This is a genomic window from Microbacterium amylolyticum (assembly GCF_011046975.1).
Taxonomy (GTDB): domain Bacteria; phylum Actinomycetota; class Actinomycetes; order Actinomycetales; family Microbacteriaceae; genus Microbacterium; species Microbacterium amylolyticum.
The window spans coordinates 1938931-2400303 of sequence record NZ_CP049253.1 but is presented as its reverse complement, the minus strand read 5'-3'; the positions used below and the strand labels follow the sequence as shown (position 1 = coordinate 2400303).

Annotated in this window: 406 protein-coding genes, 7 tRNA genes, 11 pseudogenes and 1 riboswitch (2 of these 425 cut by a window edge); of the genes and pseudogenes, 133 read left to right on the top strand and 291 right to left on the bottom strand. The window is 65.3% G+C overall.

Annotated elements, in window-relative coordinates:
- Positions 1–116, bottom strand: the 5' portion of a protein-coding gene (locus G6N81_RS11560) for a LysE/ArgO family amino acid transporter (protein ID WP_165137142.1). The gene continues 580 nt to the left of window position 1, outside the view; only the first 116 of its 696 coding nucleotides appear in the window; its start codon is at positions 114–116; the stop codon falls past the left edge of the window.
- Between the two features lie 92 nt (positions 117–208).
- On the opposite strand from G6N81_RS11560, the gene G6N81_RS11555 reads away from it, so the two are divergent.
- Positions 209–1084: a LysR family transcriptional regulator ArgP gene (locus G6N81_RS11555; RefSeq protein ID WP_241244974.1), complete on the top strand. Its 876-nt coding sequence runs from the start codon at positions 209–211 to the stop codon at positions 1082–1084.
- On the opposite strand, the gene dapF is transcribed toward G6N81_RS11555, so the two are convergent.
- The gene (gene dapF / locus G6N81_RS11550; protein ID WP_165137136.1) at positions 1081–1959 is read right to left on the bottom strand and encodes a diaminopimelate epimerase; all 879 of its coding nucleotides are present in this window, start codon (positions 1957–1959) and stop codon (positions 1081–1083) included. The two genes, G6N81_RS11555 and dapF, sit on opposite strands and share 4 nt — an antisense overlap.
- 112 nt (positions 1960–2071) lie before the next feature.
- On the opposite strand from dapF, the gene G6N81_RS11545 reads away from it, so the two are divergent.
- Positions 2072–2986 (top strand): ATP-binding cassette domain-containing protein, encoded by a 915-nt coding sequence (locus G6N81_RS11545; RefSeq protein ID WP_165137133.1) that lies wholly within the window; start codon positions 2072–2074, stop codon positions 2984–2986.
- Positions 2987–3074: 88 nt separating this feature from the next.
- The gene (locus tag G6N81_RS11540) at positions 3075–4067 is read left to right on the top strand and encodes an ABC transporter substrate-binding protein (RefSeq protein WP_165137130.1); all 993 of its coding nucleotides are present in this window, start codon (positions 3075–3077) and stop codon (positions 4065–4067) included.
- A gap of 27 nt (positions 4068–4094) precedes the next feature.
- Here G6N81_RS11540 and miaA read toward each other — a convergent pair whose 3' ends face one another.
- From miaA to G6N81_RS11475, 13 genes are all read right to left on the bottom strand, one after another.
- The gene (miaA, locus tag G6N81_RS11535; protein ID WP_165137127.1) at positions 4095–5006 is read right to left on the bottom strand and encodes a tRNA (adenosine(37)-N6)-dimethylallyltransferase MiaA; all 912 of its coding nucleotides are present in this window, start codon (positions 5004–5006) and stop codon (positions 4095–4097) included.
- Between the two features lie 3 nt (positions 5007–5009).
- On the bottom strand, positions 5010–6560 hold the full coding sequence (gene miaB / locus G6N81_RS11530; RefSeq protein ID WP_165137124.1) for a tRNA (N6-isopentenyl adenosine(37)-C2)-methylthiotransferase MiaB: 1551 nt from the start codon (positions 6558–6560) through the stop codon (positions 5010–5012).
- Positions 6561–6657: 97 nt separating this feature from the next.
- Entirely contained in the window at positions 6658–7350 is a 693-nt protein-coding gene (locus tag G6N81_RS11525) for a regulatory protein RecX (RefSeq protein WP_165137121.1), read from the bottom strand.
- A gap of 8 nt (positions 7351–7358) precedes the next feature.
- Positions 7359–8414 carry a recombinase RecA gene (recA, locus tag G6N81_RS11520; RefSeq protein ID WP_165137118.1) on the bottom strand — a complete coding sequence of 352 codons (1056 nt, stop codon included), beginning with the start codon at positions 8412–8414 and terminating at the stop codon, positions 7359–7361.
- Between the two features lie 249 nt (positions 8415–8663).
- On the bottom strand, positions 8664–8882 hold the full coding sequence (locus G6N81_RS11515; protein ID WP_165137115.1) for a DUF3046 domain-containing protein: 219 nt from the start codon (positions 8880–8882) through the stop codon (positions 8664–8666).
- Between the two features lie 30 nt (positions 8883–8912).
- Entirely contained in the window at positions 8913–9224 is a 312-nt protein-coding gene (locus G6N81_RS11510) for a helix-turn-helix domain-containing protein (RefSeq protein ID WP_165137112.1), read from the bottom strand.
- Positions 9225–9387: 163 nt separating this feature from the next.
- Entirely contained in the window at positions 9388–9921 is a 534-nt protein-coding gene (locus G6N81_RS11505) for a CinA family protein (protein WP_241244973.1), read from the bottom strand.
- Positions 9918–10493, bottom strand: a complete 576-nt coding sequence (gene pgsA / locus G6N81_RS11500) for a CDP-diacylglycerol--glycerol-3-phosphate 3-phosphatidyltransferase (RefSeq protein WP_165137109.1) — start codon at positions 10491–10493, stop codon at positions 9918–9920. The genes G6N81_RS11505 and pgsA overlap by 4 nt, the downstream gene beginning before the upstream one ends.
- A 12-nt stretch (positions 10494–10505) precedes the next feature.
- A complete protein-coding gene (locus tag G6N81_RS11495; RefSeq protein ID WP_165137106.1) occupies positions 10506–13325 on the bottom strand; it encodes an FtsK/SpoIIIE family DNA translocase in 2820 nt (939 codons plus the stop codon).
- 139 nt (positions 13326–13464) lie between these two features.
- Positions 13465–15141, bottom strand: coding sequence for a ribonuclease J (locus G6N81_RS11490; RefSeq protein ID WP_165137103.1), 1677 nt, complete (start codon positions 15139–15141; stop codon positions 13465–13467).
- A 34-nt stretch (positions 15142–15175) separates the two neighbouring features.
- Positions 15176–16153, bottom strand: coding sequence for a 4-hydroxy-tetrahydrodipicolinate synthase (dapA, locus tag G6N81_RS11485; protein ID WP_165137100.1), 978 nt, complete (start codon positions 16151–16153; stop codon positions 15176–15178).
- 10 nt (positions 16154–16163) lie between these two features.
- Positions 16164–16673: a dihydrofolate reductase gene (locus G6N81_RS11480; RefSeq protein ID WP_165137097.1), complete on the bottom strand. Its 510-nt coding sequence runs from the start codon at positions 16671–16673 to the stop codon at positions 16164–16166.
- Between the two features lie 12 nt (positions 16674–16685).
- The gene (locus G6N81_RS11475; RefSeq protein WP_165137094.1) at positions 16686–17492 is read right to left on the bottom strand and encodes a thymidylate synthase; all 807 of its coding nucleotides are present in this window, start codon (positions 17490–17492) and stop codon (positions 16686–16688) included.
- A gap of 139 nt (positions 17493–17631) precedes the next feature.
- Here G6N81_RS11475 and G6N81_RS11470 point away from each other — a divergent pair, with 139 nt between their 5' ends.
- Positions 17632–18054 (top strand): OsmC family peroxiredoxin, encoded by a 423-nt coding sequence (locus G6N81_RS11470; RefSeq protein ID WP_165137092.1) that lies wholly within the window; start codon positions 17632–17634, stop codon positions 18052–18054.
- 45 nt (positions 18055–18099) lie between these two features.
- Here G6N81_RS11470 and G6N81_RS11465 read toward each other — a convergent pair whose 3' ends face one another.
- From G6N81_RS11465 to G6N81_RS11435, 7 genes are all read right to left on the bottom strand, one after another.
- Positions 18100–18552: a hypothetical protein gene (locus tag G6N81_RS11465; RefSeq protein WP_165137090.1), complete on the bottom strand. Its 453-nt coding sequence runs from the start codon at positions 18550–18552 to the stop codon at positions 18100–18102.
- Entirely contained in the window at positions 18552–19355 is an 804-nt protein-coding gene (locus tag G6N81_RS11460) for a 4-hydroxy-tetrahydrodipicolinate reductase (protein ID WP_165137088.1), read from the bottom strand. Before G6N81_RS11460 ends, G6N81_RS11465 begins: the two co-directional genes overlap by 1 nt.
- A 28-nt stretch (positions 19356–19383) precedes the next feature.
- Complete coding sequence (locus tag G6N81_RS11455; protein ID WP_165137086.1) at positions 19384–19986, bottom strand: histidine phosphatase family protein; 603 nt, start codon at positions 19984–19986, stop codon at positions 19384–19386.
- A 160-nt stretch (positions 19987–20146) separates the two neighbouring features.
- A complete protein-coding gene (locus tag G6N81_RS11450; protein ID WP_165137084.1) occupies positions 20147–22816 on the bottom strand; it encodes a phosphoenolpyruvate carboxylase in 2670 nt (889 codons plus the stop codon).
- 283 nt (positions 22817–23099) lie between these two features.
- Positions 23100–24101, bottom strand: a complete 1002-nt coding sequence (locus G6N81_RS11445) for an aldo/keto reductase (RefSeq protein WP_165137082.1) — start codon at positions 24099–24101, stop codon at positions 23100–23102.
- 122 nt (positions 24102–24223) lie between these two features.
- Complete coding sequence (locus G6N81_RS11440; protein WP_165137080.1) at positions 24224–26479, bottom strand: polyribonucleotide nucleotidyltransferase; 2256 nt, start codon at positions 26477–26479, stop codon at positions 24224–24226.
- Positions 26480–26700: 221 nt separating this feature from the next.
- Positions 26701–28698: a GDSL-type esterase/lipase family protein gene (locus tag G6N81_RS11435; RefSeq protein WP_165137077.1), complete on the bottom strand. Its 1998-nt coding sequence runs from the start codon at positions 28696–28698 to the stop codon at positions 26701–26703.
- Positions 28699–29051: 353 nt separating this feature from the next.
- Between G6N81_RS11435 and G6N81_RS11430 the strand changes: the two genes are divergently transcribed.
- Complete coding sequence (locus G6N81_RS11430) at positions 29052–29231, top strand: DUF5302 domain-containing protein (protein WP_165137074.1); 180 nt, start codon at positions 29052–29054, stop codon at positions 29229–29231.
- Between the two features lie 2 nt (positions 29232–29233).
- On the opposite strand, the gene G6N81_RS11425 is transcribed toward G6N81_RS11430, so the two are convergent.
- From G6N81_RS11425 to G6N81_RS11400, 6 genes are all read right to left on the bottom strand, one after another.
- Positions 29234–29869 carry an FMN reductase gene (locus G6N81_RS11425; RefSeq protein WP_165137071.1) on the bottom strand — a complete coding sequence of 212 codons (636 nt, stop codon included), beginning with the start codon at positions 29867–29869 and terminating at the stop codon, positions 29234–29236.
- A complete protein-coding gene (locus G6N81_RS11420; RefSeq protein WP_165137920.1) occupies positions 29866–31068 on the bottom strand; it encodes a CE1758 family FMN-dependent luciferase-like monooxygenase in 1203 nt (400 codons plus the stop codon). Before G6N81_RS11420 ends, G6N81_RS11425 begins: the two co-directional genes overlap by 4 nt.
- 174 nt (positions 31069–31242) lie before the next feature.
- Complete coding sequence (rpsO, locus tag G6N81_RS11415; RefSeq protein WP_165137068.1) at positions 31243–31512, bottom strand: 30S ribosomal protein S15; 270 nt, start codon at positions 31510–31512, stop codon at positions 31243–31245.
- Positions 31513–31638: 126 nt separating this feature from the next.
- On the bottom strand, positions 31639–32187 hold the full coding sequence (locus G6N81_RS11410) for a YceI family protein (protein ID WP_165137065.1): 549 nt from the start codon (positions 32185–32187) through the stop codon (positions 31639–31641).
- Between the two features lie 170 nt (positions 32188–32357).
- Positions 32358–32729, bottom strand: a complete 372-nt coding sequence (locus G6N81_RS11405; protein ID WP_165137062.1) for an FKBP-type peptidyl-prolyl cis-trans isomerase — start codon at positions 32727–32729, stop codon at positions 32358–32360.
- Between the two features lie 198 nt (positions 32730–32927).
- Positions 32928–34136, bottom strand: a complete 1209-nt coding sequence (locus tag G6N81_RS11400) for a PrsW family intramembrane metalloprotease (protein ID WP_165137059.1) — start codon at positions 34134–34136, stop codon at positions 32928–32930.
- 36 nt (positions 34137–34172) lie between these two features.
- On the opposite strand from G6N81_RS11400, the gene G6N81_RS11395 reads away from it, so the two are divergent.
- Complete coding sequence (locus tag G6N81_RS11395; protein ID WP_165137056.1) at positions 34173–35042, top strand: fumarylacetoacetate hydrolase family protein; 870 nt, start codon at positions 34173–34175, stop codon at positions 35040–35042.
- Between the two features lie 7 nt (positions 35043–35049).
- Here the strand turns inward: G6N81_RS11395 and G6N81_RS11390 are convergent, their stop codons facing one another.
- Positions 35050–36009: a sugar-binding transcriptional regulator gene (locus tag G6N81_RS11390; RefSeq protein WP_165137053.1), complete on the bottom strand. Its 960-nt coding sequence runs from the start codon at positions 36007–36009 to the stop codon at positions 35050–35052.
- Positions 36010–36172: 163 nt separating this feature from the next.
- On the opposite strand from G6N81_RS11390, the gene G6N81_RS11385 reads away from it, so the two are divergent.
- A complete protein-coding gene (locus tag G6N81_RS11385; RefSeq protein WP_165137050.1) occupies positions 36173–36928 on the top strand; it encodes an MIP/aquaporin family protein in 756 nt (251 codons plus the stop codon).
- Between the two features lie 44 nt (positions 36929–36972).
- Positions 36973–38487, top strand: coding sequence for a glycerol kinase GlpK (gene glpK / locus G6N81_RS11380; protein ID WP_165137047.1), 1515 nt, complete (start codon positions 36973–36975; stop codon positions 38485–38487).
- Between the two features lie 67 nt (positions 38488–38554).
- Here glpK and G6N81_RS11375 read toward each other — a convergent pair whose 3' ends face one another.
- Together G6N81_RS11375 and G6N81_RS11370 are read right to left on the bottom strand one after the other, a co-directional pair.
- Positions 38555–40000, bottom strand: a complete 1446-nt coding sequence (locus G6N81_RS11375) for an aspartate ammonia-lyase (protein ID WP_165137044.1) — start codon at positions 39998–40000, stop codon at positions 38555–38557.
- A 522-nt stretch (positions 40001–40522) separates the two neighbouring features.
- On the bottom strand, positions 40523–41410 hold the full coding sequence (locus G6N81_RS11370) for a phosphodiesterase (protein WP_165137919.1): 888 nt from the start codon (positions 41408–41410) through the stop codon (positions 40523–40525).
- Positions 41411–41446: 36 nt separating this feature from the next.
- Here G6N81_RS11370 and G6N81_RS11365 point away from each other — a divergent pair, with 36 nt between their 5' ends.
- Positions 41447–43567, top strand: coding sequence for a S9 family peptidase (locus tag G6N81_RS11365; RefSeq protein ID WP_165137041.1), 2121 nt, complete (start codon positions 41447–41449; stop codon positions 43565–43567).
- 63 nt (positions 43568–43630) lie between these two features.
- On the opposite strand, the gene G6N81_RS11360 is transcribed toward G6N81_RS11365, so the two are convergent.
- Both G6N81_RS11360 and G6N81_RS11355 read right to left on the bottom strand, forming a co-directional pair.
- Positions 43631–44659: a 6-phosphofructokinase gene (locus G6N81_RS11360; protein WP_165137038.1), complete on the bottom strand. Its 1029-nt coding sequence runs from the start codon at positions 44657–44659 to the stop codon at positions 43631–43633.
- Between the two features lie 77 nt (positions 44660–44736).
- On the bottom strand, positions 44737–46881 hold the full coding sequence (locus tag G6N81_RS11355; RefSeq protein WP_165137035.1) for a DEAD/DEAH box helicase: 2145 nt from the start codon (positions 46879–46881) through the stop codon (positions 44737–44739).
- A 186-nt stretch (positions 46882–47067) separates the two neighbouring features.
- Between G6N81_RS11355 and deoC the strand changes: the two genes are divergently transcribed.
- Positions 47068–47769 carry a deoxyribose-phosphate aldolase gene (deoC, locus tag G6N81_RS11350; RefSeq protein WP_165137032.1) on the top strand — a complete coding sequence of 234 codons (702 nt, stop codon included), beginning with the start codon at positions 47068–47070 and terminating at the stop codon, positions 47767–47769.
- A gap of 6 nt (positions 47770–47775) precedes the next feature.
- Here the strand turns inward: deoC and G6N81_RS11345 are convergent, their stop codons facing one another.
- Genes G6N81_RS11345 through truB form a run of 4 tightly spaced genes read right to left on the bottom strand, consistent with a single transcriptional unit; the run spans position 47776 to position 50455 of the window.
- Positions 47776–48750: a bifunctional riboflavin kinase/FAD synthetase gene (locus tag G6N81_RS11345; RefSeq protein WP_165137918.1), complete on the bottom strand. Its 975-nt coding sequence runs from the start codon at positions 48748–48750 to the stop codon at positions 47776–47778.
- Positions 48751–48755: 5 nt separating this feature from the next.
- On the bottom strand, positions 48756–49190 hold the full coding sequence (locus G6N81_RS11340; RefSeq protein WP_165137029.1) for a hypothetical protein: 435 nt from the start codon (positions 49188–49190) through the stop codon (positions 48756–48758).
- A 12-nt stretch (positions 49191–49202) separates the two neighbouring features.
- A complete protein-coding gene (locus G6N81_RS11335; RefSeq protein WP_165137026.1) occupies positions 49203–49571 on the bottom strand; it encodes a hypothetical protein in 369 nt (122 codons plus the stop codon).
- Positions 49568–50455 carry a tRNA pseudouridine(55) synthase TruB gene (gene truB / locus G6N81_RS11330; protein WP_165137023.1) on the bottom strand — a complete coding sequence of 296 codons (888 nt, stop codon included), beginning with the start codon at positions 50453–50455 and terminating at the stop codon, positions 49568–49570. Before truB ends, G6N81_RS11335 begins: the two co-directional genes overlap by 4 nt.
- A 23-nt stretch (positions 50456–50478) precedes the next feature.
- On the opposite strand from truB, the gene G6N81_RS11325 reads away from it, so the two are divergent.
- The gene (locus tag G6N81_RS11325) at positions 50479–50931 is read left to right on the top strand and encodes a GNAT family N-acetyltransferase (RefSeq protein WP_165137020.1); all 453 of its coding nucleotides are present in this window, start codon (positions 50479–50481) and stop codon (positions 50929–50931) included.
- Here the strand turns inward: G6N81_RS11325 and G6N81_RS11320 are convergent.
- Positions 50913–51569, bottom strand: coding sequence for a hypothetical protein (locus G6N81_RS11320; protein ID WP_165137016.1), 657 nt, complete (start codon positions 51567–51569; stop codon positions 50913–50915). The genes G6N81_RS11325 and G6N81_RS11320 overlap by 19 nt on opposite strands.
- A gap of 142 nt (positions 51570–51711) precedes the next feature.
- Between G6N81_RS11320 and G6N81_RS11315 the strand changes: the two genes are divergently transcribed.
- Positions 51712–52584 (top strand): HhH-GPD family protein, encoded by an 873-nt coding sequence (locus tag G6N81_RS11315; RefSeq protein ID WP_165137013.1) that lies wholly within the window; start codon positions 51712–51714, stop codon positions 52582–52584.
- Here the strand turns inward: G6N81_RS11315 and G6N81_RS11310 are convergent.
- Positions 52552–53157: a CGNR zinc finger domain-containing protein gene (locus G6N81_RS11310; RefSeq protein ID WP_165137010.1), complete on the bottom strand. Its 606-nt coding sequence runs from the start codon at positions 53155–53157 to the stop codon at positions 52552–52554. The genes G6N81_RS11315 and G6N81_RS11310 overlap by 33 nt on opposite strands.
- Positions 53158–53369: 212 nt before the next feature.
- Here G6N81_RS11310 and G6N81_RS11305 point away from each other — a divergent pair.
- The 3 genes and pseudogenes from G6N81_RS11305 to G6N81_RS11295 all read left to right on the top strand — a co-directional run.
- Positions 53370–53843, top strand: a pseudogene (locus G6N81_RS11305) (transposase); the annotation flags it as partial.
- A 171-nt stretch (positions 53844–54014) separates the two neighbouring features.
- Positions 54015–54686: pseudogene (locus G6N81_RS11300) on the top strand (ABC transporter ATP-binding protein); the annotation flags it as partial.
- A gap of 80 nt (positions 54687–54766) precedes the next feature.
- The gene (locus G6N81_RS11295) at positions 54767–56461 is read left to right on the top strand and encodes an ABC transporter permease (protein WP_165137004.1); all 1695 of its coding nucleotides are present in this window, start codon (positions 54767–54769) and stop codon (positions 56459–56461) included.
- 8 nt (positions 56462–56469) lie between these two features.
- On the opposite strand, the gene rbfA is transcribed toward G6N81_RS11295, so the two are convergent.
- From rbfA to G6N81_RS11265, 6 genes are all read right to left on the bottom strand, one after another.
- A complete protein-coding gene (rbfA, locus tag G6N81_RS11290) occupies positions 56470–56949 on the bottom strand; it encodes a 30S ribosome-binding factor RbfA (protein WP_165137001.1) in 480 nt (159 codons plus the stop codon).
- Positions 56950–57038: 89 nt separating this feature from the next.
- On the bottom strand, positions 57039–59867 hold the full coding sequence (infB, locus tag G6N81_RS11285) for a translation initiation factor IF-2 (RefSeq protein WP_165136998.1): 2829 nt from the start codon (positions 59865–59867) through the stop codon (positions 57039–57041).
- 59 nt (positions 59868–59926) lie between these two features.
- The gene (locus G6N81_RS11280) at positions 59927–60199 is read right to left on the bottom strand and encodes a YlxR family protein (protein WP_165136995.1); all 273 of its coding nucleotides are present in this window, start codon (positions 60197–60199) and stop codon (positions 59927–59929) included.
- Positions 60200–60235: 36 nt separating this feature from the next.
- Positions 60236–61225, bottom strand: coding sequence for a transcription termination factor NusA (nusA, locus tag G6N81_RS11275; RefSeq protein WP_165136992.1), 990 nt, complete (start codon positions 61223–61225; stop codon positions 60236–60238).
- A 151-nt stretch (positions 61226–61376) separates the two neighbouring features.
- Positions 61377–64211, bottom strand: coding sequence for an ExeM/NucH family extracellular endonuclease (locus G6N81_RS11270; protein WP_165136989.1), 2835 nt, complete (start codon positions 64209–64211; stop codon positions 61377–61379).
- Positions 64212–64375: 164 nt separating this feature from the next.
- Entirely contained in the window at positions 64376–66142 is a 1767-nt protein-coding gene (locus G6N81_RS11265) for a proline--tRNA ligase (RefSeq protein ID WP_165136986.1), read from the bottom strand.
- Between the two features lie 132 nt (positions 66143–66274).
- Here G6N81_RS11265 and G6N81_RS11260 point away from each other — a divergent pair, with 132 nt between their 5' ends.
- Positions 66275–66514 (top strand): hypothetical protein, encoded by a 240-nt coding sequence (locus G6N81_RS11260; RefSeq protein ID WP_165136983.1) that lies wholly within the window; start codon positions 66275–66277, stop codon positions 66512–66514.
- 26 nt (positions 66515–66540) lie between these two features.
- Positions 66541–67167, top strand: a complete 627-nt coding sequence (locus G6N81_RS11255; RefSeq protein WP_165136980.1) for a winged helix-turn-helix domain-containing protein — start codon at positions 66541–66543, stop codon at positions 67165–67167.
- A gap of 10 nt (positions 67168–67177) precedes the next feature.
- Here the strand turns inward: G6N81_RS11255 and G6N81_RS11250 are convergent, their stop codons facing one another.
- Entirely contained in the window at positions 67178–67789 is a 612-nt protein-coding gene (locus G6N81_RS11250) for an MmyB family transcriptional regulator (protein WP_165136977.1), read from the bottom strand.
- A gap of 120 nt (positions 67790–67909) precedes the next feature.
- Here G6N81_RS11250 and G6N81_RS11245 point away from each other — a divergent pair, with 120 nt between their 5' ends.
- Complete coding sequence (locus G6N81_RS11245; protein ID WP_165136974.1) at positions 67910–68515, top strand: class I SAM-dependent methyltransferase; 606 nt, start codon at positions 67910–67912, stop codon at positions 68513–68515.
- Here G6N81_RS11245 and G6N81_RS11240 read toward each other — a convergent pair.
- Positions 68453–69028 carry a TetR/AcrR family transcriptional regulator gene (locus G6N81_RS11240; protein ID WP_165136971.1) on the bottom strand — a complete coding sequence of 192 codons (576 nt, stop codon included), beginning with the start codon at positions 69026–69028 and terminating at the stop codon, positions 68453–68455. The genes G6N81_RS11245 and G6N81_RS11240 overlap by 63 nt on opposite strands.
- A 63-nt stretch (positions 69029–69091) precedes the next feature.
- Here G6N81_RS11240 and G6N81_RS11235 point away from each other — a divergent pair, with 63 nt between their 5' ends.
- The gene (locus G6N81_RS11235; RefSeq protein WP_165136968.1) at positions 69092–69733 is read left to right on the top strand and encodes an NAD(P)H-dependent oxidoreductase; all 642 of its coding nucleotides are present in this window, start codon (positions 69092–69094) and stop codon (positions 69731–69733) included.
- Here the strand turns inward: G6N81_RS11235 and G6N81_RS11230 are convergent.
- From G6N81_RS11230 to G6N81_RS11220, 3 genes are read right to left on the bottom strand one after another with little or no spacing between them, the layout of a single operon-like run.
- Positions 69730–73083, bottom strand: coding sequence for an ATP-binding protein (locus G6N81_RS11230; RefSeq protein WP_165136965.1), 3354 nt, complete (start codon positions 73081–73083; stop codon positions 69730–69732). The genes G6N81_RS11235 and G6N81_RS11230 overlap by 4 nt on opposite strands.
- Positions 73080–73760, bottom strand: a complete 681-nt coding sequence (locus G6N81_RS11225) for a DUF4194 domain-containing protein (RefSeq protein ID WP_206527873.1) — start codon at positions 73758–73760, stop codon at positions 73080–73082. Before G6N81_RS11225 ends, G6N81_RS11230 begins: the two co-directional genes overlap by 4 nt.
- A complete protein-coding gene (locus G6N81_RS11220) occupies positions 73753–75219 on the bottom strand; it encodes a DUF3375 domain-containing protein (RefSeq protein WP_165136962.1) in 1467 nt (488 codons plus the stop codon). Before G6N81_RS11220 ends, G6N81_RS11225 begins: the two co-directional genes overlap by 8 nt.
- 53 nt (positions 75220–75272) lie before the next feature.
- Here G6N81_RS11220 and G6N81_RS11215 point away from each other — a divergent pair, with 53 nt between their 5' ends.
- Positions 75273–76175, top strand: coding sequence for an LLM class flavin-dependent oxidoreductase (locus G6N81_RS11215; RefSeq protein WP_165136959.1), 903 nt, complete (start codon positions 75273–75275; stop codon positions 76173–76175).
- Between the two features lie 148 nt (positions 76176–76323).
- Here G6N81_RS11215 and G6N81_RS11210 read toward each other — a convergent pair.
- From G6N81_RS11210 to G6N81_RS11200, 3 genes and pseudogenes are all read right to left on the bottom strand, one after another.
- Positions 76324–76853: pseudogene (locus G6N81_RS11210) on the bottom strand (IS1634 family transposase); the annotation flags it as partial.
- 240 nt (positions 76854–77093) lie between these two features.
- Positions 77094–77825: a hypothetical protein gene (locus G6N81_RS11205; RefSeq protein ID WP_165136956.1), complete on the bottom strand. Its 732-nt coding sequence runs from the start codon at positions 77823–77825 to the stop codon at positions 77094–77096.
- 188 nt (positions 77826–78013) lie between these two features.
- Positions 78014–78244: pseudogene (locus G6N81_RS11200) on the bottom strand (integrase core domain-containing protein); the annotation flags it as partial.
- 382 nt (positions 78245–78626) lie between these two features.
- On the opposite strand from G6N81_RS11200, the gene G6N81_RS11195 reads away from it, so the two are divergent.
- Complete coding sequence (locus G6N81_RS11195) at positions 78627–79034, top strand: hypothetical protein (protein WP_165136953.1); 408 nt, start codon at positions 78627–78629, stop codon at positions 79032–79034.
- 532 nt (positions 79035–79566) lie between these two features.
- Here G6N81_RS11195 and G6N81_RS11190 read toward each other — a convergent pair.
- On the bottom strand, positions 79567–79722 hold the full coding sequence (locus G6N81_RS11190) for an SCO4848 family membrane protein (protein WP_165136950.1): 156 nt from the start codon (positions 79720–79722) through the stop codon (positions 79567–79569).
- A 24-nt stretch (positions 79723–79746) separates the two neighbouring features.
- On the bottom strand, positions 79747–80319 hold the full coding sequence (locus G6N81_RS11185; RefSeq protein ID WP_206527872.1) for a TetR/AcrR family transcriptional regulator: 573 nt from the start codon (positions 80317–80319) through the stop codon (positions 79747–79749).
- Positions 80320–80396: 77 nt separating this feature from the next.
- On the opposite strand from G6N81_RS11185, the gene G6N81_RS11180 reads away from it, so the two are divergent.
- From G6N81_RS11180 to G6N81_RS11170, 3 genes are read left to right on the top strand one after another with little or no spacing between them, the layout of a single operon-like run.
- Entirely contained in the window at positions 80397–80711 is a 315-nt protein-coding gene (locus tag G6N81_RS11180; RefSeq protein ID WP_165136947.1) for a DMT family transporter, read from the top strand.
- Positions 80711–81064: a DMT family transporter gene (locus tag G6N81_RS11175; RefSeq protein ID WP_165136944.1), complete on the top strand. Its 354-nt coding sequence runs from the start codon at positions 80711–80713 to the stop codon at positions 81062–81064. The genes G6N81_RS11180 and G6N81_RS11175 overlap by 1 nt, the downstream gene beginning before the upstream one ends.
- Positions 81065–81068: 4 nt before the next feature.
- The gene (locus G6N81_RS11170) at positions 81069–81353 is read left to right on the top strand and encodes a putative quinol monooxygenase (RefSeq protein WP_165136941.1); all 285 of its coding nucleotides are present in this window, start codon (positions 81069–81071) and stop codon (positions 81351–81353) included.
- On the opposite strand, the gene G6N81_RS11165 is transcribed toward G6N81_RS11170, so the two are convergent.
- The gene (locus G6N81_RS11165) at positions 81350–82183 is read right to left on the bottom strand and encodes a DUF559 domain-containing protein (protein ID WP_165136938.1); all 834 of its coding nucleotides are present in this window, start codon (positions 82181–82183) and stop codon (positions 81350–81352) included. The two genes, G6N81_RS11170 and G6N81_RS11165, sit on opposite strands and share 4 nt — an antisense overlap.
- 277 nt (positions 82184–82460) lie before the next feature.
- A complete protein-coding gene (gene ispG, locus G6N81_RS11160; protein ID WP_165137915.1) occupies positions 82461–83591 on the bottom strand; it encodes a flavodoxin-dependent (E)-4-hydroxy-3-methylbut-2-enyl-diphosphate synthase in 1131 nt (376 codons plus the stop codon).
- A 253-nt stretch (positions 83592–83844) separates the two neighbouring features.
- On the opposite strand from ispG, the gene G6N81_RS11155 reads away from it, so the two are divergent.
- Positions 83845–85794 (top strand): anthranilate synthase family protein, encoded by a 1950-nt coding sequence (locus G6N81_RS11155; RefSeq protein WP_165136935.1) that lies wholly within the window; start codon positions 83845–83847, stop codon positions 85792–85794.
- A complete protein-coding gene (locus G6N81_RS11150) occupies positions 85791–87200 on the top strand; it encodes a phytoene desaturase family protein (RefSeq protein ID WP_165136932.1) in 1410 nt (469 codons plus the stop codon). Before G6N81_RS11155 ends, G6N81_RS11150 begins: the two co-directional genes overlap by 4 nt.
- Positions 87201–87229: 29 nt before the next feature.
- Here the strand turns inward: G6N81_RS11150 and G6N81_RS11145 are convergent, their stop codons facing one another.
- The 4 genes from G6N81_RS11145 to G6N81_RS11130 all read right to left on the bottom strand — a co-directional run bounded on the left by G6N81_RS11145 (position 87230) and on the right by G6N81_RS11130 (position 92265).
- Complete coding sequence (locus G6N81_RS11145) at positions 87230–88525, bottom strand: M50 family metallopeptidase (protein WP_165136929.1); 1296 nt, start codon at positions 88523–88525, stop codon at positions 87230–87232.
- Between the two features lie 29 nt (positions 88526–88554).
- Entirely contained in the window at positions 88555–90138 is a 1584-nt protein-coding gene (locus G6N81_RS11140; RefSeq protein WP_165137914.1) for a Mur ligase family protein, read from the bottom strand.
- Positions 90139–90208: 70 nt separating this feature from the next.
- The gene (dxr, locus tag G6N81_RS11135) at positions 90209–91294 is read right to left on the bottom strand and encodes a 1-deoxy-D-xylulose-5-phosphate reductoisomerase (RefSeq protein ID WP_165137913.1); all 1086 of its coding nucleotides are present in this window, start codon (positions 91292–91294) and stop codon (positions 90209–90211) included.
- Positions 91295–91302: 8 nt separating this feature from the next.
- Positions 91303–92265 (bottom strand): FKBP-type peptidyl-prolyl cis-trans isomerase, encoded by a 963-nt coding sequence (locus tag G6N81_RS11130; protein ID WP_165136926.1) that lies wholly within the window; start codon positions 92263–92265, stop codon positions 91303–91305.
- Positions 92266–92427: 162 nt separating this feature from the next.
- On the opposite strand from G6N81_RS11130, the gene G6N81_RS11125 reads away from it, so the two are divergent.
- Positions 92428–93180 (top strand): lysophospholipid acyltransferase family protein, encoded by a 753-nt coding sequence (locus G6N81_RS11125; protein WP_241244971.1) that lies wholly within the window; start codon positions 92428–92430, stop codon positions 93178–93180.
- Positions 93181–93188: 8 nt separating this feature from the next.
- Here the strand turns inward: G6N81_RS11125 and G6N81_RS11120 are convergent, their stop codons facing one another.
- Positions 93189–94187, bottom strand: a complete 999-nt coding sequence (locus G6N81_RS11120) for an asparaginase (protein WP_165136920.1) — start codon at positions 94185–94187, stop codon at positions 93189–93191.
- Between the two features lie 33 nt (positions 94188–94220).
- On the opposite strand from G6N81_RS11120, the gene G6N81_RS11115 reads away from it, so the two are divergent.
- Positions 94221–94682, top strand: a complete 462-nt coding sequence (locus tag G6N81_RS11115) for an OsmC family protein (protein ID WP_165136917.1) — start codon at positions 94221–94223, stop codon at positions 94680–94682.
- Between the two features lie 7 nt (positions 94683–94689).
- Here the strand turns inward: G6N81_RS11115 and G6N81_RS11110 are convergent, their stop codons facing one another.
- The 16 genes from G6N81_RS11110 to prmC all read right to left on the bottom strand — a co-directional run bounded on the left by G6N81_RS11110 (position 94690) and on the right by prmC (position 110477).
- Positions 94690–97497 carry an FtsK/SpoIIIE domain-containing protein gene (locus tag G6N81_RS11110; RefSeq protein WP_165136912.1) on the bottom strand — a complete coding sequence of 936 codons (2808 nt, stop codon included), beginning with the start codon at positions 97495–97497 and terminating at the stop codon, positions 94690–94692.
- 87 nt (positions 97498–97584) lie between these two features.
- On the bottom strand, positions 97585–98394 hold the full coding sequence (locus G6N81_RS11105; protein ID WP_241244970.1) for a PP2C family protein-serine/threonine phosphatase: 810 nt from the start codon (positions 98392–98394) through the stop codon (positions 97585–97587).
- 118 nt (positions 98395–98512) lie between these two features.
- Positions 98513–99316: a large exoprotein gene (locus tag G6N81_RS12600; RefSeq protein ID WP_206527871.1), complete on the bottom strand. Its 804-nt coding sequence runs from the start codon at positions 99314–99316 to the stop codon at positions 98513–98515.
- A 26-nt stretch (positions 99317–99342) separates the two neighbouring features.
- Positions 99343–100101 (bottom strand): YaaA family protein, encoded by a 759-nt coding sequence (locus G6N81_RS11095; protein WP_165136909.1) that lies wholly within the window; start codon positions 100099–100101, stop codon positions 99343–99345.
- Positions 100102–100178: 77 nt separating this feature from the next.
- Entirely contained in the window at positions 100179–100442 is a 264-nt protein-coding gene (locus tag G6N81_RS11090) for a F0F1 ATP synthase subunit epsilon (protein ID WP_165136906.1), read from the bottom strand.
- Between the two features lie 2 nt (positions 100443–100444).
- Positions 100445–101887, bottom strand: a complete 1443-nt coding sequence (gene atpD, locus G6N81_RS11085; RefSeq protein WP_165136903.1) for a F0F1 ATP synthase subunit beta — start codon at positions 101885–101887, stop codon at positions 100445–100447.
- 26 nt (positions 101888–101913) lie between these two features.
- Positions 101914–102816 carry a F0F1 ATP synthase subunit gamma gene (locus G6N81_RS11080; RefSeq protein WP_165136900.1) on the bottom strand — a complete coding sequence of 301 codons (903 nt, stop codon included), beginning with the start codon at positions 102814–102816 and terminating at the stop codon, positions 101914–101916.
- Positions 102817–102837: 21 nt separating this feature from the next.
- The gene (atpA, locus tag G6N81_RS11075; protein WP_165136897.1) at positions 102838–104481 is read right to left on the bottom strand and encodes a F0F1 ATP synthase subunit alpha; all 1644 of its coding nucleotides are present in this window, start codon (positions 104479–104481) and stop codon (positions 102838–102840) included.
- A gap of 55 nt (positions 104482–104536) precedes the next feature.
- Complete coding sequence (locus G6N81_RS11070) at positions 104537–105319, bottom strand: F0F1 ATP synthase subunit delta (protein WP_165136894.1); 783 nt, start codon at positions 105317–105319, stop codon at positions 104537–104539.
- Positions 105319–105867: a F0F1 ATP synthase subunit B gene (locus tag G6N81_RS11065; RefSeq protein WP_165136891.1), complete on the bottom strand. Its 549-nt coding sequence runs from the start codon at positions 105865–105867 to the stop codon at positions 105319–105321. The genes G6N81_RS11070 and G6N81_RS11065 overlap by 1 nt, the downstream gene beginning before the upstream one ends.
- A 34-nt stretch (positions 105868–105901) precedes the next feature.
- Entirely contained in the window at positions 105902–106135 is a 234-nt protein-coding gene (gene atpE, locus G6N81_RS11060) for an ATP synthase F0 subunit C (protein ID WP_165136888.1), read from the bottom strand.
- Between the two features lie 44 nt (positions 106136–106179).
- Positions 106180–106968, bottom strand: coding sequence for a F0F1 ATP synthase subunit A (gene atpB / locus G6N81_RS11055; protein WP_165136885.1), 789 nt, complete (start codon positions 106966–106968; stop codon positions 106180–106182).
- A gap of 180 nt (positions 106969–107148) precedes the next feature.
- A complete protein-coding gene (locus tag G6N81_RS11050; RefSeq protein WP_165136882.1) occupies positions 107149–107640 on the bottom strand; it encodes a Cg1360 family ATP-synthase-associated protein in 492 nt (163 codons plus the stop codon).
- The gene (locus G6N81_RS11045) at positions 107641–108828 is read right to left on the bottom strand and encodes an MraY family glycosyltransferase (protein ID WP_165136879.1); all 1188 of its coding nucleotides are present in this window, start codon (positions 108826–108828) and stop codon (positions 107641–107643) included.
- On the bottom strand, positions 108825–109511 hold the full coding sequence (locus tag G6N81_RS11040) for an L-threonylcarbamoyladenylate synthase (protein WP_165137911.1): 687 nt from the start codon (positions 109509–109511) through the stop codon (positions 108825–108827). The genes G6N81_RS11045 and G6N81_RS11040 overlap by 4 nt, the downstream gene beginning before the upstream one ends.
- An 87-nt stretch (positions 109512–109598) precedes the next feature.
- On the bottom strand, positions 109599–110477 hold the full coding sequence (gene prmC / locus G6N81_RS11035) for a peptide chain release factor N(5)-glutamine methyltransferase (protein WP_165136876.1): 879 nt from the start codon (positions 110475–110477) through the stop codon (positions 109599–109601).
- A 133-nt stretch (positions 110478–110610) separates the two neighbouring features.
- Between prmC and cysK the strand changes: the two genes are divergently transcribed.
- A complete protein-coding gene (gene cysK / locus G6N81_RS11030) occupies positions 110611–111549 on the top strand; it encodes a cysteine synthase A (protein ID WP_165136873.1) in 939 nt (312 codons plus the stop codon).
- Between the two features lie 13 nt (positions 111550–111562).
- Positions 111563–112126, top strand: a complete 564-nt coding sequence (gene epsC, locus G6N81_RS11025; RefSeq protein WP_165136870.1) for a serine O-acetyltransferase EpsC — start codon at positions 111563–111565, stop codon at positions 112124–112126.
- Between the two features lie 27 nt (positions 112127–112153).
- Here epsC and G6N81_RS11020 read toward each other — a convergent pair whose 3' ends face one another.
- The 8 genes from G6N81_RS11020 to argS all read right to left on the bottom strand — a co-directional run bounded on the left by G6N81_RS11020 (position 112154) and on the right by argS (position 124155).
- Positions 112154–113542: an amidase gene (locus tag G6N81_RS11020; RefSeq protein ID WP_165136867.1), complete on the bottom strand. Its 1389-nt coding sequence runs from the start codon at positions 113540–113542 to the stop codon at positions 112154–112156.
- A 70-nt stretch (positions 113543–113612) separates the two neighbouring features.
- The gene (gene prfA / locus G6N81_RS11015; protein WP_165136864.1) at positions 113613–114686 is read right to left on the bottom strand and encodes a peptide chain release factor 1; all 1074 of its coding nucleotides are present in this window, start codon (positions 114684–114686) and stop codon (positions 113613–113615) included.
- Between the two features lie 11 nt (positions 114687–114697).
- Positions 114698–116989, bottom strand: a complete 2292-nt coding sequence (rho, locus tag G6N81_RS11010; protein WP_241244969.1) for a transcription termination factor Rho — start codon at positions 116987–116989, stop codon at positions 114698–114700.
- A gap of 210 nt (positions 116990–117199) precedes the next feature.
- Positions 117200–118609: a threonine synthase gene (gene thrC / locus G6N81_RS11005; protein ID WP_165136861.1), complete on the bottom strand. Its 1410-nt coding sequence runs from the start codon at positions 118607–118609 to the stop codon at positions 117200–117202.
- Positions 118610–118622: 13 nt separating this feature from the next.
- Positions 118623–119585 carry a homoserine kinase gene (gene thrB / locus G6N81_RS11000; RefSeq protein WP_165136858.1) on the bottom strand — a complete coding sequence of 321 codons (963 nt, stop codon included), beginning with the start codon at positions 119583–119585 and terminating at the stop codon, positions 118623–118625.
- A complete protein-coding gene (locus G6N81_RS10995; RefSeq protein WP_165136855.1) occupies positions 119582–120901 on the bottom strand; it encodes a homoserine dehydrogenase in 1320 nt (439 codons plus the stop codon). The genes thrB and G6N81_RS10995 overlap by 4 nt, the downstream gene beginning before the upstream one ends.
- Positions 120898–122334 (bottom strand): diaminopimelate decarboxylase, encoded by a 1437-nt coding sequence (gene lysA / locus G6N81_RS10990; protein WP_165136852.1) that lies wholly within the window; start codon positions 122332–122334, stop codon positions 120898–120900. Before lysA ends, G6N81_RS10995 begins: the two co-directional genes overlap by 4 nt.
- Positions 122335–122499: 165 nt before the next feature.
- Positions 122500–124155 carry an arginine--tRNA ligase gene (gene argS / locus G6N81_RS10985; RefSeq protein ID WP_165136849.1) on the bottom strand — a complete coding sequence of 552 codons (1656 nt, stop codon included), beginning with the start codon at positions 124153–124155 and terminating at the stop codon, positions 122500–122502.
- 107 nt (positions 124156–124262) lie between these two features.
- Here argS and G6N81_RS10980 point away from each other — a divergent pair, with 107 nt between their 5' ends.
- A complete protein-coding gene (locus tag G6N81_RS10980) occupies positions 124263–125066 on the top strand; it encodes an SGNH/GDSL hydrolase family protein (RefSeq protein ID WP_165136846.1) in 804 nt (267 codons plus the stop codon).
- 18 nt (positions 125067–125084) lie between these two features.
- On the opposite strand, the gene G6N81_RS10975 is transcribed toward G6N81_RS10980, so the two are convergent.
- Positions 125085–125243 carry an SDR family oxidoreductase gene (locus G6N81_RS10975; RefSeq protein ID WP_241244968.1) on the bottom strand — a complete coding sequence of 53 codons (159 nt, stop codon included), beginning with the start codon at positions 125241–125243 and terminating at the stop codon, positions 125085–125087.
- Positions 125244–125405: 162 nt separating this feature from the next.
- Here G6N81_RS10975 and G6N81_RS10970 point away from each other — a divergent pair, with 162 nt between their 5' ends.
- A complete protein-coding gene (locus tag G6N81_RS10970; protein ID WP_165136843.1) occupies positions 125406–126029 on the top strand; it encodes a hypothetical protein in 624 nt (207 codons plus the stop codon).
- Between the two features lie 118 nt (positions 126030–126147).
- Here G6N81_RS10970 and G6N81_RS10965 read toward each other — a convergent pair.
- The 4 genes from G6N81_RS10965 to G6N81_RS10950 form a co-directional block, all read right to left on the bottom strand.
- Positions 126148–126220, bottom strand: a tRNA-Arg gene (locus G6N81_RS10965).
- Positions 126221–127007: 787 nt separating this feature from the next.
- Complete coding sequence (locus tag G6N81_RS10960; protein WP_165136840.1) at positions 127008–127877, bottom strand: CPBP family glutamic-type intramembrane protease; 870 nt, start codon at positions 127875–127877, stop codon at positions 127008–127010.
- A 24-nt stretch (positions 127878–127901) separates the two neighbouring features.
- On the bottom strand, positions 127902–128615 hold the full coding sequence (gene trmB, locus G6N81_RS10955) for a tRNA (guanosine(46)-N7)-methyltransferase TrmB (RefSeq protein ID WP_165136837.1): 714 nt from the start codon (positions 128613–128615) through the stop codon (positions 127902–127904).
- The gene (locus tag G6N81_RS10950; protein ID WP_165136833.1) at positions 128608–129468 is read right to left on the bottom strand and encodes a DUF3097 family protein; all 861 of its coding nucleotides are present in this window, start codon (positions 129466–129468) and stop codon (positions 128608–128610) included. Before G6N81_RS10950 ends, trmB begins: the two co-directional genes overlap by 8 nt.
- Before the next feature lie 77 nt (positions 129469–129545).
- Between G6N81_RS10950 and G6N81_RS10945 the strand changes: the two genes are divergently transcribed.
- From G6N81_RS10945 to G6N81_RS10935, 3 genes are all read left to right on the top strand, one after another.
- Positions 129546–131537, top strand: coding sequence for a TPM domain-containing protein (locus tag G6N81_RS10945; RefSeq protein WP_165136830.1), 1992 nt, complete (start codon positions 129546–129548; stop codon positions 131535–131537).
- Between the two features lie 71 nt (positions 131538–131608).
- Positions 131609–132346: a PspA/IM30 family protein gene (locus tag G6N81_RS10940; protein ID WP_165136827.1), complete on the top strand. Its 738-nt coding sequence runs from the start codon at positions 131609–131611 to the stop codon at positions 132344–132346.
- A 129-nt stretch (positions 132347–132475) separates the two neighbouring features.
- On the top strand, positions 132476–133291 hold the full coding sequence (locus tag G6N81_RS10935; RefSeq protein WP_165136824.1) for an arginase family protein: 816 nt from the start codon (positions 132476–132478) through the stop codon (positions 133289–133291).
- A gap of 8 nt (positions 133292–133299) precedes the next feature.
- On the opposite strand, the gene G6N81_RS10930 is transcribed toward G6N81_RS10935, so the two are convergent.
- Both G6N81_RS10930 and G6N81_RS10925 read right to left on the bottom strand, forming a co-directional pair.
- Complete coding sequence (locus tag G6N81_RS10930) at positions 133300–133764, bottom strand: SIP domain-containing protein (RefSeq protein WP_165136821.1); 465 nt, start codon at positions 133762–133764, stop codon at positions 133300–133302.
- Positions 133765–133810: 46 nt separating this feature from the next.
- On the bottom strand, positions 133811–134272 hold the full coding sequence (locus G6N81_RS10925; protein WP_165136818.1) for a carboxymuconolactone decarboxylase family protein: 462 nt from the start codon (positions 134270–134272) through the stop codon (positions 133811–133813).
- Positions 134273–134460: 188 nt separating this feature from the next.
- Between G6N81_RS10925 and G6N81_RS10920 the strand changes: the two genes are divergently transcribed.
- From G6N81_RS10920 to G6N81_RS10895, 6 genes are read left to right on the top strand one after another with little or no spacing between them, the layout of a single operon-like run.
- Positions 134461–135369, top strand: coding sequence for an alpha/beta fold hydrolase (locus G6N81_RS10920; RefSeq protein ID WP_241244967.1), 909 nt, complete (start codon positions 134461–134463; stop codon positions 135367–135369).
- A complete protein-coding gene (locus tag G6N81_RS10915) occupies positions 135366–136886 on the top strand; it encodes an ABC transporter substrate-binding protein (RefSeq protein WP_165136815.1) in 1521 nt (506 codons plus the stop codon). The genes G6N81_RS10920 and G6N81_RS10915 overlap by 4 nt, the downstream gene beginning before the upstream one ends.
- 16 nt (positions 136887–136902) lie before the next feature.
- Positions 136903–137865: an ABC transporter permease gene (locus tag G6N81_RS10910; RefSeq protein WP_165136811.1), complete on the top strand. Its 963-nt coding sequence runs from the start codon at positions 136903–136905 to the stop codon at positions 137863–137865.
- Positions 137865–138731, top strand: a complete 867-nt coding sequence (locus G6N81_RS10905) for an ABC transporter permease (protein WP_165137907.1) — start codon at positions 137865–137867, stop codon at positions 138729–138731. Before G6N81_RS10910 ends, G6N81_RS10905 begins: the two co-directional genes overlap by 1 nt.
- Entirely contained in the window at positions 138728–139513 is a 786-nt protein-coding gene (locus G6N81_RS10900) for an ABC transporter ATP-binding protein (protein WP_165136808.1), read from the top strand. Before G6N81_RS10905 ends, G6N81_RS10900 begins: the two co-directional genes overlap by 4 nt.
- Positions 139506–140294 (top strand): ABC transporter ATP-binding protein, encoded by a 789-nt coding sequence (locus G6N81_RS10895; RefSeq protein WP_165136805.1) that lies wholly within the window; start codon positions 139506–139508, stop codon positions 140292–140294. The genes G6N81_RS10900 and G6N81_RS10895 overlap by 8 nt, the downstream gene beginning before the upstream one ends.
- A 3-nt stretch (positions 140295–140297) precedes the next feature.
- Here G6N81_RS10895 and G6N81_RS10890 read toward each other — a convergent pair whose 3' ends face one another.
- The 3 genes from G6N81_RS10890 to G6N81_RS10880 form a co-directional block, all read right to left on the bottom strand.
- Positions 140298–140870, bottom strand: a complete 573-nt coding sequence (locus G6N81_RS10890) for a hypothetical protein (RefSeq protein ID WP_165136802.1) — start codon at positions 140868–140870, stop codon at positions 140298–140300.
- An 82-nt stretch (positions 140871–140952) separates the two neighbouring features.
- On the bottom strand, positions 140953–141735 hold the full coding sequence (locus G6N81_RS10885; RefSeq protein WP_165136799.1) for an ABC transporter permease: 783 nt from the start codon (positions 141733–141735) through the stop codon (positions 140953–140955).
- Entirely contained in the window at positions 141732–142454 is a 723-nt protein-coding gene (locus G6N81_RS10880) for an ABC transporter ATP-binding protein (protein ID WP_165136796.1), read from the bottom strand. Before G6N81_RS10880 ends, G6N81_RS10885 begins: the two co-directional genes overlap by 4 nt.
- A gap of 160 nt (positions 142455–142614) precedes the next feature.
- On the opposite strand from G6N81_RS10880, the gene G6N81_RS10875 reads away from it, so the two are divergent.
- Both G6N81_RS10875 and G6N81_RS10870 read left to right on the top strand, forming a co-directional pair.
- Entirely contained in the window at positions 142615–143835 is a 1221-nt protein-coding gene (locus G6N81_RS10875) for a sensor histidine kinase (protein ID WP_206527870.1), read from the top strand.
- The gene (locus G6N81_RS10870) at positions 143832–144479 is read left to right on the top strand and encodes a response regulator (protein ID WP_165136790.1); all 648 of its coding nucleotides are present in this window, start codon (positions 143832–143834) and stop codon (positions 144477–144479) included. The genes G6N81_RS10875 and G6N81_RS10870 overlap by 4 nt, the downstream gene beginning before the upstream one ends.
- A gap of 72 nt (positions 144480–144551) precedes the next feature.
- Here the strand turns inward: G6N81_RS10870 and phnN are convergent, their stop codons facing one another.
- Positions 144552–145139 carry a phosphonate metabolism protein/1,5-bisphosphokinase (PRPP-forming) PhnN gene (gene phnN / locus G6N81_RS10865; protein WP_165136787.1) on the bottom strand — a complete coding sequence of 196 codons (588 nt, stop codon included), beginning with the start codon at positions 145137–145139 and terminating at the stop codon, positions 144552–144554.
- Positions 145140–145280: 141 nt separating this feature from the next.
- Complete coding sequence (locus G6N81_RS10860; protein WP_165136784.1) at positions 145281–146732, bottom strand: XRE family transcriptional regulator; 1452 nt, start codon at positions 146730–146732, stop codon at positions 145281–145283.
- Between the two features lie 131 nt (positions 146733–146863).
- Here G6N81_RS10860 and aceA point away from each other — a divergent pair, with 131 nt between their 5' ends.
- Together aceA and aceB are read left to right on the top strand one after the other, a co-directional pair.
- A complete protein-coding gene (gene aceA, locus G6N81_RS10855; protein WP_165136781.1) occupies positions 146864–148162 on the top strand; it encodes an isocitrate lyase in 1299 nt (432 codons plus the stop codon).
- Positions 148163–148187: 25 nt separating this feature from the next.
- On the top strand, positions 148188–149840 hold the full coding sequence (aceB, locus tag G6N81_RS10850) for a malate synthase A (protein WP_165136778.1): 1653 nt from the start codon (positions 148188–148190) through the stop codon (positions 149838–149840).
- Between the two features lie 98 nt (positions 149841–149938).
- On the opposite strand, the gene pulA is transcribed toward aceB, so the two are convergent.
- Entirely contained in the window at positions 149939–156304 is a 6366-nt protein-coding gene (gene pulA / locus G6N81_RS10845; RefSeq protein WP_165136775.1) for a pullulanase-type alpha-1,6-glucosidase, read from the bottom strand.
- A gap of 328 nt (positions 156305–156632) precedes the next feature.
- Between pulA and G6N81_RS10840 the strand changes: the two genes are divergently transcribed.
- Positions 156633–157700, top strand: a complete 1068-nt coding sequence (locus G6N81_RS10840) for an NAD(P)/FAD-dependent oxidoreductase (RefSeq protein ID WP_165136772.1) — start codon at positions 156633–156635, stop codon at positions 157698–157700.
- A 2-nt stretch (positions 157701–157702) separates the two neighbouring features.
- Here the strand turns inward: G6N81_RS10840 and G6N81_RS10835 are convergent, their stop codons facing one another.
- From G6N81_RS10835 to G6N81_RS10820, 4 genes are read right to left on the bottom strand one after another with little or no spacing between them, the layout of a single operon-like run.
- A complete protein-coding gene (locus G6N81_RS10835; protein WP_165136769.1) occupies positions 157703–158326 on the bottom strand; it encodes a GNAT family N-acetyltransferase in 624 nt (207 codons plus the stop codon).
- A gap of 4 nt (positions 158327–158330) precedes the next feature.
- Entirely contained in the window at positions 158331–158999 is a 669-nt protein-coding gene (locus G6N81_RS10830) for a uracil-DNA glycosylase (protein WP_241244966.1), read from the bottom strand.
- Between the two features lie 25 nt (positions 159000–159024).
- Positions 159025–159534: a phosphoribosyltransferase gene (locus G6N81_RS10825; RefSeq protein ID WP_165136763.1), complete on the bottom strand. Its 510-nt coding sequence runs from the start codon at positions 159532–159534 to the stop codon at positions 159025–159027.
- Positions 159535–159556: 22 nt separating this feature from the next.
- Positions 159557–160336 (bottom strand): SDR family oxidoreductase, encoded by a 780-nt coding sequence (locus G6N81_RS10820; RefSeq protein ID WP_165136760.1) that lies wholly within the window; start codon positions 160334–160336, stop codon positions 159557–159559.
- A gap of 141 nt (positions 160337–160477) precedes the next feature.
- Between G6N81_RS10820 and G6N81_RS10815 the strand changes: the two genes are divergently transcribed.
- Together G6N81_RS10815 and metX are read left to right on the top strand one after the other, a co-directional pair.
- Positions 160478–161791 (top strand): bifunctional o-acetylhomoserine/o-acetylserine sulfhydrylase, encoded by a 1314-nt coding sequence (locus G6N81_RS10815; protein ID WP_165136757.1) that lies wholly within the window; start codon positions 160478–160480, stop codon positions 161789–161791.
- 100 nt (positions 161792–161891) lie between these two features.
- Entirely contained in the window at positions 161892–163097 is a 1206-nt protein-coding gene (gene metX, locus G6N81_RS10810; RefSeq protein ID WP_165136754.1) for a homoserine O-acetyltransferase MetX, read from the top strand.
- A gap of 15 nt (positions 163098–163112) precedes the next feature.
- On the opposite strand, the gene G6N81_RS10805 is transcribed toward metX, so the two are convergent.
- Both G6N81_RS10805 and G6N81_RS10800 read right to left on the bottom strand, forming a co-directional pair.
- A complete protein-coding gene (locus G6N81_RS10805; RefSeq protein ID WP_165136751.1) occupies positions 163113–164330 on the bottom strand; it encodes an MFS transporter in 1218 nt (405 codons plus the stop codon).
- 50 nt (positions 164331–164380) lie between these two features.
- A complete protein-coding gene (locus tag G6N81_RS10800) occupies positions 164381–164716 on the bottom strand; it encodes a thiamine-binding protein (protein ID WP_165136748.1) in 336 nt (111 codons plus the stop codon).
- Positions 164717–164825: 109 nt separating this feature from the next.
- Here G6N81_RS10800 and G6N81_RS10795 point away from each other — a divergent pair, with 109 nt between their 5' ends.
- The gene (locus G6N81_RS10795; protein WP_165136745.1) at positions 164826–165686 is read left to right on the top strand and encodes a carbohydrate kinase family protein; all 861 of its coding nucleotides are present in this window, start codon (positions 164826–164828) and stop codon (positions 165684–165686) included.
- A 30-nt stretch (positions 165687–165716) separates the two neighbouring features.
- On the opposite strand, the gene G6N81_RS10790 is transcribed toward G6N81_RS10795, so the two are convergent.
- The gene (locus tag G6N81_RS10790; RefSeq protein ID WP_165136742.1) at positions 165717–166913 is read right to left on the bottom strand and encodes a glycosyltransferase 87 family protein; all 1197 of its coding nucleotides are present in this window, start codon (positions 166911–166913) and stop codon (positions 165717–165719) included.
- Positions 166910–167794, bottom strand: coding sequence for an ADP-dependent NAD(P)H-hydrate dehydratase (locus G6N81_RS10785; RefSeq protein ID WP_165136739.1), 885 nt, complete (start codon positions 167792–167794; stop codon positions 166910–166912). The genes G6N81_RS10790 and G6N81_RS10785 overlap by 4 nt, the downstream gene beginning before the upstream one ends.
- 46 nt (positions 167795–167840) lie before the next feature.
- Here G6N81_RS10785 and G6N81_RS10780 point away from each other — a divergent pair, with 46 nt between their 5' ends.
- Positions 167841–168917, top strand: a complete 1077-nt coding sequence (locus G6N81_RS10780) for an NADH:flavin oxidoreductase/NADH oxidase (protein WP_165137906.1) — start codon at positions 167841–167843, stop codon at positions 168915–168917.
- Between the two features lie 79 nt (positions 168918–168996).
- Here G6N81_RS10780 and G6N81_RS10775 read toward each other — a convergent pair whose 3' ends face one another.
- Both G6N81_RS10775 and G6N81_RS10770 read right to left on the bottom strand, forming a co-directional pair.
- Positions 168997–170055, bottom strand: a complete 1059-nt coding sequence (locus tag G6N81_RS10775; RefSeq protein ID WP_165136736.1) for a hemolysin family protein — start codon at positions 170053–170055, stop codon at positions 168997–168999.
- Complete coding sequence (locus tag G6N81_RS10770; protein ID WP_165137905.1) at positions 170052–171383, bottom strand: hemolysin family protein; 1332 nt, start codon at positions 171381–171383, stop codon at positions 170052–170054. Before G6N81_RS10770 ends, G6N81_RS10775 begins: the two co-directional genes overlap by 4 nt.
- Positions 171384–171688: 305 nt before the next feature.
- On the opposite strand from G6N81_RS10770, the gene G6N81_RS10765 reads away from it, so the two are divergent.
- Positions 171689–175366, top strand: a complete 3678-nt coding sequence (locus G6N81_RS10765) for a multifunctional oxoglutarate decarboxylase/oxoglutarate dehydrogenase thiamine pyrophosphate-binding subunit/dihydrolipoyllysine-residue succinyltransferase subunit (protein WP_165136733.1) — start codon at positions 171689–171691, stop codon at positions 175364–175366.
- A 115-nt stretch (positions 175367–175481) separates the two neighbouring features.
- Positions 175482–176300: an SseB family protein gene (locus G6N81_RS10760; RefSeq protein WP_165136730.1), complete on the top strand. Its 819-nt coding sequence runs from the start codon at positions 175482–175484 to the stop codon at positions 176298–176300.
- A gap of 21 nt (positions 176301–176321) precedes the next feature.
- Here G6N81_RS10760 and G6N81_RS10755 read toward each other — a convergent pair whose 3' ends face one another.
- From G6N81_RS10755 to G6N81_RS10705, 12 genes are all read right to left on the bottom strand, one after another.
- On the bottom strand, positions 176322–176486 hold the full coding sequence (locus G6N81_RS10755) for a zinc-binding dehydrogenase (RefSeq protein ID WP_165136727.1): 165 nt from the start codon (positions 176484–176486) through the stop codon (positions 176322–176324).
- Positions 176453–176698: an alcohol dehydrogenase catalytic domain-containing protein gene (locus tag G6N81_RS12990; RefSeq protein WP_378730649.1), complete on the bottom strand. Its 246-nt coding sequence runs from the start codon at positions 176696–176698 to the stop codon at positions 176453–176455. Before G6N81_RS12990 ends, G6N81_RS10755 begins: the two co-directional genes overlap by 34 nt.
- A 71-nt stretch (positions 176699–176769) precedes the next feature.
- Positions 176770–177054, bottom strand: a complete 285-nt coding sequence (locus G6N81_RS10750; protein WP_241244965.1) for a GNAT family N-acetyltransferase — start codon at positions 177052–177054, stop codon at positions 176770–176772.
- A gap of 78 nt (positions 177055–177132) precedes the next feature.
- Positions 177133–182844 (bottom strand): immunoglobulin-like domain-containing protein, encoded by a 5712-nt coding sequence (locus G6N81_RS10745; protein WP_165136724.1) that lies wholly within the window; start codon positions 182842–182844, stop codon positions 177133–177135.
- A gap of 91 nt (positions 182845–182935) precedes the next feature.
- Positions 182936–184057 (bottom strand): family 43 glycosylhydrolase, encoded by a 1122-nt coding sequence (locus tag G6N81_RS10740; RefSeq protein WP_165136721.1) that lies wholly within the window; start codon positions 184055–184057, stop codon positions 182936–182938.
- A gap of 3 nt (positions 184058–184060) precedes the next feature.
- Complete coding sequence (locus G6N81_RS10735; protein WP_165136718.1) at positions 184061–184423, bottom strand: hypothetical protein; 363 nt, start codon at positions 184421–184423, stop codon at positions 184061–184063.
- A gap of 89 nt (positions 184424–184512) precedes the next feature.
- Positions 184513–185580, bottom strand: a complete 1068-nt coding sequence (locus G6N81_RS10730) for an ABC transporter permease subunit (RefSeq protein ID WP_241244964.1) — start codon at positions 185578–185580, stop codon at positions 184513–184515.
- On the bottom strand, positions 185577–186644 hold the full coding sequence (locus tag G6N81_RS10725) for an ABC transporter permease (RefSeq protein WP_165137902.1): 1068 nt from the start codon (positions 186642–186644) through the stop codon (positions 185577–185579). The genes G6N81_RS10730 and G6N81_RS10725 overlap by 4 nt, the downstream gene beginning before the upstream one ends.
- Complete coding sequence (locus G6N81_RS10720) at positions 186644–188191, bottom strand: sugar ABC transporter ATP-binding protein (RefSeq protein WP_165136715.1); 1548 nt, start codon at positions 188189–188191, stop codon at positions 186644–186646. Before G6N81_RS10720 ends, G6N81_RS10725 begins: the two co-directional genes overlap by 1 nt.
- Before the next feature lie 101 nt (positions 188192–188292).
- Positions 188293–189300 (bottom strand): substrate-binding domain-containing protein, encoded by a 1008-nt coding sequence (locus G6N81_RS10715; RefSeq protein WP_165136712.1) that lies wholly within the window; start codon positions 189298–189300, stop codon positions 188293–188295.
- A gap of 141 nt (positions 189301–189441) precedes the next feature.
- Positions 189442–190980 carry a sugar ABC transporter ATP-binding protein gene (locus G6N81_RS10710; RefSeq protein WP_241244962.1) on the bottom strand — a complete coding sequence of 513 codons (1539 nt, stop codon included), beginning with the start codon at positions 190978–190980 and terminating at the stop codon, positions 189442–189444.
- A gap of 68 nt (positions 190981–191048) precedes the next feature.
- On the bottom strand, positions 191049–192062 hold the full coding sequence (locus G6N81_RS10705; RefSeq protein ID WP_165136706.1) for a LacI family DNA-binding transcriptional regulator: 1014 nt from the start codon (positions 192060–192062) through the stop codon (positions 191049–191051).
- Positions 192063–192549: 487 nt separating this feature from the next.
- Here G6N81_RS10705 and G6N81_RS10700 point away from each other — a divergent pair, with 487 nt between their 5' ends.
- Genes G6N81_RS10700 through G6N81_RS10690 form a run of 3 tightly spaced genes read left to right on the top strand, consistent with a single transcriptional unit; the run spans position 192550 to position 194442 of the window.
- Positions 192550–193254, top strand: a complete 705-nt coding sequence (locus tag G6N81_RS10700) for a winged helix-turn-helix domain-containing protein (RefSeq protein ID WP_165136703.1) — start codon at positions 192550–192552, stop codon at positions 193252–193254.
- Positions 193255–193292: 38 nt separating this feature from the next.
- The gene (locus G6N81_RS10695; RefSeq protein ID WP_241244961.1) at positions 193293–194213 is read left to right on the top strand and encodes a DNA-3-methyladenine glycosylase family protein; all 921 of its coding nucleotides are present in this window, start codon (positions 193293–193295) and stop codon (positions 194211–194213) included.
- 31 nt (positions 194214–194244) lie between these two features.
- On the top strand, positions 194245–194442 hold the full coding sequence (locus G6N81_RS10690) for a hypothetical protein (RefSeq protein ID WP_165136700.1): 198 nt from the start codon (positions 194245–194247) through the stop codon (positions 194440–194442).
- On the opposite strand, the gene G6N81_RS10685 is transcribed toward G6N81_RS10690, so the two are convergent.
- From G6N81_RS10685 to thiC, 5 genes are read right to left on the bottom strand one after another with little or no spacing between them, the layout of a single operon-like run.
- Positions 194437–195528 (bottom strand): ThiF family adenylyltransferase, encoded by a 1092-nt coding sequence (locus G6N81_RS10685; protein ID WP_165136697.1) that lies wholly within the window; start codon positions 195526–195528, stop codon positions 194437–194439. The genes G6N81_RS10690 and G6N81_RS10685 overlap by 6 nt on opposite strands.
- Positions 195525–196307 (bottom strand): thiazole synthase, encoded by a 783-nt coding sequence (locus G6N81_RS10680; RefSeq protein WP_165136694.1) that lies wholly within the window; start codon positions 196305–196307, stop codon positions 195525–195527. The genes G6N81_RS10685 and G6N81_RS10680 overlap by 4 nt, the downstream gene beginning before the upstream one ends.
- 1 nt (position 196308) lies before the next feature.
- A complete protein-coding gene (thiS, locus tag G6N81_RS10675) occupies positions 196309–196551 on the bottom strand; it encodes a sulfur carrier protein ThiS (protein WP_165136691.1) in 243 nt (80 codons plus the stop codon).
- Positions 196548–197669, bottom strand: a complete 1122-nt coding sequence (locus G6N81_RS10670; RefSeq protein WP_165136688.1) for an FAD-dependent oxidoreductase — start codon at positions 197667–197669, stop codon at positions 196548–196550. The genes thiS and G6N81_RS10670 overlap by 4 nt, the downstream gene beginning before the upstream one ends.
- Positions 197656–199371, bottom strand: coding sequence for a phosphomethylpyrimidine synthase ThiC (thiC, locus tag G6N81_RS10665; protein WP_165137900.1), 1716 nt, complete (start codon positions 199369–199371; stop codon positions 197656–197658). The genes G6N81_RS10670 and thiC overlap by 14 nt, the downstream gene beginning before the upstream one ends.
- Before the next feature lie 12 nt (positions 199372–199383).
- A riboswitch (TPP riboswitch) is annotated at positions 199384–199491 on the bottom strand.
- 345 nt (positions 199492–199836) lie between these two features.
- Between thiC and G6N81_RS10660 the strand changes: the two genes are divergently transcribed.
- Both G6N81_RS10660 and G6N81_RS10655 read left to right on the top strand, forming a co-directional pair.
- The gene (locus G6N81_RS10660) at positions 199837–200691 is read left to right on the top strand and encodes an aggregation-promoting factor C-terminal-like domain-containing protein (RefSeq protein ID WP_241244960.1); all 855 of its coding nucleotides are present in this window, start codon (positions 199837–199839) and stop codon (positions 200689–200691) included.
- Between the two features lie 245 nt (positions 200692–200936).
- Positions 200937–201218 carry a hypothetical protein gene (locus G6N81_RS10655; protein ID WP_165136685.1) on the top strand — a complete coding sequence of 94 codons (282 nt, stop codon included), beginning with the start codon at positions 200937–200939 and terminating at the stop codon, positions 201216–201218.
- Between the two features lie 22 nt (positions 201219–201240).
- Here G6N81_RS10655 and G6N81_RS10650 read toward each other — a convergent pair whose 3' ends face one another.
- The 6 genes from G6N81_RS10650 to coaBC all read right to left on the bottom strand — a co-directional run bounded on the left by G6N81_RS10650 (position 201241) and on the right by coaBC (position 206922).
- Positions 201241–201468: an RNA-binding S4 domain-containing protein gene (locus G6N81_RS10650; protein WP_165136682.1), complete on the bottom strand. Its 228-nt coding sequence runs from the start codon at positions 201466–201468 to the stop codon at positions 201241–201243.
- 119 nt (positions 201469–201587) lie between these two features.
- Entirely contained in the window at positions 201588–202346 is a 759-nt protein-coding gene (locus G6N81_RS10645) for an iron ABC transporter ATP-binding protein (protein ID WP_165136679.1), read from the bottom strand.
- Complete coding sequence (locus G6N81_RS10640; RefSeq protein ID WP_165136676.1) at positions 202343–203380, bottom strand: iron chelate uptake ABC transporter family permease subunit; 1038 nt, start codon at positions 203378–203380, stop codon at positions 202343–202345. The genes G6N81_RS10645 and G6N81_RS10640 overlap by 4 nt, the downstream gene beginning before the upstream one ends.
- Entirely contained in the window at positions 203370–204389 is a 1020-nt protein-coding gene (locus G6N81_RS10635) for an ABC transporter permease (protein WP_165136673.1), read from the bottom strand. The genes G6N81_RS10640 and G6N81_RS10635 overlap by 11 nt, the downstream gene beginning before the upstream one ends.
- A 34-nt stretch (positions 204390–204423) precedes the next feature.
- Positions 204424–205461 carry a siderophore ABC transporter substrate-binding protein gene (locus tag G6N81_RS10630; RefSeq protein WP_165136670.1) on the bottom strand — a complete coding sequence of 346 codons (1038 nt, stop codon included), beginning with the start codon at positions 205459–205461 and terminating at the stop codon, positions 204424–204426.
- A 237-nt stretch (positions 205462–205698) separates the two neighbouring features.
- Positions 205699–206922, bottom strand: a complete 1224-nt coding sequence (gene coaBC, locus G6N81_RS10625; protein ID WP_165136667.1) for a bifunctional phosphopantothenoylcysteine decarboxylase/phosphopantothenate--cysteine ligase CoaBC — start codon at positions 206920–206922, stop codon at positions 205699–205701.
- Positions 206923–206959: 37 nt separating this feature from the next.
- Here coaBC and G6N81_RS10620 point away from each other — a divergent pair, with 37 nt between their 5' ends.
- The 3 genes from G6N81_RS10620 (at position 206960) to G6N81_RS10610 (ending at position 209011) form a co-directional block, all read left to right on the top strand.
- Positions 206960–207673 (top strand): NRDE family protein, encoded by a 714-nt coding sequence (locus G6N81_RS10620; RefSeq protein ID WP_165136664.1) that lies wholly within the window; start codon positions 206960–206962, stop codon positions 207671–207673.
- Positions 207674–207688: 15 nt separating this feature from the next.
- The gene (locus G6N81_RS10615) at positions 207689–208444 is read left to right on the top strand and encodes a metal-dependent hydrolase (protein WP_165136661.1); all 756 of its coding nucleotides are present in this window, start codon (positions 207689–207691) and stop codon (positions 208442–208444) included.
- A gap of 75 nt (positions 208445–208519) precedes the next feature.
- A complete protein-coding gene (locus G6N81_RS10610) occupies positions 208520–209011 on the top strand; it encodes a hypothetical protein (RefSeq protein ID WP_165136658.1) in 492 nt (163 codons plus the stop codon).
- Here the strand turns inward: G6N81_RS10610 and G6N81_RS10605 are convergent.
- From G6N81_RS10605 to G6N81_RS10580, 6 genes and pseudogenes are all read right to left on the bottom strand, one after another.
- On the bottom strand, positions 208990–209787 hold the full coding sequence (locus G6N81_RS10605) for a lysozyme family protein (protein ID WP_165136655.1): 798 nt from the start codon (positions 209785–209787) through the stop codon (positions 208990–208992). The genes G6N81_RS10610 and G6N81_RS10605 overlap by 22 nt on opposite strands.
- A 64-nt stretch (positions 209788–209851) precedes the next feature.
- Positions 209852–210046 (bottom strand): annotated as a pseudogene (locus G6N81_RS10600) (MerR family transcriptional regulator); the annotation flags it as partial.
- Positions 210047–210162: 116 nt separating this feature from the next.
- On the bottom strand, positions 210163–210999 hold the full coding sequence (locus G6N81_RS10595; RefSeq protein ID WP_165136652.1) for an aldo/keto reductase: 837 nt from the start codon (positions 210997–210999) through the stop codon (positions 210163–210165).
- A gap of 61 nt (positions 211000–211060) precedes the next feature.
- On the bottom strand, positions 211061–212488 hold the full coding sequence (locus G6N81_RS10590; RefSeq protein ID WP_420901782.1) for an inorganic phosphate transporter: 1428 nt from the start codon (positions 212486–212488) through the stop codon (positions 211061–211063).
- A 162-nt stretch (positions 212489–212650) separates the two neighbouring features.
- The gene (locus tag G6N81_RS10585) at positions 212651–213421 is read right to left on the bottom strand and encodes an alpha/beta hydrolase (RefSeq protein WP_165136649.1); all 771 of its coding nucleotides are present in this window, start codon (positions 213419–213421) and stop codon (positions 212651–212653) included.
- A 59-nt stretch (positions 213422–213480) separates the two neighbouring features.
- Complete coding sequence (locus tag G6N81_RS10580) at positions 213481–215283, bottom strand: DEAD/DEAH box helicase (RefSeq protein WP_165136646.1); 1803 nt, start codon at positions 215281–215283, stop codon at positions 213481–213483.
- 157 nt (positions 215284–215440) lie between these two features.
- On the opposite strand from G6N81_RS10580, the pseudogene G6N81_RS10575 reads away from it, so the two are divergent.
- Positions 215441–216197, top strand: a pseudogene (locus G6N81_RS10575) (alanine:cation symporter family protein); the annotation flags it as partial.
- Positions 216198–216208: 11 nt separating this feature from the next.
- On the opposite strand, the gene G6N81_RS10570 reads toward G6N81_RS10575, so the two are convergent.
- Positions 216209–218530, bottom strand: a complete 2322-nt coding sequence (locus tag G6N81_RS10570; protein WP_165136643.1) for a beta-galactosidase — start codon at positions 218528–218530, stop codon at positions 216209–216211.
- A gap of 439 nt (positions 218531–218969) precedes the next feature.
- Between G6N81_RS10570 and G6N81_RS10565 the strand changes: the two genes are divergently transcribed.
- Entirely contained in the window at positions 218970–219398 is a 429-nt protein-coding gene (locus G6N81_RS10565) for a MarR family winged helix-turn-helix transcriptional regulator (RefSeq protein WP_165136640.1), read from the top strand.
- 1 nt (position 219399) lies between these two features.
- On the opposite strand, the gene G6N81_RS10560 is transcribed toward G6N81_RS10565, so the two are convergent.
- The 6 genes from G6N81_RS10560 to G6N81_RS10535 form a co-directional block, all read right to left on the bottom strand.
- On the bottom strand, positions 219400–220476 hold the full coding sequence (locus G6N81_RS10560) for an ABC transporter ATP-binding protein (protein WP_165136636.1): 1077 nt from the start codon (positions 220474–220476) through the stop codon (positions 219400–219402).
- On the bottom strand, positions 220473–222023 hold the full coding sequence (locus tag G6N81_RS10555) for an ABC transporter permease (RefSeq protein ID WP_165136633.1): 1551 nt from the start codon (positions 222021–222023) through the stop codon (positions 220473–220475). Before G6N81_RS10555 ends, G6N81_RS10560 begins: the two co-directional genes overlap by 4 nt.
- Before the next feature lies 1 nt (position 222024).
- Positions 222025–223083 (bottom strand): iron ABC transporter substrate-binding protein, encoded by a 1059-nt coding sequence (locus G6N81_RS10550; protein WP_165136630.1) that lies wholly within the window; start codon positions 223081–223083, stop codon positions 222025–222027.
- Between the two features lie 141 nt (positions 223084–223224).
- A complete protein-coding gene (locus G6N81_RS10545) occupies positions 223225–224376 on the bottom strand; it encodes a hypothetical protein (RefSeq protein ID WP_241244959.1) in 1152 nt (383 codons plus the stop codon).
- An 11-nt stretch (positions 224377–224387) separates the two neighbouring features.
- A complete protein-coding gene (locus tag G6N81_RS10540) occupies positions 224388–225335 on the bottom strand; it encodes a nucleoside hydrolase (protein ID WP_165136627.1) in 948 nt (315 codons plus the stop codon).
- A 25-nt stretch (positions 225336–225360) separates the two neighbouring features.
- On the bottom strand, positions 225361–225618 hold the full coding sequence (locus G6N81_RS10535) for an A24 family peptidase (protein ID WP_165136624.1): 258 nt from the start codon (positions 225616–225618) through the stop codon (positions 225361–225363).
- A gap of 249 nt (positions 225619–225867) precedes the next feature.
- On the opposite strand from G6N81_RS10535, the pseudogene G6N81_RS10530 reads away from it, so the two are divergent.
- A pseudogene (locus G6N81_RS10530) lies at positions 225868–226935 on the top strand (IS110 family RNA-guided transposase); the annotation flags it as partial.
- 47 nt (positions 226936–226982) lie between these two features.
- Here G6N81_RS10530 and G6N81_RS10525 read toward each other — a convergent pair.
- Complete coding sequence (locus G6N81_RS10525; RefSeq protein ID WP_241244958.1) at positions 226983–227690, bottom strand: 2'-5' RNA ligase family protein; 708 nt, start codon at positions 227688–227690, stop codon at positions 226983–226985.
- On the bottom strand, positions 227665–227925 hold the full coding sequence (locus G6N81_RS10520) for a hypothetical protein (protein ID WP_165136618.1): 261 nt from the start codon (positions 227923–227925) through the stop codon (positions 227665–227667). The genes G6N81_RS10525 and G6N81_RS10520 overlap by 26 nt, the downstream gene beginning before the upstream one ends.
- A 78-nt stretch (positions 227926–228003) precedes the next feature.
- On the opposite strand from G6N81_RS10520, the gene G6N81_RS10515 reads away from it, so the two are divergent.
- The gene (locus G6N81_RS10515; protein ID WP_165136615.1) at positions 228004–229104 is read left to right on the top strand and encodes an IS1249 family transposase; all 1101 of its coding nucleotides are present in this window, start codon (positions 228004–228006) and stop codon (positions 229102–229104) included.
- Between the two features lie 87 nt (positions 229105–229191).
- Here the strand turns inward: G6N81_RS10515 and G6N81_RS10510 are convergent.
- From G6N81_RS10510 to G6N81_RS10490, 5 genes and pseudogenes are all read right to left on the bottom strand, one after another.
- Positions 229192–229264: transfer RNA gene (locus tag G6N81_RS10510), tRNA-Arg, on the bottom strand.
- 121 nt (positions 229265–229385) lie between these two features.
- Complete coding sequence (locus tag G6N81_RS10505) at positions 229386–229958, bottom strand: asparagine synthase (protein ID WP_165136612.1); 573 nt, start codon at positions 229956–229958, stop codon at positions 229386–229388.
- Positions 229959–230053: 95 nt separating this feature from the next.
- Positions 230054–230533, bottom strand: a pseudogene (locus G6N81_RS10500) (thiamine pyrophosphate-dependent enzyme); the annotation flags it as partial.
- Positions 230534–230598: 65 nt separating this feature from the next.
- Positions 230599–231357 (bottom strand): annotated as a pseudogene (gene iolB / locus G6N81_RS10495) (5-deoxy-glucuronate isomerase); the annotation flags it as partial.
- 57 nt (positions 231358–231414) lie between these two features.
- Positions 231415–232866, bottom strand: coding sequence for a glyceraldehyde-3-phosphate dehydrogenase (locus tag G6N81_RS10490; RefSeq protein ID WP_241245146.1), 1452 nt, complete (start codon positions 232864–232866; stop codon positions 231415–231417).
- Positions 232867–233204: 338 nt separating this feature from the next.
- On the opposite strand from G6N81_RS10490, the gene G6N81_RS10485 reads away from it, so the two are divergent.
- Positions 233205–234641 (top strand): AAA family ATPase, encoded by a 1437-nt coding sequence (locus tag G6N81_RS10485; protein WP_165136603.1) that lies wholly within the window; start codon positions 233205–233207, stop codon positions 234639–234641.
- A gap of 57 nt (positions 234642–234698) precedes the next feature.
- On the opposite strand, the gene G6N81_RS10480 is transcribed toward G6N81_RS10485, so the two are convergent.
- The 3 genes from G6N81_RS10480 to G6N81_RS10470 form a co-directional block, all read right to left on the bottom strand.
- Complete coding sequence (locus G6N81_RS10480; protein ID WP_165136600.1) at positions 234699–237200, bottom strand: DEAD/DEAH box helicase; 2502 nt, start codon at positions 237198–237200, stop codon at positions 234699–234701.
- Between the two features lie 83 nt (positions 237201–237283).
- On the bottom strand, positions 237284–237925 hold the full coding sequence (locus G6N81_RS10475; protein ID WP_165136597.1) for an IMPACT family protein: 642 nt from the start codon (positions 237923–237925) through the stop codon (positions 237284–237286).
- A gap of 48 nt (positions 237926–237973) precedes the next feature.
- A complete protein-coding gene (locus G6N81_RS10470; RefSeq protein ID WP_165136595.1) occupies positions 237974–238753 on the bottom strand; it encodes an aminotransferase class IV family protein in 780 nt (259 codons plus the stop codon).
- Positions 238754–238787: 34 nt separating this feature from the next.
- Between G6N81_RS10470 and G6N81_RS10465 the strand changes: the two genes are divergently transcribed.
- From G6N81_RS10465 to G6N81_RS10450, 4 genes are all read left to right on the top strand, one after another.
- A complete protein-coding gene (locus tag G6N81_RS10465; RefSeq protein WP_165136592.1) occupies positions 238788–239351 on the top strand; it encodes an anthranilate synthase component II in 564 nt (187 codons plus the stop codon).
- Positions 239348–240754, top strand: a complete 1407-nt coding sequence (gene pabB, locus G6N81_RS10460) for an aminodeoxychorismate synthase component I (RefSeq protein WP_165136589.1) — start codon at positions 239348–239350, stop codon at positions 240752–240754. Before G6N81_RS10465 ends, pabB begins: the two co-directional genes overlap by 4 nt.
- A 181-nt stretch (positions 240755–240935) precedes the next feature.
- Positions 240936–241103 carry a hypothetical protein gene (locus G6N81_RS10455; protein WP_165136586.1) on the top strand — a complete coding sequence of 56 codons (168 nt, stop codon included), beginning with the start codon at positions 240936–240938 and terminating at the stop codon, positions 241101–241103.
- Between the two features lie 124 nt (positions 241104–241227).
- On the top strand, positions 241228–241872 hold the full coding sequence (locus tag G6N81_RS10450) for a TetR/AcrR family transcriptional regulator (RefSeq protein WP_165136583.1): 645 nt from the start codon (positions 241228–241230) through the stop codon (positions 241870–241872).
- On the opposite strand, the gene G6N81_RS10445 is transcribed toward G6N81_RS10450, so the two are convergent.
- The 6 genes from G6N81_RS10445 to G6N81_RS10420 are packed head-to-tail and all read right to left on the bottom strand — an operon-like array spanning position 241842 to position 248681.
- On the bottom strand, positions 241842–242867 hold the full coding sequence (locus G6N81_RS10445) for a hydroxyacid dehydrogenase (RefSeq protein WP_165136580.1): 1026 nt from the start codon (positions 242865–242867) through the stop codon (positions 241842–241844). The two genes, G6N81_RS10450 and G6N81_RS10445, sit on opposite strands and share 31 nt — an antisense overlap.
- A gap of 17 nt (positions 242868–242884) precedes the next feature.
- A complete protein-coding gene (locus G6N81_RS10440; RefSeq protein ID WP_165136577.1) occupies positions 242885–243544 on the bottom strand; it encodes a DUF624 domain-containing protein in 660 nt (219 codons plus the stop codon).
- Between the two features lie 4 nt (positions 243545–243548).
- On the bottom strand, positions 243549–244439 hold the full coding sequence (locus tag G6N81_RS10435; protein WP_165136574.1) for a carbohydrate ABC transporter permease: 891 nt from the start codon (positions 244437–244439) through the stop codon (positions 243549–243551).
- Positions 244439–245380, bottom strand: a complete 942-nt coding sequence (locus tag G6N81_RS10430) for a carbohydrate ABC transporter permease (RefSeq protein ID WP_165136571.1) — start codon at positions 245378–245380, stop codon at positions 244439–244441. Before G6N81_RS10430 ends, G6N81_RS10435 begins: the two co-directional genes overlap by 1 nt.
- A gap of 29 nt (positions 245381–245409) precedes the next feature.
- Positions 245410–246696 (bottom strand): extracellular solute-binding protein, encoded by a 1287-nt coding sequence (locus G6N81_RS10425; RefSeq protein ID WP_165136568.1) that lies wholly within the window; start codon positions 246694–246696, stop codon positions 245410–245412.
- A gap of 29 nt (positions 246697–246725) precedes the next feature.
- Positions 246726–248681, bottom strand: coding sequence for a DUF2264 domain-containing protein (locus G6N81_RS10420; protein ID WP_241244957.1), 1956 nt, complete (start codon positions 248679–248681; stop codon positions 246726–246728).
- Positions 248682–248822: 141 nt separating this feature from the next.
- Between G6N81_RS10420 and G6N81_RS10415 the strand changes: the two genes are divergently transcribed.
- The 3 genes from G6N81_RS10415 to G6N81_RS10405 are packed head-to-tail and all read left to right on the top strand — an operon-like array spanning position 248823 to position 252564.
- Positions 248823–250769: a heparinase II/III domain-containing protein gene (locus G6N81_RS10415; RefSeq protein WP_165136562.1), complete on the top strand. Its 1947-nt coding sequence runs from the start codon at positions 248823–248825 to the stop codon at positions 250767–250769.
- The gene (locus G6N81_RS10410) at positions 250766–251863 is read left to right on the top strand and encodes a substrate-binding domain-containing protein (RefSeq protein ID WP_165136559.1); all 1098 of its coding nucleotides are present in this window, start codon (positions 250766–250768) and stop codon (positions 251861–251863) included. The genes G6N81_RS10415 and G6N81_RS10410 overlap by 4 nt, the downstream gene beginning before the upstream one ends.
- A 53-nt stretch (positions 251864–251916) precedes the next feature.
- Positions 251917–252564, top strand: a complete 648-nt coding sequence (locus G6N81_RS10405; RefSeq protein ID WP_165136556.1) for a ThuA domain-containing protein — start codon at positions 251917–251919, stop codon at positions 252562–252564.
- Positions 252565–252833: 269 nt separating this feature from the next.
- On the opposite strand, the gene G6N81_RS10400 is transcribed toward G6N81_RS10405, so the two are convergent.
- From G6N81_RS10400 to serS, 5 genes are all read right to left on the bottom strand, one after another.
- Positions 252834–252925, bottom strand: a tRNA-Ser gene (locus tag G6N81_RS10400).
- Between the two features lie 68 nt (positions 252926–252993).
- Positions 252994–254268, bottom strand: coding sequence for an LCP family protein (locus tag G6N81_RS10395; protein WP_165136553.1), 1275 nt, complete (start codon positions 254266–254268; stop codon positions 252994–252996).
- 32 nt (positions 254269–254300) lie between these two features.
- Positions 254301–254385 (bottom strand) — tRNA-Ser (locus tag G6N81_RS10390).
- A gap of 67 nt (positions 254386–254452) precedes the next feature.
- The gene (locus tag G6N81_RS10385; RefSeq protein ID WP_165136550.1) at positions 254453–255343 is read right to left on the bottom strand and encodes an HAD-IIB family hydrolase; all 891 of its coding nucleotides are present in this window, start codon (positions 255341–255343) and stop codon (positions 254453–254455) included.
- Positions 255340–256608, bottom strand: coding sequence for a serine--tRNA ligase (serS, locus tag G6N81_RS10380; protein WP_165136547.1), 1269 nt, complete (start codon positions 256606–256608; stop codon positions 255340–255342). Before serS ends, G6N81_RS10385 begins: the two co-directional genes overlap by 4 nt.
- Positions 256609–256658: 50 nt before the next feature.
- On the opposite strand from serS, the gene G6N81_RS10375 reads away from it, so the two are divergent.
- Positions 256659–257690, top strand: coding sequence for a diacylglycerol/lipid kinase family protein (locus tag G6N81_RS10375; RefSeq protein WP_165136544.1), 1032 nt, complete (start codon positions 256659–256661; stop codon positions 257688–257690).
- Here the strand turns inward: G6N81_RS10375 and cls are convergent.
- Positions 257671–259140 (bottom strand): cardiolipin synthase, encoded by a 1470-nt coding sequence (gene cls / locus G6N81_RS10370; RefSeq protein WP_165136541.1) that lies wholly within the window; start codon positions 259138–259140, stop codon positions 257671–257673. The two genes, G6N81_RS10375 and cls, sit on opposite strands and share 20 nt — an antisense overlap.
- 57 nt (positions 259141–259197) lie before the next feature.
- A complete protein-coding gene (locus tag G6N81_RS10365) occupies positions 259198–259374 on the bottom strand; it encodes a hypothetical protein (protein WP_165131327.1) in 177 nt (58 codons plus the stop codon).
- A 118-nt stretch (positions 259375–259492) separates the two neighbouring features.
- On the opposite strand from G6N81_RS10365, the gene G6N81_RS10360 reads away from it, so the two are divergent.
- Positions 259493–260632 carry a DUF4192 family protein gene (locus G6N81_RS10360; RefSeq protein WP_165136538.1) on the top strand — a complete coding sequence of 380 codons (1140 nt, stop codon included), beginning with the start codon at positions 259493–259495 and terminating at the stop codon, positions 260630–260632.
- On the opposite strand, the gene lysS is transcribed toward G6N81_RS10360, so the two are convergent.
- The 12 genes from lysS to tilS all read right to left on the bottom strand — a co-directional run bounded on the left by lysS (position 260625) and on the right by tilS (position 271791).
- Positions 260625–262133: a lysine--tRNA ligase gene (lysS, locus tag G6N81_RS10355; protein WP_165136535.1), complete on the bottom strand. Its 1509-nt coding sequence runs from the start codon at positions 262131–262133 to the stop codon at positions 260625–260627. The two genes, G6N81_RS10360 and lysS, sit on opposite strands and share 8 nt — an antisense overlap.
- A 78-nt stretch (positions 262134–262211) precedes the next feature.
- The gene (locus G6N81_RS10350) at positions 262212–262931 is read right to left on the bottom strand and encodes a Rossmann-like and DUF2520 domain-containing protein (RefSeq protein ID WP_165136532.1); all 720 of its coding nucleotides are present in this window, start codon (positions 262929–262931) and stop codon (positions 262212–262214) included.
- A gap of 4 nt (positions 262932–262935) precedes the next feature.
- The gene (locus G6N81_RS10345; protein WP_241244956.1) at positions 262936–264648 is read right to left on the bottom strand and encodes a PH domain-containing protein; all 1713 of its coding nucleotides are present in this window, start codon (positions 264646–264648) and stop codon (positions 262936–262938) included.
- On the bottom strand, positions 264645–265358 hold the full coding sequence (locus G6N81_RS10340) for a PH domain-containing protein (RefSeq protein ID WP_165136529.1): 714 nt from the start codon (positions 265356–265358) through the stop codon (positions 264645–264647). The genes G6N81_RS10345 and G6N81_RS10340 overlap by 4 nt, the downstream gene beginning before the upstream one ends.
- Positions 265312–265797 (bottom strand): DUF3180 domain-containing protein, encoded by a 486-nt coding sequence (locus G6N81_RS10335; protein WP_165136508.1) that lies wholly within the window; start codon positions 265795–265797, stop codon positions 265312–265314. Before G6N81_RS10335 ends, G6N81_RS10340 begins: the two co-directional genes overlap by 47 nt.
- Positions 265794–266273, bottom strand: a complete 480-nt coding sequence (gene folK / locus G6N81_RS10330) for a 2-amino-4-hydroxy-6-hydroxymethyldihydropteridine diphosphokinase (RefSeq protein ID WP_165136505.1) — start codon at positions 266271–266273, stop codon at positions 265794–265796. The genes G6N81_RS10335 and folK overlap by 4 nt, the downstream gene beginning before the upstream one ends.
- Positions 266270–266647 carry a dihydroneopterin aldolase gene (folB, locus tag G6N81_RS10325; RefSeq protein ID WP_165136502.1) on the bottom strand — a complete coding sequence of 126 codons (378 nt, stop codon included), beginning with the start codon at positions 266645–266647 and terminating at the stop codon, positions 266270–266272. The genes folK and folB overlap by 4 nt, the downstream gene beginning before the upstream one ends.
- Positions 266644–267426: a dihydropteroate synthase gene (gene folP / locus G6N81_RS10320; RefSeq protein ID WP_165137893.1), complete on the bottom strand. Its 783-nt coding sequence runs from the start codon at positions 267424–267426 to the stop codon at positions 266644–266646. Before folP ends, folB begins: the two co-directional genes overlap by 4 nt.
- Before the next feature lie 22 nt (positions 267427–267448).
- Positions 267449–268075, bottom strand: a complete 627-nt coding sequence (gene folE / locus G6N81_RS10315) for a GTP cyclohydrolase I (RefSeq protein WP_165136499.1) — start codon at positions 268073–268075, stop codon at positions 267449–267451.
- Positions 268076–268150: 75 nt separating this feature from the next.
- Entirely contained in the window at positions 268151–270067 is a 1917-nt protein-coding gene (gene ftsH / locus G6N81_RS10310) for an ATP-dependent zinc metalloprotease FtsH (RefSeq protein ID WP_165136496.1), read from the bottom strand.
- 136 nt (positions 270068–270203) lie between these two features.
- Positions 270204–270755 (bottom strand): hypoxanthine phosphoribosyltransferase, encoded by a 552-nt coding sequence (gene hpt / locus G6N81_RS10305; RefSeq protein ID WP_165136493.1) that lies wholly within the window; start codon positions 270753–270755, stop codon positions 270204–270206.
- Positions 270756–270804: 49 nt separating this feature from the next.
- Complete coding sequence (gene tilS / locus G6N81_RS10300; RefSeq protein ID WP_165136490.1) at positions 270805–271791, bottom strand: tRNA lysidine(34) synthetase TilS; 987 nt, start codon at positions 271789–271791, stop codon at positions 270805–270807.
- 72 nt (positions 271792–271863) lie between these two features.
- Here tilS and ppa point away from each other — a divergent pair, with 72 nt between their 5' ends.
- The gene (gene ppa, locus G6N81_RS10295) at positions 271864–272355 is read left to right on the top strand and encodes an inorganic diphosphatase (protein WP_165136487.1); all 492 of its coding nucleotides are present in this window, start codon (positions 271864–271866) and stop codon (positions 272353–272355) included.
- Between the two features lie 58 nt (positions 272356–272413).
- Here ppa and G6N81_RS10290 read toward each other — a convergent pair whose 3' ends face one another.
- Positions 272414–273205: an ABC transporter permease gene (locus G6N81_RS10290; RefSeq protein ID WP_165136484.1), complete on the bottom strand. Its 792-nt coding sequence runs from the start codon at positions 273203–273205 to the stop codon at positions 272414–272416.
- Positions 273202–274050, bottom strand: a complete 849-nt coding sequence (locus tag G6N81_RS10285) for an ATP-binding cassette domain-containing protein (protein WP_241244955.1) — start codon at positions 274048–274050, stop codon at positions 273202–273204. The genes G6N81_RS10290 and G6N81_RS10285 overlap by 4 nt, the downstream gene beginning before the upstream one ends.
- A gap of 20 nt (positions 274051–274070) precedes the next feature.
- On the opposite strand from G6N81_RS10285, the gene G6N81_RS10280 reads away from it, so the two are divergent.
- Positions 274071–274961, top strand: coding sequence for a helix-turn-helix transcriptional regulator (locus tag G6N81_RS10280; protein ID WP_241244954.1), 891 nt, complete (start codon positions 274071–274073; stop codon positions 274959–274961).
- On the opposite strand, the gene G6N81_RS10275 is transcribed toward G6N81_RS10280, so the two are convergent.
- Positions 274958–276472, bottom strand: a complete 1515-nt coding sequence (locus tag G6N81_RS10275) for a peptidoglycan DD-metalloendopeptidase family protein (protein ID WP_165136478.1) — start codon at positions 276470–276472, stop codon at positions 274958–274960. The two genes, G6N81_RS10280 and G6N81_RS10275, sit on opposite strands and share 4 nt — an antisense overlap.
- 221 nt (positions 276473–276693) lie before the next feature.
- Between G6N81_RS10275 and G6N81_RS10270 the strand changes: the two genes are divergently transcribed.
- The 4 genes from G6N81_RS10270 (at position 276694) to G6N81_RS10255 (ending at position 277993) form a co-directional block, all read left to right on the top strand.
- Positions 276694–276766: transfer RNA gene (locus G6N81_RS10270), tRNA-Glu, on the top strand.
- Positions 276767–276807: 41 nt separating this feature from the next.
- A tRNA-Asp gene (locus tag G6N81_RS10265) sits at positions 276808–276881 on the top strand.
- A 62-nt stretch (positions 276882–276943) separates the two neighbouring features.
- Positions 276944–277016 (top strand) — tRNA-Phe (locus G6N81_RS10260).
- Positions 277017–277504: 488 nt separating this feature from the next.
- Complete coding sequence (locus G6N81_RS10255; protein WP_165136475.1) at positions 277505–277993, top strand: Pr6Pr family membrane protein; 489 nt, start codon at positions 277505–277507, stop codon at positions 277991–277993.
- Here G6N81_RS10255 and G6N81_RS10250 read toward each other — a convergent pair.
- From G6N81_RS10250 to G6N81_RS10230, 5 genes are all read right to left on the bottom strand, one after another.
- Complete coding sequence (locus G6N81_RS10250; RefSeq protein ID WP_165136472.1) at positions 277982–278512, bottom strand: acyl-CoA thioesterase; 531 nt, start codon at positions 278510–278512, stop codon at positions 277982–277984. The two genes, G6N81_RS10255 and G6N81_RS10250, sit on opposite strands and share 12 nt — an antisense overlap.
- Positions 278513–278570: 58 nt before the next feature.
- Complete coding sequence (locus G6N81_RS10245; protein WP_165136469.1) at positions 278571–278984, bottom strand: DUF2255 family protein; 414 nt, start codon at positions 278982–278984, stop codon at positions 278571–278573.
- 17 nt (positions 278985–279001) lie between these two features.
- The gene (gene trhO, locus G6N81_RS10240) at positions 279002–279898 is read right to left on the bottom strand and encodes an oxygen-dependent tRNA uridine(34) hydroxylase TrhO (protein WP_165136466.1); all 897 of its coding nucleotides are present in this window, start codon (positions 279896–279898) and stop codon (positions 279002–279004) included.
- 47 nt (positions 279899–279945) lie between these two features.
- Positions 279946–280320, bottom strand: a complete 375-nt coding sequence (locus G6N81_RS10235; protein ID WP_165136463.1) for a recombinase family protein — start codon at positions 280318–280320, stop codon at positions 279946–279948.
- A 61-nt stretch (positions 280321–280381) separates the two neighbouring features.
- Entirely contained in the window at positions 280382–280645 is a 264-nt protein-coding gene (locus G6N81_RS10230; RefSeq protein WP_165136460.1) for a glutaredoxin domain-containing protein, read from the bottom strand.
- Between the two features lie 70 nt (positions 280646–280715).
- Between G6N81_RS10230 and G6N81_RS10225 the strand changes: the two genes are divergently transcribed.
- On the top strand, positions 280716–281852 hold the full coding sequence (locus G6N81_RS10225) for a glycosyltransferase (RefSeq protein ID WP_165136457.1): 1137 nt from the start codon (positions 280716–280718) through the stop codon (positions 281850–281852).
- Between the two features lie 52 nt (positions 281853–281904).
- On the opposite strand, the gene G6N81_RS10220 is transcribed toward G6N81_RS10225, so the two are convergent.
- The 5 genes from G6N81_RS10220 to recQ form a co-directional block, all read right to left on the bottom strand.
- The gene (locus G6N81_RS10220; protein WP_241244953.1) at positions 281905–283956 is read right to left on the bottom strand and encodes an acyl-CoA dehydrogenase family protein; all 2052 of its coding nucleotides are present in this window, start codon (positions 283954–283956) and stop codon (positions 281905–281907) included.
- A 72-nt stretch (positions 283957–284028) separates the two neighbouring features.
- Complete coding sequence (locus G6N81_RS10215; protein ID WP_165136454.1) at positions 284029–285156, bottom strand: HTTM domain-containing protein; 1128 nt, start codon at positions 285154–285156, stop codon at positions 284029–284031.
- Positions 285153–285980 carry a DUF5819 family protein gene (locus tag G6N81_RS10210; protein ID WP_241244952.1) on the bottom strand — a complete coding sequence of 276 codons (828 nt, stop codon included), beginning with the start codon at positions 285978–285980 and terminating at the stop codon, positions 285153–285155. Before G6N81_RS10210 ends, G6N81_RS10215 begins: the two co-directional genes overlap by 4 nt.
- Positions 285977–289501 (bottom strand): choice-of-anchor G family protein, encoded by a 3525-nt coding sequence (locus G6N81_RS10205; protein WP_165136451.1) that lies wholly within the window; start codon positions 289499–289501, stop codon positions 285977–285979. Before G6N81_RS10205 ends, G6N81_RS10210 begins: the two co-directional genes overlap by 4 nt.
- A 185-nt stretch (positions 289502–289686) precedes the next feature.
- Positions 289687–291693 (bottom strand): DNA helicase RecQ, encoded by a 2007-nt coding sequence (gene recQ, locus G6N81_RS10200; RefSeq protein WP_165136448.1) that lies wholly within the window; start codon positions 291691–291693, stop codon positions 289687–289689.
- Positions 291694–291959: 266 nt separating this feature from the next.
- On the opposite strand from recQ, the gene G6N81_RS10195 reads away from it, so the two are divergent.
- From G6N81_RS10195 to G6N81_RS10185, 3 genes are read left to right on the top strand one after another with little or no spacing between them, the layout of a single operon-like run.
- Complete coding sequence (locus G6N81_RS10195; protein WP_165136445.1) at positions 291960–292997, top strand: pirin family protein; 1038 nt, start codon at positions 291960–291962, stop codon at positions 292995–292997.
- A 10-nt stretch (positions 292998–293007) separates the two neighbouring features.
- Positions 293008–293565: an ECF transporter S component gene (locus tag G6N81_RS10190; protein ID WP_165136442.1), complete on the top strand. Its 558-nt coding sequence runs from the start codon at positions 293008–293010 to the stop codon at positions 293563–293565.
- Positions 293562–295781: an ATP-binding cassette domain-containing protein gene (locus G6N81_RS10185; protein WP_165136439.1), complete on the top strand. Its 2220-nt coding sequence runs from the start codon at positions 293562–293564 to the stop codon at positions 295779–295781. The genes G6N81_RS10190 and G6N81_RS10185 overlap by 4 nt, the downstream gene beginning before the upstream one ends.
- Here the strand turns inward: G6N81_RS10185 and G6N81_RS10180 are convergent.
- The 7 genes from G6N81_RS10180 to G6N81_RS10150 all read right to left on the bottom strand — a co-directional run bounded on the left by G6N81_RS10180 (position 295778) and on the right by G6N81_RS10150 (position 304616).
- Positions 295778–296812, bottom strand: coding sequence for a M15 family metallopeptidase (locus G6N81_RS10180; protein ID WP_165136436.1), 1035 nt, complete (start codon positions 296810–296812; stop codon positions 295778–295780). The genes G6N81_RS10185 and G6N81_RS10180 overlap by 4 nt on opposite strands.
- 7 nt (positions 296813–296819) lie before the next feature.
- Positions 296820–297761, bottom strand: a complete 942-nt coding sequence (locus G6N81_RS10175) for an aldose 1-epimerase family protein (protein ID WP_165136433.1) — start codon at positions 297759–297761, stop codon at positions 296820–296822.
- 105 nt (positions 297762–297866) lie between these two features.
- Positions 297867–299843 carry a DEAD/DEAH box helicase gene (locus tag G6N81_RS10170; protein WP_165136430.1) on the bottom strand — a complete coding sequence of 659 codons (1977 nt, stop codon included), beginning with the start codon at positions 299841–299843 and terminating at the stop codon, positions 297867–297869.
- A 139-nt stretch (positions 299844–299982) separates the two neighbouring features.
- Entirely contained in the window at positions 299983–303156 is a 3174-nt protein-coding gene (locus G6N81_RS10165; protein ID WP_165136427.1) for an efflux RND transporter permease subunit, read from the bottom strand.
- A gap of 127 nt (positions 303157–303283) precedes the next feature.
- Positions 303284–303673, bottom strand: a complete 390-nt coding sequence (locus G6N81_RS10160; RefSeq protein ID WP_165136424.1) for a fluoride efflux transporter FluC — start codon at positions 303671–303673, stop codon at positions 303284–303286.
- On the bottom strand, positions 303670–304086 hold the full coding sequence (locus tag G6N81_RS10155) for a fluoride efflux transporter FluC (protein ID WP_241244951.1): 417 nt from the start codon (positions 304084–304086) through the stop codon (positions 303670–303672). Before G6N81_RS10155 ends, G6N81_RS10160 begins: the two co-directional genes overlap by 4 nt.
- Positions 304083–304616, bottom strand: coding sequence for a universal stress protein (locus tag G6N81_RS10150; RefSeq protein ID WP_165136421.1), 534 nt, complete (start codon positions 304614–304616; stop codon positions 304083–304085). Before G6N81_RS10150 ends, G6N81_RS10155 begins: the two co-directional genes overlap by 4 nt.
- Positions 304617–304772: 156 nt before the next feature.
- Here G6N81_RS10150 and G6N81_RS10145 point away from each other — a divergent pair, with 156 nt between their 5' ends.
- Positions 304773–304961 carry a DUF3073 family protein gene (locus G6N81_RS10145; protein ID WP_165136418.1) on the top strand — a complete coding sequence of 63 codons (189 nt, stop codon included), beginning with the start codon at positions 304773–304775 and terminating at the stop codon, positions 304959–304961.
- Between the two features lie 62 nt (positions 304962–305023).
- On the opposite strand, the gene G6N81_RS10140 is transcribed toward G6N81_RS10145, so the two are convergent.
- From G6N81_RS10140 to G6N81_RS10130, 3 genes are read right to left on the bottom strand one after another with little or no spacing between them, the layout of a single operon-like run.
- A complete protein-coding gene (locus tag G6N81_RS10140) occupies positions 305024–306277 on the bottom strand; it encodes an MFS transporter (protein ID WP_165136415.1) in 1254 nt (417 codons plus the stop codon).
- Between the two features lie 41 nt (positions 306278–306318).
- Complete coding sequence (locus tag G6N81_RS10135) at positions 306319–306921, bottom strand: PadR family transcriptional regulator (RefSeq protein ID WP_165136412.1); 603 nt, start codon at positions 306919–306921, stop codon at positions 306319–306321.
- Complete coding sequence (locus G6N81_RS10130; RefSeq protein ID WP_165136409.1) at positions 306921–307772, bottom strand: DUF4097 family beta strand repeat-containing protein; 852 nt, start codon at positions 307770–307772, stop codon at positions 306921–306923. Before G6N81_RS10130 ends, G6N81_RS10135 begins: the two co-directional genes overlap by 1 nt.
- A gap of 192 nt (positions 307773–307964) precedes the next feature.
- Here G6N81_RS10130 and G6N81_RS10125 point away from each other — a divergent pair, with 192 nt between their 5' ends.
- Positions 307965–308543: an HdeD family acid-resistance protein gene (locus G6N81_RS10125; RefSeq protein WP_165136406.1), complete on the top strand. Its 579-nt coding sequence runs from the start codon at positions 307965–307967 to the stop codon at positions 308541–308543.
- 1 nt (position 308544) lies between these two features.
- On the opposite strand, the gene G6N81_RS10120 is transcribed toward G6N81_RS10125, so the two are convergent.
- The 5 genes from G6N81_RS10120 to G6N81_RS10100 all read right to left on the bottom strand — a co-directional run bounded on the left by G6N81_RS10120 (position 308545) and on the right by G6N81_RS10100 (position 312420).
- Positions 308545–308925 carry a TIGR02611 family protein gene (locus tag G6N81_RS10120; protein ID WP_165136403.1) on the bottom strand — a complete coding sequence of 127 codons (381 nt, stop codon included), beginning with the start codon at positions 308923–308925 and terminating at the stop codon, positions 308545–308547.
- Positions 308926–309009: 84 nt separating this feature from the next.
- Positions 309010–310479 carry an amidophosphoribosyltransferase gene (gene purF, locus G6N81_RS10115; protein ID WP_165136400.1) on the bottom strand — a complete coding sequence of 490 codons (1470 nt, stop codon included), beginning with the start codon at positions 310477–310479 and terminating at the stop codon, positions 309010–309012.
- Between the two features lie 7 nt (positions 310480–310486).
- The gene (gene purM / locus G6N81_RS10110) at positions 310487–311527 is read right to left on the bottom strand and encodes a phosphoribosylformylglycinamidine cyclo-ligase (RefSeq protein WP_241245145.1); all 1041 of its coding nucleotides are present in this window, start codon (positions 311525–311527) and stop codon (positions 310487–310489) included.
- Between the two features lie 125 nt (positions 311528–311652).
- Positions 311653–312009, bottom strand: a complete 357-nt coding sequence (locus G6N81_RS10105) for a potassium transporter Trk (RefSeq protein ID WP_241244950.1) — start codon at positions 312007–312009, stop codon at positions 311653–311655.
- Positions 312010–312063: 54 nt separating this feature from the next.
- Positions 312064–312420 carry a sterol carrier family protein gene (locus G6N81_RS10100; RefSeq protein WP_165136394.1) on the bottom strand — a complete coding sequence of 119 codons (357 nt, stop codon included), beginning with the start codon at positions 312418–312420 and terminating at the stop codon, positions 312064–312066.
- Between the two features lie 89 nt (positions 312421–312509).
- Between G6N81_RS10100 and purD the strand changes: the two genes are divergently transcribed.
- Both purD and G6N81_RS10090 read left to right on the top strand, forming a co-directional pair.
- Positions 312510–313778 (top strand): phosphoribosylamine--glycine ligase, encoded by a 1269-nt coding sequence (purD, locus tag G6N81_RS10095; protein WP_165136391.1) that lies wholly within the window; start codon positions 312510–312512, stop codon positions 313776–313778.
- A 47-nt stretch (positions 313779–313825) separates the two neighbouring features.
- The gene (locus G6N81_RS10090; protein ID WP_165136388.1) at positions 313826–314704 is read left to right on the top strand and encodes a phosphoribosylaminoimidazolesuccinocarboxamide synthase; all 879 of its coding nucleotides are present in this window, start codon (positions 313826–313828) and stop codon (positions 314702–314704) included.
- 51 nt (positions 314705–314755) lie between these two features.
- On the opposite strand, the gene G6N81_RS10085 is transcribed toward G6N81_RS10090, so the two are convergent.
- Complete coding sequence (locus G6N81_RS10085) at positions 314756–316711, bottom strand: BCCT family transporter (RefSeq protein WP_165136385.1); 1956 nt, start codon at positions 316709–316711, stop codon at positions 314756–314758.
- A 264-nt stretch (positions 316712–316975) separates the two neighbouring features.
- On the opposite strand from G6N81_RS10085, the gene G6N81_RS10080 reads away from it, so the two are divergent.
- Positions 316976–318241, top strand: coding sequence for a uracil-xanthine permease family protein (locus G6N81_RS10080; RefSeq protein ID WP_165136382.1), 1266 nt, complete (start codon positions 316976–316978; stop codon positions 318239–318241).
- Here G6N81_RS10080 and G6N81_RS10075 read toward each other — a convergent pair whose 3' ends face one another.
- Genes G6N81_RS10075 through G6N81_RS10055 form a run of 5 tightly spaced genes read right to left on the bottom strand, consistent with a single transcriptional unit; the run spans position 318242 to position 323972 of the window.
- Entirely contained in the window at positions 318242–319255 is a 1014-nt protein-coding gene (locus G6N81_RS10075; protein ID WP_165136379.1) for a LacI family DNA-binding transcriptional regulator, read from the bottom strand.
- Between the two features lie 23 nt (positions 319256–319278).
- Complete coding sequence (locus G6N81_RS10070) at positions 319279–320700, bottom strand: GH1 family beta-glucosidase (protein ID WP_165136376.1); 1422 nt, start codon at positions 320698–320700, stop codon at positions 319279–319281.
- A gap of 2 nt (positions 320701–320702) precedes the next feature.
- Complete coding sequence (locus tag G6N81_RS10065; RefSeq protein WP_165136372.1) at positions 320703–321620, bottom strand: carbohydrate ABC transporter permease; 918 nt, start codon at positions 321618–321620, stop codon at positions 320703–320705.
- On the bottom strand, positions 321617–322696 hold the full coding sequence (locus G6N81_RS10060; RefSeq protein WP_165136369.1) for a carbohydrate ABC transporter permease: 1080 nt from the start codon (positions 322694–322696) through the stop codon (positions 321617–321619). Before G6N81_RS10060 ends, G6N81_RS10065 begins: the two co-directional genes overlap by 4 nt.
- A 1-nt stretch (position 322697) precedes the next feature.
- Positions 322698–323972, bottom strand: coding sequence for an ABC transporter substrate-binding protein (locus G6N81_RS10055; protein ID WP_165136366.1), 1275 nt, complete (start codon positions 323970–323972; stop codon positions 322698–322700).
- A 133-nt stretch (positions 323973–324105) separates the two neighbouring features.
- Between G6N81_RS10055 and zapE the strand changes: the two genes are divergently transcribed.
- The 4 genes from zapE to G6N81_RS10035 all read left to right on the top strand — a co-directional run bounded on the left by zapE (position 324106) and on the right by G6N81_RS10035 (position 327132).
- Positions 324106–325071 (top strand): AFG1/ZapE family ATPase, encoded by a 966-nt coding sequence (zapE, locus tag G6N81_RS10050; protein ID WP_165136363.1) that lies wholly within the window; start codon positions 324106–324108, stop codon positions 325069–325071.
- Positions 325072–325149: 78 nt separating this feature from the next.
- Positions 325150–325398, top strand: a complete 249-nt coding sequence (gene purS, locus G6N81_RS10045) for a phosphoribosylformylglycinamidine synthase subunit PurS (RefSeq protein ID WP_165136360.1) — start codon at positions 325150–325152, stop codon at positions 325396–325398.
- Positions 325395–326102: a phosphoribosylformylglycinamidine synthase subunit PurQ gene (gene purQ / locus G6N81_RS10040; RefSeq protein WP_165136357.1), complete on the top strand. Its 708-nt coding sequence runs from the start codon at positions 325395–325397 to the stop codon at positions 326100–326102. The genes purS and purQ overlap by 4 nt, the downstream gene beginning before the upstream one ends.
- 100 nt (positions 326103–326202) lie before the next feature.
- The gene (locus G6N81_RS10035) at positions 326203–327132 is read left to right on the top strand and encodes an NAD(P)-dependent oxidoreductase (RefSeq protein ID WP_165136354.1); all 930 of its coding nucleotides are present in this window, start codon (positions 326203–326205) and stop codon (positions 327130–327132) included.
- A 16-nt stretch (positions 327133–327148) separates the two neighbouring features.
- On the opposite strand, the gene G6N81_RS10030 is transcribed toward G6N81_RS10035, so the two are convergent.
- Complete coding sequence (locus G6N81_RS10030; RefSeq protein ID WP_165136351.1) at positions 327149–327733, bottom strand: nucleotidyltransferase family protein; 585 nt, start codon at positions 327731–327733, stop codon at positions 327149–327151.
- A 72-nt stretch (positions 327734–327805) separates the two neighbouring features.
- On the opposite strand from G6N81_RS10030, the gene G6N81_RS10025 reads away from it, so the two are divergent.
- From G6N81_RS10025 to G6N81_RS09995, 7 genes are all read left to right on the top strand, one after another.
- Positions 327806–328885 (top strand): XdhC family protein, encoded by a 1080-nt coding sequence (locus G6N81_RS10025; RefSeq protein WP_165136348.1) that lies wholly within the window; start codon positions 327806–327808, stop codon positions 328883–328885.
- 14 nt (positions 328886–328899) lie between these two features.
- Positions 328900–329700 carry an FAD binding domain-containing protein gene (locus tag G6N81_RS10020; RefSeq protein ID WP_165136345.1) on the top strand — a complete coding sequence of 267 codons (801 nt, stop codon included), beginning with the start codon at positions 328900–328902 and terminating at the stop codon, positions 329698–329700.
- Positions 329697–332327, top strand: a complete 2631-nt coding sequence (locus G6N81_RS10015) for a molybdopterin-dependent oxidoreductase (protein ID WP_165136342.1) — start codon at positions 329697–329699, stop codon at positions 332325–332327. Before G6N81_RS10020 ends, G6N81_RS10015 begins: the two co-directional genes overlap by 4 nt.
- Positions 332328–332375: 48 nt before the next feature.
- Complete coding sequence (locus G6N81_RS10010; protein WP_165136339.1) at positions 332376–333791, top strand: NCS2 family permease; 1416 nt, start codon at positions 332376–332378, stop codon at positions 333789–333791.
- Between the two features lie 27 nt (positions 333792–333818).
- Positions 333819–335111 (top strand): CoA transferase, encoded by a 1293-nt coding sequence (locus G6N81_RS10005; RefSeq protein WP_165136336.1) that lies wholly within the window; start codon positions 333819–333821, stop codon positions 335109–335111.
- A gap of 180 nt (positions 335112–335291) precedes the next feature.
- Positions 335292–336254, top strand: a complete 963-nt coding sequence (locus tag G6N81_RS10000; RefSeq protein ID WP_165136333.1) for a cohesin domain-containing protein — start codon at positions 335292–335294, stop codon at positions 336252–336254.
- Entirely contained in the window at positions 336251–338104 is a 1854-nt protein-coding gene (locus G6N81_RS09995; protein ID WP_241244949.1) for an amidase family protein, read from the top strand. The genes G6N81_RS10000 and G6N81_RS09995 overlap by 4 nt, the downstream gene beginning before the upstream one ends.
- Positions 338105–338335: 231 nt before the next feature.
- Here the strand turns inward: G6N81_RS09995 and G6N81_RS09990 are convergent, their stop codons facing one another.
- Positions 338336–338716, bottom strand: a complete 381-nt coding sequence (locus G6N81_RS09990) for a hypothetical protein (RefSeq protein ID WP_165136330.1) — start codon at positions 338714–338716, stop codon at positions 338336–338338.
- Between the two features lie 583 nt (positions 338717–339299).
- On the opposite strand from G6N81_RS09990, the gene G6N81_RS09985 reads away from it, so the two are divergent.
- Positions 339300–340040 (top strand): metallophosphoesterase family protein, encoded by a 741-nt coding sequence (locus G6N81_RS09985; RefSeq protein WP_165136327.1) that lies wholly within the window; start codon positions 339300–339302, stop codon positions 340038–340040.
- Positions 340037–340669, top strand: a complete 633-nt coding sequence (locus tag G6N81_RS09980) for a LysE family translocator (RefSeq protein WP_165136324.1) — start codon at positions 340037–340039, stop codon at positions 340667–340669. Before G6N81_RS09985 ends, G6N81_RS09980 begins: the two co-directional genes overlap by 4 nt.
- 368 nt (positions 340670–341037) lie before the next feature.
- Here G6N81_RS09980 and G6N81_RS09975 read toward each other — a convergent pair whose 3' ends face one another.
- The 10 genes from G6N81_RS09975 to G6N81_RS09930 all read right to left on the bottom strand — a co-directional run bounded on the left by G6N81_RS09975 (position 341038) and on the right by G6N81_RS09930 (position 351707).
- Positions 341038–341514: a helix-turn-helix domain-containing protein gene (locus tag G6N81_RS09975; protein ID WP_241244948.1), complete on the bottom strand. Its 477-nt coding sequence runs from the start codon at positions 341512–341514 to the stop codon at positions 341038–341040.
- A gap of 110 nt (positions 341515–341624) precedes the next feature.
- Positions 341625–342659, bottom strand: coding sequence for an adenosine deaminase (gene add, locus G6N81_RS09970; RefSeq protein WP_165136318.1), 1035 nt, complete (start codon positions 342657–342659; stop codon positions 341625–341627).
- A gap of 23 nt (positions 342660–342682) precedes the next feature.
- Positions 342683–343546, bottom strand: coding sequence for an ABC transporter permease (locus G6N81_RS09965; protein ID WP_165136315.1), 864 nt, complete (start codon positions 343544–343546; stop codon positions 342683–342685).
- The gene (locus G6N81_RS09960) at positions 343543–344373 is read right to left on the bottom strand and encodes an ABC transporter permease (RefSeq protein WP_165136312.1); all 831 of its coding nucleotides are present in this window, start codon (positions 344371–344373) and stop codon (positions 343543–343545) included. Before G6N81_RS09960 ends, G6N81_RS09965 begins: the two co-directional genes overlap by 4 nt.
- Complete coding sequence (locus tag G6N81_RS09955; protein WP_165136309.1) at positions 344363–345172, bottom strand: ABC transporter ATP-binding protein; 810 nt, start codon at positions 345170–345172, stop codon at positions 344363–344365. Before G6N81_RS09955 ends, G6N81_RS09960 begins: the two co-directional genes overlap by 11 nt.
- Before the next feature lie 78 nt (positions 345173–345250).
- Positions 345251–346315 carry an ABC transporter substrate-binding protein gene (locus G6N81_RS09950; protein ID WP_165136306.1) on the bottom strand — a complete coding sequence of 355 codons (1065 nt, stop codon included), beginning with the start codon at positions 346313–346315 and terminating at the stop codon, positions 345251–345253.
- A gap of 105 nt (positions 346316–346420) precedes the next feature.
- Positions 346421–347737, bottom strand: a complete 1317-nt coding sequence (locus tag G6N81_RS09945; RefSeq protein WP_165136303.1) for an allantoate amidohydrolase — start codon at positions 347735–347737, stop codon at positions 346421–346423.
- Positions 347734–348963 (bottom strand): pyridoxal-phosphate-dependent aminotransferase family protein, encoded by a 1230-nt coding sequence (locus G6N81_RS09940; protein WP_165136300.1) that lies wholly within the window; start codon positions 348961–348963, stop codon positions 347734–347736. The genes G6N81_RS09945 and G6N81_RS09940 overlap by 4 nt, the downstream gene beginning before the upstream one ends.
- Positions 348964–348978: 15 nt before the next feature.
- Positions 348979–350559, bottom strand: a complete 1581-nt coding sequence (locus G6N81_RS09935; protein WP_165136297.1) for an AtzH-like domain-containing protein — start codon at positions 350557–350559, stop codon at positions 348979–348981.
- Positions 350556–351707: an acetamidase/formamidase family protein gene (locus tag G6N81_RS09930; RefSeq protein WP_165136294.1), complete on the bottom strand. Its 1152-nt coding sequence runs from the start codon at positions 351705–351707 to the stop codon at positions 350556–350558. The genes G6N81_RS09935 and G6N81_RS09930 overlap by 4 nt, the downstream gene beginning before the upstream one ends.
- A gap of 108 nt (positions 351708–351815) precedes the next feature.
- Here G6N81_RS09930 and G6N81_RS09925 point away from each other — a divergent pair, with 108 nt between their 5' ends.
- Entirely contained in the window at positions 351816–353174 is a 1359-nt protein-coding gene (locus G6N81_RS09925; protein WP_165136291.1) for an 8-oxoguanine deaminase, read from the top strand.
- Here the strand turns inward: G6N81_RS09925 and allB are convergent.
- Together allB and G6N81_RS12795 are read right to left on the bottom strand one after the other, a co-directional pair.
- On the bottom strand, positions 353171–354490 hold the full coding sequence (allB, locus tag G6N81_RS09920; protein WP_241245144.1) for an allantoinase AllB: 1320 nt from the start codon (positions 354488–354490) through the stop codon (positions 353171–353173). The genes G6N81_RS09925 and allB overlap by 4 nt on opposite strands.
- Positions 354405–354830, bottom strand: a complete 426-nt coding sequence (locus tag G6N81_RS12795) for a cytosine permease (protein WP_338143996.1) — start codon at positions 354828–354830, stop codon at positions 354405–354407. The genes allB and G6N81_RS12795 overlap by 86 nt, the downstream gene beginning before the upstream one ends.
- 220 nt (positions 354831–355050) lie before the next feature.
- On the opposite strand from G6N81_RS12795, the gene uraD reads away from it, so the two are divergent.
- Genes uraD through hpxO form a run of 3 tightly spaced genes read left to right on the top strand, consistent with a single transcriptional unit; the run spans position 355051 to position 357078 of the window.
- The gene (uraD, locus tag G6N81_RS09910) at positions 355051–355569 is read left to right on the top strand and encodes a 2-oxo-4-hydroxy-4-carboxy-5-ureidoimidazoline decarboxylase (protein ID WP_241244947.1); all 519 of its coding nucleotides are present in this window, start codon (positions 355051–355053) and stop codon (positions 355567–355569) included.
- A gap of 8 nt (positions 355570–355577) precedes the next feature.
- The gene (uraH, locus tag G6N81_RS09905) at positions 355578–355898 is read left to right on the top strand and encodes a hydroxyisourate hydrolase (protein ID WP_165136285.1); all 321 of its coding nucleotides are present in this window, start codon (positions 355578–355580) and stop codon (positions 355896–355898) included.
- 1 nt (position 355899) lies between these two features.
- A complete protein-coding gene (hpxO, locus tag G6N81_RS09900) occupies positions 355900–357078 on the top strand; it encodes an FAD-dependent urate hydroxylase HpxO (RefSeq protein WP_165136282.1) in 1179 nt (392 codons plus the stop codon).
- Positions 357079–357123: 45 nt separating this feature from the next.
- Here the strand turns inward: hpxO and G6N81_RS09895 are convergent, their stop codons facing one another.
- The 4 genes from G6N81_RS09895 to chvE form a co-directional block, all read right to left on the bottom strand.
- Positions 357124–357636, bottom strand: coding sequence for a TspO/MBR family protein (locus G6N81_RS09895; protein ID WP_165136279.1), 513 nt, complete (start codon positions 357634–357636; stop codon positions 357124–357126).
- A gap of 180 nt (positions 357637–357816) precedes the next feature.
- Positions 357817–359037, bottom strand: a complete 1221-nt coding sequence (gene mmsB / locus G6N81_RS09890; protein WP_165136276.1) for a multiple monosaccharide ABC transporter permease — start codon at positions 359035–359037, stop codon at positions 357817–357819.
- Positions 359034–360587: a multiple monosaccharide ABC transporter ATP-binding protein gene (gene mmsA, locus G6N81_RS09885; RefSeq protein ID WP_165136273.1), complete on the bottom strand. Its 1554-nt coding sequence runs from the start codon at positions 360585–360587 to the stop codon at positions 359034–359036. Before mmsA ends, mmsB begins: the two co-directional genes overlap by 4 nt.
- A gap of 115 nt (positions 360588–360702) precedes the next feature.
- A complete protein-coding gene (gene chvE, locus G6N81_RS09880) occupies positions 360703–361860 on the bottom strand; it encodes a multiple monosaccharide ABC transporter substrate-binding protein (RefSeq protein WP_165136270.1) in 1158 nt (385 codons plus the stop codon).
- Between the two features lie 320 nt (positions 361861–362180).
- On the opposite strand from chvE, the gene G6N81_RS09875 reads away from it, so the two are divergent.
- Together G6N81_RS09875 and G6N81_RS09870 are read left to right on the top strand one after the other, a co-directional pair.
- Complete coding sequence (locus G6N81_RS09875) at positions 362181–363707, top strand: ATP-binding cassette domain-containing protein (RefSeq protein WP_165136267.1); 1527 nt, start codon at positions 362181–362183, stop codon at positions 363705–363707.
- A gap of 18 nt (positions 363708–363725) precedes the next feature.
- Positions 363726–364964, top strand: coding sequence for an ROK family protein (locus G6N81_RS09870; RefSeq protein ID WP_165136264.1), 1239 nt, complete (start codon positions 363726–363728; stop codon positions 364962–364964).
- An 8-nt stretch (positions 364965–364972) separates the two neighbouring features.
- On the opposite strand, the gene G6N81_RS09865 is transcribed toward G6N81_RS09870, so the two are convergent.
- The 6 genes from G6N81_RS09865 to G6N81_RS09840 are packed head-to-tail and all read right to left on the bottom strand — an operon-like array spanning position 364973 to position 373497.
- Positions 364973–365497 carry an adenine phosphoribosyltransferase gene (locus G6N81_RS09865; RefSeq protein WP_165136261.1) on the bottom strand — a complete coding sequence of 175 codons (525 nt, stop codon included), beginning with the start codon at positions 365495–365497 and terminating at the stop codon, positions 364973–364975.
- A 52-nt stretch (positions 365498–365549) separates the two neighbouring features.
- On the bottom strand, positions 365550–366143 hold the full coding sequence (locus tag G6N81_RS09860; protein ID WP_165136258.1) for a hypothetical protein: 594 nt from the start codon (positions 366141–366143) through the stop codon (positions 365550–365552).
- A 22-nt stretch (positions 366144–366165) separates the two neighbouring features.
- The gene (glgB, locus tag G6N81_RS09855; protein ID WP_206527869.1) at positions 366166–368397 is read right to left on the bottom strand and encodes a 1,4-alpha-glucan branching protein GlgB; all 2232 of its coding nucleotides are present in this window, start codon (positions 368395–368397) and stop codon (positions 366166–366168) included.
- The gene (locus tag G6N81_RS09850; RefSeq protein ID WP_165137884.1) at positions 368337–369770 is read right to left on the bottom strand and encodes a maltokinase N-terminal cap-like domain-containing protein; all 1434 of its coding nucleotides are present in this window, start codon (positions 369768–369770) and stop codon (positions 368337–368339) included. Before G6N81_RS09850 ends, glgB begins: the two co-directional genes overlap by 61 nt.
- Positions 369770–371533: a maltose alpha-D-glucosyltransferase gene (treS, locus tag G6N81_RS09845; protein WP_165136255.1), complete on the bottom strand. Its 1764-nt coding sequence runs from the start codon at positions 371531–371533 to the stop codon at positions 369770–369772. Before treS ends, G6N81_RS09850 begins: the two co-directional genes overlap by 1 nt.
- Positions 371530–373497: a maltotransferase domain-containing protein gene (locus G6N81_RS09840; protein WP_165136252.1), complete on the bottom strand. Its 1968-nt coding sequence runs from the start codon at positions 373495–373497 to the stop codon at positions 371530–371532. The genes treS and G6N81_RS09840 overlap by 4 nt, the downstream gene beginning before the upstream one ends.
- Before the next feature lie 146 nt (positions 373498–373643).
- On the opposite strand from G6N81_RS09840, the gene G6N81_RS09835 reads away from it, so the two are divergent.
- Positions 373644–373976, top strand: coding sequence for a hypothetical protein (locus G6N81_RS09835; RefSeq protein ID WP_165136249.1), 333 nt, complete (start codon positions 373644–373646; stop codon positions 373974–373976).
- A 10-nt stretch (positions 373977–373986) separates the two neighbouring features.
- Here G6N81_RS09835 and glgX read toward each other — a convergent pair whose 3' ends face one another.
- The 7 genes from glgX to G6N81_RS09800 all read right to left on the bottom strand — a co-directional run bounded on the left by glgX (position 373987) and on the right by G6N81_RS09800 (position 382960).
- Positions 373987–376131, bottom strand: a complete 2145-nt coding sequence (gene glgX / locus G6N81_RS09830) for a glycogen debranching protein GlgX (protein WP_165136246.1) — start codon at positions 376129–376131, stop codon at positions 373987–373989.
- Between the two features lie 123 nt (positions 376132–376254).
- Positions 376255–376686, bottom strand: coding sequence for a heat shock protein transcriptional repressor HspR (locus G6N81_RS09825; protein ID WP_165136243.1), 432 nt, complete (start codon positions 376684–376686; stop codon positions 376255–376257).
- A 53-nt stretch (positions 376687–376739) separates the two neighbouring features.
- The gene (locus G6N81_RS09820; RefSeq protein WP_165136240.1) at positions 376740–377687 is read right to left on the bottom strand and encodes a DnaJ C-terminal domain-containing protein; all 948 of its coding nucleotides are present in this window, start codon (positions 377685–377687) and stop codon (positions 376740–376742) included.
- 61 nt (positions 377688–377748) lie between these two features.
- Complete coding sequence (locus tag G6N81_RS09815; protein ID WP_165136237.1) at positions 377749–378348, bottom strand: nucleotide exchange factor GrpE; 600 nt, start codon at positions 378346–378348, stop codon at positions 377749–377751.
- A complete protein-coding gene (gene dnaK, locus G6N81_RS09810) occupies positions 378348–380195 on the bottom strand; it encodes a molecular chaperone DnaK (protein ID WP_165136234.1) in 1848 nt (615 codons plus the stop codon). The genes G6N81_RS09815 and dnaK overlap by 1 nt, the downstream gene beginning before the upstream one ends.
- A 126-nt stretch (positions 380196–380321) precedes the next feature.
- Entirely contained in the window at positions 380322–381566 is a 1245-nt protein-coding gene (locus G6N81_RS09805) for an MFS transporter (RefSeq protein ID WP_165137883.1), read from the bottom strand.
- A 32-nt stretch (positions 381567–381598) separates the two neighbouring features.
- Positions 381599–382960, bottom strand: a complete 1362-nt coding sequence (locus G6N81_RS09800) for an MFS transporter (protein WP_241244946.1) — start codon at positions 382958–382960, stop codon at positions 381599–381601.
- Between the two features lie 240 nt (positions 382961–383200).
- On the opposite strand from G6N81_RS09800, the gene G6N81_RS09795 reads away from it, so the two are divergent.
- The 3 genes from G6N81_RS09795 to G6N81_RS09785 are packed head-to-tail and all read left to right on the top strand — an operon-like array spanning position 383201 to position 386530.
- Positions 383201–385663, top strand: a complete 2463-nt coding sequence (locus G6N81_RS09795) for a LuxR C-terminal-related transcriptional regulator (protein WP_165136230.1) — start codon at positions 383201–383203, stop codon at positions 385661–385663.
- Positions 385663–386268, top strand: a complete 606-nt coding sequence (locus tag G6N81_RS09790) for a rhomboid family intramembrane serine protease (RefSeq protein ID WP_165136227.1) — start codon at positions 385663–385665, stop codon at positions 386266–386268. The genes G6N81_RS09795 and G6N81_RS09790 overlap by 1 nt, the downstream gene beginning before the upstream one ends.
- The gene (locus G6N81_RS09785) at positions 386225–386530 is read left to right on the top strand and encodes a nitroreductase/quinone reductase family protein (protein WP_165137881.1); all 306 of its coding nucleotides are present in this window, start codon (positions 386225–386227) and stop codon (positions 386528–386530) included. Before G6N81_RS09790 ends, G6N81_RS09785 begins: the two co-directional genes overlap by 44 nt.
- Before the next feature lie 65 nt (positions 386531–386595).
- Here G6N81_RS09785 and G6N81_RS09780 read toward each other — a convergent pair whose 3' ends face one another.
- Positions 386596–387441, bottom strand: a complete 846-nt coding sequence (locus G6N81_RS09780; RefSeq protein WP_165136224.1) for a sulfurtransferase — start codon at positions 387439–387441, stop codon at positions 386596–386598.
- Between the two features lie 143 nt (positions 387442–387584).
- On the opposite strand from G6N81_RS09780, the gene G6N81_RS09775 reads away from it, so the two are divergent.
- On the top strand, positions 387585–387845 hold the full coding sequence (locus tag G6N81_RS09775; protein ID WP_277602642.1) for a YchJ family protein: 261 nt from the start codon (positions 387585–387587) through the stop codon (positions 387843–387845).
- Between the two features lie 6 nt (positions 387846–387851).
- Here the strand turns inward: G6N81_RS09775 and G6N81_RS09770 are convergent, their stop codons facing one another.
- From G6N81_RS09770 to dcd, 5 genes are all read right to left on the bottom strand, one after another.
- Entirely contained in the window at positions 387852–388163 is a 312-nt protein-coding gene (locus tag G6N81_RS09770) for an HAD family hydrolase (RefSeq protein ID WP_165136218.1), read from the bottom strand.
- A 67-nt stretch (positions 388164–388230) separates the two neighbouring features.
- A complete protein-coding gene (locus tag G6N81_RS09765; protein ID WP_165136215.1) occupies positions 388231–391062 on the bottom strand; it encodes an ABC transporter permease in 2832 nt (943 codons plus the stop codon).
- A complete protein-coding gene (locus G6N81_RS09760) occupies positions 391059–391772 on the bottom strand; it encodes an ABC transporter ATP-binding protein (RefSeq protein ID WP_165136212.1) in 714 nt (237 codons plus the stop codon). The genes G6N81_RS09765 and G6N81_RS09760 overlap by 4 nt, the downstream gene beginning before the upstream one ends.
- Positions 391769–392368, bottom strand: a complete 600-nt coding sequence (locus G6N81_RS09755) for a PadR family transcriptional regulator (RefSeq protein ID WP_165136209.1) — start codon at positions 392366–392368, stop codon at positions 391769–391771. The genes G6N81_RS09760 and G6N81_RS09755 overlap by 4 nt, the downstream gene beginning before the upstream one ends.
- 90 nt (positions 392369–392458) lie before the next feature.
- The gene (gene dcd / locus G6N81_RS09750; RefSeq protein WP_165136206.1) at positions 392459–393058 is read right to left on the bottom strand and encodes a dCTP deaminase; all 600 of its coding nucleotides are present in this window, start codon (positions 393056–393058) and stop codon (positions 392459–392461) included.
- A gap of 53 nt (positions 393059–393111) precedes the next feature.
- Between dcd and G6N81_RS09745 the strand changes: the two genes are divergently transcribed.
- Together G6N81_RS09745 and G6N81_RS09740 are read left to right on the top strand one after the other, a co-directional pair.
- Positions 393112–394530, top strand: coding sequence for an O-antigen ligase family protein (locus G6N81_RS09745; RefSeq protein WP_165136203.1), 1419 nt, complete (start codon positions 393112–393114; stop codon positions 394528–394530).
- Entirely contained in the window at positions 394527–395582 is a 1056-nt protein-coding gene (locus tag G6N81_RS09740) for a hypothetical protein (RefSeq protein ID WP_165136200.1), read from the top strand. The genes G6N81_RS09745 and G6N81_RS09740 overlap by 4 nt, the downstream gene beginning before the upstream one ends.
- Before the next feature lie 52 nt (positions 395583–395634).
- On the opposite strand, the gene G6N81_RS09735 is transcribed toward G6N81_RS09740, so the two are convergent.
- From G6N81_RS09735 to G6N81_RS09725, 3 genes are read right to left on the bottom strand one after another with little or no spacing between them, the layout of a single operon-like run.
- Positions 395635–396657: a glycosyltransferase family 2 protein gene (locus G6N81_RS09735; RefSeq protein WP_165136197.1), complete on the bottom strand. Its 1023-nt coding sequence runs from the start codon at positions 396655–396657 to the stop codon at positions 395635–395637.
- A complete protein-coding gene (locus G6N81_RS09730) occupies positions 396654–397859 on the bottom strand; it encodes a lipopolysaccharide biosynthesis protein (RefSeq protein ID WP_165136194.1) in 1206 nt (401 codons plus the stop codon). The genes G6N81_RS09735 and G6N81_RS09730 overlap by 4 nt, the downstream gene beginning before the upstream one ends.
- Positions 397859–398818 carry a glycosyltransferase family 2 protein gene (locus tag G6N81_RS09725; protein ID WP_165136191.1) on the bottom strand — a complete coding sequence of 320 codons (960 nt, stop codon included), beginning with the start codon at positions 398816–398818 and terminating at the stop codon, positions 397859–397861. Before G6N81_RS09725 ends, G6N81_RS09730 begins: the two co-directional genes overlap by 1 nt.
- A gap of 129 nt (positions 398819–398947) precedes the next feature.
- On the opposite strand from G6N81_RS09725, the gene G6N81_RS09720 reads away from it, so the two are divergent.
- Both G6N81_RS09720 and G6N81_RS09715 read left to right on the top strand, forming a co-directional pair.
- The gene (locus G6N81_RS09720; RefSeq protein ID WP_165136188.1) at positions 398948–401065 is read left to right on the top strand and encodes a glycoside hydrolase family 5 protein; all 2118 of its coding nucleotides are present in this window, start codon (positions 398948–398950) and stop codon (positions 401063–401065) included.
- Entirely contained in the window at positions 401065–403005 is a 1941-nt protein-coding gene (locus tag G6N81_RS09715) for a DUF4012 domain-containing protein (RefSeq protein ID WP_165136185.1), read from the top strand. The genes G6N81_RS09720 and G6N81_RS09715 overlap by 1 nt, the downstream gene beginning before the upstream one ends.
- Before the next feature lie 61 nt (positions 403006–403066).
- Here G6N81_RS09715 and G6N81_RS09710 read toward each other — a convergent pair whose 3' ends face one another.
- From G6N81_RS09710 to rpsL, 5 genes are all read right to left on the bottom strand, one after another.
- Positions 403067–403726 (bottom strand): VanZ family protein, encoded by a 660-nt coding sequence (locus tag G6N81_RS09710; protein ID WP_165136182.1) that lies wholly within the window; start codon positions 403724–403726, stop codon positions 403067–403069.
- A gap of 102 nt (positions 403727–403828) precedes the next feature.
- Positions 403829–405022: an elongation factor Tu gene (tuf, locus tag G6N81_RS09705; protein WP_165136180.1), complete on the bottom strand. Its 1194-nt coding sequence runs from the start codon at positions 405020–405022 to the stop codon at positions 403829–403831.
- A 170-nt stretch (positions 405023–405192) separates the two neighbouring features.
- A complete protein-coding gene (gene fusA / locus G6N81_RS09700) occupies positions 405193–407307 on the bottom strand; it encodes an elongation factor G (protein WP_165136178.1) in 2115 nt (704 codons plus the stop codon).
- Positions 407308–407400: 93 nt separating this feature from the next.
- The gene (rpsG, locus tag G6N81_RS09695; RefSeq protein WP_165136176.1) at positions 407401–407871 is read right to left on the bottom strand and encodes a 30S ribosomal protein S7; all 471 of its coding nucleotides are present in this window, start codon (positions 407869–407871) and stop codon (positions 407401–407403) included.
- 5 nt (positions 407872–407876) lie between these two features.
- A complete protein-coding gene (rpsL, locus tag G6N81_RS09690; RefSeq protein ID WP_165136174.1) occupies positions 407877–408245 on the bottom strand; it encodes a 30S ribosomal protein S12 in 369 nt (122 codons plus the stop codon).
- A gap of 238 nt (positions 408246–408483) precedes the next feature.
- On the opposite strand from rpsL, the gene G6N81_RS09685 reads away from it, so the two are divergent.
- The gene (locus G6N81_RS09685; protein WP_165136172.1) at positions 408484–409128 is read left to right on the top strand and encodes a spermidine/putrescine ABC transporter substrate-binding protein; all 645 of its coding nucleotides are present in this window, start codon (positions 408484–408486) and stop codon (positions 409126–409128) included.
- Between the two features lie 62 nt (positions 409129–409190).
- On the opposite strand, the gene G6N81_RS09680 is transcribed toward G6N81_RS09685, so the two are convergent.
- The 4 genes and pseudogenes from G6N81_RS09680 to G6N81_RS09665 all read right to left on the bottom strand — a co-directional run.
- Positions 409191–409664: a hypothetical protein gene (locus tag G6N81_RS09680; protein WP_165136170.1), complete on the bottom strand. Its 474-nt coding sequence runs from the start codon at positions 409662–409664 to the stop codon at positions 409191–409193.
- Positions 409665–409677: 13 nt separating this feature from the next.
- Entirely contained in the window at positions 409678–410706 is a 1029-nt protein-coding gene (locus tag G6N81_RS09675) for an ABC transporter (RefSeq protein WP_165136168.1), read from the bottom strand.
- 100 nt (positions 410707–410806) lie between these two features.
- A complete protein-coding gene (locus G6N81_RS09670; RefSeq protein WP_165136166.1) occupies positions 410807–410974 on the bottom strand; it encodes a hypothetical protein in 168 nt (55 codons plus the stop codon).
- A 19-nt stretch (positions 410975–410993) separates the two neighbouring features.
- Positions 410994–411125 (bottom strand): annotated as a pseudogene (locus G6N81_RS09665) (alkylhydroperoxidase domain protein); the annotation flags it as partial.
- A 37-nt stretch (positions 411126–411162) separates the two neighbouring features.
- Between G6N81_RS09665 and G6N81_RS09660 the strand changes: the two are divergent.
- Positions 411163–413178, top strand: a complete 2016-nt coding sequence (locus G6N81_RS09660; RefSeq protein WP_165136163.1) for an FAD/NAD(P)-binding protein — start codon at positions 411163–411165, stop codon at positions 413176–413178.
- Entirely contained in the window at positions 413175–413873 is a 699-nt protein-coding gene (locus G6N81_RS09655; RefSeq protein WP_165136160.1) for an SDR family oxidoreductase, read from the top strand. The genes G6N81_RS09660 and G6N81_RS09655 overlap by 4 nt, the downstream gene beginning before the upstream one ends.
- 13 nt (positions 413874–413886) lie before the next feature.
- On the opposite strand, the gene G6N81_RS09650 is transcribed toward G6N81_RS09655, so the two are convergent.
- From G6N81_RS09650 to rpoB, 6 genes are all read right to left on the bottom strand, one after another.
- Positions 413887–415065, bottom strand: a complete 1179-nt coding sequence (locus G6N81_RS09650) for a glycoside hydrolase family 27 protein (RefSeq protein WP_338143994.1) — start codon at positions 415063–415065, stop codon at positions 413887–413889.
- Between the two features lie 92 nt (positions 415066–415157).
- Complete coding sequence (locus tag G6N81_RS09645; RefSeq protein ID WP_165136157.1) at positions 415158–415742, bottom strand: TetR/AcrR family transcriptional regulator; 585 nt, start codon at positions 415740–415742, stop codon at positions 415158–415160.
- Positions 415735–416541, bottom strand: a complete 807-nt coding sequence (locus G6N81_RS09640; RefSeq protein WP_165136154.1) for an alpha/beta fold hydrolase — start codon at positions 416539–416541, stop codon at positions 415735–415737. Before G6N81_RS09640 ends, G6N81_RS09645 begins: the two co-directional genes overlap by 8 nt.
- 54 nt (positions 416542–416595) lie before the next feature.
- Positions 416596–418086 (bottom strand): HNH endonuclease signature motif containing protein, encoded by a 1491-nt coding sequence (locus G6N81_RS09635; RefSeq protein WP_165136151.1) that lies wholly within the window; start codon positions 418084–418086, stop codon positions 416596–416598.
- 174 nt (positions 418087–418260) lie between these two features.
- Positions 418261–422148 (bottom strand): DNA-directed RNA polymerase subunit beta', encoded by a 3888-nt coding sequence (rpoC, locus tag G6N81_RS09630; protein ID WP_165136148.1) that lies wholly within the window; start codon positions 422146–422148, stop codon positions 418261–418263.
- Positions 422149–422189: 41 nt separating this feature from the next.
- Entirely contained in the window at positions 422190–425684 is a 3495-nt protein-coding gene (gene rpoB, locus G6N81_RS09625; protein ID WP_165136145.1) for a DNA-directed RNA polymerase subunit beta, read from the bottom strand.
- A 314-nt stretch (positions 425685–425998) separates the two neighbouring features.
- On the opposite strand from rpoB, the gene G6N81_RS09620 reads away from it, so the two are divergent.
- Complete coding sequence (locus tag G6N81_RS09620; protein WP_165136142.1) at positions 425999–426901, top strand: hypothetical protein; 903 nt, start codon at positions 425999–426001, stop codon at positions 426899–426901.
- 11 nt (positions 426902–426912) lie between these two features.
- Here G6N81_RS09620 and G6N81_RS12595 read toward each other — a convergent pair whose 3' ends face one another.
- From G6N81_RS12595 to G6N81_RS09595, 6 genes are all read right to left on the bottom strand, one after another.
- Positions 426913–427146: a benzoate/H(+) symporter BenE family transporter gene (locus G6N81_RS12595; protein ID WP_206527950.1), complete on the bottom strand. Its 234-nt coding sequence runs from the start codon at positions 427144–427146 to the stop codon at positions 426913–426915.
- Positions 427143–427637, bottom strand: a complete 495-nt coding sequence (locus G6N81_RS09615) for a benzoate/H(+) symporter BenE family transporter (RefSeq protein ID WP_206527868.1) — start codon at positions 427635–427637, stop codon at positions 427143–427145. Before G6N81_RS09615 ends, G6N81_RS12595 begins: the two co-directional genes overlap by 4 nt.
- A 67-nt stretch (positions 427638–427704) precedes the next feature.
- Entirely contained in the window at positions 427705–428196 is a 492-nt protein-coding gene (locus tag G6N81_RS09610) for a SprT-like domain-containing protein (RefSeq protein WP_165136139.1), read from the bottom strand.
- A 44-nt stretch (positions 428197–428240) separates the two neighbouring features.
- On the bottom strand, positions 428241–428876 hold the full coding sequence (locus G6N81_RS09605; protein WP_245324914.1) for a hypothetical protein: 636 nt from the start codon (positions 428874–428876) through the stop codon (positions 428241–428243).
- A 139-nt stretch (positions 428877–429015) separates the two neighbouring features.
- The gene (locus G6N81_RS09600; RefSeq protein ID WP_165136136.1) at positions 429016–429873 is read right to left on the bottom strand and encodes a spermidine synthase; all 858 of its coding nucleotides are present in this window, start codon (positions 429871–429873) and stop codon (positions 429016–429018) included.
- Between the two features lies 1 nt (position 429874).
- Positions 429875–430402, bottom strand: a complete 528-nt coding sequence (locus G6N81_RS09595; RefSeq protein WP_165136133.1) for a 2-phosphosulfolactate phosphatase — start codon at positions 430400–430402, stop codon at positions 429875–429877.
- Between the two features lie 50 nt (positions 430403–430452).
- Between G6N81_RS09595 and G6N81_RS09590 the strand changes: the two genes are divergently transcribed.
- Together G6N81_RS09590 and G6N81_RS09585 are read left to right on the top strand one after the other, a co-directional pair.
- The gene (locus G6N81_RS09590) at positions 430453–431520 is read left to right on the top strand and encodes a threonine aldolase family protein (protein ID WP_165136130.1); all 1068 of its coding nucleotides are present in this window, start codon (positions 430453–430455) and stop codon (positions 431518–431520) included.
- On the top strand, positions 431517–431666 hold the full coding sequence (locus G6N81_RS09585; RefSeq protein ID WP_165136127.1) for a hypothetical protein: 150 nt from the start codon (positions 431517–431519) through the stop codon (positions 431664–431666). Before G6N81_RS09590 ends, G6N81_RS09585 begins: the two co-directional genes overlap by 4 nt.
- 73 nt (positions 431667–431739) lie before the next feature.
- Here G6N81_RS09585 and G6N81_RS09580 read toward each other — a convergent pair whose 3' ends face one another.
- Positions 431740–435237, bottom strand: coding sequence for a bifunctional proline dehydrogenase/L-glutamate gamma-semialdehyde dehydrogenase (locus tag G6N81_RS09580; RefSeq protein WP_165136124.1), 3498 nt, complete (start codon positions 435235–435237; stop codon positions 431740–431742).
- A gap of 102 nt (positions 435238–435339) precedes the next feature.
- On the opposite strand from G6N81_RS09580, the gene G6N81_RS09575 reads away from it, so the two are divergent.
- Positions 435340–436272, top strand: coding sequence for a LysR family transcriptional regulator (locus G6N81_RS09575; protein ID WP_165136121.1), 933 nt, complete (start codon positions 435340–435342; stop codon positions 436270–436272).
- Between the two features lie 10 nt (positions 436273–436282).
- Here the strand turns inward: G6N81_RS09575 and G6N81_RS09570 are convergent, their stop codons facing one another.
- The 6 genes from G6N81_RS09570 to G6N81_RS09545 all read right to left on the bottom strand — a co-directional run bounded on the left by G6N81_RS09570 (position 436283) and on the right by G6N81_RS09545 (position 441592).
- Positions 436283–436927, bottom strand: a complete 645-nt coding sequence (locus tag G6N81_RS09570) for a response regulator (protein ID WP_165136118.1) — start codon at positions 436925–436927, stop codon at positions 436283–436285.
- Positions 436924–438093: a sensor histidine kinase gene (locus G6N81_RS09565; RefSeq protein ID WP_241244945.1), complete on the bottom strand. Its 1170-nt coding sequence runs from the start codon at positions 438091–438093 to the stop codon at positions 436924–436926. The genes G6N81_RS09570 and G6N81_RS09565 overlap by 4 nt, the downstream gene beginning before the upstream one ends.
- Positions 438094–438162: 69 nt before the next feature.
- On the bottom strand, positions 438163–438786 hold the full coding sequence (locus G6N81_RS09560; protein ID WP_165136115.1) for an NUDIX hydrolase family protein: 624 nt from the start codon (positions 438784–438786) through the stop codon (positions 438163–438165).
- Between the two features lie 55 nt (positions 438787–438841).
- A complete protein-coding gene (locus G6N81_RS09555) occupies positions 438842–441025 on the bottom strand; it encodes a heavy metal translocating P-type ATPase (RefSeq protein WP_165136112.1) in 2184 nt (727 codons plus the stop codon).
- A gap of 23 nt (positions 441026–441048) precedes the next feature.
- Entirely contained in the window at positions 441049–441279 is a 231-nt protein-coding gene (locus G6N81_RS09550; protein WP_165136109.1) for a heavy-metal-associated domain-containing protein, read from the bottom strand.
- A 16-nt stretch (positions 441280–441295) separates the two neighbouring features.
- Entirely contained in the window at positions 441296–441592 is a 297-nt protein-coding gene (locus G6N81_RS09545; protein WP_165136106.1) for a metal-sensitive transcriptional regulator, read from the bottom strand.
- 100 nt (positions 441593–441692) lie between these two features.
- Here G6N81_RS09545 and G6N81_RS09540 point away from each other — a divergent pair, with 100 nt between their 5' ends.
- Entirely contained in the window at positions 441693–442331 is a 639-nt protein-coding gene (locus G6N81_RS09540; RefSeq protein ID WP_165136103.1) for an alpha/beta hydrolase, read from the top strand.
- Between the two features lie 48 nt (positions 442332–442379).
- On the opposite strand, the gene G6N81_RS12855 is transcribed toward G6N81_RS09540, so the two are convergent.
- From G6N81_RS12855 to G6N81_RS12780, 3 genes and pseudogenes are all read right to left on the bottom strand, one after another.
- Entirely contained in the window at positions 442380–443555 is a 1176-nt protein-coding gene (locus G6N81_RS12855; protein WP_165136100.1) for a rhamnogalacturonan lyase family protein, read from the bottom strand.
- The gene (locus tag G6N81_RS12590) at positions 443468–443887 is read right to left on the bottom strand and encodes a family 43 glycosylhydrolase (RefSeq protein ID WP_206527949.1); all 420 of its coding nucleotides are present in this window, start codon (positions 443885–443887) and stop codon (positions 443468–443470) included. Before G6N81_RS12590 ends, G6N81_RS12855 begins: the two co-directional genes overlap by 88 nt.
- Before the next feature lie 24 nt (positions 443888–443911).
- Positions 443912–444320: pseudogene (locus tag G6N81_RS12780) on the bottom strand (family 43 glycosylhydrolase); the annotation flags it as partial.
- A 310-nt stretch (positions 444321–444630) separates the two neighbouring features.
- Here G6N81_RS12780 and G6N81_RS09525 point away from each other — a divergent pair.
- A complete protein-coding gene (locus tag G6N81_RS09525; RefSeq protein ID WP_165136097.1) occupies positions 444631–446196 on the top strand; it encodes an ATP-binding cassette domain-containing protein in 1566 nt (521 codons plus the stop codon).
- A 50-nt stretch (positions 446197–446246) separates the two neighbouring features.
- Here the strand turns inward: G6N81_RS09525 and G6N81_RS09520 are convergent, their stop codons facing one another.
- Positions 446247–446945, bottom strand: a complete 699-nt coding sequence (locus tag G6N81_RS09520) for a fasciclin domain-containing protein (RefSeq protein WP_165136094.1) — start codon at positions 446943–446945, stop codon at positions 446247–446249.
- 170 nt (positions 446946–447115) lie between these two features.
- Between G6N81_RS09520 and sigK the strand changes: the two genes are divergently transcribed.
- Positions 447116–447706 carry an ECF RNA polymerase sigma factor SigK gene (gene sigK / locus G6N81_RS09515; RefSeq protein WP_165136091.1) on the top strand — a complete coding sequence of 197 codons (591 nt, stop codon included), beginning with the start codon at positions 447116–447118 and terminating at the stop codon, positions 447704–447706.
- Positions 447703–448452, top strand: coding sequence for an anti-sigma factor (locus tag G6N81_RS09510; RefSeq protein ID WP_165136088.1), 750 nt, complete (start codon positions 447703–447705; stop codon positions 448450–448452). Before sigK ends, G6N81_RS09510 begins: the two co-directional genes overlap by 4 nt.
- Before the next feature lie 23 nt (positions 448453–448475).
- On the opposite strand, the gene G6N81_RS09505 is transcribed toward G6N81_RS09510, so the two are convergent.
- The gene (locus G6N81_RS09505) at positions 448476–450212 is read right to left on the bottom strand and encodes a cytochrome c biogenesis protein DipZ (RefSeq protein ID WP_165136085.1); all 1737 of its coding nucleotides are present in this window, start codon (positions 450210–450212) and stop codon (positions 448476–448478) included.
- Positions 450213–450340: 128 nt separating this feature from the next.
- Here G6N81_RS09505 and G6N81_RS09500 point away from each other — a divergent pair, with 128 nt between their 5' ends.
- The 3 genes from G6N81_RS09500 to G6N81_RS09490 all read left to right on the top strand — a co-directional run bounded on the left by G6N81_RS09500 (position 450341) and on the right by G6N81_RS09490 (position 456802).
- Positions 450341–455053, top strand: coding sequence for an ATP-dependent helicase (locus G6N81_RS09500; protein ID WP_165136083.1), 4713 nt, complete (start codon positions 450341–450343; stop codon positions 455051–455053).
- Positions 455046–455819, top strand: a complete 774-nt coding sequence (locus G6N81_RS09495) for an Fpg/Nei family DNA glycosylase (RefSeq protein WP_165136081.1) — start codon at positions 455046–455048, stop codon at positions 455817–455819. The genes G6N81_RS09500 and G6N81_RS09495 overlap by 8 nt, the downstream gene beginning before the upstream one ends.
- 569 nt (positions 455820–456388) lie before the next feature.
- Positions 456389–456802 (top strand): rhodanese-like domain-containing protein, encoded by a 414-nt coding sequence (locus G6N81_RS09490; RefSeq protein ID WP_165136079.1) that lies wholly within the window; start codon positions 456389–456391, stop codon positions 456800–456802.
- Between the two features lie 2 nt (positions 456803–456804).
- Here the strand turns inward: G6N81_RS09490 and G6N81_RS09485 are convergent, their stop codons facing one another.
- On the bottom strand, positions 456805–458049 hold the full coding sequence (locus tag G6N81_RS09485) for a winged helix-turn-helix domain-containing protein (RefSeq protein ID WP_165136077.1): 1245 nt from the start codon (positions 458047–458049) through the stop codon (positions 456805–456807).
- 182 nt (positions 458050–458231) lie between these two features.
- Between G6N81_RS09485 and G6N81_RS09480 the strand changes: the two genes are divergently transcribed.
- Positions 458232–458639: a transferase gene (locus G6N81_RS09480; RefSeq protein WP_165136075.1), complete on the top strand. Its 408-nt coding sequence runs from the start codon at positions 458232–458234 to the stop codon at positions 458637–458639.
- Positions 458640–458789: 150 nt separating this feature from the next.
- Positions 458790–459449: a LysR family substrate-binding domain-containing protein gene (locus tag G6N81_RS09475; protein WP_241244944.1), complete on the top strand. Its 660-nt coding sequence runs from the start codon at positions 458790–458792 to the stop codon at positions 459447–459449.
- Between the two features lie 62 nt (positions 459450–459511).
- Here G6N81_RS09475 and G6N81_RS09470 read toward each other — a convergent pair whose 3' ends face one another.
- The 3 genes from G6N81_RS09470 to G6N81_RS09460 form a co-directional block, all read right to left on the bottom strand.
- Entirely contained in the window at positions 459512–459643 is a 132-nt protein-coding gene (locus G6N81_RS09470; RefSeq protein WP_165136071.1) for a MetS family NSS transporter small subunit, read from the bottom strand.
- Entirely contained in the window at positions 459640–461211 is a 1572-nt protein-coding gene (locus G6N81_RS09465) for a sodium-dependent transporter (protein ID WP_165136069.1), read from the bottom strand. Before G6N81_RS09465 ends, G6N81_RS09470 begins: the two co-directional genes overlap by 4 nt.
- 133 nt (positions 461212–461344) lie before the next feature.
- On the bottom strand, positions 461345–461373 hold the 3' portion of the coding sequence (locus tag G6N81_RS09460; RefSeq protein ID WP_165136067.1) for a glutaminase. Its footprint extends 448 nt past the window's final position; only the last 29 of its 477 coding nucleotides appear in the window; its start codon lies beyond the right edge, outside the window — the gene reads right to left on this strand; the stop codon is at positions 461345–461347.

The window sequence follows — 461373 nt, the reverse complement described above, 5'->3', positions numbered from 1 at the left end:
CGGCGCCCCTCGTGCGCGTGCCGAATGCCCTCGCGAAGAAGGAACACGTTCTGAGCGCCCGGCGCGACGATGATCGTGAGGCACAGCACGAGGCCGGAGAACAGAGCGGTGAGCATGTCCCCATCCTGTTCCGGCGCGTGCGACAATCAAAAGCAAATGTGCACACGCGAACGTTAGTGAAGCAACGCTTATGTGGATCGCTCCCGACTTGGCGGAAACCGTCGCCGCAATCGTTGACGAAGGGTCCTTCGATGGCGCCGCCCGGCGTCTGCGCATCTCCCCCTCGGCGGTGAGCCAGCGACTGCGTGCCCTCGAAACCCAAATCGGTAGTGTGCTCGTCGTCCGATCACGCCCCACGCGCGCCACCGAAGCCGGAGCCGTCGTCGTGCGCCTCGCCCGACAATACGCCGTGATCGGACACGAGGCATCCGTCGCCCTCGGCCACGAACAGCGCGATGCCATGCACGTGCCGATCGCCGTCAACGCCGATTCCCTTGCCACCTGGCTTCTGCCAGCGCTCGAGCGCGTTACCCGCGACCACGAGGTGACCTTCGAACTGCTGCGCGAAGACGAGGACCGCACCGCCGCCCTTCTTGACTCGGGCTCCGCGCTTGCCGCCATCACCTCCGAGAGCCGTCCGATCGCCGGCTGCTCCGTGACCCCTCTTGGTTCGACGGAGTACATGGCGGTGGCCACGCCCGCGTACATCACCAAGTGGTTGCCGGAGGGTGTGGGCGCCGACGTTCTCCGCCGCGCACCGCTGATCGATTTCGACCGCTCGGACGACATCCAATCCGACTGGTTGCGCGCACACGGCGTTGACCCGATCGTGCCGCCACGCCACTACGTTCCGGCTTCGGAAGACTACGCCGCGGCCGTACGTCTCGGCATGGGATGGGGCATGCTCCCGCCTGCCCAGGCCGCTGCATCAATCGAGGCCGGCACGCTCCGCACGCTGGGGCACCCCGATCTCACCGAGCCCCTGTTCTGGCAGCAATGGAACATCGCCTCGCCGGTTCTGACCGCCATTCGCGCGAGCGTTGTCGGCGCAGCCCGCGCCGCCCTCGACCAAAGCCGAGACTAAGCGAGCGTGACAGTACCGGAGTAGACGAGCGTGGCCGGTCCGGACAGCGCAACGTGCTCGCCGTCCTGGGTCGGGAACATGCGCACGCCGAGGGTGCCGCCCGGCACCTCTACCCGCCAGTTCTGCGGCGCGCCCTCGCCCGCCCAGCTGCGAACCGCGAGCGCCGCCGCAACGGTTCCCGTTCCGCACGAGAGCGTCTCGCCGACGCCGCGCTCAAACACGCGCATGCGAATGCGGCCGATGCCGTCCTTCACGAGAGGCTCGGCCGGCACGACGAACTCAACGTTGGCGCCGTTCTCCGGCAGAGGGTCGATCTTGGGCAAGACTGTGAGGTCGAGCCCGTCCAGTTCTTCGTCACCCGCGAGCGCGACAACGACGTGGGGGTTGCCGAGGTCGATGTCCATGCCGGGGCGAGCGACATCGAGACCCTTCGCCCGGACGAGCGGGTCGATACCCGCGGTGCGCCACTGGCCAAGATCCACCTGGAAGCCCGTTTCGCTGCGCGTGACATCCTTCACGCCGCCGCGCGTTCCGATCGGCAGCGTCGATCCCGGCTCGAGCTCGGCCAGGCCAGTGTCCAGCAGATACCGCGCGAACACACGCACACCGTTGCCGCACATCTCGGCAATTGACCCATCAGCGTTGCGGTAGTCCATAAACCACTCCGCTGCAGGCTCCTCCGCCAGAACGGCCGCACCCTCGGCAATCGCCGCAGACCGCACAACCCGGAGAAGGCCATCGCCGCCGATACCGAACCGCCGATCGCACAGCGCCGCCACCTGCTCGGGCCCGAGGTCGATCTCACCGGCGGGATCCGCGATGATCACGAAGTCGTTACCGGTTCCGTGGCCTTTTGTGAAGGGGATCTCGGGCATGCCCACCAGTCTACGGTTCCACGCTGGCGTGGTACTCCTGTCTGACGTAGCGGCCCCCAGGTTCATCCCCCGCTCCGATGTGCTCACGCGGCGATCCGAGTGAGATGGAGACATGATCACAGCAGAGAACCTCACGAAGCGCTTCGGCGGGCACACCGCCTTCGACGATATCTCCTTCACCGCCGAACCCGGCAGGGTGACGGGATTTCTCGGGCCGAATGGCGCGGGCAAGTCGACAACCATGCGAATGATCATGGGGCTCGATCGTCCGACCTCGGGGCGCACAACCGTGAATGGACGCCCGTTCACGGAGCACACCGATCCGCTCCGACAAGCCGGCGCACTGCTCGATGCACAAGCTGCTCACCCCGGGCGAACCGCGACGGACCACCTGCGTCTACTCGCCGCGAGCAACGCTCTGCCCCAGCGCCGCGTTCCGGAGGTCATGGCGCTGACGGGGATCACGGACGTTGCTCAGCGCCGCATCGGGAGTTTTTCGCTCGGAATGACACAGCGCCTCGGAATCGCCGCAACCATGCTGGGCGATCCGCAGGTCCTCATCTTTGACGAGCCTGTCAACGGGCTCGACCCTGAGGGCGTGCACTGGGTGCGCGGCTTTGCTCGCGCCCGCGCCGCCGAGGGACGCACCGTGTTCCTGTCATCGCACCTCATGAGCGAGATGGCTCAGACGGCTGACCACATCATCGTTCTCGGCAAGGGGCGCGTGCTTGCCGATGCCCCCATCCGGTACTTCTTGCGCGCCGCGGACGAACACGTGACACGTGTGCGCGTGTCCGATCCATCGGTTCTCACGTCCCTGATCGCCGCGGACGGCGTGACCATCACACGAACAGCGAAGGACACCCTCGAGGTCGTTGGCGTTCCCGCGCACCTAGTCGCTCGCGCTGCCGCTCTGGAGAATCTCGAGCTGCACGAACTGACTCCGATCTCCGCCTCACTTGAAGAGGCCTACCTCGCTCTCACCGGCGACGCCACCGAGTACCGTTCCGACCAGGCCGCGGCCTGACCTCCGAGAGAAGACAATCGTCATGACAACGCTCACCATGTCCGAAACCTCGACTCCCGCGCCGTATTAGTCGTCACTCCCCGCACGGGTGCGGTTCTCCTCTCTTCTCCGCGCCGAGCGGATCACGCTGTCGAGTCTGCGCGGTCACCGCGCCGCGCTGATCGTCGGCATCCTGGCAACGCTGCTCCCGTCCGCCGGAGTTGCGCTCCTCTACGGACGAGAATTCGCGAACGACCCCGCCTCAGCAGTCGAGTGGATTCCGGCCGTTCCCTCGCTGGCTCTCAACGGCTCGATCTTTGTCGTAGCGATCGCCGTGATCGTCGGCGGCGCTGACAACACATCGGCCGACACGATCGATGCCGCCTTCCCCGTCACGGTCGAACACGAGTTCGGCGAAACCGTTGTCGCAGAGGAACCGCAGCGCGTCGTCACCCTCGGATGGGGAGACCTCGACAACGTTCTCGCGCTGGGCATCACTCCCGTGGGATTCGCCGGCACGAGCGCCGATGACAACGGCTCTCTCTTCCCCTGGTCAGCTGAGCTCGTCACGGGCGAAGAGCCCGTGTACCTGGGTTCGAATACCGAGTTCGACCTTGAGCGCCTCGCCGCAGCCCTCGGCAGAGAGGAAGCAGGCGAGAAGCTACTGAGCGACCTCGATGATCGGTTCGCGGCCGTTTATGCCGATCACCCCGAGTTCGCGGACACAACGGCAGCAACAGTGATCACCTACGACGCGACGGCTTACTACGTTTTCACAGCCCTCGATGGGCGCGGTGCCTTCGTTGAAGCGCTCGGATTCACCCCGCCGGAAGCAACCATGGCGCGGCACGACGGCGAATCATTCAGCGTGACCGTCTCGCCGGAAGAGGTCGCACTTTTCGACGGCGACCTCGTCATGTTCATGACAGAAGAACCCGACTTCGACCCCGCTGAGGACAACGCTCTCTTCGACCGCTTCGACGCCGAGTTCCTCGCCGTCACGGGCGCCGATCGCTGGGCGATCTCCATCAACAACCCCGTGTCGATCACCTACGCGCTCGACAGCCTCGTCCCCGATATCGCCGCGGCACTGGGGCGTTAGCGGCAACCGGCGTGGGTCACACGTAGCTCAGAGTGCGTCGGCAGCCGTGGCACGGCCGGCGTCGAGCCAGCGAACGTCTGCGTATCGCTTGAACCAGCTGACTTGCTTTCGCGCATAGCGCCTGGTGAGCGCCTGGGTTTCGGCAATCGCTTCGGCGGGGCTCTTCTCCCCCGCCAACTGAGCAAGGGCCTGTGCGTATCCGATCGCCCGGCTCGCGGTCTTCCCGCGCTCCAGACCAGCCGCGCGCAGCGCCTCGGTCTCGGCGACCATTCCGTCGGCCCACATCCGCTCCACACGGCGATCGAGACGCTCGACCAGCTCGGCACGTTCCATGCGCAGGCCGATGATTTTCGTGCGGGCGTGCCACAATATCGGCGCGTCCGGCAGAGCGGCTCCGTGGCCGGAGCTGCCCTGTGCGAGCACTTCTAGCGCCCGAACAACCCGCCTGCCATTTCGTGCGTCGACCCGCTCCGCCGTCGCCGGATCCTGCTGGCGGAGCTCTTCGTAGAGCGCATCGGCACCCTCCTCCTCCAGCCGGCGTTCCAGAGCGGCACGTAACGCATGATCGCGCGGAGGAAACTGAAAGTCGAAGATGGCGCTGGAGACGTAGAGGCCTGATCCGCCGACGAGAATCGCGTGTTTTCCGCTGGCCTGAATCGCGTCGATAGCCGCACGAGCATCCCGCTGATACGCGGCGACTGCCGCCTCCTGTGTGACGTCGAGCACGTCGAAGAGATGGTGAGGGATGCCGCGGCGTTCCGCGGGAGCGAGCTTCGCCGTGCCGATGTCCATGCCGCGATACAGCTGCATAGCGTCGGCGTTCACAATCTCCGCTGCCTGGCCGCGATGCTCAAGCATCTGCGCGAGGTCGAGGGACAGATCGCTCTTCCCTGTTCCTGTTGCGCCGACGACGGCCCAGAGACGCGGGCCGCCTTCCACGGCTCAGACCTCCTGGCGAAGGATCGGCAGGCCGAGGCTCACGGCACCGCCAATGTTCGTTGCGCCGCCCGAGGACGGAACGCCACACGACTCCGCCTGCGAACGATCCCATGCATCGCCGGCGCGCGTTCGTCGAATGGTGAGCGGAGCACCGTCAGGGCTGTCCGCGAGAAGGTGCGACGGAGCCGCGTGTGTGACGGTGACGGTGACGACATCGCCGGGACGCGGAACAGCGGACCCTTCTGGCACCTCGAAGTGCACGAGTCGGCTGTCTTCCGCACGTCCCGTAAACCTGTGCGTGGCGGCGTCTTTTTTGCCCTCGCCCGTTGACACGAGCACCTCAAGCGTTCGGCCGAGCTGCTTCTGGTTCTCTTCGAGAGTGATGCGCTGCTGGAGCGCCAGGAGACGCTCATAGCGTTCCTGAACAACGGCCTTGGGAATCTGGTTCTCCATCGTCGCCGCGGGTGTTCCTTCGCGGATCGAGTACTGGAAAGTGAAGGCACTCGAAAAGCGAGAAGCTTCGACGACTCGCATCGTTTCGTTGAAGTCCTCATCGGTTTCGCCGGGGAAGCCGACGATGATGTCGGTGGTAATCGACGCGTGAGGAATGCGCTCGCGAACGCTCTCGATGATCTCGAGGAACCGCTTTGAGCGGTACGAACGGCGCATGTCTTTCAGCACCTTGTCGCTGCCGGACTGCAACGGCATGTGCAGCTGCGGCATCACATTGGGAGTTTCCGCCATGGCATCGATCACGTCGTTCGTGAAGGCGGCCGGGTGGGGGCTCGTGAACCGCACGCGCTCCAGCCCTTCGATGTCGCCGCAGGCGCGCAACAGCTTGCTGAACGCCTGGCGGTCGCCGAACTCGACGCCGTAAGTGTTGACGTTCTGCCCCAGGAGGGTGACTTCGATCGCGCCATCGTCGACGAGCGCGCGGATCTCCTGGAGGATGTCGCCGGGACGGCGGTCCTTTTCTTTGCCACGCAGGCTCGGAACGATACAGAACGTGCACGTGTTGTTGCAGCCAACCGAGATCGACACCCATCCGGCATACGACGAATCGCGCTTGGTGGGCAGCGTGGATGGGAACACCTCGAGCGACTCGAGAATCTCGAGCTCGGCCTCGTCGTTATGCCGCGATCGCTCCAGCAATTGCGGAAGCGACCCCATGTTGTGGGTTCCGAACACGACGTCCACCCATGGCGCCTTGGTGATGACGGTGTCTTTGTCCATCTGCGCCATACACCCGCCGACGGCGATCTGCATGCCGTCCCTGACGTCCTTCTTTGACTTCAGGTGACCGAGCGTGCCGTACAGCTTGCCCGCTGCGTTCTCGCGAACAGCGCAGGTATTGATGATGACCACATCAGCATCCGCGCCCTCGTCGGCGCGCACATAACCGGCGCTCTCGAGAGAGCCGGAGAGGCGTTCGGAATCGTGGACGTTCATCTGACACCCGAACGTGCGCACCTCATACGTGCGGGCCCGCCCCGAGGCGTCAACGGCGGCAGGAGACGGGGCGATGATCGTTGGGGTGCTGGATGGCGTGGTCATAACGCTTGCAATTCTACGTAATGTGCGCCCGCCCAGCCCCGTCCGCTCTCAGGAAGCAGGTCGGGGCTGGACGAATCACGGCGACGGGCACCGCCCGCTATCGAAAACGCACTCCCGAGGACCCGCCCTGGGCCTCGTCGAGCGCCTGATTCGCGACGGTCATAGCCATTGACCCGCCGTAACCGCGGCGCGCGAGTTGGCCGACGAGGCGACGCAGCCCGGTGTCGCGGTCATAGCGAGAAAGGCTGCGCGCCTTTGTGCGTGCGTACTCAAGCGCCCGCTCGAAGTCATCGTCGGGTAGTTCCGCAAGAGCGGCATCGATGACATCGCGTGCGATGCCCCGCTTGTTCAGGGCTTGGCCGATCGCACGGCGCCCCTCGTGTTTGCGTGTAACGCCCGCGTACACGAGTTGTTCGGCCAGAACGGCATCATCGATAGCCCCGACGCGCACCAAGCGATCGATAACGTCTTCCACGGCATCGTTACTCAGCCCGTCGCGGCGCAAACGCTCGCGTGCTTCGCGCTCTGACAGCCCCCGCGAGGCCAGCGCCCGCATCAGGCGCTTCTCGGCGTGTGCGGTCTCCTCGTCGCGTTCGGCAACGACATCGTCCTCGAGAGCGGGAGCAACGGGGTCGATGGGATCGTCTGCCAGAAGGTTTTTCCACGTGGCGTGCCAATCGGCATCGCTCGGTGACGGAGCAGGAGGAACGGGCGGAACGGTGCCGCCGAAGAGAGACACGACGGGGGCGAGACGCTCATCGCGCTCGCCCCCACCCTGTTGCTGTGTCACGGGGTTCCCTAGGCCGTACGACGCGCAGCGATGTCGTCAACCGGCGCCTCAACGACGGCGGTGGAATCCTCGAGCAGCCCCAGCTTGACCTTGATCTTGTTCTCGATGTCGAGAGCCACGTCGGTGTTCTCGATGAGGAAACGGCGAGCGTTCTCCTTACCCTGTCCGAGCTGGTCGCCGTCGTATGTGTACCACGAACCGGACTTCTTGACGATGCTGTGCTCAACGCCGAAGTCGATCAAAGAGCCCTCGCGGGAGATACCCGTTCCGTAAAGGATGTCGAACTCGGCCTGCTTGAACGGCGGCGCCATCTTGTTCTTAACGACCTTGACGCGGGTGCGGTTACCCACGGCCTCCGCGCCGTCTTTCATCGTCTCGATGCGACGAATGTCAAGGCGAACCGATGCGTAGAACTTGAGCGCCTTACCACCGGCGGTCGTTTCCGGCGAGCCGAAGAACACACCCACCTTCTCGCGTAGCTGGTTGATGAAGATCGCCGTTGTTTTGGTCTGGTTCAGACCGCCGGTGAGCTTACGAAGCGCCTGCGACATCAGGCGGGCCTGCAGGCCGACGTGAGCGTCACCCATCTCGCCCTCGATCTCGGCGCGGGGAACGAGCGCCGCAACCGAGTCGATGACCACGAGGTCAATGGCGCCCGAGCGAATCAGCATGTCGGCAATCTCGAGCGCCTGCTCTCCGGTGTCGGGCTGGGAGACGAGGAGCGAATCGATATCGACGCCCAGCTTCTTCGCGTACTCCGGGTCGAGCGCGTGCTCGGCATCGATGAATGCCGCGATGCCGCCGAGCGCCTGTGTGTTGGCGATCGCGTGAAGCGTGAGGGTGGTCTTACCCGATGACTCCGGACCGTAGATCTCGACGATACGACCACGGGGAAGCCCGCCAATACCCAACGCAACATCGAGCGCGATGGAGCCCGTTGGAATGACCTCGACGGGTGCGCGCTCATCGCTGCCAAGGCGCATGACCGTTCCCTTACCGAACTGCTTGTCGATCTGCGCGAGGGCGGTCTCCAGGACCTTGTCGCGATCTGCCGGTGCTGCCATGCTGGCTCCTTCTGTGCTCGTGTTCCGCCGCCCATAGGCTGTCGTGTTGCGCTCCGGCTGGAGCGCAATCTTCGACAGGGCGCGTGGCGTATGCCGTCTCTGACCACGTTACGAAGGACCCCTGACATTCGATGCCGAGGGCTCTGGATCAGTGGAGAAACAACTCATCAACCACGTGGGGAGAGCCTACTCCGAACCGAACGGATATTCGACAGCAATGCGCCGTGTCGCAAACAGCTCTTCGAACGCCTAGGCGCGCGGTTCTCGCAGTCCGGCTCCGTACCGGGCCGATTCAGGCAGATCGTTTTCTTCGCACAGCGCCTGCCAGATGCTGCGTGGCGGCACACCAGCGTTCAGCGCATCCGTCGCGGTCTGTCCGATTCCCGGAAGCACGAGGTCGTCGAGAATCCAATTGGCACGGGCACCAAAATGATCGTCGACTGCGCGCAAAAACTCGCTACGCCTCACCGTGCGCTCCGCGCAAACCGCCGAAGCACGTCAGCGAACGGACAACTGCGGCTCGACCTCGGCCACGAGCTCGTCGGGCACGACATCCGGGAAGGCGTTCTCGATACCCTCAAGAACCGCGAGGCGATCGCCAACGCGCCGCATCACGTGTGACATCGGCACCTCAAGTGCCTCGGCGACGGCGGCGAGAATCTCGCTCGACACTTCCTTCTGTCCGCGCTCAACCTCACTCAGGTACCCGAGCGCAACGCTCGCCTTACCGGCGACCTGTCGCAGCGTCTGGCCCTTCTGCTGGCGGAAATCGCGAAGCACTTCGCCGATCTCTTGACGCATCAGGATCATGGCGGCCCTCCCTCGCTTCGTGAACATCGTCAACCGAATATGTGTAACGACTCTAACAGCCGTTGGATACCCAGGTGAAGGGAATACCCCCGGATTCTGGGCAGTTTCGGCCAACGGATACACAGGTGAAACGCGACTCTCAGGGTTCTTATTCCCCGCGCCCTCAGGAAAGTTGGTCGAGCGCCAAACGAAGAGCCGCGGCAACCGACTGACGGCGGATCGCTGCCCGTCCGCCTGCGAACTCGTGCTGACGCGAAACCTCTCCGACGGGGCTCGACACCGCAACAAAAACTGTTCCGACCGGCTGGCCGTCCTGCGGCTCAGGGCCGGCGACTCCGGTGGTCGACATACCGACATCGGCGGGCCGCCCATCAACGCTGAGCAGCCGCCGCACACTGTATGCCATCTGCTGGGCAACCTCGGCATCTACCGCCCCTCGGCTTTCGAGAAGATCGGCGTCAACACCGAGGACGTCCCGTTTTATGGCGGTGTCGTATGCGATGACCCCACCACGCACGCTCGCCGATGCCCCGGCGATCTCGATCATTGCGGATGCAAGGAGACCGCCCGTGAGCGACTCTGCCGCCGCTATCCACCACCCGCGGTCACGCAACGCCTGCAGGAGAGCGGTAGCCAGGTACGTCAGTTCGTGCGTTTCGGCGCTTCCCGTGACCTCGTCTCCGGCGCGCGGACTCACGATGTCTTCTTCGCGCCCCGCACCTGGGCGATGATGTAGTCGATTCCGCTCGCGATCGTCAGAACAACGACGATCCACATCAGCACGAGAGTGATGAGCGCCCAGGCGTCGAAGCCGATCACGGGGTGAAGAGGAAGAAGCGCCCAAGAAAGCGCCACCCCCTGGACGGCCGTTTTGACCTTGCCCATCCACGCCGCCGCAACAACGTGGGTCTTTCGAACAAGAACCCTGTGTAGCGTGATGCCCCACTCCCGCACGAGGATGACGATGACCATCCACCACGGCATCTCCGCGAGGATGGCGAGCCCGACAAAGGCCAGACCCGTCAGAAGCTTGTCGGCAATCGGGTCCCACAGCTTGCCGAAGTCGCTGACGATCGAGTACTTGCGGGCGAGATAGCCATCGACCCAGTCGGTGGAGATTGCAATGATGAACAACACCGCGGCGACAACGCGCAACCCCAGGTGCGGACCACCAAAGGGGCCGGCGATCAGCAGGATCACAAAGAAGATCACGGCGAGCGGGATGCGCACGATCGTGATTACGTTCGGAAGTTGCGGGTGAATCGCCATGGCTGTCTCGTCTCAGTCGCGGTCGGTCAACTGCCAGGCGTCTTCATTGCCCTCGTCGTCCTCAACGGGGTATCCGTCGAACTGCGACTCGATCGGATCCGTATCGTAGCGATCGTCAGAGATGACCTCCGTCGGCTGGGCCGACGTTGGCATCACGGCTGTCGGTGCTGCCGCGGGCGCCGCGGAAGCCGCAGAAGGCGGCTCCTGACCCTTGAGCTGCGCCAGCACATCCGGGAGTTGTTCGGGAGTGACGAGCACATCGCGTGCTTTGGAGCCCTCGGAGGGGCCGACGATCTCGCGCGATTCGAGCAGGTCCATCAGTCGCCCCGCCTTCGCGAATCCCACGCGGAGCTTGCGCTGCAGCATGGATGTCGAGCCGAACTGGCTGGAGACGATGAGTTCGGCCGCTGCGAGAAGAACCTCGAGATCGTCGCCGATGTCCTCGTCGATCTCTTTTTTCGGAGCGTCGATCGCTTCGGCCACATCGGCGCGGTACTCGGGGCGCGCCTGGTGGGTGACGTGTTTGACCACGGAATCGATTTCGTCTTCCGTGACCCACGCGCCCTGCAGTCGGAACGGCTTCGTCGATCCCATCGGGGAGAACAGGGCGTCGCCCTGTCCGATCAGTTTGTCGGCACCGGGCGAATCGAGGATGACGCGCGAGTCGGTAACGCTGGTCACGGCGAAACCGAGACGGGAGGGAACATTGGCCTTGATGAGGCCCGTGACGACATCCACCGATGGGCGCTGCGTTGCGAGAACCAGGTGAATCCCCGAAGCACGCGCCAGCTGGGTGATGCGCACAATCGAGTCTTCGACGTCTCGCGGTGCCACCATCATCAGGTCGGCGAGCTCATCAACAACAACGAGCAGATACGGATACGGCTTCAGAACCCGTTCAGAGCCCGCTGGCAGCTGCACTTCGCCAGCGACGACGGCACGGTTGAAGTCGTCGATGTGGCGGTACCCGAACGATGCGAGGTCGTCGTATCGCATGTCCATCTCTTTCACCACCCACTGCAGCGCCTCGGCGGCCTTCTTGGGGTTGGTGATGATGGGCGTGATCAGATGAGGGACACCAGCGTAGGCCGTGAGCTCAACGCGCTTAGGGTCGACAAGCACCATGCGCACTTCGCTGGGCTTGGCCCGCATCAGCAGGCTGGTGATCATCGAGTTCACGAAGCTGGACTTACCGGATCCGGTTGAGCCGGCAACGAGAAGGTGGGGCATCTTCGCCAGGTTGGCGACGACGAATCCGCCCGAGACGTCCTTACCGACGCCAATCGTGAGGGGGTGGGTGGACTTCTGAGCGGCCGCGCTGCGGAGCACATCACCGAGTGCGACGGTCTCGCGGTCGATGTTCGGAATCTCGATTCCGATCGCGCTCTTTCCCGGAATCGGCGCAAGAATGCGCACGTCGTTCGAGGCGACGGCGTAGGAGATGTTGTTGGCCAGCTGGGTGATCTTCTCGACCTTGGTACCGTGACCAAGCTCGACCTCGTACTGCGTCACGGTGGGTCCGCGGGAGAACCCTGTGACGCTGGCGTTGACCTTGAACTGCTCGAAAACGCTTTCGATCTGGGTGACCATGCGGTCGTTCGCCTCGGACTTGACCACGGCGGGAGGACCCGCCGAGAGCTGCGAGGTGGAGGGAAGGATGTACGGCGCTTCTGGCGGCTGCGGTCCGCGCGCTCCGGGGCCGTCTGTTCCGAATCCGGAGATGCCACCGAATTCGTCGTCATCCGCCTCTGCCGCGGTGTCGTCCGACAGGCCGAAAACGGAGGGCCCCTCGTTTGCCGCTTCTCGGAGGCTTTGCAGCGCGGGGTCGTCAAGAACCTGCGTTGCCGCGTCGGTGAGTTCGTCCGCTGATTCGTCGGGCCCCGAGAGAACGACGGCCTGATCGTAGCCGCCGTCTTTCTGCTGGCTGAGAAGTTCGGTGAGCTGTTCCGGCGAAGTGACGGCATCGACGTCTTCTTCTCGGCCGGTTGAGTTTCGTCGCCACCACGGCAACTCATCCGCTCCGTCGAACAGTTCCTGATCCCTCTTTCGTCCGCGACCACGCTTCTTCGCAGGCTTCTCGGCAATCACTTCTGTCTGCGCATTCGAACTGTCGTTCGTGCGCGCCTCCTCGCCAAACATCCATGCGTAGAGGTCCCCGAATCGCTGTCCGATGCGATTGGGCGGAGTCTTCGTGATGATGAGAACGCTGAGCCCGACAAAGATGCCCAGCACGATGTATGCGCCGATGTCCGTGATGACGATCGCCAGGGGCTGCCCTGACATCCAGCCCAACAGCCCGCCAGCGGCCGACAGCGCCTCCATGCCGGCAGACGGCGATGGTGCCGCGAGTGCGACATGGCAGATCCCGGCGACGGCCACCGTGAACAGACCGAAACCGATTCCAACACGACCGTTGTCGTGAACGGAGGACGGATGACGGAACATCCAGCCGGCGAGCAGAACCAACATCACGGGAAAAACGAACGCCACGCGGCCGATGAACGCGCCGAAGGTATAGGCGCTGATCAACTCCGCCGGTTCGCTCGCGATGAAGAACCACTCGGTCACGGCTCCGGCTACGGCGAGCAAGACGAGCAGCGTCGGGAAGCCGTCGCGGCGATCGTCTTTGCTGAGCTCTTCCGAGCCGAAAGCGCGAAAGAGACCACCGACCGCGCGAGCCAGACCGTTCCACATCCGAACCGGCACGGCCGGCCCATCGATGTCGTCTGCGGGCTTCTTGGGCGCAGGCGCCTTTCGCGACGTCCCCTTCGAGGAGGAGCCGCTTCCGCTGTGCGCGTTCTTCTTGGGCGCGGGAGACGTACTGCGAGCCATACGTCCCACGGTACGCGCCAGCCCCGACAATCCGTGTGATGACGCGCGTAGTCCCAGGGGGCCGGAGACGAGCTCGTCCCCGTGCAGACCGAGGAAACGGTCTGCACGGGGACGATCGCAGCGAGCTTTTCCGGCCCGATCAGGTCTCGATGATCACCGGGACAATCATCGGGCGACGGCGCAGCGAACGGCTGACCCAGCTACCGATCGCGCGGCGCACTGCCTGCTTCAGAGCGTGGTTGTCGCGAACGCCCTTCTCAGCGGCCTCCTCGAGCGCCTTGACAATCTTCGGTTTGACCTTGTCGAAGACCCTGTCGTCCTCGGCAATGCCTCGCGCATGGATCTCGGGGCCGGAAACGATGGCACCCGTCTTCTTGTCGACGACGACGATGACCGAGACGAAGCCCTCTTCGCCGAGCACGCGGCGGTCTTTGAGGTCGGCGTCGGTGATCGTGCCAACAGACGAGCCGTCGACGTAGATGAAACCGATGTCGATCTGACCGGAGACCTTGACGTCGCCGTCCTTGAGGTCGACAACGGTGCCGTTCTCCGCGATCAGCGTGCGCGACGCCGGGATGCCCGACTTCTGCGCCAGCAGAGCGTTGGCCGTCAGGTGGCGGTACTCACCGTGCACCGGCAGGACGTTCTTCGGCTGGAGGATGTTGTAGCAGTACAGCAACTCACCCGCGGCCGCGTGACCAGACACGTGCACGCGTGCGTTCGCCTTGTGAACAACATTGGCGCCGAGCTTGGTCAGACCGTCGATAACGCGATAGACCGCATTCTCGTTTCCGGGGATGAGGCTCGAGGCAAGAATCACCGTGTCGCCGTCGCCCGGCTCGATCGCATGTTCCGCGTTGACCATGCGGCTCAGAACGGCCATCGGCTCACCCTGGGATCCGGTGGACATGTAGACGATCTCGTCGTTAGGGATATCGTGTGACTTCTTGTAGTCGACAAGCGCACCGGCGGGGATGTTGAGGTATCCGAGCTCCTGCGCAATCGTCATGTTGCGGACCATCGACCGCCCCAGGAGCGCGACGCGGCGGCCGTTGGCGTGGGCGGCATCGACAACCTGCTGGACGCGGTGGACGTGGCTGGAGAAGCTCGCGACGATGACGCGGCCCGGCGTTTTCGCCATGACCTGCTCGATCACGGGACCAATATCAGCTTCGGTCGGCGTGAATCCCGGAACATCGGCGTTCGTGGAGTCCGGGAGGAAGAGGTCAATGCCCTCTTCACCGAGACGTGCGAAGGCGCGCAGATCCGTGAGGCGACCGTCCAGAGGCAGCTGGTCCATCTTGAAGTCGCCCGTGTGCAGCACAAGGCCGGCCTCGGTGCGGATACCGATGGCGAGAGCATCGGGAATCGAGTGGTTCACCGCAATGAACTCGAGATCGAACGGGCCGACCTGGGCGCGCTCGTTCTCGCGAACGACGATCGTCTTGGGCGTAATGCGGTGCTCTTTGAGCTTGGCCGTGACAAGTGCCAGCGTCAGCTTCGATCCATAGATCGGGATGTCCTGGCGCATCCGGAGCAGATACGGAACGGCGCCAATGTGGTCTTCGTGGCCGTGGGTGAGAACGACCGCGACGATGTCGTCCAGGCGCCCCTTCAGAGACGACATATCGGGAAGGATCAGGTCGACGCCGGGCTGGTGCTCCTCGGGGAAGAGCACACCGCAGTCGACGATGAGCAGCTTGCCGCCGAACTCGTAGACGGCCATGTTGCGGCCGACCTCACCGAGGCCGCCGAGCGGGGTGACGCGCAGGGCGCCGGCCTCGAGGGCAGGGGGATCGAAAAGTGGTGTGGACATTGTGCCTTTCTGCGCTGTTCGCGCAGGACGGCCGTCACCGAGTTGTGCCGGAGACCCTGGGAAGGGCTCCACCCGCGGCCGCGTTGCGGTCGGGGCGGAAGTTCGAGAAGTCCACGCCGTCGACTCCGCTCACGAGGGCGAGTTCGTCCTCAATAATGGCGGCTTCCCATTCCTCGGGGCCAACGAGCGGCAAGCGCACGCGGGGGCTCGAGATACGGCCGAGGCCGTGCAGGATGTACTTGGCGGAGACCGTGCCCGGGACGTGCGTCATCACGGCGCGCACGAGAGGCTCGAGCTTCTTATGCTGTTCGGTGGCGGATGCGAGGTCGCCGCGGTTCACCGCGTCGACGATGGTGCGATAAGGGCCGGCGGCGATATTCGCCGTGACGCCGATGAGGCCCGAGGCGCCGATGGACAGATGGGGCAACGCATTTGCATCGTCGCCAGAGAAATACAGCAGGTCGGTCTGATTGAGCACCCGACTGACCTCGCTGAAGTCGCCCTTGGCGTCCTTCACCGCGAGAATGTTCGGGTGCTTCGCCAGGCGCAACATCGTTGCGTACTGGATCGGAACGCCCGTGCGTCCGGGGATGTCATACAGAATCACCGGAAGATCGGTGGAATCCGCGATGAGCCGGAAGTGGGTGAGGATGCCCGCCTGCGTTGGCTTGTTGTAGTACGGCGTGACGATCATGATGCCGTCGGCGCCCGCCCGCTCGCTCTTTTGATAGAGGTCGATGGCGTGGGCGGTTTCGTTGGAGCCACCGCCGGTGATGATCTTCGCGCGTCCGCCGGAAACGCTCCGGCCAACCTCGACCAGCTTGAGCTTCTCGGCATCAGTCAGGGTCGAGGTCTCCCCTGTTGTCCCCGTGACGACGATGCCGTCAGCGCCCGACGTGATCACGTCGTCGATGTGCTTCTCCGTGGCTTTCCAGTCCACTTCGCCATCTGCCGTCATCGGAGTGACGAGCGCGACGAGAACCTGGCCGAACGGATTGGCGGGCGCATTCATGCCCACCAGGTTATCCCCTGCGCGTGTACACGCGGAACCGATAGCGGGTTCCGGTGCGACTTTCCAGCCAACCGTCGTCTTCTTCGGGCCACGAGGCGTGCTGTTCCCAGGCCTCGCCGATCGCGGGAGCATGGGTGTCGCCATCAACGTCGAGGTCGATGTCCGTCACCCAGAGTTCGTCCGCCAGATCCATCGCCTGGCGGTAGATCTCACCGCCACCGATCACCCACACCTCATCGTCATAGACACGGGCACGAACGATCGCCTGCTCGAGCGTCGCCGCCGTTTCGGCCCCCGGCGCCTCGTAGTCGGCGTCTCGCGTAATCACGACGTTGGGGCGTTCGGGGAGCGGGCGAAGATGATCCGGGAACGCCTCCCAGGTGCGCCGCCCCATGATGACCGGAAGCGACACGGTGGCCCGTTTGAAGAACGCCATGTCCTCCGGAACGTGCCAGAGCATCCCGCCGTCGTCGCCGATCGCGCCCGACGGCGCCTGAGCCCAAATGCTACGGATGGTCATGGCGTCAGTCTGTCAGACCGCGACCGGCGCCTTAATGCCCGGGTGGTGTTCGTAGCCGATGAGCTCGAAGTCGTCGAGCTCATAAGAAAAGATGTCGGCGGCCTGGCGGATGCGGAGCGTCGGATACGGATAGGCCTCACGCGCCAGCTGCGTCCGCACCTGTTCCGTGTGGTTGTCGTAGACGTGGCAGTCGCCGCCCGTCCAGACGAAGTCCCCCGGTTCCAGACCAGCCTGCTGGGCCATCATCATGGTCAGCATCGCGTAACTGGCGATATTGAACGGGACCCCGAGGAACATGTCGGCGGATCGCTGGTACAGCTGACAGCTCAGGCGGCCGTCGGCGACATAGAACTGGAACATCGCGTGGCAGGGCGGCAATGCCATCTGCGAAACCTCGGACGGATTCCATGCCGTGACGAGCATACGTCGTGAATCGGGTGTGTCCCGCAGCTGCTCGACCACCTGAGCAATCTGGTCAATGTGCTGCCCGTCGGGCGTCGGCCACGATCGCCACTGCACGCCGTACACGGGCCCCAGATCGCCGTTTTCATCGGCCCACTCGTCCCAGATCGTGACACCGCGTTCTTGCAGCCACCGCACATTGGAGTCACCGCGAAGAAACCACAGCAATTCGAGCGCCACGGACCGAAAATGCACCCGCTTCGTCGTGAGAAGGGGGAAGCCTTTTTGCAGGTCATAACGAATCTGACGACCGAACACGCTCCGCGTACCGGTTCCCGTCCGATCAGACTTGTGAGTTCCAGTTTCGAGAACCTCGCGCACGAGGTCCTCGTAAGGCGTCGGGATCGCGTCCGTCATGTACACAGGCTAAGCACTGTGGAGCTGTGATGGCGAAGTGACACGAATTCGGCGTGGCAGAGTCGAACTGTTCCCCCAGAGCCCGCCCGTCGATAAGCTGGCCAGGACCCACCCCCTCACGATCTGGAGGATCCACACGATGTCTGTGACAAGCGAAGCAAGCACCATCTGGACGGGAACCCTCACCGAGGGTTCGGGAACCGTCACACCGGCGTCCGGAATCGGAACCTTCGGAGTGGATTGGAAGGCCCGGAGCAACGGCTCCGACTCCACCACGACTCCCGAAGAGCTCATCGCCGCCGCGCACTCATCGTGCTTCGGCATGGCGTTCTCGAACGCGCTGACGGAGAACGGAACCCCTCCCGAGAAGATCAACACGACGGCATCGGTGACGTTCGTGCCCGGTACCGGCGTCACGGGAAGCCACCTCAACGTTTCCGCCGTCGTGCCGGGGCTCGATGATGAGAAGTTCCAGGAGCTCGCGAACGCTGCCAAGGCTGGCTGCCCCATCTCGCAGGCACTCGCCGGAATCGACATCACGATCGAAGCGACCCTCGACTAAGAACGGCGATGGCCTCGGCTCCCTGCGGGGGGCCGAGGCCATTTTTTACGCCGAGCGCTCGAGGCGCATCGCCTTGCGTGCCGTCTCGCGAGCCCGTCTCCTGTCACCAGCTGCGTCATACAAAATGCTGAGGCGGAACCAGTTCCGCCAGTCATCCGGGCTGGCCTGCGCCGCCTCGCGGTAGGCGGGGAACAGCGCGTCAGCCTCGCCGCGCACAACGCGCCCCGACGGAGTGAGCGCAACCTGCTCGTTCGGGAGAAGCCCCTCTTCGCCCAGGCGCTTGGACAGTTGCTCCGCGCGATATCCGAACCACAACTCTCGCAGCAACGCCCACCCGCCGAGCAGCGGAAAGACGATCATCGCGCCACCCATCACGGCGGCAACCGGCTCTCCTCTCTCGAACCCCGTCGCGAGCAGGGCGATTGACCGCCCGCCGAGCAACCAGACGTACAGCGCGAAAACCGCGGCCATCACGGCGACGGCGATCTTCATGCGCATCAGACGCCCGTCGAGCGAGCGACCTGGCCGCCGACGCCATCCTCGGCAACGGGGCGCGACGGCTGATGCTGCGCCGAACCGATGCCAATCTCGATGAAGGTTTCCAGCCCCACCTGAACACCGGAGGCGGCGGTGGCCGCGTCGAGGGCGATCCGAATACCAGGGCCGTAGGCATCGGCCGGTTCGATCGTATCGTGGACAATAGCGAGCGACTCACCGGGCCCGGACAGAATCGTCTCCTGTTTGGCGATCACGCCGGGGCGACGCAGCGAGTGGACAGGAACGCTGGAGACCTGCTGGCCGCGAGCGCGCTGATCCGCGCGCGGCGCTTCCACGGGCGTCGACCGGGACGCCCCGATCAACTCTGCTGTTCGCACGGCGGTTCCGGATGGCGAATCCACCTTTGTGTCCCGATGCGCCTCGATGATCTCCGCAAAGGGGAAAAACGGTGCAGCGGCCGCCGCGAGTGCCGAGCCCAGCACCGAGCCGAGCGAGAAGTTCGGAATGAAAACGGCTCCGGTTCCGGCCGCGTCGACAAGCGGACGCACGAGCGCGATGCGCTCGGAAGACCAGCCGCTGGTTCCGACCAGCACGTTGATTCCACGCTCTGTTGCGGCGCGGACGATCTCGATGCTGACGGACGGTGTTGACGCATCGACGACGAGGTCGGCGCCGTCCATCTCTGACAGCGCGCTCGATGACCCCAGCACCGCATGCACCTCGTAGTCGGGGTGGGCTTCCACGACGTCGCGGATGATGCCGCCCAGCTTTCCGGTTCCGCCTACGAGAGCCACTTTCGTCATAGACCCATCCTATGACGTGGGCAGAGCATCAGACCGGCGGGGCTTCCGGGAGGCCGGTTCGAATCTCGAACGGGAGATGAGCGACGTCGTTGTGCGAGACGAGGCTCCACGGACGCCCCTTCTTTTGCGCAAGAACCGTCAGCCCGCAGTGCGCCTGGTTCAACGTCATCCAGCGCCATTCCTCAGCCCCGAGCACTTCGCGCACGAACCATGAAATGACGAAGTTGTGCGTGATGAGAAGCTCGTGCACATCGCCTTGTTTGCGCGTCAAGAACTCGCCAACGGCATCGGCCATCTGCGCTTGACCCGCTTCGATTTCATCGTCACTAATCGAGCCGAAGAACGGCTCGAAAACCGCCGGAGTCTCTTCTGTCATGCCCGTTGGCACACAGTCGAAGAGCAACGCGTTCGGCTGAGGATCAATCGCGGGCATGCGCTCGGCGAGAATCTTCGCCGTCTCATGCGCCCGCACAAGCGGCGAGTGCCACACGCTATCGAACGGCACCCCCGAAATGCGATCGGCGAGCAGACCGGCTTGTCGCACACCACGCGGTGAGAGAGGGCCGTCTTCCAGGCCATGCTCCGCGTGCTGGTGCTCACCGTGTCGGACGAGGTAGATGTAGTGCGTCACAGCCGTTCACTTCGTCGAGGTGCATGGGCACACGGAACCGATCGGGCACCGTAGCTCTTCCACCATATCGGAGACGGCGACAATCGGCTCCCGCCATTCGGCGGACATCGCCCCGCGACGTGCGGCCGAACGCGATGATCGTCGGCCGCACGTCACGGCATCAGCCCGTGTTCTGCAGACCAGCGGCAACACCGGAAACGGCGAGAAGCAACAGCCGCTGCTGTCCTGGATCCGCCGGCTCATCGCTGGGAGCGTCGCGCAGAGCGCGCAGAGCGCGCAACTGCAGAAGGGAGAGCGCGTCCACGTAGGGGCTGCGCAGCTTCACAGCCCGCTGAAGAACGGGCTTGTTGGCGATCAAGCCATCACCGCCGACGATGCGAACAACCCACTCACGTGTCAGAGCCATCTCATCGAGAACGAGGGCCGCGAGGTCGTCACGATCCCCGAGCGCCAGATACTGGCGCGCAATTCGATCGTCCGTCTTCGCCAGGCTCATGCCGACGTTGTCGATCATGGTGCGGAAGAGCGGCCAGTTTTCGTAAGCGCCGCGCAAGCGTTCGAGATCGCCGACGGCATCGAGAGCCGTGCCGAGGCCGAACCAGCCGGCCAGGTTGATGCGCGCCTGCGTCCACGCGAACACCCAGGGAATCGCCCGGAGATCTTCCAAGGACTCGACGGACAACCCGCGGCGGGCAGGACGCGAGCCCAGAGCAAGCAGGCCCACCTCTTCCATCGGGGTGACCGTTGCGAACCACGGCGCGAACCCTGGTGCGCGAACGAGGTCGAAGAAGCGCGCGCGGGACGTTGTTTCCATCTGCTGCGCGATATCGGCGTACTGCTCGGCCGCCGTGCGGTTGCGCTGTTCGTTCGACGGCGCCGAGGCCGTGAGAATCGCCGCCGCCACCTGGTCGATGTGGCGCTGGGCGATATCGGCGTCGCCGTACCGGGCGAAGATGACCTCGCCCTGCTCCGTGAGCTTGAAGCGGCCGTCGACGGAGTGCGGCGGCTGGGCGAGAATCGCGCTGTTTGCCGGGCCACCACCGCGGCCAAGCGCACCGCCGCGACCGTGGAAGAGGGTCAGCTCGATGCCGGATTCCTTGGCCCACTCGGCGATATCCGCCTGCGCCTCGTACAGCGCAAGGGTCGCTGCCACGGGTCCGACGTCCTTCGACGAGTCGGAGTAGCCGAGCATCACCTCGAGCCGGTTCCCCGTCGCCTGGAGTCGCGACGCGAAGTCGCCGTGGCCGACAACCTCCGCCAAAATCGCGGGAGCAGCCTGCAGATCGGCGAACGTTTCGAACAGCGGAATCACGTCGAGAACCGGCGGTGTGCCGTCCTCACCAACGGCGTAGCGCGCGAGGCGGTGCACGGTGAGGAGGTCGTCAACAGACCGCGTAAACGAGACGATGTATCGCCCAGCCGCGCGCGGGCCGAAGCGCTCCTGCACATAGGAGATCGTCCGGAAGACCTCCAGAACCTCTTCTGTGAGCTCGCTGCGCGGCCCACCCGCATCCAGCTCAGCCAGCGCCTTTGCGTGGACGGCGGAGTGCTGTCGCACCTCGAGCTCGGCGAGGTGGAATCCGAAGGTCTCCACCTGCCAGATGAGTTCCTGCAGCTGACCGTATGCCTGGCGCGATGCGCCTGCCGCGATCAACGAGTCCTGAACGATACGCAGATCGCCGAGGAGGTCCTCAGGGTCGCGGTAGGCGAGATCAGCATCACGCGTGCGGGTCGCGGCAATCTTGCGCGCCAGCAAAAGGATGGTGCGACGGTGCGGCTCTTCTGGTGAGCGCTTGGCCACGTCAGCCGCGGCATCCTCGTCAGCGCTGCGCAAACGCGCCCACAGCGCGGTCAACCCGTCGCTGGGGGGTGTCACGGACGCATCGAGCGTCAGGCCCCGGCCAACGCGTTGGGCGGCGCGCTCCAGGCCGAGCAAAACGTGTTCGCTGGCGATGGCAGCAGCCTTGCGGCTGACCTTTGCGGTGACAAAGGGGTTGCCGTCGCGGTCACCGCCGACCCAGCTTCCCACCCGCACGAAGGGAGAAACGATCGGCTCACGCGATCCAGCAGCGTCGCCCTGAAGCGCATCATCGACGCGGCGATATACCTCGGGAACGGAGGTGAAGAGTGTGTCGTCGAAGACCGCCATCACGGCGCGGACCTCGTCGGTCGGCGACGGCTTCTCGGTACGAATGGGCGCCGTGCGCCACAGCGTGTCGATCTCTTCCAGGACGAGGCGGCGGACGCGACGCTCGGCGGAACCGCCGACGGGCGCCGCAGAGATCTCGTCGACGAGCGACGACAGGCGCCGAATGCTCGTCGAAACGGCACGGCGGCGAGCCTCGGTCGGATGGGCCGTGAACACGGGGTGGAAGCGAACAGCGCGCAGGCGTTCGAGGGCCGCTTCGTCACCGATCTCATCGGCCAGCCCGGCGTACGCTCCGACGATCGTTCCCCGCGGGTCGCGTGTGGACTCGCCGTCGCGCTCGCGGAGAACGCGCACACGGTGGCGCTCCTCGGCCAAGTTCACGAGGTGGAAGTAGCACGTGAAGGCGCGGGTCACCTCGTCTGCCCGGGCAACGGAAAACTCATCGGCAATCGCCGCGGCGCGGTCGAATGCCTCGGGCGATGGGTCGGTATATGCGTGGATCGTTGCGACGCGGAGACGCTCAACGTCCTCGTACAGGCCGTCGGAGCCGCTCTCACGCAGCGCTTGACCAAGAAGAGAGCCCAGCAGGCGCACATCTGCACGCATCTGCTCGGGGATCTCCTGCTCGGCTTCTAGCCGCCCGACAACGTCGAGAACCTCAGTGGGAGTGGGATCGTGCATACCCCTAACGCTATCGAGTTTTCGAGGGGTCTTCGTCACACGTCGACCTCTGACGCCCTCGCACGGCTCTCACACGCACCCGCCGAGCACACCACCCGTGTGACGCATGCCATTTCCGGAACGTCCGCTCGCCTGTCCACAAAGACGCCGATTCTGCCCTGCGACCGGGCGTTCCGACGTGCGTCAGTGTTCGCTGTGCGGACACGTTCACCACGCCGAGTGTCCGATCACGGAGTCTTCGTGATCCGAAGTCACGATTCGTCACACCGCTCGTGGCCGGAGGCTACGTTGCTGACATCGTCGCGATGTGCGCCCGGTTCAGACGCCCACCGATACCGTGAACGATCTCCTCAACGTGGCGCGGAGCGAAAGCGTCGACGACCGGTGCCGTGACGCCCTCCTGTGCCGCGACCCAGGCAAACGCCGTGGCAGCAAGGCTCAGTCCCGTTGCGGACGACACCCGCTCGAGCACGCGTGTGACTTTGTCACGCCGCAAAAACGATCCGCGCCAGCGCCGCGGCGCCTGGCCGACGAGGAAGCGACGTGGAACGGCATTCGTCGGCGTCGTCGCAACACCCTGCGGAATCGTGACGTACCGCGTGAAACTTTCGTAGTCTTCGCGGTCAGTCAGGCTGTACGGATCGTCAATCAGGTCGATCCGCGGATAGCCAGAGGACGAGAGCATGCGCGCTTGCATCAGCTGTGTCGCATCGAGGCCATGCGCGCCGATGGCGCGAACCAACCCGCGGTCCTGAAGCGCCTCGGCTGCTCCCAACGCCCCCTCCAGACGGCCATACACATCGGATTCCGCGGAGGCGTCGAGGACGAGCACGTCGATCCGGTCCGTGTTGAGCCGCCGAAGGCTGGCCTCAACCGCCGTTGTCAGGCCGACGCCGATCCCCCTGTCATCGGGGTGACCTCCGACGCGCGAGATCACCATCATGTCGTCACGGACGCCGCGGACGCGCATCCAGGTACCCACGTGTTCCTCGGCGATGCCCGCGCCGAACGCGGCGCTGGTGTGAACGGCATTTCCGCCCAGTTCCACGTACCGGTCAAGAACCGAGCTCGTCGCGCGCGGACCGATCGTCGTGCCGAACTCGCGCGAACCCAGGACGAACGGAAAAACCTCGATGTTCGATCCGCCCAGCCGCGTACGGGCTCCGGGCCCGACGACCGGCCCGATTTCCGGCAACGGTGCAGACGGGTGTGGCGGCAGCCGATCGCTATTCGCGTGATCTCCGCTGTCGCTCGTCCGCGGTATAGAAGCGTCGATATCCATCATTCCCCCACCTCCATTCAACCCGAGAACCAAAATTCCGCAGGCGAGAGGCGATTACGGTTCGGTCACGAAGACAAGAAGAGCCCGGTTGCGCGAACGCAACCGGGCTCTTCAGACGACGAGGATTAGGCCTCTGCGGGCGCTTCCTCAGCGGCTTCGCCACCGTTGTCGTCGACGAGCTCGAGCGAGAGCTTGCCGCGGTCATCGACCTTCGAGATCTTCACGAGGATCTTCTGGCCAACGCTGACAACGTCTTCGATGTTCTCGACGCGCTTTCCGTCATTGAGCTTGCGCAGCTCCGTGACATGCAGCAGGCCGTCCTTGCCAGGAAGGAGCGAAACGAAAACGCCGAACTTCGCGATGTTGACGGCCGTACCGAGGTACTGCTCGCCCACCTCGGGGTTGGTCGGGTTCGCGATCGCGTTGACCTGTGCACGTGCAGCCTCGGCCGAGGGACCGTCAACAGCACCGATGTACACGGTGCCGTCGTCCTCGATCGAAATCGTGGCGCCGGTCTCGTCCTGGATGCCGTTGATCGTCTTGCCCTTGGGGCCGATCAGCTCACCGATCTTGTCGACGGGGATCTGGACGCTGATGACACGCGGCGCGGTGGGCGCCATCTCGTCGGGAGCGTCGATCGCCGCGTTCAGGACGTCGAGGATGCGCAAGCGCGCGTCCTTCGCCTGCGTCAGCGCGCCAGAAAGGACCTCGGTGGGGATGCCGTCGAGCTTCGTGTCCAGCTGAAGAGCCGTAACGAACTCGCTGGTTCCCGCGACCTTGAAGTCCATGTCGCCGAGAGCGTCCTCTGCTCCGAGGATGTCGGTGAGAGCCGCGTAACGCGTCTCTCCATCGACCTCCTCCGAAACCAGGCCCATGGCAATACCCGCGACCGGGGCGCGCAGCGGCACACCAGCGTTGAGCAGAGACAGGGTGGACGCGCACACAGAGCCCATCGACGTCGAGCCGTTCGAGCTCAGCGCCTCGGAGACCTGGCGAATGGCGTAGGGGAACTCCTCGCGTGCCGGCAGAACCGGAACCAGCGCGCGCTCCGCAAGGAAGCCGTGGCCGATCTCGCGACGCTTCGGGCTTCCGACGCGACCCGTCTCACCCGTCGAGTAGGGCGGGAAGTTGTAGTGGTGCATGTAGCGCTTGCTCGTCGTGGGCGACAGCGAGTCGATCTGCTGCTCCAGCTTGAGCATGTTTAGCGTGGTGACGCCCATGATCTGGGTCTCTCCGCGCTGGAAGATGGCCGAACCGTGGACGCGAGGAATAACCTGCACCTCGGCGTCGAGCGCGCGGATGTCTGCGACACCACGGCCGTCGATACGAGCGCCATCGGTGAGGATACGGCCACGAACGATGTCCTTCGTGACCGACTTCCATGCTGCCGAGAACTCGCCAAGAGCGGACTCGGGCAGCTCGCCGGCCGCGACCTTAGCCGTCACCGTCTCCTTGACGCTGGCCTTGAGCGCGTCATCAGCGTTCTGACGCTCGACCTTGTCAGCGATCGTGTAGATACGGCTGAGCTCGTCGAAGGCAGCGCCGCGCACGACGTCCAGCGTCTCGGGAGCGTACGCCGGGAACGTCGGGAACTCGAGAGGCTCCTTCGTGGACTGCGCCGCCATTTCGGCCTGCGCAGCAGCGAGCTGCTTGATGAAGGGCTTAGCCGCCTCAAGACCGCCGGCGACAACCTCTTCGTTCGGCTTGACAGCGCCGCTCTTGATGAGGTTCCAGCTACCCTCTGTTGCTTCAGCCTCGACCATCATGATGGCGACCTCGCCATTGTCCAGAACGCGTCCGGCAACCATGAGATCGAAGACAGCCTGGTCGACCTGCTCGGCGTTGGGGAACGCCACCCACTGGTCGTCGGTCTGGCCCATACCGGGGATCAGCGCGAGGCGAACGGCGGCGATCGGACCGGAGAACGGCAGACCCGAGATCTGCGTCGACGCCGATGCGGCGTTGATGGCGAGGGCGTCGTAGTACTCGCCGGGCGCAATCGACAGAACCGTGACGACAACCTGGACCTCGTTGCGCAGGCCAGAAACGAACGACGGGCGCAGCGGGCGGTCGATGAGACGGCACACGAGAATCGCCTCGGTGGAGGGACGACCCTCGCGGCGGAAGAACGAGCCGGGGATCTTGCCGGCAGCGTATGAGCGCTCCTCGACGTCGACCGTCAGCGGGAAGAAGTCGAAGCCCTCGCGGGGGTGCTTACCAGCCGATGTTGCCGACAGCAACATCGTCTCTTCGTCGAGGTACGCGGCAACCGCGCCCTGTGCCTGCTGCGCGAGGCGACCGGTCTCGAAGCGAATCGTGCGAGTTCCGAAGCGACCGTTGTCGAGAACGGTCTCAGCGGCAGTGATTTCAGGACCTTCCAAAAGGTCTCTCCTTACGTGTCATCCGCGCATGGGCGCGGGACGAAGGAGCAAGAGCCGGGAGTTAACTGCTGGCCACCAGGAGAAATCCACCGGACGCCCGGGAGACCACTTCTAGGGACCAGCTCCTTGGACCTGCTCCGCGATCTTATTGAATTGTGACTTTCAGCCTATCAGCGGCGGCTCGAAAAGCCCGGAGAGCCCCGATATGCGCGGGCGAGCGGCTATGCGAGAGGCGGAGGGACATCTTGTCCCTCGCGCGCGCTGTCTCGGCGCCTCCCGGGCACAACCACATAATCCGCATGTTTGGCGGAGAGTCCGTCTCCCGCTGTTCGCCCGTGCAGGCGACGCCAGACCCAGGGCAGTGCGTGGGCCGTGAGCCACGGCGCGGGCGGCGCCTGATCGTCATCATCGCGGTGCAAGGCATCGTCGAGGTCGCTGAGGACAACGGCGTCGGGAATGCCGAGGATCTCGGCGGCGCGATACGACAACAGGCGGTGACCACGCGATCGCAGGTGCACTCGGTCGTCCGCAAACATCTCCACACTGCTCAGCTCGGGGAGCGCTTCGGCGTCCACGAGGAAGGCGCCGTGCTCGCGGGCGATTCGCCGCAGCTCGTGCGCGAACGTGCCGAATCGCTTGGCGAAAACCCGCGCGGCGGGCCGGCGCGGCAAGAACGGCGTTACGAGCAGCACATCGGCACCCGTGCGCCGAACCGCCGCGACGTTCGCTTCCAGCTCGGCCGCGGCTTCGCGGGCATCGGCGAGGTGGCCAATGAGATCATTCGACCCCATGAAAATCGCGACAAGATCAGGCTGAAGTGCAATCGCCGCCGGAACCTGCTCGTCCGTGAGGTCACGAATTCGGCGGCTGCGCACGGCGAGATTGGCGTACCGGAAGTCTTCTCCCGACGCCTCGGCAAGCATTGTCGCGAGGCGATCCGCCCAGCCGCGGAGCTGACCGTTCGCCATTCGAGAGGTATCGTTCAGCCCCTCCGTCAGCGAGTCACCGAGCGCAACGAATCGCCGCCACGTCGGTCGCTTCGTTGCACGCACCGGTGAGGCAGGTCTCGTGATCGAGCGTGCCATGAGGCTCGCATCGAACGCGCGAAGACGCGTCGCCTCTGCATAGTGATCGAGCAGCTGTTGAGTGAGGGCGAGCCACGTCCGACTGCTCACACTCGCACGAGCCGCTGCCCCGAAGGAACGGCGTTTTGCCTCGTCGCCAAGCAGGTCCTGGACGCGCACGCGCATATCGTCCAGATCCCCCGGCGCATAAAGCCACCCGTCGATCGAACTCCTCACGAGATCTACCGGACCGCCGGCGCCGGTTGCCACCACGGGAACACCGCTGGAGAGGGCTTCTTGCACGGTTTGGCAGAAGGTCTCGGACTCACCGGGGTGCACGAAAACGTCGAAGCTGGCGAGTGCCGTGCCGAGCGCGTCTCCCGAAAGGAACCCCGCGAAGTGTGCGCCGGGCAGTTCCCTCTCAAGGCGTGCGCGCTCGGGGCCGTCTCCGACGATGACGAGCCGAGCGCCGTCGATATCGTTCAGCGCTCGTAGGTCCTCCACCTGCTTTTCGGGAGCGAGACGCCCCACGTAGCCGATGATTTTCTGGCTCGGTGCGATGCTCTGTCGCCACGCGGCGTCGCGGCGCTCCGGCGCGAAACGTTCGGCATCGACGCCCCGCCCCCACCGCCACATTCGGTCAACCTCAAGCGCGGCGAGTTGTTTCTCAGCGGTAGTTGAGGGAACCAGCGACATCGTGGCACGACGATGCAGGCGCGCCACGTGTGCCTCCGCCAGCGCGGCAACAGCAGGAACGCCGTATTTCGCGGTGTAGGCAATGATGTCGGTCTGGTAGATCGCAACGGTGGGAAGCCCCAAGCCATCCGCTGCGATGAGGCCCTGCCACCCGAGAATCGCGGGCGAGGCCAAGTGGACGACGTCGGGTCGGAAGGTCGAGAGAATCTTCTTCAGCTGCGCAACGGGGGCAAGAGCCACGCGCACGTCCGGATAGCTCGGCAATGCGACCGACGCCAGGAGTGCCGTGTCCCGGGGCATATCGACACCGGCGACCGTGTCGGGCTGCCCGGGGGCTTTGGGAGCAACAACGAGAACGTCGTGCCCCATCTGCTCGAGGTGGTGCACAACCTGGAGGACAGAGTTCGTGACCCCGTTCATGTGGGGCAGGAACGATTCGGCGACAATCGCGACGCGCATGACCTCAGAATGCCCGGGAACCGCACGCGACCTGGGAAAAGTCGACATCTATTCGCTCGTTGTTCACGAAAAGTGGTGTCTCAACACCGTGCAGCCGCACGGTGTTCACTCACGAGGGGAGGGGCCCGTCGGCTGCGAACGACGGGCCCCTCGAAGACTCTCACGCGGTCGACCAGGTGACGACACGATCCACGCTGTTGAGTAAGGTCAGCCTAACCTAATTACACGCGAAAGCCAAAGGCATTCCGAGGCTCGGTCATGTGCCACACTGCTCAACGGCATCACGGCCCGTTCCCTTCGCACAACCGCGCGAACACCACCATTCGCTCCTCGACGGAGACTAGGCTGGCGCCATGAGTGCAGATAACGAAGGCTCGTCACCCAGCGACGAGATGAAAAAGAAGTTCCGAGAAGCGCTCGCGAAAAAGAACGCGAAAAGCCGTGGCGGCGAGGCCCACCTCGACGGCGACTCGGCCATCCAGGAAACCCACGCTGCCCACACGCAGCGCCAGTTCCGCCGCAAGAGCGGATAACGCTACGGCGCAAGCAGGTCCGCGAAGGATCCGTTGCCACCGAGATACGTCTCTGGGGAATACGGGTCCGAGCGGGTCGTGGGCTGCGCGCCGACGATCCGATCAGCCAGCTCCGCCGCTCCCCTGTCGACGCGCTTCTGGAGCGGCGCGACGCGATCTGCTCCGCTGCCCCAGTCATCACTCGCCGCAAAGACCCCCGTCGAAACAGGCTCGGCATGCAGGTACGTGAAGAGCGGACGCATCGCATAATCGATCGCGAGCGAGTGACGCGGCGTGCCGGCCGTCGCGCCGAGAAGAACCGGCGTGCCAACGAGAGCCTCCCGGTCTAGCACGTCAATCCAGCTCTTGAACAAGCCCGAGTAGCTGGTCGAGAAAATCGGGCTCACCGCGATCAGGGCGTCCGCGTTCTCCACCCGATCGTTCAGCGTCGCGAGAGGCGTCGGAGCAAAGCCCGTCAGCATCGCGTTCATCACGTCGCTAGCGACGTCGCGGAGTTCGAACACGCGAACCGTGGCGCCAACGCCGCGCTCATGAAGCTGGCGAATAGCAGACGAAGCGAGCCTGTCGGCGAGCATGCGCGTCGACGAGGGCTCGGAGAGTCCGGCAGAAACGACGACGATACTCTTCGTCTCGGTCATTTTTCGGCCGCCGCTCCGAATGTCGACCCGCCGGCTGGCGGCACTACGGCATCCTGATAGGGAGAACCTCCCGTGACGTTATCGCCGCGGTTGGCGCGAGGTCGCGCCTCTCGGACCGGCCCATCACCGAACGCCGCCGCCACCCGCGCCGCGTGTGTCGGAGCATCCGGCACATTCGTGGGACGCCCCTTCGCCAATTCCCTGCGCAAGACGGGGACGACATCCTGTCCGAGAAAGTCGATCTGCTCCAGCACCGTCTTCAACGGAAGCCCTGCGTGGTCAATCAGGAAGAGCTGTCGCTGATAGTCGCCGTAGTGATCGCGCATCGCCGCGTACCGGTCGATGACCTGCTGGGGCGAGCCGACCGTCAGCGGCGTCATTTCCGTGAAGTCCTCCATGGACGGGCCATTGCCGTAAACGGGCGCCGCGTTGAAGTACGGACGGAACTGAGACACCGCGTCCTGAGAGTTCTTCGCCATGAACGCCTGCCCGCCCAGGCCGACGATGGCCTGAGCCTGCGTGCCATGTCCGTAGTGCGCATAGCGCTGGCGGTACAGGGAGATGAGCCGCTGATAGTGCTCCTTGGGCCAGAAGATGTTATTCGCGAAGAAGCCATCGCCGTAGTACGCCGCCTGTTCGGCGATCTCGGGCGTGCGTATCGACCCATGCCAGACGAAGGGAGCAATCCCGTCGAGCGGGCGCGGAGTCGAGGTGAAGCCGGTCAGCGGCGTGCGGAACTTCCCCTCCCAGTCCACGACGTCTTCATCCCAGAGCTTGCGGAGCAGGGCGTAGTTCTCGATCGCGAGGGGAAGTCCCTGGCGGATGTCTTGGCCGAACCACGGATACACGGGTCCGGTGTTCCCCCGCCCCATCACGAGGTCGACGCGCCCGCCCGCGAGAACCTGCAGCATCGCGTAGTCTTCAGCGATCTTGACGGGGTCGTTCGTTGTGATGAGCGTCGTCGACGTGGAGAGGATGATTCGCTCCGTTTGGGCAGCGATGTACGCCAGCGTCGTCGTCGGGGAGGACGAGAAGAACGGCGGGTTGTGATGCTCGCCGATCGCGAACACGTCCAGCCCCGCTTCTTCAGCATGGGTGGCGATCGTCACGATGTCTCGAATGCGCTCTGCCTCGCTCGGCGTATACCCCGTGACGGGGTTGCGCGTGATGTCACTGACAGAGAAGAGTCCGAACTGCATTCCCATCGATGTTTCCATGCACATGAATATACCTTGCTCGAGCCTCAATGGCCACCCTTCGAGCCGACTCACAGAAAACGCGAAAGCCCGCCCCACACCGTGGGACGGGCTTTCGAGAAGTCGATTGAACGCGGAGCGCTCAGCCTGCTTCGGCGCTTTTCGCCTGGTTTCGCCTTATCGACGAAGACCGAGGCGCTTAATCAGCGCACGGTAGCGCTCGATCTCGACGCGCTGCAGGTAGCCGAGCAGACGACGACGCTGACCGACGAGCAGGAACAGACCACGGCGCGAGTGGTGGTCGTGCTTGTGGCTCTTCAGGTGCTCGGTCAGGTCAGTGATGCGCTGCGTCAGCATCGCGACCTGCACCTCGGGGGATCCGGTGTCACCGGGGTGCGTTGCGAACTCTTCGATGATCGACTTCTTGACGGCTGCTTCCAGTGCCATGTAAGTGATCCCCTTTCTCGTCGTTGCGCGGCGCTCGTCACCTGATGTGCGAGCTCTCTTTCTCCGCGGCCGTTATTACGGCAACTGAAGGAGTCTACCGTACGTTGATCGCGTACGCGACATCACTTACGACTGGAGAGCACCCTGAAGGTCGAGCGTCAGCTTGACCTCGCGGCCGACGAGCACGCCGCCCGTTTCCAGCGCTGCGTTCCAGGTCAGCCCAAAGTCCTCGCGGTTGATCGTTGCCGTCGCCGTCGCGCCAGCCTTCGAACCGCCCCACGGATCCGTCCCGAAACCACCGATGTCGAGCGCGAACGTGACGGACTTCGTGACATCCTTGATCGTCAGATCACCATCAACGACGAGCCCCCCATCCTCTTCCCGTACCTGCGTGCTGACGAACGTGATCTTCGGGTACGTTTCGGCGTCGAAGAAATCCGCCGAACGCAGGTGCTGGTCGCGACCCTCATCGCGGGAGTTGAGTGAGGCAACGTCGACCGTTGCCTCGACGGAGGCGTCGAGCGGGTTCTCCGGCAGGACGAACGTGGCTTCCTTCACCTCGAAGTGACCGCGCACCTTCGACATCATCATATGGCGAACCTCGAATCCCACATCGCTGTGCGCAGCGTCGAGGACGTAGGTGCCGGGGGTGTAGCCGGGAATGTCGATTGCCATCAGTACTCCTTGTCGTCAGGGTCGGGACCGCGTCGTGCAGTACCACCCCGAGGATACCCATGCGCACGCATATAAATCAAGTCAGTTGAATATATCTCTGACCGTCGAGAACGCCGAAGGGGACCGCTAGCATGAAGCTCGCGGTCCCCTTCGGCGTTCTCGACGGTGCGTTACACCGTGTCGATGAGGTCGATGATGAAGATCAGCGTCTTGCCACCGAGGAAGTGACCACTGCCCGCCGGCCCGTATGCCAGCTCCGGCGGAATGGTCAGGCGACGACGGCCGCCCACCTTCATTCCGGGAATACCCTCTTGCCATCCCTTGATCAGCATGCTGAGCGGGAACTGCGCGGCCTCGCCGCGGTTCCAGGAGGAGTCGAATTCTTCACCAGAGTCGTAGTCGACACCGGCGTAGTGGATGGTGACAGTGGCGCCGGGCTTGGCCTCGGTGCCCTCACCCAGAATGATGTCGTGGATCTCGAGTTCTTCCGGAGCCGGTCCGGCCGGTGCGTCGAACTCGGGCTTCGTGCGCTCTGCAGTCATGCTTCCATCCAACCGTGCCGATGCTCACGCGTCAAAGCATGCACAGCGAACCCGGAGGCACATCATCGAGGTTCCGCGTGCTCAAAGAAAACCAGCGCTCGGGTCTCGGCGATGCCTGAGATACCTACGAGCGCTGGTCTTATGACTACAGGATCCCTCGGACAAAACCGGCTGTCAAGAGGGATAAGGCAACTTTTCTTAGGGCGCGAGGAGCTGTGCGCGCGAGCGCATCATGCGGTCCAGAAGAACGCCCTCATCGTGCGCGGCCTGCGGATCGCCCCCCGTGAGAGCACGGTGGCGCGCCCATGCCAAACGCGCACCGTCATGAATGAAGTGCTTCATGAGAGGCCGACGATCGCCCGGCAGCGTTGCCGCCCAGCGCAGAGCCACGGCACGACCATCCCGTGTCGACAGCATGTCTGCTTCCTCCGGGGCGAACCATCCCGCACGCACATAGTCTTCGAGCGCCGCGCGGCGAATACGCAACTCCTCCCACCGCAGGCGCACCGCCCCCACCATGAAGATGACAAACAGCGGAACGTGGAGGACCACGTACAGCGAGTAGAAGTTCGTGTAGACCGCAGCGCCGTTCCAGATGGCATGCAAGACGATCGCGACGCCGAGACCAGCCAACCAGGGAAGGAAGACGCCGCGGTTCTTCCGGACAGCAAGACCCACCGCAAACCCACACGCGGCCGTGAACATGATGTGCGCGAATGGCGAAAGAACACCGCGCAGGAAGAACGTGGCGCTCAGATGTTCAACGCCGCCGAGCAGAAGCGCCTCGACGAAGTACTTCACATTCTCGATAAATGCGAACCCTGCCCCGATGAGACCGCCGTAGACGATGCCGTCTGTCGCACCGTCAAACGTTCGTCGCCCCATTGCCAGCAGGAGAAGAACACCCGCACATTTGACCACCTCTTCCACAATCGGCGCGCGCACAACGGGCCCAAATGCCGCGGAAGCGTTCGTCGCCGGCCACGCGAGCGAGATCGCGTTCCCGAAGAACAGCGTCAGCGCCACCGCGACGAACCCTCCCCACAGCACGGCGAAGAGCAGCATCCCCCGCGGCTCCGGCTCCCACCGGTCGAGCCAGACGAGAAAAACAACGACGAGCACAAACGGAATGAGGGCCAGTAGCGACGCGAAGATCGACAGCGCAGCGCCATACAGGGCGAAGAAGTAGGACACCGTCGCCAGCCCGAACAGAGCGATGACCGCCCAGAACCACGGCCAAACAGCACGCCCTTGTTTCACGAGCGTTGGCTCGCGGCGCCGGGCGACGCGGATATGGGGCTCTGCTGCCGGCGCGGGGAGAATCGTCGCGGCGCTGCCCGGCGCCGCCTGAGCGAACTGCGCCGGATGCGCGTTCGCGTCATCCGCGCGTTCGTGAGGGGTAGCCATGATCAGTAAGGATATTCGCCCCGATAGGCTGATCACATGCGTTTTGCCCACGTGGTCCTTCCCAATGAGTCGGCACCGACGCTCGTTCACGTGACGACGGACGGGGTCCTGCCCGTTCGAGATCTCGTCGAGCACGGCGCAACGAGCCTCGAGCAGCTCCTCGCACAGGGCGACAGTGCCGTCTCGGCGATCGCCCGCGCCGCGGAGGTCACGGACCTTCCCCGGGTTCAGACCGCTGATGTGACGTTCGCACCCGGCCTCCTGACGCCGCCATCGATTATGGCCGTCGGCCTCAACTACGCAGCGCACGCGGGTGAACTCAGCCTCAAGAGCGACGACACGCCGACGGTCTTCACACTGTGGCCGAATTCTCTCGCGGGGCACAACGGCACGACCACGTGGTCGCGCGCACAGACCGAGTCCGTTGACTACGAGGCAGAGCTCGGAGTTGTGATCGGAAAGTCCGCACTGAACGTCAGCGAAGAAAACGCCCTCGACTATGTCTTCGGGTACACCGTCGTCAACGACATCTCAGCGCGCAACATTCAGTACTCGGAGGCGCAGTGGTGCCGGTGTAAGTCGCTCGACGGCTTCACCCCCGTCGGACCGTATGTCGTCACGGCCGATGAGATCCCCGACCCTCAGGCGCTGAAGATCTGGACCACCGTCAACGGCGACACAATGCAGGACGCGACCACGGGTCAGATGATTCGTAGCGTTGCCAAGCTTGTCTCCCACCTCTCCCAGGGCATCACACTCCTGCCGGGAACCCTCATCTCAACCGGCTCGCCCGGCGGCTCTGGCTACTCGCGCACGCCGCAGGTGCTCCTTGCCGATGGCTCGGTTGTGACGGTGGGCGTGGAGGGCATCGGGGAGCTGACAACCCACTGCCGCACAACGCCGTAGCAGGCCGTTAGACCTGCTCAACAAGATTCACAGCGAGCGTCTCGTCGAGGACGAGGTCGGTGATGAGGCCCGCGGCGAGCGCTCCGCGCAGCGCGAGGAGCTTGTGCGTTCCCGCGACAATGCACAGCCTCCGGGGAACGCGCCTGAGCCTGTCGAGTGACGGGCCCGTTGCCCTGGCGTTGAGGCGAACATCGCGCCAGGAACCATCTGCCCGGAAGAACACCGTCGCAACGTCGCCAACAGCCCTGTCCTCGGCGAGACTCTGGTAGTCCGCTTCATCGAGGTACCCCCCAACGTAGACGTGGCTGGGCGCCTCGACGGACGGGGACCCGATGCCGAACAGCGCGAGATCCATGCGAGCCTGCATTCCGAGGACGCGTTTGGTCATGCGCTCGCGCCACATCGCTTCGCGAGTGGCGGGATCGTCGAAGAAGGCAGGAACGGGGAAGCGCTGCACAACGGAGCCAAACGCCCGTCCGAAACGCTGCAGAATCTCGCTCGAGTACTCGACGCCTGTTGTCTGCGTGTTTCCCGCGCCATTGAGCTGGACGACGGTGGTGTTGTGCATCTCGTTGCGCGGGAGCCGCCGGCTCACGGCGCTGAGGGTGGACCCCCACGCGATACCGATGACCATGTTCGAATCAACGAACTGCGAGGTGATCCTCGCCCCCATGAGCGCAACCCTGTCGAGTCTGTCCGCTTCGCTCACCGTCGCCACCATCGGCACGACGTGCGCCGTCACGCCGAACTTGTCACGGATGCGGCGCTCCAGAAGCCCTCCGTGCTCGTTCGGCGGAATCACCCGGATATCCACGATTCCGTTTTCGCGCGCGTGGCTCAGCAGACGCGAAACGGATGACCGCGATGTCCGTAGTTCGCTCGCGATCGACTCCATGGTTCTGTCCTGCATGTAGTACAGCTGCGCAGCGATGAGTGCCTGCGCGTCCTTGTCTTCCTGCCGTGACATACGGCACGCCCCTCCCGTGTCCGACGGACGGCGAACATCGTGCACATATGTGCATGCAAGTTGCCCGTCGTCCCTTTGCGTCTCAGGCTAGACCCAGCCCGCCTGAAAAGCGGCCTTCACGTCCCCGCGCAACGGTTGCGCGCAGAGAAAGGTCAAAGAAGACATGTCTGACGTAAATCTCGGTCTTTACTTCCTGTCCGAATTCGTTGGCACGGCGATGCTCGTGCTTCTCGGTTGCGGTGTTGTCGCCAACGTCGTCCTGGCCAAGAACAAGGGCTTCGGCGGCGGATTCCTCATGGTCAACTGGGGATGGGGGCTCGCGGTGTTCAGCGGTGTTCTGGTCTCCGCCTACTCCGGTGCGATCATTAACCCCGCCGTCGGCATCGGCCTCCTCGTGGCCGGAACGATCTCCCTGCAGATGTTCTTCATTGCGGCCGCAGCGCAGCTCGTCGGCGGTATCGTCGGCGCCATCGTCTGCTACCTCGCCTATCGCAAGCACTTCGATGAGGAAGAGGACGCCGGCAAGAAGCTCGGCGTTTTCTCGACCGCCCCTGAGATCCGCTCCTACGGCGCGAACCTCACCACCGAGATCATCGGCACGTTCGTGCTCGTCTTCGTGATCTTCGCCTTCGCAGACTACGGCGACATCCACATCGGCGTTCCTGGTGGACTCGGCCCCCTGGCTGCTCTCCCCGTTGCCCTGCTCGTTGTCGGTCTCGGCGCCTCGCTCGGTGGCCCCACGGGCTACGCGATCAACCCAGCTCGTGACCTCGGTCCCCGTATCGCGCACGCAATCCTGCCGATCCGTGGCAAGGGCCCGAGCGACTGGGCATACTCGTGGGTGCCGGTTGTTGGCCCGCTGATCGGTGGAACGATCGCCGCACTCGCCGCTCCCCTGCTCCTTGGCCTCGCCGCCTGACACCCGTCCGACCGAAAACAATGCATTCAAAGGAGAATCACCCCATGGGCGAATACATTCTCGCAATCGACCAGGGCACGACCTCGTCGCGCGCCATCATTTTCGACAAGACCGGCACCATCGTCTCCGTTGGGCAGAAGGAACACGAGCAGATCCTTCCGCGCGCAGGATGGGTGGAGCACGACCCCGCTGAGATCTGGCACAACGTGCAGGAGGTCATCGGCCTCGCGCTGAGCCGCGCCGACCTGACGCGCCACCAGATCAAGGCGATCGGCATCACGAACCAGCGTGAGACCGCTGTTGTGTGGGACAAGACCACCGGTAAGGCCGTCTACAACGCCATCGTGTGGCAGGACACCCGCACGCAGGACATCGTCAACCGCATCGCGGGCGACGAAGGCGTCGACCGCTACAAGGAGATCGTCGGCCTTCCGCTGGCCACCTACTTCTCCGGCACGAAAATCGCCTGGATTCTCGAGAACGTCGATGGCGCTCGCGAGCGGGCCGAAGCCGGCGACCTCATCTTCGGCACAACGGACACCTGGGTGCTGTGGAACCTCACGGGCGGTGTTGACGGCGGCGTTCACGTGACCGACGTCACCAACGCATCGCGGACCCTGTTCATGGACCTCGAGACGCTCGAATGGCGCGAGGACATTCTCGCGGAGTTCGGCGTTCCGCTGTCGATGCTTCCGGAGATCCGTTCCTCGTCCGAGGTCTACGGATACGCAGAGGACTCGTCGCTGCTGCGCGAAACGCCGATCGCCGGCATTCTCGGCGACCAGCAGGCCGCAACATTCGGCCAGGCCGCGTTCTACGCGGGTGAAAGCAAGAACACGTACGGCACCGGAAACTTCCTCATCTTCCAGACGGGCGAAGAGAAGGTCGTTTCGAAGAACGGTCTGCTGACAACCGTCGGCTACAAGCTGGGCGACGCCCCCGTGCAGTATGCGCTCGAAGGTTCGATCGCCGTGACGGGATCGCTCATCCAGTGGCTGCGCGACCAGCTCGGGCTCATCAACGAAGCACCGGAGGTCGAGGTGCTCGCCAAGGGCGTCGACGACAACGGTGGCGTTTACATTGTTCCGGCTTTCTCGGGACTGTACGCCCCGTACTGGCGCCCCGACGCGCGCGGTGCCATCGTCGGCCTGACGCGCTACGCCAACAAGGGACACATCGCTCGCGCCGCGCTCGAGGCTGTTGCCTTCCAGACGCGTGACGTTCTCGATGCGGTGAACGCCGACGCCGGCGTCACCCTGACGGAGCTTCGCGTGGACGGCGGCATGGTCGCCAACGACACGCTCATGCAGTTCCAGGCGGACATTCTCGGGGTTCCGGTTGTTCGCCCGGTTGTGGCCGAGACAACGGCGCTGGGGGCTGCCTACGCTGCTGGCCTGGCAACCGGCTACTGGGCGGACCTCGACGAGGTGTCGGAGAACTGGCAGGAGGACAGCCGCTGGGAGCCGTCCATGCCCGCCGAAGAGTCGGAGCGCACGCTGCGCCTCTGGCGCAAGGCCATCGAGAAGTCGATGGACTGGGTGGACGACGACGTGAAGTAACGCACGGCAGAAACGCGGATGGGCGGGGAAGATCTTTCTTCCCCGCCCATCCGCGTTTCCCGCTGTTCTACGGCAGATCCTCCGGCGCGATAACCGAAACGGCCGTCGTGATTGGCTCGAGGCCCGAGAGCCGCTCGGGCCTCAGCTGCTTTTCGACCTCATGGCGCTCCATCAGACCCGCGTCGACCACGAGATCTGCAACGCTCTTGTTCGTCAGCAGTGCCGTCTTAGCTAGAGCCGCCGCCGAGGAGTATCCGATGAACGGCGTCAGCGCCGTGATCACGCCAACGCTCGCTCCGACCATGGCTCCGAGCCTCTCGGTGTTGGCCGTGATGCCGAGAACGCAGTGCTCTCGAAGCATGATCATGGCTTGTCTGAGCCAGACGATGGACTGCAGCAGCGAGTGCGCGATAACGGGCTCAAAGGCGTTCAGCTGCAGCTGCCCCGCTTCGACCGCCATGGTGACGGTTGTGTCGGCGCCGGCGATCGAAAATGCCACCTGGTTGACGACCTCGGGGATGACGGGGTTCACCTTCCCCGGCATGATGCTGGACCCGGCCTGGCGCGCGGGAAGGTTGATCTCCCCGAACCCTGCCTGCGGACCGGAGGACAGCAGACGCAGGTCATTGCAGATCTTTGAGAGCTTGATCGCGGTGCGCTTGATCGACCCGGAGAACGACATGAAGGAGCCGGTGTCACTCGTTGCCTCGATGAGGTCGGGGGCGGTGCGCAGGGGCAACCCGGATATCGCAGCCAGATGCGCGCGCACAGCTTCGGCGTACCCGCGATGAACGGTGATGCCCGTTCCGATGGCCGTCGCACCCATGTTGATTTCGAGAAGCAGGTTCGAGTTCTCGGTCTGGCGATACCAATCAGCTCCGAGCGACGATGCAAAGCCGCGGAACTCCTGACCGAGCGTCATCGGAACGGCGTCCTGCAGCTGTGTTCGCCCGACCTTCAGAATGTCGTGGAACTCATTGCCCTTCTGTGCAAAAGCCTTGCGCAGGGCGTCGAGCTCCTCGAGGGCAGCGACATGGGCAAGAAGAATCGCGATCTTGACGGCCGTCGGGTACACATCGTTCGTTGACTGCGAGCGATTCGTGTGATCGTTCGGCGAAAGGAAGTCGTAATCACCCTTTTCTCGGCCCGCCATCTCGAGCGCGATGTTCGTGATGACCTCGTTGGCGTTCATGTTCGTCGAGGTTCCGGCGCCGCCCTGAATAACGCCGACGCAGAACTCCTCGTGGAACTCGCCATCAATCACCCGCTGCGCCGCCTGATCGATCAGGTCGGCCTTTTTTTCGCTGAGCACACCCAAGTCGCGATTGGCCCTCGCGGCGGCCTGTTTGACCATCGCAAGCGCCGTGACGAGCTCGGGGTATACCGAGATCGGGCGCTTCGTGATGTCGAAGTTTTCTCTGGCCCTGAGAGTGTGGATCCCCCAATAGGCGTGTGCGGGAATATCCCGTGCGCCAAGAGAGTCGGATTCGATACGCGTCTTCGCGGATTCCATAGAAGAACGCTACGCCTGCTCACACCGCGACACACACAGCGGTGAGGTGAATCACAGAAAGGCGCTCTCCCACACGCGACGTCAGGCGGTTTGCGCTTTCTGGGACGCGCTGAGCTCCTCGAAAACCTCCGTGTTGAAAGCGGAGGATGCCGTCTCGCTCGACGGCCCGGCAGGTCTCGCGCGCGTTTCGACAACCGCGCGCGAAACGGGGGAAGTTCTGCCGGGTGATGCCGTGCAGCTGACACGAGAGATCCGTGGCATTGCTCCCCTCGGCTGGATTTCCGGTGCGCTGACGGTTGCCCCCGCCGCGGTCGGAATCGGCGCTCAACCGCTCGATGCCGTCACGGTGGACGTCTCGTCCCCCGCTGTGTCTTGGAGCATGATCGCGCTCCTCGCGATCGTCATCCTGATCGCCGTCTCCGTCACCACGTTCACGGCTCGGCTCGGCTCGGCTCGGCTCGGACAAAAGGGGCATCTCCGGGAGCTTCGGGCGACCAGCCCGTCACGGCATAAGGTGCAGCATCACCGCTTCCGGGAGAAGGCATCCAGCCGTTCGTCTGGTGTCATCGCCGCCATCGCCGCGTACCACGCGGGCGAAAAATACTCCCCCACCTCGGAGGACGCAACGGGCACCGTCGTCGACGTGATCTGATCGTCATAGACGTGAATCAGGTGGAACGACTGCCCCGCGTCCATTCCGTTGACACGCTGCCCCGGAAGCGAAACATCCATCGTGTAACACGACGCCGACGCCACGAATGTCGGAATTCCCGCGAATGTTCCTGCCAGCGAGTAGTGCAGGTGCCCGGCCAGAATGGCGCGAACGTCGGTACCGCGGACAGCCTCAGCAAGCGCCCCCTGGTCCCGCAACTCAAGAATGTCGAACAACGGCACATGGCTGGGCAGCGGTGGATGATGCATCGCCAGAATCGTGCCCAGCGGAGCGGGCTCCGCGAGAACCTCCTCCAGCCACGCGCACTGCTCGGCCCCGATTTCGCCGTGGTGCCAGCCCGGAACGGTCGAGTCAATCGCGACGATGCGCAAGCCTCCAACGTCGGTAACCGAGGTGATGGGCGACTCGTCGGCTGGACCGCCGAGCAGGCCCGCGCGCATGGGGGCACGCTCATCGTGATTGCCCGCGACCCACACAACCTCGGCGCCCATCCGCTGCGCCACCGGGGATACAGCGCTCCGGAGACTGGCATAGGCGTCGGCTTCGCCCAAGTCGGTCAGATCGCCCGTGAACACGATCGCGTCAGCGGTACCCGTTCGCTCGACGCGCGCCAGAAGACGCTCAAGATTGCCCAGAGTGTCATATTGACCGCCGAGCGGTGTGTTCGCCGCGAGCAGGTGCGTATCGCTGATGTGGACGACCGTGCGCGACGCGGGCGCGTGCTGACCGAGTTGCATGGCACCGAGCGTACCGGCGTCGATTACCGTGGTGAGGTGACTGCTCCCATCGCGAACAAGGTCCCGCATATTCGTACTCATCACGAGGATTCGTTCGAGGACCCGTATGAGTGGCTGCGAAAGAAGGAATCCCCGGAGGTTATCGCCCACCTCGAGGCCGAAAACGCACACGCCGATGCCGCTCTCGCGCACCTTGCGCCATTGCGCGAGATGATCTTCGAGGAAATCAAGCGCCGGGTGAAGGAGACCGACCTGTCGGTCCCCGTTCGTCAGGGCGAGTGGTGGTACTACGGCCGTTCGATGAAGGGCAAACAGTACGGTTTGCAGTGCCGCGCTCCGATTGCGGGGACGGACGATTGGACACCGCCGAAGTTGTCCGCGGAAACGGACGTTCCGGGCGAACAGGTGCTCCTCGACGCCAACGTCGAGGCAGAGGGCGAAGAGTTCTTCTCACTCGGGGCCTTCAGCGTGACAAAGGACGGATCCCGCATGCTGTGGGGCGCCGATGTCCTCGGCGATGAGCGGTACACGGTGCGCGTGCGTGACATCGCCACGGGCGAGGCGCTGCCCGACGTTCTGGAAGGCATCGGCGCGGGAGCCCGTTTCACGCCCGATGGCGCCTTCATTCTGTACACCACGGTCGACGACGCTTGGCGCCCCGATCGGGTGTGGCTTCACCGCGTCGGTGATCCGAGCCGCGACGACGATGTGGAGATCTTCCACGAACCGGACGAGTCGTTCTGGGTGGGATCAGGGTTCACGCGTTCCGACGCGTTCTTGGAAATCGCGTCGGCATCAAATACAACGACCGAGATCGCGCTGATCCGCACGGAAGATGTTGCCCGGCTCTACGCCGGCGACGAAGACGTCGCTTCGATCGATGTTTTTGATCGCGAAGATCGGGTCGAGTTTTCCGTTGACCACGCCGTGATCGACGGGCGCGACTGGCTGTACGTGCTGCACAACCAGGACGCACAAGACTTCCAACTCATCCGCCTCCCCCTTGACGATGAGAGCGCGGAGCCCGAGGTGATCATCCCGCACCGGCCCGGTGTGCGTCTCGAAGACGTCGACTGTCTGCGGGACTATGCGATCGTTGAGTACCGCGAGGGAGGTATTCCCCGCATCGGCATCATGGACTACTCGTCTCACGACATTCACGAGATTGCCTTCGACGAGCCTCTCTACACGGCGGGAGCAGCGGGCAACCCCGAATGGGCGCAGCCCACCGTTCGCGTTCACTTCGGCTCGTTCACAACGCCCGGAACGCTGTACGACTACCACGTCGCGTCACAGGAACTGCGCCTTCTGAAGCGTTCGACGGTGCTCGGTGGCTACTCCCCCGATGAGTACGGCCAAAAGCGGCTCTGGGCGAACGCTGACGATGGCACGCAGATTCCCGTCTCCCTCGTCTGGAAGCGGTCATTCGGCGAGCCCGGAGAGGCGCCCCGGCCCGTACACATGTACGGCTACGGCGCATACGAGCACTCCATCGATCCGGCCTTCTCCACGGCCCGCCTGTCGATGCTCGACCGTGGCGTGGTCTTCGCCGTCGCCCACGTTCGTGGCGGCGGCGAAATGGGACGGGCATGGTACGAAAACGGGAAGCTCAAGAACAAGCGCAATAGCTTCACCGACTTCGTCGACGTGGCCAGGTACCTCGTCAATCGTGGTTACACGACCCCCGCTCAGATCATTGCGGAAGGCGGCTCCGCCGGAGGGCTCTTGATGGGCGCAGTGGCGAACCTTGCGCCTGAGCTGTTCGGCGGTATTCTCGCGGACGTCCCCTTCGTCGATGCCCTGACGACGATCCTCGATCCTTCCCTTCCCCTCACTGTCATCGAATGGGAGGAATGGGGCGATCCTCTGCACGATGCATCGTTCTATGAGTACATGAAGGGGTATTCCCCGTACGAGAACGTGCGAGACGACGCGCACTATCCGAAGATCCTGGCGATGACATCGCTCAACGACACTCGCGTGTATTACGTCGAACCCGCGAAGTGGGTGCAGCGTCTGCGCGAGGCCGGGGCCGATGCGCTGATGAAATGCGAGATGGTGGCCGGGCACGGCGGCGTCTCCGGCCGATACAACGCGTGGAAGGAACGCGCCTACCAGTTGGCATGGATGCTCGACACCCTCGGCATCGAGGAGTAGGGACACAGAAGGAGGGCCGGAAGCGATTCGCTTCCGGCCCTCCTTCTGTGGGTGTGGCGCCGATCAGCCGAAGAGCGCTGCGGCCTCTTCGTAGCGGTGCATCGGAACGCCGTTGAGCTCCCCGAGGGCTTCTGCGAAGTCGACGCGCTCGATTTCTGTGCCCTTCATGGCGACCATCTGGCCCCAGGCACCGTCAACAACGGCGTCGGCCGCGTGCAGACCGAGGCGCGTTGCGAGAACGCGGTCAAAGCCGGAGGGCGAGCCGCCCCGCTGAATGTGTCCGAGAACGGTCGAGCGCGTCTCGATGCCCGTCATCTCTTCGATGAGCGGGGCGAGAACCTCGCCGATGCCGCCCAGGCGCGGACGGTTGAAGGCGTCGAGGCCCTTATCGCTGTAGGCCTCGTCCTGGCCCTTGAGCTTGAAGCCCTCGGCCACGACAACGAGGGGCGCGCGGCCACGCTCTGCCGCATCGGTGACGCGCTCGGCGATTTCGTCGATTGTCAGAGGCACCTCGGGGATGCAGATGATGTGCGCACCGGCAGCCATACCGGAGTGCAGCGCGATCCAGCCGACGTGTCGGCCCATCACTTCTGCCACCATGCAGCGCTGGTGCGAATCACCAGTTGTGCGTAGGCGGTCCATGGCCTCCTGGGCAATGTTGACCGCCGTGTCGAAACCAAACGAGTAGTCGGTGGCGCGCAGGTCGTTGTCGATGGTCTTCGGAACGCCGATCATCGGGATGCCGTCGTTGTGCAGACGGTTGGCCGCTGCGAGAGTGCCCTCGCCGCCGATCGCGATCACACCGTCGATCTTGTGTCCCCACAGGGTCTTCTTGATGTTCTCGGCGCCGCCGCGGTCGCCCTCGTAGGGGTTCGTGCGGCTGGTTCCGAGAATCGTGCCGCCCACCTTCGACAGCCCCTTGACGTCGCGACGCTCCAGGGGGAAGAAATCTGCGTCGACAAGGCCGCGCCAGCCGTCGCGAATACCGATGAACTCAATGTCGTACTTGCGCGTGCCCTTGAGCACAGCGCCGCGGATCACCGCGTTCAATCCGGGGCAGTCGCCGCCCGAGGTGAGGATCCCGATCTTCATAGTGTCGAGCCTATTCCTTCCGATGGTGCATGAACGTCGTCACGAAGAAATCCCGGTGTCCCGGAGATGTCCGCGAGCTATGTCTGGAGCGCGTCGCGCAGAAGAGCCTTGAGGGCAGCCAGCTGAACGGACTCAACCGGAGCATCGCTGGTCTGCTCACCGTCGAGGGCTCGGGCTGCGAGGCCTTCCTTCTGGTCGATAAGCTCGGCGATCTTGGTGTCGATCGTGTTTGCCGCGATGATGCGCCATGCCGTGACAGGCTCGTCCTGGCCGATGCGATGAACGCGGTCGATCGCCTGCGTCTGCTCCGCAGCTGTCCAGCTGAGCTCGGCAAGAACAACGTTCGACGCCGCCTGCAGGTTGACGCCGACGCCGGCAGCCGTGAGCGAACACACGATGACGCCAACAGCGGGATCTTCGTTGAACGCGTCAATCGCCGCCTGCCGAGCAACAGCAGTCTGCTCGCCCCGGATCGAGACGGTCTTCACACCGGCCTCGGCGAGCGTGCGTTCCGCGGTGTCCATGACGTCGATGTGCTTCGCGAAGAAGACAACCTTGCCGACGGAACGCTGCAGCTGGGCGGCGTAGTCGGCGGCGAGGGATGCCTTTCCCTGACCGATTCGGCGGACCATGGAGAACACGTTATCGCCCGTGGCGTCCTTTGCCTTGGCTTCTTCGAGCTCACCGTGAGCGACGAGCTGCACGATGTCTTCGTCGATCTCGCCTGGCGCGAGGCCGCGGTCACCGCGGGCCTCGAGAATGCGGCGGTACCTGTCTGCCAGACGGCGCGCGAGCTCGCGCTCCGCCTTTGCAATCGAACGGCCGAACTCATCGTCCAGCTGAACGGGCATATCGGCAACGAGCTTGTCGGGAAGGTCCTTCGCGACGTCCTTCTTGCGGCGACGCACAATGCCGAGATCGATCACGGCCTGGCGTGCAGCGGGATAAAACGCCTTGTCCGCCGGGGTGTAGCCGGTGGAATCCAGCCGTTCCATGAGCTGGTCACCCGGCTTTGTGCCGTCTGCCCAGTTGAGGAAACGCCAGATGGCGTCGAAGTCCTCGGCGTCGTTGATCAGGGGCGTTCCCGTGAGCGCCATCATCAGCGGGTTCGGCACCGTATCCCGCAGGCGCTGCGCCAGCGCAAGCACATTCTGCGAACGCTGCGAGGAGAGGTTCTTAATGAAGTGCGCCTCATCAACGACCATGCCCTTGAGGCCGATCTCGGCCAGCCAGCCGATGTGCCTGTCGAGAATCTCGTAGTTGATGATGAACACGTCAGCAAAGGCGTCAACGTCTTTGCCATCGCCCATGATCACGGTTGCGCGACGCTGCGGCGTCCAGCGCTGCACCTCGCGGGCCCAGTTCATCTTGACGACGTTCGGGACGACCACAACGAGCGGATACGCGTTTGCCACCGATGCCGCGAGAACCGACTGCGCCGTTTTACCGAGGCCCGGCTCGTCGGCGAGCAGGAAGCTCCGGTGGCCCTCGCGCACCGATTCCAGCATGCGCGACTGGTGCGGCATGATCGCAAGACCGCGCGGCGAAAGACGATCGAACTCAGGAACGGGAGGCAACGGCATCACGGCCGAGCCGCCACCGGAGCCTAGGGCGAATGCCTTGTACAGCGGGCCCATCAGCTCCCAGCCATCCAAACGACGACGGGGATGATCGCAGGCCGAGGCCTTCGACAAATCCGGGGCGAGGAAGGGGTTCGACTCGACCCTGGCGTCCACCTGCTCGGGGCGCACCGCGCGCTCCGACACGATCGCCGGGCCCGCTGTCTCGGCAGTCTTCGGCTTCGCATCGTCGATGACGAGCTCTTCCGGTGCGAGATCAACGCCGGCCTCCAGTAGCCAGTCACGACGCATACGCTTCGCAACAGGAGTGGTCGCCTGATCCACCTCGAGAAGCTGGATGAGGGACGTGTCGCGCGCTGCCGTCTTCGCGAGGATCGTGGCAACGCCATCGAGTCGCTTCAGCAGTTCGGCGCGCGTGCCGTCAGAGACGCTCTCATCGCCCTTGACCCTGGCGCGCTCCTCGCGAACGAGGAAGGCGATCACCTGGAACTTCACCCGATTAGTCGGGCCCAGCTTGTTCTTCTGAGCCTTCTGCTCAACCTCTCGCACTTTGCGCGCGAGAATGGGGATGATGGGCGCCTCGTCGTCGCGGCGTGCGGACGAGGACTTCTTGCGCTGTCGCGCGGGTGCCGTAGTCGGCATGCTCCTCCTGAGCCTGATCACCGCGGGCCGGCGCCTGCGGGCTGTGAGATCGTGCGTCGCGGGCGCTGCGAGACCAGCCGTGGACCTGCGCGAACCGGAGAATCCGGTGAAGTGCGCCGCGGTAACACGCACAGTCTACGCCATGCGCGGGGTTCTTCCTGATACTCGCGCGGGTAGCCTGTGATCATGGCACCCCAGTTCACCGAGAAAATGGTCGCGGCAACGATCGATCACGCGATCCTCAAGCCCAATCTCACCCGTGCGGAGGTCGACCACGAACTCGACATTGCCGCGGAGTGGGGCGTGTTCAGCGTCTGCGTCCGCCCGTCCGATGTGGCGTACGCCACAAGCCGCCTCGCAGGGACCGGCGTCGCGGTGGGAACCGTAATCGGATTCCCCCATGGCACGACCTCGACGGCCGCGAAGGTCGCCGAAGTGCATCAGGCTCAGGCAGATGGCGCAACCGAGTTCGACATGGTCGTCCACATCGGAGCGCTGCTCGACGGTGACGATGAGCGCGTGCTCGCCGACATCCGCGCCGTTGTCGCGGCTGCAGAGGGTCTCGTCACCAAGGTGATCCTCGAGACCAGCTTCCTCGATGACGAACAGATCGCGCGCGGCTCGCGGCTGACCGAACAGGGCGGTGCGACGTTCGTCAAGACGTCAACCGGCTTCGCTGGCGGCGGCGCAACCGTTCCGCACGTGATGATCATGCGCGACAACGTCACAACGACCCAGGTCAAGGCATCGGGCGGTGTTCGCGGCCTCGACTCGGCTGTCGCGATGCTCGAAGCAGGCGCAACACGACTTGGCACAAGCGCCAGCGCCACGATTCTGCAGGCTCTGCGCGACGGTGAGGCCGGAGCAGAGGACACCAGCTCGTACTAAAGCCCGTTATGCGAGAAGGCGGCGGGTGTCTTCCACATCCGCCGCTATCCGCGCGATCAGCGCGTCAAGGCCGTCGAATGCCTCCATCCCGCGGATGCGCGCGACGAACTCAACGTCGACGGTGACGCCATAGAGGTCGAGATCCGTGCGATCGATGACATGCGCTTCGACGACGCGGGCGGGAACATCGTCGAACGTCGGATTCGTTCCGACCGAGATCGCGGCGGGATAGCGCGACCCACTGCCCAGCTGCCCGATGGGACGCCGCACAACGAGCCATCCCGCGTACACGCCGTCTGCCGGGACAAACCCCGCTGATTCCCGCTCGAGGTTCGCGGTCGGGAAACCAAGCTCCCTGCCCCGCTGCAACCCACGAACAACCTCGCCGCGCACAGCGTGGGAGCGGCCGAGCAGTTTGGCCGCTCGTTCAACTTCGCCCTGTTCCAGGAGTTCGCGCACCCAGGTCGATGACACGCGCCGGCCGGTGTTCTCTCCGGGAAGCGCCGCGCTTGCGACATCGTCAATCACCGACGTCACAAAACCGTGTTCCTCCCCCATGCGCCGGAGCAGGTCAACATCTCCCGCTCCCCCGCGACCAAAGCGGAAGTCCTTCCCCACCAGCACGCGGCTCGTCTCCAAGGCACCGAGGAGAACACGTTGGACGAATTGTTCGGCGGGAAGAGCCGCGAGGGCATCATCGAAGGTCAGCATGAGCGTGGCATCAAGCCCCGTCTGGGTCAGCAGGTCGAGCTTCTGCTCAGGGCTGACGAGGGACTCCGGGCATTTCTCCGGAGCGATTGTCGCAAGCGGGTTGCGGTCAAACGTCACGGCAACGGCCCGCGCATCGCGTGACGCGGCGTCCACCATCAGCTTGTCGATGATCGCCCTGTGTCCGGCGTGAAGGCCGTCGAACTTGCCGATCGCGACAACTGAGGGCCCGTAGCCGGCGGGAATCTCTTCGGGCGAGCGGAAAACATTCATGCGAGTCACACCGCCCGGGGTGGCCGGTGCGTGACAAGCCACCAGATGCCCAGGAACGGCAACACCAGCGGAACCCAGAAATAGCCGCTTCCATACAGTGTCCAGACCGTGGCCTCGGCGTGGAAGATGTCGGGAACGGCCCAGCTTAGCGTTCCGACGATCAGAACACCTGCCAGCTCGAAGCACACGGCAATCCATGCGATGCGGTACCACGTAGGGCTCTTCGATACGAGAAGCGCGACCGTCGCGAGAACGTACACAATGGCGGCAGCCGCGCTGAGCGTATACGGAACCGGGGCTTCGGCAAAGCGTTCAATGATCTGCACAACCGAGCGGCCTGTTGCCGCAAGCGCCATCACGGCATAGAGAAAGACGAGAACGGTTCCGAGCCCTGTCATCCGGCGCGAACGCGCGGGGGCGGTCTGAGCGGCGTCAGTCATAGCGGCTCGATCTTACGCTCCCTGAATTGTCCAAATAACGTGCATGCGGTAGACCATCACCGCTACCGCAAGGGACAGCACGCCCATCACGACAACGCTCCAGCGCGTTCTATCGATGAATGCCCAGACGATGCCCCCGATCGGTAGCATCGCCGCGGTGATCAGATACGCCCAGAACTCGAGAACGCTTCCGGTGGCGTTATTGCCGACAAACGGCGCAACGATCGAAACGACGATCTGGGCAACAAGCATCAGTTGCACGAGCGCTATGGCTCCAACCGAAACGTCTCCGGGGCGACGTCCAGCAAGGCCGATGGCGATGCAGAGCAGACCGGCGAGGCCGGCAACGACGACCTGTGCGATCGTGAATCCGAGAATCATCGGTCGTTCTCCTGGTGCTCTGGCATGTTCATCGTGCTCTTCATAGTGGCCCCCCGACGCTCGACGATGCCGACAAGACGGCCCGCCGGATCGATCGCCGCACGCGCCCCCTCGAAGCGGTGCGGTGCGTCAACGCGCTTGCCGTGGCGAAGGTCGCGGGCGAGCTCCTCGGTAACCTGAACCCCGCCAAGAACCGTGGATGCGACCTCGGCCGGAGTGAGCAGCGGTGCGTCCTCGAGGCCGTCGATCGTGACGGCATCGGCGACGTCGAACAGACCGATGTGCGTGCGCCGCAGCCGCGTGAGGTGTCCGCCGACGCCCAGATCGGCCCCGAGGTCGCGGGCAAGGGCGCGGATGTAGGTGCCGGAAGAGCAGTCCACTTCCACATCAACGTCAATCGTGTTCTCATCACATCGCACGTCGATGACGTCGAACCGGGAGATCGTGACGTCACGCGCTTTCAACACGACTTCTTCGCCCGCGCGCACGCGGTCGTAGGCTCGCTTGCCGTCGACCTTGATGGCCGAAACGGTACTCGGCACCTGAGATATCTCGCCCGTCAGTTTCGCGATGCCCGCGAGGATCGCTGCGTGGTCGATTGCGCTGACATCCGTCGATTCGCGAACGTCGCCATCGGCATCATCCGTTGTTGTTGTCTGCCCCAGCCGAATCGTGGCGGAGTAGGTCTTTCCGAGGCCAACGATGTAGGTCAGCAAACGCGTGGCGTCCTGAACCCCCACAAGCAGCAAACCTGTCGCCATGGGGTCGAGGGTGCCGGCGTGTCCGACCTTGCGCGTTCCCCGCGCACGGCGCGATTTCGCAACGACGTCGTGACTCGTGATGCCCTGCGGCTTGTCGACGAGGAGAATCCCGGATTCGGCCATACCCACCAGCCTATTCTGGCGGAATGTCCTCTCCCTCCGAGATCTCCGTCCGCGCTTCCCATGTGCGCGATATGGACCCGGCCGTGCTCTACCGCCTGCTCCGTCTCCGCGTCGATGTCTTTGTCGTCGAGCAGACCTGCGCGTACCCGGAGCTCGACGGCCGGGAGCTCGAAGAAGACGCCGTGCTGCTGTGGATCGAGCAGGACGGAGAACTCGCGGCGACGATTCGGCTTCTGCAGGATGGCCTGGACGCACGCATCGGCCGTGTCGCGACGTCTGCGGCACAGCGCGGCCAAGGCCTTGCGGCCACGCTGATGCGCGAAGCGATCAGCCGATCGTCCGGCCAGGTGATCCGGCTCGACGCCCAGTCACACCTGGCGCACTGGTACGGCGGGTTCGGCTTTCAGCAGGACGGGCCGGAGTTCCTCGAGGACGGCATCCCACACGTCCCGATGGTCTATGCGCAGGGCTCGTAGGCGGGTTCTTCTTCGCCCGTGACCGAAACGGAAACGGCACCTTCATTTCCGTCGACGTACGAAAAGACGATGTTGCCGGAGCCGTTCGAGATGCGAACGAACGAACGTCCGACGATCGCGGATTCCTGTTCCTCCGCGGTGTCATAGGCGGCGAGCACCTCACGCTTGGTGGAGCCCAGACCAAGGCCCTCGAGCGTTCGGGGGCCGACCCCCATCGTGTCGCCGTTCCATCCGATACTGATCTCGACGACCTCGCCGGTGTCTTCTTCCCGGTCCTCGATGATCATGATGTCGTAGGCGTTGTCATCCGCGTAACCGTAGGCGACGCCCTCGCACACCGGGCCGATACTGGTGCGACGAATCTCGCGCAGCGCCCCCTCCGAATCGCTGTGGAGCTCAACGGGGCCAATCGCGTTTGTCGTCACGACCCACGTGTCGGAATCGCTCGGATCATTCGGAACGTGCGATTCTTCCGAGGCCTGCGGGGTGGGCAACGTGGTTTGCCCCCGCAGATTGCTTGTGGCCGGTGTCGGATCTTCCGGCAGGGACGGCACCTGGGACGTGCAGCCCGCGATCGCGGCGCCAACGACCAGCGCGACGAGTGCCGCGCTCGCTCGATGCAGAATCGTGCGTTTCATATCTCCTCCGTGCCGCACGCTCCCCATACGCGCTTGTCGTTCTGACTCACAGGACGTTACGCCCCTAATGAAACAGAACGGTCACGAAAGCGACCGATATAACATCCGTTCGACAACGATGTCCCGGACATACCATGTGAGGATGCCCGCGCACTCCCTCGCAGACGCCCTTGTGCCCTGGTATCGGCGGTCAGCCAGAGATCTCCCATGGCGGCACGAAAATTTCAGCGCGTGGGGCACGCTCGTCAGCGAATTCATGCTGCAGCAGACGCCCGTCGCGCGTGTCATCCCGCTCCTCGAGACGTGGTTGAAGCGCTGGCCGACCCCGACCGATCTCGCGGATGCGCCTGCCGCCGAGGCCGTCACGCACTGGGCAAATCTCGGATATCCGCGGAGGGCGCTCTGGCTACACCGGGCCGCGGTCCAAATCCGGGATCACCACGGCGGGGTCGTTCCGCGCGACGTCGATGATCTTCTGGCACTGACGGGGATCGGCGACTATACGGCGCGAGCGGTTGCCGTGTTTGCGTACGGAGATCGACATCCCGTTGTCGACACGAATACGCGCCGGGTTTTGGCTCGCGCGCTTAACGGTACCGCCCATCCCGGCCCCGCTCATCGGCGCGATCTGGAGCAGATGGAGGCGGAATTGCCTGAATCGGCCGCAGAGGCCGCTCTGATGAATGCCGCTGCGATGGAACTCGGCCAGGTCGTGTGCACGGCGCGATCACCACGCTGCGGCGAGTGCCCCGTGCGAGACATGTGCGCATGGGTGGCGGCAGGTTCTCCCGCCACCCCCGACACACGGAAGAAGCAGGCGGCTTATGAGGGAAGCGACCGACAGGCTCGTGGGCGGGTTCTGCGCGCGCTCCGCGATGCGGCTCCCGAGCCCGTTCCGCACGACGCGATCCTCATCGATTGGCCCGACGCTGGCCAACGCGACCGAGCGTTCCTGAGCCTCTTAGCGGACGGACTCATCGAATCAGACGGTGACGTCTTCTTCCTTCCGCGGTAGCGTCTGCCGTTTGCCACGGATACGGGCTTTTTTCGCGCGATTGCCGCAGGTGTTCATTGAGCACCACCGGCGGTTAGCTCCGCGGCTGGTGTCGGCGAAGAGCCCGAGACAGAGAGCGTTGGAACACACCTTGATGCGCCCTTCTTGCGCGCCCCCGATGACATCGATGGCGTCTCGCGCGATCACCGCGAGGGAATCAGCGATGGAGTCGGTGCCGGTGAGCAGCCACGTGCGTCGCCCGTGCTGGAGGTTGGGAACCGGGTGCCCCCAGGCCGCGGATCGGTTGAGCTGGCGCTCGGCCGTGGAGTCACGTTCGCCCCGCGTTGCCAAGAATCCCGCACGGTAAATCGCCTCGCGCAGTTGGATCGCACGCGAGAGATCGGCGTCTGTCGCGTCGCGTTCCGGTGCGAGTTCGCATGCTCCCAGCCACAGCTCGAGGCGCGCAGGATCGGTTAGCCGCTCCTGTGGGGCGTCGCTTCCGCGGTCGCTCAGGGTCGCCGTGAGCCGAAAAGCGAGCCGATCGTTGTCCAGACGGAACGCCTCATGTGCGCGCGCGGCAATCGAGGATGCCATGGGAACCACTTTAGCTGGTTCCAGTTGCAGAGTCAGGACCGTTGGTGTCGCCCCAACCGTCGATGCAACGTGAGCATCAGGAGACCGACGGAGACCAGCGCGAGGGCGACCATCGGCGTGGCTGAGCGCCCTTCTGCTCCCGTCGGGGCAAGCGCTCCCGGATTATCCGTCACCCCGGGTGCAGGGGTCGTCGGCGCGGCTCGTGCGATGGGCGCTGCGGGCACTGCGGGAAGACGTGGCGGCAGGACACGTCGAAGGCCGCGGCGCCTCGCGCGAAGATCTCTCGTGGCGGGCTCGGCTGGACACTGACGGCGGTCGTCGTGGATCACCTCACCGTGAGCCGCGCCGCCGCGGGTCTCGGGGTGTCGTGGCATACCGCGAACACTGCGATCCTCGCCGAGGGCCGCTCGAAGGCGGTGTTCACGCAATGGCTCGCCGCGCGCCCGAAGGAGTGGTCCCAGCGGATCGAGGTGGTCGCGATGGACGGGTTCAGCGGGTTCCAGACCGCCGCCGCCGACGTGCTCGCGTTTTTCGACCGCCCTGGCACATCGAACGGGCCCACTGAGGCCATCAACGGCCGACTCGAACACCTCCGCGGCTCCGCACTCGGCTTCAGAAACCTCACCAACTACATCGCCAGGAGCCTGCTCGAAACCGGCGGATTCAGACCCCAACTACACCCTTGATTCCGAAGGGCCCCTAAACGAAAGTTACAGTATCGAATAGTTGGCACACGCACCACCCATACGTGCCCGCCAGCTCGACGCCGGTCCTATGCTCATCGTGTGAGGCGTCGCCCGACACCGAGCACGCGTCGCCCCGGACGTCCACCAAGCCCGCGAAGGAGTACGCCACGCATGACAACAATCGCCGTGTCGGGGCTCGAGAAGTCCTTTGGCCGATTTAAGGCCCTCGACGGCCTCACCCTGAGCGTCGAGCCAGGAGAGGTCGCCGGATTCCTCGGACCCAACGGATCGGGAAAATCCACGACGATCCGCGTTCTCCTGGGCCTCCTTCGCGCCTCAGGCGGAACAGCAACACTGTTCGGCCGCGATCCGTGGCGGGACGCCGTGTCACTGCACCGTCGACTCGCATACGTTCCCGGCGACGTGTCGCTCTGGCCAAACCTCTCGGGTGGCGAAGCCATCGACCTGCTCGCGAGAATGCGCGTCGGGCGCTCTGGAACACGGGGAACGGCATACCGCGCGCGCCGCGACGAACTCATCGAACGCTTCGAGCTGGACCCGCGGAAGAAAGCACGCACCTACTCGAAGGGGAACCGGCAAAAAGTGGCGCTGATCTCGGCGTTCAGCTCCGACGCCGAACTCCTCATTCTCGACGAACCGACAAGCGGTCTGGACCCTCTAATGGAGGCCGTTTTCCAACGCGAGATCCACCAGGCGAAAGAGCGCGGCGCGTCGGTTCTCCTCAGCTCCCACATCCTCTCCGAGGTGGAACGACTCTGCGATACGGTGACGATCATCCGCGCCGGGCGCACCGTCGAGCACGGGGCCCTCTCGGACCTCCGCCTCGCCGCCGCGCGCGCAGGCGGTAGCGCGCAGTCGCTGGAGGATCTCTTCCTCCGCTTTTATGGCGAGGAGGACGTCCGGTGACTGTTCCTGTCGCCATCCCCGTACGCGCGCGGGCCGGAACCTACCAGCGGGCAAGCCGCTTCACCGGAACGCTCCGCCTGTTGAGCTTCGCGATCCGTCGCGATCGCGTACGCATCGCCGTCTGGATCGGCAGCCTCGCTCTGACGTGGCTCGCCTTCGCGGCAGCGTTCACGGAGCTCGGAGGAGGGGACGAACTCGACGCTCGCGCTCTCGTGATGCACTCCCCCGCCATGGTCATGATGACCGGTCCTGGCTACGGTCTGGACAACTACACCGTTGGCGCCGCCATCGCCATGGAGTCTCCCCTGTGGATCGTCGGCGCGCTCTCCGTCATGTCAATTCTGCAAATTGTGCGGCACACGCGCGCCGAGGAAGAGTCCGGGCGCGCGGAACTTCTCCGCGCCGCGCCCCTGGGCCGTTACGCGCAACCCGCCGCCGCGCTGCTTCTCGTGCTGCTGATGCACCTCGCCATCACCATCGTCTCGGTCACGATCCTGGTGGGGGCCGCCGAGGTCGACCTCGCCAGCACCGTCGCCCTGATCACAGGGCTCGCGCTCATCGGGTGCGTGTTCGCCGGCGTTGCGCTGATCGCCGCACAACTGGCAGAACACGCACGAACAGCGACCGGCGTCTCGCTTGCCGTCTTCGGCGCTGCGGCGGCCCTCCGCGCGATCGGAGACGCCCGCGAAAGTCCCGCTCTCGGCAGCGATGCGACCTCCTGGATCTCCTGGTTGTCACCGATCGCGTGGGCGCAGCAAACACGCGCCTACGTGGACCTGCGCTGGTGGCCCCTCGGTCTCATCGCCGCCGCCGCCATCCTCACGATCGCGGTGGCTGCCGTTCTCATTGCCCGGCGAGACTTCGGCGCCGGGCTGATCCCCTCACGCCCGGGACGCGTGCGCGCCACTCCTGCGCTTGTCGGTCCGACGTCACTCGCCTGGCGTACACAGCGCATGGGGTTGATGTGGACGACGCTCGCTCTCGGGCTCCTGTGGCTCGGATCCGGCACCATCATGGGCGCACTCGAAGAGATGATGGGCATGCTCGAGGAGTTCCCCCTGTACGCCGCGATGCTCAACACAGACGACCTCGCCGCGAGCTTCTTCACGATGCTGTTCCTCCTCGTCGCCCTCGGAGCCGCGTCGTGGGCTGTCGCATCGCTCCACCGGCTCGGAGCCGAAGAACACTCGGGGCGCACTGAAATGGCGCTGGCCGGAGGCGTCTCACGAGCAGCCTGGCTGGGCGGCCAGATCATCGTGACGACGATCGGTGCCGCTGTCATCATGATCACCGGCCAGGCGTTGCTCTGGGCAGGGGCTGTGCTCGCTGACGCACCGGGAATCCCCTCGGTGGCACTCTTCGCCGAGTTTGCCGCCTGGCACCTGCCGGCACTCGCCATCATCATCGCCTTCGCCGCGGCGCTTCACGCCTGGCGCCCATCGCTTCTTCCCGTCGCGTGGATCATCATCGGCTGGGCGGCAATTGTGATGATGTTCGCCGACCTACTCGGCTTGCCCGACGCGGCGCGAGCAGCATCACCGTTCTGGTGGGTCCCCGCAACGCTGATGGGCGAGGGAGCAGCCGGCGGCAGCGTTGACGCCACAACGGCCGGCGCCGCCCTCTCAGGCGGCGCCGGGGTGTTGATCGTTATCGCACTTGTGACCTACCGCCGGCGGGACATCCCGGCGTAAGCGCCGCTCTATGCGCGCTCGTCGTCCGCGCGAACGTCCGCGGCCGCTTCGGGCTCGGCGTCCTCGGGGTCGTCGTCGTGGTGGTACGGGTCTTCGTCGCCGGCGAACTGTGCGTTCTCGGCAAGGCCGCGAACCTGTTCGTCGCGCTGACGTGCTTCGTTGAGAAGCGCCGCGAGGTTCGAGGCCTCGTCAGGCAGCGCGTCGGCGATGAACTCGAGAGTGGGCGTGAGGCGCGTGTTGAGCCCCTTACCGACCTCGCTCCGCAGCAGTCCCGTCGCCGCCTTCAGAGCAGCAGCGGTGCCCGCCCGCTCCTCATCGGTGCCATACACCGTGTAAAAAACAGAGGCCATCTGCAGGTCGCCCGTGACACGCACATCGGTGATCGTGACGAAGCCCAACCGTGGATCCCGAAGACCCTTCTGCAGGCGCTCCGACAAAATCACGCGGATGCGGTCTGCGACGCGTGCCTGACGTTCGAATCCGGCCATGATGTTTCCCTTCCGTGGGAGACGAGTGCCGGGAGACCCGTTTCGGACCTCCCGGCACTGTTGTCATATCTCGTGACGAATCTAGCGCGTTAGTCGCGCGGCTTCTCCACCATTTCGATCGTCTCGATCTCGTCGCCGATCTGGATGTCGTTGAACTTCCCGAGCCCGATACCGGCCTCAAAGTCAGTCCTGACCTCGGTCACGTCATCCTTGAAGCGGCGCAGCGAGTCGATGGCCAGGCCATCGGCGACAACGACGCCATCGCGGATGATGCGTGCCTTGGCGTTGCGCGTGATCGTTCCACTGCGCACGATAACACCGGCGATGTTGCCGACCTTCGACGAACGGAACACCTCGCGGATCTCGGCGAGACCCGCCTGGGCCTCCTCGAACTCCGGCTTGAGCATGCCCTTGAGCGAAGACTCCACATCGTCAATCGCGTTGTAGATGACGTTGTAGAACCGCGTGTCGACGCCTTCGCGCTGAGCAGCCTCGCGGGCCTTCGTGTCCGGACGGACGTTGAAGCCGATGACGATCGCGTTATCGATCGTCGCGAGGTTGATGTCGCTCTCGGTGATCGCACCAACACCGCGGTGGATGATGCGCAGCTGGACGCTGTCATCGACCTCGATCTTCAGCAGCGACTCCTCGAGGGCCTCAACGGCACCCGAAACGTCACCCTTGATGATGAGGTTGAGCGACTCGACCTTGCCCTCTTCGAGAGCCTTGGTGAAGTCCTCGAGCGACATGCGCTTACGAGCCTTGGCCAGCTGGGCGTTGCGCTCAACAGCCTCACGCTTCTCAGCGATCTGGCGTGCCATGCGGTCATCCTCTGTGACGAGGAAGAGATCGCCGGCGCGGGGAACCGAATTGAGACCCTGCACCTGAACCGGACGCGAGGGCGCCGCTTCTTCAACACGATCGCCGTTCTCGTCGATCATGGCGCGGACGCGGCCATAGGCCGTTCCGGCAACGATCGGGTCACCGACGCGCAGGGTTCCGCCCTGGACGAGCACCGTGGCAACCGAACCACGGCCCTTGTCGAGCTTGGCCTCGATCGCGACACCGCGGGCTTCCTTGTTGGGGTTAGCCACCAGGTCGAGACCGGCGTCTGCCGTGAGCAGAACTGCCTCGAGAAGGTTGTCGATACCATCGCCCCGGAGCGCGGAGACATCGACGAACATGACGTCTCCGCCGTACTCCTCAGCGACCACACCGTACTCGGTGAGCTGCGAGCGCACCTTGGCCGGGTTGGCGTCGGGCTTGTCCACCTTGTTGACCGCAACAACAACCGGAACGCCGGCTGCCTGAGCGTGGTTCAGCGCCTCGACCGTCTGCGGCATGATGCCATCGTCGGCCGCGACAACAAGGATTGCGATGTCGGTGACATCGGCACCACGGGCACGCATGGCCGTGAAGGCCTCGTGACCGGGGGTGTCGATGAACGTGATCGCACGCTCGTTGCCCTCGTGCTCGGTCCAGATCTGGTACGCACCGATGTGCTGGGTGATGCCACCCGCCTCGCCGTCGATGACGTTGGTCTTGCGGATGGCGTCGAGAACACGGGTCTTACCGTGGTCGACGTGACCCATGACGGTGACAACGGGAGGACGAATCTCGAGGTTCTCGTCGTCCTCGTCGAGCTCCTCCTGCTCGAGGTTGAGGCCGAAGCTCTCGAGGAGCTCCTTGTCTTCGTCCTCGGGCGAAACGATCTCGACCTTGTAACCGATCTCAGAACCGAGCACCTCGAACGTCGAGTCGTCCAGCGACTCGGTCGCTGTCGCCATCTCACCGAGGTGGAACAGCACCGTCACGAGGTTGCCGGGAGGTACCGGAACGCCGTGCAGCAGCTCGATCTTCTCGGCGAAGTCGGCAATCGATGCGCCGCGACGCATGCGGATGATGGTGCCATTGCCGCGGGGAACCTTGACTCCGCCGACAATGGGCGCCTGCCGCATTTCAAATTCCTGGCGCTTCGCGCGACGCGACTTCCGCTGCTTCGACTTGCCGCCACCCTTACCGAACGCGCCAGCGGTGCCACCACGACGACCTCCGGGGCCGGGACGACCAGCGAAACCGCCACCGGGACGACCAGCGAAACCGCCGCCGCCACCGCCGGGACCGCCTGCGCCGCCTGGACGCTGCTGGAACGGTGCGCCACCGGGACGACCAGCGCCTCCGGGACGTCCACGTCCGCCACCGCCTGCGCCGCCACCGGGACGACCGGTCTTCGGAGCTCCGGGACGCGGAGCCTGCGGCTTCGGGGGACGGGGGATGTTGCCGGGCGACGGGCGCTGTCCCATGCCCTGCGCCGAAGCGAAGGGGTTGTTGCCGGGACGAGGGCCGCCGGCCGGGCGCTGCCCCATGCCCTGCGACGACGAGAAGGGGTTGTTGCCGGGGCGGGCAGCTCCGGGCTTCGGCGCGCCGCTACCGGGGGCAGTGCCACCGGGCTTGGGCGCGCTGGAGCGCGGGGCGGGGCCGCCGGGCTTCGGAGCCGACGAACCGGGCTGAGGAGCCTTCGACGGTGCCTTCGGCGGAGTCGCGCCTGGCTGAGGAGCCTTGGAGGGCGCCTTGGAGGGCGCCTTGGACGGTGCCTTCGGTGACGCCTCGCGGGTCGCCGGGGCCGGTGCTTCTGCCGCGGGAGCCGCGGGAGCCGCCGGCTTGGCGGGGCCGGGCTTCGGGGCATTGCGTGCACCGGGACGAGCCGGTGTCGGGCGAGCGCCCTGAGCGGGCTTGGGAGCAGATGTGCTCTCACCCGCCTGATCGGCGAACGCTGCCCGCAGCTTGCGTGCGACGGGCGGTTCAACCGTTGACGACGGGCTCTTCACGAACTCGCCGAGTTCCTTGAGCTTCGCGAGCGCCGTCTTGCTGTCGACGCCAAGTTCTGCCGCGATCTCATGTACGCGTGGTTTTGCCACAATTCTCCTGTCTGGGTGGTCTACCCAGGACAGGGCAGACCGCTAAAGGCGGACGGGTCTCATTTCGAGCCGTTCACTTGATTTCCATAGCTATTCAGCCGTTCCTCGAGTGTCTGCGTATCGAGCTGACCTGGCACACGGAGTGCCCGTACGAACCCGCGTCGTTGAAGCGCCTGCGTGAGACACACACGCGCCGGATGCACCCACGCGCCTCTCCCCGGCATCGAAGCGAGCTCGTCGATAACAAGCTGGGATTCAATGGCAACGACCCGCAAAAGAGTGGATCGAGGAGCGCGCACACGGCAACCGACGCACGTTCGTACGGCATCCATCCTACACCCCTCGATCCGAGCGACCGTTCAGGCGGATCAGTCGTCCTCGAGGATGCTGTCCGGCTGGATGTCGATTTTTGCGCCCGTGAGCTTGGCGGCGAGGCGGGCGTTCTGGCCCTCCTTACCGATGGCGAGAGAGAGCTGATAATCCGGCACGAGTGCGCGCACTGCGCGCGTCTTCTCGTCGAGAACGAAGCTCGACGTGACCTTTGCGGGACTCAGTGCGTGGGCGACAAAGGTGGCAAGATCATCGTCGTGGTCGACGATATCGATCTTCTCGCCCGCGAGTTCTTCCTGGACGGCGCGAACACGCCGGCCCATCTCGCCGATGCACGATCCCTTGGCATTGATCGACGCGTCACGGGCGATCACCGCCATCTTCGTGCGGTGACCGGCCTCGCGTGCGAGAGCGGTGATTTCCACCAGGCCCGACGCGATCTCGGGAACCTCGAGCGCGAACAGTCGGCGAACGAGGCCGGGGTGCGTGCGCGAGACCGTGATCGACGGCCCCTTCGCTCCCTTACCAACGCTCGTGACGTACACGCGGATGCGCGTGCCGTGTGCGTAGTCCTCTCCGGGAACCTGCTCCTCCGGAGGCAGGATGGCCTCGACTGTTCCGAGGTCCACCTGGATCATGCGCGGGTTCGACCCCTGCTGCACGATTCCGGCGACGATGTCGCCCTCCTTGCCGCGGAACTCACCAAGAACGGCGTCATCGGCGATATCGCGGAGGCGCTGGTTGATGACCTGCTTCGCGGCGTATGCGGCGATACGGCCGAATCCCTCGGGATTCTGCTCTTCTTCGCCGATGATGGCGCCTTCTTCGTCCCGCACCGGAACGAGAACGGCAACGTGACCGGTCTTTCGGTCGAGCTCGGAACGCGCACCCTCGGGAAGATCGCCCTCCTGCGTGGCGTGCTTCTCAAACGCGGCGATAACCGCCTGTTCGATGATCCTCACCAGTTCGTCGAACGGAATCTCTCTCTCGCGTTCGATCGAACGCAGCAGTGCCAGATCGATATCCACAGCAGCCTCCCTATTCAGCTCTCCCACCGGCCGACAATCGCGCCGATAGCTCCTCAACGGTACCTGACGGTCTCGCCCGTTTCCCCGGGAAAATGGCTAGAGCTCCGCTCTCCGGATCCGGAGAGCGGAGCTCTAGCCCTGTGTCACACGCTCAGCAGGAACCGCTGGGGTCCCACGGACCCCACTGCTGTCCTGGCTGCTGATTGCGGGTCCACCACTTCGCCGTAAAGGTCTGGCCGTCGAACGCAACTCGCTCGCCGCCCGTGTACACCTGGGACGCCGTCCAGGCCGCCACATCCCCGACCGCGCAGGTCAGAGTTTCGCCCACCTGCATCCAGGAGCCCCAGGGAGAAACGCCGGGACGCTCTGTCGTCCACCACTGTGCCTGGTAGATCTCTCCCTCAAAGGACACACGATCTCCGGCGTGATAGATCGCCGCCGCGTCCCATGCGGGAATGCTGGGTGCGGTGTCCGACGAGGTCGAAAGCCCGACCCGAATGGGGTTGTGATCGCTTGTGCGGAAGACATCGTCGTTGTACAACAGCGTCGCGTTGCCGTTGTACCGGCTGTACTCGAAGCCGATCTGCTCCTGGCCGTTGATCTCCCACACGTCAACGTCTTCCACCATGTCGAGAGCCTGAGCGTTCGCAAAGATGTGGTCGAGTGATCCCGAGAATCCGCCGAAGAGGTATGTCGGCTCGCCGCCGTTGAGGGCGTAGTTGAGGTTGGTGTACCCGGCGCCCTCCAGCACCATCAGCGGGTCTTCCATCGCGTAGGCGTTGAAATCACCGGTGAGGAAGACGGCATCGATCCCCGTGAGGTCCTGGATCTCAGCAGTGAAGTCGATCAGCCCCTCGGCCTGCGCAACGCGGTCGGGATTGGCGTTGCCCTGCCCCGTTCCGTCGTCGAAACCTGATCCCTTTGATTTGAAGTGGTTATTCAGGACGAGAAACGCTTGCTCCTCATCGCCACCAACCGGCTGGAATGCCTGTGCGAGGGGTTCGCGGGCGTTGTGGAAGGCGTCGTCTCCCGTGAGCACATACGACTCCCCGACCGTCTCGACGATCGCCGGCTGGTAGATGTACGCGTTGCGAATAACGTCTTCGTTAACGGGCAGCTCGGACGCGCTTTCAACGACGTCCCACTTGTCGAAGCCGGCAGCTTCGTTCAGGGCCTCGACGAGGTGCTCCGTCGCGAAGTCGCGATCCTTGCCGTAGGCGGCAGAGTTCTCCATCTCCTGGAGCGAAACGATCGATGCGTCAAGCGCGTTGATCGCCGCAACCGTTTTCACCTGCTGACGCGCGAGGTTCTCTTCGTTCGCAGCGCCGCGCGGCCCGTCAGGGTTGCACCGGTTGTTCGTGATCCGATTGCCGTCGCGATCGGCGTACCACGTGCACGTGCCGAGGCCCGCGGCGACAAACTCCTCACCCGTTGTCGGGAAGTAGTTGAGGACGTTGAAGTTGGCAATCGAGATGTCGCCAGCGATCGTTCCGGGTTCAGCGACACTCGAACGATCGTTGACCACATCGACGAAGCCCGAACCGTCATCGCCGAACGCGATGGGCGTCGTTGGCTGAATCGCCCACTGGTTAAAGCGGTAGTCGAGCACTCCGGGAGCGGTGAACGATACGGACGATCCCACACGCACCGGGTTCTCGGGCGTCAGATAGGTGAAGGCATTTCCACGGTTCGCCTGCGCATTGAAGTTCATGCTGCGCGCATCATCGACGACGATGGTGCGTGAGAGTTGCTCCCGTGTGATCTCGTCGATTGCCTCAACATCGTGCGGGTCCACCTTGGCGGTGGGCTGATAGATAACGTCATCACCGAGCGTCACCGCGAAGGAACCGTAGACGTTGAGCTGATAGTTGTCGGACACGGTGAACTCGTCGTCGAAGTGGACGAGTTCCGCGCTGTGCGCCTCTCGGCCTTCCTCCGACAGAAGAATGCTCGCGTCGGTGATCGGGGTAACGTCGCCGAGCGAGGTGTCGAGAACATCGATCCACCCCACCTGCGCAAGCTGCGGGCTTCCGGCGAACTCCGCGCGATCGGCGTCGAAACGCACGCTGTCGCCGACCGACGGGACGAAGCCGTTGGGCTGGTAGACAAAGATTGCGTCCGAGACGCCATCCGTTGGGTCGCCCGCCGGGTCTTGAACGACGAAGCCGTTGAAGCCGCCGTCGCTCCAGTCGGCCGTGACAACGCCCTGCACGCGGACCCGCGTGCCGACCGCTGCCTGGCCTGCCTCAGCGATTGTCATGTCCTGCGGCTCGACAGGCTCGACGGGGTCTGTCGGCTCTTCTTCGTCATCATCACCCGGATCCGTGCCGTCGGACTCTCCGCGGGAGTTCGTCGGTGTGGGGGCGTCGCGCACGAAGTCTGCCGCGTTGTCATCGGTGTCGGTGCCCTGCGCGTCGCGCGAGGCACTGGTCGCGTTCGACAGGGCCGGCGCCGCCGCTCCCTCGAAGCTCGCAGCCGAGCCGTATCCGATCATGTCGACGAGGCCATCAGCCCCCGCGCGGTCCCCCGCGATGGCGCTATCAAACGAGCTCGTCTTGTCGAAGAGGAAAACGCGCCCGTTCGCGCCGGCGAGATTCACGTTGCCGCCGTCCTGGTCGGGCGTCGGCAGGCCCGGCAGGTCGGAGTTGTTTCCCGCTGCGAGCTGAATGAGGAAATGAACCCCCGCGTCGACCTGACCGACCAGGTCGACGGTGCCGCCGGATCCACCGGACGCGGAGCGATACTCAATCGCCAGCGGACCGAGGTCGATCACCTCGTCCGTCGGGTTGAAAAGCTCGACAAAGTCGTGTGTGAGCGGGGCGCCGCTATTGCCGCCTCCGCCGTACACCTCGCTGATGACGAGGGTGCTGCCGTCCGGTGCGGCACTGGCTGCCGCGGGAAAAGCGATGAAGCTCCCGGCGGCGAGCGCGCCGCCCGCGATGAGTGCTGCGCCCCTACGGAGCGCGTGGCGTGTCTTCGATGACATGCGAGAAGGTTCTCCCAGCAGTTCGATTCGTGAGGACCGGCGGTAGCCGGCCCTTGAGTGAATCCTGCCAGGCATGGTGTTTCGGTGGTTGTCCCGTACGTGAACGGCGTGGAAACCACCCCAGATCACGGGAGGGTTTCCACGCCGAAGACGTTGCGCGTGTCTTATTCCGCCAGAGCCGCGGCGGCCTCGTCGACGGACACCGTCTGACGCTCGCCGGTTGTGCGATCCCATAGCTCAACCAGGCCGTCCTTCGCGCTACGTCCGACAACGACGAGTCGGGGAACGCCAAGCAGCTCGGCATCGCCGAACTTCACACCGGGGGATGCCTTGGGGCGATCGTCGAACAGAACGTCCTTCCCCGCGGCCTCGAGCTTGTCGATGAGCTCTGCCGCGAGCTCATAGGCTTCCTGCCCCTTGCCCGTTGCAACAACGTGAATGTCAAACGGTGCGATCTGTGCCGGCCAGATCAGGCCCTTGTCGTCGCTGAGGAGCTCCGCGATGATCGCCAGCACACGGGTAACGCCGATCCCGTACGACCCCATCGTGACCGTGACGAGCTTGCCGTTCTCGTCGAGCACCTTGAGCCCGAGCGACTCCGCGTACTTCCGGCCGAGCTGGAAGACGTGGCCGATTTCCATTCCCTTTTCGAGGGTGACGGGACCAGAACCATCCGGTGCCAGGTCGCCGTCGCGGACATTCGCGACCTCCACCGTGCCGTCTGCCGTGAAGTCTCGTCCAGCGATGAGGCCGCTGACGTGCTTATCAGTTTCGTTGGCTCCGGTAATCCACGTCGTGCCGTGGACCACACGCGGGTCGACAAGGTACCGGATGCCGGTTGCCGATGTCTCACCGAGGACGGCGCCGGATGCCGACCACGGCCCGATGAATCCGCGAACAAGACCGGGGTGGGCAGCGAGGTCCTCGGGCGTGGCTGCCGAAACCTCGGCCGGCGCGAAGGCAACCTCAGCGCGCTTGTCGTCGACATCGCGATCGCCGGGGATACCCACGACAACGACCTCGCGCTCTCCCGTGGGGTGTGTCAGGGCGAGCACGACGTTCTTGAGGGTATGTGCGGCGATCCACCCGCCCGCGGGTGCGCCCGAGACGACGTCGTTCGCATGGGCCACCAGGGTCTTGATGGTCGTTGTTCCCGGGGAGTCGAAAACGGAAGGTTCTGGCTGTCCGTCGAAGGCGATCGGCTCCGGCGCCGGCGTCGTGTACGCCTCGACGTTGGCTGCGTACCCGCCAGCGGAGCGAACGAAGGTGTCTTCGCCGACAGCGGTCGGGTGCAGGAACTCCTCGCTTCGCGAACCGCCCATGGCGCCGGCGTCAGCCTGAACGATTTCGTACTCGACACCAAGGCGCGTGAAGATGCGCTCATAGGCGTCCCGCTGGGCTTGATAGCTCGCGTCAAGGCCCGCGTCGGTGTAGTCGAACGAGTAGGCATCCTTCATCGTGAACTCGCGACCGCGCAGCAGTCCCGCGCGCGGACGCGCCTCGTCCCGGTACTTGTCCTGGATCTGGTAGATCGACAGCGGAAGGTCCTTGTACGAGGTGTACAGGTCCTTGACGAGCAGCGTGAAGGCTTCTTCGTGTGTTGGCGCCAGGAGGTAATCGGCGCCGTGGCGGTCGTTCAGGCGGAACAGCGCATCGCCGTACTCTTCCCATCGCCCGGTCTGCTCATAGGGTTCGCGCGGCATGAGCGCCGGGAAGTGAACCTCCTGTGCGCCAGCAGCGTGCATCTCATCGCGGATGATCTGCTCGAGCTTTCGCTTGACGCGCAACCCCAAGGGAAGCCACGCGAAGATTCCTGGCGCCTGGCGCCGAATGTATCCGGCACGAACGAGAAGCCGGTGAGAACGGACTTCGGCGTCGGCAGGGTCCTCGCGGAGCGTGCGGACGAAGAGCTGTGAGAGACGGGTAGCCACGGGGGAAGTCTACGCGGACGACCGACGAACTTTGGTTCCAAAGAAATAGTTGCAAAGAAATGGTTGCATAGATTTCTTTGCATGCGTAATGTGGGGTCCGCAACAACGACACGCACACATAAGGAGCTCGTCATGATTGCCACCATCAGCACCACACTCCCCCGCATCACACCCTCCGCCACCGCACTGGATCGCCTCCTGATCCGTGCCGGCCGGTCACTCGCCAACTTCGGACACCGACTCATCACCGCTCGCCTGGAGCGCATCGAAGCCGTGGCACCATCCGAAGCGCAGAAGCTGGCACGCCAAGGCGCGATCGCGACGCGCGAACGCGACAATGCCGCGCAGTTCGCCCCGCTCTCCCTCCGCTGAGTGCCACGGAGACGTACGGTGAGAGCATGAGTGACACAGCAGACGGCACCCCGACGCATGAGGCAGGGAGCCTGCCGCCCTCACTCGGCGCGGCACGCCTTCGAGGACTCTCCCACCCGCTGCGCGTGCGCATCTTCACACTCCTGCAGTCACAGGGATCCATGACGGCCAGCCTTCTTGCCGAAAAACTCGGCGAATCGAGCGGCTCAACCAGCTACCACCTGCGCCAGCTCGCCCGCCACGGCTTCGTGACCGAGGTCGACGGCAAGGGAACGGCCCGCGAGCGCTGGTGGCAATCCATCCCCGGCGGCTTCAGCGTTGCCCCCGAGGCCACCGACGATGCGGGAACGCGTTCCGCCAAGAGCATGGTCAACGCGGAGTTCGAGCGCGCACGACAAGAGAACATCTGGCGCATTCTGCGCGCGATGGACACGGACATCGAGGCGAATCCGCTCTACGCCGACTGGCGCAACGCCGTGACCCTCAGCACGCTGTCTCTGACGGCCCGCCCCGAGCAGGTGGAGCAGCTCATTAGCCGCATTCATGCCTTCATCGATGAACAGCTTGCGCCGCTACGCGAGCAACAGGACGTTCCGGGAGCGCGCCCCGTACAGATTCACTTCAACGCCTTTCCCGTTCCCGACGACGCGTAGCATTCTCGCCTCATACCGGCAGCCACAGCGTCATTCGCATGCCGCTATCGGGGAGATGCAGCACCTCGTAGTGGTGCGCAGCGAATGAACCATCACGTCGCCGGATTTCCTGGACGGCGCCGCGCCGACGCACAACGATGTGATCGGCCCACCACTGCGCGAACTCCTCGCTTGTCTCGCTCAGCTCCGAGACGAGCTCCGCGAGTTCTGGTGCCTCCGGATCATCGGCGCTGGCCGCTACAACTCCGCTCACGCGATCGAGCACGTACGCCGGGTGCGGCCGCACCGCGTCGACAAGACGCGCCATGCGTTCGATGATCGCTTCACTCCTCTGCGCAGCAGCTCGTGCCGGGAGAGGACCGAGGCGAAGCACACGCAGGTGCGATGCCGCATCGTCGCTCAGTTCGAGGGCGCGGGCAAGAGCCGCGAGGACCTCGTCACTCGGGTGCGTTTCACGCCCCTGTTCGAGGCGGATGTAATAGTCGACGCTAATACCGGCTCTGATCGCGACATCCTCGCGGCGCAAACCCGGTGTTCGCCTCCGCGCCCCTCCGGCCGACGCCCCGGAGAGCGCAGCGTCCGTTCGGCGCGCTCGCAGAAAGTCGCCGAGCGGATTCGCCATGACTTCACCGCCTCTCGTCCGCCATGCACGGTGGTGGGTGCCCCACTCCCAGGAGCATTACGGCCTTCCTCGACGCCGTCAGGATTCGGCACGATCAAAAGAACACCAGAGGAGATCAGCATGTCGACCTACACACACGGCCACAGCGAGTCGGTTCTGCGCTCACATCGGTGGCGCACAGCGGAAAATTCCGCGGGGTACCTGCTCCCCCATGTGCGCCCGGAACACCGGGTGCTCGATGTGGGAACCGGTCCGGGAACGATCGCCGTCGACCTCGCCCGTCGCGTCGCCCAGGTGACCGCAACGGAAATCGGCGAGACGGAACTCGATCTGTCACGCGCAACCGCCGCTACCACTGGTGTCAACAACCTGGACTTCCACATGGCCGACGCGCACGCCCTCCCCTTCGCGGATGATTCTTTCGATATCGCCCATGCTCACCAGGTGCTCCAGCACGTTTCGGATCCGGTGCGCGCGTTGCGGGAGCTGGCCCGTGTCACGGTTCCAGGCGGCGTTATCGCCGCACGCGACTGCGATTACGCCGCGTCCACGTGGTGGCCACGCGTACCGGAAATTGACGAGTGGCTCCGCCTGTATCGCTCCGCCGTTCGCGCGCGCATAGCGCCGAGCTGGCGGCGTGACGCTCGTGCTGCCGTCAAACACTCAGGAGGTGATGTCGACGGCGTCCAGCGCGGCGAATGCCGTCTCAGTCGACATGTGGCCTGATGCGGAGAGAACGGCGACCCCGTGGCACGCGGCCCAGAAGCCCGCAGCGCGGGCCACGAGCGTTTCGCTGTTCTGCTCGGGAAAGATCGTCCGAATCGCTTCATCCAAGAGAAGCTCGTTCTCGCGGATCAGGGGCGCCATGCCGGGGCTCGGCGAGGTGGGCGAACACACCTCGGGGTCGAAGACGATATCGAATCCGTTCGGGTACTCGTGCGCGTAGCGCACATACGCCTCCCCCATTGCGCGAAGGCGCTCTCGGGGGGTTCCGTTGCTGTGCCATGCGGCACGTTGCGCCTCGAGCAGCCGTGCCATGTGGCGGCGGGCAACCGCATTGACGAGCGCCGTGCGGTCGGCGAAGTGATGATAGGGCGCGTTGTGGCTGACACCGGCGCGCCGCGCGACCTCGCGCAGGCTCAGTGCTGCGGCGCCGCGCTCCGCGAGGAGTTCATCCGCAGCGTCGAGAAGCGCATCGGCAAGGTGCCCGTGATGATAGCTCGACTCGGATGTTGACATAGTCAAGATTATAGGAGAACCTGACACTGTCCAGATTCTTGACACTGTCAACCGGAGGTTCGCATGCCCGCCCTTGTTATCGACGGCCACCCGAATGCCGACTCACTCACGGCCGCTCTCGCGCAGCGCTACGCCGATGAGTACGGCAACGCGACCCGGGTTGCGCTCCGAGACCTCGACTTCGACCCGGTACTCCGCCAGGGCTACCGAGGCCAACAGACGCTGGAGCCCGATCTCGCGGCAACGCTCGATGCCATGCTTTCTGCCACGCACATCACCATTGCCACGCCCATCTGGTGGGCTTCAACCCCGGCGCTCCTCAAGGGCTTCTTCGACCGCATCCTGCTGCCGAAGGTCACCTACCAATACCGCGCCAACGGTTTACCGGAGGGGCTTCTCCGCGGCCGCTCAGGGCGCGTCATCATCACAAGCGACTCACCGCGATGGCTCCTGGCCCTTATCGGCGACCCCGCCTCCGTACAGGTCAGAAAGCAGACACTCGGCTTCTGCGGAATACGCCCCACATCCGTCTCGCGCTTCACAGACGTTCGCCACGCGAGCCCCGCTCGCCGGGAAAGCTGGCTCGACCGGATCGCCCGCGACGCACGAAGGGATGCGCAGCGCGCGGAACACACGCCATCCCCCTCCGGACGACGGCCCGTTGCTCTCGTCACGCACGAACAGCAGGGCCCTCACCCGGCCTAATCGGCCAGCGCCACCTTGGGCTTCGCCCACGAACGCCCGCGGGTGTCCTTGAGGATGTCGTACTCCACGTCAACGTGTGGTTCGATCGCGCTGTACTTATCGTTCGGGGCGCCGATCACCAGCTGGAATCCCAGGCCTCGCCAGGCCCCGATCGCACGCTTCGTGAAGTGTGCATCAGCCTTGATGAGGGCCTCATCCATAAACACGGGCGCATAACGAGGGCGCTCTGCCCCGGCATCTCCAAGCTGGTAGCGCAGCGCGGCACCGACGATGAACGCGATCAGCTCCTGCGATTCACCGCCCGACTTCTCGCCGATGTGATCGTAGAGCGCGACGTGGCGTTTCGTCTCAGCCTCTACGCGCTCCGCGCTCACGCGCACGTGATTTCGCACGTCGATCAGGTCCCCGAAATCAGGCGCGCCTCGGCGCATCCGGCCGATAACACGGGACATGCGGCGATACGCCTGTTCGCGATCATCGTCGCTCGCCGCCGACTCGATCAGGGCACGCACATCCCGCAGCTCGCGTCGGAAGCGCTTGCGCGCCTCCGACGGGTTCTCTCGCGTGGCGATCTGCAGGCGGTGATCGTCGTCGTAAAACGGCAGCCCCTGCATGATCTGGTTGATGGGTTCGATGCGGTCCCGGATTTCGCGGAGCGCGCGACTCAGCGTCGACTCCAGGTTCGTCAGGTCATTGCCCGAGAGCTTGAGGAGACTGTCGCGCCACTCCGCTTCGAGTTCGTGCAGACCGCTGGTCTCGAGGGCCGTGAGAATCCGTTCGAACTCACCGAGCGACGTATCGGGGTCTGGGAGAACGTTCGGATTCGGCCACCGTGCGAGGAAGTTCTGCATGACGCGCCGCAGACTTTCTCGCTGCTCCTGATGAGCGTCGATCGCCGCACGGCGATCCTCAGCCAGCCGCTGCGAGGCGCTCTGCAGCGCCACATCGAACCGCTCAAGCTCACTGGTCGCGCTCGACGCAACGGCGTCGGTCTCGTACACAAAACGATCGTCGAGGTAGCTCGCCTGGGTCTCGCTCAGCGTGCGGTGAGCGTGTTCTGCCTCATCGAGGGTCGTCTGACTGTCGTCCACATCATCCGTCACATCCGCCCAGCGTTCGGCGATACGGTCGCGCTCGGCATTCGCACGGGCGATCTCGGCGCGCAGGCGATCGGCGTTCTTCTTCGCGCGTGCCATCTGTTCCACGATGCGCGCAAACTCGGGATTCGCGCCCGTTACTTCCTCTTCAACGGCCGCCCAGCGGTGGCGTTCGGAGACGATGCTCTCGACGTCGATCTGCTCCCACGTGAGATCAGCCACTGCTCCGAATGCTGTTCGCCGCTGGTCCATGGCATCAAGCTCGTGCTCCGCGCGATCGACGGCAGCTTCCGCACGCACGAATCGTTCCTGCGCAGCCTGTCGCTGCTCCGTGAGTTCGCGCAGGCGGCGGTCGTTTGAGAAACCGAGAACGTTCGCACGCCCGTGGCCGCCGTGCGAACCGCGAGAGCCCTGCGACACCTGCCCCTGGATCGTCACCGCCATGCTGTGCTCGGCCAGCTCTCCCGCACTGCCGACGCAGACGAAGCCGAAGCGTTCTTCGAGACGTCGCTGCAACCACCCGGTGAACGGCGATTCGCGGTAGTCGAGGCGGCCGGGAAGCGTGCGTGAATCGCCAGGAACCGCGCTGGGCTGCCCGGTCTGCACGCTTTCATACCGCAGGCGATCAGCCGTGTGAATGGAATCGATCGCCGCTCGGAAGCGGTCACGGTGGGTGGCATCGATCAACAGAGTTGTGGCGAAGCCCCCGAGAGCAAGCCCAAAAGCCTCTCGCCACGGCTCGAACTCGGTGCGCACCTCGATGAGTTCCCCGACGAAGGGAAGATCGGCGACATCAAGATCCGCTGCTTCTGCGAGCGCAGCGCGAGCCTCATGCAAACGCCGCGGAATGGCGCTGCCCTGCGCGTCGCCGGCGGTACGCAACTCGTCTTCCAACGCGGAGACCTCCGCGCGGGCAGCCTTGCGTTCAGCCGCTGCCTCGACGAATGCCTCGCGCGCGCTTCCGCGCGCATCGCGGTCCGCCAGCGTCGCTCGCGCCCGATCCATGAGCTCGTCGAACTGCTCCCGCGTCGCAGCGCCAACGCCGATCTCGGCCATGTCTGCGTCAAAGCGTTCGCGGCGTCGCCTCACCTCGGAAAGCCGCCTGTCGACCTCGCGCAACTCACGCCTCGCCGCTTCAAGCCGGTCTCCTCCCGATTGGCGCAGCACATCAGACAGGCCGTCGCGCTCGGACTCTGCTGCTTCCGCCAGCGCACGCTTTTCGCGCAGCACGGCGTCGAGCGCGTGTGTCTTCTCGGCCAGCTCGGCTTCTACTTTTCGCAACAGCGCAAGCCGGCGCGTTGCACGCCATAGCGCCGCGGGTGACGCCGGATCCGAAAAGTGCCCGATGTCCTCGATCAGCTGAGCGCGTTCCTCGGCGGAAGCGATCTTCTTCCGCAGGCCGCGAATCGGCTCGAGCGCTTCCACCTGCTGCCGGGCAGTGAGCATGCGAACACGCGTACTTTCCAACTCGTCGAAGTGCGCCGTGACAGCATCCGCCATGGACATCGTGTCCGGCTCTTCCAGGACAAGCCGCTTGTACAGGTCGTCGACGGTCGTAATCTGCTGCCCCGCCTGGATACGCGACAGCAGGCTCATGGCCTTCGCCCCGGCTCCCGCCGCCCCGATGCCGAGAACCGAATGCAGGCGCGCCGAGAACTCACGATCGGTTCCCAGCGGTTCCAAGCCGGCGGCCCGGAGCGATGTGTCGGAGAAACGACGCACCGCGGCCTCTTCAAGCGCCGACAGATCGAAGGGCCCCTCGGCCGTCGCACGAATCCGGACGGTGTCTTCAACGGATCGTGCGGCCGCTGGCACGTACCACGCGCGAACTGCCGTGAAACGAGACCCGTCGTGGTCGCGCCACGTCATCGCCACGGCCGTCCAGGTGTCTTGCCCATCGCCACGGAGCACGCGGACGCGCGTTCCATCGTCCGTGCGGGTTTCGTCGATCTTGCCGCGGCTGTAGGAGAGGATGTTGCGCTGGTCCTCACCGCGGGCACGTCCGGTGACGCCGCCGTTAGACGCCCCGTTGAACGGCGTCGTGTGCGGCATCATCAGCGCGATGTAGGCGTCCATCAGCGTGGACTTGCCCGTTCCGGAACCTCCGACCAGCAACGTCGCCGACGGCGCGAATCGCACGCGGTGCGCGCCGTCGTAGCCGCCCCAGTTCACCAGCTGCAATTCTTCGGCCACCCACTGCTGTCCGCGCGATGCGGCGGGGATGAGCCCGAAAAGTGTGTCGAGCATCGTCACAGTTCTGCGTCCTCCGAGGGATCGACGTCGGAGAGTTCGTCTCCCCGTTGCTGTGAGCGCAGCCAATCCCGCAACTCACTGAGCTTTTCGGCACTGAGAACAACCTCAACGAGGGGCGTGATCACGAAGCGCCCCTCCGTCTCTTCTTCCAGGATGCCCTCGCGATCGAGCCGTTCCACCGCTCGTCGCACCGCCTTCTGTCGGCGAGCGGTGTCGCCATCGGCATCGGCGAAATAGCTGAGCACCGTCTGCTCAATCTCTTCAATGTCGACACGCGCCGACGGCTCACCTGACACCTGCTCTCGCTGGAAAACGGTCCGCAGGTGCACAAGAACCAGCGTCTCGGTCCGGGTGTATGCGGCGTCTCGCAGCAAAATGGGAACGTCAACATCATCCGAGCGAACCTGCTGTTTGTACGCGAAACCTCGATCGTGATCCACGACGAGGCGCACGAACAGATCGTTGAGACGCGATTCGATGATCTGCTGGTGATCGAGGAGCACCGTCCACTCTTGGCGGCTGCGCTCTGCCGAAAGAAAACGACGCTGCAGAAGGTGCACCAGAACGCGCCGCACTTCGGGGTCGAGAACGCCGCGATCACCGGCGAAAAGCTCCTCCGGGTCGTGCTCCATCGCCACCGGCTGGACGAACCCCGAGCTGTTCTGATCGTCACTCATCGTCGTTCTCCTTCGCCATACGCGCGGTCACCGCTCCGAAGGCGAACCGTCGCGTTGTTCCGTCAGGCCGAATCGCCTCGACGATCGACACCTCGTCTTTTTCGCTGATGGCTCCTCTGTGGGCAATCTCGAGAAGTCCCACGAGGTCAACAGGGCGGCGCGTTGCGACGGCGGTGCCCAAGAATGCCTCGCCCAGATCGAATTCCTCGCCGAGGGCGTCGACGTATCGCTCGAGGTCGGCATAGTGCGGCCCGCCCCAGGCGCGCGTATCCTCCCCGGCGAACTCCACGTCTGCGGCCTCCGAGAGCCGCGCGGGCGCGCCGGGTGGACGGATGTCACCGAGCGACTGCCGCAGGTGCCCGACCGTTGCCGCCGGCAGACTGCGCAGCGGCTCAACGACAGCGTCGGGAGAGCCGTCTCCTGACCAGGCATGAAGACCCGCCATGACATCACGCAACAGATCGTCGACTTGCCGATCTCGCACCGGATCGTGTGTGCGCACCTGTGCGGTGATCACATGCGACGCGCGGCGCTGCGCTGTCAGAACCTCTTGTACGCCCAGCTCGACGCGGCGGCTGATGGCGTCGAGCTCTGCGCGCTGAGCCGGGTCCATGAGACGCGAGAACGGCTGCGCGAGGAGCGTGTGAAGATCTTCTGTGAGCGCGTCGATACGGTCGGGGTCGCCGATCAAACGCAGAGCTCCCGCAAAAGCGCGACCTTCGGGCGTGGACTGGATCACGTGCTGGCCGCGCTCCAGGTACTCGCGTAGAACGTCGCCCGTTGGCCGAACATCGCGCCGGAGATCGGTGACGACATCGCGCTGCATCGCCTTAATCGACTCGGCAACGCGGGTGAAGTCCGCGGGGAGCTCGCGGGCGAGGTGGAGAACGTTCTCTGCCTCCTCGAGGAGTTCCTCGTCATCGATGGGATCGGTGACACCCGCTTCGAGCCGTTCAATCTCGCGGTCCAGCCCATCGCGCTCCTGCTTGAGTCGCGCAAGCCGCCGGGAGGGATCGCTCTCGGCATCGCCGGACAAGCGCTCGATCGCATCAAGAAGAGTGCGAACTCGGGACGTGGACACGCGCGTTCGCCCGCCGGTTCTCCCCGTGATTTCGAGTGCGCCGACGGCATGCGCCGACAGGCGATACACCTCGGCGCCCTCCTCGATCTGCGGCACGAGCCAGCCCACCCTGACCCAGTAGCGGCATATCTCGCGAGCGGCGCCCGACGGGAGACCGCGGTCGTCTGCGTCGTATCCCGCCGCGCGCAGCTCGTCGAGAATCTCGTCGACCTCAACATGCGCATCCGACACCGCCACGGACGGCCGATCTGCCGTGAAGATCGTCGAAAGCACGGCGATCACGAAGGGCGCATAGCGCCCATGCAACAGGTCGAGCGTCGGGGTTTTGAAGGCGGCGAGTGCGCGCTGATAGGCCGCCTCGGCTCGCGTTCTGGTCATTGCATCAAGCGTAGTCGGCGCCGCTGATATCGCCCCGCGCCTACCCTGTCGACATGAAGTTCTCGCTGTGGCTGCCCGCCCACCTGCCGTGGTCCTCCCTCTTCTCCGCCGCCCATCACGCGTCCACCGCTCGCAGCGGCGATGCGTCGTGGCGCGGGCTCTGGCTCGAAGACCACTTCATGGACAACACACCTGAGCCCAACGATGGCGCGCGCGGTGAATGCCTCACGCAGTTGACCGCGCTCGCGGCCACGATCCCCGACATCCGCATCGGGTCGATGGTGCTCGGAAACACCTATCGGCACCCGGGCGTCGTCGCAAAACAGGCCGCTGCACTCAGCGATATCGCAGACGGCCGATTCGTGCTCGGCATCGGCGCCGGGTGGCAGGAGAACGAACACCGCGCCTTCGGCATCGACTACGGCAATGTGCCCAGCCGCATCCGCTGGTTCCGCGAGGCGCTGGAGATCATCACCCGGCTCCGGGACGAGGAGTCGGTCACATTCGCGGGCGAGCGTTATCAGCTTGATCGTGCGTCGCTGAATCCGCGTCCGCACGCTCAACTTCCCGTTCTTATCGGCGGCAAGGGCGAGAAGGTCATGCCGAAGCTCGTCGCCGCCTACGCCGACGAGTGGAACTTCTGGTCGCGGCCTGGTGAGTATTCCGCCAAGAACGCCATCTTCACGGCGGCGCTTGAGAAGGCAGGACGCGCGCCCGAATCACTGTGGCGTTCGACGCAGGCTCTCGTGTTTTTCGGCGAGGGCGGCGCAAAGAAGGCGGCGGAGCTGACCCGGCCCGCGATCGGTGGAACCGCTGAGCAACTGGTCGATCAGATGTCTGCGTACCAGGATGCCGGAGTGGACGAGTTCATCCTTCCGGTGACGAACCTGACAAGCGCCGCCGCCATCCAGGACACCTCTGACCGCTTCATCGCGGAGGTTGCGGCGCACGTGTGAGACGCGCTCTTTCGTGACGTTACCGCCAGCCGATCAACACGGCACCGCCGGCCAGGGCCGATGCCAGTGCGAGGAGCGGGGCAACCCCGATCAGACCTGAGTTCGGTCATTCGCTTAGTGCCTGAGATTTTCCGGTCGTCAGGGCGTCGATGACCTCCCCGGCCGCCATCAGCTGGGCGGGGATGTTGGTGACGTAGCCCTTGAGGCCGACCAGGCGCCGTGCGCGGGCCAGGGCGGCTTCGTCCAGGCTGCGTGTGTCGCCCGCTTGGCCGAGTAGGCCCAGACCGCCCGCCACGACCCGGGATGCTGCTCGGGGTCCCAGACCGGCTCGGCACGCACCGCTTCGTCGTTCTCACTGCGCCGGCCGGTGCGGGGAGTGATGGTGTCGATGACCTGCCCGTCGCTGAACGCGTCCCCGTGCCAGCGAAAGTGCGAGGCCAGGTCCAGCGGCGCCTTGGTCACCCTGGAGCCGACGATGAAGCGCAGGTTCGCCTCCTCCAATGCGGCCAGGTTGCCCGCCGAGAGCATGCCGGCGTCGGCCACAACGACCATGTCCTCTATGTCGTGGCGGTCCTGGAACGGCTTGATGATTGGGATGATCGTGGATGTCTCGGCCTGGTTGCCTTCATAGCAGCCGATCTCGAGTGGGAACCCGTGGCGGTCGACGAGCAGGCCGAGCTCGGCCTCGGTATGCGCCGACCCGACATGGGCGACGATCCGCCGCCGGCCTTTGACGGACTCCGCGATCTGCACGGCCGTCGCCCCCGACGCCGTCCTTACCCGCCGAATCCATGCCACAGGCCCCACGGTAGAGCACCAATTAGTGCCTCAGATCGGTCTCTCACGCACGCATCGGTGCAGGTCAGCGACTTACGCGATCCCGGAGCGCGACGAGGTGACCAAGCTCAGGCGACGCCATCACCGCGCGCTCTCCCGTCCCCGCAGATCGGGAATGTCGGGGAACCCGGGAAGGTGCCGGGCGGCATCAGCAGGATTGCCACTGAGCTCACGCACGGGCGCGGAAGCGGTCGCCTGGGCCAGCTCGACCGCTCCGGCCGCGCCCGCCGCCCGGGCGATCGCGACCGTGACATGCTCGGGGGCCGTCGATCCGGTGCCGGCAAACCAGGCCCAGCGACCGTCGAACGTGAGCGGCCGCGGATCCAGCACCTTGGCGAACCTGCCACGGTGGCGACGGGCGTCTTTCGGCGAGGGCCCGACGAGGTGGACGCCCTGCCGGGTCCAGACACTCCTCCGCACCGTCGACTGCGGGAGGCCACCGGGATCGGTTTCCTTGGTGTAACGACCAGCACCGGTCACGGGGACCACGCTGCCCGGGACGATTTGGTCGTAGCGGATCACGTAGGGGCGCAGGCCTGGAGCGAAGGACCCGATGATCAGGCCGCGCTCACACACGAGCAACCGCTCGTTGCCGACGTAGAGCAGCGCCAGCCCGAGCAAGACCCCGAAGACCACCGTCGGCGCCAGGGCCAGCAGGATGGTCTCCCCGGGACTGACGAGGGTGAGTCCGGAGAGCAGCAGCCAGGTCCCCACGAAGACCCCGATCGTCTTCGGGGTGGGCTTGTCCCAGTACTCGGCGACGACACCACCGAGCTCCTCACGGTGGCGGCGGGCCGCGGACCGGACGCTCACCGCTGCACCGCCCGGCCGTGCCGGCGGTCCGGCGCGGTCCGCGCCGGACGGGCGTCGTGATCGTGCGGCCCGGTCACTTGGGCGCGAGCGTTCGTCGTCATGTCCCGCCTTTGCGTCGTTGAAGCACCCTGGGTCTGATGGAGACTCGCGCTAGTTGATTCCCACCAGTTGATCGGTGGTGGTTTGCCAGCATAGAACGTCTGCTCGAACTCGGCGGGTGGGACGTCGCTGAGGTAACCGTGCAGGCGCTGCGTGTTGTGCCAGTTCACCCATCCGAGGGTCGCGAGCTCGAGGTCCTCGACGGTCTTCCAGGGGCCTGGGCGTGCGGGTCCGCGGACGAGTTCGGTCTTGTAGTACCCGTTCACGGTCTCGGCCAGGGCGTTGTCATAGCTGTCGCCGACGGTCCCGATCGACGGCGTCGGCCTGCTTGACCCACGTCCTGACGGACTCGATCCCGTATCCGAGCTGCGTCGCGACCCGCTGGACCGTCCCGTGCTCGGTCCCCAGCTCCGCTCGCAGAGTTCGCACCATCCGGACCGCTGCGGCCTTCTCCTCCGGCGAATACCGACGCGTGGTCGGCTTCCCAGATCCCTCATTCGACACCATGACTCCATCCTCGTTTCCAAAGTCAGGAGTCTCCAACAAAGCCAGGGCGCTTCACGTCGAGTCGATTCGTGCCGTAGGCACCCTGTCGTACATCGGGGTAGCCCACAACGTCGACGTGGGGTGGCACCGGCGCTAGACGGGACAGTGCCCAGTTCGTCGGTTGCTCCGCACCATCGGCTCAGGAAGACTCCCGACATGACCTCCACTCGTGCCGCTGTCACTTACGCACAGGCCCTCAACCGCAACACGCTGTTCGCGAGCCCAGGACTTCGCCGCGACATCCCGCGGCTGCTCCACCCGGAGGAAGAGGTGCTGCTGGTGCTCCCCGGCGTTGCCGGCGACTTCCCCAACGTCCTGATCGTCACCGCCACCCGACTCCTCCTCGCCTCCGTCGCCGGCCCCCTCAAGAAGGCGAAAATCAAGCGCGACGTTAGGAGCTCGGACGTGGTGGGCGTGCGCTACCGTCCGGGAGTCTTCACCAGGGTGCGGGTGGCGCGGGCTTCGGGGCGCGACATCGCCATGATGCCGAACCGGAAGGCCGATGCCGAGCGATTCGCCCACGAGCTCGAGCATCTGATCCGGACCGGCTCACTCCCCTCCTGATTCTTCCCGCGCGGGTTTCCGATTCACACGTTGAAGCGGAACGAAAACGGCCCATTTTGGCTGGTGACGGGCGCCGTCGGTAGGCGTCGGAAACCCGCTCTGACCTGCACGAACGCTCCTATCAGACCGTTGGGCCCGGTTGGCCGTCATCGGCCTCCGCCGGACTTCTTGCGGACTGTTTGCGGACCGCTGGGCTCACGGCGCAACCTGAGCGACGGCCGCTTCGCAGAGCGTCCGGGCGACCTGCTCGGCCTTCTCGGTCGCCGCGGCGCCCACCGGCTGGCCTCGTAGCGGTCCTGGTTCCGAGCGCGTCGTAAGCGGTCGAACTCTCTGTCAAGGGACAGCGGGACCTCCCCGTGGACGGACTCAGCGATCTGCACGGCCGTCGCTCCCGAGGCCGTCCGTACCCGCCGAATCCACGCCACGCACCCCACCGTAGAGCACCAATTAGTGCCTCAAAACAGCCACCCGCGCACCCATCACCCCAGGTCAGCGAGCCGCACCCTCCCGGAACGCGACGCGGTGACCAAACTCAGGTCAGAACGGCATGCACCGTGAGGAATCGTGTCGGTCGCCCATCGGAATCCCTCGCCCGCCGATCGGCCGAAACACGCTTCCAGAACCGGGACCACACGATCACGTTGAACGCCGCGTTCGCGAGCAGGAGTAGGGCGAGGAGAGTTTCCATGCCGCCATTACCGCGGGGCGCGTATTAGCCCTGGCCGGCGGCGCTCTCCAGCCAGCGATCGATGACGGCAATGGCCCAGTCAGCACTCGTTCCGGGCTCTTGTGCGACGAGATGGAGAGCGAGTCCGTCGACAATGCCATGCAACATGTCAATGTCGCGTGGGTCATCGTGCCCCAGCATCCGCGCGGCGCTGTCACATGTGCGACGAATTTCGTCGTCCAGTCGGCGCCGTAGCGGGTGCAGTCCGCTGTCGGCCTTGGCCGCGATGCCGAGTGCGATTCCTACCTCCATCTCGATGCACCGCTGCTGATCGAGCGGGAGGAGCTCGAGCAGGACAGCGCGCGCCCAGACACGAGGAGCGAGCGACGTATCGAGTGCCGCGATGCGGGAGCTCAGCCGCTCAATGAGTGTTTCGACGGCCCGCTCACGCAGCGCCGCCTGCGAGGGGAAGGAATAGCGCAACGACCCCGCTGATAGCCCGGCTTCGGCCGCGACGCGGCGCACCGACAGCGCGGCAACGCCCTCGCGTGCAATCACCTCCCACGCGGCCTCCACGATCTGGCGGTCTCGCTGTTGTTGGTCGATTTCTCGGGGCACACACCCATATTGGCACAGATGTGTTAAATCCTGCTATCGTCCGATTAACACAGTCGTACTAATTAGAGAGAGCACGCATGGCTTGGACCGTTCTCATCGCCTCGGGAATGCTGGAGGCCGTCTGGGCAACAGCGCTGAGCGCGTCACGAGGATTCACGAAAAAGGGACCGACGGCGCTCTTTCTCGTCACCATGCTCACAAGCATGGCCGGCCTCGCCTACGCCATGAGCGCCCTGCCCACCGGAACCGCGTACGCCGTGTGGGTCGGAATTGGTGCGGCCCTCACCGTCACGCTCGCCGTGCTCCGGAAACAGGAGCGTCTGACGCTCGCCCGTGGTGCGCTTCTCGCCCTCCTCATCGGCAGCGTCATCGGACTCAAGGCGGTCAGCTAATGGCATGGTTCCTTCTCCTCGCGAGCGCGGTTCTCGAGGCAGTTTGGGCAACAGCGCTGGGAATGTCTGATGGCTTCCGCCACCCGGCTCCCACCATCGTCTTCGCCGTCACGCTCGCGCTGAGCATGGCGGGGCTCGGCATCGCTGCCAGGACTATTCCGATCAGCACCGCCTACGCCGTCTGGACAGGAACAGGAGCCGCCCTGACCGTTACCTACGCCATGCTGACCGGCGGTGAGCCGATCACGGTGCTGCGTGTGCTCTTCCTCGCCGGCATCATCGGCGCCGTCATTGGCCTGAAGCTCGTGGGATCTGCGCCGGCCGAGCGGCGGACACACCAGCCCGTAGGGTGAAGCCATGGCACCCGTACGACTCACCGGAGAACTCATCTGCCAGGACGAGGCGCAAGCCAAGATCGTTCGTTCGGCGCTCCCGGAGCATGTGCTCCTCACGCGATCGGAACCCGGGTGCACCGCGTTCGACGTCGTTCCCTCACACACCCCTCTGGTCTGGAACGTGACGGAGGAATTTGTGAGCGACGCCGCCTTTGATACGCACCAGGCCCGGGTGCGCACGAGCGCGTGGGGCCTTGCGACGCGCGGAATCGAGCGTCGATACGTGATCGAACGCGACGAAGGCTAGGAAGCCGCGCGGACACGATGGAGGCCACCCGCGACGGCCCGCATGATCGTGTCCTGCACGCGCTCCCATTCGCCCACCACCTGTCGGTGGCTCACGCGAATCACGTGGTACCCCATCAAGCGCAGCCGCGCATCGTGGGAATTGTCCCTTTCACGCTGCGTCCCAACATGCGTGCCGCCGTCGATCTGAACGACCAGGCGATCACCAATCAGAACATCCACGCGATGACCGGCGATCCAGATCTGCTGGCGAACCGGAACGTGCAACCATCGCAATCTGTCCACGACGAAAGACTCACCACCCGCATCCGAGAACGGCGTTGCGAGCTGCGCAAGCGTCCGAGCGCGAGCCTTGAGCGGCAACTCCAGCAGTGACGCGCGGTCGACGAGTTTCTTGGAGAGGGCAGACTCCCACACGGCGAGCGCGTGCTCATGCGGAAGACAATCGGCGACGAGGGCAAGCGCGTTCTCGATCGGATCTTGGAGATGCCCCGGAACGCGAGGAACAAGCGGCCGCGCCCAGTGAACGTGGCTTCCGCGCGCGTCAATTCCGCTCGATCGCGGGTCTGCCGCCACGTGCGGGGTGCGCGCATCCGGCACCCAGAGTCCGGACCTCGCCGCTGCTGTGACGCAACTGAGAACAACGCCACCCGCCGCTGCTGTGACCAGCATGGGGTCAGCACCGGGCAACGCCACCCATCCGCGTCGCGGTCTGATCAGTGCCCCTGACTGCACGCCGCCTTCCACTGCCCGGCGACCGTGCCCACGACGCCTCAGATCGGCAACGCGGACGACACCGCCGAGGCTGCGCACATCGGTCATCACATCCATGACCTCATCGTGCCCTGCCGACAAAATATGCTCGGCCGAACAACCGCGTGATAGCGCGCGCGCTGTGGACAGCTCCCGCACATTCACTGCCGTGAACGGCCTACTGCCGCTCCCCCGCCGCGCCCGCCACATGCGGCCGATCGCCACGTACGCTCACGCGGAATACACCGCGCGTTCGAGCGGAAAAGTGCGCTCAAGCGGACGCAACCTGTCCGTTCGCTCCGCCAGTGCGCACATCTCCGAAGAAACGCACAGATTCTCCGCGGGAGCGCAACGCTCAGACGGTGATGACCTGCGCGGTTCCCGGCGCCGCGTCGGGGCCCATCTCATCGGCCAAACGGTTGGCCTCCGCGATCAGAGTCGCCACGATCTCGTCCTCGGGGACGGTCTTGATGACCTCGCCCTTGACGAAAATCTGGCCCTTGCCATTTCCGGAGGCGACACCCAGATCAGCATCCCGCGCCTCGCCCGGCCCGTTGACGACACAGCCCATCACGGCAACGCGCAGCGGCACGGTCATTCCTTCGAGACCGGCGGTGACGTCTTCAGCCAGCGTGTACACGTCGACCTGCGCCCGACCACACGACGGACACGAGACGATTTCTAGCGTGCGCTCACGCAGGTTCAGCGACTGCAGAATCTGATGACCGACCTTGACCTCTTCGGCAGGAGGAGCAGACAGCGACACACGAATCGTGTCACCGATCCCCTCCGACAGCAGGATGCCGAACGCCGTCGCGGACTTGATCGTGCCCTGAAACGCCGGACCGGCCTCGGTCACACCAAGGTGCAGCGGCCATTCACCGCGCTCCGCCAGCATGCGGTAGGCCTTCACCATCACAACGGGGTCGTTGTGCTTTACCGAGATCTTGAAGTCGTGGAAGTCATGTTCTTCGAACAGCGAGGCTTCCCACACGGCCGACTCGACCAGGGCCTCGGCCGTTGCCTTGCCATACTTCTGCAGCAAACGAGGATCGAGCGAACCGGCGTTGACACCGATGCGCAGCGACACGCCGGCGTCCTTTGCGGCCCTCGCGATTTCGCCGACCTTGTCGTCGAATTTGCGAATGTTCCCAGGGTTCACGCGCACGGCACCACAGCCGGCGTCGATCGCCTCAAACACGTACTTGGGCTGGAAGTGGATGTCGGCGATGACGGGAATCTGGCTCTTCATCGCGATTATCTTCAGCGCCTCGGCATCTTTGTCCGTTGGGCACGCAACACGCACAATCTCGCAGCCAGACGCCGTCAACTCGGCGATCTGTTGGAGGGTCCCATTGATGTCATGGGTTTTCGTCGTGGTCATCGACTGCACGCTGACGGGGGCGTCGCCGCCCACCTTCACCTTGCCGACGTTGATCTGCCGAGAACGGCGTCGAGGGGCGAGGATCTCAGGGACACGAGGCATACCAATGTTCACTGCGGGCACGAACAACAGCCTACGCCGCCCGTCTCGCGTCGATCTCAGGTTGCACGAATCCCCAGGGAGTGTGTACTTTCATCCCATGTTCGCGAAGCACACCCCGGCATGGTGGTGGCTCGCCTCGTAGGCGGCCATCTCTTCTCGCGAGCCCAGAAGATCGACCGTCCCCAGGGCGGTCGTTTCGCGTATGCGGGACCTTCCGCCCGAGAATTTTCGCAACACGAAGGTAGATCACGTCATGACTGACCCCGCATTTCTCCGCGAACTCGCCGCCGACCCCTCACACTCCTTCGCCCTCATCGCGCGCGATGGAGCCGACAGCGTCGAGCTGCTCACGGGAGACATCGTCGATGTGGAGCTGCTCGCCGATATCCCCCTCACGGGAAACGACGGGCGCCCCCAGGAAGTGCTCGCCCTCGTCCCTTTTCGCCAGGTGCGCGAGCGCGGATTCGCGGCGCACGATGACGGAGCACCGCTGCGCTGTTTGATCGTGGACGACCGAACAACGTTCGCGGCGGCTGACCTGATCGCGTCCCTCCCCTCGGAGCAGGTTCCCCTCGGCGACGCGGGTTTCGACATCACCGACGATGAATACGCCGACGTTGTCCGCACCGTCATTCGCGACGAAATCGGGCGCGGTGAGGGCGCGAACTTCGTGATTCGCCGCGACTACACGGCGTCGGTTTCCGCGGATCCGCGCGTGGCCGCGCTCACGTGGTTCCGCGCCCTGCTCGAGCACGAGCGCGGCGCGTACTGGACCTTCGCCATCGTCACACCGGACCACATCGCTGTCGGCGCCAGCCCGGAAGCGCATGTCACGGCGCACCGCGACGGAGACTCGGATGCGCGCGTTGTGACGATGAATCCCATCTCGGGAACGTTCCGTCATCCCTCTGGCGGTCCGACCGTCGAAACGCTCTCGGAGTTTCTCGAGAACACGAAGGAAACCGAAGAGCTCTTCATGGTCGTGGATGAAGAACTCAAGATGATGAGCGCCGTGTGCAGCGACGGCGGCAGAATTACGGGCCCGCACCTAAAGGAAATGTCCCGGCTGACGCACACGGAGTACGTGCTGCGCGGAACCAGTCGCCTTGACCCCCGCGACATTCTGCGCGAGACGATGTTCGCCCCGACCGTGACCGGGTCACCGATGCAGAACGCGTGCGCCGTGATCAACCGCCACGAGACGAAACCGCGCGGATACTATTCCGGCGTCGCCGCGCTGTTCACGCCACGAGGCGACGGCGGACACGATCTGGACGCGCCGATCCTCATCCGCACGGCATATATCGAGAACGGCATGTTGCGGGTTCCCGCCGGTGCCACCCTCGTACGCCACAGCGACCCGTATGGCGAGGTGGGCGAAACCCACGGCAAGGCGGCAGGAGTCCTCGGCGCGATCGGCGCCATTCCGCGCGCCTTCACGAACGTGGCAGGAGTCGACGAGGACGCCCCGGTTGCCGGTCCCACGAAGCTCGCCGATGTTCCGGAGATCGCCGAGCTGCTCGCCTCGCGCAACGCTCGGCTGGCCACCTTCTGGCTCGACGAACAGTCGTCGGAAACGACGCCGCCGTTCGCGGGGCAGAGTGCTCTCGTCATCGACGTTGAGGATCGATTCACGACGATGCTTGCGCACCAGCTGCGCCATCTCGGCCTGGACGTGAGCATCGTGCACTGGAGCGAAGCGACCAACGAGCAGGTCGACGCGGCCGAAATCGTCGTCTCCGGCCCCGGCCCCGGCGATCCGCTCGACGACGAGAACCCCCGCATCGGACGCCTGCGTGAGATCGTTGCGCGGCGCCTCGACGCCTGCTCGCCCCTGATCGCCGTGTGCCTGAGCCACCAGGTGCTCGCCCGGCGCCTCGGCATCGGCATTCAGCCGCTTGCCAGCCCCCACCAGGGCCTGCAACTGACGGTCGATATCTTTGGCGAACCCGCGGCCATCGGGTTCTACAACACCTTCACAGCGCACGTGATGCCCGGCGTTTCCCACCTCACCCCGAGTGAGAGCCGGTGCGGTGAAATCGGCGATGTCGACATCGCCGCGTCCGCCTCCGGTGACGTCTATGCCCTCCGCGGCCGCGGCTTCGCAAGCGTTCAGGGCCACCTGGAATCGATCCTTTCCCGCGACGGAATCCGTACGCTTGAGCGCCTTGTCGCTCACGCCACCGGTAGCGTAGGGGCGTGACCACAGACGTAGATGCCGTCGTCGTCGGCTCGGGCCCCAACGGGCTCGTTGCTGCCGTCACTCTCGCCGAGGCCGGATGGAAGGTTCTCGTCCTCGAGGCACAGAATCAGGCGGGCGGCGGGATGCGCACGGAGGAACTCACGCTGCCCGGTTTCCGGCACGATGTGTGCTCCGCCGTTCACCCAATGGCGCTCGCGAGCCCCGCGTTCCGCGAGCTCGAACTGGCCCGCGAGGGCCTTGCGTTCGCACAACCGCGGATTCCGCTTGGTCATCCCATCGCGCCGGGTGACACGGCCTATCTGCGCCGTGACGTCGTCGAAACCGCCGCGGGCCTCGGTGCCGATGGGCCCCTGTGGAAGGCCGTCATGGGCACATTCGGATCGCGCTGGCCGCAACTCGCCCGCGCAATCGGCAACCCCCTGCGCCCCACCCCGGACCTCATCGCACTCGGCGCAACGAGCGTCTGGCCGACCACTTGGCTCATGCGCGGGCTCCGCGATGAACACACGCGTGCCCTCCTTGCCGGAATCGCAGCGCACTCGATCAACGATCTGCATCAGCCGGCGACAGCGCTCATCGGCGTCGCACTCGGCGCATTCGCACACGGCGTCGGCTGGCCCGTGGCGATCGGCGGATCACAGTCGATCGCCGATGCCCTCATCGCGCGTCTGCGCTCGCTGGGCGGAGACGTTGTCACGGGCCATCGCGTGAGGAACGTCGACAACCTGCCATCCGCGCGCGCGGTTTTGCTCAGCACCACCCCACGCCAGGCGCTACAGCTTGCTGGCCACCGCTTCGCCCCGCGGTATGCAAAAACGCTATCGAGATTCCGCTATGGACCGGGCGTTTTCAAGGTGGACTGGGCGCTCGACGCACCTGTTCCGTGGTCGGACCCCGAACTTGCCGGCGCCGGCACCGTGCATATCGGTGGCCGTGGCGCCGACGTTGTGCGTGCGGAACGCGAGGTCGCCCAGGGACGGGTGCCTGATGAGCCCTTCGTGCTGTTGTCGCAGCCGACGGATGCCGACCCCTCGCGTGCCCCAGAAGGGAAGCACACGCTCTGGGCGTATTGCCATGTGCCCCACGGATCCGAGGTCGACATGACCGATGCGATTGAACAGCAAATCGAGCGTTTCGCTCCGGGGTTCCGCGATCGCATCATCGGCCGTCACACCATGGACCCCGCCGCCATGGAGGCACACAACGCCAACGACATCGGCGGATCGATCGACGGCGGGCTGGCCGACCTGCGCCAGCTCCTCGCGCGCCCCACCGCAAGCCTCACGCCATGGGCAACGAGCGACGAGCGCATTTTCCTCGCGTCGGCTTCGACGATGCCCGGCCCCGGGGTCAACGGCATGGCCGGCCGCCTGGCGGCGCAAACGGTTCTGAAGCGGCTCGGCTAGACGCCATGGGGTATTGAGCTGAGGCCTCCCTACGGCCCGCCGAAGATGTCGACCGGGTTGACGATGTCTGCGGCGAACAGAATCGCCGCCATGCCGATCATGATCACCACAACCACGAGCGTCAAAGGGACGAGTCGCGTCGCATCAGCTGGCTTTGGAGCGGGTCGGCCCGTGAGCTTGGCGAACAGACGCTTGATCCCGTCCCACAGGGCAACGACGACGTGCCCGCCGTCGAGCGGAAGCAAGGGAATCAGATTAAAGACCATCAGGGCGATGTTCAGTGATGCGAGAAGGTTGATGATCACCGCGATGCGATCGATGATCGGCGCCTCGTAGGAGGCGACCTCCCCGGCGATGCGGCCAACACCGATCACGCTAATCGGACCATTGGGGTCGCGGTCTTGTCCCGTGAACATGTCGACAGCGGTGTCGTAGAGGAGCACAGGCAGCTGGACGATGATCTGAGACACCGCGGCGATGTTGTCCCCTGCGGCCTCTGCTCCTGTCCAAAGTGGTTCCCGAACGCGTTCGGTCGTCGGGCTGAAGCCAACGAAGCCGACCTCGTCGGTGATCTGCTCTCCGGCATCATTCACATAGGTATTCGTCGCGAGAACCGGCGTGACCCGCAACGAGACAGACTGACCGTCGCGGAGGACGTCGACGGCCGTGCCCTGGCCCGGCCGGTCGCGGATGATCGCGGAGGCCTCGGCGAATGTTGTGACGGGCGTTCCGTCCACGGAGACAATGTCATCGCCGGGTTGGAGTCCCGCGGCGGCCGCGGGTGAGGCCGGGTCGCCGTCCTCACACGAGGTCTGGGCGGAATCCGCGGGGAGAACACACTCGGACACCGATTCGACCGTCGTCGTCGACTGCGGCACGCCGATGCCGCTAAACAGCACGCTGAACAGCACAACAGCGAGCACGAGGTTCATGAACGGTCCGCCGAGCATGACAACAACGCGCTTCCACGTCGCCTGTTTGTACAGCGTCCGATCGCCCGCTTCTTCGATCGTCTCGTCGTTCGCCGCGCGCGCCTCCTGAACGAGCGTCGACCAGATCCGCGACTTCTGCGCCGCGCTCTCCGAGCTGGGCGGATACATCCCGGCGATCGAGATGAACCCGCCCAGCGGCAGAGCCTTGAAACCGTACTCTGTTTCGCCCATCTGCTTGGACCAGAGGGTCGGGCCGAAACCGATCATGTACTGGCCGACGCGCACTCCGAACGCCTTGGCGGGCAGAATGTGGCCCATCTCGTGTATGGCGATCGACACGGCGAGGCCGACGATCATCACGAGGACGCCGATAGCGAAGGCGAGAGCGGTCATAAGTCAGCCTGATTTCCGTGAGGGTGTGTCTAGTCGTCCAGGTACGGGTTGGGCCACACGCGGTCCGGCGCGGGCCATCCCGCGGCGATGAGGGCGCGGCGCGACAACTCGCGCGCCGAATATGCCCACTGAGTGCCCTCGATGTCACGGTAGTTCTGGTGACCAGGGCCAGCCCACAAGATCGCATCGCCGGGGCCCACCATCGAAACAGCCGCGACGATGGCCTTCTCCGGAGGGAAGACCTCGTGGATCTCATGATCCGGAGCCGTAGCCCGGGCGGCATCGACGAGGGTACGCCGAATCGAGGCCGCGTCCTCGTGACGCGGATGATGATCCGTGATGATGAGAATGTCACTGCCTAAGACGGCGGCACGACTCATATCGGGGCGCTTGATCGTGTCACGGTCGCCATCGGCACCGAACAGCATCAGAACGCGCCCTGGAGTGACGCGGCGCACGGCCGCAAGCGTCTTCTCAAAAGCATCGGGCGTATGCCCGAAGTCGACGTATACGGCGGGACCCTCGGGCCCCGACACCAACTGCGTCCGACCGGGAACCCAGGCGATCAGCCCGCCATCGCGCTGCAGTGCCGACACAATCCGGTCCCACGCATATCCCGCTTCCAGGAGCATCACAATTGCCAGCCCCGCGTTCGACGCCATGTGCGCGCCGATCACGGGAACCGTCGTCTCGAGAGAACCCGCGGGGCCGGTGAGGCGGAAGGAGGTTCCGCGCTGCTGCTCCCCCGTGATCTCCACGATCCAGTCCGCGCCGTTCGCTGCCTCGCGATCAGCAGCGATCGACGGTGTTGCGATCGTTGTCACGGGCACCCCCGCTTCGCGCGCGATCCGCGACCCCGGAACCGAATCGAGTGAAACTACCGCCCGCTTGGCCCGCTCCGGCGTAAAAAGCGGCGCCTTCGCCTGGTAATACGTCTCCATGTCGCCGTAGTCATCGAGGTGATCGTGCGACAGATTCGTAAACGACATCACGTCGAAAACCACGCCGTCGACGCGGTTACGTGTCACGGCCTGCGCGCTGATCTCGAGAGCAACGGCTTCGACGCCCGCCTCCCGCATGCGCGCGAGCTGGGCGTGGAACTCGGTGGCCTCGGGGCTGGTGAGCCCCGCCACAACGCGTTCGCCGGCGACAACGCGCTCAGCAGACGTGGAAGCACCCGCCACAACACCGATCTGCGTCATCAGCCCCTCGAGGAGGTGCGACAGGCTGGTCTTGCCATTGGTGCCCGTTGTGCCCAGAAGAAGTGGCTTCGCATCATGAGGGCCCGTTGCATGCACCCAGGCTGCGAGCTCGCCGAGCCGGCGCCGCGGATCCTCGACGACAACGATCGGGACTCCCGCACCTGCGGCAACGTCCGCACCCTCAGTGTCGGTCAGAACAGCCGCCGCACCGGCCTCGACCGCTGCGCGCGCGAACTCAGCGCCGTGTCGGTTAACGCCGCGCAGCCCGACGAAAAGCTCACCGGCGACGAGGTCGCTCGATGACAGCGTGACACCGGAGATCAGGGTGTCCGCATCTCCGCGCAGCTCAGCCCCCAGATGGGCGGCAAGGTCGCCCAACGGGCGCCCGCTCGGCTGAACGGGGCGAATCATGGTCGGCGCCGAGCGACGAATACGCGGAAGCGCTGTGAGATCGATCGTGTCTGTCACGAAAGCGATTCTGTCAGCGGGTGCCGTGGATACGCTGATCCGCCGTCCGGCGCGCCCATGCCTCTGCGTCCGCCAGTGACGCGATCGTCAGCTGAGCGGGAGCGTCGTGTGCGTCGACAACGGCCGAAATCGTGTCGACGATGTCAACGAACGAGATCCGCCCCTCATGGAACGCTTCGACAGCCTGTTCATTGGCTGCGTTGTAGACGGCCGGGAACGTGCGCCCCGCTTCGCCGACCTGGCGCGCCAAGCGCACGGACGGGAACGCGGTGTCGTCGAGAGGAAGAAAATCCCACGACTGCGCGGACGTCCAATCGATCGGGACGTCCACATCGTCAAGCCGATCGGGCCATGACAGGCCCAGTGCGATCGGAACGAGCATGCGCGGAGGACCGGCCTGGGCGATCGTCGATCCGTCACGGAACTCGACCATCGAATGGATCATCTGCTGCGGGTGAACAACGACGTCGATCGCCGAGTACGGAACATCGAACAACAGGTGCGCTTCGATGACCTCGAGGCCCTTGTTGACGAGACTGGCCGAGTTGGTGGTGATCACCCGCCCCATCGCGAAATTGGGGTGCGCAAGCGCCTGTTCCGGCGTGACGTCCGCGAGTTGTGTGCGCGTCATTCCGCGGAAGGGGCCACCAGAGGCCGTGACAACCAGCCGGCGAACCTCGCTCGCCGTTCCCGCCCGGAGCGCCTGCGCGATCGCCGAGTGTTCGGAATCCACCGGAACGATCTGCCCCGGCGCCGCCAGGCGCTTCACGAGATCGCCGCCGACGATGAGCGACTCCTTGTTGGCGAGCGCGAGCGTTCGTCCGGCCTTCAGCGCCGCGAGCGTCGGGCCGAGACCCACAGAACCGGTGATGCCGTTGAGAACGACATCGGCGTCGACGTCCGCGACGAGCTGCGCCGCTTCCTCCGCACCGATCGCCGTGTGTTCAACGCCGAATTCTTCAGCCTGTTGTGCCAGCACATCGCGCTGCGTTCCCGTTGCGAGGCCAACCAGCTCAAAGCGGTCACGGTTGCGACGAATAACGTCGAGCGCCTGTGTGCCGATCGATCCGCCCGAGCCCAGAACGATGACCCTGCGCATCATGCTGATCAGGCTCCCGGTGCGCTCATTGAATCGAGGATGTCGATGACGAAGACGAGGTCTTCACCCGCGAGGTCATGCGTTCCTAGCTCCGTGCCGTATGCCTCTTCCGCGGGGATCACCGCGATGACCTGCGAGCCGACCGTCTGCCCAACGAGCGCCTTGGTGAAGCCTTCGATAACAGCGTCCGTCGAGAACGACGTCGGCTCGCCTCGCGACCAGCTGGAGTCGAACTCTTCGCCGTCGGACGCCTTCACGCCGCGGTACTGAACGAAAACAACATCGCCCAGGCCGACAGTCGCCCCGTCGCCGAGCTCACGTGTGGCGATTTCCGTTGTTTCCGGGATGTCGAAATCGTCCGGGATCGTCACGATGGGCTCGCCGCCCTCCTCGAGCTCCACCTCGGGGAAGCCATCCGGAACGTCCTGCGTCTCGCCCCATGCGGCGGTCTGCGCAACGGCGTAGTAGTCGACGACGTAGATCAGACCAGGAGTCGATCCGCCCTCGGCCGTCTGACCGGGAACCGTGAACGCAACGCGGGTCCCTGGCGTTGCACACCCCATCCCAATGCCGAGCACATTGGCGATATCCGCAACAGCGGGAAGGGCCGTGCCCTCTTCGTATCCCTGCGTCGCTTCGACGTTGCCCGTTTCGGCGTTGACGATGGTGGCCCCGAAGGTGAAGTACTGGCCGGCCTCAAGCTCGTCTCCGGACCCCTCGGTCACGACAACGCGCTCGAAGTCGTCGAACTCCAGCGGAGCGTCGAACGAGACCTCTGGGGCCTCGCCGAACTCGCCCGTGATCTCGAGAGCGTCGGTTGCGTCACCTTCGGACGCCGCGGCCTCGCACAGGTTCGTGGGCGCCTCGGTTGTACCGGGATCCGCTTCGGGCTCATCAGCACTTCCACACCCCGCAAGGGCGAGAGTCGCGATGGCGGTGGTGGACAAGATCGCGAGAGAGCGACGGCGCACGGCAATACCTCGGGTTTCACACGGAACGGTTCGACACCCATCTTGGCGCATTCCGCTATGCATGCGCTGATCAGGGTGAAGATCGTTGAAGGAAACCGGGGGAAATCCGTCTCGCCACCCCTGGATTCCCGTCACGGCATGCAATCCACGTATCCTGGAACGATGACCGATTCCGCCCCGGATCGCCCGCACAAGCCGAGCCCGGTGTATAACCTCGGCCGCATGCTACTCGCGCCGATCGCACGCGCCGTTTACCGCCCGCGCGTCGAAGGTAAAGAGCTCATTCCGCCCGAGGGGCCCGTGATCTTCGCGAGCAACCACCTGTCGGTCATCGACTCGTTTGCCATTCCGATCGCCGCTGCTCCCCGCCCCGTGCACTTCCTCGCCAAGTCCGAGTACTTCGAGGGATCCGGCTTCAGCGGCTGGCTGTCCAAGCAGTTCTTCACCGCCATCGGCGCCGTTCCGGTGCGTCGCGGAGCCGGGCAGGCTGCCATGGAAGCACTCGATCGCCAGCGCGAGATCCTGGACTCAGGAGCGGCAGTGGCGCTGCACCCAGAAGGAACCCGCTCTCGCGACGGACGCCTGTACAAGGGACGAACGGGTATCGCCTATCTCGCTCTCGAAACCGGCGCACCCGTCGTTCCGATCGGACTGATCGGAACGGACAAGGTCATGCCGGTCGGAAAGAAGATGCCGTCGTTCCGTCAGCGCGTCGACGTGAAGTTCGGCGCCCCCCTCGATCTGTCTGCCCACGGCCCCGCAACCAGCGGCAAGGCCCGCCGTGCTGCCACCGACGAGATCATGGCCGCGATTCACGCTCTGTCTGGCCAGGAACTCGCGGGAACGTATAACGAGCCCGCCGCACAGGGTGCCATGGAGAAGATCAAGCGCGCTCTCCCCCATGAGCGGAAATAGTCGCGGGACTACACCGAGGCGCGGATGATCCCCACCGGCTCGCCGCCACCGAGGACGCGCAGGCCGGGTCGCTGAGCTGCCGCACGCGCGACATCCTGCACTTCGAGTGATCCGGCGCGTGCCAGCAGGGCCAAAGCCACCAGGGATCCGGCACGGTTCGAACCGTCCAACATCTTCAACGCGACGGTTGTGCCGGAGGGCGCGACCATGACCTGAACGCCCTCCGCGCCCTTCTTCGAGAACACACCGAAGCGTTCGATCGACGCCGTGTCATCGCCCCCGGGTCCCTCGACGGCCCATCCGTGATCCCGAACGGCCCGCACGAGGGCGGCTCCGACGCGGTGCATGGCAAAAGGCGACGATTCGGAGCCCTGGGCGATGCGGTGAATGCCTCGTGCGAGCGCGGCAAGGCTCATCGCGTGAACCGGGGCGCCGCAGCCGTCAACGACGGTGCCGCGGATCTTCTCTCCCGTCAGCCGCTCGATGACCTCGACCATGTGGGTCTGCAAGGGGTGGGCGGAATCAAGGTAGCTTTCCGTGTCCCAGCCGTTGACCCGGCATGCCGTCAGCATGGCTGCGTGCTTCCCGGAGCAGTTATGGCGAATTCGCGCCTGCTCAGCACGGTCGCGCACCATCTCGTGGCGCGTCGCGCTGTCACTCGGCCATGAGGGCGGACACCGCAGGTCGTCCTCGCTGAGCCCGATGTCAGCCAGCATTCCGCGTACAGCATTCGCGTGGCGGTCTGTTCCGTTGTGGCTCGCGGTCGAGAGCGCGAGATACTCGCCCGTCAGGGCAGCTCCGGCGGTGACCGAGGCGACGGCCTGAAGCGGTTTCAGCGAGGAACGCGGCAGGATCAGCGCGGACGGGTCGCCGTGGGAGGCGATCACCTCTCCGTCCGGGCTGAGCACGACTGCTGAGCCGATGTGGCGTGATTCGACGAAGCCGCCGCGTTCGACGACGGCGAGCTCAGCTCCGGCGGGAGCGGGGAAAGTCTCGGCAAATGTCACTGGCCCATCGTAGAGCCGCGTACCGTGACGTTCATGAGCATCCACCGCTACGCCGTCACAACCGAGTGGACGGGCAACCACGGTTCAGGCACCTCCGGCTATCGCGAGTACGCACGCGATGTGACCGTTCAGGTGGAGGGAAAGCCCGACATTCTGGCCTCGGCCGACCGACCGTTCCGGGGCGACCCCGCGCGCTGGAACCCCGAGGACTTCCTGATGTCCGCGCTCAGCGAATGCCACCTCCTCAGCTATCTCCATGCCTGTGTGACCCGCTCGGTCGTTGTGACCGAGTACACCGATCATGCCGAGGGCGAAATGGAAATCAGCGGCAACGGCGGGCGGTTCCGGAGCGTCATTCTGCGCCCCCAGGTGCGCGTTGCCGACGAGGGCATGATCGAAGAAGCGATGGCCGCCCACCACGATGCGCACGAGTGGTGCTTTATCGCGAACAGCGTCAATTTCGAGATCCGCGTGGAACCCACCATTACGGCGTAGCCCGGCATCACGGCAGGACAATACGGCGAGGCGGAGCCCCGCCGGAAACGAACCATGCTCGTGAGGCGCGCGGCCGCGCGTATGGTGGCAGGTCACGCTCGCCGACAAGCGTTCTGAGCTCGTTTGCGCAATCTGCGGCGACAACCATGTCGCCCACCGATCTCACCTGCTGGAGAAGCGCGTACGCGCGCTGCCACGCGTCGCCGTCCCCCGCAAGAACGATGGGGCCCTCGTGTTCTTGTTCAACCTGAGCGAGCGTTGTTCCCGGTGGCAGATCGTCGACGACGACAACGCTCACTCCTGTGCCCCACCCCGTGCGCAGCGCCTGTGATCTCCGCGCGGCCGCGCGAACGACCAACCCGGAGATCGGCGCGGTGGGACGCCACACCTCCCCCAGCGATTCGGAATCCTGAGGAGACGGCTCTTCCCCCATCGCCAGTTGCACATTGAGGCCATCGATCACCGCGCGCCCTGGCGGACGTTTCGGATCGAACAGGTCGCGCGGAGCCCCGGACGCCGTGTGGTCGGAGGCTGTTGGCAGAGCAAGAACCGCGCGCCGCGGCAACAGATCTGCCACCTTCGACGCGCCGCCCGTGAGACGCGCAACCGTGAGGATTACGGTCGTTCCCGTGATCCCCCCGTCTCGTACAATCGCCTCGAGCCTGTCGCCCGCCGCCTGAGCGTGTTCGGTGGGAAACCGGGCCAGAAGCGCATCCGCATCGTCCGCGATGAACAGGGCCGGAGGGCGTGACTCCGCCCGTTCGAGTGCGTCCCATGCCCCTTCTGTGTCGCGCGGAACCTCGACCACATCGTGGCCCCCACGCCGGGCCTGGTCAGCAATCCACCGCGCCGTTGTCGTTTTCCCCGTTCCCGCGCCACCGATGACGAGCAGCCCCCTGTCGACGCCCGGTCGCAGGGTCACATGCGGCTGGCTTTGTGTTGCGGGATCGTCGGCGATACCGAGAGCCATCACGTCGTGTTGTGCATCGGTGCTCGGTTGCCACCTCGCAGGCAGTGGCGCGAGAAGCGGCCCGTCCGCCGTCTCGGCGTCTCCGTGCGCTTCGGCAGCTCGCCGCACGTCGTCGGCGCGGGTCAGCGCGAAACGAGCGATATGAGCAGCGGTATCTCCCGCGCGCTTGACATAGCCGACTCCGCGGTGCGCGGCATCTCCCGGGATCTTCGCGGCCACGTCAGCCCCGATGAGCTGGGAGCTCTCAGACGTCTCGGCAACGCGCAGCGCGATACGAAGCGGGCTGTTCGCGACAAGAGCATCCCGCAGGATCCCGGATGCCCGCTGCGTCCCGAGCACAAGGTGCATACCGAGTCCGCGCCCTCGCGCAGCGACGTCGGTGAACACGGCGTGCAAATCGGGGTGCTCCTGCAGAAGCGCCGCGAACTCGTCGATCACAATGACAAGTCGCGCCATTCGTACGCGCGGGTCGCCGATATCGCGGGCACCGGCAGCCGCAATAACGAGCTCGCGGCGACGGATTTCTGCGCGCAGCCCCTCAACGGCTCGCAGTGCGCCTCCTCCGTCAAGGTCCGTCATGATTCCCGTGACATGGGGCAGCATACGCAGGTGTTCGAACGCGGTTCCTCCCTTGAAATCGCCCAACAGGAACACCACCTCGCCCGGTCCAGCTGACGCCGCAAGTGCCGTGATCCATGTTGTGAGCAACTCGCTTTTTCCTGCGCCCGTCGTTCCGACGACAACGGCGTGAGGCCCGTCCGCGACGAGGTCAACGTCGACAACAGGCGGGTCGTTCTCGCCCGTGTGAGGCCCCAGGCCGATAACGGCGCGGAGGCCCGCGGGCGCACGGTCGGCATCGTGCTGATCGCGCTCGAGAACGTTCGCCAGAGGGACGGGGCCCGGTGGGAGGGTTTCGTCACGCACGCCCGCACGACCAGCCATCGTCGCGGCGATCGCGTGCGCTTGGCCGACAGAGATGGCCTCGAGGTCGAGAGATACGTCACCGGTGTCCGCAATGAGCCGTCCGCGCAGGCCCTCGTCGATCTCAATCAGCGCCGCGCACTCATGGGGAATCGGGTCGCCCTGGCCCGCAACGGCGATGACGGCACTCGCGCCAACTGGAACGGGCTCATCCGCGCGGATCAGCGCCAGGCTCACGGTTTCGTTCTCGGCAGCAACATGCGGCAGGTTCTTTGCCCATCCTTCCGCGAGTGGATCGCCGATCACGCGCACCTCCCGCGGTGGCGTCCGCAACAGCACCTGTAAGGCGAGAGCACGAGCAACTGCTCGCGCGGTGATCTCGGGTCCGCGCACGCACACACCGCTCTGCCAGGGCACCGTCACCGGTGCATTTTCCAGTGCCTCCGCTCTCGTCCGCAGGGCCTCGACCCTGTCTCCCTCGCCGCCGCTCACGCGGACGGCGCTGAGGGCGGTCCCTGTTCCCACGACGGCCTGACCGGGCCGGCGCCACACCCACCCATCGCTGCGAATCGTACGAACGACGTCGGGCGATGCGGCCCGTCGCAGAGCCCGTTCGTCATCATGGCGACGCGCGATTTCTTCCTCGGCGGCGTCACAGGCTTCGCCCAATGCGCGCTGCGCTCTTTTACGCTCCCGCGCAGCGCTGCGCGCGCCGTCGGCGAGAGACGCGATCGCCATGAACGGTCCGAGTGCCGCGAACCACAGCATGAAGATCGACCCTGTCAACCGCCACATCACAACCGCACCGACCACCGGAACGAGGGACGCGAGAATCGGGAAGGGCCGCCGCCCTGGCGGCTCCGGAAGATCGGGCAGGTCGATCGGCTGCGATATGCGGCGCGGCGCATCGGGCAGGGTCGTCATGCGCCCATACAACCGCGCGCGCTCTGTCACATCACGCGAAGAGCCCGGATCGGTGGAAAACGCGAAAAGATCGCGCCTGAGGAGTACCTACTCCGCGGTCTCGGGCTGACCGAGGATATCGAGCACGATGATCGTGACGTTGTCTCGACCGCCGTTATCGAGCGCGGCCTTCATCATGCCGACAACCGCATCGGCGGGATCCGAGTTCTCATGCAGGAAGTGCAGGATGCCGTAGTCGGTGAGCTCTTTTGTGAGCCCATCCGAGCAGATGACGTAGCGGTCGCCCGGCAAGATGTCGATGCGAACGTAGTCAGGAGACACCGCTTCGCTCGGACCAACCGCCCGGGTGATCACGTTGCTGTAGGGGTGCGTTTCCGCTTCCTCTTCGCTGAGGCGGCCTGACTGCACCAGTTCCTGAACGAGGGAGTGATCGGTTGTTACCTGCATGAGCTGATCGCCGCGCTGCAAATAGACTCGCGAGTCACCGATGTTCAGAGCGACGACCGTTGCGGTGTCTACCGTCTGGTCGAGGTAGACGCCCGTGAGGGTCGTGCCCGTTCCCTCATCCGTTGTGTCGGGGTGGTCGGAAATGTCCTGTACGGCCAGTGCGAGCGCACGATCGATCTCTTCCGGAGAGATCCGACCCGTTTCCGCCGTTTCATGCAGGCGGGCAACAACGCTCTGACTCGCGATCTCGCCACCGACATGGCCGCCCATGCCATCGGCAACGACGAAAAGCGGCGGGGTGGTCAGGAAGCTGTCCTGGTTGTTTTCCCGCTTACGGCCCGCGTCCGTCGCGCCCGCCCACCGGAGGGTGAGGCGACCAGCGTCCGGCAGGGTGATCTCCTGGCTGAGCGTCTCGGGTCGCTGAGGTGCGGCAGAAGTGGTGTCGGACACGGAACGCCTTTCGGGCCGGTGCGCGCCGGGTCGTCGGCGCGTGTCGGTAACAGTCTATCCGGGCTCGCGCACCCGGCCCCGCCCGAGCACATTGCTCGGGCGGGGCCGGGTCGCAGAATCAGACCTGCGGAGGTGTGGGCGGCGCCGGGGGCACCGCTGGTCCACCAGCGGGAGGAGGCGTCGGACCACCTGCGGGAGGAGGCGTCGGACCACCTGCGGGAGGAGCCGGAGGCGCGGGCGGCGGCGTGTAGCCGCCAGGCTGCTGCGGGTAGCCACCGGCCTGCGTCGCACCGGCGGCGTAGGAGGGAACGCCCTCCCACTGCGTCTTGTCGGCAAGGAAGGTCTGCGACCACGCGGCAGGCTCAAGGTCGGCCTTCCACGGCGTCTTCGTGAACGCCATGATGCCCAGCCACACGATCGTTCCGAGCCCCGGAAGACCACCCGGGAGCGCCACCCAGGCTGCTTCGCCCTTTGCGCGCTGGCTGATCCGGACAATCGCCATGATCGTCAGGATGCTCAGGGCGATGAAGCCGAGCGATCCGATCCAGATCACGAGCAGAACGGCGCTTGGGATACCGATGATGAGAATGAGCCAGGGGTTGATGTCACCCAGCTTGTAGAACACCATCTGGCTGTAAACGGGAACCCACGCACGCCACTTGCCCTGGACGCCGGCCTTTTCGAACAGCTTCATCGCGAAAAGCGACCACAGCACGTACATGATGATGACGGGCAGGAGCGACGTAAGAATCAACGCGCCGATCCATGCGCCGAAGGCGGCGCCGTATCCGTACCCGTATCCGCCGATCGGCTCGAAATACATCGCGAGTGGTTCCAAAAGCATGATGTCCTCCCCAGGAAATGTTGCGGCGACAGATGCCGCCCAATGGCCCCAGAGTAGCGACTCCAGGCGGCCGTTCATAGTTCCCCGCCTCGCGAGTGGCGAATTCACTCGCTGGCGACAAGCAACGTCTCACCCGGGACGTCGCCGTGCCGCATCTCGAAACCAACCTCGCTCGCGGCGGCGCGGAGCGCGTCGACCGACTCCGCCACGACGGATGCCTGCGCCAGTGCGCGCACCAGCAGGCCCTTCGTCTTCTTGTTGAAGTGGTTCAGCGCCCGCACCGAGCCATCCCCCGTTTCCGCAACGACTCGAACATATGTCTGCGCGGAATTCTCCGGAACGGGCCCCAGCGCTCGATACACCTCGGAGCGAAGATCAACGACCAACCCCACCTCAGCGCTCGCCCACGCGGACGTCGTCGCTTCCGCCCAGTGGCGCTTCAGCGCGGGCAGGCCGGGGAGGCGTCCGCCGCCCGACAACCGAAACGCAGGAATAAGGTCGTCCGCGGCGACAGGGCCCAGAAGCGCGGTCTGCACGAAGGCGTGCTTTCCCAGCCATTCGCGAGCGCCCGTGTCCAGCGACGAGGCGTCGAGCGCGTCGAAGAGAACGCCCGTGAATCGGTCGATCGCCGCCATGGTCCCGGAGTCGTAGACGCCGGCGTTCACGGCGATCTCACCGCGCTGACGATCAGACAGCTTCAAAACGCGCGCCGCCTCATCGGGGTGTGCCGACAGCGCGACGAGGGCATCGACCGCCGCCTGTCGCGCATCGCGCAGCTCCGGGAGGGCGAGGGACGACAGCTCCAGAGGAGCCCCCGATCCGCCAGGACGTTTCGTTTCCGATGGCGGAAGCAGCACGATCATCGCATTCCTTCTTTTCGTAGACACGACGACGGGGCGCAGATCCGAAGATCCACGCCCCGTCGCGAGCGGCGGAACAGTTACGCAGTGAGCTGCGCGTTACCTGCCACGATGTTCAACTCGTCACCCAGCTCCATCGAGATGAAGCCGTCGCGAGCGTCGGCGATCACCTTCGAGCCATCGGCCTGCGTGATGCGGACCTGGCCCTCGGCGAGGATCGCGAGCATCGGCTCGTGACCCTTCATGAAGCCGATCTCGCCCTCGGGCGTCTTGGCGACGACCAGAGTGGCCTCGCCCGACCAGACCTCGGCCGCAGCCGACACCAGGTTGACCTTGAGCGCCATGATCAGGCGTTCTCCTTCTGGATCTTGTCCCAGTTGGCCAGAACATCGTTGAGGCCACCGACGTTGAAGAACGCCTGCTCCGCAACGTGGTCCATCTCGCCCTTGACGATCGCGTCGAACGACTCAACCGTCTCCTTCAGCGGAACCGTCGACCCCTCAACACCCGTGAACTTCACGGCCGTGTAGGTGTTCTGCGACAGGAACTGCTGAATGCGGCGCGCACGGGAGACGACAATCTTGTCCTCTTCCGAGAGCTCGTCGACACCGAGGATCGCGATGATCTCCTGCAGTTCCTTGTTCTTCTGCAGGATCTGCTTCACGCTCGTTGCGACGCGGTAGTGGTCCTCGCCGAGGTAGCGGGGGTCCATGATGCGGCTGGTGGAGGTGAGCGGGTCGATCGCGGGGTAGAGACCCTTCGATGCGATCTCACGCGACAGCTCCGTCGTTGCGTCGAGGTGCGCGAACGTGGTGGCAGGAGCCGGGTCGGTGTAGTCGTCGGCGGGGACGTAGATCGCCTGCATCGACGTAATCGAGTTGCCTCGTGTCGACGTGATGCGCTCCTGGAGGATACCCATCTCGTCGGCCAGGTTGGGCTGGTAACCCACGGCAGAAGGCATGCGGCCCAGAAGGGTCGACACCTCGGAACCGGCCTGCGTGAAGCGGAAGATGTTGTCGATGAAGAGGAGAACGTCCTGCTTCTGAACGTCACGGAAGTACTCGGCCATCGTCAGAGCCGAGAGGGCGACGCGCAGACGCGTTCCCGGCGGCTCGTCCATCTGACCGAACACAAGGGCCGTCTTGTCCAGAACGCCGGCCTCGTCCATCTCCCAGATGAGGTCGTTACCTTCACGCGTACGCTCGCCGACGCCGGCGAAGACGGACACACCACCGTGGTCCTGCGCAACACGGGTGATCATCTCCTGGATGAGGACCGTCTTGCCGACGCCCGCACCACCGAAGAGGCCGATCTTTCCACCCTGAACGTACGGGGTGAGGAGGTCGATCGACTTGATGCCCGTTTCGAACATCTGGGTCTTGGACTCGAGCTGGTCGAAGGCCGGAGCCTTGCGGTGGATCGGCCAGCGCTCGGTGACCTCAAACGAGTCGGCGTCGACGTTCAGAACGTCGCCCGTCACGTTGAAGACCTTGCCCTTTGTGACATCTCCGACGGGAACCGAAATCGGCTTGCCGGTGTCACGAACTTCCTGACCGCGGACCATGCCGTCGGTCGGCTTCAGAGAGATCGCGCGAATCAGGTCGTCGCCCAGGTGCTGAGCGACTTCGAGCGTGATCTCGGTCGAGTTCTCGCCGATGGTGATCGTCGTCTTCAGCGCGCTGTATACGTCGGGCAGCGAGTCGTGGGGGAACTCGATGTCGACGACGGGGCCCGTGACTCGGGCGACGCGCCCGACGACCGCGGTGCTGGTGTCAACCGTGGTTGTCATTGTCTTTCGTCTCTTTCCTGGGGGTCCTAGGACGCCAGCGCGTCCGCGCCGCCGACGATCTCGGCGATCTGCTGCGTGATCTCCGCCTGACGCGCGTTGTTGCGCAAGCGGGTGTAGTCGATGATGAGTTTCTCGGCGTTGTCCGAGGCCGACTTCATTGCCTTCTGCGTTGCGGCCTGCTTTGCGGCGGCGGACTGCAGAAGCGCATTGAAGATGCGGCTCTGGATGTACACCGGCAGAAGCGCGTCAAGAACATCCGTCGCCTCGGGCTCGAAGTTGTACAGCGGGAAGAGCTCGGCCGGAGCCTCGCCCTCGCCCGCGGCTGGTGCATCAACAACTTCGAGCGGCAACAGGCGAACCGTTTCCGGCACCTGCGTCATCATGCTGACGAAGCGGTTGTAGACGACGTGGAGCTCATCCACGCCTCCTTCTTCCGCATCCGTTTCGTACGCCTCGATCAGCGCGTCCGCGATCTCCTTCGCGTTATCGAAGGAGGGAGTATCGGCGTCGCCCGTCCACTCCTGCACGGCCACCATGCGGCGGAACTGGAAGTAGCCCACCGCCTTGCGGCCGAACAGGTAGAAGACGACCTCTTTGCCTTCGCTGCGGAGCAGCTCAGCAAGCGCGAGGGCCTCCTTGATGACCTGCGAGTTGAAGGCACCGGCGAGACCGCGGTCGCTCGTGAGGAGCAGAACTGCGGCACGCGTAGCGTTTTCGGACTCGCGCGTCAGCGGGTGGTCGATGTCGGTGTAGGTCGCGACGGCGGAAACTGCTCGCGTCACCGCGCGGGAGAAGGGCGACGACGCGCGAACACGCGCCATCGCCTTCTGAATGCGCGAAGCCGCGATGAGCTCCATCGCCTTCGTGATCTTCTTGGTCGTCTGAGCAGAGGAAATCCTCTGCTTGTACTCCCGGAGTTGTGCGCCCATGATGCGTGATCCTCGCGGGCGTTACGCCGTGCGGCCCTTGACGATCTTCTCCTGGCCAATGTCCGCCTTGTCGGCTGCCTCGTGCTCCTCCGAGCCGGGGCCCGTCAGCGATGCACCGTCGCCGGGCTGGAACTCGAGGGCGAACGCGTCGGTCCCCTTTTCCATCTCGGCGAGAACGTCGTCTTCCAGCTTGCCCGTCTCGCGCAGCTTGTCGAGAACCGTCGTGTTGCGACGAAGGTAATCGATCAGCTCGCGCTCGAAGCGGAGAACATCCTCAACGGGAACCGTGTCGAGCTTGCCCTTGGTGCCGGCCCAGATCGAAACGACCTGCTCTTCAACGGGGTACGGCGAGAACTGGGGCTGCTTGAGCAGCTCCATCAGGCGCGCACCGCGAGCGAGCTGACGACGCGATGCGGCGTCGAGGTCGGAGGCGAACATGGCGAAGGCCTCGAGCGAGCGGTACTGCGCGAGCTCGAGCTTGAGCGTTCCGGAGACCTTCTTGATGTTCTTCAGCTGCGCGTCGCCACCGACACGCGAAACCGAGATACCCACGTCGACCGCGGGACGCTGGTTGGCGTTGAAGAGGTCGGACTGCAGGAAGATCTGGCCGTCGGTGATCGAGATCACGTTGGTGGGGATGTACGCCGAGACGTCGTTGGCCTTGGTCTCGATGATGGGAAGACCCGTCATCGAACCGGCGCCGAGCTCGTCGGACAGCTTCGCGCAACGCTCGAGCAGACGCGAGTGCAGGTAGAAGACGTCACCGGGGTATGCCTCGCGGCCCGGCGGACGACGCAGCAGAAGCGAAACGGCACGGTAGGCCTCAGCCTGCTTCGACAGGTCATCGAAGACGATGAGGACGTGCTTGCCCTGGTACATCCAGTGCTGGCCGATGGCCGAACCGGTGAACGGAGCGAGGTACTTGAAACCAGCGGGGTCCGAGGCCGGAGCGGCGACGATCGTCGTGTACTCCATGGCTCCGGCGTCTTCGAGCGCGCCCTTGACGGAGGCGATCGTCGAGCCCTTCTGGCCGATGGCGACGTAGATGCAGCGAACCTGCTTCGACGTGTCGCCCGACTCCCAGTTGGCCTTCTGGTTGATGATCGTGTCGATCGCGATCGCCGTCTTACCCGTCTGGCGGTCACCGATGATCAGCTGACGCTGACCGCGGCCGATCGGGATCATCGCGTCGATGGCCTTGATGCCGGTCTGCATGGGCTCGTGGACGCTCTTGCGGTCCATGACACCAGCGGCCTGGAGCTCGAGCTCACGGTCGCCTTCGATGCCGGCGATCTCGCCGAGACCGTCAATGGGCGTGCCGAGCGGGTCGATGACGCGGCCGAGGTAGCCCTCGCCGACTGGGACCGAGAGAACCTTGCCGGTGCGGGTGACCTGCTGGCCCTCTTCGATGCCTGTGAACTCGCCCAGGACGAGGGCACCGATCGAGTGCTCGTCGAGGTTCTGCGCGAGGCCGAGCGTGCCGTCCGCAAAGCGGATGAGCTCGTTCGCCATCACGCCGGGGAGACCCTCGACGTGGGCGATGCCGTCGGCGGCGTCCGAGACGGTGCCGACCTCGTTCGCGCCAGAACCGGTGGGCTCGTAGGCGGAGACGAAGTCCTTCAGCGCGTCACGGATGACGTCGGGGCTGATGGTGATGTCTGCCATTGTCTTCCTTCGTTGTACGGGCCGAGGGCCCGGATGTCTCCCCTGCGGGAGACGTTCAGCCTGCGAGCCTCGAGCGGAGTTCTCCGAGGCGGGTCGAGATACTGCCGTCGATCACGTCGTCCGCGATCTGAACGCGGATTCCGCCGACGACAGCGGGGTCAACGACCTCGTTGATCGATACTGCGGAGCCATACGTTCGCGCGAGCGACGCCGCGAGGCGGTCGCGCTGCGCCGGCGTCAGCCGTGTCGCGGTGTAGACGGTTGCGACCTGCTGAGCGCGCTGAGCAGCGACGAGAGCGATCGCGCGCTGGAAGGCGCGCCGCACGCGACGCTTGCCTGCCTGCTCAACGATCGAGGTGGCGATAAGCAAGGCGCCGGCACCGACGTGCGTACCGAGAATCTGGCGAAGCAGCTCCGCCTTCTTCGACTGATCACCCAGGTGCGATCCCAGCGTGAGTTCGAGGTCGGGGTTCTGCGAGATCACTCGCGTGACCTGGAAGAGCTCGCCCTCGACGTCGGCAACCTCAGCTTTCGCCGTTGCGCGAATTGCCAGTTCTTCGATGCCGTCCGTGAGGTCGGCAGCCGAAGACCAGCGCTGCGCAGCGATCGTTGTCAGCAGCTCACGCGTTACCGGCGAAAGCGATGCAAACACGGTGGCGACGAGCGCTGCTCGCGCAGCGGGGTCGGCAGCCTTGTCGGCGAGCGCGCCGCTCAGCGCCTGCGAGTCGCCTGTGGCACGCGCAGCCGCGAACAGTTCGCGAGCCGTGTCGAGGTCGACCGTGGCAGAGGCGAGTGCCGCGGCGCCCACCTCACGTGCCTGAGTGGTCGCGCTTCCCATTACTTCGCCGCCTTCTCGGATGCTTCGAGATCAGCGAGGAAGCGGTCGACCACGCTCTGTGCGTGAGCGTCGTCCGTCATCTTCTCGCCAATGACGTTGCCAGCCAGGTCGAGAGCGAGGGATCCGACGTCGCTGCGCAGCGAGACCATCGCCTGCTGGCGCTCGGCCTCGATCTGCAGGTGCGCGGAGGCAGCGATACGCTCCGCCTCAGCCGCGGCGGTTGCCTTGGCCTCGACGACGATCTGCTTGCCTTCGGCACGAGCATGCTCGCGGATCTCTCCGGCTTCCTTGCGGGCATCAGCAAGCTGCTGCGTGTACTCGGCGAGCATCGCTTCGGCTTCGCGCTGAGCCTCGTCGGCCTTCTCGATGTTGCCCTCGATGGCGGCCGAACGCTTGTCGAGCACCTTGTTCAGGCGCGGCAGCGCCACGAAGACCACGACGACGATGATGATCGCGAGAGAAATCGCAGACCAGATGATGTCGTAGTCCGCGGGCAGGAGGGGGTTGTAATCCTCTTCGGCCGCGACAGTGACAAGAGCGTTCAGCATCCTGTCTCCTTACTCGGTAGGAACGGGCAGTCGATCAGCCGAAGATGAACGGCGTTGCGATGCCGATGAAGGCAAGAATCTCGATGAAGGCGACACCGATGAACATCAGTGTCTGAAGGCGACCGGCGAGCTCAGGCTGGCGTGCCGTCGACTCGATCGTCTTGCCGACGACGATGGCCAGACCAATTGCCGGGCCGAGCGCGGCAATACCGTAGCCGATGGTCGCGATGTTGCCGGTGATCTCCGCGAGAACCGTCGTAGCGTCCACTGGATTGTTTCCTTTCGTAGGGCGAACAGCCGGTCAGCTGTTCGTCAGTGCTCTTCCGCGACCGCGAGCTGGATATAGACCGCGGTGAGGATCGTGAAAACGTACGCCTGAAGGGCGGCGACGAAAATCTTGTACAGAATGAAGACGATGGAGAGGCCGAGCGTGACAGGCGACAGTGCCGTCAGCGCGTTGAAGCTCAGCAGGAAGAAGTGTGTTGCGGCGAACAGCAGCACCAACAGCAGGTGGCCGACCAGCATGTTCATCACGAGACGCAGTGTCAGCGAGACGGGTCGGAACACGAACGTCGAGATGAACTCGATGACCGCGATCAGCGGCGACAGCACCACAGGCGTTCCGCTGGGGACCAGCGAGTTCTTCATGAAGCGGCCGACGCCGTGGCGCTTGATGCCCGCGTAGATGAAGGTCACGTAGGCGATGACAGCGAGGACGATCGTGATACCGATGACGCTCGTCGGCGCGATGTTAATGCCGGGGACGAAGCCCATCATGTTGAACGCCAGAATTCCGAGGAACAACGACGTAAGAATCGGGACGAAGCGCTTGCCGTCCTTCTCGCCGATGACCTGGATCGCGATCTGTTCCCGAACGAATCCGAACAGGAACTCGATGATCTGCTGGCCTCGTCCCGGAACAACCTTGAGGTTGCGCGTTGCGAGGACGAGGATCAGGACCAGAACGGTCGTTGCGATGAGCTGCGCGAGGTGAATTCGCGTGAACTCGAACGGCGTCCCTTCGAAAAGCAGTGCCCCAGGGAAGAAGTCCCCGATCGACGGCGGATGGAACTCGACCTCATCGGCCATCGGTGCGATCATGCTCGCCTGAGTCAACTCGTGGCTCCAGCTTCTCGCGCAGACTTTCGCCTACGTGGGTGGGTTGTCGTGAGAGCAGTCACTGTGGGGTATCGGCGCACCTGTGTGCCGCGCACCTTCCGCAGGACCTCGATAACCCTACCAAAGATGGGAGGGTGGTTTTGACACGTTGTAGAAGTCGCGTCAGCGATTGGAGACCTTGCCGTCGCCCCGCGGCTCGTCGGTCTCGTCGTCACCGGGAAGCGTGACATCGCTTACGGCGGGAATGCGCATCTTGGCGATCACGAGCACGTCAACGACAAGCGATGCCACTGCGGTGATCACGAGCGCGGCGTACAGCACGCCCCGAACGACCCAGTCGAGACCGAAGACGAGGTTGAGCGCGACGATGAAAACGATGATCTTCACGAGGAAGACGCCCATGAACGAGCCGAAGAAGATCACGGGGTAGCTCGGCGTTCCGAACCACCGGTTCGCGACGAGAATCGATGCGGCCGTCAGCGCGGGAAAGAGAAAGCCGATCACGCTGCCGACGATGCCGCTCCACATGCCGTTTTCGCCCGCGATCATCATGCCGATAATGGCTGCTCCGACAAGGACGATGCCGCAGGCAACAGCGCTCCAAACGAGGACGTTGCGCATAATCGGGTTGCTGGACACGGGCGAGGGGGCCATTTAGGTCTCCTGAGGCTGTGTGGACTCGGCGCCGGTTTCGGCGCGACGTGCCGGGTGGTGTGACGGGACGAGAGTGAGGACGAGGCAGGCGGCGACGCCGACAATGCCGAATCCCACGGCGAGCCAATACTCGCCGAACCAGTGTTCGCCGAACCAGTTCGCCCCCGTGAAGAGGTACATGAGCAAGACAGTGAGCGATGCGATCGCCGTCCACGCGTAGAAGATCAGTGTCGCATCTCTGTCCGAGTGCCCCATGTCGAGCATGCGGTGATGCAGATGCTCGCGGTCGGGCGAGAAGGGCGATTGTCCGCGGCTCATGCGCCGGATCACAGCCAGCCCGAAATCCAGCAACGGCAGCATGACGACGATCAGCGGAAGCAAAATCGGAAGCAGTGTTCCGAGCATCTGGGATCGCCCCGTGACATCGGGATCGAGCGCCGCGGGCGGAAGCTGCCCCGTGATGGCGATGCCGCTAGTTGCCATGAGCAATCCGATGACAAGCGCGCCGGTATCACCCATGAACATCTTCGCGGGGTTCCAGTTAATCGGGAGGAACCCGAGACACGCGCCGATAATCGTCGCCGCGATGAAGGTGGCGAGGTTCGAGTAACTCGCGGCTCCGGCGTCCCGGACAAGGATGTAGGTGTAGACGAAGAAGACACCGTTGGTGATCAGGCACACGCCGGCAACGAGACCATCGAGACCATCGATGAAGTTGACCGCGTTCATCACGATCACGATCGAAAACATCGTGAGGATGATGCTCACCCAGCCCGACCAGATGGCGATGCCACCGATGGGAAGGGCATAAATCTGCAGGCCGCCCGCGATGGCGACAATTCCCGCGGCTAAGAACTGGGCGCCGAGCTTCAGCATCCAGTCCAGGTCCCACAGATCGTCGGCTATGCCGACAAGCGCGATCAGAAGCGTTGCGGCGAGAACAGACCAGACGACGCGTTCATCGACCCAGAAGATGCTGAAGAAGTCGAACGATCTCGAGGCGAGAAAGGCGGTGAGAATGCCGAGGAACATCGCGATTCCGCCGAGCCGCGGGGTCGGACGCGTATGGACATCGCGATCACGAACGGGCGGGTGCAGTTTGAAGCGGAGCGCGAGGCGCCAGATGAGCCACGACAGGACGAAGGTTGTCACCGCCGTCACGAGGATCATCAGCACATAGAGCTTCACGGCGTCGCCTCTTCTGGATCGTCCTCGAGAAGATCGCCGAGCACCTCCCGCAACTCGCCACGGCTGATCGCACCGAGCCGCAAAACACGTACCGCCGGTTCACCCCGCCCCGGGACGAGCGACGTTGCATCGATGATGGTCGACGCAACGCCGGTCTTTACAGGGCCGTCCTCCAAATAGAGGGAAACGGAATCTCCGAGCATCCGGCGCGCCGACGATGCGTCGGTCGCGGCGGGCTTCCCCGTGAGATTCGCGCTCGAAACGGCGAGTGGACCCGTCTCGGCAAGGAGTTCCAACGTGATCGGGTGGTCCGGCTGACGAACGGCCACCGTTCCCCGTGTTTCGCCGAGATCCCAGGTCAGGGCCGGCTGTGCGGGCAACACAATCGTCAGAGCGCCGGGCCAGAACCGTTCGACGAGGCGTTCAACGGCCTCGGGCACCTGTTCGACGAGAGCCGGCAATGCCTGGGCTGACCCGACGAGAACGGGAGGCGGCTGCTGGCGCGAGCGGCCCTTGACGGTGAGGAGGCCGCGAACGGCATCGTGGCTGAAGGCGTCTGCGGCGACGCCGTACACGGTGTCTGTTGGCAGGACAATGACCTCGCCGCGTGCGATCGCCTGACGGGCCTGGCGCATACCGGCGAGCATCTGCTCGCGGTCACGGCAGTCGAAGACGGGGGACATCACGCCTCGATTCTAGTGGGGGGTCACGAACGTTCTCACGGAGCGCGGTGGGAGCGGGCATTTCCGCCCCGAGATGCGCCGCGCTGGCTACGGGCGAAGTGCTGTTGTGGCGCGATCCCGAGACGTCAGATCGCGGTGCGTTGCCGCCGCCTGCCAGCCGTCCGAGGTGAGGATCTCCCGGATCTGCTGGCCCTGCCGCTCACCGTGCTCCAGGACGATCGCACCGCCCTGGCGCGCAAGTCGCAGGCCGACGCGGCTGATGATACGCACAACGTCCAGCCCGTCCACTCCCCCATACAGCGCCGCGGCCGGATCGTAGAGACGAACTTCGTCATCGCGCGGGATGGCTTCGTCGGGAACATACGGCGGATTCGACGCAACAACGGAAACCGTGCCAACAAGATCATCGAACGCATCGGCGAGGTCGCCGTGACGAAGATCAATGTGAGGCGCAATGCGGGCCACGTTGCGACGGGTCCATGCGATGGCCTCGTCGGACCGTTCCACGGCGTGTACGCGGGCATGCGGAACCTCCGTCGCCATCGCCAGCGCGATCGCTCCGCTTCCCGTTCCCAGATCAACTGCCACCGGCTCCGGGTCCGCGGTGGCAGCCAAAGCATCGATCGCGAGTTGGGCCACCATCTCCGTTTCGGGACGCGGCACGAATACTCCGGGGCCGACGTCCAGCGTCATGCGCCGAAAGGGCGCCGTTCCCGTGATGTGTTGGAGCGGTTCGCGTGAGGAGCGCCGGACGATCGCTTCCCGAAGCAGGGCATGTTGCTCGGCGCTGAGGTTGTCGCCGCGAATCGCGGCAGCCTGCACTTCGCCGCGCGAGACATCGGAGCCAATCGCCCACGCAAGCAAAAGTTCGGCGTCGACGTGAGCCGCGGGAACGCCCGCCTGGTCGAGCGCGGAAACCGCGCCGCGGAGCGCATCGCGAACGGGAACCTCGGAATCAGATGACACGAGAAACGAGCCTATGTGGGTGATCCGATGAAATGCTCCGTCACATCTCTGCCCTCACCAACGCAATCGCCCCTAGGCTGACGGCGACGGTCCGAGATTTCCTCGGGCGAATCCATTCCCCGAAAGGCATCCCATGGCTGTGATCCATTCCGACATCACGAGCGCATTCGGCAAGACGCCGCTCGTCAAGCTCAACCGCGTGGCCGAGGGTGCCGGCGCGAACGTTCTCGCCAAGCTCGAGGCCTTCAACCCCGGTTCAAGCGTCAAGGACCGCATCGGTATCGCGATCGTCGACGCCGCCGAGGCATCCGGTCAGCTTCCGGCTGGCGGCACCATCGTCGAGGGCACGTCGGGCAACACCGGTATCGCGCTTGCCCTCGTCGGCGCGGCCCGCGGCTACAAGGTGATCCTGACGATGCCGTCCTCGATGTCGAAGGAGCGTCGCGTTCTGCTGCGCGCATTCGGCGCAGAGCTCGTGCTCACCGATCCCTCCAAGGGAATGAACGGCGCCGTCGAAGAGGCAAAGCGCATCGTCTCGGAGACTCCGGGCGCTGTTCTCGCTCGCCAGTTCGAGAACGAGGCGAACGTCAAGATCCACCGCGAGACCACGGCGCGTGAAATCATCGCCGACACCGACGGCCAGGTCGACGTTTTCGTCGCGGGTATCGGAACGGGCGGCACCATCTCCGGTGTCGGCCAGATCCTCAAGGAGCAGGTCCCCGGCGCGAAGATCGTCGCCGTTGAGCCCTCCGACTCCCCCCTCCTCAGCGAGGGCAAGGCCGGCCCCCACAAGATCCAGGGCATTGGTGCGAACTTCGTCCCGGGCATCCTTGACCGCAGTGTGATTGACGAGATCATCACCGCACCTCTCGACAAGTCGCTCGAGACGGCCCGCGATCTCGCGTCGAAGGACGGCATCCTCGCCGGTATCTCCTCCGGTGCGGCTGTGTGGGCGGCCATCGAGGTTGCCAAGCGCCCCGAGTACGCCGGCAAGAACGTCGTCGTCATCGTCCCCGACACGGGCGAGCGCTACATCTCCACCGCTCTCTGGGAGCACCTCCTCGACGACTAAGGTCATCACCGCCATGCGTCTCCACATTCGTGAGGACATCGCCGCCGCGCGCCGCAGGGACCCTGCGGCGCGCGGCGCTGTCTCCATCGCCCTCCTGTACCCCGGTCTGCACGCCATTTGGCTGCATCGCCTCAACCATGCGCTCTGGGGAAAGCGGTTATTCTTCCTCGCTCGACTTGGCTCGCAGATCGCCCGTGCACTCACGGGAATCGAGATTCACCCCGGTGCGACGATCGGCCGACGGTTCTTCATCGACCACGGCATGGGGGTCGTCATCGGCGAAACGGCGGAGGTCGGCGACGACGTCATGCTGTATCACCAGGTGACGCTCGGCGGCACGTCGCTCAACAAGGGCAAGCGGCACCCGACGCTCGAGGACGGCGTCGTGGTCGGATCGGGCGCGAAAATCCTCGGCCCGGTCACGGTCGGCGCGCGCAGTGCCGTCGGAGCGAACGCCGTCGTCACAAAGTCTGCCCCGGCCGACAGCATCCTCATTGGCGTGCCCGCGAAGGCCCGAGCACGTCAGTCTGGCGAGGACATCAAGCCGATTCTCTCGGCCCCCGAATACCAGATCTGACGGTTCGCGCGGTGGGGGCCCGGAACGTCACGGCGCCGGCGGAAAAGGAAGTGCGCCCCGCTCGGCTTCGAGTTGCGCCGCGACGGCAAGAATCGTGCTCTCCCCACCGGGCCGGCCTATCACCTGAACGCTCAACGGGCGTTCGCCAGACACGGACGTAACGGGAACCGTGATGGCGGGGAGCCCCGCAACGTTGACGAAGCTGGTGTGCGGGGCATAGCGACACTGCCGCGCGAAGTTCTCCTCCGGATCGCCCGTTTCGGTAAACCATCCCAGCGGTTGCGGCGCCATCGCGAGCGCCGGCGTCACGACAGCGTCGTAGCTCGCAAACGCGGCGATCGTCTCGCGTTCGAACGTCACGGCCGCCTGCAGCGCGGCAAGCACGCGTTCGGCCGAAAGCGCACGCCCCTCCCGCACGAGCCACGCCGTCAGCGGTTCGGCGAGGCGATCGAGGTCTTCCGTCGGAATCGGAATCCGCGCGGCCGACGCCCGCCAGATCGTTGTGAACATGTCCGGATAGCCGCGGGGATCCCAGACGAGCTCTTCGACCTCGTGCCCGGCTACGGAAAGAAACGCGCCCGCCGATTCGTAGGCCCTGCGCGCGCTCGGATCGAGCGTCGTGTCAGTCCATCCGTCCCACGGGCTCGTTGTCGTCACACCGATCCGTAGCGAAGCCGGTTCCCGCCGCACTGCGTCGAGAAATGGTCCGTGCCTCGGAGCACGCGTTGCGTGAACGTGCTGCGCTGAGCCCACCAGCGCATCGAGGAAATACGCCGCGTCGTCGATGCTGCGCGTGATCGCCCCCGCCACGGACAGACCACCGGGCGAATCGAGGCCGTTGCTGAACGGCAACCGACCCCGAGATGGCTTCAGACCAACGACCCCCACAGTCGCGGCAGGGATCCGAATCGATCCGCCCCCATCAGAAGCCGGAGCAGCGGCGAGAACGCCCGTCGAAACGGCAACGGCCGCGCCTCCGCTGGAACCGCCGGCACCGGTTGCGAGCTGCCACGGATTGCGCGCGGGCGGACCGACGAGGTTCTCGGTGTATCCGGTCAGGCCGAATTCGGGAGTGCTGGTCTTCCCGATGCCGACGCTTCCGAGCCGATCCAGCGCAAGCGCGAAGGGATCGGAGTGCTCCGGTACGAAGCTGACGAAAGCGCGCGAACCATACGACGTGGGCATTCCTGCCCGCGCTGTCAAGTCTTTATCTGCCAGCGGGATGCCCCACAGCGGTGGTGCGTCCGAGGGCGGCGTGCCCAGCGCTGACGCGCGGTCCAGTGCTCCGCGCCGGTCGACGTGCGCAAACGCACCACACGGATCATCGCCAATTCTCTCGATCGCTTGCTGAACCAACTGAGTCGGTTCCACGTCGCCGCGACGCAGTCGCCGCGCCATATCGATCAGATCACCCATGTCATCCGCTCCGGTGAACGACAAAATCCGACCACCCCAGAAACTGGTGTGATCGGATTCGTCTCATCGTTTAGTCTCCGATGGCCTCGAGGCGCTCGGCCTCGTCGGCCTCAATGCACGACTGAATAACCGGCTCGAGGGCCCCGTCCATCACGGTGTCAAGGTTGTAGGCCTTGAACCCCGTGCGGTGATCGGCGATGCGATTTTCGGGGAAGTTGTACGTGCGGATGCGCTCCGAACGATCCATTCCCCGAATCTGGCTCTTACGGGCATCCGCCGCAACAGCCGCGAGCTCTTCCTGCTGCCGCGCGAGGAGCCGGGCACGCAGAACGCGCATACCCGCCTCACGGTTTTGCAGCTGCGACTTCTCGTTCTGCATCGACACGACGATCCCGGTGGGAACGTGAGTAATGCGCACGGCGGAGTCTGTCGTGTTGACAGACTGTCCGCCAGGTCCCGAGGAGCGATACACGTCGATCTTGAGGTCGTTGGGATCGATGGCGAGTTCCGCCGGCTCATCAACCTCGGGGAACACGAGAACGCCCGTTGTCGAGGTGTGGATGCGGCCCTGCGACTCCGTGGCGGGAACGCGCTGAACGCGGTGCACACCGCCCTCATACTTCAGATGCGCCCACACCCCCTGCGCAGGATCGTTCGAGGATCCCTTGAACGCGACCTGCACGTTCTTGTACCCGCCCAGATCCGACGCATCCGCCTCGATGATCTCTGACTTCCATCCACGATGCGCCGCGTACTGCGAGTACATCCGCAACAGGTCAGCGGCGAACAGCGCGCTCTCCGCACCGCCCTCACCCGCTTTGATCTCCATGATCACGTCACGCGCGTCATCGGGATCACGCGGTATCAGCAGCCGGCGGAGGTGCTCCTGCGTCTGCGCACTGGCCTCCTCCATCGCAGGAAGCTCTTCGGCAAAAGCCGCGTCTTCCTTTGCCAGCTCTCGCGCAGCGGCAAGATCGTCAACCGCCTGTGCCCACTCGTCATAGGCACGAACGATTCGGGACAGCTCGGCGTAGCGACGATTCACGCGCTTGGCGCGCACAGCGTCGGCATGCACCGCCGGATCGGAGAGTTCCTCCTGGACCCGGCGGTGCTCGTCGATCAGCGTCTGAACAGACTCAAACATGTGAGGCGGGTTCAGCGAATCTCGTTGTCGTGGCCCGAGCCGCGAGCCCCGCCCGTCGGCATCGACTTCTGCATCTGGACGAGGAACTCAACGTTCGAGTTCGTCTCCTTCAGCTTCTCGAGGATGACGCCGTTTGCGTGCTGCTGGTCCATGCCCGCGAGTGCGCGACGCAGCTTCCAGGTGATCTTGACCTCGTCGTTCGACAGCAGCATCTCCTCGCGACGTGTCGACGAAGCGTTGACGTCAACGGCCGGGAAAATGCGCTTGTCGGCGAGCTGACGCGAGAGGCGCAGCTCCATGTTGCCGGTGCCCTTGAACTCCTCGAAGATGACATCGTCCATCTTGGAGCCGGTCTCGACGAGCGCCGTCGCAAGAATCGTCAACGATCCACCGTTTTCGATGTTGCGCGCCGCACCGAAGAACTTCTTCGGCGGGTACAGCGCGGCGGCGTCGACACCACCGGACAGCACACGGCCCGATGCGGGAGCCGACACGTTATAGGCGCGGCCCAGACGCGTGATCGAGTCGAGAAGGACGACGACGTCCCGACCCAGCTCGACAAGGCGCTTCGCGCGCTCGATCGCGAGCTCGGCAACCGTCGTGTGGTCCTCAGCGGGGCGATCGAACGTGGAGGCCACGACCTCGCCCTTGACCGAACGCTGCATGTCGGTGACCTCTTCTGGCCGCTCGTCGACCAGGACGACCATGAGGTGAGCCTCGGGGTTGTTCTGCGCGATCGCGTTGGCGATTTGCTGCAGCACGATCGTCTTGCCCGCCTTGGGAGGCGCGACGATCAGGCCACGCTGGCCCTTGCCGATCGGTGCGACCAGGTCGATGATGCGCTGTGTGAGCTTCTCGGGCGCGGTCTCGAGGCGCAGACGGTCCTGCGGGTAGAGCGGGGTGAGATCACTCCACTCGACACGGCCGGCGGCATCCTCAACGGACAGGCCATTGATCGAGTCGACCTTGACGAGCGCGTTGTACTTCTGGCGTCCGCTGGACTCGCCCTGGTGCGGCTGCTTAATCGCGCCGACAACTGCGTCGCCCTTGCGCAGGTTGTACTTCTTCACCTGGCCCAGCGACACGTACACGTCCTGCTGACCGGGAAGGTAGCCCGTTGTGCGCACGAACGCGTAGTTGTCGAGAACATCCAGGATTCCGGCGATCGGGATCAGGACGTCGTCCTCGGTGATCTCCGGCTCGAACTCATCCTGGCCAGGACGACCACGGCCGCGTCCACGCTTGTTGCGGCCCCGGCCGTCTGCCTGCTGAGCATCCTGTGCGCCACCGCGCTGCTCGGCGGGAGCACCGCCACGCTGACTGGAGCCCTGCTGCTGGTTCTGGTTCTGCTTCTGCGCACCGTTCTGCTGTGCGCCACCCTGCTGCTGGTTGTTCTGCTGCTGAGCAGGCTTCTGCCCGCCCTGCTGCTCGTCGCGATCGCCGTCGCCGCTCTTCTTGCGCCGGTTGCGCGAACGCCCGCGGCGGCCGCGAGACGAGCCTTCCTGCCCATCGTCGTCACCATCGGACGATGCGTTGTCATCAGCGGAAGAATCGTCGTTCTTCGCCTCGTCGCGACGTGTTGCGGCGTCGGTGTTCTGTCGCTCAGGAGCCTTCTCAGCAGGCTTGTCCTCCGGCGCCTTTTCCGCGGCCGGACCCTCCTCAGCGGGCTGAGCTTCCGGCGCCTCAGCAGCAGCCTTCTCGGCTTCCTCCGCCTCGGCAGCGCGCTGCGCCGCGGTCTTCCGCGTGCGCGTCGGACGCTTCTTCACCGCCGGCTTCTCCTCGGACTCCTCTGCCGCAGCAGCCGGAACCCCTTCAGCGGGCTGAGCTTCCGGTGCCTCAGCAGCAGCCTTCTCGGCTTCCTCCGCCTCGGCAGCGCGCTGCGCCGCGGTCTTCCGCGTGCGCGTCGGACGCTTCTTCGCCGCCGGCTTCTCCTCAGCCGCTGCTTCTGCGGCAGGTGCGGAGGCTTCCTCGGCGGGCTTCTCGGCACCAGACTCCGCAGCCTTCGCCGCTTCTTCCGCCGCCTTATCGGCCTCGATCTGCTTCTTCGTTCGGCGCGGGGCCCGCTTCTTGGGAGCGGCCTCCTCGGCCGGCTCGGCGGCAGCGGGCTTCTCGTCGGACGGCTTGTCAGCGGCGGCGGCAGCGGTGCCGGCCGATGACGCGCGACGTGATGTGCGCTTGCGCGGCGCTCCGGATGATGTCGCCTTCGCGGCGGCATCCAGCGCCTTCTCGATTGCGGCCTGATCGGCTGCCGCTGTACGTGCGGCGGTGTTCTCGCCGTCGGGCGTCTCGGTGGTCGCTTCCACGAGTACTCCTTGCGTTGTGATGTGTCAGAGCCAATCCGCACGCAAAGAATTGCGCTCACGCGGGACGCGTGACCATTCCGACCGCTCGCATCGAGCCAGTGGCGCGATCACAGCTGTCGGAATCCGTGCGGGGCTTCGCAGAAATGCGACGGAGATTCAGAATTCGTGCGAGGTGGCACTCTCTCCGCTGGTGCCCTCACTGTACCACCCTCAGTTTTCGCGGAGGGCAGCAGCCTCGATGAAAACGCGGAGGGATTCCGCGTCGTTTGCCATCTCGACAACGTGCTGCGGTGCGTCCATCATCGTCCGCAACTCATCCGAATACTCCAGCTCGATTCCGATCGCCTCGCTGATCGTTTCGGCGAATTTCTGAGGCTTGGCTGTTTCCAGGACGAGCATCGGAACACCGGACTCGACGTACTCCCGCGCAACCTTCACACCGTCGGCCGTGTGCGGGTCGATGACCTCACCCGTTTCCTCGTACACCGAGCGGATCGTGGCAAGTCGATCGGCATGTGTCGAGGTTCCGCTGACGATGCCGAACTCCTCGATGAAGCGCGGGAGGTCGGCTGTGAAGTCGAACGATCCGTTGGTCGCAAGCTCGTTCCACGCCGCCACAACGCGGGCACCATCGCGGCCGGCAAGCTCGAAGATGAAGCGCTCGAGGTTGGAGGCCTTGGAGATGTCCATCGACGGGCTCGACGTTGCCAGCGTTTCGGCGGAGCTGCGCGGACGATAGATGCCCGTGCGGAAGAACTCGTCGAGAACGTTGTTCTCGTTCGTCGCGAGCACCAGGCGGTGAACCGGCAGCCCCATCTGCTTTGCGAAGAAACCGGACAGAATGTTGCCGAAGTTGCCCGAGGGCACCGTGAACGACAACTCTGTCCACCCACCATCGTCGGTGGCCCGCAGCCACGCCCAGAAGTAGTAGACAACCTGCGCCGTGATGCGCGCGAGGTTGATGGAGTTCACGGCGCCCAGGCGCTGGGCGCCCTTGAAGTCGAGATCGCCCGCCAGCTCTTTGACGAGGTTCTGGCAGTCATCGAAAACGCCGTCGATCGCGATGTTGTGGACGTTCTTGTCATCGAGAGAGAACATCTGCGCGCGTTGGAACGAGCTCATCCGGCCGAGCGGCGACAGCATGAACACCGAAATGCGGTCTTTGCCGCGCAGCGCATGCTCGGCGGCAGAACCCGTGTCGCCTGATGTGGCACCCAGGACGTTGAGAACGGACCCGGTGCGCTCGAGCGCGTATTCGAGGACCTGGCCGAGGAACTGCATCGCCATGTCCTTAAAGGCCAGCGTCGGTCCCTCGGACAGGCCGACAAGCGTGATGCCATCGCCGATCGATCGCAGCGGAACGACATCGCCCGGGAACGCCGCGTAGGCGGCAGACGTCATCCGTGCAAGATCCTCACGCGGGATGTCGGTGGCAAACAGCCCGAGCACCTCTGTCGCGAGCTGCGGGTAGGTGAGCGAACGCCAGCTCTCCAGCGTTTCGCCATCGACCTGCGGCATCACGGCGGGAACGGTGAGTCCGCCATCGCGGGCGAGACCCTCGAGCAACGCCTCACAGTACGACATCGGCTCGGAGCCGCCTCGGGTTGAGATGTACTGCACGGGGCTCCTCAGGTCACGATCCGGCATGGGGAAATTCCATTGTCACATCTTCGGCGGTACGCACCGTTCCGCCGAGGAAGTCGACGGCGAGCATGTGCGACTGCCAGGTTCCGCCCGTTGCTTCTTCCGCAACATCAGCGGCCTCGAGGCGGCGGCCCGGACCATCGGCGAGCACAAGCACGCTCGGCCCCGCTCCCGAGACAACAGCCGCGAAGCCTCGCGCGCGCAGGGCGCTCACGAGGGCAAACGTCTCGGGCATCGCCTGGGCGCGTCGCTCCTGGTGGAGCTTGTCGTCGGTTGCCGACAGCAGCAGATCGGGGCTCTGGGTGAGCGCCGCGATCAGCAGAGCCGACCGCGAGACATTGAACACCGCGTCCTCGCGCGATACCTCGGCGCCCAGCACACTGCGCGCAGTGGAGGTGGACATCGTGTGGTCCGGCACAAAAACCACCGGCGCGACACCGCGATGCACGAGCAGCTTCTTGTGCTGCGGAGCGCCGTTCTCCGTCCACGCGATCGTCAGCCCGCCGAACAGCGCGGGAGCAACGTTGTCGGGGTGACCCTCAAGCTCGGTCGCCAGACGCAGAAGATCGGTTTCGGTGAGTTCGGCCTGGCCAGCGAGCAACCCCTTTGCGGCAAGAACGCCCGCCGCGACGGCCGCGCCCGACGAGCCGAGGCCCTTTCCGTGAGGAATGCCGTTGTGCGCGACAATCCGGAGCCCTGGCGCTGAACGTCCCACTGCTTCGTAGCAGTAGCGAATCGTCCGTGCGATCAGGTGCGACTCGTCACGCGGAATGTCGTCGGCGCCCGTTCCTGTGACATCGATCTCGAGTTCACCCGGCGCGAGAGCCGTGACCTCCAGTTCGTCGTACACGCTGAGCGCGAGGCCGAGCGTGTCGAAACCGGGACCAAGATTGGCGCTGGTTGCGGGAACGCGCACGTAGACCGTGTGCGTTCCCGCAGAGGAGGTGGTCATTCGCCTTCGACGCGCAGCACGGATGCCACGCGGATAACGACGTCGCTCGCGGCCAGGCGTTCGACGGTGGCGGCGAGAGCCTCTTCCCTGGCACGGTGCGTTCCGATGACGAGCTGGGCACGGGCCGCTTGGCCGTCGGAGGGGATGGCCGTCTGCTCAACGGCGGCGGCAGAGACACCGCCTTCCGTCAGAATCGAGGCGATCGCCTCGAGCACGCCCGGTTCATCCGACACCTCAAGGCGAATCTGGTAGCTCGTGATGATGCGGCCGATCGGCGCAACGGGCAGTTGTCCGCGCGGAGATTCACCCACGCCGACGCCACCGGCGATGTGACGGCGTGCCGCCGAAACAACATCACCCATCACGGCCGAGGCGGTTTCGATGCCACCGGCACCGGCGCCATAGAACATCAGGCTTCCCGCGGCCTCTGCCTCGACGAAAACGGCGTTGTTGCCGCCGTGAACGCTGGCGAGGGGGTGCTCGCGGCTGATGAGCGCCGGGTACACGCGCACGGAGATCGATTCCTCGTGGCCGTCGCCCGTGGCGTCGAGCCGTTCGCACACGGCCAAGAGCTTGATGACATATCCGGCGCGGCTCGCGCTTTCGATCATCTCGGCGGTGACGCCCGTGATGCCCTCACGGTGCACATCGTCGATCGACACACGCGTGTGAAACGCGAGGCTCGCGATGATGGCAGCCTTCTGCGCGGCGTCGTAGCCCTCGACATCGAGGGTCGGGTCGGCCTCAAGAAACCCGAGATCGGAAGCGATCTGTGCGGCCTCATCTGCCGGCAGGCCATCGCGGTCCATGCGGTCGAGAATGTAGTTCGTCGAACCGTTGACGATGCCGAAAATGCGCTTAACGCGGTCTCCCGCGAGGGAGTCTTTCAGAGGACGGACGATCGGGATCGCACCGGCGACAGCCGCCTCGTACGAGACGGATGCGCCCACCTGGTCGGCGGCGTCAAAGATCTCGGCGCCGTGCGTTGCGAGAAGCGCCTTGTTTCCCGTGACAACGTCGGCTCCCGAGTTCAGCGCCTCGAGAATGTAAGACTTGGCAGGCTCGATGCCGCCCATGAGCTCGATCACGATGTCGCTGCCGACGATGAGCTCACTCGCGTCGGTTGTTAGCAGCTCACGCGGCAGGTCAACATCGCGCTGCGCATCGATGTTGCGGACGGCGATTCCCGCAAGCTCCAGGCGAGCGCCCGCGCGCTCCTCGAGTTCGTCGGCATGCTCGAGCAGCAGGCGTGCAACCTGTGACCCGACCGAGCCGGCGCCGAGCAGCGCGACGCGCAGGGTGCGGTGATCGATCATTTCTCTCCCTCGTGGTGTGCAGGAACGCCGCGTGTGATGCCGGCATCCCTGGCGAGCAGGTCTTCGATCTGCTCGCCGCGAATGATCACCCGCGCCGCGCCGTCGCGCACAGCGACAACGGGCGGGCGGGGAACATGGTTGTAGTTACTGGACAGCGCCACCGTATAGGCACCGGTGGACGGCACAGCAAGGAGATCACCAGGGGTGACGTCGCCCGGCAAATACTCGTTGTCGACGACGATGTCGCCGGACTCACAGTGCATGCCGACCACGCGCACGAGCGCGGGGTCGGCCGAGGAGGTGCGCGAGGCAATTCGCGCAGAGAACTGGGCGCCGTACAGGGCCGGCCGGGCGTTGTCGCTCATACCGCCGTCGACCGAGACGTACAGGCGCTGCGCTGATCCGGAAGGCGTTTCGACGGTGATCGGCTTCGTTGTTCCGACCTCGTAAAGCGTGACGCCGGCGGGACCGAAAATGCTCCGCCCGGGTTCGAACGCCAGAATCGGAAGGGGGATCCCTCGGCGGTCGCACTCCTCGGCGACGGCGTCAACGATGCCGTCAGCGAGGTCACGAATATCGGCGGGGTCGTCGACGCTGGTGTACGCAATCCCGAAGCCGCCGCCGAGGTTCAGAACAGGAACATCACCGGATTCGAGAAGGCGAGCGTGCACCTCGAGAAGGCGCGTCGCTGATTCCCGGAAGCCCGCGACGCCGAAGATCTGCGATCCGATGTGGCAGTGGAGACCGATGAACTCGACATGTTCCGTTTCGCGGATGCGTGCGGCAGCCTGTTCCCCTTCGGCCAGGGAGAACCCGAACTTCTGGTCCTCGTGGGCCGTTGCGAGAAAACTGTGAGTATCGGCATGAACGCCGCTGCGCACGCGAACGAGGACCCGCTGGGTGCGTCCGTGACGGCGCGTGATGGCGTCGAGCCGTTCGATCTCGATCGCTGAGTCGACGATGATCGTTCCGACGCCAACGGTGACGGCGCGCTCCAGCTCGCTGAGACTCTTGTTGTTCCCGTGGAACCCAATACGGGCCGGGTCGGTTCCCGCTGCGAGCGCCGTTTCGAGTTCGCCGCGCGAGCAGACATCGATGTTCAGCCCCTCGGCCGTCATCCACCGCGCGACATCGGCCGACATGAACACCTTGCCCGCGTAGTAGACACGGGCGGATCCCCCGTGGCGCGACGCGGCGGCGTCGAAGGCTGCCAGCGTTTCGGCGGCGCGGGAACGGGCGTCGTGTTCGTCGATCACGACAACGGGCGTTCCGAACTCTCGCACGAGATCGTCGGCACGAGCGCCAGCGATCACGAGCATGCCGTCGTTATCGCGGGACGCCGATCGCGGCCACACCAGCGAGGCGAGGCCATTGGCATCGGCAGGAGCAACAAGCCACTCGGGCGCGAGGGGTGATACGGACTCGGAGACCATCGGTCGTCGGGGATTCCTTGCGGATCGGGAGGCGTTGAGCATGCGGCCGCGCACGTTCGCGCGCCGCTTCACCCAAGTCTACGGGAGATTCCCAGCCTCCCCGGCTTCGTGACACAGGGAGACGACGATGGCCCCTTTCGACCGAAAGGGGCCATCGTGAGGGACTTACATCCGTTCTGGCGCGCTCACACCCAGCAGGTGCAGTCCGTTGCGCAGAACCTGGCCGGTCGCGTCGTTGAGCCACAGGCGGGTTCCGTGAACGGGCTCAACGACCTCGTCGCCCTTCGGCGTGACACGGCAGTTGTCGTACCAGCGGTGGTACAGGCCAGCGAGCTCCTCGAGGTAGCGCGCAACACGGTGCGGTTCGCGCACCTCAGCGGCGAACGCAACAACGCGGGGGAATTCCTGAAGAGCGCCAAGCAGCGCAGCCTCGGTCTCGTGGTTCAGAAGCTCAGGGGCGAACGTCTCGCGTGTCACACCGGAATCGACCGCGTTGCGGCCGACGTTGACGGTGCGCGCATGCGCGTACTGCACGTAGAAGACGGGGTTGTCGTTCGTGCGCTTCTTCAGCAGCTCGGGATCGAGCGAAAGCGGTGAGTCTGCGGGATAGCGGGCCAGCGAATAACGCAGGGCGTCCGTGCCGATCCAGTCGCGCAGATCATCAAGCTCAATGATGTTTCCCGCGCGCTTGGAGAGCTTTGCGCCGTTAATCGAGACGAGCTGACCGATCAGGACCTCGATATCGGTGTCCGGGTTGTCGCCCGCCGCGCCCGCCAGCGCCTTGAGGCGGTGAACATAACCGTGGTGATCAGCGCCCAGCAGATAGATCTTGTGCTGGTATCCGCGATCGCCCTTGTTCAGGTAGTACGCCGCATCGGCCGCGAAGTAGGTGTAAATGCCATTGCCGCGGCGAATCACGCGATCCTTGTCATCGCCGAACGCCGTTGTGCGCACCCACACAGCGTCGTCCTCGTCGTAGACGTATCCCTGCTCGCGCAGACGGTCGACGGCCTGATCGATCAAGCTGGGCGACCCCGCGTGCAGATCGCGCTCGGAGTACCACACATCGAAGTTCACGTTGAATTTCTCGAGCGACTCGCGAATCTCAGCCAGCTGGAGGCGGTACGCCACCTCGCTCACCGCAGCCACGCGAGAGTTTTCCGGCCCGTCCAGAATGTCGGGGTCTTCGGCGAGAACCCGCTTGCCGAGAGCGTCAATGTAGGCGCCCTTATAGCCGTCTTCGGGGGCGGGCTGCCCCGTCATCGCGGCGAGAACCGATGCGCCGAAGCGGTCGATCTGCGCGCCGGCATCGTTGATGTAGTACTCGCGGGCAACGTTCGCGCCCGATGCCTCCAGCAACCGGCCGATCGCATCACCGAGCGCGGCCCACCGCGTGTGACCGATGTGAAGCGGTCCGGTCGGATTACCGCTGACGAACTCAAGGTTGATGCTGTTGCCGGCCTGCGAGCTGTTGTGACCAAACTCGGCGCCCGCATCGACGATCGTCTGTGCCAGCTGGCCAGCGGCCGCGGCGTCAAGGCGCACGTTGATGAAGCCAGGACCCGCGATCTCGACCGAGGCAATCCCGTCCACACTCGCCAGCTCATCGGCCAGCTCCTGAGCAAGCTCGCGCGGGTTCGCGCCGATCTTCTTCGCGAACTTCATCGCCGCGTTCGTCGCCCAGTCGCCGTGATCACGGTTCTTGGGCCGCTCGACGGTGATATCGGCGACGGAAGCGTCGAGGGCGACGCCGGGGCGTCGGCGCTCGGCAATCGCTTCGAGCGCGACGAACAGGGCAGAGGCGAGGGCGTCAGGATTCATAGCGCTCTGAGTCTAGTGGCGTGTGTTGAAGGTTCCTTCTGAGCGCGGACGCGCCCGGTGAGAACGGCGGCAAGGGGCGGCAGCAGCAACGTGAATAGGCTGTTCGTATGCCGCGTCTCGCACGGATCGTTACCGCCACTGTCCTGGCCGCGGCGGTGACAACAGCACTCGCGTCGTGCGCTGCCGAATCACAGGGCTCTCGCATCGACAATGGCCTGTCGTCGGCTCTCGAATCCCGCTCCCCCGCCCCAACGGAAACACGCTCCCCCGCCCCAACGGAAACACGCTCCCCCGCCCCAACGGAAACACGCTCCCCCGAGCAAGATGACTCCCACCGGATGCTGATCTTCGGCGATTCGTGGACGGTCGGACTTGCCGCTTCGGACTCCGCGCACGCGTACCCCGCGGTAACCGGCGACCTGCTGGGCTGGGACACGATTGTCGCAGGCGAAAGCGGAAGCGGGTATCTGCGCAGCGGCGAACTCGGCGGCAGCTACCCGCTGCGGGTGCTCGAGTTGGACGCAGGTGTCTCGCCCGATGTCATCGTGCTCCAGGGATCGATCAACGATCGTTTCGAGAACCTCAGCTATCTCCCCCGCGCCGCGACCACCGTCTGGGACCATCTCATGGACCTCTATCCCGATGCGCACCTCGTGGTGCTTGGCCCCGCACCGCATGTTCTGCCGGTTCCCGCAGAAATCACGGACATCGACTCCACGCTGTCAGCGCTCGCGGACGCGCAGGGCCTCGATTACATCTCCCCCCTCGACGAGGAGTGGATCACGGCCGAGAATTTCGACGTCGTTATCGACACCTCCCCGGCCGGGGCACACCACCCGAGCGATCAGGGCCACGCTCTTCTCGCAACGCGGCTCGCGGGTGACCTGGCGCAGCTGGTGACGGAAAAGTAACCGGACCACGTGAAGCGGTTAGCGCGTCGTGTGCGCGCCGCCGTTGATGTGAATCGTCTGCCCAGTGATCTGGCGTGCGCTCGGCGAAGCGAGGAAGGCAACAACCGCGGCAACGTCCTCTGTCCGACCGACGCGCTTAACCTGCGTCTGAGCGACGAGCGCGATCTCGCGAAGCACGATCTGCGGCTCCTCTCGTAGGGCTGCTCCTTATCTGCTCCTTATTCGCTCAGGAAACGAAAAATCCCTGGTCTGACTTTTCCAGTCTGACCAGGGATTTTCTGTGGAGCCTAGGAGATTCGAACTCCTGACATCCTGCTTGAACCGTTCTTGCTCCGCCTCGTGGCGAGCGCGCTCCTCGTCGGTGAGGTGCATCGTCCCCCGGACGCCCCAGGGCCCCTCATCCCGGTACGGCCACCCACAACCGGGCACAGTGCTCCCGCGGCGTACTCCTCCCAGGCCAGCAATGGAACGTCGCACTCCGCCGTCCGTGACCCGGATTCCGCCATCGAGTGGCAACTGCTCCTGGAGCAATGGTGGCAGTCATTCGGTCACCTCACCACCGAACAGACCTTGTTCCGCAACGACCAGTTCGGATCTACCCATGACCGGCTCCGGAAGGCCTGGCTGCTGGTCCGCCTGGTCGTGAAGAAGGACCTCATCTTCACTCACATCACCTACGGCAACCCGCGCACCACCAGCCCACTCGAGGGACTAAACGCACACATCCGCGACCTGTTGCGTCGACACCGGGGAATGAGCGAGAAACACCGCCGCCGCGCGCTCGAGTGGTTTCTCACCCTGCACGAGCTCCCACTCGAACACGCTCTCGACCTCGCGAAACCCGTCGAACCCGTCACCGGGCCGGCACCGGACGAGGAGCCGATCGGCCCCGCCCTTTATGACACAGGTCTCGACGCGGGTGAAGGGCTCTGGTCCCGAGCAGGATGGGCAGGACGCGAGTGACACGCCAGACCCATCCACTCTTTTTGGCCGGTAACCCCGATGTGCCCTGAAGCGGGTGCGGCAAGAAAATAAGGCCGAGAAATCCGCGTAATTCCGCGAATCTCTCGGCCCATTCTTGTGCCCCCGGAGGGAATCGAACCCCCGACCTTCGGTACCGGAAACCGGCGCTCTATCCCCTGAGCTACGGAGGCGGACAGATCGACGATACCAGCCATCAGCCGCTCCGACCCAACGGGGCATGCCCGGGTGTGGCGACACCGTGTGCCCGGCCCGCAGCGGGGCCGGGCACACGGGTTCAGGAGGAGCGGCGCCAGCCGAGGATCGACATGCCGAGCGCGGCGATCACGGCAATGAGGCCACCGACGCCAAGCGTGATCGGCAGCGTCTGCGACAGGGCCGCAGATGTGTTCTCTGAGGCCGCCTCGGTCTGTTCCTCGGCGTCATGTGCGCCGTGGTCGGAGAACCCTCGCAGCCGTGACCGAAGCCAAACGTGAGTTCTGTGTATTGCCCGGGAACGGCGTCGCCAGCCGCGACCGTGACATGGGCCTGAGCGTCGGCCGGGGCCAAGACCAGACCGGCGACAAGAGCCGAAGCTGCGAGAGCGAGGGCACCGGTGCGGGGTGAGGTGTGCGTGTTCATTTCTGTCCTTTTCTGCATGCGTGAAGCACCGGCGAACGGTCGTCGCCGGTGAGAGGGGTGGTGATCACACAGAAAGAAGGGGTGGGCCGCGCGGGGAAGCGGCCGCGGAAACACGAACAGCGTCGAAGGAGAGTGCGTGCCGAAGAGCAACCAGGCGCGAACACGGCAGCGTGGTCGTGCGCGCCGATCATGATCGTGCTGGCCGTTGGGGCGCCGAGCGCGACAAAGACACTATGGAACGCGGCCTGAGCGGCGACCGTTGTGATCGTGATCCGCGACGACGGCCGCCGCGCCACCGCGCAGCGCAATCCTCTGTCTCGTCGTCATCATGGTGGCGCGTCAGACCAGGAAGATTGCGTCGAGTGATCCAGGGTTGTGCGCGTGGACGAGCACGAGGAACACAACGGCGTCGAACAACAGATGGACCGTGACCACGTAGGCGAGCGACTTCGTTTTGATGAAGATGATGGCTTGGAGGAGCGCGAAGGGAATGGTGAAGACCGGAGCCCACTCGCGATACCCCAGTTCCCACAGGAACGACACGAAAACGGTGGCCTGAAGGACGTTTGCCGTGATGAAGGCCATGTGCCGGCGGAGCAGGACGAACACGGTGCAGATGAAGAACAGTTCGTCCCAGATTCCGACGGCTCCGACCCCGACGAAGAGCCGCGCGATGAGATTGGCATCGTCGACAACGGGCCAGTTCATGTACGCGCCGCTGGTAATGAAGTAGAACGGCAGAATCAGCCATCCCAGAACGATGACGGCAGCGAGCCATGCCCACTGCCATGCGGACCACCGTCCGCCGCCGCTCCACGGGAACGCAATCGCGCGGTCCCGGTAGAGAAAACGTGAAACCACGTACGGCACCGCAACGGCACCGCCCAGCGCGAGCGTGAACAGCAACATCGAGAGATCATCGAGCTTCGCCGCGAGCGGAATGGAACTGGCACAGACAAGTCCCGCCGCGATCAGGGACAGATCGCGCAACAGACTGGGCTTGTCGGATCCGATCGGCCCGCCATTGACCTTGTTCGAGGCTTCCAGCGCCCATGCGAAGATAAGCCCCGCCGCAAGTAGCGCATACCCGAGCGGGCGCGACTCCACCACGAAAAGCGCTACCGCCGACAGGCACACGACGAGCGACGGCCACACAGCAACCGGCAGAACGGGAAGCCCGGTATCTGCTGTGTGCGGCGACGTTGTCATGGTTGTGCTCCTGTGCGCGGGCGGTTACACGCGGCGATAGGTCAGATCGCGGATGTCGCGGCCCTTGTCGATGCCCTTGCGTTCGAACGCCGTCATGATGCGGCCATCGAAACGCTCAGCCCATTCTCCGTCGAACGCCCGCTCGACCTCGGGCTCGGCGTCGAGGACCTCGCGCATCTGCAGCGCGTAGTCCTCCCAGTCGGTCGCGAGGCGCAACAGGCCGCCCGGCTTCAGAGCGCGGCCGGCGATGGCGCCGAAACCGGGGCTGATCAGGCGGCGCTTGTTGTGCCGCTTCTTGTGCCAGGGATCGGGGAAGAAGATCCAGATCTCGTCGGCGGAGCCTTCCGGGAGGAGCGTTTGCAGCACCTCGGGAGCGTTCGCCTCGATGAGGCGCAGATTCTTCACACCCTCACGGTCGGCGTCGAGCATCGTGCGCGCCAGGCCGGAGTCATACACCTCGATCGCGAGGAAGTCGATGTCGGGGCGTGACGAGGACGCGTTCACGATCGCATGCCCCTGCCCGGAGCCGATCTCGACGATCAGCGGCGCCTCGCGTCCATACGCTTCGTGCGGAGTAAACCGTGCCGACGGATCGACGGACGTCACGCCCGCCGCGCGGGGAACCTCAAAGAGGTAGAAGGGAGAGAGTTCCTTCCAGGCGCGCTCCTGCGCCTCCGACATGCGTCCGCCGCGGCGAACGAAGGAGAGGATGTCACGATGCGTACCGGGTTCAGGCATGTGACCCAGGGTAGTTCTCGCCAACTGTGACGAAGTCGATGAGCTCCTCGACGCGCCCGAGAAGCTCTGGTTCGAGGTCGCGGTAACTGCCCACACGGCCGAGAATGCGCTTCCAGGCATGCGCAATGTCGGCCTTGGTATCCGCCGGCCAGCCGAGCCCGCGACAGATCCCGGTTTTCCAGTCTTGGCCGCGGGGGACGACCGGCCAGGCTGTGATGCCCATTGTCTGTGGTTTCACGCACTGCCAGACGTCGACGAACGGGTGTCCGACCAGCTTCACGTGCGCTCCGTGCGGGCCCCGAGCGATGCCATCCGCAAGCCGCTGCTCCTTAGAGCCGGCCACAAGGTGGTCGAGGAGCACTCCGTAGCGGCGCTTTGCGCTCGGCGGTTCGGCGAGCAAGAGATCGGGAAGAAGATCGGCGCCCTGCAGAAACTCGACCGCGACGCCCTCGGCGCGCAGATCGTCGCCCCACACCTTCTCTACCAGCTCGGCGTCGTGCTTACCCTCGACGAGAATGCGGCTCGGCAGGGCGATGCGTGCACGCCCGTCACCCGCAGCGAACGATCCCGATGCCGTCCGCGTGCGTCCCTGTGACGTCTGCCGTGGTTTTTCGAGAATGACCGGCTCGCCCTCGACGAGAAAGCCCGCGCCCAAGGGAAACTGGCGCCGGCGTCCCTTCCAGTCTTCGAGTTCGACGTTTCCGGCCTCGATGCGCGTTACCGCGCCCGTCCAGCCGTCCCCGGCGACCTCGACGACCAGGTCGATGTCTGCGGGAATCGGACGCGACTTCTTCGTGCCCTTGTCCCGCCACCCCTGCGCCAAGACGTCTGATCCATACCTGTCTTCGAACATCCCCCTCAGCCTACGCCTTGGCATGGCAGGGCAATATGATCGGGGTAACCGGGTTCCGGCCCGCGAAGGGGGTTTTTATGCGCAGACGCGCACGCACGTTGTCCTCTGTCGCACTTGCTGCGGCTCTCGTTCTTGCGCCAGCCGTCGGCGCTGTCGCGCAGCCGGTTTCCTCAAGCGATCCGGTTCTTCTCGACAGCGGGTACGTCACGGATGACGCCGGTGTTCTCACATCAGCCGAGATCGAGGCCGCCAACCATCGCCTCGATCAGCTCCGCGCAGACGACGATGTCGAACTGTGGGTCGTCTACGTCGACCACTTCACAAACCCCTCAGACAGCGCCGAGTGGACGCACACAACGGCTGAGATGGCCGGCCTGGGAAGCGACCAGTATTTGCTGGCGATCGCAACAGAGGGCCGTCAGATCTTCCTCTCCGGGCCCGGCGCCGACGGGCTTTCCACCGGTGCCCTGAGCGCCGTTGAACAGGCGGCAACCGATCCCCTTCGCGGCAATGATTGGGCTGGCGCCGCGACGGCGGCCGCCGACGAGATATCTGCGCAGCTCGCTCCCAACCGCACGGGGCTCTGGGCCTTCCTGATCGTCGTTATCGTTGTCGCGGGGACGATCGCGGTCGTCATTGTCGTGCGCCGCGCCAAGAAGAAGGGCGCAGCCCAGCGCCAGCTCGCAGAAGAAACGGCCGAGGTCGAAGAGCTCGAAAAGAGCGCCGCGGTTCTGCTCGTCGCATCTGACGACGCTCTGCGATCCAGCCAGCAGGAGCTGGGTTTCGCGATCGCGCAGTTCGGCTCGGAAGCGACAGCAGAGTATGAGCAGGCGATCGGCGAGGCCCGCCTCGCCGTCGGCCGGGCCTTTGAGACGAAGAGCCGTTTCGACGCGATCGCGGAGCCTTCTCTGGCCCAGCGCCGCGAGGCTGGCGAACAGATCATCGCACTGCTCGAAGAGGCCAACGAGACGCTGAGCGAAAAAGAAGAGGCCTTCGAGAAACTGCGCGCCCTGGAACAGAACGCGCCGGCGATGCTCGCTCAGCTGCGCACCCAGCGCCAACGCGCGGCGTCAGGCCCCGACGAGGCGGACGCCGAAATCGGGCGCCTCCGAACGAGCTACGCCTCCCCCGTCCTCGGCGATGTCTCGGACAATGCGGATGAGGCGCGCGACCGATTGGATTTCGCCGACGACCAACTCGCTCAGGCCGAGCAGATGCTCGCTCAGAACGAATCGGGCCAGGCAGCCGTCGCCCTGGACCACGCTCAGCAGGCTCTCGCACAGGCCGACGAGTTGGTGAGCGCCGTCACCTCCCTGCGAACGGCGTTCGCCGAGGCCGAGCAGCGCGCTCGCGACATCATCGCCGACCTGGAGAAGGATCTGGTCCAGGCGCAGACCATCGCTGATCCCGACGGCGCCATCGGGCGGGCAACGGCTGAAGCGTCGAAGAACATCGGTGTCGCCCGCGAGAACCTCACCGGCTCCGAACGCAAGCCGTTCCTCATGGTGCAGGCGCTCGATGCGGCGAACGACCAGCTCGACGCGGTTCTCGCCCGAGCGCGAGAAGCGGAAGAAAACGCCCGTCGCCAGCGCCAGCAGTTCGATCAGTCCGTTCACCAGGCGCGGTCGCAGATTTCGCAGGCCGAGCGCTACATCGGCACGCGTCGTGGCGCGGTCGGCAGCAGCGCTCGTACTCTTCTCGCGAGCGCGCAAGCGTCGCTTGACCGAGCATTCACGCTGTCGACGTCGAATATGCCGCACGCTCTTGCGGCCGCGCAGAACGCCGCACAGTTGGCTCAGCAGGCATCGACCGCGGCACGAAACGACGTCAACCGCTACCAGTCACACGGCGGATACAGCTCCGGCGGCCACCGTCCCCGAAGCAGCGCGGGGAGCAACATCGCCGGCGCGATCATCGGGGGTCTCATCGGCGGCGCCATTTCTGGTGGCGGCAACAGCCGCGGCTCGACAGGGTTCGGCGGTTTCAGCGGCGGCGGCTCGCGCGGCGGAGGCGGCGGCAGAAGCTTCGGCGGAGGCGGACGCTCCGGAGGCGGCGGACGACGCTTCTAATGACCTTCTCCGCCCTAAACTGACATCGCCCCCGATCTCCTTCCAACCATCATCGATCGAAAGGCACACCCATGAGCAAGCAGTCCATCTTTGGTCGCGTATCGACGCTGATCCGCGCCAACGTTAACGCGCTGATCGACCAGGCTGAAGACCCGCAGAAGATGCTGGATCAGCTGGTGCGCGACTACACCAACAACATTGCCGACGCCGAGGCCGCGATTGCCGAGACCATCGGCCAGCTGCGCCTGCTCGAGCGCGACAACGAAGAAGACAAGCGTGCCGCCGCCGAGTGGGGCAACAAGGCCATCGCGGCCAGCCGCAAGGCGGATGAACTGCGTTCCTCCGGCAGCATCGCCGAGGCCGACAAGTTCGACAACCTTGCCAAGGTGGCCCTGCAGCGCCAGGTGCAGACGGAGAACGACGTCAAGGCTGTCGAACCGCAGATCGCGCAGCAGACCGAGGTCGTCGAGAAGCTCAAGGCGGGCCTGAACGGCATGAAGGGCAAGCTGGACGAGCTGCGCGCCAAGCGCAACGAGCTCGCCGCGCGCTCGAAGGTTGCTGACGCACAGAACAAGGTGCACGACGCCGTCAAGAGCATCAACGTCATGGACCCCACGAGCGAGCTCGGCCGTTTCGAGGAGAAGGTGCGCCGTCAGGAGGCGCTGGCGACCGGCAAGGCAGAACTGGCCGCTTCGAGCATCGATGCACAGTTCGAATCTCTCGAGGACGTCGGGGAGCTCACCGAGGTCGAGGCGCGCCTTGCCGCCCTCAAGGCCGGCGGCAACGCCGGATCGATCACCGCCGGCTGATCTCAACGAACAGAGGGGGTGCGGGGGCCGCTGTGCTGCCCCCGCACCCCCTCTTCCGTGTGAGAACGGAACCGGATGTGAGCCGCTCTCGCTCTTTTCTTCCGACGCGGGAAGGAGGATAATCAGGACATGACTCGGTTTGTCGTCGTCCCCCAGTGGCAGGGGTCGCCGTCGACGCGCGCGATGGCGCTCATCGACGGTGCTGACGCCATCGCCGGTGATCTGCCCAGTTCGTCCTGCCTGCGCGTCGAGGTCCCGTTCGAAGCGGGAGAAAGCCTCGGCACCGGCGTTGCCCGCGCCAGCGCGCTACAGCGAACGCGCATTCGCGTCGACGAAGCGCTGCAGGCGCTTCCCTCGGACCGCGTGATCGTGATCGGAGGCGACGACGGCGTGGCCGTTCCCGCGATCTCGCACGTCGCGGATACGGACCTTGCCGTCGTCTGGTTTGATGCTCATGGCGCGCTCCATGCCCCGAACGAACAGCGCTCCCGCGCGTACTCCAGCATGGCGCTGCGCAGCACTCTGAGCGACATAGCGCCCGGCCTCGGCATCGCCAGCGGACGGCTCGCTGCGGAGCGCATTGTGCTCGCGGGCGCCCGAGCGCTCGACGACGAAGAACAGGCCTTCATGGCGGAGCGAGGAATCCGTCACGTGACGGCGGATCAGGTGGCTCATCGCATCGCCGATACCGTGGCCTCGCTGGGCGCTTCGCGCGTCTATATCCACATCGACCTCGATGTGCTTGATCCGGCGCACATCGCAGGTGTGGCCGATGCGCAGCCGTTCGGTCTCGAAGCGGCCGCGCTCATCGACGCAATTGCCTCGGTACGAGCCGCTCTTCCGCTCGCCGGCGCATCGATCGGTGGCTTTGCTCCCCACACACCGGCGGCGGCCGTCGATGACATGGGGACGATTCTGCGCGTTGTCGGTGCGCTGGCGTCCTAACGAACGACCTATACGTAGGCGTTCAGGGCTTCGCGCACCGTGATGTCTGAGCGGTGGACGCCCCGGTTGTCGATCAGGTGCTCCGCGATGTCCGCCGTCGAGACGAATCCTCCGAGCAGCGTGACGTTCGTGCCACACACCGAGGTGTGCTCACAGATGACCTCATCGGCGTAGGCGATGGCCGCGCGGGTGAGCGCTGCTCCCGTGCGGCACGGGCCGCCGATACCGCGCCTCGTCGATCGGTCAAGCCATGTCACGGTCATACGAGCCGGCGCCGAAACCGGCGTGATCCAGCTACTGTCAGGCACTTCGATAAACACGCGCCCGGTTGCGCACAGGGGCAGTGTTGCCAGAAGCATCTCGAGTTCCGGCAACGCGCTCTCGTCTGCCGTGACGAGGTACTGCGCACGGGAATGGCCCCGTGCGCGGCAGGCGACGGCGTCGTGATCTGAGCGAACTGAGGTGACCGGCATGATGCATCCAGGATACACCACAGGGAAGGCTAACCTAAATCGAGCGTCATTCGGCTGGTGGAACGGGATAGCGCCCCGCCATCGTGAGGCGATTAAAGGCATTGATCGCGATCGACAGCCAGCTCACGCCGATGTACTCCTGCTCCGTCAGAACGGAGCCGACACGGTTGTACACGTCGTCGGAGACTCCGCCCTGATGAATAAAGGTATGCGCCTGCGCCAGCTCCAGCGCGGCACGCTCCCGCTCTGAGAACACACCGGATTCGCGCCAGGTGGGAAGCTGCGAGATCTCATCGATCGTGATCCCCGCTTTTTCCGCACGCTCCAGGTGTGCACGCACGCAGTAGGCGCAACCGTTGAGCTGAGAGCAGTGCAACATCACGAGTTCTTTGAGGCGATCGTCCACGCCGTATTCGTTGGCCATGCGGCTGACCTCGGTCGAAAACGCCTCCAGCGAGCGGTAGGAATCCCTCGCTCCGCGGGACAGATGCACACGCTTCTGGCTCATGCTCTGCACACTACTCGCGATACATGAACACAGCACGGAGAACCGATGTGCACGATCTGAGTGCCAGCTGCTGGAGCTTATGATTTCTCTTTGGTGCAATCGTGAGGCATAAATCGCGAAGATTTCCCGCGTGCCCCCGATCCATCCGACAATGGTGCCACTGTCATCCGCCAACCCCGCGAGGAACCGTGACCCAGACGCACACCGACCTGGACGAGTTCGGATTCCTGCCCAATCAGGCGCTCGAGCAGAAGGTCGCCCTTCCCGTCGTGCGGCGCGAGAACATCACCCTCGCGGATGGGCGAACGCTCTCGGCGCTCGTGTATGGGACCGGCGCGCCGCGAGCGTTCTTCGTGCACGGAGCGGGCCTCAATGCCCACACGTGGGACAGAACGATCCTCTCGCTGGCCGAACCCGCCATCGCGATCGATCTGCCCGGCCATGGAGAATCATCGTGGCGGAACGACGGAGCCTACACACCGGAGCTCCTCGCCCCCGATCTGGCTGCCGCTCTCGCGGCCTGGGCGACCGGCCCCGTCGCCCTGATCGGCCACTCCCTTGGCGGCCTCGCGGCCCTCTTGACGGCAGCCCACCACCCGGGAACTGTGTCTTCCCTGACCCTCGTCGACATCGTCCCCGGAGCGGGGCGCGAGGGAGCATCGGGGCTGGCGGAGTTCTTCCGACGCCTCGATTTCGCTTCGGTGGAGGACGCTGTCGACCATGCAATGAGCTTTAGCCTCGGCGGTTCCCGCGAGGCCGCACGACGCGGGGTGCTCCTCAACACACGCACCCGCGCGGACGGCCGGATCGAGTGGAAGCACCACATGGCCCGCATCTTCTCCCCGAGCGATGACACCCCTCGCGTCGCCTCTGATCCGGAGGCTGGCTGGCGCGCGCTCGAGGACGTGACCGTTCCGGTCACCCTCGTTGCCGCATCTCGCGGATTTCTCTCACCCGACGACATCACCCGTTTCCGCGCACACCAGCCACATGCCCGCGTTGTCACGCTCGACGCGTCCCACAACGTGCAGGAGGGCGCCTTCGTGGCCCTCGCCCGCGAGATCTCCACAGACATCCCCCGAGAGGTGCGCCCATGAACGCCCCCGTCCGCTTCCGGCTGATGACCGTGGCGATCGCCGCGGCCGGATCACTCGCTCTGACAGCCTGTTCGGGCGGAGGCTCGGTTCCGGGCAGCCCCGCCGAAAGCGCTTCGCTCACCGTCGGGCTGATCGCTGAGCCCACCAACCTCGATATCCGGCACACGTCAGGAGCAGCCCTGGAGCAGGCCCTCATCGGCAATGTCTACGAGGGCCTCGTTGCGCGCGCAATCGACGGCGACCAGGTGGTTCCCGCGCTTGCCGAGAGCTGGGAAGTGTCGGACGACGCCCTCACGTATACCTTCCACCTCGCGGACGGCGTCTCCTTCCACGACGGATCACCGATGACATCCGCCGATGCGCTGGCGTCGCTGACCACCGTCAAGTCGGATCCGTCGGTGAACAACCACGCCGTTCTCGCGGATGCGGCCGACATCTCGGCGCCCGACGAGTCGACGATCACGATCACCCTCGACGCCCCCAACCAGAACTTCCTCTTCGCCCTGACCGGACCGGCGGGCCTCGTGCTTCCCGCGGAAGACGACACCGACCGCCGCACGGCGGCAAACGGCACGGGCCCCTTCACCCTCGATTCGTGGAGCCGCGGCGATGCCCTGTCGCTTGTGCGCAACGAGGACTACTGGGGCGAACCCGCGGGCGTGGCCGAGGTGAGCTTCGTCTACTTCGGCGACCAGGCGGCCCTCGTCAGCGGAGGACGCGACGGTTCGGTCGATGCGATGCCCGCAATCGACCCTGAGCTGAGCTCTCAACTGAGTGGTGAGTTCACGATCGTCGAAGCCACAACAACCGACAAGTTCATTCTGGCGTTCAACAGCGCCGCGGCGCCGCTGGACGATGTGCGCGTGCGCGAAGCCCTGCGCCGGGCCATCGATCACGACGCAATTCTGGCCGCCGTCGGCGCCGCCGAGCCGTTGTTCGGCCCGATTCCGCCCCTCGATCCCGGGTATGAAGACCTGGCAGGAATCGTTCCACACGACCCGGAGGGAGCACGCAAGCTGTTGGCGGAGGCCGGCGTCGAAGATCTCTCTCTTGAGCTGACCATCTCGAACCACTACGGCCCGAGGCTCCCGACGCTGCTCGTTTCCGCCTTCGCAGATATTGGCGTCGCCCTCGAGGTGAACACGGTGGAGTTCGCCACCTGGCTCAGCGATGTGCACGATCCCTCCACCCGACGCGACTGGCAGCTGAGCATCGTCAATCACGTCGAGCCCCGAGATTTCAGTACGTGGACCGATCCCGACTACTACTACGCGATCCACGATGAGGCCGTGTTGACTGCCGTACAAGAGCGCTACGCCGAGGCCATGGCCGAGATCGACCAGGACGCATCGGCCGAGTTGCTCGCCGAGGCCGCCCAGCTCGTCGCCGAATGGCACCCGGCCGACTGGCTCTACGTCCGTCAGGACGTGATCGCCGTTGCGCCCGGCGTCACCGGCTTCCCGACGGCTGCGACCTCAACACGCCTCCCCCTCGCCGGCGTCACCGTCGAGCGCTGACGCCGCTCCCGCCCGCATGCCTCGCTACGTGCTCACTCGACTGACCCTTCTCGCGCTGGGTCTGCTCGCGGCGAGCGCCATCATCTTCTGCACGCTGCGGATTCTTCCGGGTGACGTTGCACAGACGATCGTGGGAACGGAGGGAACCCCCGAGCAGGTTGCTGCTCTTCGCGCCGAGCTCGGGCTCGATCGCCCTGTGCTCCTGCAGTACCTCGCGTGGATTGGTGGAGTGCTGACGGGCGATCTGGGTGAATCGCTGCTCACAGGTGCTCCCGTCGCGGCCGAGCTCGCGGAAAAGGCCCGCGTGACGGTTCCCCTCGGCCTGCTCTCCCTGGTCGTGGCGATCGTGATTGCCGTTCCCTTCGGCGTTATCGCGGCGCTACGCCGGAATCGCGTCTCCGGTGCCGCCCTGAACGCCCTCGCTCAGCTCCTGGCCGCGGTGCCTGTGCTCTGGGCCGGCATGATGCTGATCGTGGTCTTCGCGATTGTGCTCGGCTGGCTTCCGGCGCAGGGATTTCCGCGCGCCGGCTGGGGTGATCCTGGTGCGGCGCTGCGCGCGCTCATCCTTCCGGCGCTCACCATCGGCGTTGTCGAGGGAGCGCTTCTCTTGCGCTTTGTTCGCAGCGCAACGCTCACGGCGATCGATGCCGATTTTGTGCGAACAGCTGCCGCGAAGGGACACACTCGCACGGGCGCCCTCCTCCGCCATGGCCTCCCCGCCGTTGGCCTCTCCATCATCACGATGCTCGGAGTGCAGATCGCCGGCATCGTCGTTGGCGCCGTGGTGATCGAACAGGTCTTTAACCTCCCCGGTATCGGCCGGATGCTCGTCGCCGACGTCGGCGCACGCGATCTCACCAAGGTGCAGGGCGAGCTGCTCGCGCTCACGGGCTTCGTCCTGATCGTCGGGTTCCTCATCGACCTGGTGCACCGGGCGATCGACCCGCGGCAGCGCGATACGGCGGAGGTGCAATCGTGATGTGGTTCCGGCGCCTCGTGCGCAATCCCGTGGGCGCCGTCGCCCTCGGGATCATCGTGATCGTCGTTGCCGCGGCGGCTGTCTCTGCGGTCTGGACCCCGTTCGATCCTCGTGACGCCGATGCGTACGCCCGCTGGGAGCCGCCCGGGTGGCCACACGTTCTCGGAACGGACGACACGGGCCGCGACATTCTGTCGCAGATCATGGCCGGGGCGCGGACAACAGTGTTCGTGGCGGCCGGCGCGGGACTCATCGCCACGATGATCGGCGTGCTCCTCGCCTCGCTCGGCGCCCTCACGGCGCGGCCCGTGCGAGAGGTCGTCGCGGTGCTCGTTGACGTGTTGATCGCCTTCCCGGTTCTCCTGATCGCGATGATGCTGTCAGCGGCTTTCGGCGGTTCCCTGTGGGTGGTGGTCTGGGCCGTGGGAATCGGCTACGGCGTGAACATCGCCCGGGTTGCGCGCGCGGAGCTGCGGCGTGTGAATCGCGCCGATTTTGTGCTCGCAGCGCGAGCCTCCGGTCTCACACGCGGGCAGATCCTCGTGCGTCATCTGCTTCCGAACGCGGCGCCGGTTTTTATCGTTCAGCTGTCGTGGTCGATGGCGGCGGCTGTTCTCGCCGAGTCGGGTCTGTCCTACCTCGGCTTCGGATCGTCGGTCACCCAGCCTAGCTGGGGGCTGCTGCTGGCGGAGTTGCAGCGGTACATCACGGTGCATCCCCTCAGCGTCGTGTGGCCCGGTCTCGCCATCACCGCGGCTGTTCTCGCCCTGAACCTGCTCGGTGATGCGATCCGGGAGGCCACCGACCCCACGCTCAGCCGCCGCGACCGTCCCCGCGCCGTGCAGACACCGGAGGTCATCGCATGAGCCTCGAGGTCACCGATCTCACCGTGACGATCAGCGGAACCACCGTGCTGGATCGCGTGTCGTTTCATGTGCCGGACGGGGCGCGTGCAGGCCTGATCGGCGAGTCCGGATCGGGAAAGTCGATGACGGCGCTGGCGATTTTGGGGCTTCTCCCCCACGAGGCAACAGCGTCGGGGTCGATCCGCTGGAATGGCCGCGAACTCCTCGGGATCCCGGATCGTGAGTTGGCCACGCTCCGCGGTAACGAGATCGCCATCGTGTTCCAAGAACCGCAGAGCGCCCTCAACCCCATCCGCTCCGTTGGCGCACAGATCAGCGAATCAGCGCGCATCCATCGCGGTCTCTCACGGCGAGCGGCCGAACGCCTCGCGATCGCTCTGGCAGAACGCGTGCGGTTGCCCGCCCCCTCCGACGTTGTTTTCCGTTTCCCCCACGAACTCTCGGGAGGGCAGCGACAGCGCGTCGCGATCGCGATGGCCCTCGCCGCGGATCCCACCCTGCTCATCGCCGACGAGCCCACAACGGCACTCGATGTGACGGTTCAGGCCGAGATCCTCGAGCTGATGCTGGGGCTCGTCGCCTCACAAGGCATGTCCCTGTTGTTCATCACCCATGACCTGGCCGTTTTGAACCGCGTCGCCACCCACGGCGTGGTTCTCGACCAGGGCCGCGTTGTCGAGTCGGGCCCTGTTTCCACGCTGCTGAGCACGCCGGCACACCCGGTCACGCGAGGGCTTCTGCGCGACGCCGCAGCGACGATGTGGAGGCCGGGCGATGAGTGACGTGCTCATCAGTGCCAGGGGCCTGACGAAGTCCTATCTGCTTCCGCGCCGCGAACTGTTTGCAGCGCGGAGAACGTCCGATGCGCTGATGTCGACCAACCTCGACATCACCCGCGGCAGCAGCCTCGGGATCATCGGCGAATCCGGTTCGGGAAAGTCCACGCTCGTGCGGCTTCTTCTGGGCCTTGGCCACCCCAGCTCGGGAACCGTGACGTTCGACGGGCGCACCGTCGACGCCGGGGCGCGCGCCGGGGAACAGCGCTGGCTGCGGCGCCGCACCGGTGTGGTGTTCCAGGATCCCTATGGATCGCTCAATCCGCGAATGAGCGTCGGACGAATCGTGGCGGAACCCCTGTGGGCGCTGCGGATCGCCGGCGACCACCGTGCTCGCACGCAGGAGGTGCTGACACAGGTCGGGCTTCCAGCGGACGCCACGTCCCGATATCCGCACGAGTTCTCGGGAGGGCAGCGCCAACGCATTGCGCTCGCCCGCGCCATCGTGCACGGCCCCGAGGTTCTTTTCGGCGACGAACCCCTGTCGGCGCTCGACGTGTCCGTGCGCGCGCGGATCATCGATCTCCTGCGCAGTCTCCGCCGTGACACCGGTATGACGCTCGTGATGGTCAGTCACGACATCGGCGTTGTCCAAGCGCTCTGCGAGGAGACGGTCGTGATGACACAGGGCACGATCGTGGAGCGCGGCACATCCGCGGAGGTTCTCCGTGCACCACAGCACCCGTACACGCGCCGCCTCCTGGACGCCGTTCCGCGCCTTCCGTAACGGTCAGGAATCGAGCCACCGGGTGTGGCGCATCATGAGGGCACGGTCCAGCGCGGCAACGAGCCCGAGCCCGCCCAGCGGAGCGGACACCGACGTCGGTAAACGAGGTAACGCCCCGTCAGCGATACCCACGATCGGCAGAACGAGCGCGGTCACTTCTGTGACCGCCACGACGAGGGCGAGAACGAGGATGACCCACGACGCGGCGGACACGATCCGGCTGGCAACCGGGTAGCGACGGTCGATGTCTTCACGCCATTTTTCCGCCGTTCCCGCATTCGGCTCGAGACGCACTTCGCCGGCCTGCGTGACGAGGTGGGCGCGCTTCATGCCGTACAGGCTCATCGCCGCCTCGACGCGCCCTCCATCAACATCAAACTGCGCGGGGCTCTTCTGGACGTCGGCGAGCCGGCCGTTCACATAAAACCGGAGCTTCTCATCAAAGTCGAAGAAGTCGGCGTCGACGTCATACCGGTCGCCCCCGCGATCCGTCCCGAATGACGATCGCCACAGCATCTGCAAGCCACGCACCGGCTCAAGTTGCTCCCCATCGTCAGACGCTGTGCCGTTCACCATGGTCCCACCCTGCCCCAGTGCACCGCCGCACCGCATCGTTCGAACGGATGATTCAGGTTCTTCGAGCAGCAACGCCCGCGCGCTACGCGACCTCGCGCCTGCTCACGCGCCATAGACCGGCGACGAACGGGAGAACCACCCACAGGGACACCGCGGTCGCCAGGTGCGCCCAGTCCAGGCCCACCATCGTGCCCTCGAGCATCGGCATCAGAGCGGAGGCGACATCGATCCACTGCACGGCCTCACGCAGGCCGTCGAACAGCATCAGGAAGGTGAAAACGTTCGGAAGCACGAGGTAGGAAACGATCGCCAACGGCGTGTTCAGAAAGAGCATGCCGAAAGCAACACCCATCGACACGTAAATGATGAGGGTGGCCGCCATGACGGCGAGAAGGTTTGCATCGAGGCGCCAGGATCCGTCCCCGTCGAAGGCGAAGATTCCGACGACGTTCACGATCGCCGCGATCGCATACGTGGCGAGGAACATCGCGGCGCCCAGCAGCAAGGAGGACACGAGCTTTGCCATGCTCACGCGCGCGCGGCGCGGTTCGAGGGAGAACGTGGTCAGGGCGGAGCGCTGAGACCACTCTCCCGTCACGGCGAGGATACCGATGAGCGGGAGCAACAACCCCCATCCGATTGAGGCGCCCGCGGCGAAGTTCTCCCAGGTAAGCGCCGGCGGCTCCAGGATCCAGAGCTGCGTCACAACGCCAATGCCCGTGAGAATGGTGATCGCCGCCAACAGCCCGAATCCCGCTCGCGTATCCGTCTGCTTTCGCAGTTCAACCAGGATCACGCGCGCGAAGGGAATCGGCGCTGTGCGGGCCGTTCGAGGCAGCGTCTGTTGCAGGGCCTGAGAACTCATCGTGCGTCTCCTTCGCGGCTTGTGCCTGATGTTGCATGGAAAAACAGATCTTCGAGGGCGCTCTCACCGGTCAGCAGTTCGTCCCGCGTTCCGCTGGCGACGACGCGGCCGGCACCCATGATCACGAAATCGTCGGCGAGGTGTTCGATCTCGCTGAGCAGATGGGATGACAACAGCACCGTTCCCCCGTCGTCGGCGAAGGAGCGCAAGAGATCGCGCATCCATCGGATGCCCGACGGGTCAAGCCCGTTGGCGGGCTCATCGAGGATCAGAACGGCAGGTTCCCCCAGGAGCGCCTGCGCGATCCCCAACCGCTGGCGCATCCCCAGCGAGTAGCCGCCCACGCGGCGTTTCGCTTCTTTCGGTGTCAGGCCCGTGCGTTCAAGCGCGCGGTCGACGGAGACGGCATCGAGCCCCATCAGCTGCGCTGCAATCGCCAGGGTCTCCCGTCCCGTTCGCCCACGGTGCTGCGCCGACGCGTCGAGCAGAACTCCCACGTGCCGGCCGGGATTGGGGATGTCCGTGAAGGGCACGCCGAGGATTCGCGCCCGGCCCGATGTGGGGGTCGACAGCCCCAGGAGCATGCGCATCGTCGTCGACTTCCCGGAGCCGTTCGGGCCAAGGAACCCCGTGATGCGGTGGGGCCGCGCCTGAAACGACACGTTGTCGACGGCGGTGGTCGTTCCGTATCTCTTCGTGAGTGATTCTGCGATGATCATGCGTCAACCGTGTCGCGCGCAGTGACCGCGCACATCACACGGACGGCTTCCCGTGTTCCACCTTTCGGCTGACCCCCGAATAGCCCGGGGGCGGATGGTCACCCGGATGACACGCTCTAGAGTCGGATCCATGCCGTCTCTACGTTTGCCTGGTCGGGCCGTGAGCGCCGACGGCGGTGCTTCGTCCACACGCCCCGTTGAGGAGTTGACGGGCGAGAAGCTGCGATGGTGGTCGAGCCTGTGGCGCTATGCGGTCGTCATCTTCGGGGCCGTCATGACGTTCTCCGTCTCGACCTACCTCCTTCTCGAGGTTCCCGCCATCGAAAGCGGCGAGTCGTGGCGGACAGTACTCCCTTTCATCGACCTGGTTTTCGGCGCCGCCGCGATCACGCTGTTGCCCCTTCGTCGCCGATACCCCGCCGGAATCGCCGTGGTCACGGGTGCCATGATCGCCGTGTCACCCGCGGCGGGTGCCGGGGCAACCATGGCGCTGATCTCGCTCGCCACGCACGGGAGGCTCATCCCGTTGATCGTGGTCGGTCTCGTGTGGACGGCCGCGGGGTCGGTGCACAACATCACCCTCGCCCCGGAGGGATGGGTGATCCCGGGAGCCCTGTGGACAACGCCCCTCAGCTGGCTGATCTCCGCCGTAGCCACGGCCGCCATCGGGCTGTACATCGGGGCACACCGCGCTCTGATTCGATCACTGCACGAACGCGCTCTCGTCGCAGATCATGAAAGAGAGCTCGTCGCGCGGGCCGCTGAGGCCGATGAGCGCACGCGGATCGCGCGCGAAATGCACGACGTTCTCGCGCACCGCATTTCGCTCGTCGCCATGCACGCGGGTGCCCTCGCCTACCGCGATGATCTGACCCGAGGCGAAACGCGCGAAACCGCCGGCGTGATTCAGCGCAATGCCAGCCACGCACTCACGGAACTTCGCGGGATTCTGGGTGTGCTGCGGGCGACCGACGGATCAGGGGTGGAGCCTCCGCAGCCCACCCTGTCTCAGCTGCATGCGCTCATCGATGACGCCGGCCCCGACGTGACTCTTCACGCTCCGGCCCTCAACGATCTCCCCGAGACAATCTCCCGCACCGCGTATCGTGTGGTCCAGGAAGCGCTGACAAATGCCAGAAAGCACGCGGCAGGGTCCCCTGTGGTCGTCAGAATCGATGGAAAGTCGGGCGGGATTCTGACGATCGATGTGACGAATGCCCCGGCGCCCGATGCCCCGCGTGGTGAGGGGACGGGAATGGGTCTTGCCGGGCTGGCCGAACGCGTGGTCCTTGCCGGTGGCACGATCGAACACGGAGAGACATCCTCCGGAGGCTTCCGAGTCAGAGCGCTTCTGCCGTGGGAAACGGAGGGTGACGAATGAGCGACAACATCCGCGTGGCGATCGTCGACGATGATCCTCTCGTGCGCGCTGGCCTCCGGATGATCCTGGGCGGCGACGCCGGCATCGCCCTCGTTGGCGAAGCAGAAGACGGCGGACAGGCGATCACCATGGTTGCCGAAACACTTCCCGATGTGGTGCTGATGGACATCCGTATGCCGCGGCTCGACGGCATCCAGGCCGCTCGCCACATCGCCGCGAGCGGTTCACACGCGCGGATAATCATGCTCACAACGTTCGACACGGACGACATGGTGATGACGTCGCTCCGCGATGGTGCGGCAGGCTTCCTGCTGAAGGACACACCGCCGCCGGATCTCGTCGCCGCCGTTCACCGCGTTGCGGCCGGAGAGTCGATTCTCTCGCCCAGCGTGACCCGTCAGGTTATTCGAGCGGCGACCGCTCCCGCACGCAATGACGATGCGCGCGCGATGATGGAAACGCTGACCGAGCGCGAGCGTGACGTGGCCATCGCGGTCGCGCGAGGGCTGTCGAACGCGGATATCGCCGCCGAGCTCTTCCTCGGTGTTGCGACGGTCAAAACGCACATCGGTCGTTTGTTCACCAAGCTGGAGGTGTCGAATCGTGTTCAGCTGGCCCGGCGCGTTCACGATGCCAGGCTTTAGGGCGTGTCTCCTCGTTGGAGCTGCAACGAGCACGGCCTCGAGCACACGCCTCGCGGCCGGCGCCGTCGGCGATCACGTGTGAGACACGCCCTCGCCGCGAAGTGACAGCAGGAAGGCGCTGAGCCGCTCGGCTGCGTCATCCAGCGTTCCCGTGTTCTCGATGACCAGATCGAACGGATGGTGCGGGGCAGGGTCTTCTCGCGCCAAGCGCCGCTCCGCCGCATCGGCGTTCTCTCGACCACGAGCGAAAATCCGATCGCGGCACACAGACGTGGGAGCCGTCACGCGAACGGCGCGCGCCACCGGAAAGGCGCTGCGCACATCGTCGAGCACAGCGCGCGAGGTGTTCACCACGGCGATTCGTCCCTGATCCACCTGGTCCGCGACGCAGACCGGAATGCCATAGGCGAGTCCGTGGGCGCGCCAGGTGAGGGCAAAAGCGCCCGACTGTTCGCGTCGCCGGAACTCCTCCTCGGCAACCGCTTCGTGGTCTTCGCCCGGCTCGGGAGCCCGGGTGATCACGCGGCGAGGAAAGACGATTCCGCTCTCGCCGTTATCGCCGATCGTGTCAGAGACTGCGCGCATCACGGCGTCCTTGCCGCATCCGCTGGGCCCCGTGATCGCGACGAAAACGCCGCCGCCCGAGTGATGATGTGTCATGCCGCTTCCCGGTGCGATTCCGATGCTCTGCTCAGCCGATATGTCCCCTGCGACGTTCTCATGAACGCGGCATTCGGGGAAGCCCCGCGGCCGGGTAGTAGTGGTACATGTCAAGAGGGGGAAGGAAGGACCACGGACCCGTTAGCGCGGCGCGTGAGCGTCGAGGAACTCGTAAACGTCAGTCGTATCAACGCCGGGGAACGACCCCGTCGGCAGCGTCGCCAAAAGCGTGCGCGGGGTGGCAACATTCGGCCACGCCCCGTCTCGCCACCGCGACGACAGCTCTTCCGGCGGGCGACGACAGCACACTTCATCCGCGTGACGCGAGACGCCGCGGTTGCTCGTATCGCGTCCGACGAACCACCGGGTGTCGTCAAAGCGCACACCAACGCTCACGGAGTGCGCGCCCTGACTGGAGTACTCCACGCGCGCCGTGCACCAGAACGTTCCGCCGCCGGTATCGGTGTACTGGAAGTACGGGTTAAAGCGATCCTCAATGTCGAAGACAACGCGACTTGTCCACTTACGACAGCACAGCTGACCCTCGATCGACCCAATTCTGTCGGTGGGAAAGTTCACATCGTCGTTCTCATACGCCTTGGTGATCGTGCCCGACTCATGCACCTTGAGAAAGTGAACCGGAATGTCCAGGTGCCGCGTTGCGAGGTTCGTGAAGCGATGCGCTGCCGTCTCGTAGGAGACCGCGTAGGCGTCACGGAGGTCTTCGATCGAAATCGCCCGGCGCTTCTTGGCATCGATGAGCGATTCAACCGCCCCCGCTTCCGGGATGAGGAGTGCCCCGGCAAGATAATTCTGCTCAACGCGCTGGCGGAGGAATTCCGCATAGTCTCGCGGCTCCGAGTGCCCGAGCACTCGGCTGGCGAGAGCCTGCAGCATGGGAGCACGGGGGTCACTCGACGACCGCGTAGACAGGTACACGCGGCCATTTTTGAGGTCGACGACGCTCCGCGTCGACTGCGGCAGATCACGCGCGTAATGCAGGGTAAAACCGAGGTGAGCAGCGAGATCACTGGCAGCGCGCTGCGTCAGCGGACCTCCCGTGTGATCGATGCGAGCCAGCAGCTCGTGCGCCGTCTTCTCCAGCTGCGGGAAGAAGTTCCCCTGTCGCCGCATCAGCCGTCGCAACTCGAGGTTCGCTCGCCGAGCCTCCTCCGGCGTCGCCTGACGCTCATCGCGGAGACGATCGATTTCGCCAGCCAGAGCGAGCATCGCTCTGAGCGCCTCATCCGGCATCCCCTTCGGAATCCGGAACGGCTCGATGCCCACCTCCCGCATCCGCGGCGAGCGCATCTCACGCTCAAGAGCGAGCTCAAGTTCACCGCGCTCGTCAAGTTCTGCGGGGGTGAGGAGCTCATCGGTGGGAACGCCAAGCGCTCTGGCAATCGCCCCGAGCATCGACAGCCGTGGCTCCCTCTTGCCGTTCTCGATCATCGAGAGTTGGCTCTGCGCGCGGCCAACGCGCTCCGCGAGGTCGGAGAGCTTCATGCCCTGCGCGCGGCGCAGAGTGCGGATTCGGCGGCCAACGGCAAGGGCATCAGCCGAGTCGTCGGTCTCATCGTCGAGCAACGTCATGGGGAGATCCTGCCACACAGATCCGAATAACGGAACTTCTGCAAAAGTTCTCCTCGGATTTGTTCTCTGAAGGGCTTGTGTTTCACGCATCGTGGACTCAACACCCACCGCACACCCTAAGGAGACCAAAGATGACCTCCACCACTCACCGCCCCGGAGACCAGGTGCAGACCGCAGAAGAGCTGCAGCTTGAGTGGGACGCGAACCCCCGCTGGAACGGCATCCGACGCGACTACACGACAGAGGATGTTGTCCGTCTCCGCGGCACGGTTCGTGAAGAGCCGACGCTGGCCCGCCGCGGCGCCGAGCTGCTCTGGGAACGCCTCGGCAGCGACGAGTACATCCGCGCTCTCGGTGCCCTCACCGGCAATCAGGCCGTTCAGCAGGTGCGGGCCGGTCTCAAGGCCATCTACCTCTCCGGGTGGCAGGTCGCCGCCGACGCGAACCTGTCGGGCCAGACCTACCCCGACCAGTCACTGTATCCCGCGAACTCCGTTCCCGCCGTTGTGCGCCGCATCAACAACGCACTCCTGCGCCAGGACCAGCTCGAGGCCGCAGAGGGACAGGTGACCCGCGACTGGCTGGCACCGATCGTTGCCGATGCAGAAGCCGGCTTCGGCGGGCCGCTCAACGCGTATGAACTCGCTCACGGCATGATCTCGGCGGGCGCGGCCGGTATCCACTGGGAGGACCAGTTGGCGAGTGAGAAGAAGTGCGGCCACCTCGGCGGCAAGGTCCTCGTTCCCACCTCCCAGCACATCCGCACCCTCAACGCGGCTCGACTCGCAGCGGACGTTGCCGGCGTCCCCACCGTGCAGATCGCCCGAACCGACGCCCTCGCCGCTGATCTCATGACGAGCGACATCGACGATCGCGACCGCGAATTCACGACCGGACAGCGCACAAGCGAAGGCTTCTACCGGGTGAAGAACGGCATCGACCCCGTTATCGCCCGCGGGCTCGCCTACGCCCCGTACGCAGACCTGATCTGGGTCGAAACAGGAACTCCCGATATCGAGCTGGCTCGTGAGTTTGCGACGGCCCTCCACGCAGAGTTCCCCGGCAAGATGCTCGCGTACAACTGCTCGCCCAGCTTCAACTGGTCCGCTGCGCTCAACGAAAAGCAGATCGCAACGTTCCAGCAGGAGCTCGCGGACCTCGGCTACCGGTTCCAGTTCATCACCCTGGCCGGGTTCCACGCCCTCAACCACTCGATGTACCAGCTGGCGACCGGGTACGCAGAGCGTGCCATGACCGCCTATGTCGAGCTCCAGGACGCCGAGTTCGCCGCAGAGGCACACGGCTACACCGCCACAAAGCACCAGCGTGAGGTGGGAACCGGCTACTTCGACCACGTGTCGACGGCTCTCAACCCCGAGGCGTCGACCCTCGCGCTCGTCGGCTCCACCGAAGCCGAGCAGTTCCACTAAACCTCCCGTGCGATTGGAAACGACCATGACACTCATCGCCCCCACTCCCGAACGCTCCGCCGAGCGCGAGCGCACGTTCCCCGCTATCGACGTCGTCGGGCCCATGCGTCCTCGCTACGCGGAAATCCTCACCCCGGAAGCTCTCGCCTTCGTCGCACAGCTGCACGAACTCTTCGCCGGGCCCCGCTACGACCGCCTCGCGGCGCGTCTCCGCCACGGCTACGAAATCGGCAACGGCCGTGACCCGAAGTTCCGTGAGGACACCCGCCGAATCCGCGACAACGCCGAGTGGCGCGTGGCCGGCCCCGGACCGGGGCTCGTCAACCGCCGCGTGGAGATCACTGGTCCCACCGACCCGCGCATGACGATCAACGCACTGAACTCGGGCGCCAACGTCTGGCTCGCCGATCAGGAAGATGCAACAAGCCCCACCTGGGCCAACGTGATCGGCGGACAGCTCTCCCTCCATGACGCGATCCGCGGAACGCTTCACCACACGGCGGAGAATGGAAAGCAGTACTCCGTCACGGCGGAAAAGACCCCCACCATCGTGATGCGTCCGCGTGGATGGCATCTGGAAGAGCACCACCTGCACTTCACCGATGCGCACGGCCGCACGATGGCCACGTCGGGATCGCTCGTCGACTTCGGTCTGTACGCCTTCCACAACGCGCATGAGCTGATCCGCAACGGCCGCGGCCCGTACTTCTACTTGCCGAAGATCGAGCAGGCAGAAGAAGCGCGTCTGTGGGACCAGGTGTTTAGCTTCACGGAGCAGTACCTCGCCATTCCGCACGGAACTATCCGTGCCACGGTTCTCATCGAGACGCTGCCCGCCGCGTTCCAGATGGAGGAGATCCTCTACGAACTGCGCGATCACTGCGCCGGCCTCAACGCCGGCCGCTGGGACTACATCTTCTCGATCATCAAGACCTACCGTGGTCGCGGATCACGATTCGTCCTGCCCGACCGCAACGAGGTCACCATGACCGTGGGCTTTATGCGCTCCTACACCGAGCTTCTCGTCCAGACGTGCCACAAGCGCGGGGCATATGCCATCGGCGGGATGAGCGCGTTCATTCCCAACCGGCGCGACCCCGAAGTCAACGGCCGGGCGATGGAAACGGTTGCCGCCGACAAGAACCGCGAGGCGAACGATGGCTTCGACGGCACGTGGGTGGCGCACCCCGATCTGATCCCGGTCGCGCGCGCCGAGTTCGACGCCGTGCTCGGCGGGCGCGAAAACCAGCTCGAGCGCCTGCGCGAAGACGTCGATGTGCGTGAGCGCCACCTGCTGGATCTGTTCATCGGTCGCAACATCACCGACCAGGGCGTCTATGGCAATGTCGAGGTGACCATCCGGTACATCGAGGCATGGCTGCGCGGCCAGGGCGCCGTTGCCATCAACAACCTCATGGAGGACGCTGCAACGGCCGAGATCTCACGCTCGCAGATCTGGCAGTGGATCCGGCAGGATCAGGTCACGGAAGAGGGAACGGCCATCACCCGCGACTATGTGTCGGGGCTCGTCGACCAGGTTCTCGGTGAGGTGGAACGTGCACCGGGTGACCGCTTCGATGAGGCGGCTGCCGTGTTCCGAGACGTCGCCCTGTCGAGCACCTTCGCGCCGTTCCTCACGACCAAGGCCTACGCCGACCACCTGGTCGAACGGGCTTAGGACGATTCCGCCGGCCCGATCGGCCGCCGGATTCACCACACAAACCAGCACCGCCGCTTCTCGGAGAATCCCGAGAAGCGGCGGTGCTGGTCTCTGCGTCAGGCCCTCTGGCGCGCGCGGTGTCGCACGACCAGAGCCGTGGCGCCCGCGAGGAGCATCAGAATGGCGATTGCCGCCGGCCACACGGGTGTTCCGCCCGTCGGGCTCAGCTCATCCGGCTGATCCGATCCCTGCGCATCGGCGCCGGACCCGTCCGCCGCACCGGAGTCGGAGCCGCCGGTTGATCCGTCGGCGTCCGAACCAGCGTGCGTCGTTGCGCCCGACGATTCTGCGTGCGAATCCGATCCATCAGTCCCCGCGCCGGCACCCTCAGCGCTCGCGTCCGTTCCGCGGGCGTCGGTGTCTGCGCCGTCCGATGCGGCATCGGCGCCATCCTCGGCCGCAGCTCCGGCGTCTCCGCCGTCCGCCGCGCCCTCAGCCGCGGAACCATCCGCTGCACCCTCGGCATCGCTCCCATCGGCCGCGCCGTCAGCGTCACTGCCGTCAGCGGCGCCGTCAGCGTCACTGCCGTCAGCGGCGCCGTCAGCGGTGCCCTCGGCATCACTCCCATCGCCCGCGCCGTCAGCGGTACCCTCGGCATTCGCGTCCGCGTCCGCGTCTTCTCCGCCCGGAACCTCCGGCGCGTCTTCGACGAGAACAGCAACCGAGCGTGCGGGCACGGTGACGGTTCCCGTTTCGGCATCGAAGCTCGTCTCGCGAACGACGTCGTCCCACCCGTCCTGCTGGGTCTGCGCAAGACGGTACTCACGGCCTTCGAGCTCGACGATCGTCTCCGTCACCGTGTCAGGACTCGCGTTGAACACGAGCAGCGCACCATCGAACTCGGGCGAAACCGGCTCGCCCTGCAGGTCGTCAATATGCATGACGACGACGCCGGCGATCTGCTCCGGCCCGCTGTTCGGGAACGACACCTTCTGCGAAATCAGCTCGGCGCTGCCCAGGCGCAGCAGGTCCACCTCGCCTCGGAGACGGAGCAGATCCAGCGCAGCCGCCTTCGCATCAGCCATGGCGTCGGGGCCAGGCTTCAGCGACTCGTCGGCCAGAAGCGGCGCCATCGCCGGCCACTTCGACTGGTTGTCCCAGGCCGGGGGCAGACCGGAGCCGAAGGTATTCTCCTGCCCGGTCCAATCGATCCGGTTGAACCAGTCGCCCGAGTCGTAGCTGTTGCGGTCAAGAGACTTCGACCGAAGCAGTTCCGTTCCCGCGTGCCAGAACGGAACGCCCTGCGAGAGTGTGACGGTCGCTTGTGAGAGCGCATTCATGCGCACGCGATCGCTCATCGACGTGTCAACCGGCAGCTTCAATACCGCCAGGTCATACAGCGTCTCGTTGTCGTGTGCGTCGACGTAGTTGATGATCTCGCCGGGTTCGGCAGCATAACCTGCCGCAGCACCGCGGTAGTCGAACTCTTCTCCTCGCTTCATCTCGCCGTCCGAGGCCAGCAGTTCGTAGTCGCGGAGGTTGCCCGCGAGCCCCAAGCGCACCAGATCCGCCTCATGCGCGAGATCCGCCAGCGCCTGCTCCGTCGTTCCGTTGACGGCGTCACCGTTCGGATCCGTTCCGAGACCGGTGCCGAAACCCTGACGGAAGGTCGACGAGGAGTCGACGGGACTACCGCCATGAACCGCGTCACGCAGACGGTCATTGAACGTTCCGATACCCGTTCCGCCGAGCTGGCCCTGTGTGGCCTGTTCGAAGAGCGCGTTGTCGGCCACTTCACCGAAGTTCCACCCCTCTCCGTAGAGATAGATCGACGATCCGTCGACGCCGTCCGTCTCCAGCTCCAGTTCGTCGAGCGCCGCGCGAACGGCCAGCATGTTGTCGCGCGAATGGTGTCCCATCAGGTCGAAGCGGAACCCGTCAACGCGATACTCGCGTGCCCACAGCACGACCGCGTCGACCATGAGCTTCTCCGCCAGCGCGTTCTCGGTTGCCACATTCTCGCAACACGTCGATGTTTCGACAGCTCCCACCTGGTTGAGGCGGTGGTAGTAGCCGGGAACGACCTTGTCGAGAACGCTCCGCTCCCCCTGCCCGGACTGAGCCGTGTGGTTGTAGACCTTGTCGAGAACAACCTCGAGACCGGTCTCGTGCAGGGCGCCCACCATCGTGCGGAACTCAACGATGCGGTCCGCTCCATCCGGCTGGGTCGCGTACGAACCTTCCGGTGCGAAGAAGTGGTACGGATCGTATCCCCAGTTGAAGCCATCGTCGCCGCGAATCTCGGCGATGCAGGCCTGCTGTTCGTGAGAATCCGGTGCCATCGCTGCCAAATCGCACGCAGGAACAGCCTGCGCCGAACGGTCTTCCTCAATCGTCGCAATATCGAACGTCGGCAGGAGGTGCACGGTGGTGATACCCGCATCGGCGAGCTCCGCAAGGTGGCGGGTGCCGTTGCTGTCCTCGGCGAACGCGAGATACGTCCCGCGCACGTCCTCGGGAACAGACTCATCCGAGATCGAGAAGTCGCGAACGTGCAGTTCGTAAATGGCCCGATCGACGTCGCGTTCAATGTGGGGCGCCGGCGTCTGCTCCCATGTCTCGGGACGCAGCTGTTCGTCGCTGAGGTCCACGACGACAGCGCGCTCGGAGTTGGTCGTCAGAGCAACGGCGTACGGGTCGGAAACGATGTTCGTCTCGATCCGCCGCGTGCTGTGCGCATACACGCTCACCTCCCAGAGGTATTCGGTTCCGGTTGTCACGCCGAAGGGAACGGCCCCCCAGACCCCGGACTCCTCGTCGAACGTGGCCGCGTGACGCGTGGGGTCGCCGGCTGCGCCCGGCTCCCAGGTGAGCAGCGTGACATCCTGTGCGGTCGGAGCCCAGACGCGGAAGGACGGTGCTCCTCCGGTAAAGCTCGCGACGAGGGAATCGTCGCTCGCGAAGCTCACTCCGAGATCCGCGTTCGCGGCGGCGTCGGCGTAAAGGTCGTCAAGAACTCCCGGCAGCTGAACGCCGGTGAAGGCGCGCAGCTCTCCGCCGGCGTCGTACTGAGCGACAGCAACCTGGCCGCTCAGGGTGTCCGCGATCGTCGCACGATCGAGTCCGTCCACCCGCAAGGCCGTGGCTCCGGCCAGCGCGGGGAATCGCTCGCTCTGAGCATCCGTGAGGCCGCCGTCGATCACCGACAGTGCCACGGGGTCGCCCCCCGTGACCGCGCCGTCAACAACAGCCAGTTCCGCGGTTTCGCTGGCGAACAGTTCCCAGGTCGCACCGTCTGCTGGCGCACCGAAACCGGCGGGCCACACGATCGTCGTCTCGTCGATCCAGTGCGCACGCAACTCACCGCCACCAACAATCGCCGCACCCTCGGCCGCGATCTCGAGCAGATTGGTCTCCAACGTGTACCGGAAGGTCACCGGCTCACCGTCGGCAACGGAGAACGCGTAGTTGTCGCCGCCGGGGGCACCGCCGGCGCCGTAGTTCTCGTCCCAGCTCATGCCGTGCGTCACCTTCACCTCATAGCTGCCCTCGGCGATCCGGTCGGTGGTGAATTCATAGACGCCGTCTCGATCACCGTCATGCATGATCGATCCGAGGCAGGCGGGGTCCCAGTCGCCATCACAGCCGACCTGGCTCTGGAAGCTGCCGGCCAGCGTCACGATGGGACCATCCGCTGTGGTCTGAACAACGCCAGAACGAGGATCGAAGTAGAACGTGATCGGTCCCCCCGCGTGGGAGTACGTGGCGTTTGGGCCGTCGAGAACGCCGTTCGCGCCGTAGTTCCAGTCCCACGCGCCGTTGATCGCGGCCTTGTACTCGTAGTCCCCCTCCGGGATGTTGTCGAAGGTGCCTTCGTAAATGCCGTCCCCGCGGAGCGTGAGCTCAGCGGCGGCGCAGCCCGGCGCCCAGTCGCTCGCACACCCCATATGCACATTGTGGTCGCCGGGAACGGAAACCGATTCAATGTCCGAGTGCTCCGCCGGCTCCTCATCCAGGCTGACGGAGTGACCAACGTTGGCGTAGGTCGACGCTGCCGAACGCTGGCCGTCCGCCGATGTGGCGACCGCGCGGTATTCGATCAGCGTTCCGGCAGGCAGGCCGCGCACATCGTGGAAGACACGAGGCGATGTCGTCTCCGCTACGCCAAGCGGCGTCCATTCGTCGGAGCCGACAGCGCGCCACGAAAAGCTCGTCTCGGCCCACGCCGTCGCGCCGAGATCCGCCGAAACCGGGGCAAGGCCGGTCAAGCCCGCTCCCGGAGCAGGCGACGCAATCGACAGATCGATGTCAGCGGACGACACCTCGCGATCAGCGCGAAGGACGACGGTGCTGAGCGCGGGAACTGCCAGGCTCACGGTTCCGTCGGCGTCGCTGGTGACCGAGTCACCAGTGCCATAAACGCCCTCATAGGTCGCCCCGTGTGTCAGCGACGTGACGTCAGCAGATGCCGTGTCGACGCTGTTGTTGACGGCGATCAGCATCTCGGTCTTGTCGTCGCGATCAACACGCGAAAAGACGTACAGCCCCGCGCCTTGCTCGGCATAGAGCTCGATCTGCGCGCCGTCGGACAGCTCGGGATACGTCTCGCGCAGCTGCGCGAGGTTCGCGATGTGCTCGTAGAGCGGAACATCCGTGTCATAGCGATCGACGGACCCCGCTTGCTCGCCCGTGATGAGCAGCTGGTCGATGTACTCATCGACCTGGCTGGCGAACAGCGTCTGCCTGGCGTCCTTGTCGCCGCCCGTTCCCGCGAAGCCCTGTTCGTCGCCGTAGTAGACGACGGGCTGGCCGCGGGTGAGGAACATCAGCTCGTGTGCCAGCTCGGAGCGCTCCTGCGGGCTGCCGACGTTTTGCACGAAGTGTCCGATGCGCCCCATGTCGTGGTTTCCGAGGAACGTCGGAAGGGCTGAGGCCGATGTTTCTGGTGTTGTGTAATAGTCGTCGCCGCGAAACAGCGAGGAGAGCCCGCGCGCGGAGTTTCCGCCGGCGAAGCTCACGGCCGAGCTCTGGAAGGTGAAGTCGAGAACGGAGTTCATCGCGGTGTCACGCACGTACGGCGAGAGCTTCGCCGGGTCGGCGTCGTAGACCTCGCCGAACATGAAGAAGTCGTCCTTGCCCTGGGCATGTGCGTAGGCAAGAACCTCCTCCGACCAGGTCTCCCAGAACTCAAAGTTCACGTGTTTCACGGTGTCGATGCGGAAACCGTCGATCCCGAGATCGATCCAGTCCTGATACACCTCCACAAAGCCGTTCACAACGGTCGGGTGCTCGGTCATCAGATCGTCCAGGCCCATAAAGTCGCCGTATGTGACCGATTCCCCCTCCCATGTGCTGTCACCGCGGTTGTGGTACAGCGTCGGATCGTTGAGCCAATCTGGCGTTTTCGCCTCGGGGTCCGTCACGATCGGCGTGTAGGGGAAGGACTCTTCTGCGTCGAGCTCAGGGAACGTGTCCGTTCCCGCATACTCCGCCGGGTCGAACGCGTTGCCTTCAGCATCGAGATACGGGCTCGTCACCATGTCGATGTAGTCGTACTCGCCCTCGGCGTAGTCGATGACGTCGGCCGTGTGGTTCGTGATGATGTCGAAGTAGACCTTGATGTCGCGCTTGTGCGCCTCGGCGATGAGCTCGCTCAGCTCCTCGTTGCTGCCGAGGTGTGGGTCGATCCGCGTGAAGTCGGTGACCCAGTAGCCGTGGTAGCCCGCGCTCGCGTCGGCGCCCTCGCCCTGAACCGGCTTGTTCTCGAAGCTCGGCGTCAACCAGATGGCCGTTGTCCCCAGCCCCTCGATGTAGTCGAGGTGTTCGAGGAGACCGGCGATATCGCCGCCGTGGAAGAAGCCCTTGTCGGTGGGATCGAAACCGTGGTCGAGGCGATCGCCGTCGATGGACGCGGTGTCGTTGCTTTCGTCGCCGTTGGCAAAGCGGTCCGTCATCACGAAGTAGAACACCTCGTCGGATCCCGCCTGTCGCACGGGCTCAGAAACAAGCGCGCTGTCGGCGTCGGTGTACTCACCGCGGATGTCCTGAACCTCGATTCCGGGACGCTTGTTTTCGTCGTCAAAGACGAACCGAAGTGTGGCAGGGCCAGCGAGCGACAGCGGAATGTTCGCGTCGCCGCCATCGATGCCATACGACTCATCCCAGGTTCCGTTCGCGACAACCTTGAATTCGTAGCTACCCTCCGGCACATCGAACTCGGCCGCATAGATGCCGTCTGCGCCCGTCGGAGAGAGCGCGGTCTCCTGACAGTCAAGCTGCCAATCTTCCTCGCACCCCAGCTCGTCCTGAAGGCTGCCAACCAGCGAGAGAACTCTCTCCTCCTCAGCGGCAGCGGCGGGAGCAGCGATCGCAGGGCCGAAAACAACGGCAGCCGCTGTCAGCCAGGCCAGCCCCGCTCGGAATCGTTGCGGACGGGTGTTGGAACCGGCGCGAGGCGCACGGAATCCACGTTTCGATGACATCGTCGTCATTGCTCCTCCGGGAAGCGAACAGGGCGCAGTGGCCACAGATGGGTGACGCCACGCTAGCAACGTTGCCCAGGAAATTGCAAGCGCTTCCATGTCTGCCCATCAGCAAGAAAAGCGAAATTTGGACAGTTCTCTCTTTCCTGCCCGCCAAGAATTGCCCCATCCCCGCGGTTTCTGAAAGCGTTTCCGTTCGAGGCTCTGACACCAGGAAACCGAGTACCTCGTACCGCGCGCTCGCACAGCATGAACACCTCGAGGACGGCACGTGTCAGCATGGTGAAGCGAAGTGCGCGCCGCGCCCGTGCACTCCTACGGTGTAGAGGTGAACGAAACCTTCGACGTCGCGATCGTAGGAGCAGGGTCAACCGGACTCACCCACGCCGCCGCCGCACACACCCAGGGACTGCGCGTTGTCGTCATCGAACAGAACAATCGAATCCTCGGCGCCACGGTGCGCGGCTCCGGTCACATCACGATCGATGTGCACATCGACGACAAACGAGTGCTCGCGAACCGCTCACGTGAACTCCTTCTGACATACGCACAGCGCGCGTGCTTCTGGATCGCACGGCGGGGGACGCTCGCCGTCGCCACCGCAGAAGATGAACATCAGGTCCTCCGCGAGTCCGGCATCGGCCGCCTCCTTTCCGAACGCGACGTCAGTGACCTCTCGCCCATGAAGGGCGCCATCGGCGGTGCGCTTCTCAAAGACGACGTTCACCTCAACCCGCGCGAGGCGGCACCCGCGCTCGCCTCCTGGCTTGCCACAGAAGGAGTGACGTTTCTGTGGTCGACGGGCGCGCTCGGAGCAGAACCGGGAACCCTCGCCACGACCCGCGGGGCCATCAGCGCCGAGCGCATCATCTTCTGCACGGGCCATTACCTCGCCCACACATTCCCCGCTGCCGCCATCGCGCTCGGGCTCACCGTGACCGCTCACGACATGCTGCTCATGCAGGGCGTGGGCCTCGAGTTCCCGATCATCACGGGGTCAGCCCTTTTGCGTCACGACGTCTTCGCGGCAACGCCTGCCGCCGACCAGCTCCGTGCGCGGATCACCGCGGAACGCCCCGACATCATCAAACTCGACGCCGATCAGACGTACACGGAAGTTCCCGGGCTCGGCCTGATCGTCGGCTCAACGCGGACCACGGCGCCCAGCCCCTCTCCCTTCCAAGAGGAGCGCTGCTACGAGCTTCTCGCCCGCCTGACTCGCAGCCTGTTCGGCCTCGGCCATCTCCAAATCGAACAGCGCTGGCAGCGCCTGACCGCCGCGTCAACCGCGCATCGCACGACCATCGGCGACGGCATCGAAGCCATCGCGCCCCTGCCCCTCGCCGTTGCCCCGGCGATCGCCGAACGAACGTTCGCAACGGCCAACGTCGTCTGACGCTAGCGTCGCCGTCCGAACAGGCCGCGCTTTTCCTGCTTCGCCTTCGGCGTCAGCTGCTTCTGCAAATGAACCACGCCGAGCCATCGATCGAACTTAAAGCCCACCCGCCCCATACGGCCCACCTCTTCGAAGCCCAGCTTCTCGTGCAGGGCAATCGATGCCTCCGCCCCGCTATCGCTAATGACGGCCACCAGCTGACGCAGCCCGAACTCCTCGCACGCATCGAGCAACGCCACGAGGAGCGCGCGGCCGAGCCCCTTCCCCATGGCGCCGGGACCCAAATAGATCGAGTTCTCCGCCGTGTAGCGGAACGAACTTTTCCCCGACCAGGGCGACGCCAGCGCGTACCCAAGAACCTGCCCGTTGCCCGCCTCCGCGACGAGGAACGGCAGGCCCAGCTTTCTCAGGTGCTGAAATTTGTCGACCCACTGCCGCCGCGTCCACCGCTTTTCGTCAAACGTGACCACCGAATTGGTCACGTAGTAGTTATAGATCTCGCGAATGTCCTCGATGTCGCGCATCTCGGCCGGGCGAATCACATACGTAAACGGGCGCTCGGAATCGGACTGCTTCCGCAGATGCCGCGGCAGCTTCCGACGCTTGAGGTATTCATCCGTGCGCATCGGCTCAGATTACCGTCCAGTCGATGGGATCCGCCCCCTGCGAAACGAGATGTTCATTCGCGCGTGAAAAGGGCCGCGAACCGAAAAAACCGCGCCGTGCCGAGAGCGGAGAGGGGTGGGCGGATTCCAGGCACGCCACCCCTGTCAGCAGCGGCGACAGACTTCGCGCCTGCGCACCCCACAGGATCGCCACCAACGGGCCGCCTCGGCCGGCCAGCGCACGAATTGCCTGATCCGTCACGGTCTCCCAGCCCCATCCGCGATGAGACGCCGCCAGGCCCGGCGACACCGTGAGCACGCGGTTCAGCAGCATCACCCCCTGGTCCGCCCAGCAGGAAAGATCACCGTGCGCGGGCGGAACAACACCAACATCGTCCTGCAACTCGCGATAAATGTTGCCCAGGCTGCGGGGAATTGGGCGCACATCCCTGTCCACCGCGAACGACAAGCCCACCGCGTGCCCGGGGGTGGGATAGGGATCTTGCCCCACCACCAACGCCCTGACATCGGCGAACGGTCGGCGAAAGGCGCGAAACACCAGATCGGCAGGAGGCAGCACCTCGCGGCCGGCGGATCGCTCAGCGCGGATCCGATCCTCCACCTGCGCGATGGCGCCCTCCACCGGCGCCAAGGCTTCTGCCCACCCGGCGTCAATCAGGCCGCGATCCGCCATTTCGGCTAGCGTGCGCCCGCTCATCTCAGGCGGAGGCGGGAAGACCGGCGTCTTCTTCGATCACCGAGCCGTCTTTCGACCACGGGAAATCAATCCACAGGTCGGTGTCCTTCCACGCGAAATCGGGCTGGATGATCGTGGACGGCTTGGTGTAAATCGTGACCGACCGTACATCGGCGCCCTTGTCGATCAGCATGTCGACGGCCATCTTCAGGGTGCGGCCCGAATCGGCCACATCGTCCACCAGCAGAACGCGACGCCCGTCGAGATAGTTCATATCGAGCTCGGGCGGAAGCACCTCCGGCGCATCGAGAACTGTGCCAATTCCCGTGTAAAACTCCATGTTGATGGCGCCGCAGTTTTTCGCCCCCAGGGCGTACGCGATCGCTCCCGCCGGCAGCAACCCACCGCGGGCGATCGCCACCACGACCTCCGGCACGAATCCTGACGCCACGATCGCACGGGCGAGATCGCGCGTCGCCCCTCCGAAACCGTCCCAGGTGAGGCTTTCGCGTTCCGAGTAGTGATCTGCCACGAGGATTCCTTTGTTGGGGGTCTCAGTCCGTGCCGTGCACGGCGAGCGGACCACGATGAACAAGGTGCTGCGCCGCCTGAGCGACAGGGCGGAGCGTCACAAGATCGAGATTGACATGCCCCGGTGCGTTCAGGCTGTACGCGATGACATCGGCAACATCATCTGCCGTGAGTGGGCTCTCCACGCCGGCATACACCGCGTCGGCGGCGCTCTTATCCCCGCCGAGGCGCGTCAGCGCGAACTCTTCCGTTCGCACCATTCCCGGCGCGATCTCCACAACCCGAATCGGCTCACCGAGAAGCTCCTGCCGCAGAGCGGCAACCAGCATCGCTTCGCCGGCCTTCGCCGCGTTGTATCCACCACCGCCGGGGTACGCGACCTGGGCCGCCGTCGACGTGACGAACAGGGCGTCCGCGTGCGTCGACCCCGCTGCGGCCGTCGACCGCAGCTGCGGGAGAAGTGCCTTCACGAGCCGCTGCGCAGAGAGGGTGTTCATCTCGTACATCCGCAGCCATCCGTCGCTATCGCCGTCTTCAACACGGTCCGTGCCGAGAGCACCCCCGGCGACGTGAACAAGAGCGTGGAGGGGGCGCTGAGCCGTGAACTCCGCGAGGGCATCGATATCTGCCTGTCGCGTCAGGTCGGCAGCGAACGCCTCAGCACCGGTTTCCGCCGCCAGCTTCTCAAGCCGATCCGCGCGGCGAGCAACACCGACAACCTCCCAGCCACTCCCTCGCAAGGTGCGCGCCACCGCCTCACCAATGCCGGAACTCGCCCCTGTCACAACCGCTCGCCTCGTCATGCAGATCACGATAGTCCCGGCGCGGGACACCCGGCGTATGACGCCACGTTTCCCATCCCTTGGCCCGCACAGGCGTCACCCGTAGCGTTGAGACATTCCCAGCCGAAACACTCCGCATCCGCTTCGACGAGAGAGAAAACGATGAGCGATAACTGGCGTTTCGAAACCCAGCAGATTCACGCTGGCGCACAGCCCGATCCGACGACCGGGGCACGCGCCACACCGCTGTATCAGACAACGGCATATGTGTTCCGCGACGCAGAGCACGCCGCAAACCTTTTCTCGCTCGCCGAGCCGGGCAACATCTACACCCGCATCATGAACCCGACGCAGGCCGTCGCGGAAGAGCGCATCGCCGCGCTCGAAGGCGGATCCGGCGCTCTTCTCGTCTCCAGCGGCCAAGCTGCCGAGACGTTCGCCGTTTTGAACATCGCCGAATCGGGCGATCACATCGTCTCGTCCAGCTCCATCTATGGCGGAACGTACAACCTCTTCAAGTACACCCTCGCCAAGCTCGGAATCGAAACCACGTTCGTCGAGAACCAGGACGACCCCGACGAGTGGGCACGCGCCGTGCGCCCGAACACCAAGCTGTTCTTCGCTGAGACCGTCGGAAACCCGCAGGCAAACGTTCTCGACATCGCCTCCGTTTCAGATGTCGCCCACGCCAACAACGTGCCGCTCGTGGTGGACAACACCATCGCCACGCCCTACCTGATCCGCCCCTTCGAGCACGGGGCCGACATCGTCGTGCACTCGGCAACGAAGTTCCTCGCCGGACACGGAACGGTCGTTGCCGGCGTCATCGTCGACGGCGGCACCTTCCCGTGGTCGAAGCACGCCGATCGATTCCCCGGCCTCACCGAGCCCGACCCGTCCTACCACGGTGTCAGCTACACGGGTGCGCTCGGCGACGCCATTGCGTACCTCACCAAGGCCCGCGTGCAGTTGCTGCGCGACCTCGGATCCGCCGTAGCGCCGAACAACGCTTGGCAGCTCATCCAGGGCATCGAGACGCTGTCGCTGCGTATGGAACGCCACGTTCAGAACGCGCAGGCGGTTGCCGAATGGCTCGACCAGCACGAAGACGTCGCCACCGTCAACTACTCGGGCCTGCCTTCGTCGCCGTGGTTCGCCGCTGCCGGGAAGTACGCACCGTCCGGTGTCGGAGCAGTTCTTTCCTTCGAGCTCAAGGGCGGCGTCGACGCCGGCCGCGCGTTCGTGAACTCGCTCGAGCTCTTCAGCCACCTGGCCAACATCGGCGACGTGCGCTCGCTCGTCATCCACCCCGCATCAACGACGCACTCGCAGCTGACACCGGAGCAGCAGCTCACGGCTGGTGTGACGCCCGGCCTCGTGCGCCTCAGCGTGGGGCTCGAGAACGTCGAAGACCTGGTGAACGACCTCCAGCAGGCGTTCGACAAGGCTCGCACCCGCGAGTCCGCCACGGCCTAGCGCCCCGGCTTTTCATGATTTCTGGCAGAATTCGGCCCCGGCCCGGGGCTGAATTCTGCCAGAAATCATGATTCGCGCTGAGCGGGCAGAATAAGGACCCATGGACTGGCAGATTTCCGAGGACACGGTTCCTTCCGCACCCGTGACCGAGGCGGATACTCGGTCTATGGCGGGGCGCCCTCCGGCGTCCGGCGCGTGGCAAGACGGCGATCACCCCGGCGGCCGCCAGTTCGCCTGGCTCGGCCCGTTCACCACTGAGCGCGGCGACACCATCCCCCACATGCGCCTCGCATACGAGACGTGGGGCGAGCTCAATGCCGATCGCAGCAACGCCGTTCTCATCACGCATGCGCTCACGGGTGATAGCCATGTGGCGGGCGACGCCGGTCCCGGTCATCCGACGGCGGGCTGGTGGACTCCTGTGGTCGGTCCCGGCCTCGCGATCGATACCGACCGATGGTTCGTGATCGCACCCAACGTTCTCGGTGGTTGTCAGGGCTCAACGGGCCCCGCGAGTATCCACCCCGACGGTGACCACTGGGCATCGCGTTTTCCCTATCTGACGGTGCGCGACCAAGTCGCTGCGCACGCTGCCCTGGCCGAGAAGCTGGGTATCGAGCGCTGGGGCGCCGTCATCGGCGGTTCGATGGGCGGAATGCACGCCCTGGAGTGGGCCGTCACCCATCCCGACCGCGTTGCACGCCTCGCCGTTATCGCCTCGCCGCCGGTCAATACCGCCGACCAGATCGCGCTGAACTCCACGCAGCTCGAGGCAATCGAAATCGATCCCGGTTTCCAGGGCGGTGAGTATTACGAGTCGGCCGCGGGAGATGGCCCCCATCGCGGCCTCGCTCTAGCCCGGCGCATGGCCATGCTGAACTACCGCGGCGTGATCGAACTCAACAAACGCTTCGATCGCTCGTGGCAGTCGGAGGTGAGCCCACTCGGGCACGGCGGACGCTTCGCCGTTGAGTCGTACCTGGATTTCCACGGCAACAAGTTCACGCGACGGTTCGACGCGAACTCGTACATCCGTCTCGTCGAGGCGATGGACTCGCACGATGTGGGGCGCGACCGCGGCGGTGTTGAGGACGCCCTGAAACGCGTCACAGCACGAACGCTCGTGATGGGGATCAACACGGATCGGCTCTTCCCGATCGATGGTCAGCACCGGATCGCCCGCGGTATCGGTTCGACGATCCATGGCTCAGACGCGATCACAATCCGTAGCGACTTCGGCCACGACGGTTTTCTCATCGAAACCGAAACGGTCGGCCACCACCTCCGGGAGCTCCTGGCGGAGTAACCCTGGACGCTGTCGTTATGCGGCGAGCGCGAGCTGTCGACGTTCGGCAGCAAGCGCCGCGATCGCGATGACGATGCCGACGAGGGCGAGCCCCGCCCCCAGCCATGCGGGCGAGACGTACCCCCAGTGCGCGGCGATGGCGGCTCCTCCGACCGCGGCTCCGATGCCGTTTCCGATGTTGAGCGCGGAATGGTTGAGGGCCGCACCGATCGCCTGGTATTCACCCGCAACATCGAGCAGGCGGAGCTGAACGGTGGGCGCCACCACCTGGCCGGCGACGCCGAAGATGAACAGCGCTGCGATGAGCGCGGGTGTCCACGGGGAGGCAACGGCAACGAGGAGCGATGCGGCCGCGAGTGTTCCGAGGCTGGCCACCAGGGTGCGAGGAACACTGATGTCGGCGAGCGCACCGCCGACGAAGTTTCCGACGAACATGCCGAGGCCGAGGGCGACGAGGGCGATCGGAACAACCCACTCGGGGGCCGCGGATGCTTCCGTGACGAAGGTGGAGACGTAGCTGTAGACGGCGAAGAACCCGCCGAATCCGATGGCGCCGAAGGCGATCGTGAGCCACACCTGCGGAAGCCGGAAGACGCCGAGTTCTTTTCGGAAGGAACGGCCGGGGTCACCGGGGGTGGCGGGAATGAAGCGCCAGCACATGATGAGGGCGATCGCGAAAACGACGACGACAACGACGTACGTTGCGCGCCACCCGAGCATCTGCCCGAGGAACGTTCCGGCCGGCACCCCGACCATATTGGCAACCGTCAGGCCCGACATGACAACGGCGACGCCGCGGCCGCGACGTTCGGGCCCCATCAGGTCGCTGGCGATAATCGCCGCCATACCGAAGAAGGCGCCGTGCGGCAGGCCCGAGAGGAGACGTGTGACAGCCAGCAACTCGTACGTGGGCGCGATGACCGTGAGCAGGTTACCGATGAGGAGTGCGGTGACGAGAGAAATCATGACCACGTGACGCGGAAAGCGCGACACGATGGCGGCGATCGTTGGCGCTCCGATGACCACTCCGAGCGCATAGAGGCTGATCAGATGCCCCGCCTGCGCGATGGCGCTCTCTTGTGAGGCCTCGAAGGTGTCGCTGAGGAGGTCGCCCGCGATCTGCGGGAGGATTCCCATGGTCGCGAATTCGGTCATTCCGATGCCGAACGCACCGATGGCCAGGGAGAGGAGCGCCGTCCTCGCCGCACCCCTCGACGTTGTCGAGGAAGTCATGACCGAAATTCTACGGGCTTCTCCTGACCTGCCCGTTAACGGCCCCTCCCTTACTCCGCGTCGTCTGTGTTTCCGATCGCCTGTTCCAGCCGCTCGATTTTTCCGTCGATTTCGCCGTCACGGCCGGGACGAATATCTGCCTTCAAAACGAGTGAGACGCGCGAGCCGTAGGGCTGCACCGCCTCGACTGCGCGTTTGACGACGTCCATGACGGCGTCCCAGTCGGGCCCTTCGACCTCGGTGAACATCGAGGTGGTGCGATGTGTGAGGCCCGATTCCCTCACGACCTTCACGGCGGCGGCAACGGCCGCGTGAACGGAGGCATCGCCATCACCGGAAGACTTCTCGCCGGTTCCGGACGGGGCAACGGAAAATGCGACCAGCATGCGGAGCTCCTTGAGTCGTCGGGCAGCGCGCATCGCGCCGCCTGTTCATCCTCGCATTCCGTCGACGCGCCTTGGAGGCGTGCGGCGCCACATGCGCTGTGATGGGTTCATGCCTTCTCGCGTCATCGTCGCCGGTCCCTCAGCGTGGAACCATCTCATCCTCCTGGACCGACTGCCGGAGCCCGTTCCGCACATGCAGTTCGCTGAGCGTGAATGGCATGCGCTCGGCGGAACATCGGCCGGGAAGGCGCTACACCTGGCCTCTCTCGACGTGGATGTGCGGCTACGCACGCCGCTCGGCGCTGACACGGACGGAGACCGCGTGGCCGATGCGCTGGTGTTGGGGCGGGTTGTCGTCGACCGCGTTCCGTCGGAACGCACGGAACGTCACGTAAATCTGATGACGGTTGCTGGCGAGCGCGTCTCAATCTATGTGTCGACGCCCTCACCTCCGGCAGAAGAAGACGTCGCCGCGGCTGCCGCGGCCGTCGCGGATGCTGAGATCGCCGTTATCGATCTCAGCGATCTCGGTGCCGCACTTCTTGGGCGGTGCGGCGAGGTGCCGCTGTGGGTGGACCTGCATGACTACGACGGCTCAGCAGCCTTCCATGAGCCCTTTGTGCGCGCCGCCGACGTTGTTTTTATGAACGACGACAAAACCGATGATCCATGGGCTCTGATGGAGAGCTGCCTCAGAAGAGGACCGCGGTTGGCGGTCTGTACCCGCGGAGCGGAGGGCGCGGTGGCGCTCACGTCGTCCGGAACGCGACACGGCGTGGAGGCCACTGCCGCACACGTTGTCGATACCAACGGCGCGGGGGACGCGTTCATGGCCGGGTTTCTCGCCGCCACACTGAGCGGTGCCTGCGTCGATAGCGCCCTGTCGGCCGGCGCGAACCAGGCGCGCATCGCAATCGAATCCCCGCACATGCATCCCGTGCTGAGTGTCGAGGCCGCGTCCCACAGTTAATCGCCGGCTGCGCAGGCCGCAAGTCACGCCCTAACCCCGAGCGGGCACCCGCACCACTCGGACAACGGCCCAGATCCCGAGGGCGACGAGGGCGACGTTGCGGAGCACCAGAACGGCGATCGCGGGCGCTTCCGTCAGGAGAATCTGCGTGTACGCAAGGGGGTAGATGACGTGGGTGAGCGCGGCGATCACGAGGGCCAAAATGGCCAGCGGCATCGCGCGGCGCCGGTCCCAGACGATCCACCACACGATGGGCGCAATGAACCAGCTCTCAAACTGCGGTGACCCCACCTTGTTGGTGACGATCAGCGCCGTGACCAGGGCGAGTGCGAGGGGCGGGAGGAGCTCGACGACGGAGGCGCCTCTGCGAGACTTCCACGTCCCCAGCGCGGCGATGCCGGCGACGGCGATCACCATCACCAGCGTCATGGCGCTCGCTACCTCGGCGATGCCGGGGCCCGCAACCTGATAGGTAAGGATGTCCGTGTCGTAATACACGGCGTGCGATCCGGTCTGCGCCATGACCATAAAAGGCGTTGCGGCGACGGCTTCGATCTGCAGGCCGCGTCCGGTCTGCTCGGTCACGAACCCGAAGAGGTTCCCTGCGCCGCCGGCCAGCACGACGACACCCGCAATCACCACCGATGCCAGCGCGGCACCGATGACGACCTCCTTGCGACGGCGAACGGCGCACACGGCCGCCAGCAGCAGCGCAGCAGGCCACACCTTGATCCACGTTGCGATCGACAGAACCGCTCCCGCAAGACCCGGCCGCGAACGCAACCAGAGCATGCCGATCACCGCGAGCGGCACCGTGATCGCGTCGATACGGTAGATCGCGATCGGACCGAGCAGCAGGGTGAACAGCGCCCAGTATCCACCGGCGATCACGCGGCTGCGCGATTCACCGTCGCGCACGAGGGCCCAGAACCCAACGGCATTGGCGATGCACACGAGCGCCGCCCACGCCATCGAATACGACTCGAACCAGACAAGCCCCTGAGCGATCACCATCGGCGCAAGAGCAAGCGGCGGATACACCCACGGCATGTCGACGCCGACAATGCCGTAACCACCGAGCGCCATCTCGCTCCACGGCTCGTAGACGAGGTAGGTGTCCCCCATGGGGCCGTTGGGCCACACGAAACCGAGCGCGACGGAAACGGCGTGAGCGACGCCAAAAGCGGCCCAGATCAGTGCGACGGGCAGCCATGGCTGTGCCCTCATCGCGTCGCCTCCGCGAATGCGGCCGGAAGCGCCTCTGCCACGTCGAGCGCCGTGATCGGGTGACCAGCGCCCGCGGCGATTCTGCCCGCTGTTCCGTGGAGCCACGCCGCCGTTGCGGCAACAGTAGCGAGCGATTCGAGGTTGACATCCTCGGACGACGTCTGCGCGACGCATCCGGCGAGGAGCGCGCCGATCGTCCCGGCAAGGACGTCTCCCGTTCCTGCCGTTGCCAGCCACGGAACGCCCGTATCAATGTGTGTCCACCACCCTCCTGGCGCCGCCACGAGAGTGCGTGCGCCCTTCAGGAGCACGACCCCGCCGAGGGCATCGGCCGTTTCGCGCACAACGTCGAGGCGCTCGTGTGCGCTTGCGTGCAGTCGGGTGGCGACGTCGTCGCGCGCACCGCCGAGGCCGCATGCCGCCCGCACGGTCGGCAGTTCCCCGTCGTGCGGTGTCACGATGACGGCGCCTTTCGCCCTCGGTACAAGATCGAGTGCGCCGGCGTCGATCACGGCAGGAACGCCCGAGGCCAGAAGCGCGAGCCCTCGGCGCGTTGTGCTCTCATCGCGATCCGGTGCGGCCGCCATTCCGCTGCCGAGAACAGCGGCGTCAGCACGTCCGCTGCCGAGAACGGTCTCGGGACGCCGGTGAACGACAAAGGGGGCAACGGCGTCCTCCCCCAGCCACCGCACCATGCCGATGCCAGCCCGCCACGCGCCCTCGACAGAGAGCACAGCAGCGCCCGGGTATGTCACGCTTCCTGTGAGAAGCGACACGACGCCACGGGAATACTTGTGATCACCTCGCGTTGGAACTCGCAGAACGGAAGCTGCGTCCTCCGCCATCCAGCGGTGTTCGCTCGATCCGTTTCCTTCAGGCATGCGGCAACACTATCGCCGTGCGCAGACACTCTCCGGAAAGGCCACGATGAGCAGGCTCTTCACGCCACTGACGATCCGAGAAACCACATTCCGTAACCGGCTGTGGGTCGCTCCCATGTGCCAGTACAGCGCGACGGACGGCGTCGTCGGCGACTGGCACCACGTGCATCTGGCCCAGTTCGCTTCGGGCGGCGCCGGACTCGTGATCGCCGAGGCCGCGGCTGTTGTGCCGGTCGGCCGGATCTCCCCCGAGGACGCCGGCATCTGGAACGACGAACATGTTGCTGCGTGGAGGCCCATCACCACGGCGATCAAGGACCGCGGATCGATCGCCGGAATCCAGCTTGCGCACGCGGGACGAAAAGCCTCGACGTGGGCGCCGTTTGCCGACAGCAATGGCACGGTTCCCGCCGCGGACGGCGGATGGCAGACAGAGGGCCCGTCGGCGATCGCGTACGAGGGCTTTGCTCCTCCCGTCGCGATGACCCCGGAACGGATTTCCGAAGTCACGGCGGCGTTCGCCCACGCGGCGCGGCGTTCGCTCGACGCTGGTTTCGACGTGATCGAGGTGCATGCCGCGCACGGCTATCTGCTGCACGAGTTCCTCTCGCCGCTGTCCAACGAACGGGAGGATGAGTTCGGCGGGTCTCTCGAGAACCGTGCCCGTTTCACACTCGACGTTGTCCGGGCCGTGCGCGCCGAAGTCGGCCCCGATGTTCCCGTTTTCGTGCGTTTTTCGGCAACCGACGGCGCAGACGGCGGACTCGCAACGGACGATGTGGCACAGGTGGCCCGCTGGGCCGTCGATGCGGGCGCCGACCTGTTCGATATCTCGACGAGCGGCCTTGTCGCCCACCAGAAGATTGATGTCTTCCCCGGCTACCAGGTGCCGCATGCGGCGCGCGTTCGTGAGGTCACCGGCGCGCTCGTCGGAGCAGTAGGCATTATCACCAGCGGTCAGCAGGCAGAACAGATCCTGGAAGATGGCGACGCCGATGTCATTCTGGCGGCGCGCGAATGGTTGCGGGATCCTCACTTCGGGTTGCGTGCCGCGGCGGAACTCGGCGAGGACGCATCGATCTGGCCGAAACAGTACGTGCGGGCGCGGCGCGCAGCGGCGTAGCAACGGAAACGGCCCTGTGGGCCAGCGACTCTCGAAAGAGATTCACTGGCCCACAGGGCCGTTTTGTGCGTCTCAGGCGCTACCGCCGCCGAGACCTCTCGGTGGCATCATGCACTTCGCCGATCAGCTCTTCGAGAATGTCCTCGAGGAACAAGGCGGAGACCGTCTCGCCCGTTGCGTTTCGCACGCGGGCAACGTGGCGGCCTTGCTGACGCATGAGCGCCAGCGCGTCCTCCAGGTCGGTCGCGGCAGAAACGGGCACGAGACGGTGGATGCGCTTAGCCGGAATCGGCTGCGTCATCTTGCGATCCGTTTCGGCGTCTTCCGCACGCAGGACGTCCTTGATGTGGACGTAGCCGATCGGGTCATGTTCATCATCGACGATCACATAGCGGGAGTAGCCATGCGTGGCAACGGCGCGCTCAATATCGGCGGGCGTTGCGTTCTCGGGCAGGGTGACAAGCTTTTCGAGCGGGACGCCGATATCGCCGGCGACCTTGTCGGTGAACTCAACGACGGCGGCGACCGTGCCGGAGGAGTCAACGAGGACACCCTCGCGACGCGATTGGCTGACGATCGTTGCCACCTCGTCCAGTGTGAACGTGGATGCGGCCTCGTTCTTCGGCTCGACGCCCACCATCCGCAGCGCGGCGTTCGCGATGCCGTTGAGCACCCAGATCACGGGGTGAAACAGCTTCGAGACCGCGACAAGCGGCGGTGCGAGCAGCAGAACGGCCCGGTCGGGAAGCGAGAACGCGAGGTTCTTCGCGACCATCTCACCGAAGACAACGTGCAGATACGACACGAACAGAATCGCGATAATCACCGCAACGGTCGACGCAACGGCTTCCGACATTCCGGTCAGTCCCAGCGGTCCCATCAGCAGGTGATGGATCGCCGGCTCGGAAACGTTGAGGATCAGCAGCGAGCAGATCGTGATGCCGAGCTGGCTCGTCGCCAGCATCGCCGTTGCGTGCTCCATCGCGTAGAGGGCGGTTTTCGCCGTGCGAGATCCCTTTTCCGCCCGCGGTTCGATCTGCGATCGACGCGCGGAGATCACCGCGAACTCCGCGCCAACGAAGAAGGCGTTTCCGAGCAGGAGGACAACAAGCCACGCCAGACCAGCCCAGTCGTTCATCGGGTACCCCCTTCGATGGCGTCAGCATCGGCATGTGCAGGAACGGGGTCCGGAACGAAACGCACGCGCGCCACACGACGGCCGTCCATGCGCGCGACGACGATGGCGCCGTCGTCAACGCGAACGGTGTCTCCTGTGGATGGCACCTTTTCGAGGGTGGCCATGATGAACCCGCCGACCGTGTCGTACGACTCGTCCTCCGGAACGTCGATTCCCACGCGCTCACGCACCTCGTCGGGGCGAAGATCGCCCGGGAACGTCACGGAATCAAGGTGACGAACAACGCCAGCAGTGCGCCGATCGTGTTCGTCAGCCACCTCGCCGACGATTTCTTCCACGAGATCTTCCAGTGTGACAACGCCGCTCGTTCCGCCGTACTCATCGATCACAACGGCCATCTGGTAGCCGCGAGTTCGCAGCTCCGCGAGGAGCTGGTCGAGGTGCACCGTTTCCGGAACGCGGAGGGGCTCGGTCATCAGAGCACCAACGGGAACATCGTGTCGCCGTTCGCGGGGAACGGCGATGGCCGCTTTGAGGTGAACGACTCCGACGATGTCGTCAAGATCATCATTGAATACGGGGAACCGACTATGGCCCGTTGTTCGCGCGAGCATCATCACCTGATCGGCGGGATCACCGACGGCAACGGCATGCATGCTCGGCCGCGGCGTCATCACGTCGTCGGCCGTGAGGCGTGCAAAGGTGAGCGAGCGGTCGAGCAGCGATGCCGTGTCCTTTTCCAGAACACCCGCCATCGCGGAACGACGCACAAGGCTGGACAGTTCCTCGGCCGTACGCGCCCCCGAAAGTTCTTCCTTCGGCTCAACGCCCATCGCCCTCAAAATCGCGTTCGCGCTGCCGTTGAGCAGAACGATCGCGGGGCGGAAGACGGTGGTAAAACCGATCTGCAACGGCGCGACAACTTTCGCCGTTGCGAGGGGAAGGGCCAGGGCGAAGTTCTTCGGGATGAGTTCACCGATGATCATCGACAAGAACGTGGCAATGGCCATCGCGATGACCGTGGAAATCGCCTGCGCGCCGGCCTCTGGCACCCACTGTCCGAGCACGGGGTCCAGTAGCGAGGACATCGCCGGTTCCATCGTGTAGCCCGTGAGGAGCGTTGTCAGTGTGATGCCCAGCTGAGCGCTCGAGAGGTGCGTCGAGGTATGACGCAGCGCGGAGATCGTCATCGTCAGGCGGGTTTCGCCCCGCTCGCGACGCGCTTCCAGATCGGCCCTATCGAGATTGACGAGCGCGAACTCGCTCGCGACGAAGATGCCGGTGCCAATGATGAGGAGGACACCCACACCCAACATGATCCAATCCATCACAGCCGGGCTCCTCCCTCCTCGGGGAGTTGCGCCTGGGGCGGGTGGGATCGGGTGGGCGTGGGTCTGCGACTAGGAGGGTCATCCATGATCAGGTGATCATAGACGATGGGGATGACCGAACGTCACGGGTCACAGCGGGCACCCGGTGCCATCACGGCGTCGTCACAGCCCGGAATTTGCTCTACGCGGCACTTCAGTTCCCAGCGCGCGCAGGGGCAGGCATAACGTAGGCTGGAAGCCGTGTGTGCGACCCGCTGGTCGCGCGTCGAACAGCATTTCATCGATGAAAGTGGGATCTGACCGTGTCGAGTCAGGTGACGGGTGTCGGGACGTCGTACGACGGAGGATTCGGGGCCAACCAGTGGCTCGTCGACGAACTCTTCCAGCAGTACAAGGTCGATAAGAACGCCGTCGACAAGGAATGGTGGCCGATTATGGAGCAGTACGCCGCTCAGAATGGCCAGTCCACCGAGCAGCAGGCGCCCCCGCAGAAGACGGCGGCGAGTGACGTTCCCGCGGCAAAACCCGCGACAAACGGTTCACCCCCCGTAGCGCGGACAACAGCCAAGCCTGCGGCCCCCGCGCCGATCCCCGCCGAGCCTGAGTCGAAGAAGACATCGAGCGCCGCGTCGGACGATTCGGCCGCCTCGGACAAGGTCACCGTCCTCAAGGGGATGACGAAGACCCTCGCCAAGAACATGGACCAGTCGCTGACGGTCCCGACGGCGACGAGCGTTCGCACGGTCCCCGCCAAGCTGATGATCGACAACCGCATCGTCATCAACAACCACATGGCGCGTTCGCGCGGTGGCAAGGTGTCGTTCACACACCTCATCGGCTGGGCGCTCATTCAGGCCCTCAAGGTCTTCCCCAGCCAGAATGTCTACTACGCCGAAGTCGATGGCAAGCCGAGCGTCGTCGCTCCCGCCCACATCAACCTCGGTATCGCAATCGACCTGCCGCGCCCCGACGGCTCGCGGGCGCTGATGGTTCCCAGCATCAAGAACACCGAGTCGCTCTCGTTCCGCGAGTACCTCGATGCCTACGAAGACCTCGTCAGCCGTGCTCGCGCGAACAAGCTCGGGGCGAGCGACTTCGCGGGAACGACGATTTCGCTCACCAACCCCGGCGGAATCGGAACCGTTCACTCGGTTCCGCGCCTCATGCAGGGCCAGGGCGCGATCATCGGCGCGGGCGCGCTCAACTACCCGGCAGAGTTCCAGGGCGCCAGCCAGAAAACGCTGAACGAACTGGCGATCGGTAAGACGATCACGCTCACGAGCACATACGACCACCGGGTCATCCAGGGCGCGGGCTCGGGCGAGTTCCTCAAGATCGTCCACGAGCTGCTCACGGGTCAGAGCCACTTCTACGACGACATCTTTGCCGCGCTGCGGATTCCCTACGCTCCGATCCGCTGGAGCGCCGACGTCTCTGTTGACGTCGCCGAGCGTGTCGACAAGACAGCGCGTGTTCAGGAGCTCATCAACGCCTACCGCGTTCGCGGTCATTTGATGGCGGACATCGATCCCCTCGCCTTCGAGCAGCGCTCGCACCACGACCTTGAGATCGAATCGCACGGCCTCACATTCTGGGATCTCGAGCGCGAGTTCGTCACGGGTGGTTTTGGCGGTAAGCGTCAGGCGAAGCTGCGCGACATCCTCGGTGTTCTTCGCGACACGTACTGCCGCACCACCGGCATCGAGTACATGCACATCCCCGACCACGAGCAGCGCGAGTGGTTCCAGCAGAAGCTCGAGCGTCCCTACGAGAAGCTCGACCACGACGAGCAGATTCGTGTGCTCGGCAAGCTCAACCAGGCGGAAGCTTTCGAAACCTTCCTGCAGACGAAGTATGTCGGGCAGAAGCGATTCTCGCTCGAGGGCGGCGAGTCGCTCATCCCGCTTCTTGACCGCGTGATCGACGGCGCCGCCGCGGCCGGCCTTGAAGGCGCCGCGATCGGTATGGCTCACCGCGGGCGTCTCAACGTGCTCACCAACATCGCCGGGAAGACCTACGGCGATGTGTTCAGCGAGTTCGAGGGCGCTCTCCCCGGCAACAAGCGCGGTTCGGGTGATGTGAAGTATCACATCGGCACCGAGGGCACGTTCCACGCCACGGACGGCCGGGACATTGACGTGTACCTGGCGGCGAACCCCTCGCACTTGGAAACGGTCGACGGCGTTTTGGAGGGCATCGTCCGCGCCAAGCAGGACCGCCACGACCGCGGATCTTTCCCCTGGCTGCCGATCCTCGTCCATGGCGACGCCGCCTTCGCCGGGCAGGGCGTTGTTCTCGAGACTCTGCAGATGTCCGAGTTGCGCGCATACCGCACGGGCGGAACGATCCACGTGATCGCCAACAACCAGGTGGGCTTCACAACGCTGCCGCAGGATGCTCGCTCGTCGTACTACGCCACGGGCCCCGCCAAGGCGATCGCTGCGCCGATTCTGCATGTCAACGGTGACGACCCCGAGGCGGTTGTTCGCGCCGCCGAACTGGCATTCGAATACCGCCAGAAGTTCCACCGCGACATCGTCATCGACCTCGTCTGCTACCGCCGCCGTGGGCACAACGAGGGCGACGACCCCTCGATGACCCAGCCGCTGATGTACGGCCTGATCGAGGCGAAGCGTTCCGTCCGGCGCCTGTACACCGAGTCGCTCGTTGGCCGTGGCGACATCACGGAAGAAGAGTACGAGGCCGCGAAGGCGGACTTCCAGAACCGCCTCGAGATCGCGTTCGCCGAGACGCACGCGGCCGAGACCGGCTCGATTCCCGTAGTCCCGGATGGCGATTTCGACGAGCCCGTCACAACGGTGCCGGAGACAACCGGCGTTGACGTCGACGTCATCACGCAGGTGGGCGACGCCCACGCCAACAAGCCGGCCGGCTTCACGGTGCACACCAAGCTGCAGCAGCTGCTCGACAAGCGCGTGCAGATGTCCCGCGAGGGCAAGATCGACTGGGCGTACGGAGAGCTGCTCGCTTTCGGTTCTCTGCTGCTCGAGGGAACGCCCGTTCGTTTGGTCGGCCAGGACTCCCGCCGCGGCACCTTCGTCCAGCGCCACGCGGTTCTGCACGACCGCGTCAACGGTCAGGAATGGCTCCCCCTCCAGAACCTCGCCGAGGATCAGGCTCGTTTCCAGGTGTACGACTCGCTACTCAGCGAATACGCTGCGCTCGCGTTCGAATACGGATACTCCGTTGAGGACGAGAACGCGCTCGTGCTCTGGGAGGCACAGTTCGGTGACTTCGTCAACGGCGCCCAGTCGGTCATCGATGAGTTCATCTCTTCTGCCGACCAGAAGTGGGGACAGGAATCCGGCGTTGTTCTGCTTCTCCCCCACGGCTACGAGGGCCAGGGCCCCGATCACTCGTCGGCTCGTATCGAGCGTTTCTTGCAGCTGTGCGCGCAGGACAACATGACGGTGGCGCGCCCGTCCACGCCCGCGTCGTACTTCCACCTGCTGCGCCGCCACGCCTACCAGCGCCCGCGTCGCCCGCTCGTGGTCTTCACGCCGAAGGCGATGCTTCGCCTTCGCGGTGCCACCAGCGAAGTTGCCGACCTCACGCAGGGCACGTTCGAGCCCGTGATCGGCGACGACCGCGGCCTCGATGCCAACGCTGTCACCCGCGTGCTCGTTCACTCGGGCAAGATCCACTGGGATCTGCGCGGCGAGCTGCAGAAGAACCCGAACGACGCGATCGCTCTCGTGCGCGTGGAGCAGTTCTACCCAGCCCCGGTTGAGGAGCTGCGCGCGGCGCTTGCGTCGTACCCGAACGCTGAAGTCGTGTGGGTTCAGGATGAGCCCGAGAACCAGGGGGCATGGCCGTTCATCCAGCAGTGGCTGTCTCCGAGCGTCGGACGTGAGTTCACGGTGGTGTCGCGTCCCGCTGCGGCCGCGCCGTCGACCGGCTCGTCAAAGGTGCACGCGATCGAGCATGCTGATCTGATGAAGCGCGCCCTCGGTAGCTGATCTGAGAGCATAAAACGGGCGGTGCCACGGCTTTTCAGCCGTGGCACCGCCCGTTTTATGAGGAAATGATGACGCCCATTCGCGCACGCGCGACCTGGCGCGTAGCGTGGTGGGGATGACTTCTTCGCAGCCGAGCGGCACTCAGCCGTCAAACATCGTGCAGAACACCCGCGTGCAGGAGGCCCTGGAGGCCTGGTCGACGCAAAAGGACCCTCAGACGCACAGCGATGTTCTTCGTCGCGCCGCGTCCGGCAAGCTCCTCCTGGACATCTCCAGCTCGGAGTTCGCCGACCCCGCAAACCCGATGCAGGAGGGCGACAAGCTCGCCGTCACCTCTGTTTCCGATGGCGAAGGCAAGGACCTGCTGCTGGCGTTTACGGAAAACCCGCGCCTTGAGGCGTTCTCACCGGCCGAGAAGACGACCTCGCTGGCACAGCCCGGCGCGGCAGCCCTGAAGCAGGCAATGGAAAACCACGATGGCATCGTGATCGACGCGGGAACTCCCGGGGCGTTTGTGGCGTACAGCGATGAGCTCGGCCGCGCGTTCGGCGATAGCCCCGCAGATGCCGCACAGCTCGCCTCGGCTCTCGTTGATGGCGGCGTGCAGCTGGACGCCTTCGTTCGGATGCTCAAGGACGCCGTCGTGTACGTCGGAGGACTTCCCGTCACCGACGAAGCCGGAGAGGTCACGGGATACACCGTCGCCACCGCAACGCACCCGGACGGCCGCCAGCTGCACGCGTTGTTCACCAGCCCCGCCGAACTCTGGGCATGGAAGTCAGACGCAATCGCCCAGCCGACAACTCTTGATCGTATTGTCGCCTCCGCAGCGGAGGACGGCATGCAGGGTCTCGTTGTGAACCCCGTTGGCCCTGCCGCCGAGCTTTCTCTCGACTGGTTCGAGGTCACGGGCGACGACCAGACCGCAAAGTAGCCGCTAGAAGCGCGGGGCGTGTCAGTCGATTGTGACGACGACCTTGCCCGCCCCGCGCCCTCTGCCCAGCGAGGCAATGGCACGCTGAGCGTCGTCAAGGCCATACGTGCCGGTGATGACCGGGGAGACGTGCCCGCGGGCGATCAGTTGCGTCAGGTCGATGACCGCCGGTGTCGATGATCGCATCGTACGGCCGCCGCCTCCGGGAGCGAAAGCCGTTCCGGCTTCGGCGTAAGGCGATCAACTCGTGCTCGCGCGAACTCCGCCAGGGATCCGTCGCCCACGATCGCGGTTCCGAAAACAACGTCGCCGGCGACGACATCCGTGACGCCCGCGCCAACGGAGTGAACGGTTCCGGCAACGTCCAGCCCGAGAACCCGCCCGCCACGCAGTGGCATCAAGCGAACCGGGAACGGACGCCCCTCAAGAAAATTGCTCCGGAGATACGGAACGCCACGTCATGTGACGGTCACTCCAGAACGTTCGCGCGCTCGGGGTTCTTCTCGAACCACCCCGCGACATAGGAACACATGGGGACGATCGTGAGCCCGCCCGCCGCCTCGATCGCGTCAACGGCACGCTCGGTGATGATCCCCGCGTAGCCCTTGCCACGATGTTCGGGGCTCGTGTACGTGCGCGTGAGCGAAACTGCCTCGCCCGAGACCTGGTATTCGAGAGCGGCGACAAGCTCACCCTCCGCGCGCAGCTCGTAGCGAGACGAATCGGGGGCGTCCGTGAAGATCAGATCAGTCATGATCCGATTCAACACGAACGCCCCGGTTCGCGTGCGGTGTGGGCTCGTCCTCAGGGGGAAAAGACGAGCCCACACGTTCTATGCGCGCTGTCGGCGCAGGCTACGGACTCCGAGGAGTCCGGCGCCGCCGAGCAGCATCGCCGCGAGGGCGATCAGGCCGACCTGAGTGGCAGGGAAGCCACCCGTCGGAGCGAGATCGTCATCGTCGTTGCCAGGAGCGACCGGGTTCGCGCCGCCATCGCTGTCAGCAGCGGGCGCTGCCTCGATGGTCACGGGAAGCTCCAGTGTGCCGTAGGGAGTGATCGCGACGAGCGTGTGCTCACCAGCAGGAGTGTTGGCGGGAATCTTCAGCGCAGCGCTGATCGTTCCGTTCTCATCCGCGGTCAGACGCGCAAGCTCGATCGGGTCCGAGTGCAGTTCGAACACGACCTCGTCGCCCTCGAGCAGACCCGTGAGCGTGATGGACAGCTCGCCACCGGCAACAACCGTGCCGGCTTCTGCTGTGAGCTCTAGCTCACGCTGATCGCCATCGCTACCCGAGGCATCTGCCTGAGCGTCCTGGTCCGATCCAGCGGCCGACGCATCAGCATCCGCACCCTCATCCGAACCAGCAGCCGACGCATCAGCATCCGCACCCTCATCCGAACCAGCAGCCGACGCATCAGCATCCGCACCCTCATCCGAACCAGCAGCCGACGCATCAGCATCCGCACCCTCATCCGAACCAGCAGCCGACGCATCAGCATCCGCACCCTCATCCGAACCAGCAGCCGACGCATCAGCATCCGCACCCTCATCCGAACCAGCAGCCGACGCATCAGCATCCGCACCCTCATCCGAACCAGCAGCCGACGCATCAGCATCCGCACCCTCATCCGAACCAGCAGCCGACGCATCAGCATCCGCACCCTCATCCGAACCAGCAGCCGACGCATCAGCATCCGACGCATCAGCATCCGCACCCTCATCCGAACCAGCAGCAGCCGTCGCGTCTGCATCAACATCCTGGCCGTCGTCGCCGACGTGGACGATCGTCGCGATCGCGGGCGTTGCCGCCGCGTTCTCGAGCCACCCGCGCACCTCGAGCGATTCGCCCGACGCGAGACCGGAGTGATCGAACTCCTCCCAGACAACCCCAACGGCCACCTGTTCGTTGTTGATCGTCGCAAGGGCCGTCTCCGGCAGATCAACCGACTCATCGGCGTCCGAAATCTCAATCTCGAACGATTCGACAGCCGTCACCAGACGATCAGCCTGGTAGGCCTCGAGAACGCGGTCGTTCTCTTCGCGGGTGATCGGCATGACCGTTCCGTGACGCGGCGACTGCGGGAGCCTCGACGAATCGAGAACTTCCCAGGTCTTTCCGCGGTCGGTGCTGGTCATCGCCGCGTAGCCGGCGCCGCCGTGGTAGCCCGGCTGGTCAACGAACAGGTACCAGCGGTCGGGGTCTCCGATGGCGGGGAAGATCGTCGGGCCTTCACCCTGTGTAAAGGTCGACGTGTTCCCCGTGGGGTTGACGTACTGCTGGCCAACACCGATCTTGTCGGAGACGAGGCTCCACTCGTTCGGGTCATCCGTTGTTTCGAAGGGATCGGCGATTCCTTCGTGCTCGACCGTGGCGCGCAGGTGGTTCGACTGCTCGAGGTAGATCGTCATGTCTGCCTCGTCCTTCGTGAACCGGAAGTACGTGTCGTCTTCCTTGATCACGCTGGAGTCGATCGTGCCGCGACCGGTTCCGCGCTTGGAGTCGATCCAGATCTCCGGCTCCGTGAAGTTCACGAAGTCACGCGTGACGGAATACATCATGCGGTTGTAGTTCTGAAAGTTGTCACGCCCCTCGATCTCCGGGGTGTCATAGAGGTTCGAGGCCCAGAACACCAGGTAGGCACCGATCGATTCGTCCCAGAACGCCTCGGGAGCCCAGGTGTTTCCCGCGAGCTCATCCGACACCTTCACGTGACGCTGCTCAGACCAGTTGACGAGGTCGTTAGACTCCCAGATCTCCAGGTACAAGCTTCCCTCGCGCTGATCGCGGCCAAAGTCCGTTCCGGCAGCGGTGTTGAGGTCGGTAGCGATCAGGTAGAACCGGTCGCCGTCCGGGGAGCGCATGATGAACGGGTCACGCAGACCCTCGGTGCCCATCGTGGACTCCAGCACCACGTTTCCGTCGTTGAGGTTGCCCCAGGTGAGTGCGTCGGCGCCCTCGCTCAACGAGAACCGAATGGCCTCGCCGCCCGGAGGCGTCGGCCCGCCCTCGCCCGTGAAGTAGGAGAAGAAGTAGGACGCGAATTCGTCCAGCTCCGTCGCCGCCTTGACGATCACGGTGTATTCGCGCTCGGCATCGCCCGATGTCGCGGTCAGGGTGACCTCGACATCCTCGTCGCCTCGCGTGACGACACCGGCAAGTGTTTCTCCGTCGTCATCAGTCGTGATGATGCCCGCAGGCGTCGCGTTCCATTCGATGGGCTCGCCATTCAGCGGGCCCGCAGCCGGAAGCGTGATGTTGCCACGGATGTCGTCTGCTCCGAAGATCTCGACAAGCGAGAGGTCTTCTTCGGCGGGCGACATGGTCACGATTGCGCTGACCGTTCCCGCATCGTACGCAGGGCCGTCACCAACGAGGTTGTACGCCGTGATCGTTACGGTGTAGTCGCCCTCGGCAACAGCACCGAAGTCGACGGTGGTCACACCCGACTCAACGGACTCTTCGTAACGCTCAGGCCCGTCGAGAACGACGCGGTATCCCTCAATCGGCGCATAGCCCGCGCTGGCCGGCGCGGTCCATGACACGGCGACACGGCCGTTCGTTTCCGATACCTCGGCGTCCGATGCGGATGCCGGGGGCGCCTGGACATCATCCAGGAAGAGCTGCTCTGCCGCGTCCTCGTCCATCGCGCCGGTGAAGACACGCAGGTCGCGGAATGCGGCAGCGTAACGGGTGTCGGCCGGGTACGGCGAGCGACCGAGGTAGGCGACCATGTCGCCCGAGAACTCGCTGACCAGCATCGACTTCGCCACGGGGGCACCCACCGGCTGACCGTTCACGTAGGTCGTGATCGATGTTTCGTCGATGACCGTCGTGTACTGCGCCCATGCACCGCGAAGACCATTTGCCGTGCGTGACGTGGCGGCGTTCGTTGCGCCGACCTCCGTCGACCAAGGCGAATCAGCGCTCGTCCCGTTTGTCATGACGCTCTTCACGAACCCGTCGGGATTCGCCGGGTTGAGAATCCAGTAGTGCGGCGGATATCCGCTGGTCACGCGGCTGCCGAATGTCAGGGCTGCCGAGTTTCCGTTGCCGGCATCGCGACGAATCCACGACGAAATCGTCATCTTCTCGTCGGCCGTGAACAGCTCAGCCGGAAGCTCAACGTACGGCCCGGACGTGCCACCCGTGAGGGTGAGGCCGTCATCGAACGTCGCGTTGCCAGAGATCGTTCCGTCGAAGTCTCCGACGGTGTCGGTGACATCCTCGCCCAGCGGGAGGTGCGCGCGAAGCTCAACATCCGTCGGATCGACCGGGTCAACCGGTTCTTCCTCTTCCGGACCCCATGCCTCGAGCAGACGCTCGTGCTCTTCCTTCGTTACCGGCATCACGGTGCCGTGACGCGGTGCTCCGGGAAGGTTGAACTCGGCAGGAACCTGCCAGTCGGGGTCGTCCAGGCTGTCGCTGACGAGAGGAATGTAGAAACGTCCGCCATACTCGTCAACGAACAGGTAGTACTTTCCACCACCGTTGACGTCGGCCGGGTTCGCCTGGAAGATCGTCGGTCCCTCGATTGCGCGAGTACCGGCGTTCGCACCGATGCCGTTGGTGACGAACTCCCATTCGTCCGTTGCCGCGAGCAGGCTCGTCGACTGCTCCTGGAGGATGTCGTTCGAGCCACCCTCCTCCTTCGTGAAGCGGTGGTAGGTGTCTCCGTCCTTGATCACCGTGGTGTCAATGCGGCTGTGGGGCGGGGTGTCCTGCCAAACCTGCGCCTCGGAGAAGTTCACGAAGTCACGAGTCGTGGCGTACATCATGCGGTTGTAGGTGTTCGTGGCGTGTCCGGGATCGTTCTCCGGGTACAGCTTGGACGCCCAGAACACGACGTACTCGCCGATTTCGTCGTCGTAGAACGCCTCGGGCGCCCAGGTGTTGCCGGCGTTGTCCGGCGAGACCTTCACGTGACGCTGGTCCGACCAGTTCACCAGGTCGGTGGACTCCCAGATCTCCAGGTACTGGCTCCCGTGACGCTGCATGTAGTTCCAGTCGTGGTTCACCCCCGGAGTCGACAGGTCGGTCGCGATCAGATAGAAGCGGTCACCCTCGGGTGAGCGGATGATGAACGGATCGCGCAGACCCGTCGTTCCCTCACTCGATTCGAGAATCGGCTGCTGGTCATTGAGGTACTGCCAGTTCAGCGCGTCATTTCCCTCACTTGCGGCGAAATAGATCTTCTCGCCGTCCCACGAGTTGCCGGTGAAGTAGCTGAAGACGTATCCCTCGAACTCATCAAGTTCAACCGCAGCGAGTACGCGTGCCGTGAACGACTTCGTTCGGGTCTCCCCTGCGTAGGAGATCGTCGCGGTAAGGCCTACCTCGGCGTCCTCGGACTGGCGCGTGACGATGCCATCCTCCGCGACGACAGAAGCGTCATCTGACTGCCACGTGATGTCCAGGTCTGCTGGCGCTCCGGGAACCGTGGAGGGAAGCGTGAGGTTTCCCCGCACGTCGTCGATGTTGACGACGTCGAGCGCGTTGTAGGCGTCGTCGAGCGTGCGTGCCGTTGTCGGCAACGCGACGACGGTGGCGTCGAATGTCTTCTGATCGCTCGCCTCGCCACGGGTCAGCGTCGCCGTGAGCGTCACCGACGCGTCATCCGAGCCGGCCGCGGGGCGCGTCACCGTGCCGTCCGGTGCGATCACGCTGTCATCGGACGAGGCCCAAACGATCTGCGTTCCGCTCGCTCCCTGAGTAGGGAGGGGTAGGTTGCTTGTGAGTGCGGAGAGATCGCCGAGATCAAGAACAGCCACGGCATCGGCGAGGCGGTCAGCGTCGCTGGGGGCGAGTTCCTGTACCTGCTCAGCGGTGAGCGCCTGATCGTACAGGCGGAAGTCGCGGAGCTGGCCCGTAAACAGGCGGTCAGCAGCGTAGTTGGATCGCGCGAGGTAGTTGTGCGTGCTCACACCTCCGCCGATCTCACCCGGTGTTGCAGCGGTGTCCGTGTTCTCCGCGATCAGCTCACCATCAAGGTAGAGATGTGACGCTCCGTCACCGACCGTGTATGTGAGTGTTTGCCACACACCGCGTACGAGAGGAGCGTCGCTCCGCGCGTTGTGTTCGGCGTTCCAATGGTCGAGGGAGATCACTCCGCGGGTTGCGGGGTTCCCGGTGAGGAACAGGTATCCGTCTCCACCGCCCGGAGTTCCTGTGGCCTGGTTACCGAGGCCGACGATGAAGTAGTTCCCCTGCTGGGAGTCATCGACGAGCACATCGAGGCTGACGGTGATCTCGTCAAGCCCCGCCATGATGTCGTTCGGCAGACGAACATCCGCGTCAGTTCCGTTAAAACGGATTCCCTGATCGCCTAGGAGCTCGGCGCCGCCGCGGATCTCGCCGTCCAAACCATCACCGGCCGCGTTCTGCGCGACGGTGCCTTCGGTTTCTGTCAGCGGATAGTGCACAAATGGCTGTGGGCCATCATCTGCCAGCGCGGGTGGCGCAGAAATCAGTGTCGCTGCGAGGCCTCCCGCTGCGGCGAACGCTATGGCTGAACGCCGCGCTCGTCTTCCTTGTATGTGCGTCATCGCTACTTTGTCTCCTTCGACATTGGGGAGAGGAAGGTTGCAGGCCGCATGGCCCGTAACCGGGGAGGGAGGGATCGGGCCCCTCCCAGGATCAACACGTCGACCGCTTTCTGACGCGAGTCGCGAACAGACTCACGCCGCCCAGCAGCATCGCCGCGAAGGCGAGGAGCGCGGCGAAGGAGGCATCGAAGCCACCCGTCGCCGCGAGATCATCGGGTGTCGCGGTCTGACTCGGGGCGGGCGCCTCCGGGTCCGCATCTCCGGCAGGAGAAACCACCGTCACGGGAACCTTCAGCTCGCCGTAGGGCGTAACCGCGATCAGCGAGTGCACGCCTGCTGTCGTGTCGGCGGGAATGTTGAGGCGCGTCGTGATGCGCCCCTCGCTGTCCGCGGACACCGTCGCCGGGTGAACCGGTGTCGAATGCAGTTCGAACCGCGCGAAGCGGTGGTAGACCATGTACCAGTCGTCTGTTCCTGGCACGTTGAGAACGGAATTGTGACCCGTTCCCAGGATGCCGAGCGAAGCGTCCTTTTGGACGATGACGCCCCGGTATGTCCACGGACCGTGCGGAGAGTCGCTCGTTGCGTAGCCGACCCGGTAATTCTCGCTTCCGGTGTCGTCAATCGAATACGTCAGGTGGTACATACCTTCGCGGTAGTTGACGAAGGTGCTCTCGCGGTAGCCGGTGAGCCCGTCCTGAACACGGATTGTTCCGGGAACAACACTCGTCATATCGTCACTGAGCTCCGCGTACACGGGGCGTCCGTTGCCCCAGTAGAGGAAGCACTTCCCCGTCTCGGGGTCGAGGAAGTCTGTCAGGTCTAGCGTTGTTCCGGAAGCAGGCGACGAGGCCGTTCCGGGACGCAGGTTGAATATCGGCGTCAGGTTTGTGCGGTCAGTTCCGGGCTCAACGGCGAAAAGCACATCGCGTTCGCCGCCGTCAATAATGGGGTCGATACGAAGAACGTCTTCCGACAGTCCGATATCACCGATGTGCGCAACCATCAGCGCTTCGTCGTACATGCGGACATCGCGAATCTGGCCCTGAAAAAGGTTGTCGGCAGCGTAGTTCGAACGCCCCAGATAGTTATGCGTCGTCGATCCGCCACCGATGTCTTTCGGAGCGATCGTCGAATCAAGGTTCTCCGCGACGAGGAGACCGTTCAAGAAGAGCCGGGATTCGCCGGCCGCACCGTCGAGCGTGTAGGTCACCGTCTACCATTCACCGCGCGGCAACGCTCGATCGGAACGCGCGTTTTCTTCGCCCTGCCAGTTGGTGAGCGTCGCAGCACCGCGGAACTGCGTGTTCCCGGTGAGGAAGAGGTATCCGTCGCCATCGTTACTGCTGGCCTCATTCCCGAGGCCGACGATGAAGTAGTTCCCGCTCTGGTCCTCGTCCAGGAGCACAACGTTGTGCGCAATCGTTCCTTCAGTTTCTGTCAGCGGATAGTGAAGAAACGGCTGAGGAGCATCATCTGCCGTCGCCGGGGATATCGCGAGCAACGATGACGCCATCACAGCGGCCGCCATCGTGAATGCGACGGCTACCGGCCGCGCTTTTCCTCGTCTGAGCGTCATTGCTCCTCCTGTCATCGTTGACAACATCAGCTACCCCGGCTCGGTCCCCAGGGGGAGCGTCGGCCCGTCACAGGGACGGGCCGACGCGGCTACGACTGCTTCCTACGCCGCGCCGTGACAGCGCGCTGGAGGAGAACGAACACGAGCAGGATTCCGCCCGTGATGATCGTGGTGAACTCGGGACGAATACCACCATCACGAGTGATCAGAACCGACATCATGCCCAGGACAAGGGCGCCGATCACGGATCCCAAGACAAACCCCGCGCCGCCCGTCAGCAGGGTTCCGCCGATCACCACGGCGGCAATCGCGTCGAGCTCCCACCCGACGCCCGTGATGTTCTGGCCGATACCAAGACGCGCCGTGTAGATCACCGCAGCCAGACCGGATAGCGCACCACTGATCACGTAGACGAGAAGGCGTGTGCGTGCAACGGGCAGGCCCATCAGCGCAGCGGAGTTCTCGTTGCCACCGATCGCGTACACGGTGCGGCCCATGCGGGTGCGGTGCAGAATCACGAACGACACGGCAACGGCAAGCAAGGCGATGATGACGCCGGGAGTGATGACGAGGTCGTTGACACCGGGACCGTCGATCAACCGAATCGGCTTCGCCAGAATGCGGATGGGCGAATCATCGTCCAGTCGTTCGGGTGTTGTCGACAGCATCGATGCCAGACCGCGAGCGAGGAACATCGTGGCGAGCGTTGCAATGAACGGCTGCACCTTGAAGATCTCCACGAGCGAGCCCGAGAGGAGACCGAATCCCGCACCGATCGCGATCATCAGCACAACGACGACCCAGGCATTCCAGCCCGTGTTCGCCAGCATCACACCGGCAACGGAGGAGAACGCAATTACCGCGCCGACGGACAGGTCGATACCGCCGGTGATGATCACGTATGTCAGGCCGACGGCGATCAGAATGAGGTGGGCGTTGTTGATGAACAGGTTGGAGATCGTGTTCATCTGCACGATGCCGCCGTACTGAATCTCGCCGAAGACGATCATTCCGACGAAAATCACGAGCGCCGCTGCGGTGGGAAGCGCCGAGGGGTTCAGCTGAAGCAGGCGTCCTGCCGACCACGCCTTCTTCTCGGTCTCTTCTGCGTGTTCCGCGAGAGCAGCCTTGTTGTCTTTCCGCGTGAGGGACATCATGCGGCACGCTCCTTCGCACGCGTCGGGACGGGTCGTCGTCGGGCCGCGAAGTACTCACGGACGCGCGTCGACTGCGCCAGACAAATGATGATGATGATCGCGGCCTTGAAAGCGGGCGTCGCCGACGACGGAATGCCGAGGAAGACGACGGTCTTGTCCAGCGTCGCGATGAGGAGGGCGCCAACGACGGCGCCGCCCAGGGAGAACTTGCCGCCGGCGAGAGCTGTTCCACCGATCACCACCGCGAGGATGGCATCGAGTTCCAGCAGATAGCCCGTCCGCGACACGTCAACGGTCATCACCGTCGCGGTGGCGAACACTCCGCCCATTCCGGCAAGAGCTCCGCTGATCGCGTACACCGTGATCAGCAGACCGCGGGGCTTGATGCCGGCCATGCGGCTGGCTGTTTCGTTGATACCGATGGCCTCGATCATGAGGCCGAGTGCAGTTTTCCGCACGATCAGGGCCACGAGGATGACGATCGCGAACGCGATGATCACGATAACGGGCAGACCGAAAACGTATCCGTTGGCAATCCAGCGGAACTGGTCGTTGGAGGCGGCCGTGTTCTGTCCGCCCGTAATGACGCGCGCGATTCCGCGACCGGCCATCATCATGATGAGCGTGGTGATGAACGGTTGCAGCCGCACGACCGCGACGAGGAATCCGTTGGCCATGCCGAGTAGGGCGCTGAGTCCGATCGCCAGCCCGAGTGCGGCGAGGGCCGCGCCCATCGAGTCGGTCTGACCGATTCCGCGCAGGACCTCCATCGACACGGCGCCGCCGACCGCCATCACGGAGCCGACCGAAAGGTCGATTCCGCTGGTGGCGATGACAAGGCACATGCCAACGGCGATCATGAGGATCGGCGCCGCGGCCCGAAGAATGTCCAAGACGTTGCCGACGAGGTTGCCGTTGACCTGGTTAACGGAGATCGCGAGATATCCCGGATCTTGAAGAACGTTGATGCACAGAAGCGCGATAATCGCGACGATTCCCCATGAATACGGCTTCTTGATAATCTCCTGCAGCGTGCTGAGCACGCCGCGTTGGCTGTCCGCCATCATGCGACGGGCTCCTTTACGGCGCCGTGATCGGCGATTGTGTCAACGATGGTCTGTGCGGTCGTCACGGATGAGGTGACGATTTCGCCAATCTTCTCGTGGTCCTTCATGACGAGAATGCGCTCGCTGAGGCGAACGACTTCTTCGAGCTCACTCGAGATGAACACGACGGAGAGCCCGTCCTTCTCGGCGCGCTCGGCGACGTACTCCTGGATCTCGGCCTTCGCGCCGATGTCGATTCCGCGCGTCGGCTCGTCAAGGATCAGGAGGTCGGGCTGCGTGGCCAGCCAGCGTCCGAGGAGGACCTTCTGCTGGTTTCCGCCCGAGAGGTTCTTGATGGGGCGTTCGGGGTCGGCCGGGCGTACGCCGAGCGCCGTGATGTACTGCTCAGCGATCTGGTCCTGCAGCTTGCGGGGAATCGGCCGCATCCAGCCCTTTTCGGCCTGCAGCGCGAGGATGATGTTCTCACGAACGGTGAGATCCCCGATGATTCCCTCATCACGACGGTTTTCCGTCGAGTAGGCGATCTTTTTCGCCAGACCAACGCCGGGAGACGAGAGGTTCACCTTGGTGCCGGCGCGCTTAATCGTGCCGGTCTCCGTCTTATCGGCGCCGTACAGAAGACGCGCGAGCTCCGTGCGGCCTGAGCCGAGGAGGCCGGCAACGCCGACAATCTCTCCGCGAGCGATGGAGACGTCCGTGGGGTTGATCGCGCCCTTGCGGGAGATTCCTGTCGCTTCGATCACGGGCACCTCCTTCGGGTCACGCGTGCTGCCGTGACCGCGACCAGCGCCGAGCGCCTGGAGCGCTTCGAGGTCCTTACCGATCATCATCGAGATCAACTCGCCGCGAGGAAGGTCGACGGTCATCCGTTCACCGATATAGGCGCCATTGCGGAGAACGGTCAGTCGGTCGCTGATCTCGTAAACCTGGTCGAGGAAGTGGGAGACGAACAAGATCGCCACTCCCTCGTCGCGCAGCTTGCGAATGACCTCGAACAGCCCCTCCACCTCGTGGGAGTCGAGGCTGGAGGTCGGCTCATCAAGAATGAGCACCTTCGGCGAGACCACCATCGAGCGTGCGATGGCGACGAGCTGCTGGAGGGCGATAGAAATGCTGGCGAGGGGACGCGTGGGGTCGAGGTGTTCCAAGCCGAGCTTTGACAGGGCCTTGCGGGCCTCGCGGTTGGTGGCCCGCCAGTTGATTCCGAGGGGACCGCGCACCTCGCGGCCCAGCATGACGTTCTCACCGATCGTGAGGTTGGTGCAGAGGTTGACCTCCTGGTACACGGTGGAAATACCCGCGTCCTGCGCGTCTCCCGTTCCGCTGAACCGGCGCTTCTCCCCAGCCACCGTGATCGTTCCCGCATCAATGCGGTAAACCCCAGTGAGGGCCTTGATGAGCGTCGATTTTCCGGCACCGTTCTCACCCATGAGCGTGTGGACCTCGCCGGGGAAGAGTCGAAAATCGACCCCGTCAAGCGCCTTCACACCCGGGAAGGTAATCTCGATGCCCGTCATCTCGACGATGGGCTGTTGTGTCGTCATGCTGTTCTCTCTCGCCGCCCCTGTGGAGTGCGTCCGATGGCCCCGGCGCCGCATCTGTCAGACGGCGCCGGGGTCAGGAGTGTTGCGTGTTCGTCCGCGGTTTAGAAGTCGCGGTCGGGAAGTGCGGCTTCTGTTGCCTCGGGGTCGTCGAACGTGGTGCTCGGGACGATGAGGTACGAGTCGACCGTTCCGCCGTCGAGGATGGTGTTGACCGCGTCGAGCGCCGTCTGTCCGACGAGCGGGTTGTACTCGGCGACGAAGCTCAGGCGGCCATCGACGAGTGCCTCAAGAGCGGCGCGCGATCCGTCGATCGTGGCGATCTTGACGTCTTCGCCGGGGACGAGACCTGCCTCTGAGACAGCCTGCGCTGCTCCGAGACCCATCTCGTCGTTCTGAGCGAAGACGAAGTCGATGCCGTTGCCCGACGAGCGCAGGACCGTCTCGAAGACGCTGCGCGCCTCGTCGGTGGACCAGTTCGCTGTCTGAGCGCCGCCGTCGATGAACTCGTCGTGACCCGAGATCGTCGCCTTCCAGCCCTCGTTGCGCTCGTTGACGACGGAAACGCCGGCAGGACCCTCGAGGACGAAGTACGTTCCGCCATCAGGGAATTCGCTGATCGCCCATTCGGCAACCGACGTCGACACGTCGACGTTGTCGGGTGCGATGCGGGTCTCGTAGAGCGACGTGTCGTCGGGCTCGATACCGCGGTCGATGAGGACGACGGGAATCTCGGCCTCCTGCGCACGGCGCAGCGAGTCTTCCCAGCCGGAGCCCTCGGTTGCCGACAGCAGGATGATGTCGACACCCTGGTCGACGAAGTCCGTGAAGGCCTGGATCTGCGAGTTCTGGTCGCCGCCCTGCGAGGGCGAGTAACGCAGGTCGAAGCCGGCGTCGGACGAGAACGTCGACTGAACGTTCTCCTCGTTTGCCTGACGCCATGCGCCTTCCGGGCCAACGGCGACGAAGCCGACCGTTACGAGATCGCCGTCACCCGAGCCGCCAGCTGCGCCGTTGTCACCATCGCCGTTGCCGCATGCTGCGACACTGAACGCGAGAGCGGCGACACCGGTGAGGGCGATTCCGCGACCGAGCCATGTGCTGTTCTTCATTGGTGCTCTCCTTCGAGACCGCCGGGTCTGCTTCGACCCGGTGCTGTGACGGACATCCCTCGTGGATGCCTCGACTACACGGATGTTACCGGGAACATTTCGCGGAACACAAGTAGCGATTTCACACGCTGTACCGATTCGCTACCGAGAGTCGGCAGCGATCATCTCGACCACGGTGTCAACAGAGATCGCGGGGCCGTTGCTGATCTCGCCGATCTTCTCGCGGTCCTTCATCACAACGATGCGGTCGCTGAGCCTGATCGTCTCTTCGATCTCACTCGAAATGAACACAACCGAAACACCATCACCGACGAGACGTGCGATATGCCTCTGCAGTTCCACCTTCGCGGCGATGTCGACACCCTTGGTCGGTTCGTCCAGCACGAGGACGCGGGGCCGGATCGCCAGCAGACGCGCCAGCATCACCTTTTGTTGGTTTCCGCCCGAGAGCGTCCGCACCGGAGCGTCGAGATCGCTTGCGCCGATCCGCAACAGGTCGACGTAGCGGCGAACAATGTCGTCCTGTTCGGCGCGCCCCACCCGCTTGCGCCACCCCCGCATGGCCTGCAGAGACAGCACGATGTTCTCGCGCACCGACATATCGAGAACGAGCCCCTCCTCCGTGCGATCCTCGGCAGACAGGGCGATGCGGTTACGGAGCGCCACGCGGGGAGAGCGCAACGAAACCACCGCGCCCGAGAAACATACCTGGCCCGTGTCGGTCAGATCTGCTCCGCCGATCAGGCGCGCGAGTTCGGTCCTCCCCGATCCGCGGAGCCCGGCGACGCCGACGATCTCCCCCTCGTACAGTTCAAGATCCACGCTGCGCAACGAGCCTCGCCGTCCGATTCCCGTTGCGAGAAGAACCGGATCACCCTCCGGCTCGACACGGTGCTCACGCCGCTCGGAGCCGATTGCCCGCAACTCCTCGATTTCGCGGCCCATCATCCGGGAGATCAAATAGGCGCGATCGGTGTCGGCCGTGACCAGCTCGTCCACCAGCCGACCGTCGCGCAGAACTGTCATACGGTCGCTGATCTCGAAAACCTGCTCGAGAAAGTGCGACACGTAGACGATCGCAACGCCCTGATCCCGCAGCCGCCTGATCACGCCGAACAGGCGAGCCACACCGGACTCTTCCAGGCTCGACGTCGGCTCGTCCAGAAGCAAAACGCGGGGCTTGTTCACCATGGCACGCGCAATCGACACTACTTGCCGGTCGGGCGGGCTCAGGGTCGACAGGGGAAGGCGGACATCGATATGCCCCAGGCCAAGCTCCGCCAGAATCTCGCGGGCACGCACCCGCGTTCGGCGCCAGCTGATGCGCCATTTTCCGCGCACCTCGTGGCCGAGCATGACGTTCTCCGCAATCGAAAGCTCGGAAACGAGCGAGACCTCTTGGAAGGCAGCGGAAATGCCGACAACGGCCGCATCGGCAGGGCCGTGAAAACGATGAGGCAGGCCGTCGACCAGAATCGCGCCCTTGGCCAGCGGCACCACGCCGGTGAGCGCCCGGATGATCGTCGACTTGCCCGCGCCGTTTTCTCCCATGAGGGCGTGGACCTCACCAGGACGGATCGTCAGATGAACGTCATCGAGCGCGTGTGTTCCGGGAAAGGACACGCTCGCGCCAATGAGTTCGACAACAGGGTCGAGGTCATTCAGGGCTCGTGCGCGCACGGCGGTGCTCCCTCGCATCGCGGGTCCGGCGTCAGGGTCGCCGGCGACACCCTCATGGTACGCACTCCTCACCGAGATCGTGGCGCCGCCGTGGATCCGCGGGCGATCAGCTCGACCGGGACAAGCGTTCGCTGCGGGATATCTTCGCCTTCCGCCGCGGCGCGCAGCGACTCGACGACGACGCGACCGAGTTCCGCAAAGTTTTGGCGAACTGTTGTCAGCGGCGGAAGCGTGTGCCTGGCGAGCTCAAGATCATCAAAACCCACGACGCTGATGTCCTCGGGTACGCGAATGCCCGCTTCGTGCAGTCCGTGCAGAATGCCCATCGCCATCTGATCATTGGCCGCAAAGATGGCCGTGTAATCCGGGATCCGGGTAAGACGGCGTGCCCAGTCATAGCCGAAGTCAGACGACCAGTCGCCAACGACGATTGGGCGTTCGCGATGTCCCCATTCCTTCATGCGCGCGTGAAAGGCGCGCTCTCGCGCACGCGCGTCGAGCCAGTCGAGCGGCCCCGCCACGTGCACAATGTCGCGGTGACCCAGGCCGACAAGATGATCGACGACGAGATCGGCGCCCGACCGCTGATCCGCTGATGCGGTCAAGAACGTCGGATCCGAATCAGCCTTCACAACGAGAACGGGAACGTCAATGCGGATGCGGCGTAGCGCGGCGACAGAGGATGATCGCGGCGCAACAACGCACAAACCGTCGATTCCCTGCGCCGTGAGCTGGCCGACAGCTTCCGCAGTTCCGAGGCCCTCTTCGCTCTGCAACGCGACCGAGGTGACGGAGTAACCGATCGCGCGCGCCGCAATTTCGACGTACCGCAGCGCGGACTCCGGCCCGGACATGGCGGCGCTTTCGATCATGACGCCGATGCGGCGCGTGCGCCGAGTGGCCAGTTCCCTCGCCGCGCTGTTCGGCCGGAAGTTGAGTTCTTCGACGACTTCCATCACGCGCTGCTTGGTGCTCTCGCGGACGGAGGGGTGTCCGCTGAGAACGCGGGAGACCGTCATGTGCGAGACGCCGACGAGGCTGGCGATGTGACGGATGTTGATCCGCTCGGGGGCATCAGCCATGCCGTCATCCCTTTTCTGCGTTGCGCCGCGACCTGGTGTAAGCGCGGATGTCGCCGTCGCGGCACCGCGACCATCACGATGTTACCGGGATCAGGAACGCGGCGCTGGCCCGGCCATCTCGCACAAGACAGCCCTATTCAATAACGCAGATCCATCATATTCTGCGCGTTGTCGCTGACACCTCGCGACATGGTTTGACACGCCGCGATACGGCAGGTAACAATTGCCAACATGACGAACATTACGCGCACTCTGTCCGCCCTGGAGGCGAACGGACTTACCGGGATCATGATGCCCGGTCGCGTTGTCATGTGCTGTCGAATGTGTCGCTGACCTCTCCGGCAGACCGCATCATGAACGGACCGTCGCCCCTTCCCGCGGCGCACCGGTCCGAGCGAGGAGCATCGCTCCCGCACGACGCGCATTGTGCGCACCTCACGACAGCAGGATCTTTTCTGATCCGCCCTCCGCAAGGACTCTTCACATCATGAACTCCCTCGCAGCACGACCTGCTCACCCCTCATCCCAGCCCGCTCAGCCCGCTCCGGCACCCCGTCCGGCGCCGCGCACAGGTCAGGGAACGGCCCTTCCTGCCGGCACCGAACCTCGTGGCTTCGCCCTCTACGTCGGACTTGATGAGGCCGCCGCGGCAACAGACGGCGTCAGCCTCAATGTCATTGTCGACGCCCTGCGCCGAACGGTGGCCGAGCTCTCGCCCCGCGCCGAGACCTATGCAACCGTCGCACTCGCGCCGCAGCAATCCGGTGGACGCGATATCGACGTGGTCCGCCTGGCGCTGAAGGAGCCCGGTGCCGTTGCCCGCGCCGCCGCTGACAAGCCCGACCACAATCGCGATCTGGGCGTGCTCGTCGACATCTCGCGCAAGCGCGTCGTCATCGACGGCGAGTCGGCTGCTCTGACGTACAAGGAGTTCGAACTGCTCCAGTACCTCGTTCTTCGCGAGGGACGGACGATCGACCGTTCCGAGCTTGTCGATTCGCTGTGGCAGGCTGACGACGGCGACGCCCCCGGTGTGCGCACAATCGATGTTCACGTGCGCCGGCTCCGCTCCAAACTGGGCCGCTTCGAAGACATCGTCCGCACCGTGCGCGGCGTCGGCTACCGTTTCGATCGCCACGCAGATGTCACGATCCGCTACGGCGCAGGCGCCCCCTCCCCCGACCGGTTCTAGCAACACCGCTGTCAGGGGCGACGACGTACCCTGACGCCGTGGACGTCTCGCCCCTTCGCACCGACTATCGGCCGCGCCGCGCGCTCGATCTCGCGGCAACGGCCGGGGTGTTTCAGCGCGGCCCCGGCGACCCGGCGCAGCGCTCGCACGCGGGAGTGATCTGGCGCGCAACGCGCACACCGCTCGGCGCGGCAACAACAGCCCTCGCGCAGCGCGCCGATGGCAGAGTCAGCATCGCCTGCTGGGGGCCAGGAGCCGAGTGGGCAATTGCACAGGCACCGGCTCTGTGCGGCGCAGAGGATCAGCCGGACCCGTTCGATGCTGCCCGGCATCCCCTGATCGACGCCACGTATCGGCGCAATCGCGGACTCCTGATCGCCCGCACCGACCTGGTCCTCGATGCCGTGGCACAGGCCATCATCGAGCAGAAGGTCACGCTGCGCCAGGCGTTCGGGGCGTGGCGCCGGCTGGTGACGAGGTTCGGCTCGCCCGCTCCGGGGCCCGTTCCCTTTCCGCTTGTCGTTCCGCCGTCCGCGTCCGGGTGGCGCCGCATTCCGTCTTGGGCGTGGCACGCCGCTGGGCTTGAACCCCCGCAGGCTCGCACCCTCGTGCAGACGGCCACGCGCGCTGACTCCCTGATCCGCGCCATCAATGCCGCGCCGCCTGACGGTCAGGACGCCATTCTCCAGTCACTCCGCGGCATTGGCGCGTGGACTTCAGCCGAGGTACGAACACGCGCGTTCGGAGACCCCGACGCCGTGGCCGTCGGTGATTTCCATCTCTCCCATCACGTGGGGTACGCGCTCACGGGTTCCCGCACCGACGATGACGGCATGCTCGCGCTCCTCGAACCGTGGCGCGGTCAACGACAACGAGTTATTCGGCTGATTCTGCGTTCGGGAGCCACCGGCCCCCGTCGCGGGCCTCGTCTCCACATCGAAGATCACCGTTCACGGTAGCCGCAGCACCAACATCGGACACAATAGACATATGTCCCGTCGCACGCGCTCGGTGCTCATCGCGGCCGGCCTTTTCGCCCTGTCGATCCTCGTCGGCGTCATTCTCGAAAGCGTCTGGCTGGGGGTCTTTCTCGGGTTGATCGTCGGCGTTGTCGCCCTGATCGGCATGCAGTCGAAAAAGGGCGGCCACCAGGGGCTAAGCGACGACGACAACGGTGCCGCGCTATGACACGCGGCAGCTCGCGCTGTGCTCCCCCCAGGCGGCAATGCCGCCCATGAGTGAACGGATCGGCGTCGCGGTAAACCGCTCGCTGAGCACCATCGCCGCACGCTCCGACCGCACCCCTGCCGCGCAGAACACCACGATGCTGCGGCCGGTCTCCACGGCATGAGCGACCTCCCGCGGAGGCGCGAAGCCCGCCTCGATGTCGCCGCTCTCCCACCGCACGGAGGGGGTAATCCGGCCCGGCTCATCCGGAGCGCGAACATCGATCACGAGTGGCGAGTGTTCCCCGGCGATCTCTTCGCGCAGCGCGGAGGCCGTGATGATTCCGGGGGCCGAAGCCACAACAGAAGGCGGACGCAGAACAATCTCGCGCCATGTGGCCGTCAGCGCATCGACGATCGCGAGACGGCCGAGCAGGGGACGGCCGGTTCCCGTGATCAGTTTGATCGCCTCTGCCGCCATCTGATTGCCGATGATGGCGCACAGCGGGCCGAAAACCCCGGCCGTTGCGCAATCGAGCGCACCGCTGGGAACGTCCGGGAACAGATCGCGGTACCGAGCGCCCCTCGCCGCCCAAAACACGCTGACCTGTCCCTCGTATCGCAAAACGGACCCCCAAACAACGGGCACACCAGCGGCAGCCGCGGCCTCGTCAACGAGATAGCGGGTCGCGAAGTTGTCGGAGCCGTCGATGACGAGGTCGTATCCGGAGAAAAGCTCGCTCGCGTTGTCCGCGACGAGGCGCACAGAATGCGTTTCGACGACAACATCGGGGTTCATCCGCCCCACTCCGTCGCGCGCCGACTCCGTCTTCAGCCGGCCGATATCGCTCACGCCGTGGAGAAGCTGCCGCTGCAGGTTGCTCGGCTCCACGCGATCGGCGTCGACAATTCCGAGCGTCCCGATTCCGGCTGCTGCGAGGCCCATCAACGCGGGAGCACCCAGTCCGCCCGCGCCGATCACGAGAACGCGGGCGGAACGCAGGCGGCTTTGCGCTGATTCCCCCATCCCCGGAAGGATGATCTGTCGCGAGTAGCGCTCCCTCTCGTGCGGAACGAGCGACCATGCGGGCTCGACAATAGCCGTCATAGCGCCGCCTGGGCGAACTCGGCCATGCCGTCGGTCGGCGACGAGGCGAACGCAAGACGGCGGCGGGGAATTCGGCCGGCGGTTGCCGCCAAGTGACCTGCTGTTACGGCATGACGGAAAGCCGTTGCCATGCGAACCGGATCATGTGCGCGGGTCACGGCGGTCGCGAGAAGAACCGCATCGCAGCCCAGTTCCATCGCCACAGCGGCGTCCGACGCCGTTCCCACGCCCGCGTCGAGAACGACGGGAACCGTGGCGCGAGACGTGATCAGTTCGATGTTGTGCGGGTTCAAAATACCCAGGCCGGTTCCGATGGGCGCCCCGAGGGGCATCACTGCGGCAACCCCCGCCTGTTCCAGGCGCAGGGCTGTGACCGGATCATCGTTCGTGTACGCGAAAACGCAGAAGCCGTCTTCCACCAGGCGCTCGGCAGCGTCCAGCAGCTCCACCGCGTCGGGAAGCAGCGTCTCATCATCGGCTACCACTTCCAGCTTGATCCAGGACGTCCCGAACGCCTCCCGCGCCAGCTGCGCTGTGAGAACCGCTTCGCGCGATGTGCGGCACCCGGCAGTGTTGGGCAGAAGCCGAATGCCCCGCTCACGAAGCAGCGCGTACAACGAGCCGTCCTCGTCAGCGCCGTACCGGCGAATCGCCACCGTCGTTATCTCTGTCCCCGACGCATCAAGTGCTTCGCCCAGAACGTCCAGGCGCGGAGCGCCGCCCGTTCCGACGATCAGACGAGACGACAGGGGAACGCCATCGATTATGAGGGGTTCCATCTCAGCCCCCCTGCGCTGCTGTGATGACCTCAACGCGGGACCCCGCCTCGAGCGCGCGAGCCGACCACTCCGTACGCGGAACGACAACGCCGTCGACGGCGACCGCGATGCCCAGCGGTTCTCCCCCGTCGCTCGGCTTTCCCTCCGCGTCGATCGTGCGTCCGGTGAGTTCGGCGACCGCGTCGGACACGGCAGCCCCTGGTGCCAGCGTGAGGGCGCTGCCGTTGACGGTGATATCGATCATGCGGTTACTCCTTCGAGAGGTCGTGTCGCAAAGCGTGCGGGCGAAAGCCGGGAGATGTCGACGATCGGCGGGGTTCCGCTCGTGATCGAACGAATGATCGCGCCAATCAGCGGAGCCAAGAGGACGCCGTTGCGATGGGTTCCCGTTGCGGCAAGCAGGCCATCGCCGAGCCGACCGACAAGAGGAAGGTGATCGCGCGTCGACGGCCGGGCGCGCGCAGTCGCCTCGATAAAGCGGTACTCCTCGACGGCAGGGACGAGCTCGATCGCATCGCGCAGCAGCGCCGCCACCCCTCCTGCCCACACCCCGGGGTCGCGATCCTCGCGCTGTGTGGCACCGATGACAACCGTGCCGTCGGGCCGCGGAACAACATAGACGGCCCTCCCGCGCACCCAGCCCCGCACCGTTCCGGAAAGGCGGGCGGCCGCGGGGGCCCGCAGGCGCAGAATGTCCCCGTGTACGGGGCGCACAGCACCCGAAAGCTCCGCGGCGCCGAAGCTTCCTGTCCCGACGGCGATAACCGTTTCGTCCGCGCGGATCTCACGACCGCTCGCGAGCCGCACGCCGCGCGTGCGCCCTGCCGCACCGCGCAGGAGGCCCTCGGCCGGCTCGCGAACGACGCGATCGCCAAGTTCCTCTCGCACAGCGGCTGCGAGAGCGCGTGGATCGACGCGGTGATCGTGCTCGGCCACAAGTGCACGCGACAGCCCCGGTGCCAGAAGGGGCTCGGTCCTTCGCGCCTGCGCCATCCCGATTCGGCGGGCTGCCCCGTTCGCCAGTGGAATCAGATCGTCCAAACGTCGCGCATCGGCGGAGTCAAAGCCAACGAGGAGCGTCGCGGAGCGCTCATAGGAACACCCCGCGGCGCCGCCGGGCAGGCCGTCGACGAACGACGGGTACTGCTCGGCGGCGACCACATGCAGCGCATGGGCCACGGCTTCGGTGTGCTCCAGCTCTCCGAAGGGGCTGAGCATACCGGCCGCGGCATACGTCGCCCCGGAGCCGGGATCGGGGTCGACGAGAGCCACGCGGGCTCCCCCGCGCGCGCAGCTCGCCGCTACCGCCGACCCAACGATTCCGGCGCCGACGACAGCGACGTCAACGTCAGACGCGAACACGGGGCTCGTCGAGATAGACCGTGGCTCCCGATGCCACGAACTCCTCCGACTTGCGCCGCATCTCGACGATCGCTTCCTGTTCTTCCGCGTTACCGAAGCGATCACGGATGTCCTGGGAAATACGCATCGAGCAGAACTTCGGCCCGCACATCGAGCAGAAGTGCGCCGTTTTCGCCGGCTCGGCGGGCAGCGTCTCGTCGTGGAAGTCCTCCGCCGTGTCGGGGTCGAGTGACAGCGCGAACTGGTCACGCCACCGGAACTCGAACCGCGCCTTCGACAGGGCGTCGTCGCGCTCGTGAGCGCCGGGGTGGCCCTTCGCAAGATCAGCGGCGTGAGCGGCGATCTTGTACGTGATCACACCCGTTTTCACGTCGTCGCGGTTGGGAAGGCCGAGGTGTTCCTTCGGCGTGACGTAGCAGAGCATCGCCGTTCCATAGCGGGCAATTTCCGTGGCGCCGATGGCGGACGTGATGTGGTCATAGCCGGGAGCGACATCGGTGACGAGCGGACCAAGCGTATAGAAGGGGGCACCGGAGCACAGCTCCTGCTGACGCTCAACGTTTTCACGAACCAGGTGCAGCGGCACGTGACCGGGGCCCTCCACCATGACCTGAACGTCGTACTCCCAGGCGCGGTGCGTGAGTTCGGCAAGCGTGTCGAGCTCGGCGAACTGTGCCTCGTCGTTGGCGTCAGCCGTTGAGCCGGGGCGCAGCCCGTCACCGAGCGAGAACGACACGTCGTACCGCGCGAAGATCTCGCACAGCTCATCGAAGTGCGTGTACAGGAAGTTCTCCTGGTGGTGCGCGAGGCACCAGCCCGCCATGATCGAACCGCCGCGCGAGACGATGCCGGTGACGCGCTCTGCGGTGAGGGGCACATAACGCAGCAAAACGCCCGCGTGGATCGTCATATAGTCGACGCCCTGCTCGCACTGCTCGATCACCGTGTCGCGGAAGATCTCCCACGTGAGGCGGTGCGCTTCTCCATCGACCTTTTCGAGCGCCTGGTAGATCGGAACCGTGCCGATCGGAACGGGCGAGTTGCGCACGATCCACTCTCGCGTCGTGTGGATGTCGTCACCCGTAGACAGGTCCATCACGGTGTCGGCGCCCCAGGTGGTCGCCCAGCTGAGCTTGTCGACCTCTTCAGCGATCGAACTGGTGACGGCAGAGTTTCCGATGTTGGCGTTGATCTTCACCAGGAACGCCTTGCCGATGATCATCGGCTCGGCCTCGGGGTGATTCACGTTGAGGGGAATGATCGCGCGCCCCGCGGCCAGCTCGCTGCGCACGAGCTCGACATCGCACCCCTCTCGGAGGGCGACGTAGCGCATTTCCTGGGTGATGATTCCCTGACGTGCGTAGTGCATCTGGGTAACGGTGCGGCCGTCAAGGGAGCGGCGAGGCCGGAACGTTTCGCCCTGCCACTCGGCAGAAGCGGCGCCGCGCCGGGCCGCGGATCGGCCATCGTCCTGCAAGTTGCGTGGCCGGCCGTCGTACTCTTCTGTGTCGCCGCGCTCACGAATCCAGGCTTCGCGTTCACGGGAGATTCCCCGCACGGGGTCCCCACCCGGCCCCTCGGTGCGATAGGTGTCGAACGGAGCGTTCTCCTCGCCATTCGGCGAGTTCGTGAGAGCGATACGGGTGACCGGCACCCGGATGTCGTTCTCGTCGTCGTGCAGATAGGCGACCGAATGGGTCATTTCACGGGTGCGCAAATTATCGCTCCTACTTCCTACGTCGGCATGATCCGAACAGGTTCGACGGTCGCGGGCAGCGTTAGCCCGATCTCAGCCCCTGCTGGGACTCCCGTGTGGACGCCGATCACGTTAGCAGGAACTGTCGTCCTCCCCCACATTCACCTCTCTCGCAGAGAACTCAGAGGCACGTGTCGTTATCGCGTCGTTACCAAAGGAGGTGACCCTCCGCGATCGCCGTCATCCCGCGGATCACACGCTGGGAGCCCTCTTCCCAGGTTCGAGCCTCCGCACAATGCTCGACACCCCGTTTTCACCCCGAAACAGGTGTTTTCTTCGCGCACGTTCAGTTTCGATGCGCATCGTCGTAGGCCGGTGCCGACAGGCCCATTCTCCCCACGACGAGACGCGCGACGCGTCTCCTCCGCGGAACCCGATCCGCACGACGACGCTTTGGATAAAACACCCTCCATGACTTCGCACGACACTCCTCCCCTGCTCACGCCCTACCCCCGGCCCAGCCACCTTCGCCTGCTCCGCAAGGAGCGCGAAGTACGCCGGAGTCGCATCACCATCGCTGCTGTTCTGACCCTCGGCGTTATCGCCGCCGGAACCGGAACGGCATTCGCGACAACGGGCGCGGCGTCGTCAGGGCGGAGTGTTACGGCGACCGTCGCGCTTGCCGACAGCGCCACCGCGGCGCACGCGGAAGCCTCCATCGCCCAGGCGAAGGAACTCCTCGAACGCGCGGATGATTCCGTTGAGACGGATGAGCTGACCGCCGTCGTCAGCTACCTCGAGGACGCAGCAGGCATGCCGGCAGTCGTTGCCCAGAGCGTCACCTCTGACGCTGCCGCCGTAATCGCCAGCGTCTCCGAAGAGGTTGAGGCGGCGGAAGCAGAGCAGGCTCGCCTCGCAGAAGAGGCCCGCAAAAAAAAGGAAGCGGAAGAGGCCGCGGCGAAGAAGAAGGCCGAAGAAGAGGCAGCGGCTGCGGCGGAGGCCCTCGCCGCCGCCAACACTCCCGACGGAGCGCGGGCGGTTGCCCGCACAATTGCCGCGGACACCTACGGCTGGGGCGAAGACCAGTTCCAGTGCCTCGACCAGCTCTGGATGAAGGAATCCGGCTGGAACTATCAGGCGCAGAATCCCTCGAGTGGGGCCTACGGAATTCCACAGTCGCTGCCCGGAAACAAGATGGCGTCCATCGCGGACGACTGGGCCACCAACGCGACAACGCAGATCACCTGGGGCCTGGAATACATCTCGTCCGTGTACGGAGCACCGTGCGGCGCATGGGGGCACTCGCAGGCGGTCAACTGGTATTGATCCGTCACGGAAAACCATCAGTGGGGCTCGGCACAGTGCCGGGCCCTGCCTGACTACCCGGACGCCGCAGCACTGGCGGGGGCGACGCTGGCACGAGACCATGTCCAGGCCGAGCGTAGGACGAACACCAAGAGCAGCACCTCGACTCCGATGGCCAGGCCGGAGTAGAAGGCCCATTCCCAAGACTCGCCTACCGCGTTGAACACCGAGTACGGGATGAGGAGCGTTGCGACGACGGACTCAGCATGCGCCGACTCGCTGGTGTGTTGGGCGCGGGCGCAATGTCGCTCTATCACTACGTGGCGAACAAGGACGAGCTGCTGGATGCCATGATCGACCTCGTCTTCGAAGAGATCGAACTCCCGCCCGAGGACGTCTATCTGCCCCAGCTTCCTCCTGAGGAGTTCCCGTATCTCAATGAGTCCGCCGCGGAGCTCACCGCCGCCGGCTATGACCCGGCAGAGGAGTTCATCTTCGGCCTTGACCTCGTGCTAGCCGCCCTCGAACCCCTGAGGTCCGAGCCGTAGGACGACCCCCGCCGCGCTGAACCTAGGGCCGAACGCGAACCGTACGTCCCTCGAACGTGACGAGGTCGCCGTTGTGTAGCTGGCGTCCTCTCCGGCGCTCTTCCTCACCGTTCACGCTCACATAGCCGTCGATGATGGCCTCCTTGGCGTTGCCTCCGGAATCGAGCAAGCCGGAGAACTTGAGGAACTGTCCGAGACGGATGACCTCGCCGGCGATGGAGACGTCTTCGATCGGATCAGTGTTCGTCATGGTTGAATGCTAGCCGTCAATGACCGAGGTGAGAGCTGGTCGCGCACGACGACAGTGATGCGCTCCGGCCGACCACTCCCCCGGTGAGGCTCGACGCAATGCCGGGCCCCACCGGTGTTTTAGGAGTAGTACAGCGCGACGGGCTTATCGTCGATCTGCCGGACATCCACCTCGGTGCTGTAGACCTCGCGCAGCACATCGGAGCGCATGATCTCGTCGCGTCCGGCGTCGGCCAGGATGCGGCCATCGCGCATCGCGACGATACGGTCGCTGTAGGTTGATGCGAAATTGATGTCGTGCAAAACGATGACAACGCGTTTTCCCAGGTCATCCGCCATCTTGCGCACAAGCTTCATGATCTCGGTCATGTGGCGTAGATCCAGGTTGTTCAGCGGTTCGTCGAGCAACACATACTTCGTGTCCTGTGCCAGCACCATGGCGATAAAGGCACGCTGCCGCTGTCCGCCCGAGAGCTCATCAAGAAAGCGATTCCGGAACGGCTCCAGTTCGAGATACCGAATCGCCTCCTCGATCTTGTGATGATCAATCACGTCGAGACGACCCTGCGAGTGCGGAAAACGGCCGAACTCGACAAGGTCGCTGACCGTGAGACGCGAGGCAATGACATTGTCCTGGCGCAACACGGCAATCGTCTTCGCGAGTTGTTTCGAGGAGGCCCTCTTAACGTCCATTCCGTCGAGAGAGACCGTCCCCTCGTCCGCGGAGAGAAGGCGTCCGACGAGGCCGAAGAGAGTCGACTTTCCCGCCCCATTCGGGCCGATAAGGGAGGTCACTCCCTCTTCGCCGAAGGAAATTGTCACGTTGTCTAGCACCGTGCTGCGCCCGTAGCGCTTGGTGACACCCAGGAGGTCGATCATCGAGCTCCCTTTCTGAGAACGAGGAACAGGAAGAAGATTCCGCCGACGAATTCGATCACCATCGACAGCGTTCCCTGGAATCCCAGGAGTTGCTCGATGACCACCTGCCCGCCGAGGAGACAGAGGATGCCGAGGAGAACAGCGATGGGCAGCGTCCACTCATGGCGGAAAGTTCCGGCGTAGGAGTAGGCCAGGTTCGCCACGATCAGGCCGAAAAACAAAATGGGCCCGACAAGCGCGGTCGATGCCGCCACCATCACCGACACAACGAAGAAGAGCGTCATAACAACGCGGCGATGGTTCACACCCAGTCCCACCGCAACGGGCTCCCCCAGCGAGAGGACGTCGAGTGTGCGCAGCAGGGGCACGAGGACAACGACGCCTCCCAGCACAATGACGGCGGTGAACATCAGAAGCGTCGGGTTGGGGCGTGTGAGCGACGCGAACATCTGATCCGTCACGATCTGAAATTCGACGGGATCGAGCATCCGCTGCATCCACTCGGTGAGGCTGCGGAAGAACGTGCCGAGGACAAGGCCAACCAGCAGCATCAGGTGAATCGATCGCCGCTTTCCCGTGAACAGCCAGGTAAAGAGGAAAACACTGAACGACACCATGACGCCCACCTGGATCAGCCACATCATCACGCTGTCAGCGCGCAGGAAGCCCGCCGTTCCGAAGAGGAACACGGTGAGCGTGACGATGAGCCCGTAGAACGAGTCGAAGCCCATAATCGACGGCGTCAGAATGCGGTTCTGCGTGATGGTGTGAAAGACGACGGTGGATGTTCCCACGGCGATCGCCACGATCACCATGGCCGCAATCGTCAGGCTGCGGATCTTCACGGCGAAGGCGAGCGAACCCGGAACGTCGTGCAGCAGATAAAACGCGGCGAGCGCGAGGATCACGACGCCGAGAAGGGCGATGCGAACGATGGGGCGGGCCCACAGCGCTCGCACGCGGCCGGGGCGCGTGAAAGGGGGGCGCGGCGCGGATTCCTCCGGCCGAACGACGGAAAGCGTCTCAGTGGGCATGTCCCCTCCTTCGCAGCAGAAGCCAGAGGAACAGGCCCGCTCCGATGACGCCGACGACGACCGAGAGCGGGATCTCGTAGGGGAAACGAACAAGACGAGCGATGATGTCGCACGCCAGCACGAAGACTGCCCCCAGTCCCGCAACCCACGGGATTGATCGCCGAACGTTGTCGCCGATGATGATGCTGACCACGTTGGGGACCACGAGGCCGAGGAACGGCAGAATTCCCGCTGTCACGAGAACGCACGCGGTAATCACGGCGATAATCACCATGCCGACGCCGACGATGCGGCGATAGTTCAGGCCGAGGTTGGTCGCGAAGTCCTCCCCCAGGCCGATCACGCTGAAGCGATCGGCCGCAATCCAGGCGATGACGACCATGAGCGCCGCGATCCACACGAACTCGTATCGCCCGCGCATCACCGTCGCGAACGACCCCTGTTGCCACTGCATGAGTGCCTGCAGCAGATCGAGGCGATAGGCGAAGAACGCCGTCACGGCGCCGACGACACCGCCGAGCATAATGCCAACCAGTGGCACGAGCACGAGGTGGCGAACGGGCACGTTCCGGATGATGCGCAGGAACACCCACGTGCCGAACAGGGCGCACGCGGCAACGATGAACATCCGCGGCAGAACCGGCATCCCGGGCCAGAACACGAGGGCGCCGAGCATTCCCAGCGCGCCGAACTCGGTCACCCCTGTTGTCGATGGCTCGACGAACTTGTTGCGCACCAGCATCTGCATGATCAGGCCTGCGATGCCGAGCGAAGCACCGACCAGCAGAAGGGCGATGGTGCGCGGGATACGGCTTGCCGCCAGCAGAAAGGACGCGTTGCTCTCGGCGTCAAAGATCCCCGCGATGCTGACATCGCTGGACGCTCCGACAAAGAGGCTCACCACGGACAGGACCACGAGGAGGGCACCGATAACCACCCCCACCCAGGTACGCCGGGGGCGTACCTGGGTGGGGGTGGTCGGCGCGGCCGCCTCGGTTACGACGGCCATACAACAACCCGCATGAGGGAAGAGATCGCGGCGGTTAGGAGGTGATCGACAGGATGTCGTCGATCATGATCTGCGTCGTCTCGATGCCGCCGAACACGATGTACCACGCGGCCGGGTCGAGGGACACGATCTGGTCGTTCTTCCATGCCGTCGTCTGGTGCACGATCTCGTTGTCGAGAACGACATCAGCCATCGCGTCGCCGTCGCTGCCGGCTACGGCGTTGCGGTCAAGCACGAAGAGATAGTCGGGGTCCTGCTCCAGGAGGAACTCGAACGACACCGGCTCACCGTGCGTCGCCGAGCGAATGTCGGCGTGAACGGGCTCAACGCCGAAGACGTCGTAGACTAGCCCGCCGCGCAGAACAGGGCCGGAGAAGTCGCCGCTAGAGGGGGCGAGCGCCGTGATGCTGTCACCAGCGGTCATGATCGCCAGGCCCGTTCCGATGCCCTCGGTCGCCTCGCGTGCCTCGGCGATGCCGCCCTGCAGCTCAGCGAGCGCTTCCGCGGCCGCGTCCTCCTGGCCAAGAATCTCGCCGAAGAGCGTCACGCTGCGTTCGAGCTGATCCTCAAAGGGTCCGTTCGCCGTCAGGTCGATGACGTTCGGGGTGATCTGCGTGAGCGCCTCGTACTGCGTCGAGGAACGTCCGGCGATGATGATGAGGTCGGGCTGAATCGCCTCGATTGCCAGCAGATCTGCCTCGAACAGCGTTCCCGCGTTGATGGCGTCGTCGACGAGGTAGTCGCTGAGGTAGTCCGGGACGCTGTCGAGCGGCGCTCCGGCGGCCTCGCCGCCCAGGTTGCCCCAGGTGTCGAGGGAGGCCATGTCGAAGATGACAACGTTCTCGGGGTTCTTGGGAACCTCGACCGTCTTTTCCTCGAAGTCGGGGTCGTCCGGGTCGCCAACAGCGGCATCGAACGTGAACGACACCGTCTCCTCCGTCTGGGTGGCATCACCAGCAGCACCCGACTCGGCCGAAGCGTCGCCGTCCGCAGCCGAGGACGAACACCCCGCCAAGACGAGAGTGGACGCCGCGATGAGCGACAGTGCGGAGAGCGGACGGATCGTGGGCATAGAGGGGCTCCTCGACATGACTGAGGGCGCACGTTTCGGCGCGCGCTCATCGGTATAGGGGGTCCGGATGATGACGCCCCACTCCGTCATGGGTAGGTAAGGCGAACCTCACCCGGCTTTGGGTAGGTTAGCCTAACTTTCCTCGCTTCGTCCACCTGGCCGACCTCGTTTGCCGCGCACGGCACTTCGCCGTTTCCGCGTGTTTTCCGCCCGGACCGGGGCGAAGAGCGCCCCGAATCAGGGTGCGCTGATGTGCCCGAGAATAACGGCAACGAGCGCGTCTGCCGTTTCGCGCTTCGTCCCGGCGACATCAGCCACGACCTCGTCATCGACGTCGATCACGATCAGGTGGTTGTCGTCCTGCTCAAAACCGCGGCTCCACCCGACCTCATTCGCCGCCAGCAGATCGGCGCCCTTGCGGCGACGTTTCGCGACCGCACGTTGCACGAGGGTCTCACCCTCAGAGGGCGTCTCCGCGGCGAAGCCCACGAGCGTCTGACCCGCTGAGCGGCGCTCGACAAGACCGGCCAGAATGTCTGGTGTTTCGACCAGCTCCAGACGCAGAACGGGTGCGTCGGCTGATTCCTTGGTGATCTTGGTGGCAGACTTCTGCGGCGTCCGGTAGTCGGCAACAGCAGCGGCCATCACGATAACGCCCGCATCCGGACCGTATTCGCGGACGGCGTGCTCAAGGTCCTCCGCCGAGGGCGTCTCGACAATGCGGATCCGCGGGTCTCGTTGCGCGGGAGCAAGAATCTGTTGAGAAATGTTGGCCGCCAGCAGGGTCACATTGGCGCCATGCCGCGCTGCGGCGAGCGCCACCTCTACTCCCTGCTTGCCGCTGGACCGGTTGCCGATGAAGCGAACGGGGTCAAGGGGCTCGCGCGTCCCTCCGGCGGACACGAGCCAGTGCTGGCCGATCGCCTCCCCCGTTCCGCGCAGCAGCTCACGCGTGACGGACTCATGGATGAGCTCAGGCTCCGCCATGCGCCCCTGGCCGCTATCGCCTCCCGTCAGTTCACCCGACACGGGGCCGATCATGTGCACACCGCGCGAGATCAGCGTTTCGACATTGGCCTGTGTAGCGGGATGTTGCCACATCTCGGTGTGCATCGCGGGAGCGATGAGAACCGGCGCCCGGGTGGCGAGCAGCGTGGTGCCGAGCAGATCCTCCGCGATTCCCGCCGCCATTTTCGCCATCGTGTTGGCCGTAGCGGGCGCAATCACCACAAGATCGGCGCGCTGTCCAAGAGACACATGCCGCACGCTCGCAACATCATCATGGACGCTCGTTGTTACCGGGTTCCGGCTGATCGCTTCCCACGTGGGAAGGCCAACAAACCGCAGGGCGTCGTCTGTTGGCACGACGTGCACATCGTGCCCGTCCTTGACCAGGAGGCGCACGAGCTGAACGGACTTATAGGCGGCGATCCCGCCGGTCACACCCACCACAACGAACATGACTCCATCCTTGCAGGACAGCCGTAGGCTGGGAGCGATGTGCACCGTCATTCTTCGTGTCCCCGATCGCCATGGCGACGCGATCCGCCTGCTCGCCGTGCGCGACGAAGACCCCGCTCGTCCGTGGAACCCTCTGGGCCCCTGGTGGCAGGACCTTCCCGGGGTGACGGGCGTACAGGATCGCCGGGCGGGAGGAGCCTGGTTGGCCACGCACTCCGGCAGCGGAAGGTTGGCGGTTCTGCTCAATCGTCCCGGCGAACCGCGGCTTCCCGCCGCGAACATCCTGTCTCGCGGAAGCCTGCCGTTGGAGGCTGTTGCTGGCCGCGACCTGCCCCGGGTTCCTCACACACGGGGCTTCAATCTGGTCAGCGTCGCTGATGGCGCCGCCACGCTAACCACCTGGGATGGCGAGACGCTCTCCCGCACCCCGATCGCCCCGGGCACCCACATGATCGCGCACGATGATCTCGACGATCCGCGCACGGCGCGGATCACCGCATGGCTTGCCGAGTTCCGCGACGCCGCGCTCGGAGATGGCCCGGACTGGTTCCTCCCTTGGACCGAGGTGCTCGCGCGCACAACAACGACCCGGCCAACGGACGACAGAGCGATCATCCGCGATAACCGCCCCTTCGGCATACCCACCCTGTCGACCCTCGCGTGCGTGGCCGACATCCGCGCAGACCGGGTTGACACCCGCTACGCCGAGCTCCGCGTCCCCGGCGCATGGGATCCTCTCGACTTCACGTGATGACATCACTCTGTGATGGGTTATTCGCACGCCGTGTCCGGCGCCGCCGCATGGGTGGCCGTAACGACGACGGTTCCCGGCTTCGGCCTCGCTCCTCTTGATCCCCTCGGCGTGCTCACGGGCGCCGCTGTGTGCGCCGGAGCCGCTCTGCTGCCGGACATCGACCACCCATCGTCCACCGTTGCGTCCGCCCTCCCCGGCGGACGCGTGATCTCTGGCGTCGCGAGCGGTCTCACGGGCGGACACCGAAAGGGAATGCACTCGCTGGTCGCGACCATCTGCATTCTCCTCGCCGCTGTGGTTCTCTCCCTGGCCTCCTGGACACCGGACGGGTGGGATCGCCCCCTTGCGATCGGGCCCGCGATCGGCGCCGCCGTGTGCATCGCTGTCGGGACGAAATGTCTGCGAATCGCGCGCAGCTGGGTGCTCTCCTGGATCATCGGCATCGCCGCCGCGGCGGGACTCATGTGGTGGTTTCCCGATGAGTTCGCGTGGCTTCCGGCGTGCATCGGCATCGGCTACGTTGTCCACCTGATCGGCGACACCCTCACCACCGGCGGCGTGCCGTGGCTCTGGCCGATCATGCTGAAGCGCCCCGTCGTGTTTCGACGCACGATGCTCATCAAACGCCTGTGGCCGCGCCGCGGCTCCTTCGCTCTACCCCTTCTTGGCAACGCGGGATCGTGGCGCGAATGGCTCCTGACCACGCTGCTGACGCTGTACGCGATCTGGGGCCTCGCCGCGGCGGCGCTCGCCCTGTTGCCGGGATAAGGCTCGTGGGGTCGCCCTCTCGCGCGCCCGCGCCGCCTGGATCTTCCCAGGCCGCGGGACACTAGGCTGGCACCCGTGCGTCTCGAACCCCTGCTCCGCCGAGTCGATCGTCTCGCCGGTGGTCGTTACCGTGACGCCCAGGTGCCGGGAGCAGCCTCACCGGGAGCGGCCGCGCCACTGTGGACCGTGTTCTGGCTCCTCGTCGTGTGCACGGTTCTCGGGGGGATCACCGTGGCCACCGTCGGCGTTCTCACGCTCCAAGGCGCCCCTCCGCCCCTGCTCGTCTGGTTGCGCGTCGGCGTGCTGTTCGCGATCTCCGTCAGCCTGTTCTACTTCCTGTGGCGCGCATCGATCGGCTGGTACTGGGCCTTCCAGCGTCTGCTGCTGTTCAGCCGCGTATTCCCGTTCGTCGCGATCGCCTTGGCGCTCATCCCCGGCGCGTTCCCCTGGTGGGTTGTCGGCGAGCAAATCGCCTTCGCCGCGGTACTGATCATCATTCAGTTCGTGATGATCTCAGCGCCGATGAAGCGCGCGTTCCCAAAGCCTCAGCGCGCGGCATCCGCATAGCGCTCAGCCGCCTGCGCAACGCGCGTCTGATAGTCATAGAGATCGTTGTAGGAACGGATCGCCCGAATCCAGGTTCCCTCTGACTCCAGTGAACCATCGAGGCGACAGAGATAGCGTGCCGCCGTGATCGCCGCGTCATCGATGCTGTGCGGAGAGGTCTCGACGCCCTCCGACGCGTTTACCGCCCACCGCCGCCACGTTTCGGGGATGAACTGCATCGGCCCGACGGCACGGTCCCACTCGGTATCGCCGTCGAAGAGGCCGCCGTCGGTGTCAGGAATCGCCATCGTGTTATTCGTGCCATTCAGCGGAATTCCGATGATCGCGGGGCGGGCGACCCCGTCGGCGTCCACCTGCCCGCCGAAGATCGTTCCGTGGTAACTCTCGACCCATCCGATCCCTGCCAGTGTGTTCCAGCCGACGGCGCAGCCGTACTCATCGATTGCACGGATATCGGCGGCCGCGTACGCCGCGAGGGCACGCTCGGGAATGCCCGTCGCTAGAGCGGTCTGCGTCACCCACTCCGGGTCGGGAAGCCCGAGAAATCCGTCGGCGCTTTCGCCGCGCGGGGCATGAATGGGGGTGGCGTATTCCGCGCGCGGTACGGGATCGGACGGCGACCATGGCCAGGATCCGTCGTCCCTGGGACCTGCGAGATCATCAGGGGTGGGAAACGCGTTCACCAGGGCGAAAACGCCGATCACGCCGAGCGCTCCGACACCGCCGAGCAGGGCGATGGCCCCCGCCGCAATGCCGATGCCCTTTTTCACGCCCACCCCGCCATTCTCGCGGAGGGGTGGCTGAGTGTTCGGCGGGGCCGCCGCCGAACACTCAGCGCTACAGGTGCGCGTCGAGGGCGCGGATCTCCGAGGCCTCGCCCCACAACGTTTCCGCGATCTGCGCAAGCCCAAGCCCCAGCTCGCGCAGCAGCAGATTGCGCTGCAAACGCACAGGGGTGGCCTGGTCGTAGTGCCGGTAACCGTTTGACGCGATGCGTGACGGAACAAGATGCCCGATGTCGTCGTAGTGACGCAGCGTGCGACTCGTGGTTCCCGCGAGCTACGCGACCTCCTGGATCGACCATTCGTCGTTCATGTCACCGACGATAGAGGTTGACATAACGTCAAGGTCAAGCGAGCGACGGAATCGCGCTACATCTCTTCGTGATGGTTCGGATCGCCTTCCCACAGTCGCCCACGCTCGAGCGACGACACACGCGCGACCTCATCGTCCGTCAGCTCGAATCCGAACACATCAGCGTTCTCACGCTGACGCTCGGGGTCAGCCGACTTCGGGATCGCGGTCGACCCCAACTGCACGTGCCAGCGAACGACGACCTGGGTGGGAGACACCCCGTGGGCAGCAGCGATGTCCGCCAGAACGGGTTCCGCCAGGAGTTCGCTTCGGCGCGCAAGCGGACTCCAGCTCTCTGTCCGGATGCCGTGCTGTGCGTGAAAAGCCCGCAGAGCGGTCTGTGGGAAGTACGGATGCATCTCGACCTGGTTCACGGCCGGGACAACGCCCGTCTCGCCCATAAGGCGCTCCAGCATCTGCTCCGTGAAGTTGGACACACCGATCGAGCGCACAACATCCTCGTCCCGCAGCCCGATCATGCCCTGGAACGTCTCGACATACTTGTCGACGCTGGGGTTGGGCCAGTGAATGAGCAACAGGTCGATCCGGTCGAGTCCGAGCGTTTCGAGCGACTCACGTCCCGAAGCGATCGCCTCAAGATAACCGTGATGGCGGCCGGGAATCTTCGTGGTGACGATGATCTCGTCACGATCAACGTTCGATCGCCGGACCGCCTCGCCCACCTCGCGCTCGTTGCCGTAGTTCACGGCTGTGTCGAGCACGCGGTACCCGTTCTCGATTCCCGCGACCAGGGCGTCGATGCCCTCATCGCCCGTGAGCTTGTACGTGCCGAGACCGACCTCTGCAAAGGGCTGGTCGTCGTTGAGTGTGATCCTCGGAATCTCGATCGCCATGTGATCAACGGTACTCGCCGGTCTCATGGCGCGCTCTGCCCCCACGAAGGACAGCCCCGGCCTAGAAGATCGCGCTCAACACCAAGTAGCCGATGGCGCCAATTCCGGCGGATGCCGGCAGGGTGATGAGCCACGCCAGTCCGATCGGCTTCATCAGGCCCCAGTTAGCGGCCCGGTTGACAAGACCGACGCCGAGAACGGCACCGATGAGGATGTGCGTGCTCGAGACCGGCAGACCCAGCATCGATGCGAGCATGACGACCGATGCGGCAGACAGCTCGGCAGCGAAACCGCTGGCGGGGTGAATCTCGGTGATCTTCTTGCCCACCGTTGTGACCACGCGCCGGCCGATAAACCACAGGCCGGCCAGGAGGGCCGCACCGAAAGTAATCAGAATCGGCAGTGGCACGACGGCCTGGCTGTTGACCGAGCCGGTGCGCATGACGTCGAGAACGGCGGCGAAGGGGCCGACCGCGTTTGCGATGTCGTTCGCTCCGTGGCTGAACGCAAAAGCACACGCGGTGAACACCTGCATCCAGGCGAACAGCGTGAACGAGGCCTTCGGGAACTTCTTCTTGCGCAACGCCTGCGCGAGGATGTACACCGCTATCCACGACACAACAGCGATCATCATCAGCAGCACAACGGTTCCGGCCGCCGACATCTCGAGGTGAAGGTTCTGCAGGCCCTTCATCAGTAGCATCGCCGCCATGATCACGGAGGCGATCGCGCCGATGATCGGAACGATCGTGCGCAGGGCACGGTGACCGTCCTCAGAATCGCCGTCATGGCTCAGGACGAAGCGTTTGATGATCCAGAAAATGCAGAACGCGAGGACGCCGCCCAGTGTGGGGGAAAGAACCCAGCTGGCCGCGATCTCGCCGATCTTGTTCCACTGGACCATTTCGAGGCCGCCCAGCCCCGTCTTGAGTCCCATCGAGACGGCCGCTCCGACGATGCCGCCGATGATCGAGTGGGTGGTGGACACCGGCCAGCCCATGCGTGTGGCAATGAAGAGCCAGATGGCCGCGCCCAGAAGCGCCGACATCATGATGTAGATGAAGTCTTCGGGGCTTTGGGACACCACGCTGAGATCGACGATGCTGCTGCGCACCGTGTCGGTTACGGCGCCCCCGGCCAGGATCGCGCCAGAGACCTCGAAAATCGCCGCAACGATGAGGGCCTGTTTCATCGTCAGGGTGCCGGACCCGACGGAGGTGCCAAAGGAGTTGGCCACATCGTTTCCGCCGATGTTGAACGCCATGAAGACGCCAAACACGATCGCGGTGATGAGGAGAATGCGGCTGGTCTCGGGTGACACCCATCCGACCGACCACAGGCCGAATCCGATCAGGGCGATGACGAGGAGGCCGCCAAACGTCAGATGCCACCAGCGGTCGTTCTCGCTGGATTCCTTCGCCCCGAAGATGTTGGTCGGAACCTCGTTCTTCTCTGGCTTCTCTGGCCTCGATGGGGTGTCGGTCGCCACCGCGTGTGCTCCCTGGATGGTGATGTAGACGCCTTTCAGCGCCGAATGATTGACACGCTTCGACGGTGAAGACGCGGTGTATCACAGGGTAACAATTGGTAGCCGAAGACTGGCACCGAGTGACGAGATCTGTGAAACAGTTGCGCTTCGCCGTGTGTGCCCTTAGTGCTCGAAAAGTTCCGTGACGAGCGCCGTGATGTCTGCGGATACCTGGCGGCTGTCGACCGTTGCGACGCCGTCACCGGCCTGTTCGCCGTAGTTCCCAAAGGATGCGTGCGCGGCGCCGGGGATGTCCACGAACTCAGCGTCACCCGGAAGCAGAGAGGCGGCATCCCGGATTTTCTCCGGTGTGGAGAGGCCGTCCTCGCTTCCGCTGATGCTGAGAACGGGAATATCTGCCGCCGAGAGATCCGCCGCGCAGTAAGAGGCAAACAGCACGAGCGCGTCGGCATCTGCCGCGAGCTGACAGGAGCGAACGCCGCCCAGCGAGTGTCCGCCAACGGCCCAGCGGTCGATATCGGGCGCACGGTCGGTGAAGCTCTCCAGCGAGCGCAGGTCGAAGAACGCCAGGTTCAGCCATGGGCGGGTGATCACCACCGTCATCCCCGACTCGGAGACCAGCCCGGACAGCGTGCTCGCATAGGCCTCGGCATCAACCTTCGCGCCGGGAATGAAGACAAGCCCGTCACCGGATCCGCCCTCGACAGGCGACATCACGATCGCGGCACTCGTGTCGGTGTACGCGATCGCAGGATTCTGTGTGACCTCGTCGAGCGGCGCGGGCTCGGCTGCCATCACGCCCACCTGACTCCAGATGACGATCGACACAGCGCCGATGAGAACAAGTGCGGCGATCGCGGCGACGGTCCACGCGATCGCGCGTCGCAAGCGCCGCGGACGGCGCGCCGGAATATCTGGTGAGTCAGATGACATCAGCGTTCTTGCGCCGTGCCCCTCGCACCGTCAAGTTTCTGACGGTGCGAGGGTGATGCTCAGCGACGGGGCTTGCGCGGAGGGCGCTCATCGCCACTGTCGAAACGGGGACGCCGCTCGCGGTCGCCGCCGCGGTCGCCGCGACGACGAGGGCCACCCGTCGCACGGAAAGGCCGAGGATCTGCCTTGAGCTCGATGAGCTGACCGCTGATGCGCGTGTCGGCAAGGCGCTCAAGCGTTCCCGACGGCAAATCGGCGGGCAGTTCCACGATCGAGAAGTCCGGACGAATGTCGATACGCCCGAAGTCGTCGCGGCGCAGGCCGCCCTCGTTCGCCAATGCGCCAACGATCTGGCGGGGCTCGACGCGCTGGCGGCGGCCCACCTCGATTCGGTACGGCGACAGCTGTGCGCCGCCGCGCGGACGACGCTCTCCGCGGTCGGCGCGATCGCCACGATCGCTATCGTTCCGCTCGCGCTGCGCACGCTCACGACGGGGCGGGTCGGGCGGCAGCAGGAGGGGCGTTCCGCCCTGTGCAACGATCGCCAAGGCCGCGGCAACATCGGTGTCGATGACATCGTGGTGCTCGACGTAGTGAGCGATGATGTCGCGGAACTCGGAGATCTTCTCGCGATCGCTGAGCGCAGCGGTAATCGCGTCGTCGAAGCGGCTGAGGCGCGTGACGTTGACGTCTTCCGCCGTCGGAATCCGCATCTCGGTCAGCGGCTGGCGCGTTGCCTTCTCGATCGCGCCGAGCAGACGACGCTCACGCGGCGTCACGAAGCTGATCGCGTCGCCTTTGCGGCCCGCGCGACCCGTCCGGCCGATGCGGTGAACGTACGACTCGGTGTCGACGGGAATGTCGTAGTTGACGACGTGGGTGATGCGTTCGACATCGAGACCACGCGCGGCCACATCGGTGGCGACGAGGATGTCGAGCTTACCTGACTTCAGCTGGTCAACGGTGCGCTCACGCTGTGCCTGAGCGACGTCTCCGCTGATCGCTGCCGCCGTGTATCCACGGGCACGGAGCTTTTCTGCCAGCGTCTCGGTTTCGCTCTTGGTGCGAACGAACACGATCATCCCGTCGAAGTTCTCGACCTCGAGGATGCGCGTGAGCGCGTCGACCTTCTGGGGGTAACCCACCATAAGGTAGCGCTGCGTGATGTTCGCCGACGTTGTCGTGCGGGTCGCGACGGTGATCTGCTCGGGGTCGCGCAGGTGCTTCTGCGAGATGCGGCGGATCTGCGCGGGCATCGTTGCCGAAAACAGCGCGGTCTGCTTCTCGGCGGGAGTGTCGGCGAGGATCGTGTCGACGTCCTCGGCGAAGCCCATCTTCAGCATCTCGTCGGCCTCGTCGAGAACGAGGAAGCGCAGCTCAGAGAGGTCGAGCGTGCCCTTTTCGAGGTGGTCCATGACACGGCCGGGGGTTCCGACGACAATGTCAACGCCGCGGCGCAGCGCCGAGAGCTGGGTGCCGTAGCCCTGCCCGCCGTAGACAGGAAGAACGCGAACGCCGCGCATGTGCGTTGCGTACTTCTCGAAAGCCTCACACACCTGCAGTGCGAGTTCACGAGTGGGCGCCAGAACGAGCGCCTGCGGCGTCTTCTGCGTCTGGTCAAGCTGGTCGAGAATGGGCAGCGCGAACGCGGCCGTCTTTCCCGTTCCGGTCTGCGCGACGCCGAGCACGTCGCGTCCACCGAGAAGGAGGGGAATGGTCTGTGCCTGGATGGCGGACGGCGTTTCATATCCGACGTCTTTGAGGACCTTGAGAACAGCGGCTCCCAGGCCCAGCTCGTCGAAGGTCGGTGTGTGCTCGTCCTGCGACTCGACGGGCGTTTCGGGCGATGGGGTGGTTGCCATGCTCCAACGGTATGCCCCCGAGCTGAGTTCCACCCCGTCGCGCGCCGTATCCGCGCCCTCTGGGATGTTCTCCGACTCGTGCACACACTCTCCGCAGGGCCAATGAGGTCCCTGCTCCCGCGCAACGAACGCGCGACAATTCGGAGGGTTTTCAACGATGATCGACGCTGTTCAATCGTTCCTGGACACCGTTACGTCCTTTATTTGGGGACCGTCGCTATTGATTCCGCTCTTGCTCGGCACCGGCTTGTATCTGACGATCCGGCTGGGCGGGATTCAGTTCGTTCGCTTGGGCGCCGCTCTGCGGCTAGGGATCTTTCGTCGCAAAGATCTCGGAGCAGACGGCGACATATCCCAGTTCCAGGCGCTCACAACGGCCCTGGCGGCGACGGCGGGAACGGGAAATATCGTCGGCGTGGCAACGGCCCTCGCGATCGGCGGCCCCGGTGCGCTGTTCTGGATGTGGATCACCGGCCTTGTCGGGATGGCCTCGAAATACACCGAGGCCTTCCTCGGTGTGCGCTTCCGGACGACGGATGAAGCCGGCGAGCGCAACGGTGGCCCTCAGCAGTACCTCGAGCGCGGCATTCCGAATGTCTTCGGAAAGATCCTGGCGTTGTCCTTCACGGGGAGCGCGGCTGCGGGCGGATTCGCCGGATCGGTTCTCATCGCGGCCATTCAGCTCGGCGTTGCGCGCGGTATCTTCTCGAACGAGTCGGGCATGGGATCGGCCGGCATCGCTCATGACCGGTGAGGCCTTTGCGCAGGGCCTGCCCGGCGAATGGGGGCACTGGGTCGTCACGATCGGGCTGGTGTTGTTCGCCCTCTCCACCATTATCGGTTGGTCGTACTACGGCGAGCGAGTGAGCGCGAAGCTCTTCGGACGCCGCGCCGTGATGCCGTTCCGCGTGATGTGACACCGGGTTCAGCAGATCTGCCGCGACCGCACGGTGCGAAGCGCCGCGCCATGAACCTCCAACACGGGTTCGACCGCGCCCGGCCGCACGCGAGGGTCGACGTGGATGCCGCTGTCGGGTGCCCAGGCAAACCCGCGCAGGTGAAGCCCGTCGCGGATGATGAGTTCTCGATAGGGCAGCAGGTCGACGTCGAGCGGGCGTCCCGACCAGAATTGGTCGGCGATGAGCGTGTCTCCCGCGTAGACCCGCATCACGTCGCCAGTCCAGGTGATCTCGAGCAGGAGCCGCTCGGCTTCGTCGAACCACTCGTCGCGGATGTCGACGTGGGTGGACGGGAGGCGCGCGACATCGACATCGGCCGGCGCGGAGAATCGTCCGGCGCTTCCGCCCGTTCGAACCGGCGCCGTGCGCACATCATCGAAAACGGGAGCCGGTAGATCACGGACCACGTCCGCGCCGGGCACGGGGATGACAGTCGCCTGCCCCTGCGCGAGAGCGGGCAGCACACGGGCGGTGCGGGGCCGCGGATCCTCGGTCACCCGAAATCCGGTCTCGTCAAACCACCCCTCGCCGTCCCAGATCACGATCCGCTCGCGGCCAGCAACGTGACCCTTCCACACACCGTTTGCGGTGTCATCGTCCAGTACCACGAACGTCGTGGTCCCGATCTTCACCCGACAGTCAGGGCCGGGCGCGGTGATCGGCGTCACCGTGATTCCTCCCCCATCTCGGCGCTCCGCCGTCGCTCCGGAGACCATGTCCACGTCGCCCTCATCACACTGAATCTCCACGGGAACACCGGGCGTCGCCGCGAGCACGACGAGCATGCCCTGCGAGGTCTGGATCTGTGTGATCGGCTGCGCCGTTGCCGTCACCGCGTCGATGCCGCCCAGGCGCTGACGAATCGGCCAGCAGGCGAATGTTCCCGCGCTCAGGGTGAATGGCGCCGCTGGCATGGTGATCGTCGATGCCGCCATCTCCACGTGGAACTGCACGCCCGGGATGGTCTCGAGCGCCGCGAGTGCCGGCTGGTGGTTGTTGACAAAGAGCCACGCCCGACGGTCATCGCCGCGCACGGACCAGCGCACGTCGCCGTCGCCAGGGATAACGGCCGGTTCCGCGACGATCGCTTCACCAAATGCTTCGAGCATCAGGTGCTGGCGGCGTAGGGCATGGAAGTGCGGGCGCTGTGCTCCCTCGCGTCCGATCGGGGCGAAGAAGTCGTAGTCGCGAACGGGCAGATCGTTCGGATACCCCGTTGCCTGTGATTCCTGCGTTGTGGTGTTCCCGATGACCTGGGTTCCTCCGTGAAACAGGTAGTAGCCCTGCCAGGAAGATCCACTGCCGAGTTTGACGTGCGCGAGAGCCGCAACGTCTTCGGGATCGACGAGGGGTCGGCGGTGATAGGCCACCGGCATACCGCCGCCGAGCTCGCACGTGGCGAAGGGCCACGGATCGGCGCTCTCTGTTGCCACCGAACCGTCAACGCCGACCTGGCGAAGGTCGGCTCCGACCGTCAGGTCGTCCCGCACCGCAGAGAACGTAAAGTGCATCCTTCCGAACTCGGGCCATCCCGTGTGGGATTCCTCCCAGAACGCATCCGCGTATCCGGCGTAGACCGGCAGAACACGGCGCTCGGGAAGCTGCGCACCGCCCCATCCTGTTGCCGTCCAGAGGGAGGCACGCATCCCTTCGGCTTCCGCCATGTCTCTGAGCGTTCCGAGATGGTCCGGCTGATCGTAGATCTCGTTTTCGACCTGCACACCAACGATCGGTCCGTGCGGATTCTGGTGGTCCCGGAAGAGACCATGCACCTGCGCGGCGATCTGCGCATACCACCCGCGCACGAGCGCGAGATAGTCAGGATCGTTCGTCCGGCGAGCGATGGGCAGCGCCTGGAGCCAGTCGGGGAAGCCGCCGTTGCGCGTTTCCCCGTGTGCCCATGGCCCGATTCTGATGACGACGTCGAGGCCGACGATCTGCGCCGTTTCGACAAACCGGCGCAGATCGCGCGCGCCGTCCCACCGCACATCGCCCTGCTGTTCCTCATGCAGAATCCACAGGATGTAGGTGGACACGATGTTCACGCCGCCGGAGCGGATCTTTCGCAACTCGGTTTCCCAGTGATCTGGCTGATCCCGGCTGAAGTGATACTCCCCCATGATCGGAAACCAGGGCCGCCCCGAACGTTCGATGTAGCGCGACATCACGCGGATGTCGGTGCCTTCGCCCATGTCCAACGGAGCGGGATGCGCGGGAGCCGGGCGCGGAACGCGCACGCTCAGCGGTCGTTTCGGGGTGTTCCGGGATGCGGATTCGGTGACGCTCACGGGGCGAGGGTAGCGTGGATTTGCACGCAATCGAAACGATTCAGGCGAGTCGCGAACTACAGCCTGCAGCGTGATGCCGCGTCACCTTCGCGGGCAGCAGACCCTGGTGCTATTGACAACTCGCGTGGCGCCACTGACAAGATCCGCGTCGCCGGACACACACGAAAACATAACGAAGAAATAACGGAAAACCCTTGCCGGTCGTTACCTCAGCGTTATAGAGTGCGAAGCACGGTGATCGTTTTGCTGTGGCGGTCACCGGCATGTGATTGCAGGACACTCTTGGTGCTAGGGACATGGGCCCGGTCGGATTCATCCGATCGGGCCTTCTCTGTTCACCGCGTCGTGACGGCAGAACGTCCGGGTCGGCCGTGTCCGCTTCCACCGACCCCACCCGCAAAATCGGGCACGGAGCACCTATGCCCATACAATCGAATACATGACTGACCGCCGACTCGCTGTTGAGACGTGGGAGAGCCTTTTCCGCGCGCAGCACGAGGTTTTCGAAGAGCTCCAGCAGGACTTCGCGGGAACCGCAGTGCAACAACCGGAGTATGACGTTCTCCTCACCGTGATGCGTGCCCCCAACCACACAGCGCGCCTGCGCGAGATCACGATGAACATGCTCATCAGCCAGCCGAGCGTTTCGCGTCTTGTCGACCGCATGGTCTCGCGCGGCCTCGTCACAAAAGCGCCGGACCCCGATGACGGGCGCGGGTCGCTGGTGACCGCAACGGAAAAGGGCGCACACGAGTTCCGTCAGGTGGCCGTTCAGCACGGGAAGAGCATCGCGGCGCGCATGTCGGTTTTGACGTCCGATGAGTTGCGCACGCTCAATGCTCTAACGCAGAAGCTCCGGCGCCTCTGAGCTACTCCGCGGGGTAGGCCAGGGCCGTTCCTCGCACGCGCACGACCACCGTTTCGCCGCGCTCGGGAGCGCCGACAGCAGGAACAGCGGCACGCACTTCGGCACCGTTCACGGAAATCGTCGCGATCGCCTGATAACCCGTGAAGGTGACTTTCTCGACGGTTCCTGTTTGTCCGTCGACGCCGCCGAGGCGCAGCTGTTCGGGACGAACGAGCACGCAGATCTCGCGCCCGTCTTGCGGAGCATGGTCAATGGCCCATGCCGCCGGAATCGATCCCAGGTCACACTGCACGATGCCAACAGCCGAGTCCTCACGGCCCGTCCAGTGCCCCGGGAGCATGACGGCATCGCCCATGAAGCTCGCGACCCACGTCGACGCCGGGCGCAGGAAGACCCCGCGGGGAGTGTCTTCCTGGAGAACGCGACCCCCGCTCATCACCGCAATACGATCGGCCACCGAAAGCGCCTCGCGCTGATCGTGTGTGACGATCACTCCCGTCATGCCCTCGTCGCGCAGCCACTGCCGCGTCGACTCACGCAGTTCATCACGAAGGAGCGGATCGAGCGCGCCGAACGGTTCGTCCAGCAGCACAAGATCAGGGCGAGACGCGAGAGCTCGCGCAAGAGCGACGCGTTGCGCCTGACCACCGGACAGCTCGTGCGGGAAGCGATCGGCGTAGGCGCCGAGGCCGACAACCGTCAGCAGGCGGCGCACCTCGGGATCGTCCGCTCTCCGCCGTGCGAGGCGCCGTGAGGCAACGCTGCGCAGGCCGTATGCGACATTCTGCGCCGCGGTCAGATGCGGGAAAAGGGTAGCCCCTTGCGGAACCCACCCGACCCTGCGGCGCTCCGGAGCGGTGTGCACCCCGGGCGATGCCACGGTGCGGTTTCCGATACGAATCGTTCCCGATACGGCGCGCTCCAAGCCCGCGATCGCGCGCAACGCCGTTGTTTTACCGCAACCGCTGGGACCGACGAGCGCAAGGAGCTCACCCTCCCCCGCGACGAGGTCGATCTCGTGCAGAATCCGGTCCTGACCGTATTCGACAACGAGCCCCGAAACCGCAAGACCACTCACCGGAACGTTCCGTTCTTCATCACAGCGGATTCGTCGCGCGCGCCAACGCGCGACAGCAAAAGCGCCGGAACCAGCGCGACGACGAGCAACGCCAGAGCGTAGGGAGCCGCGGCGCCATACGCACTGGCATCCGTCCGCGACCAGAGCTCGGTCGCCAAGGTATTCGTGCCGGTCGGACGCAGCAGTAGCGTGGCCGGCAATTCCTTCATCGCGGTCACGGCCACGAGCAAAACAGCAGCCGCAATGCCGGGAGCCGCCAGCGGAGCTGTCACGCGCCGCCACACCTCGGATCGACCCGATCCCAGAGTCCTCGCGACGTCCTCAAGATCGGTTGGCACCTGCGACACGGCGCTGCGCACACCACCGATCGCCTTGGGGACGAACAGCACGCCGTACGCAAAAGCCAGAACACCGATCGACTGGTACCACCACGGAACGACGGCCAACGAGGCGAAAACAAGCGACAACCCAACGACGACTCCCGGCACGCCGAGCGGCAGGGTTCCCAGGGCGTCGATCGTCTGCACCACACGTCCACGGTATCGCGCGGTCAGAATCCCGATCGGTAGCGCCAGAATCAGGGCGACAAGAGCGCCCGCGCCCGCCAGCATCATCGTGGACACCACCGCATCGAAGAAGCGCTGCGGATCGATCGCCTGGGTCTGGTCTGCGGTGACCCATCGGACCACCAGCGCAACGGCCGGGACACCCGCAGCCAAGACGGGCACAACGAGCAACCACGCGTAGGCAAGAGGGGCGAGGCGCCCCGGAGAAACTCGTCGGAAGCGCCCGGTCCCCGCCGAGATGCCACGCGCGCGGCGGCGCGCCGCCTGCTCGCCGATGACGATCAGCAGGGCGACGAGGACGAGCACAGACGCGAGAACAGCGGCATAGTCGCGATCGAAACTCGTGGCATAGGCGCGGAAGATTGCCGTTGTCAGCACCGGGAACCGGAACAACGCCAGCCCGCCGAAGTCGCTGAGCGTGTAGAGGCACACCAGGAGGGCGCCGGACAGGACGGCGGGCCGCACCTGCGGGAGTGTGCCGACGAGAAACGCACGCAGCGGACCGCGACCGAGTGTGCGTGCGATGTCGTCGCGTTCCGTGGAAGCGGCGCTGAGAGCGGCAACCGTTGGCAGAACGACGTAGGGCACACCCACGAGGCTCAGGACGAACCATGCCGCCCAGAATCCCGACATCGACGGAATCGCCGCAAGCCATCCATACGCAGCAACGTACGAGGGAACCGCCAGCGGAATCGCCGCGATCGCGGCCCACACCCGGATCCCGCGCAGCCGAACGCGCGACAGAATCCACGCGGTGGGAACGCCGATCAGCACGGCGGTAACCGTGACGGATATCGACAGCCCGAGCGAATTGAGCAGGAGCTCGATCAAACGGGGCCGTGTGACCGTCGTGACGATCGTGTCGACGCCGGCGCCAGCCACCCTCACGACGAGGTAGATCAGCGGAACAGATGCCGCGAGCGCACAGCAGACCGCCGCCGCGATGAGCGCGGCGGACGGCCTCCTGCGAGCGGGTGTCAAATTAGAGCAGGCCGGCCTCGGCCAGCAGTTCCTGTGTTGCGTCGAGCGAGTCGAGGTCGCTCAGGTCAAGGCCCGGGTTCACGAGAGTATCGATGGCGGGAAGCCCTTCGGGTGCGTCGATTCCCGGAACGAGGGGGTACTCGTAGGTTTTCTCCACGAAGTACTCCTGGCCAGCGTCGGAGACGAGGTACTCGACGAAGGCGTGAGCAGCCGCGTTGTCTTCGGCGGGAGCGAGAACTCCTGCGCCGGTGACGTTGACGATGCCGCCCGCGTCGCCGGGGAGGAACTTCAGCTGAGCGCGCATGTTGTCGGCGCCCTGCTCGGCGGCGCGCTGGTACCAGTAGTAGTGGTTGCTGAGCGCGATGTCGAGCTCACCCGTGTTGACGAGGTCCAGCGTTGCGCCGTTCTTCTCCGTGAGAACCGGATCGTTGTCGGCGATACCCTTCGCCCACTCGAGCGCGGCGTCCTCGCCCTCCAGAACGCGCAGAGCGGTGATGAACGACTGGAAGCTGGCGTTGCCGGGAGGGAAGCCGACGCGGCCGGCCCATTCCTCATCCGTCAGCGCGTCAACCGAGTCGGGCAGATCGCTCTCGTCGAGCGCCTCGCCGTCGTACGCGAAAACACGCGCGCGGCCCGTGACGCCGATCCACGATGCGTCGGAGGAGGTGAAGCCAGCGGGAACGGTGTCGGCGATCTCGTCGGGAAGCGTTGCGAGCAGTCCGGCCTTCGACAGCGCACCCAGTGCTCCGGCGTCCTGCGAGAGGAACACATCTGCGGGCGTCTTGTCGCCCTCTTCCAGCAGCAGCGCGTTCAGTTCGGTGGTGCCGGCGTAGCGCACCTCGACCTCGATGCCCGTCTCGTCGGTGAACTGCTCGACGAGAGGAGCGATGAGCTCCTCGTCACGACCCGCGTAAAGGACGATCGACGTCGCCTCGGCCGGAGTCGCGGCCTGGTCCGACTCAGCCGCAGGCGTTTCCGCAGCGCCGCTGCCGCAGGCGGTGAGTGCGAACAGCGCGGCAACAGTCGTTGTCGCACCGAGGGCAGAGGTCAGTGATCGCATGTGTACTCCCAGAATGGTGTGGGCAGAGGAACGCGCCGCCTCCGAGATCTGCTGCGGGCAACGCGTCACCACGAAGCTATAGTAAGCCTTACCTCACCTGCAAACCGGAATTCCTGTTGGCGTAACAATCACGGGTTCACATTACGAGCTCGCGAGCGCGTCCTCGATCGCCCCCTCGGGGAACTCCTCGCCGTCGAAAATCGCGCCCGTTGCGCGCGCGTCCCAACGGTGCCGCGCGCCTTCTAACGCCTCGTCCGAAAGACCGTAGAAGCCGGCGTAAGGAAGCACACTCGGGACGTATTCGACGTAGTAATCGACGAACTCCGCCACATCCGGATTGTTGTCGATCGCCGTCGTCGACACGGCGATGAAGAGCGGCCGCGTCAGCGGATACGCGCCCGATGTCGCCGCCTCGAGCGTGGGAAGCTCACCGTCGATCGCCACGTTTGTGATGAGGTCGCGCTCATCAGCATCCGCTTCGAAGTAATTTCCGATTCCCATGCACGCCAGCGCGTTGGCGTCACCGGCCACCCATCCGCTGAGCTCAGCCATGTCGTCCGTGCCCTCATAGTCAGCGCGGATGAGGGCGGCGGCAAGAAGGTTGAAGAACAGGTGCACATACGAGGCGTGCATGGCCATCTGCGCGTCAACGCCCGTGAAGGCAAACGCCGAGATGAGGGCGGTGACCGTTGTGCCGATGTTCGCGCCCACCGTGAAGGGAGAGATCTGCTTCAGCGAAAAGGCCCCGGATCCCGCGAGCGGAACGGCGAGCGCCGTGGTCGTCGACGATGACTGCACCATCACGGTCATCACGGCACCGGAGGCGATTCCGGTCAGTGGTCCGCGACCGATCGCCGTGTGCAGCACGTCCTTCGCCTTGCCCACCATGAGTACCTTGAGCAGACCGCCGATCTTGTTGATCACCAGCAGGATCAGGGCGATTCCGATCGCGATCATCAGCAGCCCCTCGGCGACGTGGTGCATCCCGAAAAGCCCCAGCACCCACTTCACGAGGTCGTAGATCGGTTCGGTGATCGTGCTGACAACGGCCCCCATCCCGCCGAAGATCGCGGCGATGATGCCACCATCACCCGAGGTGACGCTCGCGAGCGCCCCGGCGCTGCGATCGAGAATGTGGAACATCATCTCGATGGGGAGCAGAATCGCGACGGCGATGATGTTGAAAAAGTCGTGCACCGTCGCGGCCGCGAACGCCCCAAGAGCGGGATAAACGCCCGCGGACTGCGTAAAACGTCGGAGCGTGGGAGCAGACGTCCGGTGTACACCGGACAAAGAACAGATGACTAAGAACGCGCGAGCAGATCGATCATGCGGTCGGTGAAGCCGGGCTCGATCTCGAGAACCGCACAGTGACGGGCGCCGTTCAGCACCTTCCAGCCGTTCGTCATCGGGCGCAGATCCGCGATCGTCTGTCCGCGCCCTGGCCCGTGCGTGTCATCGATTTCCATGCGCACCGTCGGTGCGAGGGTCGGAACGACAAGGCCGGTGGCAACGGCAACGGCAAGCGCGTCGTGGTTTCCGGCGCACCGCTCCCCCGTGACCTCACGGTAGAAGTCGAAGTAGAAGTCGAGAATCCGCGCGACGTACTGGCCGATTTCTCCGCCCGCGGCAAGGCGCTCGCGCTGTACCTCGGTGATCATGTCGGTCATCGTCACATCGAGGCCGACGAAGGTCACACGCCAATCGGCGTCCACCATGACCTGCGCCGCCTCGGGGTCGTGGATGACGTTCGCCTCAGCGACGGGCGTGACGTTACCGGGCGCGAGGAATGCGCCGCCCATCACGGTGACGCCGCGCACGCGCTCGGGCAGCGTGGGGTCGGCGTCGAGCGCCGCCGCGATGTTCGTGAACGGCCCAACCGCGACGAGCTCGATCTCGCCCGGGTGCTCGCGCGTCAGGCGCAGAATCGTCTCGACCGCGGTCTCTCCGGACAGCTCCGGAACGAACGAGGTATCGGCCTGGCCGCCCTGGCCGTCGACGCCATGCACGTTGTGGGAGTACCAGGCGGGGCTACCGTCGCGAGGCCCGGCGGCGCCGCGCGAGACCGGAACATCGGAGCGTCCGGCGAGCTGCAAAACGGCGGCGGTGTTGCGCGCCGCCTGATCAACGTCGATGTTTCCCCACGTTGTCGTGCACGCGAGCAGGTCCGTTTCGGGCGACAACGCTGCTGTCAGAACGGCCATGGCGTCGTCAACGCCGGTATCCACATCGAGGATGATCTTCGTCTTCACCGAAGCATCCTACGGGCGCGTCCTGTCAGATCAGCCCGAGAAGTCCCAGGTGCCCGGCAGCGATCGCTGGCCCGGCAACAGCGCCGATTGCGGCCCCCACGACCATGGACGGGCCGAACGGGAAGGCCGTTTTCCGGCTGCCGCCGCGGGCGACGATGACCGTGATCCCGACCAGCGATCCCACGAGGAATCCGGCGAAGGCGCCGACGATCACCGCGCCCCATCCGATCCAGCCGAGCAAGAGCCCCAGCAGCGCCGCGAGCTTGATATCGCCGCCGCCCATCCCCCCCGTTACTTTCTTCGTAGCCGCTCGGCGAGCATGCTGGGCGGTGGCAGCCTGCCGGGCTCGGCATGATTGGTCCCCCCTGTCCTCGATGATCCGGGGGGGGTGTTGTCACCGAGCCTGGTTGGCGGTGGGTGATCGCTGATAGGGGCCAGGCCCGAGCACGCTCGAGGTCGTTCGTAACGTGGATGCCGAGACGCACCGCCGCAGCTGCCAACCCGAGCGAGCGGAGGAGCGGTGGCCAACCAGATCGAAAACTACGACCAAGTCGACGTGTTCGTCGGACTCGACGTCGGCAAAGGCGAACACCACGCAGTCGCCCTCCACCGCACCGGCAAGAAGCTCTACGACAAGGCACTGCCCAACGACGAGCAACGCCTCCGCGCCGTGCTGAGCGAGCTGCAACACCACGGCATCGTGCTGCTCATCGTGGACCAGCCCGCGACGATCCGCGCACTGCCCGTCGCGGTCGCGCAAGCCGCGGGAGCGGTCGTGGGCTACCTGCCGGGGTTGGCGATGCGGCGGATCGCGGACCTGCACCCGGGTGAGGCGAAGACCGACGCCAGGGATGCCGCGATCATCGCGGACCTGCACCCGGGTGAGGCGAAGACCGACGCCAGGGATGCCGCGATCATCGCGGAGACCGCCCGGACGATGCCGCACACGCTGCGCTCGATACAGGTCACGGACGAGCAGGTCGCGGAGCTGTCGATGCTCTGCGGGTTCGACGATGACCTCGCGGCGCAGATCACGCAAGTCGGCAACCGCATCCGCGGACTACTCACCCAGATCCACCCCGCACTGGAACGCGTGATCGGGCCACGCCTGGATCACCCCGCGATTCTTGACCTGATGCAAAGGTGGCCGTCACCGGCCGAACTGCGCGCGGCGGGCGAGAAGCGCATTGCGACCCGGATGCTGAAACTCGCGCCCCGGAAGGCCCGCGACTGGGCGCACGAGATCGTCGTCGCGCTCGATCAGCAGACCGTCGTCGTGACCGGCACCAACGCGGCCACACTGGTTCTGCCGCGGCTCGCGGCGCAGGTCGCGACGCTGCGGCGGCAGCGGGACGAGGTCGCGGCGGAGGTTGAGAGGCTGGTGGATGCGCACCCTCTTCAGCCCGTCCTGACGAGCATGCCCGGAGTCGGCGTCAGGACCGCAGCCAGACTCCTCACCGAAGTCGCAGGCAAACACTTCCCCACTGCTGGACACCTCGCCGCCTACGCCGGCCTCGCCCCCGTCACCCGACGATCCGGCTCCTCGATCAGAGGCGAGTACTCGTCGCGGCGCGGGAACAAGATCCTGAAGAACGCGATGCTCCGCGACGGCACCTTCTACGAACCTGCCGCAGGGCGAAGCGCCGCTTAGCGCCCAGTCGCCTCTTCGGCAGCTACCCCGCCAAGCATAAGTCGCTCCGAACGCTCGATCCCGTTCTCGTACCAAACAAACTCGACAGTGGCACAGACCTCCGCAGGGGCAGGATCCAACTCACGCCGGCTGACCTCGTGCGCCTTCTCCCAATCGGGTTCGGAAAGGGTGCTCGCGTAAACCAATGACAGATGAAAGACCCATTCATCAAGCGTGAGCTCACCAATGCGATAGAAGTCCGTGGCGTCCAGCGCCGCCGTGAGGCTGGCGTACGCCTCGATCAGCGATGGCGTCCGCTGCAAACGAGCGATCAGCACCTGGAACGGCGGAGGGAACCCGTCAACACCCTCGACCTGCAACCGAATAGCCGGTTGCTCGCTGGCCCAGCGCACGAGAAGCTCCCGCAACGCGTCAACACGCTCGGGTTCATAAAAGCCGCGCAGCGTGACGTGGCCCGTGTTCGGGAACGAAACCGAACCAGGCAGCACGCTCAGAAGCGATTCTTGCTCGGTCTCGTAGAACGAGGCGACCTTGCCTGCCGGACGCACCACCAAATATTGCTGGCCGTTCAACGAATCGAGCAGTGAGGGATCCGTCATAAACGCTCTAACCATTCCGAACACCTTTCGCGTCGATTCGTCCGAGGCTATTCGCTCATCCGGGTTCACCAAGCCTGCATTACGACCGCCGTTGCTTTCCGGCATCGCCCACGATCTGATGCGCACGAGGCGTCAGTTCGACTTGACGAACAACATAGGGGCACCCCCCGCCGGTGAGCCGGAGCTGAGAAACGACGGGCCGAAGGACCCGCCCATTGGTGCGGAAATAGTCGATCGATCCGCGCAGTTCGCTGACGATGGGACGCAGCGCCTCGGCGACGACCGCGGCGACATCTTCCCACCGAGACGCACCTCGGCGGAAAACGGGGTTATCGGCCAAAAGGAGTGGATGACTCCGTGATCTAACCGCGTGATCGCGCGGTAGAACGAGAACAGGCATGGTCTGCGAGGCTTACTCGTGGACCTTCCGACGAACTCGACGACCTGTCTGGTATGCGGCAGCAAGCTGGTCAAGAACGGGAAACACCGCTCCGGAACCCAACGCTGGCGTTGCCCGTCCTGCGGATCCTCGAGCGTGCGCCGCCGACCCGATGTGACCGCCCGGGAACAGCTCCGCGCCTTCGCCTGCTGGCTCACCGGGAAACTCACCCAAGCCGAGATCGACGGGACGGCCACCGGGCGCTCGTTCCGTCGCCGCACCGCGTGGTGCTGGGACATCTCCCCGCGGCTGGGCCCGGTCGAGACGACCTATCACGCGGTCCTCGTCGATGGCATCCACATCGGCACCTGGTGCCTGCTCATCGCCCTGTCCGACACCGGACACGTCCTCGCCTGGCAATGGTGCGCAAGAGAGAACACCGCGGCCTGGAAAGCACTGTTCGAGCAGATCCCCGCGCCCGGCATCGTCGTCTCCGATGGCGGCAGCGGCCTCCCGTCCGCACTACGACAGGCCTGGCCCGAGACAAAGCATCAACGCTGCCTATTCCACCTGCAGATGAACATCACCCGTCACCTCACCCGCAACCCCAGAACCCCGGCCGGGCGCGCGCTACGGCGCCTGGTGATGGACCTCTCCGCCGTCCGTGACGCGGATTCCGCCATCGAGTGGCAACTGCTCCTGGAGCAATGGTGGCAGTCATTCGGTCACCTCACCACCGAACGGACCTTGTTCCGCAACGGCCAGTTCGGATTTACCCATGACCGGCTCCGGAAGGCCTGGCTGCTGGTCCGCCTGGTCGTGAGGAAGGACCTCATCTTCACTCACATCGCCTACGGCAACCCGCGCACCACCAGCCCACTCGAGGGACTAAACGCACAGATCCGCGACCTGTTGCGTCGACACCGGGGAATGAGCGAGAAACACCGCCGCCGCGCGGTCGAGTGGTATCTCACCCTGCACGAGCTCCCACTCGAACACGCTCTCGACCTCGCGAAACCCGTCGAACCCGTCACCGGGCCGGCACCGGACGAGGAGCCGATCGGCCCCGCCCTTTATGACACAGGTCTCGACGCGGGTGAAGGGCTCTGGTCCCGATCAGGATGGGCAGGACGCGGGTGACACGCCAGACCCATCCACTCTTTTTGGCCGGTAACCCGGAAAACGACAAAGGCCCGGTTCCGAAGAACCGGGCCTTTGTGCGACGTGTGCGCCCCGAGGGACTCGAACCCCCAACCTTCTGATCCGTAGTCAGATGCTCTATCCATTGAGCTAGGGGCGCATTTGTCGTTGCCGTGGCAACTCAATTACTTTACAACGTCCGCGTGCCGAGCGCGAAATCCGCGGGGTTGACGCGCCAATCCGGGCGTGTCTGAGGATTCCGTGAACGCAGGAGCGCCCGGTCAGCCCGCTTCGCTCTGCGCTTCGCGAGCCTGCTGCCGCTTCTTCGTGTCGCTCGCCAGGGTCTGCAGGTCGACAAGGCGCAGCGCCTGCATGCGGGCTTCGCGCATGATGTCGTAGTCAGGGTCGTCGTCGGGGCGCATTGCCTCGATCTGCAGGCGGCGCTCAAGCGTTGATTCGACGTCGTGCCACGCGGCATCACGTGCCGCCTCAACGAGGTTCTGCAGGGTGTCCTCGTCCTCCGCGAGGCCGCGGAGCTTCTTCGCAACGCCCGCATACTGCTTAGCGCGCTTGCGAAGATTGCGGACATCGCGATCGCGGTAGTCGTGCGTACCGTGCGGATCACTATGCCTGCCCCATGCCTTGGCACGCTGCGTTCGCACCGCTTCCGAAGCGCGCTCCTGTTCTGACGCGAGCGCAAGAAGCGAGTCTTTGGCGTAGGGGAGGAAGGCGCTGTGGTCGAAATCGTCGTCCTGAGCGATCGTGTCAATCAGGATGCGGTTTTTCACCTGCAGGCGCGCGGCAGCGAGGGCGATTGCCACGCCCTCTTCGATGGCCTCAGCCGCTCGCCTCATCTTCCGCCTCCCGATCGTCGGACTCAGCTTACTGAGCGCGTGCGTGAAGCGTCGGAGATTTTCTCTATCCGTCTGCGCCAGTCGACGCAACGCGTTCAACCAAGGAGGGGCCGCTTTGCCTTCAGCTGTTCGAGGTAGTCGGCACGTGCCGTACGCGTGGGGTCGAGAGACGATTCCTCCGCCACCGGCACATCCCACCATCCCGCACCATCGGGAGCGTAGATGAGCGGGTCGCTGTTGATGTGAATCACGGTGGACTCGTCCGAAGCCTTCGCCTCCGCCATCGCGCGCTGAAGGTCAACGATTGCGTTCGGCCCCGGCTGCACCTCGACCGTGTGGATGCCGTAGCTGCGCGCGTTGGCCGCCAGGTCGACCGGCAGCACCTCCTCGCTCTGGAAGTGGCGCTCTGTCTCGTCGTAGCGTCGATACCAGGTACCGAAGCGCTCGGACCCAACGGTTTCGGACAAGTGTCCGATCGAGGCGTAGCCATGGTGCTGGATGAGAACAACGATGAGTTTGAGGCCCTCTGCGACCGCGGTGACGAGCTCGGTGTTGAGCATGAGGTACGAGCCGTCGACGGTCCATTGGTTCGCGAGGAACTTGACGAGCGCCTGGCTCACCGTCATCCGCTTCACCGTGCTCATGCCTCGCTCCTGCTCTCGTACGGCAGGCGTTCGTCAAACGCCTGCCCCTCCCACGTTTCGCGCGCCCAGGCGTGTGCCGGGTCGTCGCTGATGTGCCACACGCATTCGGCGTCGGGCCCCGCCATCACGTTCAAGTAGTAGAGGTCGTACCCCGACGCAGCCACGGCGGGACCGTGATAGCCGTAGGGAACAAGAGCGACGTCGCCCGTTCGCACCTGTGCGTTGATGTCGATCGCACCGGCCGGAGAGGAATACGTGCTGAACATCCCGAACGCCGCAGCGGCACGGGCGTTTTCTCCCCCGACGCGTGTCGGCGCCGATTCGAAGTAGTAGATCTCCTCGAGTCGCGACTCGTGACCGGGGCGGTGCTCATCGTGCTTGTGCGGAGGGTACGACGACCAGTTCTCGGCCGGGGTGATCGCTTCGCACACGATGAAGCGTGCGGCATCGAGCGCCTGTGGCGTTCCGAAGTTGTGCACCTGCCGGCTCGATGCGCCGGAGCCGCGGAGCTCAACGGGGGTGTCAGCGGCCGACAGATGCCGTGTCTCGACGATGGTGTCCGTGGGACTGGTGGCGACGGCAACGCGCCCGATGCCCGTGATCGTCGCTGTCTCGGCCGTCGACACATAGAGCGTGTCGCTCGGCCCGTCAAACACCGAACGCCGTCCGGCCAGCTCGATCGTTCGTGGCTCGCCGTCGCCGATAACGTCGACGTGGAACGACCCCGCCAGGGGGATGATGAGTTTTTCCTCGCCCTGCCCGACCGGACATGTACAGCTTCGAGACCACCCTCGTCGCGAAATAGTGAGGGCTCAGGCCAGGGCGGTCTGCGCCTCGCTCGCCAGTTCCTCGGCAACCGCATCGGCGGCCGTGAAGCCGTGCCGCTCCGGCACCTCGGGCGTGTGCAGTCCAGCCATCTGCTCGAGCACGCGCACCACCTGGCTGGAGTAGCCGAACTCGTTGTCGTACCAGACGTACAGCACGACGTCCTCGCTCCCATCCGCCACTGTGGCGAGCCCGTCGACGATTCCGGCCCGGGTGCTCCCGACGAAGTCGGAAGAGACGGCCTCCGGCGATTCGCTGTAGTCGATCTGATCGCGGAGCGGTGAGGCGATCGACGTGTGCCGCAGAAAGGCGTTGAGCTCATCGCGCGCAGCGCCGCGCGACAGTCGCAGGTGCAAAATCGCGAGCGACACATCGGGCGTGGGAACGCGAATCGCGCTCCCCGTCAACCGTCCGGCAAGCTGCGGCAACGCCTTGGCAACAGCCCGCGCAGCGCCGGTCTCGGTGATGACCATGTTCAGGCCCGCGGCACGGCCGCGCCTGTCGCCCTTGTGGAAATTGTCGATGAGGTTCTGGTCGTTGGTGTACGAGTGCACCGTTTCGACGTGACCGCGCTCAACGCCGAACGCCTCATCCAGAGCCGAGAGAACCGGCGTAATCGCGTTGGTCGTGCACGAGGCCGCCGACACGATACGGTCCTCCGCTTCAATGCTCTCGTCGTTAACACCCGCGACGATGTTCTTCAGGGCACCGCTGCCGGGGGCCGTCAGCAAGACACGGGCGACGCCACGGGAACGCAGGTGCTGCCCCAGCCCTTCCTCGTCCCGCCAGATGCCGGTGTTGTCGATGACGATCGCATCGTCGATTCCGTACTGCGTGTAGTCGATCGTCGCCGGATCGTTCGAGCGAATCACCCGGATCAGTGCACCGTTTGCCCGGATCGTGTCGGACGCCTCGTCGATGTCGATTGTGCCGGCGAACGCCCCGTGAACGGAGTCTCGGCTGAGCAGGCTCGCACGCTTGGCCAGATCTCCGGCGCCGCCGCCGCGCACAACGATCGCGCGCAACCGGAGCCCGTCTCCCGCGCCCTGGTGCGAGATGAGAATACGCGCGACGAGGCGGCCGATCCGTCCGAAGCCGTACAGGATGACGTCCGTCGGCCCGTGCGCCGTTACGGCCATGATGCCCGCGAGCTCGCGGCGCAGGAAGGCGTCGATGGTCTCGTCGTCGAGGCTGAGCCCCTCGTCCTCCATCCGGGACACGATGCTCGCCACGTCGACGGCCGCGGGAACCGTTGCCACCCGCTCCACACCGGCGAGAATGGCCATCGTCTTGTGCGGCTCGAGGATCTCATCGCCGGCTGTGCGCGGAAAGCGGTGCGCCGTGAGCAGGTCCGTCGGCGACAGCCCCGTGAGGCGGCGACCATGCACGGAGGGAATGATGCCCTGACCTCGCGAGAGCCGCCCGATCTGCGGAATCATCAGCTCGGCGATCTCTTCCCGAGCGCTCCACTGCCGGCGGTTCTCCTCGTATGCGTCGCTCACGGTATGCGGCTCCCTTGCCTCGTGGACGTGTTCTTCCTCCAGGCTAGGAAAGAGTGAGTGATTCTCATGGCCAGTTCGACGTGAAGAATTGACATATTTAACGCTTGAGCAAGCGGGGCGGTGAACAATCTCGCTCCGTGCGATAAGAAGCCCGCTCGCGAAAGGGGCACGCCGAAAACGCGTCGCCCATCACCCGCTTCCGAGGGAACCCGACACTAGGCTTACCGATACGAGGGGGCCGACGAACGGCCGCCTGAAGTCACGGGAGGGACCCGATGCGCGAAAGCTCGAACGACGACGGACTCAACGCCACGATCCATGAGAACGGGTCTGCGGTCCTGGTCGTCGACGAGACGCCCCGCACGATCGCGACGAGCCACGCCGAGGACGCGCGGCGCGAGATCGTCAGGATGACGGCCGAGATTGCCCGGCAAATCGGTTCGCCGATGCGCGTGATCGTCAGCGAACCCGACGGCACATGGCCGCTTGTGGTCGACGGCAACGAGAACGTCGAATACGCCGCGCCGGAGGGCGCACCGCGGCCCGTTCCGCGCGCCGCTACCCCCTCGCCCGCCGCGAGCCTGCCAGAGGAGTCCCCCATCACACGCCAAGCCCCGCGCGATGCGGCAACACAGTCCCTGCCGGTGATCGATCCGGCTGCCGCGCGAGCACGCTCCTCTGCTCCGACCCTGAGCCCCGCTGGCTCGGCCGAGAAGACACCGGCCGGAATCGCAACACCGCGCGTTTCCTCGCGCGAGTTCGCCGACCGACGCGCGCAGCGCGAAACCTTCCTCACCGGCGAGCGCGACGAGCAGCTAGAAGAGCCCGCAACACGCGGCTTCCGCGGGGCGATGACCCGCATGGGCCTGCGGATGGCCCCGGGAGAAAGCGAGCGTTCCGAGCGCTCCGACCAGATGGCGGTCGCTCAGCACTGGCCGGGCCCGCGCACCATCGCCGTCGTGAACGGCAAGGGCGGATCCGGTAAGACCCCAACGACGATCCTGACCGCAGCCGTTTTTGCGCGCTTCGGCGGAGCGGGAGTTCTTGCCTGGGACAACAACCAGACCCGTGGAACGCTCGGTTGGCGCACCGAACAGGGCGCACACGATGCCACCCTGCACGACCTCCTCGAAGCATCCGATCACCTGCTCTCCGCCGAGGCCCAGGCCGCAGACGTTGCGCACTACGTTCACCACCAGCGTCGCGACCGCTTCGACGTTCTGCGGTCGCAGCCCATCGCGCTCGCGGAGGAACAGCGCATCAGCGCTGACGATGTCGACCACATTCACGCGGTTGCCGCCCGGTACTACCGCCTGATCGTGATGGACTCCGGAAACGATGAGTCGGACCCGCTGTGGCGTCGCATGATCGATCACACGGATCAGCTGGTCGTCGCCACGACCACACGAGACGAGCACGCGGAAGCCGGTGCGTTGCTCCTCGACGCTCTGGCAGAGCGCGATGAGCGATCCGCGCAGCTGGCCGCGAACGCGGTGACAATTGTCAACCAGGCCGACTCGAAGGCGCCGACCAACGAAGTACGCCGCGTTGTGGAGGGCTACCGCAAGCTCACCCGCGACGTTGTGCAGATCCCCTTCGACCCGGCGATCATCGACGGCCACCTACACTTCGCGGCTCTGCGCCCCGACACCCAGCGCGCGTGGCTGGCCGCAACGGCCACAATCGCTCGCGGGCTCGTCGGCGAAGCCTGATCACACATACAACGGCGGCCCCACTCCCTCATCGGAGTGGGGCCGCCGTTGTATGTGTCAGAGCCGGGCGAGCGACACATCGGCCAGAACGGCCTCCGCCTCGTCGGCCGATGCCTGCAGGTCGATCATCGCGGTCAGGCGCCAGTCGTGGTTCCCCTCCGGATCGTCGATCGTCTGCTCCACCAGCCACGTCTCCCGCCCCTTCTCGATGCGGCACATCTGGGGCGCGCGCGCGGCACCGCCCGTGAGCATCTCGTTGTGCTCGGCGAAGTAGGCATCGAGTGCCTCGGGCCAGCCGGCTTCGGGGTCCAGCGCCTCCAGCTCGTCGTCCTTTTCCAGCGCCGCCAGCTGCACGCGGCGGAACATTGCGTTGCGAACCAGAACGGTAAACGCCCGCTCGTTCTTGACAATGGATGGCGGCGCGGGAGGTACGACGGGCCCGTCCCCCGGCGCCTGGTCGGCTCCGGCGACGAGCGTTTCCCATTCGTCAACGAGACTCGAGTCCACCTGGCGGATCATCTCGCCGAGCCACTCGACGATGTCATCCAGTTCCTCGGAGTGGGCCTCGGCCGGAACCGTCTGGCGAATCGCCCGGAACGCATCGGAGAGGTATCGCAAAACAAGGCCCTCGCTGCGGGCCAGCTGGTACCACTGCACGAAATCAGCGAAGGTCATGGCCCGCTCGAACATGTCGCGCACAATCGACTTCGGCGACAGCGGGAAGTCGCGCACCCACGGCTGCGATGTCGCAAACGTCTCGAACGCCTGTGTCAGCAGGTCGTCGAGCGGTTTCGGGTACGTGATCTCCTCGAGCAGCTCCATGCGCTCTTCGTACTCGATGCCGTCTCGCTTCATGGCACCGACGGCCTCGCCACGCGCCTTGTACTCCTGCTGAGACAGGATCGCGCGAGGGTTGTCCAGCGTCGACTCGATGATGCTGACAACGTCGAGCGCATAGCTTCCCGAGCCGACGCCCCCGTCGCCCTCATCAGGGTCGAGAAGCTCGATCGCCGCCAGAGCAAACGGGGACAGCGGCTGGTTCAGCGCGAAGTTCGCCTGCAATTCGACAACGAGGCGGATGTTCCCGTCGACGATCTCGACGAGCTCGGCGTCACGCAGCGTCCGGAAGATCGCGAGCGCCCGACGGGCCAGCGCGTACTGATCGCGGCGCGGCTGGTGGTTATCGAACACGAGGGAACGGACGTTGCCGAAGACATCACCGCCGCGGGCGATGATGTTGATCAGAATCGCCGACGTCATGTGCATCTGCGGGCTGAGCGCTTCAGGTTCAGCTTCGATGATCTTCTCGAAGCTCTGCTCGCTCCAGCTGACGAATCCCTTCGGCGCCTGCTTCTTCTGCACCTTCTTGCGCTTCTTGGGGTCATCACCCGCCTTCTTCATGGCCTGTTCGTTCTCGATCTCGTGCTCGGGTGCCAGCACGACGACGTTGCCGTACGGGTCGAATCCGGCACGTCCCGCACGGCCGGCGATCTGGTGGAACTCGCGGGCGCCGAGTCGGCGCATCCGAGATCCGTCATACTTCGACAGCGCCGTGACAAGAACCGTGCGGATCGGCACGTTGATGCCAACGCCGAGGGTGTCGGTTCCGCAGATGACGCGGAGCAGACCGCGCTGCGCGAGCGTTTCGACCAGGCGGCGGTAGCGCGGGAGCATTCCGGCGTGGTGTACGCCGATACCAGCGCGCACCAGCCGTGACAGCGTCTTGCCGAAATTGGTCGTGAACCGGAAGTCGCCGATTGCCTCAGCAATCTCATCGCGCTGCGGGCGGGTGGTGACATTGATGCTCGACAGCGCCTGGGCGCGCTCCATAGCCTGCGCCTGGCTGAAGTGCACGACGTAAACGGGGACCTCGCTCTCCTGGAGGAGGTTTTCGACCACCTCGTGAGCGGCTTTCTTCTCGTAGCTGAAGTGCAGGGGAACCGGTCGCTCGGCACCCGCAACGAGGGTCGTTTCGCGACCGGTGCGTCGGGTGAGGTCGCGTTCGATCATGGTCGTGTCGCCGAGGGTCGCCGACATCAGCAGGAACTGCGCGCGCGGCAGGAGTAACAGCGGAACCTGCCAGGCCCAGCCACGATCGCGATCACCGTAGTAGTGGAACTCGTCCATGACCACCTGGTCGACGTTCGCGCTTTCTCCTTCGCGCAGCGCGAGGTTCGCGAGAATCTCCGCTGTGCAGCACACGATCGGCGCGTCGCCGTTCACGGACGAGTCTCCCGTGACGAGACCGACGTTCTCGGCGCCGAAGATCTCCACGAGCGAGAAGAACTTCTCACTGACGAGGGCCTTGATCGGCGCCGTGTAGTACGTGCGTCCGCTGCGCCCCAGGGCGATGGCGTGCGCCGCCGTCGCCACAAGCGACTTCCCGGTTCCGGTGGGCGTGGCAAGGATGACGTTGTTGCCCTGGACGAGCTCCATCACGGCCTCGTCCTGCGCCGGGTACAGCTCGATCCCCCTCTCGAGCGTCCATTCGAGAAAGGCGTCGTACAGGGAATCGGCGTCGGCGCCCGCGGAACGGACGGCGTCAAGAAGGGAAGGCATCACGTCGAGTCTGCCACTCGCGCGCCCGCACGTCCCCTTCGCGGCCACGCGCCGGACGGAATGCGCACCGCCCTCACCTCGGATCAGTCGATCACATCAACAACGCGAACCTCGCCGACGAGGGGTGTCACCGTGCCCTGCGACCAGGCGGCGACATCATCGCGGAGACGAACAAGCTCCGTCTCGGGAACCCATGCCTCGAGCGTTGCGCTCTGTGCGTAGGTGGTTTCGCCCAGGGTCGCTCCGCCACGAGATGCCCATTCGCGCAGGTGATTATCAAAGCGGCCGGCATCGGCGTGAGGAACGTCGAGCGTCACCCGCGTCAGAGCACGTCGGTACACAATCGTGGCGTGGTCGAGGGCCTCACTGACGGCGCCGCCGTATGCCCGCACCAGACCGCCCGCGCCCAGTTTCACCCCGCCGAAATACCGAGTGACAACCGCGACGATGTCGGTCAGGCCGCGACGCTTCAGCACCTCCATCATCGGTACCCCTGCGGTTCCCGACGGCTCGCCGTCGTCCGAGGAACGCGCCTGATCACCCAGAACTCCCGTGATCATGGCGGTGCAGTTGTGATTGGCGTCCCAGTGGCGTTTGCGGACGATCGCGATGAACTGATCAGCCTCCACCACGGATCCCACCGGCTGAAGGTAGGTAAGAAACCGCGACCGTTTGACGTCGAGCTCGTGGACGACGGGCTCGGCGATCGTCGCGGGGTAGTCCATCCGTCGAGGCTACCGTTCCCCTGCCGCGCGGGCTCCCCCGGCGAGGACCTACAGTGGCTCGCCGCTGATACCCCGGTAGGCGTGGCGCAGTCGATCCAGTGCCGGGTGATCCGTTGGCCAGGACACATCGTCGACCGCGGTGATCGGACGAACGCCGACGCCCGAGCTCGTGGCAAAGGCCGCGTCCATACTGCCGAGGCGTTCGAGAGAGACGTACTCCGCGGAGGTCTCTCCCGCCACCGAGTCGAGAAGATCGCGCGTGACGCCGGGGAGGGCGTCGCCGTCTGCCCAAATCACGCGATCACCCTGCACAAAGCCGATGTTCCACGTTGGCCCCTCCGAAATGCGCCCGCCGCCGTCGACGAACAGCGCATCATCGAAACCGGCCCGCTGCGCCAGGCGGCGGCGATACAGCGCCCCAAAGAGGCCGGTGTGCTTGAGCTCCGGGGTGTCCCGGCCGAAGCGAACCGACTGCAGGGTGATCGGCGGGAGCTCATCATCCGAGGCGGGCCGGGGCGTGACGAGAATGCTCGGCGATGCGTCGGCACCCGGGCGTTCGAGCCGCAGCGCGGGATCGAACAGCGTGATGCGAACAGTGACGGATGAGGATTCATCAGCGATGGCGGCACGAATGCGCTCGCGCACGAGATCCGCGTCGAGGTCCACGTCGAAGAGCGTCCGCGCATCGCGCACGAGCCGCTCAAGGTGCATCGCGAGGCCGCGCACGAGACCGTCATCGACACGGACGGTGGTGAAGTGCGCGAACCCCAGCATGGCGAGCGGCTGAAGATCCTGTGCGGTCACGGGCGCACCGTCGAGCTGCTGCATGCGTTCAGTCTCGCACTTCGCGCAGAATAGAGGGATGGCCCGTGTTCTCCTCGTCGACAACTACGACTCCTACACGGGCAATATCGCGCAGATCATCTGGAGCGCCACCGGCTCGGCCCCCGATCTCGTACAAAACGACCGAATCGATCTCGCGGCGCTACCCGGCTATCGCCATATTGTTCTCGGCCCCGGTCCGGGAACGCCCCACCGTGCGGAAGACGCCGGGCTCGGACGCGACGTCCTGCGGCGAGCGCGCGTTCCCGTTCTGGGCGTCTGCTTCGGCTTTCAGACCATGGCGGCCGAGCTGGGCGGATCCGTTGTGCGCGCTCCCCGTCCGGCGCACGGCATTGTCGATGCCGTCACGCATGATGGTTCCGCGCTCTTTCGCGGGGTGCCCCACACGTTCGATGCCACGCGTTATCACTCCCTCGTGGTGGAGGAGCCCGCGCCGCTGACGATCACGGCACGTTCTGCCGATGCCCTTCCGATGGCGGGCGAGGTGCCGGAGCGCGGGTGGTACGGCGTGCAGTTCCATCCCGAGTCGATCGGAACCGACTGGGGCCCGCGGATCATTCGCAACTTCTTGGAGATGACGTGACCGAACAGCACCGCGGCACCTGGCAGGCGTGGACGAGGCGCGTGACGTTCACGGGGGATGCAGAAGCGCTCTTCGCTCATCTCTATGGCTCGCGGCAGACGGCGGTGTGGCTGGACAGCGCGCACCGCGCGTACGACATGGGCCGCTTCTCGATCATGGGGGCGCCCGAAACATCGCGGGATCATGTTCTGGAGTATGACGCGGCGGCATCGCGTGTCACGGTGGATGGCTCCCCGGCGGGGTCCGAGCTGTGGGGGGAGATCGCCGATCGCATCGATGCCCATCCGGTGTCGCAGATCGCGGGCATTCCGTTTGCGGGCGGGTATGTGGGGGCGATCGGCTATGGCGCAAAACAGATCGGCCATGGCACACACGCTCCGGACGCACAGCTGACCCACCTCAGCCGGTTCCTCGTGATCGATCACGCTGCCGGTGAGCTGATCGCCGTCGCCGTTGGTCCCGCTGCGGAGCAGGAGGACGCGGACGCGTGGATCGCGCACACACTCGATCGCGCAACCGCGTGCGAGCCCCTTCCCGCTCCGGCAGATACCGCCCCCGCCGGAGCGGCGAGCGCGTCTGTCACGCGCGAAAAGTATCTGGATGATCTGGGAACCGTTCGGACCTGGTTGGCCGCCGGGGACTCCTACGAGGCCTGCTACACCTACTCCCTTCACTTTCCGTTTTCCGGCGATGGCTTCGAGGTGTACCGCCGTTTGCGTCGCGACAACGCCGCCCCCTACGCCGCTTTTCTCCGCCTGCCCGGCCGCGACATCCTGTCGTGCTCCCCCGAGCGCTTTTTGACCGTCGCGCCGGATGGCTGGGCGGAGACAAAGCCGATCAAGGGAACCGCGCGCCGCCACCTCGATCCGGCCGCGGACGCCGAGGCGGCACGGGCCCTCGCGGCGGATCCGAAAACGCGCGCGGAGAATCTCATGATCGTCGACCTGCTGCGCAACGATCTCGGTCGTGTCAGCGCTCCGGGAACCGTGACGGTGCCGCGGCTCATGGGCGTCGAGAGCTATGCAACGGTGCATCAGCTCGTCACCTCCGTGCGGTCCAAGCTGCTCCCGCGCAGCGCTGCGGGCGTGTGCGCTGCCGAGGCTCTCTTCCCACCGGGGTCGATGACGGGTGCGCCCAAGAAGCGCACGGTGGAGATGCTGGACGATCTCGAGGCGGTTCCGCGCGGGGTATATTCGGGCGTTGTCGGCTTCTTCTCCGCGGACGGCGCCGTTGATCTCTCCGTGGTGATCCGCACGGCCGTGATCGAAAACGGCGAGGCGCGCATCGGAACCGGAGGCGCGATCACCTACGACAGCGTGCCCGAAGACGAGCTCGACGAAACGATCGCGAAGTCGGGCGCCGTCTTGCGCGCTTTCGGACGCACACACCCGTTCGCGGGCTGAGGCACATCGTCCACAGGGCTGATGTGGGCGCTTAGGAGCACCCGGTCACCTGTGCGAACACCAGAACATTCGTTCTGTCGCGCCAGATGGGCACGGGATGGTCCCGGTCCCGGCGCGAAAGGTAAACGACCCGCGTTTCGCCGGTGTGGCACAAACGATTCGGCCGCGCGACGGATCCGCCATGATCGCGATGAGCTTTCGCCACAGCGACCCCCTCCCCACGGGTGACGATCTCCCCGGGCAGCACGCTCTCATCCGCGAACGGCTGGGCGGCATCGGCGGCGAGGTCCCACACATGCTCGAGCGGATGGCGGATGGGCGTGGCCTTCGCGCCCCGCAACCGCGCTGAGCTCCTTCTCCGCACATCCGTGATGCGAGCAATGGGCGTACCGTGGATCTCCCGACTCGCGATCGGCCGGGCCCTTCGCGACTCAATCGATCTTCCTCCAGAAGACGCCGGATGATCGAGAACCATGCCCCTCCCCCGTTTTGAGTGCCTGCCCCGCGAACGCCGCAGACCGCTACTGGAAGCAGCCCTCGACGAATTCTCCGCACGGGGATTCGCCGACGCGTCCCTCAACCGAATCATTCAGACGGCCGGAACATCCAAGGGATCGCTGTACTACTACTTCGAGGACAAAAACGACCTCTACCTGACCGTTCTCCACGAACAGCTTCGCGACCTGCTGCCCGACCACGACAGCGTGCCTATTCCGGTGGCCGCCGATACCAACGCGTTCTGGGCGGCCGTGGAAAAACAGGCCTCGCTGTTCGCGCAGCGACTCCTCGCTTCGCCGCGCCTGGTGGCGCTCATCCGTGACGCACTCGCCACCAGCTCGCCCCGCGACGAAGCAAGCCGTGCCACCGAGCAGATGCTGCTGCCGTGGTGGGAAGACACCATCGCGGCGGGGCAGACCGCCGGGGCGATCCGCACGGACCTGCCCCGCGATCTTCTCATCGCCGTCGCGATGAGAATCGGTCAGGCCGTTGACACCTGGTTGCTGACTCAGCCCCCCGAAACAATGAACCTCGACGCGGGAGTGCGCGAATTCGTCGCCTTCCTCAGACGAGCGTTCAGACCGGAGACCTACGCCGACGTGGCGAGCGCCTCCGGCTGAACAGGATGTGCCAGCGGCTCTCCGCGCGCGATGCGGCGCAGCTCGCCCACCTGGTCATCGATCATTCTGTCGACTTCCGTTCCCACTGATCCGGCGATGTGCGGCGTCAGCAGAACGTTCGGATGGTCGTAGAGCGGGTGTTCGGCGGGCAGCACCCACGGCACCGTGACATCGAGAACAGAGAAGAGATCTCCGCTCAGGACCCGCTCGGTGAGAGCATCCTGATCCACGACATCCCCGCGCGCCGTATTGATCAGCGTGGAACCGGGACGCATGGACGCAATCAGCTCCCGTGAGATCAGCCCACGCGTTGTCGGCAACGACGGCGCGTGAACCGAGACGACATCGCACGTTGCGCACAGCTCTTCGAGCGATGCCGGCTCGGCGCCCATCGCACGCACGTCCGCGGCAGCCACGGTGGGGTCGCTGACGACCACATCAACGTCGAAGTTCTGCAACAGGTCGATGACCCGGCGGCCGATGCGCGATGCGCCGACGATTCCGACGCGGCGCCGGTAATTTCCGATCACCCCGAGCTCTGCCTGATTCAGATCGGTGCGCGTGTTCCGATACTGGCGCGCGATCTGCACAATGCGCTTGTTGGACAGGAGGATCGCCGCCAGTGTGAACTCGGCGACGGGGACCGCGTTCGCGTCAACAGCGGAGCTGACGCCGATTCCTCGATCCCATACCTCCGGCGCGAGCATTCCCTTGACAGACCCGGCAATATGCAGAATCCATCGCAGATGAGGGGCCCTGTCCAGCAGCTCGCCGTTGATAGGAGGGGTTCCCCACCCCGTCACAAGAACCTCAGCGCGTTCGAGGGCGGCAACGGCCTCCGGCGTCTCAAAACTGTCGACAGTGGCGATCACCTCGCCGACCGAGGCAAGCTCATGCGCAAGATATTCCTCGGACAGCGACGCGAAAATCCCCGATCCTACGGCGCTCACTATGGCAGGTCGATGGGTGCCCGACAAGGGCGTTTGCGTTGTCATGTGTGCTCCTTGGAGGCTTATGCGGCCGCCACGAGGGCGGGCTGCAACGTGTACCGTCCGCCCGACCAGACGACATACCAGACAGCGCCGGCTGTGACACCGATCGCGATCGCTGGTGCCTGAACGAAGATGATGGCCTGCACCCCGATAACGGCGAGCGTTCCGATCGCCAGCGGCCAGCGTCGCACCGCGAGCAGCAATGCTGCCCGCAGCGCAACGCTAAGCCGCGCTGCCGGTGCCTCAGCGATGCCGACGAGCGCCGTGGCACCCGTCACCAGCGCCAGGAGCGCGAGAACGACCAGCAGCGGAGCGACGAGAGCTCCCACCCCCGTCGGCACGAGGACGAAAACGTCAACGGCAGCCACCGTGACGACGGCCGAGGTGATCGCGCCGACCGCGAGCGCCCGCCAGAACACCGCGCGATATGTGCGCAAGAACGGGCGGAAGACGCTTCGCTCACCGTCGGAGTGCTCGCGGAATACCCCGAACGCTGCGCCGAGCGCGGGAGCGCACACAGCAGCCGCGGGAGCCATCAGCGGCCACGACAGCGACGGATCCGTTGTGACCAACAGGACGATCAACGGCAAACAGCTCACGGCGAGGGCGATGTTGATGCCCAGCACCAGGTAGCAGGTGTGGAAGATCGCCGAGTAGAAACTGTGCGGGATGCGCTTCATGACCTCAGCCCTTCATCCCGCTGGTCGCAATGCCCTCGACGAAGAACCGCTGTCCGAGCAGGAACACCACGGCAATCGGCAGAACAGAGATTGTGAGCCCGGCGAACAGCACGCCGTAGTCCACGTCGTAGAGGTTCGCAACGAAGTTCTGTAGACCGAGCTGCATCGTCCACAGGCTGGAATCGCGCAGATAAATGAGCGGCCCGAGGTAGTCGTTCCAGGTGTTCACGAACGTCAACAGCGACAGGCTGGCAACCGCGGGAACCGACAGCGGAACCATGATCCGCCACCAGATGCCGTACTCGCTGAGCCCGTCAAGGCGCCCGGCCTCCGAGAGGTCCTCGGGGATCGTCTCGTAGAACTGCTTCATCAAGAAGACGCCGAAGGCGCCGAAGGTCTGGAGGAAGATGATCGACCACAGGGTGTTCGTCAGCCCCGCGTTCGAGAGCATGATGAACTGCGGGATCATGTACGACTGCCACGGCACGGCGATCGTTGCGACGTACAGCAGGAACAGAGCGTCGCGGCCAGGGAAACGGATCCGCGAGAAGCCGTAGGCGGCGAACGATCCGGTGATCACCTGCAGGAGCGTGACCGACACCGAGAGAATCAGGGTGTTGCGGATCCACGTCACGATGTCGGAGCGCGTCCAGATGTCGACATAGTTCTGCCACACGAACACCTCGGGCAGCCAGCGCACCGGCACCGAGAACACCGAGTTCGCGTCCTTCAGCGAACTCATGATCATCCAGAAGAACGGGGTGAGCATGGCGGCCGCGGCGGCGATCAGCAGGATGTAGAGAACGGCACGGCCGATGCGCGTTCGGACCGTCTTCTGCCCGCCCGCGATGCGACGACGCGACGGCGGGACGACGAGATTCATCGTCTCGGACATCAGATTTCCCTCCTCTTGTTCCAGAGGAACTGAATGATGGTGACGATGATGCAGAGGAAGAACAGCACAACGGCTGCTGCGGAGGCGTAGCCGAACTCGTTCTCCTCAAAGCCCTTGCGGTAGATGAACTGTGAGATCACCGTTGTCGACTGTCCGGGGCCACCGCGCGTCATGACGAGGATCAGGTCGAAAATCTTGAACGAGTTGATCGTCAGGATCACGACGACGAAGAACATCGTCGGACGCAGGCACGGCAGCGTCACGTTCACGAACCGCTGCCAGACATTCGCACCGTCGACGCGGGCCGCCTCGTGGAGCTCACGCGGAACGGTCTGCAACCCGGCGAGGAAGAGCACCATGTAGTAGCCCATGTCGCGCCACGTGCTGACGATGACAACGGCGGGCATCGACCAATCGGGCGATGTCAGCCACCCCGGAGGGTTGGACAGTCCGAAGAAGCGCAGGATCTCGTTGACCGGCCCGTAGTCGGGGCTAAACAGCAGATTCCACACCAGGGCGATCGCGACGATCGATGTGATGTAGGGGAAGAAGGCCGCCGTACGGAAGAACGCCACACCGCGCAGCTTGTTGTTGAGCAAGATCGCCAGGCTCAGTGAGACGACGATCGTCAGCGGGATATGAAGACCGGCGTAGTACAGCGTGTTGAAAAAGGCGCGCCGGAAACTCCCGTCACCCGCGAGGCGTGTGAAGTTGTCGAGGCCGATGAACGTTGATGTTCCGAAGATGTTCCAGTTGGACAGCGACATGTAGAACATCACGATCACGGGCACGAGCGTGAGCGTGGCAAAACCGATGAAGTTCGGGGCGATGAAGCTCAGGCCCAGAAGGGTGTTCCGGATCCGCAGGCGCGACACGCGACGTTTGCGTGTCGGCGCCTGCGGTACCGTCGCACGCCGGGGAGCGTTCGACGTGACGGTCATGATTCTCCTTGTGCGACAGTGCCCGCCGGTTAGTCGGCGGCAACCTCGTTGGCGACGCGCTGCTCTGCTTCGGCGATCGCAGAATCTACATCCGTCGATCCCGACAGGATCGCGGAGTGCATGTCGTTGAGGATGTTCTGAATGGCCGTTGTGCGGTTCGACGTGGGGTTCTCGGGCTTGGTGTCGTGCGTCTGCACAGCAAAGGCCGACAGCTCGTCGGTGGGCGCACCCTCGGATCCGAAGTAGGCGTCAACAACGGCATCGCTGAGCGCTGCCGGCATGATGCCGATTTCGGCGAGGGCAACGGCTGCTTCTTCGCTGGCGGCGTACGCGAGGAACTTCTTGGCCAGCTCCGCCTTTTCACCCTCGAGCGCGGCGTTCACGGCGAAGCCGGTGGGGTCACCGAACGTGACGGGAGTGTTGTCCATGCCGGTGGTCGATGCGTCGAACTGCGGAATGGGTGCGATGCCCCAGGTGAAGTCATCAGCCTCTCCCGCTGCCTGCTGCGAGATGAGCGTCGCGACGAACCACGTTCCCATGGGCAGCATCGCGGCGCGCTGGCGGCCGAACTCGCCCTGGTAAGTGAGCTGGTTCGCCGTGACGGTGTTGTAACTCTCCTGCAGGCCATCGTCCTGCATCCGCAGCACGCGCTCGTAGAACGGTGCGAAGTATCCGTACTCGCCGGAAAGCAGGTCGGCACCAGGCGACTGGGCGTTCGCAAAGCCCTGCAGAACGGACTGCCAGGAGTGCTGGTAGGTGCCGTTCACGTCAGTGTTGTCGGCGATCTGACGTGCCGCTTCCTCGTAATCGTCCCACGTCCACGTGCCGTCCGGGGTGTCAACGCCTGCCTCGTCGAAGAGATCGGCGTTGTAGAACAGCACCCAGGCGTCCTGGCGATACGGCGTTGCGTAGGTGACGCCGTCGACCACATAGGACTCGGCGCCGCCGATGCCGGCGGGAAGGCTCACATCGCTGACGTCGGCGAGCTGGCCGCCCTCCTGGAAGGTCGTGACGAACTTGACTTCCTTCTGCGTGATGATGTCCGGACCGGATCCGGCGGCGAGGTCGGCAGTGAGAAGGGTGTTGTACTCACTCGGGTCGTAATCGACGATGTTTACCGTGACGCCCTCATTCTGTGCTTCGAAACCGTCGGCGAGAAGCTGGAATTCGGGTGTGGTGGCAACGCTCCAGCCGGCAACGCTGAGCGTTGTCGCGTCGCCGCTACCGTCGGCGTCGCCGCCGGATCCGCCACAGCTGGCGAGGACGAGGGTTCCGGCGGCGAGCGCCGCTGCGGAGGCGATGATTCGGGTGTTCATAATGCTGCTCCTTTGCTGCATGTGATGGCTCACGCGCCGGGGGCCGATGCGTGAAGGGGGAGAAGTGTCTGTGTCGTGTGGCCATCCGGCCAGGTGATGTGGGCTCGGGTGCCGCCGTTGGTCGTGCCGGTGAGGTCGGCCGTCGCAGCGCCGCGTGCTCCCGTGGTCTCACGGCCGGCCAGGGTGAGCTGCGCCGTCATCCACTGTCCGGGGGCGACCTCCGTTGTGAGCGTCGGAATCGCCGTGACGGGTCCGAGCGGCGTCGCGTCCGTGCGGGTGACGATGGCAGGCTCGGCCGGCATGTCGACGGCGCGAAGCAGGCTGATGTGGCGATCGTTCTCGGCACGGGCGACGTTGCCGTCGGCGCTGGCCGTCGGCTCGTCTCCGGAGAGCGCCCACCCTCCCCACCGCATGCGCCATGCCGCGTCGTCGGCGGGGGCATCGTCAACGCGGACGAATCGCAGTTCCCACGCGCCGCGCAGAACGGATACGGCGGTCACGCGCGCGATCACGTTTGCCTGGCCCGCAAGCCCGGATCCGTGGCGCTGCTGCTTTTCGTCCGGCGCGATCACGTGTGCATCCCAGGAGGAAGCGGCGACGGCGGTTTCGTCGTCCGCCGATACCTGCAGGCGCGTCATCCCCGAGCGGTGTGTGACCTCGCCGCCGGGTCCGATCAGGGTGACGCTCTGGTCGAGGGGGTTGCGCCACGCGTCGTCGTCGAGGAGGGGGCTCGTCACGGTGGAGTAGCCGAGGCGGGCGTACAGAGGAGAGTCGCCTCCGAGCGAACCTTCTTCGGCGTGGTCGGTGCCGTGGTTGGCGATGCGCACGATGCCATCAGCCGCGGTGACCGAAACGGCCCAACCGGGAGCGGAAATAGCGCGGACGCTGTCGCGTTCTTCCGCCGGGAGGGGTGCGTGTGCCGCTTGCCAGACCGGGTGATCGGCGGGAAGGGCAATTCCGAGCAGCCCCTTCGCGGCCCAGTAGGGCGAACCGGGGCCGGAGTATGACTGTGCGAGCTGGCGCCACTCGTGGTGCCAGCCGATCGTCAGCAGATCCCGCTCATCGGGCGCACCGCTGGTGTCGAAGTGCCGGGTGATGCGCTCCGCCGCGTGGCGTAGCGCTCCGGCGCCTGTTGAGGGAACCTCGGCGATCACGCCGGCCCAGAACGGCGCCGCTGCCGCGAATCGATAGATGAGACTGCGGCCCTGGAAGAGGGGTGATCCGTCGGCTCCGACGAGGTGCAGGGCGTCAACCAGATAGCGGTCGAGCGCCGCGATGTCTGCGCGTGTGCGGTCGCCAACGAGATCGCGTGCGCCGCGCATCCGCGACCAGAGAACGGGGTACAGGTGCAGCGCCCATCCGACGTAGTGATCGTACGAGCGCCCCTCGCCGTCGGTGATCCAGCCGTCTTCGCGCACCAGGTCGTCGTGCAGCGCAAGGTCGGCGTCGATATCGCGCTGAGACCAGGGTCCCCCGACCGAGCGCAGGAAAGTCTCGACAACAACGCGGAACCAGAGCCAGTTCGTGCGTGGGTACGTGTCGTCTCCGACAACGGGGGCGAGGTACGCGACGACGCGCTCCTGGGTGAGGCTGTCGAGCTTGTCCCAGATCCAAGGCCGGGTCATGTCCAGAATGAGGGCGATCGATGCCGCCTCCACCTTTGCCTGGGCGTGCTCGTCCATGCGCACCCAGCGATCGGGTGCCTCGGGATCAACGCCGCTGACGATGCCGCGGGAGAAGTGATCGATGAGCGTGTCGACGCCCTGTCCGCGCTCGCCAGCGATGCGAAAACCCGCGATGAGGAAGCTGCGCGCAAAGCCCTCGAGGCCATCGACGTCGCGGCCGTATCCCCCCGCTTCTCCGGGCGGGGTGATGCGCCCGCAGCCCTCGGAGGCATACGCCATGGCGCCCTCGAGAAGGCGGTCGGCGAACGCGGTCCAGCGGTCGCGGGACCAGGTGCCGGTCGGCGTCGTATCGTGCTGCACAGTTTCTCCTTCGAAACGCCTCATCGGTGAGCGCTTTCCGAAAGTAACAAGCGATTACGCTCACAACAAGTACAGATTTTTCTTTCTCGATCGTTTACGATCGTTTACACGCGCCAGAACGACCGCCTGGAAAGGAACACGATGACGTGCACTTCCGCTGAGACGGCGCCAGCCTTCCCGCTGACGAGCGCCCTCGCGGCCCAGATTGGCGCACCGCGGGACACTCTCGCGGCGGCGCTGGCCGAGGTTCTCGCGCCCGCCGCGTCCGCTCTGCCGCTCGCTCCCGCATCACAGTGGGCAGCGAACACCGTCGACGGGCCGACGATCGCCTCCCTCCGCTCTGCCGCGGCAGCGGAGTCGGGAACGCCGTGGCCCCAGCCCCTCGCCCACGATGCGGCCCGCTTTCACGGCGACGGCGATCGCATCACGTGGGAGACGGCAGCCTTCGCCCGCCAGGACCGTCTGACCCGCGCCGCGGTTCTCGCTGCCGCCGGGGATGAGGAAATGCTGGCCGACGTAGTCGACGGCGTGATACTGCTCTGCGAGCAGAGCTCATGGTGCTGGCCCGCGCACGACGACGCCTACGCGCGGAATGGTCTCGTTCTGCCCGATGCCGCGTCACCCTACCTCGATCTCGGCGCCGGAGAGGTCGTTGCGCAACTGGCGTGGCTGGACCAGGCGCTCGGCGATGCGCTCGAGTCCCACTACCCCGGCGTGCGGGAGCGGATCCGGTACGAGGCACGCATCCGGATCTTCCGCCCATTCCTGACCAGACGAGACTGGCACTGGACCGGCACCCCGGGAGCCGCGCACAACTGGAACCCCTGGATCCACGGAAACGTGATCGTCGGGGCGCTGCGGCTGCTCGACGGCGATGAGGAGCGGGAACAACGCGCGAGGGTCATCACGCTCGCCCTCGAGGGCATGGACGCCTACGTCGCAACGCTGCCGGTCGATGGCGCCATCGACGAGGGCTACGGCTACTGGTGGAACGGTGCCTGCCGCCTGCTGGAGGCGCTCGACGTTCTTGTCCATGCGTCGGACGGCGTGCTCGACGCAATCGCCGGCGTCGAACGGCTGCGCGAGACGATCGCCTTCCCCCACCGCATGCACCTGGGAGGCGAGTGGTTCGTGAGCGTCGCCGACGCACAGGCGAAGCAGATCGGAGCAGCCCCCTGGCACGCGCTGCACAGGGCAGCGCGACATGCCCGCATGGACGACGCTGCCGCATTCGCAGCCTCGCGCCACCGCCCCGGAACGCCCGTCGCCGCTGAACGCGACGGGCTCGGCCGCCTGCTGCGCGCCGTGACTGATGTGTCCTGGCGGGAAGCGCGGCACGAGGCGTCCCCTCTGCCCGCATCGACGTGGTTGGAATCCACCCAGATGCTGGTCGCCCGTGAACACGCGGGCTCAGCACGCGGGCTCAGCCTTGTCGTCAAGGGCGGGCACAACGGCGAGAACCACAACCACAACGATGTCGGTTCGGTCATCGTCGCCTCGGACGGCGTTCCCGTCATCGTCGATCCCGGGCGTCCCACGTATGACGCGCGCACCTTCGGCCCCGGCCGCTATGAGCTGTGGCCAATGCAGAGCGAATGGCACAGCGTTCCGTTCATCGACGGCTCGGGCCAGAGCGTCGGACGAGATCGCGGCGCGTCCCGCGTCGCCCACGAAACGTCCGCAGACCGGGACCAGCTCAGCCTCGACATCTCGGGCGCATACGATGCCCCCACCCTCCGCTCCTGGGTGCGTACGGCCGCGCTCGACCGCGTCGATTCGCGTGTCACGATCACGGACGAGTGGGAGCGCGCCGCTGATGCAGATCGCCCGACGCAGGTGCGTTTCCTGCTGGCGGGTGACGTTGCCCTCGAAGAGGGCTCCGCCATGATCACCCCCCTCGGTGATGCTCCCCCGATTCGTCTCGATTGGGATCCTACCGCTGCCGCGCGGCTCACCCCGCGCCCGCTCGACGACCCGATGATGACCGAGGTCTGGGGCCAGAGCCTGACCCGCCTCGACATTGATGTGACCGACCGCACTTCCTTCGCCGTGACCGCGCGGCAGACTGTTCAGGGGATACCGCAATGACCGATTCCTCCTCGCCGCTGGCAACATCGCGGCGCTCCCGCATTCTGCGCATGCTCGCCGATGACGGCGCCGTACGCAACGCACATCTCGCCGACATCCTCGATGTCTCCCCCGTCACGCTGCGGCGCGATCTGCAGCAGATGGAGGTCGAGGGGTTGCTCGTGCGGGTGCACGGAGGGGCCGTTCCGCCGCCCGCCGGCATCCCCTCAGCCGCGTCACTGTCACACCCACACCCGGGAACGCGCACGATCGGAGTTCTCGTTCCGTCCCTGGACTTCTATTGGCCGCGGGTGATCCGGGGGATGTCGCGCGAGGCCGAGTCGCGAGGCATCTCGCTGCTTGTACGCGGAACCTCCTACGGGCTTCAGGACGAACGCCCCGTGCTCGAGCGAATGCGGGAGACCGAGGGAGTTTCGGGCTTCGTCGTCGCGCCCAACACCGACGCCTCCCACTCGGCCGATGTGATCTCGTGGCTCCACGGATCCGGTTTGCCGTTCGTATTTGCCGAACGCGAGGCCGTTGCGCGTGAGACGGGCGCGCCGGTGGATTCCGTTGTCACCGATCACGCGCTGGGCGCTGTTCTCGCCGTTCGCCACCTGGCCTCACTCGGACACCGCCGGCTGGGCCTCGTGCTCACGCACAGCTCCCCCACCTCACGCAAAATCGTCGCGGGGTGGCGCGCGGCATGCACCGAACTGGAACTTGCCCAGGGGGATGTCATCGCCCGCATGCTTCCCGATCGTGCAGACAGCGGATTCTTCGCCGCCGTTGGCAACGTCATCGACACCGTTCTCGAAGCGGAGGCGACGGGCCTTCTCGTGCACTCCGATCGTGAGGCGATGGCGATCGTCGACGTGGCGAATGCGCGCGGACTGTCGATTCCGGGTGATCTGTCGATCGTCGCCTATGACGATGAGGTGGCCGAGATGTTCACCCCGCCGCTAACCGCTGTGGCTCCGCCACGTGCGCACCTGGGTCGCTCCGCCCTCGACCTTCTTGTGCAGCGCATCGCCGCACCGGATCGCCCGTCGCACCAGGTAACCGTGGCGCCCGCGCTCAACGTGCGCTCGTCAACAGCGCGGCAGGCAGGGTAAAACGGCGGGTCCGCAACTCAGCGGGAAAGCGCTGTCCGTGATGTGATGGAGACATGCGCGCACTCATCGCCACCGCCGAGGGACGATACACCGACCCCTGGCACCCGTTCGTCGAAACAACCCAGCGCCTCGCGGAAACGCTGACGGAGGCGGGGTTCACCACCGAGGTCGCGCCGGTTGACGAAGCGCTCGCCCGTATCGGCGACGCCAACCTCCTCGCCGTCAACGCGGGAGATCCCTGGCGCCATGACCCGCTTCCGCTGGGAGCTCCCGTCGCAGCGATCACCGGTCTCGACGAGGCGCTGAAGCGCGGCATCGGCGTTCTCGCGATGCACACGTCGCTCTCGTCTCTGCGCGACTATCCGTCGTGGCCCATCGCGGTCGGCGGCATGTGGGTGCCGGGGCTGTCGATGCACCCGCCCATCTCGAACGCAACATTCTCGTGGGCACCCCATCCCCTGGCGGACACGGAGCCCCTCACGGCCTTCGACGAGCGCTACGCCTACATGCAGCAGTTCGGACCGCGTGACGTCGTCGCGGTTCACGAGCACGACGGCATCAATCACCCCGTCGTCTGGACCCGATCACACGGAAACTCCCGCATTGCCGTGGACCTGCTGGGCCACGACGCCCGCTCCTACGACTCCCCGGCGCACCACGCCCTCATCACCCGCCTCGCCCACTGGGCAGCCGGCGCCTGACGCCCGGCGTCGGATTTCCCGACACAGTCGATGCCTGGAACGCCTCCCGGCCCGGGCGTGGCCACTGGCGCTAGCGGCGCGGCTTCCCGAACGAAGGATATCTGCGCGGCCACGCCGCGATTTCCGCCCTCTGAGATCGTTTCGCCGCAATTCTTCCTTCGTTAGGACGCAGGGCGCGCCAGCTCATACGTTGACGCCGTGTCACGGCACCGCCAACGCAAAGACCCCTCGATCCCGCATAAACACAGGGATCGAGGGGTCTTGCACACTGGCGGAGACGGGGGGATTTGAACCCCCGGTCGAGTTTAACCCCGACCCTTCATTAGCAGTGAAGTCCGTTCGGCCGCTCCGGCACGTCTCCTCCGTGCACCACCAGGTGGGCACTCGCACAATCATACCGCCTCGCGACCGAGACGTCGAAACGGCGTGTCAGAACAGGCCCTGGTCGTCGCAACTGACGGTGTCGTCCGCCGTTGAACCGCGCAGATTGTCCGGTAGCTCCACGTCAGGCGTCGGAGTCGCTGTCGGGAACGGCTCGGGCGCATCCGACGGCTCGGGCGCATCCGACGGCTCGGGCTCCAGGGTGTCGTCAGGCTCGGATTCTTCACCCAGGCGAATGGGCTGATTCGCGTCGATAACAGCCTTCAGCTGGCCCCACGCGTACACGTCCGGCGCCACCTTATTGGGGTTGGGCGCATAGTCGATCGCGGGGAACTGCACGAAGGCGAAATCTTCCAGCGGAACGCTCGCTGCCGCCTGCGCGATCTGCACCATCGACACGGGGTTCGTGAGCCCGGTGGACACCGTTGCGTTGTCGACAACGGCCCTGGCGAGGCGCAGAAGAGTGACAACATCCGTCAGGGTCTCTTCGCTGACGAGCTTCTGCGCCAGCGATCCCATGTAGACCTGCTGGTTGCTGATGCGCGAGAGGTCTGATCCATCGCCAATGCTCGTTCGCACCCGCAGGAACTGGAGCGCCTGAAGCCCCTGCATGTTATGCGTTCCGGCGTCGAGCACGAGGCCCGTGTGCTGGGGATCGTTGATGGGCTCGGCAACGCACACCTCGACCCCGCCGATCGCGTTCGTGATTTCGATCACGCCACCCCAGGTGAGCATCGCGGCGTGGTCGATCGACATGCCCGTGAGCTCTTCTGCCGTGCGAACAACGCACGGCAGGCCACCCGCTCCGTAGGACTCGTTGAACGCCGCGACGTCAACCGGCCATGTCTCGTTGCCCGTCGCATCCGTGCAGGCGGGACGCGATGTCATCATGTCGCGGGGAATGCTGATCACGGTCACGCGACGCGGTTCCGGCGAGATGTGCAGCAACATGTTCACATCGTTGAGAACGCCCGCGTAGGTATCTTCCTGCTGCTGCGCCAACTCTTCTGTGCAGCGCCCGCCGAAGAAGTCCAGGTAGTCGGTTTCGCAGGCGTCGACGCCCGCGAGGAGGATGTTCACGGCCTTATTCGGCAGCACGTCGATATGCGGGGCGTCCGGCCCGTCCTGCCCTTCGAGCACGACCGAGTTCCTGTTCAGGGTGGACGTGAGATCGGCATAAACGAAACCGCCGACGCCGAGCACGGAGACGAGAACCGCGGACAGCACGAGAGCGGCGCCCTTGAGCCCGCGAGACAGGACCCCTGGACGACGACTCGAGGAGTGACGCGCGGCAGGCACGATGCGGTTAGCTGGCCCGCTCATCGCGCCTCCACCCGTCGGGATCAGTGGTTAAGCGGAGGGTGTGGGATTCGAACCCACGACACATTTCTGCGTGCTGGTTTTCAAGACCAGTTCCTTCGGCCGCTCGGACAACCCTCCAGTCGACGCGTGATGGTCGACAAGCGAAAAGTCTAAGCCATATTCGCCGGAAGCCCGTGACCGGGCTCTACCGTGGCGCGACGCCGATGCGCCGCAGGGCCTGGGCAACGCCACCCTCGGCAACGGTACCGGTGACGGCGTTTCCTGCGGCCATGACTTCGGGAACGGCCTGGCCCATGACGATTCCCTGCCCACCGCCAGCCACCGCCCATTCGAGCATCTGGATGTCGTTGCGGCCATCGCCGATCGTGACAACACGCTCGGGATCGATGTTCGTCAGCTGACGCACCTGCTCCAGCGCCGTCGACTTGTCGATTCCCTGCGGCGCGATATCCAGCCACGCCGACCACCCGACGGAGTAAGAAACGTGCTGCAGTCCCATTTCCTCCACGAATCCGACGAACTCGCTCGGATCGTGTTTGGGAGAGACAACGACAACGCGCGTGACCTGGTGGGTCTTCATTTCGTCGATCGTCGCGCGGCGCGCGTTCGGACGTGACAGGTCCCAGTCGTCCATGAACGCATTGAACAGGCGCGCGCCATCTGGCAGTTCGACCATGTAGTTCGCGTTGGGCAGATGCCCCTCAATGTGCGACAGAACAACGGACGGGTCGAACGTCTCGATGGTGTGACGCCGGTAGTCGGTCTCCTGCGTCGTGTCGCGTTCCATGATCGTCGCGCCGTTTGCCGAAACAACGTAGGGAGGTGTCAGCCCCAACCAGCCGAGCACGGGGAAGGTGGCTTCCCAGCTGCGCCCCGTCGACAGCGTGACGATGTGCCCGCGATTGGCAGCCTCGCGAACGGCCGCGGCTACGCCGGGACTGAACGATTCGTCTTCGAGAAGAACCGTGCCATCGATATCGAGTGCGATGAGAAGCCGTTCCTCATCCGTGGCGACGGGTGGCTTGCCGGTTACCGGGTCGAGCTCGCCGATAGCGTGCGGCGCACCTCGGCTCATGCGATGGGCTCCAGGATGTCCTGCCCGCCCAGGTAGGGGCGCAGGGGCTCGGGAACAACAACAGAGCCGTCTTCGCGCTGGTGCGTCTCGAGAAGCGCCACAAGCCAGCGCGTTGTTGCCAGCGTTCCGTTGAGCGTTGCAACGGGCTGCGTCTTGCCGCCCTCCTCCGGGCGATAGCGAACATCGAGACGCCGTGCCTGGTACGTCGTGCAGTTGGAGGTGGAGGTGAGCTCGCGGTAGGCGTTCTGGGTGGGGACCCACGCCTCGGTGTCGAATTTACGCGCGGCGCTCGATCCGAGATCGCCGGCGGCAACATCGATCACGCGATAGGCGAGGCCCAGCGACGTGAGCATCTGTTCTTCCAGCGCGAGAAGCCGCTCGTGCTCAGCCTCTGCCCGCTCCGGCGTCGTGTAGACGAACATCTCCAGTTTGTTGAACTGGTGCACCCGGATGATGCCGCGGGTGTCCTTGCCGTGTGAGCCCGCCTCACGGCGGTAACACGTGGACCAGCCGGCGTACTTGAGCGCACCATCCGGGAGCTCGATGATCTCTTTTTGGTGGTAGCCGGCGAGCGCGACCTCGCTGGTTCCCACCAGGTACAGGTCGTCTTCTTCGAGGTGGTAGATCTCGTCGGAGTGCTGCCCCAGAAAACCGGTGCCAGCCATGATCTCGGGACGCACGAGGGTCGGCGTGATCATGGGAGTGAAGTCGTTCTTCAGCGCCGTGTCGAGCGCGTAGTTCATCAGAGCAATTTCGAGGCGAGCGCCGACGCCCTTCAGGAAGTAGAAGCGCGCTCCCGAGACCTTCGCGCCGCGATCCATGTCGATCGCGCCGAGCTTTTCGCCGATCGCCAGATGATCGCGCGGCTCGAAATCGAAGGTGGGAATCGTGCCGACGGTGCGGATCGTGACGAAGTTCTCTTCGCCACCAGCCGGAACGCCGTCGATCACGATGTTCTGAATCGCGTCGATCGCCGAGCGATAGGCGTCTTCCGCGGCGTTTGCGATCGCCTGTGCGTCCTTCACGCGCGCAGCCAGAATCTTGGCCTCTGCCACGAGCGCAGGCTTTTCTTCCTTTGGCGCCTTCGCGACGATCTTGCCGAAGGAGTTTTGTTCGGCGCGGAGATTCTCGAAGGCGCTCAGCGACTCGCGCCGTGCCGCCTCGGCGACAATCGCCGCGTCGACGGTGTCCGGAGAGCTACCGCGCGCGATCTGCGAGCGCTTGACAACATCCGGGTTCTCACGAAGCAGTGCAGGATCGATCACCCGTCAAGTGTATGCGCGCAAGATGACACGCGCGGCATAAGGTGAAGGACATGGCAGATCGGCGGGAGGAGCGACAGCGCGCGGCGCTCATCTGCAACCCGATCAAGGTGCGAGAAGCCGCGAGCCTGCGGAGCCTTCTTCAGCGAGTATCGCGGGACAACGGCTGGGCCCCGCCCCTTCTGTTGGAGACAACGGCGGCGGATCCCGGGCAGGGCGCCACACGGGACGCACTCGACAAGGGTGTCGACGTTGTGCTCGTGGCGGGAGGCGACGGCACCGTCCGCGCGGTGTCGGAGGCGATGCGCCGAAGCGGCGTGCCTCTTGCGATCATCCCGCGCGGCACCGGAAACCTGTTCGCGCGGAATTTGGGGATCCCACTGTCGGGCGCCGACATCATGGTGCGGGCGGCGCTCACGGGCGATGTGCGGCCCGTTGACATCGGCGTTGCCACGCTGACGAGGCGCGAGGGCGCTTCCGAGCAGCACGCTTTCGTCGTGCTGGCGGGGATGGGGCTGGACGCGGCGATGATCGCCAACACCAGCCCCGAGAGGAAACGGCAGATCGGCTGGGTGGCGTATGTGGACGGCGCTGCGCGCTCCCTGCCGAGGGCAAAGCCCTTCCGCCTCGCCTACCAGTTCGCCGGCCGCAGCCTGCACTCCGTTAAGGTGCAGGCGATTCTGTTCGCGAACTGCGGCGCGTTGCCCGCCGGAATCGAGCTCGTTCCCGATGCTCGCATCGACGATGGTGTTCTCGACGTTGCCCTGATTCAGGCGGCCGGTCCGCTCGGCTGGCTGGGCGTGTGGCGCAAGGTGTGGTGGGACAACTCCGTTCTGCGCCGATCACGCGTTGGTCGTCGCGTCGTCGAGCGCACCCGCAATCAGTCGATCCGCTACGTCACGGGCCAGCGCATCGAGGCCGCCAGCAATGAGCCTCTTCCCGTGGAACTCGACGGCGATGAGTTCGGAAACGTCGCGCGTATCCGCTGTGAGATCGACGAGGGCGGTTTGCTCGTGGCGGTGCCGCGGGGCCACGTTCTTCCGAAGCGCCCTCTGGCGCACACGCCTACTGCAGCGCGCTCGTAAGGCGCGCGAGGTTGTCGAGGGTGCGCGAGCGGCGCGGCTGCTTGACCCATTCCTCCAGCGTCAGCTCACGGCTGACATCGCGATAGGCGTCTTCGACCTCACGCACTCGCTCGACGAACTCGTCGCCGCGCACGAGAAGCGATACCTCGAAGTTCAGACCGAACGATCGCATGTCCATGTTGCTGGAGCCGATCACCGCGACCTCGTCGTCGATCGTGAGGCTCTTGGTGTGCAGAATGTACGGCCCCGGATACATCCAGATCCTGACGCCCGCGCGCAACAGCGCGTCGTAGTAACTGCGCTGTGCGTGATAGACAACAGCTTGATCGCCGATTTCACTCACGAACAACTCGACCTTGACGCCGCGTGTGACCGCCCCATCAACAGCGCGGATGAGGGCCTCGTCGGGAACGAAGTAGGGGCTGACCATCACAACGCGCTTCTTGGCAGCGTAGATCAGCGACAAGAACATATGCAGGTTGTTTTCGGCCTCGAACCCCGGTCCGGACGGAATGATCTGACAGTCGAAATCGTCGGTTCCCGGAATCTGCTCGGCCAGGTCGACCCCGTCTGGGACGCGGCCGGTTTCGCTGTAGTAGTCGGTCATAAAAACCGCATCGACGCTGCGCACAACGGGCCCGTCCAAACGCACCATCACATCGACCCACTTCAGGCCGCGCTTGATGTTCTTCGGCACGTTGTATGACGGGTCGATCAGGTTCTGCGAGCCGAGGAAGGCCACCTCACCATCGACGACGAGAAGCTTGCGGTGATTGCGCAGATCGGGTCGCTGGAACTTTCCCTGCAGCGGTTTGAGGGGAAGCAGAAGATGCCAATCAGCTCCCATGGCGTCGAGCCGCGCCTTCGTCTGCTTGTGCAGCGGCTTGGCGAGGTTCGCCCAGTGGTCCATCAGCACGCGCACGTGCACTCCGCGACGGCAGGCGTCTTCCAACGCCTCGAACACACCCTCCGTGGCCGCGTCGGCCTTGAGGATGTAGAACTCGAGGTGCACATAGCGCTCGGCTCCGCGAATCGCCTCCTCCATCGCGTCGATGCTCTCCTGATACCCGGAGATGATGCGCGCGCCGTTGTCGCCTGAGAGCGGTAGCGCGCCCAGCTCACGGTTCATCCGCGTGATCGGCGCAAACCACTCAGGAGGATTCGGCAGCAGTGTTCCCAGCTCAAGATCGTCGTTGGCTGTGCGCAGAACCTCGTTGATCTCGGTCTGCACATCGCGACGCTTCTTCGGCAGTTTGGGATTGCCGATCAGAAGGAAAAGCAGCAGTCCCGGAATTGGCAGGGCGAAGATCAGCAGGAGCCAGGCCATACCTGCCGACGGCTTGCGCCCAGCGGGAACGAAGAACACCGAGGCAATGCGAATCGCCCAATCGACCGTGAAGAGGAATCCCGCCCAAATGGCAGAGAGCGAGAAGATGCTCGTCCAGTCCATCACTACTCCCCCACCGGTGGCCACTCCCCCGCGGCCTTGCAGGCGAGACTAGCGCGCCTACTCACCAGGTGTTGGTATGCCGCGCTTCGCGCGTTCTTCCGCCTCGATGACGGCAAAGTGGCGACGTTCTGTTCGGTCCATGCGAAGAATGCTCCGCAGTACGAAAAAGAACAAAACGGCGATGACGGTGGTGGGCGCGAGCGACCACAGAGCTGCCATCAAGTACGAGTCCACGCGATCAGTCTACGTCGTCCCCGCTCGGAAGGACCTGTAGCGCCTTCACACCACCCATTCGCGGCATCCCCCTGTGAGTAACTCGGGTCCCCCTCCGACGCCGGAGCAGGGTCGAAACATGACCCATGTGATTCGCTCTGACTCCTCCGCCCATTTCCTGGCAACCGTTCCGCTACTGGCCGGCTTCACACCGCGCGAGAGCCTCGTCATCGTGCCGCTTGCCGCGGGAAGAACCTGCGGTGTGTTGCGCGTCGACCTCCCGGAACCCGCTGATATCGCGCGGACCGCCGCCACGGCAATCGGTTCGATCTGCCGTGTGGCGGGAGCCGATGCGATCGCCGTGATCGTGTACTCCGATGGACCGCTACGAGACGGCGCAGGCGTCATCTACGAGGAGCTTGTCGACGCAGTCGCGGAATGTGCTCACGCCTGCGGTCTCACGGTGGAGGACGAGATCTGCGTGGCGAGCGACGGGTGGTGTTCCTACGCCGATGGTTCCTCTCGCCCGTTGCAGGACATCATCCACGAGCGCGGTTCTCTGCCGCGGATGCCCAGCCATGATCAGGCCGAAGGCACGGCGCTCCCCGCGGTGTCACCGGGCGCGCGCGTTCGCGTGGCCGAGGCGCTCGGCACCTATACGCGTACGGCTGACGCCATTGAGCGACGTCGAGGCGCCGCCGCCCGCGGAACGCCGATCGTCGCAGGATCCGCCGACCTGGACGCGCGGGCCGCGGCCCGCCTCGACGAGGTGCTCCCCGACCTCGCGGGCTTTTTCGACAGCGTCCTGTCGTGCGATCCTGACCGTCTCACCTCTGACGATGCTGCCCTTTTGCTGTGCCTGATCTTGAGCCCGCCAACGCGCGATCTTGCGATCACGACCTGGTGCGGCGGCCCGGACGAGGGGCGGCTAATAGAAGAATGGCAGAGCCGCTGGGAACGCGACCGGTCTCTGCCTCCCGAAACACCCCTGCGGCTCGCCGGCGAGGGCGTCCGACCCGACGTCGAGCGCCTGCGGCGCGCCCGGCATCTCGCGCGACGCCTGGCGGCCCTCGCCCCCGACGCGCATGTGCACGTTCCGCTCACGCTGTGCGGCTGGTTGTCGTGGGGCATGGGCAACGCCACGCATGCCGGTCTCTACATCGCCCGCGCGCTTCAGGCGGAGCCCGAGTACGGCCTCGCGGGCATCGTTCAGTCGCTGCTCGATGCCGGCGTTCTCCCGGGGTGGGTCTTCGACCCCGCAGGCGCGTGCCTTATTTGACCAGCGGGAAGAGGATGGTCTCGCGGATGCCGAGACCCGTGATGGCCATCAGCAGACGGTCAATGCCCATTCCCATTCCGCCGGTCGGCGGCATACCGTGTTCGAGAGCGCGCAGGAAGTCTTCGTCGATGCGCATGGCCTCGGCATCGCCCCTGTCGGCCAGCTTCGCCTGTTCCACGAAACGCTCGCGCTGGATGACGGGATCGACGAGCTCGGAGTATCCCGTTGCCAGCTCGAAACCGCGCACGTACAGGTCCCACTTCTCCACAACTCCCGGCACTGACCGGTGCTCGCGCACGAGGGGGCTGGTGTCGACCGGGAAGTCCATCACGAAGGTGGGCCGGGTGAGGTGCTCCTTGACGAAGTGCTCCCACAGCTCTTCCACGAGCTTGCCGTGCGTTGCATGAGGGGGCACCTCGACGCCCGCCGTGTCGGCGAGGGCGAGAAGATCCTCCATCGACGTCTCGGGCGTCACCGTGACACCCGCAGCCTCCGACAGCGACGGGTACATCGAGAGCCGGTCCCACTGCCCGCCCAGGTCGTATTCGGTGCCGTCGGCCCAGGTCACGATTGTTGACCCGGCCACCGCAATCGCGGCGTTCTGGATGAGTTCCTGCGTCAGATCGGCGATGCCGTTGTAGTCGCTGTATGCCTGGTACGCCTCGAGCATCGCGAACTCGGGGCTGTGCGTGGAATCAGCACCCTCGTTGCGGAAGTTGCGGTTGATCTCGAAAACGCGGTCGATTCCGCCGACGACGGCGCGCTTGAGGTACAGCTCGGGAGCGATCCGCATGAACAGCTCGGTGTCGAACGCATTCGAGTGAGTCACGAACGGGCGCGCCGTTGCCCCGCCCGGCTGCACCTGCAGCATCGGGGTCTCGACCTCAGTGAAGGCGTGGTGCGCGAACGTCTCGCGCAGGCTGGCGTTGGTCTTCGCGCGAGCGATCACCGTCTCCCGCGCCTTGTCGCGAACGATGAGGTCGAGATAACGCTGGCGAACCCGCGTCTCCTCGTTCAGCTCGTTGTGGAGGTTGGGCAGCGGCATCACGGCCTTCGCGGCGATCTGCCACTCGGCCACCATGATCGACAGCTCGCCGCGGCGGCTGGAGATGATCTCGCCCGAGATGAAAACGTGGTCGCCGAGATCGACGAGCTCCTTCCAGCGTGCGAGGGACTCATCGCCGACGCTGGCCAGGGAAACCATCGCCTGGATGCGCGTTCCGTCGCCGGCCTGGAGAGAAGCGAAGCAGAGCTTTCCGGTGTTGCGGCTGAAGACGATCCGGCCGGCCACGCCTGCGGTCTGGCCGGTTTCGGTTCCCGCCTCGAGCTCGCCGAACTCTTCGCGCACCGCCGTGATCGTTGTCGTGATCGGCACCTGAACGGGATACGCCCCGCCCGCGGCGTCCTGGCGCTCGGCGATCAGTCGTTCGCGCTTGTCGAGGCGCACGGCCTTCTGCTCGAAGATGTCCTCTTCGGGTGTCTCGGCGGGTGCGTCAGCCATGCGCGTGCTCCTCGGGAATCAAGGCGGAGGGGGTCCGGACAATTCTAGTGACGCCGAGCTGAGCAAAACGGCCGTGGCTCAGAACGGGCGCTCGTCCTGCTCGTCCGGAAGCTCAGGAATCACCGGAGATGCATCGGCGAGGGCATGGTCGACGGTGGACCGCACAAGAGCCGACAGAAAACCGCCGGGATTGTCCACCCCGATCTCCCGCAGCATTCCCGTTGACTGATGAACGATTTGCCGCGAGAAGGTACTGACGGTGTCAATTGCCTCGGCATAGGCAGCGCGGTGTTCCTCGTCGATGACAACAGGCTCGCAGCCGAGCTCCACGGCCAGCGCCTGAGCGATCGGGAGTACCGGCCCGGGTGCCGTCACCGCCGCGTAGGTCGCGGCGAGCTGACGGAGGTCGATCGAGGTTCCCGTGAAGGTCATCGCCGGGTGCACCGCCAGCGGAATCGCCCCCTTTTCGGCGGCGGGCCGCAGCACCTCGATGCCGTAGGCGGCATCCGTGTGGAGAACCAGTTGCCCCATCTGCCAGTGTCCGGCCTCGGCAAGGCCCGCGACCAGCCCCGGGAGTTCGCCGTGGGGAACGGCGAGAATCACGAGCTCACTACGCCGCAGCACCTCGGGCGTCTCCAGAACACTCGCCCCGGGCAGCACCGCCTCTGCCCGTTCATCGTCAGATCCGCTGGTGATCCCTGTGATCGCGTGACCGGCCCCGGCAAGCGCCGCCCCCAGAACGGGTCCGACGCGTCCGGCGCCGACGATTCCGACTCCGAGTCTGCCTTCGCGCTGCATGTAGCTAGGGTGTCACGGCCGGCTGCGAGGGCGCGTACTCGGCCCAGCGGTGGCTGTGATCGGCCTCCGCCGCCGCGACTGCCCCGCGCGTGGCCAGATCGGACAACCGTTGGGCGTCGGCACGGTCAAACCCCGAGATCTCGCCCGAAATCGGCCCGGGAACGGTGTGAATGCGGATGGCCGCAACGTCCTGCGAACGAGCGATGGGACCCTGCCGCAGCGATACGCCCTGCATCCGCGCGAGGGGGAAGAGCGCAAGCCGGCGCGACAGGCGCCCACGCCGCATGAGCAACGCAAAGGATGTCACGCGAATACCCAGCCGCCGCCAGGCGATCGGGTGCCACACGCGGGCGCGGCGCGCGACCGTTGTGAAGGGGTCGTTGTCGTGCGGTCCGAGCATCCCGTGTTCCCACGTGAACAGCACATCTCCGGCCGGGGCATCCGGCAGGAGCAGGCGGACGACGCGTTCGGCGTCGGCCCGCGTACCGACGGGCAACACGATCGCCGCGGCCTGCGCCGCCGAACTCGACTGCGCCGAAACGTTGACACCACCCATGCGGTTGATACGAACGGACCACCATCCGAATGGCCGCCAGAGCAGGCTCTGCGTGACCTCGACGGCATGGATGCGGCCAGGAGGCAGCGTGCGCGTCACGGTGGTGAGGAGGCCGTTCGACACGCGAACGCCATCGGGAGTGGGAGCGATCGAGTAGCGGAAACCGCGCTGGAGCGCCGATCCGACCAGGGCGATCGCGGCGATCGCCAGGGGAACGCCCGTCGATATCAGGGCACCGATCAGAACGATCCAGCGGTCAGGTCCATCCTGCACGGCGATGATCGGGATCATGATCGCGGCTGCGACAACGGCGATGCCGATGATCCACAGTGCGCCTGTCAGTGCGTGCGAACCGAGCAGGCGCCCCACCGGGATTCGAACGACGCTGTCGGGCTCGACATCGTCTTGGTCGACGCCGCCGATCAGTCCGGAAACGCCCTCGCTGACGGTGCCGCCGAGCGTCGCCGGGGCGGTGTACGACTCGCCGGCGCGCTGACGCTCTTTCTCCTGCCGCACGCCCGAGGCCAGGTTGAGGATGTCGCGTCGAACCTGCTCGGCTTTCTTCGTTCCGAGATATTCGAGCGCAACGTCCGCTCCCGTTCCGGCGCCCTCGAGCGTGAGCTTTGCCATGCCGAACAGGCGAGCGGGAAAGGGGCGGGTGAGATTGATGCCCTGAATGCGGTCGAGGGGTGCGCGCCGTTGCGAGCGGAACACGATCCCCTTTTTCACCTCGACGTTCTCGCCTGTCACCCGGAACTGCTGAAAGCGCCACACGGCCCAGAAGCCGAACACGACAACGGCAACGACTGCGAGCATCGCGAGGGAGACGAGCACGAACAGGTTGTTACCGAACGTCCACTCCAGCGCCCACGAAATGGGGTCGTCTACCCCGTACTGCATCTCCTGTTCGACCTGGTCGCGCAACTCGCTCGGAGTGAAGAGGCCGATCGCGAGGAAGATCAGCCGGTCGCGCATGTTCGCGATGAGAATACCGACGACGACCAGGAACACCAGCCCGCCCTTGAACAGCGGGGTCAGCGGGTGAACTCGATGCCATTCTCCGTCAGCCAGGTTCGACGCCCCGCCGTCGGCAAGGAGCCGGTCAACGATCCCGGCACCGCGATGGTGGCCGTTCGCGGGGTCCGGATGCTGATCACTCACAGGCCGGTCCTCCGCGTCTCAGCCACGTGAATCAAAGTGTCGCGCAACGCCTCCGCCGCTCCCTGCGACAGACCGGGAATCTCCACGCCGGTCGAGGCCGCGGCCGTGACCATCTTCAGCTTGGCGATCCCGAAAGCGCGGTCCATCGGTCCGTGTGTGATGTCGATCAGTTGCATACGGCCGTACGGCACGGCAACAACGCGCTGCCAGAGAATGCCCTTGCGGAAGACGATGTCGTCGCCGCGGAGCATATATCCGAGCGCCTTCGCCTGGCGGGGAAGGATGATCATCTCGATCAGCTGCCCGATGACGAGGACACCGGCGACAGGCCACGTCCACCACTGCTCGAAAAAGATGTGCACGGCGATTGCCACGGCGGCGACGAAAACCAACCAGGCACCGGCCTGGATGTACTGCGTCACGACGTATTTGGGCGAGATCTGGTGCCACGCACCGTCGAGCTTCAGACCGGGCTTCTTCGGCTCACGAATCTGAGTGTATGTTCCGTTGTCGAGAACCTCGGGCGGGGTAACCGCCTCGCGCTCGGGCGGGAACTCCGCCTCGGTCACGGCAGGGGCCTCGTCCGGAATCGGTGGGTGCGCTGCCGTGACGTTCGGTGTGTCGGGCGCCGACACGGGCGGTGTGGCCGGCGCGGTATGCGGCTCAGAACTCGGGTTCTGCTCCGGGTTCGGCGTCTGGCTGTCGCTCATCAGGATCCTTTGGGAGGGTGCACAGGTGCTCGGCGATCACTGCGAGCACCACGAGGACCCCTCCCCCGATGGCTGTGGCAATCACCGTCGTCATCGAGCCTAGCGGGGGCGTCACCGGACGCGTGAGAAGAAAAGCCACCATGCCCAAAGCCGATCCGCCGATGATCGCGCCGACCATGCTCGATGCCTTCGCCAGCACGGCAATCCGCACGGCACGAAACGGATTCAGGCGCGGGGCGTTCGGCGCCAGCACAGCGCGCCGCAAGCGGAGACCCAGGGCGAAGACGGAAACACCGAGAACAAGCAGAAGAATCGGCAGCATCACCGACGGCAGGAACGTTGCGTGTCCGCGCTGCGTCAGAACGAGGTCGATCACAAAGCCGCTGGCGACACCGAAGATCGCACAGGCGATGAGTGTGATCGGGGAGGTACGCGTCATGGCCGGAGTGCCTGCAACAGATCGCGCACCGCGCCACGCCCGGGAATGGTCGCGCCCGGATCAACGTCGAGCCACGGAGCGAGAACGAAGTCGCGCTCGTGGGCTCGCGGATGCGGAATCGTCAGATGGGGGTCGGCGGAGATCACCTGGCCGTAGGCGATGAGGTCGAGATCGAGCGTGCGATCACCCCAGCGCTCTCGCCGGACTCGCCCGTTGTCCTGCTCGATGTCGTGCAGGGCGGCCAGCAGAAGGGAAGGCGCGAGGCGGGTATCAACGAGCGCAACGGCGTTGAGGTATCCCGGTTTGCTCGGGTCCGGCCCGTCGAGCGTGACGGCGATCGATGAGATCGGCGCGGAGCAGATGACCCGGTCGACGAGGGGAAGGGCCTCAATCGCCCGGATCGCGTCCTCGAAGGTTCCCGCGGTGTCGCCGAGGTTCGCCCCGAGCGCCACGACGGCCGTCATGGCGCGGCTCATGGTGCCGTGTCCCTGGTGCGCGTAACCGACACCGATACATCACGGAACTGCGCACGAATCGGGGCATGCGGCTTGTGCACCGTCACGGTGACCTCGGCAACGCGCTCGTCACCGAGAACAGCGTCGGCGATGCGGTGCGCAAGGGTCTCGATGAGGTTCACCGGCTCCCCCTCGATAATCGCCACGACCTGCTCGGCCAGTTCGCCGTAGTGGACAGTGTCCGCGATGTCGTCCGTGTACGCCGCGCGGACGGTGTCGACCGCGAGCCGCAGGTCCACCGTGAAGTCCTGCCCCTGCTCACGTTCAAAGTCAAACACGCCATGACGGCCGAAGGCGGTCAGGCCATCGAGGCCGATGAAACTGTGCTCTGTCATGCGTTCCTCCACGCATCGAGGGTGGCGATGGCGTCGCGGGTGGCCGCGACATCATGAACGCGCACCCCCCAGGCGCCCCCGTCAACGGCCAGCGCGCTCGTCACGGCGGTGGCCAGGTCGAGCCGTTCCCGCGCGGGGTTCTCCCCGAGCGCGCTCTGGAAGAAACGCTTGCGTGAGGTGCCGATCAGCACGCGGAACCCCAACGACAGCACCGCGTCGATCTCGCGCAGCAGTCGCCAGTTTTGCTCTCCGGCTTTCGCGAAGCCGATACCCGGGTCCACAACGATCTTCTCCGCGGCGATGCCGGCGGCGATTGCCGCGTCAGCGCGCGCGGACAGCTCCGCCGCCACCTCGGCACCGATCGACGCGTAGCTCGCGGCCGCGTACATATCTGACGATGGCCCACGCCAGTGCCCGATCACGATCTCGGCCCCGGAGGAGGCAACGGTGTCGAACATCGCGCCATCGGCGAGGCCGCCGGAGACGTCGTTGACGATCGTCGCCCCGAGCGAGATGGCCTGCGCGGCCACATCGGCCCGGTAGGTGTCGATACTGACGACGGCGCCGTTTGCGGCGAGCGCTTCGACAACGGGGAGCACCCGGCGCAGTTCCTCGTCGCTTCCGACGGGTTGCGCTCCGGGCCGCGTGGATTCCCCTCCGACATCGAGAATCGTTGCACCCTGGTCGCGGAGTCGCTGCCCGTGGGCGATTGCCTCGGCGTGACCGAAGTGATCCCCGCCATCGCTGAAGGAGTCGGGGGTGACGTTGACGATGCCCATGATGTCGGCCGTGGTCACGTGTCTACTCCCGCCCCGAGACGGGGTTGTCGGTGGCCTGGTTCTGCACGCCGATGATCACATACGCTGCCATCTCTGCGCGCGCGGCCTCGCTGGCGAGTTCTCCGCGAGAAGCAACCGTGACGGTGGTCGCATCGGGGCGCCGATCTCCGCGCATCGTCAGGCACTCATGGCTGGCGTCGAGCATCACGAACACACCGCGCGCCTCGAGTGCGTTCTCGATCGCGTCAGCGAGCTGCTCTCCGAGCCGCTCCTGCACCTGCGGGCGGGCGGCAACGATATCGAGAACCTTGGCGAGCGCGCCGATTCCGACAACGCGCTCCCCGGGCAGATAGGCGATGTGGGCACGTCCGGCGAACGGCAGCAGGTGATGCTCGCAGATCGAACGGAATCGAATGTCGCGCACAAGAACCGCACCGGTCGAGACGGTGTCGGGCGCGGGCCCCTGCGACACGTCGATCGTGCGGCGCAGTGGCTCCTCAGGATCGCGGCCGATACCGCCGTAGAACTCGGCGGCAGCGTCGGCGACGCGCTGGGGCGTCTCACGCAGTCCCGGACGATCGGGATCTTCACCGATAGCGATCAGCAGCTCACGCGTCAACGCTGACACGCGCTCCGTATCCACGGCCATGTCGCTTCCTCTTTCCGTCGTACACGCGAGTCTGCCACGGGTCAGGGCGACCGATCCGTGGCAGACTCGCGCGTTTCAGGACGTGTGATCAGTCGGGCGGGGCACCACGATCGGCGGCACATCCGAGACGGGACGCTCGGTGCTGGACAGCCACTGCTTCCGCAGCGGGAGCTTTTTGACGTCCTTGAAGATCTCCGCGATCTGGCGGTGATCGAGGGTCTCCTCCTCCAGCAGCGCCGCGGCAAGACGGTCGAGAACGTCGCGGTTGGCGTTGAGAACCTCGTAGGCCTCATCGTGCGCCTGCTCCAGAAGAGCGCGCACCTCGCGGTCGATCTGCTCGGCGACGGTTTCGGAGAAGTCTCGACCGTGACCCATGTCTCTGCCCATGAACATCTCGCCCGACGATCCCGAGAGCTTGACCGGGCCCACCGAGGCGGACATGCCGTACTCGGTGACCATCTTGCGCGCGATGTCCGAGGCCTTCTCGATGTCGTTCGATGCGCCCGTCGTCGGATCGTGGAAGATGATCTCTTCGGCGACGCGGCCACCCATCGCGTACGTGAGCTGATCCTGCAGCTCGTTTCGCGTAACGGAGTACTTGTCGTCGATCGGGAGCACCATCGTGTACCCGAGCGCCTTTCCGCGCGGAAGGATCGTGATCTTCGTCACGGGGTCGGTGTGGTTCATGGCTGCCGCCGCAAGCGCGTGGCCGCCCTCGTGGTAGGCCGTGATGAGCTTTTCGCGATCCTTCATGACGCGGGTGCGTCGCTGCGGGCCGGCGATCGCGCGGTCAACTGCCTCGTCCAGGGCGCGGTCGTCGATGAGCTGCGCGTGCGAGCGCGCTGTGAGAAGCGCGGCCTCGTTGAGCACGTTGGCCAGGTCGGCGCCGGAGAAACCCGGGGTTTTGCGGGCAACGTCCGACAGCTCGACGCCCTCGGCCAGCGGCTTACCGCGGCCGTGCACCTCCAGAATCCGCAGGCGTCCCTTGAAGTCGGGGGCGTCAACGCCGATCTGCCGGTCGAAACGGCCGGGCCGCAGCAGCGCCGGATCCAGGATGTCCGGGCGGTTGGTGGCCGCGATCACGATCACGTTCGCCTTCGGATCGAAGCCGTCCATCTCGACGAGCATCTGGTTCAGCGTCTGCTCACGCTCATCATGACCGCCGCCCATTCCGGCGCCGCGGTGGCGGCCGACGGCGTCGATCTCGTCGATGAAGATGATCGCGGGCGAGTTCTCCTTGGCCTGTGTGAAGAGGTCGCGCACGCGGCTGGCACCGACGCCGACGAACATCTCAACGAAGTCAGATCCGGAGATCGGGTAGAACGGCACGCCCGCTTCGCCGGCCACAGCCTTCGCGAGCAGCGTCTTTCCCGTTCCCGGAGGGCCGTACAGCAAAACGCCCTTGGGGATGCGAGCGCCGAGAGCCTGGAAGCGCGTGGGATCGGACAGGAAGTCCTTGATCTCGTGCAGTTCCTCCACCGCCTCGTCGGCGCCGGCGACGTCCGCGAAGGTGACGTCGGGATCTTCCTTCTGCACGTTCTTTGCGCGCGATTTGCTGAACTGCGCCATGCGTCCGCCGCCCTGGGCGTTGGCGAGGAGGAACCAGAACAGCGCACCCAGGAGCAGAACGGGGATCATGATCGACAGCAGGCCGCCGAGGAACGACGCCTTCGGAACGTTCACGTCATAGCCGTCGGACGGCTCCGCCGCGACAACAGCGTCGATGACCTCGCCGGCTGTTGCGCCAAGGTAATAGAACTGCACCTTCTCCGAACCCTCATACGCTTCAGAGAGCGTGAGGTCGACGCGCTGATCACCGTCGGTCACGAGGGCTTCCTGGATCGTGTCGCCCTGGAGAAGCTCGAGACCCTCCTGCGTCGTGATCTGCTTGGGACCGCCGAAGCTCGAGATGAGCATGAACCCGGAGATCAGCAGCACCGCGATGAGCAGCACGTACAGCAACGGGTGACGGAAGATCTTTTTCGTTTTCATGGTTCGGGAGGACCCGACTCCTTCTGACGATCGACGCGCGCGGCGGCAGGGTTCGGCCACGCGGGAGTTCTGCTCAGATTATCCGGCGCAGGCTATGGCTCCGATGTGGTTCGCCGCGGGCGGAACTGAGATCCGGCTACTGATAGACGTGCGGGGCGAGAACCGCGACGTCACGCAGACCGCGGTAGCGCTCGGCGTAGTCCAGGCCGTACCCGATGACGAACTCGTTCGGAATGTCGAACCCGACGTACTTCGCATCGATGTCGACCTTCATCGCATCGGGCTTGCGGAACGCCGTCAGCACTTCGATCGAGGCCGCCCCCCGCGTCCCGAAGTGGTCCAGCAGCCAGCTGAGGGTCAGCCCGGAGTCGATGATGTCCTCGACGACCAGCACGTGCTTTCCCTCGAGCGGCGTGTCGAGGTCCTTGCGGATCTGCACAACGCCGCTGGATTTGGTCGAGGCTCCGTAGCTCGACACGGCCATCCAGTCCATCGGCGCGTCGATGGTGAGGTGGCGAGCGAAGTCCGCCATCACCATGATTGCGCCCTTGAGCACACCGACGAGGAGAACGTCTTTGCCGGCATAGTCGGCATCCACGCGCGCCGCGAGCTCGGCGAGCTTCTCCTGGATTTGCTCGTCTGTGACGAGAACGCGGTCGAGGTCAGCCTGGATGTCAGCGGCACGCATACGGGAATCCTATGGCGTGCCGCTGACCGGATCCACAGCGCCCGCTGTGTCAGCGCGCGGAGAAGACGACGCGTCCGGCGCGGCGTGTGGCCTGGCAGCCGGGCAGGTCGATCGGGCCCTGCCCCTTCCAGTGCGTTGCGAGTCGCGCAACCTCCAGCGTCTGGGTGCGGCTAAGAGCCACCCCGAACTCGCTGCTGACGACGTATCGGATGATGCGTCCGCGCAGCGCGGGAGGGTTGGCGGCGAGCGCCGCGCACGAAACCGCGATACCTGCCTCGGCGTGTTCGACGATGTCCTCGATCGTCTCGTCGATCATCTCGGCGAAGGCCTCGTTGTCTTCCCGCAGCTGTTCGGCGGTGCGCGCCAGGGCCTCGGCTATTCCGGGGCCCAGTTCGCTCTCGAGAACGGGAAACACCGTGTTCCTCACGCGAACGCGTGCGAAGCGCTCATCACTGTTGTGCGGGTCCGACCACGGCTCCAGACCCGAAGCGGCGCAGAACGCATGTGTCGCCTCGCGCCGAAGACCGAGCAGCGGACGGATCCACGCGAGGCCCCTCTCGTCGATGCGGTGCGGCGACATTCCCTGCAGGCTACCCGCTCCGGATCCGCGAGCGAGCCCGAGTAGAACCGTTTCCGCCTGATCGTCGAGGGTGTGGCCCAGCACAACGGCGCCGGCGCCCGTCTCGAGCGCAACTTCGCGGATCGCCCGGTACCGGGCATCGCGCGCCGATGCTTCGGGGCCTCCGTTGCCGGTGACCTCGACGCGCGCGACGCGTGCATCGGCGATTCCGGCTTCGCGGGCCTGTTCCGCCGCGCGCGCGGCAACGCGTGCCGAGTGCTCCTGGAGACCGTGATCGACCGTGATCGACACGGCTTCAACGCCGGCTTTGGGTGCTTCGAACGCGAGCGCCGCAGCGAGCGCGAGCGAGTCCGGCCCGCCCGAAAGCGCGACGAGCACTGTCGTCCCCGAGCCTTCGAAAGGACGCAGGGCGGTGCGCACGGCGAGGCGCACAGAAGCAATCGTGGGATCCAGCACCCCTTAAGCGTAAGGAACCAGAGGTAGGGTTATGCCCGATTCCCATCCCATACGCTGAAGGAGCGACACCGCATGGGCGCGTACGACGCAGTCATCGAGATCCCCCGCGGCAGCCGGGTCAAGTACGAAGTCGACCACGAAACTGGTCGTGTCTTCCTTGACCGCGTGCTCTACACGACGTTCGGTTACCCGTCTGACTACGGATTCTTCGAGAACACCCTCGGCGAGGACGGCGACCCGCTCGACGTGCTCGTGATCATGGATCACTCGGTGTTCCCCGGCGTCGGCGTCAAGGTGCGCCCCGTTGGCGTTCTGAAGATGAGCGATGAGGCCGGCGGAGACGACAAGGTCATCGCCGTTCTCGCGAAGGATCCCCGCTGGGACCACATCCAGGACGTCGATGACCTCCAGGAGTACACCCGCAAGGAGATCACCCACTTCTTCGAGCACTACAAGGATCTCGAGCCGAACAAGTGGGTCAAGGTTGACGAGTGGGCAAACGCCGCTGAGGCCGAGCGCCTCGTCACCGAGGCATTTGAGCGCTTCCAGGCTCAGGGTCACTGACGCCTGAGACGACTCACGAAGGGGCCCCGTTCACATCGAACGGGACCCCTTCGCTCGTTTAGGAGCTTTTCTTCATCGACCGGATTCCGACGAAGAGGCCAATAACGGCGAGCGCAATCGCAGACAGCATTCCCCAGCCGATGACGGCGGCACCAAAGTCACCCGAAATCAGGGCGCGTTCGGCCTGCACCACCCAGTTGACCGGGTTGACGGTGCTCACGGCGCGCATCCACGCGGGCCCGTCGTCGAGCGGAAGAAGCACGCCCGACAGAATCAGCAGCGGGAAGATCAGCGACTGCTGCACGCCCCAGAACAGCCATTCGCGGTTCTTCGTCGCCAGCGCCAGCGCATAGGAAAGCGATCCGAGGCCGATGCCGAAGACGGCGAGGAGTGCGATGCCGATGACGAGCCCCAGCGGATTCGCCGCAAAACCAAACGGCAGCGGGATCAGCACGATGATCAGCGCCTGGACGACGATCGGCGCGACCTCTTTGAGTGCCCTCCCCACCAGCAGCGACGCCCGCGAGAGCGGAGCGACGAGGGTGCGCTCGTGTGATCCCGTCATCATTTCGTACTGAAGGTTCGATCCCGTTGCTCCCGTTCCGAAGAGCACGATCATCACCAGCACGCCCGGAACGAACCAGCTGAGCGTCTCGGCGGCTGGTGCGCCGGACTGACCGATGAGCAGCGGAGCGAACAACCCGAGAAAAACGAGGGGTTGCAGCAGGCTGAAGATCAGCGTGAACGGGTCGCGGACAACGGGTCGCAGCTCGCGGACCAGCACGTTCCAGGTATCGCGCGCGGGGTTGCGGCGAACGGCGGTGTCGATCGGGGCGGTTGTCACACTCATCGTGCGGCTCCTGTCGTAACGGGGGCGTTGTCGGCCTGTTCGGTTTCTTCCGGGGCGGCCTTCTCTTCGCGCAGGCTGCGCCCGGTGAGTGCGAGGAAGACGTCGTCGAGAGTGGGCGGCACGCCCGTTGCGCTGGCGACGATGATTCCTTCGGCATCCATCGCCCGCACGGCGGCGGGCAGCAGGGAGTTGCCGTGCGGCACCGTCAGGGTGAGGGTTGTTCCGTCGTCGCCGACAGGGCGGTCGGTGAGGGTGCGCAAAATGTCTCCTGCCCTGCGCGCATCGGCGTCGCTCGCGAAGGAGAACGTCAGCGCATCTCCCGCGAGCGACTCCTTCAGGAGGTCAGCCGTGTCGTCGGCGATCACGCGCCCTTCGTCCATCACCATGACCCGCTCGGCGAAGCGATCGGCTTCTTCGAGGTAGTGCGTTGTCACGAAGACCGTTGTGCCGTGCTGGGCCCGCAAATCGAGGATGTGCTGCCACAGGTTGGCGCGGCTCTGCGGATCGAGGCCCGTTGACGGTTCATCGAGAAACAGCAGCGGGGGTGCGTGAACGAGGCCGAGCGCCACGTCCAGGCGGCGTTTCTGACCCCCGGAGAGATGGGACACCTCGCGCATCGCAAAGGCGGTGAGGCCGAGGGATTCGATCAGCTCATCGGCGCGTGCCCTGCTCTGAGCGCGACCGAGGCCGTAGAACGCGCCCTGGCTGCGCAGCTCATCCCGCACGCGCTGGGCGTGGGCGCCGCTCGAGAGCTGTCCGACGTAACCGATGCGTGCGCGCACGCCCATGGGATCGCGAGCAATGTCGTGGCCGACAACGCGCGCCGTTCCGGCCGTGGGCGGCAACAGCCGCCGAGCGCCTCGGGGTGACAGAACGCACCGTCCGAAGAGACATCGACCGCCTCCGCGAACTCGGCTATCGCATCGAGTCGACGCCCGGCGTCGCCGGAGGGTACCGCCTGGAGGCCGGTAGCGCCCTGCCGCCTCTCCTCCTCGACGATGATGAGGCCGTTGCCATCGCCGTGGGGCTACGTGTAGCCGCCGCTCAGCGGCTCCTCACCGACGCCGAAACGCCGATCACGGCGCTCGCCAAGCTGGAACAGGTGCTCCCGGCACCACTGCGCCAACGCGTTAACGCGCTCGCGACCGCGGTTCAGCCGGCCGTGATGCGCACGGGAGCACCCGTGACAACGGAGATTCTCGGAGAACTCGCGATCGCCTGTCGTGATGGCGAACGTCTCCGCCTGCAGTACACCGCCTCCGATGGCACGCAGACGCGGCGGCGCATCGACCCGCACGCCATCACCCCCGCCGAGCGCAACTGGTACCTGCTGGCATGGGATCACGACCGTGACGATTGGCGCACGTTCCGCGTCGACCGGATCGACCAGATCGAGCACACTCGCGTGCTGTTCACGCGGCAGGACATCTCTCCGGAGGAGATCGAGGACCGCGCGCGCGTGGCTGCGAGCTGGGCGCCCCAGCGCATCGAGGGACACGCGGTAATGGAACTCAGCTACGAGGACATGCGTGCTTGGTTCGGCCCCTGGGGTGATGGCTCAGAGCCCGAGGGCGCATCCCACACGCGGTGGCCCATCGGCGGTTCCGATTTCCGCGATGTGATGTATGGCCTCAGCTGGATTCCCGCGGGCACAGACTACGTTCTCGACCTGCCGGACGCCGCGCTCGCGGAGATCCGCGAAACCGTGGCACGCCTGCAACGCGCGCTCGAGCAGTCTGTCGGTTCTTCTGCTTAGAGCCAGATACCGCGCTGCGCCATGAAGTCGGCGGGGTTCACGGTGGGGCCGTTCACGTAGCACTCGAAGTGCAGGTGGCAGCCGAAGGAGTTACCTGTGTTGCCCTCGTAGGCAATGAGCTGACCGGCCGACACTTGCTGCCCCACCCATACCTGGATGCCGCCTTCGACGATGTGCGCATAGCCCGTGCCGATGCCGCCGCCGTGGTTGATGCGAATGTAGTTGCCGTAGCCACCGTTCCAGCCCGCGTAATCCACGGTGCCGGCGCTTGCCGCGTAGATCCCGGACCAGCACCCTGCCGCAAGGTCGATACCCGCGTGGAACGACGACGAACAGTACGACGGACCGCACTGCGTCGTGCGCCACCCGTAGCCGGAGGTCACGCCACCGGAGCTGGGGCGCACCCAACCGCTCGGTGCAGGCCGTGTCGGATCCGGAACCGCTGCTGGGCCGGGCTCCGGCGCGGGGGCGGGGGCGGGGGCCGGCGCGGGCCCCGGCGCGTTCTCGCGCTCACGCTCTTCGCGTTCACGTCGCTCGCGCTCTTCACGCTCCCGCCGCTCACGCTCGACGCGTTCCCGTTCGAGGCGTTCGCGCTCTTCGCGTTCACGGCGCTCCTGCTCCAGGCGGCGCTGTTCGGCTTCGTACGCTTCTCGCTGACGCTCACCCTCGCGGTATTCCTCAACCGTCTTGGAGGTTTCATCCTTCAGCGCCGCAAGCTGCGCTTCGAGGGTTCCGAGGTACGACTGCTGATCGGCGAGGGCCTGCTCGGCGGCGGCCTGCGCCTGGCGGGCGGCCTCCATCTTCTGCTCGGCGATGACCTGCAAACGGTCGCGCTCGGCGCGGGCTTCCTCCGCCAGCAGGGTGAGGTGCTGAGCGGAATCGCGCGCCGCGACGGCGTCGGCGTAGATCGACTCGTTGCGCTGGGCCAGCTTGTCCATCTGGCCGAGCTTCGACAGAAGCTCATCGGCGTCGCCGGCGGATTCGGCAAACAGCAGGTCAAAGGCGGTGCTTTCGCCGCCGGCCCGCACGCGCTGAGAAGCCACCCGGGCAGCGGCGGCGGCAGCGGCGGCGGCCCGCTCTGCCTCTTCGTCGGCCTGCCCCTGGAGTTCTTCGGCGCGGAACGCGGATTCGAAGTACTCCTGCTGCGCCTCGTAGAACTCTTGTGAGGCCCGTTCCGCGGCAGCCTGAGCCTCGGCAACTGCGCCCCGCAGCTGGGTAATTAGCGCTTCTATGCGCGAGACCTCGCTCGCCTTCGCGCTCTCGTTCGAGCGCGCAGACTCGACGTCTTCCCACGTGGGGTAGTCGGAGGGGTCGTAGCTAATGGTCGCCGCGAAGGCGAACGGTGAAAAAGAAAGAGCCCCGAACGTTCCGGCGGCGACAACGCTGAGGGCACCGGCCGTGAGGGCTCCACGCCGGGAGACGGGGCCCCAGAGGCGCTTCTTCTCTTCGGTAGTCGGCGCACAGTCGCACGCCTCATCTACCGTTTCGCGGGCGTCGGGGAAGTGGCTCACATCCGCCACAGTAACAAGGACGGCGCGAAAATCGACCTGTCATCCAGTATCCGTTTCGCGCCGCACGGCCACCCGCGGCCGAATTGTTCCGCCGCATGACACGCGCTCAGGCTCCTCTCCGACACGCCCGAGGCGCCAGAGAAGCGGCGCCGTTTTGCCGTGGACGACCGGTTGTGCCTAATATAGAACGGTTGGCGCGACACCCCAGCGGTTCGCAACACGGCCCCATCGTTTAGCGGCCTAGGACGCCGGCCTTTCACGCCGGTAGCACGGGTTCGAATCCCGTTGGGGTCACGTAACAGATATAACTGAAAACCTGTGCGAAAGCACAATCTGGCCCTGTAGCGCAGTTGGTTAGCGTGCCGCCCTGTCACGGCGGAGGTCGCGGGTTCAAGTCCCGTCAGGGTCGCTCCACTTCGTATGGCCTTCTTTCGAGGAGGCCATACTTGTAGGATGCGGCAATAGCCGTAAGGCTCTGTAGCTCAGTTGGTAGAGCGCACGACTGAAAATCGTGAGGTCACGGGATCGACGCCCGTCGGAGCCACAAGATGACCATTACAGTCATCCTAGAAACCCTCGCCTAGCTTCTACATGGCGGGGGTTTTGCTTTACCCCGGTGAGAGGCGGCTTAGCCTAGCCCGAGGATCATTCCTCCGCGTGCCATGCGGTCATCGGTCTAGCCATTCTTGCGATCGAGGATGCGGTTCGCGTACCAGTACGGCGGCCTTCGGCGCTCCGCAGCCCACAACTCCACTTTCGTGTGCGTCGACCTGTGCCTGCGCCCCGAGATGCCTAACGAAGGAAAAACTCCGGCGAAACGGCCCGGAACCTCGAAAAGCACGACTCCGGTGCTCGGATTTCCTTCGTTAGGCGTGACGGGCCCCTGCTTCCTTCCCACTCCCCCCACCCTCCCCGGTGAGCACGTGCGTCCCGTAAGCCTCGAACGCGACCGTCCTCGCGCTACGGTCACCCCATGGCCGAATCGACCAGGGCGCATGCGCCCCGACGCACGGACGCAGCGCGGGTGACCGCGTGGCAGATTGGGCGCCTCGTTGCGTCCGCCGCCATCGCGGCGAGGAGCCCGCCTGGCTCGGGGTGCTCCTCGCCTGCGCGTCGACCTACATGATCGTCACGGGCATCGTCTACAACCTACTGCTACGCGGCATTGAGAACCCCTCAACCGTTGTCGCGTGGGCCGACGAGGTTCTTCATCTGATCGGCCCCGCGCTCCTGCTGGCGGATGTGCTGTTCGCTCCGCGTCGCCGTCCCCTGCGCTGGGCAGCGATCTGGGCGATTATCGCCTTCCCCCTGGCCTGGTCGGTGTACACGCTCCTTCGTGCGAACACGATCACGGCGCCCGCGACGGGCAACGCCTGGCGGTATCCGTATCCGTTCCTCGACCCGCACCTGCAGGGCGGTTACGGCGGTGTCGCACTCTACATCGCCGCGATCACGGTATGCTTTACCGCCGTCGCGGCGGCAATCGTCTGGGCGTCGCGAGCCCGCGCATCACGACGCTGAGCTGGAGATCCGCACCTCGTCCGCCCAGGTGGTCACCCACTCCGGCAGCACCATGTCTTCCGGCATCGGCTCGGGGCAGACGGCAAGCACCTCGGCGCCGCTGATCGTTCCGCCCGTCTTTCGCAAGAAACGAGCCTGGATCACCGCCCGGGCAACGACAGTGTCGCCCCGGACGAACTCCTGTTCCATGTAGGTCGATCGCTCGTCAACACCCAACACGCGAGTGCGAACGACGAACCTCTGCCACAACGTCAGCGAACGCTTGTAGGAGATCGTCTGCGCAGACACAACGGAGTACCACCCGTGATCGGACACAATGCGTCCGAATCCGGACCGCATCATCAGGTCCAGGCGCCCCAGGTCGAGCAGCGTCAAGTAGCGCCCGTTGTTCATGTGCCGAAGCACGTCCAGGTCGGTGGGAAGAACGCGAAACGGAGTCTCGGTCTGATCCCAGAGCGACACGGCGGGAGCCTTGCGAACGCGCAGGCGAAGGAGAAGAAGTCGAAACAGCAGATTCACGACGTCTAGTAGAGCACTCCTCCCCCAAAACGCGTGATTCGTTGTGGGGAACCGATAACTAGGGTGAGACGACGCGCAGGGTGCAGGCTGTTGCCTCGGGGCTCAGCATCGCGTCGATCGACGATCTCATCGCCCCTTCGTACTTGCGCTCAATCTCGGCGTCGATCGCGGCGTGAACGGCGTCGTTCGCGGGAACCGGCTGCATCGCGACGGCAGTCCGGGGAAGCTCCAGCGCCGCGTCACGGTCGCTTTCCGCGATCTTCCCACTCTCCGTCGCGAAGGCGACGGGGCGTCCGGAAAGAACGTGGCGGTACCACCACGCGCTCGGGCCGTACGCGGACCGCACATAAGCCACCCCGTCGACCACCATCGACCAGATCGGCGTTGCCGCCCGCCGGCCATCACGCCGCGTTGTCACAACGGCGACAACCTCGGTGTTGTCCAGAAAGCGCAGCATCTCGTCGGAAGCCATGCTCCGACGCTACCGCCTTATACGGCAGCTGGGGCGTGGCGGTGACAGGCTGCCGCCTGGCCGCAGTCCTCGCACAGAACAACGCGCGAGCGGCAGGCATCGTCAACGCAGTTGACCATGCGGTCAGACGGCGACGCGCAGGAGGCGCACTGCCCGATCGTGTCGGCGTTTTCGCCGAAAGTCATCGTCTCTCGTCCGTCGAAAACGTAGAGCGATCCCTGCCACAGACCCGTGTTTCCGAAGGTCTCGCCGTAGCGAACGATGCCGCCATCCAACTGGTAGACGTCGGTGAAACCACGGCTGGTCATCAAACTCGACAGCACCTCGCACCGAATGCCGCCCGTGCAGTACGTGACAATGGGCTTGTCCTTGAGATGGTCGTACGTGCCCGACTCAATCTCATTGATGAAGTCCCGCGTTGTCTCGGTGTTCGGAACGATCGCGTTCTTGAACCTCCCGATCTCGGCCTCGAACGCGTTTCGCCCGTCGAAGAAGACAACGTCGTCCCGTGACTCGACGAGCTTGTGCAGTTCGCCGGGCTTGAGGTGGGTTCCGCCGCCGATCACGCCGTTTTCGTCCACCGCGATCTCGCCGGGGGCGCCGAAGGAGACGATCTCATCACGGACCTTGACGGACAGCCGGGGGAAATCGAGGCTGAAGCCGTCTTCATCCAGGCCGGTTCCCGTCGACCACTTGAAGTCAATATCCGCGAAGGGGGCGAACTGCTTCGTCTTGCGCACATACTTCTTCAAAGCGGCCATGTCGCCGCCGACGGTGCCGTTCATCCCGTGATCGGACAGGAGGATCCTGCCGCGCAGGCCCAGCAGCTCGCACAGGTCGCGCTGCCACAGCCGAACCGCTTCGGGATCGGCGATCGGCGTGAACACGTAGTAGAGGAGAATCTTGGCGGGCACATACCCAGATTAGGCGCGAAGCTTGAGCGGCGCCCGAAAACCCCGGATCAGCCGGAAACGGGTGGCGCTGCGTCGTGCGTCAGAACCTTGATCATGATGCCGCGGCGACCGAGCTCAGCGATCGTCTGCGCCTCTTCTGCCGCGTCCCGCCCGAAGACTAGCGCGCTGGTGACAACAACGACATCGCCGCGTTCGAGGCGGCCGAACAGGCGGTTGAGCCGCTCGTCCCACGTTTCGCTGACGTTCGGCGCCGGGTGCCGGAACCCCTCGATCGTCACACCGAACTGAGTGAGTTGATCGCGCTGCTCGATGACGGACGGCATGCCGTCGCGAGCAACAACGACGCCGACGAGGCGGGAGCCCACCGGGCGGGCTCGCCAAATCTCGTTCTCGGTGCTGACCTGCTCGACGTGCTCGCTCACATCTCCATTGTGCCGCAGGTGAACGCCTCTCGCCCGCAACGACGCCGAAGACGTCCGGCGTTCAGATCAGGGACAGCTCTCGCAGCTTCTTCTCGACGTCGGCGTTCGACGGTTCCACCTGGTGGCTGGCATCGGGGTAGACGACGACGGGGATGTTCGTGCGCCCCGAAATGTCCTTCGCCACCTCGGCCGAAGCGGGGTCGTCCGCCAGATCGACATATGTGTACGCAACACCGAGGCCGTCAAGCTGCGCCTTCGTGCGGCGGCAGTCACGGCACCATTCGGCGCCAAACATCGTGATCGTGTCCTGGGCGGGATTCGTCATACTTCCAGAATACGTCCGTCCGAGAGGACGGGCGCGGCTCGCTCATCATCCTTCGTGCGACCATGGAGAAATGCAGTCACAGGGGGCGGTGGATCTGACGATCGTCGTGCCAACGTTCAACGAACGCGACAACGTCGAAGAGCTGGTGCGCCGCACGGCGGCAGCTCTTGCTGGTCGTCGTGCCGAGATCCTCTTCGTCGACGATTCCTCGGATGACACTGCCGACGTTGTTGAGCGCGTTGCCATGACAGCGCCGCTACCGGTGCGCGTGATCCGCCGGGAACGTGCCACCGCCGGCCTGGGCGGTGCTGTCGTCGAGGGATTCCGCGCGGCATCCGCCGACATTTGCGTTGTGATGGACGGCGATCTTCAGCATCCCCCCGAGACGATTCCGGCGATCGTCGACCATCTGGAACGCTCGGACGCCGATATCGTCGCGGCCTCCCGGTACATGGGAGGCGGAAGCGCAACCGGTCTCGCCGATGCAACGCGTCGCCTCGTGTCCTGGGCGTCGACGGCCGTGACCCGCGCGATGTTCCCCCTGAAGCTGCGGGAGATCACCGATCCGATGACAGGGTTCTTCGGCGTTGACCGCACGCGCATCAACCTTGAGACGCTGCGGCCCCGTGGGTTCAAGATCCTGCTCGAAATCATCGTGCGCGGGCCGCTCCGCGTCGAGGAGATACCTTTCTCCTTCGCCGACCGCCACGCGGGAGAGTCGAAAGCGTCCGTGAAACAGGGCGCGCGTTTTGTACACCAGCTTGCCCTGCTGCGCTTTGGAAAGATGAGCGGCTTCGCCCTGATCGGCGCAATGGGAGCGGTTGCCAACGTCGCGATCGTGTGGCTGCTGACCGGACTCGGAGTCGGTTACCTCTGGGCGGCCGTCATCGCCGCAGAAGCCACGATCATCGCGAACTTCCTCCTGGCCGAGAGGTTCGTATTCCACGATATGCGCGAGCATGCCCGCGGATTCTGGCGACGCTTCGCATCGTCGTTCGCGTTCAACAACATCGAATCGGCGATCCGCATTCCGGTGATGGCTTTGATGGTCGAAAGAGCCGGAATGTCGAGTCCTCTCGCAACAGCCATCACCCTCGCCGTGGCCTTCCTCGTGCGCTTTACGTTCCACTCGCTCGTGGTCTACGCGCCGCGCTCCGACTCATCCGTGCGCGCGTCGTCGCCCGCCGAGAAGGTCAGCGGCGCATAACGGTGTCGTGCGGTGCGGTGATCTGATCACCGCACCGCACGACACCGCAACATCAGCGCTTCTTCGCGACCTTCTCGGGAACGGGTGCGTTACCGGACGCAGCCAGTTCGGCGTAGTGCGCGCGCGCTTCGTCCTGACGTACCTTTTCAGCGCCGGAAGCGATCGGAGCCCGCACATGCTCCGGCGCGAGGCCGAACGCGTCGACGAGGTCCTGCGCGTGGGGGCGCAGACGCTCGCACAGTCGATCGATGTAGCGCGAGACACTCGCGGCGCGTTGCGTCGACAGACGGCCGTTGATGAGGTGCCAGGAAAGATGCTTTTCGATCATCGTCAGACCGAACAGATCGCGCACCCACGTGAGAACAGCGCGGGTGCCCTCGTCCTCAATCTCGTCGAGCGCATCGGTGAACGACTCCCACTGCAGCAGCTCGCCGTGTGCACGGGCCGCCTCGATCAGCTCCACCTGGTTGTCATTGAACACCTTCTGCGCCTCGACGGGGTCGAGTTTGCGTGCCTGGTTCAGGCGCGTTCCCACATCGGTGACCATCTGCTCGACGCGGTCGGCGAGAAGCGCATGCTGGTCCTCACCGCGCAGCCCCAGCTCGACGGACCGGGCGATCGAGCCCAGGTCGGTGACGGTTTGTCCCAGCTGGCGGAGGCCCGCTCCGTGGAAGAAGCGCGACGCTCCCTGTTTGGCAGCGTAGGCCGCGAGCTTTTTCGTATCGGCCCCCGAGAACTGCTTGGCGAAGTCGCCCAACAGGCGCTTGCCCACCAGCTGCAGCAGCACGTTGTTGTCGCCCTCGAAGGTGGCGTAGACATCGAGGTCCTGGTGCAGAGTAACCAGACGGTTCTCCGCCAGGTATCCCTGTCCGCCGCAGGCTTCTCTTGCCTCCTGCACGGCATCTAGGCCGTGCCAGGTCGACAACGGCTTCAGCGCCGCGGCGAGTGTTTCGAGGTCTTCGCGCGACTCGTCGGTGTCGTTCTCACCGCTGAAGACGGCGTCGAACTTCTGCAGCAGCTGCTCGTGGGCGAAGGTCTGCGCGTAGGTGGTCGCGATCAGCGGAATCAGGCGGCGACGATGCTTCCCGTAGTCGAGAAGCACCACTTCCTCACCCGTCGGGCCATCGAACTGCCGGCGCTCGTTGCCATAGGTGACGGCAATCTTCAGTGCGAGCGCCGATGCCCATGTGGCTGCGCCATCCAGCGAAACGCGCCCCTGGACCAGAGCGCCGAGCATCGTGAAGAACCGGCGTCCGGGGCTGGCGATGGGGCTGGTGTACGTGCCGTCGGCGCCGACATCGCCGTAGCGGTTGAGCAGGTTCTCACGCGGCACACGAACGTGATCGAACGCGAGACGACCGTTGTCGATGCCATTGAGGCCGCCCTTCGGCCCATCATCCTCGCTGGTGATGCCCGGAAGGTTTTCACCGTCTTCGTTGCGGATGGGCACGAAGAAACAGTGCACCCCGTAGTTGACACCGCCCGTGATGAGCTGCGCAAAAACGGTGGCCGCCTGGCCGTGCTTCGCGGCGTTTCCGAGGTAGTCCTTGTAGGCCCCACGGAACGGGGTGTTGATGACGAATTCTTGTGCGTCGACGTCGTAGGTCGCGGTTGTGCCGATCGACTGGACGTCGGAACCGTGACCCGTCTCCGTCATGGCGAAAGCGCCGGGCAGATCGAGCGAAAAGACATCACGCAGCCACTTGTCGTGATGCTTCTTCGTGCCCAGCTGAAAGATCGCGGACCCGAACAAGCCCCACTGCACGCCGGATTTGATCTGCAGGCTGGGGTCGGCGAGCACGAGCTCTTCGAAGCCCGCAATGTTTCCGCCCTGCGTGTCGAGCCCGCCATATTCGACGGGAAGCGCACGAGAGCTCGCGCCGCGCTGAGCGAGGAGGCGGCACTGTTCGAGCACGCGCTCCCGGTGCTCGAGGTAGTGCTGGCCATCGATGCGCCAAAACGCCTCGTCCTTGATCATCTCGCGGGCTTCGAGGCGGACATCCCGCCACTTTCCCATCAGAACAGGCGTGAGACCTTCGACATCGATGCTCGGGTCGACGGGGGGCTCGGTGTGCTGTTCCGGGCGAACGACAGTGTCTGCCACAGGTCTTCCTCTCAGATCGCGGAGGGTGTCTCCAGTTTCTGAACCTATGGCAGTTCCACTGTCATTCGCAGATTATTTGTCGACCGTCAACAACTCACGGGCGGGCTCGACGGGCTCCGAGTTGTCGGGCTCCTGCTCGACCACTTTCTGCGCATAGCTTGCGCGCACGAAACCGGCCATGTGCTTCCACGTGCGGTCGCGCACGAAGATGAAGTCGATGCCGATCATGGCCAGCGAGAACCAGGGCAGTCCCATGAGCAGCCCGATCGCCAGGTGGAAGCTCATGATCCCCATCAGCGCGAGAATTCGCGTCGGGCGCAGGAGCAACATGAACGGGAAGGCGATCTGCAGAATGATCGATCCCCATGCGGCGATCGTGACCATCGGCCCCCACGCCGTGACCAGGTCGCTGAGGATGGGCCACGTTCCGAACCGCTCCGTCATCAGGGGGTTGTAGACCGCGTATCCGCCCGACCATGGATCGCCGCCGGCTTTGTACAGCCCGCCGGAGACGTAGACGAAGAACACCTGCGTCGCCATGGCGATCAGTGCGAGGTTGTGCAGCAGGTTGCTGATTTCCTCCGGGAGCACGGTCTTGTCGCCCGTCTCGGCGCGTCGACGCGCGTCGAGCGACCAGCGTTTGGCGGGATCGGCGAACAGCATGATGAGCAAAACGATGCGGTACATGTTGTCGCCCTGGTCACCGAGCGCATCGGTCATCTCGATGAAGCTGACCCACATCACGAAGTAGACCGGAAGGACGATCTTGATGCGCCACCCAAGGACGACGAAAATGGCCAGCCCCAGCAGGCCCAGGTACAGCAGCGTGAAGGCCGTGTCGTTCAGGCGAACACTGTGGAACAGGCTGAACAACCACATGTTCGGAAAGTCGCTCGGCGGGTTGTCCGCTTCGCCGTTCCAGACGGACCCCGACCCGAACGCGTACAACCGCGTCGAGAAGTTCGTCAGCAGCAGGCCAATACCCGTCAGGCCCAGGACGATTCGCGAGACGGCAAGACCGTAGCTGGCCTTTTTTGAGTCCAACAACCACGACTCGCTGAAGTACCAACCGCGGCGCACCACGTCCCACAGTGCGGTAAGAACCGCGACGATGATCTCCCGCAGAGCGCGCGGTGTGCGCACGGCAATCGTCTTGGCGGTGGTCCCTGCACGCGCGGCGGTGTCTTTTACGTCAATCATTCTCCGACCATCCGCTCATACCTCGCACGGAATACATCCGCGAACGCGTCGTTCGACTGCCCCTCGTTAATCACAAGGCCACGCCATCCGGTCGGCGCGTACTGGATTCCGGGGCGCTCGGCCTCAGGGTCGTGACGGCTGGCGAAGGGGATGACGTTCTGGCGGGTGGCCTGGAACTGCACTTGTTCGATCTCGTCGCCCCAGATAGCGAGTGCCACCTGTGTGGCGAAGCCCGTTGCGCGGTGCTCCTGCTCGATGTAGGCGTCGACGGCAATGTCGTTGTCGTCGTACGCCTTCATGGCGTCGCCCATGCGAACATCCCACTCGTCCTTGAAGTAGTTGAGTTCGGCGACGCTTTTTTGATCATCCGTCAGGTCTGCCCATGCAGACCGGTACTGGCTCGACACGTCCATTGCCTGGATTCCGGCGCGTGGTGTGAAGAGCTTGTACTGAATCATCGTGAGCTCGACGTCGGTTGCGCTGACCCACTCGGTGGCTTCGCCATCGATGAGGGCGCGGACTTCGAAGCGGAGATCACCGTTGATCGGCTCGGGAGCGAAGACGCTCCACGACTGACCGAACATCGGGATCATGTAGTCCCGCAACATGTCGCCGGGAACCACTTCTCTGATGGGTGCCCAGGGGGCGATCCAGAGAAATGACGCAAAAACGTGCCACGCGGTGAAGGCGCTCGCGATGACCATCACGACGCGCACCCATGGGCGACGTTTCTTTCTGTTCTGCGCGCCGACGACGGCCGTGGCGGCCCGGGAAGATCCCGAGCCGCCACTGCCTGCCATCAGGCGGGGTGTGTGTTCCGTCACACTGCCGAGGTTACGACGTGACGGCGGCGAACCGCCACCGTTGCCGCGCCGGCGATGAGAAGAAGCAGACCGATCGGAACGATCGTGCCCCAGGCGTTGCCGCCCGTGGGAGCAAGGTCGCCCTTGTCAGCTGTCTTCGTAACGACCTCGAACGTGTCGAAGACGGTGCCGGAGGTGGCGCCCGCCAGCTCAACGCGGTGGTCGCCCGTTGTGACGTCATCGGCGATGGTCCAGGTGAAGGTCACTTCACCCTTGTCATCAGCGACGAGCGTTCCGAGGTTGGTCGGCGTCGAGAACATCGTTCCCGTCACGCGCTCGCCGGGCTCGAAGCCGAAGCCGTAAGCGATCTGACCCTCGCCGTGCGTACGAACCTCGTACTCGAGCGACATCGAGATGCCGGATGCGTCGGCGTCAGCCGAAGCGTCAGCATCGACCGTTGCCGCAGCGTCAGCCTCAACCTCTGCTGCTGCGTCGGCGGTTGCCGATGCGTCGGCATCGACTTCTGCGGCCGCATCGGCGGCAGCAGTTGCTCCGGCATCAGCCGAACCGTCTGCGTCAGCCGCAGCAGCGGCCGAAGCGTCAACCGAGGAGTCTGCCGTGGACGCAGCAGCGGCAGCAGCCGATGCGTTGCCCTGTGCGGCGGAGGTGCTGTCGGCGTTGGTCGTCGACGATGCGTCGGCCTGAGCGGCAGCCTGGGCAGCGGCCTGAGCCGATGCGTTGGCGTCGCTCGAAACATCAGCCGAAGCGTCAGCCGAAGAGGTGACGTTGGCAGCTACCTGAGCGGCGGCCTGAGCTGTTGCGTCCGCGGCGGCCGAGGCCGTCGAGGTTGCGTCAGCCTGAGCGGCAGCCTGCGCTGCGACCTGAGCCGCTGCGTTGCTGTCGTCATCCGCGTTTGCCGAAGCCGAAGCCGAAGCCGAAGCGTTGGCGTTCAGATCAGCGTCAGCAGCGGTGGCGGCCGAAGCGTCAGCGTCGACCGAAGCATCTGCATCGGCGTCAGCGACAACCGCTGCGTCAGCGTCAACCGAAGCATCTGCATCAACCGAAGCGTCAGCGTCAGCGGTGGCCGAGGCCGCAACCGAAGCGTCCGCGGAGGAGTCTGCCGTCGAAGCGGCCTCAGCAGCAGATGCTGCAGCCGAATCGGCGTTCGCATCAGCCGTTGCGTCAGCCGCCGCAGAAGCGTCGGCGTTTGTGGCGGACGTTGCGTCAGCCTGAGCAGCAGCCTGAGCTGCGACAGCAGCCGCGGCGTTGGCGTCGCTCGTGACATCTGCCGTCGCGTCACTCGAAGCGTCTGCCGTAGCAGCAGCCTGAGCAGCGGCCTGGGCCGAGGCGTCAGCAGCGGCCGTGGCGTCCGACGTCGCGTCGGCCAGGGCAGCAGCCTGAGCTGCGACCTGAGCCGCTGCGTTGCTGTCGTCATCCGCGTTGGCCGAAGCAGCAGCCGAAGCCGAAGCGTTGGCGTTCAGGTCAGCGTCGGCAGCCGACGTGTCGTCAGCCGTCGCTGTTGCGTCAGCTTCGTCGTCGTCGGTAGCAGTGCCCTCGTTGACCGTGAGGGGCGTCGTCGCGGGAGCCTGGGACTCTTCGCCAACAGCCTCAACCGTGAAGGGGCCTGTGGGGCTGTTCTCGTCGGTCTCGTAGATGTAGGTGAACTCACCAGCGTCATCAGTGACATCCTGGACGGTTTCGCCGCCCGGGAGCGTGATCGTCACGGTCTCGTTGGGAGCAAAGCCCTCACCGGTGATCGTCGACGACTCGCCCTGTTCGATCGCATCGGGAGTCGCAACGATCGACGTTTCGTACACGACCTCATCGAGCGACTTGACCGTGGAGGAGCCGAGCTCAAGGCCAACCGCAAGATCGCCAACGAACGGCAGCAGCTCGATTGCCAGCGCATTGACCGTGTAGGAGTCCTCACCGAGGAAGCCAGTCTCGGCGAAAGCTGTTCCCGGGACGCCACCGATGGTCGCACCATCGGGCGTGTGCTGCTGGTTGATCGTGATCGTCGCAACCTGCGACAGCACGGGGCTCAGGGCATCATCCACCAGCTCAGACACGATCGGGCCCAGGACGCCGTTGATCGTCGGCTGCAGGTTACCAATCAGCTGGTCCACGACCGGCTGAAGTTCGCCTCCGATGTCTTCGACGAGATCAGACAGCGCGTTAACAAGCGGCTGAACAAGGAGGTCGATGTCGACTCCCGCAACGGTGACGCCGCTAACGTCGAAGACCGGCGGCTCAAAGCCTTCCTGACCCAGGAGACCACCGATAGTCGTGTCAAGCGTCACGGGGACATCAGCCACCACGATTCCGCCGGGCAGAACGATCGGAATCGGCAGGAGTGTGATGTCGACAGCGAGGTCGATGTTCACCCCGACCTGGTAAATTTCTGCCGTCAGAAGGTTCACGAGCTTCGTGGTCAACGAGTTGGGGCCGTCACCCGTCACAGCGCTCAGAACGCCCGCGGTGATCGCGTTGACGACATCGCCCGAGAGCAGCTCGGTGTTGGCCGGCAGTTCGTTGAGGTCGTCGAAGTCACCGTCGGACTGCAAGAGAACCGCAGCAAGGTCAACGTCGATGTTGCCGTTGTTGAGGTCGATCGAAACGCTTGCCGGCTCAGTCTCCGTAGAGTTGTCGATCGGGCTCTGCAGCAGCTCCGTCTGAATCGAGGTCAGGAGCGGCGTCCTGTCAATACCGAGATCGGTGAGCGCCGCGTTCAGGCCGCCAAGCCCATCTACGTTGATGGCGTTAATAAGGGTGACGGCGGTGTCGACCAGCTCGAAGATCTCGCCACCCTCGCCGATCAGCGAATCAATCGGTCCGATGACGTCGCCGACGACATCGTCGACCAGCGACACAACGTCGCCGAGCACAGGGCTCGTCGCGTTCAGTTCGAGGTCGGCAATGCGGTACTGCGACGTGACGTCCGGGCCGTCCTTCTCAGCCTGCGAGCCGAGAGCGCCGACCGTGATGGTGGCCTCTGACAGCAGATCCTCGGCGATCGCATCGCCGAGGATCTGGCGAACAAGAGCCGAGAGGTCCAGGTAGGCCGGGTCTCCGATGTTGCCGTCATAGGCATCAATGTCGAGCGCACCGTCCTCGGCAATCAAGCCGGAGGCAGCCAACGAGTGCGTAAGCGAGTCGGAGATCGACGAGCTTTCCGCGAGGCCGAGAGCGCCAAGGTGCAGAAGTCCCGCGCTGTCGTTGTCGGGCTTGATCAGCGGCAGGCCAATCAACCCGAGGTCAATGTCAACGAGGTCGCCAAGCAGCTCAAGGTCGAGGCCGTTGCGGTCCACGGTCGTGTCCGGGAACTCAGTCAGTGAGCTTCCGGCACCCGCGACATCGAGGCCCAGACCGTCGAGCCAGATGAGGTGGGCGTGCGCCGAAGAATCGGCGTCAGTACTGATGACATCCGCTGTCGCGGCGGGAATGCCGCCCAGAGCGGCTGCTCCCATAACGGCCGTGGTGGCGAAAGCGCCAATCCCCAGCCTCGTCTTATTGAGCCGACGCGGTGTATTCCGCGTGGGCACATCATTTGTCGAAGCGCGCAAGCTAGATCCCCTTCGAACACGTGCTTACTTGACAACCGAACCGGCGGTTCAGCGAGCATGCGGCACACGGGGAGCACCCAGCGCGCACACAGGCAACTCCCAATATGGCGGCTCTGAGGGGTCTCTGTCTAGACGGGGAAACAAAAAAGTTCACATAAAAATGTCTATTCTTTCGCGGCAACGACCTCTAGCACCGCTTGGCCGTAGGCATCGCGCTTCTTCGCGCCGATTCCGCTGATGCCGTCAAGCTGGTCGAGACGCGCCGGGCGTTGCTCGGCAATCCCCCGCAGCGTGGCATCGGCGAACACCACGTACGCGGGCACTCCCTGCTCGCGGGCAACGCCGGAGCGCCAGGCGCGAAGCTTCTCGAAAAGCTGCCGGTCTTCGTCGCCGAGCGCGTCGGATGCCGTCGCCTTGCGGGCGCGCGCAGGCTTGTCCGCCCGGCCGATCGTGTCCTTGCGAAGAGGAACGGGGGTGTCCCCGCGCAACACTCCCGCGGAGGATTCCGTCACGGCCAGCGTGTTCCATTCGCCCTGCGGCGCGAGAAGGCTACGCGCAAGCAGCTGACGGATAACACTGCGCCAGTCTTGTTCGGACAGATCCTGGCCAAGACCCCATGTGCTCAGCTGGTCATGCCCGAAACGGCGTGTTCGCTCTGTCTCTTTTCCGCGCAGAATGTCGATCAGGTGACCCGCGCCAAAGGACTGGTTGCGCTCCCGCTGCAGCCGGACAATGGTCGACATCAGCTTCTGCGCAGCGACCAATCCGTCCCAGGTCTCGGGCGGAGTGAGGCAGGTGTCACAGTTTCCGCACGGCGCAGATTCCTGCCCAAAGTAGGCCAGGAGATTCTGCCTCCGGCACACCACGGTCTCGCACAGCGCCAACATGGCGTCGAGGTGCTGCTGCTTGCGCGCCTGAAAGAGGCGGTCGCCGTCGGACTGCTGAATCATGCGGCGTTGCTGAACAACATCACCCAGCCCGTAGGCCATCCACGCCACGGCGGGCTCCCCGTCACGCCCTGCGCGACCCGTCTCCTGGTAGTAGCCCTCGACCGACTTCGGCAGATCGATGTGGGCAACGAACCGCACGTCGGGTTTATCGATCCCCATGCCAAACGCGATCGTCGCCACAACAACAACGCCGTCCTCCCGCAAAAAACGGGACTGGTGCGCCGCACGCACCTCGGCGTCGAGCCCCGCGTGATACGCGATGGCGTCGATTCCCTGCTTCGCGAGGAACTGCGCCGTCTGATCAACCGATTTCCGACTGAGCGCATAGACGATGCCCGCGGAGCCGGCCGGCTGACTGCGAATGAACGACAGCAGCTGTTTGCGGGCGTCGACCTTGGGGTCGATGCGGTATTGAATGTTCGGCCGGTCGAAACTGGAGACAAAGTGCTGAGCGGACGGCATCCGTAACCGCTCGGTGATCTCGCGGTGCGTTTCGCGCGTTGCCGTTGCGGTGAGGGCAAGGCGCGGAACGCCGGGGAATTGCTCCCCCAGGTCTCCCAGCGCGAGGTAGTCGGGCCGAAAGTCGTGGCCCCACTGACTGACGCAGTGCGCCTCATCGATCGCGATCACGCTGAGCGTTCCGCGGGCAAGGAGGTCGCGCGTTGTTTGCAGGCTCAGCCGCTCGGGCGCGACGTACAGCAGGTCGAGTTCGCCCGCGACGTACTGACGCTCCACCTCGACGCGCTCGGGCGCGGTCAACGTGGAGTTGAGGTATGCGGCACGGACTCCGTTGGCCCGCAGAGCATCGACCTGGTCCTGCATCAATGCGATCAGCGGCGAGACCACGAGCCCTGTGCCCTCGCGCACCAGCGCCGGCACCTGGTAGCAGAGGCTCTTTCCGCCGCCCGTGGGCATCAGAACGACCGCATCACCGCCCTCGACAACCTGATCGATGATCGCCGCTTGATCGCCGCGGAAGGCGTCATAGCCGTACACCGTGTGCAGCGCCTCGAGAGCAGAGGAGTACTGAGGCTGGCGCGATGCGCGACCGGTTGCGCCCGACCGCGCCGCTGCGGACGGCACCTCGCCCTCGGATGAGGCGAAGGGGTCGGCCCACGGGGTGGGACCTCCGGAGTAGTCCTCGTACAGATCATCCGGCGGTTCCGCCGGCGGCGTCCAATCGTCGTCGAACGCGGAATCGTACGGGGGCTGCGACGTCATGCTCCCACCCTACGAGTCGCCCCTGACGCCCCGAGCCGAGATCACCCCTAGCGGGCGGGCGCCATTCGGAATAGCGTGACGGCATGGCTGGAGACCGAGAGAACATGACAGCGGCCACCGGAGGGGGAGAGTGGTGGCCGCTGTCGTTCGTCAGGGGATGCGCTACCCATTGACAATGCAATTATGCGCGTGTATTTACCCCCGAGCGATCCGCCACGGAGATTCGTTATCGGAGCGGGACCATTGACCGAGCAAGAGGGGCGCTCATGACACGGTACGACCTCGATGCGAGCGAAGAAACGGACGGCAGCGCGGTCGCGTGCGACGGCCCGCGGGAACTGCTCCTGACTCCCCGCGAGGTGCCGCTCGGCGGAGTTCGCGGCATGCACGTGACACGGGCACTTCCCCAACGCCACCTCCCGATGGTGGGCGCCTGGTGCTTCCTTGACCGTTTCGGTCCCCAGGAAGCTCTTATGCGCGTGGACCCCCACCCCCACATCGGTCTGCAGACGGTGACCTGGCCGCTGACGGGCGCCGTGCGGCACCGCGACATTCTCGGGTCCGATGTCATCATCGGCCCCGGAACGCTGAACATCATGACCTCCGGCCACGGCATCAGCCACTCAGAATACTCCGTCGGCGAGGAACCAGCGCCGATCGACGCGCTTCAGCTGTGGGTTGCCCTTCCGGAACATCGTCGTCACGGCACACCGGATTTCCAGCGCTACGACCACCTTCCGATGCTCGATCTGCCCGCAGATCTCGGACCGGATCCCGAGATCACCGTCGTCGCAGGAGAACTCGGCGGCGTCCGCTCCCCCGCCGATATGCACACCCCGATCGTTGGCGCCCAGATTCGCATTGCCCCCGGATCGCGGGTGCGGCTGCCGTTCCACCCGGAGTGGGAGTATGCGGTCGTGGCTCTCGATGGCGACATCGCGGTCGAGGCAGGTGCCGAGGGGCAACCGTATCCGCTGCGCACAATGGACCTTCTGTATTTGGGCCTGCATCGCACGGGCGTCGAGGTGTCCTCTCGTGAGGGAGCCCTGATCTTCCTCCTGGGCGGCGCCCCGTTCGACGACGAGATCATCATGTGGTGGAACTTCGTCGGGCGAACCCATGAAGAGATCGTCGAGGCCCGCGATGCGTGGGAAGCGCGCGACACCGACCGGTACGGCATCGTCCCGGGCACGCACAACACGGAACGCATTCCTGCGCCGCCCCTTCCCAAGGTTCGACTCACAAAACGACGACGAAGCGAGCTCCCACCTCACACCAGGCGGTCACCCGGGATAACAGGTTAGGCTCCCCTATGTGAATCGTCCCGTCGCCCTCTCGACCCGCGTCCTCCTGGTCTGCGCCGCTATCGGCGTGGCAACAGGAATTCTCGGCGGCATCGAGGGTTGGCTGACGATTCCCGTTCTCGCCACAGCACCCTTCCTCTACGGCTTCCTGCTCGGCGTTCACACGCTTCCCGGCATCGTCTCGCAGGAGATCTTCCGCGCGCCGGGCGTCGCCTTCGTCACGCATCTGCTCGCCGCGCTTGTCAGCTGCGTTGTCGCCCCCGTCTACATTCCGCAGTTCCTCGGAACCGCCCTGCTGTTCGGCGGCATCCAGGAACTCATCGCGGCTCTCTTCCGGTATCAGGCATGGAGCTGGTGGCGCTATCTGATCTCCGCACTGGTGATCGGCTCGGTCGTTGCGTTCGTCGTCTGGATGGCAGCGGACCTTTCGGCGCTTCCCGCGTGGGCGCGTATCGCCTACGTCACCCTGGCGCTGCTCGGGCCCATCGTGTGGACCTTCGTTGGCCTTGGCCTCGGCCGCGCTCTCGACCGTGCGGGGGTTGCCCCGCGTCGCCGCATCACGCGATGACGACGCGCGACACCGCTACGTCCGTATCAGGCGACGGGCGGTCCGCACGAGGAACCGACGCGCTCGTTGCGCTCGACAGCGTGACGATCACGCATCCCGATGGCGATCGTGCCGCCGTGAACGATGTGTCGATGTCCGTTGGCCCCGGCGAGGTTGTTCTTCTCGTCGGACCGAGCGGAGCGGGAAAGTCCACTCTGACGCTCGCCCTCGGCGGCCTCATTCCCCACTCGGCGGACGCCGATCTGAGCGGCGACGTGCGGCTCGGCGGTTTCAGCACGCGCGACGCCCGGCCGGGTGAACTCAGCACACGGGTGGGGATGGTCTTCCAAGACCCCGATGCCCAGGTTGTCACCGCCTCCGTTTTCGCCGAGGTTGCGTTCGGGCTCGAAAACCTGCGCATCGCGCCGGAAGACGTCGAGCGCCGCACCGAACATGCTCTTCGACGTATGGGCCTCTGGGAACGCAGAGACGACGATCCCGATGCGCTTTCTGGCGGAGGGCGCCAGCGCCTGGCAATCGCCTGCGCGATCGCGCTCGATCCTCCTCTTCTGGTGCTGGACGAACCCACCGCCAACCTCGATCCGAAAGGGGTCACCGACGTCTACCGGGCGCTGCGGGACGTTGTCGCTTCCGGCGAGCACGCGATCGTTCTCGTTGAGCACAACGTCGAGACGGCGCTCGAGATCGCCACACGCGTCGTCGTTCTCGGCAGCGACGGCTCGCTGGCGTTCGACGGTACTCCCGCCGAGGTCATCGAGGGGCACGCCGACGATCTCACAGCGCTCGGTGTCTGGCTGCCCGGAGACGCCTCACGCGAGCGCCGTGCCCCCGCGGCGGAACAGAACGGTCCCGCGATCACCGCGCGAGGGCTCACCGTCACACGCGGGCGTGGCCGGCGTCGGCGCACGGTGCTCGAGAACGTCGACGTCACCATCGCACGTGGCTCGATCACCGCGATCGTCGGAGAAAACGGAACGGGCAAGACCACGCTCGCCCAGGCGCTGGCGGGCGTTATCGATCCCGTTTCCGGAACAATCGATGTCCTCGGGGCCAATCCGGCCCGCACACGTCCCCGCGCGCTGGCCGGTCGGGTCGGGTTCGTCTTTCAGAACCCCGAGCACCAGTTCGTTACCCACACGGTGCGCGATGAGCTGGCCCACGATCTGCGCCGCCGCCGAGTTCCCGCCGCCGAGATCGATGCTCGCGTCGACGAGATGTTGGACAGACTCGGTCTCGCCGGCGATGCCGACCGACATCCGTTCCGCCTTTCGGGCGGGCAGAAACGCCGCCTCTCGGTCGGCGCCGTTCTCATCGGAATGTCGCCTGGCGGCGTTCTCGTGCTCGATGAACCGCTGTACGGCCAGGATCGTGCCCGCGCCGACGAGCTGATCGACATGCTGCTCGATCTGCACGCGCACGGGACGACGATCGTCATCGTCACCCACGATCGTGATCTCGTTCAGCGCATCGCCACCGATGTCATCAACGTGGGAGCAGACGTGCCGTCGATGCCCCGCCAGCACAACGCCGCGCCAGCCCCGCCCGCCGTGCTGCGCCCCCTCGAGCGCCTCAACCCGCTGGCGAAGCTCGGCGCCGTTTTGCCCGCCATGATCGCGCTCGTCTTCGCGCGCGACGTTCTGACCCCCGCGCTTCTTCTCGCCGCGAGCGCCGTGATCCTCCTGATCGGCGCGCGCTGGGACCGTCGGCTCTTCGCGTGGCTCGGCTTTGCCCTGCCCGCCATCATCACGGTTCTCACTGTGGGCTTCGCGCTGTGGACCGACCCGTACACGGGCATCGCAACGGGCCTCCGGCTCGCGGCGCTCCTGGCCCTGGCACTGATCCCCGGTCTCACGGGAGACGGCGCCGATCTGGTCCGGGCCCTCGTCCAGCAGCTGCGCATGCCCTACCGGATCGGTTATGCGGCGCTCGCTGCTCTGCGCTTCGTTCCGCGGTTCCGTCACGAACTCGACATCATCCGGCTCGCGCAGCGTGTGCGTGGGCGCGCACCGCATCTCGCCACCGCGCTCGTTCCGCTCTTGGCGGGGGGAATCCGTCACGCCGAACGCGTGGCGCTGGCCATGGACGCGCGGGCGTTCGGCGCCTATGACACCCGCACAGAACGCCACCCGGTGATCTGGCGTCGCTCCGACACCTGGTTCACGGTCATCGGCGTTGCCATCACCGCAGCGATTTTCGCCGCGGGCGTGGTTTTCTAACCGTAATCAGGCGCAGCCTCGAGGCCGAAGAATTCCTCGAACGTGTCGTATCCGCCCTCGGTGTACGCCTCGGCGAGCGGAACGCCGATGTAGCGCAGGTGCCAGGGCTCCGGGTCATAGCCGGTGATGTGGGTCGCCCCCTCCTGGTAGCGGATGATCCACCCGTGCCGCCACGCGTTCTCGGCGATCCACCGTCCCTGCTCAGTCGCGCCGAAATCGTAGATCGTTCCGCACGAGCCCGCGGCGGAACACGAGACCAGGTCAGCGGCAAGGCCCGTCTGGTGTTCGCTGTGTCCGGGGCGCGCCGAAGTCAGGTCCGCGCCCTCCTGCCCGCGAATCGACACCTGCGCCTGGTACGAGCTGATCTGGGTGTCGTAGGAACGGAACCCGCTCTCGAGCGCGATCTCCCCCACGCCCGCGTCCCGCGCCGCCTGCACCATCGCGTCGAACGACTCCACAACGTCAGCGCTCAGATGTCCGCCAACCAGACTCGTCGTCTGCGGTCGCGCCGTGTTCGGAGTGAAGTCGATCGGGTCCAGGGGACGGCGCTTGTTGACGACCACCCAGGCGTGCGTCGGATCGTCGAGGGCAATGCAGTCGGACGCGCGCTGATCAGCGACCGCCGCACGGAACGCCTCGGCACCGCCCACAGCGGCGATCACCGCGGAATCGTCACCGGCGGCCAGTGCATCGAGGACCTCCGGCGAACAGAAGGCATCCGCGCCGGTCTCCTCGGCGGAGGGAGTATCGTCCGGCTCTTCCGCGTCGATCGCCGCCGTCTGCCCGCGAGCTTCGGCCTCCTCCGCCGCCTCAGCGGCCAGCGCGGAGACATCAGCGAGTTCCATCGACACAACAGCCCAGTCGGTGCTCACGGGGGCTTGTTGCGTCCACCCTGCTGCCATTGCGCCGCCGGAGCCGATCATCACACACGCGGAAAACGCGGCCGCGATTGTCGCGACAGCGCTTCGCCTGCGACGTGCGACGCCCTCACGCCGCACGAAGCGGCGTGAGGGCGTCTGCGAAGAAGTCACGCTGACATCATGACGTTTCTTCCTGCGAGGAACTGTAGGCCACGCCCCACGAGACGCTCCAGGACTCGCCCGGCTCGATCCAGCGCACGCCCTGTCCCGTGTTGAATGCTTCTGCCGGCATCGTCATCGGCTCAATGGCAACGGCGTACGGCTGGTCGGGATAGGCATCGGTGGTGAACACCTGGAGATAGTCGAACGCTTCGTCCTGCCACACCGTGAGCGTTCCATCGGGGCCCGACAGCGTCGATCCGGCGAGGCCGTTGTCATCGCGCGACAACCCGCCGAACGCCGTGTCCAGGCTGACATCACCCAGACGCTTGCCCGAACGCAGATCGGTCTCGGAGTCCACATCGATCTCCGCCAGCGGCAGAAGACGCTCGTCGACCTCGAAGTAGGTCGACGCCGGGAGCGTGATCGTCAGGTCCCGGGGGTCCGTTCCCTCGATGTAGAAGAAGGGGTGAGTTCCGACACCGACGGGAGCAGCGGCGCTTCCGACGTTCTCGAACGTGTGGGTAACAGTGACACCCGTGTCGGTGAGTTCGTAGGTGACGCTGGTCTCGAGCGCGAACGGATAGCCGTTCTGCGGGATCACGGCGGCGCGAAGCGTTGCGATGCCATCGCCCTGCTCAATCACATACGGTGCCCAGCGAAGCAGGCCGTGAATTGCCGTTCCGCGGGCCGGCTCGCTGATGGGCAGCGTTTCATCGTACGTCTCACCATGCGGGTCAGTCATCGTCCACTCGCCATCGCGAATGCGGTTGGGCCACGGCACAAGAACGATGCCCGATCCGAAGGGAGCCGTGCGGCCGAGCGGGTAGGGCGGCACGAGGTTCGTGCCGCCAACCGAGAGGCCTCGCAGAGCAGCGCCGACCTGAGCGATATGCGCCGTTACGTCGCCTCGCGTCAGCAGAATCTGCTCTCCGGTGGGGTCAACGGGAGTATGTGTCATGGGCCCATTCTTGCGCGAATCCGAGGGACATGTGAACCATCACATGCCGGATGAACGGCGAAGGGCGCCGACTCAGCCGAGTCGACGCCCTTCGTATTAGCGGTCTTAGCGCGCGATCTCCTGAATCACGGCGTCGCCGGGAGATGCCTCGCGGAACGGCGCGTCGATCTCGGCGCGCTTGAGCAGGTCGCTCATGCGGCGGCGACGGTTGTGCGGGATCAGCGTGACAACGCGGCCCTCGCGACCGGCGCGGCCCGTACGGCCCGAGCGGTGCATGTACGTCTTGTACTCGTCGGGAGCGTCAGCCTGAACAACCAGGTCGACGTTGTCAACGTGGATACCGCGCGCCGCAACGTCTGTTGCCACGAGCACGTTGACCTTGCCGGCAGAGAAACGCTCGATGTTGCGCGTGCGTCGTGCCTGGTTGAGATCACCGTGCAGTGCAATCGCGCGGAGCCCGGAATCTTCCATCTGCTCAACCAGCTGGTCGGCGAAGGCCCGTGTGCGGGTGAAGACGATCGTGCGACCGTCGCGATCGGCGAGCTGCTCGATCACACCGCGCTTGGTGCGCTGGTCAACAACGAGAACCTGGTGGTCGATCGTGGCCGAGTGCTGGTCTTCGCCGGCTACCTCGTAGACGGCGGGCGCCTTGAGGAACTCCTCAACGAGTGCCGAAACCTCGCGGTCAAGCGTGGCGGAGAACAGCAGCTTCTGGCCGCCCGCCTTCGTGAGGCGCAGGATTCGCTGAACGGGCTCGAGGAACCCGAGCTCGCACATGTGGTCGGCCTCGTCAAGAACGGCCACCTGGATTTCGCTGAGGTTCAGCTTGCCCTGCTTGTGCAGGTCCTCGATGCGTCCGGGCGTTCCGATGATGATGTCGACACCCTTTTTCAGCGCGCCCACCTGGCGTGCCTGGGGAACACCGCCGTAGATCTGCGTTGTGAACAGGCCAACGCTGCGGGCGATCGGCTGAACCGTGCGGTCGATCTGCAGGGCGAGCTCACGCGTGGGCGCCAGGATCAGTGCCTGCGGGGCGCGACCAAAGGCACGCGACTGGCCGGCGCGCGAGCGAAGAATGCGCTCAACAAGAGGGGCGCCAAAGGCGATCGTCTTGCCCGATCCAGTGCGTCCGCGGCCGAGAACATCCTTGCCCGCGATGATCGGGGCGATCGTCGCCGACTGAATCGGGAACGGGCTTGCCGCGCCGAGCTCGTTCAGAACGCGAACGATGTTCTCGCCCAGGCCGAGGTCGCCAAACGACTGGCCCTCAACGGCGGTCGCCTGAACGGCTTCGGCCTCGAGCTTGTCGTGCACCACGTCGATGCGCTCCTCGTGCTTCGCCGTACGCGGCGTGCCCTGCTCATCACGACGCTCCTGCCACTTCTTCTCGCCATCGAAGGGACGGCGAGCGGGACGTTCTGGGCGCTCGTCGAAGCGGCGGCCTGCGGGCCGCTCGTCGCGGCCGCCACGGTCGTCACGGCGGGGTGCGCGGTTGTCGCGTCCCTCGAAGCGACGGGGACGGTCATCACGGTCGAAACGGCGAGGACCGCGGTCATCACGCTCGGCCGGACGGCCACCGCCACGGCTGTCATTAAAACGACGCTGACGCTCATCGCGACCCGCACCGCGGTTGTCACGGAAACCACCATCGCGGCCACCACGAGCATCCCGGCTCGGTGCGCGGTTGTCGCGTCCCTCGAAGCGACGGGGACGGTCATCACGGTCGAAACGGCGAGGACCGCGGTCATCACGCTCGGCCGGACGGCCACCGCCACGGCTGTCATTAAAACGACGCTGACGCTCATCGCGACCCGCACCACGAGCATCGCGGTGAGGAGCACGCTCGCTGGTCACACGACCGCGGTCGGCATCGCCGTAAGTTTCGCGGCGGCGGTCATCGCGGTTGGAGCGGAAGTCGCCGCGATCGGTGCGCGGGGCACGAGTGTCGCCACGTCCGCCAGCGCGGACCTCGCGGTCTTCGTTGCTCCAGCGGGCCTTGCGGCTGTCGCTGGCCTTCGCCGAGTACCGGGGATCGAAGTTCTTGGCCGGACGTCCGCCAGCGGGCTTTTTGTTCTTGGGCATGCTGAGTATGCACCTTTCAGGGTGTTATTGCGCGGCCATCAAGGACCACACACACCCGCGCATACAACGCGGCATCCGGGGCCGACCTCTGTACATTACCGGCCGCCCCTGGGAAAGCCCCGGTGTTGGCCGAGCGTGATTAGTCGCGGCGGCGGCGCAAGGGCGGCGCGGCGGGGAACTCGCCCGTCTGCCCCTCTTCCGTCACGCCCGCCCGCGCACGGCGACGCGCCACGCGCCGTTCCCGCGCGCCCTCGACGAGGTTGTACAGCGTCGGTAGCACGATCAGGGTCAGGAACGTGGACGACACGAGACCGCCAATAACGACGATCGCGAGCGGCTGCGAGATGAACCCGCCGTGGCCCGTGATACCGAGCGCCATCGGCGCAAGCGCGAAGATCGTCGCGAACGCCGTCATCAGAATGGGGCGCAGACGCATCGACGATCCCGCCATCGTGGCATCGTGAACGTTGAGCCGGTGCCTACCTCGGTATTGGTTGACGAGGTCGACGAGAACGATCGCGTTCGTCACGACGATGCCGATGAGCATCAGAACACCGATGAGCGAGGGAACACCCAGCGGAACGCCCGTGACCACCTGCAACAGAATCGCTCCCGTTGCCGCGAACGGCACGGACACGAGGAGTAGCAGCGGCTGGCGGAGCGACTTGAAGGTGGCCACCATGATCACGTAGATGATCAGAATCGCCGCCAGCATCGCCAAGCCCAGCTGTTCAAAGGCCTCTTCCTGCTGCTGCGCAACGCCGCCAACCGAGGCCGTTGTTCCCTCGGGCAGATCGACCGCAGCAAGCGCCTCCTCGATCGAGAGCGTCGCGACCGCGAGGTTGTCCGTTGCCGGCGGAACCGTGATCGTTGCCGTCAGGCGTCCCAGTTGCGTCGAAATCGAAGCGGGGCTCGCGCTCTCGTCCACCGTCGCAATGTCGGTCAGAGCGATGGGGCCGGCGGCGGTCGGGATCTGCATCTCGCGGAGCTCAGCGATCGTTGCCGGCGCGGCATCGGATGCGAGGTAGATCGTTGTTGACGATCCGTCGATCTCGATCGTTCCGGCCTGCTGCGGCTGCATTGTCGAGTTCACGATCGAGCCAACGGCGGCTTCGCTCAACCCGCGCTGCGCGGCGGCGTCGCGGTCAACATTTACCTGGATGAACGGCATCGACGCCTCGAGGCTGTCGGAGACCGTGCCAACGCCCTCACGCCCTTCCAGCGCCGCCACGATATCTTCCGTGCCGCGACGGACGTCGTCCGATGATGTTCCCGTCACCTGCACCGTGATGTCGTCAGTGCCGAAGCCTGCCGCCGCCCCCACGCTGATCTGACCGGCTCCATCGAGCTCGTCTAGCGCAGACTGGATATCCGTGCGCAACTGCTCCTGATCGAAATCACCATCGGTCATCACGGAGTAGGTGATGCCGCCCCCGCCGAAAGCGTCGCTCATCGGAGATCCGGAGGACCCAATCGATACCTGAACGGTCTCAATCCCGTCGATCTTCTCCAGCTCATTCTCAACGGCGCGCGCCGCCTCGTCCTGCCGGTCCAGGCTGGCCGTCTGTCCGAGGTCCTGCGAAATCGTGAGCGTGTTCTGCCCCGTGTCGCCGAGGAAGTTGACCTTCATGAGGGGCGCCATCGCCACCGTGCCGACCATGATGAGAACCGCGATGCTCAGCGTTGCCCACGAGTGACGCAGCGTCCAGGACAGAATCGGCTGGTAGGCCTTCTGCAGCCGCGACTTCGGCGCATCGGGGTGCTCGGGATCAATCTGCTCACCCGCGTCATCGAACAGCGCCTTGCCCGGTTTCATGAACCAGTACGCGAGAACGGGGACGATGGTGAGCGCCACGATCAACGAGGCCAGCATCGCGATCGTGACGGTCATCGCAAAGGGCCGGAACAGCTCGCCCACCATGTCGCCGACGAACGCGATCGGCAGAAACACCGCGACCGTTGTCACCGTCGACGAGGTAATCGCGCCGGCAACCTCGCGCACGGCGAGGCGAATCGCATCGCCCTTGTCTGCTCCGGCCACATAGTGCCGTTTGATGTTCTCGATGACGACGATCGAGTCGTCAACGACGCGTCCGATCGAGATGGTGAGGGCACCGAGCGTGAGCATGTTCAGCGAATAGCCGAACACCTGCATGCTCGCGAACGAGATGAGAACGCTCGTGGGAATCGAAATCGCCGTGACCAGCGTTGAGCGTACTGATAGCAGGAACACGAGGATCACGAGAACCGCGAAGACGAGACCGAGGAGGCCCTCGACGGCAAGCGTCTCGATCGACTCCTCGATAAATGGTGCCTGGTCGAATACCACCGTGAACGAGGCTCCCGGCACCTGTTCGGCGAGATCGTCGAGCACGGTCCTGACGCCGTGAGAGACGTCAACCGTGTTCCCGCTGGGAAGCTTCGTCACGGAAATCGAGATGGCGTCCTCGCCGTTCACGCGCGACATCGACGAAACGGGATCGCTCTCCAGAGAAACGGAAGCGACATCACCGATCGCGAGTTGCGGCACGGGGATCTCTTCGCCCGTCTCGGGGTTGGCCTGCGGCGGCGCCGACTGCACGAGGGGCAGTCCTTCGAGCGCCTCGACGGTAGTGACCTTGTCGCCCGTCTGCACCGTGAGCGTTTCGCCATTTTCCGTGATCGATCCGCCAGGGAACAGTTGACCGTTCTGCTGGAGCGCGTCCGAAATGGCCTGCTGTCCGAGCCCGTTCTGCGCGAGAGCCGCGTTGTCCGGTGTGATGATGATGCGCTCGCCCGTTGCGCCGACGAGAGCGGCGGTCGCAACGCCGTCGACATCCTCGATGTCGGGCAGGATGATCGAGCTCAGACGATCCTGAATCGTGTCGGCGTCGTCATATCCGGAAACAGCCACCTGGATCACGGGCAAATCGTCGATTGAGATTGCCATGACCTGCGGATCCACGTCGGTGGGCAGCTGACCAGAGATGCGGCCGATCGCCTGAGTCATCTTCTGCTCGGCCGTCGCCATGTCGGTTCCGTAGTCGAACATCACCTGCACGATGGAGGCGTTGGTGGTGCTCGTCGCGCTCGTGGACTCAATGCCATCAAGTCCTTGAACGGCCGTTTCGATCGGCGTCGAAACGTCTTCTTCCACCACTTCGGGCGACGCGCCGGGGTAGGTGGTCATCACGACGAGCGCCGGAAGCTCGATCGACGGGATGAGTTCCTGTTTCAAACTCGTCAGCGACATTCCACCGAAGATGGCGGCGCAAATCGTGATGAGCGCGATAAGCGCGCGGTTTTTCAGGCTCAGAACGGCGAGTTGTGACACTGGGATCCCCGGATCGCGGGCGGCGTGTGGACTGCGGCCAGTCGCTCTCGATACACGGCTGTATCCGCAGAGTGCCAGTGTGGCATATCCTCCGATCCCCGGGGCGGGAGAATGCCCCTCGAACGGGCTATCGCATGGCCGCTGCGAGCGTCATGCCTGCGATCGCGGCGCCGAGGCACACCACAAGCGTGCCGCCAGCGTTCGCGATCGCGGCTCCGTAGCGCTTCTCGTGCCACATTTCTGCCGTGTCGGTGGACACGGTGCTGAACGTTGTGAAGCCGCCGAGCAGCCCCGCCTCAATTGCCAGAAGAGAGGGAGGGAAATCCGCGGTTGTCCCTCCGAAGCCGCCGACGAGAAATGCCATGACGAAACAGCCGCTCGCGTTGATGATCAGCACCGGAAGGGGAAAACGCAAACGAACGCGAACGCCCCGCATGGCCTGGTCGATCGTGAAGCGCAACCCCGCCCCAACGCCGCCGGAAACGGCAATCACCAGGGCGAGAAGAGGGGCGCTCATGCGACACCCTCCCGAGCGGAGCGCGACAGGCGTCCGCCGCTCGCGAGGCCCACCAGCGCTCCGGCCACGCCGACGATGACGGTGGCGACCAGCACAGCCAGATACGGAAGGCTCGCCGCCCATCCGCTGAACACCGAGACGCCCATGAGCGGTGCGAGCGCGCTGTAGGACGTGAATCCCCCGAGCATTCCGGTTCCGAGGAGTGCTCTCCACCGCTGGTGGCGGGCGCCGAGCACCCCCACCAGAAAGCCAAGCACCATCGACCCAACCACGTTAATGGCAAGAATCACCCAAAAATCGGACGAATCCCACTCCATCAGCAGCCAGCGCGTGAGCGCGCCGACGGCACCGCCCACCATCACGAGGGGGAGCTGGAGCCAATCAACGGCAGGAAGCGTTGGTCGGGCAGTCACTCCTCATCCCAGAGCGGCGAGGAGTCGTTCACCGGCTCTTCTATAGGGACGACGAGAAGCGGGCGGTACTGGCGGTGAGACAAACGCGCGGCAACCGATCCGGTGAAGAACTCCCGCAACGACTCGCCGAAGCCGCGCTTGCGCGTACCGAGGACGATCAAAGGAGAATCGAGTTTTTCGGCGAAGTGCTTAATCGCAAGGGCAGGGTCACCAACGAGCTGCGTTGTCGTCCACTCCACGTCCGAGCCCTTCAGCGCCTCCGAGACCTCTTGCTGGACGAGGGCGAGTTCTTCCGCCCCCGCCTCGACGTTGATGTCGATCGGCGCGGTGTGAGGAACACCATCAGGATCTTCATAGGTGACGAATCGTGTGACGTCCACGTGCACGACAACAAGCGGAACGCCGTGAAGGCTGGCATAACGTGCAGCTTCAGTGATCACACGGGGCGGTTGCTCGGGAATAATTGCGGCAATAACGGCCCCATGAAACTGCTCGAGGGGTAAGTCCGGTGTGCTGGTCGCGTCTGTCATGATGCGTTCCTCCCGCCGTGCGGAGCTCGTGGGTCAGGCCCCGTGGTATCCTGAATCCTACTCTTCCCGGGTATTTCTCGGGTAATAAGAAAGCATGCTTCTGCATAGGGTTCGAGAAATCACCGGCAGATCTACGTGTAAGGGGGTCGACGCGCTATGGGGCGTGGCCGTCAAAAGGCGAAGCACACAAAGCTCGCTCGTGAGCTCAAGTCGTTCAGTCCGTCTGTCGACTATGCAGCACTCGAGAAAGAGCTCACCGATAACAACGACGAGAATTCGTACGTCGATCGTTGGGGAGATTTGTACGAAGGAGAAGATGAGGACGACGAGCCTGCCCGGGTCTAGTCCTCTGATCCCACAGTGCGCCGCGGTTCACCGCGGCGCACTGTTTCGTGCGCAAAATCCGATCAGGGCTCGCGGCGACGCATTCGGCGCGAGAGCACAATAAACGCGATCAGTCCTGCCGTCATCATGCCGAGCATCGGCAAAAACGCGATCCGGAACATCTCCATGGAATAGTCGCCAGGAGCATGCGCCCCCTGAATCGACAGCAGAAGGCCCGTCGAACCGATCGCCAACAAAGCGCCGGTGAACCCGCCCGTGTTGACGATGCCGTTTGCGCGCGCGGCAAGGCTCGCCGGAACAAACTGTCGCGACAGTTCGAAGGCAATCAGCGATGCCGGCCCGCCAATCGCCGTCGCAACGGCCAGAAGAACCAGCAGGGGAAACGGCGTGGGAACCGGCCACAGCAGGACGGCCCCCCAGGCAACGAGCTGTCCGATCACGGACCACACGATGATGATGCGTCGCCACTCCGGCATGGTGCTGACGAGACGGCCCACAACAGGCCCCGCGATCATGCCGATGATGGGAATGGCCGACAGGTAGACGCTCGCCCCTCCCGTGCCAATCTCGGCTCCGTACTGCAGAAAGAGCGCGCCCCACGTCACGATAAACGCGACGAACGCAAGGTTGGTCGAAAAGTGCGTGAAGAACGCCAGCCAGGTTCCGGGGTGCTTCATCGCGCGCCCTGTCCCGCGAAGCACATCGCCAAGGCTCTCGTTTGACGCCGTTCGCGTCGCATCCGGTCCCATCAGGACGAGAACAACTCCGGAGCAGAGGGCGATCACTCCCGTGACCGCGGCCAGGATCAGATACGCCGGCGGCCAGCCGACCATGTCCACCATCCACAGCAACGGCGTTGCAGTGACCAGCATGCCGAAGTTGCCGACAACTCCGACCATCTGCGTTCCCGTCGAAATCCAGGCGGGCCGCAACGAGACCGCCGTCAGCCGCACTGCCGAGGGGAAGACCATGGCGTCTCCGAGCCCGGCGAGAGCGCGTGCCGCAAGCAGCGTGGAGAACGTCTCACCGAAGCCGATCATCAGCTGGCTCGCGGCGATCAGCACCAGGCCGGCGAGAAGAACGGTGCGGGCCCCCAGGCGATCGATCAGCATTCCCACGGGGATCTGCGCACCGGCGTAGACGATGAGCTGCAGAAGCCCAAACGCCGCCAGGTGTTCGCTCGTGAGATCGAAGCGCTCGCTCGCCACACCGGCGGTTGCCGACAAGGATGTTCGCGACATGATCGCCGCAAGATAGGCGACGGCTCCCACCGCCCACACGGCGATCGGCAACCAGGAGCGGGAGGAGTTCGGCATGACCTCCCCAGCCTACGCTCGCCCCCGGCGCCGCCTTGCGGTCAGTCGCGCGTGAGACCCTCGCGCAGGCGAACGATCACACCGTCCAGATCCGCCTGGAGCTCATCGATCAACGACGACGGAACCGCGCCACCCTTCGCGATATGCGTTCGCAAATCGGCGCGGACCGACGCGCGGAAAGCGCTGAGCGAGCCCTCGGCGCGTGCCAGCTGGGCTCTGGCTGATGCGCGCGGGTCTTCTGTGTCGGCCTCGTCCCGGTGCGGGGCGTTCGCGGCTGCGGCCAAGTCGGCGCGGAGGCTCTTCATCGCCTCACGCACGTTCTGCCGCACACCGTCCGCGATGAGGCGGACGCTGTCGGAGAGCCCCTCCTGGATGCCATCGATTTCGTGTGCTCGCGCACGCACTTCGGCGCGTCCCGCATCAGTTATTTCGTAGATCGTCGTGCGCCCATCCCGCCTCTTCGTGACGAGCCCCTCACCCTCGAGCTTCGCCAGCCGCGGGTAGATGGTACCGGCGCTGGGCGTGTAGGTTCCGCCCGTTCGATCGGACAACGCCTGCATGATGCCGTATCCGTGCAGCGGGTTCTCGTCGAGCAGGCTCAGCAGGTACAGGCGAAGGTCGCCATGACCGAAGACGGCAGCCATCAGCTCTCCTCCTGCCCCGGCCATGACGCTTGGTGGTCATAGTCCGACGTCGGCGCGTGAGCGCCGTGGCGCAGCACCGTGACGTCTCCGCTGACGGTGTTGACCCGCACTTCGGCGAACATCCCGCTGAGCGCCCCCGTGTGCCCGGAGTAGGTGCGCGCACGCGAGACTCCGTCGATCTGAACGCGGCCGCCGACCGATCGCACGGAGTAGTTGGCGGGGTAGTCGTCGTCGAGGCGCAGCGTCGCGGCACCGGAGACGGTATTGAGAGACACCTGGCTGATGCGTCCGGCCGCGTCGATGAACACCGCACCAGAGACCGTGTTGACGTCGGTCTTGGTAATTTCTCCCGACACCGCGATGTCGCCGGAGACCATGTCACTCGAGAAGGCACCGGTGAGCCCGCGCACCTGAACATCGCCCGAAACAGCGTGTGTGTTCAGATCGCCGACGAGTCCGTCGACAAGAACATCGCCGGAGACGGCATTGATCGTGACGTTCTGCTCGAGGCCCGCAACGAGGGCGCTCGCGCTGACGACGCCGAGGGTCAGCGCGATGTGCCGAGGAAGGGCGACGCTCACCTCGGCCCGCGGACCTGACGATCCGAAGCTGCGAAACGCTGTGAGGAAACTGTCCCAGCGCACCTGCGGGTGGTCGATTTCGAGTTCGTCACCCGAGACTTCGATCCGTAGCGGCTTCATCGCGACGCTGTGTACTTCGACGCGAATGTGCGGCTCGTCGTGCCCGATGACGTCGATCTGACCGGCTGCGAGCGCGGCCTTGAGGCGTGTGACGTCCATGACGTCGATCACCCGGGCCTCGCCCGGATGGATGATCCATTTCTCTTCCATCGTTGATCCCTTCGATCACGCGATCGCATAAACGCGATATTGCTCGAGATATGACTCGATCAAAACACGATCTATCGCGTTTTACAACGGGGAGACTCCTGAGAGCCGTTCACTCCCCTCAGCGCGGCCGCGCCTCTCGCGCCAGCGGCTCCCGCGGAGTAACGTCAGGCGCGATCAACACGAGGAGGCACCATGTCCGCAGAAACACGCTACGAGTACGGCATCCGCCAGAGCCTGCGCACCGCGATTCTCATCAGCAGTATCGTCTCGCTCCTCTTCGGACTCGCACTGCTGGTCTGGCCCATGAAGTCCGCCATGGCGATCACGTTGCTGATCGCTACCTATACCTTCATCGGCGGCGTACTCAACCTGGGATACGGGCTCTTCTCCAAGGGAACAGCCGCCTGGACGCGCGTCGGGCTGATCGTCCTCGGTCTCGTGTTCATCGCCGCCGGTGTGATCGCAACGATGCACCTCGGAGAGTCCACCCTGCTGCTCGCCGTGATCGTCACGACATTCCTCGGCGCCGCATGGATCATCGAGGGAATCGTCGCGCTCACGAGCCTCGCCGGCCGCGACACCGCATGGCCGGGCAGCGAAAAGGCTCACAAGGGATGGACGATTTTCTTCGCCATCATCAGCATCCTCGCCGGTGTTCTCGTGATCCTCTCGCCGGTACTCACAGCGCTGTGGCTCTGGATCTTCCTCGGCGCCACACTCATCGTGTTCGGCGTGATCGGAATCGTCCGGGCTGCGTCGCTGGAAAAATAGCTCAGGCGCCCTCGCGAGCGCGCCGATCCCGGCGGTCGGCGCGCCGCTTCTTCCACCAGGCGAAGAACGCCGCCAGCTGACGCCGCAACCAGCCCGCAGCGCGCTGAGCCCACGAGAACTCCGTCGCAAGGATCGTCAGGCCCGCGAAGATGATCAACCACCCGGGAACGGGCGTTGGCAACATGATGATGCCGATCGCAATCACCGTCGCACCGATGAGACCAATCAGCACCTTCCACAGCACCTCGACGAGGCGGTTGCGTCCGATCAACGCACGGAACGCGCGCCACACCCGCGTCAGCGCACGAGGCCGCTTTACGCGAGGGCCGTCTGAAGGCGGTTGCGGGGAGATCTCCACGACGCGAATGGTGTCAGCGGCCATACAACGACGGTAACCGGACGCTCGCCCCTTGCGACAGGGGGAGAACCCGACAAAAAACCCGGAGATGTCCGGAGACGGCGGCGCTCAGGAGCGTTGCGTTTCTGCGACCCAGCCCAGGTACTCGTCGTTGATCGTGCCCGTGACATAGCGGCCGTCAAAGCAGCTCATATCGAGGTCATCGAAATGCGTACCGTTGGTGGCGCCCGCCATGATCGCTTCCTTGAGATCCTCGATCTCCTGGTACACGAGATGATCCGCGCCCAGTTCGTCGCGAATCTCGGGAATCGTCCGTCCGTGCGCGATGAGCTCTGTCGCCGACGGCATGTTGATGCCGTACACGTGCGGATGACGAACGGGAGGGGCCGCAGAGGCGAACGTCACGCTGGCAGCACCGGCGTTGCGCGCCATCTGAATGATCTGCCGGCTGGTGGTGCCGCGCACGATCGAATCATCGACCAGAAGCACCTTCTTGCCCTGAAACTCCGTCGACATCGTGTTCAGCTTCTGACGCACGCTCTTCTTGCGCGCCGCCTGGCCCGGCATGATGAACGTGCGGCCCACATAGCGGTTCTTGTAGAAGCCCTCGCGATACTCGACGCCGAGGAAGCGCGCGACCTCCATCGCGGCGGGACGCGCGGAATCCGGAATCGGCATGACGACGTCGATCTCCGAAACGGGAACGTGCTTCGCAACGGTCGCCGCGAGCTTCTCCCCCATGCGCAGACGCGATTCGTAGACGCTGACGCCGTTCATGATGGAGTCGGGACGCGCGAGATACACGTACTCGAACGAGCAGGGCATCAGCTTGGGAGACTCGGCGCACTGCCGACTGAACAGCTCACCGTCGTTGGTGATGAAGATCGCCTCGCCGGGCGCCACCTCACGAACGACCTCGTAATCGGCGTTCTCCAGAACGAGCGACTCGCTCGTCACCACCCAGTCGTCGCCGCGCGCCGTCGTGCGACGTCCGAGAACCAGCGGACGAATTCCGAACGGGTCGCGGAACGCGAGCAGGCCGTAACCGGCGATAAACGAGATCACCGCATACGCACCCTCGACGCGCTTGTGCGTGCGTGCGACCGCCTCGAAAATGCGATCCGCGTCGAGATCAACCGGGCTTGTCGTTGCCTGCAGCTCGCTGGCCAGCACATTCAGCAACAGCTCCGTGTCGCTGGAGGAGTTCACATGACGACGATCGCGCGTTGTCATGTCGCTCGTCAGCTCACGCGTGTTGGTGAGATTGCCGTTGTGGATCAGCGTGATGCCATACGGAGCGTTCACGTAGAACGGCTGCGCCTCTTCTTCTGCCGAGGCCGTGCCCTTTGTGGCGTAGCGAACGTGACCGAGGCCGACGTTGCCCAGAAGCGAACGCATATCGCGGGTGCGGAACGCCTCGCGCACCTGCCCCTGCTTCTTCACCGCGTGCTGAACGCCGTTGCGCTCCGAGGTGGCGATTCCCGTCGCGTCCTGACCGCGATGCTGCAGCAGCAACAAAGCGTCGTAAATGTCCTGATTCACATGGTCGCGACCGACCATTCCGACGATGCCGCACATGGGTGGTTTAGTTCGCTCCGTCCGCGTACGTTCCGACAAGTCGCACGGCCCCGCCGTCGACTCCCTTTGCCCCCTGTTCGAAGCCCGATTCGGGTGCTTGTCCTGCCTGAACCGTTCCGGTCTGCCACGCCGCGATGCCGTCATTCGCCAAAGCGGCAACGGCATCGGCAACACGGTTCTGCGCAACGACGGCGAAGAAGCCCACGCCGAGATTCCACGTGCCCTCGCTCGACATCAGCGAGGTGCCAGCGACATCACTCAGCACCCGGAAAACGGGGCTGGGGCTCCACGTCGAGCGGTCGACCTCTGCCCAGGTGCCCTGCGGAAGAACGCGTGCAAGGTTGGCCGCGATACCGCCGCCGGTCACGTGACTCAGCGAGTGCACATCGCCGCCCAGCTGCTCGATGAGGCGCAGCAGCGGAAGGGTGTACAGGCGCGTCGGCTCCAGGAGAGCCTCGCCCCACGTGGCACCGAGATCATCCACGCGATCGCCGTAGCCCAGCCCGGCGTTCTTCAGAATGTGGCGCACGAGCGAGAAACCGTTGGAGTGCAGACCGCTGGAGGCCAGCGCCAGAATCGCATCGCCCGGCTGCACGCGATGCGCACCCAGCATGGCGTCGTATTCGACAACGCCCGTTGCGGCACCGGCCACGTCGTAGTCGTCCTCGCCGAGGAGCCCGGGGTGTTCGGCCGTTTCGCCGCCGACGAGAGCCGTTCCCGTTGCCGTACACGCGTCGGCGATTCCGCGAACGATATCGGCGATGCGCTGCGGGAAGACCTTGCCCGTTGCGATGTAGTCGGTCATGAAAAGCGGCTTCGCGCCAACAACGACGATGTCGTCAACGACCATTCCGACCAGGTCCTGGCCGATGGTGTCGTGCTTGTCGATGGCCTGCGCGATGGCCACCTTGGTGCCAACACCGTCCGTGCTGGACGCCAAAATCGGGCGATCGTACGACGTCAAAAAACTCGCGTCGTACATGCCGGCGAAACCACCAACGCCACCGAGAACCTCGGGACCTTGTGTGGCACGAACGGACGACTTCATCAGCTCGACGGCAAGATCGCCAGCCGCCGTGTCAACGCCAGCGTCGGAATAAGTGGACCGGTGCGACTCGGCACGCGAAGAGGGGTCTGTCACGTCACCAGATTACCGGCAGTAGCCAGTGCGTTTCACCGCTCGTCGACCAGGTCGACGTGCACACGGGCCTGACGGACCTTGTTCGCGTTCGCACGATCGAGGATCAATGCGACGACCATCATGATCGCGATACCGGCAGGAACACACCACAGCAGGATGAATCCGAACGCCTGTGTCAGCGAATAGGTCACCTGCGTGAAGGGGCTCGCGCTGTCGGTTCCGTCGAAAACGGTGGCCAGAATGAGTGCGGCAACGATGCCGAGCGCAATCCCGAGAGCCGTAAAGACGCCGTACTTCGGTGATCGTCGGATCGTGATCGTCGCCTCGGGCGCACGTGTCACACGGGCAGCAGCCTCATCTTCGGGGAGAGCATCCTGGATCCCAGACATGCCTTCATTCAACCACCGGGACGCTGTGAGTGGCCGGTGGAGTGGCTGATCAGGTCACCACAAAACGGGCACGAGATGGGCAACATCGGCGCGCGTTCCCGACGCCGCGATCCGCCCGTCTTCACGCTCGGCCTCCCACGAGGTCTGCCCCGTTGCCAGGCGCACCCAGGTGTCGGCGTCCATCTCAATAACGTTCGGCGGTGTGCCCCGCGTGTGCTCCGGACCCTGCACCACCTGGACGGCGCCGAACGGAGGAACGCGCACTTCGACCGTTTTGCCCGGCGCGCGCTCTTCCAGCAACTGCAGCAGATAGCGCACGGCCGTTGCGGTTGCCGCGCGGTTCGCCGCTCCGCCGCGCACCGCTGCAACGGCCGCGCGGCCGTCACCAACGTCGATCTTCCTCTTGGCCATAGAACCATTGTCCGCCGTTCCTCCGACAAGCGTTTGGGCAGCGTGCACGCCGTGGGGAACTCCTGCGCACACGCCGGTAGGCTGGAGGGGTGAAGATCCTCGTCCTCGGTACCGGTGCCCGCGAGCACGCGATCGTCCTCGGCCTGCGAGCAGAATCCGCAGAGCACGAGATTCTGGCTGCCCCCGGCAACGCCGGAATCGGACAGGACGCGACGCTCGTTGATCTCGACATGTTCGACGCAGCCGCCGTCAGCGATTTCGCCCTGGCGAACGATGTCGACCTCGTCATCATCGGCCCCGAGGCTCCCCTCGTCGCCGGTATCGCCGATCCGGTGCGCGAGCGGGGCATCCCCGTTTTCGGACCCGGCAAACAGGCCGCTCAGCTGGAGGGGTCGAAAGCCTTCGCCAAGCGCATCATGGAGCAGGCGAACGTCCCCACCGGACGCGCCGCCTATGCCAACACGTCGGAGGCCGTCGCGGCCGCCCTCGACGAATACGGCGCACCGTACGTGGTGAAGGCCGACGGCCTGGCCGCCGGTAAGGGCGTGATCGTCACGGAAGATCGTGCCGCCGCGCTCGCCCACGCCGAGCAGTACCTCCCCAGCGGCCCCGTTCTCGTCGAAGAGTTCCTCACGGGCCCCGAGGTATCACTGTTCTTCCTCAGCGACGGCGACACGGTGCGCCCGCTAACCCCCGCACAGGACTTCAAGCGCGCCTACGAAAACGATGAGGGCCCCAACACCGGCGGTATGGGTGCGTACACGCCCCTCCCCTGGCTCTCCGAACAGTTCGGATCCGTCGACGGTTTTATCGACGAGGTCACCGAGACGGTTGCGAAGCCTGTTGTCGCCGAGCTCGACCGCGATGGTTCCCCCTTTATCGGGCTGCTCTATGCAGGCCTGATCGTCACGCCCGCCGGCGTGAAGGTGATCGAGTTCAACGCGCGTTTCGGCGACCCCGAGACCCAGGTCGTTCTGCCCAGCCTGAAGACGCCGCTGTCCGAGGTGCTCCTCGCTGCCGCATCGGGAACGCTGGAGGACACCCCCGAGCGCTTCGAGTTCACCGACGACGCCGTTGTGACGGTTGTTCTCGCCAGCGAGGGATATCCCGAAAAGCCCCTCACCGGGCGCGAAATCACGGGCCTCGATGAGGCCGCGGCCATTGAGGGCGTTCATCTCGTTCACGCTGCGACAACGCTCGATGGCACCGTGATGCGCGCCTCCGGCGGCCGCGTACTCAACGTGGTCGCGCGCGGCGCCGACTTCACCGAGGCTCGCTCGCGCGCCTATGAGGCGATGTCGAAGATCAGCCTCGACGGCGCACACTTCCGCGGCGACATTGCCGCGCGCATGGTCTGACGAGCTTCCCGCGCCGGGGTGCGCACAGCTCGCGCAATAATGGACGGATGAGCACCCCGATCGATCTTCCCGGCTGGAACCACGTCTATTCCGGGAAGGTGCGCGACCTGTACCGTCCGGAAGACGGCTCCGGAACGATGCTCGTTGTCGCGTCCGACCGCGTCAGCGCCTTCGATCACGTTCTCGAACCCGGCATCCCCTCGAAGGGCGAGCTGCTGACATCGCTGAGCATGTGGTGGTTCGATCAGCTCGCGGGCGCCGACGGCGACATCGCCGTTCCCAACCACCTCACCGGCGACACCGCACCCGACGAGGTCGCGGGGCGCGCGATGCTGGTTCGCCAGCTCGACATGCTGCCGATCGAAGCGGTCGTGCGCGGCTACATCACGGGATCGGGCTGGGCCGAGTACCAGGAGAACGGCACAATCTGCGGGATCGCGCTGCCCGACGGGCTCAGCAACGGAGATCGGCTCCCTGAACCGATCTACACCCCCGCTTACAAGGCCCCTCTCGGCGAACACGACGAGAACATCTCGTTCGACAAAACCGTTGAGCTCATCGGCGCGGAGCGCGCCATCGAACTGCGCGAAGCGGCGCTGTCGATCTACTCCCGTGCCGCCACGGCCGCCGCGGGCAAGGGCCTGATCCTCGCCGATACGAAATTCGAGTTCGGCGTTGACGAGGACGGCACGCTACGCCTCGCCGACGAGGTGCTCACGAGCGATTCCTCCCGCTACTGGGACCGTGAGGCGTGGGAGACGGGAACGACGCCGAGCGAGCGCATGGCCAGCTTCGACAAGCAGATCGTTCGTGACTGGCTTGCAGAGAACTGGGACAAGCAGGGAACGCCTCCCGAGCTGCCCACCGAGATCATCGATCGCACCGCCGCCCGCTACCGCGAGCTGCTGCACAAGATGACCTCCTGATCGCAACGAAACGGGGCAGGATCCTAGTGGATCCTGCCCCGTTTCGTGTTCCTACTCGCCGTCTCTGTTCTCCCGGCGCTCTCGCCGGGAGGTCGATTCCTCGTCGACCGATTGCACCTCGTCCTCCGGGGTGACCGTTGCCACCACGGTCGGATCGGCGTCGGTGATGACGCCTTCATCCGTTTCGGCGGAATCGGCCGCGGGGATGATCTCGATCGCCTCGGTCGCGGTGTCCCACCACTCGGTGAGGGCCGGCGAATCGGTGTCGATGTCCGAACCCGCTCCGTCGGCGGGAGCAACTTCTGTCGCCCCCAGCACGAAGTCGTCTCCGTACTCCTCAATGCCCTTTCGAACGCCCTGCGCGAGCGCCGCCTTCTCGAACGCGCGGCGGATCATGTACGGATCGCTTCGCAGTTCGCTGCCGAAGGAGATCAGAACGCCGATCAGAATCAGCACAAACGGCAGCGCCGTCACGACCATGATCGCCTGGAGCCCGTCGAGGGCACTCGTGCCACCGGCGATCAGCAGCGTCACCGAGATGGCACCGAGCAGAACACCCCACATGATCGACACCCACGTGGTCGGCTCGGGGCGTCCGCGCTGGCTGATGGACCCCATCACGATCGCTGCCGAGTCGGCCGATGTCACGAAGAACATCACGATCGACGCCATCGCGGCCACGTTCAGAATCGAGGCAAGCGGGAACGTCGCACCAAAGATCGTCACGTTCGACTGCAGTGCGCCGAACAGCGCGTACAGAACCGACTGCGCACCCCCCGCACCGTAGGCGCCCGTGAGAGCGCCGCCGGACTGCTCGTCGAAGAACATCGCTGCGCCGCCCATGATGCCGAACCACAGCACCGACACGGCGGACGGTACGAGGATGACGACCGTGACGAACTGGCGCAGCGTTCGACCGCGAGAGATCTTCGCGATGAACATGCCGACGAACGGCGTCCACGAGATCCACCAGGACCAGTAGTAGTTCGTCCAGCTCGACACGAACGTTGCGGCGTCCTCCCCCTGTTCGGGGTTGCGGGCGAGCATCATCCACAGGTCGCTAATGAAGTTCGGAACCGACGACGGGATGATGTTCGTCAAGAACAGCGTCGGGCCACCGATGAACACGACCAACGCGATCGTTCCCGCGAGCACCATGTTGACGTTCGACAACAGGCGGATGCCGCGCTTGATCCCCGACACGGCGGAAACGACGAACCCGGCCGTGAGAATCGTGACGATGATGATCAGACCGGCATTGCCGACCTCGCCGATACCCGACACGACCTCAACGCCGGCGGCGACCTGCAGGGTTCCGAGTCCGAGGGTGACGGCGGTTCCGAACAGCGTCACGAGAATCGCGAAGATGTCGATCACCGAACCGATCCAGCCCTCGGTCTTCTCCTTGAAGATCGGGTAAAGGATCGCCGAAATCAGCGGGGCACGCCCGCGACGGTATGCGGCGTAGGCGATTGCTCCGCCGACGAGTGCGTAGAAGCCCCAGGCCATCGGACCCCAGTGCAGTGTCGACTGCGCAAGAGCCGCCATCATGGCGTCGCGCGAGCCGGGCTCAGCGTCAACGCCGGGCGGAACGTTCTGAAAGAAGTCGAGGGGTTCGGCCGCGCCCCAGAAGAGCAGGCCGATGCCCATACCCGCGGAGAAGAGCATCGCGATCCACGCACCGGTGGAGAACTCGGGCTGTTCGTCGTCGGCACCGAGTCGAACGCCGCCCGTTCGGCCATAGCCAACGACGAGCATGAAAACGAGGGTGACGACCGCGATCAGCGCGAACAGCCAGCCGAAGTTGTCCTGCACCCAGCCGAGTGCCGTCTGACCGACGAAGAGAATGTTGTCGGGCGCCGTGATCCCCCAGATCAAGACGGCGATCGCGAAGATCCCCGCAACGCCGAGCACGACCCAGTTCGTGCGGAACGTTCGCGATGTGTCTTCGACACCGATTCCCGGGATCAACGCGGGGTGCGTGACCTCACGGACGAGGTTCTTCATCGGCTGTCTCTTCGGTTTTTTCTCTTCGGTTTTTTCGTTCTTTGCCACGCGTCTTGTCCGTTTCGTATGGGTGCACTCTCGGTCTATCGAATCCAACGGTACTGTCGTCGGGCGCCAGACCCCGAAATTGGCCGCTCGGTTCAGCCGAAAGCGAATCCCGGGGCGACCAGCCTTTCGTGTTTCGTCGAGGCGCAGTGCTCTAGCGTTGTGTCGACGGGCATGCGCCCCGATCACCCTCCCTGCACTCGATCGAGAAGGATTCGCATGTTCGGTTGGACTCTGCACGGCGACGGCCGCACCGTCGCCCCCGGAAAGGTTGTCGCCCCCGGCGAGCGCCTGAATTGGCCCGCGACGACCGCGATGGGTCTGCAACATGTGATCGCGATGTTCGGGGCGACGTTCCTCGTTCCGTCGATTACGGGCTTCCCCGTTTCGACAACGCTGCTGTTCTCGGGCGTCGGCACGATTCTGTTCTTGCTGGTCACGCGAAACCGCCTGCCGAGCTACCTCGGATCGTCGTTCGCGTTTATTGCTCCGGTCACGGCCGCAACGGCGCAGAACGAGATCGGTTCGGCTCTCGCCGGAATCGTTGCGGTTGGCGTGTTGCTCGCCCTCGTGGGTGTCGTCGTGCAGATGGCGGGGCTGGCGTGGGTCAACGCATTTATGCCGCCCGTTGTGGCGGGAGCGATCGTCGCACTCATCGGCTTTAACCTCGCCCCGCTGGCATGGACGAACTACGAACAGCAGGCCATCACGGCAACCGTGACCCTGGCGGCCGTGATCCTGTTCTCGGTGTCCTTCCGCGGCTTCCTTGGACGTGTGTCGATCTTCCTCGGCGTGATCGTCGGCTACATCACGGCGGCGTTCCGGGGCGAGCTTGATTTCGACAAGGTGGCGGACGCCAGCTGGATCGGTCTTCCGCAGTTTCACGCACCCGATTTCGCCTCTCCCGGCACCTGGTCGGTCCTGGCGATGTTCCTGCCCGTTGTGCTGGTGCTCGTTGCCGAGAACGTCGGCCACGTGCGCGGTGTTGCGACGATGACGGACGACTCGGTGAACCAGTACACCAGCCGCGCGCTGATCGCCGACGGTATCGCCACGACGCTCGCGGGCGCCGGCGGCGGCTCGGGAACGACCACGTACGGCGAGAACATCGGCGTGATGGCCGCGACGCGCGTGTACTCAACGGCCGTCTACTGGATCGCGGGCGGAACAGCGATTCTGCTCGCCTTCTCCCCCAAGATCGGCGAGGTCTTCAACTCGATTCCCGTGGGCGTGCTGGGCGGTGTGACAACGGCGCTCTACGGACTGATCGGGCTGATCGGGATCAAGATCTGGGTGGACAACCGCGTCGATTTCTCGCTGCCGGTGAACCAGTACACCGCGGCCGTTGCGCTCGTGATCGGGATCGCGAACTTCGGAATGCACCTGGGCGACTTCGTTTTCGAAGGCATCGTGATCGGCACGGTCGCGGCGCTGGTGATCTACCACCTCGGTGGCGCAATCGCCCGCGCACGCAAGACGATGTGATCAGGCGCTGTCGCGGATGATGAGCTCGGTCGGCAGCACCGTGGCGTGCTCGGCCGGCTCTCCGCGAAGCCGCGACAGGAGCGTGTTTGTGATGAGCTCGCCCGCGTGAAAGCTGGGCTGCCGAATGGTGGTCAGCGCCGGCGTCGCGCCGATCGCCACGGGTGAGTCGTCAAAGCCCACGATCAGCACATCGTCGGGCACGCGCAGATCGGCGTCACGCAGGGCATCGATCGCTCCGCGCGCCATGAGATCACTCGCCACGAACAGCGCGTCGAAAGGCTCACCCCCGTCGAGGATGCGACGCGCAGCTTCGGCTCCCCCTGCGCGGGTGAACCCGCCGTCTTCGATCGGCCCCTCGGGGAGGCCAACAGCGGCGAGTGCCCGTCGGTGCCCCTCGAGACGGTCGATACCGGCGCGCATATCGCGCGGTCCGGTAATCATGCCGATACGGCGAGCTCCGCGCGAGATGAGGTAGGCGGTCGCCTCCTCGCCCGCGAGAACGTTGTCCACGTCGACGAAGTAGTCCCCGTCGCGGGTGCGTACGGGACGGCCACCGTAGACGACGGGAACGGCCTGCGCGATCCGCTCAACGTAGGTGTCGCTCGTGTGGTGCGAAACGACGATTGCCCCGTCAACATTGCCCGACTCGATATACGACGCCGTTTTGGAGCGCGGATCGTCCGAGGCGATGAAGAGATTAAGGATGTAGTCGGTTTCGCGCAGGCGCGATTCGATTCCCGAAACGATCGCCGCGAAATAGGGATCGCCGAAGAATCGGGTGGTGTCCTCGGGAACGATGAGCGCAATCGCGTGCGTTTGCCGCGATGCGAGCGAACGCGCGGCGCGGCTCGGGACATAGTTCAGGGCGCTGATCGCCTCGCGAACGGCGGTGAGCGCTTCGGGGCTGACGCGCTCACCGCCGCCGAGAACGCGGGAGACGGTTGACCGCGAGACGCCGGCAACGCGAGCCACCTGCTCGATCGTTGCGGCGCCCCTTTCGGGGGTCGGGGTCATTTTTCTCCTGCTTTCGGGTCCGGTCAGGAGGCGGCAGGAACCTCTCGCGTGCGAATCACGCGCGCGTATTCGTGTCCCGATGCCTTGACCGTGCGTTCCTGCGTTTCGTAGTTCACTCGGACGATACCGAAGCGCTTCTCGTAGCCCCAAGCCCACTCGTAATTGTCGAGCAACGACCAGTAGAAGAAGCCTCGCACATCGGCGCCCTGGTCGATCGCATCGGAGACAGCCGCGAGATGCTTCCGCACGAAAGCCGTGCGCTCGACGTCGTTGATCTCTCCGTCCGCGACGACATCGTCGTACGCGGCGCCGTTTTCCGTGACGTAGAGAGGCAGTCCGGGGTTGTCAGCGCTCACGCGCAGGAGCAAGCGGGTGAGGCCCTCGGGCTGAACTTCCCATCCCATTCCCGTGCGTTCGAGACCGCGATCGTGCCAGAAAATGCCGTCGTTCGACGGAAACGGCGACCGAATCGCGCGATCGGTCGGAGCGTCGCCGCCCACGACCGGACGGGTGTCCGGGTGCCCCGAGACGAGCTCGCCGTGATAGTAATTCACGCCGAGGAAATCGATCGGGCTTCCGATGATCTGAAGGTCGCCCGGCTGCACGGCGGCCTCGAACTCGGTTAACGCGTCCCCGTCGACCGCGCGGATGTCCTCGATGATGTCGGCCGGATACTGTTGACGCGTGAGGGGGTCGAGGAACCATCGGTTGAACTGGCCGTCCAGACGGCGGGCGGCATCAGCATCCGCGGGATCTGACGGATCAGCGGGATCAGCCATCGTGAGGTTGAGAGTGATGCCCAGCTGCAGGCTCGCATCGCGCGATCGCAGCTCCTCAACGACGCGACCGTGAGCGAGCATCAGGTGGTGGGACGCCAGAAGTCCGTCCCGCACGCTCTGCCGGCCCGGCGCGTGGGCACCGGCCGTGTACGACAGGAACGATGAACACCATGGCTCATTGAGCGTGGTCCAGATGTTCACGCGATCGCCCAGCGCGTCATGCATGGTGAGCGCGTACTCGACGAAACGGTCGACGGTGTCGCGGTTCGTCCAGCCGCCCTTTTCTTCTAGGGCCTGCGGCATGTCCCAGTGGTGGAGCGTGAGCCACGGCAGAATGTCGGCCTCACGGAGTTCATCGACGAGACGCGAGTAGAAGTCGATTCCCTTCGCGTTCGGCTCCCCGCCGTCTGGCCGCACGCGCGACCACGAGGTGGAGAAGCGATATGACTGCAGCCCGAGATCGCGCATGAGCGCGACATCGTCGCGGTAGCGGTGATAGTGATCACACGCGACATCGCCGTTGTCAGCGCCGATCACGGCACCGGGCACGCGAGCGAAGTGGTCCCAGATGCTGGCCGTTCGGCCGTCTTCGAAGGCCGCTCCCTCGATCTGGTACGCCGCCGTTGCGGCGCCGAACAGGAAATCGGCGGGGAAGAGTCGTGTCATGGTTATCCCTTTACAGCGCCCGCCATGATGCCGCTGACAAGCTGCCGTCCGGCCACCACGAACAGCAGGAGCAGAGGCAGCGTCGCGAGAACGACACCGGCGAGAACGATCGAATAGTCAACGAAGTGATTGGACTGCAGCAGCGCGAGCGCGACCGGCAGCGTTGGGTCCTGTCGGTCCAAGACGATAAACGGCCAGAAGAAGTTGTTCCAGGCCTGGACGAAGGTGAAAAGGAACAGCATCGCCGCCGCCGGACGCGCCGCCGTCATGCCGACCGTCCAGAACGTGCGGATCATGCTGGCGCCGTCGACGCGTGCCGCTTCGATGAGCTCATCGGGAACAGCCTGGCGCAGATACTGCGTCATCCAGAACACTCCGAAGGCGCTCGCGAGCATGGGGACGATAACGGCCCCCACCTTGCCCGTCCACCCCAGTTCGGCAAACAGCACGTACAGCGGGACAACGCCCAGCTGCTGCGGAACGGCCATCGTCGCGATGACGAACGCGAGCAACGCCTTGTTGCCGGGAAAGCGGAGCTTCGCAAAGGCCCAGCCGGCGATGGTCGAGGACATCACAACCGCAACGGCGATGACCGTCGACGTCCAGATGCTGTTCCACAGGGCCCGCCAGAAGTTGACGGACGGATCGTTCACAACGGCCGCCGCGTTCGCGAAGAAGTTTCCGCCGGGAATCCACGACCGGTTGGGATCGCGCAGTGTTGAGGAGTCTCCCGAACCGATGAGGAACGAGAAATACAGCGGGAACAGGCTCGCGAGAAGAACCGCGATAAGCCCTCCGTATACCCAGAATCCCGGACGGTAGCCGCGGATACGCCGCGGACGTCCCGTGCGATCCTTTGGCGCGACAATCGTGGCCGTGGCGTCTCCGCCTGCCTGATGGGGCTTCAGCAGATCGGTCATCGTGCCCCCTCCTTGTTCTGTGCGCGGCGATCACGCTGATCGCGCGCCAACTGCCGTCGCTGTGCGCGAGTGAGTGTGGGACCTCGCCCGCCGGCATCGCCGATCAACTTCTGTGTGACGAGAAGGTTGATCAGCCCGATGGCGAGGATGATGAGGAACAGGAGCCAGGCCATGGCGGCCGCACGCCCGAAGTTCCACTCGGACCAACCGAGGTTGTACAGGTAGAGGGTGATCGTGAGCCACTGGCTGGCGGCACCGCCCTGTCCGTACTGGTCGAACATCCGCGGCTCTTCGAAGACTTGCAGGCCGCCGATCGTCGAGGTGATGATGACGAAGATGAAGGTGGGCTTCAGCGACGGAAGCGTGATGGACCAGAACTGCCGCAAGACACCTGCTCCGTCCACACGGGCGGCCTCGTAATAGTCACGAGGAATTGCCTGCATTGCGGCGAGCAGAATGAGGGCGTTGTAGCCCGTCCATCGGTAGTTGACCATCGTGGAAATCGCGACGTGACTCCAGAAGGGTTCAACGTGCCACGGGATCGGGCCGATTCCGATGGCCGTCAGCCAGGCGTTGATCTGCCCGGAGTTGTCGGCGTAGAGAGCGTTGAAGATGAGGCCGACGGCAACGGGGGCCACGACATACGGCAGCAGCGCGCTCATCCGCCAGAAGGTCTTGGCGCGGATGTGCCGGTCGAGCATCGTGGCGATGAACAGCGCGAGAATCAGCTGGGGGACGCTCGAGAGCAGGAAGATGCTGAACGTGTTGCGCAGCGCGATCCAGAACTTCGGCTGGCTCAGAATCCAGGCGTACTGGTCGAAGCCGATGAATTCGCCCTCCTGCCGGATCTGGTCCCAGTCCATGAACGAGATCACGGCGGTGTAGATGAGGGGGAACAGACCGACGATGGCGAACAGCAGGAAGAACGGGGAGATATAGAGGAAGGGCGAGACCTTGAGGTCCCACCGGCTGAGCTTCTGCGAGAAGCTCAGCACGCGCACGCGGCGCTGACGGTCAGACGGAGGCGAGGGCGGGGGCGACGCTGTGCGCGCCGCCCCCTTGTCAGCAATCAGCATGTTAGAGCGACGCGACCTCGTTCAGCCACGTGTTCCAACTGTCATCGGGGCTTTCGAGCCCGTCGAACACGCGAGTGACCGCCTGGTTGAGCGCATCGTGGATCGGGAAGAACTTCGGGCCCTTGAATGGCTCGACGCTGACCGACTCGGCGCGATCGATGCCGATCTGCCCCGTCGGCGCGTCGTTGAAGTACTCGCTGACATAGCCCGTGAGCGACTCGCTCTCGTAGGCGGCGGGCTGGCTCGGGAAGGCGCCGGCGTTCTCAAACGCCTTGACCTGCGTTTCGGGCGAGGTCAGCCAGTCGGCAAGTGCCTGAGCCGCTTCGACGTTGTCTCCGTTTGCGGGGACGACAAGGTACGAACCGCCCCAGTTGCTTCCGCCACCCGGGTACGCGCTTGCGACGTCCCAGCCATCGACGTTCGGTGCCTCGCCGGCGATGATGCCGTGCATCCACGGCGGGCAGAGCATCGTGGCGAACTCGCCGCTCGACATCGACGCGTACCAGTCGTCCGACCACTGGCCGGCGTAGGCCGAAACGGGGAGGGCACGCTCGATGACGGTGTCGTAGGCCTCGCGCACGGCGGAGTTGCTGTCAGCGATGATCTCGCCATCCGGCGTCTCGTAGATCTCGGTCAGCTGGTTGACCATGCCCTGCAGCACCGAGTTGGAGGCGTCGATGAAGGGCTGGCCGGTTGCTTCAACGTAGTCGTCGGCGACGTCGAAGAAGGCGTCCCACGTGGGGAAGAGCTCGGCGACCTCGTCGCGGTCGCTCGGCAGACCCGCCGCTTCGAACAGGTCGGCGCGGAAACAGATGCCCTGCGGACCGATGTCGGTTCCGTATGCAACGAGGTTGCCGTCGGCGTCCGTTGCGGCGGCTTCCTTCCAGTCGAGCCATCGACCTTCAACGCCGGCGGGAACGGGAGCAAGCAGATCCGAGTACTCCATCAGCTCGGCGAACCAGTCAACCTCGACGCCCTCGATGTCGGACAGGCCGGAGCTACCGAGCTTCTGGAAGAGGTTGTAGCGTGCGTCGTTTGAGGTGGCTGCGCGATTGTGGATAACGCGAATGCCGGTTTCTTCCTCGTACATCGCAAGGAGTTCTTCCGTGTAACCGAAGTCGTTGAACGTCGAGATGCTCAGCTCGGTCGGCGCGGAACCGTCTCCGGTGTTCGCGTCAGTGTCAGCATCAGATGCACCGCACCCGGCGAGGGCGAGGGCTCCGGCGGCAACAACGGCGATGCCGCCTGCTGCGCGTCGATTAGCGGGGGTACTCATGGTTCCACTCCTTCGTGGTGAGACAAGTGTGGGATCGCTCCCACGGGGCACCAGCAACAATATGAGAGCGCTCCCACGCTGTCAAACTCCGTGACCGTTCCGTGACCAACGCGCCGCCTGGAAGAATGAATCGGTGATCGAGCGAGACGATCGCCAGCGCGCCCTCGTCGCCGCGCTCGGCCAGGGCGACAGCATCTACGTGCACGGCCCCGCAGGACGCGGCAAAACGCACATCGTCGACGCCCACCTCCGTCACACAGCGCAGGCACCGCTTCGCGTTCACTTCCACGCCTTCCTCGCCACCCTGCACCGCGCCGTCTTCGCGCGACAGACCGCGATCCGAGAACAGCGGCTCGCGGCAGGATCGACGAACGAGGACCCGGCAAACGGCCCGCCCGATCCCGTCGAGGCCGCCCTCGCCGATGTCATCGGCGAGGCACGCGTTCTCGCTTTTGACGAGTTTCACTTGCACGATCCCGGCGATGCCCGCCTCCTCACGCGCCTTCTCGAGTTCGTCCTGGCGCACGGCATCCGGTTGATTGCCACGTCGAACTATCCGCCGGGTCTCCTGCTCCCCGACCCCGTGTGGCACCACATCGCACTGCCGGGAATCCGGATGATCGAGCACCAGATGACCGTTTTTCACCTCGACGGCGGGCGCGACTACCGCCAGCCAGGGACCACCGGTTTCGGCTCCGGAATCTGGACGAGGTCACGCCCGCAGCTCCCCCCGCGCGGTACCGCCGAGAGCGGCGCGAGGGTCGATGTCGGCGAGCGGACGTTCACCGTGACGGCAACAGCGGGGGATGAGATCTGGCTGACGTTTTCCGAGCTGTGCGAACAGGCGACGTCAACGATCGAATTCCTCGCCTGGGCCCAGCGATTTCGCCGCTGGAACATCCTCGACATTCCGCGGTTCGACACCGTCCCACCCGGAGCCCAGCAGCGTTTTCTCACCGCCGTCGACATTCTCGTTGACGCGGATATCGCCACCACCTTCACGAGCCTGGTCCGCCGCGACGATTTCATCGCCTCGGCCGGTGCGCGGCCAGATGCGCCACGCCTCGCCAGCCGCCTGCGCATGCTTCACGAGAGCTGAACCACGGAGAACGGGCGACGTCATCGCCGTGCCCTAAGATCGAGGGGTACCCCTGCCCGCGACATTCGGAGCTCACATATGCCCACCATCGTCGTTGACGTTATGCCCAAGGCCGAGCTGCTGGACCCGCAGGGCAAGGCTGTGACAGGATCGCTCGCGCGCCTCGGCCACGGAAAGTTCCAGAACGTGCGCATCGGCAAGCGCATCGAGCTCACGGTCGACGGTGAGGTCACGGACGAGATCCTCGCCGAGGCGAAGCAGATCGCCGACGAGGTGCTGTCCAACCAGGTCATCGAGGACGTCGTTGGCATCGAGGTGGTCGAGTGACCGCCCGCATCGGCGTCATCACCTTCCCCGGCTCCCTCGACGACCGCGACGCTCAGCGCGCGGTTCAGGTTGCCGGCGGCGAGGCCGTCGCCCTGTGGCACGGATCACACGATCTCCAGGGCGTCGACGCCGTCATCCTGCCCGGTGGATTCTCGTACGGTGACTACCTGCGAGCCGGCGCCATCGCCGCTCTTGCCCCGATCATGGCAGAGGTCAAAGACGCCGCTGCGAAGGGGATGCCGGTTCTCGGTATCTGCAACGGATTCCAGATGCTCGTGGAGGCACACCTGCTTCCGGGCGGCCTCATCCGTAACGCGCACCAGCAGTTCATCCGCCGCGACCAGAAGCTCACGGTCGAGAACAACGACACGGCATGGACCAGCGAGTTCTCGCGCGGCCAGGAAATCATCATCCCGCTGAAGAACGCCGACGGCGGCTTCATTGCCTCCGCCGATACGCTCGAGCGCCTGGAGGGCGAGGGACAGGTGGCCTTCCGCTACCAGGGTGTGAACCCCAACGGTTCGCTGAACGACATCGCCGGCATCACCAACGAACACGGCAATGTGGTTGGCCTGATGCCGCACCCCGAGCACGCGATCGAGCCCGGCTTCGGTCCCGACACGGCGACGGCAATGCGTTCCGGAACCGACGGCGTTCCGTTCTTCACCAGCGCGATCGCCGCGATCACGCACATCGCGGCCTAACGCCGCAACGCGCAACGGCAGCCGCCCGGTTTTCCGGGCGGCTGCCGTTGCGCGTTGCGGCGAGACTTCACCGACAGGTGAAGGCGAGTATCGTGGCGCCGTGACCACTTCGATCGTGCTTTCCGTGCCCACACAGCAGCTCGCCGACGACGTCCAGGCCATCATTGATCCGTCGCTGGGTATCGATGTTGTGGTGTGGGCGGACGGTGACGCTCCGCGCGAACGCATCGACGTCGTTGTTCCGCCATACATGAAACAGGGGGCGATGCTCAGGGCGATCGCCGATGTTCACCCCTCCCTGGTGCAGGGACAGGCAATCGGCTACGACGGCGTTGCGAACGTTCTGCCGGACGGCCTCGTGTACGCCAACGCCGCGAGTGTGCACGAAACGGCAACGGCCGAGCTGACCCTCGCTCTGCTCCTCGCCGCACAGCGCGGACTCGTCGACATCGTGCGCGCACAGGATCGCGGCGAGTGGAACAGCTTCTGGACGCCGGGGCTGGCTGACCGCCGTGTCGTTCTGCTCGGCTACGGCGGCGTCGGCAAGGCGATCGCCGCGCGCCTGGCCCCGTTCGAAGTCGACATCGTTCCCGTTGCCTCACGCCCCCGCGACGAGGACGGTGTCCACGTGCACGGTATTGATGAGCTCACGGCGCTGCTCGGAACGGCCGACATCCTCGTCAATGTGCTTCCGGGCGGCCCCGCCACCCGACACCTCATCGATGACGCCGCCCTCTCGGCGCTTCCGGACGGCGCGCTCGTCGTCAACGTCGGGCGTGGCACGACATTCGACACGGACGCGCTCGTCGGCCATCTCTCGCGCGGCCGGATCCGGATGGCGAGTGACGTTTTCGATCCCGAACCGCTTCCCGCCGATCACCCGCTGTGGCAGCAAGAGAACGTGTTCATCACACCGCACGTCGGCGGTCTGTCCGCCGCGATGCGGCCACGGATCGCACGACTGGTCGCCCGCCAGGCCGAGCGCATCGCTCGCGGCGAATCACCCGTCAACGTGGTGATCGGCGCGTGACCGTCACAGCCGCCGCTCACCGCGGGGCGGCGTCGATGTCTTCGCCGTTCCAGAGATCGGCGCACTCCACCTGCGCGGCGCCGCGAGAGCGGAGATAAGGCCCCGCTCCGCGATCCCCGCTGAGACTCTCCAGAACTCCCGGCAGGTGATCGGCACCGATCAGAACGGGGTGTCCGGGCTGACCGTGATACACGGCCTGGCGAAGGGAGCCGCGGAGCCCGGCGAGAGTGCCGGCGTCATCCATCTGACGATCCTCGCCGATCACGCGCCGCACCGCCCGGGCGGGAAGGTGCGGGGTGTCAACGGGCACGATCACAACAGCGTCCGCCGACCCAGCCGCAACGAGCCCCGCGCGGATCGTTGCGGAAAGGCCGTCCGCCCACGCACCCGCTACCTCGACCTTCGCGCCATGCGGAACGAGGGCTCCCGCATCGGTCGCGCGTGCTCCGAGCACGACGATCACCTCGGAACACCCGCCGTCTCGTAGCGCGGCCACCGCACGATGCAACCAGGGCGTTCCGTCCGCTGTTCGCGCGAGCGACTTTGGCATCCCGTAGCGCGTACCAGCGCCCCCTGCCAGCACCAGTCCGACGATCCGCATGAACCGAACGTACCGGCAATGCAATATCCCGCATGCAATGTGGCCGCAATGTGAGATGCGTAGATTGAGGCCATGCTCGACCTCGCCGATCACCTCCTCCCGCGCCTGACGGCGGGACACCGGATCGTTGTGGTGACCGTGACCTCCGTCGCCCGAAGCGCTCCGCGCGGCATCGGTGCCTCGATGGCCGTCACGGGTACCACCGAGGTGATCGGTTCGCTGTCGGGCGGATGCGTCGAGGGCGACGCCGTGGCCCTCGCCCACCAGGTTCTCGCCGATGGAGTCTCCCGCACCGCGCGCTTCGGCTTCGACGACGAAACCGCTCACGCCGCCGGCCTGGCGTGCGGCGGCCAGGTGGAGGTCGTTGCCTACGCCGTCACGCCCGATATGCGCGCCGCCTTGGAGCGCGCCGCGAACGATCTACCGACCACGATCGGAATCGACCTGGATACGGGCGGGCTCGTCAGCGGCGCAGACCTCGACGAGGCGGCCCTCCTGCGCGAGACGCGCCTCGTCACGTTTTCCGGACCGACTCATCGTCGCGTTCTGGCCATCAGCCGCGCGCCACGGCCACGCATCGTTCTGTGCGGCGCGACCGAGCATGCCGCCGCCATCAGCCGCGTCGCGACCTCTGCCGGGTTCGCCGTGACGGTCTGCGACCCATGGGAGATTCTCGTCACCGCTGAGCGCTTCCCCGGCGCCGATCAGCTGATCGTCGACATGCCGCACAACGTGCTCCCGCGGCTGCGTGATATCGACGCCAGGACGGCGGTTCTCGTACTCACCCACGACACGCGACTCGATGTTCCGGCGCTCGCGGAAGCGCTCCGTCTCCCCGTGGGGTTCGTGGGAGCGCTCGGTGCCCGCCGCACGGTTGCGCGCCGAGAAGAGTTGCTCCGTGACGAACACAGCGTCTCCGCCGATGACATCGCACGGATTCACTCACCGCTCGGGCTCGACCTCGGCGGATCGTCACCCGATGTGGTGGCGGTGTCGGTGATCGCCGAAATCCTCGCCGCCCGGTACGGCGGCACCGGTTCTCCGCTGCGCGCCATGGATGGTCCCATCCATCGCGACCTGCCTCCGCGCGCGGCCGCCTGTTCGCCGGACGCCGCCCCCACCACCCGACCGCTGTCCGCCCCGCGGCGATAACAGGGAGCCTGCTCATGGACCTCGACACGGTGACGTCGTATCGCCGAGCCTCCACACGCGCCGACCTCGCTCTCGCGCCGGGCGAAACGCTGCTCGCGGGAGGGACCCTGCTCTTCAGCGAACAGAATCCCGAGGTCACGGGCCTTGTCGACCTGACATCTCTCGGGTGGCCCGACATCGAAGAAACATCGACGGGTCTGCGCATTGCCGCCACCTGCACGATCGCGCGGCTCGTGGAGTATTCCCGCGCGAGCATATTCCCCGCGGCGACGCTCTTCGAGGACGCGGCTCATGCGCTGCTCGCCTCCGCCAAAATCTGGAACATGGCCACAGTCGGCGGCAACATCGTTCAGTCGTATGCGGCGGCGGCAATGGTGTCGATGGCGGTGGCTCTCGACGCCGAGGCAGAGATCTGGTCGCCCGACGGCAGCAACCGCCGCGTGCCCGTCGCCGCCATCCCTGCGGACAACGGTGCCAACACACTCGCTCCCGGAGAGATTCTGCGGGCCATCGACATCCCCTCGGGAACGTTGCGATCGCGGACCGTTCTCCAGAAGGAGGCGCTCGCGGACTTCGGCCGATCGGGCGCCGTTGTCACGGGGCGCCTCGACGATAACGGTGCGGCCACTTTTGCGGTCACGGCGGCAACAACCACCCCCCGGATCGTCCGTTTCGTGGCGCTCCCAGATGCCGAGCAGCTGGCGACCGCCGTTGGCGCCGTTGGCGGCTGGTACACCGACCCGCTGGGCTCGGCCGACTGGCGGCAGGCCATCAGCGTCGTTCTGGCTGAGCGCGCACGGAAGGACCTCGCATGAAGATCGCGGTCAACGGAGAAACGTACGACGTTCAGCCGCGGCCCGGCCAGGTGTTGCGCACCCTGCTGCGCGAACTGGGCCATACCGAGGTGAAAAAGGGGTGCGACGCGGGCGACTGCGGGGCATGCGCCGTCATCGTCGACGGAGATGCGGTGCACTCGTGCCTTGTGCCCGCCGTTCGCATGGATGGCGCACCCATCACAACGGCTGCAGGTCTCGCCCCAGAGGACGAACTCCATCCCGTTCAAGAGGCGATCGCGGCGGGATTCGGTTTCCAGTGCGGATTCTGCTCCCCCGGGATGAGCGTGACGGCATCCGCCCTGTCGGCAGACGACGTGCCAGATCTGGATCGCCACATGAAGGGCAGTCTGTGCCGGTGCACGGGCTACCGCCCGATTCGCGAGGCGATCGCCGCGGGCCTGGGGCCCGTGCGGGAAACCGGTACGCGGGCGCGCTCGGCACCGGCCGCGCACTGCGACGGCGTCGGGGCATCGACGATCCCTGAACCCGCCCGCAGAATCGTGCAGGGCCGAGAACCGTTCACCTTCGACGAGGTGCCGGAGGGCGCTCTTGTTCTGCGCGTGCTCGGAGCGCCTCACGCCCACGCGCGCATCACGAATATTCGCACCAATCGAGCAGAAGCCGTGCCGGGTGTGATCGCCGTTTTTACGCACCGTGACGTTCCGGATGTGCGGTACTCCTCCGCTCGCCACGAACACCGCACCGACGACGCCGATGACACGAGAATGCTCGACACCGTTGTTCGTCACGTCGGTCAGCGTGTGGCCGCCGTCGTGGCCGAGACCGCGGCGGCCGCAGAGGAGGCCTGCCGGCTCATCGCGGTTGACTATGAGATCCTCCCCGCGGTGTTCGATCCCGACGAGGCGCGCCGGCCGGGGGCCGTCCTCGTGCATCCGGACCGCACACCCGCGGATCGCGTCACGGACGCTTCCCGAAACATCGTGGCCGATCTGCATACGGGGCGCGGCGATATCGATGCGGCCCTCGCGGCGTCGGCCGTGACCGTGGATGAGGTCTGGCAGACCGGCCGGCAGATTCACGCGCAACTGGAGACCCACGGCGCCATCGGGCATCTGGCGGATGACGGCACGCTCGTGATCCGGTCATCAACGCAGGTGCCGTTTCTCACGCGCGACGAGATCGCCCGAATCTTCGATCTAAGCCGCGAGCGGGTGCGGGTGTACGCCCCGCGCGTCGGAGGCGGCTTCGGCGGAAAACAGGAGATCTTCGCCGAGGACCTCGTCGCTCTCGCCGTCTTGGCAACCGGCCGCCCCGTCGCCTACGAGTTCAGTCGCTCCGATGAGTTCGTGCGCTCGGCCTATCGCCACCCCATGCGCATCGCGGTGCGCGCCGGGGCCGATGAAAGCGGCCGGCTCACGGGCCTGGCGATTGATCTCCTGAGCGACGCGGGGGCCTACGGCAACCACTCCGCAGGTGTGATGTACCACGCGCTTGCCGAGTCCGTTTCGCTGTACCGGATTCCAGCTGTGCGCATCGACGCGGAGGCTGTGTACACCAACAACCCCCCGTCGGGCGCGTTCCGCGGCTACGGCCTGGGCCAGGTGATCCTCGCGGTGGAATCGGCGCTGGACATCCTTGCCCAGCGGCTCGACATGGACCCGTTCGACCTGCGCCGAGTGAACGCGGTGCGCGATGGGGACCCCATTTTGCATGCCTCTGGCGAGGTCGACGCAGAAACGCTCTGGGGATCGTACGGTCTCGATCAGTGCCTCGACCTTGCTCAGCAGGACCTCGCCGGCCCCAATGACGTTCCCGCCCCCGACGGCTGGCTGATCGGCGAGGGGATGGCTGCTTCGATGATCGCCACGATGGCGCCGCGTGGTCATATCGCTCATGCCACCGTGACGGCCCACCCCGACGGAACGTTCACTGTCGCCACCGGAACGGCCGAATTCGGCAATGGAACAACAACCGTGCAGCGTCAGATTGTCGCGAGCGCATTCGACGTTCCCGTTTCGCGCGTGCGGATCCGGCATGCCGACACCGATCTCGTTGATCACGACACGGGCGCTTTTGCGTCGGCCGGGATCACGGTGGCGGGAAAGGCCGTCTACGCCGCCTGCCTCGCCCTACGCGATCTGCTGGGTGGGCACACGCCGGACCACGATGTCACGGCCGATGGAACGGAGCGGGGCGAAAAGCGATCCTTGGCCTTCAACGTTCACGCCGTTCGCCTCGCCGTGGACCCGGAAACCGGAATCGTGCGCGTTCTGCGCCAGGTGCACGCCGCCGACGCAGGCGTTGTGATGAACCCGGCGCAGTGCCGCGGACAGATCGAAGGCGGGGTTGCCCAGGGCCTCGGCGGCGCGCTCTACGAACAAGTGCACATCGACGAGGGCCGCGTTGTGAACGCGGCGTTTCGGACGTACCGCGTTCCGCAGTTCGTCGACATACCCGATGTTCATGTGTCGTTCGCCCGGACGAACGACGACCTCGGCCCGTTCGGCGCGAAGTCAATGAGCGAAAGCCCGTACAACCCCGTCGCCCCTGCGATTGGCAATGCCATCGCGCGGGCGCTCGGCACCCGCCCCTTCGAGCAGCCCTTCGCCCGCGATCGTGTGTGGCGCCTCGCGCAACAGGGCTGAGCTGCCCCTTCCGCGAAACCACTCAGATGCATCTGAAAACATGGTGCAATGACGAGCACCACTGCGCCCCGAGGCGCCCTCGATCGCTTCTTCGCGATCTCTGAACGCGGCTCCTCGATCAGCGCGGAAATCCGCGGTGGTCTCGTGACCTTCTTCGCGATGAGCTACATCATCGTGCTGAACCCGCTGATCATCGGAACCGTTCCCGATGGCACGGGTGAATTGCTCGGGGGCGGCGACCTGTCCAAAATCGCCTCGGCCACCGCACTCGTTGCGGGTGTGCTGTCGATCCTCATGGGCGTGATCGCGAACTATCCCATGGCCATGGCGGCGGGCCTCGGCCTCAACGCCGTTGTCGCGTTCTCCATCGCGGCGCTCCCCGGCATGACCTGGGCCGACGCCATGGGCGTTGTTGTGCTCGAAGGAATCATCCTTCTCATCCTCGTTCTCACGGGGTTCCGTACCGCCGTTTTCAAGGCCGTCCCGGCATCGCTCAAGACGGCCATCGGCGTCGGCATCGGCATGTTTATCACCCTGATCGGCCTGTCGAACGCCGGTTTCGTCAGTTCGGGCGGGGCGACGCCGCTGCACCTCGGCAACCTCGCCTCTTGGCCGATTCTCGTCTTCGTCATCGGCCTCGTCCTGGCGATTGTGCTGCACGTGAACAAGGTCAAGGGCGGTCTCCTGATCGCCATCATCGTGTCGACGGCGATCGCCGTGACGCTGGAGAACACCCTGCACATCGGCGACGAGGGTCCGGGCTCGTTCAACACCGCCCCCGAGTTCACGGGAATCGCGGCGCTGCCGGACTTCTCGCTCATCGGCCAGTTCAACCTGCTCGGTTCCTTCCAGAACCTCAGCGTGATCGTCGTCATCCTGCTCGTTTTCACGCTTCTGCTGGCCGACTTCTTCGACACCATGGGCACCATGGTCGCCGTCGGCGCCGAGGCAAACCTGCTGGACGCCGAGCACAACCCCCCGCGTTCGAAGCAGATCCTCATCCTCGACGCCGTTGGCGCACTCGCGGGCGGCGCGGGTTCCGTGTCGTCGAATACGGCGTTCGTCGAATCGACCGCCGGCGTCGGCGACGGCGCCCGCACAGGTCTGTCCACGATCGTGACCGGCGTCTCGTTCTTGTTGGCGACGTTCCTCGCCCCGCTCGTCGCCCTCGTCCCCTATGAAGCCGCGGCCCCCGCCCTCGTTCTCGTCGGTTTCCTCATGCTGTCGCGCGTTGCCGAGATCGACTGGTCGCGTGCCGAGGTGGGCATTCCCGCGTTCTTCACGATCGCCTTCATGCCGTTCACGTACTCGATCGCCGACGGCATCGGCGCGGGCTTTATCGCCTTTGTGATCGTGAAGCTGGCAACCCGGAAGGTGCGTGAGATCCACTGGATCATGTGGGTCGTCAGCGCGCTTTTCATGGTCTACTTCGTCGTTGAGCCTCTGCAACAGCTCTTCATCTGATCGGCAAATCCGCGTATCGTCCGCGTCATGGGTGATTCGCGGCAACCGCTTCTCGGTGTCTCCCTTCGACCTTTCACCGCTCCGGGTGTGTGCACCCGCTTCGGCCCTCTCACGTGGTGGGGCGGCCCGCTCAATGTGGAGGGGCTGGCTCTTTCGGCGACGCACGCCTTCGGCTCGGTGCTCGCGGGGCTGATGGGGACGCGGCACACGATCTCGTTTGATTCCGCGCGGGTGGCGGCGTGGTTCGGTTCGTTCTCGCACCTACGGGTGGACGGGGAGCCCCTTTCCGCGTTCGCTCCTCTGTCGGGCTTCTTCGCCTCGTCCGATGGATGGGTGCGCACACACGCGAACTATCCGCACCACGAACGAGCCCTGCTGCGAGCGCTCGACGTCGAAGACGGTCCGTCCGCAGCGGCGGCCATGCGGCTGATGACGTCCGCGCAGATCGAAGAGGCCGCACAAGAAACGGGCGCCATCGCGGTCGCCGTTCGGCAGCCGGGCCAGGTGCGTTCGGCCAGCGGCGACTGGATCGAGATCTCCGAGGTGGGAAGCGCGCGAGCCTTCCGCCCCGGTGATGGGGCTCCTCTGACCGGACTGCGTGTTCTCGATCTCAGCCGCGTCATCGCCGGGCCGTCAGCGTCCCGGCTGCTCGGCGCGCTCGGCGCGGACGTGCTGCGGATCGATCCACCTCACCTTCCAGAGCTCACGAGCCATCACCTCGACACCGGTTTCGCGAAACGAACGGCCGTCGTGGATCTCGCCGATGAGGGCGACCGCGTGCGGTCGCTTGTGGACAGGGCCGATGTCGTCTTTTTGGGTTACCGCTTGTCCAGCCTCGAACGAACGGGATTCGGACCGGAGGCTATTGCGGAACGTCATCCGCATGTCGCGGTGGTGTCGCTCGACGCCTGGGGCGAGATTCCGGGGTGGTCGGGACGACGCGGATTCGACAGCGTGGTGCAGGCGGCGACGGGAATCTCGCACCTCTACGGCACCGAAACGGACGACGGATGGCGGCCGGGAGCCCTGCCCGTTCAGGCGCTGGACATGGCGACGGGGCTGGGGATGGCAGCGGCCGCTCTGGCCCTTGCGGGTCGCGGCGGCAGGGCGCACCTGTCTCTGGCGAGGACCGCGCGGTTTCTCATCGACGGCGGCGCAGCTCCCGCCGCTCCGGAGGACGTCTTGCTCACGCTGCGCGACATGGAGAGCGCGTATGGGCTCCTGACCTACGCGCCTGTGCCCATCAGCATCGACGGCGTCGCGGTTGATTACCCCGCTCCCCCTCTGCCCTACGGAGACGGAGAGCCCGTGTGGATGTAGTGCCCGCGCCCGCTCGCTGAACGATCGCGGCGAGGGAACGCGGTGACGCCCACGAGCGGCGCGTTCCGTCCGCGCTCACGATTGCCCCACGATCGCCGCATCGTCGACACCCGTCGGTAACGCGAGAGAAACAGCATCCTGAGAACGTGAGATCGCTTCCTCTCGAAAGGCGATCTCCACATGCCACATCCTTCTCGTCGCCGCCGTATCGGCGTCCCCGCGGTCACGGGCCTCACCACCCTTGCCCTCCTCGCATTCGGCCCCGTTGCCGTTGCCGCGCCCGCGGCACCTCATGTCGACATCGACGTTCCCCACACTGTCGCCCCGTCCGAGACCTTCGACGTGACGGTGTTGACCACGGGCGCCTCGGAGGTTTTCGCCCATGAGGTTGTTGTGACCTTCGACCCCGACCGGGTCGCCTATGTCGACGGCTCGGCCATCACCCCGGAGGGCGGCTTCGGTGCGGCCTCGATTGACGGCGCAGAAGTGCGCGTCGTTTCCACGCGACTGGGCTCCTCCCCCGCGCTCGCCGGTGACATCGCGTTCGCCACGCTGACGTTCACCGCCCTCGCGCCCGGCGACGCCTCCTTCGAGCTGAACGAGGGAACGCTGGTCGGCGCGGACGGCGATGTTGCCCCGCTCCCGATCGCCTCCGCTGCGGTGGAGATCACCGCTCCGGCGACGACACCGACACCGGGCCCGAGCGGTCCGCCCTCGCCATCACCGTCGGAGCAGCCCGCTCCCGGTGTGACGCCGCCACCGAGCCCCACCCCGTCTGAGCCGGCGCCAACCCCTGACCCCACACCGGCCCCCGAGCCCGCGCCAACGGAGGCCCCGTCACCCTCGCCGACGGAACAGCCCGCCCCGGGCATTCCCGGCGAGCCCGAGCCCTCCGAAACAACGACGCCCACGCCCAGCCCGGCGCCGGAGGAGCCGTCGATGCCGAGCCCGGACAGCACACCAGCTCCGGGGGATGCAACGGACAGCGCGCCGGCCGTTGCGGCACCGGGTGACGATTCCGATGACCTCGCCCCCACGGGTGGCGACGCGATGTGGGCCACGCCCCTGGCCCTCGGCCTCGGAGCGGCCGTGCTCCTCGCCGGCGCTCTCCTCCTCGCACGCCGGAAGGCGGCCACCGCATGATCCTTTCCTCCGCGCCCGAAAAGACCTCGATGACCCCCTCACGCCAGCGCCGAACCATCGCCCTGACCGCGGGCGCCGCTCTTCTCAGCGGCGCGTTCCTGACCACACCCGCCCTTGCCGACAGTGAAACGGCCGGGTCCGCTCCGGCCTTCCTCGCGCCGTTCTTCACCGAGTTCGACCTCACGGGCAACGGATCCGTGTCATCTGAGGAGCTGCAGATTGTTTCCGATGCGCTGGGATCAACGCCGGAAGCCGGCGATGAGCTCGCGGTGGTCGACACGGACGGCGACGGCGTCATCTCCATCAGCGATCTGGCCGAGGTCGCCTCGCGAATGGTCTACGACGACGGCGACTTCGACATCATCGAGGCATCCGCGCTGAGCATGCAGGCGGCGATGAACGCAGGTGTCACAACGTCCGTCGAGCTCACCCAGGCATACCTGGACCGCATCGAGGCATACGACCGTTCCGTGATCGATGACAACGGCGGCCGCGCCCTGAACTCGATCATCACCACCTCGGAGGTCGCGCTCGAAGCGGCAGAGGAAGCGGATCGCATCCGTGCAGAGGAAGGCATGACGAGTGCTTTGCTGGGGGTTCCCGTGGCCCTCAAGGACAACTACAACACCGCCGATATGCCCACAACGGCAGGCTGCGGGTGTTGGGAAGACAATCACACGACGTCGGACGCCGCGATGGTGTCGGGCCTGCGCGATGCGGGCGCCGTCATTCTCGCGAAGGCAAGCCTGGATGAGTTCGCCTTCGGTTTCTCCTCGGAGTTCTCCGTTGGCGTGGACGCTGGTGACACGCTTCTCGTCGCCAGCCCCTATGTGACGACCCGCACAGCCGGCGGATCGAGCGGTGGCACGGGAGCGGCCATTGCCGCGAACCTCGCCGGGATCGGCTTCGGAACCGACACGGGCGGATCGATTCGCGTGCCGTCCTCCTACAACCAGCTCGTCGGCATCCGCCCGACGATCGGCCTGTCGAGCCGAGACGGCATCGTCCCCCTCGCCCTGAGCCAGGACACCGGCGGGCCCATGGCGCGCACCGTGATGGACGCAGCGCTCGCCCTCGATGCCACAACGGGCATCGATCCGGCCGATCAGGTGACGAACGCACAGGCCGGTCTTGTCCCCGACTCGTACACACAGTCGCTCGATGCCAACGCGCTTGAGGGCGCGCGCATCGGCTACTTCGCGTCGATGCTGCCCCAGAACGCCACGAACCAGCGAGTGTGGCAGGAGACCGTGCAGACCCTCGAGGCTCAGGGCGCGACCGTTGTTGAGCTCGCCGAGCCCGCCGGTTTCGGAGCGGTGCTTGCCGAGCCGAGCGGTTCCACGGCCGAGTTCCGCCACGATCTCGACGCCTACATCGCGGCGCACCTCTCCCCCGACGTCGCTGCCCGCAGCCTGAACGACATCGTGGAGACCGGGCACTTCGTCACCAGCCGCCAGCGCACGTACGAGCAGCGTGCTGCGATCACCGCTGAGCAGTACGAGGCGTGGGCCGGTGAGAACGGCTCACACACGCTGCAGCTGGCCGCCGGCAAGACGCTTCTTCACGAGGTGCTGAACACACACGAGCTCGACGCGATCGCGTATCCGTCTGGCACACCGTATGGAACACACGCGTGGAACATGCGGCTGAGCCCGAACACGGGAATGCCCGCGGTGACGGTTCCCATGGGCGTTGCCACGGCCGAGGACGGCACAATTGACGGCGCAGGCGTGAACCTGGAACTCCTCGGACGCGACTTCGATGAGGGAACCCTGCTAGGGCTCGCCTATGCCCTCGAGCAGGCGCAGCCCGCCCGCACCGCCCCCGAGCTGTACGGCCCGCTCGGATGACGGGCTCGCGCGGGTAGCGAGACACGAACGGGGTGTGCTCAGCCGAACTTTCGGCTCAGCACACCCCGTTCGGTGTGCGGTTCGTCGTGCGTCGTGCGTTGCCCGCTACGACCGCGAGTACGTTCCGATCACGCGGTTCTGCTCGATGATGGCAGTGGGCCCCGTGGCGGGTGGAACCCGCGGGCGGTGGCAACGAGAAACTTGCTCTCGTCTGTCTTCTGCGAGCAACTGTCAGCTGTTTCCCTCCCGATCCTGCCGACTGTTCCCGGCCATGTCGAGGTCCCCTCGCGCATCGTCGTCGTCATCAGGACCACCGTCCCATCCGGCGGCGAAAATGCGTTCAGCCGGGTCGACGGCGTCCTCCCACGCAATCTCGCGCACTGCCCGAAGCTCCCACCGCTCGATTTCACGGGCCAGTGCCGACACCGGGCGCGGAACCCCGGCGAGACCGCGTTCTTCACGGCGCACACCGCGCGGCGGCCGATCCGATGACTCCGAGAAGAACACCCGACTGGAGGGCTCATCACGGCGCACCGTGCCAGACGGCGACGTAAACTCCAGCACCCCGTGGTCGAGCTGCCGGATCTTCCATCCGTCTCGGTGTTTCATCACGTGTTGTGATTCGCAGAGGTGCGCGAGATTGTCGTCGCGCGTGAGACCCCCGCGTGCGAAATCGAGGCTGTGATCAAGATCGCTTGTACGCGCGGTTCTTCTCCGCCCAGGGCCCGGGAGCCTTCAGGGGACGCGAGGGTTCCTTCGTCGATCCAGCTTGCGCCCTGATCCGTTGTGCGGAAATCAGTGAGCGTGGCATCGTGAGTGCTCATGCTGTCGACAGCGCCGGCGCTCTGCTCGGGGCCGTTTTCGCCGCCCCGAGTCTGGGTCCCCTGCGCATCACGATCGATTCTGAGGCCGTCGGCCTGCGCTGCAGCCGCCGCGCGAGCGTGCGCGGTACGAAAATCTCGCCGGTCACGGCGAATGCGACGAGAAAGTGTGCCGAGACGATCGTTTTCGGCAGACTGACTGCACGTCGGGCTGAGACGGCCGCCGATAAGGCCCACGACACTCGAGTATCGGCGGGGACTTCTGGCGGCGTCTCGGACTGGCATCTGGGAGCGTTAGCAGACTTCTAGGATGAAGGGCGCTGGCGCGCGGTGTGGTACCTTCACCAGTCGTGTTCTGACGAAAGGGAGCACTGATGTTAACGATCGCACATCTCAGCGATCCGCACCTCGATCTTTCGAGTGACCGGGAGCAACGCTTCGCGGCCGTTCTGCGTCAGATCAATGACCTTCCCACCGTCGACGCGCTTGTTATCAGCGGTGACCTTGTGGACCACGGGCTGGCGAAAGAGTACGAGAGCTTTTTCGCGCACCTTCCGTCCGATCTGCCGGTGCTGGTGGGGGCGGGCAATCATGATCTCTCCGAACCGCTCTCCGCTGCGCTGACATCGGCGAGAATGTCGCCGCAATTGAACGCCGTTCTGCAGCTCGACGGTGCGACCATCGTCGGACTGGACTCGCACATTGACGGTCGTGATGACGGACTACTCGCGGTGGCCACGCTTGACTTCGCTCGCGACGCGATTCGTGCGGCCTCCGGGCCGGTGGTTCTCATGTTGCACCACCCGCCGGTTCCCATCGGGCATCACATCGTGGATGAGCACTTCGCACTCGCAAACCCGCAGGACCTGGAGATGCTCGTCCAGGAGTCGTCGGGGGTGATCGCGATCTTCACGGGCCACGTGCACGCCGCGTTCACAGCGATGTTTGCCGGAGTGCCTGTCCTGGGAAGCCCCGGCATCGTGTCCACGATGCGTCTCGGCAGCCGGACGAACCCCATCGCAGATTTCGACGCCATGCCTGGGTTCGCGCTGCACTCGATTGAAGGCCAGGGAATCAGGACGGTGTTTCACTACCTCCCGCCGAAGGATCTATGACCGTCCTCGCCGCGGTTATTCTCCTCCTCCCCTTCGTTCTCTCACCGGGGGCGAGCTTTGCTCTTACCCTCACCGGCGCTACAGCCGGTGACCGCACGGCAGGTCTGCGCGTCGGGATAGGCACATCGATCGGTATCGCTCTGATTGCGGCTGTGGCGGGTCTGAGCGGAGTGGGTAATCTCGTCGCGGCCAACGAGCTGATCCGCGCGTGGTTCGAGACTATCGGCGGACTATTGCTCATCGGTTTCGGTGCAATGCCCCTCCTCAAGTCATGGCGGGCCCGGAAGAAGGGCGGCTCGCCCCGAAGCACCACACGTCCCTCCCGACTCCTCCTGTGGAGCTTTATCGCAGTCGTGACGAACGTGAAAGCCCTGGCGCTGTACGTGATTGTCGTTCCTTCGGTGATCCCAGGAGAAAAACCAGCGATTTACGAGTATGCAGTGGTCGCCACCGTCCACATCGCGATGCTTCTCGGGTGGCTTGCTCTTGTCGGCGCGCTCGTGGCGAACGTCCCGGCGATCGCGAATCGGCCCCGGATAACGACGGTGCTTCAGGCGTTGGCAACCGGGGTGTTGGTCGTGTTGGGAGTCCTGAGCTGTGTCACTGGAATCGCCACACTGTTCTCCTGAGGAACGGCAGAGTGCACTGTTAGCCAGCAGCTGAAAACGATCCTTTATGGCCCGCGCCTCGAGCGTGGGGAGGAGCGCTTACAGCTCACTCATGCCGTCGCTCAGATCGGTGACGACAACCTTTCGCCGCAGCCGGGCAAGCTGATGCCGCTCGTGGCGGCTGGCGGTCCGCTCAATTTCGGCGTGCAACGCGGCGACTTTACGGCTCTGCGCCGGAGTCTTCTCTGGCAGAACGACCGCGGCCTTCTCGTCGATCTCGCGCTCGCCGCCGCCGGACCGTTCTGCCTGTTGCTGAGCGATTCGGGCGAGCTCGGCGAGAAGCGTAGCCTTTTCCCCTTCCGCGCACAGGAGGCTCCGTATGGACCTCGCTACCCCGGGGTTTCCTTCACCACGACAAGGCGGGCCGGCCCATCGAGCATCCACCAGCGGTGAGGAATACCGCCGGCCACATACGCCGAGTCACCGGGATCCAGGCGGTGTTCCTCTCCGTCCAGCTCCACGTGCAGCGTTCCGGAAACGACGTATATGAATTCGCCCTCCGCGTGGCGATACATCTCGCCGCGCGGCGAGCGCGTCACGTCGACTTCCAGGGGCCGGAAGCCCGGTGCATGGGCAAGGAGCCGTGCCGTTCCCACCGAGAAGCCATCAGGAACAGCCCCCTCTCCGGCGCGCAAGAGTTCAACCGGAGGCGGATCGGCAACCGGCGGTTCCGCCGCAGCAACCAGTTCGACCGGGCTGGTCTCCAGAGCAACGGCGATCCGCTGCAGCGAGCTCAGGCTGGGCTGGTGTATCCCCCGCTCGATCTGGCTAAGAAAGGCGTGCGATAGCCCGGCGCGTTCGGCCATGCGGGCGAGCGTAAGCCCGCACGCCTTTCTCCGGGACCGAATGCACGCGCCGAGCCGGGCAGCCGTTTCCGGGTCGGAGGTAATCCGGGCGCTGGCGGCCTGTTCCGGCGTCATGCGGGGACCGCAGCGGCCTCTTCCGACACATACGCGTCGATGGCGGCGAGGTACTCTGCTCGCCGCGTCGGGGTCAGCCACGCGGCGTCAAAGGAGTTCGCCGCAAGCCGGACCAGATCGGTCTGATCCAGCCCCGCCTGCTCGGCAAGCGCAACGTAGTTGTCGGCAACGTATCCGCCGAAGTAGGCCGGATCGTCCGAGTTGACCATGACCCGCACCCCGGCGCGCAAGAGCGCGACGATTTCGGTGGCCTTCATCTGGTCCGTCACAAAGGAGTTCGACAGCGGACAGGTCGTGAACCCCAGCCCCTTCCCCTTGGCGAGCGCCACGAGTTCCGGGTCTTCGACGATGTTGGTTCCGTGATCAATTCGGTCGGCGCCGATGTCCTCAATCACCTGACGGATGTGATCGATCGATCCGGTCTGATCGATGTCGCAGTGCATCGTGGTCAGGAAACCTTCCCTCTTCGCCCGGGCGAAGACCTCCGCGAACTTCGCCGGCGGATTGCCGCGCTCGTCCGAGTCGAGCCCAACGCCGATGATCCAGTGCCGATAGGGCAGCGCCTCCATCAGCGTCGACATGGCATGTTCCGCCGTGAAGTCGCGGAGGAAGCAGAGGATCAGCTCGGCCGAGATGCCCAGTTCGCTCTGCGCGCGCACAACCGCTCGGCGGTACCCCGTGATCACATCGGCGAAAGAAACCCCGCGGCTCGTGTGCGCTTGCGGATCGAAGAACATCTCGGCATGCACGACGCCGTTTTGCTTCGCCCGTAGCAGATACGCCCAGGCCAGGTCGAAGAAATCCTCGGCCGTCTGCAGAACCTGCATTGCCGGGTAGTACACGGCGAGGAAGCTCGTTAGATCGGTGAAGTTGTACGTCGCCTTGACCTCATCAACGCTCTTCTCCGCCAGTTGAATTCCGTTGCGTGCGGCGAGCGCGAATTTCAACTCGGGTTCCAGTGTCCCTTCCAGGTGCAGGTGCAGTTCGGCCTTGGGGAGACCGGCGACGAAGGCCGCAAGATCACGTGTCATGGGTGTTCCTTTCGGGGCGGGTGTTATGCCCTATCGGCCATGCCCATGCGTGCCAGCACGACCGACTCGATAATGGCGACAAGGTTGTAGAGAACGAGGGCGGCGATGGTGACCAGAACCACCGAGGTCCACAGGGCCGTGAATTGCGCCGAGGCGCTATAGCCACCGACTGCGCCGCCGACACCGCCGCCGACAGCCAGCCATTCGGCGAGGAGCGCCCCCGTGATCGCGCCGGGCACCGAAATGCGCACGGCGGCGAGGAGCGACGGGAGGGAACTCGGCAGGGCAACCTTGCGCAGAGCTGTCCATGCCGATCCACCGTAGACCGCGATGAGGTCGTTCATCTGCGGCGATGCCTGCCGCAGACCGAAGACGATGTTCACCAGCGCCGGGAAGAGAACGACGATTCCGCCCATCACCGCCACCGTTGCAGGGGTGCGTCCGAAGATGAGGATGATCACGGGAGCCATCGCGACGAGGGGAACGGAGCGCAACAGCATGGCGAGGGGCATCAGGGCGTGTTCGATCCCCTTGCTCAGCTGGAAGGCGAGCGCGACGAGCAGAGCAACGAACAGCCCCGCCGCGAAGCCGATCGCGGCGTCGCCGAGCGTGACGAACAGTTCGCCGAACATGCGCGCGCGGTTCTCGGCAGCGGCGTCGTCCGTGACGAGGAACGCCCACACGTCCAGCGGCCCCTTGCCCACGTAGGCGGAGATCCCGAAGACCCACAGCAGCCCCTGCCAAAGCACGATAACGGCGGCGATGGTCAGCCCGAACGTGGACAGGCTGGTTCCGAGGGCGCGAATCGTGGCGCGTCGTGCCTCACGGCGAATGTCGGACGACGGTTCCGCCGTGGGAGGAGACGTTGTCGTCTGCAGGGCCGTCATGCCGATACTCCCTTCGACCAGGGGGCGATCACGCGGGCGATCAGGCCGAGAACGCCGAATCCCGCGAGCGCGACGAGCCCGGACACCAATGCCAGGCCCCACACGCGCGGCGAGTCGAGGCCCTGCTGCGCCGCGATCATCGCGGGCCCGACGCCCGTGCTGACGCGGCCGAGGAACTCGCCAAGAACGGCTCCGAGAAATGCGGCAGGAACGGCGATTTGGAGGGCGTTGAGAATGGCGGGAAGGGCCGCAACAACGCGCACTTTGCGCAGCTGTGTGAAGCGGGTTCCTCCGTAGACGGTGACGAGGTCGAGGGCCGACCGATCAGCGGCTTTGAGCCCCAGAAGGGCGCCGACGACGGTGGTGAAAAACACCGACAGCGCCGCGAGGAAGATGGCGTTTCCGGCCGGCTCCCCTGCTCCAGGAACGGGAACGATGACGACCAGAAGGATTCCGACGGCGACGATCGGAATGCAGTAGGTGATGATCGCCAGCTGCATCACGACGCCCTCGAGCCTCGGAGCGATCAACACGAGGGCCGCGAACAACAGTGCCAGTCCGTTCCCCCATAGATATCCGATTCCCGCCTCTGCGAGAGTGACGCTGAAGTTGCGGGCGTAGAAGTCCCAGCCGGACTGGACAAAGCCCTCGATGACCTGCGGGGGCGTCGGGATGGCGCGCACGCCGGCCCCGACGTTGGCGAAGACGGTCTCTGCGAGGATCCACCACAGGGCGATCACCCCGACGATTCCGGCCCCGCCGATCACCCAGGAGGGAAGCCGCACGTCCTCCCAGTCGATACGGCGCGCGGCGGTGTCAGTGCTCATGGTCGCCCTCGCCCCCGAAGAGCAACTCGGACGCCTCATCGACGTACGCGTGAAACTCGGGCGTTCGCATGAGGTCCGGTGTGCGCGGACGGGGCAGGTCGATGTCCATCACGGCCTTAATGCGACCAGGGCGCGGGCTCATCACGGCCACCTTGTCGCTCAGGAAGATTGCCTCGGCGATGCCGTGTGTGACGAGGAGCGTTGTTGCGGGTTTCTCGGTCCAGATCCGCAGCAGCTCCATATTCAGGCGCTGCCGGGTCATATCGTCCAGGGCACCAAAGGGTTCGTCGAAGAGAAGAACCTCCGGCTTCATGATGAGGGAGCGGGCGATCGACACCCGCTGGCGCATTCCGCCCGAGAGCTGGGCCGGCTTCGCCTTTTCGAAGCCGGTCAGGCCGACCAGGTCGATCATCTCTCGCACGTACGCGCGATCGACCGAGGCGCCCGCCACTTCGAACGGGAGCTGGATATTGGACTGCACGCTGCGCCATGGCAGCAGCGCCGCGTCCTGAAACGCGATGCCCAGCGCGTTTTCTCGGCGCAGCTCGCGCGGGCTTTTTCCGTCGACCCGTGTGGTGCCGCTCGAGGGATTCTCGAGTCCGGCGAGGATGCGCAGAATCGTTGATTTTCCGCATCCCGATGGGCCGAGAAGTGACAGGAATGTTCCCTGTTCGGTGTGCAGATTGGCGTCCTGAAGGGCGACGACGTTCGAGCGTCCTACCCGGAAGACCTTGTTCAGGCCGGTGATCTGCAATCCCGTTGCCGCCACGGTGTCGGCGGGGGATGTCGTATCGGTCACGAGATGCTCCTCGGAAGGGGTGCGAGTGTCATGTGTTGTTTCTGCGGCCGGTGGTGTGTCCACCGGCCGCAGGAACGATCAGCCCTGGTAGTCGACGAGCTCGGGGTTCTCGTCGTAGACCTCGGCAAGGAGACTCATGTCGAACAGCTCTTCCGCCGTCACCTCGATGCCGGCTCCGGCGAGACTCTCGATGGTCATGGTCTGTAGCTCTTCGCTCACCGTGAACAGGCCGTTCTCCTCCGTTTCAGCCGAGGTGACGAGGATGTTCTGCGCTTCTGAGCCCAGAAGTGTCTTCTCGGGGTCGAGATCGAGGTCGATTCCGTACACCTCGAGCGCGAGATCGGCGCCGCGCTGCGCATCCGCAACGGCTTCTGTCCAACCACGAATCTCGGCCACGAGGAAGGCCTTCAGCATGTCGCGTTCGTTTTCGAGGGTCTCGCGCGTGACCGACACTGTTTCTGCCACGAACGGCAGTCCGTTGTCTGCGAAGGGGAGGTTGGTCGTGTCGAGCCCCATCAGGTCCAAGGTGATGGCCTCGTTCGTGATGTACGCGACGAATCCGTCGACCTCGCCGTTGACGAGCGGGGCGGGGTCATACTGCACGGGAACGATCTCGACGTCAGACGGATCGATGCCGTTGGCCGCCATCAGCGCGTTGAACAGCGACGTGTTGGAGTCCTGAACGCCGATGCGCTTACCGACGAGGTCTGCCGCGGTGGCGATATCGCCGCCATCTGCCAGGGACAAAATTGTGAAGGGGTTCGCCTGGAAGGTCGCTCCGATCATGGTCAACGGGGCGTCCTGATTCGCGATCGCCGTTCCGATGGCGACGGAGTCGCTCAGCGCGATATCGGCGGTGCCGCCGAGCAGTTCGGCGACGCCCGTGGAGGGCCCCGGCACAAGGTTCACGGAAGAGAAACCGGCCTCAGTGAAGTAGCCCTCGGTGTCGGCGATGTACTCGCCGGCGAACTCCTCATTGAAGATCCAGCTCAGCTGGAGCGTGATGTCGCCGAAGTCGGCGCTTCCGTCGCCCGCCGAGGTGTCGCCGGAACCGGCGTCATCAGCGCCACAGGCGGCGAGGGCGAGGGCCGAAACGGCGAGGACGGATAAGCCGGCGCGGGCGCGGCGGGAAGCGAGAGACATGCTGTTCTCCATCTGCAGGGTGGTGCTCACGGGTGAGGACTCTGCTGACGGTATGCCTGTTCGGTTTCCCCAACATTCGTGTCGCGTTGCGCGGGTGTTTCGTGACTATCCCCGCTCTTCTCCGCGGTGCGCGACGGCTTGCGCGAACGCACGCAGGCCAACGGCAACGTCGGATCCGGTGACGGCCTCGTCGGGGTGGTGGCTGATCCCGTCGGGATTGCGCAGGAACAGCATTCCCACGGGCGTGACCGATCCAATCGTCATCCCGTCGTGACCTGCGGGACTGAACAGCGTCACCGGCTCTGCTGCGCGCGCCGGCAGCGTGGCTCCAATTCCGGCCCTCACCACATCCTGCAAGAGCGGATCGCAGAACATCGCCGGAGCGGAGTGCACCTCTCGGGCACGCCAACGCAGATGGCGGCGGCCCATGATCTCGTCGAGTTCCGCGCTGATCTGCGCCCACACCTGGTCACGGCTGTGATCAAACTCGCCGCGCAGATCCACGCTGAAGCGTGTCTCGCCCGGCACGACGTTGACAGCTCCAGGGAACGCCTCGAGCTGGCCGACGGTTCCGATGATGTGGTGTTCTCCCGCACAGACACGCTCGACTGCGAGGGCCGCCTCGCTTGCTCCGAGAAGCGCGTCCCGCCGCATGTCGTACGGCGTTCCACCCGCGTGGCGAGCCTCACCCTCGACAACCAGCTGGAAGCGACGTGCCGATGCGATGGACGACACGGCGGCAAGGGATTCGCCGCGACGATCGAGCTGCGGCCCCTGTTCGATGTGAGCCTCGAGATACCCGACGAGCTGTTCGCTGGTACGCGCCGCCTCAGCCACCCGGCCCGGGTCGAGGCCGAACTCCCGGTAGGCCTCCCGCAGTGTGATGCCATCGTCATCGGTGAGGTTCCACCAGGACGGGTCCCACTCCCCCGCGACGGCCGATGACCCGAGCAGTGCCTTGCCGAACCGGGTTCCTTCTTCATCGCTGAACGCCGCAATTTCGAGGCCGAAGGGAAACGGACTCATCCAGATGCCGTCGTCGCCTCCAGGAACCCGCAGCAGGCGCGCCACCTCGATGCCCATGAGAACGCCGAGGATGCCGTCGAAACGTCCCGCATCGATCACGGTGTCGAGGTGGGAGCCGAGCATCAGTGTCGGCGCATCGGGTGATGCGGCCCGCAGTACGCCCAGCTGATTACCCGCGGCGTCCTGCCGTGTCACGAGGCCGATTTCCCGCATCCACTCGGCCACGAGCCGGTTGACGCGCGCGTGCTCCGGCGAGAGGTAGACGCGTGTGATCGCTCCCTCGTCGGATGACACTCTCGCCAGCTCGTCGCAGCGCGCCATCACGCGTCGCGCCGCCTGCGCGAAAACGTCGGGGGTGACCGAGCCGAGGCGGGTCAGAGCGGAGGGCGCCGTCATGCGGCTGCCTCGCGGAAAGTATCGATCGCCGCGTCAACGCCGCCACCGGTGGGAACGGATGCCCCGAATCGGCGCAGCACCTGCTCGAGCGCCGCGAGTGTCGTGAGCACGGCATCCCTGCGGGCGTTGTATCCCATCGTTCCGATGCGCCAGACGCGGCCGTGCAACGGGCCGAAGGAGGTGCCAATCTCGATACCGAAGTCGTCCAGCATCGCCTGGCGAGCCGGATCTCCCGCAACGCCATCCGGGATCTCGACCGCGACGACGTTGTTCATTTTGTGAGCCACGTCGCCGAAAACCGTCAGTCCCAGGCCTCGGACGCCGGCGAGCATCGCGGCTCCGGCTGTCGCGTGACGCGCGATGACCTTCTCCCGGCCCTCCGTCAGCAGCACCGATGCGCATTCGCGCGCGGCGTAGAGCATGCTCGTGGCCTCGGTGTGGTGGTTGAGGCGGCGCGGACCCCAGTAGTCCATGATCATGCCGAGATCGAAGTAGTTCGACCGCACGAAATCGGCGGCGCTGGTGTCTCCGGCCTCGCGGATTCCGGCCTCAACGCGTCCGCGCGAGCGAATCACCTCGGTCGCCCGCTCCGACAGCGTGATGGGGCTGGAACCGCTCGGGCCGCCCAGACACTTCTGCAGTCCGGCCGTTGCGGCGTCGAGGCCCCAGGCATCAGCCTCGAATGCGTTTCCGCCGAGCGACGCGGTTGCATCCGAGTAGAACAAAACGCCATGCCGGCGGCAGATCTCGCCGATGTCGTCGAGCGGCTGGTTCATCGTCGTCGAGGTGTCTCCCTGCACCAGTGCGAGAAGCGTTGGCTTCACGCGCACGATCGCCTCTTCGATCTTTGACGCGGGAACAACCTGACCCCACTCCACCTCGATGCGATGCACCTCGGCCATCGCCCGCTCGGCGATCTCGGCCAGCAGGTGCCCAAACCTGCCGAAAACGGGAACGAGCACCCTCTCGCCCGGCCGGACGAGCGAGGTGATCGCCGCTTCGATTCCCGCCCGCGACGTGCCGTCCACGAGAAACGTCTGCTCGTTTCGGGTGGACCACACGCGGCGGTACAGATCCTGCGTTTCGCTCATCGCTGCGGTCATAAACGGGTCGTACTGGCCCACGAGCGGAGACGACATCGCGCGCAGGACGCTCGGATAGGCGGAGATCGGACCGGGGCCCATCAGCAGACGGGCGGGCGGATCAATGGGAGCGATATGCGACATGGTGATCTTTCGTGCTCAAGAGACGGCGTCTGAGATGCGGCGGCCCAGGCGAACAAGCGCAATGTCAGTTTCCGCTCGCGACACGACGCAGACACCGACCGGAGCGGGACCGAGCTGTGAGGGCACGGTCAGAAGAGGAATCGAGAGGGCGGGTGCTCCCGCAACGGCCGCCGGGGTGGTCATCCGCAGCGTCGCCGTTCGCACGGCGTCCACCTTCTGCCCGTCGGACGTGCGCATGGGGGCGGGGCCAGGAACCGTTGGCATCAGCAACTGGGCATCACCGAGAAGACCGTCGATGATCTCCTTCAGCGGGGCGAGCGCAGCGCGGGCCTCGCGCTCCTGTTCGTCCGTGATGCGCGCGGCGTCGCGGAAGCGCTCCTCCACGGCGGGCCCGAGGGCACCGGGGTTTTCGCGGATCCACTCACCGTTGTTCCGCCAGGCCTCAGCGGCCTGCACGGTCCGAAACGGCTCCTGGTACCCGGCAAGGGAGCCGATGTTCACCGTCTCGACGGGGGCGTCAAGGCGCGAGAGGAACTGCTCAAACGCGGCGCGCGTTTCGGGCTCGACGACCTCAAGGATTTCGGCCGGGATGCGGAAGCTCCATGGCAGGTCCGATCCGCTTGCGCCGTAGACGCGCTCGGTGGAACCGGAGCCGTCGAACGACAGACACCAGTCGGCGACCTTTTGCAGAACTTCCCCCGAACGGGTGATCCATCCGACGGTGTCGAACGATTGCGCCAATGGCAGCAGCCCCGCCCGCGGAACGAGCCCGTGCGTCGTGCGCAACCCCCACAGCCCCTGGTACGAGGACGGCACGCGAATCGACCCCGCCGTGTCCGTGGCCAGGCCAATGTCTGCCTGTCCCGTCGCAACGGCGCTCGCGGGACCCGAGGAGGAGCCGCCGGGCAGCGCACCCGGCAGGGCGCCGTTCGGGGGCGTTCCGTAGTGGGCGTTGTTGCCCGCGATCGAGTACGCGAACTCGTCGGTTCTGGCGATACCCCGGAGCGAGGCGCCGCCGCGCAGCAGGTCGGTCACGGCGGCCGCCGTGCGCGGCTCTGGTGCGACGGAATCAACGTAGGCGGGGTTACCCGCGCCGATGCGATACCCCTTGATCGCAAAGAGGTCCTTGACCGCAACGGACGTTCCGACGAGGGGGCCGTCCCACGCTCCCTGGAACAGCGGATCGCCCACCGTGCGCCACATCGTTCGGTTCAGGGGCTGCGGGCGACCGGAGACATGTGCGGCAGCGATCCGCCAGCCGTCATCCGTTTTCCGCCACAGCTGAGTCTGCAGACCGCGGCCTCCGATGAGGAAGCGCGAAACAGACACGATGTACGCGGTGTCCTCAGTAATCTCCCGGAACTCGATCTTCTCGATGACCCGCTCGGCGACACCGCCGCGCAGGCCCCGAAAGGCGCTGATCACGTCGTGCCCGACGAGAAGACCGGCGTCGTCGCCGCGCAGCGTCGCATCAGACCGGAGGAACCAGTGGTCCAGCTGGTCGAGGTCGTTCGCCAAAATGGCACGCTCGTAGGCGAAGAACGCCTCCCGCAGATCGTCGGGCAGAGCAGCGGCGCCGGGGATCGCATCTGTCATGAGAAGTCCGCCTCTCGAATCCGGGCGTGAACACCGCAGGTAATGTCGACCACCTGGGAAATGTCGAAGTCGGTCGTGGCCGACAGATACGCGTAGGCGAGGTGCTCGTCCATGCCCCAGCGCGCCTGGATGAGATCGAGCGCCGCGCGCACCGCCTTGCGCATGGCCTCATTCAGATCCGGGTCGAGCCCCGTCGGAACGAGAAACTCGGATGTGCGCACGAGGGGGCCCGTGACCTCGCCGAACTCGCGACGTGCCTCGTCCTGGCTGATCACATCAAACGTCAGCGTTGCGCGCAGCGATGCCTCGAGAGCGGTGAGCGCCACTTCTCCGTCGCCCTGTGCGAAGTGCGGATCGCCGACGTACGCGAGCGCGCCGTCCACCTGCACCGGCAGAAATAGCTGGGATCCCGCCGTCAACAGCCGGATGTCGATGTTGCCGCCGTACTCCGCCGGAGGAACGGAGTGCGGGCGATCATCCGATGCGGGGGCGACGCCCATCGTTCCGAGGAATGGTGCCAGCGGAAACGTGACCGTACGCTCCGCACCCTCGGTGCACGGAAGGGCGCCGACAAGGCCGTCGGCACGCTGCTCGACGGGCGTGAAGACGCTGACCGTTTGGCCCGAGCGCGGGAGTTGCGCGGGGAGCGCGCCCTTGCCGTGGCGGTTGCTGATCACGCCGTACGGCACCCGCGGTGCGAGCGCATCCACCGTGATCCGCAACAGATCACCGGGACGAGCGCCCTCCACACGAATGGGGCCCGTGACAACGTGAGGTCCGTCCGCTGCATGATCGCGCTGGTTGCCCGCGGCGATCGCGATCGCGTCATCGAGCACAGCTCCCGGGGGCACCCCGTGATCGACGAAGAAGTGGGCGGGGTCTTGCCCCTGATCGGGAAGAATCCCCTCGTGGCTCACGGTGTCGATGACGACCTGATCGCCCGACGCGATTGTGAGAACAGGTGCGTCGGCGCGGCTGGGCAATCGCCCCCACAGCACATGGGCAGGCTCAGCCGAGAGATACGCCGCGCCCTCGGGCAGCTCGTGCCCGGCCGGAAAGACATGGGGTTGCAGAATCGGCAGCTCGGCAAAGGCCGGAGCCGGCCCCGTGCCGAATCGGTTGTTCGCCGCCTGCCCGCTGGTGCTCATTCCGTCAGCGTAGGCGCGATGCGTTGCGCGCGCGTTTCATGAAACGCGCCGCGTCCGCGATCTGTGCAGGACACGGAGCGGAAACGTACCTGGCCTACCGTGAGCGCCATGACGCGCACGCTGATCGAAAACGGGTACATCGCGACCGTTGATGCCCGCGGCACAGAACACGCGGCGGGATATGTGTTCACGGTTGACGGACGCATCGCCGCGGTCGGCTCCGGGCCAGCTCCGGAACACCTGCGCATCGACGCGGAGGTGATCGACGCGAGCGGCTGCCTCGTGACACCGGGGCTTGTGAACACCCACCACCACCTGTATCAATGGCTCACGCGCGGCTTCGCACAGGACGCGATTTTGTTCGACTGGCTCACAACGCTGTACCCGCCGTGGTCACGAATCGATGCCGATCTGACGGGTGAGGGAGCCGCGGGGGCGATGGCGGTTTTGGCACGATCCGGATGCTCCACGGTCGCCGATCACCACTATGTCTTCCCCGCCGGAAGCGGCGATATTGTCGGCGCGATCGTCGAAGCCGCCCGTGAGGTCGGCGTGAGACTCCATGCCACGCGCGGCTCCATGGATCTTGGCCAGTCTCAGGGCGGCCTTCCGCCAGACTTCGCCGTGGAAACGACAGACGCGGCGCTCGCGGCCTCGGCCGACGCCGTCCAACGATTCCACGATGCGTCATTCGATGCGATGGTGCGGGTGGCGATCGCCCCCTGCTCACCCTTCACCGTGACGGAAACGCTGCTGCGTGAGGCGGCTGCGCTCGCCCGTTCCCTCGGCGTTCGCCTGCACACTCACGCCTCCGAGACGATCGAAGAGGACGTCTTCTGCCGAGAGAAGATCGGAAAAACGCCGACCCAGTTTCTTGAGGATCTGGGCTGGCTCGGCGATGACGTCTGGATGGCGCACGCCGTGCACCTGGACCGGCCAGCGATCTCTCGATACGCCGCAACGGGAACCGGAGTCGCGCACTGCCCATCGTCGAACGCGCGCCTCGCCGCCGGAATCGCTCCCGTGCGCGATATGCTGCGCGCGGGAGTTGCCGTTGGCCTTGGCGTCGACGGAGCGGCCTCAAACGAGTCGGGGAGGCTGGGCTCTGAGATCCGCCAGGCTGTTCTGATGAACCGGCTGCGCACGGGCGCCGATTCGATGAGCGTGCGCGACGGGCTGCGTCTGGCAACGATCGGCGGTGCGCGCGTTCTGGGCCGCGACACCGAGCTGGGTTCGCTCGAACCGCACAAGCTCGCGGATATCGCCGTGTGGAAGATCGACGGAATCGAACACGCCGGAATTCTCGACCCGGTTGCCGCGCTGGGGCTGGGATCTTTACCCCCGCTCACGCGGCTGTTCGTCGGCGGCCGCCCGATCGTTGTCGACGAAGAGCTGGTCACCGTGGATGCCCCGCGTTTGGCGGAGCGCGTCGCCCGTGCCGCGCGAACTCTGGCGGAACGTTCTTAGGACGAGGCGATTCCCGTTCCCAGCTCGACGTAGCCGCTGAGCTGCGCCTGCTCGTGCGGGAAGACCTCGCGGCCGCTACGGGCGAGAACGCCCTCATCGCGCGTGTAAACGCGCTCGCCGTGCAGATACGTTTCGCGGATGGCCCCGCGTAGCGGGGTACCGACCCACGGAGACAGGCGATTGCGGTAGTGCAGATCGTCGGCGCCGAGCGTGTACTCCGCATCCGGGTCGAAAACGGCCAGGTGCGCCGGCGCCTCGCGCACGATCTCGCCCCGGGAAAGACGAACGATGGCGGCCGGGCCCGTCGTGAACAGCGGCAGAATGCGTTCCAGGTCGATGCCGCGGCGGCGCGCCTCGGTCCACACGGATGCCAGGCCCGTTTGCACACCGGAGATGCCGCCCCACGCGACGCCGAGATCGGAAACGTTCTTCAGATCGGCCGTTGCGGGCGAGTGGTCGCTGACGATCGCATCGATTGTTCCGTCCAGAACACCGTCCCACAGCGCGTCCTGGTTGGCGCGGCCTCGAACGGGAGGACAGCACTTATAGCGGCCCTCGCCATCGGGAACGGCGTCCGCATCGAGCGTGAGGTAGTGCGGGCACGTTTCGATCGTCAGACGAACGCCGTCCGCCTTAGCTTGGCGGACGAGATCGAGAGCTCCGGCCGCGGAAACGTGCACGATGTGCGCCCGTGCGCCCGTACGGCGGGCAGCTTCGACGACAACGCGCACCGCCGCGATTTCCGCCTCAGGCGGGCGCGACGCGACGAAGTCGGTGAACACTGGTCCGGCTGCCTCGGTGAGAAACTCTTCGAACTCGGCGTGGGCGATGAACAGGCCGTCGCGGAGCGCCAGCTCGGACAGCGCCGCCTCGATCTGCGCCCCGCTGAGGTGCCCGAACTCGTCGATGCCACTCGGAGCCATAAAGCCCTTCACTCCGACAACACCCGCGTCGAGCAGCTCGCCCAGGGACCCGAGGTTCTCAGGCACGGCCCCGCCCCAGTAGGCGAGATCGGTGGCCAGCTGCCCCGCCGCCGCTTCGCGTTTCGCGGCGAGCGCTGCCGGTGAGGTTGTCACCGGCAGGGAGTTGAGGGGCATATCGACGACGGTGGTGACCCCGCCAGCCGCCGCCGCCGCCGTTCCCGTTGCGAATCCCTCCCACGACGTGCGACCAGGCTCGTTGAAGTGCACGTGGCTGTCGACGAGACCGGGGATCAGAACGTGGGCGTCGTCAACGACGACATCGGCCTGGTCGGTGAATCGTCCGATGCCGCTGATCGTCCCGTCGGCGATGCGGATGGTGGCGGGCCGGAACACACCGTCGACGAAGGTACGGCGGGCGGCGATGGACGCGGGGTGGCGGAGCATGGATGTCACGATGCCACGGTACTCGCGCCGTGATGTAGCCGCCCTGGCGGAAGCTGATCTTGGACGGTGCCAGGTTCGACACGTCGTAGGCGCCCGCTGTGATGAACAGGCTGAGGAAACTGAAGAAGGCCAGGCTCACGGGCAGACCGAGGAAGTTACCGAGCCGCATCGACTTCTCACTGCGCGAGAACCGCGAGAAGTCGCCGTAGTTGATGATCACGGCCGAGAAATAGGCGACCATCAACCCGACGACGCCCACGAATGCGGCAACCGCCGACCACCCGGTCACAGTGTCGTTCGCGAAAAGGCTCGCGACCGACGCAAAGTAGGTCTGCGCGCCGTACCAGAAGATGCCGAAGATGCCGCGGAGCAGGGCGAGAAACAGCTCTCCGTTTTCCGTGCGTCCGCTGCAGTTTCATCCAGGGAGCGGCGCGGAGGCGGGCCGAGTTCTTTCGCGCGACCGGGCGCTTCGCAATGCGGCAGAAATCTCGCGGGGATACGCTGTCCGCGTGCTCATCACCGATCTGAACCAGCTGCCCGAGGACGAGGCCCGCGCGATCGTGCGGGTGTGGGCCGATGTGCCGTCGTGGGTCGACGATGTCGTCGCCGCCCGTCCGTTCGAGGACCTCGCTCATCTGGAGGACGTGGCGGGGCGCCTCGCGAAAGAGTGGACGGAGCAGGATCTCGACGCTGCGCTCAGCCAGCATCCGCGCATCGGCGATCGCGTCGACCGAGAAGGGGCGGAGGGCGACCATTCCCGCCGTGAGCAGTCGGCCATGGCCACGGCAGCCGCCGATATCGCGCGGCGTATCGCCGGGGGAACCGCCCGCTACGAGGAACAGTTCGGGCGCGTTTTCTTGATCCGCGCCGCCGGTCGATCACCGGAACAGATCCTGACAGAGCTCGAACGCCGGCTGTCCAACGACCCGGAAACGGAATGGCGCGAAGCGGCGTTCCAGCTTGCCCAAATCGCGCAGTTGCGGCTCGAGGCCGCCATCGACGATGACACCACCCCCGAAGCCCCCTGAAAGCGCCCATGCCTCATCTGACAACTCACGTCCTCGACGCCGCCCGCGGCGTCCCCGCTCCGGGCATCGCTCTGACGCTCACAACAAGCGACGGCGTCCCCATCGCCACAGGGACCACCGATGATGACGGGCGGGCCGGACTCGGACCGGACGTTCTGGCAGCCGGCGACTACTCGCTGCGTTTCGACACGGGTGCCTATTTCGCCGCACAGGGCACGGACGCGTTCTACCCGTTCGTCACTGTGACGTTCACGGTGACGGACGACCGTCACCACCACGTCCCAATTCTGCTCAGCCCGTTCGCGTACTCCACCTATCGGGGAAGCTGAGATGCGGGTCATCATCATCGGGGCCGGCGTCGGCGGAACCAGCGCAGGAATCGCTCTTCAGCGCCTCGGACACGACGTGACGATCTACGACCGTATTCATGAGAACAAGCCGGTCGGTGCCGCGCTCTCGCTGTGGTCGAACGGCGTGAAGGTGCTGAACTGGCTGGGGCTGGCGGATGAGGTGGCCCGGCTGGGTGGCCTCATGGACCGCATGGCCTACTACGACGGCCATACGGGCGAGACGATGACGCAGTTCAGCCTCTCGCCCGTGACGGAGAAAACGGGCCAGCGCCCGTACCCCGTTGCTCGCGCCGACCTGCAGCAGCTACTGATCGACACGTTCGGGATGGATCGCATCCATCTGGGGCGAAAGATGGTACGTATCGACCAGGACTCCTCCGGCGCCACCGTGACATTCGACGACGGCGAAACGGCCACGGCCGACATCGTGATCGGCGCCGATGGCGCCAAGTCGATCACCCGTGACTATGTGCTGGGCGAGCGCCGGGAGCGCACCTACCGGGGATACGTCAACTACAACGGCCTCGTCCCGGTGAACGAAGCGTTCGGCCCGGCGGATCAGTGGACAACCTACGTCGCCGATGGCAAGCGCGTCTCGGCGATGCCCGTTGCCGGTAACCGGTTCTACTTCTTCGTCGACGTTCCCGGCCCTTCGGGTGAGGATTACGATCGCGCGGATGGCATCGCTCCCCTCGAAAAGGCCTTCGCGGGCTGGGCCCCGGGCGTGCAGTCTCTTCTCGCGTCGATCGACCCCGAGCAGTCGCTGAACCGCGTGGAGATCTGGGATCTCGATCCGATCGACACCTGGGTGCGCGGGCGCGTGGCCATTCTCGGTGACGCCGCCCACAACACCGCCCCCGATGTGGGCCAGGGTGCCTGCTCTGCTCTCGAAGACTCCTTTGTTCTCGGCCTGTTGTTCGCCACGACGACCGTGAGCCCCGAAGACACCCTGCTGCGGTATGAGCGGGCGCGCGCCGAGCGTGCCGGTGATCTGGTCGAGCGCGGACGCCGGCGCTCACACGAGACGCACGCTTTCGAGCCCGAGGTCACACAGGCCTGGTACGCGGGCCTACGCACGGAAACGGGCGAGAACATCATCCGCGGCATCGTCGGCAACATCATCGAGAGCCCGACCGGGATGGGCTCGGACCTGCCGTAAGGCTTCGCGCGAATGATCGACCTCCCGACGTCCGCGCCAACCTGATCAGTTCAGGACGATAATTGCCGCGTTGAGCGACGTGGCGAAGATCAGCCACAGCAGATACGGCACCAGGAGCCAGGCCGCCAGGCGCGAGACCCGCCGTCCTGCCGCGATCAACCAGATCACCGAGGCGACAAGGGCGACGATCACGCCAACAGCAATCCACCACGCGATCTCGCCCATCAGCGGATACCCGCCAAAGAAGATGGGCGTCCAGGCGGCGTTGAGCGAAAGCTGGACCACGTAGACCGTGAGAACCGAGCGTCGTCTGCCGTCAGGGGTGTCGTTGGAACGCCAGAACAGGAAACCGGCGATCGCGATCGCGAGGTAGAGGACGGACCAGGCGGGGCCGAACACCCACGTCGGCGGGTTCCACGGGGCCTTGACGGCATCCGCGTACCACCCCTCAACGTTCGGCGTTGTGGCAAGCGATCCGCCCGCGGCGATCGCCACAACGGCGGCAAGGAGGATCGCGGCAACGAGTATCTGACGTGCTACGGACGTCTGACGTGTCATCGGAACTCCTTCGATCGGCGTGAGACCGATCCTGCCAGCCACAAGAAAGTCATGCTCGGGGGTTGAGATTCCGCGGAGTTCCTGTCAACGGCGTACCTCACCGGCTCCTGACAACAAACAACCGCGCCGTGGAGCATCTGAGTCGATGTCCCACGGCGCGGTTGTTTGTTGCGATGCGGTTTAGCGCACGCCGGCGCGGCGCTTGTTGTAGATGTCGAAGGCGACTGCCAGCAGCAGCACGAGGCCCTTGACGATCTGCTGTGCCGACTGCGGAACGCCCATCAGCGACATTCCATTTGACATGACGGCCATCACGAGACCACCGACGAGGGCACCCGTGATCCGGCCGACACCACCGGTGGTGGAGGCTCCACCGATGAAGACGGCGGCAATCACGTCGAGCTCAAACATGTTGGCCATGTTCGGCTGCGCTCCGTTCGACCGGGACGAGAACACGGCAGCGGCAATACCGGTCAGCAGACCCATGTTGACGAAGATCCAGAAGTTCATCTTCACGACGTTCACACCGCTGAGCTTGGCCGCGGCGAGGTTTCCGCCGACGGCGTAGACGCGACGACCGAAAACCGTGCGGTTGGTGATGATCTGGTACACCATGATCAGCACACCGAGGATGATGAGCACGATCGGGAAGCCACGGTTATAGGCGAGGGCGAAGGCGAAGGCCAGAACGACCGCGCTGACGACGACGATCTTCGCGATGAACAGCGGCATCGACTCAACCTGCTGGTTGTATGCCTCGCGTGCGCGGCGGTCCCGCAGCTGCAGGGTGATGAACCCAGCGACGGCGAAGATACCGATGAGCATGGTGAAGACGTCGAGCGTCTGCGGAACCGCGAGAAGCCCCTGCCCTTGTCCGAGCGGTATCGACCCCAGCGTTCCGTCGAGGAAGCCGGATGCGACCTGCTGGTACTCGCGGGGGAACGGCGACAGCGAGACGTTCTCCAGAACGAGCCACGTCAGACCGCGGAACAGCAGCATTCCCGCGAGCGTCACGATGAAGGCGGGAATGCCGACGACCGCGACCCAGAAGCCCTGCCAGACCCCAACGATGAGGCCCGTGAGAATGGCGGCGAGAACACCCACCCACCACGGCATTCCCATGCGAATGACGAGCACAGCCGACACGGCCGACGCAAAGGCGAGGACCGAACCGACAGAAAGGTCGATGTGTCCCGCCACGATCACCATGAGCATCCCGAGCGCCATGATGAGGATGTGCGCGTTCTGCAGGATCAGGTTGGTGAGGTTCTCCGGCGCCAGCAGCGTGCCGCCGGTGAGGATCGTGAACAGCACGACGATCGCGACGAACGCGATGTAAATTCCCGAGGTGCGCAGGTTGCGCGTGAGCAAGTCCTTCGCCTCGACGAACACGTTGGTCATGCCGCGGCACCCTTCTTGTCGTTCTCGATGGTCATGAGCGCCATGAGATTCTCCTGAGTCGCTTCGGACGCGGGCATCTGGCCCGTGATGCGTCCGTAGGCAAGTGTGTAAATGCGATCGCTGATTCCCAGCAGCTCGGGCAACTCACTGGAGACGACGATGATCGCCTTCCCCTGCGCTGCGAGCCGGTGGATGATCTCGTAAATCTCGTATTTGGCCCCGACATCGATTCCTCGTGTCGGCTCGTCGAGGATCAGCACCTCGGGGTCCGAGTACAGCCACTTCGACAGAACAACCTTCTGCTGGTTTCCGCCGGAGAGGTTCCCCACGTTCTGCATCACGGAGGAGGTCTTGATGCGCAGGTCCTTACGGTATTCCTCGCTGACCCGGATCTCCTCGTTCCCGTTGATCAGAGACACGCGGTTGCTGAGCTTATTGAGAGACGCGGCCGTGATGTTGGTACGGGTGTCCGTGACGAGGTTGAGACCGTACTGCTTCCGGTCTTCCGACACATAGGCAATGTGGTTGTCGATCGCCTGCTGCACGGTGCGCGTCATGATCTCTTCACCGCGCAGGAACACGCGGCCCGAAATGTCGCGGCCGTAGGAGCGGCCGAAAACGCTCATCATGAACTCGGTGCGTCCCGCGCCCATGAGGCCCGCGATACCGACGATTTCGCCGGCGCGCACGGAGATCGACGCGTTGTCGACGACGATGCGCCCCGCCTGCGTGGGGTGGTACACCGACCAGTTCTCGATGCGGAAGATCTCTTCGCCGATCTCGGGCTCGCGCGCCGGGAAACGGTTGTCGAGGGAACGGCCGACCATGCCGCGAATAATGCGGTCCTGCGTGGCGTCTTCTCCGTGCATATCGATCGTCTCGATCGACTCGCCGTCACGGATGATCGTCGTGTTGTCGGCGACGGAGACGATCTCGCCCAGCTTGTGGCTGATGATGATCGAGGTGATGCCCTCGTCGCGCAGCTGCCGCAAGAGGTCGAGCAGATGCTCGGAATCGTTGTCGTTCAGGGCGGCGGTCGGCTCGTCAAGAATCAGCAGCTTGACGTTCTTCGTCATCGCGCGGGCGATTTCGATGAGCTGCTGCTTGCCGACACCCAGCTGACCGACCGGCGTTGTGGGGTTCTCATTGAGCCCCACGCGCGCCATGTGCTTCAGCGCCTCGGCATTCGTGCGGTGCCAGTCGACAACCCCCGCCTTGTTGGCGCGTTCGTTGCCGAGGAAGATGTTCTCCGCGACCGAGAGGTGGGGCACCAGGGCAAGCTCCTGGTGGATGATGACGATGCCCTGTTCTTCGGAGTCGGGGATGGAGTGGAACTTCATCTCCTCGCCGTTGAACAGGATCTGGCCGCCGTAGGAGCCGTAGGGGTACACCCCGGACAGCACCTTCATGAGGGTCGATTTTCCGGCGCCGTTCTCGCCGCAAATGGCGTGGATCTCGCCGCGCTCGACCGTGAGACCGACGCCCTTGAGCACCTTGACGCCGGGGAAGTCCTTGGTGATGTCGCGCATCTCCAGAATCGCGTTGGACATCTCTCTCCTTTCGAACGCGGCACACCGCGCGGCGGCTCCGTCGGAGCCGGATCTGGCGTCGGCGAAGCCGCCGCGCGCGTGTGTCGGAACGTGATCTACGAGGGGGTGGTCCGAGTTAGTCGGCGAGGCCCGAGGCGACCTCGGACTCGGTCCAGTAGCCGGTCTCGACAAGGAGGCTGTCGATGTTGTCGGCAACGACGATGTCGGACTCGAGCAGGTACGAGGGAACGACCTTCACGCCGTTGTCGTACGTCTCGGTGTCGTTCGCTTCCGGCTCCTGGGCCTCGGCGTAGGAGGATGCGGCTTCAACGGCCTGCGTTGCCAGCTTGCGGGTGTCCTTGAAGATCGACGCGAACTGCACGCCGTCGGCAATCATCTTCACCGAGGCGATCTCGGAGTCCTGGCCGGAGACGACGGGAAGGCCGCTCTCGATCGAGTCGCCGTAGCCGGCGTTCTGCAGGGCTGTGATGATGCCGCGCGAGATGCCGTCGTAGGGAGACAGAACGCCGTCGAGCTGACCCGAACCACCGCTGTAGGTGGAGGTGAGGAGGTCTTCCATGCGGCGCTGTGCCGTTGCCTGGTCCCAGCGCAGCGTTGCCACCTGGTCCAGTGTGCGCTGGCCGGAGCCGATCGTCAGGCGACCGTCCTCGAGGAAGGGCTCGAGGGTGTCCATCGCGCCACCGTAGAAAAAGCCCGTGTTGTTGTCGTCGGGTGATCCCGCGAAGACCTCGATGATCTTCTCGTCTTCCAGGCCCGTGTCCTGGTAGCTCTCGTCGAGGTAGCCGAGGCCGCGCAGAAGCGACTGTGCCTGCTGCACACCCACCTCGTAGTTGTCGAACGTCACGTAGAAGTCGACAGCCTCGGTGCCGTTGATGAGGCGGTCGTAGGCGATGACGGGGATGCCGCGGTCGGATGCCGCTTCGAGCTGGCTCGCAAGGGCCGTTCCATCGATCGAGGCGACGATCAGGATGTCCGCGCCGTTCGTGATCATCTGCTCGATCTGCTGCTGCTGCGTCGAGATGTCATCGCCAGCGAACTGCAGGTCGACGTCGTATCCGGCTGCTTCGAGCTGCGATTCAACGGCCTCGCCATCGGCGATCCAGCGCTCGGAGGTTTCGGTGGGCATGGCAACGCCGACGGTCATCTCCTGAACATCGGCACCGCCGTTGCCCGCATCGCCTGTTTCGGGGGAGTCGGTGGAGCACGCGGTCAGGCCGAGTGCGAGGACCGCGGCGCCGGTGAGGGCGATCGGTCGCAGAGCTGTGCGCTTCATTGCTGTCTCTCTTCATTGAAAGGGGGCCGCTCCTGCGACACGCAGGAACGCCTTGGTGGAAGCGGTGGCACCCATCGCACTCGAGTCACACGTGGCCCTCTGCACCCCTGCGACAACTCTGTTCGCAGAAGGCGGAGTGCCTGATGTGCCGAACCGCTGGAGGCAACCATACATATTGCCGACCCTATGGACAAATTACTTTCCGGTAACGTACGTTGACCACATCGACGCCGTTTGGTGAGTCTCAGCGGTGCCCGCACACCACCCGATCGCCACGGTTCGTGCTCCTGCGATTCAGAGAGGAACGCAGAACGCTCCCCATGTCTGACCACATCCTCAGCGCGGTGGACATCACCATGCGCTTCCCCGGCGTGGCAGCGCTGTCGAATGTCTCCCTCGACGTTCGCGCCGGTGAAGTTCACGCCATCTGCGGCGAAAACGGCGCCGGAAAGTCAACGCTGATGAACGTCCTCAGCGGCGTGCACCCGGCCGGTTCTTTCGACGGAACCATCCGCTTCGACGGACGCGATGTGCTCTTCCGATCGCTCCGCGAAAGCGAAGCAGAGGGCATCGTCGTCATCCACCAAGAACTCGCCCTTGTCCCTCAGCTGTCCATCGCAGAGAACATCCATCTCGGAAACGAGATCACGCGCGGCGGCCTCATCGACTGGGAACAGACCGCCCTGCGCGCCGCCGAGCTGCTCGCACGCGTTGGGCTCGACGAGAACCCCCTGACCCCCGTGGGCGAGCTCGGCATCGGCGGGCAACAGCTGATCGCCATCGCACGGGCACTGGCGAAAAACGTTCGTCTCCTCATCCTCGACGAGCCCACGGCCGCCCTGACCGATAGCGATTCCGAGCGCCTCCTGGCGATCATCGAACAACTGCGCTCACAGGGCATCACGTGCATCGTGATCTCCCACAAGTTGCGCGAGGTGCTCCGCATCGCCGACACGATCACGGTGCTCCGCGATGGCACGACAATCGAGACGATGCGCGCGGACAACCCCGAAACCGACGAGAACCACATCATTCGGGCGATGGTCGGACGAGATCTCGACAGCCTCTTCCCACCGCGCGAACCGGACATCGGCGAAGAGGTGTTCCGGGTCGAGAACTGGACCGTTCACCACTCTGCCGACCGCCGTCGCACCGTCGTGGACGACGTCAGTCTGTCTGTTCGAGCGGGAGAAATCATCGGGCTCGCCGGGCTCATGGGCTCCGGGCGAACCGCGCTGGCGATGAGTATCTTCGGGCGCTCCGCCGGCTCCGCCATCAGCGGAACCGCATACAAGCGCGGTGAGCGCATCGATCTGCGCAGCGTCTCGCAGGCGATCGAGCACGGAATCGCCTACGCAACAGAAGATCGCCGCCAGTTCGGGCTCAATCTCATCGGCGATATTCAGGCGAACGTCTCGGCCGCCGCGATCACGCGACTGTCGCACGCCGGCATCGTCGATCATTTCCGCGAGCACAAGGTCGCCGACGCCTACCGATACAAACTGAACATCAAAACACCGAATGTCGCCGCCATCACCGGAGACCTCTCCGGCGGCAATCAGCAGAAGGTCGTCCTGTCGAAGTGGATGTTCACCAATCCCGACGTGCTGATCCTCGACGAACCCACCCGGGGAATCGACGTGGGCGCAAAGTACGAGATCTACGGAATCATCAACGAGCTCGCCGCACAGGGACGAGCGATCATCGTGATCTCCTCGGAACTGCCCGAAGTGATCGGGCTGTCCGATCGCATCTACGCATTCCGCGGCGGCAGAATCACCGCCGAGGTGGATCGTGCCGACGCGACCCAAGACCTCCTCATGCGCTACCTGACGGCCGAGTCATGATGGGTAGCGTTGATACTCATGCCTGAGAACGAGACCACAAAAAACCGCGCTCCCGCGCTGTGGTCTGGCGCAGCCCCCCGGACGATGGGGTCACGCACGACCAACGAGGAGGTCCGCCAACAGAACCTGTCGGCCGTTCTCCGCCTCGCCCGCGTCGACGGCCCCCTGTCTCGATCGAGCATCGGCACCGAAACAGGACTCAACCGCTCGACCGTGACGGCGCTCGTGAATGAGCTCCTTGACCTCGGGCTCGCGCGCGAGGCGGAGACCGCTCCGACCGGTCGCGTCGGGCGCCCCTCTCTGGGCGTGGCCGCCGAAGACTCCGTCGTCGGCCTCAGCATTCGCGCCGAACCCGACGCCATCTCGGTCGCTCTCGTCGGCCTGGGCGGTGCCGTGCATTCACGCGTCCGCCACGACCTCTCGAGTCCGCCAAGCCCGCGCCGCTTCGTCCACATCGCCACGTCGGTTGTGGACGGAATGCGGGCAGACATCGATCGGCACTACCGACTCGTCGGGGCCGGCCTCGCCGTTCCCGGCCTGGTGGACGAGATGGGCACGGTGCTGATCGCACCGCCGCTCGGCTGGAAACGCGAGTCAATCGCGTCCCGCCTCGAGAACTCCCTCGGCGTGCAGGTCACGGCCGGAAACGATGCGAGCGTCGGGGCCATGGCGGAAGCTCGCTTCGGCGTCGGCCGCGGCACCAACAACCTGCTGTATCTCGGTGGCTCCGTGCACGGAATCGGCGGGGGTCTGATCTTCGACGGGGCTCTCCTGCGCGGTACCTCCGGCTTCGCGGGCGAGCTGGGGCACACGGTGGTCGATCCCCGCGGACGACGATGCGCATGCGGTCGGCGCGGATGCCTCGAGACCGAGGTCAATCCAGCGCGTCTGCTGAACCTCCTTGGCCGCCGCCGACTCGACGAGGACGAGCTCGACATCGAGCTCGGTCTCACGCGCGACCCCGCCGTGCGCGCGGAGCTCGAACGACAGGTCGACGTTTTGTCACTCGCGCTGACGAACTTCGTCAACGCGTTCGCCCCGGAAGCGGTTGTGCTCTCCGGTTATCTGGGCGTCCTCCTCGCGACCAGCCGGGAGCGCCTCGCGCAGGCCGTTCGCGTTGATCCCGTCGGGGCAGACGGGCGGGCCGTGCGCCTCGAACGAGCACACATGCGCTCCCGCCTCATGCTTCTCGCGCCCGCGGAGCTCGCGTTCGCTCCGCTCCTCGCCGATCCCGCCGCGCTCGCCCCGCCGAGGTAGGCGAGGTATCAGGCCGGCGCGTGGAAGAGGGTATGGACGGGGCCCGCGTGATCGCGACCGTCCAGACCATCCAGCTCGAGAATCGCGGCGGCGCCCACGGTTTCGGCACCGAGGTCGGAAATCAGCTGGCGCGCGGCCGCGATGGTTCCGCCCGTTGCGAGAACATCGTCAACGAGAAGGACACGCTCTCCCGCCGTCAGAACGCCCGGCGCCTCGATCGTCGCCGTTCCGTACTCCAGCGCGTACGAGACCGCCGCGGCCGGCTTGGGAAGCTTGCCCGCCTTGCGGATCGAAAGCATGCCCGTTCCCGTTGTGGCAGCGATGTACCCGGCGAGAAGGAAGCCGCGCGCCTCGATCCCTCCGACGATGTCGAACGTTCCCACGAACGGAGCAATCAGCTCCTCGCACACCGCCTTCATCGCGTCACCATCGGCGAAAAGCGGCGACAGGTCACGGAACGTCACCCCCGGTTCGGGGTAGTCCGGGGTGGCGGCGATAAGCGATTCGGCACGGTCGATCGAGCTGCTGGTCACGAAGAAACCCTACCGGCGACGCCTGAAAGCCCGCGCCGCCGTTGGTCTGCGATCACGCCGGAGGAAGCCGCAAAACGTTCGACTCGCCCATCTCGAGATCCTCCACCCAGCGCAGAGTTCGTGCCAGTTCATCAAGAGCGGGAATGAATGTCAGAAAACGCTCGCGGTCCATGCTGACCGCGTGCAACGTGATGAGCTGATCACCCGTATCCCATGTGTAGGTCGCAAACGGCGGACGGGCGGGCTGTCCGCCCACCGACGACGGCATGTCCATCACCAGCTTCTCCCCCACCCCGAGGTGCGGGTTCGAGAACGACTCGGTGTCGTCATATTCGATCGGCAACGATGCCCGCATCACGCGCATCTGCGGGGTGAGTGTCTGCGCCTGAGCGAGGACCGCGAGCGCGCTGGGATCGCTTTTCCACGACCACGCCAAGAACCGCCCGTCTGCATGGCGCAGCCCCGCCTTGATCGCCCGGTTGGCGATGAAATTCATCACTCCCGATCCGGGCTGGCCCTGGGCGAGCCCCGCCGTGGACAGCAGCATACGAATCGCGGCGCGACGATGGCGACCGCCTCCGAATCCGGATCCCCGAAGCGGAACCCAGGAGGCGGTGTCGGCATCGGCCTGCAGATGGGACGTCATGAACCCAGCGTACGGCGGGCTCCTATCCGCGCGCCCGGAACCACACCGTGGCCAGCGGCGGAATCGAGATGTCGGCGCGGGCCGGCTGCCCATTGTGCTCACCCGCGACGGCCTCGATACGGCCGAGGTTCCCAACACCGCTCCCGGCGTACTGCGTGGCGTCGGTGTTGACGATCTCTTCCCAAACGCCCGTGTGCGGCAGTCCCAGTCGGAAACCGTGGTGCGGCATCGCCGCAAAGTTCGACACGCAAACCAGTTGCGATGCGTCGTCGCTGTCGGAGGACCGGCGCACAAACGAGAAAACATTGTGCCCGGCGGCGTCGCCGTCAATCCATGAGAAGGTGCGCGGGTCGTCCTCCCAGGCCCATAGCGCCGGCGTTTCCCGGTAGCGGGCGTTGAGATCGCTCAACGCGCTCAGCACACCGCGATGGTCCGGTAGATCGAGAAGCCACCAGTCGAGTTCGCGGGACTCGGCCCACTCGGACTCCTGCGCAAACTCGCTTCCCATGAACAGCAGCTGTTTGCCGGGGAACGCCCACATGAACCCGTACAGGGCGCGGGCGGTTGCCAGCTGTCGCCATCTGTCGCCCGGAACCTTGCTGAGGATCGATCCCTTGCCGTGAACAACCTCGTCGTGGGAGAGCGGCAGAACGTAGTTCTCGCTCCACCCGTACATGGCCGCGAACGTCATCTCATGGTGGTGATAGGAGCGGTGGATGGGGTCATGCGACACGTATTCAAGCGTGTCGTGCATCCAGCCCATGTTCCATTTGAAGCCGAATCCGAGCCCCCCGTGGTCGGTCGGCTTTGTGACCCCCGGCCACGCCGTTGACTCCTCGGCGATGATCGTCGTTCCGGGATTTCTCCGGTACGCCGTTGCCGTGAGCTCCTGCAACAGCGCGACCGCCTCCAGGTTCTCGCGCCCTCCGTAGGCATTGGGCGACCACTCGCCGTCCTCACGGGAGTAATCGAGATAGAGCATCGACGCGACACCGTCAACGCGCAGACCATCGGCATGGAACTCTTCCAGCCAGTGCAGCGCGTTGGCCACGAGGAAGTTCCGCACCTCGTGCCGGCCGAAGTTGAAGATGTGCGATCCCCACTCCTTGTGCCAGCCGCGCTGAGGATTGGGATCTTCGTAGAGCGGTTCTCCGTCGAATCGCGCAAGTGCCCACTCATCAGTGGCGAAGTGACCGGGCACCCAGTCCAGGATCACGCCGATGTCCGCCTGATGCAGGCGGTCGATCAACAAACGCAGGCCATCGGGATCACCGAAGCGGCTGTCCGGTGCGTAGTACCCCGTGACGTGGTAGCCCCACGATCCGCCGAACGGGTGCTGCATCACGGGCATCAGCTCGACGTGGGTGAAGCCGGTCTCGCGCACGTGGGCGACGAGCTGGTCGGCAAGCTGCTCGTAGGAGAGCCCGCGCCGCCACGATCCGAGATGCACCTCATAGATCGACATGGGCTCGTGAATGGCCTGTTTCTTGGCGCGCCGCACCAGCCAGGCTTCGTCACCCCACACATAGGACGAGGTGTGAACCCGACTGGCTGTTGCGGGGGGAACCTCGGCCCACGATGCCATCGGGTCGGCGCGTTCGAGCCACTCTCCGGCCGCCGACAGAATCGCGTACTTGTAGTGCGCACCCATGCCGATTCCGGGAACGAACAGCTCCCAGACACCGGAGGTGCCCAGCTGACGCATCGGGTGCTCGCGACCGTCCCAGCCGTTGCTCTCGGACTTCAGGCGCACGGCCCGTGCGTTGGGTGCCCACACGGCGAACGCCGTCCCCGACACCTCACCGATCGTCATCGTGCGTGCGCCGAGCGCCCGCCAGAGCTCCTCGTGTCGCCCCTCACCGAACAGGTACAGATCAAGATCACTCACCGTCGGCAGGAAGCGGTACGGGTCGTCCAGCTCGTGGGCGACACCATCCGCGTAGTTCACCACCACGCGGTAGTCCGGCACCTCAGGGACGGGAAGAACCCCCACCCAAATGCCGTGCGCCTCGTGGACGAGGGAAACATCGCCGCCCGAGAAACGCACCACGACGGCGTCGGCAAGCGGCTTCAGCACGCGCACTGTGACGCCCCCGTCATAGGGGTGCCCGCCGAGAACAACGTGAGGATCACCATGGCGTCCCTCGGCGATCATCGCCAGAACGTCGTCCGGAATGGGAGCTGCGCCAATCGTCATGCCGTTTCCTCCGCGCGACCCAGTCGAGAAATCGCCGTCATCGGAATCGACACCCATGCTGGTCGACTCCTCGTTTCATACACAGTCTCGTACACGGCCTTGTCGGCGATGTACGCGTCCAACAGGATCGCCTCGTCCTCCGTGAGCCCACCCGTTCCCAGTTCTTCGGCGTATGCCTGGATGAACACGCCTCGCGCTGTGTGCGCCCACGCATCGGACTGCCTGCTCCGGCCGTCATCATTCGGTTCGGTGGATGACATCTGCACGACGGCGGGGGCGTAGTCGAACGAGCGGATCAGGCCGGCAACATCGCGCCAGGGCGAGTCGAGACGTCGCCTCTCCTCCAGCGGCTTCGACGGCTCGCCCTCGAAGTCGACGATCCGCCACCCGTCGGGGGTACGCAGGGCTTGGCCGAGGTGAAGGTCGCCGTGGACCCTCTGCACCGCGAGGCTGTTCAACCCCGCGACGCGATCGAACAGCGCACGCAGTCGCGGCGCATGCGCATCCAGCTGAGGAACAACGAGAATGGCGGCGTCGAGCCGTTCACGCATCCCGTTCGCCAGGGCCAGAGTGGCGTCCGTGCCCAGCACGGTCTGATCGAAACGTTCGCGGAGCACGAGGTGAATGCGCGCGATCGCCTTCGCTAGCTCTCGCGCCTCCGCGGCGTATGTGGCCGGATGCAGCGATGGATCAGCAAGAACCGAGCGCACACTGGCGAGCGCGAGGTCAAAACCGTCGGTCGAGGCCCGCAAGAAGCGCTGCAGCATCCCCAGTTGCACAACGGCCCCGTCAAACTCGCCCTCGATCCAGCCGTACAGATCGGCGACGTTCTCACTTCCCGCGCGCGTGAGCTCGGCGGCAATCTCGATATCGGGGTTCACCCCTGTCTGTACATGGCGGAACAGCTTCATGATCGTCTGCTCCCCGAAGCGCACAGAAGAATTGCTCTGTTCCACCGTCAGCGGCGATGACGGTGCGTCGGCGTCGAGTTGGACGCCGGAAACGTCGAGGCGGTGGAATCGCATCCCATCCGATTCGAACGGCTCCTCTTGCGTTCCCCGGCAAAAGGTCTTCAGCCACAGCGCCATCGCATCACGGTCGTGCACGGCGTCGTACGCCCAGACATCGTCGAAAACCCCGACAAGCGCGTGATCGATGCGCGGCTGCGACACGGAGTAGGTGGAAATCGGCACCTGGTACGACTCGGCCCCGCCCTGATCATCTTCGTACGCAACATCGACGATCAGAACGACAACGTCAGGGCCGGCGGTCTCGTCGTCGCTTCTGCCCCTCCAGATCGCATCTTCCGTGGCGAGCGACCGTGCCAACGGCCGCACGCCCATCACGTGGAACGGGCGGCCCTTGCCGCCGAACCACCGCGTCCGCACCAGATAGGCCTCCAGCGCACTCGGGGTCGGCAGCGGCATCATCACAGCACCCCACCATCGTTCTCGCCCGCGGGCGATTGCAGTCGGAACCACAGGAACGCATGCCCGCCGAGCGTGAGCAGATAGGGCAGCTCCCCGATCGCGGGAAAAGGAACACCGCCGATGACCTCAACGGGGACCAGCCCCTCGAACCGGCGAAGGTCAAGTTCAACGGGCTGGGGGAACTGCGACAGGTTGTTGACGCACAGCACGATCTCGCTGGTGCCGTCTGCCCGTGCGTGCTCACGCGAAAACGAGAAAACGGACGGGTTGGACCCACCGAGATCGGAAAATCCTCCCAGCCCGAACGCCGTGTGACGACGGCGAGCGGCGATCATCTGCCGTGTCCAGTGCAACAGGCTGGACCGATCTTCCTGCTGCGCCTCAACGTTGACGGACGGGTATCCGTAAATCGCATCTTGGACGACGGGAAGGGCGAGCTTGCCTGGGTTCGCGCTGGAGAAGCCCGCGTTGCGGTCTCCCGACCACTGCATGGGGGTGCGAACGCCGTCGCGATCACCCAACCAGATGTTGTCGCCCATGCCGATCTCGTCGCCGTAGTACAAAACGGGCGATCCCGGCAGGCTCAGCAGCAACGCTGTGAACAGCTCGATCTGGTCAATGTCGTTGTCCAGGAGAGGCGCAAGCCTGCGGCGAATGCCGATGTTGGCCTTCATCCGCGGATCTTTCGCGTACTCCTTCCACATGTAGTCGCGGTCTTCCTCCGTGACCATCTCGAGCGTCAGCTCGTCGTGGTTGCGGAGGAAGATCCCCCACTGGCACCCGGACGGAATCGGCGGGGTCTGCGCGAGGATATCGCTCAGCGGAAAACGCGACTCGCGACGAACCGCCATGAAGATTCGCGGCATCACGGGGAAGTGGAAGCACATGTGGCACTCGTCGCCGCCCGTTGCCGGATCGCCGAAATAGTCGACGACATCCGCCGGCCATTGGTTCGCCTCGGCCAGAAGAACCCGGCCAGGGTACTCCGTGTCGACGATGCGCCGCACCTTGCGGAGGAAGGCGTGCGTCTCGGGCAGGTTCTCGCCGTTTGTTCCCTCACGCTCGTACAGATAGGGAACCGCGTCGAGCCGGAACCCATCGAGCCCCCGGTCGAGCCAGAATCGCATCGCATCGAGAACCGCGTCATGAACCGCTGGGTTGTCGTAGTTCAGATCGGGCTGGTGGTGGAAGAAACGGTGCCAGAAGTACTGTCCGCGCACGGGATCCCATGTCCAGTTGCTCGGCTCTGAGTCGACGAAAATGATGCGCGCGTCTTCGTATTTCTCGTTCGTGTCGCTCCACACGTAGAACTCGCCGTAGGGTCCGTCCGGATCGCGGCGGGACTCCTGAAACCAGGGGTGCTCATCGCTGGTGTGATTGACGACGAAGTCGATGATCACGCGAATGCCCCGGTCGTGGGCAGCGGCGATAAACGTCGTGACATCGTCCACCTCGCCCATCAGCGAGTGCACACCCGTGAAATCGCTCACGTCGTATCCACCGTCGCGCAACGGCGAGGGGAAGAACGGCGGAAGCCACACACAATCGATGCCGAGCCACTGCAAATAATCGAGGCGTTCCGTGAGACCACGGAAATCACCCTGGCCGTCGCCGTTGCCGTCGCGGAAAGACCGCACGAGCACCTCGTAAAAGACCGCGGTTTTGAACCACTCGGGTTCCGCTCCGGCTCCCGGCGTATCGGGGAACTGCGCGTCGGAGATAACCGGAATCGCCGAGGTAAGTGGCGAGGCCTCTGATGTCATTCGGTTCCCTTCACCGTCAGTATGTGCGCGACGTTCTCTGCGGGATCAAGCCGCACCCAGTTGTGTTCGCCCCATGTCCAATCGGCGCCCGAAAGGTGTTCATGAACGGCGAAGGTCGATGGCAGGCCAATGGCCTTCCAATCGATATGAACCGTTGTCGCCCGCGCCCCGTGCGGATCGAGGTTGATGACGACGATCACCGCGTCCTCGCCATGCCCCTTGGAGAACACGAGGATGTGATCGTCGTCCGACCAGTGCACACGCAGACCGCGGAGGGTCTGCAGCGCGGGAACCTCGCGACGCACCTCGTTCAGGCGCGCGATGAAGGGGGCAATCGTTCGGCCCTCGTCAAACAGCCCGTCCCAGTCACGGACGCGAATCTGGTACTTCTCGCTGTCGAGATATTCTTCGGATCCCGGACGCACGGCCACGTGTTCGCACAGCTCATAGCCGGCGTACATGCCCCATGTCGGAGAGCCCGTTGCCGCCAGGACCGCCCGTAACCGGAAAGCGGCGGGGCCACCGTACTGCAGGAACTCGTGCAGGATGTCGGGGGTGTTCGGCCAAAAAGCCGGACGCATGAGGTGATCGGACTCGTTCGACACCTCACGCAGATACTGCTCGATCTGTTCCTTCTTCGTCCGCCACGTGAAGTACGTATACGACTGGTGGAAACCGACGGCGCCGAGACCGTGCATGCGCGCCGGGCGCGTAAACGCCTCGCTGAGGAACAGCACATCGGGGTCGGTTGCACGGATGCGGTCAAGAACTCGTTCCCAGAAGTCGAGCGCCTTCGTGTGCGGGTTGTCGACGCGGAAGATCCGCACCCCGCGGTCCATCCAGTGCCGCAGGATTCGCTCGGCCTCCGCATCGATTCCGGCCGGATCGTTGTCGAAGTTGATCGGGTAGATGTCCTGGTACTTCTTCGGGGGGTTCTCGGCGTAGGCAATGGACCCGTCGGCGCGCGTCGTGAAGAACTCCGGGTGTTCTGTTACCCACGGGTGATCGGGAGCCGCCTGCAGGGCGAAGTCCAGCGCCACCTCGATGCCGCGATCCTTCGCCGCCTTCACGAACGCCGCGAAGTCGTCTTCGTTCCCCAGGTCCGGGTGGATCGCATCGTGGCCGCCGAAACGCGAGCCGATTGCCCACGGCACCCCCACATCGTCGGGCCCCGGATCGAGGGTGTTGTTTCGACCCTTTCGGTTGATCTCGCCGATCGGGTGAATGGGCGGCAGATACAGAACATCGAAGCCCATCTGAGCAACTCGGTCCAGGCTCGCGATCGCCGTGCGGAAACTCCCGCTCGTGACGGCGCCCGTTTCGGGGTCGACCGTTGCCCCCTCGCTGCGGGGGAAGAACTCGTACCAGCTGCCGACGAGGGCGCGGCGCCGGTCGGCGAACAGCGGAAACGGCCCGGCCACCGTGAGCGGGTCCCGCAGCGGGCGCTCGCGGAACAGCATCAGCACCTCGTCGCTCAGGAGCGTCTCGAGGCGATCTTCCGGCGTGCGTGTGGTGTCTGTCACCGCGGCCAGCGCCGCCTTAAGGGGTCCGGTGTGACGCACTGTGCGAGGACGGTGAGTTTTTTTGAGGCGGGTGAGCAGCAGCTGCCCCTCAGCGAACATCAGATCAACATCGATTCCGGCGCGAATCTTGATCTCTGCCGCGTGGCGCCACGTCATCAGGGGGTCCCCGAAAGCGTGGATTTCGAACGACCATTCCCCGGGGGAATCGGGCGTGACCCACGCCTCGTATCGATCAAGTCCCGGTGTGATCTCTTCCATGCGCGCGGGTTGATGCCGCCGCCCATCCGGGCCGATCAGGACAACCTCGGCGCCGAGCAGATCGTGCCCTTCGCGGAATATTGTCGCGCGAATGGGCTGGGCCTCACCCTCGGTCGCCTTTGCAGGGCGCGCCCCGTCGTGAACGAGAGGATGTACATCAACGACCGGGATTCGACCAACCATGACCCCAACGTAGTCACTGTGATCACCCCGCAGGAAGGGAGATCAGATCTCGTTAACATCTCGTTCACAGAGAGATATATTCAGCGGCGCGAATATGAACGCTGTCTTCCCTCCCCCACGCGCCCCGCGCGCCGTACTCTGGCGGCATGCGAACGCTCTCCACCACCGAAGCGCTCCGGGCGCGCTGGTCGAATCACCTGCTCGGCGGCTCAGACCTGACGCCGGCGCAGGTTGTCGACCGGTCCGTTGCCCTGCAGGGACAGGACCTTCCCGCCGTTCTGCGGGCCATCGCCCTCCGCTCGCGACCGGGAACGTCGATCGCCGATGTACGCGCTGCCTTCGATCGCGGCGAGCTGGTCAGGTCGTGGCCCGGCGCGGCAAAGGGCCGCCCGGAGCCATCGTTCGAGCTCGTCGAGCAGGTGCCCGCGGCCACCGCCCGCAGCATCGGCGCGGCGCTGGCCGCGTGGCCGCACGGGTAGAAGTCCCGGTCTACTCGAGGGAACGCAGCACAACGACGGTGCGCGGGCCGAGGGTCGTTTCTGCCCCGACAGAGACGCAGTCGCCAAGAGCGATGTCGTCGTCCGTTGACAGCACCACCTCGGCGCGCGAGATGAACTCCTCCACCGGCGAGGACACGGTGACCTCGGCATCGGCCGCGTTGAACCACATGACGAAGGAGTTGTCGATCACCTGATCGCCTCGCGGCCCCGGGGCGCGAAGCGGCCCGCCCGAGAGGAAGATGCCGAACGTGCGCTGCCCCGCATCCGCCCAGTCGGCCTCCGTCATCCGCCGTCCGTCGGGATGCAGCCACACGAGGTCGTCTGGTCCCCCCTTGACTGTCGGAGATCCGTCGAACCAGTGGCGCTGCCGGAGTGCGGGATGGTCGCGCCGCAGCTGCAGGGCGCGACGCGTGTTGTCGTACACGTCCAGCCAGGCATCGTCACCGGTCCAGTCGACCCAGCTGATCTCATTGTCCTGGCAGTAGGCGTTGTTGTTGCCCCCCTGGGTGCGGCCCCGCTCATCACCGGCGGTGATCATCGGAACACCGTTCGACAACGCCAGTGTCGCCATGAGGTTGGCCGCCTGACGCCGGCGGACGGCGATGATCTCTTCGTCGTCAGTTTCACCTTCGACGCCGTAGTTCGCGGAGCGGTTGTCATTCGTTCCGTCGCGATTGCCTTCGAGGTTGGCCTCGTTGTGTTTGGTCTCATAACTCACGAGATCGCGCACGGTAAACCCGTCGTGGGCCGTGATGAAGTTCACGCCGGCGAACGACCAGCGCCCGTCGTAGCGGTACAGGTCCGACGAACCGGCGAGCCGCGTCGCGACCGTGCGAATATCGCCGTGCCCACGCCAGAAGTCGCGGATCGTTCCGCGATACTTGTCGTTCCACTCCGTCCACGGTGCCGGCATCTGGCCAACGAGATAGCCATCCATCGACAGATCCCACGGCTCGGCGATGAGCTTCACGTGCCGAAGAACAGGATCCTGATCGACCGCGGTCAAGAACGCGCACGCCATGTCCACGTCGTGGCCCGTTCTCGTCAGCGCGCTCGTGAGGTCGAAGCGAAACCCGTCAACGTGCATCTCGGTCACCCAGTAGCGCAGCGAGTCCAGAATCAGTCGCAGCGTCATCGGCTCGGAGGCGTTGACGGTGTTCCCGCAGCCTGTGACATCCCAGTACGTGTCGTCGAAGCCGCCATCGGTGGGAACGCGTTTGTACCAGCCGCGATCATCGAGACCACGGAACGAGATTGACGGGCCGAGGGCGCCGCCCTCCGCCGTGTGGTTATAGACCACGTCGAGGATCACCTCGATCCCCGCCGAATGGAACGCGCGGACCATGTCCTTGAACTCGGTTACCTGTCCGCCGGTATCGCCGCGCGAGGAGTACGCGTTGTGCGGCGAGAAAAATCCCGCTGTGTTGTACCCCCAATAGTTCACGAGGCCGCGCTCGGCAATGGCCGGCTCCGTGAAGAACTGATGGACGGGGAGAAGCTCGACCGCCGTCACGCCCAGGTCCTGGAGGTAGTGCAGAACGTGGGGGTGCGCGAGTCCCGAATAGGTTCCGCGGTGTTCCTCCGGAACGCGATCGTGCAGCTTCGTAAAGCCCTTCACGTGCAGTTCGTAGATGACCGTATCGCGCCACGCGCGTCGCGGATGTTGATCGTCACCCCAGTCGTAGGACGGATCGATGACAACGCTGCGCGCCTGGTACGGAGCGGAATCCTGCAGGTCCTGCGTGCCGGGATCTCCCCAGACGTAGGCGTGCAGAGGCTGATCAGGTGTGATGGTCCCCGACGTGGCGAGGGCGTAGGGGTCGAGCATCAGCTTCTCGAAGTTGAACCGCAGGCCCTGCCCGGGGTCCCACGGTCCCGCCGCGCGGTAGCCGTACAGTGTTCCCGGTTGAATATCGGGAACAGCTCCGTGCCACACGCCGAGGCTGTGTTCGGTCAGCGGATAGCGTGTCTCCGCGCCGTCCTCATCGAAGAAGCACAGCCACATCCCGGTGGCGTCAGGCGCGTACACCGCGAAGTTCGTCGACTCCGGGGTCCACGAGGATCCGAGTGGCCAGTTTCGTCCGGGCCACACATCGGTTTTTTCTCCGAGCTCACGCCAGATGGAGGGTGCCATGGCGCCATCCTGCCCTTTCCCCCGCCATAAACACCAACTCGCGTCGATGTCGAGCTCGATTCGAGAGCAAACGTCAGCGGTCACACAGGTCTCGTCGTCGCCCCCGAACGCCGCGGCAGAACGTCAGCCGCGGGGCGGGCGCCAGAGCACGACGTCGGTCTGACGCCGAATGCGTGTTGTTCCCGTGAGCGTGACAACACCGCCGGTCGCATTGGTCGCGAACACCCGCGCTCCTGGACGCGTCTCGCGCTCTTCCCGGAGTTCCTGGGTCAGATCACGCACCCTGTCGCGCAAATGCTGCACCTCGTTTTCGAGGTCGATCATTCGCTGGATCACCGCGAGGGGGACGCCCTCGGCGGAGAGCTTCGCGACCTCCTGCAATTGCACGATGTTGTACGCCGAGTATCGCCGTGACCCCCCGCGCGTGCGGCCGGGGACGACGAGCCCGATGCGGTCGTACTGCCGCAGGGTCTGCGGGTGCATTCCGGCCAGCTCACTCGCCGCCGCGATCGGGAAGATCGGGTCGGTCGGGGATACCCCCTCGGGTAGCTGCATTAGGATCACCTCCCATTCGTCACGGCATTCGGGCGCTCACGCGGTCAACGCGTTCAGAACAGGCTGGCCCGCGGATCCTCGTTCGGTTCCACCGCGGCGTAGCGTTCGAGCGCCTCACGCTGGGCGTCCGTCACGTGGTCGGGAACGGCCACGTGCACCTCGGCGAGGAGGTCGCCCTTGCCCTTTGTGGTTTCGATGCCGCGTCCCTTCACGCGCAGAACGCGGCCAGATGGCGTTCCCGGGGCAACGCGCAACTTGACGCGCGTTCCGTCCAGCGTTGGCACCTCGATCGTGGCGCCGAGCACGGCCTCGGTGAACGTGACGGGAACGGTGACGCGCAGGTTCAGGCCGTCGCGCGAGAAAACGCGGTGCGGCCGCACGGCAACCTCGACGACGACATCGCCGGGCTCTCCGCCGTTGGGCGAGGGGCGGCCGCGGCCCCGCAGACGAATCTTCTGGCCGTCTGCGACACCGGCGGGCACCTTGACCTTAAAGGGCTTCCCGTCTTCGCCCTTGAGCGTGATGGTGTCGCCGTTGGCCGCCGTGAGGAAGTCGATCGTTGTGCGCGCGCGAACGTCCTGGCCCTTCTGCGGTCCGCCGAAGCCCGGCCCGCCGAAGCCGGCGCGGCGGCCTCCGCCGCCCGTTGCGCCGTTGAACATCGAGAAGATGTCGTCGAAGTCCGGAGCGTGACCGCGCTGCTGAAAGCGGCTGAAGACATCTTCGAAGCCGCCCCCGCCCGCACCACCGGCGGAAAAGCGCGCGCCGGAACCCATGGCGCGGATCTCGTCGTATTCACGACGCTGCTCGGGGTCACTGAGCACCGAGTATGCCTCGCTGATGTCTTTGAAGCGCGCCTCAGCAGCGGCGTCACCCTGGTTGGAGTCGGGGTGGTACTTCCGCGCGAGCTTTCGGTAAACCTTCTTCAGCTCTGCGTCCGACGCGTTCTGGGCGACGCCGAGTATCTGGTAAAAGTCCTTGTCGAACCAGTCCTGATTGGCCATCGGGTCCCTCTTCTTAAAAACGGGACGGGGCGGTCAGAACGACCGCCCCGTCACGGATGAGTTACTCCGCGGGGGCGGAGACAACGACCTTTGCCGGTCGCAGTTCGACGTCGCCGAGGCGGTAGCCCACCTCGACAACCTCGAGCACGGTGGATTCCACCGCGCCTGGTGTCGGCAGCTGAACAACGGCTTCGTGCTGCTGCGGATCGAAAACATCGCCCGCCTCGCCATAGGCAACGAGGCCCGTGCGCTCGGCGAGTCCGCGCATTTTCTCCGCGACGAGGGCGAAGGGAGAACCTTCCTCCAGATCGCCGTGCTGCTGAGCGCGCGCGAGGTCATCGAGCACGGGAAGCATGCCCTTGGCGACCTCACCCTTTGCCCGCTCGATTTCTACCTGGCGCTGCTCCTGTGTGCGGCGACGGTAGTTCGCATACTCGGCCTGCAGGCGCTTGAGGTCCTGCAGCAGCTGCGTTTCGTAGTCGCTCTTGTCGTGTTCGACGGCTTCTTCCGTCTGCTCGGCGTCGAGGATGTCGTCGACCGTGAGGCCGTCGCTGTCCTCGCCAGCCGGTGTGGCCTCCGCGGGGGCGTCTTCCGCCCCCGCGGTGGCGTCCGGCTGGACCTCGTCTTCGCCCTGTGGCTCGTTCGGGTCCGTGTCCGGCATTACTTCTTCTCGTCCTCGTCTTCGACGACCTCGGCGTCGACGACGTCTTCATCGCTCTCCGTGTCGCCAGCGGGGGCGTCCTCGGCGGGAGCCTCCTGCTGAGCCTGCGCGTACAGCGCCTCGCCCAGCTTGGTCTGGCTCTCGTTGAGGGTGTCGACAGCGGCCTTGACCGCGTCGTCGTCGTCACCGGCGAGAGCCGTCTTGAGCGCGTCAACGTCTGCCTTGACGGCTTCCTTGACCTCGGCCGGCAGCTTCTCATCGTTCTCGGTGATCAGCTTGTCGACGGAGTACGCAAGCGTCTCGGCCTGGTTGCGGGTGTCGGCTGCCTCGCGGCGCTTCTTGTCTTCTGCCGCGTGCTCTTCGGCCTCGCGCACCATGCGATCGATGTCGTCCTTGTCGAGCGACGAACCGCCCGTGATCGTCATCGACTGCTCCTTGCCCGTGCCCTTGTCCTTTGCAGACACGTGCACGATGCCGTTGGCGTCGATGTCGAAGGTGACCTCGACCTGCGGCAGGCCGCGGGGCGCGGGAGCGATGCCCGTGAGCTCGAAGGTGCCGAGCGGCTTGTTGTCGCGGGTGAACTCACGCTCGCCCTGGAAGACCTGAATGGCGACGGAGGGCTGGTTGTCCTCGGCCGTGGTGAAGGTCTCGCTGCGCTTGGTGGGGATGGCGGTGTTGCGCTCGATGAGCTTCGTCATGATGCCGCCCTTGGTCTCGATTCCGAGAGAAAGGGGCGTGACATCGATGAGGAGAACGTCCTTGCGCTCGCCCTTGAGGACACCGGCCTGCAGGGCGGCGCCAACGGCGACGACCTCGTCCGGGTTCACGCCCTTGTTGGGCTCCTTGCCGGTCTGCTTCTGAACGAACTCGCTCACAGCCGGCATACGCGTGGAACCGCCGACGAGAACGACGTGCGCGATCTCGGAGAGCTTCACGCCCGCCTCGCGGATGACGTCGTCGAAGGGCTTCTTGGTGCGCTCGAGCAGGTCCTTGGTGAGCTCCTCGAACTTTGCCCGCGTGAGGGTCTCGCTGAGCGATGCGGGGCCCTGGTCGGTGAGCGAGAGGTAGGGAAGGTTGACCGTGGTCGACATGGAGCTGGAGAGCTCCTTCTTCGCCTGCTCGGCCGCTTCCTTCAGGCGCTGGAGGGCGATCTTGTCGTTCGAGACGTCAACGCCCGAGACCTTCTTGAACTGGTCGGCGAGGTAGTCGACAACGCGCTGGTCCCAGTCGTCGCCGCCGAGGCGGTTGTCGCCGGACGTGGCGCGCACCTGGATCGTCGAGAAGTCATCGTCCTTGCCCACCTCGAGGAGGGAGACATCGAACGTTCCGCCACCCAGGTCGAAGACGAGGATGAGCTCGTCTTCCTGACCCTTGTCGAGGCCATAGGCGAGAGCTGCCGCGGTCGGCTCGTTGACGATACGGAGCACGTTGAGGCCCGCAATCTCACCGGCTTCCTTGGTGGCCTGACGCTCGGCGTCGTTGAAGTACGCGGGAACCGTGATGACGGCGTCGGTCACGGTGTCGCCGAGGTACTGCTCAGCGTCGCGCTTGAGCTTCTGGAGGATGCGAGCGGAGAGCTCCTGCGCCGTGTACTTCTTGCCGTCGACGGGGAACGTCCAGTCGGTGCCCATGTGTCGCTTGACGGATGCGATCGTGTTGTCGACGTTGGTGACGGCCTGGCGCTTGGCGGTTTCACCGACGAGCACCTCGCCATCCTTTGCGAACGCGACGACCGACGGGGTCGTGCGCATGCCCTCGGCGTTGGCGATGACCTTCGGCTCGCCACCTTCGAGGACTGAGACGACCGAGTTGGTGGTTCCGAGGTCGATACCCACAGCACGTGCCATGTTGATGCTCCGTTTCTTCGGGATCCGATGTCTGAGAAGACTGCTCGCGAGACTTGAGTCGCGATGGCTCAATGATACGCCGACGTTTTCAATCTGTCAAAAAACTTGATAGAGGTCGACTCAGGTTCAGTTTTCCGCCGCGGACGACGGCGTATCCCGCTTACGTGGGAGCACCCACGAGAGCACGATCACGAGAACGCCACCCGCCACCGTCACACCGAGTCCCGCGCGAAGAGAGGCCGCATCGGCGATCGCCCCGATCACCGGCGGCGACAGCAAGAAGGCCACGCGCATCAGCCAGGTCACGATCGTCAGCCCCGTGCCCTCGCGCAGCCCGGGGATCCGATCCGCCTCCTGCATCGCAAGCGGAATCGTTGGCGCGCTTCCGAAACCGGCCAGCGCGAATCCGATAATCGCCCCCGGCACGGTGGGAACCGCGATTGCCAGCCCGATGCCACCCGCGATCATGAGCCCCGCGGTGAGCGTCACGGCGCGCGCTCCGAAGAGATCCGTCAGGCGATCGCTGACGAGGCGGCCAATGAACTGCGCCGCGACGAGGCCGATGAACCCACTTGCCGCCACCGCGGCAGAAGCCCCGAGGCCGCCGATATACAGGGCCGCCCACGAGAACGCGATGTCCTCCACCATCCCGCCGCCGATGGCAACCAGCACAAGAGCGCCAACGATGAGCCCCCTCCCGATCGCGCCCCGCGCGACGATGCGCGCGACGAGCGAGCTGCGCGGCGCCTCGACATCGTCCGCCCCTCCAGACGGCGCCCCGGGAGCAGAGGAGGACTCCTGATCGGGGCCGGGAAGGAGCCACCGCAGACACAGCAGCGCGACGCCCGCGAAGAGACCGGAGGTGATCGCAATGTGCACGCCGAGCGGCAGCCCGATGGCAATCGCCCCCGCCGCAATGGCGCCGCCCGTGACGGCTCCCGCCGACCAGATGGCGTGCAGCGAATTGATGATCGTGCGCCCCGAGCGGCGCTGGACGCGCAGACCGTGGGCGTTCTGTGCCACATCGGTGATCGCATCCATCGCGCCCGCGAACAGAAACGACATCGCCAGAAGTGCGATCGATGGCGAGAGAGCGGCGCCCAGGATGCCGACCCCCAGTCCCACACTGGTGAACACCGCAACGCGCGCCGATCCGAACAGGCGAATCAGCGCCGCCGCCAGAACACCCGCGAGCATCGCACCCACGGGATTCAGGGCGATGAGAATGCCGTAGACGGTGTTGCTGAGCTCCAGAGCCGCCTTGATCTCGGGGTACCGCGGCACGAGGCTGGCGAAGATCGCGCCGTTGGTCAGGAACAGGGCCGAGACGGCGATTCGCGCGCGCCGCGTCGCGCGCACAGAGGATGTCATCACCCGTCGATCATGCCCGATGCGGGAGCAGATCACTCCTTCAGCGAGTGCTCCCGCATCCGCGCGGGACCCGTCGGGTTTTTCACGAGGGCGAGCGATGCGAGGCCGAGCCCCAGGATGATCACGATCGCCACGATAATCGCCTTGTCGGCCCCGTCCTCGGTTGTCGCCTCCGAGCCCAGGAGAATCGCGATCACCGCGGAGGTGAGGAAGCCTACGCTTCGTCCGGTTGTCGCGTACAGGCCGAACAGCTCAGCCGCACGCGCCGGCGGCGCCAGCCGCCCGAGGAAGGCACGCGACGATGCCTGAGCCGGCCCCACGAACAAGCACAGCATCAACCCGAACACCCAGAAAGCGCCCGTTGGCGTGACCGTGATGCCGAGAATTTCGCGCTCGACGTCCAGGGGGAACAGCGCGAAGGCGATCACGATCAAGAAGGCAACGCACGTCACAATCACCTGCCGCGGACCGATCCAGTCGTCGAAAAACCCTCCGATGATCGCTCCGATCGCGGCGACAACGTTTGCCGCGATTCCGAACAGCAGAATGTCCGCCGGCGCGAAGCCGTAGACCGCCACGCCCAGAATCGCGCCGTAGGTGAAAACGGCCGACAGTCCGTCGCGGTAGATCGCGGACGACACGAGGAACCAGAAGGTGTTCCTGTCTTCACGCCAGAGCCCGACGAGCACGCGCAGAAGCCGTCTATACGACTCCAGAATCGACACGCGTTGCTGGGTGTTCTCCTGATCGGCCGTCGTGATCTTCGTGAACAACAGAGGCAGCGCGAAGATCAGGAACCATGCGGCGCCGAGAACAGCCACCATACGAATGTTGATCGATTCGTCGCTCGTCAACCCGAACAGGTAGGGGCCATCACCCGCGACGAGACCAAAGTACGAGATCGCCAGGATCACGATTCCGCCGAGATAGCCGGCGCCCCAGCCGATTCCCGAGACACGCCCCATGCGCTTGTGGTCGGTGATGTCGGCGATCATCGCGTTGTAGTTCAGGTTGCCGAACTCATCGAACAACGTCATGGCCGCCATCAGCGTCACGCCCAGCAGCAGGTATCCCGGCTCGGGCTTGACGAAGAAGCATGCCGCGGTGAGGACGACAACGGCCAGCGTGTTCACCGTGAGCCACAGCTTGCGGCGACCCGCCCTGTCGGCACGCTGTCCGATCACGGGGGCCGTCAGGGCGATGATGATGCCCGAGATCGTATATGCGGTCGAGAGATAGCGCGTGCCATCGCCACCGGTGCCCACGCCGTCGGCGATATAGGTGCCGAAGACGAAGGTGACCATCAGCGCGCTCACCGTTGCATTCCCCCAGCTCCAGAGACTCCACGCGGCGACGATTCGCTTCTTCAGCGTGGGGCTGTTGTCAGTGCTCACCCGGCGCAGGGTATCCCATTCGCGCGAACAGCGACAGAACCGAGAGTCCGGCACACAGAAACAAGAGGAGGTCCGGCTCGCGCTCCCCCGACCGCGCACCGGACCTCACGCCTTACGGCACATCCGACGCTATCGGCCGCGGCGGTCGCGTTCCGCCCCTTTTCACCCCTTTCACCCTGCGCTCACCCGAGAATCACTCCGATCACCCACCCATGAGACGATGGTGCCCGGGGGTAGAGAATGCCGAACGCTGAACGACTACGCCGGTCACGACTGGTATCGCTGTGGGAGCGCGTCACACCGGGTGCAACGGTGCTTGTCACCGCGCAGCATCGCAGCGGAATCGCGACGAGCGTTCGCCAGTGGCTCGACGGCTCGGACCGCACGCTTGTGCAATGGTCGTCCAACCGCACCGAGGTGCCACGCAGTACGCCCGACGCCGATGTTGTTCTGCTCGAGCTCGAGGGCATGCGCGAACCTCACGCCATCGCCACCAAGGCCGTCCGTGAGCGCTGGCCGCTGGCCACCCTCATCGCGGTAACGAGCACACAGTGGCCACCGCTCCTCGTCGAAGAAGACATCCGCCCCGAACGCGTGATCTCGGGAGCACTCTTCGGGTTCACGGCCGAGGAAACCATCGACCGTGCCGAACAGCTGGGCCTGACGCTCACATGGGATGAGGCAACGCACCTGCTCGATCGTGTTGGCACCCACGCGGGATTCGTCGATGCGGTTCTCACCGCTGCCGCGACCCGCGGCGCGCTCGACGATGCCGCCGTTCGCATCGGGTGTGACGCGGCAACCGCGCACTTCTCCAGCTCGGCTGCGGCCGGCGTCTTCCAGCCCAATGGCTGGAACTCGACGCTGATGTCGGCGCGCATCGGTGCGATGCCGCGGCAGACAATGCTCAGCGTGTGGGGACGCGATGAGGTTGTTCGCGCCGCGCTCGACAACATCCTCCAGTCCGGATTCTTCCGCGAGGATCTGGAAACCGGAACGCTCGAGCTGCGCCCCGACATCCGGGAGGCCGTACAAAACCGCATCGAGCGCGAGGCACAGGCCGATCTCGTGGATGAACTCGTCACCGATCTCGCATCTGGGCTTCTCTCGGAGGGCAACGCCGAAGACGGCTGGAATGTTGTCGCGGATCTACCGGGGGCCCGCACGCGGATGCTCGAGCGCCACTGGTGGCAACTGAGCGAACTCGACGTTGCCCGCGCCCGCCCGTGGCTAGAGGCGGCGGTGCACAGAAGCGACGCCCCCGAGCTGCGCGTCGCGCTGGCGCGAACCCTGATCGATGTCACGGTCGCGGGGCACTCTGGCGCCGTCGGAGCTGATGCCCGCGATGAGGCCGCTCAGCTGCTCGACCAGGCGGCCACGTCCGGCATCCTCTCCGAGTCCCTGGGACTCATCGCGGACACGCTCCGCGGGGTTCTGCTGCGCCTGGGCGGCCGCTACACCGACGCCAACGAAGCGCACGAAGCCCTCGCCAACCGCAGTGCGGTTCCCTCGGGAGACCTCGCCGATGCCCCGACACGTTGCGCACTCATCCAGGCCAACGTCATGCTTCAGGCCGGGCTCAGCGCCTTCGACGCCTCTCGCACAAACGTCGCCGCAGATCGTTTCGCCGCAGCGGCCGCGCTCGCGCACTCAGCTGATCACGCGCGCGTTGCGGGATTCGCGCACGAGATGTTGCTGGTGCTCTCCAGCAAGCACCAGCCGATCGCCGCGACGTTCCAGGGCCTCGTCGACAATCTGCTCGGAGCGCGCGTTGCGTCCCGCCCGATGGAAACCATCGTGTCGGCGTGGAGCGCGCTCTACGTGACGGATCCGGCGGCGCTCCAGGCCGTTCTCGACGACGTCGATGCGGCGTCCTTCGACGACCCGCTCGCGCTCCGCCTCATCGCCGTCACCCTCCGCACCGTTGCGCATGGCCTGCTGGAGACGTCCGGAATCGCGATGCGGCGACTCGAGCTCATCGAAAACGACCTGGACGATCGGCAACTCACCCACCTGCACCACGCGCTGCTGTTGTGGGCGCGTACCGAGTCGCTTGTGCACGTCGGCGCCAGCGATCGGGCGATCGAGCTGTTGACCGCGGCCCCCGAGTTGCACCGGCGCGTCGTCCCCGTCGACATCCTTCTCGCCCGCGCCTACCTGAAGCAGAACCAGCCCGAGCGGGCGATCGCAGCCCTCTCAGCGGCGCCGGATCCCAAGGCGTCCGGCATCCTCATGATGTGGTCGAACGTTCTGCTCTTCCTCGCGTATCAGACCATCGGCTCGGAGTCCTCCGGCGAGGTCGCCCAGCAGCATCTCGGGGCCGCAATCGCCGCAGCATCGCGTTCCCGGCCGGTCCTCCCCTTCGCGATGCAGGGCATGACCGCGCTGAACACCACGATCACCCAGGCCGAGCATCTGGGGCTCGACCCCGCGGGACGCCGCTTCACCGACGATCTCATTCGCGTGCGCGACAGCCTCCAGATGGCAACGGGAGCAACGCTCGCACTCAGCGACCGCGAACGAACCGTCATCGAACATCTCGGAGCTGCCGACTCGGTGCGCCATCTGGCGCAGCTCCTGCACGTCTCTCCCAACACCGTCAAGACCCAGCTCCGATCGATCTACCGCAAGCTCGGTGTGTCCTCGTGGACCGATGCCATCGAAACGGCGCGGCGGCTCGGCCTGATCCAGGAGACAGCGTGATGACCCAGCAACCCACAGAAAAGCCCCGCAACGAACTGCTGTTCCGCTTCGCGCAACCGGCCGTTCTGCTGATCATCCTCTGGGGCATGCAAACGCTGCAGTGGATTCTGCCGGTGTCCTTCGCGGGGCTCGGCGTGCGGTCCTGGCGCTTCGAGGGGCTCCTCGGCATCGTGACATCACCGCTCGTGCACTCGGGCTGGCCGCATCTGATCGCCAATTCCGCCACACTGCTCGTCCTCGGAGCGCTCGTGTCTCTCGAGGGAGCCAAGCGGTTCTGGACCGTCACCGCCGTGGCCACCGTTGTCGGCGGCGCCGGAGCCTGGATCGTCAATACGCCTGGCACCGTGACGATCGGCGCCTCGGGCATCGTTTTCGGGTACTTCGGGTACCTGCTGATGCGCGCCTTCGTCGCCCCGAACGTCAAACGAACGATCCTCTACGCGGTCGTCGCCCTGGCTGTTGCCGTCTCGTACGGCGGATCGATGTTCACCGGAATCTTCCGCGCGGGCGACGGCGTCTCGTGGCAGGCGCACCTGTTCGGCGCGCTCGGCGGCGCACTCGCTGCCTGGCTCGCTCGCCCCCGAACAGCGCCGCAACGGACGTAACCGCCACAATCAGCCATCTGGCCGAGAGGGATCCGGCACGCGGCACACGCTCGCCATGAACGGATGGGGTGAGGGCCACCCCGCATGGTGGCTGAACCTCATGGCTTGCCCGGAGGCGACGATCGAACTCGCCGACGGCTCACGTCACAACATCCGGGCGCGCGCGGCGCACGGCGACGAGCGCGCCCGGATGTGGGAGCAATGGCTCGCGAACGAAGACGTCCGTGCTGTACGCGGAATAGGTGGTGGCGCGCATGGGTAATCCTTCCGGGTGGGATGGGGATGCGAGACGACAACGCCGCGTCACCCGCCCTCATTCCCGATTGATCAGACTCCCAGCTGAACCGGACGATCCGGATCGTTCGCCCACGCCGACCACGACCCCGGATAAAGGGCTGCGGAAACGCCGATGACGGAGAGCGCCAGAAGATCATGGCAGGCCGTCACACCCGAACCGCACGAGACACCCACGGTGCCGCCGCGCACCCCGAGACCCTCATAGCGCGTACGCAGGGCGTCATCGGAGGCAAAGCGCTGCCCGTCGAGGTTCCCCGCTGTTGGGGCGTTCACTGCCCCCGGGATGTGGCCAGCGCGGGGGTCACGGGTTTCGTTCTCCCCGCGAAACCGGTCTTCCGGACGGGCATCGAGCAACAGCCCTTCCCGGGCGATCTGCCCCGCATCGTCCGCCGTGAGAATCGGCATGTGCCCCGTGGTCAGGGTGATGTCGCTCGGCGCGACGGCGGGCTCCGACGACTCGAGAGGCAGCCCTTCCTCGCGCCACGCGGCGAGCGCGCCGTCCAGAACGCGCACCGTGGTGAAACCCGCCCACCGCAGTACCCACCATCCGCGGGCGGCTCCCTGCGAAGCGTTGTCGTCGACGAGAACGATCGCGCTGCTGCTGTGTAGGCCCCATCGGCGGGCGGATGCCTGGATCTGGGCGGTTGTGGGCAGCGGATGCCGACCACGGCGCGGATCGTCGTTCGTGTGATCGGCGAGGTCGACGTCCAGGTCAACGTAAATGGCGCCCGGAATGTGCCCGCCGTCGTACGCGGCACGGCCGGCTTCGGCGGGAGCGCCGAGCGTCCACCGGACGTCAAGGATGACGGGCGGATTCTCACCCGCCTGCGCCTCACGCAGTTCAGCAACGGTGATGAGGGCGTCCTGTCGGGTCATGGCTCCAGAGTATGTCGCGTGGGAGCGGCCCGATTTACGCTGGAAGGGTGAATATGTGCCCCTGTGATCTCGACCGCGCGTACGCCGACTGTTGCGGGGCACTGCACCGGGGCGATCGGCAGGCCGTAACGCCTGTCGAGCTGATGCGCTCCCGCTACGCGGCCTTTGCCGTTGGCGACACGTTCTACCTCACGCGCACCTGGCATCCTCGGACGCGTCCCGACGATCTCTCGACGGAACGCCACGTGCGGTGGACGGGGTTGACGATCCTCGCTGAGGGCGATGACACCGTCGATTTTGAGGCGCGCTGGATATCGCCCGACGGCGACGGCGCCCTGCGAGAGCACTCGCGGTTCGTTCGCCGTGGCGGCCGCTGGGTGTACGTCGACGGGGACGTCGCCTAGATCCGCTCACGCCTCGTGGCGCTCGACCGACGCCGCGATCCAGTCGGCGAGGGTGTCATCGTCGGGATGCGTGAGCGCCGCGAAAGGGGCGCTGCGCCCACTCGCCAGACGCATGCGATGCGCGCCGCGCTGCACTGCCAGATCGAGTGCCGCACCGCCGCCGACCGGAAAGAACACGTCTTCTCCTGAAACGCCGACGATGATGTGCCCGTTCGCGAGAAAACAGAGCGTTCCCATCATCTTCGCCTCGACAGCCTCCGCCGTCACCGCAACGATCGCGCGGACACGGTCGGCGAGCTCAGGATCGTAGGCGGCCATGCCTCCATCCTCTCCTGAACGCGCTCCGATGTCCGGGTGGGACGGCGAAACACCGCCCCACCCGGCCCTATGCGATGGCGGTGCGACGCGTGGTGTCCGCCTGGCCCGGCGGGATCAACCACATCACCAGCGCGATCACGCACGGCAGAACGAAGCCGACGAGCCCGAAGAAGGCCCACGGCAGCTCCGACAAACCGAAGTCGGAGTAATCAACCGCCCCGAGGATCGTGACGACGCCCGTCACGGGGATGAGACCCGCGAGAACGCCCGTGATGCACCCCACGCCCGCGATCAGCAACCCCTGCGCCCCGCTGACGGTGCGACGCGTTCGACGAGAGGCGCCGACGGAGGCGAGCGTTGCGTCGTCCGGCCGTCGTTCAACGCGCGCGAGTCCGAGGGCAACGGTCGACACCGCGATCACGAGGACGCCGACAAGGCCGAGGATCAGCCACATCCATACCCCGGGAGCCGGCGGAGCTTCCTGCACATTGATCGACACCGAAACCGAGGAGGCGCCGCTGACGCGCTCGCCAATGCGCGTGGCCTCCAGCGTGAGCGCATCGGATGTGCTCGCGGATACCGGCCCTCCCATGTCGGCGACGAGTCTTCTCGGAAGTGTCTCGATGCCGAGTTCCTGCGCAGCCCGCGGAGACAGTACGACCTGGAGCGGCCACGACGGCGGACCGATCTCGATCAGCGACACCGGAACGTCCCCGACCACTGTCGACTCGTCTACTCCTGCCTCGTCGTCCCAGACCCACCTGTTCATGATGAGCCGTCCGTCCGCAGTGGCCCATGCCGGATCCGTCACGATCGCGCCGCCCTCTTCGAAGGCGTCGAGCACGTCGGCATCGATCTCGGTGCCGAAGAGCGTCGACAGATGAGCGGCCGATACGACAACCGTGTTACCGTGCTTGCCCGCCTCAGCGTGCTCCTCCCCCACGCACATAATGCCCGCGTTGTCCCAGCTCATGCCCGACAGGACGTTGTCGCATCTTGGTGGCGCCGACATCATCGGCGCAACGAATGACGTGTCGTCCGACCCCGCCTCTCGCACAACCGCGATTGACTCGGCGCCGGCGTCGCTCAGCGCCTGAGAGGTCTCCTCGCTCGCCTGGCGGTACGCCTCCAGGGAGGAACCATCCGCCCACAGGTACGCCGCGACACCGTGTTCGGGGGCTTGCGGCGACCACTGGCTTCGCGCATCGTCGATCAGAACCGCCGCCCCTCCGAATGCCGAGGTGGCCAGAAACGCACAGGCGGCGATCGCGCCGAAGGCGGGAACGATACGGCCGGGATTCGCCACGGCGTCTCGTCCGGCGATGCGCGGTGCAACGCCCGCACGGCTCCACAGCGACGATAGACGCGCCAAAATCCAGTGGCCCGCAACGATGACGCCGATCTGAGCGAGCAGCGGCCCGAGCACGAGACCTCCGAGGCAGAGGATGAAGACGACCGTCTGCGTGTCTCCGCGAAGCCCGCGGTAGGCCAGCACCAGACCGACAATGCTGATCACCGCGAGCAGCACGCCAATCAGCAGGATCACGAGCCCCCACAGCGGCCGCTGAGCGGCAATCCGAACCGGTCGACGGGTTCCGCGCAGGCCCGCGAGAACGTCCATCTTCGCCGCCTGCCGCGCGGGCAGATACGCAGTCAGCGATCCAACGAGGACCGCGGCGATGACAACGACCATGATCATCAGCCACGGGATGCGGACGGGAAGTGGCACGACTTCCGCTGCCGTCGCGTGGTGCAGGATAACTCCACCGCCGATGCCGGCAAGGACGCCGAGGACGCCTCCAACCGCGCCGAGAAGAATGCCCTGGAGCAGAACAATGGAGCGGAGCGCGCGGGGGTCTGCGCCAACAGACGCGACAACGGCGAGCGTACGGTGTTGCCGCCGAGCTGTGACCGTTAAGGCCGCACTCGAAATCAGCACGACGATGTATGACGCGAAAACAAAGGCAGCAGCGATCACGCCAAACACCGCCCACTCTGATCCGCTTGATCGGTCGAACAACGGTGATGCGGCGTCGCCGGGGTTCGCCATCAGGTGGCGATCAAACACGATCAGACCGGCGCGGTTCAGCTCGGCGACGTCCGACGCCGACGGGTTCCACCCGTCCACAAACCAGCGTTGAGAAATCCAGGTCTCCTCGTCCGCGTTCTCCGCGATGTTGAGCGCACCATCCGCGGCGAAAATCGTGGGGACATCTCCAGACATCCGCAGTGTAAGTGTTCCAACGATGGTGAGCTGGGCGGCGGGATCAATGACGGTGAGGGTGTCGCCGATCTCTGCGCCCAGTCGTTCGAGCATCGCCGGCGTGACCATCGCCTCGGAATCGTTGGTGGGGGCACGTCCGTCCAGGATCAGATAGCGTCCGCGCACAAGGGGATCCCAGGCGGCGCCCTCTTCGGCATCAACCTGTGCGCGGCCGTGCTCCGTTTCGACGTCGACCATCCCGCCCGTGATCGACATCACCTGCGCGCCATCAGGGACGAATCCCTCGGCGGACTCCGGCGGTTCCTGTTCGGCGTGAATGGGCCAGCCGTCGTCTCCCTGATCCACGCGCGTCCAGAACGGATCGTCCAAATACTGCGTGCGCGTCGGATCCGGACCGCCGACGATCTCCAGCGCGGCATCGGCCGAACCAATCTCGGTGTCGATCGTCATCGCCGTCGAGAGCCGGTTACTCTCGGCGAACACGAGCACGCCCGTGGCGCCGGAAATGGGGAGCAGGATCAGCACGACGACGAGCAGGCTGGTGGCCCACGAGCGGCGCACCTGCCGCATGGCGAGGCGGAGGCTCACGCGCCAGCTTCCGCCCGATCGGCCGGACGCAGCGGAACGCGCGTCCCGGCGCGCCGCAGCGGTGGGACGAGGAGGAGCGATCGTCATGGCGTCAGAAGCTCCTCAGCCTGTTCGTTGCGCGTTTCATCAACAATGCGTCCATCGCGCAGGAAGACGATGCGGTCGGCCCAGGCGGCATGGCGGGCCTCGTGCGTGACGAGAACAACCGCGGCCCCCGCCGCGGCCCGTGTGCGAAGCATCTTCATGATGGCCTCGCCCGTGGTCGAATCGAGCGCGCCGGTGGGCTCATCGGCGAGGATCAGCCGTCGTCCGCCCACAACGGCGCGAGCGATCGCAACGCGCTGCTGCTGGCCGCCAGACAGATCATCGGGATAGGAATCGTGTTTGTCGACGATGCCAACAGATTCGAGAGCCTCAATGCCCTGGGAGCGCACCTGCCGCCGCGGGTGGCCGTCGAGTTCCAGCGGCAAGGTCACGTTTTCTAGCGCCGTGAGCGTCGGAATCAGGTTGAAGTCCTGGAAGACGAAGCCGAGTGACTGCCGCCGCAGACGGGCCAGCTGGGACGTCGAGAGGTCGGCGAGGTGACGCCCTTCCACGACGACTTCTCCCGATGTTGGGGTCGACAGCCCGCCCGCGATGGTCAGGAGGGTGGATTTACCGGAACCAGAAGGCCCCATCACGGCGACCATTTCGCGCTCGCGGATGCGCAGGTCCACCCCGGCGAGGGCCGAGACCGACGTCTGTCCGTGACCGTAGTGCTGACTCACGCCATCGAGGCGCAGCACCTCGGCGTTCATGCGGTCGCCGCCCCTCGTGCGGGACGTCCGCGGCGAGCCGGTTCTGTATCGAGCTCGAGCGCGAGCGCCTGGGGCGGCGCAGCCCGCAGTCGCTGTTCCGTGTGGTCCAGCCAGCGGATTTCCGCCTCGGTCTGGAAGATCATCGAGTCGACCACCAGCGACCAGGCCAGCTCCTCGGCCCCTTCGGGGTCGGATCCGGCGTACTTCGCCCTGGTGAGGCTCTGCAGATGCTTCAACGTGGCCGTGCGCTGCGCGTGCACGATCGAGGTGAGGTCGACGCCGGGAAGCGTTGCGGCGAGCGCCAGCTTGATCGCCAGCTCATCGCGCGTCGCGCTGCTGCGTTCGACCGGAGTCCCGAGCCAGGTGCGCGTCGCGTGGCGTCCTTCGTCGGTGATGGACCAGAAAACGCGCCCGTCCCCGTCGATATCGGCGCGAGTCACCAGCCCGTCACGCTCGAGACGCTCCAGCGTTGTCGAAATCTGGCCGACGTTGAGAGGCCAGGTACCTCCCGTTCGCCGGTCGAATTCGGCGCGCAGCTGATATCCGTAGCACGCCCCCTGATCCAGAATCGCGAGCAAGCTCTGTTTAACGGACATCCAGCCCCCCCTGCTTACCAAGTAAGTAGTTACTCAGTAAGAATGCACCATGGGGGCACCACCGTCAACTCCGGTGCGCGCGGCCCGCGCTTATTCGCCGTCGGCCCCCGCGTCAGTGACGGAAACGTCGCTGCGGTGGAACCGCTGGAACGAGCGGCTGGCCGTCGGCCCCCGCTGCCCCTGGTACCGGTTGCCGTAGGAACCGTAGGGGTTGTCCGTCGGCGACGACAGGCGGAAGAAACACAGCTGGCCGATCTTCATCCCCGGCCAGAGCTTGATCGGCAACGTTGCCATGTTCGACAGTTCCAGCGTCACATGGCCCGAAAAACCCGGATCGATGAATCCCGCCGTCGAGTGTGTCAGGAGACCGAGCCGACCCAGCGACGACTTCCCCTCGAGGCGTGCCGCAATGTCGTTCGGCAGCGTCACCGTCTCGAACGTGCTTGCCAGAACGAACTCACCCGGGTGCAGAATAAACGGCTCGTCCGGTTCCACCTCGAGCAGATGCGTCAGATCTGACTGATCCTCCGCAGGGTCGATAAACGGGTACTTGTGATTGCTGAAAAGCCGGAAATACCGATCCATGCGCACATCGACACTCGACGGCTGGATCATCTCTCGGTCAAACGGGTCCAAACGGACCCGCCCAGCGTCGAGTTCGGACGTGATATCGCGATCGGAGAGGAGCACGTGTCCCAGAGTAGGGCGTCGCTCTGCCCTACGATAAATAGAAGCCGCGCGGGATGCGCGGCGAAAACCGATATCTGGGGGTGTCACCGCTGCTGGGCGCACCGTCGTTCCTCGACTCGTTTTCGACGATCGAGACGATCCTCATCCTCGGGCTTGTTGCGCTCGCTGGTTTTTCCCTTGCTGCCATCGCGTTCCGGCTACGACCACGATGGATGCTCGCGGGAACCCTCGTCCTTGCCGTTGTGCAGTTCTTCGGGCCGTTTGGTTTCACCTCGCTCGGGCTCCTGGCCACGTGCGCCCTTCTGCCCGGCGTTGCCTGGAGATTCTGGCGTCAGGGCGCGGGCGTGTGGGGGTGGCTGCTCGCCTCCCTCACGGTCTGGCAACTGATCTCCACGCTCTGGGCCGAGAAAATCGGATCCGCCGGCTACGGCGTCGTCCTCTCGGTCGCCGGCCTGGTGTCCTATCTCCTCGCGCGCGAACTGATGCACTCCGACCGCGCAGGCATCCCCTGGGCGCTGGCCGTTGTCGCGCCGGTCATCATCGCGCAGGCAACCCTCACGGTCATCTTTCGGTTATCGCCCGACGCCGAATACGCCTACCTGACATCGCGGATCGCCACGATCTTCACGGAACCCGGCGTTGAAGAGGTCATATCGGGCGCGTGGCCGAACGTCATGGACCCCGACAAAGCCGGCGGCGTCTTCCTCAACGGCAACACGGCCTCGCTGTTCTTCGCCGTGACCGCCTGCCTGTTCGTGTGGACAGCAGCGTCCAAAAAGCTCGTCGCGCTGCACATCGTCACGGCGGGGGTCTCGTTCATCGCCATGCTCGCCACGGGATCGAAGACGCCGTACGCACTCGTGCTCGTCGTTCCCCTCGTCGCCCTGTTCCTCGTCCTCGCCGTCAGGAAGCCGCGCGAAGCGATCGTCGTCGCCTCCTCGGGGCTCGTCCTCGCAAGCGCCGCGGCAACCGCCGTTGTCGTCGTGCGGCCCGGTATTCTCTCCCAAACTGCCCGCACCCTCAGCGAACGCTTCGGCCTGTGGCAGATGGTCGGCGACGCGGTTCCGGAACGATGGTTTACAGGCTTCGGCTACGGCAACTGGCGCGAGTGGGTTGTCTACACCTGGGACGACTACTTCCCGCACATGGGCCCGCAGGTGTGGCCGCCGCACAACCTCTTCCTCCAGGCGTGGGTCGACGCCGGGCTCATCGCCCTCGCGCTCACGATCGCCCTCGTCACCCTCCCCATTGTGGCCAGCATCCGCCGCATCGCCGAGGCACACACCGCCCCGCTACTCAGCGCCGTCACGGTCCGCCGTGCCATCGTGTTCGCCGGCCTGGTCTGGGTGCTGTTCCACGGCATGGCCGACACCACCAGCTTCCTCGGCGACAACCACACCATTCCCTTCGTCGCGATCCTCACCGCCGTTGCCCTCGCCCCCCGCCCCGCTGAACGATCGGCCACCCCATGACGCACGGCTTCGACATCGTCTACGTGTATTACCCGCGCGGTCTCGCAACGGGAGGGCCCGAGGCGCTTCACCAGCTTGTCGATTCGCTCCGGCGTCAGGGCCGCGAGGCGTATCTCGTCGCCGTTCCGGGAACAGAGCGGGCGCCGCGCGCCCAACGCTACGCGCACTACGACGCCCCCGAGGCTCCGCGCGTGGTCGATTCCGCAGGCACCGCAGTTGTCGTACCGGAGACGCAGGCGCTTCTGCTGAAAGGGCTGCGCAGGGCCACGGGCTTCGTGTGGTGGCTGTCGATCGACTACGCCCCGCGATTCGTCATTGAGCGAGCCCGCTCCTCCACTCTCCCCATCGAACGCACGCGATCCTCCCGAGCACCGCTCCTGCAGGCACGCTTCGTCAAGCGCGCGCTCCGAGGGATCCTCACCGGCGAAGACGCTATTCTGCGGCGCGCCGGCCACCTGGCACAGTCGCACTACGCCTGGAGCCACGTGTTCGCGCACCTGGGGCGACCGGGAACGATCGTCAGCGATTACACACCGATCACCCCCCTTCCTGAAGACGAGATCACGACCGATGGCCGCATTCCGCGGATCACATACAACCCCGCGAAGTCGCGCGAGATCATGACGGAATTCGCCCGCCGCTGGCCCGGCATCGAGCTTCTTCCCCTGCAGGGGATGACGGGAGACGAGGTCGCCGACGCACTGCGCACATCCCTCGTCTACCTCGATCTCGGAACGCACCCCGGCAAGGACCGCATGCCGCGCGAAGCCGCCGCTCTGGGCGCCATCGTGCTCGTCGCGAACCGCGGCGCCGCCGCGAACGGCGTCGATGTTCCGATTCCCTCGGTGCACAAGGTCGAGGTACTCCCCGATGTCGTCCTGAACGCCAAACGGGCGCTCGACACCGTCTTCACCGACCCGGCTGCGGCGCTTGCCGCGCAGGCCGAATACCGTGCGCGGGTCGCGGGCGAACGCGAGGCGTTTGACGACGAGGTCGCGGCGGCATTCATCCGCGGCACCACCGGCTCCGACGGCGCGCGGCCGGCGCGGTAGCGGGTCTCTGCACCCCGGGCACCGCTCGCGAGCGGGGCCGGACCGCGCCGCCCTACGTCGCGCGGCCGCGGAACGGACGCAGCAGCCGGCGCATCCCCGCCTGCTCGGGTGGGAGGTCATGCACGAGCAGCGCGTCGATATCAGCCGTGCTGGCCACTCGGCCTCCCTGAATCAGGCGACGCTCTCTCCTGCCGTGGCCGCGCACCAGACGGAACGCCTGCCGCAGCCCGGCAATCGAGTGCCGGCCGCCGCCGGTCACGATCGACTTTGCGAGCATCATGGTCAGCAGCAGAGCGAATCGCGGAAAAATGCGGTACCGAAGGCCCCGCGGCACGTTCTTCACGAGCAGCAGCGGCAGGTTCTTAAACGTCTGTCGCACCGTAAAACCCGGGATCCGGCCGCTCGTGGCGCCGATTCGATGGAAGGCAAGAGCAGCGGGGTCGTAGACAATCTCGTGGCCGGCCAGCCGCGCCCGGAATCCCACGTCGACGTCCTCGAAATAGGCAAAGAACTGCTCGTCGAACGCCCCGATCTCACGAAAGAGCGAGGACCGGAACAGTGAGGCGCCCCCCGAAGCGGAAAAGACCCGTCCGGCCGGCGGAGCCTGCTCCCGCGGGAGGCCGCGCCCGCGAGGAAACGGCATCCCCCAGATGCTCAGTTCATCGCCCGCGGTGTCGATCGTTCCGCGTAACGCCGGATCGTCGCTCTCGCGCAGAAGGAGCCCCGTCGCAATCGACGCGTCCTCACGGTCGATCGCCGCCACCAACGCCGCGAGCCACTCCGGTTCCGGAACGGCGTCGTTGTTCAGCAGGGCGATCGCGTCGTATCCCTCGCGCAGGCCGCGACGAATGCCGACATTCACGCCCCCCGCGAATCCGAGGTTCTCCGGCTCCTCGTGCAGCAGAAAAGTGCCGCCCGCCGCGCGCGCACGCAGCCGCGCAACATCATCGCCTGCCGACCCGTTATCGATGACGAGCACATCGGCGTGCGCGTGCGTCTGCTGCGACAAGGCGTCCAGGCAGTCCATGGTGTCGTCCACGCCGTTCCAGTTCAGAACGACAACGAGAACCCTCATGCGCGGCTCCTGCTCTTCCACAGTGTTCCGGCAAAAAACAGCTGGGTGAGCAGCACGACTCCCTCGGCCGTTGCCAAACCGATGGCACCGCCGAAGGCGCCGAGTGAGTGCGCCAGCACGATCGTCGTCGGCACCCCGGCAACCGCTCCGGCGACGACGCTCCAGAAGACAAATCGCGGACGCCCGAGCCCGATGAGCACGTGCCGCCCCAGCGCGGTTGTCATCGACAGACAGAACGTTGCCACGCCGAAAAGAACGGCCGTTGCCACGCCCATCGGCTCATCGAAGAGCACTCCCGTGAGCCACGGACCGGCCAGCGCGAACATCGCGAAGCCCGCCGCGCCGAGAACAGCATGCAACATCAGCGCTGTGCGGATGCGACGGCCGAAGTGCGCCTTGCCGTCTTCCACCACCCATCCCTGCAGCGCGTTGCCCTGGGCCCCGACGACGGTCTGCCCGATCCGCCACAGCTTGTCCCCGGAGATATACGACGCTGCCTGGGCGGTAGAGGCTCCCATTGTGACGAGCGAGACCGCAAGGGCCGTGTATGCGCCGCTGACGGTTTCTGTTCCGGCTGCCGACAGCTGACGGCGCGCGAACCGTGCGGACTCCCGCCATCCACGCATCAGATCGGACAGGCTCATCACCCGCGATGCGTATGCGGCGATGCCCCCAACAACGGCAATGATCAGCAGAACCGGATACGACCACACCGGACCGCCCAGAACAACAATCACGCCTCCTGCCGCCGTCGCGGCCGCGCGCGGAACCAACTCGAATCCGATGAGCGGAAGCGGCGTACCGAGGCCGATGAGGTACCAGCTGGCGGTGAGGCCCCCGAGGGTGATCGCCACTGCCATGAGCGCCGCGGCGAGCGCTTCCTTCTCCGGGGCAAGCCACGCCGCCACAAGCGCACCGACGAGCGCCGCAGGAACCGCGAGGGCGATGCGCGCCCTGGTTCCCCGAGCGAACATGCGGGGGCGCTCGTCGGGAGCCGCGAGGCTCACCAGCGTGGGCCCCGTGACGTTCAGACCGAGGCTGACAGCCAGCGCGAGAAAACCCCCGACGGACTGGCCAACGCCGACCGCCACCCACGCCTCGGTTCCCGCTGCGCGGGACAAAACGGGAAGGATGAGGAACGGAATGAGCGCCGAGAAGGCCGGAATCGTCGAAAAACTCAGCAGCCGCTTCGCGAGGGACATCAGCGCCGCTGCCAGTATCCGGCGGCTCGCATCTTCAGCGACGTGAACAGACCAATCGTGTGGTCGATTCCTGCTGCGGGGATCTGGGGACGAACCACGCCCCTCGCCGCTCGCCACCCCTGCACCCGGCCGATGAGCGCGGAAGCGTCACGCTGCAGAACGAGGCGCCGCAGACACACGATCGCCTCCGTCGCCAACACCCGCGCAGCGTAGCGGGTGCGGAGCACGCCCCATGCGCGCAGGAGATAGCCGCGTCCGAAGCCGGCCAGCCGGATCTGACGGGGTGTTCCCTCGCCCGCTGACGCACCGCCGATGTGCACACCGCCCGGACGCTCCATGGCACACGTGTCGTATCCGCCCGCACGCAGCCGCAGCGCGAGGTCGAGTTCCTCGCCGTACATGAAGATGCCCTCGTCGAGTAGCCCCACCTCGGTCAGGGCGCGACGGCGGTACGCGGCGACCGCTCCGTACGGCCCCAGCACGGGAGGCGATACCGTATCTGCCGCGTTGCGGTCGGCGCCGTGGAACCGCACGAATCCGGCGAGCGTCGCATCGGCGGTGATGCCGTGCGAGTCGATCTGACCGTCTGTTCCGAGAAGAAGAGGGCAGACGCTCGCGACAGCGTCCGGAGCGGCGTCGAACGCGCGCAGAATGTCGTCCATCAGCGTGGACTCCGCGACAACGTCACTGTTGACGAGAACAACCACCTCGGCACTGCCCGCGGCAATCCCCCGGTTGCAGGTGGCGGCGAAGCCACGGTTGACCTCGTTACGGATGAGGGTGAGGTCGGGGAACGCCGTCGCAATGCGGTCGGCCGTGTCGTCCGGCCCGCAATCGTCGACAATGATCACCCGCACCGGAACCGTCTGCGCCACCAGCGCCCGCACACACGGTTCGACGTGCTCCCACCCGCCGTACACGGGCACGATCGCGTCGACACGCGGCGGAGGAAGAGGCATGCGGTTCATCCTATTGCGCGCGGGGCGGCGTTCCCCCGGGCTGATCCCGCGCGTCCCGGCTTCCTTGCCGGGTCCTCATTGCTGGCCATGGGAAGATGTCAGCGTTCTATCGGGAAGGAAACGTGGACAATGCCTCTCGCTCCGCGCACGCGCAACATCGTCATCGCTGCCTCTGCCGCTGCCGTCGTGCTGATCGGGGGAGGCATCACGGCAACCGCTCTTCTGATGCAAGATGCTCCCGAGCCGGAGCCAACGCCCACCGCGACACCCTCTCCCACCCCCACGCCCACGCCCACTCCCACGCCGACGCCCGAGCCGGTTCCCTCAGCGGATTTGCCGGCCTCAACGCCGTTCCACGGAGCGATCGAAGCATGGAGCGGCGCAGACCCCACCCGTATCGCCAGCGTGATGCCGCAGATCGGCGCCGCTGCACACGGACAGATGGCGGCGTACATCGACGCCCCCGTCGTTTCCGAGCCCATCGTCGCTCTGCAGACAACGGCGCAGGTCACGGCGGGCGATGACTATGCCTTCACGGCACAGGTGCGTCACAGCGCCCGCGAGCCGGAAGAGGTCGCGGCGGCGATCCTCGTCGGCGACGCGCGCATTGAGATTCCCGAGATCAACGCCGACTGGACCGAACTCGAGGCGGACATCACGATCCCCGATGGCGTGACCGAGGTCTCGGTGCAGATTCTCGTCGAGGCCCCCGTGGAGGCGCTCGGCATCGACCACGTCTCGTTGACGGGGCCGGATGGCGAAAACGTCGTTGTCAACGGCTCGTTTGAGCAGGTGGATGCCGAATGGGGCATCCGCAACGATGTGCTCATCCTGCGCGAGCAGACAGCGGGCCTGGCCGTTTCCCTTCCCGACGGAGAGGCGTCATGGAACCTCTCGCGCTCGGGCGAGGTTGTCGCCGACGGCACGATCGATGTCGACGGCGGCATGGGACGCATCCCCCTCGATGATGTCCAGCAGGGCTTCTACTCGGCGCAGGTCACCGATTCCTCCGGGTCCTCGATTCAGGCTCCTCTGGGCATCGTCGCGTTCGACGGCGCCCACATTGAGCAAGACGCTCGCCTGGGCGCCGCCACCCACGTAGACCAGACCTGGTACCGGGACTCTGCGAGCACACTGCGGGCACTCGGCTTCGGTAGCGCCCGCAACGACGTGCTGTGGGACCAGAACGAGACCACCCCCGGGCAGTACGCGTTCTCCGAGCACTATGAGACGGAGTTCGACAAGTTCTCCGCCAACGGCGTCGGCCTTCTCGGCATCGTCAACTACGGAAACCCGCTCTACGACGGCGGGCGAACGCCCACGTCTCCCGAAGCGCTCGATGCCTACGGACGCTATGCGAATGCCATCGCGGAACGCTTCGATGTTGACGCGCTGCAGGTGTTCAACGAGTTCAAGCATCCCGGCGAGCGCTTCACGGACAGCGGCTGCGGAACCGAACCGCACTGCTACCTGCCGATGATCGAGGCGGTCGAACGTCATGTCGACGGCGCGCACGCCGACATCCCGATCGTTGTGGGCGCCACCGCCCTCGTCCAGGCCGACTGGTTCGCCGGGCTCTGGGACACCGGAGCGATCAATCACTCGGACGCCATGAGCTTCCACCCCTACGACCCGTGGATCTACCAGCGTCCTGAGAACCTCGCGGGCGTAATCCGCGATGCGAACACCACGATGGATGAGCGGGCCGGATCGCGCATCCCGATCTGGATCACCGAGTTCGGGTGGACAACGGGCGCCGAGCTGGGGCAGCAGGTCTCGTACGATGTGCAGGCGGAGCGCCTCATTCGCGCACAGATCACCGCGCTCGGCTCGGGTGTGGAGAAGTTCTTCTGGTACGACCTCGTCAACGACAGCCCCGACCCGAACCAGCACGAGGGCAACTTCGGTATGTTCGAACAGCGCCGCTCCGGAATCGTCGCCCTTCCGCCGAAGCCCGCCGCCTATGCGCAGGCGTTGCTGATCGCCGCGCTGGACGGCCGCGAAGAGCCCGAGCGCGCTGATGTCGGCGACGATGTTTTCGCCTACCGCTTCGGAGGCGATGATCCCGTGCATGTGGTCTGGTCTCTCGACGGCGACCGCGAGGCGACGATCGAAACGGACACCCCCGTGATCGTGACGAGCGCCTGGGGGCACACCGACGAGCTCACCCCCGATGACGGCTCTGTGACCCTCACCGTCTCAGCCACCCCCCTGTTCGTCTCCCCCGTCGGCGAGGACAGCGAGTGATGTCAGGTTCCACAGACCCCTACGCGGGACACTCCCGCCGAGAGATTCGTGAGCTTCGTGAGCGCGAATCCGCGGCCACGCCCGCCGGCGCGGCCCCGATCGTGCCACCTTCGGCGCCGCCAGTTCCGGACGATTCCGCCGCAACAGCGCAGCTTCCTGTCGTCCCGCCCGAGTCATCAGGAGCCGAGCCGCCTGCGCCATCCGATCCGGACGAGAAGGAAAGCCGCAGCAAGGCATGGAAGCCGTGGCTGATCGTCGGCATCATCTTCCTCGTCTTCTGCCTGGTGTGGTTGGGCGTGCGCGCGCTCATGGTCAAGAGTTCGCTGGAGCAGGCGCAGCGCCTCGTTGCGCACGTGCAGGAAGACACCGACAGCATGCGCGCCGCGTTGCCGCTGATCGGCGAGCACGCCGGCTCCGCGGCAACGGTCTCGTGGGATCCCATCTGGCGCGCTGCTGAGCTCGTGCCGTGGGCCGGTGACAACCTGCGCGGCGTACGCCTCGCGGCGCAGTCGATCGATGTGGCCGTCAACGATCTGGCCCTTCCCGCCCTAAACGAGATGGAGAGCGGAAGCGACGCGCCGGTTCTCACCCGCGTGCTTCCGATCGTCGATGAGGTCGAGCCGCGGATCGTTGATCTGGCAGCGAAGATCGAACGCGTTGCAGAGTCAAACGCTCTCGTCGGCCCCGTGCGCCCGGGCGTCGACATGGTGAACCAGGTCATGCAGATGGCGGCCCCCGCAATCGGCGTTGTGCCCGATCTGCTCGGTGCGGACGAACCGCGCACCTATTTGCTCGTCTTCATGAACAACGCGGAGTCCGTTGGTCTCGGCGGATCCGCCGCGTCACAGACCCTCGTAACGGTGGACGGCGGTGCGTTCGAGATCGCGGCACAGGGCAGTTCGGGTGATTATCTCGAGGGCACGCCCCTCGAGAATGTCGATGTGCCGGAGAGTGCGGAGGCACTGTACGGCGACTTCTACGGCAGCTATGTGAACATGTCGTCGGCTCGTCCCCATTTCCCGGCCATGGCCGAAATGGTGACCGAGTTCTGGGATCGCGATGTTGCTCCGACACTCGACAACGCTGCCAGCTCGCGCGATATCGACGGTGTCATCTCGATCGATCCGATCGCCCTCGGCTTCATTCTGGATGCAACAGGTCCGATCCACCTGGCGACGGGTGATGTGATGACCAGCGACAACGCCGTTGACCTGCTTCTCAGCGATGTGTACCACCGCTGGAACGCGTACCTCGAGCCCGAAATCGTCGACGGCTTCTTCGCCAGCGTCGCCACCGAGGTGTTCGACAAGATCGCCTCCGCCGATTTCAATCTGCAGGCGATGCTCTCGTCCGTCACGCGCGGCATCGACAACGGATCGATCTACTTCCACAGCTTCCACGACGAAGTGCAGCAGCACATCGACGGCGAGAAAGTGTCGGGAGTCCTTCCGACGTCGAACGAGGTGGAGAGCACCGTCGGTGTGTTCTTCCGCGACGAGTCGGCGTCGAAGATCGACTACTACATGAAGTCCAATATCGATGTGAACCAGACCTGCTCGGCCTCCGGCAGCGAGTTCGTGGTCGACACGACACTGCACCTCGACATCGCCCAAGGGGCGGCGGATGTACTGCCCGACTATGTCAAGAGTGCGACGTGGGGCTCCAGTCAGTTCCGAACGGCCGTGTACGTCTACGGCGTTCCCGGAACAACGCTCGAGAGCGTACAGATGGATGGACGCGAGGTCAGGCTTGTGCGCGATGACGTCGTCGACCTCGACCGCCCCGTGGCGTACTTCGAAACGTATCTGCAGCCCGGCGAAATCGCGAAGGTCACGGCGACCTTCTCCGGTGAGGGTGACTTCGGTCCGGCGGCCCTGCAATCGACGCCGATGGTGCAGCCGACCACCGGCCTCGTGAACGGCTGCGCCCAGGAGGAGTGACCCTCCCCTCCCGCACATAACGGTGGCCGCGTTCCCTGTGGGGAAGCGGCCACCGTTATTGTCAGAAGTTCAGGCGCTGCGTTGGCGCGTCATGGGGGTCCTGTGGAACCCTCTGGTTCCCGTAGGGAGGCGTCTGCGCGTTCTGCGGAAGCACCATTGTGGGCGGTATCGCTTCGCGGTACTGCTCACGGTCCGGCGCGGCAGGGGCCGCCTGTTGGTTCCGGCGCTGCTGTTCCCACAACACCCGGCGAAGCACCTTGCGATCGCGGGTGTGCACCATCGCCTGCAGAATGCCGGCGCTAATCGCGCCGACCCACGCGCCGACGGAATTCGAGACGATGTCGCGAACATCCGCAACACGGCCGGGAAGATACTCGCCCTGGTACCACTCGATTCCGACCGACACCATCGGCAGCAGGAACAGGGCCAGCCACCATCCGCGCCCGAAGGCCAGGCCGAGCAGGAAACCGAGCGGGACAAACATGCCGATGTTTGCGACGAACTCCAGCTCCATGAAGCCGAACCCCTCGGGAACCCCCAGACGGTGCAGCACGCGCAGAACCCGTGTGGCGATCGTGTTGACGCCGAAAGACGAATCCAGGTTCGGACTCATCACCACCCAGAGCACGAAAGAGAAGTAGGCGAAGAACAGCGTTGTCGCAATGCCGATGCGCAGGCGGCTGCGGGCCGGCTTGGGTCCGTGATTCGCGTTCATCGTCATGCGCGCAAGAATAGGCGTCCCTCCCCCGGAACAGCCTGAGCGCACGCAAAAGCGGGGCGGTTCCCGAAGGAACCGCCCCGCTCGGCGTGAGACCGAAAGGTCTTACTTGACGACCTTCGTCACCGTGCCGGCGCCGACGGTGCGGCCGCCCTCACGGATAGCGAAGCCGAGGCCCTCTTCCATAGCGATCGGCTGGATCAGCTCGACCGTCATGTCCGTGGTGTCGCCCGGCATGACCATCTCGGTGCCCTCGGGCAGCGAGATGACGCCCGTGACGTCGGTGGTACGGAAGTAGAACTGCGGGCGGTAGTTCGTGTAGAACGGGTTGTGACGGCCACCCTCGTCCTTCGAGAGGATGTACGCGGTGCCCTCGAAGTTGGTGTGCGGCGTAACCGAACCCGGCTTCACGATGACCTGGCCGCGCTCAACGTCCTCACGCTTGAGGCCACGAAGCAGCAGACCGCAGTTCTCGCCGGCCCATGCCTCGTCGAGCTGCTTGTGGAACATCTCGATACCCGTGACCGTGGTCTTCTGGGTGGGACGGATGCCGACGATCTCAACCTCAGAGTTGATCGCGAGGGTGCCGCGCTCTGCACGACCCGTCACGACGGTTCCACGACCAGTGATCGTGAAGACGTCCTCAACGGGCATCAGGAACGGCTTGTCGCGGTCACGCTCGGGCTCGGGGACCGAGTTGTCGACGGCCTCCATGAGCTCGACGATCTTCTCGGACCACTTCTCGTCGCCCTCGAGAGCCTTGAGGCCCGAGACCTGCACGACGGGAGCGTTGTCGCCGTCGAAGCCCTGCGACGACAGCAGCTCACGAACCTCGAGCTCAACGAGCTCCAGGATCTCCTCGTCGTCGACCATGTCGCTCTTGTTCAGTGCGACGAGCAGGTAGGGAACGCCAACCTGCTTCGCGAGCAGAACGTGCTCACGCGTCTGCGCCATGGGACCGTCAGTCGCGGCAACCACGAGGATCGCGCCGTCCATCTGGGCAGCACCGGTGATCATGTTCTTGACGTAGTCGGCGTGGCCGGGTGCGTCGACGTGAGCGTAGTGACGCGTGGGCGTCTCGTACTCGACGTGCGAGATGTTGATCGTGATACCGCGGTCGCGCTCCTCGGGAGCCGAGTCGATCGAACCGAAGTCGCGCACGACGTTCACGTCCGACGGGTACTTGTCCGCGAGCACCTTCGAGATGGCAGCGGTCAGCGTGGTCTTACCGTGATCGACGTGACCGATCGTTCCGATGTTGAGATGCGGCTTGGTGCGCTCGAACTTGGCCTTAGCCACTATGTCCTCCTCAGGACTGTCAGGGAGAATTTCCGGGCGCTGGATTGCGACCGGTTTCTCTCCGAAATTTGCTTCAGTCTAATAGAAATAGCCTGTGTGAAGTTATATGTACGTGGAGGGGCCGGACATAGGGACCGACCCCTCCCAGAGCCGTCAGAGCGGGGTGAGTGTTACTCGCCCTTGCCCTTCTGGATGATCTCGTCGGCAACAACCTTGGGGACCTCGTCGTAGGAGTGGAACTCCATCGAGTACACGGCACGGCCCGAGGTCTTCGACCGCAGGTCGCCGATGTAGCCGAACATGCTCGACAGCGGGACGAGGGCCTTGATGACCTTCACGCCCTGCGCGTCTTCCATGGACTGCATCTGGCCACGACGCGAGTTGATGTCGCCGATGACGTCGCCCATGTACTCCTCAGGAGTACGGACCTCGACCGCCATGAGCGGCTCGAGGAGAACGGGCTGCGCCTTCTGGATGGCTTCCTTGAAGCCCATCGAGCCGGCGATCTTGAACGCCATCTCCGAGGAGTCGACATCGTGCGATGCACCGTCGGTCAGGGTCGCCTTGACGCCCACCATGGGGTAGCCGGCGAGCACGCCGACGTTCATCGCGTCCTTGAAACCAGCGTCGACGGAGGGGATGTACTCGCGCGGAACGCGGCCACCGGTCACGGCGTTGACGAACTCGTAGACCGTGTCGCCCTCGACCGCAAGCGGCTCGAGCTTGAACTGGATCTTCGCGAACTGACCCGATCCACCGGTCTGCTTCTTGTGGGTGTAGTCGTGACGCTCAACAGCGCGGCGGATCGTCTCGCGGTAAGCCACCTGGGGCTTGCCGACGTTCGCCTCAACCTTGAACTCACGCTTCATGCGGTCGACAAGGATGTCGAGGTGAAGCTCACCCATGCCCTTGACCGTGGTCTGACCGGTCTCGGCGTTGTTCTCGACGCGGAAGGTGGGGTCCTCTTCAGCGAGCTTCTGGATCGCGAGACCCAGCTTCTCCTGGTCGGCCTTCGTCTTCGGCTCGATCGCAACCTCGATAACGGGCTCGGGGAATGTCATCGACTCGAGCACGACCTGGTGGTCGGAGTTGCTCAGCGTGTCACCCGTTGTGGTGTCCTTGAGGCCGATAACCGCGTAGATGTGACCTGCGGTGACCGCGTCAACAGGGTTTTCCTTGTTGGCGTACATCTGGAAGATCTTCCCGATGCGCTCCTTCTTGCCCTTCGTCGAGTTGACGATCTGCGCGCCGGACTCCAGGTGACCGGAGTACACGCGGATGTAGGTCAGACGACCGAAGAAGGGGTGCGTGACAACCTTGAACGCGAGAGCCGTGAAGGGCTCTTCTGCATCCGCGTGACGCTCGATGATGATCGACTCGTCCTTCGGGTCGCGCGCCTCGATAGCGGGCACGTCGAGGGGCGAAGGCAGGTAGTCGATAACAGCGTCGAGCATCGGCTGAACGCCGCGGTTCTTGAAGGCCGAGCCACAGAAGACGGGGTACGCCTCGCCGCTGATCGTCAGCTTGCGAACGCCCTGCTTGATCTCGTCAAGCGTGAGCTCCTCGCCACCGAAGAACTTCTCGAGAAGCGCCTCGTCGGTCTCGGCAACAGCCTCAACGAGCTTCTCGCGGTACTCGACGGCCTTGTCCTGAAGGTCCGCGGGGATCTCCTGCGTCTCGTAGGCGGCGCCCATTGTGACGTCACCCTTCGAGTCACCGGGCCACACGAAGGCCTTCATCGACAGCAGGTCGACGACACCGACGAAGTCGGCCTCGGCACCGATGGGAAGCTGCATCACGAGCGGCTTCGCCTTGAGGCGGTTGATGATGGTGTCGACCGTGAAGTAGAAGTCGGCGCCCATCTTGTCCATCTTGTTGACGAAGCAGATGCGCGGGACGTTGTACTTGTCAGCCTGACGCCACACGGTCTCCGACTGGGGCTCAACGCCCTCCTTGCCGTCGAACACGGCAACAGCGCCGTCGAGAACGCGCAGCGAACGCTCGACCTCGACCGTGAAGTCGACGTGACCGGGCGTGTCGATGATGTTGATCTGGTTCTTGTTCCAGAAGCACGTCACAGCAGCGGACGTGATGGTGATTCCACGCTCCTGCTCCTGCTCCATCCAGTCGGTCGTCGAGGCACCATCGTGCGTCTCGCCGATCTTGTGGTTGACGCCCGTGTAGAACAGGATGCGCTCGGTCGTCGTCGTCTTACCGGCGTCGATGTGCGCCATGATGCCGATGTTGCGGACCTTCTTGAGGTCGGTGAGCACGTCTTGTGCCACTTGCGTTTCCTTACGTGAGAAGAGCCATGAAGCAGGTACGTCGGCTCCGGACCCTCCGGAAGAGGATCCGGAGCCGACGGGTCACGCTGGTGTTTACCAGCGGTAGTGAGCGAACGCGCGGTTCGACTCGGCCATCTTGTGAGTGTCCTCACGACGCTTCACAGCGGCGCCGAGACCATTCGAGGCGTCGAGAATCTCGTTCATGAGACGCTCGGTCATCGTCTTCTCGCGGCGGCCCTTGGCGTAGCTGACGAGCCAGCGCAGTGCGAGCGTGTTGGCACGGTGAGGCTTGACCTCCACCGGCACCTGGTACGTCGAACCACCGACGCGACGGCTACGAACCTCGAGCGTGGGACGCACGTTGTCGAGAGCCTTCTTGAGCGTGGCAACAGCGTCGCCCTCGGCCTTCGCGTCGACACCAGCGAGGGCGCCGTACACGATGCGCTCTGCGATCGACTTCTTGCCGTCAACGAGGATCTTGTTGACGAGCTGCGTGACGATCGGAGCACCGTAAACCGGGTCGTTAACGACGGGGCGCTTGGGAGCAGGACCCTTACGAGGCATCTAACTCAACCCTTCTTTGCGCCGTAGCGGCTACGAGCCTGCTGACGGTTCTTGACGGCCTGGGCATCGAGTGCGCCACGGATGATGCGGTAACGAACACCGGGGAGGTCCTTGACACGACCACCGCGAACGAGCACAAGCGAGTGCTCCTGGAGGTTGTGGCCCTCACCGGGGATGTAGGCCGTGACCTCGGTGCCGTTGCGGAGCTTCACACGAGCGACCTTGCGCATCGCCGAGTTCGGCTTCTTGGGCGTCGTGGTGTACACACGGGTGCAGACACCAGCCTGCTGCGGGTTCGCCTTCAGAGCGGGCGCCTTGGTCTTCGAGACCTTGGGCGAACGTCCCTTGCGAACCAACTGCTGAATAGTTGGCACGTTTCTCCTTGATTCATGCTGCACGGTGACAGCGGGGCGTGAATTTTCACGTCTGACCCACCCGATCCGCACGAGCGTCCGGGGCGTTGAGGTGGTGGGTATGCCGTGGGGGCCAGCCTGTTCGCAGGTTGAATCCCGTGTGTGCAAGCACGCGCATAGAGCGCGCGAAAGCACACCCCACCAGTGTACGGGTGCGATACGCGCCCCGCAAACACGGGCCGGTCACTACCCTGGGGTTATGGAGCGGTCAGTGGAGATGCGCGTGAGCCAGGCGGTCGACGCCTGGCTGCGCTGGCTCCCCCGCTGGCAGCCCGCAACGCACCGCGGTCGCTCCTCGGTATGCCGCCGCTGCCTGGGCTCCCCGGTTCTCTCAGCGGCCGGCATGGCAGAAGACGTCCCCCACGGGGTACAGCACGCTCTCACAACGCGCGTGAAGACGATCATCGATCACGAGGTCGCAGTTTTCACCGAGGCTCATCTGCCGCTGCTGCAAGAGGAGCTCGATCAGCAGGCGGCTCGCAACAAGGCCCGCAGCTACCGCCCGCGGGAGGATCTTCCCCCGGAATTTGAGGGGCTGCCGCTGGATCCGGACCCGGTTCCCGGTCAGCCGTTTCTCTTCACGCTGGCCGGTCTCGAACAAGAATCCGTCGACGAGGCGCCGCCGTTGCCGCCGCTCTCGGAGGAGCACAAGCGCGCCCTGCGCCGCGAGGTCGCCCTCGCCGACGAGTGCGCCGATCGCGTCGGACGCGAGGTCTGTTCGCTGCTGCTGCGCCATCGCACCCGCATCCGCGCGGCCATCGCCGAGTGCGTCGAACCACAGATCAGCCGCCTGCTCTCCGAGCTGACGACGTCGCTCGATGCCCCGTTCGACACGACGGATTAACGGCCAACCTTCACCATTCGTTCACCATCGTCGACGCGCACCGTCGGCGTGTCGCGATCAGCTCACGAGCCGTCTGGTCGGCGCTCCCACGGCCACTTCGGTTTGCCGGCCTCCGTTCGCCGCAGTGCGATCGCGGCCCAACTGGCCACAGCCGCTGCGCCAGCGAAAACGGGCGCGACCCATCCCAGGAGCACCTCGAAGAGAACCGTGCCGACCGTTCCCACGCTGCCGGTTGTCAGCAGGGTCAGCCCGGCCAGAACGATGGCGTGAATGGCAGCTGATGCGAGAGCAATGCCGACGACCGCGAGGAACGAGGGCTTCTCGGGGCGCAACGCGCCCGCCAGCAACAACGCAAACGACACAATCGCTGCTCCCGCCGCCGCATAGGCGGGGAAGATCCCAATGCCGGGCGTCGAGATGACGTATTCGTCAGCGACAAGACTGGCAACGCCCAGGCCGGCCACAAGCAGGGCGAAATACCCCACGGTCGCGAAGGCGACGATCGTGGTGTCCGGCAGTTTCTGGCGGTCACTCATCGCGACTCACACGCTAGGGGGCCTTCGGGCCCTCCTCCATGATCCGCTCGTACTCTTCGAGAGCTTCCTTGTTCTGGCGCGTGACCTTCGCACCGCGGCTCGCGGCCCAGCCACCGAACCAGATCGTGATTTCTCGCGACAGGATGAATGCAATCAAGCCAGGAACGGCGAGCAACGCGCCCTGAACCGACGCGAGGCCCTCCTCGATCGTGACCGTCCAGAACGGGGCACCGATCACACCGGCGATCAGGAACCCTGCCCACGTTGCCGCCGAGATGAGAACGCCGAAAACCACCCAGGTCCACCAACGCGAGCGGTTGACGAAAACACCGAACAGCCAGAACGTGAGCCAGAAGACAACAACGGGAACCCAGAACTGGGCAGAGCTGACGATTTCAAGAATCGTCGCAACGGGGTCGACGCCACCGGCGGGCGCCATGACAAGGGCAACTCCCAGCAGCGCACCGAGGAACAGCCCGCCGAAGACCACCGCTGCGAGAAGGCCGATGAGTCCGGCTGCCGCGCGGTTTCCGCGGCGCCGGGGCGCCTCGGGCGCCTGAACGAAAACGGGGGCGGGCGCCGCCGGGGCAACGACCGGTTCGCTGGCTGTGACCTGAGGGGGCGCGACAGGAGCGGGTTCCGCTGCGGGGGCGTCACTTGCCTGGAAGGCATCGGCCCTGCCAGCAGGTTCGAACCAGGGGCTCTTGTCTGCCGCGGGGGCTTCCGGCGCTCCGGGAGCAACGGGCGCCGCAGTCGCGGTGTCGGACTCGAGACGATCGAGCTCGGCAGCGAGGGCCTCATAGTCGACGGGGTCCGCGGCCGGCTCCGCTGCCGCGGCGTCGGACGATGCCGGCTCAGCCGGAGCCGCCTGGGCCTCAGTCGGTTCGGCGGGAGTCACGGGCGCCGTGGCGTCGTAGATGGGCGTCGATGGGTCGCTCTCGGGAGCCACCGGCTCCTGGGCGGCTGACTGCACATCGCCTCCGGCGTCCTGGCCCTCGATGGGCTCGCCGCTGTCGTTCCTCGAACCCTGAGCGTCACTCATCGCACGCACTCCTCACGGACGGGGTCTTTCCCCTTCCGCGCCAGACTAACGCGCGCGGCGCGACGCGTCACGAAGCCTCGCCGCATCGTGTCGGAGCGGCTCAGGTGTCGGATCTCAACCAGTCGAAGAATCCGACGAACAGACCACTGACGTATTCGCCGACAACGGGCCAGAAGGGGCCACCCGCCCACACCAGAAGCGAAACAACGGCAACGACAACGAGCGTGCCGACAACCGTCGCCACCGTGCTGCGTCCGCCGAGTGCCATACGACCACCGTACGTCGCCTCAGCGGCGACGCACAGGAATTTCCGGTTCGCCGAGGGACAGCATGAGACGGTTCGCCCAGTTGAAGAATGCCGCCCCGCCGATGATGTCGAGGATTTCGGCGTCGTCGAAGCCGGCGGCGCGCAGGCGCGAGACATCTTCGGCTCCGAACCGCGAGAGAATGGAGGCCATGACCTCCGCCATCTCAGGCACGACGCGACGGGCGATTGCGATCGTCGGCGGCGGGCCGCGCGGCGTCTCCCTTCTGGAGCGCATCGGCGCGAACCTCACCGGAACAGATCATCCCGGCCTCGACATCCATATCGTCGACGACACCCAAATCGGCGCCGGCCGGGTCTGGCGCACGGACCAGGACCGTGAGCTGTGCATGAACACGCTGGCACACGCCGTGACGCTGTTCCCCGATCCGTCGGTCACGATGGACGGCCCCGTCGTTGCTGGCCCCACGCTGCATGAGTGGTCGCTTCTGCTTCTGGGCGGCCCGCGGGCGCAGGATGTTCCGCCCGCGCACCGCGCGGCGTTCGACGCCGTGCCCGTACGGGAGGGAATCGCGGACGACTTCCGAACGGAAATCGTCGAACAACGTCCTGAATCTCACCCGAGTCGCGCGCTGTACGGCGAGTACATCTCGTGGGTCTATGCGCACGCCCGACGCGCCCTTCCGGCTTCGGTGACGCTCACGGAACACACCGGCCGGGTCGTCGCCATCGACGACAACGACGGCAGGCAGACGCTGACACTCGGTGACGGGGCGTCGTTCACGGCCGACGCCATCGTCGCCGCAACCGGATGGATACCCCGCGCCGAAACAGCCGAGGAACGCACGATCTCCGCGGCCGTCGCAGAGAACCCCGAGCTGGTGTGGGTCAGGCCGGACAGCCCCGTTGATCAGGACCTCGACGCCGTGCCAGCCGGTGCGAACGCGGTCGTCCGCGGGCTCGGCATGGGGTTCTTCGACGCCATGGCGCTGCTGACCATCGGACGTGGAGGACGCTTCGTGCCCGACGCCAACGCGGATGGCGGCCTGCGCTACGAAGCCTCAGGACAGGAGCCCGTTCTGCATGTGTCGTCACGGCGCGGCGTTCCGTTCCGGGCGAAGAGCCTGCACGGATCGCTTCCGCCCCGCGCCACGCTGCGACACCTGAGGGCGGTCGACTGGGACCGCGTCACCCGTCCGATCGACGTCGACACCGTCATATGGCCGCTGATCCTCAAGGACGCGTTCGCGGACTGGGCCGACGCTCTTGCGCGCGTGCGGCCGGGCGCCATCGACGTCGTCGCGGCGCAGGACTCCATCCGCGATCTGGATCTGGGCACGCGCACAGGACCGCTTTTCGATCGAACGCGCCACATCGCATCGCTGCTATCCGAAGCCGTTTCTCCGCATCTCGCCTCCGGCGAAGAGCCCCTCGATCTGATCGCAGCCGCCTACCCCGGGCAGGGCCGCACGTGGAGTTCTCCCGCCGATGTGGATCGGTGGATCGCTGACTTCGTCACGCACGACCTCGCCGAGGCGGAACGCGGCGCCGATAGCCCCGTAAAAGCAGCGCTGTGGGCGATCTCCGCCGCGCGTGGCTTCACGTCCCGGGTCGGAACCTTCGGAGGTTTCACCGCCGAGTCGCGGGCTTCCGCATATCGCGAATTGATGTCGGTCGGTGCCATGGCAGGGTCCGGCCCTCCCGCGTTCCGCAACCGTCAACTTCTCGCGCTGCAGGCCGCAGGCCTCGTGCACTTCATCGGTCCGGCCGCACGCCTGACGGTGACAGCCGAGGGGTTCCGTTCGGTGTCCGACGCCGTCGACGGGTCACGGATCACCAGCAGTGTCCTCATCGACGCCTGGATGCACAGTCACGACGTTCGCGAAAGCGCCGACCCTCTTGTGCACCAGCTCACGGAAGCCGGGCGCATTCGTCCGTTCCGTGCAGCGTCGTCTGCTTCCGGGTATCGAACAACGGCGGCGTTCGACGTGCGTCCGAGTTCCGGTCGTGCCGTGCGAGCGGACGGCTCAGACGATCCCGCCCTCCACATCGCGGGTATTCCGATCGAAGAAGCGATGCACGACTCGATCATCAGTCCGATGCCGGGCAGTGATCCGACGATGCTGCGCGAAACCGATCGCGTCGCACGATCGCTGATCGCGGTCGCCACTTCGAACACCCTCTCACCGTCAGGAGCACACGCATGACTGCAAACACGTCGCCCATCGCTGTTGTCACGGGAGCGACCGGAGGCATGGGCACTGACATCGTGCGCGACCTCGCCCGCACGCACCGGGTGATCGCGATCGGCCGCAACGAACAGGCGCTTGCCGCGCTGAGCGCCATCCCCTCTGTGGAAACGCGCCAGATCGACCTGCAGAAAACGGCTCGGTTCGCGGAGATCGGCGCCGGCATCGATCGCATCGACGTTCTCGTCCACGCCGCCGCCATCGGTGATCACGTGTCGGTGGAGAACGCCACAGAAGAGGTCTGGCTGGACGCCCTCACGACAAACGTCGTCGCCCCCGCTCTCCTCACCCGCGCACTCCTCCCCCAGCTGCGGGCCGCCGAGGGCACGGTCGTTTTCATCGGTTCCGGCGCCGGAACGAAGCCCGTTCCCGGAAGCGCGGTGTACACCGCCAGCAAGCACGCTTTGCGCGCGCTCGCCGACGTTCTGCGAATCGACGAGGAACAGCACCGGATTCGCGTTGTCACCCTCGCACCCGGACAGACTGATACGCCCATGCTGCGCCGCGGAGCCAGCGGCAATCACTACACACCCGAACGGTACATCCAGCCGTCAACCGTCGCCGAAACCGTGCGGACCATCGTCGAGCTCCCCGCCGACGCACATATCACCGACATCGCCCTGCGCCCCCGTCAGGAGATCGCCCGGCTGTGAGAATCGCAGGCTCTCACCCATTGAGAGCCACGAGCCTCGTGCCGTGCGGCTCCAGCTCGAGAGTGATGGCGCCGTTTATCGCGTCGACGCTTGCCCCGGTCCACAGATCGGTGGCTGATTCCGCGGAAGCACAGCCGACGTCGGCGAGGTTCACCTCGAGCGTCGTCTGCTCGTCCCCCAGCCAAAACACCGCAACGGTCCGCTCGTCCCCGGTGTCTGATGTCCAGATCACCAGGTTGCCGTCGCGCACCGCCTCGCGGCTCACATCGGATTCGAGAAGGGCAAGTACGCGCGGGTTCTGCAGCAGCTCCAGCGTGTGCGCGGGGGTGTCGGGAAGGTGACCGCCAAACATCAGTGGTGATCGCATCATGCACCACAGCGTCAGCATCGTGCATTGTTCCGCCGGAGTGAGCCGCGATAGCCGATCGTCGCCGACGTGCGCACGGATGCCGATGCGTCCGAGCGGCAGCATGTCGGCATCACCCCATGCCCCGGGTCGCTGATGCGGCGCCCAGCGCGCCGCGCGCTGGAACATCTCGCGCAGCTGCGGCCACTCGTCCCAGAGATCATCCGAGACACGCCACATCTGCGATGTCTGGCGAAGGCGTTCCAGATGCTCATGCGAGAGGTGCTTCCCCGGCGAAAGGCTCAGCACCATCGGACGACCGCTGCGATCGATAGCGCGCGAGTACGCCTCGATCTCGTCCCACTGGGGCGGCGGATACAGCACATCGTCGAGCTTGACGAAGTCGACGCCCCATTCGGCGAACAGCGCGAGCTGCGAATCGTAGAAAGCCTGCGCGCCCGGAACCGGATGGTTGATCCCAAAGTTGTCGGGATTCCACGGGCAGAGATTGTTCCGGTCAGCGATCTGCGCGGCCGTTGCCTCTGCACCCAGGATGGGCACGCCGAGTTCGACAGCCTTACGGGGAATGCCCCGCATCATGTGAAGGCCGAATTTCAGTCCGAGCGCATGAACACGATCAGCGAGGGGACGAAACGATCCGTCCGCCGCCGAGGGGAAGCGCTCAGGAGCGGGAAGCTGACGACCCCACGCATCGAGCACGGGATCGGAAACGGGCCGGTAGCCATCCGTTCCCGCGTCGGGCTCGTACCACTGGATATCGACAACGATCGTGTCCCATCCAAACGGCAGCAGATGCTCGGCCATGAACTCGGCGTTGGCGATCACCTCGTCTTCGGTGACGGAACCGCCGAAGCAGTCCCAGCTGTTCCAACCCTGAGGCAGTCGCTACGCCGCCATGGCGCGCTCATCGGTGATCGTCACGGAGACAAGTCAAGCGCATCCCGCCTCCACTGGGTCAACACGGTGTCGAGGGAAGAGATGAGGCGGTCGAAGGTGGCATCGAGATCGCGTTCCAGTTTGAACCCCTCGCTGCCCTCCAAGGAAATAAATCCGTGCAGAGCGCTTCTGACGATCCGGATGGCGTCGGTGAGGTCGTCGCCCTCAAGGTCGTAGGCACGGAGCACCGATCCGAATACCGCGAGAAGAGGCTCAGTAGCGGCCTGCCCCTCGATGTCGTCGCGAGCGGGGGCCGTTTGCAGGGCCGCATAGCGGCCCTGGTGGTCACTGGCCCAGCCACGGAGGCCGCTTGCGAGAGCAGCGAGGGCGTCAACTCCCGAGAGACCAGCACACACCGATGAGAGATCCATCGCCGCCTCTCGGGAAGCAAGACGTGAGATCGCGCGGCGAACGTCGTCGAGATCGTCGACGTGTCGATACACGCCGGGCGGAGCGATCCCCAGTGAGCGACCCAGCTTCGTGATCGTCAGTTCGTGGAAGCCGATCTCATCAGAGAGAGCAGCTGCCTGTGCGACAACTTTCTCGCGCGTCAGCCGACTAACCATGGTTTTCCCCTGACCGGAGGAAGGGAAGAATCATGTCGAGCACGGCCTGAGGCTGCTCGCCCATCGGGTAGTGTCCCGCACCGACAACCATCCGATGCTCGCCATGAAGCGCGTTAGCGACCCACTCAGCTTCTGCGGCTGGATCGGGAAAGTCCCGGTCTTTCTCCCCCATGATGACGAGGGTGTCAGCGGAAACCGTGGCGAGAGCAGCCTCGGCCGGTGCATGCGACGTCCGTGTTGTCGCTTGGAACGCACGCCAACGCCCTGGTCGACGCAGAAGGGCGATTGCGCGGGCGGTATGAGCGGCGTGGTCCAGGGCGCGCGGCTGACCGAACAGCGAGGAATAGTAAGCGCGCCACAGCGTCGGTCCCCAGGGTCGCATCAGCAGCAGCCTCAGCAATAGGCGAGTCGCAGCATTCCCGTGGTCGCGAACAAAGGGGCCGATCAGGACGAGACGCTCCACCATCGGCGGCCGCTGCGCAGCCGCGAGAACCGCGGCAGCGGCGCCCATCGAGTTGCCGATGATGGTGGCCGGCCCGCCGCCCAGCAGATCGATGATGGCAAGGGCGTCGCTTGCGGCCGCCGGATCGTCGTAGGCCGTGAACGTCGCGGAGCTTTCGCCGTGGCCGCGGAGGTCCATCACCGCCACCCGGTACCCCGCTCGGACAAGTCCGGGCACAAGATGGCGAAAAGACGCCCGTGACTCGCCCATGCCAGGAATGCACAGGAGCAAAGGTCCTGCCCCGGATACCTCCACGGCGATGTGCCCGCGTTCACGCTCGACTTCCCATAGATCCATGTTATGAAGCATAACTTAAAGTTATGCACCGTAGCACCACTCGTAGCCACCTGGCTACGGGCATGCCGAAGCGGGGCAAAGCACGATCACGCAGAGATTCGTTTCAGGTCGATCACGCCCGCGGGGGGGGTTGTCCCGGGCGTGGTTTCTCACCGGCCGGTAGATCCTCCGCCGGTCGACCCACTCCGGTGCCTTGACATACGGCGTGCCGTGCCTCATCTGAATCTCCCACCCGCTGGTGTCCAGCCGGTGGTGATGATGCCAACACAAAAGCACCCCGTTATCGGTATGCGTCGGGCCACCACGTGAGTGTTCGGTGACGTGATGCACCTCACACTGCGACGCCGGAACCGCGCATCCCGGGATGATGCACCCACCATCACGCGACGCAATCGCCCGACGCTGATGCGGCGAGAACAACCGTTCCTTCGTGCCGAGCTGAATAATCCGGCCGGCGGTGTCGTAAACGATCTTCTGCACCGACCCCGTGCACGCCGTCCGGTGCGCCACCCGTGCCGGGAGCGCGACCTCGATGCCGTCCGCCCGGCATACCCCGCCGTCGAGGTCTTCCACCGATGCGGTGACCACGAGTGTCGGGGCCGCCCCACCAAGAGTTGGGGCATCGGCCGCGGTTGCGGCCCCGTGGAGGATGCTGGTCAGCGCATCATGGCGCCGCTGGGTGAGGGTCCGAAACTCCGGGATGCTTTCCGTGTCGTCCCACTCGGCGTCCGGAGGTTGCTCTTCGGGGTGAGGCTGGAACCGCATCGGCGACGCCAGATGAGCATCGAACAACCGCTGCAGCACCGCCGCGGTTTCCGGGACGAGATACCCACTCAGCGACACCAACCCATCACGCACACGCCCCAACGACACACCCCGCCCGCGCTCTGCGCGCTCGGCATCGGGGTCGACACCGTCTTGATCAAGGGCCGTGACCCACAGTTCGGTGACATCAACAACATCACGGTGCGTCGCAACGGGTGCGTCTGCCGCAAGATCCCGTGCGGGGCGGGTGGCGAGAGCGACAATGCCCTCCTCCGCCGCGGCGAAGTGCTCCGGATGAGCGGCCCCTCGCGCGTTGACCTTCTCCAGAGCATCGGTGACGTACAGGGCCGAATCAATCCCCATCTCCCCGGCACGAAGCGCCTGCCCGACCTCGGGGAACGCCGCAGGAAGCGGCTCGCCCGTGAGACTCGCCCCGCCGCGGGTGCGCCGGTCAAGGCGCTTCCGGGCGTAGATCGCCGGGCGAGACGCCCCGGTGAGGTACTCCAGCAGCGACGTTCCGCTGGCGCAGTCGTACCGCTGCGACAAGCGCTCCTCCGGCAGCAGGGAACTGGCAGAGCGCACATCGACCTCGCCGGCTACACGCACCCGCAGGGCGTCCGCCAGCCGGCCCAGGCGCTCGACCTCGCGCGTCACGGCAACAAGATCGGCGTCGGAGAGCGCCGCAATGTGATCAACAGACCCCGAGGCGGCGTCGATCGCCGCGCCGATTCCGGCCATCACTCCGGCGGGAGCGGGCGGGGCGGCGAGAACGTTCGACATACCCCCAGCGTACGAACCACCCCTGACATTCGAAGCCGAAAAAGACCCCGTCAATGGTTATTTTCCCGCCGGAATGCACGTATCCGCAACGAGTCCGCGCGTACGCCACCCACACGCGACGATGCCCCCGGATCCGAAGATCCAGGGGCATCGTGTCAGCGAATCACGCCACCGTTAGTTGTACGAACCGCCCGGCTTGGTGAAGTCGTCCGACGAGAACGCGTCGAAGTCGACGTAGCTGTAGTCGCCATCAGCGAAGGCACCGTCCGACGCGAAGATGCGGTTGGGGTACCGCTCACTCTTCGCCTCTTCTGTGGCCTCGACCACCACGTCGCGGTACTTGGCAAGGCCCGTACCGGCCGGGATGAGCTTACCGATGATGACGTTCTCCTTGAGACCGATCAGCGGGTCGCGCTTGCCCTGGAGAGCCGCCTCGGTGAGGACGCGGGTGGTCTCCTGGAACGATGCGGCCGACAGCCACGACTCCGTCGCAAGCGACGCCTTCGTGATACCCATCAGCTCGGGACGACCAGACGCGGGGCGCTTGCCTTCGGCAACAGCCTTGCGGTTGACGTCCTGGTAGTGGCGCATGTCCACCATCTCGCCGGGCAGCAGGTCGGTCTCGGCGTGGTCGACAACCGTGACCTTCCGCAGCATCTGGCGGACGATGACCTCGATGTGCTTGTCGTGAATCGGCACACCCTGCGAGCGGTACACGCCCTGCACGCCGTCCACGAGGTACTTCTGCACCTCGCGAGCGCCCTGCACGCGCATGATCTCCTTCGGGTCGAGCGTTCCGACCTGAAGTGCCTGACCGACCTCGACGCGGTCGCCATCCTCGACGAGAAGCGTTGCACGCTTCAGCACCGGGTAGACGTGCGGCTCGTCGCCGTTGTCGGGCGTCAGAATGATCTTCTTGCCCTTGTCGGTCTCCTCGATGGTGACGCGACCGTTCGCCTCGGCGATCGGCGAAGCACCCTTCGGAGTACGAGCCTCGAACAGCTCCTGCACGCGGGGAAGACCCTGCGTGATGTCGTCTGCACCGGCCGAACCACCCGTGTGGAAGGTACGCATCGTGAGCTGCGTTCCGGGCTCACCAATCGACTGAGCAGCGATGATGCCGACGGCCTCACCGATGTCGACGAGGTTACCCGTTGCCAGCGAACGTCCGTAGCACTGCGCGCAGACACCAACGGCCGACTCACACGTCAGAACCGAACGCACCTTGATCTCGGTGACACCGGCAGCGACAAGCTTGTCGATCAGCGGGTCTCCGATGTCGTCGTTCGTCGTTGCGAGAACTGTTCCGTCCTCGGCAACAACATCCACGGCGAGGCTGCGGGCAAAGACCGCGTTCTCGACGTTTCCGTCCTTGACGAGCGTGCCGTCTTCGAGCTTCTCCGCGATCGGGTAAACGAGACCCTTCGTGGTTCCGCAGTCTTCCTCGCGGATGATGACGTCCTGCGACACATCCACCAGACGACGCGTGAGGTAACCCGAGTCAGCCGTACGAAGAGCCGTGTCCGCCAGACCCTTACGGGCACCGTGCGTCGCGATGAAGTATTCGGCGACCGTCAGGCCCTCGCGGAACGAGGACAGAATCGGACGCGGAATCGTCTCACCACGGGTGTTCGCAACCTGACCACGAATCGCGGAGATGTTACGGATCTGCAGCCAGTTACCACGAGCACCGGACGACACCATGCGGTAGATGGTGTTGTCCTTCGGGAAGGCGTCCTTCATCTCCTGCTGAAGGCGAACCTCCACCTCCTTACCGACCTCGGCGAGTGCCGAACGGAACTCGGCCGCGTTGGCGAAGGTGGTGCCCTTGTCGTACTGCGCCGTGAGCTTTGCAGCCTTGGCCTCGTACTCAGCGACGATCTCGGCCTTGCTGTCAGGCGTGACGATGTCGCTCATCGCGACCGTGACACCCGAACGCGTTGCCCAGTAGTAACCGGCGTCCTTGATCTTGTCGAGCGTCTCAGCCGTGACCGTCTTCGGGAATTCCTCGGCCAGCTTGTTGACGATCTGCGAGAGCTTGCTCTTATCAGCCTGCTCACGCACGAACGGGTAGCCCTTGGGGAGCTGCGCGTTGAAGATCATCTGTCCGAGCGATGCGTCGACGAGACCGTGGGTGTCGTAGTCCGCGGGGGCGTCGCCCTCGAGGAACGTCAGACCCGGCTGGAAGATACGCGCACGAGCCTGCAGGCCGAGCGTGCCCTCTTCATAAGCCATCTGCGCCTCTTCGACCGAACCGAAGACGCGACCCTCACCGGCCTGCCCCTCCACAACGGTCGAGATGTGGTGCAGACCGATGATCATGTCCTGCGAGGGGAGCGTGACCGGACGGCCATCCGACGGCTTCAGGATGTTGTTCGATGCGAGCATCAGAACGCGTGCCTCAGCCTGTGCCTCCACCGAGAGGGGGAGGTGAACAGCCATCTGGTCGCCGTCAAAGTCGGCGTTGAACGCAGCACACACGAGCGGGTGCAGCTGAATCGCCTTACCCTCAACGAGCTGCGGCTCGAACGCCTGGATGCCCAGACGGTGCAGCGTGGGTGCACGGTTCAGAAGAACCGGACGCTCACGGATGACCTCGTCGAGCACGTCCCAGACCTCGGGACGTGTGCGCTCAACGGCACGCTTCGCGGCCTTGATGTTCTGCGAGTGACCGAGGTCGATCAGGCGCTTGATGACGAACGGCTTGAACAGCTCGAGCGCCATCTGCTTGGGCAGACCACACTGGTGCAGCTTGAGCTGCGGGCCGACCACGATGACCGAACGGCCCGAGTAGTCGACACGCTTACCCAGCAGGTTCTGACGGAATCGACCCTGCTTACCCTTCAGCATGTCGCTGAGGGACTTCAGGGCACGGTTTCCTGTGCCCGTCACGGGACGACCACGGCGGCCATTGTCGAACAGTGCGTCGACGGCCTCCTGCAGCATGCGCTTCTCGTTGTTGACGATGATCTCGGGAGCACCGAGGTCGATCAGACGAGCCAGACGGTTGTTGCGGTTGATCACACGGCGGTAGAGGTCGTTGAGGTCGCTCGTTGCGAAGCGGCCACCGTCGAGCTGCACCATCGGGCGCAGCTCCGGCGGGATCACGGGAACGACATCCAGCACCATCGCGGCCGGCGACATGCCGGTCATGAGGAACGAGTTGACGACCTTCAGGCGCTTGATCGCGCGGATCTTGCGCTGGCCCTTGCCCTCAGAGATCTGCAGGCGCAGAGCGTCTGCCTCAGCCGCGAGGTCGAACGCCGCGAGGCGTGCCTGCAGCGACTCGGCGCCCATGCGGGCGTCGAAGTACTGACCGAAGCGGTCCTGCAGCTCCTGGAAGACGTCGTCTTCCGCCTTGAGCTGACCGGGCTCGAGCGAGCGGAATTCCTCCCACATGCGCTCGAGCTTGGAGACCTGCTCATCCGCGCGCTTGCGGATGGTAGCCATCTCCTTCTCGGCTGCGTCCTTGACCTTGCGCTTCTGATCGGCCTTGGCGCCCTCTTCCTCCAGAGCAGCGAGGTCTTCCTCGAGCTTCTGCAGGCGAGCGGCAACACGAGTGTCACGACGGTCGCTGACCGCCTTGATCTCGAGGCGCAGGTTGGCCTCGTGCGTCGGCATGTCACGGTGACGAGCGTCGTCGTCAACCGAGATCACCATGTAGGCAGCGAAGTAGATGACCTTTTCGAGGTCCTTCGGTGCCATGTCCAGCAGGTAGCCGAGGCGCGAGGGAACACCCTTGAAGTACCAGATGTGCGTGACGGGCGCGGCGAGCTCGATGTGGCCCATGCGCTCGCGACGGACCGAGCTCTTGGTGACCTCGACACCGCAGCGCTCGCAAACGATGCCCTTGAAGCGAACCCGCTTGTACTTTCCGCAGGCGCACTCCCAGTCGCGGCTCGGTCCGAAGATCTGTTCGCCGAACAGACCGTCCTTCTCGGGCTTCAGGGTGCGGTAGTTGATGGTCTCGGGCTTCTTGACCTCGCCATAGGACCAGCGACGGATGTCGTCGGCGGTTGCCAGGCCGATGCGAAGCTCATCGAAAGAAGTTGCGTCGAGCAATTGAGTCTCCTGTGTGGGAAATCTTTATATCGGCCGGCTGATCAGATCTCGTCGATCGAGGCGGACTCGAATCGGCTCGAGATGTTGATGCCGAGCTCCTCCGCTGCGCGGAAGGCCTCATCGTCGGTGTCCCGCAGGCTGACGGGCTCGCCGTTGGCGCCGAGAACCTCGACGTTCAGGCAGAGCGACTGCATCTCCTTCATGAGCACCTTGAAGGACTCGGGGATGCCGGGCTCCGGAATGTTCTCGCCCTTGACGATCGACTCGTACACCTTGACGCGGCCGAGGATGTCGTCGGACTTGACCGTCAGCAGCTCCTGGAGCGCGTATGCGGCGCCGTAGGCCTCAAGGGCCCACACTTCCATCTCACCGAAGCGCTGGCCACCGAACTGGGCCTTACCACCGAGAGGCTGCTGCGTGATCATCGAGTACGGACCCGTCGAACGCGCGTGGATCTTGTCGTCGACAAGGTGGTGCAGCTTCAGGATGTACATGTAGCCGACCGCAATGGGGTGCGGGTAGGGCTCGCCTGTACGACCGTCGAAGAGACGTGCCTTGCCCGATGCGTCAATCAGGCGATCGCCGTCACGCGTCGGAATCGTCGACTCGAGCAGACCCGTGATCTCCTCCTCGCTGGCACCGTCGAACACCGGGGTGGCGACAGGCGTGCGGGGAGCAACGTCACGGAACTCCTCGGGCAGGTTGATGGCCCACTCGGGGTTACCCTCGATCTTCCACCCCTGCGCGGCAATCCAGCCCAGGTGCACCTCGAGAACCTGACCGAAGTTCATTCGACCGGGGATACCGAGGGGGTTGAGGATCACGTCGAGCGGCGTGCCGTCCTCGAGGAAGGGCATGTCTTCCTCGGGCAGGATACGCGCGATGACACCCTTGTTGCCGTGGCGACCAGCGAGCTTGTCACCCTCGGTGATCTTGCGCTTCTGGGCGATGTAGACGACAACGCGGCGGTTGACACCCGAGCCCAGCTCGTCGTCACCCTCTTCTGCGTCGAATTCCTTCACCGCGATGACGGTTCCCTGCTCACCGTGGGGCACCTTCAGCGATGTGTCGCGAACCTCGCGGCTCTTCTCGTTGAAGATCGCGCGGAGCAGACGCTCTTCCGCCGACAGCTCGGTCTCACCCTTGGGCGTGACCTTGCCGACGAGGATGTCGCCGGGACGAACCTCGGCGCCGATGCGGATGATGCCGCGCTCGTCGAGGTCCTTCAGCAGCTCAGGGCTGACGTTGGGGAGGTCACGGGTGATCTCCTCCTTGCCGAGCTTCGTGTCGCGGGCGTCAACCTCGTACTCCTCGATGTGAATCGAAGTGAGGGTGTCGTCCTTCACGAGACGCTGGCTGAGGATAATCGCGTCCTCGAAGTTGTAGCCCTCCCACGACATGAACCCGATCATCAGGTTCTTGCCGAGTGCGAGCTCGCCGTTGTCGATCGACGCACCATCGGCGATGACCTCGCCGGCCTCGACGCGGTCGCCAACGCGAACGACGGGCTTCTGGTTGTACGTGTTGCCCTGGTTCGAACGAGCGAACTTGTCCAGGAAGAAGTCGCGCGTTCCGCCGTCGTCCAGCTGAACCGACACATAGTCGGCCGTGACGTCGATGACGACACCCGCCTGATCGGTTGTGACAAGGTCACCCGAGTCGATTGCGGCGAACTTCTCCATGCCGGTTCCGACGAGCGGCGCCTCGGTTTCGAGGAGCGGCACCGCCTGACGCTGCATGTTGGCGCCCATGAGGGCGCGGTTCGCGTCATCGTGCTCGAGGAACGGAATCAGGGCCGTTCCGACCGACACCATCTGGCGCGGCGAGACGTCCATGAAGCTGACCTCGTCCGAGGGGATGAGGTCGACCTCGTCACCCTTCTGACGGGCGAGAACACGATCGTTCACGAAGGAACCATCGGCGTTCAGCTGCGTGTTCGCGGGCGTGACGTTGAACGCCTGCTCCTCGGCAGCGGACAGGTACTCGATCTTGTCGGTGACCTTGCCGTCGATAACGCGACGGTACGGGGTCTCGATAAAGCCGAACGAGTTGATGCGACCGAACGTCGCGAGACGACCGATCAGACCAATGTTCGGGCCTTCAGGAGTCTCAATGGGGCACATGCGGCCGTAGTGCGACGGGTGAACGTCGCGGACCTCAACACCGGCACGCTCACGCGACAGACCACCCGGGCCCAGAGCCGACAGCGTGCGCTTGTGCGTGATGCCGGAGAGCGGGTTGTTCTGGTCCATGAACTGCGACAGCTGGCTGGTTCCGAAGAACTCCTTGATCGCAGCCACGACAGGACGCACGTTGATCAGAGTCTGCGGCGTAATCGCCTCGATGTCCTGCGTGGTCATGCGCTCGCGGACAACGCGCTCCATGCGCGACAGACCGGTGCGGACCTGGTTCTGGATCAGCTCGCCGACGGCGCGGATACGACGGTTGCCGAAGTTGTCGATGTCGTCGATCATGATCGGCTTGTCGACAACCTCGCCGCCACGGCCGAGCCCCTCGAACGTCTTGTCGCCACGGTGCAGACGCACCATGTACTTGATCGTTGCGACGATGTCATCGAGCGTCAGCACCGAGTCGCTGAGGGGGGTGTCAAGGCCCAGCTTCTGGTTCAGCTTGAAACGGCCGACCTTTGCCAGGTCGTAGCGCTTGGAGTTGAAGTAGAAGTTGTCCAGCAGCGAACGTGCGGCTTCTGCCGCAACCTGCTCGCCCGGACGAATCTTGCGGTAGATGTCGCGGAGGGCATCTTCCTGCGTCAGGACCGTGTCCTTGGCGAGGGTGTCCTCGATCGTCTCGATGCCGGCGAACTCCTCGAGGATCTGCTCGCTCGTGAGGCCGAGTGCCTTGAGGAAGACCGTGACCGGCTGCTTGCGCTTGCGGTCGATACGGACGCCGACCTGATCGCGCTTGTCGATCTCGAACTCGAGCCATGCGCCACGACTCGGGATGATGCGAGCCGAAACGATGTCCTTATCGGACGTCTTGTCGGCGTTCTTGTCGAAGTAGACACCGGGCGAACGCACGAGCTGCGACACGACGACACGCTCGGTGCCGTTGATGATGAACGTACCCTCGCGGGTCTGCAGCGGGAAGTCACCCATGAACACCGTCTGGGTTTTGATCTCACCCGTCTGGTGGTTCATGAACTCAGCCTCGACGTAGAGCGGAGCCGCGTAGGTCTTGCCGCGGTCCTTGCACTCGTCGATCGTGAACTTCTCGGGCTCGAGATAGGGGTTCGTGAACGACAGCTGCATCGTCTCGCCGAGGTCCTCGATCGGAGAGATCTCCTCGAAGATCTCCTCGAGACCGCTGCGCTCGGAGACGTCGTTGCGTCCCTCTGCCTTGGACTGCTGAACCTGAGCCTTCCAGGCGTCGTTACCGACGAGCCAATCGAAAGATTCAGTCTGAAGCGCCAGAAGGTCAGGGACCGTCAGCGCGTCTGTAACTTTGGCGAAGGACAGACGCTGTGCGTCGCGTCCGTTCTTGGTGGTGGGAGTGGATGCGTTGCGCGAAGCAGCCAAGGGTATGACCTCCGTGGGCCCGTAAAGGGCCGCTAGATTCCTTGCCGACAGGGTGAGGTGCGCTCATCCGTCGTTTTTCCATGACCCGCGCCGCCGTATCTGCGGGGATCACATGAAGTTCCAGCCGACCACCATATGAAGGCAAGGAAGACCCAATGAGCGCAAATACTGACATTACCGGATAAGACACGCGGTGTCCACCTCGGTAGTTGACTCGGATTTTTCTGTCAGGTATAACCGCCCGCGGCCTGTTTCTCGGAACGATCCGCGAGGCGCGAGGCGCGGAATCGCGGGGCATCCCCTAGCCTGGGGGCATGGATCGTTGGCCGTGGCACCTGACGAGCGAGAAAGCGTGGCCCGCATCGGGCACCACCGTGAAAACGGGGGTGATGCGCCTGATCGAGGAAGCGCGATCAGACGGCATCGATATTCGATGGAACGGCGCGCCCGGCATCGCCGTCAGCTCATCGCCCTTCACCCCACGAGCCAATATCGGTCGCATCTCCGTTGATCTCACAGGATCCGAGATCACGATCGACGGCGAGAAGCTCGCCGCGATGGCAACAGACTGGATTCCGGATCCCGATGAGGACGAGGTTGTCTCTCGGGTCACGGGAATCCTCGGCGAGAAACACGTCCGCGCCGATCCCGTCACCATCAACGGACACCAGATGCGCGTCGACATGACGATTGAGGACGCACCACTCGAGTGGATCGCCGTGCGGCGCGGAGGGCAGCTCCTCGGCACCTTCGGCGAGGGCCACGACGACGAACGACGAGCGACGGGGCGATTCCGCTTCTCGATGCACCAGGATGACCTCAACGACCTGGTGATGTCGCTCGCCGCCCCCGCAGTGAAAAAGGCGATCCGGCTCGGATCCCTCACGGCCGCGAAGGTGTCCGTGCAACCAACTGGCCAGCGTCGCTTTACCGTTGCCGCAGGAATCGCCGCTCGCCTGGCAATTCTGAAATTTTCCGCGCGCGTGGGATTCGACATCGAGCTCTCCGCGGACGGCTCCGAGATCACCGTCCACCACGCCGCCGCAACGTCGAAGCGCCTGCTGTCAAAGCTCGCACTGCTCCCGCTGCGCGATCAGTTCCGCCGTCTCGCGGGGCGCACGGTTCCCCTGGGTGACGATGAACTGCGCGTGCACGGCGTCACCGTCGATGTCACGGACAACAACCTCACGGTCGCAGGCCGCGTCCGCGCGGCGTAGGTATCTGGCACCTATCGGCGCCAGACCAGCACCCCGGGAGCGACACCAATGAGAGTCGTCAGCGCTGTCGCGCACACGGCGAGAACGAGGTAGACAAGCGCTGTCGTTCGCACGCCCTTCCACCGCTCCCCCTGATCCGGATGTGCGTCGGGTGACGCGGTGATCGCCGCGGTGATCGCGCCCAGATTGATGCCGGATCCCCCGAACGGTGCCGCAGCGATTGTGCCGAGCCCCGTGACGGTCATCGCCTGACGCCACGGAACGCGATACCCGTACGACGCGAGAATCGCATCAGGACCAGCCAGACGACAATAATCGGGAGGATTTCGACGGGACTGATCACCACCTCACGGACCGGTGCGAGACACAGCTGCACGAGAACTCCCGCCAGCATCGCCTGAGCGACCGCCGGAGGGATGCGCGATACCAGGCGGCTGAGCATCGGCCACAGGCCCGTGATCACGATGAGAACGCCCGAGACGATGAACGCGCCGACGGCCGCGGGGAAGCCTCCGGCCGGAACGGCCCCGGCCGCGAGCAGCGCGGCGCCCGGCGTCGACCACGCGATGAGCACGGGAACGCGTGTACGCCACGTTGTCCACAGCATGGCCACCGCCTGCGCCAGGCACAGCGCGACGAGGCCCGATGCTGCCTGAGCGGGCGTTGCTCCCACCGCCGCGAGCCCGGCAAGAACAACGGCCGAACTGCTCGCGAACCCCACGAGCGCCGCCGTCACACCCGCGAGCGTCGTCCATCCAGCCTACATTTCGCCAGCGTAGAGCGTGCTCGAGTTTTCGCGCGCCTCAGTTGCGAGGCGTTTGCGCCGCGAGTCGGTCAGCGCGCGTGATCTCGCGGCGGTGCCACCGGAACACATACCGGGCGTCGAAACCCGACGCGCACTTCACGCATGAGGAGGCGCGGGACGGACGGCGATGACGATAGACAACGTGCCCACCGGGACACGTGCCCACCCACGGGGCCAGTTCGATCGCCGTCTCGCCATGATGGGTGGTTCCACCGACGTATCCGAGCTCGCGCGCAATGCGCTTCCACTCCCGCCCGTGGCCCGCTTCTGGGCCCGCGATCGCATGAGCGACCTCATGAAGCAGTGTCTGATGCACATCGTCATCACTGAATCGCGCCGCGAGGTATCGCGAAACCGAAATCCGCTTCGTCGTGTAGTTGCAGAGCCCGGCGCGGCGCTTGGCGTTGTCGAAGCCGAACGCCCATGTGTCGTCAAGGTGCAGACGAATGAGGGCATCCGCCCACACCTGCACGCGCTTCAAATCTGACACGTTCTCAGATTACGTCCCGGCCCCTGACACGGACGCGATGAGCGTCAGCTGGCGAACAGCCCGCGGCTCGTGGATCGCTTCCGCTCGGCGGCCTCGATGAACCCCATCGTGATCTCGAGCTGTTCGTCGTCCGCCCCGAGTTCCTGACGCAGAAACAGCTCGCGCTTGAAGTCTTCGCGTGCGCCGTCATAATCGCCGGCGTCGTAGCGAGCCTTGCCCCGGTGGGAGTGCGCGAGTGCGCTGATGCGTTCCCATCGCTGCCCCTCGGCCTCTTCAATGCAGGCCGTCAGCTCGGCCTCGGCTGCCGTGTAGGCACCGCGGTGCTGGTTGACGGTGGCGTGAATGATGCGGGCATGTAGCAGATCGCGGCGCGTGCCAGACATGCGCGCCAGACGCACGGTTCGCTCGGAGATCTCCAGCGCCTCGTCGAGCTCGCCGAGCACCTTGAACAGCCAGACCTGCTCCAGTTGGTCCGGAAAGCTTCGCTGCCTGCTCACCTCAACGAGACGCTCGTACACGGCCTCGCGATCGATGACCTCACGCAGCGTCTCGGGGTCGTATCCCTGGATGAAGCCCACGCGTCGTCCCTTCTCACTGATCACAAGACGTGACAACCAGTCTGCCTGGTCACGACCAGGTAACAGGGTCGGCGCGCTGATGACCCGGCGTGTCGGCCTCATGACCACCCCGCGAACGGCACACTTACCGCCCATTGGGTTAGATAGTCGCGCACCACTCGAACAAACCTATCCCGCTCGCGAACGGGAGCCGGCCATCATCGGCGCCGCTCGCGAGCGGCGGCCCGGCATCAGCGGCCGACTACTCGAACAGCGACGCCTTCGGTTTCGGAGACGCCGTGGCATCACCGTCGGTTGCGGGCAGCGCACCGCCGATGAATTCATCGACCTCACGCCCCTCCGCCACCTTCGCCGGGTGGGGGCCCGCCGCCATCAGGCGTGGCAACCACTCGGTGGGAAGGGGAGAACCCGAAGCCGCGAAAACAAGATTCCCGAAGCGGCGCCCCTTCAGCACCTGCACCTCCGCCAAAATCGCCAGATGTGGGAGCGCCTGGCGGATGGTCGCCGCCTGGCGCCGGGCGAACGCGAGCCCCGCTCCATCGGCAACGTTGACCAGCAGGATGCCGGTCGGAGCGAGCAGGGCCGTGGCTTCCCGGTAGAACTCCACGCTCGTCAGATGCGCGGGCGTCTGCGCTCCGGAATAAACATCGCTGACGAGCAGATCCGCCGTTCCGGCCATGCTCTTCGGCATTCGCCCCAGGCCCTCGCGGGCATCACCGAACCGCACCCGGACGGAGGCGTCCTTCGGGAGGGGCAGGTGCTCGCGCACAAGATCGACGAGCGGTTGCTCGATTTCGACCACCTGCTGGCGCGAACCGGGGCGCGTGTGCGCGATAAAGCGCGGAATGGTCAGCCCTCCCGCGCCGAGGTGGATGGCCGTGATGGGGCCTTCGGGGAGCTGGTCGATCACGGCCCCCATGCGCGCAACGTATTCAAACGCGAGGTAGGTCGGATCGTTGAGGTCGACGTGTGACTGCGGGGTGCCGTCGACGATCACCTCCCATCCGGAGCCGAAGTCGCTCGGCCGGATCTCGGCGATCCCGCCGCTGGTGAGGCGCGCCTGCGGAAATTCGACGTCCTTCGTCCGCTTTCTGCCCATGTCAGACGCTCGGCGCCGAGATGATGGCCGGCGCCGTCTCGGCGTCGATCTCGGCGGCCGCCGCAACGCGTTCGCGGTACCCCTCTGCAGCGAGCGCCACGCCCGTTGCCGACGCCGAGACAAGATGTTTCACCGCGCGGCGCAGTCCGTGGAAGCCCTCGGCGGCAACCGCCACATCGGGGGCCGAGTGGTCGAGGCCTCGCTGCGTCAGGGCGTCGGCGATGGCACCTGCCGCGAGGTAATCCTCGACCGCGAAGGCACCGTCGTCTCCCGCGAGGACCAGCGCAACGGATGTGCGCTGCCGGCGGGCGGTCTGCGTGTCGAGAACGGCCTGCGCCGTTGCCGTCGCGTTGCGTAAGGAGGCCGCCATCACCGTGTCGGCCCGGTCCGCCAGCGCGCTGACCAGCCGGTCGTCCCGGCCGATCGCATCAACAACGACGATGACGTCGCTCGGTGCGAGCGCCGCCCACCCGCGAGCACCCCACGCAAGGCGCACCTGGTAGGGAGATTGTGAGCGCGGATCGGTCATCCCTCCAGTGTATTTCGCGCCCCCGCGATCAGCGCGCGTAGCCTGATCCGGTGGAACGGCTGCATGATCCTTCATGGCGCGGATTTGCGTCGGACAACTACGCGGGTGTTCATCCCGAGGTGATGGCCGCTCTCGCGGCCGCGAACGGCGGACACGCGACGGCGTACGGTGATGACCCGTACACCGCGGCCCTTCGCGAGCAATTCGCGCAGCTTCTGGGTGCTGGTACCGAGATCTTCCCCGTGTTCAACGGCACGGGTGCCAATGTCGTCGGGCTGCAGGCGATGGTCACGAGGTGGGGCGGTGTGATTGCGCCGGACCTCGCGCATGTGAACACGGATGAGGGCGGCGCCCCCGAGAAAGTCGGCGGGTTCAAGATCATCCCGGTGGATGTCCCCGACGCCAAGCTGACCCCTGACCTGGTGCGCGCGCATGCCGGCGCACGCGGTGTGCACACGATCCACCCGCAGGTCGTCTCGATCACGCAGTCGACGGAAATGGGAACGCTGTATTCGACGGAGGAGATTCGGGCGATCTCCCAGACGGCTCACGATCTGGGGATGTTCGTTCACCTGGACGGCGCGAGGATCAGCAACGCGGCCGCAGCGCTGAGTGTTCCGCTGCGTGAGTTCACACGTGATGCCGGGGTGGATGTCATGAGCTTCGGCGGAACGAAGATCGGGACGATGGGCGCCGAAGCGATCGTCGTGATGAATCCCGACGCCGTCTCTGGCGTGGAGTTCCTGCGGAAGAACACGATGCAGCTGTCCAGCAAAATGCGCTTCGTGTCGGCGCAGCTTCTGGCGATTCTCGAGGACGACCTCTGGCTCCGTGCCGGTGCGCACGCGAACGCCATGGCCGCGCGCTTGCGCCGCGGCATTGAAGACGCCGGTGTGTCCGGCGTCACGTTCACGCAGAAGACGGAAGCCAACGCGGTGTTTGCGACGCTGCCCGCGGGTGCGGCTGATCGCCTGCGCGAGCACGTGCGCTTCTACGACTGGAACGCCGAAGCGCGCGAGGTGCGGTGGCTGACCAGCTGGGACACCACCGAGGCCGACGTTGATCGCTTTGTGGATCTGATCGCTCAGCACTGTTCCTCGGCTGATCGGCGCGCGTGAAGGCCGATATCGATCCGCGTGAAGCCGCGCTCACATCCCTGGCCATGACCGAGGGGCTCGAGGTGATGTGGCTCAACGGCTTCGACATCGACATGGTGGCGATCTCTCGCGTCCACCTGCAGCGCTACCTGACGACACCTCTCTAGCCCCGCACAGAAAAGCGTCCGGCGGACATCGATGCGATGTCCGCCGGACGCTTGTGTGACTGCGCTCGAAGCGTTAGCGAGCGACCAGGTCCGAACCGCCGCCGGCGACAACCGGAACCTCGTAGCGACGCGGGTTGCCGAAGCGGTGGGCCGTGATCGACACCGCCTGTTCACGCACGAACGGCAGCATCTCTACGCGGCCGGCGCGCGTCACGGCACCGCCGTAAATCGCCACGTTCGGTGCTCCATCGGTCGCCGCGATCACACGAGCCGCATCGGCGCCGACAAGGCGCACCCGGCCACCCGACGTCGTCAGCGCGGCCGTGCGCGTGTCCCACGCATCGTCCTTCTCGACGACCAGCTGAGCCACCGACGAGACATACTCGCCCACCGCTGCCGGGAGGGGTGCGGAGGTCGATACGACGAGAGGAGCCCCCACCCGCGCACCCGCAGCGACAACGCGAACGAGATCCGCGATGCGGCCGTCCTCGAAACGGATGGTCACGGCCGTCGGCACATAGCGGAGCACGTTCTGCTCCAGCACCAGGCCCTGAACATCGCGGGCAACGCCGAACTCAGCGTTCCATGCCGCGATGTCCGTTCGCAGCGCATCCGACATCCAGTCAGCCTCGGTCTCAGGAACAACGGTAAGCGCGCGTCGCGCCGCATTGTCCAGGTCTCCCGCGGCCGATACCGGGGCGTCGAGCCACGATCCCAGGCCGAACAGGTAGCTCGGGCCACCGGCCTTCGTCCCCGCCCCAACGGCCGACTTCTTCCAGCCGCCGAACGGCTGACGCTGAACGATTGCGCCGGTAATCACGCGGTTGATGTACGCGTTGCCCGCCTGGATCGAACCGAGCCAGTGCTGGATCTCATCGACATCGAGCGAGTGCAGACCCGAGGTCAGGCCGTATTCGACCGCGTTGACGATCTCGATCGCCTCGTCGAGGGTCTCGGCATGGATGATTCCCGTGACCGGACCGAAGTACTCCGTCATGTGGAACTCCGAACCGGGCTTCACGCCCTCGCGGATTCCGGGCGTCCACAGCTTCTCATCCTCGTCCAGCTGACGGGGCTGCACCATCCACGACTGGCCGGGCTCGAGCTCCGTCAGCCCCCGCAGGAGCTTCCCGGCGGCGGGAACAGCGATCGGCCCGATCCGGGCGCCCTCTGTCCACGGCATACCCACTTCGTAGCCATCAACGGCATCCAGCAGCTGGCGACGGAAGCGCTCGCTCTTCGCGACCGAACCGACGACGACGACGAGCGACGCCGCCGAGCACTTCTGGCCCGCGTGCCCGAAAGCGGAGTATGCGATGTCCTTCGCCGCGAGATCGAAATCAGCGCTGGGCGTGACGATAATCGCGTTCTTTCCGCTGGTCTCGGCGAGCAGCGGCAGGTCGGAACGGAACGAACGGAACAGCTCGGCCGTCTCGTATGCGCCCGTCAGAATTGCCTGGTTGACCGACGGGTGCGAGAGCAGCTGCTGGCCGAGCTCGCGTCCCTCCAGCGTGACGAAGCGCAGCGCCTCGCGCGGAACTCCGGCCTCCCAGAGTGCCTCAGCGATCACGGCCCCCGTTCGGGCCGTGACGCGTGCCGGCTTAAAGATCACGGCGCTTCCCGCAGCGAGAGCAGCGAGGACGCCACCGGCCGGGATCGCGGCCGGGAAGTTCCACGGCGGAATAACGGCCGTGACCTTGGCCGGAACGTACTCGGCTCCGTCGACCTGCTGCAGCAGCTCGGCGCTCCGCGCGTAGTAGTGCGCGAAGTCGATCGCCTCGCTGATCTCGGGATCGCCCTGTTCGACGACCTTTCCGGCCTCGGCGCCCATGACCTCGAGCAGGTCTGCGCGACGCTTCTCCAGCTCGTCACCCGCGCGGTGCAGGATCTCGACGCGCTCGGCGAGCGGCATCGCCGTCCACGCATCCGCTGCGGTCTCGGCGCCAACGATCAGCTGATCGAGCTCCTCGGAGGAACGAATCGTCGTGTCAGCGATCGTCTGGACGCCCAGCTGTGAGTCCTGCATCCGCGCACGAATGCCCGCCGCCCACTCGCGGTTGGCTGCGACGGCCGGGTCCGTATCCGGTGTTCCGCGGTACTCGCCGCGCGGACCCTCCGGCTGCGGCTGGCGCCGATCCATCACGCGGTTGGGCGTGGGGACCTCGGTCGGCATCATCGCGATCGAAGTGAGGAAACGGTCCCGTTCGCGCTGGAACATGCGCTCATCGGTGTCGAGCTCGAACACGGCCGACATGAAGTTGTCGGGGCTCGCGCCCTCCTCCAGACGGCGGATCAGGTAGGCGATCGCCACGTCAAACTCATCCGGGTGCACAACGGGCGTGTAAAGCAGCAGCTCGCCCACATCACGGCGGACGACCGCCGCCTGCTGGGTGGCCATGCCGAGCAGCATCTCGAACTCAACACCAGAGCCGGGCTCGATGCGGATGCCGCGCTTCTCCGAAAGGAGCTTCGCGAGCGCAACGTCGAAGAGGTTGTGACCAGCGATGCCGATGTGCACGTTGGCGATGCGCTCGGGGGTGAGCGCGTAGTCCAGCACCTGCTTGTAGCCGGCGTCGGAGTGCTGCTTGGACGGCCACGTCGCGATCGGCCAATCGTGCGTTTCGGCGTCTACCTGCTCCATCGGCAGGTTCGCGCCCTTGACAACGCGCACCTTGATCGGGGCACCGCCGGAAGCGGTGCGCTTCTGCGCCCACTCCTGCAGCCGCATCATCGCACCGAGGGCATCGGGCAGGTAGGCCTGAAGAACGATGCCAGCGCGAGCCTGCTGGAACTCCTCGCGGCCGAGGAGCGCCTCGAACACGTCGAGCGTCAGGTCGAGGTCCTTGTACTCCTCCATGTCGAGGTTGACGAAGGTGTCGTTCGCAACAGCGGCGCGGTACACGGGCGCGAGTGCCTCGACGGCGTGAGTCACGGCCTGGTCGTGCGCCCATATGCTGTGCGGTGCAACCGTGGAGGACACCTTGATCGAGACATAGTCGACATCGTCGCGCTCGATCAGGCGGATCGTTCCCGCAACGCGTCGGTCTGCCTCGCGCTGGCCGAGAATCGCTTCGCCGAGCAGGTTGACGTTGAGGCGCGTGCCGTCGCCGGAGATCTGCTGTAGGGCCTTACCGAGCTTGTTCTCCGAGGCGTCGACGATGAGGTGGCGCACCATCTCGCGCAGCACCTTACGGGCGATCGGAACCACGATCTGCGGGAAGGCGGGAGCCATCGCCCCGCCGAGGCGAACGAGGCCACGAAGAGGAGCGGGCAGGAACGCCGGAACGCCCCGGGAGACCAACTGGAAGTTGCGCGCGGCAACCTTCTTGTCTTCCGGGCGCACGACACCGTCGACAAAACCGACGGCGAAATCTAGGCCCTGGGGGTCGGAGAGCACACCAGCGAGGTTCTTCGCTGCTGCGTCGACCTTCTCATCACGTGCCGCAACGAGCCACGTACGCACCTGTGCGACGGCGGCTTCTGCGAGCTGACTGTCGATCCCTGTGCTCACGGCAGCTCCTGTTAAGTCTGGGGCCTGAAACTGCGCTGTTGTGCGCGGCTCGATGGTCATGATGATCACCTCTTTCCGATCCTGGTCACTTCCATCCTCCGCGTGTGGAACCTTCTGGTAAAGCACACAGTTTCGAAGAGAATCGTTCGATAATCTCGATGTATGAGCGTGGGTTGGAGTATCCATCGATTGCAGTTGCTTCACGAGCTGCAAATGCGCGGAACGATCACCGCCGTTGCGACCGCTCTGAGCTATTCACCGTCAACCGTTTCGCACCAGCTGACACAGCTGGAGCGCGAAGTCGGGGCGCCTCTTTTACAGCCGGATGGGCGTCGCGTTCGACTCACCGCAGCCGGCGAAACCGTCGCCGCGCACGCCGCCCGTGTGCTCTCCCTCGAAGAACAAACGCGCGACGAGCTCGACGTGGACAACCCCATGCCGGCCCCCGTCCGCATCGCCGCCCTGCAAACCTCCGCCCGCGCGCTCTTGCCCCGCATGCTCGACATGCTCGTCGTCAGCCACCCCGGCCTGCGCGTCGAGGTGTGGGTGATTCCGCCCGAAGAAGGCCTGTTCGAGGTGGAAGCACGCGGGTTCGATCTTGTGATCGCCGAGCAGTACCCCGGCCACACCCGCGAACACCGGCCAGGGCTCGACCGCGTTTCGCTCGGGCGCGACCCCATTCGCCTTGCCGTCAGCCCCGATTCCCCCATCTACTCCCTCGAGGACGCCCGAGGCGCGGCCTGGACGATGGAGCCGCGCGGAACCGCCGTCCGCTCGTGGTGCGTTCAGCAGTGCCGTGGCGCCGGTTTTGAGCCCGATGTTCGCTACAGCTCAGCCGACCTGCTGGCGCAGGTCCGACTCATCTCGTCGGGGCACGCCGTTGGTCTGCTCCCCGAGCAGTTGCTCGCCGGCGACGAGAGCCCCGTTCGTCTCATCGACCTGCCCGGCTCCCCCACGCGCGAAATCTTCACTGCCGCACGCGAAGCGTCCGCGGAATCGAAGGGCGTCATCGCCGTGCGCGAAGCGCTCCAGCATGCGTTCCACGATGCAACGGCCGTGTTCGAAGACCCCCACGCGATGCCGCACGTGGAATAGGCGTCGTCCGTCAGATCAACGCGTGGTCGTGCGCGTACACAACCAGTTGCACGCGATCGCGCAGCCCCAGCTTCGCGAGGATGCGGCTGACATGCGTTTTCACCGTCGCCTCAGAGAGGAACTCCCGCGCGGCGATCTCGGAGTTGTTCAGGCCCCGAGCCGCGAAGGCAAAAATCTCCTTCTCACGATGCGTCAGCTGCGCGAACGCATCAGGACGTTTCGGCGCCGGTTCAGCGAACCGCGAGAACAGATCCGTTGTCGCCTGGGCCGCGATCACCGACGAACCCCGGTGCACTCCTCGGATCGCCGCCAACAAGAACTCCGGATCGGCGTCTTTGAGAAGAAACCCGCTCGCCCCGCCCCGAATCGCTCGCGCCGCCGCCTCATCCAGATCGAAAGTGGTCAGCATCACGATGCGCGGCGGATGTTCGCGACGCAACAGCTCTGTTGTGGCGACGATGCCGTCCATCACCGGCATCCGAATGTCCATGAGCACGATGTCCGGACGCGTTTTCGCAACAACATCCAGCGCTTCACGCCCGTCGCCCGCCTCGCCCACCACCTCAAGATCGGGCTGAGAATTAATCACCATCCGAATCCCGGCGCGAAACAGTGCCTGATCATCGACGAGCACAACGCGAATCACGGTTGTCATCTCCGGCCTCCCAGCGGGATCTCTGCTCGCACCACGAATCGACCAGCGTCGTACTCGACGTCCGTCCGCCCTCCCACCAGTTGCGCGCGTTCACGCATCCCGATGATGCCGTGCCCCGCCTGTGACGGAGCCCGCCTGGCGTCGTTGGCCACCGTGATGGTCACATTCATCGACCACCACGCGATGCTCACCTCGACGGCGGCACCATCGCCATGGCGCAGGGCATTCGTCAGCGCCTCCTGCAAAATTCGGTACACCGCGAGCTGAATCGACGCGGGAACGTCACTCGGAGGGGCGGGACTGATCGTCGCGCGGACATCAACACCCGCCGCGCGAATCTGATCGAACAGGTTTTCCAGGTCGGCGAGCGTCGGCTGCGGGCCATCACCCTGCCGATGACGCAGCTGCGCCAGCAGCAGGCGAACATCCGAGAGCGCGGACCGGGCCGTTGTGCTGATCGTCCCTAATGCCTCGCCCGTTGCCGCAGGGTCGTTCGTCGCGGCGTACCGGGCACCGTCCGCCTGCGCGATCACCACGGCAAGTGAATGCGCCACGACGTCGTGCATATCCCGGGCAATGCGGCCGCGCTCCTGCTCCGCCTGCATCTCGGCTTCGGCTCGGCGCTGCGCCTCTCGGTTGGCGCTGACGGCGCGATTTGCCCGGACGATCGCCCCCGCCGCCCACGCCAGAACGAGCGCGCACATTGACGCCAAGAAGGACACGACGATCCCGGAAGCGAGCGTCGACAACTCCATCGTCGACGGCGTTCCCAGAAGCCACCCGCTGAGCGTCAGAAAGAGGGCGCTGGTAAACGCGCCGACGATGGACGACGCGAACCCCAGCCAGAGGACCACGCGGCCGCCGTATGCCGCGGTAGCGAACAACACCCCGAGAATGGCCAGATCGCTCAGCATCGGTGGCAGAACGCACACCATCTGAGCGATCGCCCCGAGCCACGCGATCGCGAGCGCGAGCGCCGGCGACAACCGCCGCACAGCAAGAGCCGTCGACATGATCACGCCCGTCGCCAGGGTCGCCACCCATGGGAGGGAGGTCCCTCCCAGAAAAAGAGGTCCGAGGATCGTCGCGAGGAAGAAAAACACCACCCCCGCTGTGATGTCGACCGTGAGCGAGACCCGCGTCATGGGGCGGAAGAGTCTGGCCATCCCCTCACGCTATGCGCCTCGCGGCTGATCCGCGTCCCCCCAGGGATGTATCTCGCCCGGAGATCACACCTAGCGGAGGGCTCCGACGCTGGCGAGCGCGGTGCGGATGAGCGTGCCGCGCCCGCCTTCGAGCTCACCGGACACCTCATCGCTCGCGGCCTCTTCCGGGGTCATCCACGTGATCTCCAGCGCGTCCTGGCGCGGATCGCATGTTCCCGTGACGGGAACGACGTAGGCGAGAGACACCGCGTGCTGGCGATCGTCGTGATACGGCGTCACGCCGGGGATCGGGAAGTATTCGGCCACCGTGAACGGCGCCGGCTGCGCCGGAACCTGAGGGAAGGCCATCGGGCCCAGATCGTTCTCGAGGTGCCGGTACAGCGCGTCTCGCACCGTCTCGCCGTGGCGAACGCGGCCCGACACCACCGTGCGAATCATTTCGCCCAGAGTGGTTGAGCGCAGCAGGATGCCGACCTGTGTGACCTGCCCCGTCCCGTCTGCACGGACGGGAACGGCTTCGACGTAGAGGATCGGGAGACGACGACGCACCTCGGCGAGTTCTACCTCCGACAGCCACGCGGGGTTCGCCGAGCCTCCGGGCACGCCGCCGAGCCCACTCATGCCGAGGTCGCTGGGAAGCGACGGCGAATCAGGAAGGTCTTCGGGATCGGGATCAGGTGTGCGCACCGCCATGCCGCCACGCTACATCCTTCCCGCCGTCGTGGCGTGCGCTCGACATGTCACCGCGCTACCCGCGGCGCAGGCGAAGGCTGTTCAGCACGACGAACACCGAGCTGATCGCCATGGCGGCGCCCGCGAGCATGGGCGCGAGCAAGCCGAAGGCCGCCAGCGGAATGGCCGCCACGTTGTAGGCAAAAGCCCAGAACAGGTTGCCGCGAATGATCTTCAGCGTGCGCCGCGAGAGGCGGATCGCGTCAGCCGCGGCCGTCAGGTCGCCGCGCACCAGCGTGAGGTCGCTGGCCTCGATCGCCACGTCCGTGCCCGTTCCCATCGCCATGCCCAGATCGGCCTGTGCCAGCGCGGCCGCGTCGTTGATGCCGTCCCCGACCATTGCGACCTGGTGCCCGTCCTGCTGCAGTTGGGCCACGACATCGACCTTGTCTGCGGGCAAGACCCCGGCGATCACGCGATCGATCCCTACTTCCGCGGCAACAGCGCGGGCCGGGCCTTCCGCATCACCCGTGAGGAGAATCGGCTCCAGCCCGAGGGCGCGCAGCTGGCGGATGGCATCCGCGCTCGTGGGCTTGATGGTGTCGGCAACCTCGATGACGCCGCGGGCACGGCCGTCCCAGGCGATCGCAACGGCCGTTCCCGTTGCCGCGTCGAAGGCGGCCTGCAGCGCGGCATCGAGCGGGGCCGCCCAATCGGCCAGCAACGCAGGACGCCCGATGACAACGGCATGTCCACCAACGACGCCCTGAGCTCCCAGCCCCTCGAACGAGCGGAAGTCGCTGACGGACGGAGCATCCTGTACGGCTCGTGCAATGGCCTGGGCGATCGGGTGCTCACTGGCTGCCTCGACGGCTGCTGCCATCCGCAGCACCTTGGCGGTGTCCTCGCCGTCGGCGGCGGTGACGCCCTGGACGGTCATCTTCCCACTGGTGACGGTTCCGGTCTTGTCGAGAACGATTGTGTCAATACGGCGTGCGTGTTCCAGCGCCTCGGCGTCCTTGATGAGAACGCCCATCTGCGCTCCGCGGCCGGTTCCCAGCATGAGGGCGAGGGGCGTTGCGAGGCCGAGTGCGCAGGGGCAGGCGATGATCAGAACGGCAACCGCCGCGGTGAAGGCCACGGCGGGCGGCTGGCCGATCAGCAGCCAGGTGACAAGGCTCGCGATCGCGATGACGATCACGATCGGCACGAAGATCCCCGAGATCTGATCGGCGAGCTTCTGCGCACGCGATTTCGATGCCTGTGCCTGTTCGACAAGGTGCGCCATCTGCGCCAGCTGAGTGTCGGATCCCACGCGCTCTGCGCGCACGATGATCATCCCGCCCGCGTTGATGGTGGCACCGACAACGCGATCGCCGGCGGCGACCTCGACGGGAACGGACTCTCCCGTAATCATCGACTGGTCGACGGCGCTGGCACCGTCGATGATCGTTCCGTCTGTGGCGATTCGTTCTCCGGGCCGAACGACAAAGATGTCTCCGACAGCGAGGCGATCGGCGGGAACGCGTTCTTCTGTTCCGTCATCGCGACGGATCGCCACGTCCTTCGCTCCCATGTCGAGGAGGGATCGCAGCGCATCGCCGGCGCGAAGCTTCGATCGCGCTTCGATATACCGACCGGCGAGGATGAAGGTTGTTACGCCCGCCGCGGCCTCGAGATAGATCGACCCGGAGCCATCGGCGTGCATCGCCAGAAGCGCCCAGCCATGGCTCATGCCGATCGCACCCGCCGTTCCGAACACGAGGGCGTAGAGGCTCCAACCGAGGGCCGCGAGCGTACCGATCGACACGAGCGTGTCCATCGTCGCAGCGCCGTGGCGCAGGTTGATCCAGGCCGCTCGGTGGAATCCCCAGCCACCCCAGATCACAACGGGCAGAGCGAGGGCAAGAGACACCCACTGCCACCAGGGGAACTGGAGGGGAGGGATCATCGCAACAACAACGACGGGAATGCTGAGGGCAATCGACCAGCCGAGGCGACGGCCAAGGACGCGGAGTTCTGCCTCGCGGTCGTCCTCCTGCTCCGGCGCCGGCAGCGCGGCGCCGTATCCGGCCGCTTCAACCGTACGGATCAGGTCTTCTTCTGCCACCGAAGCGGGGAAGACGACGTGCGCTTTCTCCGTTGCGTAGTTCACCTGTGCCGTGACGCCGTCCAGTTTGTTCAGTTTGCGTTCGATGCGGTTTGCACACGACGCGCACGTCATGCCCTGGATGTCGAGGTTCAGCTCGGTGGTGCTCATGATGTCCCCTCCCGGGGCAGTGTTCAGCGTGTTGTGAGACCGAGGTCGTTCGGGGCGGCGAGCGCGTAGCCGGCTTCGACGACGGCGGCGCGAACGGCGTCGTCATCGATCGTGTCGGCGGTGACGTCGAGGCGTCCAGTCGCGAGATCAACGGCGACCTTCTCAACGCCCGCGATGTCACTGACCTCTTCTGTGACGCTCATGACGCAGTGCTGGCAGGTCATGCCCTGGACGGTGTACGTGTGCGTTGTCATGGTCTTCTCCCTGATGTTAGGAACGGACGAGCCGGGCGATGGCATCGCTGGCTTCTGTGAGTTTTTCGTCGGCGAGGTCGCCGCCCTCACGGACGGCGTCGGCGACGCAGTGCGAGAGGTGATCATCGAGCAGACCGATGGCGACCGACTGCAGTGCCTTCGTGGTGGCGGAGATCTGCGTGAGGATGTCGATGCAGTACTGCTCTTCCTCCGCCATGCGCTGAATTCCGCGCACCTGGCCCTCGATGCGGCGCAGGCGCGCCATCACCTTGTCCTTGTTTTCGATGTAGCCGTGGTGCGTGTGGCCAGCCATGGTGTCTCCTCGCTGTTCGACAGGAACAACCTTATACCCCCAGGGGGTATTCCCACCACACCGGTTTTTCTTTGTCAGAGGTTCGGAAGATGATGGGACCATGCAGACGCCGCCCCTCGACGCCGACGCCGTCCTCTGGACGGACTCACCGGGCCAACGGCCGCTGATCGTCTTGCTCCACGGCTACGGATCCGACGAGAACGACCTCTTCGCGCTCACCGACCACCTGCCGGAAGAGTTTGTCTACGCCGCCGTTCGCGCACCGCTAACGCCTCCGTTCCCGATGAGCGGGAACAGCTGGTACCCGATCGACGATCTGTCATCACGTGATCCCGCGGCGATCACGGCCGGCGCTGAGCGGCTGCTGGAATGGCTGGACGCCGCTGCACCGAACGCCACGAGCGTGGGTCTGCTCGGCTTCTCTCAGGGAGGCGCAACCGCACTGCAGGCGATGCGCCTGGCCCCCGAGCGCTTCGAATTCATCGTCACCCTCTCCGGGTACGCGGCAGACGGCTCTCTTCCCGGCGACGACGCCCTGAAGGCCCACCCGCTCCCCGTCTTCTGGGGCCGTGGCGCACTCGATAACGTCATTCCCGCGCCCGCCGTTGCGCGCACAACCGAGTGGCTCCCGGAGCACAGCGCGCTCGTTGGCCGGATCTATCCGGGGCTCGCGCACGCGGTCTCCGCAGCCGAGCTCGACGACATTCGCGCGTTCCTGCGCGCACAGCTTCCGGCATGACGAAGCGGGCGGGTCCGCAGACCCGCCCGCTCCCTGTCCGAATCGTCGTTACTTCACGCGAACGACGACTTCCTTGCTCTCGGTCTCTCCGGCCGCATTGCTGAGGACGGCGACGTAGGCGTACGTGCCGGCCCCACGCCCCTCGATACGGGTGGCGACGGCCTGCGCCGCCGGCGTCTGAGCCGTGAGCTCCTGCTCATCGATCAGCTCGCCATTCTCGTACAGACGGTATGCCGTGGCGTTTGTCCCCCACCACATATTCGTCGAGACGGTGTAATCGCTCGACTTGCCGTTGCGGTTGTCGTGACTGAGAACGACCTTGCCCGGTGCCGCATCCTTCACCTTCACGGTGGCCGACGCACAGGCCGTCGTTCCGTGCTGGTTAATGAGCTCACACGTGTATTCGTACGTTCCGTTAACGCGACCCTCGATGGTGAACGCCGCGCTCTGCGCCTCGGGAGTGCGGTCGGTCAGACCCCGCTCCTCCAGCAGCTCGCCGTTCTCGTAGAGACGGATCGTGTGGGCGTTCTGCCCCCACCACATGTTCATCGAGACGGTGAAGTTCCCGTCCTTCAGACCGTGTGCGTGTCCGCTCGTTGTCGACAGCACGCCCTTTCCGGGGGCTGACGTTGCGGGACCGTCGACGGGCTCCGCCGCGGGCGCATCCGTGGTGTACCGCAGCGGCGGCGCCGGCGGCATCTCCATTCCGTGCCCGAAGTAGTAGCTCGTGTGCGGCGGCTGGTTGTAGGCGGTGTTCTGCCACGCAATCGCCAGACGGTACTGCGAGTCCGACATGAGCGTGCGGATACGGTGCTCGGTCTCATCGACCGTCGTGAAGATCCGCAGCGCCGAGGAGTCCTCGGTGCGGTAGACGAGTTCCTCACGCCAGTCACCGAACAGGTCGGCCTGCAGCGCCGGGGTGCCCTTTGAGCTGTTGTTGGTCAAAACACCCTCAGGCTCGAAGATCGGAACCTGAACTTCGTTCTCCCAATCCCACTTGTAGACCTTGGGGTGACCGCCGGGCATATCCCAATCGAACTCGTGGTCAACGATCTCGCTCAGCAGATCAGCGTCCCACTTGGCCACGAAGTTGGCCGCGGGGATGTTCTCAGTGATCAGCTCGCCATCGACGCTCATCAGGTAGCCGACCTTCGAGTTCCATTCCAGGTCCCCGCCGATCGCCCAGCCTTCCGCTCCGTCGAAGCGCGGGTCGATATCGGCCATGGCGGCACCCACCGCCCATCGAGATGCTCAAACGTGTCGACGAATCCCACGGGGTCGGGGGCTTCGGGAAAGCGCGATTCCTCGATGATGGGCCAGTCATCCACCCACGTGACCCCGGCAAGGAATGTCTCGCGCCCGTTCACATGAAAACCGGGATACGACCCGGATTGACGAATACCGAGGAACACCACGACCCAGTTCCCATCCGCCTGTTCGACGAAATCTGCATGCCCTGTTGCCTGGACGGGGTGAGGGGTGCTCCGGTGCGAGATACCGCGCCTCTTCTTGCGGCTCTCCCGTGAACGGGTCGATCTGCACCTGATGGATGCCACCGGGCTGCGAGCCCCGCCACGTCAGAAGGCACCGTCCCTCGTCGTCCCAGGAGAGATCAGGATCAATGCCGGGGGTTCCGGGAACGCGCACGGGGGTGGACCACGGCCCTGCCGGATGATCGGCGTGTGTGATCAGCTGCCCCTCGCCAATGCGCCCGATACTCGTCGTCGTCATCCAGAACCGACCGTCGTGGTGCCGCAGCGTCGGCGCGAAGATCCCGGAACTCGCCTCGGACGCCCCCGACCCGGCCGCTACCTCATCCTCGTCCGGCACCGCGTGCCCCACGAGATCCCACGTCATCAGGTCCGTCGAACGATAGATGGGGACGCCAGGAACATACTCGAACGTCGACGTTGCGAGAAAGTACTCGTCTCCGACACGGCACACAGAGGGATCGGGGTGAAAGCCGGGCAGGATCGGTTTGTGGTTCATCCCAACAAACTAGTGGGTGGAAGGTCATGCGTACAATGGTTTTGTCCTGTCCCCGACGAACGGAATGAACCGGTGAGGAACTTCGACGCCGCGTAATCCGCGCTGATCGTCGACTCCATCTCTGGAGCATCGCGCAGCGCACTCGCGCTGATCGTCGATGCCCTCACCGCACGGGCACACAGCAGGCAACCTCCTGCCAGGCGTCAGCGCATCCCTGCGCCCGGAGCACACTGCTCGACCTGCCCCGGCCAGGCGGAACGCGATGCGTTCCGCCCGCGCTGACGCTCGGTCGAGCAGCACAGGAGCTCCCATGCCCGCCCTCATCATCGATCACCTTTCCTTCTCTTGGCCAGACGGATCGCCCGCGCTCGAAGACGTCTCCGGAGTGTTCGGCACGCGCCGAACCGGTCTCGTCGGCCGCAACGGTTCTGGTAAATCCACCCTGCTGCGCCTGGCAACCGGCGAGCTGACCCCGACGTCGGGATCTGTCACAGCCACCGGCGATATCGCCTTTCTGCCACAGGACCTCACGCTGGATGGGACGACCCGCGTGGCGGACCTCCTGGGAGTCAGGGCACCCCTCGACGCCGTTCGCGCCATCGCCGACGGCGACGCCTCCCCCTCTCGATTCGACGAGGTGGGCGACGATTGGGACGTCGAGGCGCGCGCACACGCCGCACTGGCCGAGGCAGGGATCCCGCCCGAAGCCCTCGACAAACGCGTCGGCCAGCTCTCGGGCGGGGAAGCGATGCTCGTCGCGCTCACCGGAATCCGGTTCCGCCGTGCCGACATCACCCTGCTCGACGAGCCCACCAACAACCTCGACCGTGATGCGCGATCCCGCGTTCACGGGCTCATCAGCGCCTGGCGTGGCGCTCTGGTCGTCGTCTCGCACGACCTCGACCTTCTGGAGCTCATGGACGACACGGCTGAGCTGTACCGCGGCGAAATCGCCGTGTTCGGAGGTCCGTATTCGGCGTGGCGCGCGCACCTCGCGGATCAGCAGAACGCGGCGGCGCAGGCCGAAATCGATGCGAAGAAGGTGCTGGCGCGAGAAAAACGCCAGCGTATCGAGCTGGAAACCAAGCTGTCCCGTCGCGCCCGATCGGGGCGAAAAGCGGCGGATTCGATGCCGAAAATCTTGGCAAACGCAAAGAAGAACGCCGCCGAGGTGACGGCGGGGCGCGTGCGCGGAGAGGCTGCGGGTAAGGAGGAAGAGGCCCGCGCCGCGCTCGACGCTGCGGGACGCCTGAAACGGTCCGACGACGTTGTTGCTTTGGACCTTCCGGATCCGGGAATTGCCGCCGGCCGGCGCATCGCGACAATCGGTGATGGCGAACGCGAGTGGATTGTGCAGGGACCGGAACGCGTGGCGCTCATCGGCCCGAACGGTGCCGGGAAGACAACGCTACTCACGGAGCTCCTGACCGGTCAGTCCCCGCACAGCGCGCTCCACGTAGACGCAGTGGGGTATCTGTCGCAACGACCGGACAACAACGACGACCGCTCCGCGTTCGACCTCATCCGTAGCGTTGCCCTCGGACAACGAGACGCGGCCATCCGCAACCGTCTGGCACGGTTCCTCATCCGCGGAGACCAGGCGGATCGCCCCTTGAGCACGCTGTCCGGCGGCGAGCGCTTCCGTACCGCAATCGCCCAGCTGCTCCTGGCAGAACCGGCGCCGCAGGTCCTGGTCCTCGACGAACCGACAAACAATCTCGATGTCGACACGGCCGGGCAACTCGTCGAGGCTCTTCGCACCTACCGCGGCGCCGCGATCATCGTCAGCCATGACGATGCGTTCCTGCGCCGATGGCAGCCGGACCTCGTGTTGGAGCTGCGGAACGGCTCTCTGCGCGAAGCGGAGCTGACATGACGATGGGGGCAGTCGGGCCGCCGGCCCGACTGCCCCCATCGCGAGGGGTGTTACTCAGCGGGAAGCAGAACCGAGTCGATGAGGTACACCGTAGCGTTGGCCGTCTGCACACCACCGCAGATGACGTTGGCACCGTTGACCATGATCTCGTCACCCGAGCCCATAACCTCGAGGTCCGAACCCTGCACCGTGGTGTGGGTTCCCTCGATGTCGTCCGGAGCAATCTGGCCGGGCAGCACGTGGTAGGTCAGAACCGTGGTCAGCAGGTCGGCGTCCATGCTGAGTGCCTCGATGGTGGCGTCGTCCACCTGTGCGAAGGCCTCGTCAACGGGCGCGAAAACGGTGAACTCTGCGCTGTTCAGGGTGTCAACAAGGTTGACGTCGGGGTTGAGCTCGCCGGCAACCGCCGAGACGAGCGTCGTGAGCATCGGGTTGTTCGATGCGGCAACGGCGACGGGGTCGGCCGACATGCCCTCGATCGAACCGGCACCTGACGGCACGGCGTCGGCGTATGCCGAGCAGCCGGGGCCAACGAGGTTGGCGGCGGGGTCCATCATCCCGTCGTCCGCCATGTCGTCGTCCATCATGTCGTCGGACTCGTCCATCTCGGGAGCGGGTGCGGTGTCTTCCGTTGTCGGCGTCGTGTCTTCCTCGTCCATCGCGGAACCGTTGCTACATCCGGCGAGGCCGAAGACAGCGACGAGCGACAGGACGGCGGTGCTGGTGAGTGCGGACTTCTTCGTGAACATGGTGTTCTCCTCGTGGTCGAATGCGCACTTTGCTGTGCGACATCTCTGCGCTTTCATGACCTATTCGGGGTGCTCACGGAATCGGATGGGACCTCTTCGAGAAATTCTTCGCCGGGCGCGTCGCGCGCGGGAAATGAAAGATGCGGACGACGTGAGGCATGCTGGAACGCATGGTGATCGACAACGTCGAAGTGGATGAGCACTCCGACGACCCCGTCGACCATGTCGCCGAGCTTCTCCTCCGCATTGCCGAGGGTGACCAACGCGCTTTTGCTGAGCTGTATGACATGCTCTCCGGCCGCGTCTTCGGGTTGATTCTCCGCGTTCTGGTCGACCGCTCGCACAGCGAAGAGGTCTTGCAGGAGGTATTCCTCGAGATCTGGCAATCCGCGCGGCGGTTCTCTCCGAAGAAGGGGCAAGGGAGAACGTGGGTGCTGACGATGACCCACCGTCGAGCTGTCGATCGTGTGAGATCGGCACAGGCAAGCACCGACCGTGACGTTCGCGTGGGTTTCCGCGATCTGGACGTCGCGTTCGATGCCGTCTCCGAGGACGTCGAGCTGAGATGGGAGGGACGCCGAGTCGTCGAGGCTCTGCGGCAGCTGCCCGAGATTCAACGTGAAGCCCTCACCCTCGCCTACTACGGCGGATACTCACAGAGCGAAATCGCCGCCCTCACGGGCGCACCGCTCGGAACGATTAAGACGAGAATGCGTGACGGACTGTCACGCCTGAGGACGACGATGGGAGCGCTGGCATGAACGCCGAAGAGCTAGCTCAGCTGCTCGCTGGTCGCGCCCTCCACGCGCTCAGCCCCGAAGACGAGCGCCGCCTCGATGCGGCTCTCGCCGCTGATCCGGAGCTGCACGAAAAACTCGCACGCGACGAAGAGACCGCGGCTGCACTCGCGGCGGCGGCCCCCGAGGTCGCGCCCCCCGCGCACATCCGCGATGCACTTCTCGCACAGATCGCGGCCACATCGAATTCCTCGTCTGCGTCCGACGACGATGCGGTGCCCCAGAACGGACAAGCGCCGACGAAGCCGGCCAGGCGCAGTGCGCGTCGAGCCTGGTTCACGCTCGCGGCGTCTGTTGCCGTTGTCGGGGTGGCCTGGGGCGGAACCGTTCTCGTGTCGCAGGTGTTCGAGCGACCGGCCGCCGTCATAGCCCTCGATCGCATCACGGATGCCGCTGACACGCGCACGGCGCACGGCGAGCTCCCGCAGGGCGGAACGGTGCAGATGCACTGGTCGCACTCGGTGGGCGAGGTCGTCGTCCTGTCCGAGGATGTGCCGCCCCTGGACGAGGGCCAGCAGTACGAACTGTGGTTGGTGCGCGGAGAAACGCCGATTCCCGCCGGTGTTTTCGACGGGGGAACGTCGGAGCCGATCCTCCTCGCCGGAGAGCTGGAACCCGGTGACATCGTGGCCATCACGATCGAACAGGCCGGTGGGTCACCCACCGGCCTGCCGACAACGGATCCCATCGCTGCGATGCCGACGGAATAGTCCGTCGGCATCGCAGCGGGGCATCATCCGAAGGTGAACGAGTACGCCTCGACGCCGGGCGGAAGCTCGACCTCGATCGTTCCGGTCCCTCGGTCTGCATTGCGCAGCTCGTATGACCGGGGAGTTCCGGCGACGACGATCGACTGACTCTCGCCGTCAACCGTGGCCGTGATCGTTCCTTCTCCCGCGAGAACGATCCGCACCTCGCTCGCGGAGTAGGCGAGACGAATCCGGGCCGGCGATCCGTCGGGGGTGACGTACTGCGTCGCGATCGTCCAGTTCCCGTCCAGTGCGAACGAGTTCCGCGGCTGCTGCTCGGGAAGCGTGAAACGCTGGTCGCCCGCCCGGTACGGCTCGGCGCCGGCGTAGTTGACGATCTTCGTCCACCCCAGGAAGGTCTCGGGAGTGCGGTCGCGATCCGTCGGCGTCGCGTCCTGCACCCCGGTGGCTCCGGGCAGGTCGACACCGGGGTCGGCGTCCACGAGCAACTCCCGGATCAGCTTCTCGGTGGCGGCGTAGTTGCCCTCGCCAAATGCGATGTGCCGAACGGTGCCCTCCGCATCGATGAGGTAGTGCGCTGGCCAGTAGCGGTTGCGGTAGTTCGTCCACGTCGAGAGGCTGTTGTCGAGCGCAATCGGATAGGTGATGCCGAAGCTCTCCGCTCCCGAGCGAACGTTACGGGGATCCTTCTCGAAGGCGTACTCCGGTGAGTGCACGCCGATCACCTGCAACCCCGCATCGCGATACGCCTCGTCCCAGGCCACGACGTGGGGAATGCTGCGCTGGCAGTTGATGCACGAGTACGCCCAGAAGTCGATAAGGACGACCTGCCCGCGCAGATCCTCCAGGTCAACAGCGGCGCCACCCGCCGTATTCATCCATTCGTCGATGCCGCGGATCGATGGTGCTGTTCCGCACGATTCGAGCTCGGGAGCGCCGTTCGTGCAATTGCTGAGCTCGCGGTTCTCGTCCGTGACGATTCCGCCCAGGTCGAGCGCTTCTCTCACCCCTTCGTCCTCGGCCAGCTGGCGTTGCAGCGGTGCTGTGTAGTCCGGAACGAGGCGCTGCAGCGCGGCGGGAACGTCGAAAACCAGGCCGACGGCCAGCGCCAGCATGGCCACACCCGCGGTGATACGGAATGCGCGTTCGCGCTTGCGGAATCCGCGGATGCGATCGATCACATTGCGTCCCGCCAGCGCAAAGGCCAGGAGCGGCAACGAAACACCGATCGCGAAGGACACCGTGAGGATAACGATCTCGGGACCGATCTGCCCCGTAGAACCCGCGACGATAATGGCGGCGAGAACCGGGCCAGCGCACGGCACGAAGACGGTTCCGAGGGCGAGACCGACCGCGAATCCGTTGCGGCGGTTGGAGACATCACGGCGCGGCAGCCAGGTGAAGGGCTTCTCGAGCAGACGCTCGAAGGCGGGGATGAGAAGGCCGATTCCGATGAAGCCGAGCAGAGCAATTCCCACCCAGCGAATGATGCTCTGCGGCAGGCCAAGGGCGCCCAGGATGAGCGATCCGAGCAGCGTGACAAGCGTGAAGCTCGTCATCAGCCCGAGAACAACGAGATAGGGGCGCCATCGCGAAGCCGTCCTCACCTCACCTCCGGCAGAGGCCGTGCCCGATGATCCCGATCCCTGTCGGTCCGGTGGCGCTCCGCCGGTGAGAAAAATAACGGGCAGCACAGGGAGGATGCACGGGGAGATTCCCGTGATGAGTCCTCCGAGGAACCCGATAATGGCCAGCGACATGGTGTGTCCCTTCGTCGTTGCCCTCTCTTCGGTGCGAGTGCTCCAACGGATGGGCGACGCACCGTCCCCGATGCGAGAAAGTCGTTCCTGCACGACCGACGAATGTCGGAGGGGTGAACCATGATGGGGTGATGGACGTTCTCGATCGGTTCGGCGAGGCCACGCGGGCGTGGTTTCGCGGAGCCTTCGCCGCGCCAACAGACGCACAGGCGGGGGCATGGCAGGCCATCTCGCAGGGGCGGCACGCCCTCGTCGTGGCGCCGACCGGATCAGGAAAGACCCTGTCGGCCTTCCTCTGGGCGATCGACAGCATCTTTCAGGGCGACGCCGAACACCCTCTGCCGGGGTTTACGGGCGTCGAGGTGGCGAAGAAGCGCCGCACGAAGGTGCTCTACGTGTCGCCGCTCAAAGCTCTCGGGGTAGACGTCGAGCGCAACCTTCAGTCACCGCTCGTCGGCATCACGCAGGCCGCCAAACGCCTCGGCGTGGATCCTCCCGCCGTTTCGGTGGGGGTGCGATCGGGCGATACACCGTCGAACGAGCGTCAGAAGCTCATACGCGATCCTCCCGACATCCTCATCACCACGCCCGAGTCCCTGTACCTCATGCTCACGTCCAGTGCGCGGGAGACGCTGCGCGAGGTGCGCACCGTCATCGTCGACGAGATTCATGCCGTTGCCGCGTCCAAGCGCGGCGCACACTTGGCTGTTTCCCTCGAACGGCTCGATGATCTCGCGGATTCCCCGGTTCAGCGCATTGGCCTCTCAGCCACCGTGCGCCCCATCGACGAAGTGGCTCGCTTTCTCGGCGGCGCGGCGCCCGTCGACATCGTCGCTCCCCCGGCGTCGAAAACCTTCGACCTCGCCGTCCGCGTTCCCGTCGACGACATGCTCAATCCTCCCGCTACCGGCGGAGCGTCTCCCCGCACCGATTTGGCGGGGGCATCGGAGCCGGAAGACGATCGCTTCTGGGAAGACTCTGCCCCGTCGCCGCAGGCCACGGAGGTCACGGGATCCATCTGGCCGCACGTCGAAGAAGCCATTGTCGATCGCGTTCTCGAAAACCGCTCAACGATCGTATTCGCCAATTCCCGCCGGTTGGCCGAGCGCCTCACGGGCCGGCTCAACGAGATCGCGGCCGAGCGCGCCGAAGACGATCTTCCTTCGCCGCAGAAGGCCGCGCTGGTCGGTTCCACCACCGGCGAAACGGCTGGCGCTCCCCCTCTTCTGGCGAAGGCACACCACGGTTCCGTGTCCAAAGAGCAACGTGCGATTGTCGAGGAGGAGCTCAAATCGGGAACGCTGCGCTGCGTTGTGGCCACCAGCAGCCTCGAGCTCGGCATCGACATGGGAGCCGTCGATCTCGTGATCCAGGTGGAGTCTCCGCCCAGTGCCGCCAGCGGCCTGCAGCGCGTCGGTCGTGCCGGCCACCAGGTGGGCGAGATCAGCCGCGCCGATCTGTTCCCCAAGCACCGCGGTGATCTGCTGCACACCGCCGTTGTCACCGAACGCATGCTTCAGGGACAGATCGAGTCGATCGCGGTTCCGAAGAATCCTCTCGACATCCTCGCGCAGCAGACGGTGGCGGCGTCCGCGCTCGATTCCGTCGACGTGGAGCGCTGGTACGAAACGGTGCGACGGAGCGCGCCGTTTCGTGATCTGCCGCGCAGCGCCTTCGAAGCCACGCTCGATCTGCTGGCCGGCCGCTATCCCTCGGACGAGTTCGCCGAGCTCCGTCCCCGCATCGTGTGGGATCGCGACCGCGGTGTGTTTGAGGGGCGACCCGGCGCACAGCGTCTGGCCGTGACGAGCGGCGGCACAATTCCCGACCGCGGCCTGTTTGGCGTCTTCGTCGCCGGCGAGACCACCGGAGCGCGCGTCGGAGAACTCGACGAAGAGATGGTGTACGAGTCGCGCGTCAATGATGTCTTCGCTCTCGGCACCACCAGCTGGCGGATCGTCGAGATCACCCACGACAGGGTCAACGTCGTTCCCGCATACGGTCAGCCGGGTCGTGTGCCGTTCTGGCACGGCGACGGCATCGGGCGTCCCGCCGAGCTCGGCGAGGCGCTCGGTCGCTTCACGCGCGAGATTGCGGGCGCCTCCCCCGAGGCCGCACACGATCGCCTGTCCGCTGCGGGGCTCGACGATAACGCCCGCCAGAACCTGCTCACGCATCTCGCGGAACAGCGCGAGGCAACGGGAACCCTGCCCACCGATCTGGCGCTGACGGTCGAACGCGGCCGCGACGAGGTGGGCGACTGGCGAATCATCCTGCATTCCCCATACGGAATGAAGGTGCACGCACCTTGGGCGCTCGCCGTCAGCGCGCGCATTCGCGAACGCCTCGGCCTTGATGGTTCGGCCGTTGCCAGCGACGACGGCATCGTCGCCCGCATTCCCGACGCCGACTCCGATCCGCCCGGCGCCGAGCTATTTGTCTTCGACCCGGATGAGCTCGAACAGATCGTCACGGACGAAGTCGGCGGCTCGGCCCTGTTCGCCGGCCGTTTCCGCGAGAGCGCGGCACGAGCGCTTCTGATGCCGCGGCTGCACCCAGGAAAGAGGATGCCGCTGTGGCAGCAGCGTCAACGGTCAGCCGCGCTTCTCGAGGTGGCGCGCGGATATCCGACATTCCCCGTAATTCTCGAAACGCTGCGCGAAGTCCTCCAGGACGTCTACGATCTGCCCGCGTTGGTGCGGATTGTGCGCGGCATCGGCGAACGCCGCATCCGCATCGTTGAGTCCGAGCCATCCCAGCCATCGCCCTTCGCCCGCGATCTGCTGTTCGGCTACGTCGGCGCCTTTATGTACGAGGGCGATTCGCCTCTCGCCGAACGCCGCGCCGCCGCCCTCTCGGTCGACCCCGCTCTTCTCGGAGAGCTTCTCGGCCGCGTCGAGATGCGTGAACTGCTCGATCCCGATGTTCTCGCCCAGTACGAGCTCGAGGTGCAGCGTCTCGCCACGGATGGACGCGCGCGCGGGGCCGAGGGGGTTGCCGATCTGCTGCGGCTTCTGGGCCCGCTGGATGCCCACGAGGTGGCCGATCGGCTCGCTCCTGCCGAAGCGGGCGCCGACGAAGGCACCGCAACGCGTCAATCACACGCCGAACAGCACCTCGCGGCTCTCCTCGCCGCCAAACGCGCCATCCGCGTCAACATCGCCGGCGCCCAGCGCTACGCCGCCATTGAAGATGCCGGGCGGCTCCGCGATGCGCTCGGAACCGCCCTCCCGATCGGAGTACCGGTCGCCTTCACGGAACCGGTCGCCGACCCGCTCGGCGATCTCGTCAGCCGCTTCGCCCGCACGCACGGCCCCTTCGCGGTGGCACAGGTGGCGGCCCGCCTCGGCATCGGACAGGCTGTCGCCCGTCACACCCTGCAGCGCCTCGAATCGCAGGGCAGGGTCATGAGCGGCTTCTTCCTGCCGGAGGGGGCCTCCGCCTCGCTCACGGACGAGGCGGAGTGGTGCGATACCGAGGCGCTTCGGCGCATCCGGATGCGATCGCTCGCCGCCTTGCGCGGTTCGATCGAGCCCGTCTCCCCCGATGCCTTCGCCCGCTTTCTGCCGTCGTGGCAGCACGTCGGCGGCCGCCTGGAAGGGCTGGACGGTGTCCTCGAAGTTGTCGAGCAGCTGGCGGGCATCCCCATTCCGGCCAGCGCCTGGGAATCGCTCGTCCTGCCCGCTCGTGTGCGCGATTACGCCCCGGCTCTTCTCGACCAGCTCACCGCGTCCGGGGAGGTCGCCTGGTCCGGGCACGGGCAGATCGCCGGCCGGGATGGCTGGATCGCCCTGCACCCCGGCGAGGGTGTTGCCCTCACTATCGAACCGTCTGATGTGACAATCGATGCCGGTTCCCTCGACGCGAGCGTCTTGCAGGTGCTGCAACGCGGCGGCGCGTTTTTCTCCGGGCAGATCACGCAGATGCTCGAGGCGACGATGCCGCCGGACGAGGCCGCAACCATCACGTCGGTAGCCGTGACCGAAGCGCTGTGGCGGCTGGTGTGGGCGGGTTGTGTCACCAACGACACGTTCTCTCCCATCCGATCGCTCCTGTCGAGCGGCTCACAGTCACATAAGACCACCCGGCGCGCTCCCCGGACGCGCTCGCTGCGATCCCGGGTATCGTTCACGTCCTCCCCCGCGCCACAGCCCACGCGCACCTCTCCCCTGGGCGGGCGATGGTCGGCGCTCCCCCTGCCCGACACCGATCTGGCTGCGCGCGCTGCCACCCACGCGTCGATCCTGCTCGATCGCTATGGCGTCGTCACCCGCGGTTCCGTTCATACCGAGGGCTCCCCCGGCGGCTTCGCACAGGCCTACCGCACGCTGGCCACGTTCGAAGATGCCGGCCACTGCCGCCGCGGTTATCTGATCGAGGGCCTGGGGGCCGCGCAGTTCGCCACGTCACCCACAATTGATCGCCTGCGCACGTTCTCGGCCGTTCCCGATCCGGCGCCCCTCTCAGCGCGGGTTCTCGCGGCGACGGATCCCGCAAATCCCTATGGTGCGGCGCTCCCCTGGCCCGACTTAGAAGACATCACACACCGTCCCGGTCGTAAGGCCGGCGCGATCGTGGTGCTCATTGACGGACATCTCACGCTGTATCTGGAGCGCGGTGGCCGCACCGTTTTGTCTTTCACTGACGACGACCAGCTCCTCGCGGCAACAGCACAGGGGCTCACCGAGACGGCGCGGGAACGCAGCCTGGAGACCCTCACGATCGAGAAAGTCAACGGAGTGTTCATCTACCAAGCTCCTCTGGCCCGCCACCTGCGCTCGGCCGGTTTCGTCGAATCCACGAAGGGCCTCACCTTGCGCAAGGAGATGCGGCGTGCCTGAGGGCGATACGGCGCATCGCACCGCGCGGCGCCTCCACGAAGTCCTCGCGGGCGACGTTGTCACGCGTTTCCAGCTGCGCGTCCCCCACGCGGCCACCGCCGATCTCGCGGGGCACACGGCCGAAAGCGTTCGAGCGGTGGGCAAGCACATTTTGCACCGAATCGGCGAGTGGACGCTGCACACCCATCTGCGGATGGAGGGCCAGTGGCATGCCTACCGCCCCGGCGACGCGTGGAAACGGCCGGCATTTCAGGCGCGTGCCATCGTCGACACCGAGCGGTGGAACACCGTCGGCTTCGACCTGGGCATCGTCGATCTCGTTCCGCGCGAACGGGAGCACGAGATCACCGATCCCCTCGGTCCCGACCCGCTCTCTGACACCTGGGACGCAGGCGCGGCACGTCGCCGTCTCACCCGTGATCACCGCGCCGCGCACGTCGCCCTGCTCGACCAGTCGAACGTGGCGGGCTTCGGCAACGAATACGTCAACGAGCTGCTGTTCCTGCGCGCGGTCGATCCGCAAACACCGATGTCCGATGTCGATATCGCGCCGCTGCTCGACCTCGGCGTCCGTGCGATGCGGCGCAACGTTCTTCTCCCCGTGCGCAATTTCACGGGCGACGCCCGGCGCGGGAAGGATCACTGGGTGTACGGACGCACGGGAAAGCCGTGCCGGCGATGCGGCACGGTGATCCGCGAGACCACGCTTGGCGCCCGTCCCGAAACCGGTCGGCGGGTGTTTTGGTGTCCCACGTGTCAGCCGTAGGCGCTCACGATTCGATCCACAGCCGGCGGTAGTAGGCCATCCGTTCCGGATCCGCCTCGATCCCGTATCCGTCCAGCACGGCCCGGGTGTAGTCGGCGCACAGGCGTCGCCGTGACACACGACGAGCAGATCGTCTTGCGGGCGAGCCAGCTCAAGCTCATGGCGGGTTCCGACGTCGCTCACCTGTGCCAGGCGGTCATCGATGCTCCGTGTCCACGGGCAGTCCTCAACCGGCAGCGCATCGTGCAGCGCGCGCAGCCCTGCTCCGAGCGCCGCGCACGCGGCGGCGGCACGGCCCAACCAGGGCTCATTGACGACGCTTGTGCCCGCGATGGTTTCGGTGACGAGAACCTGCTCCGCGCCGTGCGTGATCAGATCGATCGCGCACGGAACAGGGATATACGCCGCTGCCCAACGCAAGCGATCGGCTTCTCCGGCAGGTCCGCTGCGTCGTCGCTCACCACACGATTCACCCTATGCCTGCGCGAGCACGGTCACACATCGCAGGATTTCCGCCATCGTCACCGCTCATTCTTGGTTGATGCGTCGCCGCCCCCTACTCTCGGGTCATGACTTCATCCGCAGACATCGCCGCGCACTACCGCGCGAAGCTCGCGTTCGAAACCGACCCCGCAGACGTCTACGCCGCGCAGAAGGCGGGCGAGCGTTTCGTACTGGTGGATACGCGCTCCGCCGAGGCATGGGCGCAGGGCCGGGCGAAGGGGGCCGTCCACTTGCCCACTCGTGCGATCGCCGAGCGCGCCGCCGCCGAGATTCCCGAGGACACCGCCGTTGTGGTCTACTGCTGGAGCCCCGGGTGCAACGGCGGCGACAAGGCCGCGCTGCTGTTCGCCGAACGCGGGTATGACGTGAAGCTGATGATCGGCGGCTTCGAGTACTGGGCACGCGCGGGCTACCCCGTTGTCACCGACGAGGGGGAGTCGCGCGGCCCGATCGACCCGCTGACGGGAGTGGTGGCGTAGCGCTACGCGTTCGGGTGCTCGTGCCGCGGGGCGGCGAGCGCACCGGCGAGGTGATCGGCGGCATTGCCCCATCGGGACACCGTGATGTCAGACAGGCCCTGCCACTCGGCCGCGCGGCGAAGTTCGGCCGCAACGAGTTCGGCGTCCTGCGCGCCCGCGTGGTCTTCCCACCATGCCGACTGCACCCGCAGCGTGGAAGCGGCGCGGTCGGCCTTGAGGTCGATACGCGCGGCGACGCGGTCGCCGACGACAACGGGCAGTGAGTAGTAGCCGTACTGGCGCTTCTGCGGCGGCACGTAGATTTCGATGCGGTAGTGAAAATCGAACATGCGATGCGCCCGATCGCGAAACCACACAACGGGATCGAACGGCGTGAGCAGGGTGGCTCCGGAGACGCGTCGAGGGATGCGCGCGTCTCGGTGCAGCCACGCGGGAACGGGACGGCCGGCGGTAGTGTGCCACCCGTCGACCTCAACGGGAAGAAGCTCCCCCTCTTCTACGAGCTGATCGACGGCCGCGCGCACGAGTGACTGGCTGCGCAGACGGTAGTAGTCGTTGAGATCGGCGATCGTCGAGACTCCGTAAGCGCGGGATGCGCGCCGCACGAGCTCGAGCGCCGCCGCCTCGCGCGACACCTGCTGATCGAGAAGAGGGGCGGGAACCACCTGCTCGGCGAGGCCATACACGCGCTCGAAGCCATCGCGGCGGGCGACGGCCACATCACCGAAGCGCCACATCATCTCGAGCGCCTGTTTCGCATGGTCCCAGTCCCACCAGGGCCCCCGGTCGGCACGGCGGGCGACCGATTCGATCTCGCTGGGTTTGAGTGGTCCGCGATCGCGTAGCTCGGCGCGCACGCTGTCGATCACGCGAGAGTTCTCGTGCACCCATGTTCCCTCTGCGGCGTAGCGCTGGCGGTTGCCATCGCGCCGAAACTGCCACAGCGGCCAGTCGTTGATGGGGAGGAAGGTGGCCTCGTGCGCGACGTACTCGACATAGCGGGGATCGCGCGCGCGACCCATCAGAAGCTGGTCAAGGGCACCGCGATCGTACGCACCGATACGCGAGAACAGGGGCATGTAGTGCGACCGCGCAAAGACGTTAACGGAGTCGATCTGCAGCACCCCCATGCGGGCGACGGCGCCGGTCATGGCCCGCGTCGTTCCGCCCGTTCGCGGGCCTCCGATTCCCTGCCCGGCCAGGCCAGCGCGCCGTGCCTCACCTGCCGACAGCCTCGTCTTCACCATGGCATCCACGCTACTGGCCACCCCCGACAGGACAATGACCGCTCACAGCAGCCCCATAGGCGCCGCTCATCACGTGCATCATGCTGTGCGTCACCATGGGGATATCCATGCACGGGAATACCTGACGAACAGTCATCGTTGACCCAAATGTCCCATTCCACCCGACCCATCGGAAGGACACCGTGGGAAAGAACTACATCGACATCGAAGACGACCAGGGCGGAACGCTGCGCTACCGCAAGCACGCCAACGGACGCGGACTCGTCGCGCACGGCGCCAAGGTCTCCCCCAAGGCGCGCGTCGAAGCCGGCGCCTACGTCGAGCCGAACGCGCGTGTTCTTGACGGCGCGCGGATCGCCGCTGGCGCGTGGATCGAACCGGGCGCCGTCATCGGCCCCGGAGCAACGATCGACGCGGGCGCCCACATCGGCCGCGGCGCTGCCGTCGGCCCCAAAGCAAAGATCGGCGTGCGCACGAACGTCGGTAGCGGCGCACAGATCGCCGGCGGATCCTTGATCGGCGACGACGAGGTCATCCTCGAGGGTGAACGCGTCGCCACCGACCGGCGAGGTTTCCGCCTCGCGGCGTAACCCGCCACACCACACTCGAAGGGCTGCCCGGTTCCTCCCCTGACGGGTAGCCCTTCGTGCCTCCACAGCCGCCTCACTCGCCGGGGCCCGTACTCTGGTGCCATGGCGCAGAAGAGGGCTCAGCGAGGTAGTCGGCCGAAACGTGTCATCGTGACGAAGCCGGCTACCAAGGCAAAAGCCCCGCAGAAGGCGCAACAGAAGGCCCCGCGTCCCGCGCGGCTGGAGCCTTTTCGGCTTGGAACGATCCCCGGGGCGATGCCGGGAAAGTGGGTGTCGCGCTGGAAGCAGCAGCGCCCCCAACAGCGCATCGAACTGATCCCGCTGGACGTTCCCGAGCAGGAACGCGCGCTTCGCGACGGCACCGTTGACGCGGCGATCTGCCGCATGCCTCTCGGCGGCGACGATCTTCACGTCATCGATCTGTACGAGGAGATTCCCGTTGTGGTGATGAGCGCCGATTCACACCTGTGCGCCGCAGAGACTCTCACGGCGGATGATCTCTCGGGCGAGGTTCTCATCGTTCCCCGCGACGATGTTCTGGGGCCGCTCGGCCTGTCCACCATCGAGCCATCCTTCGCCCCTCTGGACACAACGGCAGACGCGATTGCGACCGTTGCCACGGGGGTCGGCATTGCGGTGGTGCCACAATCCCTCGCCCGGTTGCATCGCCGCAAAGATGTGGAGCAGCGTCCCCTTGCCGGCGGACCGGAGCTTCCCGTCGTCCTGGCGTGGTTGCGCGATCGCGATGCCGAGGATACGCAGGTTTTCGTCGGGATCACGCGCGGGCGCACCTCCCGCTCGTCCCGCTAGAACAGCGAAGAAGGCCGCCTCCGTGTGACACAGAGGCGGCCTTCTTCGTTGTTGGGGTGAGATTATTCGTCTATGTCCCCCTCGGGATAGGCGTCCACCTCGGGCTTGGCCATGAGGAAGCCGACGCTTCCGAGCAGCCCACCCCAGACGACAACGGCCGAAATCACGAGGAAAATAACCGAGATCGGAGTCATCGGCGGCCTCCCTTCACATCAAGCGACGCGGTCGACGGCCAGGCATCGAAGTTGTCGGGGTCGTGGCGCCAGCGGACGAGCGGGAGCACAATCGCTGCCACGAGCATCAGGGCGACAATGCCCCAGCCCGCGATGCCGAGGTACCAACCGGGGTAGCCCTCATAGCCGTTCTGAATCAGATCGACGATGCGCGCAATGAGGATGTACGCCAGAACGGCGGGCGCGAGGATTCCGGTGAAGAAGATCCATGCGCGTCCCACGCGGAACGTGGAGACGGTGTTGAGGTGCGCGGCAAGCTCGCCGCCCTTGCCCTTCACCCAGATGACGACAACGCTCATCACGACCGCCGAGGCGACAATGCCGATGTTGTTGGACCACTGGTCGATGGTGTCGAGCGCGATGAGGCCCGTCGTCGTCCCGAGGAGCACGACCGACAGCAGCGCCAGCACGCCAACGCTCGCAACGGCCTGGATGCGCGAAAGAGCGAACTTGTCGCGCAACGCGGCGATGACCACTTCGAGAATCGAGATGAGCGATGTCAGGCCGGCCAGAACAAGGGTTCCGAAGAACAGTGCACCGGCCCATCCGCCGCCCGGCATCTCGCTGACGATCGCGGGGAAGGTCATAAAGGCCAGGCCGACGCCCGTGAGGCCCTCGAGCTGGTCGACCGTCGTTCCGTGCGTGAAGGCGAAGAATCCAAGCGTCGCAAAAACACCGATTCCGGCGAGGATCTCGAACGAGGAGTTCCCGAACGCAACAACCAGTCCGGCGCCGGTCATATTCGACTTGCGACGACGATACGACGCGTAGGTGATCATGATGCCGAAGGCGATCGACAGCGAGAAGAACACCTGTCCGTATGCCGCGATCCACACGCCGGGGTTGGCCAGGGCCGAGAAGTCGGGGGTGAAGAAGGCAGTGAGACCGTCGAGCGCTCCCGGCAGGAACAGGGCGCGGATGACCAGGGCGAGGAACGTGACCGCGAGCAGCGGGATGATGATGATGTTCGCGCGCTGAACGCCCTTAACAACACCCGCGCCCAGAATCAGCAGCACCGCCACCCACATGATGACCAGCGGAATCAGAACGCCGGGTACGAAGTCCAGGGTGAACACCGAGCCGTCGGTGGGCATCTGCAGATAGTCGCTGACAAAGAATCCCGTGGTGTCTTCTCCCCATTTCTCGTTGAAGGAGAACACGAAGTAACTGGCCGCCCAGGCCAGAACACCCGTGTAGTAGATGGCGATAACGGCCGTGATCGCCACCTGGAACCAGCCGATGCCCTCGCCGAACTTTCCGGCGATGCGGCGAAGCGCGAGCGGGGCGGAGCCGCGGCCGCGGTGGCCGATCGCATAGTCGAGGAACAGAATCGGGATTCCCGCGGTGAGCAGCGCGACCAGATACGGGATGAGGAACGCGCCTCCGCCCGACTCGTAAGCGACGCCGGGGAAGCGCCAGATGTTGCCGAGCCCGACAGCGGATCCGATGGCGGCCAGGATGAATCCGACCTGCCCCGTCCACTGTTCACGCTGGGGGACGGCAGACGCCGATGATGGGGCTCGCGACATGGTGCTCCTCGATCGCGGACGATGTAACACGGGCAGCCGGTGCCGCGGTGCGTCAAAAGCGTACGCGTTTCCGCGCAAATGTCGAGGTCTGCTCGCTGTTCGCGCGCGTCACGCGCCGAATCGAGCAGTGTGATCAGTCGCCTGCCAACGCGATCCTCTCGT

What these genes read in the sequence shown, in the direction of transcription:
- G6N81_RS10725 (WP_165137902.1), bottom strand. Translation starts at nt 186,644, where the DNA reads ATGGCGGACAGCCAACGCGGCGTGCTCAGCACGCTGCAGGAGATTATC.
- G6N81_RS09735 (WP_165136197.1), bottom strand. Translation starts at nt 396,657, where the DNA reads ATGAGGGTTCTCGTTGTCGTTCTGAACTGGAACGGCGTGGACGACACC.
- G6N81_RS11410 (WP_165137065.1), bottom strand. Translation starts at nt 32,187, where the DNA reads ATGGCAATCGACATTCCCGGCTACACCCCCGGCACCTACGTCCTCGAC.
- G6N81_RS10535 (WP_165136624.1), bottom strand. Translation starts at nt 225,618, where the DNA reads ATGGGCGGCGGCGATATCAAGCTCGCGGCGCTGCTGGGGCTCTTGCTC.
- G6N81_RS10620 (WP_165136664.1), top strand. Translation starts at nt 206,960, where the DNA reads ATGTGCACCGTCATTCTTCGTGTCCCCGATCGCCATGGCGACGCGATC.
- G6N81_RS10800 (WP_165136748.1), bottom strand. Translation starts at nt 164,716, where the DNA reads ATGCTGGTCGCATTTTCCGTTGCCCCGTCCGGAACCGGCGAGAAGTCT.
- G6N81_RS10025 (WP_165136348.1), top strand. Translation starts at nt 327,806, where the DNA reads ATGCTCGACCTCGCCGATCACCTCCTCCCGCGCCTGACGGCGGGACAC.
- G6N81_RS10860 (WP_165136784.1), bottom strand. Translation starts at nt 146,732, where the DNA reads ATGACGTTGCTCGACGATGAGACCGACGACTCGGCTGATGCCCTTGCC.
- G6N81_RS10745 (WP_165136724.1), bottom strand. Translation starts at nt 182,844, where the DNA reads ATGACGCACATACAAGGAAGACGAGCGCGGCGTTCAGCCATAGCGTTC.
- pgsA (WP_165137109.1), bottom strand. Translation starts at nt 10,493, where the DNA reads ATGGCGATTCACCCGCAACTTCCGAACGTAATCACGATCGTGCGCATC.
- G6N81_RS09980 (WP_165136324.1), top strand. Translation starts at nt 340,037, where the DNA reads ATGACCGTCCTCGCCGCGGTTATTCTCCTCCTCCCCTTCGTTCTCTCA.
- G6N81_RS09655 (WP_165136160.1), top strand. Translation starts at nt 413,175, where the DNA reads ATGACTGCAAACACGTCGCCCATCGCTGTTGTCACGGGAGCGACCGGA.
- G6N81_RS10100 (WP_165136394.1), bottom strand. Translation starts at nt 312,420, where the DNA reads ATGGCCAAGAGGAAGATCGACGTTGGTGACGGCCGCGCGGCCGTTGCA.
- glgB (WP_206527869.1), bottom strand. Translation starts at nt 368,397, where the DNA reads ATGGGTGTCGATTCCGATGACGGCGATTTCTCGACTGGGTCGCGCGGA.
- G6N81_RS09715 (WP_165136185.1), top strand. Translation starts at nt 401,065, where the DNA reads ATGTCAGGTTCCACAGACCCCTACGCGGGACACTCCCGCCGAGAGATT.
- G6N81_RS11180 (WP_165136947.1), top strand. Translation starts at nt 80,397, where the DNA reads ATGGCTTGGACCGTTCTCATCGCCTCGGGAATGCTGGAGGCCGTCTGG.
- G6N81_RS10950 (WP_165136833.1), bottom strand. Translation starts at nt 129,468, where the DNA reads ATGTTCGAAGACAGGTATGGATCAGACGTCTTGGCGCAGGGGTGGCGG.
- G6N81_RS10585 (WP_165136649.1), bottom strand. Translation starts at nt 213,421, where the DNA reads ATGTCATCTGACTCACCAGATATTCCGGCGCGCCGTCCGCGGCGCTTG.
- G6N81_RS10815 (WP_165136757.1), top strand. Translation starts at nt 160,478, where the DNA reads ATGAGCGATAACTGGCGTTTCGAAACCCAGCAGATTCACGCTGGCGCA.
- G6N81_RS09580 (WP_165136124.1), bottom strand. Translation starts at nt 435,237, where the DNA reads ATGACCATCGAGCCGCGCACAACAGCGCAGTTTCAGGCCCCAGACTTA.
- sigK (WP_165136091.1), top strand. Translation starts at nt 447,116, where the DNA reads ATGGTGATCGACAACGTCGAAGTGGATGAGCACTCCGACGACCCCGTC.
- G6N81_RS09820 (WP_165136240.1), bottom strand. Translation starts at nt 377,687, where the DNA reads ATGGCCAATCAGGACTGGTTCGACAAGGACTTTTACCAGATACTCGGC.
- G6N81_RS09605 (WP_245324914.1), bottom strand. Translation starts at nt 428,876, where the DNA reads ATGAGGCCGACACGCCGGGTCATCAGCGCGCCGACCCTGTTACCTGGT.
- hpt (WP_165136493.1), bottom strand. Translation starts at nt 270,755, where the DNA reads ATGCGTGCCGCTGACATCCAGGCTGACCTCGACCGCGTTCTCGTCACA.
- atpB (WP_165136885.1), bottom strand. Translation starts at nt 106,968, where the DNA reads ATGATCGCACCGATGGCCGATGAGGTCGAGTTCCATCCGCCGTCGATC.
- G6N81_RS10000 (WP_165136333.1), top strand. Translation starts at nt 335,292, where the DNA reads ATGCCACATCCTTCTCGTCGCCGCCGTATCGGCGTCCCCGCGGTCACG.
- add (WP_165136318.1), bottom strand. Translation starts at nt 342,659, where the DNA reads ATGACACGTGATCTTGCGGCCTTCGTCGCCGGTCTCCCCAAGGCCGAA.
- G6N81_RS09485 (WP_165136077.1), bottom strand. Translation starts at nt 458,049, where the DNA reads ATGGTGAAGACGAGGCTGTCGGCAGGTGAGGCACGGCGCGCTGGCCTG.
- G6N81_RS10775 (WP_165136736.1), bottom strand. Translation starts at nt 170,055, where the DNA reads ATGAACGACTGGGCTGGTCTGGCGTGGCTTGTTGTCCTCCTGCTCGGA.
- ispG (WP_165137915.1), bottom strand. Translation starts at nt 83,591, where the DNA reads ATGCCTCGTGTCCCTGAGATCCTCGCCCCTCGACGCCGTTCTCGGCAG.
- folB (WP_165136502.1), bottom strand. Translation starts at nt 266,647, where the DNA reads ATGACAGAGCACAGTTTCATCGGCCTCGATGGCCTGACCGCCTTCGGC.
- G6N81_RS11400 (WP_165137059.1), bottom strand. Translation starts at nt 34,136, where the DNA reads ATGGCTACCCCTCACGAACGCGCGGATGACGCGAACGCGCATCCGGCG.
- rbfA (WP_165137001.1), bottom strand. Translation starts at nt 56,949, where the DNA reads ATGGCCGGATTCGAACGTCAGGCACGCGTCGCAGACCGCATCCGCGTG.
- G6N81_RS09935 (WP_165136297.1), bottom strand. Translation starts at nt 350,559, where the DNA reads ATGACAGATGCGATCCCCGGCGCCGCTGCTCTGCCCGACGATCTGCGG.
- G6N81_RS10805 (WP_165136751.1), bottom strand. Translation starts at nt 164,330, where the DNA reads ATGACTTCCTCGACAACGTCGAGGGGTGCGGCGAGGACGGCGCTCCTC.
- chvE (WP_165136270.1), bottom strand. Translation starts at nt 361,860, where the DNA reads ATGAAGCGCACAGCTCTGCGACCGATCGCCCTCACCGGCGCCGCGGTC.
- thiS (WP_165136691.1), bottom strand. Translation starts at nt 196,551, where the DNA reads ATGATCGATATCACCGTCAACGGCAGCGCCCTCACGCTGGCACCAGGG.
- G6N81_RS09680 (WP_165136170.1), bottom strand. Translation starts at nt 409,664, where the DNA reads ATGAGTGACCGCCAGAAACTGCCGGACACCACGATCGTCGCCTTCGCG.
- G6N81_RS11420 (WP_165137920.1), bottom strand. Translation starts at nt 31,068, where the DNA reads ATGCAGTTCGGACTCTTCTCTGTCAGTGACATCACGCGCAACCCCGTC.
- G6N81_RS10225 (WP_165136457.1), top strand. Translation starts at nt 280,716, where the DNA reads ATGCAGTCACAGGGGGCGGTGGATCTGACGATCGTCGTGCCAACGTTC.
- G6N81_RS10120 (WP_165136403.1), bottom strand. Translation starts at nt 308,925, where the DNA reads ATGGCCGCTGACACCATTCGCGTCGTGGAGATCTCCCCGCAACCGCCT.
- G6N81_RS10245 (WP_165136469.1), bottom strand. Translation starts at nt 278,984, where the DNA reads ATGGCTTCCGACGAGATGCTGCGCTTTCTGGACAACACCGAGGTTGTC.
- G6N81_RS11370 (WP_165137919.1), bottom strand. Translation starts at nt 41,410, where the DNA reads ATGCAACTCGGTCAGCACGCGCCCGCGTCGCGCACGGTCGTCCACATC.
- G6N81_RS10750 (WP_241244965.1), bottom strand. Translation starts at nt 177,054, where the DNA reads ATGACTGATCTGATCTTCACGGACGCCCCCGATTCGTCTCGCTACGAG.
- G6N81_RS10890 (WP_165136802.1), bottom strand. Translation starts at nt 140,870, where the DNA reads ATGGTGAACGGCACAGCGTCTGACGATGGGGAGCAACTTGAGCCGGTG.
- cls (WP_165136541.1), bottom strand. Translation starts at nt 259,140, where the DNA reads ATGGACTGGACGAGCATCTTCTCGCTCTCTGCCATTTGGGCGGGATTC.
- mmsB (WP_165136276.1), bottom strand. Translation starts at nt 359,037, where the DNA reads ATGACCAACGTGTTCGTCGAGGCGAAGGACTTGCTCACGCGCAACCTG.
- mmsA (WP_165136273.1), bottom strand. Translation starts at nt 360,587, where the DNA reads ATGTCCAACGCGATTCTGGAGATGCGCGACATCACCAAGGACTTCCCC.
- G6N81_RS11355 (WP_165137035.1), bottom strand. Translation starts at nt 46,881, where the DNA reads ATGCCGACTACGGCACCCGCGCGACAGCGCAAGAAGTCCTCGTCCGCA.
- G6N81_RS09710 (WP_165136182.1), bottom strand. Translation starts at nt 403,726, where the DNA reads ATGACGATGAACGCGAATCACGGACCCAAGCCGGCCCGCAGCCGCCTG.
- G6N81_RS11065 (WP_165136891.1), bottom strand. Translation starts at nt 105,867, where the DNA reads ATGCTGAACGCTCTTGTCACTGTCGCGGCCGAAGAGGATTACAACCCC.
- G6N81_RS11465 (WP_165137090.1), bottom strand. Translation starts at nt 18,552, where the DNA reads ATGCGCATGAAGATCGCCGTCGCCGTGATGGCCGCGGTTTTCGCGCTG.
- G6N81_RS10715 (WP_165136712.1), bottom strand. Translation starts at nt 189,300, where the DNA reads ATGAAGAACAGCACATGGCTCGGTCGCGGAATCGCCCTCACCGGTGTC.
- G6N81_RS11145 (WP_165136929.1), bottom strand. Translation starts at nt 88,525, where the DNA reads ATGACCGCTCTCGCCTTCGCTATCGGCGTCCTCGTGATGATCGTCGGC.
- dxr (WP_165137913.1), bottom strand. Translation starts at nt 91,294, where the DNA reads ATGCGCAGGGTCATCGTTCTGGGCTCGGGCGGATCGATCGGCACACAG.
- G6N81_RS09835 (WP_165136249.1), top strand. Translation starts at nt 373,644, where the DNA reads ATGCGAACGCTCTCCACCACCGAAGCGCTCCGGGCGCGCTGGTCGAAT.
- epsC (WP_165136870.1), top strand. Translation starts at nt 111,563, where the DNA reads ATGCGTCTCCACATTCGTGAGGACATCGCCGCCGCGCGCCGCAGGGAC.
- G6N81_RS10820 (WP_165136760.1), bottom strand. Translation starts at nt 160,336, where the DNA reads ATGACGAGGCGAGCGGTTGTGACAGGGGCGAGTTCCGGCATTGGTGAG.
- G6N81_RS10900 (WP_165136808.1), top strand. Translation starts at nt 138,728, where the DNA reads ATGAGCCTCGAGGTCACCGATCTCACCGTGACGATCAGCGGAACCACC.
- G6N81_RS09490 (WP_165136079.1), top strand. Translation starts at nt 456,389, where the DNA reads ATGACTTCATCCGCAGACATCGCCGCGCACTACCGCGCGAAGCTCGCG.
- G6N81_RS10730 (WP_241244964.1), bottom strand. Translation starts at nt 185,580, where the DNA reads ATGATGTCCCTCACGCGGAAAGACAACAAGGCTGCTCTCGCGGAACAC.
- folE (WP_165136499.1), bottom strand. Translation starts at nt 268,075, where the DNA reads ATGGCCGTGGATACGGAGCGCGTGTCAGCGTTGACGCGTGAGCTGCTG.
- G6N81_RS10550 (WP_165136630.1), bottom strand. Translation starts at nt 223,083, where the DNA reads ATGCGATCACTGACCTCTGCCCTCGGTGCGACAACGACTGTTGCCGCG.
- G6N81_RS09960 (WP_165136312.1), bottom strand. Translation starts at nt 344,373, where the DNA reads ATGAGCACTGACACCGCCGCGCGCCGTATCGACTGGGAGGACGTGCGG.
- G6N81_RS10640 (WP_165136676.1), bottom strand. Translation starts at nt 203,380, where the DNA reads ATGCCCACTGAGACGCTTTCCGTCGTTCGGCCGGAGGAATCCGCGCCG.
- G6N81_RS11385 (WP_165137050.1), top strand. Translation starts at nt 36,173, where the DNA reads ATGTCTGACGTAAATCTCGGTCTTTACTTCCTGTCCGAATTCGTTGGC.
- G6N81_RS10145 (WP_165136418.1), top strand. Translation starts at nt 304,773, where the DNA reads ATGGGGCGTGGCCGTCAAAAGGCGAAGCACACAAAGCTCGCTCGTGAG.
- atpA (WP_165136897.1), bottom strand. Translation starts at nt 104,481, where the DNA reads ATGGCAGACATCACCATCAGCCCCGACGTCATCCGTGACGCGCTGAAG.
- G6N81_RS12595 (WP_206527950.1), bottom strand. Translation starts at nt 427,146, where the DNA reads ATGACCGTCACGGGGCTCGGCACAATCGCTGCGGCACCGTTCGGGGGA.
- rpsO (WP_165137068.1), bottom strand. Translation starts at nt 31,512, where the DNA reads ATGGCACTGGAAGCAGCCGTCAAGAAGTCGATCATCGAAGAGTTCGCA.
- G6N81_RS11375 (WP_165137044.1), bottom strand. Translation starts at nt 40,000, where the DNA reads ATGGAATCCGCGAAGACGCGTATCGAATCCGACTCTCTTGGCGCACGG.
- G6N81_RS10925 (WP_165136818.1), bottom strand. Translation starts at nt 134,272, where the DNA reads ATGAGCCAGAAGCGTGTGCATCTGTCCCGCGGAGCGAGGGATTCCTAC.
- miaB (WP_165137124.1), bottom strand. Translation starts at nt 6,560, where the DNA reads ATGACCACGCCATCCAGCACCCCAACGATCATCGCCCCGTCTCCTGCC.
- G6N81_RS09995 (WP_241244949.1), top strand. Translation starts at nt 336,251, where the DNA reads ATGATCCTTTCCTCCGCGCCCGAAAAGACCTCGATGACCCCCTCACGC.
- phnN (WP_165136787.1), bottom strand. Translation starts at nt 145,139, where the DNA reads ATGACACATCATCACTCGGGCGGCGGCGTTTTCGTCGCGATCACGGGG.
- G6N81_RS10905 (WP_165137907.1), top strand. Translation starts at nt 137,865, where the DNA reads ATGTGGTTCCGGCGCCTCGTGCGCAATCCCGTGGGCGCCGTCGCCCTC.
- rpsG (WP_165136176.1), bottom strand. Translation starts at nt 407,871, where the DNA reads ATGCCTCGTAAGGGTCCTGCTCCCAAGCGCCCCGTCGTTAACGACCCG.
- G6N81_RS11450 (WP_165137084.1), bottom strand. Translation starts at nt 22,816, where the DNA reads ATGCACGATCCCACTCCCACTGAGGTTCTCGACGTTGTCGGGCGGCTA.
- G6N81_RS10830 (WP_241244966.1), bottom strand. Translation starts at nt 158,999, where the DNA reads ATGGCGGATCGCGGCCTGATTGACGCCGGGTGGGCAGAAGCCTTGGCG.
- G6N81_RS09645 (WP_165136157.1), bottom strand. Translation starts at nt 415,742, where the DNA reads ATGGTTAGTCGGCTGACGCGCGAGAAAGTTGTCGCACAGGCAGCTGCT.
- G6N81_RS11460 (WP_165137088.1), bottom strand. Translation starts at nt 19,355, where the DNA reads ATGACGAAAGTGGCTCTCGTAGGCGGAACCGGAAAGCTGGGCGGCATC.
- G6N81_RS11095 (WP_165136909.1), bottom strand. Translation starts at nt 100,101, where the DNA reads ATGATCGTGCTGCTTCCGCCATCGGAAACGAAACGTCCTGGCGGATCG.
- G6N81_RS11050 (WP_165136882.1), bottom strand. Translation starts at nt 107,640, where the DNA reads ATGGCCCCCTCGCCCGTGTCCAGCAACCCGATTATGCGCAACGTCCTC.
- G6N81_RS10080 (WP_165136382.1), top strand. Translation starts at nt 316,976, where the DNA reads ATGTTCGGTTGGACTCTGCACGGCGACGGCCGCACCGTCGCCCCCGGA.
- G6N81_RS10465 (WP_165136592.1), top strand. Translation starts at nt 238,788, where the DNA reads ATGGCCCGTGTTCTCCTCGTCGACAACTACGACTCCTACACGGGCAAT.
- G6N81_RS10290 (WP_165136484.1), bottom strand. Translation starts at nt 273,205, where the DNA reads ATGAGTGTGACAACCGCCCCGATCGACACCGCCGTTCGCCGCAACCCC.
- G6N81_RS09670 (WP_165136166.1), bottom strand. Translation starts at nt 410,974, where the DNA reads ATGGCACTCGGCGGACGCAGCACGGTGGCGACGGTTGTCGGCACGCTC.
- G6N81_RS11495 (WP_165137106.1), bottom strand. Translation starts at nt 13,325, where the DNA reads ATGGCTCGCAGTACGTCTCCCGCGCCCAAGAAGAACGCGCACAGCGGA.
- G6N81_RS10350 (WP_165136532.1), bottom strand. Translation starts at nt 262,931, where the DNA reads ATGCAGCGCGAAGGCAGACTCGGAGTCGGAATCGTCGGCGCCGGACGC.
- G6N81_RS10470 (WP_165136595.1), bottom strand. Translation starts at nt 238,753, where the DNA reads ATGCAGCAGCTCGACGGTGCGCCCGTGACCGCACAGGATCTTCAGCCG.
- cysK (WP_165136873.1), top strand. Translation starts at nt 110,611, where the DNA reads ATGGCTGTGATCCATTCCGACATCACGAGCGCATTCGGCAAGACGCCG.
- G6N81_RS11020 (WP_165136867.1), bottom strand. Translation starts at nt 113,542, where the DNA reads ATGGGTGATCTGATCGATATGGCGCGGCGACTGCGTCGCGGCGACGTG.
- G6N81_RS11390 (WP_165137053.1), bottom strand. Translation starts at nt 36,009, where the DNA reads ATGTCACGGCAGGAAGACAAGGACGCGCAGGCACTCATCGCTGCGCAG.
- G6N81_RS11190 (WP_165136950.1), bottom strand. Translation starts at nt 79,722, where the DNA reads ATGGAAACTCTCCTCGCCCTACTCCTGCTCGCGAACGCGGCGTTCAAC.
- G6N81_RS11445 (WP_165137082.1), bottom strand. Translation starts at nt 24,101, where the DNA reads ATGATGGATATCGACGCTTCTATACCGCGGACGAGCGACAGCGGAGAT.
- G6N81_RS10505 (WP_165136612.1), bottom strand. Translation starts at nt 229,958, where the DNA reads ATGAGGCGAGCGGCTGAGGCCATCGAAGAGGGCGTGGCAATCGCCCTC.
- G6N81_RS10160 (WP_165136424.1), bottom strand. Translation starts at nt 303,673, where the DNA reads ATGAGCGCCCCTCTTCTCGCCCTGGTGATTGCCGTTTCCGGCGGCGTT.
- G6N81_RS10565 (WP_165136640.1), top strand. Translation starts at nt 218,970, where the DNA reads ATGACTGACCGCCGACTCGCTGTTGAGACGTGGGAGAGCCTTTTCCGC.
- G6N81_RS10435 (WP_165136574.1), bottom strand. Translation starts at nt 244,439, where the DNA reads ATGTCCGAGACGATGAATCTCGTCGTCCCGCCGTCGCGTCGTCGCATC.
- G6N81_RS09760 (WP_165136212.1), bottom strand. Translation starts at nt 391,772, where the DNA reads ATGAACGCCGAGGTGCTGCGCCTCGATGGCGTGAGTCAGCACTACGGT.
- G6N81_RS11510 (WP_165137112.1), bottom strand. Translation starts at nt 9,224, where the DNA reads ATGATCCTGATGCGTCAAGAGATCGGCGAAGTGCTTCGCGATTTCCGC.
- G6N81_RS09790 (WP_165136227.1), top strand. Translation starts at nt 385,663, where the DNA reads ATGACCCAGCAACCCACAGAAAAGCCCCGCAACGAACTGCTGTTCCGC.
- purM (WP_241245145.1), bottom strand. Translation starts at nt 311,527, where the DNA reads ATGAAGTCGTCCGTTCGTGCCACACAAGGTCCCGAGGTTCTCGGTGGC.
- G6N81_RS11225 (WP_206527873.1), bottom strand. Translation starts at nt 73,760, where the DNA reads ATGAGTGACGATCAGAACAGCTCGGGGTTCGTCCAGCCGGTGGCGATG.
- G6N81_RS11170 (WP_165136941.1), top strand. Translation starts at nt 81,069, where the DNA reads ATGGCACCCGTACGACTCACCGGAGAACTCATCTGCCAGGACGAGGCG.
- G6N81_RS11360 (WP_165137038.1), bottom strand. Translation starts at nt 44,659, where the DNA reads ATGAAGATCGGGATCCTCACCTCGGGCGGCGACTGCCCCGGATTGAAC.
- G6N81_RS11255 (WP_165136980.1), top strand. Translation starts at nt 66,541, where the DNA reads ATGAGTGACACAGCAGACGGCACCCCGACGCATGAGGCAGGGAGCCTG.
- G6N81_RS11405 (WP_165137062.1), bottom strand. Translation starts at nt 32,729, where the DNA reads ATGACTGCAGAGCGCACGAAGCCCGAGTTCGACGCACCGGCCGGACCG.
- G6N81_RS10945 (WP_165136830.1), top strand. Translation starts at nt 129,546, where the DNA reads ATGCGCAGACGCGCACGCACGTTGTCCTCTGTCGCACTTGCTGCGGCT.
- G6N81_RS11345 (WP_165137918.1), bottom strand. Translation starts at nt 48,750, where the DNA reads ATGAATGTTTTCCGCTCGCCCGAAGAGATTCCCGCCGGCTACGGGCCC.
- G6N81_RS10065 (WP_165136372.1), bottom strand. Translation starts at nt 321,620, where the DNA reads ATGACCGATCTGCTGAAGCCCCATCAGGCAGGCGGAGACGCCACGGCC.
- G6N81_RS10450 (WP_165136583.1), top strand. Translation starts at nt 241,228, where the DNA reads ATGCCCCTCCCCCGTTTTGAGTGCCTGCCCCGCGAACGCCGCAGACCG.
- G6N81_RS10490 (WP_241245146.1), bottom strand. Translation starts at nt 232,866, where the DNA reads ATGATTCCGCAGATCGGGCGGCTCTCGCGAGGTCAGGGCATCATTCCC.
- G6N81_RS10455 (WP_165136586.1), top strand. Translation starts at nt 240,936, where the DNA reads ATGATCGCGATGAGCTTTCGCCACAGCGACCCCCTCCCCACGGGTGAC.
- G6N81_RS10720 (WP_165136715.1), bottom strand. Translation starts at nt 188,191, where the DNA reads ATGACGACACAACAGCCCATCGTCGAGATGACGGGCATCGAGATTACC.
- G6N81_RS09525 (WP_165136097.1), top strand. Translation starts at nt 444,631, where the DNA reads ATGCCCGCCCTCATCATCGATCACCTTTCCTTCTCTTGGCCAGACGGA.
- G6N81_RS09945 (WP_165136303.1), bottom strand. Translation starts at nt 347,737, where the DNA reads ATGACGGCGCCCTCCGCTCTGACCCGCCTCGGCTCGGTCACCCCCGAC.
- G6N81_RS09720 (WP_165136188.1), top strand. Translation starts at nt 398,948, where the DNA reads ATGCCTCTCGCTCCGCGCACGCGCAACATCGTCATCGCTGCCTCTGCC.
- truB (WP_165137023.1), bottom strand. Translation starts at nt 50,455, where the DNA reads ATGGCCGAATCCGGGATTCTCCTCGTCGACAAGCCGCAGGGCATCACG.
- G6N81_RS10835 (WP_165136769.1), bottom strand. Translation starts at nt 158,326, where the DNA reads ATGCGCACGGATGAATACCTCAAGCGTCGGAAGCTGCCGCGGCATCTG.
- hpxO (WP_165136282.1), top strand. Translation starts at nt 355,900, where the DNA reads ATGCGGGTCATCATCATCGGGGCCGGCGTCGGCGGAACCAGCGCAGGA.
- G6N81_RS09940 (WP_165136300.1), bottom strand. Translation starts at nt 348,963, where the DNA reads ATGTCGCATATCGCTCCCATTGATCCGCCCGCCCGTCTGCTGATGGGC.
- G6N81_RS10770 (WP_165137905.1), bottom strand. Translation starts at nt 171,383, where the DNA reads ATGGATTGGATCATGTTGGGTGTGGGTGTCCTCCTCATCATTGGCACC.
- G6N81_RS10185 (WP_165136439.1), top strand. Translation starts at nt 293,562, where the DNA reads ATGACGACGCGCGACACCGCTACGTCCGTATCAGGCGACGGGCGGTCC.
- G6N81_RS09975 (WP_241244948.1), bottom strand. Translation starts at nt 341,514, where the DNA reads ATGGCCGAACGCGCCGGGCTATCGCACGCCTTTCTTAGCCAGATCGAG.
- G6N81_RS11320 (WP_165137016.1), bottom strand. Translation starts at nt 51,569, where the DNA reads ATGAAACGCACGATTCTGCATCGAGCGAGCGCGGCACTCGTCGCGCTG.
- G6N81_RS09520 (WP_165136094.1), bottom strand. Translation starts at nt 446,945, where the DNA reads ATGTTCACGAAGAAGTCCGCACTCACCAGCACCGCCGTCCTGTCGCTC.
- G6N81_RS10375 (WP_165136544.1), top strand. Translation starts at nt 256,659, where the DNA reads ATGGCAGATCGGCGGGAGGAGCGACAGCGCGCGGCGCTCATCTGCAAC.
- G6N81_RS10440 (WP_165136577.1), bottom strand. Translation starts at nt 243,544, where the DNA reads ATGAAGCGCATCCCGCACAGTTTCTACTCGGCGATCTTCCACACCTGC.
- G6N81_RS11240 (WP_165136971.1), bottom strand. Translation starts at nt 69,028, where the DNA reads ATGTCAACATCCGAGTCGAGCTATCATCACGGGCACCTTGCCGATGCG.
- G6N81_RS10870 (WP_165136790.1), top strand. Translation starts at nt 143,832, where the DNA reads ATGAGCGACAACATCCGCGTGGCGATCGTCGACGATGATCCTCTCGTG.
- G6N81_RS09895 (WP_165136279.1), bottom strand. Translation starts at nt 357,636, where the DNA reads ATGACACGTCAGACGTCCGTAGCACGTCAGATACTCGTTGCCGCGATC.
- G6N81_RS11425 (WP_165137071.1), bottom strand. Translation starts at nt 29,869, where the DNA reads ATGACCGAGACGAAGAGTATCGTCGTCGTTTCTGCCGGACTCTCCGAG.
- G6N81_RS10175 (WP_165136433.1), bottom strand. Translation starts at nt 297,761, where the DNA reads ATGACACATACTCCCGTTGACCCCACCGGAGAGCAGATTCTGCTGACG.
- G6N81_RS11260 (WP_165136983.1), top strand. Translation starts at nt 66,275, where the DNA reads ATGATTGCCACCATCAGCACCACACTCCCCCGCATCACACCCTCCGCC.
- G6N81_RS11490 (WP_165137103.1), bottom strand. Translation starts at nt 15,141, where the DNA reads ATGTCCACACCACTTTTCGATCCCCCTGCCCTCGAGGCCGGCGCCCTG.
- G6N81_RS10780 (WP_165137906.1), top strand. Translation starts at nt 167,841, where the DNA reads ATGAGCAGGCTCTTCACGCCACTGACGATCCGAGAAACCACATTCCGT.
- G6N81_RS09730 (WP_165136194.1), bottom strand. Translation starts at nt 397,859, where the DNA reads ATGTCCCTCGCGAAGCGGCTGCTGAGTTTTTCGACGATTCCGGCCTTC.
- G6N81_RS10215 (WP_165136454.1), bottom strand. Translation starts at nt 285,156, where the DNA reads ATGATTGACGTAAAAGACACCGCCGCGCGTGCAGGGACCACCGCCAAG.
- recQ (WP_165136448.1), bottom strand. Translation starts at nt 291,693, where the DNA reads ATGACGTCGCAGCCCCCGTACGATTCCGCGTTCGACGACGATTGGACG.
- G6N81_RS10980 (WP_165136846.1), top strand. Translation starts at nt 124,263, where the DNA reads ATGCCGCGTCTCGCACGGATCGTTACCGCCACTGTCCTGGCCGCGGCG.
- G6N81_RS10195 (WP_165136445.1), top strand. Translation starts at nt 291,960, where the DNA reads ATGACACGGTACGACCTCGATGCGAGCGAAGAAACGGACGGCAGCGCG.
- G6N81_RS10760 (WP_165136730.1), top strand. Translation starts at nt 175,482, where the DNA reads ATGACTTCTTCGCAGCCGAGCGGCACTCAGCCGTCAAACATCGTGCAG.
- G6N81_RS09850 (WP_165137884.1), bottom strand. Translation starts at nt 369,770, where the DNA reads ATGATGCCGCTGCCGACCCCGAGTGCGCTGGAGGCCTATCTGGTGCGG.
- G6N81_RS10935 (WP_165136824.1), top strand. Translation starts at nt 132,476, where the DNA reads ATGACTCGGTTTGTCGTCGTCCCCCAGTGGCAGGGGTCGCCGTCGACG.
- G6N81_RS10055 (WP_165136366.1), bottom strand. Translation starts at nt 323,972, where the DNA reads ATGAGTACCCCCGCTAATCGACGCGCAGCAGGCGGCATCGCCGTTGTT.
- G6N81_RS11040 (WP_165137911.1), bottom strand. Translation starts at nt 109,511, where the DNA reads ATGTCCCCCGTCTTCGACTGCCGTGACCGCGAGCAGATGCTCGCCGGT.
- G6N81_RS12600 (WP_206527871.1), bottom strand. Translation starts at nt 99,316, where the DNA reads ATGAACGGCCGCCTGGAGTCGCTACTCTGGGGCCATTGGGCGGCATCT.
- treS (WP_165136255.1), bottom strand. Translation starts at nt 371,533, where the DNA reads ATGACATCAGAGGCCTCGCCACTTACCTCGGCGATTCCGGTTATCTCC.
- G6N81_RS11315 (WP_165137013.1), top strand. Translation starts at nt 51,712, where the DNA reads ATGCCCGCGCACTCCCTCGCAGACGCCCTTGTGCCCTGGTATCGGCGG.
- G6N81_RS10635 (WP_165136673.1), bottom strand. Translation starts at nt 204,389, where the DNA reads ATGGCCGTCGTAACCGAGGCGGCCGCGCCGACCACCCCCACCCAGGTA.
- G6N81_RS10885 (WP_165136799.1), bottom strand. Translation starts at nt 141,735, where the DNA reads ATGAGTTCTCAGGCCCTGCAACAGACGCTGCCTCGAACGGCCCGCACA.
- G6N81_RS10685 (WP_165136697.1), bottom strand. Translation starts at nt 195,528, where the DNA reads ATGACGGCTATTGTCGAGCCCGCATGGTCGCTCGTTCCGCACGAGAGG.
- G6N81_RS10580 (WP_165136646.1), bottom strand. Translation starts at nt 215,283, where the DNA reads ATGGCAACCACCCCATCGCCCGAAACGCCCGTCGAGTCGCAGGACGAG.
- lysS (WP_165136535.1), bottom strand. Translation starts at nt 262,133, where the DNA reads ATGGCTGACGCACCCGCCGAGACACCCGAAGAGGACATCTTCGAGCAG.
- G6N81_RS12990 (WP_378730649.1), bottom strand. Translation starts at nt 176,698, where the DNA reads ATGCCACTGCGTGGCGGGCGGGTTCTCGGGCTGGACGTTGCCGGAACC.
- G6N81_RS10445 (WP_165136580.1), bottom strand. Translation starts at nt 242,867, where the DNA reads ATGACAACGCAAACGCCCTTGTCGGGCACCCATCGACCTGCCATAGTG.
- G6N81_RS11195 (WP_165136953.1), top strand. Translation starts at nt 78,627, where the DNA reads ATGACCTCCACTCGTGCCGCTGTCACTTACGCACAGGCCCTCAACCGC.
- G6N81_RS10335 (WP_165136508.1), bottom strand. Translation starts at nt 265,797, where the DNA reads ATGACGCGTACCTCCCCGATCACACTCATCGCCTGTGCGATCTTCGGT.
- G6N81_RS10930 (WP_165136821.1), bottom strand. Translation starts at nt 133,764, where the DNA reads ATGCCGGTCACCTCAGTTCGCTCAGATCACGACGCCGTCGCCTGCCGC.
- G6N81_RS11250 (WP_165136977.1), bottom strand. Translation starts at nt 67,789, where the DNA reads ATGGCGAATCCGCTCGGCGACTTTCTGCGAGCGCGCCGAACGGACGCT.
- aceB (WP_165136778.1), top strand. Translation starts at nt 148,188, where the DNA reads ATGACACTCATCGCCCCCACTCCCGAACGCTCCGCCGAGCGCGAGCGC.
- G6N81_RS11110 (WP_165136912.1), bottom strand. Translation starts at nt 97,497, where the DNA reads ATGACGACCCTGCCCGATGCGCCGCGCCGCATATCGCAGCCGATCGAC.
- G6N81_RS11175 (WP_165136944.1), top strand. Translation starts at nt 80,711, where the DNA reads ATGGCATGGTTCCTTCTCCTCGCGAGCGCGGTTCTCGAGGCAGTTTGG.
- G6N81_RS10125 (WP_165136406.1), top strand. Translation starts at nt 307,965, where the DNA reads ATGTCCGCAGAAACACGCTACGAGTACGGCATCCGCCAGAGCCTGCGC.
- G6N81_RS09860 (WP_165136258.1), bottom strand. Translation starts at nt 366,143, where the DNA reads ATGACGTCCCATCTGCAGGCCGATGCCGACACCGCCTCCTGGGTTCCG.
- G6N81_RS09755 (WP_165136209.1), bottom strand. Translation starts at nt 392,368, where the DNA reads ATGTCCGTTAAACAGAGCTTGCTCGCGATTCTGGATCAGGGGGCGTGC.
- G6N81_RS10405 (WP_165136556.1), top strand. Translation starts at nt 251,917, where the DNA reads ATGCGCGCACTCATCGCCACCGCCGAGGGACGATACACCGACCCCTGG.
- G6N81_RS09815 (WP_165136237.1), bottom strand. Translation starts at nt 378,348, where the DNA reads ATGCCGGACACGGACCCGAACGAGCCACAGGGCGAAGACGAGGTCCAG.
- G6N81_RS09805 (WP_165137883.1), bottom strand. Translation starts at nt 381,566, where the DNA reads ATGACATCCTCTGTGCGCGCGACGCGGCGCGCGCGAATCGCCGTCTCG.
- G6N81_RS10940 (WP_165136827.1), top strand. Translation starts at nt 131,609, where the DNA reads ATGAGCAAGCAGTCCATCTTTGGTCGCGTATCGACGCTGATCCGCGCC.
- G6N81_RS10795 (WP_165136745.1), top strand. Translation starts at nt 164,826, where the DNA reads ATGCCTTCTCGCGTCATCGTCGCCGGTCCCTCAGCGTGGAACCATCTC.
- G6N81_RS10785 (WP_165136739.1), bottom strand. Translation starts at nt 167,794, where the DNA reads ATGCCTGAAGGAAACGGATCGAGCGAACACCGCTGGATGGCGGAGGAC.
- G6N81_RS10880 (WP_165136796.1), bottom strand. Translation starts at nt 142,454, where the DNA reads ATGATCATCGCAGAATCACTCACGAAGAGATACGGAACGACCACCGCC.
- G6N81_RS09540 (WP_165136103.1), top strand. Translation starts at nt 441,693, where the DNA reads ATGCAGACGCCGCCCCTCGACGCCGACGCCGTCCTCTGGACGGACTCA.
- recA (WP_165137118.1), bottom strand. Translation starts at nt 8,414, where the DNA reads ATGGCAGCACCGGCAGATCGCGACAAGGTCCTGGAGACCGCCCTCGCG.
- G6N81_RS10010 (WP_165136339.1), top strand. Translation starts at nt 332,376, where the DNA reads ATGACGAGCACCACTGCGCCCCGAGGCGCCCTCGATCGCTTCTTCGCG.
- G6N81_RS09925 (WP_165136291.1), top strand. Translation starts at nt 351,816, where the DNA reads ATGACGCGCACGCTGATCGAAAACGGGTACATCGCGACCGTTGATGCC.
- dapA (WP_165137100.1), bottom strand. Translation starts at nt 16,153, where the DNA reads ATGAATGCGCCCGCCAATCCGTTCGGCCAGGTTCTCGTCGCGCTCGTC.
- G6N81_RS11335 (WP_165137026.1), bottom strand. Translation starts at nt 49,571, where the DNA reads ATGATTCTCGGATTCACGATCGCACAGGTCGTCGTTGCCGGCCTCGCC.
- G6N81_RS09765 (WP_165136215.1), bottom strand. Translation starts at nt 391,062, where the DNA reads ATGACGATCGCTCCTCCTCGTCCCACCGCTGCGGCGCGCCGGGACGCG.
- G6N81_RS10020 (WP_165136345.1), top strand. Translation starts at nt 328,900, where the DNA reads ATGGACCTCGACACGGTGACGTCGTATCGCCGAGCCTCCACACGCGCC.
- G6N81_RS09470 (WP_165136071.1), bottom strand. Translation starts at nt 459,643, where the DNA reads ATGACTCCGATCTCGGTTATTTTCCTCGTGATTTCGGCCGTTGTCGTC.
- G6N81_RS10660 (WP_241244960.1), top strand. Translation starts at nt 199,837, where the DNA reads ATGACTTCGCACGACACTCCTCCCCTGCTCACGCCCTACCCCCGGCCC.
- G6N81_RS09745 (WP_165136203.1), top strand. Translation starts at nt 393,112, where the DNA reads ATGCGCGGCGAAAACCGATATCTGGGGGTGTCACCGCTGCTGGGCGCA.
- folK (WP_165136505.1), bottom strand. Translation starts at nt 266,273, where the DNA reads ATGAGCCGCGCCATGACGGCCGTCGTGGCGCTCGGGGCGAACCTCGGC.
- G6N81_RS11480 (WP_165137097.1), bottom strand. Translation starts at nt 16,673, where the DNA reads ATGACCATCCGTAGCATTTGGGCTCAGGCGCCGTCGGGCGCGATCGGC.
- G6N81_RS09560 (WP_165136115.1), bottom strand. Translation starts at nt 438,786, where the DNA reads ATGGCGGTGCGCACACCTGATCCCGATCCCGAAGACCTTCCTGATTCG.
- G6N81_RS10340 (WP_165136529.1), bottom strand. Translation starts at nt 265,358, where the DNA reads ATGAGCGACAGCCAGACGCCGAACCCGGAGCAGAACCCGAGTTCTGAG.
- G6N81_RS11435 (WP_165137077.1), bottom strand. Translation starts at nt 28,698, where the DNA reads ATGCGCGTCGCGATTGTCGCCGAATCGTTCCTGCCCCACATGAACGGG.
- G6N81_RS11325 (WP_165137020.1), top strand. Translation starts at nt 50,479, where the DNA reads ATGTCCTCTCCCTCCGAGATCTCCGTCCGCGCTTCCCATGTGCGCGAT.
- ppa (WP_165136487.1), top strand. Translation starts at nt 271,864, where the DNA reads ATGGGCGCGTACGACGCAGTCATCGAGATCCCCCGCGGCAGCCGGGTC.
- G6N81_RS10150 (WP_165136421.1), bottom strand. Translation starts at nt 304,616, where the DNA reads ATGACAGACGCGACCAGCACACCGGACTTACCCCTCGAGCAGTTTCAT.
- G6N81_RS11070 (WP_165136894.1), bottom strand. Translation starts at nt 105,319, where the DNA reads ATGGGAAGCGCGACCACTCAGGCACGTGAGGTGGGCGCCGCGGCACTC.
- G6N81_RS10415 (WP_165136562.1), top strand. Translation starts at nt 248,823, where the DNA reads ATGACGTGCACTTCCGCTGAGACGGCGCCAGCCTTCCCGCTGACGAGC.
- G6N81_RS10910 (WP_165136811.1), top strand. Translation starts at nt 136,903, where the DNA reads ATGCCTCGCTACGTGCTCACTCGACTGACCCTTCTCGCGCTGGGTCTG.
- G6N81_RS11270 (WP_165136989.1), bottom strand. Translation starts at nt 64,211, where the DNA reads ATGTCATCGAAGACACGCCACGCGCTCCGTAGGGGCGCAGCACTCATC.
- G6N81_RS09675 (WP_165136168.1), bottom strand. Translation starts at nt 410,706, where the DNA reads ATGAGTGACGCTCAGGGTTCGAGGAACGACAGCGGCGAGCCCATCGAG.
- G6N81_RS09505 (WP_165136085.1), bottom strand. Translation starts at nt 450,212, where the DNA reads ATGTCGCTGGCCATTATCGGGTTCCTCGGAGGACTCATCACGGGAATC.
- G6N81_RS09840 (WP_165136252.1), bottom strand. Translation starts at nt 373,497, where the DNA reads ATGGTTGGTCGAATCCCGGTCGTTGATGTACATCCTCTCGTTCACGAC.
- G6N81_RS11165 (WP_165136938.1), bottom strand. Translation starts at nt 82,183, where the DNA reads ATGGATGTGATGACCGATGTGCGCAGCCTCGGCGGTGTCGTCCGCGTT.
- G6N81_RS10735 (WP_165136718.1), bottom strand. Translation starts at nt 184,423, where the DNA reads ATGACGCTCAGACGAGGAAAAGCGCGGCCGGTAGCCGTCGCATTCACG.
- G6N81_RS10705 (WP_165136706.1), bottom strand. Translation starts at nt 192,062, where the DNA reads ATGGCTGATGCCCCCGAGCGGATCAACATCCGTCACATCGCCAGCCTC.
- glpK (WP_165137047.1), top strand. Translation starts at nt 36,973, where the DNA reads ATGGGCGAATACATTCTCGCAATCGACCAGGGCACGACCTCGTCGCGC.
- G6N81_RS10395 (WP_165136553.1), bottom strand. Translation starts at nt 254,268, where the DNA reads ATGAGCGGGCCAGCTAACCGCATCGTGCCTGCCGCGCGTCACTCCTCG.
- G6N81_RS09685 (WP_165136172.1), top strand. Translation starts at nt 408,484, where the DNA reads ATGGAGCGGTCAGTGGAGATGCGCGTGAGCCAGGCGGTCGACGCCTGG.
- G6N81_RS09795 (WP_165136230.1), top strand. Translation starts at nt 383,201, where the DNA reads ATGCCGAACGCTGAACGACTACGCCGGTCACGACTGGTATCGCTGTGG.
- G6N81_RS09635 (WP_165136151.1), bottom strand. Translation starts at nt 418,086, where the DNA reads ATGTCGAACGTTCTCGCCGCCCCGCCCGCTCCCGCCGGAGTGATGGCC.
- G6N81_RS11090 (WP_165136906.1), bottom strand. Translation starts at nt 100,442, where the DNA reads ATGGCGCTCAAGGTCAACCTGGTGTCGGCTGCGGCCGAGGTCTGGTCG.
- folP (WP_165137893.1), bottom strand. Translation starts at nt 267,426, where the DNA reads ATGGGCATCGTCAACGTCACCCCCGACTCCTTCAGCGATGGCGGGGAT.
- G6N81_RS09740 (WP_165136200.1), top strand. Translation starts at nt 394,527, where the DNA reads ATGACGCACGGCTTCGACATCGTCTACGTGTATTACCCGCGCGGTCTC.
- G6N81_RS09555 (WP_165136112.1), bottom strand. Translation starts at nt 441,025, where the DNA reads ATGAGCACCACCGAGCTGAACCTCGACATCCAGGGCATGACGTGCGCG.
- prfA (WP_165136864.1), bottom strand. Translation starts at nt 114,686, where the DNA reads ATGTTTGAGTCTGTTCAGACGCTGATCGACGAGCACCGCCGGGTCCAG.
- G6N81_RS11340 (WP_165137029.1), bottom strand. Translation starts at nt 49,190, where the DNA reads ATGACTGACGCCGCTCAGACCGCCCCCGCGCGTTCGCGCCGGATGACA.
- G6N81_RS11545 (WP_165137133.1), top strand. Translation starts at nt 2,072, where the DNA reads ATGATCACAGCAGAGAACCTCACGAAGCGCTTCGGCGGGCACACCGCC.
- G6N81_RS09985 (WP_165136327.1), top strand. Translation starts at nt 339,300, where the DNA reads ATGTTAACGATCGCACATCTCAGCGATCCGCACCTCGATCTTTCGAGT.
- trmB (WP_165136837.1), bottom strand. Translation starts at nt 128,615, where the DNA reads ATGCCTGAACCCGGTACGCATCGTGACATCCTCTCCTTCGTTCGCCGC.
- G6N81_RS09565 (WP_241244945.1), bottom strand. Translation starts at nt 438,093, where the DNA reads ATGGCCAGACTCTTCCGCCCCATGACGCGGGTCTCGCTCACGGTCGAC.
- atpD (WP_165136903.1), bottom strand. Translation starts at nt 101,887, where the DNA reads ATGACAACCACGGTTGACACCAGCACCGCGGTCGTCGGGCGCGTCGCC.
- G6N81_RS10680 (WP_165136694.1), bottom strand. Translation starts at nt 196,307, where the DNA reads ATGGAACCCCTCATAATCGATGGCGTTCCCCTGTCGTCTCGTCTGATC.
- G6N81_RS10015 (WP_165136342.1), top strand. Translation starts at nt 329,697, where the DNA reads ATGAAGATCGCGGTCAACGGAGAAACGTACGACGTTCAGCCGCGGCCC.
- G6N81_RS09870 (WP_165136264.1), top strand. Translation starts at nt 363,726, where the DNA reads ATGCCTGAGAACGAGACCACAAAAAACCGCGCTCCCGCGCTGTGGTCT.
- thrB (WP_165136858.1), bottom strand. Translation starts at nt 119,585, where the DNA reads ATGACCACCTCCTCTGCGGGAACGCACACGGTCTACGTGCGCGTTCCC.
- G6N81_RS09570 (WP_165136118.1), bottom strand. Translation starts at nt 436,927, where the DNA reads ATGACAACCGTGATTCGCGTTGTGCTCGTCGATGATCAGGCACTGTTT.
- G6N81_RS11125 (WP_241244971.1), top strand. Translation starts at nt 92,428, where the DNA reads ATGACCGATTCCGCCCCGGATCGCCCGCACAAGCCGAGCCCGGTGTAT.
- G6N81_RS11115 (WP_165136917.1), top strand. Translation starts at nt 94,221, where the DNA reads ATGAGCATCCACCGCTACGCCGTCACAACCGAGTGGACGGGCAACCAC.
- G6N81_RS10525 (WP_241244958.1), bottom strand. Translation starts at nt 227,690, where the DNA reads ATGCCGGAAAGCAACGGCGGTCGTAATGCAGGCTTGGTGAACCCGGAT.
- aceA (WP_165136781.1), top strand. Translation starts at nt 146,864, where the DNA reads ATGACCTCCACCACTCACCGCCCCGGAGACCAGGTGCAGACCGCAGAA.
- G6N81_RS11310 (WP_165137010.1), bottom strand. Translation starts at nt 53,157, where the DNA reads ATGGCATCCTCGATTGCCGCGCGCGCACATGAGGCGTTCCGTCTGGAC.
- G6N81_RS10485 (WP_165136603.1), top strand. Translation starts at nt 233,205, where the DNA reads ATGCGCGAAAGCTCGAACGACGACGGACTCAACGCCACGATCCATGAG.
- G6N81_RS09545 (WP_165136106.1), bottom strand. Translation starts at nt 441,592, where the DNA reads ATGGCTGGCCACACGCACCACGGCTACATCGAAAACAAGGACAAGGTG.
- G6N81_RS10085 (WP_165136385.1), bottom strand. Translation starts at nt 316,711, where the DNA reads ATGAAGAACCTCGTCCGTGAGGTCACGCACCCCGCGTTGATCCCGGGA.
- purF (WP_165136400.1), bottom strand. Translation starts at nt 310,479, where the DNA reads ATGTGCGGCATCGTCGGAATGGTCGGTCGCGACCATGTGAATCAGGAC.
- glgX (WP_165136246.1), bottom strand. Translation starts at nt 376,131, where the DNA reads ATGGCACCCTCCATCTGGCGTGAGCTCGGAGAAAAAACCGATGTGTGG.
- deoC (WP_165137032.1), top strand. Translation starts at nt 47,068, where the DNA reads ATGGCACCCCAGTTCACCGAGAAAATGGTCGCGGCAACGATCGATCAC.
- dapF (WP_165137136.1), bottom strand. Translation starts at nt 1,959, where the DNA reads ATGCCCGAGATCCCCTTCACAAAAGGCCACGGAACCGGTAACGACTTC.
- G6N81_RS11080 (WP_165136900.1), bottom strand. Translation starts at nt 102,816, where the DNA reads ATGGGCGCACAACTCCGGGAGTACAAGCAGAGGATTTCCTCTGCTCAG.
- G6N81_RS10060 (WP_165136369.1), bottom strand. Translation starts at nt 322,696, where the DNA reads ATGCTGATTGCTGACAAGGGGGCGGCGCGCACAGCGTCGCCCCCGCCC.
- G6N81_RS10135 (WP_165136412.1), bottom strand. Translation starts at nt 306,921, where the DNA reads ATGGCTGCCGTCTTCGGTCATGGCGACCTTCGCCTGTACCTGCTGAGC.
- G6N81_RS10915 (WP_165136815.1), top strand. Translation starts at nt 135,366, where the DNA reads ATGAACGCCCCCGTCCGCTTCCGGCTGATGACCGTGGCGATCGCCGCG.
- G6N81_RS09600 (WP_165136136.1), bottom strand. Translation starts at nt 429,873, where the DNA reads ATGGGCAGAAAGCGGACGAAGGACGTCGAATTTCCGCAGGCGCGCCTC.
- G6N81_RS09725 (WP_165136191.1), bottom strand. Translation starts at nt 398,818, where the DNA reads ATGCCTCTTCCTCCGCCGCGTGTCGACGCGATCGTGCCCGTGTACGGC.
- G6N81_RS11280 (WP_165136995.1), bottom strand. Translation starts at nt 60,199, where the DNA reads ATGGATGCCGTACGAACGTGCGTCGGTTGCCGTGTGCGCGCTCCTCGA.
- G6N81_RS10960 (WP_165136840.1), bottom strand. Translation starts at nt 127,877, where the DNA reads ATGACAACGTCGCCGCACACAGCAGATACCGGGCTTCCCGTTCTGCCG.
- G6N81_RS10700 (WP_165136703.1), top strand. Translation starts at nt 192,550, where the DNA reads ATGAACTCCCTCGCAGCACGACCTGCTCACCCCTCATCCCAGCCCGCT.
- G6N81_RS10090 (WP_165136388.1), top strand. Translation starts at nt 313,826, where the DNA reads ATGAGCACCCCGATCGATCTTCCCGGCTGGAACCACGTCTATTCCGGG.
- G6N81_RS10645 (WP_165136679.1), bottom strand. Translation starts at nt 202,346, where the DNA reads ATGATCGACCTCCTGGGTGTCACCAAGCGCTACGGGCGCAGCACGGTG.
- G6N81_RS10005 (WP_165136336.1), top strand. Translation starts at nt 333,819, where the DNA reads ATGGGTGATTCGCGGCAACCGCTTCTCGGTGTCTCCCTTCGACCTTTC.
- G6N81_RS10615 (WP_165136661.1), top strand. Translation starts at nt 207,689, where the DNA reads ATGGGTTATTCGCACGCCGTGTCCGGCGCCGCCGCATGGGTGGCCGTA.
- G6N81_RS09510 (WP_165136088.1), top strand. Translation starts at nt 447,703, where the DNA reads ATGAACGCCGAAGAGCTAGCTCAGCTGCTCGCTGGTCGCGCCCTCCAC.
- G6N81_RS11430 (WP_165137074.1), top strand. Translation starts at nt 29,052, where the DNA reads ATGAGTGCAGATAACGAAGGCTCGTCACCCAGCGACGAGATGAAAAAG.
- G6N81_RS09620 (WP_165136142.1), top strand. Translation starts at nt 425,999, where the DNA reads ATGGATCGTTGGCCGTGGCACCTGACGAGCGAGAAAGCGTGGCCCGCA.
- G6N81_RS11155 (WP_165136935.1), top strand. Translation starts at nt 83,845, where the DNA reads ATGACTGACCCCGCATTTCTCCGCGAACTCGCCGCCGACCCCTCACAC.
- G6N81_RS10690 (WP_165136700.1), top strand. Translation starts at nt 194,245, where the DNA reads ATGTCCCGTCGCACGCGCTCGGTGCTCATCGCGGCCGGCCTTTTCGCC.
- G6N81_RS11245 (WP_165136974.1), top strand. Translation starts at nt 67,910, where the DNA reads ATGTCGACCTACACACACGGCCACAGCGAGTCGGTTCTGCGCTCACAT.
- G6N81_RS10755 (WP_165136727.1), bottom strand. Translation starts at nt 176,486, where the DNA reads ATGCGATCATCGACACCGGCGGTCATCGACCTGACGCAACTGATCGCC.
- G6N81_RS11475 (WP_165137094.1), bottom strand. Translation starts at nt 17,492, where the DNA reads ATGACGGACGCGATCCCGACGCCTTACGAGGACCTCGTGCGCGAGGTT.
- dnaK (WP_165136234.1), bottom strand. Translation starts at nt 380,195, where the DNA reads ATGGCACGTGCTGTGGGTATCGACCTCGGAACCACCAACTCGGTCGTC.
- G6N81_RS11395 (WP_165137056.1), top strand. Translation starts at nt 34,173, where the DNA reads ATGCGTTTTGCCCACGTGGTCCTTCCCAATGAGTCGGCACCGACGCTC.
- G6N81_RS10895 (WP_165136805.1), top strand. Translation starts at nt 139,506, where the DNA reads ATGAGTGACGTGCTCATCAGTGCCAGGGGCCTGACGAAGTCCTATCTG.
- G6N81_RS09965 (WP_165136315.1), bottom strand. Translation starts at nt 343,546, where the DNA reads ATGACGGCCCTGCAGACGACAACGTCTCCTCCCACGGCGGAACCGTCG.
- G6N81_RS10630 (WP_165136670.1), bottom strand. Translation starts at nt 205,461, where the DNA reads ATGCCCACGATCCGTCCGCTCTCCGCACTGTCGCTCATCGCGGCGTCC.
- G6N81_RS10070 (WP_165136376.1), bottom strand. Translation starts at nt 320,700, where the DNA reads ATGACACGACTCTTCCCCGCCGATTTCCTGTTCGGCGCCGCAACGGCG.
- G6N81_RS10655 (WP_165136685.1), top strand. Translation starts at nt 200,937, where the DNA reads ATGCGCCGACTCGCTGGTGTGTTGGGCGCGGGCGCAATGTCGCTCTAT.
- G6N81_RS12855 (WP_165136100.1), bottom strand. Translation starts at nt 443,555, where the DNA reads ATGGCCGATATCGACCCGCGCTTCGACGGAGCGGAAGGCTGGGCGATC.
- G6N81_RS09465 (WP_165136069.1), bottom strand. Translation starts at nt 461,211, where the DNA reads ATGTCGCGAGCCCCATCATCGGCGTCTGCCGTCCCCCAGCGTGAACAG.
- G6N81_RS10430 (WP_165136571.1), bottom strand. Translation starts at nt 245,380, where the DNA reads ATGACCGTCACGTCGAACGCTCCCCGGCGTGCGACGGTACCGCAGGCG.
- G6N81_RS10995 (WP_165136855.1), bottom strand. Translation starts at nt 120,901, where the DNA reads ATGATCGATCACCGCACCCTGCGCGTCGCGCTGCTCGGCGCCGGCTCG.
- G6N81_RS11215 (WP_165136959.1), top strand. Translation starts at nt 75,273, where the DNA reads ATGAAGTTCTCGCTGTGGCTGCCCGCCCACCTGCCGTGGTCCTCCCTC.
- coaBC (WP_165136667.1), bottom strand. Translation starts at nt 206,922, where the DNA reads ATGTTCGTTGTGGTGGGTGTGACCGGCGGGATCGCCGCCTATAAGTCC.
- G6N81_RS10410 (WP_165136559.1), top strand. Translation starts at nt 250,766, where the DNA reads ATGACCGATTCCTCCTCGCCGCTGGCAACATCGCGGCGCTCCCGCATT.
- ftsH (WP_165136496.1), bottom strand. Translation starts at nt 270,067, where the DNA reads ATGAAAACGAAAAAGATCTTCCGTCACCCGTTGCTGTACGTGCTGCTC.
- G6N81_RS11140 (WP_165137914.1), bottom strand. Translation starts at nt 90,138, where the DNA reads ATGATTCGCCCCGTTCAGCCGAGCGGGCGCCCGTTGGGCGACCTTGCC.
- G6N81_RS10790 (WP_165136742.1), bottom strand. Translation starts at nt 166,913, where the DNA reads ATGAGGGCACAGCCATGGCTGCCCGTCGCACTGATCTGGGCCGCTTTT.
- G6N81_RS10140 (WP_165136415.1), bottom strand. Translation starts at nt 306,277, where the DNA reads ATGCCGAACTCCTCCCGCTCCTGGTTGCCGATCGCCGTGTGGGCGGTG.
- G6N81_RS09930 (WP_165136294.1), bottom strand. Translation starts at nt 351,707, where the DNA reads ATGAGCACCAGCGGGCAGGCGGCGAACAACCGATTCGGCACGGGGCCG.
- G6N81_RS09825 (WP_165136243.1), bottom strand. Translation starts at nt 376,686, where the DNA reads ATGCAGCTACCCGAGGGGGTATCCCCGACCGACCCGATCTTCCCGATC.
- G6N81_RS10130 (WP_165136409.1), bottom strand. Translation starts at nt 307,772, where the DNA reads ATGGAAGAGAAATGGATCATCCATCCGGGCGAGGCCCGGGTGATCGAC.
- G6N81_RS10385 (WP_165136550.1), bottom strand. Translation starts at nt 255,343, where the DNA reads ATGAGCCGAGGTGCGCCGCACGCTATCGGCGAGCTCGACCCGGTAACC.
- argS (WP_165136849.1), bottom strand. Translation starts at nt 124,155, where the DNA reads ATGAATCCTGACGCCCTCGCCTCTGCCCTGTTCGTCGCGCTCGAAGCG.
- G6N81_RS10650 (WP_165136682.1), bottom strand. Translation starts at nt 201,468, where the DNA reads ATGACGAACACTGATCCGATCGAAGACGTCTCCATCGCCGGCGAGGTC.
- G6N81_RS10360 (WP_165136538.1), top strand. Translation starts at nt 259,493, where the DNA reads ATGACCCATGTGATTCGCTCTGACTCCTCCGCCCATTTCCTGGCAACC.
- lysA (WP_165136852.1), bottom strand. Translation starts at nt 122,334, where the DNA reads ATGGTCTCCGAGTCCGTATCACCCCTCGCGCCCGAGTGGCTTGTTGCT.
- uraH (WP_165136285.1), top strand. Translation starts at nt 355,578, where the DNA reads ATGCCTCATCTGACAACTCACGTCCTCGACGCCGCCCGCGGCGTCCCC.
- G6N81_RS09780 (WP_165136224.1), bottom strand. Translation starts at nt 387,441, where the DNA reads ATGACCCGACAGGACGCCCTCATCACCGTTGCTGAACTGCGTGAGGCG.
- G6N81_RS09575 (WP_165136121.1), top strand. Translation starts at nt 435,340, where the DNA reads ATGAGCGTGGGTTGGAGTATCCATCGATTGCAGTTGCTTCACGAGCTG.
- purS (WP_165136360.1), top strand. Translation starts at nt 325,150, where the DNA reads ATGCCCACCATCGTCGTTGACGTTATGCCCAAGGCCGAGCTGCTGGAC.
- G6N81_RS10230 (WP_165136460.1), bottom strand. Translation starts at nt 280,645, where the DNA reads ATGACGAATCCCGCCCAGGACACGATCACGATGTTTGGCGCCGAATGG.
- G6N81_RS09660 (WP_165136163.1), top strand. Translation starts at nt 411,163, where the DNA reads ATGACCTCCGCCATCTCAGGCACGACGCGACGGGCGATTGCGATCGTC.
- G6N81_RS09550 (WP_165136109.1), bottom strand. Translation starts at nt 441,279, where the DNA reads ATGACAACGCACACGTACACCGTCCAGGGCATGACCTGCCAGCACTGC.
- G6N81_RS09640 (WP_165136154.1), bottom strand. Translation starts at nt 416,541, where the DNA reads ATGGATCTATGGGAAGTCGAGCGTGAACGCGGGCACATCGCCGTGGAG.
- G6N81_RS09950 (WP_165136306.1), bottom strand. Translation starts at nt 346,315, where the DNA reads ATGTCTCTCGCTTCCCGCCGCGCCCGCGCCGGCTTATCCGTCCTCGCC.
- pulA (WP_165136775.1), bottom strand. Translation starts at nt 156,304, where the DNA reads ATGTCATCGAAACGTGGATTCCGTGCGCCTCGCGCCGGTTCCAACACC.
- G6N81_RS11235 (WP_165136968.1), top strand. Translation starts at nt 69,092, where the DNA reads ATGCCCGCCCTTGTTATCGACGGCCACCCGAATGCCGACTCACTCACG.
- G6N81_RS10075 (WP_165136379.1), bottom strand. Translation starts at nt 319,255, where the DNA reads ATGACCCCGACCCCCGAAAGGGGCGCCGCAACGATCGAGCAGGTGGCT.
- metX (WP_165136754.1), top strand. Translation starts at nt 161,892, where the DNA reads ATGGACTGGCAGATTTCCGAGGACACGGTTCCTTCCGCACCCGTGACC.
- G6N81_RS10105 (WP_241244950.1), bottom strand. Translation starts at nt 312,009, where the DNA reads ATGTCTGGGATCCAGGATGCTCTCCCCGAAGATGAGGCTGCTGCCCGT.
- G6N81_RS11220 (WP_165136962.1), bottom strand. Translation starts at nt 75,219, where the DNA reads ATGACCAGAACGCGAGCCGAGGCGGCCTATCAGCGCGCACTCGCCGCC.
- G6N81_RS10480 (WP_165136600.1), bottom strand. Translation starts at nt 237,200, where the DNA reads ATGCCTTCCCTTCTTGACGCCGTCCGTTCCGCGGGCGCCGACGCCGAT.
- G6N81_RS10425 (WP_165136568.1), bottom strand. Translation starts at nt 246,696, where the DNA reads ATGAACACCCGAATCATCGCCTCCGCAGCGGCGCTCGCCGCCGGAACC.
- G6N81_RS11470 (WP_165137092.1), top strand. Translation starts at nt 17,632, where the DNA reads ATGTCTGTGACAAGCGAAGCAAGCACCATCTGGACGGGAACCCTCACC.
- thiC (WP_165137900.1), bottom strand. Translation starts at nt 199,371, where the DNA reads ATGACCCATTCGGTCGCCTATCTGCACGACGACGAGAACGACATCCGG.
- G6N81_RS10475 (WP_165136597.1), bottom strand. Translation starts at nt 237,925, where the DNA reads ATGGACTACCCCGCGACGATCGCCGAGCCCGTCGTCCACGAGCTCGAC.
- G6N81_RS10595 (WP_165136652.1), bottom strand. Translation starts at nt 210,999, where the DNA reads ATGGCGATCGAGATTCCGAGGATCACACTCAACGACGACCAGCCCTTT.
- G6N81_RS10030 (WP_165136351.1), bottom strand. Translation starts at nt 327,733, where the DNA reads ATGCGGATCGTCGGACTGGTGCTGGCAGGGGGCGCTGGTACGCGCTAC.
- G6N81_RS09595 (WP_165136133.1), bottom strand. Translation starts at nt 430,402, where the DNA reads ATGACCGATCCGCGCTCACAATCTCCCTACCAGGTGCGCCTTGCGTGG.
- G6N81_RS10170 (WP_165136430.1), bottom strand. Translation starts at nt 299,843, where the DNA reads ATGCCCAAGAACAAAAAGCCCGCTGGCGGACGTCCGGCCAAGAACTTC.
- G6N81_RS09875 (WP_165136267.1), top strand. Translation starts at nt 362,181, where the DNA reads ATGTCTGACCACATCCTCAGCGCGGTGGACATCACCATGCGCTTCCCC.
- G6N81_RS09775 (WP_277602642.1), top strand. Translation starts at nt 387,585, where the DNA reads ATGCGCTCCCGCTACGCGGCCTTTGCCGTTGGCGACACGTTCTACCTC.
- G6N81_RS09770 (WP_165136218.1), bottom strand. Translation starts at nt 388,163, where the DNA reads ATGGCCGCCTACGATCCTGAGCTCGCCGACCGTGTCCGCGCGATCGTT.